Raw genomic sequence first — 461,373 nt, 5'->3', positions numbered from 1 at the left:
GGAGTCTCGCGGCACGCCCGCGTCCGCCAACAGATCCATGCCTTCAGTGAGCAACGCCGTTTGCTCTTCTAAGGAGTAGTCACTGATGTTGTCCGAAGCAGACGGTTTGCCGGCCTCGAGCAGCGCGCGGCGCTGCACCGGGTGCACGTGCAGCTGAACGTCGTGACCGCGCGACAGCATCTGGTCACACACCTCACGCAGCCCCGCCTTGCCGAAGTGATGGGCGCCAATCGCTTCGGTGTAGAACGTCCCCCGCATCCCGTAGGCTTCGAGTTCGCTCATGATGAGCGGCACTCCCAGCTCTTCGTCGCGGTTGTCGAAGCGCCCCCAGACGCGCAGGTCATAGCCCATCGGGGGTTGAACGCGCCCGCCGAGGTTACGCTCTTCGGCGCACTCCGTGTCCACCGTCAGGTAGACGCGGGTGCGATCGTCAGGCAGCTCGGGATCGAAGCGAGCCCCGCTAGTGTCACTCGGACGGAGTGTCCTCGCGATGCGCTCCTTCAGCGGAGCAAACAACGCGCCGACACCAGTCTCATCGGAGTATCGATCCTTCATCGGGCTCCTCAAGCGGCGGCTCTGGCGCGAGCCGCGCGGTACACGTCCTCGTAGCCAGCGATCAGCGTATCCCAATCTCGCTCGCGCTCCACGTACGCCCGTGCATTCCGCCCAAGACGCTCACGCAACTCGGCGTCTTGCAACAAGTTCACCACGCTCCGCGCGAGATCGTCGACGTCCCCCGAGCGGAACGCCATCCCGGTTTCGCCTGGTTTTGCCAGCTCCAACAGCGCCTTCACATCACTCACGAGCACTGGGCGCGCCATGGCCATGGCCTCGAGGGGCTTGATTGGGGTGGTTAGCTCAGTGACCAGACTGCTCACGCGCGGGTAGACCAACAGCTCCGGCAGGGCGAGCAGCTGCTGCACCTCGGAGTGAGGTACGCGACCCGTGAACGTCACATGCGCCTCGAGCTTTCGCTGCTTCACGAGCTCACGTATCGGCTGGTCCATATGGCCGCCCCCGACCACGATCAAATGGGCGTCGGGGATGGCTGCCACGACCTTCGGCACCGACGCAATCAAGTCGGGCAGGCCCTCCCACGGCTCGAAAGAGCCCAGGAAACCGAATAGTCGCTTACCCTCGAGCTGATAGCGCGCCAAGAGATCGCTAGAAGGAGCCTGTGGCGTGAAATTCCCTGCGGTAACGCCGTTGGCGATCACCTTGAGATCCGTGCGTGCGCCGACCCGCGGCGCGATGTGATCGCGCATCGCCTCGCAGATCGTCACCACGGCGTCGGCGTTCTGGAAGACTCGAGTGTCTCCGCCCTTCGCCAGGCGATATTGCAACGATCCTTCGGCGAACTTGCCGTGCACGACCGAGGCGTTCTCCCACAAGTCGCGCACCTCATACACGAAGGGCACTCGGTGACGCTTCGCGGCGAGCATCGCTGGCAACCCCACCAGCATCGGCGAGTGGGCGTGGACCACATCGGGTCGCCACTCCCGGATCGCCTTCGAGGTGGAGTGGTAGAGCGCGTTCATCAGGCGCGCCTCACGCACCAACGGGGGTTGCGGTCCGGTCAGCTCCGGCGTGCGGCGATAGGACACGCCATCGACCACTTCGATCTCACCCTCGGGCTTGGGGTGCCTCGCGGAGGTCACACCGAAGGACTCGAACCCCAGCTTCGCCTGGCCCTTCATGATGTAGCTGGTTCGAATCGAGTACCCCGTCTGTGCGGGTAGGGACATCTGTAGGACGTGAAGGACGCGCACCCTGCTCTCCTTGCTAGCGGTTCGACGCGTAGCGTCAGCGATGGCGTTATAGAGGATCGTCGGAAGCCGAGCAAACCACCCCGAAGGTGCCAGGTCGTGCTACGAATTCAGCAAGGTTGTTGGGGGTGAGACATGCCACCCTGGCCCCGTGCTGCGCCCGCGCTGCGGCGTTCCAACGCGACCCCTCAAGGGGTGTTCGAAGCCACGCGAGGGGTCAAAGATTGCTCAGCCGCTCAGCCAGCTAAGAATCGCTAGCGGAGCGCTGGTTATCTCCGCACGGTAATATTTTAGACGCTCAGGGAAACCCTTTCGAAACAACCCACGGAGTAGCGATAGCTGGAGTCAAACAGACGACGCGCTAGCCTGAACGTTGGAGGCGGAGCAGTGCGTACGTGACGCTGTCGGCCACGACTTCAACCAATGACCGAATCCGACACAGCCGCCCCCAGCTCTCCCGAGCCACCCATCCGCATCGCGGTAGTGGGAGACATCCACGCTTTCTGGGGCCCGCCGGACGTCGAGTACTTCAACCAGAGCGACTACGATCTGGTGTTGTTCGTGGGTGACCTCGGTGGCTACACCATCGGTGGCACGCTCAAGGTCGCGCGGTCCATTGCCCGCTTGGAGAAGCCAGCTCTGGTCTTACCTGGGAACCACGACGCGATAACCCCCGCGCAGCTGGCAGCGGAGATCTCCGGCGTCGGTTCTCTGATCGAGCTCGCGAGCGGCGGTGAAGAACGTCGACGCAAGGAGCTAGCCGAGGCCCTGGGCCCCATCCCGCTGGTCGGCTACAGCCTGCACCGCTTTCGGTTCCGCACGCAAACGCTCAGCATCGTGGCAGCGCGCCCCCACTCCTTCGGAGGACCACGGCTCGCCTTCCGGCCGTTGATGAAGCGCGCCTTTGGCGTTGCATCTCTCGAAGACTCCGAGACCCGACTCAAGCAGCTCGTGGACGATGCATCCAGCGAGCTGTTGTTCCTGGCCCACAACGGGCCGACGGGCCTCGGAGAGGCGCGCGACTCGATTTGGGGCTGTGATTTCCGCCGCAACGCAGGTGACTTCGGGGATCCGGACCTACGTGGCGCGCTAGACTACGCCGCGCTCCAAGGCAAGCGGGTGCGCGCCGTGCTCGCTGGACACATGCACCATGCGCTCAAAGGCGGCGGCGACCGCTCCTGGGTCGAGGAGCAGGACGGCACCTACTACGTGAATGCTGCGCGAGTTCCGCGCGTTTTCCGCGTGGCAAAAATTGGAGTCGACTCCGAGCTACCTCCAACCGTTGAAGGCAGGCAGACGCTTCGTCCTCAGGACCCCAGGCTAAAAGAAGCCGCGGAGTGGGCAGCCCGCAAGGTCGGGCGGAGACGACGCGTGCGCCATCATGTGCGAGTGGAGCTACGTGGCGACCTGACGCGAGTCGAAGCCCAGCTCTGCCCAGCCTAGGACCGAAGTCGCACGGCTGACGGAAGCCTACATCCACTCTTCCCAGGGCTTCCCGTCTTTGCCCGTGGGCTTCGCGGTGGACTTGCTCGTCGCGGTCGGCTTTGCAGAAGGTGGGTTGGAAGTGGACTGAGAACTGGGCTTCGGTGCGGTCTTCGCTGTTTCAGCTTCTGCCTTCGCTGCAGCTTCTGCCTTCGCTGCAGCTTCTGCCTTCGCTGCAGATTCTGCCTTCGTGTCATCTTCTGTCGGAGCCGGGGCAGCGCCCGTGGCAGCGGCAGCAGACTCGGTGGCTTCAGCCGCCGGCGCCTCGGGCGTGTTGTCCGCGGCCTCTGCTGCCTTTGGCTCGCTAACCTGAGTCGCCGCCTCTTGCACCGAAGCGCTATCCGCCGAGGCAGGCGCCGACCCACGGGATAGGGCAAACGCCAAGCCCGCACCGAGCAGCAGGACGACCGCACCACCACCAGCGATCAGCAGCCAGGGCTTGCTAGTGGGTGGCTTGGGCACATCGTCGACCGCGTACCCGGCGTCCGCCTCAGGTTTATATCCGGGCGGAATCACAGGAGCTCGCAGGCCGCGCTGAGTCGGCGCGTTGCGCGAGTTCAACGCAGGGTCCGACACCTTGACGGTGTCGAGTTCCATGGTCTTGTGCGCCGAGACTCGGGGAACCGCGTGGGGCGCGACGTGTTCGGACGCGTGCGCCGCAGGCTCATCATCTTCCGGCGGAAGCTCCGCCGGGCTCATTCGGTCGGTGTCGCGCAAGTTGCTCACGGTGCCTCAAGCTAGGATTTCACGGGCACCGCGAGACGACAAGCCGGGAAACTACTCCGCCGCCGGCGCGCTGCTGAGGCGACCGGCAGCGCCGTCACCCCGCGCCTCCGTGTCCCCCCCGGCCGGATCGTAGCCAAGGTTCGAAGCCAGCCAGCGCTCGGCCTCGGCGTCGGAGATCCCCTTGCGGGCCGCGTAGTCGGCGATCTGATCCGCACCCAGCTTGCCCACCATGAAATAGCGGGATTCTGGGTGGCCCAAGTAGATGCCGCTCACACTGGCCGCGGGTGTCATCGCGAAGGTCTCGGTCAACTCAACGCCAATCTCCTCGGCTGCTAGCAGCTCGAAGAGCTTCGGCTTCTCGCTGTGATCGGGACAGGCCGGATACCCGAAGGCCGGGCGGATCCCGCGATACTTTTCCGCGATCAGGTCGCTCTGGGTGATGTCCGCCGGATCGCCATAGCCCCACTCGGCGCGCACTCGCTGGTGCAGGAGCTCGGCGAACGCCTCCGCGAGGCGATCCGCAAGTGCCTTCACCAAGATCGCCGAGTAGTCGTCGAGCTTCGCCTCGTACTCCTTCGCGACGGCGTCGGCGCCGAGTCCCGCTGTCACGACGAACGCGCCGATGTGATCCTGCAAGCCGCTATCCGCGGGCGCCACGAAATCGGCAAGGCAGCGGAACTCCGACGACTGCGCCTGGCGAGTCTGTTGACGGAGCATGTTGAAGCGCAAGCGCTCCTGGCTCCGCGTCGCGTCCCCGTAGACCACGATATCGTCGCCGACGCTGGCGGCGGGGAAGAAGCCGTAACGGGCCTTCGCCGTCAGGCGCTTCGATGTGACGAGCTCGTCCAATAGCTGATTGCCATGTTGAAACAGCTCGCGGGCGGCCTCGCCATAGCGAGGGCTGTCTAGGATCTCTGGATAGCGTCCCTTCAGCTCCCACGCGGTGAAGAAGAAGGTCCAGTCGATATACTTGCGGATCTCGGCAAGGGAGAAATCCTCGAGCGTCATGAGGCCAGTAAAGCTCGGAGTGGCGATCTCCTCCGACGTCCAGCTGAGCTTTGGCTTGGCTTGCCGCGCTTCGCTCAGGCTCACGACGGGCTTCACACCCCGGCCGGTGTGCAAGCTACGAAGCTTGGATTGCTCCGCGCGGTTCTGAGCGTCGAACGTCTCGCGCTGCGCCGGGTCGAGCAAGCTCGAGACGACGTTCACAGCGCGCGAAGCATCCAGGACATGCACGGTTTCTCGCGCGTACTCGGGGGCGATCTTCACTGCGGTGTGCTGACGACTGGTCGTTGCGCCACCGATCAACAGCGGCACTTGCATACCTCGGCGCTGCATCTCCTTAGCGACGCCAACCATTTCGTCGAGGGACGGCGTGATCAAACCAGACAGGCCGATTACGTCAGCCCCGATCTCCGCGGCGGTGTTGAGGATCTTGTCCGTGGGCACCATCACGCCCATGTCCACGACCTCGTAGTTATTACAGCCAAGCACAACTCCGACGATGTTCTTGCCGATGTCGTGAACGTCTCCCTTGACCGTCGCGAGCAGCACCTTCGCGTGGGCGCGGCTCTCTCCGGTCTTTGCCTTCTCCTCTTCCATGAACGGGAGCAGGTACGCCACGCCGCGCTTCATCACGCGAGCGCTCTTGACCACCTGCGGGAGGAACATCTTTCCGTCACCGAACAGGTCGCCAACGATCTTCATCCCGTCCATCATCGGCCCCTCGATCACGTGAAGGGGGCGGTCGTATTTCTGCCGGGCCTCCTCCACGTCTTGCTCGATGAACTCGACGACGCCCTTGACCAATGCGTGCTGGATGCGCTGCTCGACGCTCGTTTCACGCCAGCTCAAGTCAACCTCGCGCTTCGTTCCAGCCGATTTCACAGTCTCGGCGAACTCCACCAAGCGCTCCGTCGCGTCGGAACGTCGATTGAACAACACGTCCTCGACCCGCAGCAAGAGCTCCTTCGGGATCTCCTCATACACCGCCAGCTGACCAGCATTGACGATGCCCATGTCGAGGCCTGCTTCGATTGCGTAGTAGAGGAACGCGGAGTTCATCGCCTCGCGCACCACTTCGTTGCCGCGGAAGCTGAACGAGAGGTTGCTGACGCCACCGCTGACCATCGCTCCGGGCAGGTTCTGCTTGATTCGCCGTGTACCCTCGATGAAGTTGACGGCGAATTCGTTGTGCTCCTCAATGCCGGTGGCGACGGCGAGCACGTTCGGGTCGAAGATGATCGACTTCGGATCGAAGCCAACCTGATCCACGAGGATACGGTAGCTGCGCTGACAGATCTCGAACTTGCGCTCGATGGTCTCCGCCTGACCCTGCTCGTCAAACGCCATGACGACGACACCCGCGCCGTAGTCCTTGATGTGACGAGCCTTACGGATGAAGTCTTCTTCGCCTTCTTTCAGGCTGATCGAGTTCACGATCGCCCGTCCCTGTACGCACTTGAGCCCAGCTTCGATCACGGTCCAGCGCGAGCTGTCGATCATGATCGGCACGCGCGCGATGTCCGGCTCGGTCGCGAGCAAGTTCAGGAAACGGGTCATGCATGCTTCCGAGTCGAGCATGCCCTCATCCATGTTGATATCGATGATGTTCGCGCCGTTCTGAACTTGCTGCAGCGCGACTTCGACCGCCTCGACGTAGTTCTCTTCCTTGATCAGGCGAGCGAAGCGCTTCGAGCCCGTTACATTCGTACGCTCACCCACCATTTGGAAGTTGCTATCCGGGCGGATCGTGAGCGGCTCGAGACCGCTGAACTGAGCAAACTCAGGCGGCGCCGCGGGTTGACGCGGCTCAGCGCCTTGCAGGCTCTTCGCGATGGCCGCGATATGCTCCGGCGTCGTTCCACAGCAGCCACCGTAGACGTTCGCGAACTGCTCCTTGGCGAAGTCCGCGAGCAACGCGCCCGTCTCACCGGGAGTTTGGTCGTACTCACCAAACGCGTTCGGCAGCCCCGCGTTGGGATAGCAACTGACGAGTGTATCCGCGATGCGACTGAGTTCGGAGATGTAGGGACGCATCTCCGTGGCGCCGAGGGCGCAGTTGATCCCAACGCTGAGGGGTTCGGCGTGACGCACGCTGGTCCAGAACGCCTCTAGGGTTTGTCCAGAGAGGGTGCGACCGGAGCGGTCCGTGATGGTCACACTGAGCATCAACGGGATCTTGACGCCTCGCTCCCGAGCGACCCGGTTTGCAGCCACGATCGCAGCCTTGGAGTTCAACGTATCGAAGATCGTCTCGATCAACAGCAGGTCCACCCCGCCTTCCGCGAGGGCGCGGATCTGCTCCACGTAGGCGTCGCACACTTGGTCGAACGTCACCGCGCGGAAAGCTGCGTCGTTCACGTCCGGCGAGATGCTCAGCGTGCGGTTCATCGGACCCACCGCGCCTGCGACAAAGCGTGGACGCTTGGGGTCTTTGGCGGTGAATTCATCAGCTGCTTGACGAGCCAGCTGCGCGGCACGGACGTTGATGTCGTAGACCGCGCTCTCCAGCGAGTAATCCGCCTGAGCGATGCTGGTAGCCGCGAAAGTGTTGGTCTCGATGATGTCGCTGCCCGCCTCGAGGTACTGGCGGTGAACGCCCAAGATGGCGTCGGGTTGGGTCAGCACGAGCAGGTCGTTGTTGCCCTTCACTTCGCTCGTGTGGTCCTTGAACAGATCCCCACGGAACGCGTCTTCGCCGAACTGGTGCCTCTGCAGCACGGTGCCCATGGCACCGTCCAGCAGCAGGACGCGCTCGCTAGCTAGCTTTCGGATCTGGGTGTCGATGTCGCTCATGATGTACTTTCTAAAACTCCGCCTGTTCTGGCGGCCAAGACGCTCGGGCGGCTGGTGCTAGCTGGTCTTGTCAGCAAACGCGCTGACAACCTCGAAGTAGGGAACCTTCTTCTCGCGGGAACTCACCTGACAGAAGCGAACTTCGAGGGCGCAGTCTCCCAGCATCCGTTGCAAGGAATCCGGACTGAAGCCCGCATTCAGATGTGAATAGGCCGCGGTTATCTGCATGTGGGAGTGCTCGTTGAGCGTCACCACCGCGAGTGCACCTCCGGGGCGCAGCACCCGCGCCGCTTCAGCGAGCGCCCGCTCCGGGGCATGAGAGTAGGTCAGGGAGTTGTAGAGCAGGACCTGATCGAAGGTCGCGTCTGCGAACGGCAGCTCATGCATGTCTCCCAGGCAGACGTTGACCGACGAGATGTGTGCGAGGCGTTTCCGGGCGGCATCAACCATCCGCTCGCTGCGATCGAGGAGCGTGATACTGCGCGCTGTGGAGCTGAGTAGCTCACTGATCACTCCGTCGCCGGCGCCGATGTCCAGAACGTCTCCGAGCCGTAGCAGCCCGACCAAGCCGCGGGCCGTCGCCTCCCAGGTCCGGCCAGGAGAGTAGTAGCGCTCCATCTGCCCAGCGATGGAGTCTGGCCAGTCCCCGGCAGACTCGCGTGCATCCACTAGCTCCTGACAACGCTGAAGATCTGCGGCGATCACGCCGTCGTCCAGCTCAGCAGACAGCGACTTCCAGAGCCGAGAAGCGTGCTCCGGGATGCCCTCTGCCACTGCGTACAGGGTGGACGCGCCGTGACGCCGGTCGCGGAGCAGCCCGGCATCGCGCAGCTTCCCGAGGTGAGTCGAGACCCGCGACTGCGGGAGATCGGTGATGCGCGTCAACTCAGCCACGCTGAGCTCTTCCCTGCCAAGGAGCGCCATCAAGCGGATGCGGGTGGCATCACTGAACAGGCTCAGCAGGCTGACTGTGGCATCCAGGCTGATCATCGCAGGCATCCGCTTATCAGGATGAGGGGATGATGCAAGCTCCAAGGTTCTGGTGCAAGTCCCTCGAGCATCGCTCGAAGGACGGTTGCCGAACGCGCCATTTCACCCGATGTATCAGCGACCATGAGTTCCCCCACCGAACCAGAGAACTTTGCCGAAGCCATCAACCATGCTGGCGGCGAAGGTTGGAACCAGGCCATGGGCCTGGTTTTCAGCATTGCCACCGTGGACGAAGTCGTTGCTTCCTGGACCGTCGACGCGCACCACAGACAGCCCTACGGGATCGTTCACGGCGGGGTTTACTGCGGGGTGATCGAGGCCCTGTGTTCCACGGGCGCAGCGATCTCCGCCATGGCCACCACGGGTTACAGCGTGGTCGGATTGGAGAACAGCACATCCTTTCTCCGGGCGGTGCGCTCGGGGACCCTCACGGGGCGCGCCACGCCGGTTCATTGCGGTCGCCGCTCTCAAGTCTGGGAAGCCACGATTCGCGACGAACAGGGCCGCCCCGTCGCGAGCGGCCGGGTCCGCCTGATGTGCCTAGAACCCGATGCGCCGCTGGCCGGACAGAGCGTTGGACTCAGCACTGGTGAACGGCTCAAGCCGGGTAGCGTGGACGACTGACGTAACGTCAGGTATTTGCCCCACATGAGCGACGTACAATCCGAGATCCAGAGAACCATCGAGAGCGCCCCGGTGGTGCTGTTCATGAAAGGGACTCGCGGCACACCCCAGTGCGGGTTCAGTGCCCAGGTTGTGAGCATGCTCGACTCCTTGCTCGGCGACTACGTCACGGTCAACGTCTTGAGCAGCCCCGAGCTCCGTCAGGGCATCAAAGACTTCTCGAGCTGGCCCACCATCCCCCAGCTGTATATCCGCGGGGAATTCGTAGGCGGCTGCGACATCGTGCGCGAGATGTACCAGACCGGTGAGTTAGAGCAGAAGCTCGGCCACGAGCTGCCCACTCCCAGACCCAAGATCGAAGTCACACCTGCAGCGAGAGCTGCCATCCAGGGCGCTTTCGAGGGCGCTGAAGATTGCCTGCGCCTCGAGATCGATGCGCGCTACCAACACGACCTCTCGATTGGCCCCAAGCAGGCCAAAGACATCGAAGTGGACGCTGGCGGTATCTTGGTAGTCCTCGACGTCGGAAGCGCGCGTCGCGCTGACGGCGTCGTCGTCGATCTAGTCAAGACGCCCCAAGGCGACGCATTCCGCATCGACAATCCAAACGAGCCGCCGCGAGTGCGGCCGCTGTCGGTGCAGGAGTTGAAAGAACGCCTGGACTCCGAGCCAGGCCTCGCGCTGTTCGACGTTCGCACCCCTGAAGAGTGCGAGATTGCGCAGATCCCTGGTGCTCGGCTACTCGACGACGCCGCTCAAGAACGAATCTTCGGCATGCCCAAAGACACGCCCCTTTATTTCGTGTGCCACCACGGCGGACGCAGTCAGGCGGCGGCGGAGCACTTCCTCAGCCAAGGCTTCTCCAAAGTCTTCAACGTGATGGGTGGAACGGATAGCTGGGCACGCGAGATCGACTCCAGCATGCCGCGCTACTGAACGCGAGACTTCCGCTCGAAAGGTGCGCACGCCTCCCGCCGGAAATGGTTGTTGTGCGCGCCTCCCGGGCGCGAATTCACGGTGCTTTCAGCTGCGTTGCTCTGCGGTCTCCCTTAACATGACGAGTCATGCTGGGGCGATCCTGCAGCTTGCGCGTTCTTCTGCTGCGCGTCTTCGATGCACGTCCTCCCACCCGAGCCGCGCGTCTCGCGGTGTGGGCGTTGCTCTGGACGGCCGCCGCTTGCAGTAAGCCCGATGCGGACAACATGGCCAAAGCGTCGGCCAAAACTCCGAGCGCGTCGGTCGCCCCCCCTGAGGAAGCTTCCCCACGGCAACGGGAGGCACGCCCAACTCCAAGCGAGCGCCTGGGCGTGCGACCGGAAGCGAATGGCATCGAGGTTGGGGAGAAGGCTCCGGACGCCCACGTCCGCGATGCCGACAACAAGCCCATCAAGCTGAGCACGCTGTGGCGCCAGACTGACGTGCTCCTGCTCTTCTATCGCGGCGGGTGGTGCCCGTATTGCAACTACCAGCTGCGTCAGCTCACCGATCACTTCGCTGAGTTTCAATCGCGCAAGGTGGTGCCCGTCGCGATCAGCGTGGATCGGCCAAGCGAAGCCACGAAGACGCGCCGCAGCTACGAGATCCCCTTCCCTGTGCTGAGCGACCCTGACTTGGTGGCTATCAAGGCCTATCGTGTGCTCAGCCCTGTTGAAGCGGGGGAGTACCGCCGGCTGGTGAAAGATGGCGTCGACCTCGAACGCCGCACGGGAAACCACGAACACGCAATCGCCATCCCGTCGATCTTCCTGATCGACCAAGAAGGCGTGGTGCGTTGGTCTCACGTCGACCCCGACTACGCGGAGCGACCGTCCGTCGAGCAGCTCACGGCAATCCTCGATCGTATCCTCAAGGAAACGAGCCCCAAGAACGAGGCGGCGGCCCCCAAGAGCGCTGCGGCCCCCAAGAGCGCTGCGGCCCCCAAGAGCGCTGCGGCCCCCAAGAGCGCTGCGGCCCCCAAGAGCGCTGCGGCCCCCAAGAGCGCTGCGGCCCCCAAGAGCGCTGCGGCCCCCAAGAGCGCTGCGGCTCCGAAGAGCCCTGCCCCGCGCTGACGCTTCAGCGCTTGCGACGGTGGACGCCGTCAGGCATGTGCTCGGGACTCGCCGCAGGCGCAGGCTTCGCCGCGGGCGCAAGCTTTGCCGCAGGCGCGCTGGCCAGGCCAGGCGCAACCTTCGGCAGATCCGCTGACTTCGCGGCCGCTGGCGGCGCTGCAGGTGCAGCTTTCGTTGGTTCCGCTGCAGGGGTCTCCTCGATGCCCAGCTTCGCTCGCAGCAAATCACCGAGGCTACCCAGGCTGCCGCCTCCGCTGGTTGGACTGCCCTGACGGTAGTCACGGTAGTTGTTGCGCTCGAGCACCCGAGCGACGCCTGACACGCTGAAGCGCGCCTTCCCGCTCTTCGGATCCGTTCCCACCACCACGACTTGCATCTTGTGCCCTACGGGATAGGCGCGACGGTGATCCGAGCCAGGCGCGAGCGGCAGCTCACGCAGTGGCACCAGCCCTTCGCCCTTTGGCGTCTCCACGAACACGCCAAAGTTCGAAAGCCGACTCACCTCGCCCTCGAGCACCTCGTCACGAGTGGGCGTCGCCGACTGGGGCTTGTCGACCAGCGCCTTGAGGGACAAGCGCACGCGCAGCCCCTTCTTGTCGTGCTCGATCGACAGCACGCGGACGCTCACGCATTCACCAACCTGAACCACATCCTCCACCCTATCGACCCGCTGATGAGCGAGCTCGGAGATGTGAACCAAGCCGTCGATGCCTCCAAGGTCGACGAGGGCGCCGTATTTCTGTACGGAACTGACCGTGCCCTCCATATCCGCCCCAACCTTGAGCTGGTCCTGGAGCTCACGCGCGCGCTCGGCGCGATCGGCTTCGAGGAGCGCCCGCCGAGAGACGATCACCGAGCGGCCACCGTCCTTGATCTCCAGGATGCGGAAATCGAGAGTCTGGCCCACGTAGGGCGCGAGATCTTGCACGAACGACAGCTCGACTTGCGACGCCGGGCAGAAGGCTCGCACGCCGGCGATATCGACCTCGAGGCCAGCCTTCACGGCCTTGCTGACCTGACCCGCGACCGGTGCCCCGCTCGTCAGCGCCGCTTCGAGCATCTGAGCGTCCACGCCTTGCCCTCCCCGACCAACGCCGAGGGACAAGCGTGCGCCAAGAGAGGACGCTTCAACGACCGTGGCGCGCAGCTTGTCTCCGACAGCGACGGTGAGCTTCCCGCTCTTGTCGACCAGCTCTCCGCGGTCAATGCGCGCGTCGCGAGCAGTGCCCACGTCAACGAACACGCTGTCCGCGCCGATCTGGATCACCGTGCCCTCGACCGTCTCGCCGGGCGTCAGCCGCACCGCGGAACGCAATCCGCCGCGGGCAACCGAGGACTCCATCAAAGACGCAAAATCGTCGTTGCTGCTCATGAGGGGGCGAACTGTGGACGATGCCGGGGCGCTGCACAACGCCGCCGAGAGGATTTTTGTCACCCAAACGGCCCTTGTGTGTCCCCTTTGCGAGGCAAACGCGGCTCCTGGGAACAGAAACGGCAGACTTGCCAACAACTTGCCGCTCGGGGCGTTCTCCCCCAGATCTACAGGCACCGTGCAACGCCTCACCGCCACCACCACACGTCTGCTGCTTACCAGTGTGCTCGTGCTCGCGCCGGGAGCATCCAGCGCGATGGCTGCGGGCACCAGCGCGCCTCCCCCCCAAACCCCACGCACCCTGGCGAAAGCGTCGGGTCAGGGATGCGTCGAGTACACGACCCAGGTCAGCTATCGGAACTACGGCTACGACCACTGGGTGAAGCTCCAGAGCGCCTGCGAGAAGCCTGTGAAGTGCCACGCGGCAAGCAACTCGAACCCCACCGGCGTCGACCAGTCCCTCGCGCCGGGAGAGGCTCAAACGGTCCTGTTGTTCCGCGGCTCACCAGCCTCGGAGTTCACGGCGACGGTGAGCTGCAGCCTCGATTGAGCGCAACGCCGAGCATGAACGACAGCGACCCCCAAGCCGCGCGGCTCAGCGCTGAACTGGAGCGTGCAACGTTGCGCGCCCTCGCGCAGACCTACGACTCACTGAACTTCGAGTACTTCAAGGGGTCCTTGCGTAGACCAACCATCGCGTTCGCTGACGCAACGAGTCGTCTGGGGAGCTTCGTTTCAGTTCCGCGCGGTATCGAGCTGAGCCCAAAGCTGCTTCACCTCGGCTGGGGCGTGGCGGTGGAGGTGCTCAAGCACGAAATGGCACACCAGTTCGTGATCGAAGTACTGGGAGATCCAGACGGAGCCGCTCACGGGCCTACGTTTCGTAGGGTCTGCGAGGAGCGTGGCTTCGACTCCGCGGCAACGGGGTTACCAACCGCACAGGCCGACGCAGACACGCCTGAATCGAAGACGCTGGAGCGCATCGCCAAGTTGCTCGCGCTGGCGGAGAGCCCCAACGAGCACGAAGCCCAGGCAGCCATGTCCGCAGCACGGCGCCTGATGCTCAAATACAATCTGGAAGAGATCGCCGCGCCAAACCGCTCGACCCAGGGCTTTCGTCACCTGGGAGAACCGACAGGGAGAGTGAGCGAGTCCGAGCGTATCCTCGCGGTCATCCTCTCCGAATATTTCTTCGTGGAAACAATCTGGGTTCCCGTTTGGCGGCCCCTGGAGGGCAAGCGCGGGAGCGTACTCGAAGCCATCGGCAGCCGCGCAAACCTCGAGATGGCTCACTATGTCTACGACTTCTTGAGCCACACCGCGGAGCAGCTATGGCGCTTGCACAAGGAGCGCCAGGGCATCCGAGGCAACCGCGATCGGCGCGCATTCGTGGCGGGGGTCATGAACGGCTTCCGTCAAAAGCTCGAGTCCGAACGCAAACAAGCCACGCAGCAGGGCCTGGTTTGGGTGGGCGATCCGGAGCTCTCCAAGTTCTTCAAGCGACGACACCCGCGGGTGCGCTGGACCCGCCACTCCGGCTCCAGCCACAACCCGGCTCACCGAGCTGGCAAGGAACAAGGACAGCGCATCGTGCTTCACCGCGGGATCAGCCGCGGGCCCAAAGGCGGCGGACCGAAGCTCCTGAAGAGCTAATCCTCGGGGAACTGCACGCAGCGGACCGCGCGCGCTTCCATATCGACCAGCAACACGCCGTCCACCTCGTACGCGAGCTGATACTCAAGGAGCTGTCGACGGGTCGCGGGGTTTCGCACACGCGGTGCGTCGTTGCCGGTCTTCACGTCAGCAGCGAAGCGCTGGCCGTGCTTCCTCACGATGAAGTCCACCCTGAGTTCGATGTCTTCGGCGTCGCCGTCCACCAGCAGGCGGTAGTGGGTTCGCGCCTGAACCGCCTCGATGAAGTAGCCTTCAGCTTCCAGGAAACCGTGGGCGCCACGCTCGAGGTTGTACGCGCGCCGCTGGCGGCCAAGGATCACCAAGCGACGCCAGACACGGACCCACCACTGCTTGAGCAGAAGTAGCAATATCACCGCGGCAAGCAGTGCGCTGAGCACGTACCCAGGCTCGGCCCGCGCGAGCGCCAACCCGCTGCTCCATACGGAATCAACAATCGCCAGCACGCCGGCACTCTACTCCAGCCGGCGACCAGTCATCGGACATTGCCTGACAGCCCGTGAAACGCGCCGTCAGACTCTCCGAGTTCTTCGGGGGGGAGGTACGCCCCGAGCTAGCGCGCCAACCAGCGCCGACGTCTGCCCAGCAACATCCCTGCCAACGCGAGACCCGCCAGCCCACCAAAGCTGCCGCCGCCCGGCGCCGTACGACACCCGCAGCCCCCATCATCACCACCGCCGCTGGCGCCGCCAGTCGCCGAGGAGCTGCCCGTGCCAGAGCCGCCTTGTCCGTTGCCCGAGCCACCCTGGCCTGCGCCACCCTGACCGCTACCACCTTGACTACTGCCCGCCTGACCCCCGCCGCCGGCGAGCCCCGGGCCTGGATCCGTTCCGGAGCCGAGCTCGAACGCACCGATGTCCGGTGCGTCCACGCTCATCCGCGTGAGTGCATTTCCCGGCGGTACCGACATGCGACTCGGAGGGACGTACCCGACGTCGGTCAGTGGATTCGGAAACGCCAAGCTTCCAGTATCCGCGATCGAGGTCGTGCCGGCATTGACGAGCGGTGACCCGTCAGCAGGTCGGAAATCGTAGCCTGCGAGGTCGGCAAAGCCGGGGTCCGCGCCTTCTACGGTGTTTGTCCAGGTCGCGGGTACGTCGGTCCACCCAGGCTGAATCCAGTTGTTGCTGCCGATGTGAACCGCATCGGCCCCGATCTGTTCGTTGTGGCGGAACATCTGGGCGGGCCCCGCAGCTCGGTAGATGACGTTGTTGTACATCTCGACTTGCTGCACCTCTTCTTGCAGCTGGATCACCCGCTCTGACTCTGGGCCGAGAACCATCGTGTTGTTCACGAAGCGATAACGGCCACCGGTACTGCCCGTGCCGTCTCCCCCGATTCGCGCGACGTACCACTCTGAGTGCTTGACGAGCACATTGCCCACAATGTCTGAGTCTTCGCGCGCCAGACTGGGATCCCCACCATCGGGACCGATTAGGTCCAGCTCGTGGAAGACGCCACCTTCGATCCAGTTGAAATAGATCTCGTTGCGCTCGGCGCGGCTCTTCACGTTGTTGCCGCCGGTGCCGTCATGAATGTAGCAGTACTGCAGGCGGAACACGGAGCCGGGATAGGTGCTCTCGTCCGTCGCCGCGTAGATCTGGTGGGAGTACTGGCCGGTGCCGTTGCCGTAGAACTCGGAGTACTCAACGGTGAGCGAGCCGGACTCGTCATCCGTCCCCAGCAAGCCGTGGCGCCCGCAGCCATGCACGATCACATTCCGCACGGTAACATCATCCGCTTTGTTTACGAGGCAGCTATTCTGCTCATTCCCGTCGCCGATGATCTCGAAGTTCTCGAACACGAAGTGATTCGCGTAGAACAGCACCACGAACTGGTCCCACTCCCCGCTTCCGACGCCTTCGACGATTGGCAGCTTCCCGTTCACCGGAACGCCGCGCACCGTCACCGGATTCCCCGCGGCACCGCCATTGTCTGGGTCAAACCACCAGGTTCCGTGATAGGTGTGGTCCCCCATCACTTCGATCACATCACCCGGCGCAATCTGCCCGAGCAACGTGTCGTCGATGTCTTCGTACTGTTCCCCGGGCCCTACCTTGTACGTCGCCGCGGATGCAGCCCCGCAGCCGAGCAAACAAGCTAGTCCAAAACCCAGGCCGGAAGCCTTAGCGCCAAGTACCCTCATGGTCCTAGGTGCTAGCGTTTGGCAGGTGCGTCAGCAAGCCACGATTTTGCGCGTTTCGACGCGTCGCCCAACGCAGGACGCGGAAACACGAGAGCCCGCGGCGCGGTTCCACGGCCACGTCAACAGGGTGCTGAAAACACCCTGCGAATCGACGACAACCGTGCCCGCTCACAACTCGACCAGGTCTCGCTCTCGCAAAACCCTCACTTTTATGAGGTTTTGCGAGAGCGTGGTTCGAAGATCCGCGCGGATAAGCACGCAGGATGCTGAAAAACGGAGTTCTTCAGCATCCCGCTTGGTAGCGGAAGCTCGGTCGAATCCGTTCGCGGGCTGTGTTTTCTACGCTGCGTTTCTTTGCTGTGTTTTTTTTGCGTGGCGGACGGGCTGAGCGCCTCAGCTGTAGTACTCAGCCGCGCGCGCTAGACCGGATTCCAAGTCAGTGGTGGCCTCCCAGCCGAAACCACTCTTGGCGCGACTCGCGTCAGCCATGGAGTGCTTCACGTCGCCCGGCCGCGGGTCCTGATATGACGGAGCCCCCGCGAAACCAGTGACCTTGATGATCGTTTCCGCAAGGTCTTTTACTGTGGTCCGTCCACCGGCACCGATGTTGTAGGCGGACCCCGCCGCGCCGCCCATGGTCATCGCCAACAGGTTCGCCCGCACGACGTCATCGATGTAAGTGAAATCGCGGCTCTGAAGGCCGTCGCCGAAGATCACGGGCGCTTCGCCCTTACGACACGCAGCGAAGAAGCGAGGAATCACCGCGGCGTACGCACCATTGGGGTCCTGACGCGGACCGTACACGTTGAAGTACCGGAGCCCCACGAACTCCATCGGATAGCAACGGGTATAGGTCGCAGCGAGCTCCTCGTTCATCCACTTGGAGAGTGCGTAGGGAGACATGGGTTCGCCTTCCTCGCCTTCCTTCTTGGGGAGCTTGTCACTAGTCCCGTAGACGCTCGAAGAAGACGCATAGACGACGCGAGTCAGCTTCTGGTCCCTCGCGGCGGTGAAGATATTCGCCGTACCGCCGACGTTGGTCGCGAGGGAGTTCGCTGGCGTGGCCATTGAACGCGGAACCGAACCCAGCGCGGCTTGGTGGAGCACGAAATTAGCTCCTTCCAAAGCGCGCTGGCAGGTGGCGAGGTCGCGAATATCGCCCTCGATGAGTTCGATCTTCCCCTGCACGTGGCTCAGGTTTTCCCGACGCCCCGTCTCGAAGTTGTCGAGCACGCGCACTTCAGCGCCGCGCGAAAGCAGGCCGTCCACGAGGTGGGAGCCGATGAATCCGCTCCCACCAGTGACGACGACGGTCTTGCCTGAGATATCGGGAATTTCCACCGGATTAAGCCTTGATAACGTTGGGGAGCGGATCACGGTAGACGCCGCGCGTGTCGATCACGAGCTTGGAGTGCTTCGCCACCAACTCGTAGTCCACCGCGGAGTGCTCCGTAGAGATGAGCACAGCATCGACCGACTTGAGCATCTCCTCGGTGAGTGCCTGAGACTCCAGCTTCGGGAGGTCTGGCCAGGTGCGCATCGACGGAGCCACGGGGATGTGCGGATCATGGTAGCTGACCTTCGCACCACGGTGCAGGAGCAGCTCGATCAGCTCGAACGACGGGCTCTCGCGCGGATCATCGATGTCCTTCTTGTAGGCCAACCCAAGCACCAGCACCTTGCTGCCTTTCAGAGAACGCTCATGCTCGTTGAGCCCCTCTTGAAGCTTGTCGACCACATAGCGCGGCATCGAAACGTTGACCTCACCCGCGAGCTCGATGAAGCGGGTGGAGATGCCGTACTCGCGCGCTTTCCACGTCAGATAGAACGGATCGAGTGGGATGCAATGGCCACCCAGGCCAGGCCCCGGGGTAAACTTCATGAAGCCGAAAGGCTTCGTCGCTGCCGCGTCGAGCACATCCCACACGTCGATGCCCATGCGGTCGTAGACGACCTTGAGTTCGTTGACCAGCGCGATATTTACCCCACGGAAAATATTCTCCGTAAGCTTGGTTGCTTCGGCTACTCGTGCTGAACGCACCTTGACGACCTTGTCCAAGCCAACCCCGTAGAGAGCGGCTGAGACGTCAGTCGCATCGGCGTCGACACCGCCAACCACCTTCGGGATGGTCGCAGTGTTGAAGCTCTTGTTGCCTGGGTCTTCGCGCTCGGGGGAGAAGGCCAGGTAGAAGTCCTCACCGCACTTCAGGCCGGATTCCTCAAGGATGCCCTTCAGCAGCTCATCGGTGGTGCCAGGGTAAGTGGTCGACTCCAGCACGACGAGCTGGCCCTTACGCAGCCTGGGCTTGATCGCTTCGCCGGTGCCAATGACATACTTCATGTCGGGCTCGCGCTGCGCGGTGAGCGGCGTCGGGACTGCGATCAAAAGGGCGTCTGGCTCGGCGAGGCGATCGAAATCAGCCGTGGCTGTGAAGAGCCCGGACTCCTTGGCCTTGGCCACGCGCTCTGCGCCGAGGTGCATGATGTAGGACTCGCCGCGGTTCAGCGCGTCGACCTTCTTCTGGTCGACGTCGAAACCAGTGACCCTGAGCTTCGCCCGTTCGATGAACGTCAGCGCGAGAGGCAGACCGACGTAGCCCATGCCGATGATGCCGACATGGAACGTCCCGTCTTCGATCTTCTTGAGAAGGGCTTGCTTGTGCTCACTCATGGCTACTTCTCCACCCGGCCTCAGCCGGCCTGCTTCTTCTTGACGAACTCGACCGTGTTCGCGATTGAGTCCAGATTTTCCGGGAGGATTTCTTGGTCGTCGACTTTGATGTCGAACTCGGTCTCCAAGAACATCACCAACTCGAGGATGCCGGTAGAGTCGACGATGCCCATGTCTAGGAGCGACGCTTCGTCGGTGAGATCTGCGGCGTCGGCGTAGAAGTTCTCCTTGATGAACCCACGCACCTTTTCAGCGATGTCCATTTCAATCTGCCTTTCTCGCGATGGCGGCGCGGGCTCCACCCTGCGCATCTTGTTCCCATCCAATGTCCACATACGCGCCCCGTGTACGGCCGAAAAGGAGCTTGAGCTGGCGGTCTTGACCCAACCCAAATTCGAACATCAGCCAACCGCCTGGGCGCAGAAAATCGAGGGCGTCCTGTAGCACGCGCTGGTGAATCGTCAGCCCGTAGGGGCCACCATCGAACGCTTCACGCGGCTCATTGTCGAGCAGCTCGGCGCGCTCCGCCCCCAGGCGCCCGGAGGAAATGTACGGGGGATTGCAGACGATCAGGTCGATGCTGCCCTCCAAACCCTGGTTTCGGAGCGACTCGAATAGATCTCCCTGAAACACCTGCACGCGGTCCGTAAGGCCGACGTGCTCAACGTTGCGACGAGCCAAGTTCACGCAGCCGTCGGTGAGATCCGACGCCCAGACTCGGGCCTGGGGCAGAGCCCTTCCAATCGCGCACGCTAGGTTGCCCGCGCCGCAGCACATATCGATCACGCGCAGCGCTTCCCGCTGCATGCCCGTCAGTTCGCGAATCGCCGCACGACCGACGATTTCCGTCTCGTGACGTGGGACCAGGCAGTCCACCGCGGTGAGGAGCTCAAGGTCAAGGAAGCGAACGAAACCCAGGACGTGACCTAGCAGCTCACCCTTTGCCCGGCGCGCCGCGAACTCCATCGCGCGCTCCTTGGCTCCGGCTTCACCTTCCCGCGACGCAACGTCGGCTATGTACTCCGCCTCAGCCGCGACATCGACAATAGCCACATCCTGATCGAACTGGTTGTCGACCTTCGCTCGTTCCAGCGCCTGTTGGACTTGCTCCACCAGGCTCACGACAACCCCGTCTTCTTGATCTTTCCCGTCGTGGTCTTGGGTAAGTCGTCCACGATCACGACGAACTTCGGCACCATGAAGTTCTCCAGTCGGGTTCGACACTCGTTCTGGATCTGCTTCTCGTTCAGGTCAGCGCCTTGCTCAAGGACGACGAACGCTTTGATTGCATGACCCAGGATGTCATCCGGGACACCAATAACAGCGGACTCCTTGACGCCAGGGATGGCTACCAGGGCGTTCTCCACTTCCTTCGGCGCAACCTTCTCTCCGCGGCTCTTGATGATGTCGTCCATGCGACCGGCGAAGTAGACGTAACCCTCTTCGTCCTGCTTACAGAAGTCACCGGTGAAGAGCATCATTTCCCCGGGGAGAGGTCCGGGCTTGAGGCGCTTCGCGGTGGCCTCTGGTTTCTCCCAGTAGCCGCGCATCACCGTCGCTCCGCGCACCACGAGTTCCCCGACCTCCCCTGGTTTGCAGCGCTGACCCTGATCGTCGACCACCCACACCTCGGTGTTTGGAATGGCGATCCCCACGCTGCCCGGCTTGCGGTCGATGTCCTCCGGGGGCAGGTACGTGCAGCGCTTGCACTCGGTGAGGCCGTACATGCTGAAGATGCGCGCGTTCGGGAAGATCTCCTTCAACGCGTCGATGTGCTTCTGGTGCAGCGCGGCAGCGGTGTTGGTCGTCATCCGCACCTTGCTGAAGTCGAAGTCACTGATGTTCTTCATCTCGGCCATGATGGCGAACATCGTCGGCACACCTGGGAAGACCGTGGCCTCCTCGGAAACCATCAGGTTGAGGACCTGCGTCGCGTAGGTGAATGAGCGTTCGAGGACGAGCTTCGCGCCGACCTTCGTGCACATGATCATCTGATAGAGCCCGTAGTCGAAGCTGATCGGCAGCGCGCTGAGCACTACGTCAGACTCTGCGTAACCCAGATAGGTCGACACGCTGGTGGCAGCCGTCAGCTGATTGCGGTGGGTAAGCATCACGCCCTTCGGGTCACCCGTGGATCCAGAGGTGTAGATGATGCTCGCCAGGTCGATGTCGATGCGTTGCTTGCGCGGGGGCGTGTCGCCCTGCTCCGCCTCGATGGCCGCATCGAAGCCGACCGCGTTGGGCAGCTCCGCCAATTTTTCCGCAGGGTAATTTCCGCTCACTAGCACCGTCTTCAGGTGCCCAGTTTCCTTGACTGCTTCTGTGAACACCTTTCCGAGGTGTGCGTCGGTGATCAGCGCTGACGCGCGGCAGTCGTTGAGTAGGTACGCGAGCTTGTCTGCCTTGGTCAGCGGATTGACCACGCTGACGATCGCGTTCGCCTTGAGCACACCCCAGTAGGAAACGACGGTCTCCGGCGTGTTGTCTGCAAAGACCAAGACACGGTCGCCAGGCTGGATACCGCGAGCGACCAACGCGTGGGCAAGCGCGTTGGCACGCTGATCGATCTGCTTGAACGTCAGGCGCTGCTTCATGCACAGCAGCGCTTCCTTGTCTGGAGCACGCCGAGCGGCCTCGGCGATGTAGTCGTGCAAAAGGGGTACTGCGGCTTCGGTCATGGTTCTTCTCGAGGCGCGGAGCGCCGGCTGGCTTTGCCCCCAGGGGAGCAGAACGGATTGCTAGGAGAGCTTGTCGACCAGCGTGCCGAGCTGAATCTCGGCGCGCGGCTTGGGGGCGCTCTGGATGAAGCGCTGGTGCAGGAGCTGAGTAGAGAGAACGCCGACCACTGCCATGTTGTCGGTGTTGGAGAACTGGGTCGCTGCGCGAGCCTTGCACTTGGCCCACAAGCGAGTGACGGCGCTCGGCTCGAAGACGCCGGAAGCCTTGATGGCTTCTTCGCTGACCAGCTCCTCCGCCCACTCGGCCCCTTCTCCAACGAAAGCGAGCGCGTCGGGGGCCCGATAGGGCTGCTTCTTGCGGGAGAGTATTTCCCCGGGGATAACGCCTTCGCTAGCGCGTTTGACCACGTGTTTCTCGTCGAGCACCTTGAGCTTGTAGCTCGCTGGCAGCGATGCGGCGAGCCGGGCCACGTTGATGTCGAGAAAGGGAAACCGCCCCTCCACCGAGTTGCCCATGAGCATGCGGTCGCCCTGGGAGCAAAGCAGATACCCGGCGAGCAAAGTGCGCATCTCCAGGTACTGGTCCTGCGCGAGGTACGACCACTTGGAAAAGTCTGCTGGCAGGTCGGCGAGGAGTCGCTGTTCGACGTCGAGCTCACCTACGGCCTGTTTGATCGCGGGAGTGAACATGCGCTTGAGCGCGGCGGTGCCCTGCCAGCGCATGTCGTGAGAGAAGCCCGGCTTGGCGAAGCCTTCAAGATTTCGCCCGAAGAACTTTCGGGCCATCGCCTGCTGGCTCACCGGCGAGCGCGCCAGGTAGGGATAGAGCCGTTCCAGCAAACGTGGACGGCAATCAGACGCTGCGTTCTTCGCCCAGAACCTACGGACTTTTGCCTCGCGGAAAATGTCGTAGCCGGCGAAGACCTCGTCGGCGCCTTCACCAGTCAACACAACCTTGATGCCATGTTGCCGGACGAGGCCACTCAGCATGAAGAGCGGAGCCGGCGCGGTACGAAGCACAGGTCGCTCGGCGTGATAAATAACCTGAGGAAAGACCTCGGCGATGCTCTTGCGGGAGACCACGAGCTCGTGATGCTCACTCTGGATGTGGTTCACCATCATCCGCTGGAACTCAGTCTCGTCGTACTCGGCGTCCTCGAAGCGCAGACTGAAAGTCTGGAAGCCCTCGCCTTTCGCGCGCTTGCCCATCGCGGCAACCAGGGAGCTATCCAGGCCGCCGGACAGGTAGCTGCCGACGGGAACATCGGCCCGTAGCATGCGCAAGCGTGTCGCTTCGTTGAGCGCGTCGCGAACCGCGACCACCGCATCGTCTAGGCTGCCGCGAAACTCTTCATCGCGAGAACGCGGGTAGGCGTGTTCAAACGCCGCCTGCTCCTCCACGCCGGAGGCGGAGTAGGTGCGCACACGCCCCGGGGGGAGATCACGCACTCCAGCGAACACTCCCTGGGGAGGCACGCTGCTCCAGAACGTGAACGTCTCTTCGAGGCCCTCTGCATCGAACGCCCGAGGAAGCTCGTCGCTCGCGGCAAAGATCGCCTTGACCTCACTGGAGAAGTACAGACGCCCCTTGTGCTCCATGTAGTACAGAGGCCGAATACCGGACCAGTCGCGAGCGAGGGTCAGCTCCTGCTTTGCCGGATCCCAGAGCGCGATGGCGAACTGACCATTGAAGCGCGAGAACGCCGCCCGCCCCCATTGTTTGAACGCCGCGACGATCACCTCGGTGTCCGATTTCGTGCGGAATCGGTGACCGAGTGCCACTAGCTCAGCGCGCAGCTCGACGTAGTTGAAGATCTCTCCGTTGAACACCAACCAGAAGCGCTCATCCACATCGGAGAGCGGCTGCTGCCCGGTCGCGAGATCGATGATCGACAAACGGGAGTGGGCGAGCCCGATGCGCGCGTCGCGATAGACGCCAAACTCGTCCGGCCCTCGATGCTCGATGGTGGCCGCCATGCGGCTCAACACCTCGATTGGGGTCGGCGGCAGATCCGCCTTGAGGCTTAGAATTCCGGCAATTCCGCACATGGTGCGATCGCTACCTCAGCTGTGTAGTGGTTCCACGAGGATGGGCCCCATGTGGAGGTACTTGGTGGTCCTGCGCTTCGCCTCGATGTCTTTGAAGACGATCTCGACCTGCTCGGGCTTGAGCTCCAAGACCTCCGCGACTTCGGCGGCGGGGATTTGGTTGTTGAGCGCGAACAAGCAGAGGTCCATCTTGTCGTACGGCAAGGCGAAGTAGAACTCCTCTTGCGTTTGCGGCATCGAGTAGGTGTCCGTCGTCGGGGGGCGCTTGCGGATCTCTTCCGGCACGCCCAAGTACTCGGCAAGCTGGTACACCTGGCTCTTGTAGAGGTGAGCGATGGGCTTCAAATCGGCAGCGCCGTCGCCCTGCTTCACGAAGAAGCCTTGATCGTACTCGAGGCGATTTGGAGTACCAGCAACGGCGTAGTTCAGGCGATCCGCGTGGTAATACTCCATCATCTTGCGCACGCGCTGCTTGAAGTTCGTCGCAGCCACGAGCTGAAGGTAGGCCGCAGGAGCCATGCGAGACTCCTTCAACTCACCGTCCGCCTTCTGGATGGTGAGGCGGAAAACGTTGAGGCGATTGCCCTCCAAGATCGACGGCAAGGTGATCTTGAACTTGTCACCTGGCTCGTAGTCCGCGAACACCATCCGGATCGCGTCGTCCTGACGTCGGTAGCAACCCAAGCCCTCGAGCGCGGGTTTGATGTTTTCCAGTTCCGTGGGGATCCCCTGAGACTCGGCGAGTGCCTTGCCCAAGGTGAGCGCGTCATCAGAAGAGTCCCGCTCGGGCATGAACAGCCCCAACACGCGGTCGGGGCCTAGAGCTTTCGCGCAAAGCGCCGCGACGACCGAACTGTCGATGCCTCCGCTGAGTCCGAGAACCGCCCCTTTACGCCGCAATGTGCCGCGCACCTGCTCGACGATGGCCTTCTGTATCGCGTCCGCTACCTGCGGCGCGTCGATCTTGAGAACGTCTGCGGAAAACATCAGGGACCTTTCTTGACTCGTTCGAACACTCTGGCCTGAGCGTACTGGGCGGCAGGTGTAGCGCAGTCGCGCTGCAGAGGGCTAAGCGATTTTCGGGTTTCTCGGAGCAAGCGCTGGGAGCCCTCCAAGCCATTGATTTGTCGCTTGTTCGCGTCTCCCGGGCGCCAGCTCGCGAAAACTCGAGCATTCGCAGCCGCAGCGAGACGCGTCGTAACTGCGTCGGTCACCGCCCCCGTGATCGCGGCCGACAGCATGCCTTCTTTCTCTCGCATGCGGACGGCGCGGAGCAGTCGACCGGTCAAGTCGTTGCCACCGCCGTTATCGTTTGGCTAGCAGCAGCGTCCACGCAGCGCGCCGGACCGTGGAAAGAGTTTCCGGGCTTGTTTCAGCGGCGCCGTGTTTCAGCGGCGCCGTGTTCGCCAAACGCCGTCTTGGCGGCGCTGTGTTTCACACGCGCTACGTTTCCGGGGGTGCGCATCTGGCACGCCCCTTGGCGCCTCCGCGAACGGGAACCGAGTGCTCCTCAATCTTGCTTCACGCTTGGGCGCAAGACCGACCTCCGGGATCGCGCTTAGCACGGCAAGGAGTGTGCCTCAGCGGGTGCGGGACGGGCGTCCACTCTGGACCCGGTCTGGGCCGTCGTCCGGCTTAGACACGAATTCGGCCAACCGGCCGTGTTGCGGTAGCTGACGCCAGATATTAGAGACGGCGACACTTTCGTGTTCTGAGTTCGTTGCGGGCACATGGCCCGAGCGCTGGCATGAGCGGTCCCGAATCCCGAACCAACGCTAAGGCGTTTCTCGAAATCCGACGAGTCGGAGAAGAACGCGTTCGCTTTCACCAATTGTCCGGGAGCCACCACGTCATTGGGAGGCGTCCCGACGCTCAGGTGGTGCTCAATCACTCAAGCGTTTCGCGCTCGCACGCCGAGCTGGTGATGGGCCCGTTTGGGCGCTGGTGGATCCATGACCTCGGCAGCAAGAACGGCACCTACGTCAATGGGACGCCTGCCGCCGAACGCTTGCTGAACCCAGGCGATGGCGTGCGCATTGGCGAGTTCACGCTGCGCCTGCGCTCGAACTCGGTGCCAGATTTCAGGTCTCCCCTCGTCGACGCGCCGAGCTCTAGCCGCATGCGCACCGCCGCGGCAACGGAGCAGGACGAGCCGACAACGATCTTCCATCAGCCTCCGTCCACCCTGCGCACGGCGCCCCAGATCAGTGCGGCGCACCTGGGCACGGTAATGAAGCTCAGTCGCGAGCTGATGCGGGTGGAGGACTGGGGACTGCGCGTGTTCACGCTGTGCGAGTTCGTGGTGGGCGACGATTTCCCAGCCAACTCGTCTGCAGTCGTGCGGCTCGAACAAGGCCGGACGCCACAAGTGATTTGCGGGCCACAGCACCACGACCGCAGCGATCGCCCTCTGCAGTTCGTACCCCGGGTGCTGAAACAGCTGTGGGACACCCACGAGCCGGTGTTGGCATCCAACACCGAAATCACCGGGGACGTAATCCACCCGGGTCGAGTGCGAGATGTGTCAGTGGTCGCGGTGCCGCTCATCGCAACCGACCAGCGAATCGACGCACTCTACTTAGAGTTTCCCGAACGCTACGGTTCCGACGAGTGGCTCAACCTCGTGGCGCTCGTTTCTGAAGCGTATCAGCAAGCCGAAGTCGTCTGGGATATGCGGGCCCAGGTGCGACAAAGCGCGTTCATCGAGCGCGAGCTGGATATGGCTCGGCAAATCCAGGAGGGGCTGGTTCCACGAGCCTTCGAACTCGAAGGCCTGGAGCTGGCGATTGGTTTCGAGCCCTGCCGCTGGGTCGGCGGTGACTACGTCGACGCGCTGCAGCTCCCCGACGGTCGCGTCCTGATGGCGATTGCCGACGTTTGCGGCAAAGGCCTGCAAGCTGCGCTCGTCGCCTCGAGCTTGCACACGCTCGTGCGGGCCACGGCGGATACCAACGCACCGCTACCGGAGCTGATGCGTCGCTGCAACGAGTACTTGATGAGTTACCTCCCCGAGCACTCGTTCGTCACGATGACCTGCGTTGCACTCGACTGCCACACGGGAGAGCTCGAGGTGGTTAGCGCTGGGCACCCGGCCGCCTTCGTCGTGCGTCCCGACGGCTCACTTCGCACCCTGCAACAGAACGAGAACGTGGGACTTGGCATGATCCAGAGCCATTTCCGCTCGGAACATAGCGTCCTGGCGCTTGACGACGTGCTGCTACTCTACACCGACGGTCTGACCGAGATGGAAGACCAGCGCCGGGAACCCCTGGGCGCAGACCGCCTCGGCATGGGTTTCTCGCAGATCGTCGCGATCAACCCCCGCGCGACCGTCGGTTCCATGCGCGAAAGACTGATCGAGATGTGCCGCGCATACCGCGGCTCTGGCCTCGCCGCCGACGACAGCACGTTCCTCGTTGCGCGACGTCGCCCGACGTTGAGACCGCCCAGCTCGAACTGAAATCGAACTGCGTACGGTGCTCCGGACGGAAAACCAGCCGATGCCGGCGTAAAAGATCCGCGTTCGCATTTCGAGGCGGGGAGTGCTACGGCTCGCGGAATTATGCCCGAGCTCGATCTCCCGCTGGTGACCATCGGTATTCCTTGTCTGAACGAGGAGCGGTTCATCGAGAAGTGTGTGGCCGACGCGCTGGCGCAGGACTACCCGGCGGAGCGAATCGAAGTCGTGGTGGCCGACGGCGGCAGCACTGATCGCACTCGAGAGATCCTCGATGAGCTATCCGCGCGGGAACCTCGCTTGCGCTGGGTGGACAATCCACAGCGCATCCAGGCCGCTGCGATGAATGAGATCATCCGTATCGCAAAAGGCGATGTCCTGGTTCGCCTGGACGCGCACTGCGAGTACGCGAACAACTACGTCACCAAGTGCATCGAAACGCTGCTCGACACCGGGGCGATGAATGCTGGAGGCAGCCAACGCGCTAGGGCGGAGAACTGGTTTCAGCGCGCGCTTTGCGCGGCGATGGAGAGCCGACTCGGCGTCGGCGGTGCAGCATACAAGGATCCAAACAAGAACGGTTTCGTCGACACGGTATTCTGCGGCGCGTTTCGCCGAGAGGTGTTCGAGCAAGTGGGCATGTATGATCCACGCGCGATCACCAACGAGGACTCCGAGCTCAACCAACGCATCCTCGAGGCAGGCGGCAAGATCTACCTGAGCTCGGAGATCGAGGCATACTATTACCCCAGGGATTCGTTCCGTAGCCTCTCGAAGCAGTACTTCAAGTACGGCACGGGAAGAGCTCGTACCTTGCTAAAGCGCGGACGCTTCCCGAGGGTAACGCCCGCGGTGCCATTCATGATGACGATGGGCGGCGCCGTATTGCTCCTCACCCGCCCTCACAAACCTTCTACCTGGTTCGCTTTCGGCGCCTACGCTGCACTCACGGGGATCGAGGCCGTACGAGTTGGGCGCAAAGTGGGCGTTTGGGCCGTACCGGTTGTCTGGGCCATCTTCCCCACGCTTCACGTCTCCCACGGCCTCGGTTTCGCGTACGGCCTGCTGCGCTATGCACGCCGTCCTGACTGGACGGACCCCGAGCTTCTGCCCACCCGGCAGCAGACCGCAACCGCCGAAACTGCTTGATGCCGCAAGGAAATCGAAATGGGTAAAAAACTCACCGCAGGTCTCGCCGCCAGCGTGTTCATCTTCGGTGCGCTGCTCATCCCCGTGGGAGGGCAAGCACACTCCGTTCCGGATCACGGGAGCAAGTCCATGGATCTGACGTCATTCTCTGACTCCAAGCCCAGCAAGAACCTAGATCTGCTGTTCATCCACCACTCCGTCGGTGGCCAACTCCTTGCTGACCCTGGTCCTGAACGAGACCTCGCAGACAGCATCCACTCGACCCACGAGAACGGCGGCGGCCTTCGCAAGCTACTGTCTGCCGAGGGCTACGCGGTCCACGAAGTGTCCTACGGCAGCACTCTGGGAGAGAACACCGACCTCTTCGACTGGCTGCCAAAGTTCCAGACCAAGATGGATCAGATCCTGCACGCGCGCTTCAACGACGAGAAGCTGACCGACGGCGTGAACGAAGTGATCCTGTTCAAGTCTTGCTACCCGAACAACCGCTTCGTCGGCATGGGTCAGGCCCCGGGAGACGCCGCCGGCCCGGAACTCACGGTGTGGAACGCGCGCGCGACGTTCAAGAAGCTCCTCGCAGAGTTCAAGAAGCGCCCAGACAAGCTGTTCGTATACCTAACGGCACCGCCGAACGCCGCGGGCTTCGACAAGGAACCACTGCTGAAGTTGCTCGCGAAGAAGGCGATGGGGAAACCCTCCACCGCTGAGGTACTGGCCGAACGCGCGCGCCTGGCGCGTGAGTTCAACACTTGGATGGCGTCACCGGAGGGTTGGCTGAAGGACTACCCGCTGAAGAACGTGGTGGTCTTCGATTTCTACGACGTGTTGACCGGCGGTGAATCCAACTTCCTTGCGTATCCGTCGGGAGACGGCACAGATAGCCATCCGACGACCGAAGGCCAGAAACAGGCCGCCAAAGCCTTCGTCCCCTTCATCAACCGCGCGGTGCGCCGCGCTGGGCTGTCGGAGTAACAACGATGAATCGCTACGAGGCCTACCTCGCCCCTCCCGAAGAGCAGAAGTCCGTCGCCAACCTTTGGCGCGAAGGCATGAGCGACTCGCGCATCCAAGACGTGATCGAGAAGCGTCTCGCGTGGTTCTACGAGACGAACCCCGTTGGCCCGGCGAAGACGTGGTTCGTCAAGGACACCCAGGCCAACGAGCTGATCGGATGCGCCAGCGTCTATCCCCGTCGCGTGCGGGTCGGCGATCGGATCGTGAACGCTGGAGTGATGTCTGACTTCCTCGTCAGCAAGAAGCATCGCATCGCGGGGCCAGCGCTGCAGCTCCAGCGGACCCTCGCCGAACAAAGCGCGAGCGCGGGGTTTGAGTTCATCTACGGCTACCCGAACAATCTCGCTTGGCCGATCTTCAAACGCATCGGGTACGAAGCGGTCGCGCAGAGCGTGATGTGGGTCAAGCCGCTGCGTACCGGCTACAAGCTCGGTGAGCTGACCGATTCCCGCCTTGAACCGTACGTCGGCCCCCGTCTGCGGGAGAAGCTCGTACCGCCAGCGGCACGCATCGGTAGCCTGATCGGCGATCGCGTCTTGCAAGCCAATGACCTGCGCCTAGCCGTCGGCAAGCTGCGCGGCATCACGTGCGACATTCAACAACGCGCGGACGCGAGCTTCGATGCCCTGGAGTTCGCGAGCAGCGGGCTGTGTGATGTGTCCGGCGCCCGCGACTCGGCGTATCTAAACTGGCGCTACGCGGACCATCCGACGCAACGCTACTCCTTCTTCCGTATGGTGGACACCGTCAGCGGGTCGTTGCGTGGCTTCGTCGTGTTCCGCGAGGAAGAGGACAAGGTCTTCCTACTCGATGCCGTTTGGGACGGCCCGCCAGCCGCCGGTGAGGCGCTCGTCCTGGCATTCGCTCGGCGCATGTACGAAGAAGGCAAGGTCTCGATCTGCATCTACTACGCTGGCACGACCAGCGTGGTCGAGATCCTGCCAAAGCTCTTGTTCTTCCGCCGCGCGGGAGAACGAAACCTGATTGCGTACGTTCCCAAGGAACGCGACGACGCTTTCCGGAAGCGCGTGCTCACCGAAAACAGCTGGGCAATGTACGACGGCGAACTGGACATCTGACCCATGAACCTACCGCTCTCATTGGTGCAGCGTAGGCTGCGTCGCGTGCGCCCACCTAGCACTCCTCCGCGGGTGTGCATGGTCGTCAATAACCTGGATGTTGGCGGCTTAGAGAAGGTCGTGATCAGCCTGCTGAAGAACTTCGACAGGGACCGCGTCGAGCCCTTCCTCATCTGTCTAAACGGCCCGGGCAAGCTGTTTTCCGAGGTGAGTCTTCCCCCCGAGAACTGCCTAGTTCTAGAGAAGCGCCAGTTGAAGCTCGGACCGGTATCGGTAGACTTCGAAGCGCTACGGGACATCCGTCGATTCCTCGCGGATAAAAGAATCGACATCGTTCATGCCCATAACGCAGCTCCGCTGATCTACGCTGGGCTCGCTCTGCGCGGCACCTTCCCTCGCGCCTCGATGCTCTATTCCGAGCACAATCAGATCTACAGCGCGAGCGAGAGCGCTCGCAAGAAGTTCAAGCTCTACATTCGTCTGGCGGATCGCATCGTCGCCGTGAGCCACGATCTTGAGCGGACGCTGAATCGCGATGTGCGCGTGCCCCGCCCGGTTCAGGTGATCCACAACGGAATCGACGGAGAGCGTTTCCGTACGGTCGATGGCTCTGGCGTCCGCGCCGAACTCAACGTCCAGGATGGCGAGTTTCTAGTGGGCACGGGTGTCGTGCTCTCGAAACAGAAGGGCATCACGTACTTGATCGAAGCTGCGCGGGAGGTCCTCGCGAAGGCACCGCATGTACGCTTCGCTATCGCCGGGGACGGCCCGCTTCGCGCAGAGCTCGAAGCCCAAGCGAAGGACCTCGGCGACCGCTTCCGCTTCATGGGCTACCGGGGAGACATGCCCCAGGTGATTTCAGCCCTCGATTTGTACGTGTTGCCGTCGCTCTGGGAAGGACTCCCGCTCGCGCTGTGCGAAGCGCTCGCGATGGGCAAGCGTGTGCTGTGTACCAGCGTGGGGGGCAACCCCGAAGTGATCCTCGACGGGGAGAGCGGCTTCGTCGTGCCACCGAAAGACCCTGCCGCACTAGCAGAGCGCATCTTGCGAGCCGCCAACGAGCGCGAGTCGCTTCCAGATTTTGCCGCACGGAACCGGTCTCGCTTCGAGCGCTGCTTCAGTGTGCGCGCCATGATCGACGCGCATCAAGCCCTGTTCGACGACATGCTACGCTAGAGCGCGCGGACGAGCATCGGGCGACGCCCCGAAAGATCAGCGCTCTCGACCGAGGCTCGCGCGCAGGCGGGCTTCGATCTCCAGAGCGCTGGCACGCTCGCGCTCCGTCGGGAGACGAGACTCAGGCGCACCCCGGAGCTCGAGTCCGAAGAACTCGCACAGCGCTTCCGCGATGCCATCCGGGTCGTGATATCCGGGAGTAATCGCAGCGAGCGGCGCCCAGAGGTGGCGCCCGGCATCGTCGAGCGAAGCCTCGTCGAATGCGTCGTCAATCCGATCTGCGACGCGATGCGAGAGCAAGTGAACCTTCGCAGACTCGCCGCCACTGGCGATCGTGAGGTGATCCTTCAGCACACGCAGGTAGTCGGTGTCGGCGAAACCCTGGGTCTGTCGTCCCTCGTCGACCAAGTTCGCGATCAAGAGCTTTTCCGCGGGGCTTTCGCAGATGCTCTGAGCGACTTCGCCCGTCGTGATCGCCCCGAGCGTGCTGGTGTAGAAGCTCCCCGGACCCATCAACAACAGATCCGCGCGCGCGATGGCCTCGATCGCCAGCGGATTCGCGCGCAGCGCGCCGTGCACCGCAGCAACCATGGGTACTGCGTCGCGACGCTCGACGTTGCTCTCTCCTTCGACACGCCCGAGCTCGGCGTCGTACACGACCAGCACGCCTGGGGACTCAGAGACGGGCACCACCCTCCCGACGCACGCGAGTCGCTCCGCCGCCCAATCGACCGCCTGCTGAAGACTACCAGTCTCGCGAAACACACCCGCTAACGCGAGATTGCCTGCGCTGCGACCTTCGAAGCCCGGCTCCTCAAGGCGCAGCTCGAAGCGGCGCGCGAGCTCGGGGCTCTTCGCGAGCGCCGACAAGCAACGGCGCAGGTCCCCAGGGGGTGGCATGCCGAGTTCCTGGCGTAGCTTGCCCGAGCACCCACCATCGTCCGCGACGGAGATCACAGCTGTGATCTCACACTCCAAACGACGCAGAGCCTGGAGCACGACCGCCTGTCCGTGACCGCCGCCGAGAGTCACCACGTGGGGAGTGGCGCCGCGCATAACCTTCAGAGCCTATCAGGAGCCGTGGCGGACGCGGCTACGTTTCTCACGACGCCGTGTAAGGCTCATCCACGCCAAGCCGAGCAGGCCCAGCCCAGCCGCAGGAAGCCTCTGACCGGTGGGGCCCGCTGGGCTGCCAGGCGTGCGACATCCGCAGCGACCAGCGCTGCGCTCGGACCCGACAGGCCCCAGCGAACCGGGAGGCGGCGCGCCGGGATCCGGCGCCATGGGGTCAGGTGCCATCGGGTCCGCTGCATCGCTGCCGACCAAGCGCTCGGGTAACGGACGCATGGCCCGCATGGGGAAGCCTCCTTCGTAAGCGCCGATGTCTACTCTACCGTCGGTCTCACGCAGAAACGAGACACCGCCGCGCCGCGGGGGCGGAGACGAGGAGAGCGCGCTGAGTGGGTTTGGTAGCTCGAACCCGTGCGGTCCGGCGATCTGCAGTGCCCCTGCGTCGACGAGCGGGCTGTCCTTCTTGGGTCTCAGGTCGAATGCCCCGCCGGCGGCACTGAGCCCGGAGAGATCCATCAGCTTCGGGTCATCCCCCTCGAGCGTGCCGAACCATTCCTCGGGGAACTGAGAGCCCTTCGGCAACCAGTTGTTCAGGCCGATCAAGATCGGTCGACCCTCGGTCCAACTAACGCGTTCCGTCTGCAACGCCTGCACGGGCTTGCCGCCTGCCCGATAGAAGAGGTTGTTGTGCACTTCGAGAGTCTGAACGCGATCGAAGAGACGCAACACCGGGCGCGCGGCGTCTTGCAGCAAGAACGTGTTGTTGACGAAGCGGTAGCGCCCTCCGCTGTCGCCCGTGCCGTCGCCGCCGATACGCACGCTGTAGGAGTCGTTGGTCTTGCGCAGCACGTTACCCACCACGTCGCTGTCTTCCCGCGCGAGATCGGCTCGCTGACCGTCAGGGCCGATCAGCTCCAGCTCGTGGTACTTTCCGCCTTCGATCCAGTTGAAGTAGATCTCGTTGCGCTCCGCGCGGCTCTTCACGGAGTGGCCACCGCGCGCGTCGTGGATGTAGCAGTGCTGCATGCGGAAAACGGAGCCCGGGAAGCGAGTCTCGTCTGTGGCCATGTACACCGTGTGGTGCTGGTCAGCGTTTCCGCAGCGATAGAACTCGGTGTACTCGAGGAGCAACGTACCGGAACCCTCATCCGCTCCGAGGAGCCCGTGCGCAGGACAGTCGTGGATAACGGAGCTACGCAACGTGATGTCGTGGGCGTGATGAAAGAAGCAGCGGTATCCGCCTTCAGTGAGTTCGAGGTTCTCGAAGACGTAGTGATTGGCAGCAGCCTCGATAGTGTTGCGCCCACCACTGATCACGGGGAGCTTGCCGTCCACAGGTACGCCGCGGATGATGATCTTGCGATCCGCAGCTCCCGGGCGGCTGAAGACGATTCCTCCGGGATACGTGGCTCCGCCTTGAATCAGCACCAGGTCACCCGGCGCGAGCTGCTCGGCCACTTGCGCTGGGCTGGCATAGGGCTTCCCGGGGCCGACCTCGTAAACGGCTGCATGCGCGGGCAAGGCCAGGAGGGCAAACGCTGCTCCTCCCCCCCAAACCAGCGAGCGAATCGCAGAACTCGTCATCTCACCCGTGGCCTAGCATGTTGCCGAGGTCAGTCGACTGGGACGCGGTTGGCGTCTGGAGCCTGCAGGTTCACGCCACCACTGCCACTTCGCTGAGCGTCAGCGGAAGGTCCAAATGGATCGCGGTCTTGACCGTCCACGCGCTGAGGCTGCGCGGGGATTGGTTCGATGCGGCGAGGCGGAAAGCGGCCGCTGACGGAGAACATCACCAGGTTTCGGTGCAGGTTGGGCAGCGCCGTCGCGTTCGCCGGAGCGTTGAACTGCTGGAAGTGCTGATAGCGCAGCGTGAACTGCGGCAAGTCGTAGTCAGGGTACCAACCAAGAGCGACTTCACTCGTCCAGCTGTTGGAGGTCTCCGTGGAAAGGTCCTGATTGTCCTCGATCAGGCGGTTCCACGCGAAGCCGTGCCCCGTGGTGAGCAAGATGTTCGCGTCAGGGAAGATCGGAAGACTCCCGTACAGCGTTACCGTATCCGCAAGGAAAGCTTGCTGGGTCAGCAGGTTTACCGTGATCTGGTGATCGTAGTTGAGCGACGCTTGGGCCAGGTTGTAGTTCCAGAACAAGCTCGCGCCCCAGCGTGGCACCAGCGCTGTGTGGCCGTTCAAATCGTTCGCGGCGCCCCCGCCACCACGCAGCTCTGAGGACCAATCTTGAGCAAGGTCGCGGCGATACCGCGCGATGCCCTGGATGATCAGCTGCTCATCGGTGGGCGTACCGTCGATTTCGTCGACGTGAAAGAAGCTGGTGGTGAGGTCGAAGCCCCATGAGTCATACCCGACCAAGTAGTCCGCCCCGAGGCCAGCGCTCAGATCATAGCGGTTCGGCTCCGGCGCGGGCGTATCCGTGGGGATAATCAATCCATAGCCCAACGTCTGGCGCCCGTTCCACCGCTCACTGAATGCATGGGTCCATTGCTCGGTGGCGTTGATGTTTACGTGAGTCGCGCGCCCATCGGCTTGCGCGGCGCCCGCGGCGACCGGAGTCTGCAAGTTGGCGAGGGCGTTCGTCGTACGCGAGGCGCCGAGACTCAGCAGTAGCTCATCGCGACCGCTGAGCGCCCAGAGCCCACTCCCCTGAACCACGTCGCCGTCGCTATTCGCATCGGAGTGGCCGAAGTAGAAAGTGAACGGGTGACCATAGGAGATCAGGTAGCGGTGGCGTGGTGAGTCGCTGTAGAGCTGGAGACCCGGCGTCAGTGTGCTGAACCAAACGGAGATGGGCGGGGAAGCACCGCCGACGGGATCGTCCGCGGTCCCCAGCATGTTGTCCGTGTATCCGATGCTCGCGTCCCCGGACAGGTGCAGGGTCGTTTGAGCGAGAGCGGACGACGTGGAGGTAAGCGCCCAACAAGCTCCGAGTCCGCCGAGAAGCGCGCGCACAAGACGGCGCGAGTCACGGGCGGTGGACGCAAGACGCATGGCGACCGCGTTTACCACGGCTACGTCAGGCGCCCAGCACTTTGCCACCCGACCTCTGCGGAAAAGCCTGTACGGACGTCTGGACGCGGGCAATTCTAGACGCTGGTGGAAGCAGGTAAGAGCAAGCTCGAGAGTCTCGGAATCCCCCCGATCACACCTGGGGAAACGCCGGAGGCCTATGCGGAATTCTTCCGCGCCGCGAGGAAGCTGCGAACGCTCGGCCTCAAGACCATCGCACTCATCCCCTCGGATGACCGCGTCGCGATCCCACCGGTGGCCATCCAGCTCGCGCTGGCATTGAGCCACGCGGCCGAACAGACAGTGAACGTCCTCGACGCAAACACTCGGCACCCGGCGCTCTCCGGATTGGCCAGCAAGTTAGAGGAACGCACCCAGCGCCGCGGATTCGTCACGACCTGGATTGCCGATCGCGTGACCGTGACCACGCCTCCCAGCCGCCTCGCGGGCTTGAACTTGGTCGAGCTCGAAGAAACCTTGGATCGAGATCGCCAACGCTATGGTTGCGTGCTGATCGACTTCACCGGATTCGAGAAGCTGGGCGAACACGTGCGCGCCTATCAAATCGTCGATGGGGTGCTGATCGTGGCCCGCACCGGCAAGACCAAGGAGCGCGATCTGCTCGCGCGGCACGCGGAAGTTCCGGACGAAAAAGCCTTGGGTGTCTTGCTCATCGGGTGAAGTTTGGTACTCGACACAGCATGCTGGCCCGTCTCCGCGACAAACACTTCGACCGCTGGCTCCCCGGCTACCTGAAGCACCTCGCCAAGGCGCCGTTCTCAGGCGCAGGGAGCTCGGGCACGCGCCACGTGCTGTTTGCGTTCTGCGATCACTACGAGCCGCTGTGGGCCGGCTCGACGGGCAAGGCAGACACCGCCACCGGGCAGCGCCGGGTGGACCAATGGCATGAACTCTACCCAAAACTGGCGAACGAGTACGTGGATGCGGATGGTCGCCACCCGCAGCACTCGTTCTTTTTCCCCGGGGAAGAGTACCATCCTGGTTTCTTCGACAAGCTGGATGACCTCGTGCGCCGCGGCTACGGTGAAGTAGAGCTACATCTACATCATCACGCCGACACCGAGGCAACTCTCGAGGCCAAGATCCGCGAGGCACTGACAACTTACGCCGAACGCGGCCATTTCGCGCGCGGCGCGGACGGCAGCCCGCGCTACGCCTTCATTCACGGCAACTGGGCCCTCGCCAACGGCCGCCCAGACGGAAAGCAATGCGGCGTCGACGCGGAGCTCCCGCTGCTGTTCCGCACGGGTTGCTACACGGACATGACCTTCCCGTCGTGCCCGGACGTCACTCAGCCCGGGTTGGTGAACGAAATCTACTGGCCCATCGGCGATCTCAACCGCAAGCGTGCCTACGAGTACGGGATCTCCGCTCAAGTTGGGCACTCCCTCAAGGACCGCCTGCTGATGATCACCGGTCCCCTGGGCTTCGCGTACAACCCCAAAAAGAAGCGCCCTCGTCTCGAATACGGCGCGGTCACGGCGGAAGACCCGGGCAGTGTCAGTCGGGTGAAGAGCTGGGTGAACGCGAACATCCACGTCGCCGGCCGGCCGGAGTGGATCTTCGTCAAGGTCTACACCCACGGCGCACCGGATCGCCAAGCCGAGTCGCTGCTTGGAGCTGGCGGTCATGCGCTGCACAAGGCGCTCGCCGAGTTCAACGACGGCAAGCGGTTCAGGCTCCACTACGTAACCGCGCGGGAGATGTACAACATCGCTCAAGCCGCCATGGCCGGCAAGTCGGGGGACGCTAACGACTACCGCGACTTCGAGCTCGCCCCTCCCCCCATCCGCGCGGAATCAATCAGCGCCGCGGCGGAATAGTCAGTGCACGACTAGTCGATCGCCACCCACGGGTTTGGGGGTGAGGAACACCGCCCAGCGACCGAGCACCGCCTCAAGGCTTCGTTTCAAGGATGCGCTTGGCGGCAGCTTGAACCTTCTCGCTCGAGTCGTTTTCGAACGTTTTGGCGAAGGTCTTTGCGTCGCTGTCGAAGCGGCGGAGACAGTGCAGGGCAGCCACGCGGGCATGCTCGAGGTTGCCGGTGACTTCGACCAGCTTGCGCAACACCGCCTTGGCCTTGGTCTTCGTGTCGCCGTCCGCGCTGTCCTCTTCCAATAGGCCGCAGATGCCGCTCTCCCAGCTCACTTCTTGAACCTTGCCTGTGGACGCGAGCCCCTGTGCCCTGGATAAGAGCAGTGGCCACTGCTCGCTACAGGGAACGCTCAACGTGCGGGAGCCTGAGGTGCCAATCAACCACCCCGCGGTCGCTTCGTAGACTTCACCCGTGTCGTCGATCAGCTCCGCCCAGACTTTGCAGTTGTTCTTCTCGCGCTCCTTGTCGTGCCGGATCCGGCGCAGACCGCTTGCGGCTTCGTGGCGCACGTCAGGAACCTTGTCGGTCTTCGCCAACTCCACGATGAGATCGTAGAGCTGCGGGTTGCGGCCAAGTACCGCCGCTGCGAACTCACCTCGGCACTCGGACGTCGGGTGCTCCTTGAGCAGCGCCTTGGCGCGCTCCTCGAGCCCGAAGTCTGCGGTCTTCACGCTGGCCGCTTGCATGGCAATCCCGGCGCACATCGCAGGCTCCTTCTCGCGCTCGAAGGCGTCGAAGAGGACCTTGGCGAGCGCTGGATCGCTGGTGCCGGTGATGCCGTCCGAGGAGAGACCCACTGCCGCGAGGAAAACGATCTTGGGATCCTTGTCCTCGAGCAGGCGCATCAGGTCGTGCTGATGATCGTTGATCGGCTCGAACAGATACTCATGCCAGCCAGCGAGGGCCTTGCAGTTTTCATTCAGCACCTTGCCATTCCACGAGCAGGCGCTGGCGACCTTCTTCATGCGCGCCAAGAGCTCTGGATCGATCGCCGCAGCCGCGGGGGATGCGCTCGGAGCGGCGCTGGGCGCTTCGCTCGCAACAGGCAGCGGCGCCGCGCTCGGAGCGGCGGCTGACGCGACTGCCGCGGCGCTCGGAGCGGTTGGCGCGCTGGGAGCGGCAGCGGCACTAGCAGACACCGGCTCAGCGCTGGCTGCGCTGTCCCCCGACGGCTTGTCGTTACACGCGGCGACGCCGAGCAACGAAGCAAACAACCCCACACGCCCAAGCCTCCCCAAGTGCGCCATTGTCACGAGCATTGGCTAGCGGAGGTGAAACCGCGCGGCAAGCTCCCTCCGCGGGCGCCCGCGTCGTCGGGCGGTGCTAGCCGCGATCATCCCAGCGATGCCCCCTTCGCGGGGCCCTAACGCTTCAGCGCGCCGCGCAGCAGGCTGATGAGCTCGCGGCTCTGAGCACCTGCGAAGACGAACGCCCCCACGACGTAAGCCACGGCGCCCGAGGCGATCTCCACGACCAGCGCCGCCCAAGCGTTCCAGCTCGGCGAATGCAAACCGTAGCGAATCGCCAGCACCACGACCACCATCGGAACGCAGGCGAGCAAGGGCCGGCCGATGGGCTTCAGCAGATGCGACATCGGCACCTGATCCTGCGCCTTGATCACCCAAATGCTCGCGAGCGCGTGAGTTCCGAACGCCATACCCACGGCTGTACACGCCCACAACGGCCCCAGCCAACGGGCGAAGATGTAGACGAAGACCAAGATGCCGACAGCCTTCACGGCCTCCAAGATCATGATCACTCGAGGTCGCAGCGTGGCCTGCAGGTAGGAGCTGATGAGCCAGCCCACCGGGCGCACGATGGAGAGCACGCTGAGCAGCACCAGCATGCTGCCTACCAGGTTCCAGTTTGGCTTGAGGAACGCCCGCTGAAGACTATGGGCCACAGCGCCGAGGCCCACGGCGAGAGGGAACACGATCAGCGCGAGCAGCCCAGAGGCCCGCGCCAGCGCGCGCTTCTGCGCATCGGAGTCTGGCAGCTTCGCGAAAGAGGGCAGGAGCACGTCGCCGATATGCTCACCGACCTGTGCTGCCGGGATGTCAGCGATGTTGTACGCAAAGTTGTACTGACCAACGACGCCCGTCCCGAGCACCTTGCCGACGATCAGGTTGTCCCACTTGGCCGAGCCGAAGTGAAGAATATTCCCTATGGAAATAGGCAACCCGAAGTTGATCAGCTCGCGCGTGGTCTTCCAACTGATCCGCGTCGGAGTCAGCCACATCGCGCGCTCGGCGCTCAGTGTCAAGATCGACAGCGTCACCATCGAACGCATGATTGAGGCGTAGACCAGCGACTTGGCACCGTAACCCATGAACGCCAGCGTGAGCGCACCGCCAGCGTACATGAACTCACCGCTCATCTGGCTGAGCCCAAGCACCTTGAAGCGCATTTCCCGTGCGAGAATGCGACCCGGAATGAAGCTGACGCGATCCATCGCCACGGCCAGTGCCACGCCGCTTATGTAGAAGCCGAGGTCCGGCGTAGCGTAAACCTTGGCGAAGTACCCCCCTAAGAGCACCACTGCGAGCAGCGCCAGCCAGCCTACGGTGATGTGATAGAAGGTCGCGTGGAAGGCGACGTCTTTCCCAGCCTTCGGATTGGCAACCAGGTACTGCCCGAAGCCCAAGTAGGTCGCCATGTTTGCGGTGTAGACGATGATCATCGCAACGTTCGCTTCGCCGTACTGCTCAGGTGTGAGCAGCGCTGCGAGCACGATGTTGGCGACCAACCCAACGAGACGTCCGCCGACGCTGCTGGTAATCGTCCACAGCGCCCCAAGCACGGCGCGATACGCTAGCGACACGTGACCCCCACGCGACAGACCGCCGCCCGCCTTTGGGTTTGGCGACGCTGGGCGACGTGCAGATTGAGCAGAGAATGCTTCAAGGTAGCGGGCGGCGTTAGCACCTCGTAGCCCCCGGCTCAAACTCGCTGAGCACCCAAGGCTTCCGTCGAGCTTCCACATGGGGATTGTGACGGAGCTCGGCGGAAGCCAGGCAGCTGAAAGAACTTGCAGTAGCCCCGGCTCTCCCGACTTGTGCGAGGCTCACGGCGCTCATGACGGAAACCACAGAAGCCCTTCCGGCACGACCCGCGAGGCTGCCAGAGCCGAGTCGCCTATTTCGGCTGCTCGGCCCACTGCTGACGATCGCCTCGATCGCCGTCTTCGAGCTCGCCGATCAGTTTGGCCTCAGGATCCCCAACCCTCCTGCCATCTTGATGACGTTGGTGGTTTTCTCCGCCTTCACCGGCGGAGGACGCGTCGGGATCTTCAGTGGCTTGGTCACCTGCGGCTACCTCGCGATTTTCTACTCGGAAACTGGGCTCAAGCTCTCCTACGCCGAGGAGAACCTGCTGCGCGTGCTGGTGATCATTGTCACCGTCCCGGCCATCGTCGTGATGGCCGCGATGTCGAAGAAGCGCGGCGACCGACTGGCGCGCGAAGCCCTGCGGATGGAGCAGCAACACTCCGCGAGGTTGCGCGAGCTGCTACAGGAGAAGGACAGGGCCGAGGTCGAGCTGCGACTCGCGAAGGAAGCGGCCGAGGCCGCGAACGTCGCCAAGAGTGAGTTCTTGGCCAACGTGAGCCACGAGATCCGCACGCCGATGAACGGCATCATGGGGATGACGGAGCTCGCCCTCGACACGGAACTGACGCGAGAGCAACGCGAGTACCTGGACACCGTTCGCGGTTCCGCGGACGCCCTTCTCACGGTGATCAATGATGTCCTCGACTTCTCACGAATCGAGGCCGGAAAGCTGGATCTCGACTCCGCTCCGTTCGACGTGCGGACGGTCGTGGACGAGGTGATGCGCTCCCTGGCTCTGAGGGCTCACGAGAAAGGCCTCGAGCTGTGCTACGCGGTGGAGCATGGCGTACCGCCGACCCTCGTCGGCGACGCGGGTCGACTACGTCAGGTTCTGGTCAACCTCGTCGGCAACGCCGTGAAGTTTACGGACAAGGGCGAGGTCGTGGTGCGCGTGTCAGCGAAGGTCGGAACACAGACGATGGAAGTCGGTTTCAGCGTCACCGACACCGGCCCGGGTATCCCCGCGGAGAAGATGAAACGCATCTTCGAGCCGTTCACCCAAGCCGATGGGTCCGTCACACGGCGCCATGGCGGAAGCGGGCTTGGCCTCTCGATCTCCACGCGCCTCGTGGAGATGATGGGCGGGCAGCTCGCGGCGCAAAGCGAGCCGGGAAAGGGCAGCGTGTTCAGCTTCGGTTTGCTGGCTGGGCTCGAGGGCGCGCCCAGTCTTCGGCGAGGCACCGTTCCACCGTCTGAACTGAGCGGGCGCCGCGCGCTGATCGTGGAGGACGTGGAGACCAGCAGCGAGATTCTTGGGCGCGAGCTGGAAGAATGGGGGATGTTCTCGGACTGTGCGGTGAGCAGCGAGGACGCGCTGCGTCTCCTGGAGGCTGCCAAAGGCCACACCTCGCGCTACGACTTGTTGCTCGTGGATACCACGCTGCCCGGGATGAGTGGCTTCGCACTGGTCGAAGAGCTCCATCGTCGCGAAGTTTTGATCCCGACGGTGATGATGCTGAATACGCCGAACCGTAGTGTGGATGCCGCCCACTGCCGCCGACTCCACGTTCCCGACTACGTGACCAAGCCGGTGAAGCCGTCGCGGCTCGTGGAAGCGGTAATCGACGCCATGCGCGGAGTGCCTCGCGGCGCCGGGAGCGTGCGCATACCCAACCAGGTGACGCGGGCGCTCTCGGTGTTGGTCGCAGAAGACAACCTGGTCAACCAGCGCTTGATGCGCCGGCTCTTCGAGAAGCAGGGGCACCGCGTGAAACTGGTCGCCGACGGACTATCGGCGATCGAGGAGCTCAGGAAGGACGACTATGACCTCGCGCTGGTGGACCTGATGATGCCCGGCTGCGATGGCATCACCGCTGTTAGAAAGGCGCGAGAGTTCGAGGCAGACGGCACGCGTCATCTTCCGATCATCGCGGTAACCGCGCATGCGATGCGAGGAGATCGGGAGCGCTGCCTCAACGCGGGATTCGACGCCTACCTGACCAAACCCATTCGCGTGGCCGAGCTGTTCGACACGGTGGACTCGGTGGTCCCCGATTCGTACGGCGAAACCAAACCAATGCCGTCCGTGGTGTTCAGCCCGGTGCCCTTTAGTGGCGAAGCGGAAGCCTTCGACGCGGAAGTGCTGATTCAGCATGCCGCAGGGGATCGAGAACTCGCGGGCGAGCTGGTGGAAGTCTTCCTCGAAGAATACCCCGGCTGGCTGGCCGAGATGCGCAAAGGCATCGAGGCTGCGGACGGTGAGTCCGTGCGACGCGCCGCTCACACCCTGAAAGGCGCGGTGGACCACTGTGGTGCCTCTTCAGCATTCGACCTCGCCCTGGTCGTGGAGCGCATGGGGCGAGACGACGACATGACCGGCGCACACGTGGCATTTCAGGAGCTGAGCGCGGAGCTTTCCCGTCTAGAGCCCGCGCTGAGGAAGTTTTTGACCAACTCCCACTGACCCAGGCCTGTACGCCGCAGCGTGTCGCGATAAGCTCCCCCTGCTCATGGCCCAACGCATCCTCGTCGTCGATGACTCGCCGCTCGATCGCAAGCTGGCAGGTCGCCTGCTCGAGAAGGCAGGTTTCGAGACGAGCTTCGCGGAAAATGGCGCTCAGGCTCTCGAGTCGATAGCAGACGCACGGCCCGATCTCGTCCTCACCGACATGATCATGCCCGAGATGGACGGGCTGAAGTTGGTCGAGACCGCTCACGCGCGTTTCCCCGCGTTACCGGTCATCTTGATGACCGCGCACGGCAGCGAGTCCGTGGCCGTGAAGGCGCTCCGGAAGGGCGCGACGAGCTACGTGCCCAAGCGCGATCTGGCGCGGGAGCTCGCGTCCACCATCCGTGACGTCCTCGAGCTCACGCGGCCTGCCCGGGATCAGCGTCGGGTTCTGGATCTAATCGCGGAGACCCAGACCACATTCGAGGTCGGTAACGCGCCGGGCGAGCTCGCCGCACTCGTGCGCCACCTGGAATCAGACCTCGCGGAAATGCGCTGTTTCGACGACACCACGCTACTTCAGGTGGGAGTTGCCCTTCGCGAGTCCCTCGCCAACGCGGTCTACCACGGAAACCTCGAACTCGATTCCAAGCTGCGCGAGCTCGATGGAGGTGAGTGGGACCGCGCGGCGCAAGAGCGCATGCAGACGGAGCCCTTCGCTTCACGTAAAGTGCGCGTCGTGGCGCGCATCACGCGCAGCGACGTCGAGTTCCTGGTTCAAGATCAGGGACGCGGCTTTGACCCCAGCTCCCTGCCCGATCCTGAGGATGCGGCGAGCCTGGATCGCGTTCATGGACGCGGGTTGCTGTTGATTCGGACGTTCATGGATGAAGTGATCCATAGCGCCCGCGGCAACGAGATCCGCATGACCAAGCGCCTCGCCCGCGCCTAGTGACCGCGGCGGGTTGGACACGCGCTAGCGGTCTAGCTCGATGCGCACTTTCGGAGACCGAAGCCACTCGGCTTGCACCGGTCCATCCTGCTCGGCGCTAGCTGACTGCCCTGCGTCCGGCTCCGTTGACGGCCCGGCGTCCGAGCCCGGCGCGCGGTCGCCCGCTGGAGATCCCTGGGGAGACTGTGGGATGCTTTGGAGCCGTGAGGCTTGAACGCCGTCGGCGACCAACAGCGCGTGAAGTGCTTCCCCTGCGGGTGCGTCCCAAACGAGGAGTCGCAGCCGACTTTGCGCCAGCCTCCCCACCGCCGCGCAGCGTCCGAGTTGCTCCAAGCTCTGTTCGAGGCTCGCTTGCATGCGAGCTTCTTCGTAGTCAAAGCTCGGCGGCTTCACCCCGGGGCATGCCAGGAGCACACCCTTGCCAAAGTCGAGCCCAGCCACTCCCAGAGCTTGCCGCGCGGCAACAGCATGCTCTCCGTCTTGTACGAATGGCGCCGGTTCTCCGCTCGCCTCATACGCCATGGCGTTACTACGCGTGATCGGTGCCACCGGCGGCGGACCGTCGTCTTGCTGCACGGTGCCACACGCGAGCAACGAGAGCGGGCCAAGGAGTAAGCTGAGGAGCGGGACGCGTTTCATTGCGCAGGCGGGGTGGAAGTGATTAGAGGTAGCAGGTCCCGCACTCCGATCGAGAAGAAGTCGACTGCCCACCCTGCTGCGGTCAGCCGCAATACATGACCGAGCCACCGCATGCCTCGCTCACCAAAGTGCTCGAGTAGTTTCGGCCCGAGTCGCAGCAAGAGGAACGACAAGCCGAGCGCTACGCACACCGCGCTGAGGGTGACCCCACGCCGCCAAAGCTCTTGGGTCTCGCCCGAGTAGATCACCACCGTTCCCAGCACGGGCGCTGCCGCCAAACCCGAAAGCGAGAGCTCTTGGGCAAGCTCTCTAACGCCTGGTGTCTCTGGCCACCCACCACCGAGGGGTCGGTTTCGCAGGACCTCGCTCAGGCAGAGTGCCAGCACGAGTAGGGAACACGCAGCGCGGAAACCCCCGGTCTTGATCCCAACGTACAGCACGACGTGGTTCCCTATCCACGCGCCAGCCAACAGCAGCGCCAAGGAAAGCAAGCAAGCGCGTCGAATCGCGGCTCTGCGTTCACTCTCCGCCAGCGCATCCCCAAGCAGCGCAAGGGAGCCGCTCAGGCGAATCGGATTGGCAACGCCCAGCACGGAGACCAGTACCAGGGCCCAATAGGTCAGGACTTCGCGCACGCAGGTCTTCTCCTCGCCAACACATCCCATACGTCGGCCCCCGCCCCATGCGAGTCACGTGAGCTGTCGCGACGCCCATCGCTGCATACCACCAAAACCGCAGTGGCGACCTCACACGCGAGACCGGCAAGGCGACCGACACGTCAGAAGGCGACCGACAAGTCAGCAAGGCGACCGACAAGTAGCAAGGCGACGACAGTCGGGCGCAGACAAGTGAACACGCGCCCCGGCCTGCTCACGCGAAACACGAACCGCCCTGGTGAGCAACGAGCGGCCCCGCCAGTCCTGTAAGCGGCCTGTGAAGCGAGGAAGGGAGCACCGAAACGCCGCCGGATCCATCCCGTGACCCGAGGCTTTTGTGTTGGGCGCCACTGGCCGCACGTGCCTATACTGCGCGGCGAGTGTGGTTAGCGCTGCTGGGCGCCAACCATCGCAACGCCGACGCTGCGAGAGCCGCGGACGGCCACCGCAGCAAGCCGGCGCCCGCCGGCAAAAGATCCTTTCCGAGCCAGTCCCGAGGTGTAGGCTAGCCGGTGGAGAAACGATGGAGTTCAAGCGTTCCAAACAAGGCGAGATCACGCTGCTGGAGATCTCCGGAGAGTTCGACGCCACGACCGCGCCGGAAGTCCGGCCGCAGATGGACGCGGTGGCAGACGAAAAGCCCAAGCAGGTAGTTCTCGATCTAGCGAAGCTACGCTTGATCGACAGCTCCGGAGTCGGAGCGATCGTTGCTCTATTCAAGCGCGTCCGAGCCAATGGCGGTCATTTCGAGGTGCGCGGTGTGACTGGCCAACCGCTCAGCATTTTTCAGGTTCTTCGCTTGGACAAGGTGTTCGGCCTTCAGAGCTAGCAGAAGGGTGAACACACCCTGCACCAACACAACCGTGCCCACGCACATCTCGACCAGCTCAGGCTCTCGAAAAACCCACTTCATGGGGCTTTGTGAGAGCCCGGTTCGAGTGTCCGCGCGTGGAAGCACGCAGGTTGCCCATGCGGAGTGGCTTTGCGCGTCTTGATCGCGACGAAGATATTCCCGAGTGAGCGTAACCCGAACATGGCGCCGTTCAACCGCCATCAGTTCGTCGCGCTGTCGAAGCTGTGTGAGGTGGACCTATTCGTATGCCACCCTTGGTTCCCCGGGGAATCGCTCGTAAGTCGTTTCCGACATGGAGAGGCACTGCCAGATATCCGCGCGAACACAAGCGTTGACGGCTTCACCTACCACCAGCAACGCGTCTTCCACGTGCCCAAGGTTGGGCATCCACTCGCCGGCCTGACCTACGCAACATCGTTGTTCCCTCGCATCCGCCACTTGCGAGGCAAGGTGGACGCGGTGCTCGGCGCGTTCGCCTACCCGGACGGCTTCGCCGCCGTGCTGCTCGGGAAGGCATTGGGCGCGCCTGCAACGATCAAGGTACACGGCACAGATATCAACTTGCTGGGCAGCATGCCGACACTACGCCCACTGGTCAGTTGGGCCTTACGGGAGGCGGACGCTGTGATTGGTCCGAGTCAGGCCCTGATTGACCGAGCAGTCGAACTCGGTGCCGACCCTAGGACAAGCCACTGCGTCATGAACGGCGTGGACAAGGAGCTGTTTCGGCCACGCGATCGCGAAGCGTGTCGTCGCGAGCTAGGGATCACCAGCAACAAACCCTGGGTCGTGTTCATTGGGCTGATGATCGATCGGAAAGGCGGTCGAGATGCCCTTGCGGCCTTTCGCCAGCTCCATCAGCGGCGGGGCGATGTGGAGCTGATCATGTTGGGCGATGGGCCCGCCCTGGACGCTTACCGTGCGGAGGCAGCGGGCCTCCCAGTGCATTTCCCGGGGCGGCTGGATCATGAGGCGATCCCCACTTGGATCGGTGCTTCCGATGTCATGACGCTCCCCAGCTGGGCTGAAGGAACACCCAACGTGATCATCGAGTCGCTGGTGTCAGGACGTCCGGTCGTCGCCTCGAACGTGGGTGGAATTCCAGCCTTGCTGAACCACCCAACCCTGGGAGAGTGCGTGCCCGCCCGAGACCCCAAGGCGCTCGCTGACGCCCTCGAGCGTGCGCTGAGTCGCACTCACGACCCACTCGCCATCGCGAAACAAGCGGGTTTCGGCGACTGGAGAGAAAGCGCTCAATCGGTCTTGGACGTCTTGACCGCGTCCCGCACTCGGTGAGTGGCCGGGCGACCTGACCCCCGCGAAGAGGCGCACTCGCAAGCCGCTCAGGGGCGACGCGGCAGGAGGATTTGCGCGACGCGGCGGCGACTCGACGCTACCCTGCCGCCAAGTGTCTCGTTCCTGGATCGACGACGAACCCGGTTGGGCCGACGCTAAGCAAGAGCTTCGCTGCGTCTATGCTCGGCTGCGGGTGCGTTGGAAGCTAGCGCTGTTGATCACATGCGTGATCACCGTGCTGGGCGTTGGGTACCGGGCGCGAAAACAACGCACGTTCGAGTCAACCGTCGTGATGCGTGTCACCGAGGTGGACTTGGACATGAGCACCGCTCCCCCTACTAGCAACCAGCTCCAGCAGCACTTGAGCGAGGTTGCGCTGTCCCGCCGGGCGTTACTCAAGCTGATAGCCGACAACAACTTGTATCCGAGCGAGTACCGCATCGACCCAAACTTGGCGCTCGAACATTTCCGCGAAGATATAGAGCTGTACGTCGTGAGTAACTACTTCGCCAGAGAGCGGTACAGCGAAGACCCCCCACGTTCCGCGCGGATCGCTATCACCTACACTGGTGTCGACCCGGAGCAAACGTTGGCCGTGGTGCGGCAGCTCGGAAAACAGGTGGAAACGGAGCAGCAGAACGCCCGACAAAGCGTCTCCCTGGAGGCCGCTCACACCGCAGAGCAAGCACTCGACATTCTGCGCGCACAGCTGCTCAAGGCTCGCCAGCGCGAAGCAACTATCAAGTTGGACCTGCCTAGACTCGAAGGGTCGGAGCAGGAAGAGTCGAAGCTCGAACTCGTGCGCCTCGCGTCGCAGATAGAAGAGCTGCAGCGCAACATCAAAATCCACACCGAACGCGGAACCGATTTCCAACTGCGGAGCCAGTTCGAGGGCGAAGCCATGGGACTGCGGTTCGAAGTCGTGGACCCGGGAAAGCAATCCCGGGTCCTCCTGACGAATCGCGAGGTGCTCGTCATCTTCGCCATCTCGTGCTTTCTGTTCGTGTTCCCCGTCGCAGCCGTTGGCGTCGGAACATTCGATTCCCGCGTCCGCGACGTGAACAGCCTGAGACGCCTCGGTTTGGAACCCTTTGGGCACATCCCGACCTTCAAAGGCGTCGATCGCGGCTCGTTCGTCGCGCGCACCAAGGCCTCCGTAGCCCACAACACGTGAACCACCAAAGCTGACGATGCAGACCCCAGTTAGTTCCGAGTCGCAAGAAGAGCGACGCCAACTCACACCACGCGCGCTGATCAAGCGTACGTTGCAAATCGCGCGACGGGCATTGTTGTACTGGCCGGCGCTCGCCGTGGCCGCCACGCTGGCCATCGGAGCGTTCTTCCTAGTCCCGAAGCTGATTCCGCCGGTGTATGAATCGGGCACGGTGTTGCTCTATCGAGAGGTGATCCAGGCGGATACGCTGCTCGGAAGTAACTCGACGCCCTCCGAAAGCAAACGTGCACGCAACATGCGCTTGCGCGAGATGCTCCTGAGCCGCAGCAACCTGAAGCCAATCATCGAGAAGTATCAGCTGTATCCCAAGACCGTGGAGTCGCAGGGAATGGTTGAAGGACTCGAAGAGATGCGCCTCAACACCAAGTGCCAGGTCGGCGAAGGTGACACCGTCACCATCACGTATCAGGGCGACTCCGCTGAGACCGTCTTCGAGGTAACGAAGGCGCTCGCGGACTCCATGGTGGAACAAGCCCGGAAATACCGCGCGGAAGAAGCCGAAGGCACCCAAAACTTCCTCCAGGCCCAGCTCGAAACCACAGGGAAAGAGCTGAAGGCGCAGGAGCAGGCACTCGCCAAGTTTCTCGCGATCCACCCCGAGTTCGCCCTCGAGACAAGCATGGGTCCCACCACGACGGGCGCCGCAGTGCGCGCTAGCCGCGCGGATACACTGGCCGCGTCGGGAACGTCGGCGAGACCCACGGACCCCGTCACCACCCTGCGGCGGCATGCCGAACGTCTCCAGCGACGCATCAAGGAAGCTGAGAACCCCGGTACCGCTCCCGTCGCTCCGCCCGAGCCAGCGCGTCTGGATCCTGCCAGCGAAGCAGCGATTCAAAGCGCCGAGAGCAGCGTGGCGCGCGCCAGAGAGAACTTGTCAGACAAGCAGGCGCACTACACCGCAAAACACCCGGACGTCGTTGCCGCACAGGCCCAGCTCAGCGCCGCCCTGGCGCAGCTTGCTACAGCGAAGGCCAATGCCAAGACCATCACGCCCAAGGCGGTCGCCGCCGCTCCTCCGACCACGGCGGAGGACATCAACAAGCTTCGCAAGGAACTCGCCCAAGTCGAAGCCTCGCTGGCGCGTGCCTCCCGTGGCAGCACGGGGAGCCCCACCAAGGACGTTGAGGCGGACGCAGAGGCTACGACTGAGAGCAACAGCATCGTTGCCCTAGAGACCGAGTGGACATCCCTCAACCGTGATGTCAACGCAGCTCGGGACCGCAATGAAGCAATCGAGCGCCAGTTGTTCCGCGCGTCGATTGTCGCGAAGGTTGAGACGAGCGGAGGAGGCAGCCAGGTCGTTGTCATTGATGAAGCATACGAACCGAAGCGCCCCACGCGGCGGGGAGCCAAGCGAACCGGAGCCGTAGCATTCGCGGCCGTGATGGTGCTCGGCGCACTGGCGGCGGTGGCTCTCGCGTTTCTTGATGACCGCGTCTACGACGAACTCGACATCCGAAATCTGGAGCTAGGTCCAATCGCCCATGTGATCCCTGCGGATAATGCGAAAGGACAATCGTGATGTCTGACTCCCAGTTCCCCGCCGCCAACCAGGGCTCCGGCAGCGTCTATCCTCCTACGCCACCGATGAGCCAGGCTCCGCAGAGCCTGAGCGTACCCGCCGGCCGTAACGTGGTCGTCGTAGCCACCCACAATCAGCCACCCCAGGGTCGAAGCGTCCTGCCGTTCGTGACTGCACCCGACTCACAGTTGGCGGCTGGCTTTCGCGTGCTCGCCCACCGGCTCAAGGGCGTGAACAATCCGCGAACGATCGCCATCTCGAGTCCCCGGCGGGATGAGGGCAAGACCACCCTCGCCATCAACCTGGCGATGGCCTTGGCGGAACACGGACGAGACAAGGTGCTGTTGGTGGAAGCCAACCTGCGCAACCCTCGCGTCGGTGAAGCATTGGGTTTCGCCCCGCCAAACTGCTTCGGAGAGCAGATGGTGCGGTACCTAGATCTCCCCGGAGAACCCTGGCGGGTGGTCGCGGCGTTCTTCGACAACCTCCACGTGCTGGCGGTTCACCCGCGCTCCAAGGGCACTTGGCTACTCAACGCACCTGCTTTCCGCGCGGCAATGGCTCAGCTAAAGGAAGCGCCGTACGCACACATCATCGTGGACTGCCCCGGCGCGCTCGGCACCGCTGACGTCAACATCATCGAAGACACGACGGACGGCGTGATCCTCACCGCAATGGCGGGCATGACCAAAGGGGCGCACTTGATCCGCACGCAAGAGCACCTGGCCCCGGCGAACATCCTTGGGACGGTGCTGATGAACGGCCGCTACGATTGAGCAACAGCGCCCCATGTAAGTGAGGGCTTTGCGGGAGCGAGATCTGGCTAGGGTGAGTTCAGCAGTTCGAAGAGACGTCTCCGCGCGGACTCCCACCCCTTCGCGCCGGTCTCCCAGCGAGGTCGCTTCTCACCGCTCACGGCCTTGAGAGCTTCGGGGATGCGCTCCGCGAGTACTTTCTTGGTCTCTGCGGGGTCCTTCTTCATGGCCAGCTCGACGTAGCCCGCGTCCTGAATACCGCGCCGCCATTGCTTCAGGCGAAACGACGCAAGGACTCCGTCGAATCCGAGATCGTGGGCTGGGTAGTCCTTCTGGCGTCCTGGATAGACGAGCATCCCGTCGCCATTGCAATGGTCGGCGTGCTGGTTGTGAAACGTTTCGGAGGTGGCAAACGGATCGTAGGGGCCTTCCCCGCCCTGATTCCCGTCGTGCCAGAACGTCGACTCCCAGTAGAACCAGCGCTCGATGCCGTAGCTCGCCTGTATCCAACCGTTGGCGCGCAAGGACGTTGGCCACGCATCCGTGAGGAAACTCCCAGTTTGAGGCAACACGCCGTTGTAGATCCACAGGTGCTTTCCCGCTTCCTTCGCCTCGGCCTGCGCCGCTGGCGAGTACTCGCTGGCGAACATGATCACGAGATCCACAGCTTGACTCTTGGGGGGCTCGCTGCACGTGTGGCCTACGCGAAGCTTCTGCACGCGAGGGTCAGGACTCCGTCGCAGCGCCGCCTTCCAGTCCTTGCCGCGAGGGCTGTCGCACTGCTCATCCACCGCGTAGAGGAACACATCGCGATCGCCAGGTTCGTCGCGAACCCCCAGCTCCTCGAGTCGCGAGAGCATCTTCCCAACCAGCGCTACCTGTTCGCTAGAAGGGTCACCCAGGTCACCATATGAGCCCAAGGCAACCACGCTGCTGGGTTGCCCGGCACCGGCGCCGCGGTAGCCCTTTGACGCGGTAAAGAGACTACCGTCAAGCAGACCCTTCGCGGCCTCCAGCTCACGCATGCTGGTGATGGGAAGGATGTTCGAGATCTGATGAGCGTGCATCAGCTGCAGGTACTGGTCGACGGCCCGCCTGTTGCCGACCCTTTGTTCGATGCGATCCGGCTCGAAGTAGAGCATCGTCTTCGCGGCCGCGTAGGGCAGCGTTTGCGCGCCAACGCGCAGGGTCAGCGGGATGCGCGACAGCTGATCGTTCCCCGCATACACCGCCAGCTCGGCGGTATAGGAGCCCGCACGGATCGCGGCTCCGGTCAGGTCGACGTCGACCCAGATCACCCGCTGGCGTTCAGCCGGGATCTCGAGCGGGTACGGGTCCCATGCCGGCGCAATTTCCACAGGGATTAGCGGATCGGGAATGGTCGTCCCCGGCTGGGGCGCAGCGGGTAGCGCTTGCGCCTCCCACCCGAGCGACTCTCCGGGCGTCTTGCCGCCGGAGCGACGCGGGAAGGGCACCTCATGGAGCAAGAAGCGCGAGACTTCTGGCGTAGCCGGTCCGCTTGCGCGTTCAATTTCCACGCGAATCTGCTGCAGTGGCTGTTTCCCTGCGCTCACCACGACCTGAAAACCAACCACCTCCCCGGGTAAGCCAACCAGATCGATGCTCCCGCCGGGTTGCCAAAGCGGGTTGTCTTCACCACGCATGCTCGCCGTCACGCCGGCATTGCTCGCGATGCGTTCGGCATCGGTGACGATGCTGACGCGCGCTTCGAGGCTGGGTGCGCCTTTGGGTTCGACGGGCTGCTCCCGTTGGCAACCGTTGCACCTCACCCCCAAGAACAGGGCGACGACGAGCGTACCCAGTGTCGTCGAGCGGCGAAGATAGCGCGCGGCCCTGGGTGAGGTCGAAGTGCTGCTAGCTTCAGGCGTCGGGTGTGCCGGCGGGCTCATCGGGCGCAGCATGACACGCAGCCCACGCCTTGCCACCGCACCAGCGGCCCTGCAGGGCGTGCCCGGTGGCACGTTGATCCACCCGCTAGGCGAAACGCTTCTTCATTCGCAGACAGTTCGGCGAACCGGGTTCGTAGCTGACCTCGTCTACGAAGCTACGAATGATGAACAAGCCCATGCCGGACTCCTGAGGTTCAGCGAGGTCGAGCTCCGGTGCCGCATCGAAATCGAAGCTGTCGCCGTGGTCGAGGATTTCCACACTGACTTGGCAATCGTCGTAGGTGATGCGCAGCGTGATCTCGCCTGAGTGGTTTTCATAGGCGTGTAGCACTGAATTGTTGAACGCCTCACCAACGGCGCTCACCAACTCGTGACCAAACTGCTCCCCAACGGACGCATCCTTCGTCGCTAGCTTGCAGACCGCGGCAACCGTGCGAGTGGCCAAATCGCGGAAGACGATTTCGCTCGGCACCTGCAGCACCACGAGAGAACTCACGGTGCGCGAGTCTCCAAACCATGCGGACATGCGACCGAGACACCTTCAGCCAAACAGGTAGAGCCTTCAGCTCGACACCGCGGCGGCAGCGCATCTCCGATGGTCTCGTAGTGCAGCAGCTTCACGTCTCCTCCCCCGTCGCCGGATCGACACCGGACCTGACGACAGGCTAACAAAGTCGAGCCACGGCGACCAAGCAATCGCTACCGGCCGGACGATCCTGGGCGAGCGACTTGCGGCGCTCGTACCTTCATGAGAAGTCTCTGGACTCATGCCTCCGATTAGCGTGCGCCTGACGAAACGAGCCCTGGATGTCGTCGCATCCAGCGTCGGCTTGGGACTGACGCTCCCGTTCTATCCGCTGATCGCCGCTGCGATTCGCTACGACTCCAGCGGCCCGGTGTTCTTCGGGCAGATCCGGGCGAAAGGACTCATTCCCAGGGAGCCCGGCGACACCAACCCCGTCCCCCAGTGCACGGAATTCAAGCTGTTCAAGTTCCGCACCATGCGGCAAGACGCGGAGAAGCACACCGGCGCCGTGATGGCCGCGGAGAACGACCCGCGAATCACTCGCCTGGGCGCCTTCCTGCGCAAGTCCCGCATCGACGAGTTGCCGCAACTTTGGAACGTCCTCAGGGGCGATATGAGCCTCGTCGGCCCTCGACCGGAGCGCCCGGAGTTGCTGGTAAACCTTGCGCTCGCGATTCCCTACTTCGAGGAACGCATGCGGGACTGCAAACCCGGACTGACGGGGCTCGCCCAGGTTTCCCTCGGATACACCGGTGCGATTCCGGAGGGCAGCGCGCTCTCGGCTTTCCGTGAGGCTCTGCAAAATCCGTTCAAGCTAGAAGAGGCAGAAGGCGCCTTGGCTGATGACTTGCGCGCCAAACTTCTCTTCGACTTGGCGTACACGGCGGCGTTGGAGAGCTTCTCCACCTATTTGCCGACCGAACTCTCGGTGATCTTCAAGACCCCGCTCGTGATGCTGAAGGCGATGGGGCGCTGATCCGCGGTACGGGCCGCCGGTAGCTCAGCCAGACGCCAGCTTGCGAGCGGTGTACACCAACAGGAACAACAGCAGCGCTGTATTCCCCACGGCAATACCCAGGAAGTCCTTCCAGCCGTAGGTGACCCTGAAGTCCGGCTTGTGGCGCTTCACAGCGGCAAAGAAGGCCCCACTGACGCCGATGTAGATCCAGAGCACGTAGTGGTAGTTGAAGGATAGAAAGAAGATCCCCACTGCCATCCCCGCCATGGAAGACAAGAGCGCCATGGCCCAGATCCGCGCAACTTCGCCCTCAGGCTCCGTGACCGTGCGGGTGACCGTGAGGGGTACTTTGATCGTCAGCCAAAACACCGAGAGCCACGCCACCATGCCGAAGAAGCCGAGCTCCGCAGGCGCGAGCACATAAGAGTTATGCGCGGTCAGGTGGTGGTACTGAGTGAACTGTTCAAAGCCCACTCCGAGTACCGGATACTGTTTGAAGAGCTGCACGCCCACGTAGAGGTTCTCGACTCGTTCGAGCGAGCTCTCTTCACCACCTGAGCGCCCACCAAGCGCGAGCACAGGCAAAGCGCAGACCACCCCCAAGATCAGCCCTTTCAAGCGGTAGCGTTCCAAGAAGTAGACGCCAATCGTCGCCAGAAAGACGATCTGTCCTCCGCGGGATCCGGAGTAGACCACCGTCATCGCCCCCAGCACGAAGGTCAGCAAGAAGAGCGCGAGCCGCTTCTTGTTGCGACGCCGCTGATAGAAGGCGAACGCAAGTGGGACGCCGATCGCCACCGCCATCGAAGCCTCGTTCGGGTCCTGCAAGACTCCCACGTAGCGGACGCGACCGCCGCCAATGGAGGTGACCCCCAGCAGACCAGCGTGCTCACAGCGGTACATGGCCTCAGGGTCTGGCGGATCCTGGTAGCAAATGACGGGCGACTCGCAGGCGCGCCCGTCTGGGCGTCCCGAACTGTTCTGATCCTCTCCTGGCGAAACGGCGACGCACTCCAGCGGCTGGAGGCCCATGTGGACGCAGACCGCCGAGATCCACAGCGTGCACGCCAGGATGGTGCCCATGAACAGCTCGAAGGCCTTGAACGTCCTGACACCGTGGGCAATCAGGAAATAGATCACGACCGCGATGCCGAAGCGGACACCGTCACTAGCCAATGAAGCCGGTGCCTTCACGCCTGCGGTGAAGAAGCACCACAGCACGAACGCGATCACCCAACCGAGGTGCGGTGTCTTCCTCAGGTCCGTCTTCCCCTGGCGTAGATCCACGAGGTAGCCAAAGACCGCCAGACCGAAGAACAAATAGAGAAACGGGACTCCTCGCAGCGCCGGCATGAAGTCGAACGGTCGCGCGTAGATGAAGATCAGGAGTGCCAGTAGGCCGGGCAGAACGAACATGGGCGGACAGCTGGGAGCGCAATAGCGCTCTACCGAAAGACGAAACCCTGCTTCGCGAGAGGGCGCCTCATCTTCGCGAGGCGCGGCGCTTCTCGCCAGCCTTTCCTGCTCCGTGGGTCCTTGCTGGGTGATTGGGGACGGAGTCTTCAGGCTTCAGACTGCCAGGCCGGACAGCGTGCCGAGAGCGAAGCCCAAACGGTCCGTGTTGCCGCGGGAAGCCTGCCTTTTCCGCAGCGGAGCCAGCGGCGCACAGCGGTAGGCGGGCTTCTCTCTTGCGGTCCGGGCCCTCCGGGTTAGGCTGCGCCGGGCTCATGCAACGATTCATTCTCGCGCTCCTGCTAGTGCTGCTCGCAACCACTGGCCTCGTCAGCTGCGGTGCGCCGCTCCCCAACTACCCCTACGCCAAGGAGCCGGACCCGCGCCGTGCCGAGTACGTGATTGGGGTGGGAGACACGTTGCGAATTCGCATCTGGAAGAATCCCGAGCTCAACACGGACATCCAGGTACGGCCCGATGGCACCATCACGATGTCGCTGATCGGCGACGTCCACGCTGCAGATCTCACGCCGACCCAGCTGAAGCACGAGATCAAGAAGAAGATGTCGGTCTTCATCAAGGATGAGGCAGCAGTGGTCACCGTCGCAGTCACGGATGTTCGCAGCTACCGCGTCACGGTGTCAGGAAACGTCGCGCAGCCAGGTGTAATCACCGCTGAGCGCTACCTGACGGTGCTCGAGGCGGTCGCCCTGGCAGGCGGCCCGAGTCGGTTCGCTTCCCCCGCGGAAACGAAGATCATCCGTATCGGCTCCGACGGCAAAGTCCGGCATATCCCTGTCCGCTACGACCTGCTCGCCGAGGGTGAGCACCTGGAAATGAACCTGGTGCTGCTACGCGGCGACCAAGTGTTCGTGCCCTGAGGGCGAGCGATAGCCGCTGCGGCGCAGCCAAGCCGCACCTCTCCCCCAAAAGAAAGCCGCAAAAGGTGGCGCCAAGGCCCTCGAATCAAGCTTGATCCCGAGGGCTTTTTCGCGCGCCCTGCCAGAACTGCCCGTTTTTTTGGGGGAGGAGCAACGTTGAGGGATGTGCCAAGCAGAACGTCTAGCGCCGCAGGGCGTTCACACCGTCGCACAGCTTCCCGATAACGATCCACCACAGAAGCGCGCCGAGACCCGGCACGACCATTGCCGCGAGGATCAGGTTCTGGCTCAGCGGTGGCGCATCCACGCGATGGCGCTGGATGTAGCGATTGAAGTCCGTCGCAAAGCCTGGGAGCACGTTGAACACCCAGTAGATATTGAAGAGAGGCACGAAGAGCAAGCCGACGGCCTTACCGGGTGTGGTGCGGGCGTTGCCGTCCTGAATCGACTTCCAGCACTTGTAGAGCAGCACGAACTGGCTGATCCAACCGATGAACAAGCCGAGGGGCGCGGCGGCGCCGACCAGCGCAAGACTTGGCTTCAGGATCGGAACGACCCCCAGCGCAATGCTCAGGATCAAGCCACCAAAGACTGCGGCGCGGTAGAGCCACTTGTTGACCCTGACGTCGCTCCGAGCACCCTGCATGGAGGCCGGGCTGGGCTCATAGGGCGCTGCGCTTGGCAGCTCCGGATAGGCGCGCGTTGGGTCGTAGGCCTTGTGTTGACCGAACCCATCGACCATCGAACCCATCGCTTGCCGAGGGCCGGTTGCATCCGGTGCAACCACGTGACTGCCGCTTGGGCTGGCGTCCAACGCCGCCGCACCTGGGGCAACCTCCGTGGGGCCAGGCGTTGCGAGCCCGTGAGCGGCAAGCTCTGACTCGAGCAAATCGGCTACCGAAGGCTGCTTCGCGCGGGGCTCTTCCTCTTCCTCGAAGGGCGCCATCCCCACCTGAGTCGGGGTGAAGCTGCGCTTGCGCTCCGGCGGCTGTGGCTTTGGATTGTCCGGGATGGTGGGCGTCGGTTGCATCAGCGGGGCCGGACTGGCCGGGGGAACCGGGCTGACAAACGGCGTGATCGGCGTACCCGCAGCGGGCCGCGGTGGATGCGAGCTCGGATGGAGGCGTCCATCCTGTCCGGGAACCAGACTGTAGCGACCTGCCTCTGCGACGGAGCGGTCCATCACGACCGTCGCTTCATCTTCGTCCTCGGCGGTGAAGGGCATGTTGCCCGGCGCGCTGGACTTCGGCGTGCTGAGACGGGGCGCGCTCGAGCCCGGTGCACTCGACTTCGGCGCTTGCATGGGCGCCGGACGGATGGGTTGCAGCGCGCCTGGATTGGCGGGCGGAACACCGCGAGTGCTTGGGGGCGGTGGCGCTCCAGCTGCCGGACGCGGCGCCGGAGGCACGGCCGGCATGGGCTCCGGCGTGGGCACGCCAATCCCCACATGAGTGCGGTAGCGCGAGGCGGCTGGCGCTGGCGGCGGCTTGGAACTCAAGGAGCGGACGGGGGCCGGGGTGAGCTTCTCCGGCACGGCGTCGGGCTGATCCTGAGGCTCCACCACCAGGGTGCCGTGACGTGATCGCTCAGGCGTCTGAGCAACGCCGCGTTGATTTCCTCCCTGTGAGTCGCTGGGGGGCATCCGAGCTAGATCGTCCTTACACGCCGAGAGCGGCGCGACCACCGAACACCCGCACACCGTCCTGCGGGCAGTCCGTTCATCATATAGCAGCGGGTCCAGGCCACGCGAAGAAGAAGCAGGTCAGAGTGCCGAGACCGCCTGCGGAGGCACGAACGGCTCAACCAGCGAGAAAAGCGACGCAATGGCCCACGAAATCGCGCAGCCCGTTGCTCTCACGCTACCGGCCCTGATCCCTTATACATCCCACATGACTCCGGAACGGCCGCCAGCGCCGCCCACGCTCGGCAGCGACCGCCAACGCAGGCGCGCGCCGCGGTCCGCCACACCCACGCTCTCGCGACGTACCACCAAGCTTCCAAAGTTTGTCTCCGCGGGTGTTTCCGCCTCGACGTTCGGCGCGCTCGCCCTGGGAGTGATCGTCGGCTGCAGCTCGTGCAAGCGCTCGGGCGGGGACAGCGGGGCCGACACGCCGCCTCCGGCTCAGCTTACCCACGTGGAAAAGCCTGGACCCACGACGGTACAGGAACTCCCTCCCGCAACCACCACGCACCCGAGGCTCTGGGTGCGCCAGCAGGATCTCGACCAGCTGAGGAGCTGGGCCACACCTGACAACCCGATCTACGCCCAAGGGCTGCGTCCGGTCATTGAACAGGCCAAGCAGGACGTCGACGAAAAGCGGATGCCAAGCAGCGACCAGTGCGCCTACCAGGGCCGCTACTGTGAGCAGACCGCGATGGTCCTAGCCTTTGCCTCCCTGCTCCAAAAGGACGCTGGCGAGGCCAGGGCCTACGCGGAGCGGGCCAAGAGCGTATTGCTCCCGATGCTCGCTCGCGTCAAAGCGAACAAGCAGGACGATCCCCTCGCCGAACCGCGTTTCAGTGTGGCGGATCGTTCCCGTTGGGCGGGAGAAGCGTTTCCGCTCACTGTCGACTGGATCTACCCCTACCTCTCCAAGGAGGACAAGGCACTTATCCGCACGGTATTTTTGCGTTGGGCCGAAGAGCAGCTGAAGGCCACCGTGACCGACTACAACCACCCAGAGCCAGTGGGGAAGCTGAACGACCCGGTGCTCCTGAAGGACCGCAAAGCGAGGCGCTACGGCGCGAACAACTTCTACACGGCGCACGCGCGGAATCTTGGGCTAATGGCGCTGGCTCTGGACGCAGCCGACGATCCCAAAGAGCCCGACGCAGGTCGTCAGTATCCCTGTCTTCGTGACTACTTGCAGAACGTAACCGGCGCCTGGCTTTACGTCTCCGACTCCGTGTTGCGGAACGACGCCAAGGGCGGCATCGCTCCTGAGGGTTTCGAGTACGCCCCGCGCAGCCTAGCCTTCCTGCTGCAGCTCTATTTGGCCTTGGAGACCGCTGGAGAAGCAAACGAGGAGCGCTACGGGACGCAGGTCTTGCGCTGGAAGAACCCATTCTGGCAGGAGCTTGTCCCGGCCTACCTGAACGCCCTCAGCCCGCGGACCGTAAAGAGTCAACGCAGCGGTACGCAGGTTTACCTCCCGGCATGGACCGGCGATGGCGAGGTCTACGAGCTCTTCGATTTCGCCGACTCGTTCATTCCGCTCGGAATCAGCGCGAGGCTACGCGGTGAGCAGGCCCTCTACGATCAGACACGCTGGATTCAAAAGTACACACCCGCCGGTGGCGCCGAGTACCTGAACAAGCGCGCCAGCGCCGAGGGCGGCTCGGTGCCCTTCCGTCAGGCGATTCTCTACTTCCTGCTCTACGATCCCAAGGCCAAGCCTGCGGAAGATCCGCGCGGTAAGCTACCGCCGCACCACCTCGCGAGCGGCACCGGACGGCTCGCCGTTCGCCAGAGCTGGAAGCCCGACGCCGCTTGGTTCAACTTCAACTGCGGCTGGGCGGAGATCGACCACCAGCACGGCGACGCCGGCGACTTCGGTTTGTACCTGAAGGGCGAGTGGATCAGCAAAGAGCGCGTCGGCTACGGCGGTGTGTTCGAGCGCTCGCTCTCCCACAACACGCTGGCCGTGGAAAACTCGAAGCCCGATCACCACGAAGACAAGCGGCGACGCGGGCTCTGGGAGTCCGGGTCCCAGTGGGCACTCGGGCACACCGGAGATCCGGTGATGCGTGCCTTCATTGGCAATGACTACGTATCCACCCACTGCAGCATGGGCGGGATGTACAACTCTGCGTACGAAGGCGTGAAGGACGTCGAAGCGGTGGAACGCCACCTGGTATGGCTCGAACCGAGCACCATCGTCTTCTACGACGCTGTACGCACAGCGCGCGCGGAGCAATTCAAACAAGCTTGGCTCCACTTCGAGGCGTTGCCCAAGGTAGAAGGCGATCATGCTGACGTCACGACCCCGGGTGGCCAGCACGTGCGCGTCAGCGCGCTCTTGCCGGAGAACGCCAAGCTCCGTGCCGAGGCTTACAAGGTCACCGACGACTGGGAGTCGAAGCCGGCTTCCGGCGAGACCATGCTGTTCGATTTGCTCACCGAGGCGGGCTCGAAAGAGAAGCAGCAGCAGTTCCTGCACGTGCTCCAGGTCGCGGACTCGCCGTTGAAGCCCGAACGCTTCAAGCAGGGTCAAGGGGATGAATTCGTGGGCGCAAGCCTAGGGCCTTCGGCGGTCGCGTTCTCGACCAAGCGCGATGCGCCCAAGGCAAACTTCAGCGTGCCGGCCCAGACCAAGCTCATCTTCGTTGCAGGGTTGAAGCCGAACAGCGACTTCAAGCTGGGAACCAAGAAGTCCGGCGACGCCCTCGTCCTGAGCATCGAGCCTGGGAGCGGCGTGAAGAGCGATGACGCGGGCGTCATACGCTTCGCTGTGCCCTGAGCGGCGCGTCGTGAGCTGTTCGCGTTCCTGGCCGCTGCCTCGCATTTGACGCGTCGTAGCTCACCGCTTTCTGAGCGGGCAGTGCGCTGGTTGCCTGTACGATGCCCCCGGGAGAGCGCCCGACCGCGTAAAGCGGGCTGGTCATTAGCGGTAGCCACACAATGAACACCACACAGCTGATCGCGGAGCTGGAGAGTCGCTTCGAGTTGGTTGAGCTCCAAGAGCTCAGTCAAAACCTGATGGGGCTGGATCCAAGCTCGATTGGGGGAGAGGAGAGCCTGGGCTCGTTTGCTCGCGCTCTGGTGCTGCGGGCCCTCGCCTTGGACGCCGTGGAAGCGCTGTGCGACGCCGTCTCGGCGCAGCGCCCCGATGCGCGTCAGAAGCTCGAAGGCCTGCGCCGCCTTGGTCTCTCCGGAGCGCCGAGTCTGCCGGTAGGTTCGCGCCTGGGTGACTATCGCGTGGCTGAAATCCTCAGGGAAACAGCCATCGAGACCAGCTACTTGGTCGAGGCCGCCCAGGGTGGCGAAGATCCCACGACGCCACCAAAAGAAGACACGATCACTCGCGAGCGGAACCTCGTCGAACTCACGGGCAACCTGGACTTGCGCCAGCTGGCTGCCCAAGCAGGACGCAAGCGCCGGCTCTCGGTACTGCGCCCTGAAGCAACCTTCGACCGCCGTGGCCTGCAGCGCTTCCTGACCACGGCGCGTATCAGCGGCAGCATCCCCCACCCCGCGCTCCCGCGCCGTGTGCTCGCGGGCCCGCTGGGGGAACACATGGTGGTCATCCAGGATCACTTCGTCGGTATGTCGTTGGCGGAGTCGCTGACGTTGCACGGCCCGCGAGGCTTTGAGGGTGCTCGCTGGATCTTGCACGCCTTGCTCGATGCTGTGGCTGCCTTGCACGATGCAGCGACGGCGCATGGCTTTCTGACGCTACAGAACGTGTTGCTCAACGAGGGTTCTCAGTCGGCTCCGTCGTTGATGGCGCTCGGCGCAGGCTCGAGCTTCCTGGTTGCGTCCATCCCGGGATGGGGCCGTGACCGCCTGGATCTGCTTTGCTACGGACTGGCGCCAGAACAGATCCAGGGGCACGTACCCGATACGCGCAGCGACCTCTACGCTGTCGGTGCGCTCGCCTACGAGCTGATGAGCGGTCGCCCCCCCTACGCGACTCGTAGCGCCCAGGGGCTGTTCGAGCGCTTGACTCAGGATCCTCCGGCGCTGGCGCGGGTCGCGGCCGCCGGCAGTGTTCCCACAGCCATCAGCGACTTGATTGCGGCGCTGATGGATCGCAACCCCGAGCGCCGGCCCCGGAACGCGCGAGAGGTCATCGACGCCCTGGAGCGCGCTGGACGCCGTGCCCAGGTGCCCGCCGCCTACCAGATCGCAGAAGCCGAAATTCAGCAGCGCTTGAGCGCCTTGCTCGAAAACCCAGGCTCCGAGGATTTGCTCGCGGCGGTGGAAGGCGCTGTCGACCAGGGTGCAGATCCTGGGCGTATCGCGGATGGTCTGGTGTGGGTCGCGTCGAGTCTTGCCGCGAGCCTCTCTCGCGGCTCGCGCACCGCCCAGAAACGCCTTTTATTCCGCGCGGCAATGATATTCGAGACAGCGAGCGGCGACCTCGAAAAGGCCGAGAGCTGCTACGCGCGCATCGTGGAAGCGGACGCGGCCGATGGTCCCGCCCTCGCCGCCCTGGAGCGCGTACGCCGTCGCCTCGGCAAGCACGAAGCCTTGATCGAGATGCTGCTAGAGCGTCGCGAACTCGCGACGAGCCCCAGTGAGCGCGCACAAGCACTCGCCGAGATCGGCCGCATCTACAAGAACGATCTGGATGACGCGACCCAAGCGCTGGTGGCGTTCGCTCAGGCGTTTGCAGAAGATCCGCTCTCAAGCGAGTACGCCGATGAAGTGGAGCGGCTAGCGGGGAAGCGCGCGGAGGCGTGGACCGAAGGGGTGCAGAGCCTGGTCGACGCATTGAGCAGCGACCAACCGGCAGAGGCGCGCGTCGCGCTGCTCAACCGCCTCGGCGCCTGGTACAGCAAGCAGCTCAGCCGTCCAGATCTCGGGCTCCCCTGCTACCAACAAGCGATCGCGCTCGATCCAGCCAACTCGGTGGCGCTCGAAGGCATGACCCAGCTCTACCGCCAAGCTCGGCAGTGGCCTGAGCTCGGAATGGTACTCACCGCCCGCGCCGACGCCGCTGCCACTCCCGCTGAGGCGCGAGACTTCCGCGCCCAAGCGGCGGAACTCTTGGCCACCGAGATGAACGACGCCGAGAGCGCCCGCGCGTTGTTCGAGCAGGTCCTGGAGGAAGATCCCCACCACCCCGCCGCGTGCGCCGGACTCGATCATCTGTACGCTTCTGCGGGTCGCCACGCCGAGCGCCTCGTGGTGCTCGAGCGGCGCTTGAAACTCGCTGCTCCGGAAGAGCGTGTCGAGCTGTTGCTGGCGGTGGCGGACGTCTGCGAGTTCGCCCTGAAAAATCCCGCTCGGGCCTTGGAAGCCTATGAGTCGGTGATCGAAGTAGACCCCACCCACATCGACGCGCTGAAAGGCGCCGATCGGCTCTACTCCCAGTTCGAGCGCTGGACAGACCTGCTGACAAACCTGGAGCTTCAACTGAGGGTCTCGGTGACGCCGCGCCAGAAGACCACGCTGTGGTCACGCGTCGCCGCTATCCACGGCGAAGAGTTCCTGGATCACGCGCGCGCAGCGGATGCTCTCGAAAACCTCCTGGATCTAGAACCGAACCACCAAGATGCGCTGACCGCGCTGGTCACCCACTACACCGCACTCGAGCGCTGGAGCGACGTCGCCATCGTGTACGAGCGTCGTCTGGACGCCGCCACCCAGAAGGCCGACCGCGTGCGCCTTGGGCTCGAGCTTGCTCAAATCCTAGCGGAAAAGGCGCAGGTCGAGGACCGCGCGATCTTCGCCTATGAACAGGTGCTCGAGCTCGACCCCGGTAACACTCAGGCCCTCAGCGCGCTAGCAGAGCTCCGCGCGCGCAGCGGAGACTCGCACCAAGCGCTAGAGGCGGTTGAAGCGCTAGCGAAGAAGGCCGAGACGCCCGCAGAACGCGCGCGCCACTACGTCAGCGCCGCGCGCCTGCTGGAAGACCGCGGCGACGGTGATCTCGCGATCTCCCGCTACGAGCTCGCCCTGCAGGCCGAGCCGACCCACGCCGAAGTGCTGGAGTCATTGGAGACCGCGTACGTCGCCCGGGGAGAACTCGAATCTGCCCTCGGGATCTACGAGCGCGCGCTGAAGGAAGACCTCAAGCCGACTCAGCAGGCTGCGTTCCGCACTCGCCGCGCGGCACTGCTCTGGGAGCAAGCGCAAGATGGCAAGCGCGCCTACGCCGAAGCGCGGCGAGCACTGGACCTCGATCGCCAGAACCTCCAAGCCCACAGCATCCTTGTAAGGATCAGCCACCAGAGCGAGGACTTCGCCGAGTCGGTGAAGCTGCTCGAGAGTTTGCTCAGCCGTAGCTCCCAGCTCTCCCCGGATCAACGCCTCGAATTTCAGCGCAACTACGCCGAAGCGCTGGCTCGCACCGGACAGGCCGAGAGCGCCGTCGCCGAGGCGGACCGCCTGCTCCAGCTGTCTCGCACCCAGGCCGAACGACGCTTCGTAGCGGACCTCAGCCTGGAGCATGGATCCGCGAGGAAATCTTTTGAACTCTACTGGGAGCTGCTCCACGATCCCGAGGTCCGCCTCGACCCCGACGAGCGCGCCGAGCTGAAGCTCCTGGTAGGACAGAGCGCGCTCAAGAGCGGCGACCTGGACACCGCGGAGACCCAGCTCCGGGAGGCCCTCAAACAGAACCCGGACGAGTACCGGGCGTTGCGCTCGCTGGGCGAACTCCAAGGCAAGCGGGGCGCGCACCGCGAACAGCTGGCGACGCTGTACGAGCTCCTGCAGCTGGCGCCTTCGAGCGAGCACTTCGAGATCTTGGTTCAGATCGGTGACGTGGCCGCGGACCGCCTCTCGGACAGTGAGTACGCGACACAGAACTACTTGAGCGCGCTCTCAAAGCGCCCAGGCGATCGCGCCGTGTTGCTCAAGCTGATGCGCCTATATTCCGAAGGGAAAGACTGGGCACGCCTCGTGGATGTGATCCTGGAGCTCGCGGACCTGGTCAGCGACCAGAAGCAGCGGGCCAAGTACCTGATGACCGCAGCGAACCTGTGCCAGGATGAACTCAACGACCTCAAGCAAGCCTTCGAGCTGTATCAGGAGGTGATGCGACTCGATCCCAGCCTCGAAGGAGTGCAGGCGCGCACCATGGACGTAGTGCGCGCACGGGGAGACTTCGATGCACTGAAGGAGCTCCTGAAAGATCAGCTCAAGCGCGCGTCAGATGCGCGAGACCAGGCGCGCATGCTCGAGCTGATGGACGAGCTAGCACTGCTCTACGATCAGCAGTTCGGACGCGTCGATCAAGCGATTGCCATCACCGACGCTGCGCTTCAGCTCGCACCAGACGGCATTCACCGCCAGGAACGCCTGGCGCGACTCTACGCTCGTGACCCTGCCCGCTACCTCGACAAGGCGCTCGCGACCCACGCTGCCGTACTCGCCAAGGACCCGTACCGGGTCAGCATCTATCGCTCACTCTTCGAGCTGTATTCACGGCAACGCGACTCGGATTCGACGTGGTGCGTTTCCCAAGCGTTGTACGCGCTGAACCAGGCGAGCCCGGAAGAATCGACGTACTTCCGCCAGGGCCGTCCGGGAGAGCCACCCACGGTCAGTAGCCAGCTCAACCACGAAGACTGGCTCAGCGTGCTGATGCACGAAGATGCCGATCGCTTGCTAACCGGGGTGCTCGCCTTGCTCCAAGGCACGGTCCTCGAGGTGCGCGGCACGCCTCTGGACCAGCTGGGCTACAGCGAGGACCACGGCGTTGACCCGGCGGCGCGAGTTCCCGGCGTGTACACGCTGAGCCACGACGCCCGTTGCCTCGGGGTAACGCTGCCTAGGCTGTATCAGAACTCCAACGACCCGCGCAGCTTGAGCCTCTTGCACGCGACACCACCCTGCATCTCGCTCGGTCAAGGGGCGCTCGAGCTGCGCGGCAGGAGCCGCACCTTCAGCTTCGAGAGCGCGCGGGCCCTCACTTACTTCCGCCCGGGGTTCTATGTCAGACACCTCGTCTCGAGTCACAAGGAGCTACGCGCGTGGCTCTCCGGTGCCATTCGCCTGTTCGCGCCTCGCTTCCCCGTGTCCAAGGACATCGCCGAAGCGTCCCAGGGGGCGAGCATCGCCATCGAACGCAAGTTCACCCAGGAGCGGCGCCAGGCACTGGGTCAGATCGTGAGTGAGCTGTTGCAACAAGGAGCCGCGCTCGACTTGCGGCGCTGGATGCGTGGTATCGACCTGACCGCAGACCGCGCGGGCTTTTTGCTCTGCGACGACCTGCCAACGGCGCTGCAAGTGCTCCGTCAGGCCGAAGAAGGCGATGAGGTGGCCACACGCGCTGAGCGCAGCAAGGCGCTCGTGCGCTTCGCGGTCAGTCCGGAGTACTTGCGCTTGCGCGCGCAGCTCGGCCTCCGGCGGGGGTGAGGCGCGGCGCTCCGCTCCTCTATCCTCCCGGAAACACCATCTCGAGCCACGCTGCGTGGAGGGATGCAGCATCCGGTGCCGAACGGGGCAAGACATCTGTCCGCTTCGCCATACCTTGCCGCATGCGGTCCTGGCAGGTCGCGCAAAGCATGCGCCTTTTCCTCGGAGAATTAAGGTCTTTGGCGCCGTGTGGGTTTGGATACCTGTGGCGAAATGGCTAGTCTGAACGTCGGAGGGGAAATGACCGACCAACGACGGCGCATGCGGCTGTGCGTAGCGGGAGATGACGTGGTGGAGGTAGCGCAGCGACTCAAGCGCCTAGCTCAGGCCTGTGCCCGATCAGGGCTTGATGAGGCCTGCTACGGCTGCGGCTCAGTCTCACGGACGACTCACGTCGACCTCTGGGTGAGTGAAGAGGGTCGGGCGTACGACGCGGTCTGCGCTGCTGTGGCCTCCCTACTGCGGGGTGAAATCGACTGCGAGTTCCAGATGGAAGACGGCAGCAGCGTCCGCTTGAGGACGTCCAAGACGTGTGAGGGGCTTCTTAGCGGGCACTCTGGCTGAGCAGCACGCCAGAGATGGCGCGAGGAGACTGTTCACCGCGCCTCCCCCCAAAAATTGAAGAGCTCCTCAGAGCGTGGCGGGCGGCCGAGAGAGCACGACGGCTCCGTCGGGAAACGCCGCACGGCGCTCCACGAGGTCGTTCACCGTGTCGCGCAGCGTCTCACCGGGGTCCCGCGGTTTGAAACCCAGCTCGCGCTCCGCCTTCGATGAGTCGCAGTACCAGAAGTACTGCGCCATCTCGACGCTGATCTCGTCGACCGGCGGCGTGCCACCGACGGCTTCGATGGCACGGCTGAAGAGCTTGTTCGCCCCAATCGCCAAGGCGCGCGTCTTCGGCAGCCGGAGCTTTGGCCCCGGGATCCCGGTTAGGCGCTCGAGGCGCTGGAAGAAGGCAGCGATAGTCAGGTTCTTCGAGCACAAGAGGTAGCGCTCGCCGCTCTCGCCCTTCTCGAGCGCGGTGATCATCGCGCTCGCCACATCGCGCACGTCGACGAAGCTCATCCCACCGCCGGGGATGGCAGGCACCTTGCGCTCGAGGAAATTCTTCACGTCACCCGTGGACGAATCGCGCTCGTCACCAGGGCCGAGGAGCAACGTGGGGTTCACGATCACGACCTCGAAGTCACTGGTGATGGCCTCGAGCGCCTCACGTTCGGCGTACAGCTTGGTGCGGTAGTACGGCCAGCGCGCGATGATATCCAACGGCGCGTGGTCGCGCTCGGTGAACAAGCAGTCGGAGTCTCGGCCAACAGCGATGGTGCCCGAGGTGCTGGCGTAGACGACGCGCTTGATGCCGGCCCCCTTGAGCGCCGCCAGCGCGCGCTTGGTACCGGTGACGTGGAGCTCGTGAAGCGCCGCTGCGTCGTCCTTGTCGCGGCTCACCTTGCCGGTGCACAAGAACGCAGCTTCACACCCCTGAGCGCTTTTCCCCACGGCATTTTCGTCGAGGATGTCGACGGCGTGCACCGTCAGATCGTCGATCTTTCCTCCGCTGCGGCTCACGGCGACCACTTCGTGCCCCGCCGCGCGCAGTTGGCGCACCAAGTGACTGCCCAAGAAGCCCGTGGCTCCAGCTACCCAATAGCGGCCCATATCAAACTCAGCTTTCTGACTGCAGGCCGAAGGCCTTTTGGAAGGTCACCAGGAGCCCGATGTTGTTCGACTTCACCGTACCGGCCATGAACTCCGAGGGGCTCGGGGTGTAGGCCTCTCGCACGATGCGCGTGAACATCGCCGGTGACGTCTTGAGGACGCAGTCCGCGTCGCCCTCAGGCTTACCCGCCCAAATACGGCAATTCTGCGGGGAAATTTGCATACTCCAGCGCTCACCGTCACCCAGCGAGAAGTAGTAGCTCACGGCCTCTTCGATGCTGCCAACCTGGAAGCGCGACTCGAGGTCCTTGAACACCTCGGCCAGCGTTTCCTTCTTCTTCTGGCCGGTGACGTCCTCGACCGTCAGTTGCTTGAGATCGAGCACGCGCCCGGCGGCTAGCTCTTCCACCGCGCGTTGAGCCAAACGCGCGACCGTGCGCGACGCCTCGGTGACGCTCATGCCCTCGGTGAGGCGCCGCAAGTCGGCGACCTCGAGCGGCGGCCCGATGCGCACGTGCACCTTACGGCTGCGCAGCGCGAGAGCGCCCTTCGGTAGCGCCGAGAACGTGCCTCCGAGGTACACCGGCAAGATGTCGGTGTTGTACTGCAGCGAGAGGTGGCCGACGGCGGGCTTGAACTCGTGGATAGCGCCATCGACGCTGCGGGTTCCCTCGGGAAACACCAGCACCACGCTCCCTCGCTCGAGCAGCTCTCCCGCTTGGCGCAGGCTCTGACGCAAGGAGCCGCTGCGGCTCATCGGTACCAAGTTCGTCAGGTTCTCGAAGTAGGCCTTGCGCCACTTTCCGCCCTCGAAGAAGTAGTCCTGCGCGGCGAGGGACACCATGTCTTGGCCGTAACCGCCCAGGGCGTACTTCACGAGACCCATGTCGAGGTGGCTCGCATGATTCGCGGCCACCAAGGTGTTGCGGTTGTGAGGCAGGAAGGCGCGACCGTAGACCTTGGTCGTGAGGACCTTGTCGTAGAAGCCCATCTGGCCGCGGCCGAGCCACTCCATGGCGGCCTTGCGCATCGGCTCCGGGATCTCCAACGGCTCGTCGGCTTCCTTTTCGATGCGCGTGTCGAGTGCGGTCGTCGTGCGGCCGCTTCGCAGCTCACGCATCAACGCCTCCGCATCGCCAATGGTGTGGCAGTTCGTGAGCCGCTCAGCGTCCACGCTGCGTCCCGACTGGCCTTCGAGGGCTACCAACAGCTCGAGCAGCATCAGGGAATCGAAACCGAGATCGCCGCGCAGGCTCATATCCGTGCGGAGCTCGTTCTCCTTGCGCCGGGTGATGGTGGCAACCGCAACGCGAACCATGCGCGCGGCAGCATCCAGACCGGAGGCGTCCACGCCTTGCGCTGCTAGCCGCGGCGGACGCTCGGAGAGCGGTGCGACGCGATCGAGCAGGCGCCGTAGCTCCCGACGCTTGACCTTGCGAGTCGCCGTGCGAGGCAAAGCCACGTCGAGCAATGTGGTGACCCCGGGTCGCATCACCGAAGGCAGGCCATTCAAAGCTCGTTCGAGGGATTGCTTGGCGCGTGCGTGGCGCGCCGCGCGATCATGCTCTGGGTCCTCTTCGGGCACCGCGACGCAGGCGATGCGCTCGCCTCCCCGCGGATCATCCACGCCGAGGATTGCGTACTCCTCGATGTGTTCGATCTTGCCGAGCCGGGCCTCGACGTCGTCGGGGTACACGTTCTCGCCGCTGGAGGTGACGATGGTGTCCTTGGCGCGCCCGACGATGGTGAGGCGCCCCTGACGGTCGAGCTTGCCCAGATCGCCCGTGTGAAGCCAGCCGTCGCTGTCGATCACCTGGGTCGTCGCCGCTTCGTCGTCGGCGTAGCCGAGCATCACGTTCGGGCCCTTGGCGAAGACCTCTCCCACGCCCTCGGCGTTCGGTTCGTGGATGCGAATTTCCACACCGGGAATTGGCTTACCCACGTGGCCGGCCTTGGCCTTCGGTCCGCCCTGAGCGACCGTCAGCACGGGCGACGCTTCCGTCAGGCCGTAGCCCTCGGCCAGGTGCAAGCCGAGGCCGCTGAACAGCTTGTGAGTGCTCTCCGGCAGTGCCGCTCCGCCGCTCACCAGGTAGCGCAGGTGCCCGCCGAGGCCTTGGTGCACCGGACCGAACAAGAGTCGCCCGGTGTCGAGGCCGAGGCTCTTGCCAAGGCTGCGGTTTACTTCGACGGCGACGTCGAACACACGGGACGCCAGGGCGCCGCGCTCTGCGACCTTGGAGAGCATCCGGCGCTCGAGCATCTCCCACAGCGCGGGGACGCCGACCATCGCGGTGATGCGCCCCTCGTTCAAGCCAACCTCCAGGCGCTCGGCGTTGAGTTCGTCGAGGTAGACAATGCGGCAGCCACGGCTGAGCGGGAGCAGCATGCCGCAGGTGAGCTCGAAGGTGTGATGCAGCGGCAGCACGCTGAGCACGCGATCGCGCTTTCCGAGAGGAAATAGCGGAGCGAGGCTCGCGACCAGGGCCGTGAGATTCTGATGCGTGAGCATCACGCCCTTCGGCGAGCCCGTCGTGCCACTCGTGTAGATCAAACACGCAACGTCGTCTGGCGTCACCCGACGCGCGTCCGCTGCGGCTTGCTCCGCGGGCTCCACGCTGGCTTCTCGCGCCATCGCGCTCTCCAGCGCATGCGCCCACATCGGCAGCTCTCCCGCTGCGGCGACGTCCTCGTAGCGTAGCCACGCCACGCTGTCCCCGAGCTCAGCGGCGCAGCGGTCCTTCACCTCCAGATCGGAGATAAAGATGCGCGCCCCCGAGGCTCGCTGCAGGTTCGCGGCGATCTGCGCTTCCACATTCGCGTCGAGGGGCACCACCGTGGCGCCCGCCAAGAGGATCCCAAAGAAGCTGATCGACCACGCGGGGTGGTTCGCGCCCGCGAGCAACACGCGGTCACCCTTTTGCAAGCCGTGCGCTTCGAGGCGCGCCGCACAGGCGAACGCGCGGTCGCGCCACTCGCGGAAGCTCAAGCGACTGAGCCCGTGCTCTTCGGTGCGCTGGAGTGCAACGGCCAAGTCGTGGCGCTGCGCCATCTCGAGGAGCAGCTCGGTCAGCGTCTCGTGGCGGCGCGGCGCGGGTCGCTCCTTCTTGATCCGCTCATCGATCAGCGGGAACACATGCTTCTCGAGGCCGGGCATGTGCACCTCCATGAACCACTCACGCCAGTCGATCTTCTCGGGCTCCCAGAACACCAGCGCTTGCTCCTCCTCCGAGAGGCGCGCGTAAGCGGCGCGAGTGTTGTCGCAGCGGAAGATGTAGTGGTAGCGGCAGACGAACGGCATGAACTGCCCGAGCACGCTACCGACCTTCTCCTGCTGACTGCCGAAAGAGCCGACCACCTTGGCGAGCGGCTTCAGGATTGGCGCAGCGGGCCCAACGCCAGCCCGCTTCAACAGGCCGGACAAGCCCGCGCTCGCCTTGCTCACCGCTGGCGGGCCGTAGCTATTGAACTGCTTCTCCGTGAGCAGCGCCCCTTCGAAGTGCGCCTGCACGTAGGAGAGCAGCGGGCCGCCGCGCCCGGTTTTTTGGTAGTACTTGCGCTTGTACAACCCCGAGAGCTCGAAGAAGCGGCGCATGGTGCACGGGTTCGTGTCGCTGGTCCCGTACTGGTAGACGAGCGGCGCCGTGCCCTCGATTAGTTCCGCGAGGGAAAGGATCATCGCCCCGGCGACCATGTCGCAGGGGATAAAGTCGAGGTAGTTGTCGGAGCCGGGGATCTGCGTCTGCCCTTCGCGCAGCGAGTAGATCAGCGGAGCCGAAGTGTTGATACCTTCTGCCCACCCCTTGATGGGGAACTCACAGCTAGACTCGATGATCGCGGGGCGCACGATCGTGAACTCAACGCCTGAGTTGCAGATGATCTGTTCGCCGATGCTCTTGGTGTAGGTGTACGTGTTGGACCAGCCCCAGAAGTTCGCGCGCTCGGTGCCGAGCTCTGCCAGCTGCGCCTCGATGAACTTGCGGCGCACGCGCTCGATTTCATCACTCAGCGCCGGACCGCGCGCGGGCTCACCGCGCTTCTCCAGGTTGAAGCGCGCTTCATCGAGGAAGCGGCTTTGCCGGAACTTGTCGTTCGCACGGTGACGCGCCTGCTCGATGACATCCAAGCACTCGGCGATCTCGCCTTCGGGGTCCCAGTGAGCCTCTTCGAGCTGGCCCGCTTTGGGGAACGGCTTGAGGCGCGGATCGAGCTCCTCGATGAAGCCGGTGCGATCCCCCGCGGTGAAGCAGGTGGAGGTGTGCATCAGCTTGGTTTGCTTCGCGCCTTGCAGGTCCTTGACCAGCGCGATCAGGTTCTGCACGCCGAACGCGTTCACGTCGAGGGCCTGGTCCAGCGGCGGATCGAAGTCGACGACGCCGGCGGCGTTGATCACGACATCGACGCTACCTCGCAGCTCATCACGTAGTGGCGCAGGCAGGCCGCAGAACGGAAACGCGACGTCACCGGGGATGGGCACGATCTTGTCGCGCATGAAGGCTTCATAGCCGTCGCCGTAGCGCTCGCGGAGCGGAGTCATCACCTCCGATGTGATGATTTCCGCGTCGAAACGTTCCTGGGCTGTCTGGTGCTTGCGCTCGCGCACCACGAGGTAGATGCGTTCGAGCTCCGGAAAATGGTGGAGCAACATCGCCCACCACACCTTGCCAAGGAAACCCGTGCCGCCGACGACTACGAAGCGCCGGCCGCGGATCTGCTCGCGGATTTTGAGCGGCCCTTTGGGAGACGCTGCGGGCGCTAGGTGCGCGCTGGGTGTTGATTCCGCGCTGCTCGGCGCTGCGAGGGCAGTCCCCTCAAGGGCGTGGTCCAGCGTGGAGATCCCGTTACCGGGCCCGTGAACACCATTCTTGCCGCTCATCCGCCGCGTGCCCCACTACCCGGCAGCTGCACGTCAGCCATCAGCATCGGCGCGACATGCAAGCACGCGATGTCCAGGCTCCGAAGCTCACCGCCTCGGGCGCGGTACAGCGCCTCGTCCATGGTTGGCGCCGTCTCGTAGCCCAAGATCTGCGGGATGTACTCGTTGTCTGCGCCAACGACGATCACGCGCCCCAGGTGCTGGCGCCCGGCTTCGCCCCAGTACCACATATAGAAGGGGTGCACCGGGTGGTAGGCGTGTCCCGTGCGGTACATCTGGATGAACGCGGGGTCCTGCGCGAACTTGTGCTCATAGCGCTTGTGTAGCTCGACCGCGTCGCGTGTTTCCGGGAGTAAACGGTGCACGAAGTCGATGTACGGAGCATGCTGCTCGTGATCGAATTTGTCCGTACACGGATGAGTGATGATCAGCGTGCCGCCCTTCTTCACTAGCGGCGCGTTGCGGTACAGGTTGAACAGATAGCCTTGTGCCATCACCTGCACGAGCAGTGGGTTGAGGAAGGCGTGGACGTTGTACGGGCTGATGAACGGCACACCGCTCACCAGCACGTCGACCTGACCCTGGAACGGCACGCAGTACTGCGCGAAGTTCTTCTCCAGCGTCTTCTTGTGCACCGCCTCGGTCTCCCCAGCGACGACGCTGATCACGCCGTAAGGCGCCGGGAACTTGTCGAAGATCGCCTGGCGAGCCGGCTGAGGTAGACGCTTGAGCGTTGCGATCAGCCCCTTCTGCAGCATGCGCTCTTTGCCCGTTAGCTCGTCCTCGTTCTTCGCGAGAAAGTCGAGGTTTTTGTCGAACATGCGGTTGTTGAGGGCCGTCTCGATGGTGAACACGTTCAGGTGTTCGTTCGCGATGCGTCCCATGCGCTCCACGCTGCTCGCCAGCGCCGAGGTGGCCGGGTCCATATAGGAGTGACAATCCCGCATGGTAAAAGGATTGTGGTGCGCGCGCAGGCTCTTGTAGCCGCACAGGCCAACCGCCACCGACTTGTGCCCACCGTCCATCGGCACGAAGTTCACGTTGACGTAGATGACGAGGTCGCTCTCGACGGCGCGACGGTTCAGCTCCACCACCTCACCGAGCTCGGTGGTGCCGATCTCGACCATGTTTTCCTGGTCCTCAGCGTCGTGGTTGTAGAGGCGATCCGGCCAGTACGCATCGAAGATCTTGTCTCCGACACAGTGGCGGATTTCATGACCCTTCATGCGGCGATGCACCGCCGTAGCGATGATCATCTCGATATCGTCGACGCCGTGGTCGGCGAGCATATCGAGCACGATGGTCAAGATGCGCTCGCGCACGTCGGGGCGGCGCATCGGCGGCAGCGGCAGGGAGATGTCGTCGATCGCGATCGTGACCTTCATCCCGGGACGCAGCTTCGCGTAGAGCGGCTCGCTGTTCTCTGGGTGGTTGATCGCGTAGCGAATGGCGGCGTCGACGTCGCGCAGCCCCTCCATGGGCGGCTTCGGGTAAATCACCCGAGTACCCGCGGGCAGGTCCACTTCGACCAGCGAGTCACCAGCAAACAGTACGCGGGGAGCGCTGTCGCGCTCCAAAGTCACCACACAGGGATGGTTCATAGCTTTTTCCGAATCATTGATTGGGTGCGCGCCAACTCGGGCGCGGTTGCTCGTTGTTCGTGGCCCCTGGGGCGCGCGCTCGAGGCGCGCGTGAGGCTAAGGTCGGGCGAGTTCGAAGCTGGGCCAGCTGTAGGCCTTCGCGAGGAGGCGCAGGCGCGCGTCAGGGTTTACGGCGGCGGGGTGACCCACGACGCTCAACATCGGCACGTCGGAGTAACTATCGCTGTAGGCATAGCACTCGTCCAAGTCATGCCCCTTCGCGCGCGCGTGTTCGCGAATCAACCGGGCCTTCTCCGGCCCAGCGACGACTGGCTTGAGGAGCTTGCCCGTCGCGATGCCGTCTTTGATTTCCAGGCGGTTCGCGATGACGTCGGTCGCCCCTAGATGCGCGCGCAGTCTTTCCAGGAGGAAATCCAATGCGCCGCTAATCAGGACCACGTCTCGGCCGACGTCCAGGCTGCGCTTCACCAGGTCTTTGGCGCCCGGGTAGAGGGCCTGCTTCAGCACGGTGTCGAACGCCTCGTCTGCCAAGATCAAGAGGCGGTCTTCGCTCATGCCCTGAAAGGAACTGAACAACAGCTCGTTGAAGGTGCGCCGATCCAGCATTTCAGCGATCGCCATACGCGGCGCGCCGAGCAGAGTGCGCCCAACGCGCATCGCCGTCTGAACGGGGGTGCCCTGGTTCAACAAATAGAACAGGGTCGGGTGCACCAGGTTCGTACGCACCAGAGTGCCATCGACATCGAAATAGCTCGCAGCCACGGGCCCTTCGCTCACCCAAGCCGGCCCTGGAGTCAAGCCTGCAGACCCCAATCACCGGGGTTCGAACAGGTGACCCGCTCCAGTCCTACGACGCAGCGCACAAACCGTGAGCCCATCGGTCAGAGTTCTGGCCGTCCCTGGCTCGAACAAACCCCGATTCTGTGGAAGTTTCCGCGAACTGGACGTATCCGCGCGTAACCAGCGACGCAGTGAGCGGACTGCAAGACTTTTCTTTTGGGGGAGAGGCGCGCTGCCCCTACGCCGTGGTCTGCGGCAAGGCAACTAGGGCGTGATCGGGCGCTGGCGGCGGCGACGCCGTGTCGCCGCCAAGCCCACGGCACCAGCGAGCGCCAACCAGCCCCCCGCGGAAGATTGGGCTCCGGCGCCAGCCGCCCGGCAACCACAATCGATCTGCGGAGCCAGCACAATCACCCGAACCTCGGGCTCTGGGTAGGCTCCAGCAGCTCCGGCCGTACCCAGCGCGCCACCGCTGCCCGGCTCTGTCGAGCCGGCCGCCCCTCCGGTCGATCCCGGGGGCGGAGGCAACGTACCCGGATCGATGGTCGGCGAGGAGCCCTGCCCCCCATTTCCACCCGGCAAATTGGTACCGCCCGTCCCAGCACCGCCCGCAGCCCCGCCGGTTGCACCACCAGTCGCTCCGCCGCTACCGGACGTTCCCGCCGCTCCACCGCGGCCGCTTTGGGGACTACCTCCAGTCGCTCCGCCGCTGCCGGCCGCTCCGCCGCTGCCAGCTGTACCAACACCCCCAGCACCGACCCCGGCACTCCCGCCGGTTTCAGCGCCCGCCGCCCCCGCCGCTCCAACAGCACCACCGCTGGAGCTGGCGGACACAGACCAACCGATGTCTTGCATCAACGGGAGCGACAGGTCGACGCCGTGCGCGAGCCCCTTCGTTGCATAAGGCTCCATCAGCAGATTGGGCGACGCAACCGGATCCCAGTGAGAAATCGAGGAGCCAAGCTTCACGGGGTCGGGAGCGTTGAGCTGAACCCGTCCCTCAGGGTCCGCGCCGACCAGCACGTTTAAATCCTCGCGGATATCCGCGATCAAGCCATTGCCGGCCGCCGCTCTCAAGCGCACGGCGTCCGCCCGGCTCAGGGACACCACCGGAATACTGACGTTCTGAAAACCGTTCAGCGGCTTCACCGGTGAACCGGATGTCGTCATGCCGAGCACGAGCGCCGCAGCTCCGGCGTCCTCCGCCGCCTTTGCTTGCACGTCTGCACCGCAACTTCCGAGGTCGAGGAACAACACCACGCCTTGTTGCGCCCCAGGCAGCGCGCCGCTGCATCCGAGGTCGGTTCCCGCGGGTGTCCGAACGATACCGCCGATCGGCTGGTTGCTGAGCGGCGCCCCAAAGCTGGCGACAGCGACCGGATACCAGGCCTCTGCATCTTCCGCGGTGGTACGCAGCAGGGCGACACCTGAAGACAACACGTCCGGAGCTGCCTGGGTCACCCTCTCCCCCGACCAGACCACCCGACGGCTATTCTTCGCGGAAACGACGCGTTCGGCGTCGCTCAGCTCGGACCAAGAACGCTCCTCGAGCGTATCCAGGGTGAGGTTCGAGTACACATCGGGCTTGCCGAGAAGGAGCTTGCCCGTCTCCTCGTTCACGAAGTTCGAAAACCCGAGTCCGTGGCCCAACTCGTGCAGCAGCACCTGGACGAGATCGATGTCACTGCCCGCCTGGCCGTCGAGGCCATAGTACCAACCCATGCTTCCGAGGCAGGTCGAGTTGTCCAGGTCGCCGTTGAACTGGGCGCTGATGTCCGCCAGCCCGGGCGCCAAGTCGACTCCCGCCAAGCTATCCGCCAGCGCGGAGTGGTACCAAGTGCCCGCAGCTTGCGCGCCTGGAAAATCTTGAAACACGAAGTTCGTGCCCGCTGAGCCGAGGACGGCGCTGGTGGAAGAACAGGTGAGCGCACTGAACTGAGCATCGACGACGATCGTGACGTCGCTCTCGAGGAGCTCACCCCAGACGCGCGCCGCATATTCGAACGCGATGCGCCGTTGCTCACCCAGCGTGGTGCCCGCGTTTCCGCCCACTGGGCTGACGGGCGTCCCGTCATTGAATCCCGTACCAGCGCCATCCTTCACGCGGATCTCGAAATCTGCAGCGAGCGCTGGCGTCGCAGCGCACAACCCGGCGACCAAGACCGGCGCGAAGCCGAGGCGCCTCACTGCCCGACCTCTGTTTCCGTGTGGTTTAGAACGGCGACCACAGCAGGTACGCGATTGGCACACACTAGCTCGGGAGCTCCGCTTTGGAGGGTAACGACCTGGGCGTGCTGATAGCCACCCCTGAGGTCAACCGCACGGCCACCCCCCGGCAGCTCGGTCGCTTGAAGGCCCAGATCCGAGCGCTCCAGGTGCGCCTCCCAGCTCTCTGGCGTCTCCCTGGATGTGCTGGCGACGGACCCATCCGTCACATCACCACACGCCCCCAAGAACCCCAGAAGCAGCAAAATCGCGCCCGTTCTCAAGGGCAAGATCGCCTGCCGACAATAACCGCAAGGCCCGCGTCGAAAAGAGCTCATCAGCGGAGGGATCGGCCCTTTGACGCGAACCTTGAGTGTCCGCGGACGTGCTTTCTGTTACGACCGACGCATGCGCTTAGTCGACTCCCCCCCTGCCCTCGCCCGTACGGCCAAAGAGCTCACTGGAGCGCGGCAACTCTTCATCGACACGGAGTTCGAGTCGACGCGCGAACATCGCACGCTCTGTCTGCTGCAGATTTCCCGAGGCGAGACCATCTATCTGGTGGACACCTTGCGCGTCCACGATCTCTCCCCACTGGCTCCTGTGCTTCAAGCTGAAGACACGGAGTGGGTTCTCCACGCCGGACAGCAGGACGTGCTTCTGCTCATCGAGCGCCTGAAGCTGAAGCAACCGCCTCCGATCTTTGACACGCAGATCGCCTGGGGGCTGCTCGGCCCCGAGCCGTCGGTGTCCCTCGCCTACCTGCAGTTCAAGGTGCTGGGACTTCGCGCTGGCAAAGCCCATCAGGCGGACGACTGGAAACGCCGTCCGCTGCCGCAAAGTCAGCTCGCCTACGCAGCCGGCGACATTGAACACCTACCGGAACTGCGGGATGAACTTGGTGCGCGCCTGCGCTCCAAGGGTCGCGAGCAGTGCGTGCTCGACGCGAGCAGAGACGCGCTGGTACCGAGCGAGGATCCGCCGCCGGAGCTCAACTTGGACTCGTTCCGCAACGCCTGGCAACTGGAACCGCCCAACCAGGCTGCGCTTCGCGCGCTGATGGATTGGTACAACGGCCTGCCTTCTCACAAGCGCGCTCAAGCGCCTGCTCCCAAGACCTTGCTTGCGATCGCAAGTCGTCTCCCCGAGGAAGGGCAAGACGTCGTACGCATCAAAGGCGTCCCTCAAGGCTGGGGTCGCCGCTACGGAGATCAGGTGGCCGCGCTCGTGGTGAAGGCAGTGAACAGCGCTCGGGATGGTGACTTCATTCCGATCGATCCTCCGCCCTACGCCACCTTTGAAGAGATCCGACTCGATGCCTACTTCGCGACGTTGCGCGCAGAGGTGTGCGCGAAGCTCGCGGCTGCCCCCGAGCTCGCGCTGCCAACACGGGTGTTGCGTCGCCTACGCCATGCGTTGCTCGAAGGAGGGGTCGACGCAGCGCTCGCGGAGCTCGACGGCTGGCGCGGCGACTTGTGTCGGGGCGCTGTGGAGGCGCACTTGAGCCAGCATCCACCGCCCCTCGAGCGCAAGCAGGGCTGACTACCAGTGGGCGTCGTAGATGGCGACGCCAGGCTCTTCGCGCACGAGCTCGACGTCACCGTGCACACCGGCGGCCTCGATGGTAGCGCGGAAGACGCCCGTGAAGCCAATCAGGTTGCGCGTCAGAAATAGCCCGTGCGGAAACGTCATGCGCACGCTCGAGGTGGCCTTGATGGTGCGCGCATCCAGCTTGGTTCCCCTGCGGAAATTGCTCCAGCGAAGCGACGCCCCCTTGAGGATCAGTGCGGGGCCCGCGACGCGCATCAGGCTAGCGTACATGGGCGAGGCGTAGAGCGTCTTCGCCACGCGGTAGGTGTGGTCCGCATAGGCGCTGTCCGAGAAGCCGAGTTCGTCACCGGTTGCCAAGAGCACGCACTGATACTCGACCTCGGTCACCCACGTGTTTGGGGGCGGCGGCTCGCGAACCAGCGCAGCCAGACGCGGTGGCAGTGACGCCGTATCTGGAGTGTGAACGGCGAGGGCCGTACGCAACATGGACGCCTTCACCTGGGCGCCCTCGAAGGAGTCGATCCCATACGGCAGCGCTTCTAGGTAGCGGTCCAGGTCCACGATCCAAAAGCTATACCACCAAGTCAGGGAATATGTGGAGAGCAAGTAACGGGTGGCTGCAAACCACGCCACCCGCAGCTCTCCGTGTCTCGCTATAGTCATCCCCATGTGGGAAACCAGCTCGAGCGCCCCAGGTCGGCGCACCGCTTCCGTTCGTCCTCTGACCTCGCGCCTCGCGCTAGCCCTGGGCGCTGCCGGGCTCGCGCTCAGCTTGGCGCCTGGAGTCGCTTCCGCAGCCACGACTGAAATCGGTCCGAGCGATGACCTGGACGCCGCCATCAAGGCGCTCGCACCCGGCGATGAGCTCGTGCTTCAAGGTGGCACCTACACCCTCAATTTCCGCCTGGGAATTACCCTGAACGGCACTGCGGCGATGCCCATCGTGATTCGCGCCAAAGACGGGGAGACGCCGATCATCACGCGTGATGCGGCGCAGAACGTAGTCAACATCGAGAACTCCAGCTACGTGACGCTCCAGGGCTTGGAGATCAGCGGTGGTAGTCATGGCATCCGCATCGACGACTCAGATTTCATCACCATCGAGGATTGCCACGTACATGACACGGGGGATGTCGCCATCAGCGCGAACCTCCCAGGCTCGACCTACGAAGGTCTGCGCTTCATTCACAACCACATTCACGACACCGGAGGCACTGGAGAGGGCTTCTACCTTGGCTGCAACGACGCCGGCTGCGTGATGTTCAACAGCGTGATCGAAGGCAACTACATCCACGACACCAAGGACGGCGTCTCCCAGGGTGACGGCATCGAGGTCAAGCAAGGGAGCTATGGCAACCTGATCAAAGACAACGTGATCCGCGACACCGGCTACCCCTGCATCATCGTCTATGGCACCCAAGGCAACGCGGTGAACACCATCGAGGGCAACGCGATGTGGAACTGTGGAGATCACGGGATCCAAGCGGCGGCCGACGCGGTCATCATCAACAATCTGATTCTAGGAGCAGCCGCGAACGGCATCCACAATCAGGTCCACCAGGGCGCTACCCCGGGGAACCTAACCATTCTCCACAACACGATCCTCGTGGACAACGATGCCATCCGAACGAACGACATCGCCGCGCCGGTGCTGATCGCCAACAATGCGCTGTACTCGAGCGGCGGCAACGCCATCCGCTTGGGCGGAGACACCGGACAAGCGACGGTCAGCGGCAACGTCGGCACCGGCACCTTCGCGGGCAGCTCGGGCTTCGACGGCAGCGGCGCGCGCGCAACGGACTTCGCTGACTTCGCGAACAACGACGTCTTCCCCGCCAGCGGCTCGAAGCTCGTCGGCTCCGGCGACTCCGCTCACACCCTGCCCGACGACTTCAACGGGACGGCGCGCTCGGCGTCGTCCGTCGATGTTGGCGCCTACGTCTACGACGCGAGCGGCAACCCCGGCTGGACCGTTGGCGACGGCTTCAAGCAAGGGGGCTCGACCGGCGGCGGAACTGGCGGGAGCGGCGGAAGCGCGGGCGCCGCAAGCGGCGGGAACGGGGGCAGCGGGAATGGTGGCAGCAGCAACACCGGGGGCACCGGCACCGGCGGCAGTAGCGCCGGGGCCACCAACGGCGGAAGTGGCGCTGCGAGCAGCGGAGGATCCGGAGCAACGAGCAACGCGGGTGGCGGTTCGAGCGACGACTCGGGTTGCGGCTGCTCGGTTCCGGGAGGTAATGGGAGCCGCGGTGGGCTCCTGCTCGGACTTGGGTTACTCCTCGGCGCGGGCTTGAGACGCCGCAGGCGGCTTAGCTAGTCGACGCGCACGGTTCGCACCTTGCGGATCCCCGAGTCGGGGTCGACGTCGATCACCAGAAAGTGACGGCCGATTTGATCGAAGCGCTCGGGGATCGCACCACCCCCACCTGAAATGTACGCCGGGATCCCGCCGTTCTCGAAGTCGTAGTAGGAGTGAATGTGCCCGTAGAGCGTCAGGTCTACGTGACCGCGTGCGAGTCGTCCTAGGAGCTTCGCTGCCTCGTTGCGGCTACTGAAGGCGCCATTGCGCACCCCGGTCGGATCGAGCGGTGGGATGTGCATCGCGACGATGTGGACGTCCGAAGTATGCTCCGAAAGCCAACCGCCAAGTTGGTCATACACCAGTGGGTCCACCGTGGCGCTACCGCTATCGATCAGACTGAACGCTGCCCCGCGGAAATCGAAATGGAAGCTCGCACGGCCAAAGTAGTCGTGCCAGAGCGTAGGAGACTGCCCGAGCTCGTGATTACCGAGCGTCGTGTAGTAAGGCACCTCGAGCTTCTGCAGCTCTCGCTTGTAGCGGCTCAGCTGCTCGTCGCTGCCCTGGTTGGTTAGGTCACCGGCACCGAGCATGAAGGAGACGGGCTCTTGGTTGATGCGCCCGAAGATGTCTTGCACTCGGTCGATCGCCTCTTGAACGTCGCTGAGTAGTGCAAAGCTGAATGGGCCGCGCTGGCGAGCCTCTGGAGCCATCAGCTCGAACCGCACCTCGGGAGTCGTCAGGGTCAGCTGGTAGACCTGCTGCGTGGCATGCGTGCCTGGAAGCTGCGTCAGCGTCGCCTCGCCTTCCACCACCTTCAGCTGCGACTCGCGCATCACGTTGGAAAACGTCACGCGCCAGCTGGTCGGCGCGCTCTCACTGCGGTTGAGCGTGAAGCGCTGGACCGGCGCACTGTTCCACAGGCTGAGCGTGCCTTCGCCCGCCTCTTCGCCAATGCCTAGAATCACCGCTAGCCCGTCATCCACATCGACCCGCAGGCCACGAGCTTCGGCGTGACCCACTTCTTGATCGCGCTCCGCGCGTTCCTCCGCGGGGCGCGTGCTACACGCCGCTTGCGCCGCCAGGCCGAGAAGCCCCAGAGCCAAAGCCGTACGTTGCCAGCCCATCACATTTCCTCCCGGTAAAGCAGTGACAGCCCAAGGATGTAGGCCGAGCCGACCTCGGCGTTGAAGCCGACGCCGAGGCGGTCCTCGAGCAGGCGGCTCTTGAAGTAGTAGTCGACGTCGAGCCCGAAGTGACCCGCCACGCCACTGCCGAGGCCGTGGAGCAGGAGCCCCGCGGCGTAGTCGTCGTGACGGTGGTCGTAGTAGGCGCGCCACTCGCCACGATCGCCACGAAAATAGGCGCCGAAGCCCAGCTGGAAGAGCAAGAGCTCCGTGTAGTCGGGCTCGATCGTCGCGCCGTTCAGTCCGCGGATGTCATAGGCGGTACGCGTGATGCCCCAGCCAACACCCATCTCAGCGAAGCTGCCTCGCAGGTCGGGCGCAAAGTGTTGCAAGTCCATTCTCCCAAGCACCGAAGTCTCGAAGGTCGTGTTCAAGAAGCCTTCGGATGGGAAGTCGTGGCGAGTGAGCGCGACCTCGACGTCGACGAAGCTCCCGTCCCTCGCGGGACGACCGGGCGTCGCCCCGAGCACGCGCGGGGCAAGCGCGAGGCGAAGCCGCTCATTCTGCGAGTCGAGCCCGAAGTAGCCGCTCGGCGCGATGCGCACCGGCCCGAGCCATTGTTCGAAGCCGGCGGTCAGGAACCGCTCGTACGCGAACTGTGGGTCCGAGACGTGGCTCACACCAATGCGACTCGTGGAGTAGGCCTTGCCGCCGCCATTGCTGCGCCAAGAGTCCGGCATCGCCACGCCCCATACATCCGCGAGGAAAGACAGGCCGACCAAGCCGGCGCCGCCGATCGTCACCGCGGCCGCTGGCCCTACCCAGTCGCGCGCCGCTCCCGTCAGCGCCAGGGTGCCACCACCGAGGAGCACGAGCCCCAGCCCAATCCCCTCCGTGAGCAGCAAGCGGCGCCCGGTTTCGCTTCGCCCGGCGACGAAGTGCCCCGTGCCGTGGACGATCGCACCGGGGAAGATCGCGAGCCCCGTCGCCAACGGATCGGCTTCGAGTTCCTCGTCGTTGCTCTCCTGCGACGCAGGCTGGGCCGGCGACCGCTGGGCCGTCTGTGGACGCGCGGGTGTGCCCTGACGTTCAGGCGTCGCAGCCTGCGCCGCCGACGTCGTCGAGGCGAAGCACAGCAGCAGCGCTGAGCAGAGCCCAGCTCGCTTCAAGTACGACTCTCCCAATCGAACAGCGCACGGGAGAGCTGGAGCAAGTCGATCAAATCCCGAGGGTCCTCACTGAGCTCGGGCAACCGCACGCTGAGGCAATCCTTCGGTAGACGCTCGGTGAAGCGGTCCGTCGCGGCCTGCGCGACATGATTCCATGCGGCAGTGTCTTGGCGCAGCTTGGCTAGCTCATGAAGTAACACCAACATCGCCTCGCTGACTCTCCGCCCCTCAAGGCCAATCGACCCCAGGCGCTGCGCTGGATCCTGAGGAGGCGCCCAACCTACCTTTTCTGCAGGGTCGCTGGCTCGCGCGACGTAGGCGCGATTGAAGATCACCGCGCCGAGCGGCACACCACGCTCCAGCAAGCCGTCGCGCAAGTATGCTGCGTCCCACAGGCTAGTTCGCGACGGCGAGCACACCAGGCAGAACGCTGTCGAATCCGCGCGGAGAATCCTCTGCACCGCCTCGGCGCGCGCTTGAAAGCCCTCCTTCAGGTGCCAGAGCACCGAGAAGAAGCCCACCAGTTCCTCCACCAGCTGCCGGCTCGCGAGCATACCCAAGATGCGCGTCGCCGCAGCGCCTCCGCTCGGAATCAAGCGCGACAACGCCCCGCCGCCAAAGCGCGGCTTCAGGAACCAGCGCACGGCCTCATCGTCAAGGAAGCGTGCGAGTCGCCCCGGGGCGTCGAGGATATCCAGGGCCGAGCGAGTCGGCGGCGTGTCGAGCACCACCAAGTCGTAGTCCCCACTCTCCACGACGTCGTACAGACGCTCCATGGCGACGTACGCGTGGCTGCGGGCCAAGGTGCGAGAGAACGCCTGATACACGCGGTTCTCGAGGATCTTGCGGGTGGACTCACCGGCGCCGTTCAGCCGCTCGATGAGCGAGTCATAAGATGCGCGCGTCTCCAACATCGCGGCATCCAGCCGTCCCTCCACGCGGGCGCCGTAGCGCAAGAGCTCCTCCGTCGGCACGGCGCGCACACCATCGTCCAACCCATCGAGCCCAAGCGCGGTCGCCAGACGCCGCGCTGGATCAATGGTGAGCACGAGCGCGCGCCGCCCGCGCCTCGCCGCCTCGAGCGCCAGCGTCGCAGCGACGCTGGTCTTGCCGACGCCCCCAGGCCCCACACACACAATCAGCTTGTGATCCGCGAGGAACGTCTCGGCGCGCTGATGGTCCTGCTCGGAGTTTGCGCGGCGACTGCTGGGCTGGGAACTCACGGGCGCTGCAGCTTGAGACGGCGCTGCAGCTTGAGACGGCGCTGCAGCTTGAGACGGCGCTGCAGCTCGAGACGGCGCTGCAGCTTGAACCGGCCCTGCGCCTTCAATCGACCCTGCCCCTTGGACGGTCATCACGCTTCGTCCCCCACCGCGAGGCGGCCCAGGCGCTGCAGCTCCTGCAGGCTGACCTCGCCGGTCGTGAGTCGGGGCAGTTCCACGAGGGGGATACGCACGCGAGCCGAGAGTCGTTTCAGTTGATCGCGCACACGACCAAATCGCCGCAAGGCCGCGCGGCCGAGGGCGATGTCATCGGACAGTTCGCGATCTCCGGCACGCATGCCCGCTTCGGCGAGATCATCCACCACGCTCAGCGCCTGATAGCTGAGCGGCTCGGCGGGCACTTGATTGACGTACAGACGGCCGAGCTGAATGCGGTGGTCGCGATCCAGGTTCTCATAGAGTTCGAGGGTCTCTTGAACGGGGAGCTCCGTAGGCAGCGTCACCAGGTTCAGGATGACCTTGTTGCTGTCCGCCAAGAGGTCACTCACGCTCGAGAGCAGTCGCCGGAGCGGACCGGCGCCGACCAAACCGTCGAGCACCCGCGGAAGCTCGAGCAACATGAGCGCGTGCCCCGTGGCGTCCAGGTCGACGTAGATTGGGTGCCAGTACGGCTGACCATCGGCCTTGCGCATTTCCACAAGGCTTTTGAGCTTGCTCAAGGTCACCACCTCGGCGACGCCCGGCGCCGCATAGAGGAAGCGCCCGAGCGCCTTGTTGTCGAGAACGAGCTTCGCGAAGCCACCGAGGCGCAAGTTGTCGGACACGTAGTCAGCGAGGGCGCCTTCCACGCCGAGGTTCATCGCGCTGACTCCGCGACCCACGTCATGGGGCTCGTAGCCAATGGGACCTTGGCCAAACACCGCCTCCATGCTCGCGCGGTGGCCAAGCTCCACCACCAAGGGACGCATGCCTCGCCGGGCCGCCTCGAGAGCGAGGGAGGCGACCAACGTCGACTTTCCCACCCCTCCCTTGCCGGTGAACAGCTGAAGCCGGTGAGCAAAAGGATCCCGAGCGGGTGAGAGCGGCGTGATCACGACGGCATGGGGTAACGCGAAGGCCGGCCGCCGCCAAGTAGCTTGCGGGGAGACCCAAAGCAGACGCTGGGAACGCTGTTTGTCCAGCTCCTTTGGCGAGCTGTGGCAGAGTGCCGGTGACGCACGCCAAATGCACTGAGGGTCTTAGCGCTGAGATTTCCAGATGTCCGTCGACTTCGGAGAGCCCCGAACTCCTAGCATTTTCGCCTGGCTCCAGGCGGCGCGACCCTTGGCCGCGGCCAACATCGCCTTGCCAATTCTGTTTGGTAGCGCCCTCGCTTACGGCGATCAGCGCCGCTTCAGCGCTGGCGCGTTGGGCCTCGCCTTGGGGTTCGGCTTGCTCGATCAGTTGTTCATCGTCTTCGCCAACGACTACGCGGACGCCGAAGCGGATCAGGTGAACACGACGTACAACTTGTTCTCCGGCGGCTCTCGGGTCATTCCCCAGGGCAAATTGTCTAGGCAGAGCCTGGGCCGGGCGGCGCTCCTGATGGCAGCGCTGCTGCTGATCTACGCCAGCGCCGTGGGCCTCTTGGCCGATGTTTCCGTGTGGTTTCCCTTGACGCTCGCAGCCTTGTTCTTGCTTTGGGCCTACAGCTTCCCGCCCATCCGCTTGTCTTTTCGGGGGGGAGGAGAGCTGCTTCAGGCGCTGGGGCTAGGCGTGGTACTGCCTCTGATCGGCTTCAGCGCCCAAACCGGCGGTCTACACGACCTGAGCTGGACGAGCCTCATGCCAGCGTTCCTGATCGGCTACGCCGGGAACATCACGACGGCGCTCCCGGATCACCCCGCGGATGCTGCCACAGGGAAATTCACCTACGCCGTGCGCGCGTCGCCGCGAGTAGCGCGGCGCAATAGCCTGATCCTGATCGGCTGCGCCGCCCTCGGCACGCCGATCATTGTCCCTGATGCCGGCTACACTCGCTCGGCGGCGTTGATCGCGCTGGTCTTCGCTCTGCTCCTCGCCAACCTGCGGAACCTGGACCTCGCGGAAGCAAGCAACCGCCCAGCGTGCCGCCTGTTCGTGCTGCTCAACGGCGGCGCCATCAGCCTGCTGTTCGGCGGCTGGGCCTTGCTACTGTGGCTCGGAGGGTGACTACGTCCTCTGGGCATACCGACTCGCTCTAGCGAGCCCGGATTTGGTAACACCCTGCGCGTTCAGGTAATCCGAGAAGCGTTGTGTCAGCGCTTTCCCTTCAACACGACGGACCACCATTCCCCCGGCAAGGACGGCTTCATAGAGTTGCTCGCAGACCTTCACGTAGTCGCTAGGGTCCGCGATCAAATCACGGTGCAACGTGTTGACAGCCTCTACGTCGGTCTCTCCCTTGGTGCTACTGACGCTAATATTGAAGCGAACTGGCATTGCCGCGGGGATTCTCAGGAGAAAGACAGGACTACTAATCGAGGTCTCCCTGTTCAGAAGCAGCGCGCTCGCGACAAAAGCCTCCGAGATGTCGGAGCAAACTTCGTATACCGAAACCGGCTCGGGTTGCTGCAGCGCTCCCGTAAAGCTCTTCTTCGCCAGCTCGGTCGGCGTGAGGTCAAGCTTCACCCAGTTTTGGAAGCATTCTATTTTCCGGACGAGCCAGCTTCCCATTCGTAGCCTCTGCTATGCGCGCATGTGTGCCCGAACCGCGTCGGCCGCGCGCTCAGGCAGGTAGTCAGCAATACCCGCGAGTTGCTCGTGCACGTCCTCGTCCTGACTCTGGAGCGCCAGCTTCACTAGCGCCTCGCTCTCCGTGTCGTTCAGGATCGAATCGTCCGCCGCGAGGCCAATGACGTAGATCAATACCCCGGGGAACCGCTGAATCGCGCGCTGGAGGTCCGGAAAAATCGGGCTCCGGTACTTCATGAGCAGTGAGAGCATGAAGCGCATCCGATCTTCGTTTCCGTTGATCACGAACTCGTGCCAGGCGCTCGAGATGAGTTCGTAGGGGGAGACTTTCACATCCTCGAACCTCGTGAACGATGTCGCTGAGCGTCGTGTGGAAAACGCACGACGGAACAGCTGGCGCACCATCTGACCGTGGAACACCGTCCTAAGTCGTTGGTTGTCGACCGGAACATCGAGGCGGGCGATCCCAAGCGAGCCCATATCCTCGCCAACCGCTGACTGGTCAGCGGGTAGGTCCCAGGCCGCAGCGGCTTCGCTGGCCGTCATTGGACGGCCGTCTCCACGCGCTTGATCGAAAGTCAGCGGGCTGCTGGTGGTCAACATGGGCTACTCCAAAAACTTGGGGACATGAAACTCGGCTTCGCTCGCGTCGGCGCTGGCTCGTCCCATGAGAGCGGAGAGGTCGAACTTGCCTGACCCTGCGGCAACAGTATAGTGAACATTCACTCGCACTACGGCCTCGTCACGATCCGCGTCGGCCAACCTCGCGGTAACAGCCCGCATCAGGCTCGTCCCGTCAGGTTCCTCGAAGGCCCGGGCTGGCGATCTGAATGATAGGGTGTCGACTTGGAACCCTTCAGCGAATGCCAGAGTAGACGAAAGCTCCCGTAGGGCGCTTGAAGCCTTTCCAACGGGTCCGCGAAAGTCGAAGTTGAAGCCAAAGGCGGTCACGGGAGTCTCGTAGAGTCGCCGAAACGTCTCCTGCGCCACGTGCAACGCGAGTTCAAACTTCTCAGAAGAGCTGGCCGCGATGAGCCAGCGATTCATCTGGCACTCGACGGTGATATTCTGCGTGGCAAACTTTGCGAAATTTGGAGCAGTGAGAATGGAGTTTCCGCTTAGCGACGCCTCGGCTTCAGCCGCGAACTCCGGAACCTCGCCGATGTACCACATCGGATGATGGATGGCAGGGTTCATGTTCCCCACCACAACCACCGAGAACTCTCTTGCCGTGCTTTCGGAAAGCTCCATCCAGACCAATCTACTCCAACGGATCCGACTCGTGAAGGATTCCCCGATTCGCTAGAAACCGAGCCTCATCGCTCGCTCACGCCGCAAGCGCTGAAAAGGCTTGTCCCAAACTGGCGTCGCGTCGACCCGCCAACTCTCCACGGGCAAGAGGCCGTCCCGCGCGAGGCTCTCGTGCAGCGCGGCCTCGGCCTCCGGATCCCGGGAAAACTCGAAGGGATTGCGCGGTTCCGAGGTGCGCAATGTCGGGTACTTCGCGTCGTCCTCGGCAATCAGCTCGAGCAGCTCATGGCCGCGCTGATGCAGGAAGGTCAGAAACTCCAAGTCGAATGGCCCGACGCTCGCACGCTGGTCGGGCTGCTTGCGCACCCACTTGGCCCAGTCGAAGCCATAGATGAAGTCGTGGCCGTAGCGGAAGCAGATCTCCGTAGCGCTGCCGAACAGGTCCTGGAGCGCGACGATCAGCCCACACACTTCGCTCAGGTGGCGAGCCGGCTCGCTACTCGCCGTTGCCTCCCGCAGCAGGCTCGCGGCGGTGTAGTCGAAGTCCCAAAAGATATTCTCTGGAAAGTTCCTGACCTCGGCGTCGGCGATGCTCGCCAAGCCTCGAGCGAACGCCATTTCACATCCGCGCGGAACCTCTAGCTGCAACCTCACCCCCAAATCCAGGAGCGAAGTAGCGAGGTCCCGTTTCGGACACAGCGAGCGGCGCGCCACTCCCATCGCCGACAACTGCTCATCGGCGGAGCGCAGGATGCTTTGGAAGTCTGCCAACTCAGCTCCCACGACTGAGGCGAAAGACTTTGTGCCCGTCGCGCAGCTTGGGCGCCTCGATGGTCAACATCGCAGTAGAGATTTCGCGCACTCGGCCGCCGCCCTTCACGTCGCGGATCTTCAAACGCTCGCCGTCGACGCCAAGGACATCACACAGGCCGAAAGCGAAATGCTGGACGCGATCTCCGGGCTCCGGAAAGCCGACGTCTTCCTCGTCGTCTTCTGCCTCTGCGATTGCTGCCTGAGCTTGCGCGGCCCAACCCGCGTCTGAAGCCACCGCAGCACTCGCCTTCGCCTCGCTCGCAAGCTCCGCGTCCGCCTGCCCCAAGTCGTAGACCAGGGCGTACACCTCTTGAGCTTTTGCTCGCAGCAAGATGCCGGCGACCAGCTCGCTCGATGTCTCCTTGGCCCGCACCAAGCAAACGGTGAGCGGTCCCTCGGCGGGGCCCGACAGGGAGACCAGAGTCGCGCGCCCCGCGATGCTGCGGACCGGAGCACCGTCACCCACGACTCGGACTTCTGCGCCGGCGACCTCTCCGCTCGCCTGGACGAAGCCCCCGCGAGCGCCGTCCGCCAACGCCTTCGCGACGTCGGAACCAGGTTTGAGGGTGAGCAGCCGGGGCGTGCTGGACATGATGCGGAGTGACCGCAGGAAACCCGCGGGTCGCGCGAGGTTTGGGGCAGCGTGACGCGGGAGTCAAGCTGGGCCTCCGAAACGCCACGCGGGGCTCTGCTCAGTGCCTAGAGCTGCGGCTTCGCTGCGACCAAGCGCCGCAGCAGCGTATTGACGTTCGCGACGCGGCTACTCATTGAACGCTGCATGACCGGGGACAGTAGGGGCCGTTTGCGGGTGGCTATCGCGGGAGCGAGCGGCTTCGTCGGGCGACACTTGATCGACCGCTTGAAGCGCGATGAGCACGTCATCGCTCTCTCTCGAGGCGCTCGAGCCGAAGACGACGTGGAGTGGCGGGAGGCGGACTTGTTCTCCGCCACGAGCACGCTTCAAGCTCTCCAGGGCTGCGACGTCGCGATCTATCTCGTGCACTCGATGATGCCCTCATCGAGGCTGTTTCAGGGTTCGTTCCGAGACACCGACCTCTTGCTCGCGGACAACTTCGCCAAGGCCGCCGTGAAGAACGGCGTGCGCCACCTGATTTATCTCGGCGGCTTGGTGCCCGAGGGAGCGCTCAGCAGTCACCTCTCGAGCCGGCGCGAGGTCGAGGACGTCTTCAACGCGACGGGGATCCCGCTGACGGTGCTGCGAGCCGGGATGATCGTTGGGCCGGGTGGCTCCTCGTTCGAGATCCTGCACTCGCTGGTGCTACGGCTCCCCTTGATGGTGCTGCCCGCGTGGACTCAGAGCACCACTCAAGCGGTGTTCATCGACGACGTGGTCGAGGTGCTGGCCCGCGCCCTGCGGGAACCGGAGTTTCGCGACCGCACCCTGGACCTGGTGAACGGTGAGCATCTAACCTACGAGGCGCTCCTGCGCCAGACGGCTGAAGTCCTTTCCGTGCGGCGACGCATGCTGAAGGTACCGATCGACTCCACTGGGTTCAGCAAGCTGTGGGTGAGCTTGTTCAGCAACTCGGCGTATGAGTTGGTGTCGCCGCTGATCGACAGCCTGCGCTGCGACCTTCCCTCCCCCACACCCGATCCATTGATCGTGCGCTCGATCCAGTACGCCAGCTACGCCGAGATGGCGCGCGAGAGCCTCGAGCGCTCGCCGCGTCCGGTCGCGTCGCGCCCCAAGCGCCGGCTCAAGGAGTCGCACAGCGTACGCTCCATTCAGCGTCTCCCGGTGGTGAGCGGGCATGACGCACGCTGGATCACCGAACAGTACGCGCGCTGGCTGCCGGGCGCGCTGCGCGCCGGGCTCCGGGTGGATCACGACGAGGCCAGGGAGCGCCTCGAGTTTCGCTTCGGTTGGGTCCCCTGGCCGCTCCTGGTGTTGCAGCGCCAAGCGGGCCCAGATGCGGAGAGCCGAGACAAGCTGCACATCGTTGGCGGCCTCTTGTCACACACCAATGACACCGGGTGGCTGGAGTTTCGCCAGGTGCAAGACCGGCGCTTCACCCTGGCCGCGATTCACGAGTTCGTGCCGGCGCTCCCTTGGTACGTCTATCGCCTCACTCAAGCGCCCATCCACAGCTGGGTGATGGGGCGCTTCGCTCGCTTCCTCGAGGCAAGCAATCGCGCGGAGGTCACAGCAGCCGCTTGAGCTGTTGCTCGACGCTGCTCACGTAGCTCCCGCCGAAGAGGTTCACGTGAACCATCAGCGGGTAGAGTTGATAGAGCGGCAAGCGCTCCCGGCTGCCAGCGCTCAGTGGATGTGCTTCCTCGTAGGCGGCAAACACGCCTTCCCCAAAGCCGCCGAACAGGCGCATCATCGCCAGATCCATCTCTCGATGCCCAGCGTAGGCAGCTGGGTCGATGAGCACGGGCTCGCCGCTTGGAGAGGTGTGGAGGTTTCCGCCCCAGAGGTCGCCATGCAGCCGCGACGCTGGCTCGGCGTCGCCCACCAGGTCGGCGACCTTCGGCAGCAGCTTGGAGAAGCCATGCCGCAGCTTGGAAGAAGCGAGGCCGCTGTTCTGGGCCAACTTGAGCTGCGGTTCCAGGCGTTGCTCGACGTAGAAAGTGGCCCAGTCCGTAGCGGCCGCCTCGCCCGGATTATTTCCCTGTGGCAACCGCCCGATGTAGTTGTCGTGGTCGAGACCGAAGCGGACTTCCGCAGGTAGCGAGCGGTGCAGCGCAGCGAGACCGCGACCCAGGACTTCGTCGAAGTCCGCGCGGCGCCGCCCCGACTCCAAGAGCTCGAGCACCAAGAACTGCTCGGGGTCGCTCGGAGTGGACACCGCGAGAACTTCAGGGATCTGCAGGGTTTGCGCTTCACGCAGCCACTCCAGCCCGAGCGCCTCTGCGTGAAACATGCCCTTGGGTGCGCTGTTGTTGGTCTTGAGGAAGACCAGGCGGCCATCGTCCAGCGTGCAGCGCAGCGCGATGTTGATGTCACCGCCGCTCAAGTAGCCGGACTGGGTCACGCGTGCCCCCAGCGCTTCTGCAATTGCCTGCCCGAGCGCCGCGGACAGCTCACCGCCGCCGAAGCTCAACGCAGGCGCTCCTGGCGCAAATGCGCGAGGAGTCCCCGGCACGCAGCATCGCACAGATCGAGTACCTCTTCGAACCCGGCGTCTCCGCCGTAGTACGGATCCGGTACACTGGAGGCCTTGGGAGACGCGGGGTCGAAGTCTCTGCAATAGTGCAACCGTTGCCGCGCGGTATCACCCTTCGCTTGACGCTCTAGTTCGCGATAGTTGGCTGCGTCCATCGCCAGCACGTAATCGAAGCGTTCGAAGTCCTTCGGAACGAACTGACGCGCGCGCCCGCTGAGCACGATGCCGCGGCGGGACGCATGCGCAGCGGAGCGCTGATCGGGGGACTCTCCCGCGTGGTACGCCGCGGTACCTGCGCTGTCGATGTGGATTTCGTCGTTCAGGCCTGCCTCGGCAACCAGGTGGCGGAACACGCCCTCCGCCGTGGGCGATCGGCAGATGTTGCCGAGGCACACGAAACACACGCTGACCTTGCTCATGCTCGAATCTCCCTGGCAGGATGTTTTCAACACCCAGCTAGAGATCGAGCATACACCAGAGCCCTGGCAAGGCGACTAGCCAGCGGCGAGGCGACGACTCGAGCGACTAGTCAGCGCCCGACCGCCGCGCCAGACAGCCCAGCGCCGCGTTCAGGAAGAGCCCGAGTGAGCCAGGCCGAGTGGTGGGGCGTCGCGAGCGCGTACAGCGAAATCCAACCTAGTCCGAGGAGGGAATAGACGGCGTACCCAAAAGCCCACAACGCCCCGCGGATATCGCGTCGCATCCAGGCGTAGACCAGCGCCGGGAGCACGGCCGAGAGCAGGGCCCCCAGCACCCCAAGGGGCAGCATCAACTGGGGCGCGGTGGCGAGGAGCCACAGCGCGGGGCCGCTGAACACCAACGTGAGCACCAGCCGGCTGAGCTGTTGCAGGTAGTTGAGGGTGAGACCATCGGGCCCCCGGCGGATCCCGCGGCGCGCGACGAAACGAGTCATCAGCAGCGTCTCGCGAACGTTGCTCCGCGCCCAACGCAGCAGCATCTTGCACAATGAAACGAAGCTGCTCGGCACCTCGGTGTGGACACGAGCGTTGCGCTGAAACACCACGCGCCAACCGTCGCGGAGAATCAGATTCGTCATCGCGCGGTCTTCACCAATGTTGGCGCGCCGACCGAGGAAGCGCTGGTCCATCCACTCGGGCACCGCGCGTTCGAGTAGATCCATGCGGTAAGCGCTCAGGGCTCCCGGCGTGCACAGCACGCACCCCACCTCACTCTGACTCGCCCGCAGAAAGTCGAAACCGTACGTGAACGAGACGTCCAGCATACGCGGGAGGGCACCCGTCTGGCGCGAGAGCACCCTCACGTTGCCCGCAACGGCGCCGACGCGCGCGTCCTCGACGAACGGAGTGACCAGGTTCCTCAACGTGTCGACTTCGATCTCGGAGTCGCTGTCGATGGTCACCAGGACCTGCCCACGCGCGCGCACGATGCCCTCGTACAACGCGTGCCGCTTGCCTCGGTTCCTCGCGCAGTTGATCCCCTCGATGCGTCCCGGATGACGGTCCATCGCCGCGCGGATATGCAGCCACGTATCGTCGGCGCTGCCGTCGTTCACGGCGATCACGCGCAGCTTGTGTAGCGGGTAGGAAGAGGCGAGGACCGAGTCCAGTGTGCGCGCCACCTGGGCGCCTTCGTTGTACGCGGGTACGACGACGGTGATGAACGGCAGGCTCGCGTCATCGGTCGATGGTGTCGCGCGGTAGCGAAGCGCAAGACGGAAGCGCCAGACGAGCAGGGCGAAGGCCAGCGCGGCGGCGACCTGTGACGCCGCGACATGCCACCCGGGCGCGCCCCAGGTCGGGCGCCAGGCAACAGAAGCGGCTAGGGCGAGCACCAAGGTGCCTACGAACCAACCGAGCGCCTGGTCTGAGTTCTTGGCTGCGGGCTCGGGAGCCCTGTCGGGAGTCGAAACGATGCGAGGGGTGTGAGTCGAGGGGGACGTCATGGCGTCGCGACTTCGCAAGCAACGTGCCACGGAAACACCTGAGGATTTCTCGATAGAAACGCGCCATCGAGGGTCCGGGTTCCGGGCCGTTTCCGGCAAGAATTCCCCGTCGGCAAAAAAGCCCAAGACGCGAGCGGGGAAATTTTCCTCGGCGGGTCGGGCGCTCAAGAGCACAGCGGAGTGCTAGCTTAGGGGCCCCTCAAGCGGCGGGCGCGGCCCTCCAAAGCGCCTCACCGTTATCCGCAAGGAATCAAAATGAGCGAAGCCCGGCTGCGAGTCTTGGTAGTCGACGACGAACCCGCGATGCGCGAGGTGCTCTCCGCGCGCATCGGCGCTTGGGGTCACTCCGTAGAAGTGGCCGCAAGCGGAGCAGAAGCTCTGGCGTTGGTGACGGGTTTCGACCCCCACGTCGTGATCTCCGATCTGGTGCTGCCTGACACCACTGGCATCGAGTTGCTTCCAGAGCTGTGTCCCACTCACAGCCAGCGCCAGGCGCTGATCATCACAGCGTACGGAACCATCGACCGTGCGGTGGACGCGATGAAGAACGGCGCAATCGATTTCTTGACGAAGCCTCTGGACTACGTGGCTCTCAAGAGCCGCCTTGAAGAGGCTCGACAGAGCCAGTTGGGGCAGCGCCTCACCCCACCGGGAGAAGCCGTACCGAGTCCCTTCACGCGCTTGGTGGGCAGCTCGACCGCGCAGACGGCGCTGCTCGGGATGATGCAGAGTGTTGCCGCGACCAACGCCACCGTGCTGATCGTGGGGGAGAGCGGGACGGGCAAGGAACTGGTGGCCCGCGCGCTGCACGAAGAGAGCGGCCGCAACGGTGAGTTCGTCGCGGTGAATGCCGCGGCCATCCCTTCCGGACTCACCGAGGGGGAGCTCATGGGTCACGCCAAGGGTGCGTTCACCGGCGCCTCGGAGGATCGGCCCGGTCTGTTCGAGCAAGCGCACAAGGGATCGCTGTTCTTGGACGAGATCACGGAGATGCCAGTTGCGCTCCAGGCGAAGCTGCTGCGGGTGATTGAGCACGGCAGTGTACGCCGGCTGGGCGGGCGCCATGAAATTGACTGCGACGTGCGCATCGTCGCTGCCACGAATCGCGACCCTCAGTCGGCGGTGGACGCGGGCCTGCTCCGCGCGGATCTGTACTATCGCCTGAACGTCGTGCGCTTGGACGTGCCGCCACTCCGAGAGCGCCAGAGTGATATCCCACTCCTAGTCCAGCACTTCATTCGGGAGTGCAATCGGCGCCATGCAGCCCAGGTCACTGGCATTAGCGAGCGGGCTCTGCTCGCGCTGGTGGAGTACGACTTCCCCGGCAATGTCCGTGAACTGAAGAACCTGATCGAACGCGGGGTGTTGTTGACCCGGAACGGGTTGCTAGATCTTCCCGCGCTAGGTCCCTTGAGTCGCACCCAGCAGTCGCTTCCTCGCGGCATTGTGTTACCTGGCCGAGTCACGAGCGCCGAAGCCGAGCGGATCCTCATCTTGGAGACGTTGAAGCAAACCGGAAACAACAAAGCGGAAGCCGCGCGGCGCCTCGGCGTCGACGTCAAGACCATCCGCAACAAGCTCAAGACCTTCGAGCCTCCGGATCCGATCGCGTAGAGGGGCGCCATGAGAGTCGCAACACGCATGTCTGTGGGCTCGATCTTGGCCCTGCTCCCGTTGATCGCGCTCTTGACCTACCTACTCGGCCGCGTTCAGCACCTGGCTGAGGAGAGTCGCGAAACAAGCGGCAGTTTTCAGATCGCGGCCCGTGCGCTCACGCTGATTCAGCGGCTCGACCCCCTGGAGGAGTACGCACAAAAGCACGCGGTGACCCAGGATGAACGCTACGCGCAGCGTTACTCACGCACCCACGAGGCGATCGCCCTGGACGTCCAAGCCCTGCATGGGCTGGCACTGGGCGACGGGGAAAGCGCAGCGCTTGTGCGCTTCGAGCAGCGTTGGAAACGCCTGCCCAAGGCCCCGCCGACGGAAACGAGCCCGGAACGCCAAGCCCGCTTCGCTGCGGACGTCTCGGATCTGAAGGTCGCGGGGCACGCGATCCTGGACGCCACCCAGTCTGGAGTGAGCGCGCGAGCGGAGCGCGCGCTGGCGACGTCGAGGAGCACCACGCGCCTGGCTTGGGGCGTGACGGCGCTGGCACTCTCCCTGACGGCAATCGGATTCTGGGTGACGCTCAGAGGTATTCAGAAGCCGATCAAGCGACTGAGTTCCGCGACACGAGAAGTGAGCCTGGGACGCTTCGATAGAAAAGTAGATCCCGGAGGAAGCGACGAACTCGTCGAACTCTCGCACGCTTTCAACCGCATGGTTTCGGATCTGTGGGAGCTAACTCGAAAGCGGGGGAAGCTCCTGGCTCAAGTCTCTCACGACCTGAAGACACCGTTGGTTTCGATCCAGGAGACCAACGGCCTCTTGCTCGACCGAATCCCCGGAGAGCTCACCCCCGAGCAGGAGCGTTTGCTCAACTTGAACGCCCAGGCAGCGGACCGTCTTTCCGGACTACTCACGGACCTGCTGGACCTCGCCCGACTCGAGGCTGGCGTGCGCTATCAACTGAACACCGACGACCTCGACGCGTTGCTGCGGCGTGCCCTGGGAGAATTCGAGGCGCGCGCCAAGGAGCGCAAGGTCACGCTGACCCTCCAGAGCCCAGGCGCCTTGCTCCTGCAGTGTGACGGTCAACGCTTGCTTCAGCTGGTGAGTAACCTGCTCGACAACGCGCTCAAGTTCACACCTCAGGCGGGCCGGGTACAGCTCACGCTGCGTCTGGCGAATGAACACGATGTCCCGGAGGCCCCCCAGAGCTGGCTGGAGAAGGACCGTGCGCCCCGCTACGCCTTGGTCAGCGTGCGAGATTCCGGCCCGGGGATCCCGAAGGCGGAGCTCGAACAGATCTTCGACGATTTCTTTCAGGGTCAGGCGCGAAGCGAGGTCACCCCAAGGAGGGGCGTCGGCCTCGGACTGGCGATTTGCCGGGAAATCGTCGCCGCTCACCAGGGCGCCATCTGGGCCCGCAACGCCGAACCCGGTGCCGAGCTGTTCGTGTTGCTGCCTTGCCTCGCGCAGCAGCCCGAGCGCTCCTCTCCCAAACCCCTGCTCACCCGCGCCACATTACCGTCAGGAAACGCAGCATGAAGCTTCAGTCCACGCTTCGGCCCGGGTTCGTCAGCGTGCTCGCGTTCGCCTTACTCAGCGCTTGCGCCGCCAGCCAGAAATCCGCCTGGGCGGGCGACAACTACTACCAGCGCGGGGACTACGCCTCGGCGGTCGTGGCGTACCAAGTGCAGCTGTCAGAGCCTATCGAGCGGGAGGATCGCAGCGGCGCGCTGCTGCGCCTCGGCTTGTCCTATCTGACCCTGGCGACGGCCGAGGCGGACGCCCGCGCGGAGTACGTCTTTCGCCAGCTGATCGCGGCCTTTCCAGACTCAGCGAATGCCCAGAGTGCACGCATCGCGCTGACGCGCCTGAAGCGCGCTCGCCAGAGTGAGGCCACACGAGCGAGCGACGAGGTACGCATCGCGCGCCTACAGCTGGTGCTCGGAGCGTACAAGCGCCAGCTCACCCGCACCCGGGAGCGACTGGCTGCCTACCGGGAAGCGAACAGTGAGGCGAGCAGTGAACGCACCGCCCTCGTGAAGGAAATCGAAGGCCTCAAGCTGAAGGTCAAAGCGCAAGAAGAGCGCATCGAAGGTCTCAGCAAGCAGCTCGACGCGATCAAGCGCATCGACCTGGATCGTCAACCCGACTAGCTCGCCAGAGCTGCGTCGCTTCCCAGACACAAACCCCATAGGCGACGGAAACATGGCTGTAGTAGGTTTGGGGTGAGGGTCGGCGTGGCAGTGTATTCGGGGCAAGTGGGCGCGTGCTTCTGGACGTGCGTGATGGGCGCGTTCTCTGATGACGAGGCGGGGCAGTTTGCTGAGGGCATTCGTCGCCTGGGCGCGCTCACCCGCTCCCAAGACATCGTAGTGCTCGACGTGTGCTACGACATCCCGCTGCCGAAGCCGATGCATCGCAAGCTGATCGCAGACGCCGTCGAGGCGATCCCTGACAAGAGCCATGTGGTCGGGCACGCGCTGGTTTCGAACTCCACGGTGGCCCAGGGCGTGCTCACCGCGATCAACTGGTTCGTCAAGCCAGTCTTTCCCGAGAAGGTATTTCGCGATCCGAGCTCGGGCGTGGCGTGGCTCAGCGCTCAGCTACCCAGTCTGAGCCCGCGGCGCATCCTCGACGCGATGGCTCAGGACGTCCCAGGCTTCGAGCGCCTACGCTGGAAGTAGCGGATGCGTAGCCGCAACACCTCGAGCTCCGGCGGCGGTGACGAGAGCTCGCTCCCTTGCCACACGGCATAGCCAACCGCGTCGCTCAGGTCCCAGAAGTGCAGCTTACCGGCCCAGCTCCAAGGATCCTCCTGGAACACGAGGCCCAGATCATCTGACTCCCACTGGCGGAAGTAGCGCTCGACCAAATCGAGAGCGTCGCGGTTCGCGCGCTGGAAGGTTATGAGGCCCGCCGCGATGGCGTCGAGCATCAAGTCCAGCTGCGGATCCCCCGCACGAAGCTCATCGAGCGCCCGCTTAGTGATCCCCAAGGAACCTCCAGAGCAGCGCCGCAAGGGTCAGCCCCAAGGCGCCACGCCAGATCGCGTGGTGAAGGTGTTGCTTGTACAGGCCCTGCTCCGTGAAGGCGTTCGTCACCGCGCTCGCACTGCCGCGTCGAAGCAACAGCCAATACCCCACGGCAATGAGCGCTCCCAGCCCGCCGACGAACCAGAGCCCCACGAGCGCCCCATCGGCACAGACCCAAGCGACGGCGCCCAACAGGACCAGCAGCTCCGTCGCCTGCCGCGTCACCTCGTTGCCCGCCACGCTCGCTAGGGTGCGCTTGCCCCCGGCGCGGTCGCTCTCTTCGTCAGACAGGCCGCTGGCGAGGGCGCTGCCAAGGCTCAACAGAGCAAAACCCAAGAGCGGCCAGACCCACGGGGACCACCAGCGCCCAGCTTGTAGATAGAAGTTGAAGTACGGCAGCGCGACCCCGACGCCGAGCATCTCCAGCGCTTCACCTCCGCCCCGGTAGTTAAGCCGCAAAGGGGGAAGGCTGTAGGCGACGAACACCAGCAAGCAGCCGAGCGCCGTCCAGCTGAGTCCCGGGCGCGGCGCGCCGAGACGCGCAAGCCACCACTCCCCTGCGATGGCAGAGAGCAAGCCGAGGGCGCCACAACCGAGCCCCGCCCAGAGCAGCGCCCGCGAACTCAAGATCCCATCCGGGATGGTCTTTGGACTACAACCGTGGGGAAACATCTCGCGCTTGATGCGATCGACGCCTTGATCGCCCCAGTCATTCAGGAAGACGATGAACGCCAGGTCGCAGAGCGTGAACAGCACGCCCAAGGCCAAAGCCACCCAGGACACCCGAGGCGCTACCACGACTCCCAGCCCTTGGCCGAGCACGCAGGGGACTAGCAGCTTCGGCCAGCTGCCAGGCTTCAGCGCATAGCGCCAGCGCTGCCACGTGCTCCAGCTCCCGAGGTCCACGGGCTTCTCCTACCCGGAGGACGGCCGCGGCGCACCCCACTTGTGCATGCAGCTCGCTTCGGCTACCCACAGAACATGCTGCGGCGCTGGCTGGTTGGGCTGTTCGCGTTGGTCTGCGTCGTGAGTTGTCATCGCACGGAGCAGCTGACGCCCCGCTCGCTGCTCGAGGCGGCCCGCGCAGACCGCCTCGCAACCTTCAGCCGCTATCGGGAGCGGGTGCTGCAACTCGACGGTGTGGTGGTCGATCGCAGCTGGGAAAAGAGCGGTGGACGGCGCGTTCCCCTCCTGGTGCTGCGCGACTCGACCGAGCCACGCGCGGGGCTCGTGCTCTGCTACTTCGACGAGGGAGATCTCGACCCCGTAGCACAGACGCCGCTGAACACCTTCGTGCGCGTCCGCGGCCAGTTCAAGGAATTCATCCAGGCGAAGGGTGAACTAGCCGCGTTGTTCCACAGCTGCGACTTTCGCGACTAGCCCAGTATCCGCAGGGAACCGCATCGCGGCCTCTTCCAGGGGAACCTTCAGCGCGTTGACCACGTAGCTCACCATGCGGTAGAGCCCGGCCAGCACGACGCACTCCACGAGCTGTTCAGCGTCGAAGTGCCGCGACGCTTCCAGCCACACGTCCTCGGAGACATCGCTCGTCTCGTGGAGCTCGTCGACCAGGGCGACCAAAGCTCGCTCCGCCTCGGAGAAAGCCTCTGCAGGGATGGGCACGCAGGTGAGCTGCGCCAGCTGATCGGAGCCGAGGTTGGCGGCGGCGCCGAAGAACATCGCGTGCACGCCCCACTCGTACTCCGCACCGGCGCGCGCCGTCGCCCGCAGGATCACGATCTCCCGCTGTCGCAGGGAAATACTGCCCGGGTCCAGCAGGCCTCCGCGACGCACGCGTCCGAGCACCCGAGGATTGTGGGCGAGCACCCGAAATAGCTTCAACGGGGGGATGCCGGGTGGCATCAGTCGCCGCAGATCTTCAGCGACAGAGTCCGAGAACGGTTCGGTGAGGGGTTCTATTCGCGGTTGCATGGTGCTCCTTCCGCTACTTTTTCAGTAGCGATCCCCAGATAGCGCTACACTATCCGTAGCGCAAGTCGCCAACCTTTCGACCACGGGGAGAAGGGGCTTGCGGGCGCTCGCTCTACCGGAGCAGCATCCGCTGATGGCGACCCCCAAGCCAGGTCAGCAAGCGCGCGGCTCGAGCAGCGGCCGCCCGGTGATGGTGCTGCTCGACGCCCTTGGCCGGCGCTGGGCGCTGCGCATCTTGTGGGAGCTCCGTGGCGCGCCGCTGAGCTTTCGAGCGCTGCGTAGCGCGTGCGACGACGCATCACCCAGCGTGCTGAATCAACGTCTCACGGAGCTGCGTGAGCTCGCGTTACTCACTTCCACAGATGAGGGATACGCACTCACCGCTGAAGGACAGCGCCTTGGCGTACTGCTGGTCGACCTGGATCGCTTCGCACAACACTGGTCGAAGAAGCTGTGATGTTGCCCAAGCCACTTCGTTCGCTTTTCTTGGGGGTGAGCTGCGCCGCAGCTGCCTGGGCTGGCGGGGCCTGCGACGGGCCGCGTAACCCGAACGGCGCCACGGAGCCTCCGCAAAGCGCGAAGAGCCAACCGGCAGCTCCGCGAGTTGCGGACCACGCCCACAGCGCCTCACCCCCGAATACCGCTGAGGAGCCGCGCGTTGCAGCTGCGCCGGCGCCCCTCGGAGAACACTGGCGGAGTCAGCTTCCGTCTGGCACCCAGCAGCTCGTGCTGGTTCTGAGCGATAGCTGGGAAGCGACGGGCGGCACGCTACGGCGCTACGCCATGGCCGATTCCGCGTGGCAATTTGTCGGCTCCGAGGTCCCGGTGGTTCTCGGAAGATCGGGCCTCGCCTGGGGCCGCGGATTGAATCAACCGGAACCCGAAGGCGCGCAAAAGCGTGAAGGCGACGGCAAGGCGCCAGCTGGTCTCTTTCTGCTCAACAGGAGCTACGGCCACGGGCCAGGCGCAGCGCTGCACACCGGACTCCAGCACACCGGCGTCACGCCGAGCTGGCGCTGCGTGGACGACGTCAAGTCCGCTCACTACGGAGAGCTCCTGGACGGCGCGCTGATCAAACAGGACTGGAACAGCGCCGAGAAGCTCCAGCGCAGCGATCCGCTGTACGAAATCATCGTGCTCGTGGAGCACAACGGGGCGCACCAGCGCGGCGGCGGCAGCTGCATCTTCCTCCACACCTGGCGCTTCCTCGAGGATAAGCCAAGCGTGCCGCGCCCCACGGTGGGCTGTACCGCGATGGCGCGGGACCAATTGCTCACCCTCGTGGAATGGCTGAAGCCAGGCGCCGTGTTGGCGCAGCTGCCCAAGGCTCAAGCGCGCCGAGAGTAGTCAGTCTGCTGCGCTCGGGGCATTTCCGCCCGGCAACGGCACGGTACTCAGAAAATGCTGCAGGTACTCGAGCAACTTCGAGTCCAGCTCGAGCTTGCCTGCTGGAGGCAGCGCCTGAGTCTGGCTGTGGTCCATGCCAGCGATGAAGTGGAGCTCTGCGTCTTGAGTGCTCAGGTCAGCCTTGAGCTGCTGGAACAATTGAGGACTCACGTTGCGGTCCAAGGTGCCTTGGGAGAGGAACAGCGGGACCTTCAGCCGCTTGAGTTCCTGCACGCCGGTCGCGCTACGCTCGCTGTACTCCTTGAGCGCCTTCTGGGTCACCCCTCCCCCAATGCAAACCTGCTCGGGCACGTATTGAGGGCCATTCAGATTGTCGAAGCAGTCCTGCAGCTTCGACCTCTGAAAGAAGACATTCAAGGGACCGAAGTAGTCCCACTGCTGCTTGCGGATGTCCGAGATGCGCTGAAGCTGATCGATCAGCGCCTGGGAGAAGCTCTCGAATAGACCCGAGAGGCTGATCACCGCGGCCACACCTGGCGCTTGGTTGGCGATGAACGGCGCTAGGCCGCCACCCTGGCTCGCACCGAGGACCACCAGCGCGCTCGGGTCGACTTCAGGTCGCGTCTTCAAGTACTTCAGGCCATCGATCGCGTCGGTCTCGAAGTCTTGAAAGCTGAAGCGCTGAGGGTCAAAGCTGCTCGCCCCGTAGCAACGCCCGCAGCTGCGCTTATCGTAGGCCAACACGACGAAGCCTTGGCGAGCGAACCAGTCTGCCAGCGCGTCGAACACCGCGAAGTTGTCCGGCAGCTTCCTCACCAAGTCACCGGGCACCGTGAGATGACGGTCGGCTGGACCACTACCGTGCACGAGCAGCACGGCGGGGCGCCCTCCTCCAATTCCCTGGGGCAACGTGAGCGTGCCCGCGAGCTCCGGCACGCCCTTCTCGGGAATTGACGAGGGATACTTGATCTCTTCCGTCTTCAGCTCCGAGACCGCGATCAGCTCGCACTTCTGCCCAACGCTGCGCTGGTTCAGTCCGCAGGCGCCTGCGGGTAGCGGCTTGCGCCCCGTGCTCGCGTCAAACGCCGGATAGCGGCCCTCCAGCGCTTGCAAATTCGTCGCGCGCAGACTGGTCAACGTGAGCACGACGATCGCGACGCCCGGCACTCCCACAAGCAAGATGGCGAGCCACAGCACCCGACGTCCCTTGCGGCGAGCGTCCTTTTGAGGAGGCGGCGGAGCGGCCACGGGAGAAGCCTCTGGCTCGGGGTTACTCATCGGGTGGCTTGTAGAGCGGTGCTGCAGGTCGCGCAAACGCCGCTTTGCCGCATCAGGCCCGGCCAGCCTCCCGGCACAAAAAAACGGCCCCCCGGAGCGGAGGGCCGTGAGTTTGCCGGCGCCTTGCTCAGCCCATCACGTGCTTCATCGCCTGACCGGCGGCGAGCATCGCGTTCTCAAAGGGCTGCGCCTCGGACAGGTCGTTGATCTTTTCCCAGGCGCTAGCGACGTCTTCCGGCGCGTGCTGCTTGAGGCTGACGCCACCCGCTTCGACGACTGCCACGCGGCTGATGTAGCCGCCGCCGACGGCGTAGGTCTCCCCGGTGCTGGAGCAGCCTTCCGAAGCCAAGTAGGCGACGAGGGGCGACACGTACTCTGGCAGCAACTTCTCGAGCACGTTCGGCGGCATGACGGTCTCGGTCATGCGGCTCTTCGCGATCGGCGCGATGGTGTTGACCTTGATGTCGTACTTCGCGCCTTCGAGCGCCAGCGTCTTGCCCAGGCCGACGATGCCAAGCTTGGCCGCGCTGTAGTTTGCCTGACCGAAGTTGCCATAGAGCCCCGCAGCGCTGGTGGTGTTGATCACGCGACCATACTTGTTGTCGCGCAGGAGACCCCAAGCGGCCTTCGTCACGTTCATGGTGCCGGTGAGGTGCACCTTGAGCACCTTGTCCCAGTCCTCCAGGGTCATCTTCACGAACGACACGTCGCGCAGGATGCCGGCGTTGTTGATGACGATGTCGACCTTGCCGAAGGCGTCCTTCGCGGTCGCAACGATCTTCTCGGCGCCTTCGAAGGTATCAACGCCGTCGTAGCTGGCGACCGCTTCACCGCCCGCCGCTTTGATCTCCTCGACCACCTTGTCCGCCATGTTGTGACCAGACCCGGTGCCGTCGAAGGAGCCGCCGAGGTCGTTGACCACGACCTTCGCACCGCGGCTCGCGAGGAGCATCGCGTGACTGCGGCCCAGGCCGCCTCCAGCGCCAGTAACGATTGCCACGCGGTTGTCGAAACGAATGTCAGCCATGTCTTCTCCTCGGTTTTTAACCCTGGGCGCGAGCGGGTCTCCGCCGCGCAAAATCTGGACGGCCGGACGGTAATTGCAGACAGCCCCCGGCTCAACTGGAGTGTGATTCGAGACTGCGTCAAAAAGCTTTGGAACGCCCCATCTGCCTGAGGCGTACTTCGGATCATGCGAGTACCTGAACTCGAAGGGCTGATCGCACGTCGGATCTTGCTGAACTACCGCGTCGATCCAGCGGTACTCGCGCGATTGCTCCCCTCACCGATGGAGCCGCAGTTGGTGGGCGGACAAGGCGTGGCGGGCATATGCCTGATTCGTCTGGAGCAGCTCCGGCCCTCCTTCGTGGGCTCGGTGCTCCCCAAAGGCCTGACGCTATCAAGCGAGAACGCGGCGCATCGTGTTGCGGTCAGGCTGCACGGTAAGCCAGCGGTGTACGTCTTTCGGCGTGACACGAGCTCCCGCATGAACCACTGGGCGGGCGCTTGTTCCCCGGCGAGCACCACCTCGGACAGTTCGACGTGAGTGATGCTGCGGACCGAGTCAGCTTGGAAATGACAGCAGCAGACGGCGTCCGCATCAAAGTCGACGGCGTCGCGAGCAGCGAGTGGCCGGCGGAGTCCGTGTTCCCCTCTCTGTCAGTCGCTTCAGAGTTCTTCCGTGCGGGGTGCAACGGGTACTCCGTGACGCAAGACTCAGGCAGGCTCGACGGGCTCTGCCTGGACATTCACGATTGGCGCACTGAAGCGCTCAGTGTCACGCAGGCGGCATCGACTCTCTACGACGACCCCAAGCTGTTTCCTCCGGGAAGTATCCAGCTCGATCACGCCCTCTTGATGCGCAACGCTGAGCACAGCTGGCGCGCGCTGGACGATGTCGAGGTGGCTCCCGCGGAGATCGAGTTCCGCGTAGCGGCTCACTCGTAGCGGATATCCAAGATCGTCAGCTCGAGCTCACCCGCTGGGCGCTGCACCACGACGGTGTCGCCGACCTTCTTCTTCAACAGGGCACGGCCGATGGGGGACTGAAAGCTGATGTAGCCGAGGCTCGGCTCCGACTCGTCTGGGCCAACCAAGGTGTACACGCGCTCCTCCCCTTCTTCGTCCTCGACCTTGACGCTGGCTCCAAAGCGCACAGTGTCGAGCAGCGCGCCGGAGGTCTCGACGACCTCGCAGTTGTCCAAGCGTTTCCGCAAGAAACGCACCCGGCGATCGATCTCACGGAGCTTCTTCTTGCCGTAGATGTACTCCGCGTTTTCGGAGCGATCCCCTTGAGCCGCGGCGTCGCTCACCTCTTGAACGATCTTGGGTCGATCGACGTGCATCAAGCGGTTCAGCTCATCGGCGATCTTCTTCGCGCCGGCGGGCGTCAGGTAGTACGTGGGCACCGCCTCCTCGTGGTGCAATCCCCAGCGGAAGTCCAGCACACAAAAGTGCCAGCGCCCTCTCACCGCGCAGGGGAGAGGGCGCATCGTCGCTCAGGCAGAATCACCGTGGCGACAGGCTCCACGGCGGAGTGACGAAACTCAGGGAGTAGCGGCCTCGGCCAGCTCCGGAGCAGCGTCTTGGGTGTCGTCGGAAGCCGACTCGACCTCCGCTGCGGGCATCACGAAGAGCTCACGGGTAGTGAAGCGCGAGCCGTCGAGGAACACCTGGCCTCCAGTGCGGGTCGCCGCGTTGATCACGATCGGCGCGAGCAGGTTGACGGTGGCGGGTAGACCCGAGCGGGCACACAACACCGCGAGCACCGCGAAGTCGCCTTCTTCACCCTCGAGCCCAATCCCCCGAGCCGCGTTGCCAACGGGCACATCGGGATACTCCGGCGCCAAGCCGTGGGCGCTCACCACGGGCAGCGACACGTGCGCCGAGGTGGTCGACTGCAGCCAGCCAATCGCGCTGGAGGTCTTGTGCTGAAGCAGGATGTACTGGGTGTCATCGGGGAAGCCGATGATTCCGGCGGGAAAATTGATCACATCTTCTTCGGAGCACTCGATGGTGCCGAAGCGCTGGCTCTCGATAATCATGAACGCGACTCCTTCGAAAGGCGGGTGACCCGCCGTGGATGAAGCGAACGTTTGCAGCCGGTGTGCCAGTCTCAGTTTGGTCCTGCGACGGGTTTGGGGGTGAGGTCCGCAAGCGGGCAATACAGCCAAAAACAAGGCAATTGGCCCCCTGGGGCAAGACCGACGCGACGCCCCGGCGCCCTTGCCCCACGGATGTCAACGGCTTGACGCTGGGCTCCGAGCGCCGACCGCCTGACACTGTACCGACCCTCGAACGTCAAAACCACGGCGCTTGGCCCCGGCTGCAACGGGCGCGCAGTGTTTCCTCGCGCAAACAACCGGAGCAGCCGCGAGGCACGGTTCCGTCTCCCCGAGCCCCAGGCCCAGCGCACAGGCGCTTGTGTATTGCACTTGCACGAACTGTGAAAAGGCGCCTGGCCACGCCATCCAACCTATGAGAATCACTAGGCTTTAGCTCTGGCACATCGGCTGCAAAAGCCCCTACATGCGTCCTGCTTCCCTGTCGCGCCGCTCCGGTTGGCACCAGCTCCTCAGCGTCACCGCTGCCAGCCTTTGCTTCGGCGGGGTCAGCAGCTTGACCACCCCCGCAGCCGCCGCGCCAGAGCCCCCAACGCCGTCCTTCGGCGCGGCGATTGACGGGTTCGCTGACTACAACTCGCAGTCCACCTGCGACCCCAGCGAGAAGCCCGGGGCGAAGGACTTCCGCAGCCTGATGCTGGCGACGTATCCGGTGAGCAGCAACCTCGGGATCATTCGTGCGTGCAACGTAGGAGGCACCAGCGAGCACAAGGAAGGGCGCGCCTTCGACTGGGGCCTCAACTACAACGACGCAAATCAGCGGGACATCGCGAGCACGGCCATCAACTGGCTATTGAAGACTGATGAGCACGGCAACGCGTGCGCTTTGGCGCGGCGCTTCGGCCTGATGTACTTCATCTGGAACAAGCAGATCTGGGGCAGTTACCGCTCGCCAAACGGCAGCTGCGCGACCGCTGGCTGGAAGGCCTACACCGGGTCCAACCCCCACACCGACCACATCCACCTGAGCTGGGCGTGGCCAGGCGCTCGTCAAGAAACCACCTGGTGGACGTCGCCCCTGCCTTCGAACCAACCGCCGAAGGGCTATCTCGACACCGCGGACTGCGAGTCCGTCGGAGGCTGGAGCCAAGACGTCGACACCGCCGGCAGCCCCAACGACGTGCATCTGTACTTCGACGGGCCGGCGGGAGATGCAGCCGCGACGTCGGTGGCCCTCACCGCAGACCAGTACCGCGAGGATCTATGCGGCGCGCTTGGCTCCTGCGAGCACGCCTACGAAGTCGCCTCACCCCTCAGCCTACATGACGGCCAAGAGCACAGCGTCTACGCTTACGGCATCGACACTTCAGGCGGTGCGAACTCGCAGCTCACGAACAGCCCGAAGAGCTTCCGCTGCGAGCCCAATGTCCCCTCAGGCGTGCTGCGTCACGTGACGAGCCAAGACGTCTTCGCAACCTGGGGCTTCTCCTACTTCTGGGACGTAATGCCGGTCTCCGACGCGGAGCTTCAGAACCACGACCCCGGCGACGACGTCGTGCCCGCACCAGTGCTCGCCAAGTCAGACGACGGGAGCCCCGCCGTCTACCTGATCGATGGCGATGTGAAGCGGCATATCCCAAGCCCAGCGGTCATGGATGCCTGGGGCTTCGACTGGAACAGCATCGAGGTGTGGCAAGCAGCCGACCTCGCAGCCCTAGAGCAAGGACCCGACGTGCGCGCTCGCCCAGTGCTGATCCAGGCCAGCGGCCCTGGGGTTTACTTGCTGGATGACGACTGGGGCGCGCCTCCGGGCACAGGCGGCGGCACCGGGGGCGGCGGCGGAGGGGGCGGCAGCTGGGCTAGTGGCGGCGCCGGAGGCGCTGACGAGACGGGCGGCGTGGCGGGCTCTAACTCAGCGGAGGGCGGCTCGGGCGTTGGCCCCGGTACCAGGGTGCTGAGCGACGACTCTGGATGTTCCTGCTCTACCGCAGGGAAACAGTCTCAAGCGCCGTCAGGCTTGCTCTGGTTCGCGCTCGCTGGAGTGAGCGTCGCGCTGACCCGCCGACGGAGGACACGATGAGCGGCAAGAAGGTGGTGCGCAAGCGAACTGCGGCGGTACCCTCCGAGGACGGCCGCCGCAAGCGCTGGCTCTGGTTGGTGCCGGTGTGCTTGGTCGCGGGGGGCTACTGGCTACTGCGGAGCCCTGAAGCTGCACCGGAGCCCCAGAGCAAAGCCCGCGCGACTGCGCAGCCGACTCAAGCACCAGTCGCACGCCGCGCGGAACCGGCAATTCGCAAGGCGCCGGCTCGAAGCGTTCGTCAGTCGGAGCCAGAGACGGGCGGCGCCGCGACGCGACCCGCGGCAGTGGCAGCGCAGGTACCCCTGGTCACCACGCCCAAGGTGGCGCCACGCACGGCGCAGCTCGACCTGCAGGTGATGCAGGAAGCACAGAAGTACGGCTGGGTGTACACCGACGACAGCGAGACACCGTGTCCGCCGCAGCGGGTGCGCATCGTCTGGGACGTGCCTGGCGATCTCGCAGACTACAACCGTGGCGCCTACTTCGAGCCGCTGGGACCTGCGCCAAGCGAAAGTTCGACTTCAGTCAACGGCCTCTTGCTGTGCGAAGGCTCGAACTTCCTCTACCGCGGCTTCGAGGCCTACTACGATGAGGATCGCGCTCAGTGGCGAGTGTATCCCTTCCCGGTGATCGAGGCAGCGCCTGGCGAGGAATGAGGCGCTAGGACCCGCACAAGAACGCAAGAGGCCCGCGCGTCAGTAGACGTGCGGGCCTCCAGTTGTTGCCTTGTGGAACCAGCTCACTCAGCGGCTTGGTCGTCACCCATGACGTCGTCCTCGATCTCGTCGAGGCCCTGGTCCAGGTCCCCGCCGAGCAGGTCGTCGTCATCTGCGCCTTGGTCATCCATATCCGGTGCTGCGCGATCGCCACGCTTCATGCCGTGGCCCTTGCCCATCATCGCGGGTCCCTTCTCCAGGTTTTCCGCGAGCTTGGTGCGCTGCTCAGGGGTGAGGACGGCGAGGAACTCGTTCATCTGCGCGACGTGCTTCTTCATCATCTCGCCGGCGTCCTTGTGCTTCGGGGACAGGTCGAACTTGCTGGCGTCGAAGCCGTCCTTGGCGAATGCGTCGAGCACGGCGATCACGTTCTTGTGCATGGCCTCGCGCTGCGCCTTCATGTCGTCGGCGCTGGGCATGTCGGCTTTGCCCTTCTCAGCAATCGCGTCGAGCTTCGTCTGTTGGTCCTCGGTCAGCTCGAGGCCGCGCGCCAGCATGCCGAAGCCGCCCTTCATGCCGTGCATGCCCTTCATGCCGTGCATGCCTTTCATGCCCTTCATTCCACGATGCGGGCCCTTCATGTCTCCAGGCGCTGCGGCTTGGTCGCCGTCCTTCGCGCGCTCGGCCCACTTGGCCTGCATCTCTTCCATCTTCTTCTGGCGAGTCTCCATCTCCGCCTTGACCTTGGTCACCAAGGTCGTGCGTTGCTCAGGAGTCAGCACGCCGTATAGGCCGTTCAGGAGCTTCACCTGAGCCGCGGTGCGCGCCTCCTGCTTCTCCTTCATCTTGGCGGTCTGGGCTTCGAACGCCTTCTCGTCGATCTTCCCGGCCTTGGCGGCTTCGATCATCGCGGTCTTCATCGCCCCGCGATCGGCCTTCATGTCGCCCTTGGCTTCCTTCTTCTCTTCTTTCAGCGCGGCGATCTTCGTCTTCTGTTCCTCAGTGAGTTCCAGATCCTTCAGCGCGGTCTTCACCAGCAGCTGCGCTGGACCCTTGTTTCCGCGACCGAACTTGCCGTGACGGCCCTTGCCGAACTTCCCGAAGCCCTTCTTGAGCTTGTCCTTGTCGACCGTCTTCGGTGCCTCGGTGGGCTGGGTGACCTCTTGCTTCTGCTCCGTCGATTCGGGGGCCTGCTCCTCTTGAGAGCAAGCAACGGGGACAAGGGCCAGGGCCAATGCCACGAGGAGCGAGCTGTTCTGGATACGACGCATGTGAGATTTCTCCTTGGCGCCCGCAAAGAGCGGGGTCGCTGTTCGATTGCCGAATCGCGGGCGCAGAGCCCGTGGTGAATGCCGAGTCTCGAGAGGGTGTTAATGGTTTTTTTGGGGTGGGTGAGGCTGCCGTAGGGCCGACTCAACACCGCTCTCGAGACTCGTAGGGTGTGACGCAGGCACTCAAAGGCTCCCTACGCCCCACAGCAAAAACAAACGAGCCTTGGGGCGTTTGACCCCCTGTGATGGGGAGCGAACCGCAGCGGACGCACCGGGGCAAGCCTAGACGGTGACAAAACGTCGACACTCAAAGGAGGAGCTGAGCGCCAACGGGATGACGCCCTCAGCGACCGACCACCGCGCCTCACCCCCAAAAAAGCCCGCGCCTTTCGCGGATGACTGGTCGGGCTGACGGGGCGAGCCGTGGCACGGGTCTCGCAAACCTGGCCGCGTGAGTTCCGCCGTCGCCGATAGCAAGAAGGGATCGCCCAACGATCTGACGGTTCCGATCGGCGTGGTGGGGATCATCATGATGATGGTGCTGCCCATGCCGCCGTTTCTGGTGGATGTGCTGCTCGCCGTCAGCATGGCGCTGGCCATCGGCGTGTTTCTGATCGGCCTGTTCATGGAGAAGCCGCTGGAGTTCAGCGCCTTTCCTGCGGTCGTCTTGGTCGCGACGCTGCTCCGGCTGTCAGTCAACATCGCGACGACGCGTTTGATCTTGCTCCACGGCGCTGAAGGTCAGGACGCCGCCGGACAGGTCATCATGACCTTCGGCAACTTCGTGGTCGGCGGCAACGTCGTCGTCGGCCTCGTCGTGTTCTTGATCCTGGTGGTGATCAACTTCGTCGTGGTCACCAAAGGTTCAGGACGCGTCGCTGAAGTGGCTGCGCGCTTCGCCCTCGACGGCATGCCCGGTAAGCAGATGGCGATCGACGCCGATCTCAACGCCGGCCAAATTTCACCTGAGCAAGCGCGGACGCGGCGAGGAGAACTCGAGCGCGAAGCGGACTTCTTCGGCGCCATGGACGGTGCGAGCAAGTTCGTCAAAGGCGATGCGATCGCTGGGCTCTTGATCACGGCGATCAACCTGGTGGCGGGGCTCGCGCTGGGTGTTGCCGCGGGGATGAACATCGGCGACGCCGCAAGGACCTTCTCCATTCTCTCGGTCGGTGACGCGCTGGTCTCTCAGATGCCGGCGTTGTTGATGAGCACCGCGAGCGGCGTCGTCGTCACGCGCTCCGCAACCGGCGAACAGCTCGGCCGGGCGTTGAGTGGCCAGCTCCTCGGGAGCCGCAAGGCCGTCGCCGCGACCGGCGGGATGATGGCGGTGATGGCCTTGGTGCCCGGAATGCCCGCCGTGCCGTTCCTGGCGATCGCCGCGGCGCTTGGCTGGACCGCGTACCAACGCGGAAAGAAGGAAGAAGCGCTCGAACTCGCCCCTCCACCTGAAGTCGTGGAGAAGCCCAAGAGCCCAACTGAAGAGCTCGAGGAGGCGTTGCCCCTCGACGTGATGGCGCTCGAGGTCGGCTACGAGCTGATCCACGCGGTAGATCCCAAGTCTGGCGGCAACCTGGTGGACCGCATCTCCGGGCTGCGCAAGCAGCTCGCCCTGGATCTGGGCGTGGTGATTCCGCCGGTCCACATTCGAGACAATCTGCAGCTCGAGCCGAGCACGTACCGCATGATGCTCCTGGGAACCGAGCTGGCAAAGGGCAACCTGCGCGCAGGCCGGCTGCTCGCTCTGGATCCGAGCGGTACCGCCCCACCCATCGACGGCGAAGCAACGCGCGATCCCGCGTTCGGCACTCCAGCGCGCTGGATCCCTTCGCGCGAGCGGGAGCTGGCGGAGGCACTGGGCTACGCCGTCGTCGACCACACGACGGTGATCGCCACTCACTTGGCGGAAGTCGCGCGTAGCTCGGCTCACCAAATCCTCGGTCGCGCAGAGCTCCAACACCTGTTCGACGTGTTCTCCAAGGGCAACCCGAAGCTGGTCGACGACTTGGTACCGAACTTGCTGACGTTCGGTGAGGTGCTCAAGGTGATGCGCAATCTCGTCAAGGAACAAGTCTCGATTCGCGACCTCAGGACCATCCTCGAGGCGCTGATCGAGATAGCGCCAAGCACCCGAGACACCGAGCAGCTGACGGAGATGGTGCGTCAACGCCTGTCGCGTCAAATCACCGCCGCTCATACCGACAACGAAGGACACCTCGCGACCCTGGTGCTCGACGCCCAGGTGGAGGAGATGTTCCGCCGTTCCCTCCAGGAAATAGCCGCGGGCACCGGTGGCGCCCTCGACCCGGAGATGGCTCGCCGCCTCGGCGACCAGCTCGCCTCCGCGGTGCAACGCATGGAAAACACCGGCCGCAGGCCGTGCGTCATCACCAGCCCTGACCTGAGGCGCTACGTGCGCGCCTTCGCCGAGCGGCGCTGCCCTCAACTCGGAGTGCTCTCCTTCCGCGAGCTCGAGCCAGGCGCCGCCATCCGTCCCATCGAAACCGTGTCCTTCAACGCGGCCCCCCGCGCGAGCGCTTGAGCTCGCCCCCTCTGACCCAGGAACTCCGCCATGACCCAGCAAGTCTTTCGAGGAAACGATGTTCGCGAAGCCCTCGCCCACGTGCGCGCCGCACTGGGAGCTGACGCCGTCATCGAATCCACGCGGCAAGTGTCAAGCGGTGGTCGCGGTGGCTATGTCGAAGTGACCGCAGGCCCTGGCCAGAACTCCCGCGCCAAGCCCTTCACCCCTGAGCTACAAGAACAGTCAGCGCCAAAGCGCAGCGTTCGGCGCTGGAACATGCCGAAGACTCCCCGTCGCGGGAGCGAGCGCGAGGCGCCCTCTGCGTTGCGCAACATGGCTCCCGCGGAGATCGAACGAGAGCTGCTGGAGCTGCGCGCAATGCTCGAAGAGATCAACGCGTCGCGTCCGCCAAAGGAGCGGGTGCAGCAGCTGCTCCACAGCATCGGCATCGAGGGCAAGCTCAGCCAGGAGCTCGCTCGCGGCGCCGGCCGCGTCGCCAAGGACGAAGCGGCGCTCAAGCGCTGGCTGAGGAAACGCATCGGCGAGCGCCTGCTGCTGCTGCCGAACCTGCTAAACCGCCCGGGGCGTCAGGTGCTCACGGTGGTGGGTCCGACGGGAGTAGGCAAGACGACCACCCTGGCGAAGCTGGCAGCTCAGGCGAAGCTTGACCTCGGGCGCTCGGTCGCGGTGCTGACGCTAGATACTTTCCGCGTCGGCGCCGTGGAGCAATGGCGCCGCTACGCACAACTCCTGGGGATCGAGCTCGAGGTGATCAAGCGACACGACGACTTCGCGGAAGCCATCGCTCGTACCCGCGCGGAAGTAATCCTCGTCGACACCCCCGGGCGCACCCCGAATGACTACGGTCCCACGGCGCTCCTCTCCCGCTGCCTGCAGAGCTGCTCAATCACCCAGGAGACGCTGCTGGTGCTGCCAGGCTGGATGCGCGCCCGCGACGTCGAACGCATCAAGCGCCAGTACGAGGACCCGGGCGTCAGCGCCCTGGTGATCTCGAAGGTGGACGAGTGCGAGCAGCTGGGTGGTGTGCTCCACGCCGCCATGCCCAGTGGCCTGCCCATCGCCTTCGTCTGCGACGGACCGCGGGTCCCCGAGGACATCCACAACCCCGAGCTCGACTCCCTCTTGGAGGCGATCCTTCCGGAGGCATCATGAACAACGAGCCCCAACTCGGCACCGGGTCAGAGAGCCCGAGCGCCCTAGCTACATCAGTCCGCGCACAACGCGAAGTCTACGACCGTTACCTCCCGGTAGTGCGCCGCATCGCGATGCGCACCGTGCGCACGCTGCCCTCCTCCATCACCATCGACGACGTGATCAGCGCTGGTTGGATGGGCATGGTGGAGGCTCTTGGGCGCCGCACCGAGGACATGACTGACGACCACTTCGAGGCCTATGCGTCGTATCGAGTGCGCGGCGCCATCCTCGACTACCTGCGCATGCTCGACCCGATGAGCCGCAAGATGCGCGGCGCGTCGCGGAAGATCACCCAGGCCGTGTCGGAGCTGACCGCGCGCCTGGGTCGCGCGCCAGCGGAAGACGAAGTGGCTGCGGAGCTCGGGCTTCCCCTCGAAGAGTACCAAGACCTGCTGGGTCAAATCGGCGAAGCAGGCTTCGCACGGCTCGAGCTCACGGACATCGCGGAGCCCGACACCCATGAAGCGTCTCCTGAGACGCAAGCCGCCAAACAAGAAATCATTGGCGCCGTCGCAAACGCCATCGACGAGCTACCGGAGCGCTTGCAGATGGTGCTCGCGCTCTACTACCAAGAGGACTGCAGCTTCCGCGAGATCGGCGAAGTGCTGGGCGTGACCGAGAGCCGCGTGTGCCAGCTGCACACCGAAGCCGTGCACTTGATCCGCGCGGTACTGGACGGCAAGCCAATGCGCAAGCGCGCACGGCGGCGAAACGGCGCGCCCAAAGCCAGGCGCTGAGCCGCCTTCACTTCTGCAGGGGAACCACCTCTTCGAGCACGCCCACCTTGGGCACGCCGTCGAGGATGATGACGCGCTGCTTGGCGTGCAGGTCTAGCTTGCCGTCGCCGTCGAAGTCGCACTTGGCGCTCGCGTAGCCCCGGGTGTCCTCCTCCCGCGTCCACTCATACTGGCACTTCTGCGGGGAGCTCAGGCGGAAGCCGATGGGTGCCCACGCCTCCCAGTCCGCGGGCGTGCTCGTGTACGCCTTGCCCTTCACGTCGTCCGCGTTGGCGGGAACCGGCTTCGCGTTGTCGGGCAGCTTCTTGCTGCTGCCTTGGTCATCATCCGTCGGGAGCGTGTCGCTCGCCGCAGGTTCCTTCAACGCGGCCGCCATCACGCCACGAGTGATGCCGATCAAGTGGGCCTTCGCTTCAGCGCCCGCAAGCGTTTTCTCCATGACGGCTGCGGAGTCCAGTGGTGCTGCGGAGCTAGTCGCCGAGCTCGCCGCGCTTGGCGCTTCCTGCTCGTCACAGGCGCTCAGCAGCAGGACCGGCACGACGCAGAGCAAATACGGCTTGGAAAACATGGCACATCCTCCGGAATCACGGGGCGCTGCGTCAAGCGCGCCGCCTGATTTTGCATGAGCAGCAGCAGGGGCTAGAGTGCCCGACATGCGTTGGTTGCGAAGCTCGCTTGCGGCATGCGCGCTGATTGGATTCGTCGTCGCGCAGACGTCGTCGGCTGCGGCGGGCGACGACGAGAAGCCGAAGGCCAGCGCGAAAGCCGCTGCAGCCTTCCTGCTCGGGATCCGCGGGGATGATCTACGCTACCTGTGCAGCAACAACTGCGGCGCCATCCGTAACGCCGACGCCCGCTATTTCTGCAGCAAGAACTGCGGAGCCATTCGCAACGACGACGTGCGCTACCTGTGTGGCGGCAACTGCGGCGCCATCCGCAACGACGACGCCCGCTACGCCTGCAGTGGCAACTGCGGAGCCATCCGCAACGACGACGCCCGCTACGCCTGCAGCGGCAACTGCGGAGCCATCCGCGAAGCCGACCTGCGCTACCTGTGCAGCGGCAACTGCGGCGCGATCTAGGTCAGCTCACGGCTCGGTTCGCGAGTGCTTTTCAAGCCAGTGAACGTCCACCAGGTCCTGCTCACGTCCTGCGGCTCGCTTGTTCTGAATAAGGAGCGCCCGCGAGAGCACGAACGCCTCTTGATCTTCAAGAGACTAACACACAACGGACCCGCTGCACTCTAGCTCCAGCGCACAGGGTTTCCGCTGTCGACCGACGCTTGGAGGACGATACGCAGCGGCTCCAGCAGGTGAGTAAACTCAGCCGCACGACGGATCACGACCACGTAGCGTTCGTCTTCGCCGACACGCTCGGCACCCGGCCGCAACACTTGGCGCGCCCCCGAGCGTTGCCGGAAATAGACGCCCTCCACATCCGTGCCGACCTCCCACCTGCCGTTCTCCCAGCTGCCATGTCCGTCGCCGTTTGCAACGAGGAACGCAACCACTCGGAAGTGGTCTTCCTGGTCGAGCACTTCCACCAGCTCGCCGTGAAAGGTTCGCTCGAAAGAATCTAGTTCCGCAAGGCAATACTCAGCGTCACCGACGGCTACCAGACCAGAATTCTCGGTCGGCAGGACCGACAACAATCGAGGGGTGCGCTCTGGCATAGCATGCAGGAGCCGATGAAAAGCGTTGACCCAGCTCCAGTTCGAGATCCACTCGAAGGCGAGCATCATTTCGCCATGCTCACAGGCCTTCGGCAGCCAACGCTCGAACTCCGACTCTTCCTCCGGCGTTCGTTGCCCCTGAAGCGCTGGAAACCCTGACTCCTCATCGATGCAAATCGGGAACGGCGGCTTGGAGTACCTTCCCTCCTCGAAACAGCGACAGCGCACGGAAGCGTCCAAGCCCATGGTGCGCACGAGTCTAGCCGATACGCATCCCCGCGCTACGGCCCGCTGGTGCCCGGCGCCCCACGCTTCGGCCCCACGCGGCGCACGAAGCGCCCAGCTTGAAAGCGATACACGCCGCGCGCCGCACAGGCGGCGCGTATCAGTTTCAAATCGAAGCTGCCCCAGGCTTTGCTTGCGCTGCGTTCGACCTCGCGGGCGCTCGCGATCGCGGGGTCGCAGCCGTTGTACCCATCGCGGTCATCCACGATCAGGCTGGAGCCCTCAGCGTAGGTGAGCGCGAGCTCCAGCAGAGGTGGCTGGAGCGGCTCCTCTACATCCATCGACTGGATAGTGGTGGTGAGCTTGAGTGCGACGGTCGGCTTCGCCTTCGCAACGGAGACAAGCACGCGCTGATAGGTTACGCGGGTCATGTCCTTCTGGTCGACCAAGCGCAAGACGCGACAATCGAGCAGCTCCTGCGTGCCCACCACGACGCCCTCACACGTGTAATCCTCTGCTGGTTCCACGCGGATAAGGTTCCTAACGAATGCAGCAGCGGTCGGGGCAGGCACTTCATGGGCGACGAGCCAGTCCTCCGGCTGGAGGCCCTGAGCATTGGCGGTTTGGCTGGCTCCTCTACTGGCTCCTCTACCGGCTCTGCTGACAGTTCGGGCGCATCGGGCTTTGGCGGGTCGGGCTCGGGCAGGTGAGCAACCGGCACAACCGGCGGCTCCGAAGGCGGCGCTTGAGCTTCCGGCACGGGCGAGCAACCACCGAGCAGTATGAGCAACACCAGTCGAGATCCCGACGGCAATTCCACAGAGTGAGGCTATCACGAGGGCGCGCCTGCGGACGCGCCCTTGTGGTCTCTAGGGCTAGCGGTGCACGAGGCGATACAACACCCGCACGACTCGGTCGTAGCGCTCGACGACGACCGACGCCTGCCCCTCGCTCAAGTGGCCCCAACACAGCGCCGCACGCACGCCAACGCGCACCTCGTTGGCGCTGCCCATGGCAGTGAAATAGCGTGCCTTGCTGGTACCGGGGTCGTTGTATGCCCCTTCGCCAATGTTGAGCACGACGCTGTTTGCAGCGTCCGTGATCTGCTTCGCGAGCGGGCGGTCGTGCCGCTTGATGCGCGCAACAACGGGCCGCAGCTGAGAGATCCCATCGAGGGCAAGGTCAAGAACTTGAAGACTCATTGGTTTGGCTCCTTTCAGGAGGCCCCGAGGCGGGGCTCACCCCGAGCCCCCGCCGAGAGGCCGAGCAATGGCCCCGAGGCGGGGCTCACCCCGAGCCGAGAGGCCTTTCGTAGGCCCCCGAGGCGGGGCTCACCCCGAGCCCCCGCCGAGAGGCCGAGCAAAAACCCGCGAAGCCGACAAACCAAAACCCGAAAAGCCCCAACCCCATCCCGCAGGCGCCAGTGCCAGCCCCCGCTGGCACGCGCCTGCCCACCACTACCCCACGGAAACAAAACAATCCGATCCCGATCCCGATCCCGATCCCGATCCCGATCCCGATCCCGATCCCGATCCCGATCCCGATCCCGATCCCGATCCCGATCCCGATCCCCGGATCCGATCCCGATCCCCGATCCTGATCCCGAAGAGCCAGAGCCAGAGCCAGAGCCAGAGCCGAAACCGAAACCGAAACCGAAACCGAAAACCGAAGTCCCCGAAAAACCCGCCCCTACCCCCGAACCCGCCGCCCCGCCTGCGCCTTCATGCGGTAGACCAACGCCAACACTTCCGCGACGGCCGCGTACATCTCCGGCGGGATGTGCCTCCCGACTTTGACTTTTGACGCAAGACCTCGCGCGAGGGGCACGTTGGTGATGATGGGTACTTGGTGCTCTTTGGCTAGCTCGCGGATGTAGAGCGCGATGTCGTCGTAGCCTTTGGCGGCGACGATGGGCGCTCCTTCATCCGCGCGGTAGCGGATGGCGACGGAGACGTGAGTCGGGTTGGCAAGGATCACGTCGGCTTCTTTTACTGCCTGGACCATGCCGTGTTTGGCCATCTCCCGTGCGCGCTGCCTCTGCCGTGCGCGCACTTTGGGGTCGCCTTCCTGCTGGTGGTGCTCTTCTTTTAGCTCCTGCCGGCTCATTTTTAGCTGGTTTTCGTGCTTGAACCAGTTCTGTCCGTAGTCGAGGGCGGCGAGGATCGCGAGCGCCATGCTGCCTCTGACCGCGAGGGTCATCACGGAGTCACCGACCTGTAGGACGGCGCCTTCGAGGGCCGCTCGACTGGTGCGGATCAGGAGCGGCAAAGCGTCGACGACGGTGGTGTAGACGACGACGGCCAACGCACCGACGCGCCCGAGCTGGAGCACGATGTTGACTAGCGCCGCCTTGGGCGAGAGCATCTGCGTGATCTTGCTGATGGGATCGAGGCGCTCCCACTTCGGCTCCAAGAGCTCGAAGCGTGGGTTCAAGCCTGCTTCGGCGAAGCCCATCGCTGTGCCTCCGATCATCGCCGCGAGTAGCACGGGCATGACGATCGCGGCGATGGTCATCATCAGGCGTTGCCCGACCACGGCCACGTCTCCGTGCACTAGCTCGAAGGGCTCGGAGAAGGAGCGCTGGGCGAAGGTTACCAGGCGTTCGCCCATCAGCGTGCCGGTGAAGGAGATGGTTCCGAGCGCGGCGAAGGTCGCGACGGTTGGCCCAGAGTCTTTTGCGCGTGGGAACTGTCCGTCTTCCCGCGCCTTGCGACGTTTCTCTGGTGTCGGTTCTTCTGTTTTCTCGCTGTCGTCGCTGTCCGACATGGATCAGCTCCCGAGCGCAGAATCGTGGCCGCCAAGCTGTTGATTGGCAGGGTGTGCGAACACCCTGCTAAGGGCTCAGCTCAACGAGCAAGCTCTCGATCCGAGAGCCGACACGACCGGTCTCATTCACGATCAACACCCCCAAGTCAGGGAGCGCAGTGAGCAGCACGAGGGCCCCCACCGCGAGCGTCACGGCGAAGCCGACGCTGAAGATCTGCATGGCTGGCGCGGCTCGGGAGACGAATCCGAGTGCCAGCTGGACCATGAACAGCACCGCCAAGACCGGCAAAGCGAAGCGCACGCCGGTGACCAACACCAAGTTGGATAGCTCTAGAAATCGCGGAAACAGCGCCCCGGGGTCGACCAGCGTTCCCGCAGGGATCGCTTGAAAGCTTGCGAGGAGCGCCGCGATCATCACGCGATGCGCGCCGACCATCAGGGCAATGAGCAGCGCGAAGTAGCGAAACATGGTGGTGACCACGCTCACCTGGGTGTGGCTCGTGGGGTCGAGCACCTGCGCCATGCCGAAGCCCATCGATGGGCTCACGATGTCGCCCAGCACCTCTACGGTCGCAATCGTGAACAGCACCACCAGTCCCATGGCTCCCCCGATCAAGAGCTCACTTCCAATCCCGAGTGCCATGCCGACCGGCGTGTTTATTGCGTCAGGCACGCCTGCGTAGCCGTGGGCGACGAACGCGAGGAGCATCGCCAGCCCGGCCTTGACCCGCTTGGGTGCGTTCACCCACGGGATGGGCGCGATCATGATCAGCCCGGTGACCCTGGCTATCTCGAGACAGTACGTCGCGGTCTCGTTGCGAAGCCAGGCGTCGAAGTCCATGCTGCCTCAGCGCACGACGTTGGAAATCGAGCTGATGCTGCGCTGGGTGTAGTCGACTAGCGAGCGCATCGTCCACGACCCAAGAACGATTAGCATCACGCCCACGGCAACCAGCTTGCTCACGAAGCTGATGCTCGCCTCGTTGACCTGAGTCGCCGCTTGTAGCACGCCGACGATCAGACCAACGACCAACGCGACGAGCAGCAGTGGTCCTGCCGCCTTGGCGGTCATCAACATCGCGTTCTGGATCAGTTCAATTGCGCTGTCAGTCGTCATATCCGTTTTCCCATTTCCGCGAGGCTTCAAGCGAAGCTACGCAGCAGCGATCCCGCAACCAGATTCCAACCATCAACCAGCACGAACAGGAGCAGCTTCATGGGCAAGCTCAAGGTGGTCGGCGGAACCATCATCATGCCCATGCTCATCAGGAGCGACGCGACCGCGATATCAACCACCAGGAAGGGCAGGAGCACCATCACGCCCATCTGAAAGGCCGTGGTGAGCTCACTGATGACGAACGCGGGAACCGCCAGCTTCAACGGGACATCGTCCGGCGTGGCGGGTAGCGGCTCAGCCGCGGCGTCATAGAACAGGCGCAGATCTTCTTCGCGCGTCTGGCGCAGCATGAAGCGCTTGAGCGGAACGCTCGCCGCGTCGAGAGCCTGAACCTCCGTGATGTCTCCACGCTGGTACGGGTCGAGGCCCACCGTCTTCATTTCACTGAAGGTGGGCGCCATGGTGAAGAACGTCAGGAACAGCGAGAGTCCGATGATCACCTGGCTCGGCGGTGTCTGCTGCGCGCCGATGCCTTGACGGACGAAGCCCAGCACCACCACGGTGCGGACGAAGCTCGTCATCGTGAGGATGGCCGCGGGCAGCAACGCCAGCAGGGTCAAGATCAGGAGGATCTTGAGTGAAGGCGCGAGGGACTGCGTCCCCTCGAAGAGTGGGCTGAGCGGGCTCACGCCGACCTCCGACGCTTCAAGAGCCCCGCCACCTGGCCTTCGACTTCGTCTTCTTCCTCTTCGAGGAGCTGACGCAGCATCTCCCGACGCGCGGCCTTGGAGCGCGCCTCATTGTCTCGATCTTCACGTGGAGCTGGCAGCGTGGTGGCTACCTTCGAGTAGACCACGTCTTGGGTCTCGCGAGCGATGATCGCGGCGGCGGCGTCCCCTTCACGCATGTCGCTTGGGGTGCGCCCACTCAGGAAAGACTTGAGCACCCCACGGAAATTCGTCTCCCCGGGGATCTCAACCGGGGCCAACTCGTCTCGAGCCTCCGGCGCCGCTTCGGGAGCCTCCTCGGTGGCGTACAGCGACTCATCGTCCAGCCAGGCGAGACGCTTGACGTTGCTCTCGGTCACGCCGAGCAGCAGACGGCGGCCGGCGACGCGCGCCACCACGACTTGGGCTTTCGGTCCTACCTTGGCCGTATGAAGCACCTCGAGCTCGCTCTGCTTGGTCAAGGCTGGGCGGCGACGGCGCTTCACGTAGATGGCAGCGCCGCCAAGCACCATGACGAAGACCAACGCAAAGACTCCTCGCCAGCTGCTGGTTTGGGGCTTCGTGTACTCCGCTGGGCTCTCGGGCTTGGCTTTGCGAACGATCCAGTCGGGAGTCGGTTGCTTTTCCCCGCTTGCGCTGGCGGTATCCGGAGCTGGCTCAGCCGGGGCAGCGGGGGGCTCTGCGGGAGCAGACGGCGGCCCCATCTGCGCAGCCTCCACGGGCGCCTCGTCACTCTGTGCGGCGACGTAGGGCGAGACCAAGAGCACGCTCAGCGCGCCTAACCCCCTAATCCCCAGGGAACCGCGAATGCGCTTCATCAGAGGCCCCCGGTGACGACCTCGTCACCCACTAGCACCTCGGTCAAACGCACTCCGTAGCGCTCCCCGACCACCACCGCTTCCCCCCGGGCGATTAGGCGATCGTTGACGTAGATATCGAGCGGCTCGCCGTTCGCCTTCTCGAGCTCCAAGACGGAGCCTGGCCCGAGGCGCAGGATCTCGCCGATCTTCATCGACTTGCGTCCGATCTCCACGGTGACCTGCACCGGGACGTCCATCACGAAGCCCAGCGAGTCGAGCCCGGTGATGGGTTGGATGCTCGCGCCAGCGGGAGAGCTCGGGCTCACCGAGGCGCCGATACCGAGGCGCGGGTCGAGGCCCGGAGCGGGGGGGATTGAATCGAGGGGGTCGCTCATACCCTCTCCTATTCAACCTACGTGCCACTTGATCAGTCCCCCAATACGCATTTTCACGGGCTTTTGGGGGTGAGGCACGTTGTCTCCCGACGCCCGGCTGACGAGAGCGTCAACGGGCCAACGCTGCTCTCACTTCGCGCTGCGCGGCGCGCGTCCGCGCACTTCTACCGACAGCTGACCACGACTGATGACGGGTGAGCCCTCGAGCTTCAACAGGCCGCCGACACGGATCGGCACGGGATCATCCGTCGCGGTAGGCAGCCGCAAGATCTCGCCCGGTTGGAGGCGCAGGATGCGACGCAGGCCCAGCGTGGTCCGACCGAGCTCGGCGACCACGTTCAGCGAGACATCGATCAGCGCCTCGGCCATTCGCGGATCCCCTGGGGCCTGAGGCTCCCCCGTGTGCTCGCGGGCGGCGGCTTCCAGAGACTCCGCGCTGAGCGCGAGGATCGCCTTTGGATGGCCGATGACACCCTGAAACTCAACCTCGACCTGAAGGCCGTCGGACGATGGTCCCGGGATGGGTTCTCCGTGCGGAATTGCGTGAAAGGACACCGTGTGCAGCTCGATGCCCACGATCTGTGAGACGGCGCGCGCGAAATCGTCAGCCAAGTTCCGGGCAATCCGTCCTACCAAGGCGCGCTGCGCCAGGGTCAGCTCCGTGGGGAGCTGGAGCGGCTCCGCCGGCTGCTCCTCGTCGACCGCCGCGTTCCCTCCCAGACTGCCATCCAGCACCATTCCGACGGCGTCGGTCTCCAAGAAGAGCCGGCCCCACGCCGGCGTGTCGTCGCCGTCGAGCACCACCATGAAGACCGGCCCACGATCGCTCAGGTTGAGCTCCTTGCCGCCTTCGAAGATGCTCACTGCCCCCGTCACCATGCGCGCGCGCTGGCGCACCAAGAACGGCAGCGTGCGCCGCGCGCCTACGCAGAAGCCACCCGCGATCTTCGTCATCGCGAACATCGCCGAGCGCAGGTGTCGTTCGCGCCCTGTTAGATCCAGCGGTTTGATCTTGGGCGCGCCGCGTCGCAGGGACGCTCCAAGATCTTCGAGCCCCAGTGAGGGGCGGGCCTCTGCGTCAGCCGACGGGGAGGCGAGCTTCGAAACAGCGTCGGTCATTGAGCCACGTAGTCGGTGATGACGATCTTCTCGACGCGCTTCTTGCCTAGGGCCTTGATCATGACCTCACTCAGCCCTTTGCGAATTTCTTCGAACTTCTTGGGGTTGATCGCGTCTTCCCATTTCAGCTGGCGGAGGTAGACGATCGCCGCCTCGCGACCCCGAGGAGAGTAGAGTTCGAACTCCTTCTCCTGCATTTCCGCAGGGAGTTCTGCGGTCACGGCGAGCTTCAAATGGTGGACGTCGCCGGAGGGATCGTGAAAATCGATCACGATCGGGTTGAAGTTGGAGATGACGGCGACTTTGCCCGAGTACGGGTTACTGTCGTCCTCCTCCTCCTCCTTGGGAGGAGCGGGGGGAGGAGCCGCAGCGGGCGGAGGCCCCATGAGTCGGGTGCCAGCGATCGCGCCACCCGCACCGCCAGCGGTCACCAAGAGCACCCCCAATATCCCGAGGATGATCTTGCCTTTGCCGCCCTTCTTCGGCTCAAGAGCTTCGCCGTCCTGAGCCTTCGCTTCCGCCTTTTCGTCAGCCACGTCACATACCTCTGAGAGAGGAAACGGCAGGCGGCGACAAAACCTGAGTCACCGCCTCACCTGCTAGCGCTTGATGTTGATCAGCTCCTGCAGCATGTCGTCCGCAGTCGTGATGGTCTTGGAGTTCGCCGAGAACGAGCGCTGATGCTGGATCAGCCCAACGAACTCCTCTGCGAGGTCGACGTTCGAGCCCTCCAAGGCGCCGGCCGAGATCGCTCCACGGCCACCAGAACCTGCGGTGCCCATCGCCGCCACACCCGAGTCCCGAGTCTCGATCCACAGCGACTGCCCGGCGCGGCCGAGGCCATCGTTCGAGCGGAACTTGGCCACCGCGAGCTGCCCTAGCGGGAGCTTCTGTCCATTGGTGTAGAGCCCCATCACCACGCCTTGACCATCCACGGCCACACCGGCGAAGTCGCCAGTGGAGTAGCCGTCTTGGCTCTGAGCGGAGACGTTGGAAGGCGCGGAAAACTGCGTGGTTCCACCGAGGCCGGTGCCACCCTCGTTCAAGGACTCGCCGTAGTTGAAGGCCAAGGCCTGGCCAGGCGTCGCGCCGACGAAGTCTACGGTCAAGCCGGGATCCGTGTCGTCCACCAGCTCGCCCGCGGTGTTGAACTGCAGGGAGCCGCTGCCCACCTCGAAGTTCGTACCTGGAGTACCGGCCGTCACCTCGTCACCCGACGCGATCACGTGATAGTCCCAGGCGCCGGCCGCCGTCTTGCGGAAGTACACGTCCATCGCGTGTCCGTTCCCCAGGGAATCGTAGACCGTGATCGACGTGGAGAAGTTCGAGGTATTTGCCGGATCTTGAGGATCCCAAGCCGTGGTGAGCACGGTCTCGTCGGAGTCGAGCTGCACCGTCATGTCAATCATGCTGCTAGCCTTGGGGGCGAGAGCAGAGGTGGGCACTTGCAGCGCGCTCACGTTGGCCTTGAAGGAACCATCAGGGTTTGCCGCATAGCCCTGGAGCTGGAGACCTTGAGGATTGACCAGCATACCGTCGCGATCGATGTTGAACTGGCCCGCGCGGGTGTAGAAGTTGCCGCTCACCCCTTCGACGGTGCCCTTCACCACGAAGAAGCCGTCACCGTTCAGCGCGAGGTCCGTAGAGACCCCAGTGCTCGCAAGCGTGCCTTGGGTGAACATCTGTTGGACGTCACCGATCTTCACGCCAGAACCTGGCAGCGCCGTTGACGAACCGGCGAGGATCGAGTGCCCCAGCACGTCTTGAAAGACCGCGCGCTGGCTCTTGAATCCAACCGTGTTGACGTTGGCGATGTTGTCGCCCACCACGCCCAGCGCTTCGCCTTCGGCGCGCATACCGGACACACCCGCGTACATTGCTCTCAGTACCATCGTTGTTCTCCTACTTGGCTGCGCCCGAGGAGCCGCCGGGATCCTCGTTCACTTTGATCAGATCCGATGCAGGCACCTCGACCCCTGTGTCGAGCTGCAGCACCGGGTAACCTTGTTCGAAGGACACCGCCTCGACGGTGCCCGTTGTCTCTTGAGTCACGCCCACTGCGTCCCCCGCTTCAGTCTGAGCGTCGACGCTGATGGTGTAGACACCCTGGGGCACGCGGTTTCCAGCGTCGTCCAGGCCGTCCCACGCAACCGACTGCTTGCCAGCGTTGCGAGCGCCAACGTCTAGCGTGCGCACGACATTGCCCGAAGCGTCGCGGATCGTGACGTGCGTTTCCGCGGAGTTCCCCGCCAAGTCGAATCCGACGTTGGTACTCCCGCTGCCGTTGTACGGCATCGTGGACCCGCGCACGGTGACTTGCTTGCCCACCAGCCCGATGGCCTCGGTGTTCGCGAGACCGCGAGTCTGGGTCGCTAGCAGATCCAGGCGATCGTTGATGCCCATCGACTGTTCGAGGGAGCTGAACTGCGCCAGCTGGGCCACGAACTCGGAGTTGTCCTGGGGCTCGAGGGGATCCTGATGCTGCAGCTGAGCGACGAGGAGCTTGAGGAAGGCTTCCTTCCCCATGGCTTGTCCGCCCTTGGTTTGCTGGGTCAACAGCCCGCTAGAGATAGAGCTCGTTGCGTCAATCATCGCGCCTCCGGGAGCGCCAGCAGATTGGCGCCGCTATCAGCCCACGACGTTGACTCGTCGATCGCTTTTGCGCTTTTCCGGCTCATCCGCCACGAAACGGCGGCTGGCTTCGGCAATACGGGCTGTGAGAGATGAACCACGAGGTTCAGCAGGAGCAAGAGCAGTGCCAGAACCGAAGCACACCTCGACACCCGCGACCCGAAGGCCCTGGGCGCGCAGCGTCTCCAGCAATAGCTGGCGTTCGGCGTCGAGCCACTCGAGCGCAGTCTGACTTTGCACCTCGAACACCACGCGCATCCCGGCGTTTCCTCGCTGAATTAGTACGCTCAGGTCGCCGTGTTCACCGCCAGCCAGGTCGAGGCGCAGGCTACTCAGAGCCCGCGTCTCCTCGGAGCCGTCACCAAACAGCGCTTCGCTCGGCGACAACTGCCCGACGGGGGAGCGCCAACCGCGCGACGCTTCAGCGATCTGACTCTCAGCTTCCGGGAGCTGGTAAAACGCCCCCCGGAGTTGGGCGGTGAGTGCCTGGATCCAGGCGACGCGGGTATCGTCTTGAGCCGCCTTGTTGCCGTCGCCGGCGAGCTCGCGGTGGCCAGCCTCCAAGGCACTCGGCTTGGTACCGAGGCCGCTCACGCGCTTTCCTTGCGCGCGACGCGAGCCGCGAAGTCGTCCTCTAGCTTGCGCTCAGCGACCTCGAGCATCCGCGCGTGCTCCTGATCGGCTCGTTCCTTCAGAGTTTCCATCGCCTTCACCTTGGCGCGTGCCTGGATCACGAGCGCCTGCGCTCGCAGGTAGATCTGCTCCGCCTGTTGGTGCTCACGCTTCGCCAGCGCGAGCTTTTGTTGCTGGCTGCGTTGCCAGTTGTCGGCGAACACGAAGTCTTGGGCTTCCGCCCCCGAGGACACCAGCTCTGCGCGCTGCTGCACGGCCTGGGCCAAGCGCGTCTCCAAGGTCTCGACTTCTTTCGTGAGCATGCGCAGCTCCTCAGCGGCCCGCTGGAGTTTCCCTGCGGCTTCGTCAAGTTCGCGCTTCCTCAGCTCGGCAAGGCGCTGGAAGCGCTTGCTGCGTGCGCTCACTCAGCGCCCCCGGCCTTGGCCAGCCCCTCCAGGCGCCGGTGGCTCTCTTCGGCTGGCGCATGTTCGTTGACGGCTTGCTTCAGAAAATTGTCGATCGCAGGCATCATCTTGATGGCCCGATCGACGCGCGAGTCGCTTCCCCTGACATACGCGCCTACCTGGATCAGATCAGCGGCGTCACGATAGGCGCCAAGCAAACCCCGGACGCGATGTGCGGCTTTGATCAGCTCCTCCGGCGCCACTTCGTGGGCCAAGCGCGACACGCTCTTCAACACATCGATCGCCGGGAAGTGACCTCTTTCCGCGAGGCTACGACTGAGGACGACGTGACCATCCAGAATACCGCGAACGGTGTCCGCGATAGGATCCGAGAGGTCGTCACCCTCGACCAGCACGGTGTACAACGCGGTGATGACCCCCTTGCCGGCGCCCGTGCCCGTCCGCTCGAGCAGCTTCGGCAGCGCGGCGAATACGCTCGGCGGATAGCCTTTCGTCGCCGGCGGCTCGCCCGCAGCCAACGCGGTCTCGCGCAGCGCCATCGCGTAGCGGGTCACTGAATCCATGACGAGCAGCACGCTCTTACCCTGATCCCTGAAGTACTCGGCGATCGCAGTCGCGGCCTCAGCCCCGCGCGCACGCACGACCGGTGGCTGATCACTCGTCGCCGCAACGACGATGGACCTGGCAAGCCCCTCGGGTCCAAGTGCGACTCGCACGAAGTCGTTCACCTCGCGACCGCGTTCGCCCACCAGCGCCACGACGTTCACATCAGCCTGAGACTCCCGACAGATCATGCCGAGCAGCGTGCTCTTACCCACGCCAGAGCCCGCGAAGATGCCCACGCGCTGTCCGACTCCCAGGGTGAGCATGCTGTCGATCACCCGCACTCCGGTGGCGAAGGGCGCGTCGATGGGTTGACGATCGAAAGGTGACGGCGGCGGCGAGTGCGCCTCCCGGTAGTCTGTCTCCTTCGTCAACACCGGTCCGTCCATCGGGACCCCAAAGGCGTCCACGACACGCCCGAGGAGCGCGTCGCTCACCGCTACGGCGCCGCCACGCTCGGAGGCACGAACCTCCGCACCGGGGTGAATACCTGCCAAGTTGCCGAGCGGTGTCGCGAGCAGCCTTCCCTTGCGGAAACCAACCACTTCAATCGCCACCGGCCCTCGGTACCCCACCACCTCGAGGGTGTCACCGACGGCGGCGCGCAAGCCACCGACCTCGATCACCAAACCCACGACGTCGGTCACCTCGCCGCGCGGCTTGTGAACCGGCACACGCTCGACGCGTTGCAGCAGCTGCTCTAGTTTTGCCACTAGCCTTCCTCATCGGGAGTGAGTGCGCCAAGCACTTGATCCAGACGACCCTCGAGCGACTCGTCAACACGACCATAAGCCGTCTCGATCACGCACCCGTGGTGCGACAGCTCCGGGTCGACCACCACCTGACAGCTGCGACCGCTGCTCTCGAGGTCATCGCTGAGTTGCTCAGCGGCGCCCGCAAAGGCCTCTCCCAATCGGACCACGACGCGGTCAGCACCACCCAAGGCGTCGATACCTTCACGCACGAGCGAGCGCACCAGCCCGGGATCACTCCGCACTTCGCGCGCGATGACTCGGCGCGCGATCACGCTCACCAGCTCCACCAGCTGCTCTTCGGATTCTCTCAACCAGTCGTCGCGGAGGCCTAGGCTCGCTTCCAGGGCGGCACGCAGCTCGCTGAGCGCGGCATCCTGCAACGCCAGGGCGTCGAGCTCAGCGACCTGGGGCGGACGCACCGGCGGGGGTACCGACGCCATGACGGCGTCCATGGCCGCACGCATCTCTAGACCCTCGCTCGTTCCTCCAGCAACGGCTGGTCGTGGCGGCGGCGGGGTGATTTCCCGGCGATACTCGCCTGGATCGTGATAGTCGCCCTCTTGCTCGAAGAACTCGCTCTGAGCGCGCGCTTCGAACTCGGGGTTGAATCCACGCGGATATCCCTGTTGGGGAGAGCGCGGCTGAGGTGCCCCGGAGAACTCCTCGACTTCACAGTCGTCGCTCACGAACCCGTCACCCACCACGTTGGAGGGCAACTTCGGCGGTCGCAGCGTCGCCAGCCCCGAGCGAGCGCGCTGACTGGCGCCCACCCATGTGGGAGGCTTCTTGCGAGGTTTGCGAACTTCGATGAACTCGACCTTGCCGGGCGCTCTAGACGATAGCATCGTCACCGCCTCCAAGGGAGATGGTGCCCTCCGCCTCGAGGCGCAGCGCGACGTCGACGATCTCCCGCTGTGCGGCCTCGACTTCGCTGAGACGAACACCACCGAGCATATCTAGATCCTCGCGGATTAGGTCGGCGGCGCGCTTGGACATGCTGGTGAACAGGTGGTTCTTCAGCTCCTCGCTGGCGGTCTTGAGCGCGAGGGTCAAACGGTCACCCGGAACTGCCTTGAGCAAGTCTCTGAGAGCGCGTTGATCGACCGCCTTGAGATCCTCGAACGAGTACATGGCGCGACGGATCTCGCCCGCCAAGACTTCGTTCTCGGTCTCGATGTCGCCGAGCAGCGCCTCGGAAGTCTCTTTCGACAGGTTGCGAACTAGCTGCGCAGAGCGCCCGATGCCATCGACGGTGAGAGCGACCTCAGCTTCACCTGCGGGCAGCTCACTCGTGATCGCTTCGGCGATGTCCTCGAGCAAGGTCTCGGGCACCTCCGTCATGCTGCCCAAGCGGAGCAACACGGGAGCGCGCGCTTCCTCGGGCAGCGCCTCGACCACTTCTGCTGCTTTTTGCACGTCTAGCTGACTCAAGATGGCCGCGACGAGCTGAGGGTGTTCATGCTCGAGCAGCGCTCCCAAAGCGTTGGAGTCTGTGTGGGCAATGCGCTCCATCGCGGAGGCCGGAGAGCCGCTGAAAATCGCGTCAGTTTGCGCTTCACCGAGGGCGCGGGTCGCGATCCTCCGAAGGTAGCGCATACCTCCTCGCGGAACCGCAACCTCCTCGCGGGTCCGCGTGATGAACTCGCTGTAGACTTGATCGAGGGCGCTGGAAGGCACCGCGCGCATCTTGCTGGCGGCCTCACGCAGGCGCTTCACCTCGTCCGCGGAGAGCTCCGCCATGATTGGCGTTGCCACGCCCTCCTCGAGGGAGAGCAACATCAGCACTGCCTTCTCGGCTCCGGTCAGGTCGATTTGCTCGGCCATCGTCACCTCCTACGAGCGCTCACGGCTGCTGGGCCGCATCAGGGGACTCCTGCGACGCGAGCCAGCGCCGTAAGACAACGGCCGCCGTCGCCGGATCTTGAGCGGCAATCGAGAGCGCCTCGGCTCGAGCGACCTCACCGTATTCGCTGCTGTTGCCCTCAGTGAGCTGCTTGAGTTCCTCCGCCGCCAGCAGTGCCTCTGCCTCACGGCGCTCTTCTTCCTCTTTCGCCTTGGCTTCCGCCTCAGCCTTGGCCTTTGCTTCCGCCTCGGCCTTGGCCTTGGCGAGCTTGCGCGCTTTGCGGACCCTCCAGACGACGATCAGCGTCGTCAGGAGCGCGAGTCCACCAGCGCCCGCCGCGATGGGCAGCTTGTACTTCATGTATGGCGGGACGGGCACGACCGGTGGCTCGGCGTCGGGGCGCGCGAACGCAGCGCTCTCGATGTGAAAGCCGTCACCGCGCTCTTCGCTGAAGCCGATCGCTTGCTTCACCACGGCCCCGAGCGCCGCCAGCTCTTCCTTTGAGCGCGCGCTATACGCGGCGTTGCCGTCCTTCTCTTCCCACTTTCCGTTGACCAGCACGCCGATGCTCAGCCGCTTGATTTCCCCAGCGGGACGCAACGTCTTCTTGGTGACGCGATCGACTTCCCAGTTCTTGGTGTGGCTGCGGCGCACGAGGCCCGGGGTGTTTTCGGGATCCTCCTCGACGGGTGCTCCATCGGGTAGCGCCGTACGCGCTCCCGGAACGCCAGCCACGCCGGCTTCACCCGTCGCGGTCTTCTCGATGCTCTCTTGTTCGCTCCGCAACGCGGTGCGCGTGGGCTCGTAGTGCTCTTCGGTGTGCTCACTGGTCGAGGTGTCGAGCTCAACGGAGATCATCACGTCGGCGTTCCCCAGCCCGACGACGCGCTCGAGCAGCGTGCGCACCTCCGACTCCAAGGTGCGCGCCAGCTCGCGCGCGCGATCTGCCTGAGACTCGGCCATCGCCCCCGCACCGCTGCCGTCAGAATTCGGACGGTGCAGCGTCACCCCGTCGGTACTCACGACGCTGATGCGATCGTGGGTGAGTCCTGGCACCGCCGCGCTCACCAAGTGCACGATTCCAGCGACTTCTCGCTTGCCGAAGCTCGCACCGTTAGCGAGCCGCACCACCACGGAGGCCGACGCGGCCTCGCTCTTGCGGGCGAATAGCTTCCGCTCGGGTAGCACCAGATGAACCCGCGCTCCTTTGACACCTTCCAGGGTGGAGATGGAGCGGGCAAGCTCGCCTTCCAGCGCGCGGCGCAGCTTCACTTGCTGCTCGAACTCCGTCGCTCCGAGGTCGGTCTTGTCGAACACCTCGAAGCCGACGCCACCTCCGCGCGGTAACCCTTCCGACGCAAGGCTCAAGCGCAACTCGTGCACCTGCTCTTGCGGCACCAGGATCGTCGTCCCTCCCCCGCTCACTTCATAGGGGATTTTCCGCTCTTTCAGCTTCTCGACGATGGACCCTGCGTCATCGGGATTGAGGTCCGTGTAGAGGTACCCGTAGTTGATCTTCGACCCGACGCCGGCCACCAAGAGCACACCAGCGAGCACCGTCACCACAGCGGCGATCAGCGCAAATCGCTTGGCGCCGCTCAGGTTTTGCCAGAACGCGCTCAGCTGAGATCCAAAGGCTCGAAGCTTGTCCATCAGGGGTTATCTCGGGGAGCCGAAGGGCTCGCTGATCTCCAAGTGCAAGTCCCAAGCCACGCACTCAGGTGAGGCGCGATAGCAGGGCGTGCGTCGACACGACCTCGCAGGGGCCGAACATTCCACCTCTCCCCCCGATCGATCAGGGGGTGAGGCGCCTCTACCAAGTCATGCGCTGACACCCACCGCGCTCTTGGAGCCACGGGCATCGCGCGCCGTCGTCAGATGTTCATGCGCCAGATTTCGTAGAACGCGTCGACGACCTTGTTCCGCACGTTGCTGGCGAACTTCAGCTCGATATCCGCTTCGCTGAGCGCGAGCATCGTTCCATGAATGTCGTCGCGCCTCCCAGCGGCGAACTCCTCAGCGGCGTTCGCGGCGGAGAGGGCTTTTTCGTTAGCGGGGGCGATCACCGACTCGAGCACATGGGCGAAGCCGAGCTCGGGCGCCTGGGGCGAGTCGACCCCCTCAACGCCGCGCAGCGCTTCGAGCCCCTCTAGACTGGGTGGGCCATTGGGCGCGGCGCGCATCGCTCCACCAAACTCGGGCTCCGTACCCGCGCGGAACTCCACTGGTCCCCGTGAGGGTTGCAGTGGGATCATCGCTCCGTCAACGATCGGTCCGATGGCCACGAATCACTACTTTCCTAGGTCGATCGCGCTTCGCGCCATACCCTTGACGCTCTCGATGGATGTAACGCCCGCTTCGTAGGCACGGGACGCGGTGATCATGTTGACCATCTCCTCCACCACGTTGACGTTCGGGTACTCGACGTAGCCGGCGGCGTCCGCGTCGGGATGGCCGGGCTCTAGCACCAGCTGACCTTGCCGTGGATCCGCGACGATCTCCCGCACGTTCACCGTCGACACCGCATCCGCGAACTGACCACCGAACCCGCTCTCAGCGACCTTGCGCGCCTCGAACATCGGATCGATGCGCTTGTAGGGGCCGCCCTCAGCGGTGCGCGTGGTGCGCGCGTTGGCGAGGTTGGACGCGATGGTGTTCATGCGAATGCGCTGGGCACTGAGGCCCGACGCGGCAACTTCCATGGCACTGAACACACCTAGCATCGGTCTACTCCTTCAAACTTCTTCCAAAGCAACATCAGTGCCCATCTCCTGCAGCAAAGGCCAGCTGGCGTAGTTCGGCAGACACGATCGCGCTCACGGTGTCGTAGCGCAGCTGGTTGGCGGCGACCTTGGCGGCTTCACGATCCATCGACACGTAGTTGCCGTCAGGGCCTGGCCCCGCGCTCGCGTCTTCGAAGACCCTTCCAGTGACCGCCCCCGCCCCAGCAGACCCGAAGTGCGCCGACTTGGTCGCCTTCAACTGGACGCGAAGCACCCCGGCGAATTTGCTCGTTGGGTCCACGCGCCGCAGGTCATGAGGGATGAAGCCGGGGGTGTCCACGTGGGCCAGGTTGGTGGCCAACACGTTGTGGCGCTCGAGGTGGTAGTCGAGTGCCCCGTGCAGTGGCGCGACGTGCGCGAAGAAGTCAGACACTCGCGCTCTCCTTCGATGTAGTTCGTTTCCGCACAGTAACGTGATGCTCCAGTCCCCCAGTCACTTGCACTCCGCGTGCCGCAAAGGCGATGAGCCGTTCCCGGAGCGAATGGGCACTCAGGTGGGAGCTGCGCATTGAATGGGGTTGAGAGAAAAGGCGCTCAAGACTTGGCCGCTCCCTCCGTTCCCGTGCAGTGAGTACGTTAGGGCAATGTTGGCTCCTGGGTCACGACTCACCCCCGGGTGATTGGTGACCCAGATTCGCCGTCCCTCTGGACGTCGCGCGATGGCCGCAGAGAAACCCTGGTTTCGCTAGATTATCAGCGAAAAGCGCATTTTTTCGAGGCACTTGTCCGGGTCGCCAGTGACCCACTCCGAAGGCGCGAACTCCCTGGCCGAATTGGTCAACGCCAACGGTTTAACGCTGAATAGCCAGCAACCCGACAGTTGGCCCGCGCCTTGCTCTAGGGCTTAGCACGACACGCTGGTGGCCTTGAAAACGCCGCCAAAACACCCGCCGCGCTGTCCTTCAGCGCACTTGCCCCGGAGAAACGCCAATGACCAACACCGCCCCCCTCGACCTCAGCTGCTTCGATGACTCCGACGAGGAGCGCACCTCTGGCGTTTTCAACGTGCAAGCCATCCGTGAGAGCCGCCCGCGCAGCATGCAGGGTGTCGTCGGCACCTCCGACGCGCTGGTGGACATCTACCGCGTCATCGACCGCATCGCGGACACCAACTGCACCGTCCTGATCACCGGCGAGAGCGGCACCGGCAAGGAGCTGGTCGCCCGCGCCGTCCACACCGCCTCCGACCGCGCCAGCGAAAACTTCGTCGCAGTCAACTGTGGCGCCATCCCGGAGAACCTGCTCGAGAGCGAACTCTTCGGCCACGCCAAGGGAGCCTTCACCGGCGCTCACGCCAACAAGAGCGGCCGCATCGCCCAGGCCGAGGGTGGCACCCTGTTCCTCGACGAGCTTGGCGAGCTGCCCCTCGCGCTGCAGGTCAAGCTGCTCCGCGTGCTGCAGTCCGGTGAGTACAGCCCGGTGGGCGAGACCCGCGTCGTCAAGGCCAACGTGCGCATCGTCGCGGCAACGAACATCGACCTCGAGCAAGCCGTCGCCGAGGGTCGTTTCCGTGAAGATCTCTACTACCGCCTGAACGTGATCCACGTGACCACCCCCCCGCTGCGTGAGCGCGCCGAGGACATCCCGCAGCTCGTGCAGTACTTCCTGCACAAGGTCAACAAGCGCACCGGTCGCGCGGTGAATGAAGTGTCCCGCGCCGCGGCGCAAATCCTGATGGCCTGGACGTGGCCCGGCAACGTCCGCGAGCTGGAGAACACCATCGAGCGCGCTGTGCTGCTCTGCGCCGACGACAAGATCGAGCCCACGGACCTGCCCGCGAAGATCCGCGGCCTGGGCGGCGAGCGCCGCGTCTCCCCGAAGCTTCCTGACTCCGGCCTCGACCTGCGCCGCGCGGTCGAGTCCTTCGAGAACGACCTGCTCCGCCAAGCGCTGGACCGCACCGGCTGGAACAAGAACCGCGCCGCCAACCTGCTGGGCCTGAACCGCACCACCTTGGTAGAGATGCTCAAGCGCAAGCGCATGGCGCGCCCCCACGCCGCCTGATCCCAAAAAAAGCCGTGTCGAATTGGCCGTCTCGAAGCTCGAGACGGCCAATGGCTTTTTGTGGCTCGGTGTTTCCCCAAGGCAGTACATGCCGCTGGCACGCCGGTTGCTCCAAAAGAGGCGACGCCGAACGAGCACTAGCCGTGAGTGAGCAAGAATGAAGAGTTTTGGAACGCGAAGTCGCTATCACGCCAGCCTGTTAACACTGGCAATCGTCAGCGCACTGGCACCGGCAGCCCACGCCCAGGAACTGGTCATCACCGGTGAACTCGGGCTGGGAAGCGGACTCGAGGGGGGCAGCGTCGACGGACAAACCGAGTGGCAGCGCGCTCGCACGCGCCTCACGGCAGGCAGCACCTTCCATGTGGATGAGTTCCCGGAGGAGGCCTGGGGTGCGCGCGCGTTCGTTGAGTTCGAGCCGCGGGTGGGCGTCGGTGCGGAAGGTCGCTACCTGCGCTGGCTTTCGGACAGCTTTGGGGCGTACGCCGGAGTGACCGCCGCCTTCGCGCCGGAGACCCTGTTTGGCGGCGGTATCGGTCTGGAGTTCAACATCCCCCTCGCGGAGAAGACTCGGCTGTACATCGAACCATCCTTCACGGCGTTGCCGCTAGGTACCGACCTGCCATCGGGCAGTGTCTTGATGTGGGCGCTGGTCTCCATTGGAGTGAGCCTCGACCTATGACACACGCAGCGAAGCACCACCTGGCTTGGCTGCTTGGATGCGCCGCTGTTTGGCTTTGGGTTGCAAGCACGCCTGTGGGCTGCGCCAGTAAACATTGCCTTCGCAACACGGACTGCCCTCCGGGCTACGAGTGTTTTCAAGGCGGCTGTCGTATCCCCCCTGCCAGCGACTCGGGGACTGACGGCGGAGACGCCAGCGACGCCAACGACACTGACGCTGACGCTGACGCTGACGCTGATGCGAGCACAGACGCGGGCTCCGATGTGGAGGACGCGAGTCTAGACGCCGACGCCGGCAAGACCTGCGATCCCGACGCGGAAGCCGGCGCAGACGCCAGCTGCGAGATCGACGCCAGCGCTGACGGAAGCGTCGACGCCCAGCCGAACGACGCCAGCGGCGAGGCCGCCGCAGACGCTAGCGAGGACGCCGCCGCGGACGCGACCGTCGACTGAGTCCGTACGGAAATCGTTCAGCCAATGCCGAGCACCTGGCACCTCGGTTGCAAGCAACTCTGCAGAAAGCCGACTAAGGAGGCCGCATGTTTCGCTCTCTCAGTATCGCCGCCACGGGCATGAGCGCCCAGGAAACCCACCTAGAAGGGGTGGCGAACAACATTTCCAACGCCAATACGGCTGGCTTCAAGAAGCAGCGGGCTGACTTTCAAGATCTGCTCTACCGCACGGTGCGCGCCGCAGGCGCCCCGACAGGCGCCAATACGGTGGCGCCCGAGGCACTACAACTTGGCAGTGGCGTTCGCGTCGTCGGGACCGCCCACATCTTCAAGCAGGGCGCGGTACAGATCACCCAGAACCCCCTCGACGTCGCGATCGAGGGAAACGGCTTCTTCGTGGTTCAGCAGCCCGACGGCACCCCGGCGTATACGCGAGCCGGCAACCTGAAGACCGACGGAACGGGGCGTTTGGTTACCCCGGAAGGGCTCCCGCTCGACCCGCCGATCACGATCCCCGCGGAAGCTGTCGGCGTGAGCGTCGGTGCAGATGGCACGGTGAGCGTGAGCCTCCCAGGCGAGGCAGCGCCGACCACGGTTGGACAGATCCAAATCGCGTCGTTCGTGAACCCCGCCGGACTCTCTTCGGTCGGTCACAACCTGATGCAGGCCACGACCGCCAGCGGCGAAGCCCAAGTGGGTAACCCTGGCAGCGATGGCCGCGGAACGCTGATGGGTGGCGCCCTCGAGTCATCCAACGTCGACGTGGTCGAGGAGATGATTGGGCTCATCAGCGCTCAACGAAACTACGAAGTGAACTCCAAGGTGGTCAGCGCCGCCGACGAGATGCTTCGCACCGCCACGCAGATGAGGTGAGCGGGATGAGTCGACGTAGCTCCGGCGCCTTCCGCCCATTCGCTTTACCCCTACTCTGCGCCTTGCTGTGCACGGCGCCGGGAGCTGGCGCAGCGCCAGGTGAGGTCGAGGTGCAAGGCGCACACATCGAGCTCGGAGAGGTCTGGAAGGACGCGCCCGAGGACTACCGCGAGATTGACCTCGGCCGCGCGCCACCGCCTGGGGCCAGTCGCTTGTTGAGCCGCGCTGCGGTGTTGCGTCAGGTAAAGGCAGCGGGCTTCGACCCCGCCAAGGTGAAGTTTCCACCTAGCGTGCGGGTTCGCTCCGCCGCCAAGCAGATCAGCAAAGAAGAACTCGAAACGCTCGCTAGCCCGGCGATCGCTCGCTCCCTCAAGCGGGGCGTGGAGTTGAAGAAGGTCAGCGCCACCCGCGGTGCAACTCTCCCCCCCGACGCAGTGCTCGAGGGCGTCGACATGCCGAAGCCCCCGAAGCGTCGCGGCGCCTACCGCACGAGCGCGATCGTCAAGTGGATCAGCGACTCGGAAACGGTCGCGCGCATCCCGGTGAGCGTCACCCTCTACATCACCGAGCGCGGCGCCAGCGCAGACGTTGAGAAGGGCGCGAACATCACCCTGGTCGTCGAGCGCAAAGGCGCTCGCCTGACCGCGCGCGGCCAAGCGCTCACCTCCGGAGACGAGGGCGAGATCATTCAGGTCCGCGTTTTGAAGACCAACAAGGTGCTGCGCGCCCGCATCGATTCGGAGCACGTAGCCACGGTGGAGGAATCATGAAGCAGTATCTCCTGCGAGCGCTACTGATGAGCGCCTGTCTGAGCTCCGTGGCCTGTGGGCCACAACACATTCGTGCCTTCAAGCAGCGGGAGCGCAACTACCACGAGGGAGAGTATGCAGCCGCCCGCGGCGAATCGGCACCCAGCTCTGGTTCTCTGTACAGCGAAGCCGTCGCTGGTTACCTCGAGGATACACGCGCGGTGCGCATCGGCGATGTCGTACTGGTAAAGATCGACGAGTACGCCGACGCGTCGGGCAACGCATCCACCAAGCTGAGCAAGGACAGCTCTCGCAGCGCGGAGATGCAGTCGCTCCTGGGTCTGGTTCCGGCGATCAAGAAGGCCTACCCCAACATCGATCCCACGAAGCTGATGGCGATGGCAGCTTCCAGTGACTTCACCGGAAAGGGCGACACGACTCGCTCGGGTCAGCTTTCCGGCACGATCGCCGTCAAGGTCCGACGTGAGATGCCCAACGGTGACCTGTTCATCGAAGGCACCAAGGTCGTGATGATCAACCACGAGGAGTACCACCTCTACGTCTCCGGTTTGATCCGCCCCTCGGACATTGAGGGAGACAACTCGATTCCTTCAGGGCGGATCGCCGATGCCCAGGTGGAGTTCACCGGTCGCGGCGATATCGACGATCAGACGGAACGGGGCTGGCTCACCGCCCTGCTCGACTCAATCAACCCGTTCTGAAAGGCCGGTCCGATGCCGAAACGCTGGTTATCCCTGCTCGTCGTCCTCCTGGGACTATCCGTTCCACACACCGCAAAGGCGGATCGTCTGCGCGACTTGGTCGATGTAGTGGGCGCCCGCGACAACCAGTTGATTGGATACGGTGTCGTCGTGGGCCTCAACGGGACCGGTGACGACGTTTCTGCGCCGTTCGCGATGCAATCGCTGAAGGCGCTACTCACGCGCCTCGGGGTACAGGTGAGCGCGAAGCAGCTCAGGCTGAAGAACGTCGCGGCGGTGGTCATCACAGCCAACATTCCGGCGTTTTCTCGTCCCGGTCAGAAGCTCGACATCGTGGTCTCGTCGATCGGCAACTCGAGTTCGTTGCGCGGCGGCGTGCTCCTGCAGGCGCCGATGCGCGGCGCCGACCGACGAGTCTACGCGGTTGCTCAAGGTCCGCTCTTGATCGGCGGCTTCTCCGCGTCGGGCTCCTCGGGCTCATCGAGCAAGACCGGCATCACGACCACGGGGCGCATCCCTGGAGGGGCGCTGGTCGAACGCGAGATCAAGTCTGACTACGCAAAGAAGGGTGTCCTCACGCTCTCCCTCCGCAGCCCAGACTTCCAAACCGCGCAACGCATCGCCGACGCGGTCAACAAGGCGCTCGGCAAAGGCACGGCGGAGCCTTTGGACGGCGGTGCCGTCAGCGTCAAACCGCCAAAGAAGCTACGCGGCAAGCCCGTCAAGCTGTTGGCGCAAATCGGCGACATCGAGGTGAACCCTGCGAGCGTTGCGCGCGTGGTGATCAACGAGCGAACCGGGACCATCGTCGCGGGCGGCGACGTCCGCCTCAGCCCAGTCGCCATCAGCCAGGGCGGCATCACCATCAACATCAAGGAGAAGCCCCGGGTTTCTCAGCCAGAACCTCTGGCAGACGGCAAGACGAAGGTCGTCACCGAGAGCGACATCGAGACGACCGAGCAGACGCCTCCGGCGCTGACGTACCTCGAAGGTGCGGCCTCCCTGGCGGACGTCGCACAGGCGCTCTCAGTCTTTGGCGTCTCCCCACGGGAACTGGCAAGCATCCTGCAAGCTCTACGTTCAGCAGGCGCCCTCCGCGCCGAGGTGATCGTACAATGAGTATCGCGGCAACTGCACCGGTCCTTGCTCAAAGCCCAGCGGCCGACGTAGCCAAAGCGTCGGGCAAGGCGCCCGCCAAGGCATCACCGGAGATCCTCGACGCAGCTCGGAAGTTCGAAGCGATCTTCGTCCGGCAGCTCTTGTCGTCCCTGGAAAAGACCACCCAGATGGGCGGGGAGAAAGGCACCCAGGGCAACGTCTACGGTTCGATGGTCGTGTCCAGCATGGCAGACTCGATCAGTGCCGCCGGTGGACTTGGGCTCGGCGAGCTCGTCGCCCAAGCCATGATGCAAGCGGAGAAACACACGTGAATTCGCTCGTTTACACACAAACCGACGCGCCACGTGCGTTTTTCGTTCAAGGCTTGCCCGCGGGATCCGTTCACCCCGCCGGAGCGACACCAACCTTCGTCGCTCGTGTCAATCGGAGGACCCAATGAAGGGAATCAGCAACAACCCCGCCCTCTCCGCCTACCAGCGCATGGCCGTGAAGCCGGTCAGCGCAACCCAGGCAGCCGGAAAGACGGAGCAGGTTACCCAGAGTTCCACGCCGCGCCCTCAAGACGCGGCGAAGGTCAGCATCTCGAGCGAGGCTCGCGAGTTGGCAGGATCCACCGGAGGAGTCCGCACGGAAAAGATCGCCGCGCTCAAGGCGTCGATCGCCGACGGTTCCTTCAAGGTGGACTCCAGCGCCATCGCCACGCGCCTCGTCGACGAGGTGGGCTGACCCCCGAAGCACGCACGGCAACGTGTGTGAGTCCGCGTCAGGCCGCTCGGCTTGGCCCAGGCACAGCTACGAGCGGCATCGCTCGTAGCTCGAGGGGGTTGGTCCATCCGCAAACTGGAGGCAATGGACCATGTCGCACAATCCCCCTACCCTCGACTCCACCCTATCCGAACTAGAAGCGCTTCTGCTCGCCGAGCACGAGGCGCTGCGCGTGTTGGATCACGCCGCCCTGGATCGTTGCCGCGAGGCAAAACTTGAACTCGATCAGCGCCTGCGCGATTTCCCCAAAGAGCAGTTCGTCGCCGCCCAGCGTGACCAGCTGGAGGGTATCAAGCGCCAGGCCATCGCCAACCAGTTGCTGCTCATCCACGCCCGCGCGTGCGTCAAGTCGATGTTGGATTTGGCGACTGGCAACCACTTCGATGGATATAGCGGCAAGAACGGTCAAGGCTTGAACCGTTCTGGTTCCACCACTCAAAGTCCTGTTCGTCTGAGCTTCAGGAGCTGAAATGTCCCTCAACTCCCTGATGTACACGGCGCGGGACGCCATGAGCGCCCAGTCGTATGGCCTGAATGTCACTGGCCAAAATATCTCCAACGCGAACACCGCAGGTTATGTCCGCAGGGATCCGATCCTCGTCACGCGAGCCCTCGGAACGATGGACTACGGCGGTGTCCAGGTCGAGGGGCTGCGACGCGCGGCGGATCAGTTTACCGAGCGCCGCTACCTCGAAGCGGTGGGGCTGTCGTCGGCCGCCAGCGAACACGATACCCAACTCTCGCGACTGGAAAGCCTGTTCAACGATGGCGTGGGTGCCGGGCTAGGGAGCGCGTTTGACCAACTGTTCGGCGCGTTCTCGGATCTGACGAGCAATCCAGCGGATCCAGCCTCCCGCATGGCAGTGCTCAGCCGCGCCGAAGAGCTAGCAGGGCGCTTCCGCAGCACCGGGGACGCCATCGCGACCCAACGCACCGAGCTCTTGACGTCCGCGAAGGACACCACGGCTCAGATCAACCAGCTCGCCGACAAGCTAGCCGAGCTCAACCGCAAGATCAGCGTGGCAAAGGGTGCCGGCTCCGACGCCGCCGACCTGGAAGACGAACAAGCCCAAGCCCTCAACAAGCTCTCCGAGCTGATCGACGTGCACACCTTCCCTGATTCCAAGGGCGGCTTGGTCGTGCAGGTTGCTGGCACGACCCTCGTGGAGGGCGCTGAGGTTCAGAAGCTGAGCATCGACGTGGATCCGTCAGGAAACATGCAACTCCTGGCGGCACGTGGTTCTGGCCCCGGTAGCGACATCACCAAGCACCTGAGCTCGGGAAAGCTCGCCGGGATCCGGGACGCGCGGGACGTCGACTTGCTGGCAGCGCAAGAGAAACTGGACCAGCTCGCGTTCGACTTCGCTACCGCGGTGAACACCCAGCACGCCGCAGGCTTTGGCAAAGACGGCGTGAGCGGACGCAACCTGTTCAGCGTATCGGCGACCGCCGCTGGCGCGGCCCGCTCACTGAGTCTCGACCCATCCGTCGCTGGCAACCCCGACGCCATCGCCGCAGCCTCGAGCGCGGCAACGCTCCCTGGCGGTTCCGGCAACAGCCTGCTGCTTCAAGCTCTCGGGACGAGCCCGATCGCTAGCGGTGGCACTCGCAGTCCTGCGGAGGCGTACTCGGACTTGGTGGGCGACGTCGGCACGAGGCGTGCAGCCACCAAGAGCGATGTTGGTATTCGGGCCGCCATGCAGGACCAGGTGTACCAAATGAAGGAATCGGCCAGCGGCGTCAGCCTCGACGAAGAGATGGTCAACCTGACCCGTTACCAACGAGCGTACGAGGCGGCGACCAAGGTGATCTCCACGGTCGACCAGATGTTGGAAGAGCTGATTGGGCGCCTCGGTCGCTAGGGCGCTGCTTTGGCACTAGGGTAGCTACGAAGGAAGTTCGAGATGCGAGTCACTGACAATCTACGGTTCTTCAACGTTCAAAAGAACCTCTCCTCGCTTTCCTCACGGCAAGCGACGGTGGCGCAACAGGCGGCAACTGGCATGCGTATCAACGCTCCCTCTGACGACGCCGCAGGCGCGAGCGAGCTGGTTCGCATCGACTCGGGGTTGCAGCGCATGGACTCCTACAAGCGTTCCATCGGCACTGCTCGCGACGACGCGTCTCTTGCGGAGTCTACGCTGGGCGCTGCAAGCGGGCTCTTCGATCGAGCTCGTGAGCTGGCGCTGCAGGGGGCAAACGGCAGCCTCAGCGCGAACGAGCGCAGCATGCTGGCGAGCGAGGTCAAACAACTGAGGGAGCAGCTGACAGACCTCGCAAACACCAAAGGCTCTCGCGGATACTTGTTCGCGGGTAGCCAAACCGAGACCGCGCCGTTCGACAACGTGGGCATCTTCAGCGGCGACCAGACGGCTCAGCGCATCGAGGCTGGCCCAGGCGTAACCCTCCAGGTCAACGCCGATGGGGCGACTGCATTCACGGCGGTCGGGGGTGAGGACACCTTTACGGCGCTGAGCAACCTCGAAGCAGCCCTGGTCGCCAACGATCCAGCGGCCACTGCAGCGAGCCTGGGCGCCCTGGACCGGTCCAAGCAGCAGCTCACGAGTGCGCGTGCGAGCTCTGGCCTCTTGATGAACCGACTCGACACGGCGGACGCGGCGGTAGACACGGGCAAGCTTAGCCTCACGGAAAAGCGCAGCCATGTGGGGGACGCGGACGCTTTCGAAGCCTACTCCCAGCTCATGAATCTCTCGAGTTCTATCGAGCAAGCCATCGCGGTGGCCAAGAACACACTGAACCTCTCTTCCGTGTCGCGCTTCTGACGCTCCCACACGGAAGGCCCTACATTTGAGCGGCCCCGTCTAGCAGGATGCTGAAGAACTCCGTTTTTCAGCATCCTGCGCGCTTATCCGCGCGGATCTCTGAACCACGCTCTCGCAAAACCCCATAGAAGTGAGGGTTTTGCGAGAGCGTGATCTGGCCGAGTTGTGCGCGGGCACGGTTGTTGTTGTTTGGCAGGGTGTTTTTCAACACCCTGCTAAGGACGGTGGCCGCTTTGGGCTTCCATGCACGCGGAGGCGATGGCCTGACGGCGCGGATTTCTCAAGCTGAGAATCTGGCACTCAGCGTGCATCGCGTGAGGCATGCTGATCATTGCTAGACGAGTAGGCCAACGCATCGTTCTCGGTGACGACATCGAGATCCACGTCACCGCGCTGAGCCGCAAGGTGGTGAAGATCGGCGTCGTTGCCCCCCGCGGACGTGCGGTGCTGCGCGGAGAAGTCCACGACAGCATCCTGGAGGCGAACCAAGCGTCCCTCGATGGCAGCCTCGAGGTGGCGGAGAGCGTGGGCGGAAAGGTCAAGCCCGCTGCCCTGCCGGTCACCGTCATTCGGCGAGCTCCGAAAGGGCCGGAGGCTCGAGATGAGGGCTGAATTGTCGCTCGCGGTGTCAAAGCCCCGACGCATGCCCGCGAGCACCTGGCGCCGCGGAGGCCGCGCCGTGTCGCGAGATCAGCGGTTTCGCGCCGGATTTCGGCCGATTTCGCGGATTCGGCGAGTTGGCACACAACATGGATTGTCGGTTGTCGAGGAAGACGCGCAGTGACCATGCAACTCGCCATAACTCAGACGGCCACGCCAGCGGCGACCCCCGTCACCACCGTTCCCAGCCTCTCGGACCAGCTGTTCGCGCAGAACCTCGAGAGCCTGAACGTTGGGGCGGAGACTCGTGCGTTGCTCGCCAACACGCCTGAGCGAGGTGGGATTGCTTTCCGCGCGGGTTATCTGACACTGCACGCGGCCGACGCTCAGTTCGACTCAGAGGTGAGCTTCAGCGAGCTCCAGACGCTGGTCCGCGACGCCGAGCAAACCCAAGGGCCCGTGATCCTGTTTGGCCTCGGCGTGGGGCGCCTCGCGCAGCAACTGAAGGCTAGCACCGACGCCCTCGTCATCTTCGAGCCGGACCTCGGCCTGCTGAAGCGGCGCCTGAATGCAGGCCCATTGTGCCTCGGCGATGTGCCGATCGTTGCGACGGAGCACGACCTGATGCAGGTCTGGACGGAGCTGTCCAAGGATCGCACCGGTGCGACCTTGGTCGCTGCCCCGGGCTACCGTGAGGCGTACGCCGAGGCCTTTGCGAAGTTGGCAGCCAGCGTGGAACAGCTGGTCAATCGCACCACCGCGAACGTCAACACGTATCATCTCCGCGCGGAGACGTGGGCACGAGACGTGGTCGACAACGTGGACTGCCTGGTTCACTCGAGTCCCTTTCTGGCGCTCGAGCGCAAGCTGGAAGGGGTCCCCGCGTTCATTGTTGGAGCGGGTCCTTCGCTCGCCAAGAACGTCGAACAACTTCGAGAGGCGGCGCAGAAGGGCATCGTGATCGCGGTGAACTCCAGCGCCCTGGCGCTGGCGAAGGCCGGCGTCACACCCCAAGTGCTGATGTGCATCGAGTCCATCGATATCTCTGACTTGCTGCGCAAGGTACCGTTCATCGACGAGGTCGTACGTGCGTTCAGCCTGACCGGTAGCCCGGAAGTCTTGCGTACGGGAGCCGGACCGCTGCTCCCCGTCTACGAGGCGCTGCCCGAGTTCGAGGCGCCGCTCCGCGAGCTCATGGGAACCCCCGGAGTCAAAGTCTCGGGGAGCGTATCCACCGCAGCCTTCTCGTTGGCCGAGCAACTCGGCTGCAGCCCCATTGTGCTGGTCGGTCACGACCTCGGGTACACGGGCGGCGAGGCCTACGCGAAGGGTACCGCCTACGAAGGCTCCAGGGTCGAAGCAAAGCCGGAACAAGGAGTTCTCGAGCTTCAATGGAGCCAGACCGTGATCGACGCCCATGGCAAGGGTCAGGGCTCCATGCACGCCCACGAGCAACTGCTCGAGGTGGAAGCTTGGGGGGGAGAGGGCAGCGTCCTGACCGGCGTGATGCTGAGCGCGGTCCGAGCCTGGTTCGAAGGCGTTGGCCGCGAGCTACCTCGGAGTCGCCCCGAGCTGGAGTTCATCAACGCGACCGAGGGCGGAGCCCGCATCCAGGGTGTACGGGAGATGCGCCTCGCCGAGTTGCTCGCCACGCTACCGGAACGTGGGCTGACGGCTGCTGAGCTCGCAGCACGCGCAAAGGCAGAACGCGCGCCCGTGTCGGCGGAACGCATTCGGGCTTGGGCAGACAGCCAGCGAGATGCCCTGAGCCGCGTACGTCGGGCTGGCAAGGAGTTGCGCGAGCGAGCAAACGCAGCGCTGACGGGGATGCGTCGCGAATCGCCCGCCCTCGTGAAGAAGAGCTTCCGCAAGCTCTCCCACGCCGAACAGGACTACCGCAAGGCCCTCGCCCCGCTGTCCCTGTTGGACGCCTACGCGAGGCGCGAAATGGACTGCATCGCCGCGGTGAGCCAACGCGAAAACCACAGTGAGCATTCCCGCGCGGAAGTATCCATCGAAAGCGAAGTCAAGATCACGCACGCCATCGAGCGCGCCATGGACAACTACGAGTCCGACCTAAAGCGTTTGGTGACCCGTCTCTGACGGACACCGACAAACATCTCGTCAAGTAAGGAGTGGATCATGTCTCTAGTCGTTAGAACGAACGTCGCCTCATTGCAGTCGCAAATGAACCTTGGAAAGAACCAAGCGGCGCTCAGCACCAGTTTCAACAAGCTCTCCAGCGGCTACCGGGTGAACTCAGCCGCGGACGACGCCGCCGGTCTCTCGATCAGCGAAAATATCGTAGGACAGGTACGTTCGTACACCGTTGCCGAGCGGAACGCGAACGACGCGATCAGCATGGTGCAAACCGCGGAAGCGTCCCTGGGAGAGATGACCGGCATCATGCAGCGCATGCGCGAGCTGGCGGTTCAAGGAGCGAACGGCAACTACACCGCGCAGGACCGCGGGTACATGGACACCGAGTTTCAAGCGCTCAAGTCCGAGCTGTCACGGATCCAGGCGGCTGCGAAGTTCAACGGCAAGCAGCTCGTCGGCACCGCGGCGACGACGATCACCTTCCAGATCGGCCTCGACAACACCGCGAGCGATCAGATGGCGATCTCCTTCGGCGGCATGAACCTCACGGCCATGTTGGCAGCCACGAGCACGCTTTCAGGCACCGGGCCAACCGCCTCCCAGAACATGCTCGCGCGCATCGACTCCACGATGACCGCAATCTCGACCGCACGCGCAGACTACGGCGCGTCGATGAACCGCCTCGATATCGCGACGAGCGCCATCCAGACCATGCGTCTGAACATGTCAGCTGCAAACTCGCGCATCCGCGACGTCGACGTCGCGATGGAAACCTCCACGATGGCGCGCAACCAGGTGCTCAGCCAGGCCGGCGTCTCCGTGTTGTCGCAAGCCAACCAGCTCACCCAGAGCGCCCTCAACCTGCTGCAGTAGTCGCCGCACGACTTAATATCCAAAGCAACGAAGACGAGATGAAGAGCTGCTCGCGGCCTAGCCGCGAGCAGCTCGCTTCGTTTTGTGCGCGCTGACGCGCTGAACTCCAAGCGACGCTGTCAATCACGAAACTGCTCAAGCAAGTCCCCGAGGCTCCGTTCCCCAAAATGACGGGCAAGACGCCCGGGGGGAGTGTCAAGGACGACACTCTCCAACTCTCCAAGAAGGAGAAAGACAATGCCCCTAGCAGTACAAACCAACGTTCCGTCTCTTCAGGCTCAGCGCAACTTGAAGGGCAACCAGATGAACCTGCAAAACAGCTTCAACAAGCTGTCGAGCGGTTATCGCATCAACACCGCGAAGGACGACGCGGCGGGCCTCGCCATCAGCGAGAGCATGAAGTCTCAGGTTCGCTCATTCACCGTCGCGGAGCGCAACGCCGCCGACGGCATCTCGATGGCGCAGACGGCTGAAGGCGCCCTCGGGGAAATCCACAACGTGCTCGGCCGCATGCGCGAGCTGGCCATGCAGTCATCCAACGGCTCGCTCGGCTCTCAGGACCGTGGCTACATCGACACGGAGTTCGGTGCGCTCAAGTCGGAAATCGGCCGCATTCAGTCGTCCGCGAAGTTCAACGGCAAGCAGCTCGTCGGCTCTGCGACCAGCAGCATCACGTTCCAGGTCGGCCTCGACAACACCGCGAGTGATCAAATCAGCATCAACTTCGGTGGTGTGGCGCTAACACAAATCCTCGCCGCTACGACCAGCGTCGCAGGAGCCACGGCGGGTTCGTCTCTCACGGCCCTGGGTCGCATCGACACGGCCATCCAGAAGGTCTCCACCGCTCGCTCGAACTTCGGTTCTGCGATGAACCGCCTGGATGTCGCGAGCTCGAACATCGGCACCATGCGCCTGAACATCGACGCCGCCAACAGCCGTATCCGCGACGTCGACGTGGCTGATGAGACCTCCAAGATGACCAAGAACCAGGTGCTCAGCCAAGCAGGCATCTCGGTCTTGGCGCAGGCGAACCAGCTGCCGCAGATGGCCATGAACCTGCTCTGATCGCGAATCAAACCGCATCAAGCGCCCGCTCCCGAAAGGAGCGGGCGCTTCGCGCTTTGTGATGTTTCTCGAATTGAGAAGATTCGTTCTCAATCAAAGACACGCCTAGCCGTACAGTCTCATACGCTATCCGCGAGGAAGAAGCGTCAAAGGTTTGTCAGTTTCGAGTCAAGGCTTGCGTGCCAACACCGTCCATTCGCTACGCAGGGCACTGATGCCCTCATGAACGGAAAGAACTCCACGAAGGAGGCAAGCCAATGGCAATCAACATTCGAACCAACACATCCTCGCTCGAGGCTCAGAAGAACCTGGGGGCGAACCAAAAGGCGCTCCAGAAGAGCTTCGCCAAGCTCTCCAGCGGGTACCGCATCAACTCGGCTTCGGACGACGCCGCCGGCCTCGCGATCAGCGAGAGCTTGAAGTCGCAGGTCCGTTCCTACTCCGTTGCGGAGCGCAACGCGGGAGACGGCATCTCGATGGCGCAAACCGCTGAAGGCGCGCTCGGTGAGATGCACAACGTGCTCGGACGCATGCGTGAGCTGGCGGTCCAGTCGTCGAACGGCAGCTTGGGATCCACCGACCGCGGTTACTTGAACACGGAGTTTGGCGCGCTTCAGAGCGAGCTCGGGCGCATCCAGTCCTCGACGAAGTTCAACGGCACCGCTCTGTTGGGAGCGGCGACCTCGAGCGTGACGTTTCAGGTGGGCATCAACAACACCGCCTCCGACAAGATCGCCGTGTCGTTTGGCGGCATTGCACTCACTCAGATGCTGGCCGCCACGACGACCCTCAGCGGCGCCACCGCCGGCAACTCGCTGAACGCAATCGGGCGTATCGACTCGGCCATCCAGAAGGTGTCCACGTCTCGCGCGAACTTCGGTGCAGCAATGAACCGCCTGGATACGGCCACTAGCTCAATCCAGACCTCGCGCCTGAACCTCTCCGCCGCGAACTCGCGTATCCGTGACGTCGACGTGGCGGAAGAGTCGAGCCAGATGTCGCGCAACCAGGTGCTCACTCAAGCGGGTATCTCGGTGTTGGCTCAGTCCAACTCCCTGCCGCAGCTTGCGTTCGGGCTCATCGGCTAGTCCTACATCGGCGTACTTCGGAGCCCGTGCTGTCTCCTCTCGGAAGCAGCGCGGGCTTCGTCGTTTGTCCCCCGGAGGGGCTCCAAGGTTTCGCTGTCGGTCCGTTCAGAGAAGCGGCAGGCAATTTGCTTCTAGGCGGAGCAGGGAGCCACCACCGGGCTCCCTCGAGACCGCTTCTCACCCAACGAGTGCAGACGGCAACCAGCTCTCCTCTCCCCCAAACCCGCGAGAATCATCATGGCAGGCACCATCACCTTCGGCGGAATCGGCTCCGGAATGGACGTCGAGGGCCTGATCTCGGGCCTAGTCGGCGCCAGCAAAGGTCCGCTCAACATCATCAATACGCGCAAGAACAACGTCGACTCAGCGGTTACGGTGCTGAGCGATCTCTCCGGCCTATTGAGCGGCCTAAAGACTGCCTCCCAAGGGCTCGACACCTTGGAAGAGGTCGGAAGCTACGCCGCGAAGAGCTCGAACGAGGCGATTGTCGCGACCGCCAACGGCTTGGCACTTCCGTCAAGCTACCAGGTCAGCGTGACCCAGCTCGCACAAGAGCAACGCACCTATAGCAACACGTTCACCGACAAGCTGGCCGCGCTCGGTCAAAGCGGCGACCTGGACATTACCGTGGGGAGCGAGGCCGCCATCAACGTCACGGTCGAAGCCACGGACACGCTCGAAGACATCATGACGAAGATCAACGAGAGCGGCGCGAAGGTGAACGCGTCGATCTTCTTCGATGGTTCGGACTATCGCCTGCAAGTCCGCGGCAAGGACTCCGGCGCGGCAAACGCCATCACCTTCGGCGAGAACAACGGCGTCGCGCTCGGCCTCTCGACCCCGGCGAACACGGTTCAGGCTGCACAAGATGCGATCGCAGTCATCGACGGCTTCAATGTCACGAGCTCCACGAACAAGATCGCAGGAGCGATACAAGGTGTCACCCTCGCGCTCACCAAGAAGACAACCGAGCCAGCCACGTTGACCGTGGAAACCGACTCCGACGCGTTGCAAGGCAAGATCAAGAAGATGGTCGACGCCTACAACGCCGTCATCAGCAAGGTGCAGGTCACGGCGGGCTATGGCGAGCGTAAGGCAACCAGCGCCGTGCTGAAGGGCGATAGCACGCTTCGCAACATCAACTCCAAGATGACCTCGACGCTGTTGAACCCGAACGCGTCACTCACCGGCAAGTACCAAACACTCAACTCCATCGGGATTCAGCTCGAGAACAACGGCATGCTGAAGCTCGACACCACCAAGCTCACCGAGGCGCTCGGTGAGGATCCAGACGCCGTGGCGCGCATCCTCGCTGGAGACGACACCACCGACGGCATCATGGACGCGATGAGTACCTTGATGGAGGACCTCGTCGCGCCAGAGAGCGGCGCGCTGACGGCTCGCAAAGAGGGGCTGGAAGCTGAGAAGACGCGCCTTCAAGAGCAAGCGGATAAGGAGCAAGAGCGCCTCGATCGCTACGCCGAAACCCTGCGGAAGCAGTTCACAGCGATGGACTCCACCGTCGCCTCCTACAACGCACAACTAGCCTACTTGATCGCGTGATCTGGCCGTTTGTCTAGTCACGAACCGAGCACTTCAGAGGAAGATCGATGTTGGACGTCGCCAGTCGCTACAAACAAGTTCAGATCCAGACCTCGAGCCCGGGAGACATCCTGCTCGCACTCTATGATGGGTTGTTCCGCTTCCTGCGAGGCGCGCAGCTCTGCCTCGAGCAGAAGCAACGCGCACGAGCCGGCGAGCTGATTAGCAAGAGCCACGCGATCATCAGCGAACTCTTGATCGCGCTCGATCCGAAGCACAACCCGGACCTCTGCCAACACCTGAGCGGCGTCTACGACTTCTGTCTCGATCGCCTGACGCAAGCGAACCTGAAGAGCGACCCGCTCTTGGTGGCGGAAGTGATTATGGTGCTCAGCCCCATCAAGGAGGCTTGGGAAGTGGCCGTACCTCAGGCAGCGCGTGAGCAGACGCTGCCGAGGTGATATGCACAGCTTTCCCAATCCCACGCAAAGCGTAAAAGACAGCACCGTAACCTACGTTCGTGGAGCCGCTCCAGACGACTTCTGGGCTCACTTCCGCTCCGGCGCGAGCGTGCACATCTCCCGCGGCAGAGGCTGCCACTACCCGGAACTGCCGAGCGCCGCGCCCTCGATGCGCGCCTACTACGAAGCGTTCGCAAAGCGCTTCCCGCACCTCGGGCGCGTCCTGGACGCGGGCTGCGGCGCTGGCGTCGGAACGCGCATCCTCGGACGCCACTACCGTCAGGTGCTAGCCGTCGATCGCGATCCCAAAGCGCTCGCCTTCTGCCGTGAGCTATCTCGCCGCACGGAAACACTTCAGACCAACATCGAAGATGGTCTTGGCCAAGAGCAATGCGCCGCTGCGGTGGTGGCGGACGTGCTCGGGCACACCGACTCCCCCTCGACATTTTTGCGGAGTCTACGCCGTGGCTTGAGCGAGGGCGCACCGGTCCTGGTCGTCGAAGCGCGCGCCGAACTGACGCAGCGTCTGGAAGCACCAGCCCGGCGCGCGTTCTCCTCACTTGAACTCGCAAGACTCTTGGAGAGCAACGGCTTCCGCTTCACTGAGTGGTTAGCCGAAGACTCTAGCTTCCTCGCGTGCTGCGTTACCGCCCAGGACGACGGGCTTTGGCAAGATTTCGAGGCTGCGGAGCGCGCGGTAGCCGCTGCGGAGCAAGAGCCGTCCAGCACGCTACTGGCGCGCGCTCTGAAGAAGAACGGCGAGTTCGGCGCCAAGGCAACTGGGCACCCCCGCTACCATGCGGAGATGCTACTCCTGGAGGCACGCCTCGGGTGGCTAGAGCACAGTGGAGACCGTACCGCCGAGGCGCTGCTCGCGGCTCAGCGCAGTGCTCCCGGGGACGCCCGCGCTTCCGCACGGCTAAGCCAGTTGATGCTGGCTGTGGGCGCGGTACCCGACGCGCTCGAGCTGGCTCTGTCCGCGCTGCGGGTGGACCCAACCCTGCCGGAGGCCGCCAACGCATTCGCTAGCGCCGTGACGAAGCTCGGCCATGAAGACCGCTTCGGCGCGTGGCGAGCAGCCCACGCCCTGTCCCCTGCAGATCCAAAAGTGGCTTCGGCACTGGCGGAAGCCGCCGCCGCACGCGGAGATACAGGCTTCGGGATCCAAGTGTTCAAACAGGTGCGCAGCTATGGGGACGCGCTGCCCGCAGATTTCTGCCTGGCTTTAGCCTGGATGCTGGACGCGGAAGGCAAGACCGCCGACGCACGGCTCGAAGCGCGCACGGCTCGCGCCCTCTCTCCAAAGGACCCAGAAGTCCAGGCCCTGTGCGCGCACCTCGGCTGCTAGTCGCCTGTTGAGTATCGCTCGCGAAGCGATTGCGTGGCACGCGCTCGCGCGATGCGGCTACTATCGCTTGCGTGACGCGCGAGGTCGAAGGGCGAGAGCCACCAGAGCTGGACGTCCTGCGCCACCGGGTTGCGGCGCTGGAGACGGAGAACCTCGCGCTCTACCGCGCGATCCGTTTGCTTCACCAGGTGTCGAGCTTGGTGCGCGATGCGCTGGAACTGGAGCCGACCTGCTACGCCCTGCTGACTGGCGTCACCGCCGGAGTTGGCCTCGGTTTCAACCGGGCGATGCTCTTCATCACTCCGGACGCGTCCGAACGAGGACGCGCCTGCTTGTCTGCCATCGCCGCCGTGGGACCAACCGATGAACGCGAGGCGGACTTGGTCTGGCGAGAGATCGAATCCCTGGCGCCAGACCTCAGGGCGCTCTACCAAGCAGGCCTGGACCAAGCGAAGGCTCCGGGCTCCTTGGGTCGCAGAGTTCGGGAACTCGAGGTGCAGGTCGATGCGAACAATCCAATTGGCCTTGCCGTACGGAGACAGGCATTGGTGCGCGGGGAGGGCGACGATGATCTGAACGGTCTGTTGGATTTGGAGACCGCAGTCTCAGTCCCGCTCTTCGATCGCCACGGCTTGTGTGGAGTGCTCTACGCTGACAACCGCTTCACCGGGCGTCGCGCGGATGCGATCACGATCGAAGTCCTGGGCATGCTCGCGGATCAAGCCGGCCTCGCGCTGGAGAATGCCCGGCGCTTCGAGCGCCTCGCGCGGGAAGCGCGCACTGACGCGCTGACAGGGCTGGGGCACCACGGCGCGATGATGGCGGCGCTGCAGCGGGCGATGGCGGAGAGCCAGGAGCGCTCTGAGCCGCTCAGCCTCGCGATGATTGATCTGGACGATTTCAAGCGAGTGAACGACACCCACGGGCACCTCGCCGGAGACGCGCTGTTGATGGCGGTGGCGGAGCGACTGCGGGACGTCACCCGCGGACGCGAGCTGGCGTTTCGCTATGGCGGTGAGGAGTTCGCAGTGTTGCTCCCGGGGGCGCAGCGGCATGTCCTCCAGAAGGTAGGAGAGCGCCTGCGCAAGAGCGTCGGCGCGCGGCCATTCAGCGTCAGCGAGAAGACTACCCTCCGGGTTACCTGCTCCGTGGGGATCGCCGAGCAGAGCCCGGGAGACAACGCGGAGGCGCTGATCGACCGTGCCGACCAAGCGCTGCTCGAAGCAAAATCCTCAGGGAAAAATTGCGTGCGCCTCGCCTCGGCGCCTACGACGCGCTGAGCCAAGGTCCCCAGACGCGTTCCTGACGAAGCGTGAATTCCACGCACAGATCTGACCAGGGCGTCAGGCCAGGCGCCTCCGCCCACGCTCCCGGTAACCCTGGCGCGTCGCGGCAAAGCGCGTAGTTTCCGCGACTTACGCGCTGGGCCTGGGCATTGCACAAGCGTCCAGCCATATGAAACTTCATTCGCTCTGGCTTGGTCTTACAACCGCACTCTCCGCAACCGGCGTCCTATTCCACGCGGCGGATGCCCACGCACAGGACTACCTGGATGACTCACGCTACGAGTCACCCGGGTACGACCGCTCGCCCAAACCTGGCTCCCTGGACGATGAAGACTTCCGTCCCTGGGACCACGGGGAGTTCACCATGGGTTTCATCGGCGGACAGCGGTCCTACACGCAAACCAACTTCAGCCAGGTCGGGAGCGGTGAGCGCCTCAACCTCGATGCGCCGCTCTCGGGCGCGCCCTACGATCGAGTCGCCGCCTTGGGTCTGCGCTACGACGCGCGCCTGGTCGTCAGCTACGTCAGAATGACCGTCGGCTTCGACCTGCCCTTCGCCACCTACTCGACGGGGGACTCGACCCAGACCTACGACATCGCTGGACAACAGCGAGAAGTGACGAGCCGCAGCCTCGACATCAAGGGCCTGCGCTTCGGGATCGGAGGAGAGCTACCGACGGGTTCCCCGATCACGCCCTTCGTTGACGTGATGGGCACCGTGAACTTCCTTGATACGACGCTCGTGGTCGACGACGAGAGCTACGACTTCGACGCCACCAGCTTCGGCTTCTCCGTCCGCGGCGGTGTGCGGCTTCAAGTCAGGCGTTGGTTCTTCGCTCAGCTCGCTGGTGAGGTCGGGATAGCGAGTGACGTGGTTTGGGGTGGCGAGCTCTCCGTCGGGTTCTCGACCATGTAGTTCATGCGCGCGGCTCGTCGCCTCCCCCGAGCTTCGCCATGTCTCCCCGCAGCCCGCGCTCGATTCCAATGAACCCAAACGGCAGAACCGAGAGCAACATGTTCTTCGCCGAGCGCGTGATGGGCCACTCGTGCTCCAATGCCGCACGGATCAAAGCCACCACGAACACCAGGAACAGCGCGCCATGCGCCATCCCGACGATGCGCACAGCGAGGGGCTGGCCGAAGACGTACTTGAGGGGCATCGCGATCCCCAGCAGGATCAAGAACGACAAGCCTTCGACCAAGCTCACCCAACGAAAGAACTTCAACTCACTCATCCCGCTCCCTAACGCTCGAGCCGCCTCCCAAAGGCCATGGAGGCGCGGCGCCGCGGTGGCGAGCGGACAAGATGTCGCAGCTTACTGGTCAGCCTCGCAAAGCGTGACTCCCATCGCGTGCTCGCAGTGTTCGTCCGCGTCAGCCATCAGCCCGCTGGTCGCGTGAAACAGCCGACACTGCACATGATTGCCGTCGAACACCAAGGGGTCGCGCACGTCGTAAGAGACGTCTGACGGCGGCAGGCCAGAGCACACATCCAGGCACTCCGTCATGTCCTTGTAGTGATAGAGCGGCGAAGAAGCTTCAGTGCACGCGACCATCATCACGCTGCAGTAGCCCTCGCAGTTGCTGCCGCAGCGACCGTCGCCCCCGGGCCCGGCCTGACGACAGTATGCAGCGAGTTCTGTCCCGGCAGCGTAGCGCGCCTTCCCTGCGTACTTCAGCCGGCACGCCGCGGAGTCTCCGTCCGCGTCCCCCAACGCGCCCGGCGGCAACACGCCGCACACCTTGAGGCACTGCTCTCGATCCTTGTACTGCGGGTAGTCTGCCTCGCAGTAGGCCTCCATGTCAGTGCAGTACTCTTCGCACACACTGACCCCGCCAGCGCCCGCGCTGCCCGCATCATCATCTTTCCCCGCGGATCCTCCGTTTGCGTTCGCTCCCGTTCCACCGGCGCTTTGGCTCCCTTGACCTCCCGATGCCTTGCTCCCTTGCGCGTTTCCTGATTGCCCGGAACCGCCTTGCCCCGCCGCGCCGCCCGACGAGCCCTCCAAGGTCGGGTCCTCGACGGCGTCCTCGATACCCAGCACTTGGGCGCAGGCGGGAACAAGCAGCAACGTCAACGCGAGGACCCCCCGCTCAGTGATCGACATCAGAAGCTTCCCCCCAAGCTCAGCGCTGCACCATCACGCGTGCCTCGTAGCGCCAGATTCGTCCTCGGCCCCTCCCTCGACTCGGTGGGACCAAACAACACCAAGCTCACTCCGCCCACCAACAACGTACCGCCCACGGCGAACGCCACGGTCGCGCCGTCGGCGTAGCTCAGCGCGTCTTCGCGCAGCCTCGTACCCTGCGCCGTGCAGCGATTCTTGTCTTCCTCGCGGCAATGGTCGAGAGATTCACTGTTTGCGTCATAGGCCTTCACGGTCAGAAACGCCCCTACTCCAAGCCCAACCAACCCCAATCCCAGGGCAACATACCCAACGGACTCCCAGGGTCGTTCGCGCTCGGTTCTTGGGGGTGAGGGTGCACGCCCATCCGCGACAGGCGCAGGCGTCTTGGCCACCTTTGGCAGCGCCGCCAGTTGCGGCACCGCGACCTCGGTCACGTGGGGTCCAGCGGGAGTGTCGAAGTGCTTCTCCCAGCTTCGGTAGCCCGCAGCACGCACCTTGAGCTCGCTCCGACCCGGGTCGACGGGGAGCGGAGAAGACCACGAAGCCTTCGGAATGCTCACTCCGTTCAGCGCGATGCTCGCATCCTCAGGGAAATCGTCTGGCAGACGCAGCACTAGGCGACTGAGCCGCGCTTCGAGATCGCTCGCCCGTTGCTTGGCCAAGTCCTGACGTTGGCTCTCGCCGCGTTGACCCGCAAGCGCTGCCGCTTCGAGAAACAGCGCCCACGCGCTCGCACTCTTGCCCTCCCGATCGCGACAGTCTGCTAGGCGCAGCAACGTGCCAAGCGCCGGATCGAGCTCCTGACTGGCCGCAAACTTCGGACAAGCTCTGGCGACTTGACCCGAGTTCACGAGATCGGTGCCTTCTTGAAATAGCGCCTCCGCCGCGGCCTTCTGCGCGCCGGAGGGTTCCGCCAAAGCGTGCGGAGAGAGCGCAATCAAGCAGCTGGCGATCAAACTAGCGTGGCCGCCCCTCATGGCTCCACCAGCGCAAAGTCCACGACGTTGACGCCCGCGAGATCACCCGGCTGCTTGTCGGCAGTCGAGTAGTAAAGCGGAATCCCCTTGTATGCGAGTTGCTGGCCAACTCCCGGAGAAGTGAAGACACTGAAGTCCGACTCCGCCAGCGACGTGACGTGGCTCAGCTGTTTGCCGCGCACCGGCTTCGCCTGAGAAGCACAGCTACCCGCGCACTTCGCGACGGGGTCCGCGCCGCCGCTTCCAAGCTCATCGGCGGCATAGGCATAGAACGCAAACCCCCAGCGGTCGCCGAGGTACTTCGTGCTCCCGTTGCGCAGCACGACCAGCTCCGGCGGGATCACCTCCGCCGCATGCCAGAGCTTGGCCTTGCCCTGCCCGGCGATCAGCCCCGGGCTGGTGTCGTTCTTGTAGTAGTAGAGCGGCCAGCCCATGTAGGTCGTCTGGCGCGCACCGTCGGCGCGCAGGAAGCTGCCAAAGTTCGCGTCGTCCAGCCCCGCGCCCAAGACTCGGGGATCTGCGTCGAAGAGCGGCCACGAGAGCAAGCAGTCACCAACGCATCCACTCACCGGCGCGTGATCGCAGTCGCCCGGGACGTCGCTTCCGTACGTATACAACGTGATCCCACCAGCGTCGGTCAGGTACTGGCCCAAGAACGGGCTAGTCGCGCTTCCTACAGTCTCTGCGGGAGCGCCTGCGGCGCCTGCCACGCCCCCCGCGCCTGACACATCGCTGTGGAAGACGCAGTGAACGAGCTCGCTCCCACCGCTGCCGGCGGCGCCCGCCGTACCTCCAGCTCCCGCCGCGCCGGCCGCTCCACCAGGTCCTCCGCCGCTGCCGCCACTTCCGCCGGAAGTTCCGCCGCTGCCCCCGTTCAACGCTCCTGCAGCCCCCCCGCTGCTCTGGACTCCTCCACTGCCCGCGGTCTGCGCGCTGCCAGAGCTACCCCCCGTTGGACCAGCTCCACTGCCCGCGTCACCACCCGCGCCCGCGCTGGTACCACCAGAGCCCCCGTCGCCTTTGCCTCCGAGGCCGCCCGCCTTGTCGCTGCCGCACGCGACGCACGCGGCACCAACCAGCGTCAATGCCGACGCCCAACGTAGCGTGGTACCTACAGAAACCACACGTTCGCCCCTCTGCCCCGACCAATCTGCTCGCATACTTCCTCCCCGTCTCTCGCCGACTTCAAGTAGTTTCCGCATGATTATTGGCGCCCCCCGAAGGTGCTCGGGTCCCATGCGTTAGCGGAGCCCTTCGGCAGGGGCGCGTCGCTGCCCTGCGGCTTCGCTTGCCCCTCGGGCTTATCCGCGCTCGTCTGCCTCGAAGGCCGCTGCGCCGACGGCGCCCAGCGTCCCCGTGTCCACGCACGGCTGCTCTTCGCTGCCTCCGCGGCCTCCTCGGCACTAGGCGCGACACTGGGCGTTGGCGCCGGTTCTTCCGCCGCCGTTGCTGGCGCGTCCGGGGCTTCAGGCGCAGACACTTCAGGAGCCGCGACCGGTGCTTCAGGGGCTGCTTGCGCCGCATTCGCCGGGAGCTCCGTTGGCCCGCTCACTCCCCGCGCAACGAACCACCCGACTCCAACGAGCAAGCTGCCAAGTCCGAGCACAGCGACGCCAGCACGCCCCCAGCGCCGCGAAGGCGCCGGTGACGCGAACCGCTGCGCGCTCAGAAGGCTGCCACCGCTCCTGAGTGAACCTGACTCGCTCTCCGCATCACCCGGCTCACCGACTGCCGTCGGAACTGGATCCAACGTGATCGCACGCAGTGAGCTGTAGCTGCTCGAGCTGCTACTCAGAGTTGGTTCTGGCAAGTCGCGGTCGAGATCGGCCTGGGCGCGCCTCAGCTCGCTCCTGCGCTGCGACGCTTGCTCACCGAGCAGCGCACGCATGTACGCCGCCACGCTCGCTTCGAAGCTCCCTTCGAGCCACTCTGGTGCAGCCCGCTCCAGAGCCGAGAGCATCTCATGAGCCGTCTGGAAGCGCTCGGCCGGCTCACGCCGTAGCGAGCGCATCACGAGCGCCTCGAGCTCGAACGGATAGTCCTCGACGATGGCACTGGGACGCGTCACCGGGCGAGTCAGTACGTTGCGAATCGTCGCCGCTGGAGTATCCCCACGGAATGGATGCCTACCCGTGGTCAGAGTGTAGAGCAGGATGCCGAGCGCGAAGAGGTCCGTCCGCCTGTCCACGCTCTGCTGGTTGACTTGCTCTGGCGCCATGTAGGCAAACTTGCCCTTGATCTCCCCCTCCATCGTCAGCGAAGAGCTTCGATGCGTGGCCTTGGCTATGCCGAAGTCAACCAGCTTCGCCGTCCCGTCGTAGGCCACCAGAATGTTCTGCGGAGAGATATCGCGGTGCACGACGCCGAGCAGGTTGCCCGATTCGTCACGCAGCTCGTGCGCCGCGTTGAGTCCCTTGCACACCTGACCAACCAGGTTCACCGCAATCGGCATCGGAATCCCGGTGTCCCCAGCTGCTTTGCCAACAACGCTCAGCGACTCGCCGTCGACCCACTCCATCACGAGATAGAGCAACCCTCCCTCATCCCCAAGTTCGACCGTATTCACCACGTTTGGGTGATGGATCTGTGCGGCGAGCGTTGCCTCTTCCAGCAGCATCTCCTCAAGGCGCTCGGAATCAATATCCGCACGGATCGTCTTCACCGCGAAGATCTTGCGAAAACCCCGAGAGCCACGCAGGCGCGCAGCCCATACCTGTGCCATGCCGCCCTTCGCGATCGGCATCAGCAGCTCATACCTGCCCAAAACCAACCCAGGGCGAGGTTCCGCCACCACGCACTGCACTCGAGACTCGGAAACGTTGGCCATGCGTGTGGTCCTAACCGTGGCTGCGCCGTCCACCGATCGGCATGTCAGGTGCCTTGGGCGGCCGAGGTTTGTTGTTGAGGTAGTCCTCCATGACGGCCTTGCGATGCGGCAGGAAGGCGTCGAGGAGCGCCGGTGAAATCAGGTAGCGAGTCACTCCATCTACCGCTTCGGTGTCGCGCTCACTCACATGCGTGAAGCCAAGAGAACTCGGCCAGACGAGCCCGCCCCCAAGCTCCGCGCCGTTGCTCAATCGATGGCAGCCTGCGCAACTCTGCGCCTGGGCGCGTAGCACGATGTCGTCAGCCGTGAGCCCGCTGCTCAGACCCGCAAGCTCCAATTCGATGCCCTCCCGAAGGACCGTGTTGGGTTCGAACTGCCCTGGGTAGCGCATCTCCTCGGCAAAAGCGCCCGAGCTTTGGCTCTGTCCCGAGTTGAACTCGTCTGGTACCGACAGGGTGATGAGCGCAATCTCATCTGCCGCCAGCGACTCGGTTTCTGCAGGGAAAGTAGCCTGAAAGGCCGCCGCTCCCGGGAGGGGTGAGCCTGGAGCAAACAGGGGGCCAAAGGGATTCGTCTTGACGGTGACCGGCGCAAACACCAATCCGCTGCCTTGCCCTTGCAGCTTGAACTCCCTGAGTGACCAACCGGTGGTGGTATTCGAGAACTGGTTGGTACGTATCTGGCCAAGCCCGTCGGCGTTGTTTCCGTAGTGCTCGATCGCGACCACGGGAGGCACGTTGCCCTGACCCGCGAAGTAGAAATCCTCCAGCGCGTCTGCGCGACCTTCGACGTCCGCGACATCCGTCAGATCCGCCCAAACATCGACAATCTTTCGGCACCCCTTGAGTCCTTGCTGGGGGTGAGGGTTCGGCATGACCGCCTCGAAGATCACGAGGTTTCTATCTCGCGAGTCGTCAATGCCAGTGCGCTTGGCATACACGATGCGGTACTCGCCGCAGTTCGAAGCGTCCTCCGGTGCCAGGTCGAAACGATTGAAGAGACCGACCGGGATGTACTCGCAGGGGCTCCCCGCAGTGAAGGGATCACATGCACTCTGAGCGCCCTCCGACGGTGCCGGGCGGCAAAGATACGGGTAGCCATTCAGGCTCGTTGCCCCGCCTGAGACCTCGTCATCGCAATGCGGTCCACGACCAAGACCTGGCCCGGGATTCTGGGTGTCCCACCATTGAGTGAACAACGCGCCCGCGGTGACACTCGCGTCCCCAGCGTCAGCCGCGAGCTTCTCCATCACGCGTTGGAAGCCAAAACGAGCCAAAATGGGCTGCTCCGTCACAACCAGGCTACGCCTGACGTCGAGGCTAATGGTCTTAGCCGCGGCTCGCTTCGCGCCAACTTCGCCAGCCGTTCCTGAATCGAAACAAGATACCAATAGCGGCATCATCACGGCACCGACACAGACGGCACTACCTATATTCCATACGGATATCACCAAATCGCGACGCGAACCGACTCCCGAAAACGGCATGGAGCTCCCCTTTCACGCTTCGAGTCGAAGCGCACTGTCCAGAATGGCCACCAGAGTTATGGGCGACTCGACCCTTGGTACTAAGCCGCACACGTCCGAGTCACCGCGGACGTCAACCACCGCTCAAGAGCCGACCTGGGCTGGCGACTCCGTCTCCCCGAGGTACTGACACCTAGTGGCGCGACCCGGCGAGCAAACTGACGACCAAAATTCGTCGGTGGTTAATAGTGACTCGAACGTGCGCCCACTCGTGATCGCAGAAGAGCGTCAGTGGGCGTCACTCACTTTCTCACGTAGGAAATGGGCGATCAAGTCCACCCCATGAGATCGCTAGGGTGGTGTGCGCCAAGCGACACCTGGCGGCCTACAGCGTTCGCGTCTTGAACGTTCGTTCGTCTCTAACGCGCGCTGCGCCCCAAACGAAGCAGCGATGGCATTCAGGGACAGCAAGCCCGACCACCGTCGGCGCGCCTCTCACCGTTGCCCCGCGGCAACATCGCTAGTGCTTGCAACCGATGCGACGACGAGCCACCACAACGTCGTCGTAGTGAGTGACCTGCGCCTCGGGCACGGTGATGCCGTTTTGCTCCTTCGCGTCGAGCGTGCCCTTTTCGTAGTACGCATCGAGCGTGACCGCCTTGAGCCCAACGTCCGCAGATGTTCGGAAATTGAAGCCTTCGAAACCTTGTTGATCCTGGAAGTACTGGCCATGGGAGTAGAAGTTGTCCCGTAGCCAGCGCCCCCTAGGAGTTCCCGTACGGTATTCCCCAACGAGCTGGTCTTCAACGTACAGCGCGAGTTCCCCGTCGTAGCTGCCGGGGGTGTTCGCCTTGGCGAGCACTTCGACGCAGAACCACTGGTCTCGTGGGAACGGAGCCTGATCCGCCGGGTTGAAGTTGTTCCCGTAGTAGGGCGTGGAAGAGGGCCCGTTGTAGCCGGCGCAGTTCGGGTCGGTTGAGCCGTCGTTGCACTCCCAGCTGCGCATCTCGTGCCAGTACACGTAAAACGAGAAGAAGCCGTTGTCCTTGGCATCGAGGTCGAACCAGAAACCTTCATTTCCCCCGGGAACAACTGCGGCGAGGCCGTCACTATTGAACGCGTCGTTTCCGGCTGCGACCCTCACCCAGTGGTGAGGCACCGCCGTGTCCCCCACGTAGCGAGTGTAGAACCGCCAATACATCTGCTCCTCTCGGGCCGGGAACTCGAAGCGCGCTTGGGCGGAGATGTACTGCTGGCTCGCGAGCATCGTGCGCGTCACGTTGGCTTCCAGGTACTTGCTGCCGCCATTCGCGGATGTCGCGTCGTCGATCACACGCAGGCGCTGCGCGTTCTGGGTGAACGAGGTCCAGCCGGCCATGTCGGACTCGAAGTTCGAGTGGAAGATCACGTCCGGATCGCTCTCGATGCCAACATCTCCGGGGTAGTCCCCGCTGAGACCAGGCGACGCCCCTCCAGAACCGCCCTGTGCTCCGGACCCAGCCTGCCCCGCGGAACCAGCCCGGCCCGCCGAACCGCCGCCCCCAGAGGCGCCGATGCCGCCGCTTGCGCTGGCGCCCGCGGAAGAGGAGCCGGCTTGCCCTCCGGACGCCCCGCCGCTCCCACCTGACTCGCTGGTGGACTGCTCGGGGTCCGAGCCACAAGATATTGCCACCAGGAAACTCGCTACTGCAATCAGGCGACCGAAGCGTGCACTCACCGCTACCTCCCAGAGCGCGCTTCCTACCCTCGCCGCGCGCTCACTTCGCGGCGTAGCATAGCAGAAGCATGCGCTAGCGCGGGATCACCACGGATTCGCACCCAAACGCGATATCAACCTGCCCTTGAACGACCGATTTCACCTTGTTGCAGGTGGCAGGACACGCGATTACCCGTGTGGGATTGGTCGCGTTATCGTAGTACCAGCCGCCCAGCGTCGGGTCGCAGCTCGCGGCATCGTCCACGCGGTAGATGGTCTCCTTGGTTCCGTTGTCTTGGTCCGTGAACTCCACGTTGACCAAGTTCGGGTCGAAGCTCTGGCCGGACGGTGCCGGAGGGATGCCCCACTCGCAGTCCAAAGGCACGGCTCCCTGGGAGATCTTTGTCGCCAGGTCGTTGAAGATCTGCTGGAAGGTTGCCTGACACGCGGCCAGCTGGCCCGGCGGACAGCTGCAGATATCCCCGTGGATACCACCGGTCGCGTTGACGATGTCCTTGTAGACAGAGCCTACGCGCGCGGCGTTTGCGCATTGGGTGAACGCATAGATCGCGCTGAACTTCCATGCCGGCGTCCCGTCAGCGTTCTTGAGCAACGACGGATCGAGGTTCGAGTAGTCGGTGATGAACTGCTGCGGGTTGTTGTCGTACGCGCCAGGGTTCCCGGTGCTGCTCCCGTCGGGAGAGGTCTCCGAGTTGTCGTCGGTGATCACCACGACGTACTTCAGTGAGTTCGGGCGGAACATGAACTTGTAGTCGTTGAACCGCGCAACGAGCTTCCTCAGGGCGTCCACGCTGTCGATGAATGAGTTCTGCACGTGGAGGAAGTTCGGTGCCTTCGAATCCGCGGGGCACTGACCAGACCCCAGCGGTGCAGGCACGCAGATGCCTGGCAGCGGCCAGAACGGATAGCCCGCCAGCATGGCGACGTGCACATCGATGCCGCTCGCAACGATTTGCTGGGAGAAGGCGTTGATGTTCTGCTGAACCGACGCGGCCTCTTCGACCATGCTGCCGGATGTGTCGATCGCCCAGATGATGTCCGCGGGCTGAAAGCGCTCCTCTGCCTTCTGCGAGACGCCTTCGCATGCGGCGTCCGGATCGAGACCTCCACCGCCCCCGTTGGCGCCGCCACCGTCGAGAGGGATCCCGGCGCTGCCGCCGTTACCCGATCCGTTGCCCGAGCCTCCGTTCGTCGAACCGCCGTTGCTGCCGCCGTTGCCCGACCCGCCACTCGCGCCGCTGCTGCTGGAGCCACCCGAAGAGATGTTGTTCTGGTTTCCGCCTGACGCTGAGCACGCAAGCGCGGTACCGATAGCGATCCCCATCAAGCCCAGATGTCGAAGTCGAAGCACCAACAGATGCTAACCGAACCTTGGGCCGGATGGAACTGACCAAACGTCCGACTCCGCGCAGAATCCAGGCAAATCTAGCTGGATTCCGTCTCTCCGCCCCACCGACCCGCTGGTCGGGTGCTAAGCGCCCGCAATTCCGCACCCCTACGCCGGAGCGCATCATAGTTCACACTCGATGCAGGTACCGGGCCCACCCCCCGCGAAAGCCAGCTCATCCGCCATCAGGCCGCTTCGGATCGGGGGGTGAGGTGAGCCGCAGCTCAGCCGTTCTTACACGCACAGCCGGGCAGCTTGCCATCCGGGCGGGGCTCGCACGCGATCACACGCCCTCGCGCGTCCAGCGCGATCCGACAGCAATCTTCCAAGGTGCCCCGCAACAGCTGGCGTCCCCGTTGCACGCGAGACTTCATCCCAGAGAGCGAGATATCCATCATCTGTGCCGCCTCTCGTTGCGTCAGGCCCTCGAGCTCGGTGAGGGTCAGCGCCTCACGATAAGGGGAAGGCAACATCGCTACGAAGGCTGCGACGTAGGTCGCAAGTTCTTGTTCCGCGGGGTACTCTTCGTCTGCCATGCTGGCCTGTGGCGCCTCGAGGTCCGCGGAAGACTCTAGAGCCAAGCGGCGTGCAAGCGTGCGCTGGTGATCGACGATTGCGTTCCGAGTCAGACGATACGCCCAAGGACCGAAGCGTTCGTCGTCACGTAGCTCGGGTAGCGCGCGCTGCATCCGGAGCAGAACGTCCTGCAAAACATCGTCCGCGTCACTGGGGGCGACGCGGCGCGCGATGAAGGGACGCAGGCGCGTCGTCAGTTCATCCCACGCGCCCTGCATCGCCGATTCGATCACGCCTTGGTTCCTCCACAGCAGCTTGGCTCGCAACACTTCGCTTCGCCAGGCTTGGTCGCCTGAATGCTCGCAGAAGCCACGAATTCTTCGACCCCTGAACCCGGCATCCAGTCGCGGATGAACTCTTTGCTTGCTTGATTCACCTCGACCCTCACCCCCTCGAACCCCACTTCCGTGAGAAACCGTTCCAGATCCTGGACAGATGCCGCGCCCGCCACACATCCGGTGAGCGCGCTGACATCCTGCGCAAGAGCCTCCGGCAACTCACCGAGGCGCACCACGTCAGAGATGGCGAGTCTCCCCCCTGAACGCAGCACGCGGAATGCTTCTCGGAAGACCGCGGGCTTGTCAGGGCTGAGATTGATCACGCAGTTCGAGAGGATGACGTCGACGCTCCGGTCCTCGAGCGGCAGGTGTTCGATCTCTCCTAGCCTGAACTCCACGTTCCGTTGCTCCAAACGAGCGGCGTTCTCTCGCGCCTTCGAGACCATCTCCGCCGTCATGTCGACGCCAATCACCTTCCCCGTAGCGCCAACTTGATTTGCCGCAAGGAAACAATCGAAGCCTGCGCCTGACCCGAGGTCGAGCACCGTCTCGCCTGCGCGGAGAGATGCAAGGGTCTGAGGGTTCCCACACCCCAGCCCCAGGTTGGAGCCTTCGGGTACCGCGGCAAGGTCAGCCTCGGAATAGCCAAGCGCCAGGCTCGCGCTCGGCGCCACGGCACAACACCCTGGGGCGCAGCTCTGTGTGGTGCCCTTGGCTACGTTCCCGTACTGCTCACGGACGACTTGTCGAACTCGATCTTGGGTTTCTACGGTCATCTATCGGCCTCCTTGCTCCCCAAGACGCCAGGGGGGGGCAAAGGACGCAGGAAATCGTCCGGTAGTGACAACATCCCCCGACGCCAGCTTTCCGCGCTCGATTAGAAGAACGAGAGTCGATGAACACCTGGGGCATTCTGATCTTCGCGATCACCTACCTCTTGATCTCAGCGGGTCGAGTGAGGGCGCTTGGCCTGGATCGACCGGCGGGCGCGCTGTTTGGCGCCGTAGCCTGCGTGGCCCTGGGTGTGCTCACACCGGAAGATGCGCTCGGGGCCGTCGACGGGGACACGCTGCTCTTGCTGTTTGGTGTGATGGGCATGGGCGCCTTCCTGGCGCGAGGCGAGTTCCTGGAACAGCTCGAGGTGCGAGTGACTCGCTGGGCCCGCACGCCAGTCGGTCTGCTCGGAGTCATCGTCTGGGGAGCCGGCCTACTCTCGGCGCTGATCACCAACGACGCGGTGTGCGTGCTGGCCGCTCCGAGCGTGGTTCGCCTGGTGCGCAGACACTCGCTGCCTCCCCTGCCCTATCTGCTCGCGCTCGCAACAGCGGCTAACACCGGCAGCGTGGCCACTCTGGTGGGTAATCCCCAAAACATGCTGTGCGGCCTGTTGGGTGGTCTCAGCTATCGCAGCCACCTGATGTTGCTCGGCCCCGTGGCTCTCTTCGGCCTCGCCCTGAACCACGGCATACTCCTACTGTTTTTCCACCGAGCAATTCAAGAGTCGCATCTAAAGGTGGAGGAACTCCGTAGCGAGCCGATTTCATTCCGTACCAAGCTGACCCTCGGGGTCATCATGAGCACTGCGGTGGCCTATGCGCTCGGCGCTCACCTCGCTTGGACGGCGGCGGCTGGCTTCGTGGTGCTGCTGCTGGTTCAGCGAGTCGACGCGCGAGAACTTTGGCCGCGCATCGACTGGGCGCTCTTGTTGTTCTTCACAGGGCTCTTTGTGGTCGTTGAGGGGCTCGCGCGAAGCGGGGCACCCGCTTGGTTCTTTGAACAGTTGCCCCTTACCCTTGATTCGGCGTCCACAACCAGCGGTCTCAAGCTCACAACGCTGTTCTTGCTCGGATCCAACGTGGTCTCGAACGTGCCGTTCATCTTGCTCGTGAAAGATCAAATCGCGCGCTTCCAAGAACCGAGCTTGGGTTGGGAACTCTTGGCAATGGCATCGACGTTCGCGGGCAACCTTACGCTTATCGGCTCCGTCGCGAACTTGATCGTTGCTGAAGCGGCGCGGGACGTCGGCGGGATGCGCTTCTTCGCGTATCTACGTGTTGGCTTTCCGATTGCCGTGACAACTGCGCTGGTCGGCGCAGCGTGGCTGATGCTAGTGCACGGATCCCTGTAGCGGCAGTCGTCGACGTCGCGCGTGCGGTCAGCCGCACACGCCGTAGGTCACACCATTCACGGTGGGAGAGTCAGCGAACGTGGTGCAAGTAGCGCAATCTCCCATGCCCACGCGACACCAGCGTTGACAGTTCGAGCCGTCGCAGTGATAGCCAGGCGCACACGCTTCCCCAAAGAAACACGAAGTGGTGGAAGTTCCCCCTGGCACACAAGTGGTAGCGGCGCCGCCCGTCGTTGGTTCACAGCCGAGACCAGCACCACAAGCCGGCGCAGGGGACGTGGGAGAACACTGCTCGGCGCACACTCCGACACCAGCGACCGGAGCGCCATTGCTCGTGACCCCCATGCACGGCTTGCTGCCGCACTCGCTCCCGCCGGTGCTGCACCACTGCTTGCACAGGCTATCTACGCAGCCGTAGCCAGCACCACACACAGACGGGTCAACCGCGCAGTCAGCTAGTGGACCAGCGCTGCCAGGCGCACGACATTCTGGAGCGGCACTGGCGCTCAGATCACAAGTCTGCCCCGAGGAGCACCCGCAGTTATCTCCGACGTTACACACGGAGCCACTCGGGACGTTGCACGCGCCACCACCAGAGCCTCCATTCCCGGCTGAGCCAGCGTTGCCCGCAGAGCCGCCACTCGCAGCGGAGCCGCCTGCGCCGGCATCGCCGCCTGCACCACCGCTCCCGCCATTCCCTGCGGATCCACCCGCGCCGCCACTGCCATCAGGCGGAGCACACACGCCACTTGAGAAGTCGCACAACATGCCGAGCGGCGTGCAGTCCTTGTCTGACTTGCAGCTTGGTGCGCACACGTTGCGAGAGCAGAACAGACCCTCGTCGCAGTCTGCCTGGGCGACGCACTCAACGCAGATACCGAGGTTCGGCTCGCACACGGTCTTGCCGTCGCTTCGGTCGACGCAATCCAAGCTGTTGACGCACCCAGTTACGCCCCCACTGCCGCCATTGCTCTGGGCGCCTGCGCCACCCGCACCGCCGCTCTGGTCACCGGCGCTGCCCCCAGCTCCCCCGCTGCCGAGGCCGCTCGAGTTCGAGCCCCCGCAGGCGACGAACAGCAGCGCGGCGAGCCCCACGGCAAATCTAGTGTGAGCGAAATGGAGGCTTTCTCTCATGGGAATCATGGCGGGTCTGTTACGAGCCGCGCGACCCGAGCCTTCCCCACAGGGTTCATCCTTGCGCCAACACGTCTGTGTTTCGGCTCCTGGGCCGCTCGCGCATCGCCAAGGTCACGCGCCGCGCAAGAGTCTGATTCTGCAGGGCAATCAGCGATCGCGGACGAGCTACTTCGAACGATGCGAGTGGAGCTCCTGTACTTCCCAGACTGCCCGAACGTCGATGCTGCTCGGTCGCGAGAGGCAGAGGCGTTGGACCACTGCCAGCGAGTACCCCGATGGGACGAAAACAAACCTCGACCAACACCCGGAGCTCGCAAGGTTCCGATCACCAACGCTGTTGGTCGACGGTCGAGATGTCTCAGCTGATCCCGCTCAGGGTTCCAGCAGCGACAGTTGCTGCCGGATCTACCCTGAGTCTGATATCCGCGTGGTAGCGGCTTCCTCGGGACTTGTAGCTGCAGTCCGTGGGTGCGCACGAGGAGGCTACCTGGAGGGAGCCACCAACAGAGCGTCCTCGTCACGATCCTCTAGGCGGCACGCCAAGCTTCACCCCCTTGGTCGCCATCTTGGCTATGCTGCGATGTCGTGGAGTATCGTCTAGGGCCCGTTCAGACGGGGCGTGTCGTGTTGCTACGCACCCGCACCGGGCAGTTCGTGTTGGGCGGCGTGCTGCTCATCCTGGGTGCCCCAGCGGCAGCGCTGGGTGCGTTCGTCGCCCTCGCTGACCCCTTGCTCGGCGCGAAGATCGCTGGTTTCGGCTTGGCGTTCTTCGGCGCGAGCGTGCTGGTCTTCACCCGCAGCGTTGGCCCAGCGGCGTTCGTGTTCGACGATGGTGCCGCAGCACTGCTTGCGTATCGCACGAGTGATCTCGCCGAAGCGCCTGTTGGGAGGCTCCCCTACTCCGCCATCCGGCGCCTGGCGGTGAACAAGCAAGTGAGCAGCAACAGCGAGGGACGCAGCGTGACCTACGCCTTCGACATCGAGAAGCGAGATGGCGTCCAATGGACCCTGTACACCTCTCAGTCCAAAGCGAGGGTCGAAGCCCTATTGGAGCAGGTGAAGAGCGGATGCAACCTAAAGGCGCCATCGGAGGCCTCCAGCGTCTCAGCGCCAAGCGGCGCTTTCGAAGTAGAGCGCGAAGCCGAACGCAGCGTGATCCGCTTCAAGAAGCCGTATCGATTGATCACGCAGTTCGCGGCGCTGATGGCCGTAGGCGGCATCAGCCTAGCGGTGCTCGGCTTTCAGGACCAAATCCCAGAGCTAGTCTTCTACGCCTTCTTTGCGATCATCACGCTGGTGCTGGCCGCGGTGGCTGTGGGAGCGGTGGACGGCGTCAAGAAGCATGCTGTGTTGACCATCACACCTGAGAATTTCCGTTCGGATCAGGAAGGGGGAATCCTCAAGGGCTGGTTCGAGGAGCCAATTGCCGACCTGCACGCGGTCAGCTTCAGCTACAAGCCCAATGAGGATCAGCGCGTGGTGATGCTACTGAATCGCAAGCAGTACGATGTCCTGACGGGTCCGAAGCCAAGCGACGCCATGTCCGCCTTGAACTACACCCTAACCATGGTTGCCACACGGAAAATTGAAGTGGGCGAGATGACCCTCGCCCAGAAGCTAGAACTCGAGCAACTGATTCAGGATGAGGTCGAGCGCGTCAGCGGCAAACGGCTGTTGTAAAGGCCTCAAGCGGCCTCGATGATCTCTCGCATCCGCCGGTCACGGATCCGGTGTCCGATGCTCAGCATCAAGGAAAGCGACAGCAACTGCCCGACCAGCACGGCGACGAACTCGATCCAGCCGTCGAATAGCAGCGTCGAAATCAGGCTGGAGGCTACGAACAGTACACAAGGAACGAGCGCGAGAAACGTCTCAAGCACTTCCCGGGCCGGGGTCAAAGACCACACGGTTCCGAGGATCACGCAAACGAATAAACCAAGGGACAACATCTACAGCTCCTCCATCAGAGCACCACCACCGCGGTGGCGCTGCCAAACACGATGGAATCGGCAGCTAGATGAACGGGTTGCGGATCTTCGAAGCGCCTATTCGTAACCGAACATCGGCCCATCATCCGCCTCTGGCTGCTGTTCGACACTCCAGCGTTGCCAGTCACTGTCTGCATAATCCGAGAGGGTGAGCAACGTTACCTCGCGGATCGGGTGCTGCAGGTGGAGCTGTTTCAGCGCAGGCAGGAGCTGCTCCTCGGCCAGCATGCCGAGTTCATAGGCATCGGACACGTCCACCGCCAAGAAGGCGCCCTCTGCCTTGCATGAACCGCGGAGGCCAGCGTCGCGGAGCGCCGTTCGAACGGAACTGACCAGGGGCCGAGCGTCCCCCGCCTCGAAATGGATGCGATAAACCAGCTGGCGCTCGGAGTCTCCGATCCCCACTCCGTAGAATCGAAATGGAAACTTGGAGGGATCCGCGGTGGGCTCGACGGCGAGCTCCTGTTTCGTCAGCACCAGGGCTTCGTCTTCTGGCGTGCGCGGAGGCCACTTCGTCTGAGTCCGCGACAAGTCGGGCTTGATGTTCTTTTCCGCGAACGGGATCACGACACCCTGCTCTGGATGCACGACGCCGGTGAGGTACTTGTCACCCTCCTTGCGGGTGACGATCGCGCCGCGCGGGTGACCGCCCTTGGAAAGGATGAACTCCGGTTCGATCACCCACTCCCCACGACGATCGATCACGCCGTGTCTTCCCCCCACGTCCGGCACCCAAATCGATGCGGTGGCAAACTCACCAAAGAACGGCTCGGCCGACGCGAACTTCGCAGGGATCCTGGGCTCCCCGGTCACCGCGTCCCAGTAGCCCCATTTGGCGTCCCATGCGTGAAACCCTTCTGCGCGCGCAGCGACCAAGCCGTCCGACGCCGGGAGTCGATGCAGGAATACCGGCTTCCCTGCGCGGCTGATGTAGAGCTGCTGCTGTCCAAGCACCACCTGGGCGAACACGCCATCGACGAAGGAACTCGCGTGGTAGAACTGGGGTTCGAGTACCCAGTTTCCCTGGGGATCGATGTAGCCCCAGCGCCCTCCGAGCTGCACGGCTGCGAGCCCATGATGAAACGGCAGCGCGGCCTCGAAGCGCGGCTCAATCACCCACTCGCCGTCCCGTTGGTAGCCGAAGCGCACGCGCTTGGCCTGCTTCGGTGCGCGCTTCGCCTTTGAGCGACTAGCGGTCTTGCGAGTCCCGCGCTGAGGAGTCTTTGCGCTGCGAGGCGTCTTCTTCTTGGTAGCCACCCTCACCCCCTAACTCGGAGCGTGGAAATCCGCTTGAGTAGGGGTTGAAGTCTACTTCAATCGCTCCCTCTTCGCGCCTCCTGGAGCGGGCATGCCAAACCGCCGAACTCTAGTGAGGTGAATCTGTGCGAACTACTCAGACGGGACACTAGAGCGCTAGCGAAGAATCAAATTCGATCAGGCGCATGCGTGCGAGCGCCAGGTTCGACCGACTGCGGTCCGTCACCAGGTACAACAACACTTCGGGGCGATCCTTCACGGCGCGCGTGATGTGGTACTGCTCCGGCAAAGTGACCACGATGTCTTCGAGCTGCTCGCTCAAGCCAAGTGTCTCCATCGCCTGCAGCTTGCAGCGCACGACATCGGCGTTCAGCGCGCTAGCCAGCTCGAGATCGAAGCCACTACCGCCAGCTCTGCCGAGCACACGCCCAGTGCCGGAATCGATGAGTGATGCTCCTAGGAACCCGTCCAGATCCGTGAGCGCCTCGAGGGACTTGGATGCGGGGCTCTGCACGGGAGCGGCTGTGCCTTCCACGTGCGGGCGCTTGGCGCGAACCTCCGTTTTGGGTTCCGGCACGGGGAGGCTCCAGGGAGCCGCATCGCTCAACGTGATCGCGTTACGGTCGAGGAGGCGCGCAAGACAACGGTAGGTCTCGAAGCGACCGAGCGGGGAGACCTGTAGCAAGTCGTCAATCGAAGCGATGCCGTCCACCAGGGTGTAGATCCCCTTTTCGGGTTCGCTGGACGGCGCGGGCCCATCCCCGCGAACCGGGATCTGGTCCAGATCGCCCAGGCGCCGCACGTAGTCGAGTAGCAGCCGATCCTTGAGCAGACGGATCCCCCTGGAAATGGCGGGCTCGTTGGGCTCCTGAATGCGTGCCCGTAACAGCAGCTCGAGAGCTTCCTCGTAGCGCTTACCCTCGAGCAGTGTCTCGAGCTCACGCATACGCGCGCCTTGGAGCTCCTTGGGATCCGGAGCAGGGGGCAAGGGGGTGAGGATGCGCCGTGCGGTGCTGATGTCGATCACCTGGGCGCCCCCCGGAACCACTGGTTCGAAACCGGCCGCGTCCAGGTAGTCGAGCGCCTGCTGGTTGCTCGCGTCGAGCTCAGCTGCTTGACGCCAGCAGGCAACCGCGGAGTCGACTTCATTGCGACCGTAGTGATCGAGCCCCTTGGCGACCAGCTCGCTAGCCGCCGCAGCTTCACTCTGCTGTTGCGCTTCCTTCTGGCTCATGGATTTCCCCACCCTGCCACGACGGTTTGCCGCCCTGAACATCAACCAACGCCCATCACGTTGAGGCGGTGGTAAGCACCTTTGGAACCGCGAGGTTAAAACGGCACCCGGTGAAACGATCAGAGTATTAGGGTTCGCTTCGAGGAATTCAAGCTTAAGCGTACCAACCTCCCCTTTCGGTTCCTCGCGGCAACTCCGCGAGCGACGAGGATCGCTTTTTTTGCGAGGCATCCGGCACAGCATACGATTCCGTTCGTCGGATAGCCGCCACTGAACGGACGTAGAAGGTCTCTCGAAAGGTCAATGCCTCAGTGCGCAGTCCCTCAGTGCGCAGTCCCTCAGTGCGCAGTCCCTCAGTGCGCAGTCCCCCAGTGCTCAATGCCTTAGAGATCGATGCCCAGGGCAGTAAACGGTGCCCACGCTCGATCCTGGGTGACGCGACGCGCGAGCTGAGTTCTGAGAAAGAATGGCACCCGCCAGAAGGCCATGCGAAGCGCCATGCTGCCGCCGATGGCCAGCGCCTCTTCGTCGGCAGGCAGCAGCGCGCCAGCACCGAAAAGCTCGAAGTCGATCTGGCGCAAGAAGAAGCGTGGAAGAAAGCGGAAGGTCGCGATGTTCCCGGCATCGATGATCACCGGATAGCGGTACGCGAGTTCTGCGGTCGCCACGCGGTCGGCGTAGAAAGCTCGGTCCTCGAAACCGCGTAGCGACTCGTAGAAGCGTAGACCCGGAGGAAGCACGCCAGCCGAATGATTCGGCCCCCCGGGAGCCTGAAGCACCTCTGGAATGAGATCGCTGGCTCCTCCCCCTATCTGGAGCAGGTTGAGCCCGTCGGGCGCGCCGATCAGGGCACGCCCACGCGCACCCACCCGAAGTGTATGCCGCGAGGAAAGAGGCAGCGGCACGACGAACGCAGCGCCTAGTGAGGCATCCTCGAGACCAAAGTCACTGAACTCACTTAATTCCCTAGGGAAAAAACTCACCAACGAATCCAGCGCGAGCCCGCGTCTGACTCCTGAGTAGGGAGTCGCTTCGAACGCGCTCCAGGCAAGACCCACGAAGGGCCCGGCAAACTGCCGAACCTGGAGGAGGTCTCGGTCGGGACCTAGTTCTCGTAGGATGTCGGCGAAGCGAAAGCCGGCTTGAGACTCGAAACCAGCCGCCCAAGCGCCCCTCGCCGAGATGCGACCCACGGTTTCCCGGCTCAGCACGTCGTCGGCGTCGCCATCGTCTCCCTGGTCTAGGCTCGCGAAGTGCTGCAAGTCGAGATCGAAGAACACCGGTGCCAGGCTCGCGTTGATGTAGCTGATGAGCCCAGACGGAGCCTCCGCAGTGAAGTTGTAGGCGCCCGCGAGGGCGTACTCGTGGTAGCCGAGACGGTCGCCGCCGCGGAGTGCCACACCGTAAGTGGAGTTGCCCCCGGAGCTGACGAACCACGGTCCCCAGGAGTTTGGCAGGAACAAGCTGTCGAGCGCCGAATAGGGTTCGTCTGACTCCACCTGGACATCGCGGTCCATGGGCCGGCGGCGCTCGCGATAAGCAGAAGAGTCGGAAGCCGTATCACCCTGGACCCGTGGACTCAAGACGACCACCGGGGCCTGCTCACCGGCCACAGCATTTCCGGGAGGCAATATCTTTCGAGGCGACTGCGCGTAGGACGACTGCGCGTAGGACGACTGCGCTTGGGAGGACTGCGCAAGTGGCCCAAAGGCAGAGCCCTGAGCGCGCTGAAATCCGGGAGGAACTGGCGCCTGCTCGAGACCGAAGCGCCACCCTTTGCGGTTCAAGAACCTCACGTGCCGGCCATCACTCCAGGGCTGTGAAGTCAGATAAGGTGCGTGGGTGATCGCCCGATAGCTGCCTTCTCGTAAGTCCGCCAGATGGACCTGCATGACGTGCCCATCGCTCGCCGTAAAAACTACCTGTTGCTCGTCAACCCAGCTTGCCTCGAATGCCTGGCCTGCCGGGGCAGGCACTGCCTGCAGGCGCTGCCCGTTGGTCGAATAGATCGCGAGACGCACGCCGCTATCGGAGGCCTCGGTCACCAGCAACCTATCTCCCCGAGGCGACACGACCGGAGAAGCTAGGTACTGGCGCGGCTTAGGTCGCGTGATGCGCAGCGTGCGCCCGGTTGAGAGATCGGTCTTCGCCAGCACATAGCTGTCGAGGGTCGCAACGGAATGAAAGTACCAACCGCCGTCCGCGCTGACGGAGCCCCCTGGCCCGCGCAGATCCCGCTTCACCACGGCGAGGCGATCCTCCGAGACATCTAGGCGCACGAGGCGCGACACCTGGCGCTCGAAGCCTTGGTCCACCACGGTGAAGTAGACGAAGCGTTCGTCCGGCGAGAACGCGAGCCCACTCGTGAGGTTGACGCTGGGAGCCGCCAACGTGCGCCCCGGCAAGACGTCCGTCAGCTTCCGCGCCAGGATGACCTTGCCGTCTCGCACCACGCTGAGGGACACCGGCTCGTCGACGTCCGCAGAGATGAACGCTTCGCTCCCGCGCGAGCCGCGGGCATAGCGCACACTCGCCCCCAACTGACGCACGAGAACCTGGCCAGCCGGTCGCTTCCGCGGGGGAAACCGTTTACGCAGGTCCGCGTCAAAGTCGTCCAGCAAGTCCGCGAGGGACTTCCCGTACACGCCCTTGAACACGCCGCTCACATCGAAGATCGGGATGACTCGCCGTCCTTGACCCTTGACCACCTGCCACAGGCGGCCTTCGCCGTACGTGCGCGCGAGGTAATCGACGAAGAAGGCGCCGAACAAGTAGTGCCCGAACGACACCCGACGGTTGAACTCGCTCAGCAGGCCGCCGGTGATCTGCTCCCCCTCTGCTTGAAAACCCGCAGCAAGGAAGCCTTCGAAGTAGCGTGTTCCGAGCCGGCCGGCGCCGTCTTGAAGGCGAGTCTCGTAGTAAACCGCCAGCCCCTCCAGAAACCAGGGCGCGAGCCCGATTTGCGGCGTGTACAGATCCCCGAACGCGGCGTGCAAGGCTCCGGGGAAGCCGCCGATCTGCTGCCCTTGGACGTAGTGCGTCATCTCGTGGCAACCGATGATCCCCGCATCCGGCGGCAGGTTCAGCTTCAAGAAGAAGTCGCTGGTCTGGTGCGTAGGGATCACACCGATCGGTTCGCGACCGATCGGAGGTACCACGAACGCGTTGTTGATCGACACGTCCGGCAAGATCAACACGGCCTTCTCTTCGCTCGCCCCACCTTTGATCAAGGCGCGACGTACCAGTTCCTCGCGGCAGTACTCCGCGCGTCGGGCAAAGCGCAACGCCTGGTCTCGCTTACCCTCCGGGTAGACGACGATCAACGTGTCCGTCTCGAGCTGCCGCATCGAGTCCTTCGCCACCTGGGTGGAGACGTCACCAAAAGGAAAGCGTGGAACCGCTTGGGTGCAGCCAGCAAGGCACCAGATTGCCAGCACCCAGATAAGCGGTACCAAAGCCCTCTGCGCCAAGCTCAACATACTCCCCTCGCCGCCACCACGGCGCAGGCATAAGTGAGGGAAGCTGGGGGGTCCAGCACTCAATCATGCGGGGTTCTCCTCACGCGCTCCACGCAAGTTTCACGAATCGGGCCGCATGGAAGAACGCGCGGGGGCGAGCCGCCGCGTGGAGACTCGGTGAAGAGCGGCGGCGCCACCTAGCACACATGCTCAGCTCGTGAGACATGTCGAGGCGATGGCCGCGACGAATCGCATCCCTACGGCAATAACCATGGTCCCCCGCGCCAAGGCGCTGACCAGTTGGGGGCGCATGACCGCCCTGGGTTACGAGATCGCTCACGAACGACTCGGAGAATCGACTGAGGGCGCGGCGCTGGCTCGCGGTCTGGCTCGCTCATACGGAGACGCTTCGTTGCCGGCGAGAGCCTCGGATCGCCTCGCCTCGACCTTGCTCGCGGACCGCGTGCTCGCCTTCGACCCTGTGAGCGGTAGGCTGCGAGCGGAAAGCGGCTTGACCCTCGCGGAGCTGAATCGGCTATTCATCCCGCGAGGCTGGTTCACTCCCGTCTCACCGGGCACCCAGTTCGTCACCCTGGGAGGCATGGTTGCCAGCGACGTACACGGGAAGAACCACCATCGAGATGGTTGCTTCGGTGCCCACGTCTCGGGCCTACTCGTGCGCCTCGGAGACGGGGACTTGGTCGAGTGCTCGCCGCGCGAGCACTCAGATCTGTTCTACGGCTGCATCGGCGGCATGGGCCTGCTCGGTCACATCCTCGAAGTCGAGTTTCAATTGCGCGCCATTCCTTCGCCCTGGATTCGCACGGAAACGCTTCGGGTCAACAACCTAGGCGAGTTCTTGACCTGCTTGTCCGACGCCGCGTCCCGATTCCCATATACCATGGGCTGGATCGACTGCCTCGCGAGGCAAAAGCACCTCGGCCGGGGCGTCTTGATGGCCGGTGAATGGTCCTCCGAAGCACCGCCGGGGGCTCGTCCTCCGGCGCACAGCCTACGCTTCCCATTCGACCTGCCAACTGGCGCACTCAACCGGTACACGGCCCGCGCCTTCAACACCGCGTTCTTTCGCGCTCACCGGGCGGGGATCTCCCGCAGCCTGAGTACGCCGGAACCGTTCTTCTATCCCCTCGATCGCGTGTTGGACTGGAACCGAGCCTACGGAAAGCGCGGCTTCACCCAATACCAATGTGTGCTGCCTCGCGCCGCCGGACCCGAAGCCGTGCACGAGTTCTTGCAGCGCATGGTTCAGACCCAGAGCACCTCACCGCTGTGCGTGATCAAGGACTGCGGCCCCGAAGGGCGTGGTGTGTTGTCTTTCCCCCTGGAGGGAACGTCGATCGCCGCAGACATGCGTATCACCGAGGAAACACCAAGGGTCGTGCGACTGTTGAACGAGTTCGTCATCTCGGCAGGTGGGCGCATCTACCTGACCAAGGACCGATTTACCAGCCGGCGCGACTTCGCTGCGATGGAGCCTAGACTCCCAACCTTCAACGCGCTGCGGGAACGCTGGGATCCCAATCGTCGGCTTCGCAGTGCGCTCTCACAACGACTCTTGGAGTACTGACAAATGAAAGCAGTCATTCTTGGGGCCACGTCAGGCATCGGCAGGAGTCTCGCCAGGCGCCTCGCGGAAAGCGGATCGTGGGTCTTCTTGCTCGGTCGGGACAGCGAGGAGCTTGCGAAGAGCGCGAGCGATCTCGAGGCCCGCCATCCAAACGGGCTACGCGTTGGGTTCGCTGCCTGTGACCTCGAGGCTCCCGACGGTTTCGATGAGGCGCTGAATCAGGCTGAAGGGACTATGGGCGGCTTCGACACGGTCATCCTGACCGCAGCCATGTTCGCCCCTCAAGAAGAACTAGCCGCCAACTCAGAACTCGCGCAGCGGCTGATGACGGTCAACTTCACCAATAGCGTGGCCTTCTGCGAGTGCGCACGGAAACGCCTGTTGGCCCATGGGGGAGGAACGCTCGTCGTGCTGTCATCCGTCGCCGGCGAACGGGGTCGCAAGCCGGTCGCCATCTACGGAGCGAGCAAAGCTGGGCTCTCGGCCTATCTCGAAGCGTTGGATCATACGTTTCACACGTCAGGCCTGCGCGTACTAGACGTTAGACCGGGCTTTGTGCGAACGCGCATGACGGCTGACCTCACCCCCCCGCCCTTCGCGGGAGATCCCGACGGCGTAGCCAAGGACATCCAGCGCGCGCTCGAGGGAGATACTGCTGTGCTTCACACGCCACGCATCTGGGGCGGCATCATGGGTGTAGTGCGGCGGCTGCCGCGAGCGGCGATGCGTCGAGCCAACTTCTGATTGGCAAACGCAGCAAGAGACGAGGACTAGTGGAGTGTCGCCAACAAGCGCCGCCCGAGTTCATCCAGCTGTCGTCGCTGGTCACTCACGTCATCGGTCACCACCACCTTCGTGTCGCGAAGGCTGATGATTAGCGCGTCTTGCTCGCTCCCCGTATCCGGCGAGCTTTCCTCGAGCTGATCCGCGGCAGCCTTCAGCTGCGTTTCCGCGAGGCCGAAGTTCTTCTTACCGAGGGACAGCGTCGCCTGGTAGAGGCTCGCCGCGGCCTTCAGCCGCAGCTTTTGAGCACGCTCCTCGCCGAGCTCAGTCTTGAGCGCCTGTGCTTGGCGAGCCTGCCCCGCCGCCTGTGCTTCCGCGGCCTGCTCCACACGTTCCTTTTCGAGCCCCGCGTCGTAGCGGCCAATGCCGTACGCGATGAACAACACAGCGAGACCACCACAGGCGCCGGTAACGATCCACAGAGGTCTCCGGCTGCGACGGCGGCGCGGCAAGTCCGCAGCGCTCGCAGCGGGGACCCGCGGCGACTCCTCTAGCCGCGCATCTCCGCGAGGATCCAGCCCGGGGACCGCTCGATTCAGATTCCTGACCTTTGACTGCGCACGTTCGAACAAGGAGCCTCCTCGTAGGAGGGGCAGGCTAAGGATTCAGCTCGAAACGGGCCAAGTTTGCAGCGCCCACAAACGCCGGAAGGCGCACCTCGCCGAGCGATGAGCCCGACCGGTGCGCCTTCGTTGGTCGCGTGTCTGCGGCGGCGGCTACTTGAGCGCGCCGGTGATGTCGCTCGCGATGTCGTCGAGCTTCGCGGCTTGCTTCTTCGCGGCCTTGCCGCTGGTGGGTGCCTTGGCGGCGCCGCCAGACGGGGTGCCACCCGAAGGAGCTTCGGCCTGCTTCTCCTGTTCCTCCTTCGCCCTCTTCGCCGCGTCCTCAGCAGCCTTCTGCTTGGCGGCTTCCTCGTCAGCGATGCTCAACCCCTTACGGGTGAGTTCGAGGTGCTTCTTGAGCTCCTCGGGGGTCATCGAGCTGGTGTCCACTGGAGCAGCAGCCGCGGCGTTGGGGTCTTCGTCAGGGACCTTGCTCCCGCTCACCACCTTGATCATCACGAACGCGACCACGCAGAGCGCGATGAACCCTGCGCCCGCTGCGATGTAGGTCGGTTTGATCCCCTTGGTCGGGATCGCATCCAAGTCTTCGTCTGACATGCTGCTCCTTCAAATCGTCCAGTTGGCTCTTTTCATGAGGCGCATCCTGCACCCGCGCGAGCCGCAAGCTCCGGCTGGTTAGCCCAGCCCCATCATCCGTGATGCCCTGCCGTGCGAGCAACGTCGCAAAGAATACGAGATTGTAGGCTGCTTCGCATGCTCTCTAGCTCCGAATCTGCGTCTGTTCCGGTTTGCGTGGGCGCTGTTCCAGTTCGCGCGGCGCCTTGCCTGTCTCCTGAGCGCTTCTGATCTGTGTGTGCGAGAGCCGCTTTCGATCAGTGCTGGAGGGGAATGACGAGCGAGAGTCCTCAAAGTTCTAGGTTTGGGGCATCGCTCCAGGCTCACTCAAACACACCTCAGGGCCGCAAGCCTACCTCAGGGCAGGGTGTAGGCCGCAGCGGGGTCGTTCTGAAACTGCGGCGGATTCTCAAAGATGAACTCAACCCGACGATTCTTGCCACGCGCTGCGGCGGTATTGGCGGTGTCGAGGGGCTGTTTGTCTGCGTAGCCAGCCACCTTCAGCCGACTCGCCGCCACGTGTTGCTGGTCAACCAGCTCGCGCAGCACGGCGATCGAACGAGCGGTCGAGAGCTCCCAGTTCGACGGAAAGCGAGTACTGCTGATGGGGCGGTCGTCGGTGTGGCCTTCGATGGACAGCTGCCCCTTGAACTTGCCGAACAAGCCGACCACGACGGCGATCACCTTGGAGGAATCTTTCCTCAGTCGGTCCGAGCCCGTGTCGAATAGCACCGTGTCGGTCACGCGTAGCACCACGCCCCGCTCCGTCTCGGCGACCTCGATCAGATCCTGCGCGTTTTGCTGTCGGATATAGCGCATGACCTTGGCCTTCACGCGTCCCTTGGGGGACGTACCTTCCGTGTTGGAGGCCTCGACGCTCGGGGTGTCATTGATTTCCACAGCGGAAGTCGCCATGCCCTCGAAGTCACCGTCCACCTTGAAGGTGACACCTAGCGCATCCTTCACCGATCCGAGTGCCACGCGGAACTGCTTGACGTCCATGTTTGCGAAGGACAGCAGCAGTACGAAGAAGGTCAGGAGCAGCGTGCACAAGTCGGAGAAGGTCGCCATCCACGCGGGTGCGCCTTCTTCGCACTCGCACGCGCTCTCCTCTTCCATTACGCGGCCTCCTGCTCACGGTGCTTGGGAGCGAGGCGGGCCTCCAACCGATCCTTGATCACCGCTGCGTTGTGGCCCTTCACGATCGAGTCGATCCCTTCGATGACCACCTTCATGTTGGCTGACTCCTCCGAGGACCGTCTGTCGAGCTTCTCAGCGATCGGGATGCAAATGATGTTTGCCAGGATCGCGCCGTAGAGGGTGGTCAAGAGCGCGACGGCCATCGCCGGGCCGATAGCCGATGGGTCGTCGAGCGCCTGGAGCATTTGCACCAGGCCGATCAGCGTACCGATCATGCCCATGGCGGGAGCCATGGCGCCGACGAACTTGAAGAGCTTCACACCGCGGCTATGGCGCTCCGACATGGCGACGAGCTCGGCGCTCAAGGTCTCGCGGATCTCTTCCCTGGGGATCCCGTCGACGGCCATGCGCAGGCCCTTCTGCAGAAAGGTGTCGTCCACCTTCTTGTTCTCGAGCGCAAGGATACCTTCACGGCGTGCGGCGTTGGAGAGCTCGAGGATGACCTTGATCGTCTCCGAGGCCTTGCCCCCCTTGGTCTTGAACGCGTTCTTGGCGACGCTGAACGCTGCCTTCACGTTCTGCATGCTCTCCATGATCAGCGTGACGGCGATCGAGCCACCGAACACGATCATCATGCTCGGTGGATCGATGAAGGGTCCAAGGGAGCCGCTCATCAGGATCGACCCCAAGATCAGGCCGAACCCAAGAATGATGCCTATCAGTGTTGCGGGATCCACGGTGGGTGCTCCAAGCGGTCTGCCGAACTATCAGGCGGCGCTTTCCATGAGAGAGGTTTCGACAACCTCACAAACGGCATGCCAGCCAAGAATGTGAAGCTCTTGAATGCGCGGAGTCGCAGAAGCGGGCGCAGCGAAACACACGTCGCACACATCGGGCAGGCGGCACGCTCGCTCACCGGTGAACCCAACGCTCACCGCGCCCTTGTTTCTAGCGGCTTCCATCGCGCGCAGCACGTTGGTCGAGTTGCCGCTGGTGGAGATCCCCACGACGACATCCCCAGGTGCGGCAAGAGCGCGCACCTGGCGCGCGAACACGTCGTCAAAGGACCAGTCGTTTCCGATGCAGGTCAGGACCGAAGAATCGGATGAGAGCGCGATCGCGGGCCACGGCTCACTTTCCTTGAGGAAGCGACCGATGAGTTCACCCGCGACGTGCTGGGCGTCCGCGGCGCTGCCGCCGTTGCCGCACAGCAGGATCTTGTGGCCGCCCCGCAGCGCGCGAATGAACACCTGCGCGACCTGGCGCAGCTGGGGGATCGCCTCCGCCACGAAGCGACGGTGCGCTTCCACACTCTCCTCGGCGATCTCGAGCATGCGACGCTCGAGCGCCGGAGCGCGCGCGGCATCGTGAACCAGGTCGAGCACCAGCCCCACTGCCTCGGCCACAGCCCCACTACCGCCCCCGGATTTGAGAACGCGCTTGGCCCGACGCCGCGCCTCCTGGGATGCGTCGCTCGGCGCGAGCCCAAGGCCCACGCACTCCAGCGCGGGCGCATCGCGGTCCGCGTCACCGACGTAGCAGATGCTCTCGACGCCAAGCCCTAGCTCGTCGGCGAGGGCATGCACCGCACCGTGTTTGTCTTTTGCCCCACGGAAAATTCTATCAGGAGCAATGCGTTCCGCGACGACGTCAACCATCTCGCCGCTCTCGCCGGTGACCAAGGCGATTTGCAGCCCCGCGCGACGCGCCTGAGTAATGGCATCGAGGTCACGAAAGCTCAGCCCCTTGCTCTCCCCACCACCGGGGGTGAGGGAGACACGGCCGTCCGTGAGGACACCGTCGATGTCCAAGGCCAACACGCGAATAGGCATCACCAACATGTGCGACCTCCGTCAACCACCAGGTTTGCCCCGGTCATGTAGCTCGACGCGGCGGAACACAGGAACAGCACCGCGGCCTCGTACTCGCCTGGCTCCGCCATACGCCCCATCGGGATCAGGTTCGTGAGGCGCTCGACGAAGTCCTCGGGCTGGCCGTTCCGCATGCCACCTGGGCTCAAGCTGTTGACCCGTACGCCACGCTCAGCCCAATAGGTGGCGAGGTACTTGGTCAGCATCACGAGGCCGCCTTTCACCACGGAATACGTCACCGGCTTCACCGGCTGCTCGTCCTCGGGCACTCCGGGCACGCGGTAGATGCGCTGGTCGGGCGCAATCAGACCCAAGTCGGACGCGATGTTGAGGATGACTCCCCCACCCTGCTCCGCCATGTGGCTGCCAAATACCTTGGCGCACAGGAACGCGCCGGTGAGCCCAACTTCGAGGTCTGCATGCCAGCGCGCGATGTCGAACTGCTCGAGACGCGTCGAGCCGATGCTGCCGTCTTCCATCTTGGGATTGTTCGCGGCGTTGTTGATCAGGATGTCGACTCGCCCGTGACGGCTCACGACCTCCTGGAGTGCCGCGCGGAGAGACTCCTCTCGAGTAACATCGATGCTCACAGCGCCGACTCGCTCCTTCGCGAGGGCGTCGAGATCGAGATCCGCGACGGGCGTCAACGCTTTGGCGCTCACGAGTCGGAGCGCCGCCGCTCGCGCGGGCTCGAGGTTCAAGTCCGCGAGCACCGGCGTGCCTCCGGCTTCCCAGATGGCACGCCCGTGTTGCTGGCCCAGGAGCCCAGCGCCGCCAGTGATTAGAGCTACTTTTCCGGTCAAATCGAAGCGCTGGGCGAGCTTCGACGGAGCTTGTTCTGCGCTCGTCTCGGCTCGTTCAGGCGTCTCTACGCGGGATAACGCTTGCATGGTTTGGCACCTCCACGGGCTACCAAAGCAGCATCCGTGCCGGTCTCAGCGCTGGCGTACAGCATCGACTCTGGCTCGAGCCCGTACGCGTCCGCCACCGCGCGCTCGAGCGCCGGGATCTGATCCGGGTAGTCGAGTTCCACCCCGTGTTCCTCCACGATGAACGGCAGCGACACTCGGCCAACCATGCTGTTGTGCTCGAGCACGCAGCGCGGGCGCACGATGTCTACGTAGCCGTTCTGCCAGTACACCGCCGGCAGGATCTGCCGAGGCATCGAGTGAGCCTCGGGCAGCCCTTCGACCTCGAGCAGCGGACGCAAGTACTCGCCCTCGACACGCCACATCTTGTACGGCGTCTGCTCAGCGAGACCGATGCTGCGCAACGAGTCTGCCTCGGGGTGCGCGAGCATCCGCCGGATCGCATCTTCGATCAGCTCGATGCGACGCACCGGACCAGTCGGGCGCAGATGAACCACCAGCTCTGGAACGTAGCCCTGTTCGTCTCGCAGCCACTGGAGCGCGTGCTTGAAGACCTGGACGTCCGTTGCATAGTCTCCGGCGAACTCCGCGGGACGCTCGAATGGCACCTCGGCGCCGAAGGCTTCGCTCACCTCGGCGATCTCCGCGTCATCGGTGCTCACGATCGTGCGTGTGATCCCCGAGGAACCAAGCGCGTGCGCGATGGAGTATGCGATCAGCGGCTTGCCAGCTACCGGGAGCACGTTCTTGCGTGGCACGGACTTGGAGCCACCACGCGCCGGGATCAGGGCCAAAACCTCGGGAGCCTTCGCTCTCATGCTGCCTCCGTCGTTCGATTCTTCTTGTTGTGGGGGAGAGGGGGTCGCGATGGCAGCCAATCGGAGTCCGCGTCTATGTTTGCGAGCAAATCCGGGACGAACTCCGGCATACGGCTAGCCAGCGAACGCTTGAGCGCGAGGCCCACCTCCAGGCTGCGCGTCCCCGCCTCCAGGTTGACGACCGGTTGCTTGCCAAGCTGAATGCACTCGAAGAAGTGCGCCAGCTCGCTGAGAAACAGCTGGTTGCGCGGGTACTCGCTGTAGTCGTGTTGCTCCTTGAGCTGACTCTCGCAGTACCAACTGAGCTTGGCGTTCTTCAGATCGAACTCGATGCTGCCGGCTTCCCCGTAGATCGAGATGGCGCGACGCGCCGGACGGCTGGTGTAGTCTTGGTGGAGGTGCACCGGGAGGAGTCCGCCGTCCGCATGCCGGTACTCCAGCAACGAAAGCGCCACGTCCTCGACATCGACTTCGAGGGAGCTCAGCTGCCCACCAATCGCGAACACGCGCTCTGGACGGCCAAACAGCGCCCCTAGGAGATCGATTTCGTGGATCTGCGTGCAGATCACGCCGCCTCCCTGATCCGCACGGGAAGCGTACATGCGACGATAGTCCTCGTAGGGATGGAAGCCGGGTAGGTACTCACCGATGTCGGCGCGCACCGAAAGCACGCGTCCAATCCGATCGCCACCGAGCCAAGCCTGCAGCTTGCGAAACCCAGGGTGCTGCCGCAGCTGGTAGGCGACCATTCCCACCACGCCCGTCTCACGAGCCAACTCGACGAGCCCTGCGATCCCAGCCTCGTCATCACTAATTGGCTTCTCGATGAACACATGCGCCCCGTGTTCCACTGCCGCCCGAGCCACAGGGATGTGCAGACGATTGGGGTTTGTCACGAACACCACGTCGGGGTAGTGGCCGAGCGCTGGCTCGAGCGTGTCGAACACTTGCATCGGGTACACATCCTCGAGGCGTGCGCCCGGCACGACCTGGAGCTTGTCATCGAGCACTGTCTGCTCGCGTCGCATCCGCACGGCACTGACTCGAACACCGTCGCGACCGAAGAGCTCGAACAGGTTTCTGAGGTGGCGCTGCCCTACGCCCCCCAAGCCGACAAAAAGGCAGTGGGGGATTGACGCGCGGAACGGCGTGCCGCGAACGGCACGCGAGCTGTGGCCCAACGCCGTAAGGTCTGCGGGAGCCAGCGGTCGCTTGGTCTTGTGCATCAGGCAGCCCGCCGGAACGCGTCGAGGTACAGGTTCAGGAAGTAGCTGTAGTTGCGCTGGGTGTCTCCCACAGCGTCGTCTCCGAACCAGCTCTGGAGCGTGAAGTCACCGTGGAAATTCGCCGCCGCCAGCGTGTGCAGGAACCCGCGCAGGTTGGCAGCGCCTTCACCCAGCATCCGACTCGTCCCATGCAGCTCGCGGTCCTTCACGTGGACCGCCTCCAACATCGGAAGCAACGGCAACACATCCGTCGCGATGTCGTAGCCCTGAGCGCCAGAGTTCCCCGTATCGTAGTAAGCGCGTACGGCGGGGTGATTCACACTACGAATGAAGGAGGCGTAGGCGTGCCCCGGGATGTCCATCTCAAGGCCCAGCACGATGCCGCAAGCGCGAGCCATCTCACCGGCCTCGCGCAGGCTCCTGCGCGCCTGCGCCTCTTCCGCCGGACTGTTGAGCGCCGAGGTCTCCAACAGCGGCACCAGAATGCGCCGTGCTCCGACCTGGGCTGCCGCGCTGATGATGTGCTGAAACGCAGCGACGTTCTTACGGCGCTCGCTCTCGGTCACACCGGAGAGCTTGTGCACCATCACGTGATCCGCGCACACGCTGCGCACCTGAACCCCGGTCGACTCACTGACGCGGCGCACCAGCTCGTTTCCTCCCGGGAACAGCAAGGGGTTTTCGTTCCAGGTATCCGCCTCGACGATCCACTCGATGGCCGGAATTCCGAGCTCCGCAGCGGCCTCGAACTCCTTCCACCAACAATCAACCGGAAACGCCTGCAACCGATCCGCCGGACGAGGACTCAGCCTACCCTGGATCAACCCGATCACACTCTTGAACACAATACTCTCCCTTCAATCAGCCAGATTCATATCCCCACGGCACAAAACTGCTTTGGGGAGGGGGCCCCGCTCCGCGGGGGAGGGGTCTTCCCAAGACCCCTCAGAAAAACAACAGCGAGGAGCAGATCCGCGCCGAAAGGAGGAAACCGAGCGCCCTCACCCGAGGGGGCGCGCGGTTTCCGCTCGTGCGATGCGACGAGCGCCCCGAGCCCCACGGATCGCCCGCCCGAGGGCGTCACCCGACGCAGCCCTCTCGGCTACATTACGCCGTAAATACCCTTGGGGAGGGGGCCCCACGGGAACCGTGGGGGAGGGGTCTTGGAAAGACCCCTCAAGAAAAACAGCAGCGAGGAGCAGTCGGGTGCAAGCCCGAGGCGCGCCGGACGCCCTCCCGCGATCTCGCGGGCGGGCGGCGCGCCGAGGGCGTCACCCGACGCGACGCAGCTTCTTCTGGATGGGTACCTCAGAGTCGTAGACGACCTTCTCGCCATTACCGAGGCCGGCTTCGATCACGCGGATGTCGCGCACCAGGCGCATCAGGCCCTGGGGCTCCACGCTCGCGGCTTGATCGGAGCCCCACATCGCACGGTCGAGGGTGATGTGGCGCTCAACCATCGAGGCACCGAGGGCGACCGCAGCGTAGGTCGTCGCGAGCCCCACCTCGTGACCAGAGTAGCCGACGGGTACGCCATAGCGCTCCTTCAGCTTGGGGATCACGCGCAGATTCAGCTCCTCAGCTTTGCAGGGGTAGGCGCTGGTCGCGTGGAGCACGATCAGCTTGTCGGTCCCCAGCACCTCGACGGCGTGGTCGATCTGCGCCATGGTGCTCATCCCCGTGGAAATGATGATCGGCTTGCCGGTACGCTTGTGGTGGCGCAGCAGGTTGTCATCCGTGAGGCTGGCTGAAGCGATCTTGTACGCGGGCGGGTTGAAGGCTTCGATGAAGTCCACCGACGCCTCGTCCCAACACGACGCGAACCAGTGCATGCTCTTCTCGCCGCAGTAGCGGTCGACGTGATGGTACTGGTCGTGCCCGAACTCGAGACCCCGCTTGAGGTCGCCGTTCGTCGCTCCGAACGGGTTCTCCCGAGGCTTCGCGAGCTCCTCAGCGGTGTAGACCACATCCAAGGTGCGCTTCTGAAACTTCACCGCGTCGCATCCCGCGACCGCGGCTGCGTCCATGAGCCGTCGAGCGATCCCGAGATCGCCGTTGTGGTTGATTCCGATCTCGCCCACGACGTAGCAGGGAGCTCCGTCGCCGACCGCCTTGTTGCCAATCATCACCTGAGCCATACATCCTCCGGATCCCCTGCCGTCGCGGCGTTCCCGAACGCCACCGAGGGGCACACGAGGGGCTTTGCAAAGGGCGTGACAACTCTTGGAGGCCGCCGTGCGCAGCTGATTTCAGCCAGATTTCGCCAGTTGGTAGCACGCCGCGCGGAAAAGCGGGCGGAGGACACCGGGGCGGCGACAAATATCCACCGAGGGGGCGTCAGCCACTCGACGCTCCCGGCGCGCTCGGGCAACTCGCGCGCTGCTTCCTCCCCCCAAAACCCGCCGCGCGCTCGTCCTGCAACCTTGCAGATGGGGAACCTGCAGCCCCGAATGGAAACGCGCGAGGCGAGCCGAACTGGCCCGCCTCGGATCCTCGGAGAGGTATCGGATGCTCAGCGATCGGCGACCGCGAGCAGCATCCACTCTTTGGAGAAGCGCACGAGCTTGTAGCGCTTGAGTGCGTTCGGCAGTCGCGCAGCGACGCTCGCCACCGGCCGCAAATAGGGATGCTCCCAAAGGAACGGCAGCTGGCGGAAGCGCTCGGCGACGTGAACGTCAAAGCCATGACACTTCAGGCACTCGTCGAGCCCAGTGAGAGTGAAGGGGCGCACGTGTGTCCAGTCGTCGTAGAAGTGGCTCCACTGGGCCTTCCAGTCAGGAACCAGGCTGATCAGGCGACCACCAGGGCGCAGAATGCGGCGACACTCGGCTAGGAGCCCACTGATGTCGTGGGTGTGCTCGAGCACGCTCTTGTTGAACACGATGTCGAAGCTCTGGTCTTCGAAGGGCAGGCCATCCCGCTCGTAGTCCCCAATCACGATCGGCGTGCTGGAGTTCTCCGCCGGTTGCGCACGGTCGAACCCGGTCACGCGGAAGCCCTGACGAGCAAAGCCATCCAAGAACTCGCCTCGCCCACAGCCCAAATCGAGCAGGCGCCCGCCACGATATCCAGTCAAGAAACGCGCAGTGAGGTAGCGCGTGAGCTGATCTGGGTAGCTCGTGTAAGGACGCGCTTCCGCGGAGTAACGTACCTTTAGGTAGTCGCCGACTCCCAACGCATCGGTTTCAGCAGGGGCATTCATACGAGCTCCAAACCGACAGGCGGAACAGACGAGTTAGTGACACCGGGTAGAAAGGAAGGGCGCTGGTCGTCGCTGGGCGGGTTGCCCTTGTGGGAGCGATGCGCCTCGGCGTGCTCTTGGCGGGCGATCTGCAGCGCCGTGCGGCCGATTTCGTCCGCCAAAGCGTACGCATCGACTCGCGCGTCATCGCCTATGGAGCCAAGCCCCAGGCGATCCAAACCGTCGGGGAACATGCCGCTCGCGAACGCTGTGCGGTAGGTCACGGCGGCTCCGCTCAGATCCTGCAGGGCTCCTGCAGAGCCGCCCAGGGCATCGAAGCCACTCTCCAGCGCGCTGCGGCTCATGCTGGACACCGAGCGCACGTAGGCTTGTTCATTGCCAGTGAAGTAGCCGCGAGACTTCAGGTTGTGGACGAAGCCTTCGGCGTCCCCTGCCTTGGCCGACTCCAGCGCGCTGCCGTAGCGGGCGCCGAGTAGCTCCAGGTAGTCGCGGGCGCCAGCCTCCGCCGTACTGTAGGCGCGAAAGCTGTCGCGGATCGTGACTTCGCTCTTCCCCCAGCCTTCGCGCGTTCGCAGCGAGGTGCTCAGCCCTTCAGGGCTGGAACCTTTGATACCGCCGAAGTTGTAGTTGTACATGGATCCGCCGCGGCCCGTCTCGTGAGCCCACTGCGCGGTCAGAATAGAGAGCGTCTCCTTGCTCGGCTTTTCCCCGTGGATTGATTCCCACGCGCTGCTGAGCGCCTCGGCGGCTTGCTCGCCGGAGAGGCGTGTACGCACGGCGGCGACTTCCCCCCGACGCACCGGCGTCAGCTCGCTGACGGGGCTCGCGGCCGCGCCAGGCTCGGCACCTTGCAGCCGATCGAGCGCGTCGGCGAACTGGGTGCCAGATACCCGCGGCGGCGGCTCGACGCCGCGCGCCGCGGGCTGGCTTGGTAGAACAGAAACAACAGGAGCACTCACGACAACCGATAGCTCTGCAAGGGCCGGTCCATGAGCTCAGCGACGCTTCTGACGCGACGACGCGCCACCCTGGAGGTTCGACTTTGCCCGCGCTGGCTTCCGCTTCACGACACCGTCTTCTAGGTCGTGCTTGAGCTCAGTCAGATCCTCGAGAAGCTGCATCAGCGCGTCTTCCAGGCCGCGGTTGCCGATCATCGCGAGCGCGTAGCCGAGGGAGCAACGATCGAGGTCGTCGCGCTTCCAGAGCGCCGAGCGGATCACCCGCATGCTCAGCACGGGGATCGATCGGATCAGCGCCTCGAGGGCTGGGCCCGAAGCGAAGGCGTCGTTCAAACTCAGGAGCAGCGCCTTGATCTCCGGCAGATGTTCGAGGTCGCTCGGCACCACCGCGCAGTTCGCCGTCGACACCGCCTCGGAACCTCGCATGACCGCGGCCTGCTGCGGTGAGAGCGACGAACGTTTGACGGCGGCGGGTGTCAACACTGGCACCGCAGGCGCGCTAGCCACCCGTGGCGGCGGGGCCAGGCTTGCAGGAAACAACGGGTGCTCGGAGTCGCGCGCCTGCGCAACTCCGGGGGGTGATGAACTCATTCGACTCAAACCGGCGCTCCTCCGACCCGCGTCGACTTCGCGGAACGAGGCGGCTAGGTGCAAGTCCTCTGCCAGCTACTTGTCGAGCTCACACTGGTCGAGCACGAGCTCCCAGTAGCCCACGTCGACCCAGCGATCGAACTTGAACCCGACCTGACGAAACACGCCGCAGGCTCGGAAGCCGAAGCGCTCATGCAGGGCGACGCTGGCAGGGTTCGGCAAAGCGATGCCCGCGATGATGACGTGGGTCTCTCCCTCTCGCAGACGGGTGAACAGCGCCTGGTAAAGCTCCTTTCCGAAGCCTCCTCCGGTGCGCTTGGGGGAGAGGTACACGCTGCTCTCGACGCTGAAGCGATACGCCGAGCGCTCTTTCCAGGGCGCGGCGTAGGCATAGCCAACGATCTCCGATGCGTGCTCGAGCACCAGCCACGGCAGGCCCTTGTTTTGCACCGCGGAAACGCGCGTCCACAACAGCTCAGGAGTAACCGGCTCTTCCTCGAAGGTGATGACGGTCTCGCTGACGTAGTGATTGTAGATTTGGGCCAGCACCCCAGCGTCTTCGACGACAGCGTCACGGATCATGGGGAGCAGCTCTGATCGCTTCCGGAGACGACGCGCGCCACGTGGAGCGTCGCGCTCCCCGGCGCATCGAACCAGCTCCAGACGACGTCTCCGTTTACATCCGCGCGGAATGGATCGTCACGCCGCCCCCAGGCCACGCTGGAGCTCACGTCGATGGGACCTTCAAGGAACGAACCATCGGGCCCGAGCAACGCGAGCCGATACTTGTAGCTGTTACCCGGCTCCGCCCAGCCCACCAGATACTGCTCTTGGCTGCTATCCGCTGGGCTGAAGCGCGCGATACCAGAGTCTGCCTCGTCGACGTTTGGCGTGTTCGTCAGCCAGACCACAGCGCCTGCCGTGGTGGTGCCGGTGATCGCGGAGAAGCCGATGTCCTGATTCATGGCATTCTCGTCGTAGGACTGCTGCCCCTTGGTCATGGCTGCCTGGTGGGAGTTCCACACCAGCTTGAAGCCATCCGGCGCGATCGCTGCTCCCCCCAGTTCGCCCGCGACGCTGCCGTTGCAGCCCGCGTCGACGTCGATCACCTTGCCCTTGTTGTGGTTCAGGAAGACGCCTCCTTGAGACTGCGTGGAGAAGTCCCCGCTCGTCCCGGGGTAGCAATCAGTGACACACACCGGCATGAACTGCTTCGAGCTTGGGTTGAAGCGCAGCAAGTTGCTCATCGAGTGACTACACCCCCAGCCCCAGCCGGTGGTCTCCGCGCCGCTCTGGGCGTCGATCCACTTGAGCGTGTCTCCCTCATGCCCGGAGTCGGAGTGCACGTGATAGTACGCGCCGTAGCGCCCGTCGCCGTACTCGAGGCGGCTCTCTCCAATGCCGAAGTCGTCGGGCTTGTTGTCACTGTTGGTGAGTTCTGTGGGCGTGCCGCGTTCGCTCCCATCGGCCGCGTAGCGCTGAAGGAAGATGCGATCCCCCGCATCGTCCCAGAGCAACGCGGCGTACGCGCCGTCAGGTTCAGCTGCCAAGCCACGGCACTGGCGGTCCTGCGCCAAGTCTCGCGTTGCGATGAGCGAGCCATCCCGACCCACTTCGGCGACCTTCGCTGTGCCTGCCTGGGTGGTGTAGCAGACCAGCGTGGAGCAGTTTCCCCGCGGCACCGTAAACACTGGCGCCACGTTCAGCGACCCGCGGCCCCAGATCCGCCAGTTGCTGACGCCAGCCTGCACGCCCTCGGGCAACGTCAGATCGTGAGTCTCGATGCGTTCGTCGAGCGTCGTACCTGGACCGGCGCCGCTCCCGCCGGCACCACCCACGGTCGTGCCACCGTTGCCGGCTCCGGAGGTTCCGCCGCTACTCGAGCCACCGCTGGTGGACCCGCCACTGGTCGAGCCTCCGTTGGTTGAACCGCCGTTGGCGCTCGACCCGCCCGAGGCTCCGGTCGCCCCGGCACCCGCGCTGCCGCCACTGCCAGAGCCGGATCCACCGTCGTCCCCGCAGGCCACGGCGCTCAGCAGCGCGAACCCAGCGACCAGGACCGGCGAACGCTGTCCCCAAACGAGCCAGTGCGATTCGTGCGACTTCGAGCGAGCCATCGGGCCTCCTTTTCGGCAGCAACGTCCCGAACCAGGGACTGCTGGGGCGAGTGTAGCAGAGCGAGCTGCCGGACCGAGGGCGCGGCCAAGCAGCGCCTGTGATAAACCCGAACCACGGCATGCCTGGCACCCAAGTCATCGAGCCCCCCGACGATGGAAGTGATCAACCGCACGGTAATCAACCGCCGGAAGCGCAAGCACCCATCGAGCCTGAAGCAGCCCCGGAGCCGCCCCGCCCGTCGCGCGTCGGCTACTGGATCAAGCTCACGATCGCAGCGCTAGGCGCGCTGATCGCCCTCGCTGTCCTCGCAGGGGTGTTGATGTGGGAACCCTACGCGCGGAAGTTGATCATCGCCAAAGCCAGGGAGCGCGGCGTGGAGATTGATCCAAAAGACATCAGCGTGCCGTTCAGTTTGGATCGAGCACGGCTGAAGCAAACTCGCTTCAAGCTGATCGGGGTCGAAGGCGTCGAAGGGACAATCGAAAACCTCGAAGTGGGGCTCGAGAAGCAGGAGCCCACCTCCTTTGAGCTGACCGGCGTGGACGTCGATATCACCGGATCGGCTACGCGGCTCACGGTCGAGCTCTCGCAATGGACGGCGGAGCACCCCCAGAACTACACCGTCCCCATGCGCGCGGCCGGCGTGAATGTGCGCTGGCGGGAGGACAAGGAAGCGAAGCCCTGGCTGGAGGTCACCGGCGGCGCGGTGGTCCCCATCCCTACGGGCGCCGCTTTCTCCGTGGAAAATGCGAAGGTGGCCGGGCTCGACACCGGAAAGATCGGCGCCTCCTGGACCGGAGAGACAGCGAGCGTGAACATGGCCTTTGGCGCCGAGGACGCGAAGCTGTCACCGGTGAAGCTCACCGTTGTGCACACTCCCGGCAAGGAAAGCGGCGCCTACAACCCTTACGCCGAGCTCCACGTCAGCAAGCTTCCCCTCGATCGCTTCAAGGGCCCGCTGGCGATGCCGATTCCGACGAAGGATGTCTTCGTCGAGTTGGATACGCGCATCAACTTCGAGTCCGAGGTCATGGGCGGTCCGATCAATGGCAACTTGAAGGCGTCATTGATCGGTTACCTCCCCCCCAAACCCCCTGAGCTCGACGGCTACGTGTTCGGCGATCGCACGGTGTTCGAGACCAAGTTTGCCAGCGACAGCGAGCGCAAGCAGCTAAACCTCACGGAAACAAAGGTCAGCGCGGGCGCGTTCAAGCTCAAGGGCAGCGGCGAAATCAAGCGTGAGGACGATCACGCAACGATCCTGATGAAGCTGATTGGCAACCTGCCCTGCGCCGATCTCGCAGCGGCCGCAGTGGAGAAAGAGCTCGCCGGGCTGGGACAGCTGGGCAAGCTCGCTGGCAGGGTAACGAAGCAGGTCTTGAAGGGCAGCGTAGGAGTGACCGTCGCTGTGGAGGCGGATACCCGCAACCTGAATGACGCGAAGGTCGCGAAGATCATCGGCATCGGCTGTGGCCTGAAGCCCCTCACCTTCCCCAACCTGGCGGACTTCCCTGAGCTCGGTGACATCCCGCTCCCAGAAGGTTTGAAGGACCTGCCGAAGGGGCTACCAACGGCGCTACCACCTCCGTCGAGCTTGCCGCCGCTCCCATCGTCTCTACCGAAGAACCCTCAGGACTTCCCGTTTCCGTTCGGTAAGCCGCAGCCGACTAGCGAACCAAAGAAAGCACAGGAGCCCCCCAAGTCGGATACGCCAGCCAAGTAGCGCGGCGCTGTCTCAGGAGGTTTTTCCGATTTGTCTCAGTCTGCCCCTTGGTAAGGCTGCCCGTTTGAGGCAAATAGCGCCTCATGGCGATCATCACGGTACTCGGCGCGGGCATGATGGGCTCCGCGTGGTGTGTTCCCTTAGTTGATGCGGGGCATGAGGTGCGCCTGGTCGGAACGCATCTCGACGACGCGCTGATCGACGGCTTGAAGCGCGACGGCGTGCATCCGAAGCTGAATTATCGTCTACCGGAGGGCATCCAGGCCTTCTACGTGGGTGAGCTGGAACAAGCCCTCGAGGATGCGGAGGTGGTTGGCCTTGGGGTCAGTTCCCTAGGGATCCGCTGGGCCGCAGAAGTGCTCGCACCTCACCTCGGCTCGCGGCCGGTGATGGCGATCAGCAAGGGCCTCGAGTGGGATGGCGAACGCTTGGTGATCCTGCCCGATGTATTCGCAGAGACCTTGAGGCAGGCAGCTCCCCCAGAGGCGCAGGCAGAGCTCGTCAACCTGAGCCCCGTCGCCGTGGCGGGGCCGTGCATCGCCGGGGAGCTCGCGCGGCGGGTCGAGACCTGCGTGGTGATGAGCGGACGCGACCCAGGGGTAACCCGCAAGCTGGCGAACCTGGTGCGTACGCCGTACTACCATGCGTTTGCGTCGGACGACGTGATGGGCGTGGAAGCATGCGCCGCGCTCAAGAACGCCTACGCCATGGGCATCGCTTTTGCCGCAGGGATCCATGAGTCGAAGGGTGGTGAAGTCGGTTCCGTCGCGATGCACAACCATGAGTCGGCGGTCTTCGCCCAGGCCGTGCTCGAGATGCAGCAGTTGGTAGAGCTCCTGGGCGGAGAGGCGCGCACGGCGGCTGGCCTCGCTGGAGTGGGCGATCTCGACGTCACCTGCAACGGCGGCCGCACCGGGCGGTTTGGGCGCCTCCTCGGGAGCGGACTGAGTAAGTCTCAGGCTGTCGAACGCATGCAGGGTGCAACCCTCGAGTGCTTGGAGATCTTGCGCGTGATGCGCGAGGCCGTGGTTGCGTTCGAAGCGGCGGGGCGATTGCCCCACGGAAGTCTTCCGCTCTTGATACACATGGCGGACGTGGTTCAGAAGGACGTGCCGGTAAGCGTGCCGTTCCCGCGTTTTTTCGGCGGACTGAGCTGATCCGGCGCGCTCGCTAGGCGCCTCAAGCTCATCGCAGCGGGACCAGGAAACCTGGTAAGCTCCCGGCATGCACTCCAGATCCGATCAGCACGGGCCGCTGGTGATCGGCGTGGACAGCAGCACGAGCGCCTGCAAGGTCATCGCGTGGGGTACAGCCGGCGAAGAAGCGGGAGAGGCAGTCGCGGAAGGTCGCGCGAGCTTTCCGCTGAACAACCCGGAGCCGGAGGGCTGGGAACAGGACGCGAATGACTGGTGGCGCGCCCTCGGGAGCGCTTGCCAGGCGCTGAGCCAGGCGCTCGGAAAGCGCCTGAGCGATGTGGTGGCGCTCTGCATCACACACCAACGGGAAACAGTGGTGGTGACCGACGCCCGAGGCGAACCCCTGGCGCCAGCGCTGGTGTGGATGGACTCTCGCGCGACCAAGCAAGTCGAGCGCGCGGTTCACGTTCTGGGGGCAGAAACCCTGCACCGCGTGAGCGGCAAGCCGCCTTGCACCACGCCGTCGCTCTACAAGCTGGCCTACCTCTTCGACCGACTCCCCGCGCTCCGCGGTACTGCCCACGTCTGTGACGTGCAGAGCTTTCTTCTGTGGAAATTGACCGGCGAGCACAAGAGTTCTCTGCCCAGCGTCGATCCGATGGGCGTCCTCGATCTGTCCACGGGGGACTACGCCGAGCCGCTGCTAGATTTCTTGGGGGTGAGGAGCGAACGTTTTCCGGCGCTAGTCCCCGCAGGGCAGCGTATTGGCGCGCTCACCCAAGCAGCGGCGGCGGTCTGCTGCCTGCCGACGGGCCTGCCGGTGGTCAGCGGCGCAGGCGACGGTCAGGCGGCGGGCCTTGGCGCCGGGATCGCCGCGCCGGGCGAGGCGTATTTGAACCTGGGGACGGCGCTAGTGAGCGGAGTGCTGAGCAACACTTACCGCACGGATTTATCATTTCGCACACTGTTCGCGGCGACGCCCGCCAGCGATACGCACGGGGCGCTCCCCCCGTACTTTCTGGAGACGGATCTGAAGGGGGGGACCTTCACCTTCGACTGGCTCTGCGAGCGGCTGCTCGAACTCCCTCCGGCAGACAAGGGCGCGCACCTGGCGGAGCTGGGCGCACGCGCCGCAGCCCTGCCGAGCGGTGCCCAAGGTTTGATGTTGGTGCCGTACTGGAACGGCGTGATGAACCCGTACTGGGACGACGCCGCCAGTGGTGTGTTGGTGGGGCTCCGGGGACACCACAGTCAAGCTCATGTGTATCGAGCGATCGTGGAGGGTTTGGCACTGGAGCAGCGCCTGCACACTGAAGCCGTAGAAGCGAGTGCTGGGGCGATCCGCGCGCTGGTGTGCATGGGTGGGTTGAGTGAGGAGCGTTGGGTACGTCAGCTCTTCTGCGACGCGTTGGCCAAACCAGTGGTCGCGGCAGCAAGCCGTGAAGCGACCTGCCTCGGCGCTGGGATCTTGGCGGCATGCGGCGCCGGCCTATTCCCCAACTCGGAGTCGGCGATCCAATGCATGACTCGCCGGGGAGAGCGCCACGAGGTGGGTGCTGAGGCGCCGACCTACGCCGCGCTGTTTGAGGTGTATCGAGGGCTCTATCCGGCGCTGCGTAGCGCCCAGGCGCGCCTCAACGCGCTGAACCACTGAGATGGCTGACGCTGAGCCGGACGACCTACGTGGGCTCCGCCGCCCACTTCCGCGTTGGCTCAGCTGGCCGAGCGACTCGCTGCGCTACCGCGTACATGTCAGGCTCTACGCCGTCGCAACGCTGATTCGCCTGACGCTGCCCGACGCCGTAAGCAAGCAGTGGTTCCCCGAGGTATTGATTCACTGGCTCGGTGCGGTGGTGCTCTTGGTGACTGGCAGCTTGCTGGGATGGCTGTTGTGCGTCGGCGCCATCTTGCTCGAGCTCTTCACGCTATCGGACCAGCTGACACAAACTGCCTACCTTGGGCTAGTCGCTCTCGGGGCAGTGGGCTGCTTCATCGGCCCTGAGGCGGGGCGAGACGAGCGCATGCGCTATAGCCTGCCCGCGATCGTGCGCACACTCACCGTTGGCACCTATTTCCTCGCGGCTTTTCACAAGATCAACCGAGACTTCTTGAATCCGGCGGTTAGCTGCGCATCCGGCGGCATGCACGTTCTAGCGGAACACTATGGGAGCGCCACAGTCGCCGCTTCAGCGGATTGGAGGCTATGGCCCTATCTGTTCCTGGCCGCTGAGTTCGGTTTGGTGCTGACCGCGATCGTGCGACCATCCTGGGGCGCGATCTACGCCGCCCTGCTCCACTTGCCGCTAACGATCATCTTTGCGCCCGCCTTTGCGTTCACGATGGCGTCCGGCTGGGTGGCGCTCCTAAGCGAGGCGGAGCTGCGTCAGCTCGGCCAGTGCCTGCGGGGCCAGTGGCGCCGGATCGCCCTGCTCGGCTCAATCCCCATCACGTTGAGCCTCGGGCTGCCGCCGTACGCGCGTTGGCATAGCGACCCAGACTGGTGCGTGAAGGAAGCATTCCTGTGGTTGGTGCTTAGCTGGCTCGTAGTCGCCTATGTCGCGCGACGCAAGAGCGGGCAGCCTCAGGAGCACTGGTTCGGCGCTTGGGGGGAGCTTCGGGAACACCACGGCGCCGCGCGCTGGGCCGCTTTCGCGGGCTTGCTCTGGTTGATGAACGGACTCCTGCCGTATACCGGACTCAACTTCCAGCACACGGGCGCGATGCTGAGCAACTTGCGCATCGATGCTGGTTGCTACAATCATCTGCTTGTGCCGGAGACGGCGAGATTCCGCGAGGAATACATACGACTGGACGAGGTGGCGGTCGACGGACGCCAACTGGACGCGGCTGACTACCAACCGCAACTCTTCAACGCCGAAATCCTCACGCCCAGGATCGCGGCTTGGTGTCGTGAAGCGAAGCAAGGCGTTCGCATGCGTGGGCGCTACGGCACGACCCCGTTCGACCTGGCTAATGCGTGCGCGGCCGAGGCGCTCCCATGGCACCCCGCGTTGAGCCACTTTCGGAGATTCCAGCGCAATCTGAGCCGCAGCTGCCCCCAAGCGTGTGTTCACTGAAGATCCGTGTAACCAACTGCGCCAGGCAGCGTATTGGGCGGGATGTTGGGTTACCTTGGACGTTGGTGCGGCATTTCTCTGGTTGCCTTGGGGCTCCTCACCACCCAGTGGGGTTGCGGGGGGGACGGCGAATCCGAAGGCGGCGAGGCGGGTTCAGCTGGCGTCGGTAACGCAGGCAGCGGCAACGGCGGCAGCGGAGCCGTTGGCGGAACCGGCGCCGCGAGTCAGGGCGGTGCTGGCCAGGGAGGTTCCATCGGAGGGGCGGGGGGTGACGTCCAGGGGGGGAGCGGCGGCACAGGAGGTGACGTCCAGGGCGGCGCCGGGGGTACCAGCGCGCTCAGCTGCCCGCCGACTGGTCCTTACGGCAGCACCGTCGGCGACGTCGTACCGGACGTGACGCTGTACGACTGCGACGGCAACGCGGTCTCACTCCACGACTTGTGCGACGCGCCGGTCAGCTTGGTGTACACCTTCGCTGCCTGGTGCCCAGTGTGTCGTTCCCACATGGAAAGTGGTCGACCCAATCAGCTACTGGCAGCGCATCAAGCGGAGGGCTTTCAGGAGTGGGTCGTCGTCACCCAAAAGACAGACGGCTCTGACGCGGACGCAGCGCTCTGCGCGCTGACTCGCGACACCTACTCCCTCACCCCCAAGGTCCTGTTCGATCCCAACGACTCTTTGCGCAAAACCGTTGGCGTACAAGTCAACAGCGGGGGCCTGGTCATGACCCAGGGCGGCCGCATCGAGTTGAAGACGCAATACGACTTCGACAGCGTCGAAACCAAAGTCGGCGCCTTGCTCACCCAATAAGGCCCGGTCCTACTTTGCGCTGAAGCGGACCGAATAGGAGATCACCGTCGGGCCCTTCGGCGGCTTGTCGAACTCGACCGACTTGAAGACGCCGATCACGCAGTCGCGAAACGCCTGGCCCTTCATCGACGTGCGGGGCTGCGAGACATCCGGGTGACCGCCGCTTCGGCCGATCTTGAGATCGACGCCGAAGATCCCGCCCTTCAGCGGATCCTCGACCTGTTTGTAGCAGGCGCGCAGCTCGTCGAAGTGCTTCTCCACCGCTTCCTTGAAGGGCGCCTTCTCCGCGTCCGTGTTGCTGCCACCGCCGACGTGGAGCCCGATGTTCTTCACCACCACCTCAGGCAGGCTCTCTACGTCTTTGGGGGGCGGTGGAGGCGGAGGTGTGGGCTCTGGTGGCTCGGTGTCCGCCGGTGGCGCTGAGCTGGAGGCCACCGGTGCTGGCGTCGAACCCGCTGAGAGGGTGACGATCGCGATGTCGATGATTCCCTTGGCGCGCAGGCGGTCGAGCAGATCAGCGACGTCGCCAACCGGCGTCGACTCCGGAGTTTCTATCCGCACGGCAATGGGCGTATCGACGTTCCGCGCCCCGAGCTCATCCGCCACTGCCTGAGCGCTGACCACCGTCGTGCCATCGATCGCGAAGCCGGAGGAGCGCATGGAAACCGTCACCGACGTGCGGGCGGTCGCCTGCTCAGGAGCCACGGGGGCGGACGGTGCTTGGCTGGCGCACCCCCCGACGATCAGCGAAGATGCCAACAGGCCGGGCGCGATCCAGCGCGATTCAAGCAATCTCATCACGTCCGCCGTGTATCACAGATCGCCCAGGGAGGAGCGCTCGACACCAGAACCGGCAACTCCGGAGCTGACGTCAAGAGCCCGCTGTGGCACATCGGAAGCATGGGTTGGGATGCTTGGAGTCGCCGCGCCGCCTTGGCCTATTGCCTGGTACTGAGCGGCGTTCCTGCGTGCAAAGAGCGCGCGGGCAAAGGGGACACCGAGTCGCACAGCGTCGTGCCAGCAGCGAGCCACGTCAGCCAGCCAAAGCTCGCTCCGAAGCCCACCGCTGCCTCGTCAGGGGCGCCCACGCCGCGCCCGACCGCCAGCGAGGCGAGCGAGCCAATCAACCCGCCCGAAGAAGTGGTGTTGCCGTCTGGCTGGGTGCTCGATGAGCTTGCCGACGTCGCACCCGCTGGCCCGGCGACGGCGACGATGCGCGGTGTCGTGATGGTGACTCGAGACAACGCCGTCCACTTCGCGACCTACCAGCCGCACGCGACCACCGCCCCCGCAGGAGAGAGCCGGGTCGCTGCGCTCCCGCTCGCCGCGGAGCAGCTCGTCTCACTGCGGCGCGGCCCGGCGTTGCTTGGTAGCTACGCCTACTGGATCGACGGCAAGCGCCTCCTGCGACGCCTCTACGCCAAGGCCGGAGAACTCGAGACCCTGGCGGAGGACGCACGCCACAGCACCCGGGTAGCAGCGCCGCCAGAGTTGAAGCCTGGAGAGCCGGCGCTGGTCGCCTACGTCTCCGGCGGCTCGAAGATCGACAGCGAGCTCAAGGCTCACCTATGGGTCGAAGGTAGCGGAACCCTCGATGTGAGTGATGAAGCCGCAAGTGCGAATAGCGTCGCGATCACTCGAGCGAGCACCGGCCTCGTCGTGCTCTCCCTCGAAGCACGCACGGGGATGACCCCCATTCACGCGCGCGGCGTGAGCTTCGAAGAGAAGCGACCCAAGCTGGGGGAAGACTTGGTGGTCTGGGTTGGTGGTCCGGTGGACCCGTTGACCGAAATCGTCGGCGCAAGTGGAGCGCACCTTCGCCTCGGCTTCGTTGCAACGAACCGCACGGCAACGGAGTTCGGCCTGGCTACGCTGAACGTCGGGGACAAGCCACGCATGGGCGCCCAAGTGCGCTGGGTCGACTACCCCAATGGACTCGACCCCGCGCCAGTCGCAACGGCTCAGGCCTGTGGGCGCCCCATCGTGATCTTCGTTCGGCCCACCACCGCCGCCGTGCACGCGCTGCAAGAACTGAGACTCGGATTCATCACGGCGGACGGTGTCGGCGACTCCTTCATCCTCGCGCGGTCCCGAGGTTTCGCGAACGTGTCCATCGCTGGGGGCGCCCACGGCGCCCTCGTCGCGTACACCGCTGACCGCAGGACTTGGGCGCGGGCGTTGCGCTGCAAGTGAGCGCGCGCTCCGCGCGAAGCAAGACTCGGCGCGATTGACGACCGAGTGGGGCGGAGTTAGCGCACGCGAATGGCGACTCTCCGCGAACTGTTCCCTGACACAGGCCTGTTACTCGGTGTTCTGAATCAGCTCATCGAGCTTGGTGTGTACTCAGGAGAGGCGGTCGAGACAGCGCTGAGCGATCTGGTGGACAAGACCTACGACGCCGAGGAGCTCGAGGAGGACGAGGATGACGAGGAGTTCCTGAAGGCACGTGACGCCATCGCGCGTCTCAGCGAGTGGCAGGTCGCGGAGGCAGACCTCCGGCGCATCGAGGCGCTGGACTTTGACGGCGGCAACCCGGTGTACATGAGCCTCGAGGGCGGGATCGACATCGACACCGGCGGCGAAGAAGACTGGTATCAGGTGATGTCGCTCGATGGCGTACAACGTCTGTCGAACCTCAAGCGCTTGAACCTAGATGGTCATGGCTATCGTGATTACGAGTGGCTGGACCTCGCGGTGCTGGAGGCTCACCCCGCACTCGAGTCCCTGCTGCTCACCGGCCGATGCAAGTCCGTCGCTAGCTTGGATCAGCTGGAATCCCTGAAAGAGCTGAAGCTCCTCGGCGCGCAGCTCGACGACGAGTCCGCGCTCGACGCCCTCAAGACGAAGGGCGTGACGATCACTCGCTGAGCGTCGTGCTGTTGCACAGCGGCGTTCTGATCTATAGGGCGCGACGACTAGCAGCGCTCGCTGCACCGATCCGTGAAGTAGGTAGAAACTAGACGATGAGCACAGCCAACGAATCGACCCGCCGGAACCAAGCCAAGTCCAAAGACAAGAAGCGTAAGCAGGAGCAGCTGAACGGCCACGCCAAGGCGAACGCCAAGTCCAAGAAGAAGTCCGGCAAGGCGAAGCTCACGGCGAAGACCGCGGACTTGTACGACCTGTACGAGCGCTCCGTCCAGGATCCGGAGAGCGAGGTGAAGCTCCTCGACCGCACGTTCAAGAAGCTCGTGGGTCGCCGCCCTCTGAGCCTCCGCGAAGACTTCTGTGGCACGGGCCTGCTTTGCGCGACCTGGGTCAAGTCCCACGCAGACCGCACGGCAACGGGTGTGGACCTGGACACCGACGTGCTCGAGAGTGGGCGCACGCGCCATATCGCTCCGCTAGGAGACGACGCTTCCCGCGTAACCCTCTTGCAGGAGGATGTGCGCGCCCGTCGTCCCGAGCGCTTCGACATCGTTTGTGCGTACAACTTCAGCTACTGGATCTTCACCACCCGCACAGAGATGGTGAAGTACTTCCAAGCGGCATGCGAAGCCGTCAAGGAGGACGGCTTCTTCGCACTCGACGCGTACGGCGGCACAGAAGCGATGGAGGCTCGAGAGGAGCACCGCAAGGTCCAAGGTGGTTTCACCTACGTTTGGGATCAGGCGACGTTCAACCCAATCGACCACTACGCGCAGAACTACATTCACTTCCACTTCAAGGATGGCACGAAGCTCAACAAGGCTTTCAGCTACGCCTGGCGCTTCTGGTCGCTACCGGAAATCCATGAACTGCTGCTCGAGGCAGGCTTCAAGGACGTGAGCGTCCTGTGGGACATCGCGGACGATGACGAAGACTCCGACTACCGCCCGCGCAAAGTGGTGGAGAACCAACCTAGTTGGGTCTGCTACCTGATCGCTCGCAAGTAGGACCCGCGATGACTCAGCCTCGACCGCGCTTCCACCTGGCGTTCCCCGTCCGAAACGTGGAAGCCACGCGCGCCTTCTATGTGGAGCGCCTGGGAGCTCGGGTCGGGCGCGTCGATCGAGCGAGTGTGCCACGCTGGATAGACTTTGACTTCTTTGGTCACCAGCTCAGTGCTCATTTGGTGGACGACTGGGCTGCGGCCAGCGGCAGCAATCCAGTCGATGGAGACCAGGTGCCCTGTCGACACTTCGGGGTGATCCTCGATCCACCAGCATGGCGCAATCTTGCGACGCGTCTCCAGAGCCTCGGCCAGGAGTTCTTGATCGCGCCCAAGACGCGCTTCGCTGGGGAGCCCGGGGAACAGTCGACGTTCTTCGTCGTGGATCCCAGCGGAAACGCACTTGAGTTCAAGGCCTTCGCTGACGACTCCGACGTATTCGCGACGAAGCCGGCGTAGCGCGCTTCCCGCGCTGCTGTCTTCTCCGAACGCTGTGAATCGCTAAACAAAGCAACACAGCGTTTCCTCGTCTCGGAAGTAGCGCGAAGGCGCAAGACTCGTGCGCCTACAGCCTCAGGGGGCGTCCCCGAACGCCTGCCCCGAAGCGTTTTGGCGCGCGCACAAAATTGACTCCGACGTCAACTTCGCGCCCAGGCAGACCTAACAGCTTCGCTAGCGATGTAGGCGCGAGCAGGCGTAAGTGCGCCCTCGAGCCGGCCAGCTGCCGCCGAAACGCACCGCCGCGTACACGCGCCGCCAAGGTACGCAGCACGCCCTGCCACGATGGCGCAACCACGAAGCGAGTCACGCCACAAACCCGGGTGGAAATGCTCCCCGCCACACTCAAAAGGTGCGGCTCGCAGCCACGAGTTCCGAGCGGTCGGATGACGGTGCTCATGGGCGCTCAGGTTCGGCTCGTCAGCCGCCCTGCAACAAGCCACAAGGCGGTCCAAGTTGCAGCGAACGCAAGGCCCGACAAGGCAACACTGAGGAATGCCGCGAGGCGACGTCGAAGTCTAAACCCAACTGTCGTTTGGTTCCGCGAGGTGCTTCAGCCTTGCAGCGACGGACGCGTCAGGGTTCAGCGCACGAAACGCGCAACCAAAGCGAGCAATCGCAGCCAATATCGCCGCATCCTCGCACCTCCATCCAAAGAATCCGTTTCGATAGGTAAGAGCGCTCGATCTGGCCCGCCGTTCGGACACTGCTTGGCGAGCACCAGCGACCCGCGCGGTACTACCGAGATCGCTCAAGACGATGTCACAGTCGGTTCACCTACAACGTCTCCCGGAGCGATCAGCGCCGGGAACAAACCCGAGGCTGGATGCAAATTGTCCTAGTTTTCCTGCACGGTAACTGTCATCCATGGACAAGGTGCGGCACTGCTTCTCTTCTACCGTGACTCACGATCGCTCACCGAGCGCCAGCAAGTGTGCTGTACTCAGTGAGTCCACTCCGGCGCACTCGCCCACCAGCCCTTGAGCTGCGCGTCACCTGCTGAGGCAATCGCCTCTACGGATAGCCACCTCCCCTTTATATCCACACGGAATTTGAATTGACAGCCGCTGAGGTCACCCCCCCTGCCACCGACTCCGCCGAGCGCATTGGCCGCTACGAGGTGATCTCCGAGATCGCGAGGGGCGGCATGGCAACGGTCTATCTCGCCCACCTCGGTGGCTTGGGAGGCTTCCGTCGCTTGGTCGCGATCAAGCGCCTCCACCCGCACCTCGCCTCCGAGCCGCAGTTCGTGTCGATGTTCTTGGATGAGGCGCGGCTCGTCGCGGAGATCCGGCACCCCAACGTCGTGCCCACGCTGGACATCAGCGACACCATGCAGGGCTTGTGCTTGGTGATGGAGTACATCGACGGCGCGCCGCTAACGAAGCTGCTGAAGCAAGCAGCCAAGCAGAAGCGGGGCGTGAACCCGCGGGTGGCGATTCGTGTGATGCTCGACTCGCTGGCGGGCCTGCACGCAGCCCACGAGCTGCGAGATCACGAAGGCCTCCCGTTAAACCTGGTGCACCGCGATGTCAGCCCGCACAACCTCCTGGTCGGTTCCGACGGACACACGCGTCTCCTCGACTTTGGTGTGGCGCGCGCCCGCCAGCGTCTGACGCAGACTCGGGTCGGTGAGATGAAGGGCAAGCTCGCCTACATGGCTCCCGAGCAAGCCAGCGGGCGCGCGATCGATCGACGCACGGACGTCTTCGCGGCGGGCATCGTGCTTTGGGAGTGCCTTGCAGGCGCGCGCCTCTTCTATGGCGCCAACGAGGCGGACACCCTGTCTCGCCTGATGACGCAAAACATCCCGCCGCTCTCTGAGTTCTCCCAGAACACCCCGAGCGCGTTGGACGCCGTGGTGGGCAAGGCGCTCGCGCGCGATCCTGATGAGCGCTTTTCCAGCGCCGCGGACTTCGCGGCAGAGCTGGAGCGTGTCGCCGAGGAATACGACCTCATTGGCACATTCGAAGAAGTGTCAGAGGCCGTCGAGGAAGCCGCCGGCGATATCCTCGAGGAAAGGCGGATGCGCGCGAGAGACGCGAACTCGTCGGGCATCAATCTCAAGCCCTTCATCCCTGACATCTCTCTGCCAACGCTCACCCATCCCGCATCCGGCCGTCCGGAGACGCCCACGGTACCCGAAGCGCCAGCGGCCAGGCCCGTAGCGCACTCGCTGCTGGAGCTGACGAATACTGATCTCTCAGCCCCTGAGCAACGTCAGCCCAAGAAGGCGTGGTTGCTCTTGGCAGGGGCTGCGGCGCTGCTGGTTGGCGCGAGCGTCACCGTGCTCCTCGCACGGGGCGGCGACGAAAAGCCCGCAACCCCCGCGGCCGCAACGACTCTGGAGCAACCCGCTCAGCCGAGCGGCGTGAAGTTCGCGGAGTCGACCCCGGCGCCAGCGGCAGAAAAGATCCCCACGGAAGTGGAAGCGGCGAAGGCCACGCCGAGCAAGGAAGAGGACAACGGCGACACTGAAGCCGCGGCTGCAGACGGCGAAGAGGAGGCGCCAGCCAAGTCTCAAGGCTGGAGCCTGGCGCAGTGGAAGCGCTGGAAGATGCAGCAGGCTTGGAAGAAGGCACAGCAAGCCAAGGCGGCGCCGAAGAGCGGCAGCTCGAAGGCCTCGCCGCCCGCGGCCAAGACGGGCGGCGGCGTGGACGTCGACAACCCGTACCGCTGAACATCACTGGAACCCGATTCCGCGCGCCAGCGCCTGCGAGCAGGTGTTTCTGTACGGCCACTCGAGACACCGGGTTTGTGATGCGCTCGGTATGCGGCCCGGACGCTTGCGCGCGTTTGGCCGATGGCGTACTTGACCGTTGGGCCAGTTTTCGCGCTCGCGCAGCGCGGAGGACAACAGCTCGAGTGAGTCACTCGAGTGGCCGAGGGGCACACCCGATGGGTGCCACCAACCCGAGCAAGGAGAGACGAGGATGGGCAGGAAGGTTTTCGTCGTCGGCGTAGGCATGACCAAGTTCGAGAAGCCGGGCTCTCGTGACTGGGACTACCCAGACATGGTCAAGGAGGCAGGCACGAAGGCGCTCGAAGACGCAGGCATTGCCTACGATCTCATCGAGCAAGCGGCGATCGGCTATTGCTACGGCGAGTCGACCAGCGGCGAGCGTGCGCTGTACACCCTCGGGCTCACGGGGATCCCGATCTACAACGTGAACAACAACTGCTCCACGGGGTCCACCGCACTGTTCCTCGCCAAGCAGCTGGTCGAAGGAGGCATCGCGGAGTGTGTGCTAGCCGCGGGCTTCGAGAAGATGGAGAAAGGCTCCCTCGGTGCGAAGTACCAAGATCGGGTCAACCCGATGGACAAGCACATGATGAAGATGATGGAGCTCAAGGAGTTCGCGCCTGCTCCTCCCGCTCCTCAGATGTTTGGTAACGCCGGGCGCGAACACATGGAGCGCTATGGGACGACGCCCGAGCAGTTCGCCAAGATCGGCTGGAAGAACCACAAGCACTCCGTAAACAATCCGTATTCGCAGTTCCGCGACGAGTACTCGCTCGAGGACATTCTCGCGTCGAAGATGGTCTACGACCCGCTGACCAAGCTGCAGTGCTGCCCCACTTCCGACGGCGCGGGCTGCGCGATCTTGGCGAGTGAAGACTTCGTCAAGGCGCACAACCTGCAGAATAAAGCCGTGGAAATCCTGGGCATGGCGATGGCCACGGACCTCAAGTCTACGTTCGGCGACAACAGCCTGATGAAGTTGGTCGGCTACGACATGAGCAAGACGGCGGCTCAGAAAGTCTACGAGCAGTCAGGCCTCGGACCGGAGAACGTCAATGTCGTCGAGCTCCACGACTGCTTCTCCTGCAATGAGATGATCACCTACGAGGCCCTCGGCCTGTGCCCAGAGGGTCAAGGCGGCAAGTTCACCGACGACGGCGCGTTCACCTACGGTGGCAAGACCGTGGTGAACCCTTCTGGCGGATTGATCTCGAAGGGTCACCCCCTCGGCGCCACCGGTCTCGCGCAGTGCGCAGAGCTCAACTGGCAGCTCCGTGGGGAATCAGAGAAGCGGCAGGTCGACGGGGCCAAGGTCGCGTTGCAGCACAACCTCGGGCTGGGTGGCGCTGCGGTGGTCACGATGTACCGTCGCGCTACGTTCTGAACGAGTCGGCTCGGACGTCCCGAAAGGCCTCGGTAGTACCGGGGCCTTTTCTGTTTCGCTCGCTGAATTTATGGGGCTTCAGACCGACTGGAGCGACGTCTGCAGCCAAGCCATCGCCTTCTCGGAGTCAGTGAAGGCCCGCAAGTGGCGGTCGCCGTCTTCATTCGCAAGACGCTGAATGTGCAGCATGCCGGTTACGCTGTTGACCAGGACGGCCACACGAAAGAAGCCCTTCTGCAGCGCCTGGCGGTGCTTCTTGAACACCACCTCGAACTCGGGGTCATTCCGCCCAACAACCTGCCTCAAGTCGCACAGCAGGCCCATTTTTGCGCGATGCAAGTTCGCCATCGCTAGGTGCACCCGCCTCATCTCTTCTTCGATTTCACCGAGTGACTCGAAGGCGAGTGCGCTGCGCACATACTCCACGACCTGATTTGCCACGCGGATACGAAAGTAGTCCGAAGAATGCAGCACGTCGCTCAACCCAACATCTTGCTATCAAGTCCCCAGAGCTTCCGGGGCACCTCGGTGTAAACGACGAAACAGCGCTCCCCTTGAACACCAAAATGCGTGGACGCCAGCTCACATAGGCTGGTGCACAGAGCCGCGAGCTGATCACTCGTCGGCTCCCCAATGCCTCGTACATCGAAGAACGCGCAAGCTTCACCGGTCGAGCGAAAGCGCATCGACGCTGCGAGGGAACACCGCGCCATGACGATGGGCTCTGGCTTTCCAAGCGCCTGAGCCACCCGCTCGGTCATCTGCGCAAGCAGGTCGTCTTCACTCTGGCCAGGGAGAAGCGGGCGGTTGGCTTCCAAGGCGATCCACGGCATGGCCTGCTTTAGCTCAAAAAGCGCCCACCTTGGAGCGACGTTGCCGGAGCTCGGAGAAATGCAGGCGGTTGGGCGCGGGCAAACCTCGGGCTCACCGCTACCAGAGCGCTAAAGATCCGCGACTTTCTGCGATGTAATGCGGGTCCGCTGCCCTCGCCCACCCGGATCTTTCGTGAGCAGCGCAGTTAGCGAGAACATCTCCCGCTGCGGTGCGTCTCACGCTAAGCAAGCGCCTCCCGCCCGGTATCCTGTTTGGTCTCCACATGTTCCGCATCCCTCTTCGCTTCTCCTGGTTGGCTAGTTCCTGTTTGCTCCTCGCGCTCAGCGGATGCGCCGCCAACAAGTCCGACGCGAGCGCACCGGCTTCTGGTCGGGCGACTTCAGGGGGCGCCGTGACCTCCGCCCAAGACGAGTCTCCCATTCCGCAGCAACCGCGCGTCTCGAGCACCAGTACGAGCGGCGATGCGGACCGCGCTCCGCTCGCTACGCTGGACCAAGCGGAGTCGGCCTACGCCAAAGCGCAACGAGATCTCGACACGCTGCTTGGCGGCGCTGGCGAGCAGCTCGCTCTTGAAGGCACGGGCGAGGATGAGAAGCCCACCAAGCCTGCACCGACTCCGCCACCGGCCAAGGCTGGCGCGGCCGAGCTGAGCAAGAACGACTCGCGCTGTGAGCGCGTGTGCCTGGCCCTGGCCTCACTTGAGCGGGCCCGCGACGCGATCTGCCGTATCACGTCCGACGAAGACGAGCGCTGCACCAAGGCGACCTCCAGCGTGGAAAAGAACCGCGAGCGCGCGAAGGTGTGCTCCTGCCCCGCCCCCGACGAAGACTCCGCGCACTAGCGGCTTGAAATCCGACCCAAGATCCTCACTCGCCCAGCGTCAGACTCACTGACGCGCGTGCGCACCGCAGTCGTCAACGCCCGAAAACCTCTGGAGCAACCTCGCCCGTGTCGGGGAGTTCTTGCTTCGTTCGTGCTCGCACGACCTTGCAACCAAGGAGTCTCTTGTGAAGTCTCATCGCGCGCGGAAAGGCCTCGTCGCCGCCGCTACCCTGTTCGTCGTCGCTGGTTTCTCTCTGTCTGCCTCGGCTGAGGTCAAGACCATCCAAACGGACGAGAAAGACGTCGCCTACACCTTCAAGGACGACCTATTGAACTCGGACATCGGAGGTCCGAACACCACCATCATCAAGCTGCGACCGCAGGCAGCCAAGAGCCTACTGATTCGCCCCCGCGTTCAGTTCATCACCGAGCTCCTGAAGTCCGCAGAGAATCTCTGAGCTCTCGTCGCCCTCGCCGCCTCGTCCGTCGGGGCGGCGACGTGTACGCTGCGAGGCGTGAGTTCAATCGTCGGCCGCCTAGCTCCGTCGCCTACCGGGGCGCTGCATCTCGGCCACGCACGCTCCTTCGTGCTCGCGTGGTGGGCGGCGCGCGCGGCCAAAGGGCGCGTCGTTCTGCGCATCGAAGACCTCGACACCGCTCGCGCGGATACGCGCTACGTGGATCTTGCGCGGCGTGACCTCGAGTGGCTGGGGCTCGACTGGGACGAGGAGCACCTGCAGACGCACACCCTCGGGCGGCTGAACCAAGCGGTGTCCCAGCTGGTCGACGCCGGCTTGGCTTATCCCTGTGTGTGTTCCCGCGGGGATATCAAGCGCGCTCAGTCCGCGCCCCACAGCGATGACTTCCGCGAGGTCTACCCGGGGACGTGCCGCGGCCGCTACGCGAACGTCGAGCGAGCGGAGCGTGAGAGCGGGAAACCTGCCGGTGTTCGTTTTCGGGTCGCTCCGGGCACAGTCGGCTTCATCGATGGCGTAGCAGGCACCTTCGAACAGGATGTGGAGCGCGACGTCGGCGACTTCCTGATCGCAAAGCGAGACGGTGCACCCTCTTACCAACTCGCCGTGGTCGTCGATGATCACGCTCAAGGCGTGACTCAGATCGTGCGCGGCGACGACCTGCTCGAAAGCACGCCGCGCCAGCTGCTCTTGCATCGAGCCTTGGGTTTCACGGCGCCGAACTACGCGCACGTACCGCTGGTCGTCGACGAGAGTGGACAGCGCCTGGCCAAGCGCGCCGACAGCCTGAGCCTTGAGACGTTGAGGCGGGCCGGCGTGGAGCCCCATCGCGTGATAGCTTGGATCGCGGAGACGAGCGGCATGAACGCGGGAATGGGGGAGAGGAAAAACGTTCGCCAGGCGGCAGGCACTCCAGCAGTCGCGGATTTTTCCCACGGAAACGCCATCGACTACCTGCAAGGCTTCGACCTTGGGAACCTCTCAAGGGCGCCGGTTGTCGCTCCCGGGCTGTTCAGCCTGAAAGGAGAACCCGCATGAGCCGAACCCCCAAGGAAACTAGCCTGCTCTCGCGTCGTCGCGCCCTGGCCAGCCTGTTGGCGTTGGGGGTCGCACTCCACGGCGCCCCGCTGCTCGCCGCGAGCAAACGTAAGTTCTACCTGCAGCCCCTCGGGAGCGGACTCAAGCAATCAGACGTGGAGTTCGTCAAAAAGTCTCTGCTCGCCTTCTACGACTTCGACCTGGAGTTGCTGCCGGAAGTGCCTCTACCGAAGTCCGCCTACTATGCCCCCCGCAACAGGTACCGCGCGGAAAAGCTTCTAAAGTTCCTGAAGTCAAGGCTCCCCGACGATGGCTTTCGCATCCTGGGCATCACCACCAAGGACATCTCGACCACCAAGGGCAAGATCAAGGACTGGGGGATCCTCGGGCTGGCGACCATCGACGGTGTGGCCTGCGTGATTTCGAGTTTTCGCACCAAGCGCAAGACGAAGAATCACCAGCACGCGCTGGATCGCTTCGGCAAGGTCGCGGTTCACGAGATCGGTCACACCCTGGGCCTGAACCACTGCCCGACCAAGGGTTGCCTGATGCGAGACGCGCAGGGCTCGGTGCTGAGCAGTGACCACGAGTACGACTTGTGTTCCGAGATTTGCCGCAAGCAACTGGTGCGGAGCGGCTACGAACTCAGCGGAGGAACCCCACCGTGGCCCAAGCCAAGCTCCTGACGGTGCTCTTGGCCGCCACGTTCTGCTGCGCTTGCAGAGACCCGGCTGGCACCTGCGAGGACCCATTTCAGGAGGGCGAGCTCGGAGATGCATGAAGCGGATCCGCCGTGGCTGCTCAGGCGCCGCGTGTTCCCAGGCGCTTCAAGCGCCTCGTCCGCGAGTTCCTCGGGGAACTAAAAAAGCGGCGAGGGTCTTTCCCTCGCCGCCTTGTCTCACTCGAGTGTGCCTCGACGGCACAGCTCTACTTCTTCAGCGTCCGGAACCAGCGGCCATACATGTAGATGAAGATCGCCGAGAGGATGCCGACAGCACCCATGATCGTCCACACCATCCCGACGTTGTGTGCATCGTGCAGCTGGGTCGTCAGGTCGTGGGCGTTTTGCCCGGTGAACTCCACCAGCTTGTCGAAGGCGGCGCCGCCCTTGATGGCGTCAACGTCGGTCTGGCTCATTCCCTTCTCGAGCAGCATCTCCCGAGCGAACCGCTCCTTGGAGGCGTAGTGGTCGTAGAGCCGAGGAGCCAGTAGGCCCTCAAGTGACCAACCAATTCCCAGCGGAATTTGCGAGAAGCCGAGGTACATGCCCTTCTTCCCAGCGGGCGCGAAGTTCCCGATGAACTCGCTGAACTTGGGGCTCGAGAGCATCTCACCCACGCTGAAGGTGAGGATCGCCCCGACCGAAAGCCAGCCCAGCACCGAGTAACCGCTCATGAACATCGCGACGGTCGAGAGCAGCGTGCCGACGACCATGCTGGTCGTTGCGCGCATCTTGCCGCTTAGCCACGCAAAGAAGAAGCAGGTGACCATGATCAACCCCGCGTTGAGGTTGAGCATGCCTTCAGGGTTCACCGAGGTGCCCTCTGGGTTCATGCCGAGCAAGAACTGGAACACCGGGTTGCGCGTGCCGCCGGGGCCGAACAGATCCGTCACGATGTTCTCGGTGTTGACCCACTCCTTGATGTGCAGGGGCAAGACGTCGAACAGCGAGTTGAACATGAACCAGAAGCCGCTGAAGATCAGCAGATAGAGCCAGACATGGGTCTTCTTGAGCTCCTTGATGGAGTCGAGGAAGAGGTTGTCCTGAGTCGCCTTGCCTTCCTTGACCAGCTTCGCCCGGGCGAGGCGCTCTTCCTTGTGGGGCTCCTTGTAGGTGAGCAGCAGCAGGAAGTTGCAGCAGATGATTGCCACGCACGCGAAGAACACTTGGCGCCAGCCGAAGTGCCCACGCATGTAGGCTGCGACCAGCGGTCCGAGGAAGCCGCCGATATTTACCGTCTGGTAAAAGATACCCCACGCCATCGAGCTGTTCTCTGGCTTCGTGGAGTTCACCAGCGTGCCCTGAATGCCCGGCTTGAAGATCGCCGTTCCGAGGGCCAGGACGATCGCGCCGCCCATGAAGCCCCAGTAGCTGGCGAACATCGCCATGACCGCATAGCCCATGATCTTCACCACGGTGCTGACGGCGATCGTCTCCTTGTAGCCGAAGCGATCCGACAAGCCACCGGTGAACACCGGAACGAAAGACTGAACGAGGGCCCAGACGAAGGTGATGTCGCCGTACTGTGACGGCGTGAGGCCGAGGCCACCTTTGCTCGCGGGGTCGGTAGCGTAGATCGACGCGACCGCTTTCACGCCGTAGTAGGCCAGGCGCTCGACCATCTCCATGCCGCCAACGACCCAGAACACGTAGCCAAGGCTGGCGATTGCCGCGCCAAATCCCAGCTGCTTGATGTCGTCCGCGGCGCCGCTGCTGTCCTGTTCCACCACGGCGACTTCGTTGGTGGGATCAACGGTCGGCGCCTTGTATACCTCGTCGACTGCTTCGTTTTCGTTGGTGCTCATGCGTGGGGTTCCTCGAGAGGCGCGCACAGTATTCACAAACCCGTTTCAGGCCAACTGCGCTTTGCGGAACCTGCGCCAGTGGGTTTTTCCACTATCATTCTAGTAGCTTATCGCTTGTTTGGGGGAGAGGAGCAGCGTGAGCCCGCCTGCGTTATGTCTCAGTCTGCCGGTGACGCAGAGCAGTAAAGTGTCCGGGCAGAACCTCTCGTTGCGCTTGAGTGAGCACGCTGCTGCACGGCGAATTCACGCACGAACCGTCGCGCCTCCCCCCCCCAAAAAAACTCAACTTCCGCACGGCAACGAATGGAGGTGGACTTGCCAACGCGCGACGGATCGCGCACAGGAAGCGGTATGGCGGTGCTGCTGTTGGATGTGATGGATACCCTGGTGTGGGACCCCTTTCGGCTGCTGCCAGAGCACTTTCAGCTGAGCTTCCCTGAGCTGATGCAGCAGAAGCACCCCACGGCCTGGTCGCGCTTCGAACGCGGAGAGCTCGACCACGCCGGGTTCTGCCGGGAGTTCTTTCGAGACGGACGTACGGTCGATGAAGACGCGCTGCGACGCCTGCTGTGTGAGAACTACCGCTACCTCCCGGGGATCCCCGAGCTGCTGCAGGAGCTGAAGGATGCGGGGCACGAGCTCCACGCACTCAGCAACTACCCGGAGTGGTACGCCTGGATCGAAGCCAAGCTCGGACTCAGCCAGTACCTCGGCTGGACCTTCGTCTCGTGCCTCACGGGCCTGCGCAAACCGGATCCTCGGGCGTACGAGCAGGCCGCGCGAACGTTGTCTGTCCAGAAGGCTTCAGAGTTGTGGTTCATAGACGACCGCGAAGAGAACGTCGTCGCCGCACAGGAGGCTGGTCTGAGCGCCCTGCGTTTCGAGGACGCTTCGCAGTTGCGAGCGGCGCTATACAGCGCCCAATTGCTGTGAGTCACGCGGCGGTGACGTCGCGCCGAAACGTTCAGTGGCGCGTCGGCAAAGCTTGGCCAAGGGCTAGGCTTGGTCTATCGAAGTGACGTGCCTCTAAACCCTCCGGAATCACAGCGTCGCGACTTCCGCCACACGAAGATCATCTGCACCCTGGGACCAGCGAGCGACAGCTCGAGCGCCATCGCGGACCTGGCCAAGGCAGGCATGAACGTGGCGCGCCTGAACATGTCTCACGGCGACCACGAGTCGCACCTGATGGCGATCCGTCGCATCAAGAGCTTGAACACCAAGCTCAATCACCCCGTGAGCATCCTGCTCGACCTGCAGGGGCCCGAGATCCGCACCGGTGTGATCAGTGAGAAGGTCGACCTCAAGGTGGGTGAGACGATCACGCTGACGGTTAGCCCCATCGATGACCCGGAGGTGAAGAGCGTCCACGTCAACTACGACGACTTGGTCAACGATCTCCAAGTCGGTGATCGCGTGACCGTGGACAACGGGCTGATCAACCTGGAGGTGCTGCGCATCAAGGACCGCCAGCTCGAGTGCCTGGTGCTCGATGGCGGAACTCTGGGCTCGCGCAAGCACGTCAACCTGCCTGGCATCCGCGTCAACCTGCCGAGCATCACGGAGAAGGATCGCAAGGACATCCAGTTCGGCATCGATCACGAGGTCGACTTCATCGCCCTCTCCTTCGTGCGCTCGGCGAACGACGTCCTCGAGGCGCGTGAGCTGATCGAAGCCAGCGGCGCAAACATCCGCTTGATCGCGAAGATCGAGAATCAAGAGGGCGTAGACAACTTCGCCGCGATCCTCAGGGAAGCAGACGGCGTGATGGTCGCGCGCGGGGACCTAGGCGTCGAAGTCGATTTCCGCGAGCTGCCGGTCATCCAGCGCCGGTTGGTGCGTTCGTGCGCGATCGCAGGCAAGCCAGTCATCGTGGCGACCCACTTGCTCGAGTCGATGATTGAAAATCCAATGCCGACCCGCGCCGAGGTGACCGACGTCGCGAACGCGGTGTACGAGCAAGCAGACGCGGTGATGCTGAGCGGTGAGACGGCGACCGGCGCTTACTCGACGCGCTGCGTGCAGGTACTGGACAGCCTGACTCGCCGTATCGAAAAGGAACCCGGGCTCGATTTCCACGAGGCGCGTCAACCAGCGACGCCCCGCGAGGAGCTTGCCCGCAGCGCGGTACGCCTCGCGGATTCCATCAACTCACCGGCCATCGTCGTGATCACCCGGCGCGGCTTGCTCGCGCAACAGGTCGCGAGCTTTCGCCCCAATCACGCGATCATTTACGCGTTCACCAACATGAGCAGCACGCGACGCAAGCTGTGGCTGCTCCGCTCCGTCGTGCCCTTCGTCACCGACTTCTCGAGCGATCCGGAGAAGACCATCGTCACCGCGTTCGAGAGGCTGAAGCGCCGCAACCGGGTGCTCGCTGGCGACCCAATCGTCGTGATCAGCGACATCAAGGCGGGCGGCGAAACGGTGAGCAGCATTCAGGTGCGCACGTTCGGCTGAGCGGTGTTAGTCACCAGTAGAGGCAGGCCAACGGCAGCGCTGAGAGCGTTGGCACCAGCGCGTTGTAGTCGTCGAAGCGCGTGCAGCCGAAGCTCGAGTCAGTGAACTGGTAGACCAAGCGTTGCCCGTCCGCGACCCCGGCGCTCGCGAACGCTTCAGAGTCCGAGGCTGTGTTGCCGAAGGCATAGAACACCGGAAAGCCCTTGGCGTAGGTCGCGTTGAGCTCTCCGAGCTTGTACGCGGCAGCGGAGCTGCCGGTCGCCCCGGTCAACGTGGTCGTCGTGTGAACAATGCCGGGCGGAAACCCGTACACCTCGAGGAACTCGCGTGTGCGACCAACCAAGAACTCCGGGCGGGCCGTCAAGTAGAACGGCCGGTACCCCCGCGAGGCAATCGCACGCAGCGCCTCGGGCGCGCCGCTGTTCACGTTCGGCAGGGTGCCGGTGAGGAGCGCCGTGAACTCTTCGTTTTCCTGAGTGGTCAGCGTGCCGTCTACGTCAGTGACGAAGACCTTCTGACCATCGGGCAAGACCTCGATGTAGAGGTCCGCACTGGAGTGGTCTCCGGCGACGATCAGCCGGATGCGATGACGCCCTCGGCCAAGACGCTTGTCTGCGGGGATCTGAAAGTACACGCGGCCGCCGCTGTCATCGACGCCCTCTACCGTCGCGTGCATGTTGTCTTGGGTGGTGATCGCGGTGCCAAGAAACTCCCAGTCTGAAGCTGTAGTCCCCGCACAGTCACGCAAGAGGTAGATGTCGACCTCCTCGTCCTTGAGGTCCTTGTCGGTCACACCGTAGGCCACCTTGCCGATCACCCACTGCTCGTCCGATTCCGCAAGGAATAGATCACGACCACGCAGGTTAGCGAACCCCGTGTTCACGATCACCGGCGAAGCCACCGAGTGGCGCCAGTCCCGAGTCGGCCCAGGATCGGGAGGTGGCGCTCCGCACGTCGGTACCGCTGGGCAGCTCTCGATACCGCCAGCACCACCAGCGCCGCCGACACCCGCGCTGCCGCCGACGCCCGCACTGCCTCCCACGCCAGCGACCCCAGCATTGCCGCCGCTCGGGTCGCCGCCCGCCCCAGAAGCACCGCCGGTTCCCGCCTCCCCTCCGCTGGCTCCGCTTCCCGTTCCAGGGTCTGCAGAGGCGCCACTACCGCAACCAACCAGCAGCAAGCACAGCAGGGAGGGAGACAAACGCGCTAGGCTAAGCATCCGACTATCGTAGCGCGCTGAAACCAGAGAAACATCGCCCGATTAACCTGCATGACACGCAAAACACACCTCCTTGTCGCTTCTCGGACTGCTCCGTATCCGGGAACAGAGCTGCATCAGGGAACGGCGCGCTTGAAAGCAGCGCTTCGCTCGATGACCGCCGCGCTGTTCGTGTTTGCGACAGCCCCGTTGTCGACGGCGTGTGATGACGCCAGGTACGGGGACCGAGCTGCCCCTGGGGCGCGCTCCAGCGAGGCACCTGACAAGGCGCCCACCTCACATTTCCCCGCGGCAACTCAGAGCGCAAGAAGCACCGCCCCGAGTTCGCCTTCACTGAGCTATTTGAGCTTCGAGCTCGGTGGTGCCAGGACTGACGATACCCTGCCTTTGCTGATCGCCATCCATGGGCTTGGCGACAGCCCGGAGAACTTCTCCCACTGGCTGCGGGGCCTGGATATCAAACTGAGACTGATCGTCCCCCGGGCGCCCACCAGCTACGGCCACGGCTACTCGTGGTTCCCGTACCGCGCCGATCGCGCGGAGCACGAGTTGGCGGAGGGAATCGCCCGCAGTCGTGATCTCCTAGAGCGCCTCGTCGATGACCTGCTCGGCAAGTTCGGATCTTCGGACAAGCCTGCGGTGCTCGGCTTCTCTCAGGGGGGTATGCTGAGCTTCGCCCTGGCCGCCCACGCGCCTGAACGCTTCTCGCTGGTGATGCCTCTGGGTGGTCTGTTGCCAGGCGAGCTCGATCCCCCTCCAATCGCGGCGCCGCAATCGCGCCCGGAGCTCCTCGCTTTTCATGGAACGGACGACCGCATCGTGCCGTTTGCCGATGCAAAGCGCGCCACGGAACGACTCTCAGCCCTGGGTTACGACGTTCACCTCCACAGCTACCCCGGTGTGGGCCACCAGATCCCGCCGGACATGCGCGCTGCGGTGTTTGCAAAGCTGCGTGAGTGGGCGGCTCGGTGAGGTGCTGTGGGCTGAGCGATTGACTCCACCCTGAGTGTCGTGACGTGTGTCCCCAGAGCGCCAGCGTTCCACCGCGGAAACCCCAATCGAGTCCCAACTCGCCCCTCTCACTCCGCGAACGCAACGGTCGGTTGGACGGCTCCGCTGGCAAGTTGCACCCGACTGCCTATCGCATTCGCAACCCGACTTTTCGGATCTGAAAGCTGGAACGATGGACTGTCGCCATAAGTGACGTTCCGGTGCTTTCTCGACGTGGCACACCCCGTGCAAAAGCGTCGGGCAGGCGATATCGGGCGACGCGCCCACCATCGCCGTTGACTTCAGCGACCTATCGACCGACCCGCGCAGCTCTGCTTGGTTGCGCAGTCCTCCCCATCGGGTTCTCCCCCAACTCCCGACAAGCTCCTCCTCAAGTCCCTTCGGTCGGTAGGTCGCACCCCTCCTCCCCACTTCGGTGGCGGCGCCCTGTTCAGGGCCACCTCGTCGGATCCTCCCGACTCGGTGCACTCTCTTTGACAACCCAGGAGACACCGCGCCTCACGGCGCGGATGAACGCGCCTGAAACGGGCGCGCCACACTTCCCAACGGCGGTGGCATTCCCCCCCCCTCAGCCACCGCCGTTGAACTCCCCCGCGCACAGCGCGGGTCGAGGTCGGCATACGAGACAGCGTCTCATCAACGGCTCGGGGCAACGTCCCCCCCCTCATCGCTTCGAGCCGTTGCCCTCTACTCAACGGTTCGGGGTTCGTCCCCCCTCATGCCCCGAGCCGTTGCCCTCTTCCCAACGGCTCGAAGATTCCCCCCCTCACTTCGAGCCGTTGTTTTCTACTCAACGGCTCGAGGATCGCCCCCCTCACCTCGAGTCGTTGCCCTCTACTCAACGCCAGTCAGTCGCTGATTGTCTTGGTGTTGCTCCTGGGTCGTCGAAACCAACGCCCAATCAGATTTTCCGCACGCAAATCTGATTGGGCTCGCTATGTGATCGGAGAATACGTGGAGCACGCGCTCACTTGGTCTGAAACTAGCCTACTGAGTACCCCCTCCGACAACTCGGAGCCGCGTTCCACCCGTCGACCGCGTCGACGTCGCTTGCTCGTGATCGAGCCGGATCCAGACACCAGCCGCCGGCTACAGCTGCTGCTTGAACCGCAGTACGAAGTCACCGCTGTGTCCAGCGCGCTCATCGGCCTGCGCAACGTACTCGAGACCGCGCGCTTCGATCTCGTCGTGTGCGAGCTCTCCGCTCTTGAACTCACGGGGATGCGACTGTTCGATGATCTCGCTGAGCTCGGTCAGAAGCTGGATCGTCTCGCGCTCATGGCGAGCAGCATCGACTCACCCCGCGCAGGCTGCTTCCTCGAGGAGTCTGGAGGTCCCTGGTTACGCAAGCCCTTCCTCGAGCAAGACTTCCTCGCATTCGTCGACTCCAGATTGAACCTGTAGCTGAGAGAGTCAAACAATGTCAGCCAGGAGCATTTGACCCCTGGTAGGCAGACGAGTGCGCTAGCCTCGCTCCAAGTGGAAGCTTGGAAGCTCTTGGGGGAGCTCGCCAAACAGCGGGACGCAGCCGGCCAGCGCCGGCTCGCTGTAGTTGTTGGGAGCGGGCTCAATGTTCAGGCTGGGGTGCGCGACTCTTGGCTTGCGCTTCTGGAGCGCATCGCTGCCGAAGCACAAATCGAGCGCGCGGCGAAAGAGCGCCTCATGCAAATGCTCAGTCAAACCGGTGGCTCCGGCATGACGAGCATCTGGGAGGCGTTCCTGTGCGAGCTCGCGAACGCGGACGAGGCGCCACATCAGGTGGAGCATCGCCTCCAGCGCGACGTTGCGCAACTCCTCCGGGAAACGCACGAGCGCAAGGCTGCGGAGCTCGAGTTCTTCCAAGCTTTCGTGGATCTCGGCTTCGCGGACATCTTGAGCCTCAACTTCGACCGCAGCCTGTTGATCGCCACGGGTGGTGAAGACGTCAGCGGAGACGGCACGTTGAGTCGTTGCGGACGCGCTGGTGGCTCAAGGGTATGGTACCCCCACGGGGACACCAAGCTATGTCGTTCGATCCGTCTCGGCGTACGATCCTACGGCGTCTATATCAAGGAACTCGAGAGCGCCTACCGCGGCTATCGCCAGATGCGCCGCGACTCCAAGGGGCGGCCCTCCGCCACTTTCTCCGCACGGAACTGGATAGAGGCAGCAATGAGGCAGCCACTGCTGTTTGTTGGTTGCGGGCTATCCACTGATGAGTGGCCGCTGTGGTGGATGCTCCATCAGCGCGCCCGAGACCAGGCGCGCCGTCCACTGCGCCTTCGCGACCCCTGCTTCGTGCTCTGCGCAGGTTCCCTTGACCGCATCTCTCCCCATCTTCGCTCTGGCCCTGCCGGACTGCGTCTGTTGCACGCAGCCAGCCACCGGGAAAGCTGGCAGCAGCTCGCAGCGACGCTGACTGGCGGCTGATTCCAGAGCCCCCCTTGAGGCCCACCGCAACCGGACTTATGCCTGACGCATGAGGTACCACTACCCCGCCGCGGACCGGAATGCTGCGCCAATCCTGGAAGTGCTGCGACAAACACTCCCCGAGGGTGCCCATGTGCTCGAGCTAGCCAGTGGCAGCGGTCAGCACGCGCTGTATTTCTCCTCCCGGCTACCGGGCGTGCGTTGGCAGCCGAGCGATGTCAGCGATGAGTCTCTCGCCAGCATCCGTGATTACCGCACGGAAGGCGATGTGGAGCGCCTGCTCGATCCGATCAAGCTCGACGCCACGAAGCCCCCATGGAACGCCGGCAAGTTCGACGCGATCATGTGCTCCAACATGATTCACATTTCCCCATGGAGCGCGACCCAGGGCTTGTTTGGGGGAGGAGCGGAGTCCCTCAAGCCGGGCGCCATGCTCATCACCTATGGCCCATACCGCTTCTCTGGCGTGTTTACCGCCGACAGCAACCGCGAGTTTGACGAAGACCTCAAGCGGCGAAACCCGGAGTGGGGGGTGCGAGACGTGGATGACTTGGAACGGGCAGCAAAGGCCGCCGGCTTCACGCTCGAGCACACTCACTCGATGCCGGCGAACAACCACATGCTGATCTGGCGGCTCCAGAGCTAGCGTGAGCTAGAGCGCCGCGAGCACTTCCTCCGCCGCACGTTCACCAGATTGCACGGCGCCTTCCATGTAGCCCATCCACTCAGTAGCGGTCTCGGTTCCCGCGAAGTGAATCGGCGCTACGGGCTCGCGCACCGCGTGTCCGCTCGTCGTCCAGACGCCGGTTCCAAGCACCCCAACCGGACACCCTTGGGAGTACTCCTCCGCCGCCCAGTTCTGCTCGACGTACGCCGTCGCGTCCCGCGCCTCGGGCCCGAAGAGTCGGACGAACTCCGCCAACGCGCGCCGCTTCCGCTCATCCTCAGGGAGTCTCGCGAACTCTCGGCCAGGCTGCGCTACGCTAAAGCCGACGAGCGCTGGCTGGCGGCCGTTCACGTCACAGTTGTCGAACACCACACTGAACGGCCCGGAGTCGAGCACCGCCTCACCGGAGAAGCCCTTCGCTCGCCAGAAGGGTCGCTCATAGGTCGCGAGGACCTTGATCGTCATTCCCATAGGGAAACGCTGAAGCAGTTGCTGGGTAGGCTGCGGGAGCTCCGGTACGTGGCGGATTCGCCCCGAAAGCAGCGGCGGAAGCGCCAGGATCACGCGTTTCGCCTCGAAACGCTGGGTGCCGCTGAAGACCACGGCAGAGCCGCCAGTGCGCTCAATCGCGTGCACCGGAGTGCTGAGAACGACCCTGTCCCCAAGGGCCTCGGCGAGCCCTTTCGCGAAGCCCTGAGCGCCACCCTGAATGCGATCCTGCTGCGCGCCGCCGCGGATCTCGGCTAGCTTCAGCAAGCCACCGCCCGCGTTCTGATAGGCCAGAAAGTGGAGCACGCTGAGCTCGCTGTTCTCGACACCAAAGATCACGCGCAGCGCGGCGTCGAAGCTCGCGTCGATGGACTTGCTCAGCCAGAGCTTCTGCTTGAGCGCTTCGACGCTCACCGCATCCAGGCGACGGGCGGCACGCGCCGCCCAAGGCTTGGAAGGATCAACGCTGCGTCGGACGAGCTCGAGGTAAGAGAGTGCAAGGCCGAGCTGAACCATATCCAGCGGGCCAACTCGGGGTATTGCCGCGCGGTAATATGAGAGTTTGTCCCCGACGCCCAGGATCTTCTTTCCATCGTCATAGGTCGGGAAGGTCGCGAGGCCCAGGCGCTTGGCCAACGCATACATGCGGTGCTGGCCGGGACCAATCCACTGACCCCCGATGTCGAATACTCCGTTGGCTAGAGGCTGACTCCAGAGGCGCCCACCCACGCGGTCTCTCGCCTCGAGCACAGTTACGTCGACCCCCGCGTTCGTCAGGTATTCCGCCGCACGCAGACCGGACAAACCTGCACCGATCACCAGAACTTCCGAGGCCATCGCCTCTCGATAGCAAAACCCTGGATTGCTTCCCAGGCCGAGCACTGCATGCTGCAAGGCATGGCGCGCGCTGAACCTCTGGGCGAGATCGAGTTCTTCTTCGATTTCCTTTCCCCCTACGCTTTCCTCGCCTGGCACGGCGTACAGCCGCTGGCAGCGAAGCACGACCGCACGCTGAAACCGAAGCCGCTTTTGCTAGCGGCCCTACTCAACCATTGGGGTACCAAAGGTCCCGCAGAGACACCTGCCAAGGCACGCTTCGTGTTCCTCGACTGCGCGCGTCGGGCGCGAAGCCGCGAACTCGAGTTCCGCTGCCCCGTCTATCACCCCTTCAATCCGCTCTTGGCGTGCCGCTTGGCGACCCAGGCAGCAGCCGGGGACGACCAAATAGCCGTGATTGGTTGCTTGTGGGAGCACGGATGGCAGCGCGGCGGCGACCTCGGTGACCCCGATTCATTGCGCCAAGCACTCTCGGCCGCCGGGCTGAACGCTGCGGAGCTGATGGAGCGCGCTAGATCCCCCGAGGCAAAGCAGGAGCTCCGCAATAACTCCGAGGAGGCGCTGGAGCGGAGTGTGTTCGGCGTCCCGACCATGTTCCTCGGGGAATCGATGTACTGGGGCTTCGACCAGCTGGATCTGGTGGACGCAGAGCTCTCCGGAGAGCCGCCGCTCAGACTCGAAGAGCTGGTAGAGCGGCTGCCAAAGGGCGCGTCCGCCAGTCGTTGACCGCTTCAGACCGGCGCCAGGCCGCGAGACGTCAGGCGGAAAAAGCGCGCCCCGAGGGTCAGCGCGACGAAGATCAGCCCGCTGGAGAGTCCCCACCAGAGCCCGACGGCGCCACGACCCGCGAGGAACGCGAGACCCAGGCCAACCGGTGTGCCCACCAGATAGTAGCCGGCCAGGTTCAGCACCAAAGGCACGGTCGTGTCGCCGGCGCCGCGCAGTGCGCCAGCCAGCACCGCCTGCGCGCCGTCGAAGATCTGAAACACCGCCGCCACCCACAAGAGCGGCACCGCCGCGGCCACGACCTCCGACTGATCGGTGATCACCCGCGACAAGCTGTCAGGAACGGTCAGGAATACCAGCGCGCCGAGACTCATGAAGCCCACGCCCAACGCCAAGGCGCACAAACCAGCCCGACGCACGCCAGGTTCGTCGCGAGCGCCCACCGCCTGCCCCACGCGCACGCTGGCGGCCGCACCAATTCCGAGCGGAATCATAAACGTAGCGCTGGCCAGCGTGATCGCGACCTGGTGAGCTGCCAGCGCCGTCTGACCAAGGTTCCCCATCGCGACGTTGGTCAACGAAAAGATACCGACCTCCGCTAGCAAGGTGAACCCAATCGGGAGCCCCAATCGCAGCGCACGACGCATCAACGGCGCGTTGGGGCGGCGAAACCGCTCACCCTCCGCCGCCTCTGCCACAGCCAAGCCGCGCACGGCCTTCACCAAGACGAGGAGCTGCAGCAGAGTACAGAACGCGCTCGTGTAGCCCGCACCCGCGACACCCAGCTCAGGCACACCGAGCGCGGGCAAGCCGAGGCGAACGAGGCCGGCGTCTCCAAACACCAACACCCAGCTCATCGGCAGGTTGATCAGGTTCGCGAGTACCGCACCGTAGAACATGGGCGTGGCTCGACCGACAGACTGCAAGTAGCTGCGCACGGCAGCGAACAGCAAGAAGGGCAAGAGGCCCCATAGCCGCGAGCCTAGGTATGCCCGGGTGTGATTGGCGGCCTCAGCGTCGATGCCAAGGCGTTCGAGCTGAGCAGCTAGCGCCACAATCCCGATTCCGAGGGGAATCATTCCGGCGAACGCAAGCCAAACGCCTTGCCACAGCGTGCGCCGCGCCTCGGCATGCTGCTTCGCGCCGTGGGCCTGACTGACCAATGGGTCGAGGCCCATCATGACTCCCATGCCGAGGATCGACACGCAGAAGAACAGGCTGTTGCCGAGCCCCGCGGCCCCCAACTCCACGGCGCCCAAGCGGCCGACGACCGCGGTGTCCACGGCGCCCAGGAGCATCTGACCGAAGTTTGCCCCTGCGAGCGGCAGGGCCAGGCGCACGAGCGCCTTCATCTCGTCCAAGTACGCGGAACGCGTAGTGAACTCCACTCCTCGCGAGCTGCGCTCTGGTGGCGGTGAGAGGGCCAAGGCAGCTCCCTAGCACCACTCCGCGTCACTCGGAACTAAAGGGTTCGACCCGTGCAGCCGTACAGCTTGGTTGATGAGCAGCCCGCTCACGCGGGGGGCGAGTCGATAGCCGGGTCGGGGACCTCGCACCTCCCCCTCGACCCGGCTTACTTTTTTGTGCGGCAGTACAAGGACAGGGTCTGGCGTGTTTAGACTCGCGGCATGCGACCGCTCTTTCTGTTCGCCCATGGCGCTGGCGCGCCGAGCTCTCATCCCTGGATGCAGGGTTGGGCGGAGCGTCTCTCGACCCTCGGCGAGGTCGTGCGCTTCGACTATCCCTATATGCGAGAGGGACGGCGCACCCCAGACCGCCAACCGAAGCTGATCGAAGCTCACCGAGCGGCGCTCCACGAAGCCAAAGAGCAGAGCAAAGGTAAGGACCGCCCGGTGTTCCTGATTGGAAAGAGCATGGGCAGCCGCATGGGTTGCCACGTGGCGCTCGAGGAACCCGTTTCCGCGGTGATTTGCTTCGGCTATCCGCTACAAGGCATGGGCAGCAGCGATCCAAAGAAGCGGCGAGACGCCGTGCTCAAACAGCTCTCCACCCCGATTCTCTTCGTGCAGGGCACGCGCGACAAGCTGTGTCCGTTGGATGTGCTGGCCGAGACGAGACGCCAGATGAAGGCCTCGAACGAACTCTATGTCGTCGAGTCTGGAGACCACTCCCTGCAGTGCACCAAGGGTCAGCTCAAGGCGTGGGGCAAGACACAGGACGACGTGGATCAGGACATTCTTGCTGCCATCGCACTGTTCGTCGCCAAACACTCTGACTAGCCAGGGTCCACGGACTTACCCCCGCGGATCCAGCGTGCTACTCGCACCGCATGAGTGACTCCCAGGACGCACAACGCTGGACAGGCAAGGTAGCGCTCGTCACCGGCGCATCTTCGGGCATTGGACGCGCGACCGCTCGCGCGCTGCACGCGCTGGGGATGCGCGTAGCCGTAACGGGACGTCGCGAGGAACGCCTGCAGGCGCTGCGCGGAGAGCTAGGAGACAGCCTCCTACCCCTGCCCTGCGACCTGCGCGACTTGGAGAGCATCAAGTCCGTTTTCGCGCGGATACAAGAGAGCTGGGGCGGCATCGACGTATTGGTAAACAATGCCGGGATCGGTCACGAGACACCGCTCATCGGCGGAGACGCGGAGCACTGGCGAGAGATGCTCGAGGTCAATGTGCTCGCGCTGTGCGAGTGCACCTCGCTAGCGGTCTCGGACATGCAGCGCCGCGGGGTCGAGGGCCACATCATTCACATCTCGAGCATGTCCGCTCACCGCGTCCCGTCAGGTAGCGGCGTCTACTCCGCTACGAAGTACGCGGTGCGCTCCCTCACCGAGGGGCTTCGCCAGGAGCTTCGGGAACTCGGCAGCCCGATCCGCGTGAGCTCCGTGAGCCCAGGCTTTGTGGAAACAGAGTTCCACAGCCGCTACTTCCAGAGCGAGGAGCGAGCTCAGGCCACCTACCGGCGCTACAAGGTCCTGCAGCCTGAAGACATCGCGAAGAGTGTGATCCATTTGCTCACGGCGCCGCCCCATGTGCAGATCCACGACGTCCTGGTGCGCGCGACCGAACAGCCCACTTGAGCTATGTCGCTCAAGCCGGCGGCCGACTGCGCCGCATGCCAGGGGGAGGCAAGCTCGGCGGCTCTTTGTCTGGGTCACCGCCGAGCATCACCGCAGCTCCGTACCACTGGGTATTTTCCAGGAGGATTTTTACTACCATGGTGAGCGGAACGCTGAGCAGCATCCCCACGGGTCCCCACAACCAGCCCCAGAAGATCAAGCTGAGGAACACCACCAGCGTGGAGAGCCCCAGTCGGCGCCCCATCAAGGCAGGCTCGACCACGTTGCCGATCAGCATATTCACGAGCAGGAAGCCGCCCAGCGTAGCCAGCGCCCGGCCCCAGCCAAACTGCACCAGCGCGAGCAACACTGGGGGGACGGCCGCAATCGCGGAGCCGATGTTCGGGACGTAGTTCAACAGGAACGCCAGTAGCCCCCAGAGCAGGGGAAAATCGACGCCAAGCGCCCACAGAAACAGCCCAATCGTGATGCCCGTGCCCATCGAGACATAGGTCTTGATGACCACGTAACGCTTCACCTCGGTGGCCATCTTGAGCCAGCGGCTGAGGTCCGCTGTGGGATCTCCCATCGCCGCGCGCACCTTCTTACTCAGCGTGGTTGCTTCGAGCAGGATGAAGGCCATCGTCAGCACCACCAACAGGAGGTTGCTCAACATGTTGGCGACGCCGCTCAAGGTTCCACCCAAGAAGCGCATCAGCGCGCCGGGATTGACCAGCTCACCCAGCTCCTTGCGGCTGAAGTGGACGCCGTGTCCTTGCAGCCAAGCGCCGATCCCGCCGAATAGCTGGTTCAGGCCCTCTTCATAGCCTGGAGCCGCGGCAACGAACTGGTTCACGCTGGTGCCCACGACCGCGCCAACCAGCACCAGCACTCCAAGCATGATCAGCACGACCAAGCTCACGGAGAGCCACGCGGGCAGCCGACGCTCCAGCCAGAAGACGAACGGTGCGCTCATCGCAGAAAGGAACGCCGCGAACACCAGCGGGACGACTAGCGGCTGAGCTTGCTTGAGCCCCGCGATCACCACCACGAGGGCAGCGCCAATCAGCAGAAAGCGGGCAGGACCTCGCACGACGTCGGGCATGGGGCGTACGCACGATATCGCCCCTCGGATCCAGCGGCCCAATTCGCGCAACACGTCGCGCTAGCGAGGCGCTTAGGCAACACCCAACTCAGCGTGGAGTGACGCACAACGCCTCGTGCCCTCACCCCCAAACCCGCTTGCGCGGGCAGAAGTGTGTTCGTCCACTGGGTGCTAGGCGTTGCGCTTGGCTTCGTCGCCGAGATCCGTCGACAAGAACACCTCGTGCACTTCAAGCACGTTGGGGCCGCGGAACATCTCCTTCGGCGCGCGGTTCTTGTGGGCTTCGGCGAACGCGGGGCTACGGGTCCAGGCAACGAAATCGTCGAAGCTCCTCCACCAGGTCTTCACCTCGTAGAAGCCTTCCTTTTCGGGATCTGGGACGAAGCCCCCAGCCTCGTGATCGAACTTCATCGGGCGCGGACGGTGGACTTCGTTGCGAATGAACCCCGGCGACTGATCCACCAGGTGAACGCGCTTGCTGAAGCGGTCTTCAAAGTCCTCTTCGTGGCCGTCGGCCACCGGAATGCGATTCGTCACGACGATCATCCTGCGATCCTACGCCAATCGCCCCCAATCGGGGCGTCGATCTCGGGCTTCTCGCGCCAAAGCGCGATACGTTTCGCCCCCACTCAACTCGAGCTAGGCCTTGGGTACCGCCGCAGACGAGGGACCATGACGACTGAAGATCCGAGCTACGAAACCCTGAGCCTCAAGCGCGACGGCCACGTCGCGATCATTGGCTTGGAGAAGCCCACCATGCCCCCGCAGCTGTTCCGCGACGTGGGTGCTGCGTTCGATCACCTGGCGCAAGATCAGGAGCTCCGCGCGGTGGTGCTGCAGTCCAACGTCAAGCCCTTCACCTACGGGCTGGATCTACAGGCCGCGTTCTCGGAGATGGGCGCGGCGTTCGCCGGCGGCAAGGCCAAGGAACGCTACGAGCTCTTCAACACCATCAAGCAACTGCAGAGCTGCTTCGATAAAGTCGCCAAGAGCCCGGTGCCGGTTATCGCCGCGATCCACGGCTGGTGCATCGGAGGTGGCGTGGACCTCGTGGCGGCGTGCGACATCCGCCTCGCCAGCGCGGACACCAAATTTTCCGTACGGGAAACCAAGATCGCGATCGTGGCCGATATCGGCACCCTGCAGCGGCTGCCCCCGATCATCGGTCAGGGCAACACCCGCGAGCTGGCGTTCACCGGTAAAGACATCGACGCCGCTCGCGCGGAGCGCATCGGTCTGGTGAATCAAGTCTTCGCCGACGAGGCCGAGCTGAAGGCTGCGGCGCTGGCGATGGCGCAAGAAATCGCTGCCAATGCGCCACTGACGGTGCGCGGCGTGAAGCAGGTGCTCGACTACGGCGCGGACAAGAGCATCGACGCCGGGCTGACCTTCGTGGCCGCCTGGAACTCGGCATTTTTGGCCAGCGAGGACCTGGGAGAGGCCGTCGGCGCGTTCATGGAGAAGCGGAGCCCGACCTTCAAAGGTCGTTAAGCTCTCGGAACTCCCCAAGTTTTGGGTTTGGGGGTGAGGGCACACGGCGCCTCGAGAATATTCACGTCTCGAGGCGTGGCGCATTAACTGCGCCGGGGAGCTTGGCATTCCTCCCCTGTATGTCGGACGCAACACTGGATTCCACGGTCGGCAGCTTGGGGCTGGTCCCCGGTCCCGCAAAGCGCCTAGAACGTGAGGTGATGGCTCAGGCTGACGTGGTCTCGCTAGAAGCGGAGTTGGTGGGGCGCGCCCTGGACGGAGACGGCCAGGCCTTTGCCACCTTGGTGCGCCCGCACCTGGGCCTGATGTTTCGCCTCGCGATGCGCGCCTGCCACAATCAGGCCATCGCGGAGGACGCCGTTCAGGAGAGCCTGACGATCGCGTTCAAGGAGCTCCACCGCTACACCCCGGGCACTTCGCTCAAGGCGTTCCTCACCTCGATCGCCATCAAGCGCGCACACACCCTGTTCCGCGGGGAACGGCGTCGTAGGACGCGTGAGGACGCTTCGGCGGAGCCGGAGCGCGCAGCCTCTCCCCTCGAGCTGCTCAGCGCGGAGCGCACCGCCCACTTGGTGCGCGAAGCTCTCTCCAGCATGCCGGAGAAGCGCCGCGAGGCAGCCATGATGCGCCTCGACGGTAACCTGTCTTACGCCGAGATCGCCGACGCCATCGGCTCGACCGAAGGTTCAGCGCGGGTGCTGGTGCACTTGGCCCTCAAAGAACTCAAACAGAAACTCGCCGAAATCGGCGCTGTCCCCCAGCAAGCCGATGCGAGCGCAGAAGGAGATGCGTCGTGACTGACCAAGAACTCTCCGCCGAAGACGCGCTCGAACTCGAAGCACTCGAACTCGAGCTCCAAGCCGGCTTTCCCACCCTGGAACTAGAATCCGCCATCGAAGCACGCCTCGTTGCTTTCGCTGGACGTATCCCCGAGGTCATCGCAGACGAGCTGGGCGAAGACGACGACGAGCTCGAGCAAGAGCTCGGTGCACTCTTCGACGACTCCGCCGCCCAGCTCAGCGTCGCCACCCAGCGGCGCTTCCTCGATCACGCCGAGCTCGCACCCGAAGCCGACTTGCGAGATCTCTTCGAGCGCACATCCGCCGAACTATCCGGTCCAGATCTCACCCGGGTCGCAGCGCGTTCGAAGGATGCTCCCCAGCGCGCTGCCCAGGAGAAGCGCCGCGGCTTCCTGCGCTTGGCCCCCCCGCTCGCAGCGGCAGCTGCTGCGGTGCTAGCGATCTTCGTAGGCTTCGGCGGCGGCGCGAGCGACACCGCCGAACCCCAAGCAGGCGTGAAGGCACCGAGCACGCTGGTCGCGGAAGCCAAGCCAATCGCGAAGACGGCAGAGCCCGCACCGAGCGCCAGCGAACCGGAGTTCAGCTCGGAAGATAGCTCCTTGATGGTTGCCACGATGGTGGACAACGGGGACGACGATTTCGGCCTCGCGCTGGACGCGCTGGATACCCCCGAGGACGATGAGGATCTCGACGCGCTCCTGTCAGCGCTGGATGACGTGGCAAACGAAGGTGGCTGATATGACTGACTCGAAACTCCCCGGCTCACGTTTAGAGCGGAACCGGCGCCACTGGCTGTTCGCGCTGCTGGCGCTGGTCAGCGTGCTGTTCACCAGCAGCTTCGCGTTCGCCAAGCCGAAGCGCGAAGAGGTGGAGAAGCGCATGCAAGAGGTCGTGCGCAAGGTCCTCAAGGAGAAGGTCGGTCTCGACGACAAGAAGGCGGACAAGGTCGCCGAGCTGTTGAAGAAGGACCGCGAGGAGCAGCGTAAGCTCCGCGAGGAAATGCGCTCGAGCCGTCAGGCGCTGAAGAAGCTCCTCGACGCGGACAGCGACGACCAGAAAGCCTACTCGAAGGCCATGGCGGCTCTACGCAAGAACCGCGACGATCTGCACAAACTGCAGAACAAGCACTTCACCGCGCTCTCCAAGGAGCTCACGCCGAAGCAGCAAGCCAAGCTCTTTCAGGCGATGCAACAGCTACAACGCAAGCTGCGCAAGGCCGTAAGGAAGCACCGCCGCGACTGAGGCCCCCACCGGGTAGGTGACGCGCGGGTCACCGAGTGCGGTTGAACGCGAAGCAAGCCTCGACGTGCGCCATCCCGATGTGGGGATAGTAGTCCTTCGCCTTGGGCGCAGCGACGAGCAGCAGCGTGGCCTGCTCTCCTGCCGCTTCGCGGGTGAGCCGCAAAAGCTCCTTGCCAACGCCTAGGCGTTGCACCGCCTCGTCCACCGCGAGGTCGGAGCAATAGCAGCAGTAGGCAAAGTCGGTGACACACCGAGAAATGCCGATCAGCAGCCCGCGCACTGGTTCCCGCGCGGTAACGATCAAGTTGGAGTTTTCGAGCATCGTACTCAGGCGCTCGAGGTCATCTACCGGGCGGCGCTCACCCAGGGTGGAGCGGCGCAGCACATCTCGGAACTCATCAGCGGTCACCGGTTGGCGCCCAGGGAGACCGGCGCTCGGCGCTCCACTTCGACGAGCGAACACCTCATACCTGAGTTCCAGATTCGTCATGGGCATACGCTACGCCCACGCGGCGGCGCCTCGTAGCAAGATCGTGCCCCGCTCAGCTCGCGATCATTCGCAGCTCGGACGGCTAGGCTCCGGATCACTTCCGCTGCCTAGGATCCCTTGCAGGTACGCGAAATTCTCCTGGCAAAACAGCACGCGATCACTGCCCGCCAGGCGCGCTCGCTCGCGGAACTCTCGGGCGGAGCCGCCATCCATCAGCCGACCCGGCGCGTCGCTCGAGTTGTGAAAGCCCGTTCCCTCGGGCTGAGCGAGCCCCAGTGCGTGACCCAACTCGTGGGCCAGCGTGTCACCGATCAGGCTGCCTAGCGCGTGCACGGCACAGGCGATCTGCAAGGGGCGTGAGTCCGCTGCATCACAGGACGCGACACTCGGGAGAACAATGAGTTCGGTCTCGGTCGCGAGGACTGGATGCCGCCCAACGTCAGGACGGAACGGGTCAAAGAGCTGATCGAAGGTTGGGTCGGCGCCACTCAGCTCGGTCGCGAAGTTGCCTGGGTGCTTGCTGAAGCCGAACAGGCTCTCGACGAACACCCCGCCAAATCCGGGATCGCCGTTTTCCTGGGTCACTGCGTTCACCCCGCCCACGCGATCGTCCAGGCGGATGTTGTTCACGTCTTTGCCCGGAGTGTTGTCGTAGCCGAGTAACCCAAGTCCGTTTGGATCCAGACCGCCCACATCGATACGAGTATACAACCCGAAGTCCTCAGGCTGTTCCGTACGGAACTCAACGCTCAGGCCAGCATACAGCGCACTAGCGACCTCGAGCGCTCGCTCGCGGATGGGTTGATCCACCGCCCGCATACCGAAATGTCGCAAACTCTCCACGTAGCTCGGTAAGAAGCTCACGTAGACGACCTGTTTTACGGGTAGTAGTTCGAGTTCGACAGGCTCTGGGGCGCCGGTGATCGTTTCGCCCGCGTAACTAACGATGGGCGTGATGTTGCCGGCGAGCGTACCCTTGGTGCGGCGCAGATCGGCCGAGGTGCCCAGAGCATCCTCCTCGTTGATCACGTAGACCAACTCGTTCCCGGACTCGAAGCCCGGAACTATCTCGAAGCTCACCGGGATCGAGACGCCACCTTCGAGGGTAAAGTCCCCCGCCAAAAGCAAGCGCGTCGCCGCGGGCGTCGGGTCGTCCTCACTCTGCGCGACGAAGCCGCCGCCGGTGACCGAAACCTTTTGCCCTAGGCTCCCGCTCTGAGGTGACAGCCCGAAAACTCGTGGAGCGAGTAGCTCCAAGCTCAACGGAAGTTCAGCGCTGCTTCCCCCCGTGGCTTGGCTGGGCGAGTTCTCGATACGCACGCTTCCGTTGAAGCTTCCTGCGGCGATCCCTGCGATGCGCGGTGCGAAGGCAAAACTGCCCGAGGCGCGCTCCGGGGAGCCGTTCGTCTCGAGCACGAGGCGCTGTTCAAGAACCGCTTCGCAGGTAGCCGCCGTCGTCGCCTGGAAGCAGCCATTCACCACCACGACGCTGTGGCCTTCGCCTCCGCCCAGCAGAAAGCCACTCCCAGTGACTTGAATGGCGTCGTTGACGAATGCCACGCCGCCCTGAGCGGTATCCAAAACGGGAACCAGCTCCGCAGCCGATGAGAGGTTCCAGTCCTGGCGGTTCGAAGTATGCTCGCGACCATCCACCGCGTCGACGCCGACGACCTGCGCCACCAGCAACCCGTTTCCTCGCGGTGCGGACGCAGGCCAGCTACCGACGAGGACCTCGCCCTGACGCTCCAGGGGAATGACCAGGTCCGCTGGACTGCCATCCAGGCTGCCAACCAGTCGGAGCTGCAGTTGCTCTACTACATCAGGAAAGCTGCCCTCCACGCGCACGTCGCTACCGGGTAGCACGAGCCCGGGCGATATCGCGCTCACCACCAGGTCCGCTAGCGACTTGATGGTCTCTGTCGGAGCAGCTTCATCACCGCTACAGGCCGGAGCGACGCACAGTCCAAGGGCGAGGACGAGCGCAGACGAGCGCCTCACGGGCATTCACTCGCGGACAACCCGATGCACAGGTCGTACAGGTTCTCCGCGCCGCCGTAGCCACGCACGACGAGGTAGTAGGTGCCCGACACAGTGATTGGATAAGAGAACGACTCGTTGGAGTCGCTGCTCTGACCATTGTCCGAACACCCGCTTACGTCCAGCTCGTCGCACTGGGTGAGCAGCGTAGATCCCTGATAGAGCAAGATATCGAGGTCCTCGAGGGCGGAGCTCTGGTCGAACGCAAGCTCGGCGTAGATCGTCTCTCCCGCGAACATATCCACACGGAACCAATCCTCATCCCAGCTGCAGATGGCGTTAGTGCTCACGCTGTACGGCCCGCTGTCGAGGTCCACGATGCGGGCTTGAGAAGCTTGATCGTCATCCTCCGCGGAGTCGTCGCTGCACGTCGGACCACAGCTCTGCGGACTCACGGACCAACTGAGGATGTACTCGTTGCGCGCCAGATCGTAGGAGTACACGCGGGCGTAGTAGGTTCCGGGGGGCAAGCAGCTCTGAATCGACTCCTCCGAGGTGAGACCACTGCTGCGGGCGATCAGTGCACCGGCGCCGTCATACAGCGCCAGGTCGAGATCGGAGGCGGTGTCACCGAGCAAATCGAGGCTCAGCTGGCCCTCTTGGGTGACGTTCAGCTTGAACCAGTCCTCGTCATCGGTGTCTCCCGACGGGCAAGACACCAACAGCTCGTCACCGCTGGGCAATGCCTTCGCAGTGGCCAGCGAGTCGTTTTGCTCAAACGCGTCATCCATGCACGTCGGCGGCGGATCGCCGCTACAGCTCTGACTGGTGGGCACACACTGACGCGCGCTCGCGCCGCTCTCGCTGGTGAGGGCGTTGGTTGAGCAGGTGTATCCCTGGGGACATGAGTTCCCGGAGCCACAGGCAGACAGACAGCTCGCCCCCCCCCCAACCTGGACGCAGAGGTCACCACTGCCTCCACACTGCGCGTCAGCGGAACATGGCTCGCACAGCCCAAGTCCGCCGCCGCCGCCCGACGCGGTCACGTTGATCTGGTAGCTACCGGTTAGCGGCATTTGCGTCAGGTGATCGCAGTCAGCCATGGCGTCGTCATCGTCACGCGCCACCAAGATGTAGTAGAGCTGCGCGCTACCGCCCGCTGCGGCGACTGGATTCGGAATCCTGCCGAGCCACTGTCCGTCTTGTTGATTTCCGCTCAGCTTGCTCATGCTGACCTGGGTCATGGCGCCGAGATCAGGCGGCGAACCAGGATCACTCAGCGAGTAGAGCAGCAGCGGCTCGTACTTGATGCCCTTGTCGTCAGTGACATGCGCACGGATCTCGACGTCGTTGATCCCGTTCACGTCCGCTGGGGTGTGCTCGATCACTGGAGCACCTCCAGGGCAGTTGGCCTTCTGAGCCTTGCGCAGCACCACCACGAAGTTCTTCGTTACCGCGGGGTTGTCTCCGTCATCGGCGCTGAGGCGCAGGGTGTAGATATCCTCAGCCTGGATTTGCGCGGCCGTGGGGCAAAAGGTCCAGGTCGCGGTCAGTCCAGAGTCTTGGAGCAACTCTGCGCCTTCGATCACTGGCTCCGTCTGAGCGATGGTCACGCCGGGGCTGTCAGGGTCTTCGACCTCGATCGCCACTTCGACGCACTTCTTTTGAGATAGGTCGAGGGTCGTGCCCGTGCCGAGCGGCTTGCGGAAGACCGGCGCGCCGGTGCCGATGCTCGAGCGCACCTCAATCGTTACCGCGCGGGTATCCTTCGCCTTGCCGTCGTTGACGGTGAAGTCGACGATGTGAATGCCAACGTCAGTGGCGAGGGGTGTCCAATTGAAGATCGCTGCGTCGCTACCAGCAGGGGTCAGCGATGCGTGGCTGGTGACTCCGTCCGAGTCGCTAGCGAAGCTGAAGCTCAAGCTGTCCCCGTCGGGGTCACTGCCGAGCACGCTAAAGCTCAGCGGTTGGTTCACGCTTACCGTCTGGTCAGCGACGGCGGACAGCGCGGGCCTCTGGTTCGTGCTTCCCTCTTCGGAGCTGCAGCCGGTTGAGGTGACCAGCACAGCAGCGACCAGAAGGAGGGACCAGAGAAGGGGCTGCCTCTGCGAACCCACACGGGAATGCGAGCCAACGTCGGGATTGGCAAAAACACGGGAAAGGAAGCAAATCACAGGAGCTCCAAGTATGGCCGATGCCGGAATGGCCAGGCTGGAAAACTGCCATCGCAGTCGATCCGACGTTGACCAAGCACGCCACGACGGGTAATAAACCCGCCTACACTGTAGGACAACTGCTCCCGGCAGCGAACCACGCAGGCGTCAGCTCCACTGAGGTGGCACTGAGTGGCGATCGCCTCGTAGCGCTGCCATCGCCCGTGCGTCAAAACCCTCTCACCAACACACGTCGCGGCTGACTCCGAATTCGCACACGAGAATTGCCCCGCAGCGCGCAGCCTGGCGCGCTTCCCTCAGAGGCCATTCCCGTCACGGCGAAAGTCCGGAGCACAGCGCGCGGTGGAGTCTAGCTATGCAAGAGCCTCGAGTCCGTTCTCCCAAGCGTCGTGATCCCGCACAGCCCACTCCCTGGCTGCTGCGCCCGCTGTTCCGCCCGCTGGTCGTGGTCGGGCTGTTCTCTATGGCTGCATTCGGCTGCAGCTCCGAGGATCCCGCGACGGGACCCGATACCGAGATCGCGAACAGCGAACAGGACGCGCCGACGTCGGACCTCGATGCCTTGTTCCTCGATGCCCCTCCCGACGGCGACCTGCCGGACGAAGGTAAGGCAGACGAAGTGTACCCCGCGCTGTACACGGATCTCGTTGCGCTGCAGTCGCCCGTGCGCAGCCAAGGCTCGCGCGGTGTTTGCTCGATCTTCTCGACCACCGCGCTGATGGAGCACCTGTACATCGCAGAGGGCACCATCCAGAACCCGGACTTCTCCGAGCAGTACCTGCAGTGGGCAGTGAAGTCTCAGGTCAAAGCCTTCACCGACACCGAAGGCTCGAACGCCCAGAGCAACATCGACGCGATCAATCGCTTCGGTATCGTGGAAGAGGCCGACTGGCCCTATCAGACGCGCCCCTGGGGCACCTCCAATGATGCGGCGTGCACCGGCGAGAAGCGCCCAACCAAGTGCTACACCAACGGTGAGCCCCCCGAGGCTGCGAGCAGCGCACAGAAGTTCTACCTGCCGCGAGGCCGCTGGATCAGCGCCCGGCGCAACAGCATCAAGGCCTACCTGAAGAACAACAAGCAGGCGGTCGTCGCTGGCATGACGTTCTTCTACCAGTCGTGGAACCACGGCGGCTCACCCCTCAAGGTCGACAAGGCCATGTGGCGCGAAGGGTTCATCACCTACCCCAACGCAACCGACAAGGAGAAGAGCCTCGAAAAGCGCGCGGGTCACTCGATCCTGATCGTCGGCTGGGACGACAACGCCGAAGTGAACAAGCGCGATGGCGAGGGCAACCCGATCCTCGATGCAGACGGAAACCCCGAGAAGGAAAAGGGCTTCTGGATCATCAAGAACAGCTGGGGCACTGGCAGCTTCGGCGTGAACAACCCGAACGGTGACGGCTACGGCTACCTCTCGATGGACTACGTCGAGGAGTACGCCACCGTCTACGCGAGCGGCATCCCCGACGTGAAGCTGCCCGATGAGGTCTGCAACGATGGCGAGGACAACGACCGCGACGGCGCAGTGGACTGCGACGACAGCGACTGCAGCATGGACGCCGCCTGCGTCGCCGCTGCTCAGACCTACAACCAGACCAGCGCTCAAGACATCCCCGACAACGATGCGACGGGTATCACCAGCGAAATCGTCGTCGCCGAGGGTGGTGAGATTGGCAGCCTGGCGGTCACCGTGGACATCACCCACAGTTACCGCGGGGATCTAACCGTGAAGCTGGTCAAGGGCGGCACCGAGGTCGTGCTTCACGACAAGCAAGGCTCCGGCGCAGACGATCTGAAGCAGACCTTCGACGTGCCCGAGTTCGTCGGACAAGACGCCGCTGGTACGTGGCAGCTCGTCGTAACGGACACCGCCAACCTCGACACCGGCACGCTGAACTCCTGGAGCCTGACCATCAACCGTTGCCCGGCGGGCGGCTGCATGGCGGGCGACGTCACCCACTATGAGAACACCGTCGGCGGAGACATCCCCGAGGACACCACGGGCTTGAGCAGTGACATCGAGATCACCGACGCCGCCACGATCAGCGGCCTCGTGGTCAACGTCGACATCACTCATCCGTACAAGGGCGACATCACCATCAAGCTCCAGAAGCTTCTGGCCGGCGAGGTGGTGCTGCTGACGGCTGACGCGAGCGATGGAGCCTTCACGCCGATGAGCTTCAACGTGAGCGACTTCAACGGAGAGGATGCAGTGGGTACCTGGCGCTTGATCGTCCTCGATGAGGCCACCGGAGACACCGGTCGCCTGAACTCCTGGAGCCTGGACGTCAGCCACTGAGGCTCTCAAGAGCTGCAGAGAGGCGCCAGCGGTTCACTCCGCTCGGCGCCTCTCGGCTTTTGTGGGTCCCAAGTCTCGCCGCCGACGGCACCTGCCAGGACAACCCCGACCGAGTGCGCGTATGCTGCGTCGGTGCCCCGCAGGTCCCGCTTGGTGCGGCTCAGCCTCTGCTTCTGGACGCTAGCGCTGCTCAGCGTTGCCTGGCTGTGGTCGAGCCCCGCGGCCGCGGGCACGCTGGTGATCGAAGCGGGCCGCGAACAGGAGATCCTCGGGCTGTTCCAACCTTACCGCCTGGCAGGAGACGTGACACCGGAGTGGAAGCTCTGGAACGTGTCAATCCGCGCGCGCGAGGTCCACGTCGAGCTCAAGGGCGAAGGAGCCGAGGAGTGCGAGCTTGCGCTGCGACATCAGGAAGAATCCGACAGCACCACCTTCGATCACAGCGAGAACTTCTCTTTCTACTTCCCCAAGGATCCATCGCCGTCTTGTAGGACCGCCGGTCTGAAGTTGGCCGAGGCCGTCAAGCAGAACGACCATGGGGTGTTCTGGCGCCACGAGGTCGAGGTGGTTCAGATCGATCCGCGCTGGCTCACCGCTTGGCAGGTCGTCGCCTACGATCCGCTCCTCCGCTTCGCGGGGTTCGTCGCGCTACTTGTGGGCATGCTCACGAGAGAGCTCCTGCGCCTCCCAAGTCGCTGGCGCGCCGGCATGCTCGGGCTGTTAGGACTGGGCGTTGCCTTGCGCCTGACGCTGACCCCGGCAGACGCCGCCTTTGACGCCTGGCCTTTCTCCCGCGAGCCCACCATCGCTGGCCTCATCTGGCGAGGCCCGCTCATGGGGATGGTTTCGGAGCACACCCATATATTCCTCACGGATATTATCTACAAAACGGGACTCGTCTTCGGGCTTCTCGGGCCAGCGGTCGTGTTCATGCACGCCTGGCGGATGCTCGGCAGTCATCGCGCGGCTGTGTTCGCGGGCGGATTGATCGCGATCTGGCCAAGTCACCTACGTTTCTCTCACGCCGACGGCACATTCATTTCCAGCATCGTGTTCAGCGGGATGAGCTTCGCGCTCGCCCACGATGCCTTGCGCCACCCGAGCCGCAACTGGCGCTGGTGCGCCCTGGGGTTGCTCGTGCCGGTGAGTCTGCAGACCTTCCAGATGCGTCCGCTGAACCAGATATTTGCGGTCTTGCTGGTCGGTGCAGCGATGATTTTGGGAGAAGGCATCCCGCGCGCTCGACGTTTCTTGGTTGCTGGCGTCGTCAGCCTCGCGACAGTCGCCATCGCCGTACCCCGGTTCCTGCAGGCTCACTCGGGAGATCTCAGCCATGCGAGTCCAGAGCTCGCCGTCTCGGCGTTTCAGTCCTTCTTCAGCTACCACTACAACACGCTTATCCGCGCGGAGATTACTCCGCCAATCGCGGTGGTGCTGGCGGTAGTCGGTACCGTCACGCTCTGGCGAACTCAGCGGCGAGTCGCGATTTTTCTGCTGGGCTGGTTCGCTCTGTTTTTCGTTACTCACTCGATCATCAATCCGAACTCCCCGCTGATGCAGGCGCGCTACCACCTGCACCTCATCGTGCCTTTTCTGTTGCTAGCCGCAGCAGGCCTGGAGGCGCTGATACAGAAGAACGCCCGACTCGGCTGGGTCGCCGGCGGCCTCCTGCTCCTGAGCCCGGCAATCCATAGCCACTTCATCCGGGATCTCGACGTCAATCAGCCGGCGGAGAACACCTTCGTGCTGTCGCTCAAGAAGTCGATTCCTCAGGGCTGCAGCGTGCTCGAGTACGTCGGCGAGCGACCGAATGAGTCTCGGATGACCCGACTCGGCGCGGTTCGGTTCGAGTCCGGCGAGCAACCGTTCTATCGAGTCGTTCACCTCGAGCGCGGCGCGGATGCGGCGGCCGCAGTCAAAGACGCACGCCAGCAGTCGTGCGCCATGGTCTACCTCGGACTTGCGTGCTGGATCGACGGCGACCCAGCACCGCAATGCGAGACTCTACGAAGCCAGTCGCGTGTGGTGGACGAACTCACCCGCGACAACCGAGTCTACGACGAGAACAACCTATTCTCGAACGCCGCAAGACCCCGCTTCACGCTCGGACTGTATGACCTGAAATCCGGCAAACCGGTGGAAGCCAGCGCGCACTAGTCCTGGACGTAGTCTTGAGGCTGGTAGAAGTAAGCGCGGATCCCAAAGAGCACTCCGGCGCCAAACATCAAGCCGGCGTACACCATGAAGCCGGTCGCCAGCGGCAACTTGCTGAACGTCTCGAACAGCGCAACGAACAAGTTGCCGCCCGCCACGGCCGCCAGCCAGAAGCCCATCACGGTGCTCTTCATGCGCTTGGGTGCTTGGGTATATGCAAACTCGAGTCCGGTGATGGACACCATGACCTCAGCCTGAGTGATCACGAAGTATGGCAACGCTTGCCAGAGGAAGCTCACCTGCCCCGGCCCAGCGGCTTCAATGCGGTTCTGGATGAACGCAACGAGCAAGAAGCTGAGCCCTGCCACCAACATCCCGCCGGTCATGCGGCGTAGCGGCGTCATCTGCAAGCCCAGCTTGCCGAGCCCGGGATAGATGAGCTTGTTGTTGAGTGGGATGAGGATCATCACCATCAGCGGGTTCAGCGCTGCGATCTGTGATGGCTTCACCTGACCAACCCCCGGCAGCTCGAGGTTCATCGTCTTTGCCTGCAGCACCCAGCTCGAGCCGTGCTGGTCGAACAGTGCCCAGAAAACACTCACCAGAAAGAAGACACTGACCACCCGAAGCACCGCGGGCGGTCCTTCAGCGGCTTCGATGCCGAAGTGGCGCGCTGCCCCGCCGAAGAAGCGGCTCTTCACCAGTCGCTCACGGCGCGCCTGAACGGCCGGATCCGCGTGCGCTACGTCGGGCACGTCGCCCGTTGGCTTCGCACCCGTGAAGTAACCCTTCACCGCATAGGCCAGTACCGCAAGGAAACCATCGTCTTGCTGCATGCGCTGACGGATCGCGAACACGATGCCGCCTAGCACGATGAAGCCAAGCGCGCTCGGTACGAGCAGCCTCCAGGAGACGTCGTGGAACACCGCAGGAGCAAACAAATGCGCGAAGGCGATCACGAACAGGCTCGAGCTGATGGCATCCAATGTCCCGAGCGTCCCCGCGGGGTGAGCCGGCACGTGCACGAAGACCTTGCGCCCCATCCAGAACGCCAGCGTGGCAAGGGCCATCAGTACCCCAGGGATACCAAAAGCCACCGTGGGCCCGTACCACTCCAAGGTCTTCGGGATCAGCAGCGTAGCGCCGGCGCTCCCGAAGTTGATGATGAAGTAGAAGGCCTGAAAAATCGTAGGCACGCGGAACCAGTTGCCGCGGCCGAATTGATCGCCCACGTGCGCCGATACGTTCGGCTTGATCCCCCCGGAACCAACGGCGATGAGGCCCAGACCAATCCAGAAACCGGTAACGGAGTGCTCACTAACAGCGAGCACCGCGTGGCCCGCCACATACACCATGCTAAGCCAGAGAATCGTGCGGTACTTGCCGAACAAGCGATCGGCGATCACCGCGCCCAGCAACGGAAACAGATACACCGCCCCCGCAAACACGTGATAGTGCGCCTTGGCCGTTCGCTCCGCGTCCTGGGAGAACACCGGGTGGTGGATGTACAGGTACTGCGCCAGAAACACCGTAAGGATCGCGCGCATGCCGTAGTAGCTGAAGCGCTCGCAGCCCTCGTTGCCGATGATGTACGGAACGCCAGGCGGCCAACCGGTGTTGTTGTGATCTGGGGAATGTCGAGGTTCGTAGGCCATGGATCTTTCTGCGTCGCGACGAGTCGCGAACGGTCGCGTGGTCTGCGAAGAGCGCGCACGGGCGCCGAAGCGTTGCTCCCCGTAACACGAGGGAGCAGCCAGAAGGAAGCCGTGCCGCCGCTTTCAGCAGCTGGCTGCACTCCGCTATCCGCTGTTTCGGCGCAGCCAAACCAAGGCTTCGACGTGATGGGTATGCGGGAACATGTCGTAGGCGCTGATCTCTTCGATCACGAAACCTGCCTGACCCAACGCCTTCAGATCCCGCGCGAGCGTGACGGGGTCGCAGGAACACATGCACAGCCAGCGGGCGGCGCTCGAGACCACGAACGGCACGCTCTCCTTGGCCCCAGCGCGGGGTGGGTCGAGCACTATCAAGTCGAAGCGACCGTCGGCCATTTCAGCAAGCACCTGCTCTGCGTCTCCGGCGAAGAAGCGTACGTCGAGCGGCCTCCCAAGTCGCTCGGCGACCGCAGACATATTGGCTCGCGCGGCGAGCACTGCGGGTTCGCTGATCTCGATCCCGACTCCGCTGAGCCCGGCTGCCGCGAGCGGAAAGCTGAAGTTTCCGGCGCCACAGTAGAGATCCAGGAAGCGCCGGACCCCTCGCTGCTCGGCGCCTCGGACCACAGCCGCGACCAGCGCGCGATTGACTGCCGCATTCACCTGGGTGAACGCCGCGGGCGGCGCCGCAATCTCCACCCCTTCACTCACGTCCCAGCGCTGGAGCAGCTCTTTGTCAGCCGCCGACCCTGCGACGACGAAGCGGATCCCTTCCCCCTGCATGCGTGCCTCGAGCGAAGCGTTGCCCGACGCGCCACGCTTCCCCCGCTGCTTCTTCAGAGTCGCGCGGACCAGGCGCTCTGGGGCATGGTCAGCGATCCGTAACTCGAGGCGTGTGAAGCCACGAAAGTGTCCCTGGCTCGCTATGCCGCGCAACACCCCAAGCATCTCTTCGAGGCGTGGGTTGCAGACCAAACACCGCTCGACCTCCACCAGTTCATGAGTCCCCGAGGAAAAGAACCCGAGGCGCCCCCGAGCGTCGACCTGGAGCTGCGCGCGGCGCCGGTATCCGGTGTCTGCCCCCGCGCTCTCGAGGCGGATCTCTGGAAGCGCTTCAGCACGGAAACCCCCGGTGCGGAGCAGCGCCTCGCGCAGGATCTCCTTTTTTGCCTCACGTTGGGCCGCTAGCTCGAGGTGCATCCAGTCGCAGCCCCCGCAACGCTGCTGCACCGGGCAAATCGGCTGGACGCGAGCCATCCCCGGCTCCACCAGCGTCCACTGTTCCGCTCGTTGATAGCCGCTGTGTCGCTTGATATTTTCCGCCAGGATTATATCGCCAGGAACGACTCCCCGGGCGAACCCCACACCGCCTCCCTCCAGGCGGGTCATGCCGTCCCCTCCAGGCACCAGCTTCTCAATCTTCCACTGCGTCACTTCTGCCCCCTGCCAAGGGACCGTCCCTTGGGGTTGGCAGCCAGTGCAAGCTTCGCTCGGGCTCCATCGAGGCTCTTCAAGGCTTCACGCTTCGACAATGGACTCAGCCGCTTGGCCTCGCGCTTCACGTAGCGCTCCACATAGTCTGGATCCACCCAGCCGTACTGGCGGAGCGCCCAGCCAACCGCCTTGCGGATGAAAAACTCGGAGTCGCTCAGGTTCGCCGCGAGCACCGCCTCCAGGAGCTGGGTGTCTGTCTCTTGTTTCATGTCCAGCTGACACAGGATCGCGCTTCGCCGCTTCCACAGGTCAGCATCGGTAGACCACTCGAGGATGCGAGGCATTATTTCCCCAGGGAATCTTTTTAACAGTTCCCCCACCCCGTGCTTGGCGAGGTGATCGACGAAGTCCCACCACGCCCCGTCAACGATCAGCTCCTCGTAGAGTGTCAGGGTGGAGGCGTCGCGAAGCAGCTTGAAACGCGCGTGGGTCAGGATCTCCATCGCGATGTAGCGCTCCTCGCGAAACACCTTGTCGGTTTTTCGAGCGCGACCCCGCCAAAGCGTGCGGACCAGCCCGTACAGCTCAGCCTGACTCGAGAGCGCCGGCAACAGCTCCCTGAGCGCCCGGCGCCTCGCGGTCGCTTGCACCCCCAGGAAGGGGAGTTCGCTTTTCATGTACGCCCGCATGGGCTCCGCTGCCTCTGGATCGGCGAGGGCCGCGAGCCCAACGCGAATGGACTCGACCCAGCGGGAAGTGGCAGCCATGCCGCGAACTTAGGCCTTTTTGCAGCAGCTTCGAGTTTTTTTGGGGGTGAGGGTCACACATCGATGCCCACGCACGACGCCGCACTCGTGACATGATGCCCGCAGTGTCCGAGCCGCCCGCTGCCCCCCCAACTCCAGCGCTACTGAACGACCCGGAGCTGCTCCGTGATCTGCGGCGCTTCATTGGGGGGCGCGTACCACGTGACGAAGCCGACGACGTCCTGCAGACCACCGTCGCGGCCGCGCTCGAGTCCGAACATGCACCAGAAGATCCCGAGGACTTCCGGCGCTGGCTGTTCGGAGTCGCACGCAACAAAGTAGCCGACCACTTCCGCAAGCGCGGCCGTGAGCCGCTGCTCTACGACGAGCCCCCGGATCAGGCAGCCCCGGACAGCGCCTCCAACGAAGCCCGCGAGCTCATGCGTTGGGTCGAGCGAGAGCTGCCGGAGGGCGACCAATCCGAAGATACATTGGAGTGGATGCTGCGCGAAGGCGCCGGCGAAAAACTCGAAAACATCGCGCGCGAAGAGAACCTGCCCGCGCCGCGAGTACGTCAGCGCGTCTCGCGCTTGCGCCGCTACTTCCGCACGCGCTGGGCCGCTGCCGCGGCGATCCTCGCCGTCTCGATCGTGATCGGTTTCTGGCTGTTCTCCACGACCGAAGAGGCCCCCCCCGTGGTTGAGATCCGCCCGGAACGCGACGCCGGCGTGGAGCGACCCGAGGAGTTGCGCAAGCAAGCTCGCAAGGCCTGTGAGGCACAGCAGTGGCGACGCTGCTTGGTGCTCTACGACGAGGCCAAGGCGATCGACGAAAAGGGTGACGCGCTACCCGCCGTCCAGGCGGATCGCAAGGCGGCTCAGGACGCAATCCAGAAGGAAGCACCGCTGCCGCCGCCGACCACCACGAAGCTCGATCCGACCCCAGGACCCAAGGACGCTGACGAGTTCGAGGCCGAAGCCGACGACAAGGCGCCCTTGGCTCCGCCGACCAAGGCTGGACCCGTTCCAACGGAGCGGCCGATACCACCGAGTCCAAAGCCGTCGCCCAAACCAACAGCGCCACCCCCTACGAAGGCGCCGCCCGCCAAGACCAGCGCCAAAGCCAAAGCCAACGTGGACTCGAGCTTCGGTTCCGAGATCCAGCAAAAGAAGTAGCGCCCTAGCAGGCTGCTTTACGCCTTGAACATGCGGCGCGCGTCACGACGTAGCCAGAACGCCAGGAGTGGCAGCGCGCCGAGCACACACGTCGGCAACCCGAGCACGATCAGCACCAAGTGGTAGCGCCACGCCCAAGGTTTCCGCGGGGCAAACGGGGCGTAGCAGTACGCGACGCCCAGCAGCACGCTCACCACCGCGACGCTGGACCCAAACGCCACCGGCTCGACCTCAGGCCGCGGCGCCTCATGCGCCATCACGACCATCCACGTGCCGATGCCAGCTAGCGCGAGATGCAGCACGCCCATGCACACCGCAAAGAAGCTGTAGTACGGCCAGATCGGAGCGTAGTCCTTCGGCGCGCTGAGCTTGGCTGCTTGGGCCATCGAGCGGCACTCTAGCCAAACGCGCCTGCTCCGGGGCGCTTTTCCGCCGCCGGAGTCAGTCGATCTGGCGCTGGATATCGCCAGGGAGGAGAAAGCCATACGCGCGCCGCCGAACATACCGCTGCCAACCCCGGTCCGCTCGGCGCAGTCGTTGTAGGAGCGCCCAGGTGCGCGCATCTTCAGCATAGTGGGCGCGGACCTCCGTCATGGTCAGCTCCGGCGTCACCCGCTCGTTGGCGATCCCCAGCCAACCGTCTAGGTGCTGCTCGAGTTCCTCCTTGATCAAGTTTCCCAGCAGATCGCGGAGGACGCTCCGCAGGTCGTAGTAATTCGCGAGGATGTCGCTGAGCATGAAGCGTCGAACCAGCGGTCTCAGCGCCGCAGGCAACGACGCCAAGAAGAGCTCCGTGTCCAAGCGCTCTTCCCCCGCCGCGTCTCGCAACAAGGGTGTCGTCAAATCCAGGTAGCCTAGCTCTCGCGCAACGTTCGACTCACCGCGAACGAACCAGTTGGAGAGCTGCGCGTCCAACCCGACGCGCTCACTCACCGCACCCGCGATCACCCCGAATAGCTCCGCCCCGAAACGCCTGGCAGGCGTGAGGTCCATCGTGCGCAACCGCGTGACGCACAGGCTCTCGGAGTCTATGAGTGGCTGCACGCAGTACGCGACCACCCCTTTCTTCTTCCTCGCGGCAATAGCAATCGTCGAACGAAGTGGCTGGATCCCGACGTCCCGGAGCGTCGCTATGTAGCTCTCGAACGTCTCGACGTAGCCTTGGAGCCGCGCCTCACTGGCAAACAGCGGTAGCCGCTTGACGGCGTAGGGCTTTCCCGCCGCCACGAGTCGCAACACCGGAGAGATCTCCCCGCTCCCGACTACGTCGAGCTCGGAGTCGTCCTGGCGCGACAGAGCGCTCTGCACCTGGAGTTCGAGCGCCTCCAAGCTTCTCTGCAACGCCTCATCGTCCCCCACCGCAGAACCTCCGAGATGCTTCGCTTGGTCGCACCTCAACCGAGAAATGCGGCGCGAAGCCTCCTCAGGACATCATCGGCATCGTCGGGCTGCAAGATGAGCGGCGGCAGGAACTGCACGACGGAGGTGTCATTCCCCGCATACAGCACGAACAGCCCTTGATCCACGAGCAAGCGCATGGCGAGCATGCCCGCCCCCTCGACGGGAAACTTGAGTCCCATCATCAACCCACGACGCCTGAGCTCGAAGGGGAGCCCCGCCATCCCGGCCTCGAGTTGCTCCCCCACCTCACACACACGGCGGAGAAACTCGGGTCGTTCGACCTGGTTCAGCACCTCGAGCGCGACGCGACACCCGAGCTCGGAGCCCCCAAAGGTCGAGATGTGGATGAACGGATCCGAAGCGAACAGCTGGTGGAGCTCGTGGGTCATCAAGGTCGCGCTGATCGGATACAGCCCGCCACTCAGTCCCTTGCCGCTGACAAGTACATCCGGGCGGAAATTGTGGTGCTGATAGCCCCAGAGGCGCCCCGTACGTCCGAGACCAGTTTGCACCTCGTCCACGATCAGCTTGATCCCACGCGCTCTGCACAGCGCGGCGACCCCCTCCAGGTAACCAGGCAGCGGGAGAGGCATCCCCAGCGTTGCTGGAATCGGCTCGAGCAGCACCGCGGCGACTTCGTCGGTCAGGGCGCGCTCCATCGCCTCGAGGTCGTTGAAAGGCACTTGCTCGAAGTGAGAGTCGCCGCACAGCACCTTGTCGCGGAAAGTTGCATCACCCGCTGCCAGAGCCAAGCCGGTGTGCCCATGGTAGCCGCCGTGCACGGAGATCACCCGCGAGCGCTGCGTTGCCGCACGGCAAACTTTGATGGCGAGGTCGATCGCCTCCCCTCCCCCAACCCCGAACACCACACCGGTCAAATGATCGCCTGTGGAGCGCGCTAGGCGTTCGGCGAGCAGTGCGCGCCAGCCGCTGACGAGGTGGTGGTTACCAATGTCGACCTCATCGAGCGCCTGTCTCAGGCAAGCGATCAGTGCTGGGTTCCGATGCCCCAGATTGAAGACGCCGCCATTGGAGTGGCAGTTGACGAAGTACTCCCCGGTGAACGCATCACGAAACCCGATGCCATCGCGCTCGCCCATCACGAGCGTCAGCCCGTATTCACGGAACACGCGTGTCTTACCCGGTGAGACGAACTGCCCGGACGCGTCGAAAGTCGCCGCGCCATCAGGGTACGGCTGCGGAGTGCGGGCGACCATCTCACTTCGAATGGTCGCAGTCGGCGCTTTCACGGGGCAATCTCCCGCCCGTGACTTCCGCTGACCTCGAATAGCTAACGCTGCGTTACTGCGCCGCGAATGTCAGTTCATGTCCGAGGCGTCTTCGTCTTCGACTTCGATGCCGCAGTGCTCGAGGAAGCTCGCGAGCCAGTCGCGCTGCTCAGTCGTCCAGCGCGCGGAGATGGCGTGCTCAACCAGCTCAGCGAGCTGCGCCTCGAGCTCATCCAGATGCTCATCGTCCAAGCGCTGGATGTAGAGCCCAACCCGCTCGAGATTCGGCGTGGCGTACTCGGCGCTCACGACGTCGTCCTCGGCCATATCCAGGAAGTACGCCACCTGGAGCAACGCACACAACACCGGGTCGAGCCCCAGCTCTTCAGGGATCTCCGGGAGCCCCGGAGGCGCCACCTCGGCCATCTCAGGAACCTGCCGGGGGTTCGACGGGAGCACGTCGGGCGGGCTGCTCCCCCACGGTACCAAACGCGAAATCCCAGAACTTCGAGCTCACGCCGTAGCGCACGTCCGGCGTCTTGAAGTGGTGCAGCATGTGATGCTTCTTCAGACGCAGCCAGTACTGTGACTTCGGGTTGTAGTGGTGGATGTAGTAGTGGATCAGGTCATACGACATGTAGCCGATGGTGAATCCCGCATGGAAAGGCCACACCCAGCGCTCGCCAAGCAAGGGATAGAAGATGGCGAGGAAGATGAAGAACAGCGAGATGCTCACCGCGGGCGGCATCACCAGCCGGTACTTGTCCTTCGGCCACTTGTGATGGACGCCATGCACCAGGAAGTGCATGCGCTCTCCAAGCTTGCCCGGAGGCTCCCAGTGGAAGAACGTTCGGTGTAGCCAGTACTCGGCCAGTGACCACACCACCGCACCGCCGATGAACAACAGCACGGCGGCCACAGCGCCAACTCCCTGACGCGCGACGCCCCAGTACATGCAGGCGGCCGCCGCAGGCACCATCACCATGGGCACGACGATCGGATGCGTGCGCGAGAAGAAGTCGACGAAGTCGTTGTCGAACATCCGCGGTGAGTCTTCGGTTGCCTTCATCATGGGAGTAACGCGCGGACTTTAGGAACCGGCCTTGTGCTTGGCAAGGCAGCAGGTCCGCTAAGAATCCGTTGATTTTTAGGAACCTGCGAACCCGGTTACGCACTCCCAGCAATCTCACCAACGCCCGAGCCTGACATCGCCGTCATGCAAGCTGCGGAAAGCCGCACGCCCCTGCTGCGGTTACCGCGAACCTGCCTACGCAAAGTGGACCCACGCGAGACAGAAGAGTCACTCAACTCTGACTCAGCGGGGGAGTTTGGGGGAGAGGCGGCACCGCTTCGGCGCGCGTTATCGAGATGCGCACTAACGCAGAGGCCGGCTCCGGCGTCTATCCATTGACCTCACCCCGTGTGCAGACGCCCACGAGGTCGAACCCTCTGCATCAACCAGATCCCCCACTTCCTTCGTACGTCAACTGAGAGCCAGGAAATCCAAAAAGCGGAACACTTCCTGCACTGGATTGGTTGCACCCACAAGGCAACGCCCCAGCTCCCGCCGACCCAGTCGCGCGTGACGCTGGTTCGGCGGCTGCATTCCTCCGCCCCGGCCACTCCCCCATCGCCATGTCCCCCGTTCAGAAGCCCTCCTCACGCCCCCCTATCGACGACCTCGATGACGAGCAGTCCGAGGTGCGCGCGCGGGTCACGCGGAGCTCGACGATCATTCCGCCGGCCCTCGGGACCGGAGCGCCGACGCGAGAGACGACCACGGTCACGCCGCTGGTGCGCCCCGACCGAGCACAACTCGGCGAAGTGCTGATTCAAGCAAAGGCCTTGCTCGCGACGCTGCCAATCAACAGCCGTCGAGCCCAGTTGTTGCGACTCGCGATCATGCGCCGCGACCAAATCCTGCTCGAGGCGCTACTCAACAACGTGCACACGGCCTGAGGACATCCACCTTCGGAGTCGCTGGCTCAGGCGAGCTTCCTCAGCTTGCCCCGGTCGATCTTGCCCAGGTGGGTGCGCGGCAAGTCAGCGACGACGTGCACCACCCGCGGCGCTTTGTACGGCTCGAGCTGATTCCGTACGAAATCGACGAGCTGCTCAGCGAGGTCGGCACTCGGCTGGCTCGCAATCACGAAAGCGTGAGGCTTGACCAGTCCCTGTTCGTCGCTCACGCCCACGACCGCGCACTCCCTCACAGCAGGATGCTCGAGCAGGCAGTTCTCCACCTGGGCGGGGCTCAGCCACTTTCCGCCCACCTTCAGCATGTCGTCGCCTCGGCCGCCGTAGGTGACGTAGCCTTCCGAGTCCATGTTGATCATGTCCCCGCTCACGTACCACTCGCCGCGAAAGGCCATGAGCGACTTGTCGTGCTGCTGGTGGTAGCACAAAGCGCGGGAGTCACCCTTGACCCAGAGCCATCCGGTTTCTCCGCGCGGCAATTCGTTGCCGTCGTCATCGCAGACCTTCACCTCAAAACCTTCAACCACGCGCCCCAAGGTACCTGGCTTCACGTCACCGAGTCGATTGGTCAAGAAGACGTGCCACATCTCCGCCGTGCCCAAGCCGTCCAACAACTCCACGCCGAAGCGGTCCTTCCAGCGCTGGTAGAGTTCCACCGGCAGTGCTTCACCTGCGCTAGTGGCGAGTCGCAAGCAGCTGAGATCCGCCTCGGCCGCGCGTTCACTCCCGAGCAACTTGCTCACCATCGTGGGAACATTGATCAGCACCGTTGGGCGATGCCGGGCGATCTGTTCGAACAGCTTGTCTGCCGTGCAGCGCTCTGGGAATAGCACCGAGGTGGCACCCACCGAGAACGGGAAGAGCAGGTTCGAACCCGTCGCGTAGCCAAAGTAGAGCTTCGGGACGCTGAGGGTGATGTCGCTCTCACACATGCCGAGCACTCGCTTGCCGTACAGCTCGGTGGTGTTCGCGAAGGAGCGGTGCGTCTGCACCACCGCCTTGGGACGTCCGGTAGTTCCCCCCGAAAACAGCCAAATCGCCGGATCATCGCGATGGGTCGGGAAGCAGTCGAGTTCCGTCCCTAGCTCTGCCTGACGGGCGCTGAAGCTCACCACATCTGGCCCAGGGCTGCTCACCGCGCCGGCTTCCCCGACGACGATCAGCGTCTTCAAGAGCGGCGCACTTTTTGCTGCCGCACGGAACACGTCCAGCTGCTCCTCGGCGATGACTACGACCTTGGCCCTGGTGTAGGCATAGAAGTACTCGACCTCATCCTGAGAAAGGTCCTTGTTCACCATCACAACGGCCGCGCCCAGCTTCAGGGTGCCGAACAACGCGCCCGCGAACTCCGGCACATCCGGTAGCGCGATCAACACGCGCTGCTCTGGCTCCACGCCGCACTCACGGAACAGATTGCCGAAGCGGTTCGCCATGGCGTCCACCTCCGCGTAGCTGAGGCAGCGGTCCCCACACAGGATCGCTGTCTTACTGCCGTGAGTCCCGAGGCGCTCGACCAAGAAACGCTCGGCGATGTTCAGTTGCTCCGGTAGGTCTACGGGCTCGCTGGCTGCCATCGCGGCCGAGCGTACCCTTTAGACTTCAAGTTTCCAACGACTGTCGTGATGGACCAAACCATCGACTATTTCGACGCGACTATCGCAACGCTCGGCGATGCGAGGATCATGGGTCACCACAATCACGCCAGTCCCTCGCTCGCGATTCAACCGACGCAGCAGGTCAAAGACCGCATCGGAGTTGCCTGTATCGAGATTGCCCGTTGGCTCATCTGCGAGCAAAAGCGCGGGATCCGCCGCGAGCGCGCGCGCGACCGCTACTCGCTGTTGCTGGCCTCCGGACAATTGCGCCGGTCGGGACGAAGCGCGGTCGGCAAGACCAACCGTGTCGAGCGCCTCGACCGCCTTTGCCAATGCAACGTCCTTGCTCACGCCACCACGAATCAAGAGGGGCATCGCCACGTTTTCCGCACAGTTTAGTGCGCCTATGAGGTGATGGAACTGGAACACAAAGCCGAGGTGCCGACTCCTGAGCCGAGTCAGCGCAGCTTCGTCGAGGCGACTGGCCTCCTCGCCCGCCATCCATAGAGCGCCTGTTGTCGGTCGGGCCAGCAAGCCGATGATGTTCAGCAGCGTGCTCTTTCCCGAACCCGACGGTCCCGTGACAGCGCACAGCTCACCGCGGCGCAGAACGAAGTCGATGCCATGCAGCACTTCGACAACGCTTCCGGAGTTCTCGAAAGCCTTGGTGATCCCTTGAAGCTCGAGGACGACGTCAAGCTCCTTTGCGGTGTCTACCTCACTAGCCATTGCGGATCGCCTCCGCGGGGTCGAGAGCCGCAGCTCGCCGAGCCGGCACGACTCCAGCAACCACGCCGGCTGCGGTCGACACGACGAAGGCCAATGCGAACAGCTGCGGAGTCACCGCAAACGGAAAAAAGGCACTCCCATCAGGGTTGGTCACTAGCGCCCCGAACGCTTGCGTGAGACCAAACCCTAGGACGGACCCAACGAGCGAGCCAGCGGCACCAATCACTCCGCCTTGCACTAGGAAGACCCGGAGCACGATTCCCCTCGCGGCGCCCATCGCCCGCAGAATGCCGACTTCTTTTGAGCGCTGGATCACCGACACGACGAGCACGCTCGCAATACCGATGGCCACACTCACCAAAACGAAGAAGCGAATCATCGTCGTCGAGGCACTCTGCGAGCTCAGGGCTGTCATCAGCTGGGTATTGTTCTCGATCCAGCTGCGTGTCGTGAGGCCAGTGAGTCCGGCGATGGTTCGGGCGGTCGCGTCAGCTCCGTAGATATCCTTCACGCGCACGTAGATCGCGGACGCACGTCCTGGTTGGTTGGTAAGAGTCTGGGCCGCTCGAAACGACATCAAGACCCACGTGCGATTCATCTCGCGCCCCCCCATGTCGACGATGCCGCGGATCGAGTACACCTGACCCTCAGATGAGGCCGTGCGGAAACGGACACGGTCTCCGATGCCAACGCCGAGGTTCTTCGCCAGCTCCACACCGAGAACTACGTCACTGCCGCTCACCTCATAGCGCCCCGCCTTGAGGTTCTTGCGAATCGGAATCACGGCGTCGAACCGCGAGGAATCAGCACCGATGATCAGCACCCCTTGTTCCGTGTTGCCCCGCAAGGCGGTGCCCGGCCCAGTGCTGAGCGGAACGCTGGCTTCGACCTCCGGGAGCATCTGGATAACCCGCTCCGCCTTCTGCCATTCGTCGATCGCCCGGTCCTGCTGCATCGGGCGCTCCACGTGGCGCAACAGCAGTTGCCCATCCGCCGCCTCGCGCAAGGGCCGGCCTTCTCTTTCGAGGGGAGACACAATCACGTGGGGCTGAGTGCCCAAAGTGCGGTCGATGAGACTAGTTTGCAGCCCCGTGATCAGCGCGGTGATAAACACCATCACCGCAACGCCTATCCCCACTCCACTCACGATCAGCAGGCTCTGCAGTCGCTGATCCCACATGAAGCGCAGCGCGAGGAACCACGCAAGCTTCACCGGGCTGCTCCAGGCATTTCAGGCCCGCGGGGGGCCGAGCGCGCGTCGGGCACCAAGATCTCTTGCCCCACGGATATACCCGTGAGCACTTCGACATGGGTGTCACCTCGCAAGCCTAGGCTGACGTCCTGCCGGCTCCCTCGGTTGCCCGTCCAGATCGTGACCCAAGGCTGTCCGGCCTCGAGCCCTTGCACCACCGAAAGCGGAACCACAAGGGCGTCGCGCTTGTGTGCGACGGTGACCTCAACGGACACCGTCATGTTCGGGCGCAGGTACTCCGGGGGATCGGGCACATCCAAGCGAACCTCCACCGTGCCGCGTTGTGCGTTGACGGCTGGCGCGATGTAGGCGACTACCCCGAGGAAGTGCTTGTCAGGAAAGGCCTCGGCGCTCAGCAACGCAGACTGCCCAAGCTCCAGCGTCGCGAGGTTGCGCTCATCCGGTTCGATGCTCACGCGTGTGCGCCCTTCAGAAGAAAGCACGACGAGCCGCGACCCGGGGCGCACCGACTCCCCGGACTCCACCAGCCGTTCCACGATGATCGCGTCAGTCGGCGAACGCACTTCTGCGCGTCGCAGGTTCGCCTTCGCGACCGCAACCTGAGCCTGCGCCAACGCGACCTGAGCTTGGGCGCTCAAGCGCTGGTTTCCTCCAGGTTTGACGGCCTTGACCTGCAGCGTGGCGGCCTTCGCTTGGCTTTCGAAGACGGTTAGCGCACGACTGGCCTCTTCATAGGCCTCCTTCGTGATCACGCCGGCATCTAGTAGCGCCTTCTTGCGGCGCTCTTCCGTGCGCGCGTTTCGCAGGTTCGCCTCTGCCTGAATGGCAGATTCAGTTGCCTCGGGGAAACTAACCTGACGCACAGAAGCATGACCAACTCGGGCCTGAGCAAGCAGTGCCTCGGCCTGCTTCAGTTGCGCCCGTAGATCGGCATCGTCCAACACTACGAGCAGCTGACCCGCCTTAACGTGATCGCCCTCTCGCGCCTCTACGCTGATAATGGGCGCGGTAACCAGCGCGTCGATGTGGATCTCGGACGGCGGCATCACCTGGCCGCTCGAAACGATCGTCTGAACGATTTCCCTGCGCTCTGCGACGCTAAGGGCGGGTGGCTTCTTCGGCCAGAGAAGCCAGAACGCCGCCCCGGCTACGACAAGCAGGAATAGTCCAAGCGCGAGTCGCCGAGTCACCCGCCTCTTCTCCCGTCCGAGACGCCGAAACACAAGCTCCGAGTTAAGAACACTACGCCAATGGCGCTAGCAACCGGACCCCGTCTTCGAACCGGCGCACGAGCCACGCGGGTTTAGGGGCGCCCTGTGCGCAGGCTGCAAAAGTTTCGTGAAACCAGGCTGAGAGCACCTGCGCATCGTGTGCGCGACGGGCAAACAAGGAAACTTCGTAGTTCCACAGCAGGCTCCGCATATCGAGGTTCGCCGAGCCGACGATGGCAAGCTCGGAATCGATCAGGACCGCCTTCGCGTGGAGCATTCTTGGCAGCGCACCCTTTGGAACGTCAGAGGCGCCGAAGCGCCAAATGGATACGCCCGACTGCTCGAGTTGGCGCAGGTAGGGACCTGCGATGCGATCCGCCAGAGGATGGTTCGAGCGCTGGGGCACCACGACGCGCACGTCCACACCACGCCGCACTGCGATTTCAAGGGCCTTGAGCAAGCTGTCATCCGGTGAAAAATATGGAGTCGCTATCCAGATGCGTTCTTCGGCACGAAAGAACAGCTCAAGAAAGGCATCGTAGATCGGGTCTCCACGCAGATCAGGCCCGCTCGGGACGACGTCCACGCTACGCGCGACGGTGCCCGAATCTGTCTCTGGCGGGGCCTCCTCCAACTCTTCACGCGCCGCGAACTCCCAATCCGCACGGAAAATTTTGTCGAGCTGGCCCACACATGGCCCGGTAACGGCGACGCTCAGGTCACGCCACCGCGCGGCGCTAGGCTCCGCGCCCATGTATTCATCCGCCAGGTTCATCCCGCCGACGATGGCGATCTCGCCGTCGAAGAGCGCAATCTTTCGGTGATTGCGCAGATTGGCTTGGCCGCGAAATGGCCAGTGCCAGAGGGGCATGAAACGCGCCACATGGCCACCCGCCGCTTCGAATGCCCTGAGCTCGCGCTTTGGAACTCGGAAGAAGAGCAGGTCATCGACTAGTAGCCTCACGTCGACCCCAGCGCGAACCCGCTCGGTGAGGGCGTGAACCAACGCTCGACCGGTGGCGTCGTCACCGAGCACGAACGTCAGGATGCGGATGCTCTGCTTAGCGTCCTGGATCCGCCGAAGGAACTCCGCATACGCCGACTCGCCACTTTGGAGCCACGTGAGGGTCGTCGCTTCCGGCGGCGCCGGGTCGAATCCTCGAGGCAACGTGCTGTACGAGCGGTGATGCAAGAGCCGTTTGCTGGTGAGCCGTTGACGAAACTTGCGACCACCAAACATCAAGAACAGCGGGATCGCAAAGTAGGGCAGGAGAACAATGCCCAGCACCCAGGCGAACGCGCTTCCGGTGGGCCTGCGCTGATGGAGCACGCTCCCGATGAGCACCACCGACAGCACGAGCACGAGGAGCGAGATCAGCTCGTGACTCAACAGCAGGCCGATGGTTCCCATCGCCGGGAACCTATCACGGGATGTGCCAAAGCCCGGGAAGCGCCGAACCCGACTCTCTGTTAGCCGCAGCTACAGCTAGCGAGCGTCGCTCGGCCCGCTTGGCTGACGATGGCGGTTGTCAGGTGCCAGCGGGCGAAGCGAGGATGGCGCCATGACGCCCCTCCCCAAGCACGTTCGCCTCGCCGATCTCACGTACCAGGAGCTAGAACGACGTCCCAAGCAGCGTCTGGTGGTGGTCCTTCCAGTGGGCGCGACGGAGGCTCATGGTCCGCACCTCCCCCTGGGGACCGACGTCATCATTTCGGAAGCCATGGCAGAGCGCGCCATCACGCGTCTGGCTGCTCACGACGTCGACGCGCTAGTCGCCCCGAGCTTCGCCTACAGCGTGGCGGACTTTGCGGGGGACTTCTCGGGTACGATCTCGATTCGCGCGGAAACGGCTACCGCGCTCCTAGTCGACCTGGGGACCAGCCTTGCGCGCCACGGCGTACGCTACCTCGCGCTCGCGAACGCGCACCTCGACCCAACCCATATCGGCACGCTGTACGCCGCACGGGAGCAGCTTGGCGGCAAGCTCGACATCATCTTTCCGGACATCACACGCAAGCCGTGGGCGCTACGCCTGAGCGACGAGTTCAAGAGCGGAGCCTGCCACGCCGGGCAGTACGAGGGTTCTATCGTGATGGCGCGGGCACCCGAGCTGGTACGAGAAGAGCTCCGTCTGGGGTTGCCGGCGAATCCTTCGAGCCTGTCTGTCGCGATCCGCGAAGGCAAGCAGAGCTTCCAGGAAGCTGGCGGTCCTCTGGCGTATTTCGGGCGCCCCGCAGAGGCGAGCGCTGCAGAGGGTGAACAGACCATCGACACCTTGGCGGAGATCTTGTGTGAAGCGGTGGTAGCGCGGCTGCAGGGCGCCCTGGGCTAGCCCACGCTTGCACCTGCTGCGCCTCACCCCCAAACCCACTTGCCGACAAGGCGCAGGCCGCTCCCAAACTGAATCCCCAAGGAAACAATAGATAGAGCGAAGGCGCGGCGGTGGCCAGGTAGCCCGCGTGTAGGGACTAGCGCACCCCAAACACCACCGCGCCTTCAAAAGCTTCGTGTGAGTCGCAAACGCGGCGGATGAAACGCTTCCGCCCTCGACGCGCAACACTTTCTGCGTCGCCTCACGCGCCCAGTCTGACCCTGAGAGGCAATCTGGCTTGGGGGGTTGCGTGCTTTTTTTCAGATCTTCGGGAACTTTCCCGTGAACACTGCGCAGGCGAGCAAACCAGCGGTGCAGCACCTGGTTGACGCTGGGCGGAGGACAGCGATAAGCCCCCTGCGATGCACGCCCTTCACCGCACTCGCACGCTTTTCTTTCCCCTGCTGACGTGCGCCGGGCTCAGCCTGAGCGCCGGCTGCTCACCCGCAAAACCAGATACGACACAGGTCGCGCCGTCACCCGCACCAACGCCGACCGAGGCGCCACCTCCGGCGCCCAAGCTCGACGCGTTGACCCGCCAGCGCTTCAACTCACTCGCAGCACAGAGCTACCTGCCGCTGTTCTGGCGTGCCGACGCGAACGGCAACAAGGCAGTCGACCCCGATGAGGTGGCGATCCTCTGGGGCTACGGAGAAGGCAATCGCGACACCTGGCTCGAGCTAGACGCAGAAGACAAACTCGCGTTCACCGAGCGCTTCAACGACGAGTACGGCAAGCTCGTGCGCCTCGAGCAACGCGGGCCGGCGTTCTCGGAGCTAGACGAGAAGGAACGCCACCGGCGCGAGCTCATCATCGAAGAGCTGTCTCAGGGCAAGCCAACGCTGATCGAGACGGACTTGCGCAAAGCAGGGACCGCCGAGCAAGCGCTGGTGAGCAACATCCTGGATGCCGCCAAGCTCATCGAGCAGATCCACGCGAGGCAGCTCGGTTCCTACGGCCTCGACAAGTTGATTCCCCCCGCGGACAGCGCGAGCCATATGGCCTTCTTCCGCAATCAAGGGCCGTGGTGCGTAGCCCCGAAGACCGAGAACGACGCCGCCTGCAACGCGGTGCCCAGTCTGCCGCCCAAGGTCAGTGGGTTGTATCCCGCTTCCCTGCAGAAAGACGCCAAGTTCTGCGACAAGCTCAAGGCGCGCAAAGACGGCGAAAAGCTGATCTACCAGTTCGCGGTCGTGCAAGGCAGCGGGGACGATCTCAAAGCCGTCCCGTACACCGAAGCCTACGCCCAGGAAATGCAGGAGATCAGCAAGAAGCTGAGCGCCGCTGCCGGCCTGCTCGGCGACGACGAGAAGCCCTTTCAGGACTACCTGACGGCCGCGGCGAAGGCCTTCACGGACAACAACTGGGAACCCGCTGACGAAGCGTGGGCCAAGATGAACGTGAAGAACTCGAAGTGGTACCTGCGTATCGCGCCCGACGAGGTCTACTTCGAGCCGTGCAGCTTCAAGGCCGGCTTCCACGTGAGCTTCGCCAAGATCAACCAAGGCTCTCTGCGCTGGCAGGAGAAGCTCGGGCCCGTGAAGGCAGACATGGAAGCGGCGCTCGCAAAGCTCGCCGGCGCCCCGTACAAGGCGCGCGACGTAGACTTTCACCTACCCGACTTCATCGACATCGTGCTGAACGCTGGGGACAGCCGCAGCGCTTCCGGCGCGACCATCGGACAGAGCCTGCCGAACTGGGGCCCGGTTGCGAACGAAGGTCGCGGTCGCACGGTCGCCATGACCAACCTGTATCAGGATCCCGACAGCATGGCTCAGGCTCGTGAGTCCGCCTCGAGCATGTTCTGCGCGGAAACGATGAAGGAATACAGCGACGAGCAGGAGCCGATGCTGATGAGCACCGTGCTCCACGAGGCGGCGCACAACCTCGGTCCAGCCCACGAGTACAAGGTGCGTGGCAAGACCGACCGCCAGATCTTCAACGGAGGCATGGCGAGCACGCTCGAGGAACTCAAGGCGCAGAGCGCCGCCCTCTACTTCACCGACTGGTTGGCGGAAAAGAAGCTCATCACCCCGGAGCTCGCACGCCAAGCTCACGTGCGCGACCTCGCGTGGGCATTCGGCCACATCTCCCGCGGTATGTACGAAGGCGATAGCACCAAGCCAAAGCCCTACAGCCAGCTCGCCGCCATTCAACTCGGTTGGCTCCTGGAAAAGGGCGGCGGAGCCTGGCTGCCCGACCAAAAGGCCGCGAACGGAACGGACACCGGCTGCATCCAGCTCGACTTGGAGAAGTTCCCCAAGGCCGCCGAGGCGCTACTCAAAGAGGTCGCGCGGATCAAAGCCAAGGGCGACGTCAACGGCGCCAACAAGCTGAAAGCAGCCTACGTGGACAAGGACGGCCAGGTGAAGGCGCTGCTCGAGTTGATCCGCGAGCGCTGGTTGCGGGCTCCCAAGGCGACCTTCGTCTACTCAGTCGACCTGTAGCGCTGGAGGTTCTGCGCGCGCGGCCGCACTCCAAGCGGCCGCCGTGCTTCGCACCCAGCACCTTGAAGTCGACGGTAGCGCCGCTGGGGAAACGCGGAATCGTTCCGCGCCCAACCGCTCCGGGTGCCTGACCAATGCAAAAAGCGCAACGATTGCGCTGAAAACGGGACGTTGCGGCGTCAGCACCCAGCTTGTGGGGTGGTTTAGGCCTAAACGGGTTGCCAAGTAGGGCGGCACGAGGGATCGTGCTAGTTGGCCCGCAACGAGACTTGCTTGCAGCCCAGATAGTTTAAGTCTAAAGCATCTGTATGAGCGAACCTGGGGCTGGAGGCGCGTTGGCTGGTCGACGCGCGGTGGTGACGGGCGGCGGGCGCGGCATTGGCGCAGCGGTCGCCCGCGAGCTCGCTGCGCGCGGAGCGAGTGTCGTCGTCACCGCCCGGAACCTCGCACAGGTAGAGGAAGTGGCGCTTGCTCTGCGCTCGACTGGCGCGACCGCGTTTGCCACGAGCTGTGACGTCAGCGACGAAGGCAGCGTCGGAGCGCTCGCGAACTTTGCCAGGGAGCGCCTTGGCGGCGTCGACATCTTGGTGAACAACGCTGGTATCGCGAAGAGCCACGACATCAAACGCGTGCCTCTCGAAGACTGGCAGCAGATCATGGCGGTGAATGCCACCGGCCCGTTTCTCTGCACGCGAGCTTTCATCGCAGAGATGCTCGAGCAGCGCTGGGGCCGGGTAGTCAACGTCGCCAGCGTCACGTCGCGCGTCGGAACGCCATACATTGCAGCTTATACCGCGAGCAAACACGCGGTGCTTGGCTTCAGCCGCTCGGTTGCAGCGGAAGTAAAAGCCAAAGGGGTCACCGTGAATTGCGTGTGCCCCGGATACGTGAACACGGAAATGACAGACGAGTCCATCGCACGGGTTAGCGAGAAGACCGGGCGCTCGGGGGACGAGTCGCTCAAGGCGATTCTCTCGACCGTGGGTCAGCACCGACTCATCGAGCCCGAGGAAGTGGCCTTCATGGTGGCGAACCTGTGTGAGGAACGCGCTGGGGGCACGACGGGTCAGGCGATCGTGATGGACGCGGGAGGCTTCATCGGATGAGCAAGCTCGAAGCGATCAACCCCGAGAGCTGGGGTGAACCCAAAGGCTACGCGAATGGAGTGCTAGCGCCCGCGGGCGGACGCCTGTTGTTCGTCGCGGGGCAAATCGGATGGGACGAGAATCAAAAGATCGTCTCGGAGGACTTCGCGCTGCAGTTCGCTCAAGCGCTCTCAAACGTGGTCACGGTGGTGCGCGCCGCCGGCGGACAGCCGGAGCACATCGCGCGGCTGACCATCTACGTCACTGACAAGCAGCTTTACCTCGCGGATCTAAAAGGGATCGGCGCGAGCTACCGCGAACTGATGGGCCGCCACTACCCAGCGATGGCGCTGCTCGAGGTCAAGGGCCTGCTCGAGCCGGGCGCGATGGTGGAAATCGAAGCGACGGCGGTGGTGCCATGACGAACGAAGCGAAACAAGCCGCCGGCGTGTGGATCCGCCTGGTGAAGTGCCACGGTCTCGTGATGCGGGAGGTGCGACGTCGAGTTGCCCAGAGCGAGACCACGCTGCCTCAGTTCGACGTGCTGGCGCAGCTCTTGCGTCACCCGCAGGGCATGACCTCCACTGAACTCTCTCGAGTCCTCCTTGTTACCGCGGGGAACCTTACCGGGATCGTCGACCGACTCGAGGCGCGCGAGCTGGTCACGCGCACTGCCCTCCCAGATGACAAGCGAGTGCGCGTGTTGAAGCTGACGGCCAAAGGCAAGCGCCTCGCCAAGCGCGAGGTGCAACGCCACGAGGATTGGCTGAACGAGATCTTCAGCAGCCTGGCCGATACCGAGCGCCACAAGCTCTCGACGGCCTTGGACCGCCTGCGCCACAGCCTAGAAACCCAAGACGACGCTGAGCCTCTCCCCGAGTGAAGCCGACCGAGAAATGGTAAGCGAGCGATGACTCTGAGCCTCTCCCCCAAGAGCTTCAAGCTGGACTTCGACGCGGAGTCGAAGGTAGCGACGATCACCCTGGATCGCCCCGACCGCCTGAACGCACTCACCTTCGAGATCTACAAAGAGCTAGGGGAGACGTTCCGCAGTCTGCACCATGAAAGCGCGGTACGAGCGATCGTGATCACCGGCGCTGGTCGCGCGTTCTGCTCCGGCGGCGACGTGGAAGACATCATCGGCGCGCTATTCGAGCGCGACTTTCAAGGCCTGCTGGAGTTCACGGAGCTCACCTGTGAGCTCATCGCTGCGATGCGCGAGTGTCAAAAGCCCATCGTTGCCGCACTGAACGGCACCGTCGCCGGAGCAGGCGCGGTGATTGCCGCGGCGAGCGACATCCGCATCGCGTCGGACAAAGCGAAGATCGCCTTCCTGTTCGTCAAGGTCGGGCTGTCGGGCGCTGATATGGGGATCGCGTGGCTCTTGCCCAAGTTGATCGGCTTCGGACGCGCGACGGAGCTCTTGATGACCGGTGACTTCGTCTCCCCCGAAGACGCCCTGCGCATCGGTCTCTACAACCGCGTCGTCGGCGTGGACCAAGTGCTGCCAGAGGCTCGAGCCTTCGCCGCCAAGCTCGCCAAGGGTCCGGCGTTTGGACTGCGCATGACCAAGCACCTGCTCAATCGCGAGGCGGATATGGACCTCAAGACGGCGCTCCAGACCGAAGCCGAAGCCCAGGCGGTGTGCATGCAGCACCCAGACTTTCGCGAGGCCTACGAGGCCTTCACCCAGAAGCGCGAAGCCCGTTTCCGCTAGGCAATAACTCCCTAGCGCCAAAGGACGCCGATGATCGACCTAGATAGCGTGGCTCCTTTCCTCGAGCCTCACCACACCGCCGTGGCCGAAGCGGCGCAAGCCTTCGCGAAGCAGGTGCTCGCGCCGATGGGACACCCGAAGGACGACCACGACGCCCGCCACCAGGCGCGCAGCATCGTCCATGCGTTGGGCGAAGCTGGGCTCGTCAAGCACGCCCACCCGTTGGACCTACGCGCGTGCTGCCTGGTGCGCGAAGCGCTGGCGTTCCAGAGCCCGCTGGCTGACGACATCTACGCGCTCCAGTGCCTGGGCAGCACCCCCATCGCCTCCGCAGGGAACCAGAAGCAGAAGGACGAGTACGTCGCCGGGGCCGTGAGCGGCCAGCTGATGGCTGGCTTTGCGATGACCGAACCCGACGCCGGCTCTGATGTGGCGAGCCTCGGCACCCGCGCCAAGAAGACGCGCAGCGGCTGGAAGCTCCACGGCCACAAGACGCTGATCAGCAACGCGGGGATCGCAGATTTCTACTCCGTCTTCGCCAGCACCGATCCAGAAGCCGGACATCGCGGCATCAGCTGCTTCGTGGTGCCCAAGGATGCGCCGGGGCTGCTCTTCGAGAAAGCGCAGATCCTCAGCAACCCGCATCCGCTGGGCGAGCTGTTCTTTGATGATGTCGAAGTCCCTGAAGACGCCATGGTGGGTGAGCGCGGGGGCGGCTTCAAGCTCGGCATGGCGACCCTCGACAGCCTGCGCACCACAGTCGCCGCGGCTGCCGCTGGGATGGCCACCCGCGCCCTCGAAGAGGCCACCGCATGGTCGCTTAGCCGAAAGCAATTCGGCGCGCCCATCGCGGACCTGCAGTTGATTCAGGCAAAGCTCGCGCGCATGGTCACGGAGCTCAGCGCTTCGCGCCTGTTGATCTACCGCGCAGCGCACGAGAAGGACACTCAAGGCGGCCGGGTGTCTCTGCCTTGCGCGATGGCGAAGCTCCACGCGACGGAAAGCGCGCAACGCATCATCGACGACGCTGTGCAGATCTTCGGTGGACGTGGCGTGCTCGCAGAGAGCGTCGTCGACCAGCTGTACCGGGCTATTCGCCCGCTGCGCATCTACGAAGGCACGAGCGAGGTGCAGCATCTGGTGATCGCTCGGGGTTGGCTCAAAGCTTTCCAGAGCCGAGCTCGCTGAGCTCTCTCCGATGTGGAAGCCCCCGAACGCGCGCAAGGTGCAGCTCCCGCTCGTGAGCTGGCCGGACAGTGAATCCGCACGGCAATCACGCTGGTTCAGCCCAATCACTCTGGGACCGGTACAGCTGGAACAGCGCACCTGGGTCCCCGCGATGGTGCCCTGGCGAGCCACCGAAGGCGGCGAAGTGACACCAGCCGTCATCGACTGGTACCGGCGCTTCGCGGCGGGGCGACCCGGGGCGATCGTGGTAGAGGCCACCGGGATCCGCGATGTGCCGAGCGGTCCGCTGCTGCGCATTGGCCACGAGCGCTACATCGATGGGCTTTCAAAGATCGCCGAGGCTGTGCGCGGAGCCAGCAATGGGCGCACGCGCCTCTTCATTCAGCTGATCGACTTTTTGGCGATCCGTCGCCGCGTCGAACCTTCAAAGTACCTCTCGCGCTTCCTCCAGCTAGACGCGGCCCTGCTCGAGCGCCTCGGGCTCGCACCAGGAGACGACGCTCTGGCGCGAGAGCGCCTGCTGGCGATGAACGACGAAGAGCTAGCAGCCGTCCTGCCAGCGCGTGCGCTGGAGGAGCTACGCCAGGGCTATCGGGAGCGCGTCACCGACGTGCACCTCGAGCACATCCGCGAGTTGCCGCGGCAACTACCAGAGCTATTCGCGAGCGCCGCGGAGCGCGCGAAGCTCGCCGGCTTCGACGGTGTGGAGCTCCACTACGCCCACGCCTACACGATGAGTTCCTTTCTTTCGGCATTGAATACCCGAGGTGACGGGTACGGCGGTCCACGAGAGCAGCGCGCACGACTTCCCCTCGAGGTGTACGGCGCGGTGCGAGCGGCCGTTGGCAGTGACTTCTGCGTCGGTGCTCGTTTCCTTACGGATGATATCGTCGCAGGTGGTAGTCGAGTGGACGATGCCTGCTACTTCGGGACACGCTTCGCCGCGGCGGGCATGGACTTCCTGTCGCTGTCCCGGGGCGGTCGCTTCGAAGACGCCAAGCAACCCAAAGTGGGGCACGCCGCCTACCCATACACCGGACAGAGCGGCTACGAGTGCATGCCCAGCGTGTACTCTGATCAGCGCGGTCCCTTTGGTCGCAACATCGCGGACACTGCGCGCGTACGTCAGGCGGTGCGCAGTGCCGGTCATCAGACTCCGGTCGTGGTGTGCGGGGGGATTCACTCCTTCGAACAAGCCGAAGAGATCTTGCGAACCGAACAGGCAGACATCGTCGCTGCCGCACGGCAAAGCCTCGCGGACCCCGACTGGTTCTTGAAGGTGTCTCTGGGGCGGGGCAACGAAGTGCGGCGCTGCGAGTTCACCAACTACTGCGAGGCGCTCGACCAGATGCACAAACCCGTGACGTGCAAGCTCTGGGACCACCAAGACTTGAACGCCGACGAATCGCGCACCCCAGACGGACGCCGCCGCCTGGTGGCTCCGCCATGGTCATAGAGCCTGCGAGTCTCGTCGCGTAGGGGCGGCTCGGTCCCGCTCACTGGTTGGGTTGACCGCCAAGGACGCCAAGAGCGCCAAGGCTCAGGGATAGCTCCAGCAAGCGACTCGGACCCGCGTTTTAGGAACGAGAGATTGAGTGCGAGCACCGCGTGCATCAACGCGGAGGGCGCCTCGAGGTCATGAACACCGCACGCCCCAAAGATTGGCGTCCTTGGCGCTCTTGGCGGTTCGCTTCCTTTCCCGAACTAATCAGGTAGCTCGGTAGCGAGGTCGAGCTGCGGGACTTGTAGGGTGAGGCGCGGAGGCACCTGGAGCTCGACTTGGATGCGACCGGGTGCGTCCACGCCGCGCCCAGCGGCGTCGGCAGAGGGACTCGCGGCGACTGGAGCCTGGGACGGCGCCGGTGGAGCGGCACCGCCCTTTGCCTCAGCCTGCGCCGGGGGCTCGTTGTCGGTTGGGGCGGGTGTCCTCCCCCCCTCCTCCCCCGCAGAACGAACCGTCGCGGGCAGATACTTGTTCCCCCACGGAACCCAAACGGACGCCCCCGGGGTGGCCTTTGGCGCGAGGGCCAGGAAGCGGCAAGCGGTTTTGGGGAGGCTGCTTAGCTTGCCGGCAAAGCCCAGTGCGAGCACGTTGTCCGCGTCGCTCTGAATGACCAAGAAGCGACGCCAAGCGGTGCCCACTTTACAGGCCGCGGTGGTGCCGCTCTGCCCCGGCTTGCTCAGAGGCACGAAGCTGCCCTGCTCGAGCTCGAGGACCCGCTTGCCCCAACCTGCGGGTTCGTTCGTCGCAACGTCGAGCAAGCGCGCCTTGGTCGCGTCGGCTGCGGCGTCGACGACCACTGCGCGCATCCAACTGCCACCTTGGGGCCAATGAGTCAGCACCAGGTCGCCGAGCTTGACTTTGGCCGCCGCGGGCAACGGGACGATCACCGCGTTGGGTAGCGACCAAAGCGCACCGCTCAGGCTCTTCACCTCGCTCTTCTCCGCGCCCAGCGCCGTGACGCGGGCGTCGTAGAGCGAGATGACTTGCTGCTCCACACCAACTTCGAGCGCAGTCTCTAGCCAGTTCTGCGGCACGGCCAGCACGCGTTGCCCGACCTCGAACTCTGGTTTTACCGCAGGGAATTTAACCGGAAGCTCGTGCTTGCCCTGGACGGTGAGCTCCTTGCCCGGCTTCTGAGTCGCATCGGCCTTCTGCTCGGAATCACTCTTGGGGCTGCTCTCCTGCTCCGGCCGGCTCGGGGGCCGCTCCTCAGCGTGCCCGTTCCCACGGCAACCCGCCGCCAAAAGCAGCGTCGAGAGTGTTACTCCGAGCTTGATTGCGAGGCTTGCCACGACGGCGCATCCTACCAATCAACCGGGGGACGTCGATGGTCAGCCTCAAAACCGACCATGCGGCCAGAAACCTGTTAGGCTCTCGCCAGCTCGAAGGCCTTATCTACCTGAGGAGTCGCCATGTCTCAGCCTGCGCACCCGACACAGAAAGCGCGCGTCATCATCCGCCACTGCGATAGCTACGACCCGGAGCGCATCCGCCAGATCGTGCGTGAAGGACTCGAGGAGCTCGACCTGCGCCCGTTTGGTCGCACGTTGATGAAGCCGAACTTGGTGGCGTCGGGACCACTCTTCGAGAACGCTCATACCCGCGTGGAATTTGCCGAGGGCGTGATGAAGGCGTTGATGGACCGCAACAACGGTCGTGTCACGGAGATGGCCATTGGTGAGCGCTGCGGCATCACCATCCCGAGCCGCGCAGCCTTCGAGGGCGCCGGCTTCAATCCGATGATCGAGCGACTGGGCCTCAAGCGCTACTTCTTCGAGGAGGAGCCGCAGGTGGAGATCCCGCTCTCCCACCCCGAGCGTCTGCGCGACTACCTGTTCACTCCAGAGCCCGTCGCCATGGCTGACTTCTTCGTGAACTGTCCGAAGTTCAAGGCGCACCCGTGGACCACGGTCACCTTCTCCGTGAAGGCGTACATCGGCATTCAGGACGATCGGCATCGACTGATCGATCACGACCACCGGCTGAACGAGAAGATCGCCGATCTGCAGTACATCGTGCAGCCGCAGTTCATTGCCATCGACGCCATCACCGCCGGAGAGGGGCGCATGCTGACGCCCATCCCCTACGATCTGAACTTGATCATCATGGGCAACAATCAGGTGGCGTTCGACTCGGTGTGCTGCAACATCATCGGCATCGACCCCACCACCGTCGATCACATCCGCTTCACGGCGGAGCGCGGCTTTGGCCCCATGGATCTCGACCAAATCGAGATCAGCGGCGACGTGACACTTGAAGAGGCCAAGGGCCGCGGTGAGAACTTCAAGAGCGGTCTAATCCGGGTGGAAAAGTACTTCGAGGGCACCAACATCACTGCGTACGCAGGGCCCCCGCCGGAGACCGAGCACACCGACTACTGCTGGGGTGGCTGCCCCGGCGCCATCGAAGAGGCGATCGAGATCCTGCGGCTCTTCGACGAGAAGTGCGACGAGAAGATGCCGCGCATGCACGTGGTCTTTGGCGCTTATGACGGGCCCATCGACGCGAAACCCGGCGAGAAGGTGATCTTCATGGGCGACTGCGTGAAGTGGCAAGGCGACCTCGACGGCAAGCTGGTCCAGATCCGCAGCAAGTATCAAGACCGCTCGACGAAGGACCCCTACACCGCCAAGGCGGACGACATCTACGTGAAGAGCTTCTCCACGATGCGCAAGATCAAAGCCTCGGCCAACGAACAGTATGTGCGCTTCGAAGGCTGCCCCGTGAGCGTCGCCGAGCAGGTGCTCGCGTTGGTGGAGCTTGGCGGGTTGAAGAGCCCGTTCCTCGATCCAGACAACGCCATCGAGAACACCAAGCACTACCTGATGTGGCGTTCCACCATGGCGATGAAAAAACTCAAGGGCCATCGCTATCAGAAGCACGGCCCTTCCTCTCGCGGCGCAGCGAAGCCCGAGGTTACCAGGCCTGCTCCGGACGACGCGGAGTAGCGGAATACGCGGCGGGGCCAGCCCGCCGCCTACCGTTCTTCTCAGAACGCCGAACGTTTCCCCGAGGAGGCAGTTCGGCGTGTTTTCTTGGCTGAAGGCGCGACCTCCAGGAAGTCGCGCCCCAGAGTTCGTCCTCCAGGGTCACGCACTTCCGCGCGGACTACCCAGGGACCACCGTGATCCTTTCCGCGAAACCCAGGTCGCGGAATGTACGCCCACATGCGGTCGCCCTTGCGCTTGAAGCGCAGCTTGAGCCGACGACCATCCACTGTGACGATGGGCACGGGGTGATACTTCTCAGAGAGCCCTGCCGGGTCGGCGAGCTTGACCGCGACCACCAGTCGGTCTTTGGGCCACGTAGCTCCCGAGGGTCCAATCTGGACGTCCGCTGAGACCTCGTTTGGGATTAACTCAAAGGCCAGCTCCGGCGCGCCCTCTTTCTCGCGCAAGCGCACGTACACCGCCCGCCCCGCGGAGAGGCCCATCTCGTCTGGCGCTTCCCCGAAGAAACGCGAGAGCTTCCCGTAGGTGACCTGCATGCCGTTGACGCCAGCAAGACGCACCTTCTGTCCAGGAAACAGCGCAATACGGCCGTCCCAGCGCATGCTGGCACCTTGCGGCAACTGAGCGCCAATGGCGCGCAGCTGGATCGGGGGGTGAGGTGCGCCGGGCAGTCCCCATGCATCCAGCGCGGTCACCCGCAGCTCGTACTGCCCCACACGCAGCTTCGGGGTGAACTGCGTAGCCGAAACCTGCTCTTCGTAGACGCGCTTACCCGCCTGCCAGAGCTGAACATCGTAGCCGACAGCGCCGGCGACCGGCTCCCAGCTCACCCGCTGCCCAGAGTGCTCGCCGCTCAAGACGAGCTGCGGGCGCGGCGCTTCGAGCTTGACCGCCGAGAGCACTGCCACTGCCTGGCCCGCCGGCTGCTCCCGAGAGAACACCTTGCGCGCCCCCACCGCGAGCTCACGCCAACCGTTTCCCTGTGAAAACAAGGTTCGACCGGTTTGCGCGGAAAGGAGCATCCGCCCAGAGCGCGCGCCGACCACCGCGTTTCCATAGTGCTGAATCGTCGCGACCCCGGTCTGCACCTGGATGCGCACGGCGGTAGCGCCGCGAGGGACACGCACGCTTGCGCGCCCCGATCGCATGAGAAACGTGCGGCTCGGCACGCTACCTGACGGACCGAGCTGCAGAGGCATGGCGGGACCAAGAATGAACTCGGCGCCAGCGCTGAACTCGACGGAGGTTCCGCCTGGGAAGGCGTAGGTTGCCCCCGCGCTTCCTGCGCGAAGGTGTGTGCCGTCGCGGGTGATCTCACCCGCGACGACGTCGGGCTCAGCCGCCTGGGTCGGCGCTGCAGCCCCTAGGAGCATGCAAGCGGTTAGGACCGCCCACGCTCGAAACCGATGCTTGGCCATGTCTGCCTGATCGGCAGCTGGCCGCGAACCTGGAGGTCTATTCAGTATACGCGTCGAGTCGTGGCTTGCAGAGTTGCCCCACCGCCGACCTCCTACGGAGGTCCGATGGCGGTGCATTTTCGCTCACACGTCTGGCGTCTGACACTAGAACTGAAGGATGCGGCTTCGCTGGCTGATCGGTGCCTCGGCGCTGAGCATTGGTTGTAGCCAGTGCCAGGGAGACACGCCCTCGGAGCGTCACCACACCACGCAGGCGCCCGTGATGATTGCGACCCAGGGTAGCTCGACTTGCCCTCGCGTGGCCCCGGCGGCGCGTGTGGGAAAGATCGCGAACTCGCAGCTCATCGAGGCCTCGGGCCTGGCAGCAAGTCGGCGCCAGAAGCCCATCCTTTGGATCCACAACGACTCTGGGAACGCTGCCGTTCTGTATGCCGTGAACCCCGACGGCGAGAGCGTCGCGAGCTATCACCTCACAGGCTGTGACTGCATCGATTGGGAGGACATGGCGATCGGTCCAGGACCCAAGGCAGATACGGACTACCTCTACGTGGCCGATAGTGGAACCAACAGCCAACCGCGAGAGGTCATCACGGTGTACCGGGTGCCTGAACCGAAGGTCCCTACGCACCACAATGAGGACCTCGACCTCGGTGGCGTCGAAGCTATCCGACTGAGTTACCCCGGACACTTGGTCCACGACGCCGAGACGTTGTTCGTTGATCCGCGGGACGGCGATTTATACATCGTGACCAAGAGCGCGTTGGGTGACTCCGGCGTTTATCGCGCCAGAGCCCCACTCGATACGCAGCTCACTGAAGAGCTCGAGCTGGTCAAGCTGTTGCAGTTTCCGGACACCGGAGCGCGCGGGGCTCCCCGCTCAACAGCCGGTGATATCGCAGCCGACGGCAGCGCGTTGCTCTTGAAGACCTACACGCAGGCATTCTTCTTTCCGCGAGGCCCAGGCGAAAGCATCAGCGACGCGCTCACGAAGCCTCCGTGTTCGGTGCCTCTCGCAACGGAACCCCAGGGTGAGGCGATCGGTTTCGCTCCAGACGGATCCGGCTACTACACGGTCAGCGAGGGCGAGCATCAGCCCATCTACTTTTTCAAGATGGAGCGCTGAGCCCCTCGACGGCGCGAGGGCGTCGCCCTGTATAGCTGTGCCGTAGGGAAGCGACGCTCAGTGGATGTCGGTGCCGGGCTCCGCGGTAGACTCCGGTCCGGGATCGGAGTGCCGCTTGGGGTCCACGCCCCAGCGCTTGAGCTTGGAGTAGAACGTCACCTTGGAGACTTTCAGCGCCTTGGCCGCACGGGACACGCTGCCTTCAAACGCGCGTAGGGCGTCGAGGAAGACGCGCCGTTCGACATCCGCCAAAGGGATCACCGAGTCACGAGTCTCGCTCGGGGGGATGCTGCGACGGCTCGATGGCGGCTCCGGCAAGGCCGACATGCGCGTCCCTTCGAGGGGAACTTGTAGCTCATCAATGACGGTTGAGTCCGCGTCGAGCAAGCTGACCTCGCGCTCGACGACGTTCGCTAGCTCGCGCACGTTCCCCGGCCAGCAGTATGCCTTCAGCTCGTTCTGCAGCTCCGCGCTGATGCTGATCTTGGGGCGCCCTTGAGCTTCAGCTGTATCCGCAAGGAACTTCTCCACGAGAGCGGGAATATCATCGCTGCGCTCCCGCAGCGGGGGCATCTGCAGGTGAATCACCCGCAAGCGGAACAGCAAGTCGGCACGAAACCTCCCAGCAGCGACCGCGTCATCGAGGTCGCGATGAGTCGTGGCGATCACGCGGCAGGGCACGGGCCGCTCCGTCGCGCCTCCAAGTCGAACCACCACCCGCTCTTGCAGCACGCGCAACATCTTCACCTGCATGTCGAGGGGCATGTCGCCGATCTCGTCGAGCAAAATAGTGCCTGCTCCCGCTTGCTCGAACTTGCCCGCCGCTCCCTCACGACGGGCCCCGGTGAATGCACCTCGCTCGTAGCCGAACAGCTCTGCCTCGAGCAAATCGCGAGGTAACGCAGCGCAGTTGATCCCGATGAACGGCTCATTTCCCCGTGGACTCGAGGTATGTATCGCCTGCGCAAGGACCTCCTTGCCCGTACCGCTCTCCCCGGTAATGAGGATGTTCGCGTTGACTCGCGCCGCACGGCGAGCCATGTCGAGTGCCTCGGTCAGGCTCGCAGAGCGGCCAACGATGTCTTCGAAGGAACGCCGAGCGCCCGCGGAGGTCACGCGAATCGCCATGCGCTGAGCTTGTTCCAGCCCCATGAGCGTCATCACCCAGCCCGCTTGAGCGTCTGCGGCCGGCGCGATCTCTCGCAGCGTTACCACGACCTGACGGCTGTCCACCGTGACCACCCTCCCCTCGACTTCCTCGCCGGCGGTGGTCAAGTCAGCCAGCACTGGCGCAACCTCCGCCAGCGGCGAGCCCGGAAGGGCGGTAAGGGAGCGCTGAAGAAGGCGCGCCGCGGCGGGATTCGCGCTCTTTACAGTTCCCCGAGGATCCAGTGAGAGCACGCCTTCTTTGAGCGCGCCGACCACCGCCGCCAGTTCATCTCTCGCGCGCTCGCGTGCCTGCTCCGATAGCACCCGACTCAGCGCTTGAGCCACGGCCTCGGCAAATACGCTGGCCAGGTGATAATCCGAGTCTCTGAACGTACCGTTGCGAGGGATCTTGTCGACGTACAGTGCCCCAACCAACGCCGGGGCCCTCACGGGAAGCGTGAGTCGGGGACCGTACGGTGCGCTCTCCGCCCGCGTCTTCGAGAGGGGTTTGACGGCAGGTTCCGAGAGGCTCGGCGCTTGCTTCAGGATCGGTGCGAGCTCACGACGCCAGTCGGGGAGTTCCTCTGGCTCCGCCGCGCCGTTGTAGCCAAGCAATCGAGGCTCGCCGCCCGCCTCGTCGGCAAGCGCAATCACCACGCGATCCGCGTCGAGTAGTCCGCCAAGCACTCGAGCAGCAGACGTGGCGTAGGCCTCGAGGGTGCGCTCACTATCCAAAGCCGCGAGCGCCTGAGTCAGGCGCTGCATGCGATCTCGATCCGCAAGAGCCACCCCGATGAGCTCCGTCAGATCACTGCCGACTTGTTCGATCACCCGCAGCGCCCGACCAACCCGTTCTGCGCTGCGGCTGGTCGCGTGCTTCACCAGCTTCGCCGTGCGATCATCGGCCTCGGCTCCACCAAGGACGTCGCGCAGCACATCGCTGGTGCTCACCACGACGCCACGTAAGGCTGCAGCCGCACCTTCCAAAGCGTCGACCCTCGCGGCCACACCGGAAGCCAACGCGGAGTCGGGTAGTCGGCGTCCGAACTGGCGGAATCCAGAGCGCAGCGCGGCGCGATCCCGAAAGGTGGCGAACTCCGCCATGCAGGACTGGGCACGTCCGAGCCAAAGCGCTGGATGTGCTTCATCGTCGAGGTGGGGCGCGATCTCCAGAGCGTACAGAACGAGAAGACGGCCCTCGATTCGGCGAAACTTCAGCTTGCGGCTGAGTTCCAGCGCCTCGAGCAGCACGGCACGCGCCCGAGGGAGTTCGCCCGCCGCAAGCAGCACCTGCAAGTCCACGCGCAGGAACGCTAGCTTGGGTTCTGGTGACGTGTCGAAGCGCGGTCTGGCTTGCTCGACCAAAGCGCGCGCAGCCGCAACCGCTTGAGCATCCAGCTCACAACGGATCACCTCAAGCGCCACACGATTCCCCACGGCAATACTCTGAGGCGGCACGCTCGGTTCCGGTAGGCGGCTGCCGCGCCCGCGACGCTTGAGGCGCGACGCACAGGCCCAAGCTTCCCATTGCTGGTCCGCTGTGGCTTGATCGAGCGCTAGCCCCAACAACCTGAGCTCGACTCGCTCGTCGTCATCGATCGCCAGAGCGAAGCGGGCCGTCGCGAGATCCACATCCGTGAGTCGCTCTCGCGATCCGGACTGCACCGCAGCCTCGCGCTCCTGCATGAGCAGCAGCTCCGCGTCGTTGTCGTTACCCGACAACCAGGCGATCTGCGCGCGACTCAGCGCGTCTACGGGCATGTGACCCTAGAATCTATCACAGACTCAACCCGACCTGGGTCACCCTCATTAGATAGACACGCGGGTACAGACCCGACGGCGCAGAGTCGTTCCGACGGCGCAGAGTCGTCCCGGCGCAGAGTTGTCCCGACGGCGCAGAGTTGTTCCGACGGCGCAGAGTCGTCCCGGCGCAGAGTCGTTCCGACGGCGCAGAGTTGTTCCGACGGCGCAGAGTTGTTCCGACGGCGCAGAGTTGTTCCGACGGCGCAGAGTTGTTCCGACGGCGCAGAGTTGTTCCGACGGCGCAGACGGCATGATCTCAGTGAGCTGCTTCTTGCAGCGGTCCCGCGCGCGTTAGGTGTACAGACCGTTCGGTCAGTCAGTTGCCATGAGTCTCCTGCGCCTGTCTCCTGCGCCTGTCGCCTGTCACCTGCTAGTGTGGTTCGGCGTTCTCCCACGGAAAAGCTCGACGGCTTTCCGCGTTTCAATAGTGAGCGCTGCCGTAATACTCAGGCGCGGGCCTCACCACCAAGCGCGCGTTGATCTTCGAATACCCGCTGGGAGGCCGCCCCGCGAGATCAGCGCGCCGGCCAAGCCGCGTCGATCCGTGACCGGAGCGTTTGGGTGCGGCGCCCCGTTTCTCAATTCGAGCTCGAAGGCGCTTCCACGAGGCGACGGCTGGGACGGCCCGATCGTCGCCAAGCGAGGCGCTCAGCAGCGCCGAGCACGCGCCGCCGAGCTACGATTGCGTTGGTGCATCGGATCACGTGAGCAACGGCGAAGATGACCACTGCGACTGCACTCTCAGCGGAATCGGGGTAGGTAATGCGCGCACCTTCTCGCCTAGCCTGCGCTGCCTGGAGTGATTCGGGCAGCGGGCCGCCTTTTCTTCGATCGGTGTCCGACGGCCAACTGTTGAAGATTAAAGCATTTCAGAGCGGGCGGCCGAATCCGGCCTTGGGGACGATACAGGAAACTTGTGGCGAGCGACCCAATGTGCTTCTTGCAGCACTTCAGAAGTCAGGGAAATCGCGCCCAAGGGGCGCGAACAGGCAACCAGCGCGACCAAAGCGCACCTAGGACGCGCGCAAGAGGACCAATCGTCGCTGGCAAGGCACCTGGTCCCTTCCGCCGGCCGTTCGGGGTCTGCATTACGAGAGGGTGGAAGGTTCATCCGCCACAGGAACCGGCGCGAGTCGGCATCCGGAACGCCTGTTCAATTCCCCAGATCAGCGCCAAAGTGATGGCTTGTTCGGGGGATCGGGGGGCAAAGAGAAGCACGACGGAGAGGGAGAAGCGTTCCCACTCTGAAGGACTTGGGCCCACTAAGGCTCGTTGAGGATCGATTCGCGCCGAACGGCGCGAACAAGTAACCGAGCGGTGCCCACGCGCCGCGCGCAACCAAACCGCAGCTAGAGACGACCGTGAGCAGCCTTGGCGATGACGATCTGACCCGCAGGGACCAGCCCGATATTTCGGGCGAGGCGGGACAACTCATTTCAGGCAAGTTCCGCCTCGGCTCTGTGCTTGGCCTCGGCGCCATGGGCACGGTTTGGTCCGCCTATCACGAAGCGCTCGATCAAACCGTTGCAATCAAGCTGATCGCCAAGGAGTACTCGCAGTCACGGGAGGCCAGGCACCGGTTCCGCGTGGAAGCCACTGCGGCCGCAAAGCTGCGGTCTCGCTTCGTCGTCCAGGTCTACGACAGCGGGGAGACGGAAGAGGGACTGCCTTACCTCGTGATGGAGATGCTGAGCGGTGAAACGCTGGAGCGTCGCCTCGATCACGGTCCGGTACCGCTTGAGGACGTGGTCCGCATCACGGCGATGGTCGCCCGTGGCCTCAGCCTGGCGCATCAGCAGGGCATCGTTCATCGCGATCTGAAGCCAGCGAACATCTTCCTCGCGCACTCGGAAGACGACGGTGGAGAAGTCGCGAAGGTCCTCGACTTTGGCATCGCGAAGGTGTCCGACGTCAACCAGAACACCTCGACGACCCGCACCGGCACGGTGCTCGGCACACCGCAGTTCATGAGCCCCGAGCAGGTGCGTGGGCTAAAGTCTGTCGATTCCCGCGCGGATATCTACTCGTTGGGCATGGTGGTCTACAACATGCTTACGGGGCGCTTGGCCTTTGAGGGCGAGGCTTTCGGCGACTTGCTGCTGTCGATTTGCACGAAGGACCTGCCGTCGGTGCACGACGCCGCGAAGTGGTTGCCCCAGGAACTGGATATCTGGTTTTACCGCTGCTGCGCGCGAGATCCGGATGATCGCTACCAAACGGCGGATGAAGCCGCGGAGGCCCTGCTCGAAGCATCTGGTTTGGGCGGCTCGCTTGGGAGCGTCAACACCATCGTCGCGGGGGGCAACAGCATCGTTCACGGCACCCTGAGCGGCTCGGTGCCTCCACCACGCTCTGACCTGGCCACGCTCCTTGGGACGGGCGCACCTTCGGCGCCGCCCGGCCCGGGAAGCGCACCACCGCCTCCCCTCCCGGTTGCCCCGCGGTACTTAGGTACCATCGGCACGTCGAGCGTGATGGATGTTGGGCCCGCATCGCGGGCGCTGCCGCGTCCGAAGTGGATTGGCTTTGGTGCGGTAGTCGCATTGCTGTTGGGCTTTGGTGCCGTGTGGCTGGTGCGAACACTCACAGCTCCAGCTGCTGAGCCTACGGCCGCAGCAGCGCAAACGGCAGCGCCCGCAGCTCAGCCCAGCGTGGGGCTACCACCCGTTGAAATCAGCGCGACTGCCGACGAGGTGCAGGGCGCGCCGAACCCGGAGCAAGCAGCTGAGGCCGACGCAGGGGCAACTGGCGATGCCGGCAAGGAAAAGCCGAAGGTTTCGCCCACGTGGAAAGGTTTCCAGAAGAAGCCGTCGGAGCCTGATCTCGGCTTTTGAAGCCCACGCCGGTCGTGGGGCCACGCCAGAGACCGCGTGACCTGCGTCGGCGGCCGATTCACACTCGAAAAGCGGCCACAAGCTTGCTAACCGCACGACTGCAAGCCGGGGCAGCTTTGCTGCGCCTGGCCCAGGCAACGTGTAGAGTGAGTCAGAACATGCAGGGTGGGAGAGGGCGAACGAGGGACTGGACTAGGACGCGGCATGGAGCGGTGCTGTTCTCGAGCATCGCGATCGCCGTCGCCCTGATCGGTACTCCTGACAGCGCACAGGCCGAACCAAGTGAGTCTGAGCTGGCGGCGGCTCGCACCCTGGGTGTCGAAGGTGTAAAGCTTGCATCCGCAGGGAAATGCTCGGAGGCGATTCGCTTGTTGGAGCGAGCAGCCGAGCTTTACGCGGCGCCAACCATCTTGGTGCCGCTGGCACGCTGTCAGCTTCAGGAAGGCGAACTGACAGCCGCGGTCGCCGTGTTGCGCAAGGTGCTGGACACCGAGCTCCCCGCAGACGCTCCGAAGCCGTTTGTGGACGCACAAAATGAGGCAGAGGGGCTGCTCGCTTCTGCGCTACCTCGCGTGCCGCGGCTGACGATCAAGGTCGAGGTGCTTGGCGACAGCCCGGCAACGGTTTCGGTCGACGGCAAGGCCGTCGCGCCGTCAGAGACCGACGGAATCAGCCTGGATCCAGGTCTGCATCAAGTGAGAGCAGAGGCCCCCGGCTACCTACCCGCCGCGAAGGCTGTCAGACTGAAGGAGGGTGACCGCAGCGAGGTCGTGCTCACGCTCAAGGTCGAGCCAGTTGAGCCAGCGGAGCCGCCGCCGGTGATGCCCCCAACCAACCCAGATACCGGCGCCGATCAGAGCCAGCATGACCCTACCCTGACGTGGATCGCACTCGGGGTCGGCGCAACAGGGGTACTGGTTGGTGGCGTGTGCGGCATCATTGCCACGCAGAAAGAAGCCCAGTTGGCGGAAGACTGCCCCGGTGGCAAGTGCCCCCGAACTTCCGACGCGGACCTCGCCAACACCAAATCCTACGCCATCGCTTCTACCGTTGGCTTCGCCGTGGGTGTCGTCGGTCTCGCTATTGGGGGTTACCTTTGGTTCTTCGATGGCACTGACCAGAGCGCGCCCCCAAGAGCGGCGCGGGGACCTCGCGTCGGTGCATTCGTGGGCGTATCCAGCCTCGGGCTCGCGGGGGAATTCTGATGTTCGTTTCCGCGCGGCAATTATACAGCGCGCTTGTGAGCTGCTCCTTCATCGGAGTCCTCGGCATCACGGGCTGCAGCAACGTGTTGGGGCTGGACCGGTACGAAATCGACGACTCTGCAGGTGCAGGCCAAGGTGGCACGGGCGCGAGTGGCGGCTCGGGCGGAAGCCAAGGCGGCACCTCCGGAGCTGGCGCTGGTGGCACCGCGGGAGCGGGAGGCTTCACCGACTGCGATGGCATCAGCCAACCCAACTGGGATGTGGTGCGCTCCTGCATCCTGCGAAACTCCTGCTCACCCCTCTTGCCGGGCATCCGGATCAGTGACTGCGTCACGTGGAGCTATCAGTCGGCGTTCCTCGGGACGTCTTGCACCCTCGCCGCGAAAAACTGCGACGACGTCGCGACCTGCGTTGGCTACGGCTACGCAGGGGAGGCGTGCAACGGTCAGACAGGCATTCGCTGCGAGAACAACGTTGCCTACGATTGCGGGAACAACTTCTTCGTTGACTGCTCCACTCGAGGTGGCACCTGCGTGCTCTACGACTCCAACGGAGATTTCGTAGACGACTCCGCAGGATGCAAGGTTGCGGACTGTTCGGATCCCGACGGAACTGAGCGTTGTGCAGGCAACAACTACTACACCTGCATCGGGGGTGAGGGCATCGGAGCTGCTTGCTCCGCCGTACAAGCAGAGTGCCGCACCCAGGGCGGGCAAACCGGTTGTTTCCTAAAGACGAGCGACACCTGCGCCACGAGCGGACTGACGTGCAATGGGAATACCGCGAACCTCTGCACTGGCGGCGCGCTCCTGCAGCTGGACTGCACCTCGGTGGGCCTCCAGTGCTCGGACGATCCAACCGGCACGTACTGCGCCGCTGCTGGCTGCACCCCAGAGCAAGCCGCTGCCTGCGAAGAGAGCTGCGATGGGACCACGATGAATCTGTGCTACGGCGGCGTCCGCTTCCCCGTTGACTGCACAGCCTTCGGCTTCTCAAGTTGCCGATCATTCAAACACCCGTCGACCCAAGCGACGTTCGCGCAGTGTCTTTGAACGGCGCAGTGCCTTCGAACGGCACAGTGGCTTCGAACAGCGCAGTGTCGTTGAACAGCGCCTGCCTCTGAGCGGCAGCTACCGCTGCACGCGACGGCCACGTGACACCTGCCGTCCAACGGCGCGGGGGCTTTGCACCCAAGCGTGGCTCTCGCTAGGGTCGGAGGGTGATTCTCCAGCGTCCGGCCAAGCACGTGATTTTCGACCTCGACGGGATCCTTCTCGATACGGAGATCCTATACACCCGCGCGATTCAGGCCGTGGTGAGTGAGTACGGAAAGCACTTCGACTGGAGCATCAAGGCGAACATGATCGGCCGGGACAGTCGCGAGGGCGCGGCCTACCTGGTGGAGACGTTGCAGCTGCCATTCAATGGCACCGAGATGCTCGCGCGACGGCGACCGCATCTGGAACGACTGTTCCCCACCGTGGAAGAAAAGCCGGGAGCGTCAGCTTTCGCGGCACAGCTCAAGCAGCGAAACGTCAGGATGGCGGTCGCGACCAGTGCCGAGCGTGCGTTGACCGACCTGAAGCTCCAGCGCCACCCCTGGTTCTCTCTATTCGATCACCTGATCTGCGGGGATGACCAGGGTGTAGAGAAACTCAAGCCTGCACCCGACATTTTTCTCTTTGCCGCACAGAAATTGGGCGTAGAGCCGGTTGACTGTGTCGTGCTGGAAGACTCGCCAGCAGGTGTGGACGCCGCGCTGGCTGCGGGGATGCAAGTCATCGCGATGCCCGACCCCGAGCTCGGCCCAGCGAAGTTCGGGAAGGCGACTGCAATCGTCGCCGGCTATGACGAGCTCAGCCCGGAGCGCCTGGGTCTCTAACCGGCAGCGCAGCGCGGCCGGGCGCGCCCACGTAGCGCGCCCTTGGTCGGAGGAGCTCCGGTTGCTCTCGTTGTTCGAGCACATGAGCGACCCAACCCCCCGCGCGCCCCAGAGCGAATAGACCGGCAGCAGCGCCTCGAGGCAACCCCAACGCAAGGCTAACACCCACTAAACCAGCGTCGAGCGTCGGTCCCGGCCGCCCCGTATCCACCATCGCCTGCGCCAAGGCGTTCAGCGCGGTCAACGCGCGGCTCTTGGCGTGACGAGACGCAAGCTCCAACAGCAGACGACCTCTAGGGTCTCCGTGCGGATACAATGGGTGTCCGAACCCGGGGAGCTGTTCACCGCGACGCGCACGCTCATCAACCAAACTCCGCGCCCGACTGGGACGCTCCACCTCTAGAACCAACGCCTCTACGCGGTCACACGCCCTCCCATGTCGGGGGCCAGACAGCGCACCGAGCCCGGCGCTGATGCTCGCGTAGAGGTTGGCTCCAGCGCTCGCCGCGACCCGTGCGCAGAACGTGGACGCGTTGAGCTCGTGATCCAGACACGCAATCAAGACAGCGTTCAGCAGCTCGACCTGCGCCGCAAATCGTCGACCAGGCGCTCCCAAGATCCCCCGCACGACGCGACTCGCTATCGGTTGCGACTCGAGCGGCGCGGCAAGTCCGCTTCCGGCTACCGCGGGACCGAGGCAGGCAGCGAGCAGGCTGATGAGTTTGCGGCCGCGGGAGCGCTCCGCCTCTGCGGTCGCACCATGACTCGTAGGGTCGTCGAGGGCGATCCACGGAACGAGTAGCTGCAAGGCCTCAAGGGAGCCGAGCTCTGGCACCTGACGGATCCGCTTGAGCCATGGGCCGAGCGCCGACGCCCGAGGTAGCTTCAGCTCGCTCCAGCGCTCCCTCTCCCCCCAATCCCCGTACCAAAGCAACTCGCAGGCGGCTTCGTACGGCACCTGCTGCTCGATCAATTCGCTGAACGCTACCCCACGGTAACAAGGTCCGGCTTCGCTGATCTCGGTGATGCTCGATGAGAGCACCGGTTGCCCCCAGTTCAGAGCGCCCTCGGCGGCAGCTGCATGTCCGGAACGAGCTTGAGTGGCACGCAACAGCCTCCTCACCTCTGACTCTGGATACATGCGCGCCCGCGCGCTGCCAGGGGCACGCTCACTGCGTAGCTTTCCGCGGCTAGCGTACGCGTAGAGCGTAGGCAGGCGTATGCCCAGGAGCGCGGCGGCTTCACTGGCTGTCAACAGTCGGTCAACCATGATCGATACATTGATCCATCAATCAATCTTGATCAATGTATTGCACGCTCCATGCTTCCCCCATGGCAAACATCGTTGAAGGGGATCGACTCGGCGCGGTCGCGCCGGCGCCGGTGGTAGGGCTCGAGGGGATCGTTGTCGCGGAGACTCAGCTGAGTCACGTCGACGGGCAAGCGGGGCGGCTGGAGATCGCTGGCCACAGCGTAGAGGACCTAGCCCGGAGCATGGCCATCGAGGAGATCGCGGACCTGCTCTGGCGGGTTGGGAGTGGGAGTCACCATGCAGCCGTGCGCCCCGCACTCGGGCAGGCGCGGCGACTAGCGCACGAGCGCGTGCGTCGACTTGGCGACGCACTTGGCCAGCCAGCCTCGATGGACGCCCTGCGCGCGAGCGTGGCTCACCTAACACCAGGAGGAGATGACCAGCAAAACGCGGTCGCGATTACTGCAGCGGTCGCCGTGTTTGCAGCTCACACCTCCCGGAAACGCCGCGGCTTGAAGTTGATCGAGCCAGATCCATCGCTCGGCCACGCAGAGGACTACCTGCGCATGCTCCGCGGCAGCGCCGCAACGCCGGAAGAGAATGCCGCGCTGCAACGCTACTGGGCCGCCGTCGTCGACCACGGAATGAACGCATCGACCTTCACCGCACGTGTCGTCGCATCCACAGGCAGCGATCTCGTGAGCGCAGTAACCGCAGCGCTTGGTGCCCTCAAGGGGCCCCTGCATGGTGGCGCGCCAGGTCCGGTCCTGGAGATGCTGCACGCCATCTCGACGCCTGAGCGCGCTCGACCCTGGCTCGAGGCAACGCTCGCTCGCGGTGAACGCATCATGGGCATGGGACACCGCGTGTATCGCGTACGCGATCCTCGGGCCGAAGTCCTCGAGGCGGCGGTTCGCTTGCTCGCCTCCTCGAACGCTAGCGACGGACTCAAGCTTGCGCAAAGCGTGGAGCAGGAAGCAACGTTGCTCTTGAACGCGCGTCACCCCGAGCGCCCGCTCTCGGCGAACGTCGAGTTCTACACGGCGGTGCTGCTCAATGCGCTGCACATCCCGGTAGAGGACTTCACGCCGACGTTTGCTGCTAGCCGCGTGATCGGCTGGTGCGCGCATGTAATGGAACAAAAGCGGACGGGGCGGTTAATCCGCCCGTCTTCGATTTATCGGCGTCCCGAGTTCGCCCAAGCCTGAGCGAGCGCTTGGCAATTTGGGGGGGAGGGAGAACACTACGCGGCCACGTGCGCCGCCTTCTATTGCTCTGCCTGTCTCTGAGCGTTTGCTTCTATGTAAGCAGCGCCGGCGCGCATCAGTTCGCGATGAGCGTGCTCAGCGTCGACGTGGGGCAACAGGAGCTACGTGCAGTGCTCGACCTCGACGTGCGCACCCTGCTCGACGTTCAGGCCTACGATACGAACGACAACGGGGAGCTCGAGGCTCGAGAGCTCGACGAGAACAAGGCCCGGTTATCCCACTACCTGGACAAGAAGCTCAGCTTCAAGAACGCCGGCGAACTGTGCTCCCCCGGGGAAACGACTATCGAGCTCACCGCAGGGCGCCGCGTGCTGGTGCACCGCAGCTACGTCTGCCCGCCGGCCTCGCCTTCGACACGCCTCGCGACCCTGAGCATCGACAACTCGATCTTCATGGAAGATACGGGCGGACACCGCGTGGTCGGGAAGTTCGTACTGGGGACGACGCCCATCCATCACGTGTTTTTGCCAGAGAGCCAGCACTTCGAGTTCGACGCTGGCGCGGCTCCGGATCTGCCAGGAGGAAAGGCGCACAGCGCCGCGCCGCTCACCTCACAGCCAAAGGCAGGGGCGCCGCCCCAGAACGATACTTCGTTTCTTGGCTGGGTCCGGGAAGGCATCAAGCACATCCTATTCGGCTACGACCACATCCTGTTCGTGATTGGCCTGGTGGTCGTCGTACGACGCATGAAGGAGCTCGCGCTCGTCGTGACCTCTTTCACGCTCGCTCACAGCATCACCCTGGCGCTCGGCGCGACCGGCACGGTCAGCGTCGCATCGCGCTTGGTGGAGTCGCTGATCGCCGCCAGCATCGTGTTCGTCGCGTGGGACAACTACCGGCGCTTCGGCCGCAACCTCCGCGGGGACGGTTCAAGCCACACGGAAACAGACGCAACGACCACACTACCCTCCGTCCCCAAGCGCCACTTCGTGACGTTTGGCTTTGGTCTGGTGCACGGGTTCGGTTTCGCAAGCGTATTGACAGAGCTCGGGCTTCCAACTCGTGGGCTGCTCGGTGCGCTGTTTGGCTTCAACCTTGGCGTCGAGCTCGGACAGCTTGCGTTGGTCGCGCCGCTCTATCCGCTCGTGCGCTTCTTGCACAAGAAGCCAGAGCACGAACTCCTGTTGGTGAGAGTCTCCAGCGCGTTGATCGGCGCGCTCGGCGCTTTGTGGCTGTTCGAGCGCGTCTTCGACCTGAACATCATGCCTTTCTGAGCCGCCCACTCTCGCTACTCCGGGTCTTCACAAACCGAGGTTAGAGTCATCCTCTGAGTCTTCGTTCCGCAGCCAAAGCGAGGTGGAGTCGACGCGCCCCGTCGGCCATGATGACGGCATGAAACTCGGACTGACGCTGGGCTACTGGATGCCCGACCCTTGGGACCCGACGGAGCTCGTGCTGGAGGCCGAACGCCTTGGCTACGACTCGGTCTGGACGGCTGAAGCGTACGGCTCCGACTGCTTTTCTCCATTGTGCTGGATCGGTGCCCGAACCCAGAAGATCAAGCTCGGCACTGCCATCATGCAGCTTTCCGCGCGGACTCCTGCATGCGCTGCGATGACGGCGCTCACCATCGATCACCTCTCCGGGGGCAGACTGATTCTGGGCATCGGCGCATCCGGCCCTCAAGTGGTGGAAGGTTGGTACGGGCAGGCCTTTCCACGACCGCTCGAGCGCACCCGCGAGTGGATGCAGCTTTTCCGCGCCATGGTCGCACGGGAGGCTCCCGTCGAGTTCGAGGGGCGCCACTACCAGCTGCCGTTCCCCGGGGGTACCGGTCAGGGCAAGCCACTCAAGAGCATCATCAGGCCGCTGCGCAAGCACATCCCAGTCTTCATCGGCGCAGAAGGGCCGAAGAACATCGAGCAGACAACGCGCATCGCCGACGGCTGGCTCCCGCTCTTCATGTCCCCCACCCGCTTCGATCGCTTCGAGGACAGCCTACAGCACCGCGGCCCGGACTTCGAGATTGCAGCCACCGTGATGTGCTTTCCCACGGAAACAGTCGAGGAAGGGTTGATGCGGGTCAAGGGCATCCTCGCCTTCTACATCGGCGGCATGGGGTCAAAGGACGACAACTTCCACAAGAATCTGCTCGGGCGCCTCGGCTTCGCCGACGCCGCCGAGGAGATCCAGGAGCTCTTCATGGCGGACAAGCGTTTTGAAGCCATGGCTGCCGTGCCCGACGACCTGGCCGACGAGATCGCTCTGGTTGGCCCGCGCGAACACATGAAGCAGCGGCTCGCTCAGTGGAAAGCAAGTCCCGTGACCACGCTGAATGTCACCACCCGCGACGTCGACACGCTCCGCTTCCTCGCGGAAGAAGTACTATAGACCCTTTGAGCGGCTATCAGCCAGGAGTCGGGGACGACGCCGGGTCTGACTTCTCGACGTGGAGCCAGTCGAAGAAGACTTCCATTTGCTCACGCTGGGGCGCGGGCATGAACTCGAAGTTGCGGCCGCGGTCGATGATCTCCCAGAAGTCCTTGGTCGTGACGCCTTCTAGCTGGGCGCGAATCGTGATCAGGCGCTCTCGGGGCTCCTCCGCCATGTCGTCGGCGATGGTGCGCGCCTTCTCGATCTCTTGCTGATGGAGATAGTACGCGGCGAGCTTGACCTGGGCCTTGCGCACGCCGAGCAGCGCCTTCTCCTGCGAGCGAACGCGCACCTGGCGGTCGAGTTCGAGGAACTCTGCGAGCATCTCTCGCTCCTGCGGACACTTACAGGTGTGCGCATGCTGAATCAGCGCGGAAACGTCGTACGCAACGGTCTCGGTGACGAACGTTAGCTTCATGTCGAAGCTGACGTGACCGTAGTAGTTCATGTGCTTCACGCCGGCCAGCGCTTGCTCCCCGTTGCCCTGGGAGATCAGAGCCTCAATCAACAGCCGGTACTGGTTCAGGACGTTGTAAGCCGTCCGCACGTCGCGAGCGTTCAGCGTCGCGCGCATGTACGAGTTCATGTAGCGGAAGACGAGGGTCATCAGCTCCTCATCCTTCGCCGCACCCGCCGCTTCCCCGATGTAACGAGTGTCGATGGCGATCAGGTAGTTGATGTCGCGCATCGAGCCGAGGGCCTCGTTGTAGATCCCGAAGTACTGGCGCATCGCCTTCCACTCGACCCAAGTGCGGCGCTCCTCCAGATCCGCGAGGCTCTCGGGATCCATCGCGACGAAGTCGGGATTCTCGCGGATACCGGGACCAATCTTGAACCAGATGGGTGACGCGGAGGACTTCTTCGACAGGTACTCCAGGGTGAAGTCTTTGATCGCGTCCACTGCGCCGCTAGCGATGATCTTGTCTTTGCCGCTGATAGAGTTGCTCGTGAGATCGGTGAGCTCTTCCATCGCCGCCAGGGCTCCCACCTGCCCCTGTGCCGCGCGCTCAGGATCCGTCTGCGCGCTACCCCGTACGATGGTGTTCACGGCGTCACGACGAATGCGCGCGATGATGTTCATCGGCTCGAGGAACCAGAACACGTAGCTGAAATAGGGCGCCATCAGCACGAGACCGAAGGCCGTAGCAATCAGCATCACGGCCAGCGTGACCACTGGCACGAAGTCCTGGTGCAGCGCGAGACTCAAGCAAACGCCGCAGACGCACGCGACGACGTAGTACGCCATCACGGACAGGTTCACGCGGTCCCTCAAGAACATCCTCGCCACGCCGGTGTAGCGCTCGGCGGAGAGCTGCACGATGATGGAAACGACCGTGATCACGATACCGAAGACGGCGAGGATCATCCCTGCCAGCGACGAAACGGCGTCGGTGATGCTCCCGGGATCGAACTTCAGGTAGTTGTCCAGGGCGCTCGGTTTGGCCGCCCTCGCAACGTCCCACGCATAGAAGCCCCAGAACACCAGGAGCGCCAGGCCGCCCAATACGGCGATCTGCAGCACCCAAGTCCGCGCGTGCGATACCTGCGACTTCATCGGACCCCGCACTCTAGTACACTCGAGAACGCGCGCGGAGTGAATCGAGCCGCGATGTAGGAAACGCGGGGCGCTTGATTCCACGCGCGATTGCCGCCGTTTCTCGCGCTTTCGGCGGCGGACTCCCCAGCAACCGGCGTGACTTCTACCCGACAACCCAGCCAGCAGGACCGCTAGCCGCCGCGCATCTGCGCTCCTGACCAGCCTTGCCTCAGACATCCCTCGCAGCGACGTGGTGGCGCCAGCATTTGACGTTTGCTCGCCTCCCTTCACCCCGAATATTCTTCGAGACCATGCTCACCTTCAGTCAAGACGGACCCACCGCAGAACGCCAGATGCGCGCGGTGATCTTCTACCTGACGACCTTCGGTTACATCGACGGCGACTTCGATGACGCGGAGAAGACGTTCGTACGCGACTACATCAAGAAGTTGGTGGAGCACCGTGTGGACGGCGCCGTGGCCAAGGACGACGCGAAGCTGCGTGGCGAGCTCATCGGGAAGTACACCAAGCATTTCCACGAGGTTTTTGAGGGCATCGACCGTCAGGTGAAGGAACTCTTCACCGAGGCAGTGGCCGACGGCGAGAACCAAGATCAGTTCGTCCACTCGAAGCTGAAGCTCCGCTGCTTCGAGATCTTCAAGTCATTCGACGAGAAGAACCAAGAACAGCTGATGGACACCATCGATGAGCTCATCCACGCGGATGGCCAGGTCCACCCAGCCGAGCTTAAGTTCCGCGGGGAACTGGCCCACTTGCTCGAGGAAGACCTCGAGGTCGAGCTGCTGGATGACGAGGACAACCGCATCCAGGTCAGCATCGGAGAAACGAAGAAGCTCGAGCTGGCACAGGACAATCACCCCTTCTTCGAGCAGTTCGAGCACCACTACAGCAAGGACCCCGGCAAGCTACTGAAACAAATCAAAGCCGATCGCGAGCTGCTCGACCGGGTGATCGGCCTCTTCGAAGACCAACGCGCGCGGGGCTCCGGCAAGCTGACGGGAAAGAAGCAGGTCCAGGAGTTTTCGGGTCAGGATCCATTCCTCGACTCCCATGTGTACATCCACCCGGCCAAGCAGAACGTCGACTACGAGCTCACGGTGGTCGGTGACTTGCACGGTTGTTACAGCTGCCTGAAGGGCGTGCTGATGCAGTCCGACTTCTTCACGAAGGTGGGGCATTACCGCGCGGATCCGGACAATTCCACCTACCCCATCCTGGTGTTGCTGGGTGACTACATCGATCGTGGCATGTTCAGCTATCAGGGCGTGCTGCGCTCCGTATTGCAGGTGTTTTCTACGGCGCCCGAGCACGTCTACGTGCTTCGCGGCAACCACGAGTACTACTTCGAGCACCAAGGCAAGGTGTACGGAGGGGTGAAGCCCGCAGAGGCAATCAACACGCTGAAGCCGCACGTCCCGGCGGAGGTGTTCCAGCACTACATGAAGCTGTTCGATGCGATGCCGAACATGCTGTTCTTCGACCGCTTCCTGTTCGTGCACGGCGGCATCCCTCGGGATCTACTGCTCAAAGAGAAGTACACAGACCTCTCGAGTCTCAACGAGTGGGATATACGCTTTCAGATGATGTGGAGCGATCCATCGAGCGCTGACGTCATCCCGGCATCACTGCAAGAACAGTCGGCGCGGTTCCCCTTCGGTCGCTTGCAGTCACAGGCGTTCCTGCAGCGCATGGGCTGCCACACGCTGGTTCGCGGACATGAGAAGTTCGACGAAGGGTTCAAGCGCATCTACGACGACGAGAACCAGCTCTTGATCTCGCTCTTCTCCGCTGGCGGACACGACAACCATGATCTGCCGAGGGAGAGCAGCTATCGCTCGGTGACCCCAAAGGCGATGACGCTTCGTCTAAAGAACGGCGCCAGCGAAATCACGCCGTGGCTCATCGACTACCAGGCCTTTAACGATCCTGATCGCAATCGCTTTTTCCAAGCGGAACCAGAGATCGAACATCGTATGGGTTGAACGCTGCGTCCCCACTCGAGACGCGGATACCTGATCGAACGCCACATACGAATTTTGGGGTGAGGCCAATCGCAGGTCCTCACCCCCAACCAAGAGAGTCGCCAGGTACTCCGCGTCAGGCTGCGGCGACATGGGCCGCTTGACTGCTGAGCGACTCAGCGAGCTTCTTGCGGGCGCGGCTCTCGAGCTGGCGAGCGCGCTCTCGGCTGATGCCCATGCGCCGTCCAAGCTCGGCCAGGCTCAAGGCCTCTCCGTCTTCAGCCATCAGTCGTTCGCGGACGATGCGACGCTCCCGAGCGTCCAGATCTTTCAAAGCGCGCTCCACGACCTCGCGAACCAGTCGCTGCCGCTGCTCCCGCATCAGCGTGGACTCCTGACTCTCGGCGTCTGCCTCCATCTGCTCGACCATCGGCGAGGCGTCCTCGCGAACGCTACGATCCAAGGAGACATCGCCCGCGTCGAGGCGCTGCAACATGGCCTGCACCGCGTCGTCGCTGAGGTCGAACTGCTTGGCCAGCTCTTGCTTGACGAGTTCCGGGTCGCCGAGCTTCGCCTGCAGGCGCGAACGCTCCCGACGCAGCTTGAAGAACATGCGGCTGCGCATCACGCCGCTGCGCGTCTGCACGATGCTCCAAGTCGCGAGCACGTGGTTGATCATTCGGGCGCGAATCCAGAACGCCGCGTAGGTGCCGAAGCGGTAGCCTAGCTCCGGCTCGAATTTGTCCAACGCTTGCAGCAGACCCACATTGCCCTCGGCCATGAGATCCGCAAGGGGCACGCCGTACGCCCGCAGCTTCCGCGCGATGGCGGTCACGGCGCGCAGCTGAGAACCAACTAGGCGCTCCCGCGCCCGTGGGTCGCGGTCGTTCTTCCAAGCCCAAGCGAGCTCGAGTTCGTCTTCGCGCGACAGGCTTGGGAATGAGGTGGCGAGGGCGTCATAGCGACTGACAACGGGGTCTCGAAACATGGGGCAGGCTCCTGGCGATGCGCGGTGCGTTGCGCCCCCTGATCATTGTCCAAGACAAAAGTTTGTCAATGTCATTTGTCTGATTTTGTCCAAGATTTGTCTAGCATCTGTCCAACGCAGCGGAACACGTTCAAATACCTGATTTCACACAGAATTCTTCACCACCGCGATGACGCAACGGTTTCCAGCCCTGGACAAACCATGGACAAACCCTCCGACCGGCGTTCTGCGAACTCCGGAGACAGGACACTAGCCGTGCTGGAGACGGAGCACGTCAAGCAACGACGTCAGCGACTTCCAGTCGGTAACCACGGCGTAGCGCGAGTCCTCGAAGCGCAACGCTGGGGCTTCGGCACCACCGACCCAGAGCGCGCTGAAGCGTGGAAGGCGATCGAGCAGCACCTGAATGGCTGACTTCGCTCGCTCTAGGTCATAGCCGAGGGCCACGGAGAGCCCCACGGCATGAGCGCGCATGCCCGCCGCAGCCTCGATGATGTCTTCGACTGGGGTGTTCACCCCGACGATGCGCGGCCGAACTCCACGCGCGGCGGCGACCAGGCTGACCAGCTCCAGCCCAAGTCCGTGCTGTTCGTCGGGCAGCGTCGCAAGCAACAGCACCGGACCGCTATCGTTCTCGGTGTCGAACAACAGCTGTCGGCAGCGTGAGGTCAGCTGTTGGCTAAACAGATGCTCGTGACGCACCGCGAGCGCCCCTGCCTCCCACAAGGCGCCTACGCGCGCGATCAGAGGGGCGGCATATTCCGTGGCGAAACGCTCGGCGCCGAGGCCATCGGCGGCGTCGGCCAGAGCGTCCCGTAGAAAGTCCACGTCCTCCTGCTTGAGGCGGGAAATCACCGTATCGAGTTCCGGGGGCGGCAGGCGCGAGACACTCGCCCGAGAACCGCCAGCGCTGCGTTGAAGGAGTGCCTTGAGCTCGCCTTCGCTCATCTGCACCGCCTCACCAGCGCGGGCTCCAGCGTCCATGGCGCGCCGGATCAAGATGAGCCTCGCCACGTCGGCGTCCGAGTAGACCCGTGCACCACTCGGCGTGCGGCTGGGCACCGGGAAGCCGTACCTGCGCTCCCAAATCCGTAGCTTGTCCGGCGTGATGCCGGTCAGGCGAGACGTCACTCCGATCGAATACTCGGATTGCAGCGGGGCTTGGCTGTCAGGCTGCTGAGTCATACTCCCGAACTGGTGTGTCGAACCAACCCGACCCGTAGTCAATGGTCAGTGCGTGGACTGGGAGCGGTTGCCCCTCCAGCCCAAGCGCGCATCGGCGGATTTACTGGCGAGGGCGCCGGTTCGCACCAGGGTTTGCCGGATGATCCAGCTCTGCTCTTCTTCGAGGACTTGAATCGCTCGCCCCTGTTTCGTGCCAACGATCTCTCCAGCGCGGAAACACAAGCGGTTAGTGAGAAGTGCAGGTACTCGCTCTCCAGCGACCGTCAGTCCCCGCAGGTTGAGCGGGTCAGCGGCGCTGATAGAGACCAGCGTGGGCTCGCTGACCTCACGACGCAGGGCGCGGAGCTGGCTAACCGCCTCGGGCAACGCGTACTGCTCCCCAGAGAACCCTGCCACGAAGCGTCCGCCGCGGATCTCACCTCGAGCTTCCAAGCGCCGCAGCACTCGCACCAGATCCCGCCAGGGTGGCAGACCGGCTTCGCGCTCTGCCAGCTTGCGAAACACGACACCCCAGCGTACCAGGAGGCGGCGCGCGACCTGCTCGGTTTGATTCCACGCGGCATCAGTGTCCGCAGCCGCGTTGTCCGCATCGGGGGCGTCGAAGAGCGACCAGCGACCACCGAGTTCCATGCCCTGCCCAGCGCGGCGCCCGTGACGACGATGAAGCTGACCGCGCTGGGCAGTGGGCACGATCAGCGCGCGGAGACCGGCGAAGCTGTCGCTGTTGGCCAAGCCAAGCGCGACCAGCTCAGCTAGCCCTTCTTCGACCTGAGTTCGCAGGAGACCACTCCGACCCATTAGATCCATGAAGAAGCAGGCGCCCGCCGCGCTCAGCACCTGCCGAACCCGCGCCGCGGCGGGAGAAAGCTCGGGGAGCTCATCGCCACCGGGCTCGCCGCGGACGCACCACACCGAGAGGTTGGTGCGACTCACGAGCGCAATGGGGGTGGCGCGCACGGGGGCGGGCTTGCCGCGCCGGGAGCTCGTCGACTGAGGCGGCGTTCGCCGCAGCCAGGTGACGCGTCCCGAGAGACAAAGCAGATCGAGCCACGCAGGGTCGTAGTCAGCGATCCGTGCAGGGAGGATCTCCTGCTCCCACGCCGCAGCTGGCGCCTCAAAGCCCTCCAGCTGATCGAGCACCTGAGCCAGAGCGTCCGGGCCGGAACCTTGATGCCCCGGCTCCACCCGTTGCCAGCGCAACAAGAAGCGCATGAAATCCGTTTGCTGCACCGGCTCGATTTCGCTGCGCAAGCGCGCGAGGGTGTAGCGATGAATGCGCGCGAGGAGTCCGCGCTCGCACCACTCCGTAGCCTCAGCGGACGCTGAACTGCGCGACCCGACGCGCGCGCTGAACGACCCACGCAGGACGAAGCCCTCGGTCTCCAAGGTGACCAGCGCGAGCTCGACGCTATCCGCGGGCAAGGCCAGTTCGTCCGCGAGCTGTGCCGCGCGGATCGGCCCACGACACTCCACCTGCCCGCGCACCAACTCGACCAACACTTCCTCCGGGCCAAGGAGCAATTGAGGCACGAGCTTCGCCGGGATCGTTACCGTGGGCGCCTCAGACGCTCCGGTGTAGACTTGGCGCAGCTCCACCAAGCGCTCGATGGCGACCCAAACGCCTCGCCCAGCCTTCGTGGTGAGTAGCGTGACGCGCCCCCCCTGAGCCAGTTGCTCGAGGCCTGCACGCCAGCCAAGGGCGTTCGCCCTCTCTGTGCTGATCACGCCCAAAACCTGCAGGGCGTCCGCGAGTTCGTCCTGGTCGCGCACCGTGGGCCAGGCCTCCTCTTGCACGCGAACAATCGCCTCGGGATCCAACGCGCCAAGCTCGCTGGCCTGGGAAGGTGACAACCAACGCCGCGCGGAAACAGCTTGGGTGCGGCGCTCCTCGAGGGGTGCATCGTCAAGAAAGGCGTAGGGCCGGGCACTCAAGATCTCGAGCGAAAGCGGCGACGGCTCGGTCAGGTCCCGAGCAACGAGCCGCTTTTCTCCGCCGACGACGGCGGCCAGCACGCTCTCGAACGCGGTCACATCCATGGCCTCGACTAGACAGTCGTTCACGGTCTGCTGGACCAGGGGGTGTTCTGGAACCTCACGCGGTCCCTCCAGGTTTTCTTGGCAAGCGACCTGGTCAGGGAAGACCAGCGTCAGCAGGTCAGCAGCGTTCATGCGCTGCAGGCGCGGCGGGACCCGAGTTCCCCCACGGAAACGCGATATCGCGAGGGAGCGCGTGGCATTCCAGCGCCAGCGGGTTTCGAACATCGGCGCGACGAGCAACGCCTGAATCAGCAGTGGACGCACCGTGTTCGGGTGCAGGTAGCGGAACACCTCTTCGAGCGGAAACGAGTGGGTCGGGCCCAGGGAGAGGATGAGCGCGTCCTCGGTCGCCGCAGCCTGGAGCTCGAAGTTGAAGCGCTGACAGAAGCGCTTGCGCAGACTCAGCCCCCAGGCCCGATTCACGCGTCCGCCGAACGGTGCATGGAGCACGAGCTGCATCCCACCGCTCTCATCGAAGAAGCGCTCCAGCACGAGCGTGTCTTGGGTGGGTAGACAACCGAGGGCCTGTTGCGCCGCCGCCAGGTACTCGATGAACTGGCTCGCGGCGGCTTTCGGGACGCCAGCGCTCGTGTAGTGCTCCGCCAGGGCGTCCAACTCTGCGCTGGTCGGCGGAGCAGGCACGGCGCTTAGGGCCTCATCCACCTCGCTGCGAAGTCGACTGACGGCCACGGAGAGCTCGTCGGTGCGTGCCGGTGCCTCGCCGAGCCAGAAAGGAATGCTCGGGGGCAACCCTCGCGCGTCTTCGACGCGCACTCTGCCTGGCTCGACCTTGATGATGCGCCAAGAAGCATTTCCCAGCTGGAAAATATCCCCAGCCATGCTCTCGATGGCGAAGTCCTCGTTGATCGTACCCACGAAGTATCCGCCCGGGTCGGCAACGACTTCATAGTCAAAGGTGTCGGGGATCGCGCCGCCATTGGTCATCGCCGTCAGGCGCGCGCCACGTCGCGGCTTGAGCAGCTCACCGACTCGGTCGTAGTGCAGGTGGGCGCCACGACGCCCGCGCCGGGTGGTGAACCCATCAGCGAGCATCTCCAAGATGCCATCGAAGACCTCCCGCGAGAGCTCCCGGTAGGGATGGGCGCGGCGCACCAGGTCGAACAACGCATCGCTCTGCCACTCTTCTTCTGCCGCCACCGCGGCAACCAGCTGTTGGGCGAGGATATCCAGCGGCGCCTCGGGGATCTGCACCTGGTCGAGCTCGCCACGCTCGAACGCGTGAAGCAGCGCTACTTGCTCGACCAGCTCATCCCGCGACAGCGGAAAAACACGGCCCTTCGGCACTCCGCCCAGGCTATGCCCTGCGCGGCCGACACGCTGGAGCAACGTCGCGATGCTACGGGTCGACCCCAGCTGACACACGAGTTCCACCGCGCCCACGTCAATGCCGAGCTCGAGGCTCGCGGTCGCAACCAGCGCCGCTAGCTCTCCCGACTTGAGCCGCTGTTCCGCGCGAAAACGCTGTTCGCGAGAGAGTGACCCGTGGTGAGAGGTCACCTTCTCTTCGCCCAGGCGCGTCGCGAGGTGTCGAGTCACCCGTTCGGCGACCCGCCGCGTATTGACGAAGACGAGCGTCGTCTTGTGCTCTCGAATCAGCTCTGCGACGCGATCGTAGATCTCTTCCCAGACCTCCCCCGCCATCACGGCCTCGAGGGGACTCGGAGGCACCTCGATCGCCAGGTCCAGGTGCCGCTTGTGCCCGGTATCCACGATATGAACTGCTCGGGGGCGGCCGCGGCTCTCCTCTCCCCCCAAAAAATCCGCGACGCGTTCGATGGGCTTCTGCGTGGCTGACAACCCGACGCGCACGAAGCCTGGGGCGAGTGCTTCGAGGCGCTCGATGCTGAGGGCCAAGTGACTTCCGCGTTTGTCGCGCACCAGGGCGTGGATCTCGTCGACGATCAGCGTGCGTACGCCTTTGAGCAGCTCGCGACCACCGCGACTCGTGAGCAGGATGTAGAGCGACTCCGGGGTCGTCACCAGCACATGCGGCGGCTTCTTCAGCATACGAGCCCGCTCGCTCGACGCGGTGTCGCCGGTACGCACACTGACACGTAAGGCCACGTCGGGCAGCCCTTGGGCTTTTAGTTCCTCACGGATCCCCTCCAGGGGAACTTGCAAGTTCTTCTCAACGTCGTTGCTCAGCGCTTTCAACGGCGAGACGTAGAGCACATAGCAGCGCTCTTCGAGCTGCGACTCGAGCCCCAGCTCGATCAGCTCGTTCAATGCCGAGAGGAAGGCTGCCAGGGTCTTACCGGAACCCGTGGGAGCTGCGATGAGTGTGTGCTCTCGTGAAGCAATCAGAGGCCAGCCCGCGCGCTGCGGCGCGCTCGGCTCACCCAGCGCACGGCTGAACCAGGCGCGCACCGCTGGATGAAACTGCTCGAGGGATCGGCTGCGAGCAGCGGAAGGCGGCGCTGGGCGGCTCATGGCAGCAGCATGGCGCTCTGGGGCCAGTGGATCCAGCCGCGGACCCGATGTCGGGGGAGGCTCCTGACACCCCGTTGGCAAAAGGCCTTGCGAGGCGGCGAGCGAGCCGCTGCAATGTTGCCCCTATGCCGCACTATGAAGCCGGACCGGGGGATTTGGAGCTGGTCGTTGACACGTTCAGCGAGGGGATCGGGGCGCGCATGGCCTACGACGTCAGCATTCGCTGTGGGGAGCTGAACGTGTCCGCTGACGTGGACCCAGAGGCCCCTGAGTCACTCAGTGGCAGCGTAGAAATCCCCGTCGCGGCGTTCGTGGCCCACGCCCTGTATCGCAACAAGAGCCGACGCCCCGCAGAGTTGAGCAACTCGGACGCGCGTCAGATCGGGGACAAGAGCCGAGACAAGCTGCGGGAAGCGTTCGGTTCTCACATTCGCATGAAGCTCACGGCTGAGCGCCGTTCCGCCGATAGCGTGGTCTTGGCGGAGGTCGAGGGCGCGAGCACAACCTTGCGCGTGAATGTCAGCGCCACCACGAAAGACGGCGTCTTGGAGATCAACGGACGGGGTGAAGCGTCCCTCAGCAAGCTCGGGGTGCCAAAGGTGAAGGCACCCCTGGGACTGATGGTGGTGGCCGACCGGGTCGAACTGAAACTCAGCGGAAAACTCCGACTAGCGTAGGGCATTCGGCGCGCTCGCTGGGTCTGGTAGACTCGCTCGGAATGCACCTGATCGGGCTGCGCATCGCGGGGCTGATACCCTTTCGCGACATCGTCCTGCCGTTCGTGGACGATGGCGGAGAACCGCGCATGCTGACGGTGCTCTACGGCGCCTCTGGAGTAGGCAAGACGACCGTCGTCCACGCCATCGGCTCCACGCGGCCAGGCTATGCCATCGCGCAACCGAAGAGCGCAACCACGTCACAACGCTCGGAGGGCGATTTACCATGGGTGAATGCTGACTGGCGGCTCGGCGACGACGATCCAGAGCGCCCCCACGCGTTGCGCATCGCCTCCCCTGGAGGCACGGTGCTCCTCGACGCCGAAGCGGAGCTGCTCAGGCGACGTGAGCAAGCGCTCTTTGACAAGCTCGCCAAAGACCGCGGCTTCGTCTTCCTCGCGTTCGCCAGCACTCGCTGGTTCTCTCGCCAGCCACTGGTCCTGACGTCCCCTGTTCGTGGGGTGGGCCGCTATGACGTGCGCACGCCCCACAGCTTGGACGACGCTACCCGCAGCGATCTTTCTCGGGAGACGAAGCAGTCCCTCGCCTACGCGGAGATTGGTTCCGCGCTGCAACGCTCGAGTAGCTCACGCGCGGCGGTCCCGAAGCTCGAAATTCTCGGCGCAGCGATGCGCACTGCCGTGAACACGTTGGTGAGCCTGACGGGACACATGTATCACGGTCTCGATCCGCTCAGCTTCGAGCCGATGTTCTCGTCGCCCACTGGGCAACGCTTGAGCTTCGACTCACTGCCCAATCAGGCGCGCCACCTGGTGGCGTTCGCCGCGCTGCCAACGCGAGCGCTCTGGGCCGCGTACACCGGTAGTGATCCTCGAGTCAGCGAAGGCGTCGTATGCATCGACGATGTCGATTTGCACCAGGACCGAGGCACTCAGGCGCGTCTCCTGCCGGCCCTGCGCGCGGCCCTGCCTGGCGTGCAGTGGATCCTGACGACCTCGTCCTCCGAGGTCGCCGGCAGCGCCGATACGCGGGACGTCCTGGCATTGCGCTGGGACGACGATGAGGTTGCGCTGTACGCCGGTGTAGAAGCCCGGGTTCACTGATCCATCGCAGAACCAGCGGTTTTTGTCGGGTTCCGTCCGTCACTTTCAGGGGCTTTGAAAAAGTGAGCAATTCCGGTTGATCACTTTGGTCCGCTGCTAGCCACATGCTTTGAAAACCCGTCGCCGCACTCGGTGCGCGCGGGATGGGATGGTTTGCGAACCCCGCGCTTTGCCGCGCGGTAACAACTAATACGTGTCCAACGCGAATGCTTCGCTAGCGAAGCTACAGGAGAGGTGTATGCGACGAGTTGCCATGGGTGTGATGCTGCTGTGTGCCGTTGGTTGCAATCAGGTCGACGAAGACACTGGCGGAGCCGGCCAGGCCGCCGAAGCGGGATCCGGTGGCGGCTACGCGACCGGAGGCATGCCTGGGACCGCTGGGGCCGGAGGCTACTCAACGGGCGGAGGCTACGCGACGGGCGGCGCGCCTGCAGGCGGCGAGTGCAGCGGAGGTGACGCCGGGGATCCCGGTTGGGGCGGTTCGGGTGGCTACGGAACAGGCGGAAGCGATCCCGGCTGGGGCGGCTCGGGTGGCTACGGAACAGGCGGAAGCGATCCCGGCTGGGGCGGTTCGGGTGGCTACGGAACAGGCGGAAGCGATCCCGGCTGGGGCGGCTCGGGCGGCTACGGAACAGGCGGTAGTGACCCAGGTTGGGGCGGAGGCTGTGGTGATCCCGGAGGATATGGCGGCTACGCCGGAACCGGCTGCGGTACCGGCGGGAGCGCCGGGGGAGATCCAGGCTGGGGCGGCGGCGCTGGCGTTGGCGGCGCGCCGTGTGATCCTGGAGGATACGGTGGGTACGCCGGGAGCGGCGGTGGCTGCGAGCCAGTTCCGTGTGAGCAAGAGTTCGAGCTTTGCCTTGCCGACGGTGCGCCCCCCGAGGTGTGCGAGCCCTTACTCGACGCCTGCAATCCGCCGGCACCTGCCCCGGTGGATCAGTGTGAAGCGGAACTCAACGACTGCTTGCGCTACGTCCCCGACTCCCCGGATGTCTGCTGGCAGCACTACGACTACTGCATGAGTCAGTGAAGTCGCGGCAGGAGCGGCTGAGCTTCGATGATGCGCACTTCCTGGTCCAGGAAGTACTCCGAGCGCTCGCTTATCTGGGCCTCCGAAAAATAGAGGCGCGCCAAACGGAAGAACAGTCCGTGGTGGCGCGCCTCCGCACGCGTCAGCTCTTCGTAGACGCGCTGGAGCTCTCCGTCAGGCAACGCGTCTCGCACCAGCCCCATGCGCTCACAGCCGCGCGCCTCAACGACCCCTGCCAGCACCAGCATGTCGAGCAACCGCTCCTCGCGCCCCGTGCGCACGAGCCTGCGCAAGGCACCGACGTATTCATCCTGGTAGTCGTTGGCGAAGGTGAGGCCGCGATCGCGCAGGACGCGATACATGATGTGGAAGTGTTCGAGCTCTTCCCGGGAGAAGGCGATCAGCTCGTCGAGCATCTCGTGGCGATCTGGGTAGCGCACCACGAAGCTCATGCCGAGCGCCGACGCCTTTCGCTCGCAGGCCGCGTGATCCACGAGGAAACTATTCAGGTCCCCCAGGACCGTGCTGAGCCACTCAGGGCGCGAGGCCCGACGCAGGTCGAACAACTAGCTTGCCTCAGGGGGATGCACGCACAGCACGCTCTCCTCCGAGGGCACGCCGAGGCGCAGGGGAAATCCGTAGTGACCCGTGCCGCGGTGCACGTACAGACGGTCCAGTCCTCGTGCCCATAGACCATGATCCGGCACGCGGCTGAACAGCGTGACCATGGTGTGGGGCAAGCCAAAGCTGAGTAGCCCCACTTGCCCGCCGTGGGTGTGCCCTGACAACACCAAATCCGCGTCACCCGGCGGGAGGTGAATGAAGGCGCCAGGATCGTGGAGCAGCACCACACGCAGCGCGCCGGCGACCCTGGGGTGCGCCTCACACGTCACCTGCATGCGCTCCTTCCGCCCACGAAATGCGAAATCGATACCGAGGATCTGCACCGGCCCGAGCTCGGTCTCCACCACACGCGCTTCGTCGATCAGAAGCTCCACGCCGGCGTGCTGGAGGGCGCGGGCAACCGTGCCTGGCGCCTCGAGATCGTGGTTGCCCCGACAAGCAAAGACCCGCCCCGGCATCGCCAGAAGCGGCTCCAGCGCAGCGGCCAAGAGCCCGGGATCTGCCTGGGACTCCATCGTCAAGAAATCGCCCGTGAGCAGCACCAAATCCGGCTGGCGCGCCACAGCGCGCTCAGCGATGTGCCGCAAGCGCTCCACACTCATGAAAGGGCCGAGGTGAGGATCAGTGATCTGTACGATGCGCAGCGGTCGACTGCCCGGCGCCTTATTTTCCACCCGGATACGTCGTAGTTCGGAGTGCTCGGCGTCTTCCTTGGACACCGCTTCGCCGAAGCGTCCGGCCCGAATGTGCACCTCAGTCTCCCGGGTGCGCAGCGACTGAGCCAAACCGAACATACCGATCAAGTACGGCACCCAGGCTCCGGGCACGCTCCAACCGAGAGCATTGGTGATCGCCCAAGGGAATGTGAACAGCGTGCTCGCCGCGAACCACGACGCCGGCAAACTCACGAGCAAGCGATAGCCGAAGGGCATCAAGCGCGGCCAGATCAGTAGCACCGCCTGCACGAACACCATCGTGTGGAGGTAGACGAACAAATACTGAAGCGCAGGTAGGTCCGGCAGGCGCGAATAGATGGAGATGGCCATCAGGTTGTGAAGGCCAATCACTACCCCACGGAAAATGGCGTAGGGGCGAGAGCGCAGCCACCAAGCGCTGAGCACGACGGCGAACCAACCAACCCACGAGAGCGTGGCGAAGCTGAGTGTCATGGACGAGGCACCCGCAGGCAGCGCGCGGAAGACGCGCGCGGCGACAGGAAGAGCCAGTAGGGGGAGCGCTCCACGCTAAAGCTTCTGGGGCGATTCGGGCGCGATTGCAAGTCCAAGGGGAGACTCAATCGCTGGAAACGTTGGGTTCCGGACGCTCGCTGCTCGCGTCGACGGCAATTTCTCCCCTCATCGCCCGCTCGTCGCCCGCGCCGTGCGGAATGCTAGGCTCTCGGCCGCATGGACTACGTCGGCCGAATTTTCCGTCCGCCCTCTGAAGCACGGAGCCTCCTGCTCCAGGTGAGCGTTGGCTGCAGCCACAACCGCTGTGGCTACTGCGATATGTATCGAGACAAGCGCTTCACCATCAAACCCTGGGAGATCGTCGAGCGCGACATCCAGACGGCAAAGGCGATGGGCCCTCGCTTCGAGAAGCTGTTTCTGTGCGACGGGGACGCACTGATCCTGCCAACGAAACGGCTCCTACAGATCCTGGAAGCGGTGCAGAGAGAGCTGCCCTGGATCGAACGTGTCGGTGTGTACGGCGACACGCGCAGCGTGGGACGCAAGAGCGTCGAAGATCTGACCGCGCTACGGGAGGCGGGCCTTGGCATCGTCTACCACGGCTTCGAGTCGGGCGACGACGAAGTGCTCAAGCTGATCGACAAGGGCGGCACCCGAGCGGATTGCATCGACACCGCAGCCAAGCTCAGGGCGGCAGGCATCGCCCACTCCGTCATGGTCTTGCTCGGGGTTGGGGGTGAGGAGCTCTCGGAACAACACGCAAAGCACACAGCTTCTCTCCTTACGGAAATGGACCCGACCTACGCCGGTGCGCTGACCACCACCTTGGTACCAGGCACGCCGCTCTTCGAGGCCGCCGAGCGAGGGGAGTTCCGCCTGCCAGGCAAGTTCAGGATGCTCCAGGAGCTGCGCACCATCGTCGCCGACAGCAGACTCAGCGCCTGCCGATTCTCATCGAATCACGCGAGCAACTACCTCCCGCTGAGGAGCGAGCTGCCACGAGATCGCGACGAAGTGTTGCGCATCCTCGACGCAGTGATCGCCCGTGGTGACGAACGACTGTTGAAACCTGAAGCACTTCGCGGCCTTTGAGGCGGCGGGGAACTCAGAAAGTAAGCGACGCACCGAACGCCGCGATCGCCAGGACACAAATCCGTTACACAGTCGTCGCAGAGAACGCATGCTGGCTCGATAGGAGCCGAACATGAGCCTCTCTCGCCGCAACTTCCTTAGGTCAACTGGCGCTCTCGGCGCTGCCACCCTCCCCCTCGCGTGCAGCAGCGAGGACACCGCGGAGGAGCAAGACAAGCTCGACCAGTACACCTACGACGGGCCCCTTGGCCCCGAGTCGTTGTTCCAGCACAGCGTCGCGAGCGGGGATCCCCTGACCGACGCGATCATCCTCTGGACTCGCGTTTCCCCAGAGAAATCCGATGAGGCTGTCGAGGTGTGGTGGGAGATCGGTACGGACACCTCGTTCAAGAAGCGTGTCGCCGTCGGCACCGTGACGACCAATGCGGATCGAGACTTCACCGTGAAGGTGGACGTCACTGGGCTGAGCGCCGGCACGACCTACTACTATCGCTTCAAGTCACTCGGGCGCACCTCTCCTGCTGGGCGCACGAAGACGGCCCCGGAAGGTGATGTGAAGAGACTGCGCTTTGGGATCACGAGCTGCTCTTCGATGGCTCACGGCTATTTCCATGTCTATCGAGACCTGGCGCAGGAGCTGGACCTAGACGCCGTGTTGCACCTAGGTGACTACATCTACGAGTACGGCAACGGGGAGTACGGCGACGTGCGCACCTACGAACCGGAGCACGAGATCCTCACGCTCGAGGACTACCGGATGCGCCACTCTCAGTACAAGCGTGACCCCGACCTGCAGGCGATCCACAAGCAGCATGCCTTCATCGCCGTGTGGGACGACCACGAGTCCGCGGACAACTCTTACAAGGACGGCGCCAAGAACCACGACCCGGCCACAGAGGGCGACTGGGCCACGCGCAAGGCGGCGGCGATCAAGGCGTACACCGAGTGGATGCCGATCCGCGGTGGCGAGGACGGGAAGATCTTCCGATCGTTTACGTACGGAAATTTGGCAGATCTGGTTTTCCTCGACACCCGCCTCTGGGGCCGTGACGAAGAGGATGGCAAGCTACTCGGTGAAGCACCGGTCGAAGACCCCGGCCGCAGCCTGCTTGGAGACGACCAGGAGACGTGGCTCGACGATCAGCTGAAGACCAGCCAAGCCACCTGGCGCATCGTCGGGCAACAGGTGATGATGGCGTTCCTCAAGTCTACCGGCGCTCCAAACTCCGAGGGCGGCGGAACGCTGGTAAACCACGACCAGTGGCAAGGCTACCCGGGCTCGCAGCAGCGGTTCATGTCGCTTCTCAGCGACAACCAAATCGACAACGTCGTGGTGCTCACCGGAGATATCCACAGCGGCTGGGGTTGCGACCTCACCCCCGATCCCAACAACACGGACTTCTACGACCCGGCGACTGGCAAAGGCTCCGTTGCAGTCGAGTTCGTGACCTCTGCCGTAACTTCTCCAGGATTTCCCGCTGGAATTGACACGGTGGTCAAGAACGCGCTCGTGGAGAACCCGCACATCAAGTACTCCAACGTCACCCAGCGCGGCTTCTTCATCCTCGACCTGGACAGCGAACGGGTCCAGGCCGCCTGGTACGTGTACGACGACATCGAGACGGCAGACGGTGGAGTGAAAAGCCTGGACGCAGTGCTCGAGAGCAAGAGCGGAACGAACTTCCTCGTCCCCGCCGATGAGCCTGCGGCACCGAAGGCCGCTCCGCCGGCCGCGCCTTGAATCCACGCTGCGCTACACTTCCCGCGCCTGCATCACACCGCATGCCAACCCGCCCCAGAAAATCGCTGGCCGTGCGGCTCACGCTGAAAATGAGCCCACGCCGGCTTGGGGCTTGCGGGTTGACTTGAGTCCTCGCCGAGCGTCGGTGTAAGCCAGCCGTTGCATGGCAGACACAATGCAGGCAGTGGTGGCGGAGAGTTTGTCCGGGGTGAGCGCGCTCAGCCTCAAGGCGCAGCCGATACCAGAGCCCAAGCCTGGCCAAGTCTTGGTGAAGGTGAAGGCGGCGGGCATCAACTACGCCGATGTGATGCAGGCGCGCGGGCTCTACGCGGGCGGACCGAAGCCCCCCTACATCGCGGGCGTCGAGGCCGCTGGTGAGGTGGTTCAAACGACGGAAGGCTGCGGCCTGAACGTCGGAGACCGCGTGATGGGCTACGGTGTGTCGGCTTTCGCGGAGTACATCGCGTGGCCCGCGGGAAACCTGTTGCCGCTGCCTGAAGGCTGGACGATGGAACAAGGCGCGGCGTTTCCTGTGCAGTGGCTCACCGCCTACGGCTGCCTACGCACGGTCGGGCGACTCCAAGAAGGCGAATCGGTGTTGATCCACGCGGCGGCGGGCGGCGTAGGCTTGGCCGCTACGAAACTCGCGAAGCACCTCGGTGCGAAGGTTTTTGCCACCGCTTCCAATCAGGAAAAGCTGGAGCTTGCAAAGGCCCATGGGGCGGACGAGCTGATCAATTATGCCACGCAGGATTTCGTCGCAGAGATCAAGGCGCGCACTGAAGGGGCCGGTGTCGACCTGGTGTTGGAGATGGTGGGCGGAGAGGTCTTTGAGCGAAATTTCCGCGCGGTTAAGCCCTATGGGCGTATCGTGGTCTTCGGCTCCGCGACGGCCAAGCAAGCGGTGATCGACAACACCACGCTGATCTTCAAGCCTGTCGAGGTCATCGGCTATCACTTGGCGGTGATGGCGCAGAAGCGCCCCGACTTGATGATGCCGTGTCTCGGCGAGGTCATGCAGCTGGTGCACAAGGGCATCATCAGTCCAGATGCACCCAGCTCGTTTCCTTTGCGCGACGCGGTGCGTGCATTGAGTGACCTGGAGGAGCGCAAGACGACAGGAAAGCTGGTCCTCATCCCATGATGGCGCGTGATCGCGAAGTGTCTCGTGCGACTGGGGCAGCTGCGCTGCTCCTCACCCTCGCCCTCACACCGAGCGCGTGCGGCGGCAACGCGACCGAGCCTGCCCAGTCACCTTCCGAAGCCGCGAGCGCGACCGCTGCAAGCAGTACATCGCCTGGACCCGCTCACGCTGGGCATGCTGAGCCTGGACACCACGGCCATCACGCCGGCGGTGGGGGACACCCTGGACACCACTCGACGACGGCGAACCATCGCTTCGAGGATCCCGAACGCTGGGCGAAGGTCTTCGACGACCCGGAGCGCGATGAGTGGCAGAAGCCTGACGCGGTACTCGACTTCCTGAAGCTGCCCGAAAACGCGCTGGTCGCGGACCTGGGCGCGGGAACAGGCTACTTCTCCGTGCGGCTCGCCAAGCGTGTGCCGAAGGGCAAAGTATTCGCGGTCGACATCGAGGACAAGTTGCTAAAGCACCTGGCAAGCCGCGCGGAAAAGGCGAAGCTCGGCAACGTGATCACGGTGCTCGCAGCGCAGGACGACCCGAAGCTCCCCCCAAACCTCGACTTGGTGCTCGTCGTGGACACCTATCACCACATCTCTGAGCGTGTGCCCTATTTCGAAGGCGTCGCGAAGAAGCTGTCCGCGAAGGGGCGCGTCGTCATTGTCGACTTCAAGCTCGGTGATTTGCCCGTGGGTCCGCCGGACAAGCACAAGATCTCACAAGACCAAACGCACACCGAGATGGAGGCCGCGGGCTTTCAGCTCTGCGACGAGCTGAAAACCCTGCCCTACCAGTACGTCTTGAGCTTCGGTCCCCACTGCTAGACCGGAGCTCGTGCTCACAGCCGCGGCGGCGGCTGCGTCGAGGCGGCTCTACTGTGTCGTGGCGGCTCTACTGCGCCGCGATAGCGCTCGCTTCGAGCGCGGCGCTGCGTCGCTCCACGTAGAAAACGCCTAGCCCGTTCCACCAGCCAGCCTCCGTGTGGTCGCCCTCGAGCTCGCGCTCCCAGAGCACGTCCAGCGTGCCAGCGCGTAGCGCCTCCCGCGTCGCCCCGCGGATCACCGGGTCGTTCCAGTCGTCCACCAAGACTACCGAACGCGCGGCGAGCAGAGGCTCAACCGACGCGATGCCGTGATAGGTCCCCGCAAAGGAGTGGTCACCGTCGTAGAAGTACACGCCGATGGGCGGCGGAATTCGCTGCTCCCTGAAGAGCCGTGCGCTGGTCGTGTGGTGGAAGACAATGCGCGCGCTCCGCTCCTGATAGCGCTCGATATTTCGATAGAGCGCCTGCTTGGCGAGGCAGCCAAGCCCGGTGAACCGACCTACCAAGCGAAATTTGTCGCAGGCGAAACAGGTGCGCCCTGGATTGTCGATCGCAGCGGACATCAAGGTGCGCCCTTTCCAGGTTCCAACCTCGAGGTAGTGCTCCTCAGGGGCCATGTTGCGCACGAGATCGTTCAGGAAGCGACACACCCGAGCGCTCGAAAGGCCTTCGATGTCTACCAGCGCCTCCGCGGCCGCATAGTCCCGGTGCTGTTCGAGCAGTTTGGCAGCGATGTTCTCTTGCATGGTTGTCTCCCGCTCGCGTTCGAGCACGCGCAGGCGCACGGCTTCTCGGCGAGTCTTTAGGTCAAGCGCATGACGCGGAGCGCGCGAGCCACTCCGAGTTCATATCCTCAAGGATACGTTGTTCGGCCCACATGGCCTGCCGGTGCTATCGCAAGCGGCGTGCCACGCAGCGCAGCGCTAGTGCCCGTGGCCGAAGGCAAGAGAGCGGATGCGAAAGATCGCGATGATTCAGCGAAACCGCCTTCGCACACCGGGAGCCACAAGATTGGTGCGCGCCGTGTTCCGCGCTCTGGGGCACCGTGGCCAGGCCATGGCCGTGCGACGCAGGCACACGTTGGTGTCTGAGAATCACACCAATCGCAGTTCCGCACGGTATAAACGCGAGCTATCGCGTTGCCGCGGGCCCCCGCATCAATCGCCGAATACGTGTACGATCAGCTGGCGCGTGTGGGGGCGATCCCGGTGCTCCCACAAGTAGATCGCCTGCCAAGTACCCAGCCCGAGGCGCCCGTTGACGAGCGGAACGCTCTCGCTGGTCTTGGTGATCGCGCCCCGCACATGCGCAGGCATGTCATCGGGCCCTTCGTCGTCATGCTCCCAGCTTCGAGCCCTCGGGACCTGCTCAGCCATCCAGCGCTCGAGGTCCCGCAAGACGGCGGGATCCGCGTTCTCCTGGATCACCAGGCTCGCCGAAGTATGGCGAACGAAGACCGTGCACAGCCCCATGGACACCCCTGAAGCTTGGGCCACCTGTGCGACCTGTGGGGTAATGTCCCGAAATCCCACGCCGTTGGTGGAAATCTCGATGATTTGCTGGTGCGTCTTCACGGCGATACGTATGCGATGATTCGCTGCCGAGCGAAAGCTCGGACTTTCTGATGCCGTCTCCTGCCCAAACCACGTTGAATCGAGCCCGCGAGCAAGCGCTGGGTCGCGTAGACCGTTTTTTCTCGGCAGGACGTCTGCGGCGTTGGGCGCGCTCACTCTACCTAGCCATGCTCGAGCACCACGCCGGGCGCGTGGCAGGAGCGATGGCGTTCGACCTCTTCTTGGCGATGATCCCGCTGCTGGCGCTCGCCGGTTGGGCCCTGGGCCTGCTGGTGAGGCGCCGACCGGAGGCGCTCGAGAGCGCGACGCTGCTCCTTGAGTGGACCCCTACGGATGTCCAGAGCGTGCTCAGCCAGCAGCTCGGGCGCTACGCAGAGAGTGCGGCGGTCGCCCCCCTCGCCTCCCTTGGCGCACTCTGGCTAACCAGCGGTGCTTTCCACACGGTAATGAACGTATTCGAGGGAGCGCTGAAAGCAGAGAAGCGCCCGTGGTGGACCAAGCGCCTACTAAGCCTGGGCTGCGCTGCGGTCGTCGTGGCGGCAGTGCCCCTGATCGCTTGGCTGGCGGTTGCCATCGCGGGTGGACCCGTTGCGATCCTGCATGCGACGCTGGAGAACGAAACGGCAGATCTCGAGCTGGCCCGTGCGGTGGTCAGCTTGGTAACCTTCGTTGGGATGACCGCGTTCACGGCGGCCTTTTTCCGCGTGGCAGTCAAGCGTCCGGGCGTGAGGCGCCGCGTGTGGCCCGGAGCGGCCACGACGGTGTGCCTTGGAGCGCTCGCATCTTGGGGCTTCGCTGCGTATGTGAAGGAGCTCTCACGCTTCACGTTGTTCTACGGCAGCTTGGCGACAGTTGCGGTGCTCATGCTGTGGCTTTGGCTGTGCTGCGCTGCGCTGCTGCTCGGTGGCGAGGTCAACGCGCAGCTCGAGGGAGTTCGCGGGCCGAGTCTCGCGCCGACACCGCCAAGCCCCCACTCGGAGCCGGACGAGCCAGAGGCCGGATGACTCACTGCCCGGAGTCGACGTCGGACGACACGCACACCCCGTAGCCTTCGGGGAAGTTCGCGGGCGCCTGACAACGCCCGGTGCCGCACTCGGAGTTGGCAGCGCCTAGCTTGCAGATGCGCACGCAGCGACCGCTGGCTTGGGAGCAGATGTGGCCCGCTGCACACGGGCACTCCTGCCCGGCGGTGCCAGCACCTGGGGGGACGCACGAGGTCGTGCCGTCAGCCCTCACGACGGTGCAAGCCGTGCCCTCTTTGCAGACGCAGCCCGCGTTCGGATCCGTGTTGTCGCACGGATACGGCTCTCCCAAGCTGCAGTTGTCTGCGGGCGCGCAAACCGGCACGCTGAGCTGTCCGTTTTCGGCGCTTGCGTCATCTCGGAGCGGACGTTCGGCACAGAAGCTGTTTTCTGCGCAGCTGGTCTCGGAGTCACAACAGAACGGACGGCAACGACCGAGGTTTTCCTCACCCACGCACCCGAGCCCGGGCATGCAGTCCCCAGAGGAGGTGCACGGCTCGCCGGTGTCTTTGGCGCCAGCTAGCTCACATCGCCGCACCAGGTTCGACGCGCCTTCCCTGCGGATATGACAGGCGAACACCGGTGTTTCGCCTGGGGGGATCCCCTTCATCGAGGAGCCGGCGCCTTGGCCTGCGGCTCCGCCGGCCCCCGCCGCGCCTCCCGTTAGACTAGAGCCAGCTTCCCCGCCACCAGCGCTGCCGCCAGTTCCGCCTGCGCCAGCTGTCGTGCCCGCGCCTCCGCCGCCTCCAGTACCACCTTGAGCTGCCCCACCGGAGCCAGCGCTCGGCATGTAGTCCTTACACGAGAGCGCGTCGTCCGGTTGGCACTCGCCCACACCACACGCTTCCACCGGGCCGGTCCCACCGCTACCAGCGGCGTCCACCAGCGGCACGTCGAGGGAAGATCCATCTCCCGGGTCCCCGCCGCAACCGACGCAGCCCGCGCTGCCACCGAAGCCGCCATTGGACGAGCCTGAATCCGAAGCCTCGGAGGTCGAGCAGCTCGCGCCAAGGGCGATCGCGAACAGCCCAAGCGCGAACGCACCACTGCTGAGGCGGCCGAGCCATTGAGGATGGGTGCCGAGCTGAGAGGCAAAGCGAGTCATATCCAAGCGCCGGCCATCAAGCCGGGTCTCCTCAGATATACAGCACAGCACGTGCCAAGGCGAACTCAGTGCGGGAGAAACCTCTGGCTTCTCGCGGGAGCGAGGGACGGCTCTGGCAACCGTGTCATGGTTCAGTGGGCCAACCTACAGGCGATGGTTGGCCCACACGAGGAACTACTTGAGTGCGACGTTCATGACGACGGTGTTAGCGGCGCTGTCGTAAACGCGGACACTCATCATCACCGGCCCCTTGCCTGCGAACGGAGTCACGTCGGCGTCGAACTCTTCCTTCGCTTCATCGTAAATTCCGTCCTTGGGGTCGAATGGGAACCATTCGTTGCTTCCAGCCACGGAAATTTCGATGCGCTGGATTGGACCAACACCGTCCACAGCCGTGCCCGTGATGTGGCGACCGTTGGAGGCCAGGCCTTTGATGGCGGGGGGGGTGTTGTCGACGATGATGACGTTGCTCTCGAGGCGGTGGCGCTTGACGCGTGAAGGAGTGTTGCTGGGCGCATCGGACGCCGTCACTCGCACACGGTACTTGCCCTCAGGCAGATCGCCCGTCTCCCATGCGTAGTTTGGGGACGTGACCTTCTCGTTGGGCTTTTCCAGGGGGTAATACGTCGTGGTGCCGACGAGCCGGTACTCGAGATGGTAGTCGAGGATGTCGTTGTCGGGATTGTCGACTCGCCAAGTCAGGTTGACCTTGGTGCTGGGCTTTTCGTTCACGGGACCGCCGGAAGACTGCATCCCCGGGTTCGTGTTGCTCTTCACCTTGACGTCGATATTGGTAACGACAGCCTTCAAGTTGTCCGTGATGAATGGGAGCGTCACCTCGGTGAGCTCGGCCTTCGGGTCCTTCGACCAGCGGGCGCGCACCTGAATGAAGCGACCCGCAGGGCTCTTCACTTCACCAGGCTGGGTGATGCCGCCGCTCCACGCGCTCCAGGAGTCGTCGGGCTCCTTCGTGTTACCGGTGCGGGTGCTGAATTCGAGGAGGCCGTCGGCCTCCCACGTCATGCGCCCAAACGTCGCGCGCAGATTGGCGTCTAGGACCTTGCTGGTCCACACCGCGTCGGGACCACCCACGCCACGCACCGGATGCACCACGACGGGGTCGCTCGCGATGACGTACTTGTCCTTGCCGTTCATCACGAGCGACGCGACCTGGCGCTCCTCTACGTCTCCCACGAGTACGGAGTTGTGGGCGTCATCTACGGTGTAGATCCTGCCCTCGGCTCCGGTCCCCACATAGGGTTTGCCATCGTCGCCCATCGTCAGCGTGACGAAGTGTTCTGACGAGTCTTCGTAGAGCTTCTCAGGCGCGCCTTCCTTGTCGAAAACGTAGAGCATGCCCTTGCCGCGAGTCGTGGGCGGCGAAGGAACCGGGCCCTGAAGGTTCAGGCCAGATGAGTACGACGCGTAGCTGCCGGCGGAAATTTCGTTGGCGATCGCGTAGACCAAACCGCCAGCTCCGAACGCGATTCCTCGCACCTCGGTAGCGGCGAAGTCGTAGATGACCTTGGGCGCTTTGTTACCGCCCTCGACCTGGTAGAGCTTCCCCTTCTCTCCACCGCCGACGTAGACCTTTCCGTCGGGAGACACCGCGACGCTCATCAGGTGCTTTTCGTCGGAGCTCATGAAGACCTGAGCCTGACCCTGCTGGGAGATCCGATAGACCTTCCCCTCCGGGCCGGTCGCCGCGTACACGACCCGAGCCTTCTCGTCGTAGGCCAGCGCCCAGATGTGCTTGGCGTTTGGCAGCTTTGCGAGGGTGGTGAGCTTGCCCTTCTCCCACTTCTTTACCTCGCCACCAGGGAGCGTCCCGAGAATGACGGCGCCGCCCCAAGCTTCGACCATCGAGGTGATGGCGAGCGTCTTGGTCTCCGCCAACACGCTGGTCTTGGCGCCCTTGAGAGCGATCAGCTTGCCCTCATTGCCGGTGCCGAGCAGCAGCGTGCCGTCCTTCAAGAGCAGCGAACTCCAGACGGTGTCCGCCCCTTCGATCCCGACCTTGCCGAGGTTCAGGCCCGCGCGCACGCGCCCAGCGGAGTCGATGGCGACGCCCTTCAGGTCACCACCTTCGAAATCAGCCTTGGTGCCGAGATCGAAGGTGCGAGTACCCACCGCGGAAGCGGTGGAGGGAAACAGCGCCGAAAGCAGCAGACCAGAAACCACCAACCCGGAGGCGTAGGTGAAACGTGAAGCGAGGCGTAGTTTTGACATGTGCATTTCTAGACGAGCGAGTAGTCGAGCCAGTTTGCGGAGGCGCGTGGGCCCCAGTGAAAATCGATTTGGTGAGGGAAGTTAGCGGATGACGGGACGGACCTTCACGTCGACCCGATCGCCGCCCACCATGAACAGAGGCAGCGGCACCACTTGGCGCACCATCGGAGAGAAGGAGCTCGGGGCGATGCTGGACTGAGTCGGACGAATCATGTCCATCGCGCCCGGAGGGAGATCCTCGGCGATCATCCCCTTGTACGCGACACCGCCGGTTTTCGCGCTGTAGCTCACGATGAGCGACTTCGGGGGGTAGATCGGATCTTCGAAGTTCTTGATCAACTCCCCCAGATTGTTCGGCGGAGCCTTGGTCTTGTAGTGGGTGTAGCCGGGAGACAGGCTGAGGCTGACGGTTTGGCCCGCCAGATCCTTCGGCAGCGGCACCTTGATCACCCGGGTGATCTCCTTGCCAGCCCAGGGCATCAACGTCAGCCGAATCCGCGCGGACTGTCCCGCGTCCACCTCGGGATCCAGCAGCTCTGTGCCCTTCAGCATGTAGATCTCGCGGGCAAAACGGAATTCGATCTCCATCGTCACGCCCTCGATGAAGGCGTACTCCCACGGGTTGTTCATCACAGCCCCGATCGCGCGGACCAAGTTGGAGCCGATGAAGTCCCGAGGAGACGGTGAGCCACCGACGGAGACACCGAAATCCTCCAGTTCGATTTCGCCGTAACCCTTGATCTTGAGCTTGCTGGTCGCGTTCCAGCTGATGTCCTGGTTCTCCGCAGCGACCGCTTGCATCGCAGAGCCGAGGGCGACTGCAACGAAGGAAGGCGTCATGAACTTTTCATGCGCCACTTCGAAGTCCCACTTGCTGAAGGGATTGCCCGGCACACCCTTGATCTTCAGGCTGACGGGGAAGGTTGGCGCCTTGAGCGTCTGATCGACGACGATCGACGCTTGGCGGTCGTTAACCAGGGTGCCCATGGGGCGTACCGACTCGCCGATCTTGAACGAGCGCGACACGCTCGCCATGAAGTGGAGGACGCGACCAATCGTCGTCGGTAGGGCGGTGTTACCCGACATCATCATCGGGTGACCGAAGGCGACCAACTTATCGCCCTCCACGCGGGTTACGGTGCCGAGGCCCATACCGCTCATATCCCCGCGGATTAGCTCGACGCCCACGGCGCCACCGTCTTCGAAGCGAGTGGGCGCGCCAGGCGCCACGCCGGAGCTTCCGCCGGCCTGCAGTGGCTCGAGGCCCAACGGCGCGAAAAGCTCGCGGGCGACTTCGATCGCGCCTGTCGTCATTCCGCCGATCATGATCGGCGTGGTAACCGGACGCACACCGGTGGTTTCGCTTGGCGCCTTGGCGGCCTTCGCCTTGCCGATTTGCTCGGCGTGCTTCGTCAGATCGTAGTCTTGAATCTTTCCGGCGAAGCGCTGCTGCGATCCGGTTTTCTTCAGCGCTTGCTTGGCCTTTCCACTGGGCGCCTTCGGCAGCGCATGCAACGGCCAACCATCGATCTGCTTGGGCAGCGGTCGCACCAAGTCATCAAGCATCAAGCCGATCGGCGTGACTCCTGCGACGGGTTCGCGCCCGAAGGTCCACCCGTAGGCGTAGGCGCCGATCATCTTGTTGTTGATGTAGATCGGGCTGCCGCTCATGCCCGCAACGACCTTGGCAACTTCGAGTCGTGGGTGCTTGGTCTTGATCAGGATCAACTCCTGACGCGGCTGGAAGTTCTTGAGAACGTCGATGACCTCGACCTCGAACTTCTCCGGCTTGGTGCCTTTGAACACCGTGAGGCCGTAGCCCTTCATTCCAGGCTTGATGTCCTTGACCGGCATCACATCCGGCCGCGACGTGAGGCCATCTGCCTTGGCTGATCGAAGACCGATGGGAAGTGGAGCCAGCAGGCCAATGACGGCCGCAGCCGCAATGAATGTAGTCGCCCTCAAAGTGGGCTGAGCATACCACCAGGCTCGCCAGGGCAACTGGAAAGCGCACCCAGCCCTCGAACCGGAAGATCCAAGCACCAGGCCACTCTCGGTCAGGCTTGGGTCTCGCCAGAAAGTTCCCATAATCTGCGCAGCAGGGGGCGGTGGTAGTTCGACGGTGCTCGACTCTAGAGGCTGTCCTGAGCTACTGCGATGACCTCGCCGACTTGCCCGGCGACCCGCTCTCGGAAGGCTGTTGCTGTCGTCGCTGCCTCCTGCGTGCCCCTCGAGGAATCATGGATTGGCTGATCGTGATCACGCTTGCTGCCTCGTTCGGCGCGCTGGTCACCAGTCATTTGACCCTGTGCGTGGGATTGGCGCGGCGCGAGGGATTATGGCGAGGAGCTCTAGCGTTGCTGGTTCCGCCGCTCGCCCTGGTCTGGGGGCTCACCCATCGGCTCCGTCTCCGGAGCGCCGTGTGGCTCACCTCTGCGGTGCTCTACATCGTGGCTCTGATCGCAGCCAACTCGGGGATCTAGCGTCGGCTCGAACGCGATCGAGTGTCGCCCTGCGCGATCCGAATCACTTGCGCACAGGCGCTTCTTTGGTCAGCGGGCGCATGCGCTGAAAGCCTTCAAGCACCCACCGATCGCGCAAACGTTTGGCGAGCGCTTCGTCGTCGCGCCACGGGATGCCCACGGCGTAGATCAGACACGCATCGGGATACACATCGGGGTAAGCCGCAAACGCGCCGGAGAAGAACTTGCGTTCGAGCCCCAAATCCACATAGCCATCGACGGACTTCACCAGCATCGGCTTGCCACGATACTCGCGGCGCTTGGTTCGCAGAGGACTCAAGTCGACGTCGAAGGCTTCGACCTTCGTCCATGCCCAAGCCTCGAAGCGCTTCATGCAACTCCGAGAGTCGGTGCTCTCGCCAGGAGGAACGGGCTGCACGAATACGATCGCCATGACGTGGTGATCGTCTCCGTAGCGAAAGCCGGTGAAGTGCTTCACGCCCCAGAAGCGCACCCGCTTCCAGTGCTCCCAGTCCGGAGTCGGCGCATGGATTTGGTCGTCTTTGTCATTTCTCGACCCCCAGGGCGCCGCGAGCAGTCGCTCCAGCGCGGCGTGGTGTGGGTCATGCGCATCCCCACCAGGTTCAGCAACGCTCACGCTCGTGGGCTCTGGGGGAGCGCCGGGAGGTTGGCGAGCCACACTGCTCCCGCCGCAAGCGACCAGCCCCAGCGCAATCGCAACCCACACAGCGAAGCGCAGTGAGGCTGCAACGAGCGCAGGCTCCGACGTCGAGAGGCGGAAAGCACGCTCCTCGGGCGCACCACGGTCGGCTCGCATCCCGCGCATGCCTGGAATGTAGCACTTGAAGGTCGCGGCCATGGACCGCGGACGGCCACGCGAGCCTCCGGCTGCGCGAGTGACCAACGAAAGCTGAGCGCGCGGCACAACGAGATGGACGGGCCAAAAGCCCGTCACAATCAAATCGCGCGCACATCTCACGCATCCCCCGAGCTCCGAGGGCCATGCTTCTGCGGCGCGACGCTTCTGCGGCGCGAGGCTTCTGCGGCGCGAGGCTTCTGCGGCGCGAGCGTTTTGCGCACCTCACCCGACAAGGGCCTCTCCCGATCGGGGTAGCGGAACTTTCCGAGACCTGCGTACCCTTTGAGGTTGGGGAAACCGGTGACTGAGGAAGCCGGGACGAAAGGACTGCCATGAACATTACCAAGCTCATCAAGCTCACAACCGCGATCAGCGTGTTGTCACTTGCTGGGTGCCCAGGACAAGCCGGGCCTGGGCCCAACCCACCCCCGCCGCCTGATGCTTTCGCAAACGAGAAGTGCGATCCCAATCAGATGAACCGCGCGGAACCGCTGATCGTCGATTGGCGGGGCAACGACCGCTTGAATCTCGAGGCCGCGATGCGCCAAGGCGTCGCAGTCGTCTCTTACAGCTGCAACGCGATCAAGTTGCTACCGAACTGCCGCGTCAAGGGTGACTACGGCTTCATCGGTGTGTCGACGAAGCAAGAGAAGCTCAGCCTCAAGGACCAGTCCGAGATCGTGGCGAACCTGCCGTTGACCGGCATGGCGCTGATCGCGAAGGCGGGCGGCCAACTCAAGCAAGGCTCGGGCATCGACGTGCAGCTGATCATGGTCGGCAAGAAGCGCACGGCCATCAGCGAGGTCGAAAAGGTGAACCTCGAGGGTGAGTGCGACGGCGCGACCCACTTCGTGCAGGGCGCGACGGTCGGTGCATTCATCGTCAGCACCGACTCTCAGGCGCTCGGCAGCGTGATGGCAGAGGTGATGGGGGGCGGCGGAAGCGCTTCCAGCGCGAAGTCCAAGCAGAGCCAGGTCGTCGACGGCCATCCCGACGAGTGCGACAAGGCGAACCCCGACTCGGATCATCCGCCCTCCCAGTGTCAGTCTGCGATGCGCCTCGATCTCGTGAAGATCTCCGGCATCGGTGAAGACGCCGCGAAGCCGAAGGAGGATGGCGATCTCGGTGAAAGCAAGACCCACGGTAAAGACGTCGCGACCTGTCCGCCAGGCCTCGTGCCAAGCGGTGGCAAGTGCACTAAGAAGTCGAGCAAGGTCTCGAACTACGAGTGCAGCGGCAAAGACGAAGCCGAGTGTGCGACCCAGTGCGGGCAGGGCAACTTCGCGAGCTGCCGCTTGCAGGGCCTCTTGCAGGAGGACGGCGGGCGCTACACCGACGCGACCAAGAGCTACCTCGTAGCGTGCAAGGGCGGCGACGCGATCGCTTGCTCGAACGCGGGCTACATGTATCGCGCTGGCCGCGGCGTGCCAAAGGCAGACGACACCGCGGCAAAGCTGATGGCCCTGGGTTGCGAGTCGGGTGACGCCCGTGGATGCACCGACCTCGGGTACTACTACGAGAAGGGGATTGGCGTTGCTGCGAGCGACACCGAAGCAGCGAAGCTCTACAAGCGCGGCTGCCTCGGCGGCAACCAGACTGGCTGCGCCAACTACGCCTACATGCTCAACACCGGCACCGGCGTTGAGAAGGACCACACCCAAGCCGCCGTGTATCGCCGACGTGCGTGCCTCGCTGGCAATGCCCGCTCGTGTAGCGACCTCGGCTACCAATATGACCGTGGTGAGGGTGTACCGAAGGACCTAACCAAGGCTCAAGCGCTCTACGTGCAAGCCTGTGATGGAGACAACGGCGTTGGCTGCACCAACGCGGGCATCACCTTCGAGGAAGGCGAACGCGCGGACATCTCGCGCGCGGCGACCTACTACCAGAAGGGATGCAAGCTGGAGTCCGGAACCGCCTGTCGTCTACTGGGCGGCCTGTACCAAACGGGTCGCGGCGTGGCGAAGAGCTCGGATCTGGCCCGCGCCTCCTTCAAGAAGGCGTGCGATCTCGGTGACTCTGAAGGTTGCAAGCTAGAGAAGACGGTAGCCACCGCCACCGCCAAGGCCGTTGCGCCGTTCAAGTCTGGAACCCGAGTGCGCGCCACCCGCAGCTACGACGGAAAGATCGTCGCGGGCATGACCGGCACCTATTACGGAACCAACGGTGCGGAACCGCCAGCCTTCGTGATCTGGGACAAGCAAATCGGCTCAAGCCCCACCTACTACATGGACGAAGGCGCGCCCGCGGGCAAGGACGCCTACGCCTACTGGGTGCCCTGGGACGTGCTCGAACGCGCGATGGCCCCAGGCATGCGCGTGCGAGCTGCGCGGGACTACGACGGCAAGATCACCAAGGGCATGCTCGGCACCTACTACGGGACCAACGGCGGAAACCCGCCAGCGTTCGTGCTGTGGGACAAGCGCATCGGCGCGAACCCCGTCTACTACTCCGACGAGGGCGCTCCCCCAGGCAAATCGGACCACGCCTACTGGGTGCCTTGGAACACGATCGAAGAAGTGCTCAAGCCTGGCACCCGCGTCGTCGCGCTCAAGAGCTACGACGGCAAGATCACCAAGGGCATGGAAGGCGTGTACTGGGGAACCAATGGTAAGAATCCACCGGCCTTCGTTGTGTGGGACAAGACCATCGGCACGAACCCCGTCTACTACTCGGATGAGGGAGCTCCGCCCGGAAAGAGCGCGAACGCCTACTGGGTGCCTTGGGACGTCATCGACGAGGCCTTGTCGAGCGGCGTGCGCGTGATCGCGACCAAGAACTACGACAGCAAGATCAAGCGCGGCATGATGGGTACCTACTACGGCACCAACGGCAAGAGTCCGCCCGCCTTCGTGCTCTGGGACGACTTCATCGGCTCGAGTCCGAACTACTACACCGGCGGTGGCGCGCCCCCGGGGCGTGACGGATACGCCTACTGGGTCGAGTGGGACGTGATCAAGCAAGCGTTCCTCCCCGGCCGCAAGGTGAAGGCCGTGCGGAGCTACGACGGCAAGATCAACACCGGCGACATGGGCGTGTACTGGGGCACGAACGGCGGAAACCCGCCGGCCTTCGTGCTCTGGACGAAGACCGTTGGCGCAAACCCCGTGTACTACACCGACGAAGGCGCACCCCGCGGAAAGAACAAGAACGCCTACTGGGTGCCCTGGAACGTGATCCAACCGCTCAACTACTGAGCAACGAGATCACCCACACGAAGACGGCGGGCCGCATCACGCGCCCGCCGTTTTTACGTTTGTCCTCTCCCCCAACAAGTAAATTCCGCAAAGAATTAAACGGAGCCTGCAGGCTGAGGCGGTGCGCTAGGCTCCGAGCGAGCTCTGCTGTTTTTGGGGGTGAGGAACGGCGCAGCCCGCCGCGTCGCAACGTCCAGTCCACTTCAGACGGTTCTTCGCGAAGCGTTCATACGCAAAGTCGAGGCCGTGACTCAGACCCGGCAGCCGCGTCAACGCGACGAGCGGAGAGAGCCCGACCGCTGAGTAGAGTCGCCTGAAGACCTCCACGCCGGTGATCCACTCGCCGTTTGGCAGGCGCCCGTGGATCTTGTCCATCAAGGTCAGGTAGTCGGTGCCGAGCGCCGCGGCGTCAAACTCCGGCGCGGCGATGTCAGTGAAGCGGATGCGCTGACGCCGGTCGAGCTTCTGCAACATGCGGATCTCGCGCACGCACAACGGACACTCCCCATCGAAGAACACCTCGACCTGGTACTCGCTCATATGCGAGCTGTGAGACCACCAAGGCGCGATGTAAAGATCCAGCCATGAGCGCTGACGAAGTTCTGCAAACTCCGCGGCTCTCGTTGAATCAGGCCAGCACTGCTGACGCGGCCTTCATTCTCGAGCTGATGAATGAGCCGGGCTGGCTGGAGCACATCGGCAACCGCAACGTCCACAGCCTGGCGGACGCCGAGAGGTACATCCGGACACGCCTCACCGAAAGCTACGACACACACGGTTTTGGGCTCTGGGTGATGCGTAAGCGCGAGTGCGGCCGTGCCATCGGACTGTGCGGCCTAGTCCGTCGCGGGTTCCTGCGCGGGATCGATCTGGGCTTCGCGCTCTTCGAGCGTGAGCAAGGCCAAGGCCTCGCCTACGAAGCCGCGACCAGCTGCGTGACGTTTGCCCGTGAGCGCCTGGGAGAGCGCGAACTCTTGGCGATCACCGGAGAGAGCAACACGCGGTCCCGCGCTCTGCTGCGCAAGCTGGGCTTCAGTGGTGGCGAACCACTGCGCCTGCCTGACTCGGCTACGACGGTTTTGCTCTATCAGCTCGAGCTTTGAAGGGCTTAGCCGGTGCGGAGCGGCGCCGTCGGAGCGCGCCGCGGTGGAAACGCAGCGCCAACCTGCAAAACGCGCGCTAGACACTTTCGACGGTGTCGGGCACCAAGGACGCATGCAGCCGTCGTTGATCAGCGCCGAGGCCTTCACCGAACTCGTCCGCGAGCACATGCACATGGGAGACGATTTCCGCTTCGGCGTGCTCGAGCTCGAGCGCGGGAGAGCACGCATCGGCCTCGAGCCGTCTGAGCGCTTTCGCCGCCCGGGTGGCACCATCAGCGGGCCCACGTTGTTCACGCTCGCGGATCTCACGCTCTGGGCGGCAGTGCTCTCGGAGATTGGGATCCAGGCCATGGCCGTCACGAGTGACATGACCCTGCACTTTCTTCGCCGGCCGCGCCTGAAGGCGATGGTGTGCGAGGCGCAGATCCTCAAGGTCGGGCGCAAGCTGGTACACGGCGACATCCGGATCTGGCTGGCGGATGAGTCCGACGTGGTGTGTCACGCGACAGGAACCTACGCGCGCCCTGAGACGAAAACAGAAACGCCCTGAGTCCCTCGACTCGGGGCGCTTCGGTCGGTCCTGGCGCGGAGCATTTCCTTACGGAACTATGTGTCCGCGCTCCGGGGCGTTCAGATGGTCACGCTCTTCACGCGGATCTTGTTGATATCGAACACACCGAGGCCCAGCTCACCCGCGGTCTTGATGTACTTCGGCTCGCGCTTGACGTCGGCGAGGGACTTCATGTTGCGCTGCTTGCGCTCGTCGTCAATCACCTTCCAACCGTAGCGGTCCATCGCGACGGGGTCAGTGGCCACATACACCGCACCGTGGGGGATGCGCGTCTTGGGGTCGCGATCCAACGGGCCGCGGTCGTACATGATCTTGAACGCATCCGTGATGTGCAGGCGCACGCGGCTGGTGACGATGGGGTGGTTGTAGAGCATCGCGATCTGCGGACTGGCGAGATGCGCGTGGTGATCGTGGGGGTTGTTCACGTTGCCGTGGGTGATGTTCTTCAAGCAACCGGTGTAGCCGCAGATCCCGTGATCCTTCATCTGCGTCATGTCGATCACGGCGGTCGCCTCGAGCATCTGCGTGGCGTACTTCGTCTTGATGCCCTGGTAGATCATGATCTCCGGCATCTTGTGATCGAGGTTGTTGTGGGTCGCGGTCTTCACGCCGTCGGGCAGGTCGTAGCCCTTCACGCTGACGCGCGTGCCCATCAAGAAGGTCGGGAACTGCTCGTACACCGTGATCTTTTCCGCGGGGACACCGACGCCGATCACGGCTTCGACGACCGGTTTGATCAACTCGAAGTTGACCGCCATCGTGTAGCCCTTCTGGCCAGCGATGCCATTCACCTTGATGGCGACCGTGTCGTCCTTGTGCACGAAGCGCTTCATCGCCTCGACCAGGTTCGGCTTACCCGTGAACTCGGTCATCGCGCGCTCGAGTAGCTGCTTCGCGACGTCCGCCTTGGGCCACAGCTGGTTCGGCTGCATGAAGGAGGCGAAGTCGCCCTTCTTCTCGACCTTGACGATCTTGCCGGGCACCGCCATCGGCTTGAAGCCCTTGGGAGGCTTCGCGGTCAGGCTCTTGGCGACTGCTTCGTCAGAGAGTCCGGTGAGCATCGCGGCGCTGCCGAGCGCCACCGAGCCCTTGATCAGATCCCGGCGACTAACGCTCAGCCCACGGACCTGGTCCGCGGCTTCTCGAACAGACGCTCGTAGCTCTTCGGCGATCGAATCACGCTCACTCATAGTTCCCTCCGATAACGTTAGGGAACTATCACGGCGCTGGGACCCGGGCAAAGTGCCGCTAGCCGGTTCTGGGGCGAACTAGCGCGCCTCTCCCCCGCCCTCGCTGGCCACTTCAGACGCCGCGGTGGGGTCGCTGCAACAGCGAAACGAGACGAAATAGTAGGTGAATTCGGGTTCGTGGCTGGTCGTCACCGGACGACAAGCGTTGCGGACGTGTCCCCACGCCCCACCCTTCAGCGCGGCAAAGACGGCGCGCTGTTTCGGGCGATCTCGGTCCGCCAGGGCCCACTCGTCGAAGTTTCCGGTGAGGTCGTAGACCCCGAAGTCGCTGACGCATTCCTTCATCGCGCCGCTGGGCTTGCTCTGATCGAGGCGCTTCAGCTCCGGTTCGCTGACCGCGGGATCGCTCGAATAAATCTTCTTGAGACTGGGACTGATCCAGCGGTTGTCGATGTTGCATTTCTTGCTGGAGCGTTCCCATCCATAGGGAAACGGCTTTTCTGCTGGGCCTTCGCAGGCGGCGACCCATTCGCTCTCGTAGCAGAGGCGCTTGCCAAGCGCGCCACACGCCCCTGCCGCGTCGTACCAGCTCACCATTACGGGCGGATGGCCGCCTTCCTCATTCGGGTACTCGTAGCGATCGATACAGAAGTCGAGCTTCACCCGCTCCGCCTTGCAGGTGTTCTCACCCTCAGCGAAACGGTGGCAAATCGTGATGTGGTTGCTCCGGTCGTACTCGCTCTTCAAGCACTTGCGCTCCATCTCCGGGCAGTAGTCGTGCTGCACGTGGAGCATGCCGTCAGGGCAAGGCGGCGGAGGGGTAGGCTTCGCCTCCGCGCTGGAAGCCGACGCAGCCGGACTAGTTGTCAGCGGGGCCACGCTACTGGCGAGCGGCTCCACGGGCGACACTGGCGCTGCCTCGGGCGGGCTCTGACTTCCGCACGCGACGCTCAACCCGAGTACGAAGCCGGTCGCGAGGGTGCACTGGATCCCACGAGCCAAGGTCTGACACCGCGGAGCTGCTGACTGGGTGGGCATCGGCACTATCAGGTCGGGGCGTCGCACACTCACCACGCCCCGACCTCGAGTAGCGCACTCTCAACAGGTCTCTCAAGGCTTCGCTCAACCTTTGGGCTTTTTGGCCTTATCCGGCTTGTCTTCCTCCGCAGAGTCCTTCGGCGGAGGGGGTGGATCGACGACGATCAACGGGCTCAGGCGCTTCAAGGTGCGCACACCGATGCCGCGAACGCGCAACAGATCCGTCTTGCGACGGAAGCGCTTGAGCTTTTCCCTGAGCTTCACGATGGTCTCCGCGCGTCGCTTCCCCACCCCTGGCAAGCGCTGAAAGTCCTCGACGCTCGCCGTGTTCAGGATCACCTTGCCGTCGCTTGTTATCCCCGCGGATTTTTCTTTGGGGTGAGGGTGAGCAATGGCAGAGGCTTCGGCCGCCGTCTGGGCGCTGGGCTTCGGCGGTAGCAGCGCGCTCGCTGGTGGCGCGGGCGGAGTACTGGGTACCCAGTCCACACCGAGTTGGGAAGCGAACAGCGCCCCGGAGGATTCCTCCGGGGAGCCGAGGCCAAACACGCCCTTCGCGCGCAAGGTCGACCAAGAGCCGATGAGTGACAGCACGAAGAGCACGAACACAACGCCCACGCCCTTGCTCAAGATCGGAAACCACACGCTCTGCTTGAGGCGGGCCAGAAAGCCTGCCTCTGCTTCTGCGTCCGGTTCCTGAAGGTCGACCCAAGCGTGCGCGGGTGGTCCCCCGAGGACCCATGCAGGGTCCTCGGGGAGGACGGCAGCGGAGCCGACGCGCGTTTCCTCGCGGTTTTGCGGAGGCTCCTGGGGGCGACCTTCGTTACCTCCTTCGCTGGTCTGTGCCATCCCGGTAGCCACCCTCAGGCCAACGCCTGATAGCTGAGGCCACGCGAGTCACCCTCCGCCGGCGTCGCCTCCTTCGGCACGAAGTCGCGGATTTGCATGTCTCCGGACACCGGCATGGCGTCGAGCTTGACGTTGATGGAGCCATCGACGTTGACGAAGGCAACGCCCACGCGATTCCAGTACTTGCGGCCCTTGTTCTCAGTGATGCAGTAAACAATCTTGGTCTTGCTGTTCATGACGTTCTCTCCTAGCTACGCGAGCACCACGCTGTTGCGCGGCGCCGTGCTCGACCGTTAGCGAGCGGCGTGCCAGGAGATTCAGCGCGGAAATGCAGCCAAAAGCCGCTCAGACGTGGCTGGCGGCCAACCAGCGCTGGCGAGTTGCGCCAGCGCAAGCCCTGAGCCGAACACTGGCGCCCTGAGTCAACGGCTGCGTCCAAGCAACCAGCGCAGGACCCTCTCAACCTGCAGCATGCTGCGTGCGAGCGCTCGGATTCTTAGAAGGCTCTAGCCCTGACAGTGCCTTCGGGTACAACGCGAACATGCGTTTGCTTTCTCCCGCACTTCTTCAATCAGGTCTAGTCGCCCTCTCCGTGTTCGCCATCGGGGGCTGTAGCTGCAGCTCGAACGACTCGAGCGGAAGCGGCGGCAGCGCGGGCACCGCCGGGACCGCGGGCTCAGCCGGAGCCGGTGGCAGCAGCGGCGGCGCTGCCGGTTCCGCGGGGATGGGAGGTAGCGCTGGCACGGCAGGTAGCGGAGGCACGCCCCAGTACACGACGGAGCGCTGGGGCGCGCGGCTCTGGGGCAATCCCCTCGCGCTGTCGCGGGTCGATAGGGAGCTGTGGATCGGCACCCGGGGCAACGCGGATCCTAGCGCAGACGAGGCAGCAGATCTCCGCGGCGGCTTGGTGCGCCTCGACCTAGACACGGGTGAGGTTCGAGTCTTCGAGAGCGAACTGCCTCAAGTACCGGATCCCTTCGAGCCGACCCGTCAAACCCCGGTCTCCACCCGGGGCGTGATCGCAGACGGCCAGAAGCGCCTCGTCGCGAGCGAGTCTGGCATCTTGGTGATCGATGGGTCGAACGTGCAGGTGATTGCCGTCGGAGGCGGCGCGACGAGCGCCCGCGTGACCGATCTGGCGCTGGACCGCGGCGGCAACCGGAACACGCTCTGGGCGGGGACGGATCAAGGACTGGTCGAGTACGACGCCGACACAATGCAGCCACGACGCACGCTAGCGGACAGCGAACTTGGCGCAGCATCGGTCGGCGACTTGGCGCTCGATCCAGACTCTGGGGAAATCTACGCAGCCGTGTACGGGGACTCGGACTCCTGGGTCGCGCACGTGGGGAGCAGCGTCGACACCTGGACACCAGGCAGCAACGGGTTGCCCGACGGAACCGTCGGCGACATCGTCTTCGCGGAAGGGCAAGCGTACATCGCGCTGGCTTCGTGGGCAGCAGACGACGGCGGCATCGTGAGCTGGGACGGCACCACAGCGGAGTCGTTCGTGCTGGAAGGCGAGCTCAGCTGGGCGGCGGACGGCACGAGCCGCGCGTTCGGCGCCTGGGAGCTGGACTACGTTCCCGCTTCCAAGACGCTGATCGTCGGCGGTCGGCTGTCTCCGAACGGCGGTGGCGGCTTGGCCTACGTCGACCTCACCGCGCAGAACCCGGCCAGGGGGATTGGCGTCACTCAGGGGCCCGCGGGGCTACCGGGAGATCACGTCGGCGCCCTCGCCTTCGACCCAACGACGGGTCGCACCTTCGTGAGCCTCAGCATGCTGTGCAACGAGAGCAAGCTCGGCGCGATGGGTGTGTTCGGCTTGGCCTTCGACCAGGGCGATATCCACATCGAGCGCCCGCTGCTGAGCGGCGTCCGCGACGTGGTTTCACGCGGAAACGAAGTACTGATGGCGCTCCGCGACGAAAACCCAGGGTACAGCTGCGAGGGTCTGCCGGTGACCCGGGGCGTGCTCCGGCTGCTCAAGAACCGCGGCGGCGAGTACGTCATCGGTCGCTACCAACGCGATGACAGCAGCGGAATCGACTTCAACCCGGCTTGGTTCGCTCCGTCGCTCCTGGCAGATGGTCCTGAGCTAGCTTACACCGGCAACAAAGAAGGCTTGTTCGTCGGCTTTCCGGATTCAACCAACTACAACCAAGCCATCAGCTTCGCGACGTCCCTCTACGTAAATGACCTGCGCTGGGACGGCGACACGCTCTGGCTCTCGGGCAACGCAAGCACGGACAACACGCCCGAAGTCAACGATCGGTCTCCCCGCGGCACTGTCCGCGTCTCGTTCGACACCAACAGCAAGCTGGCGTTCCAGCACTACGCGCGCAGCCAAGGCAACGACTCCGAGACCATCGTCGGCCTCCCGAGCAACGATGTGAGCGCGGTGATACCCGCCGGCAACGGCGACGCTTATGCGCTGTGCGCGGCAGAGCGAGCTTCGGATAGCCGCGACCGTGTCCAAGGTGAGATCTACAATTCTGGGAGCGGCGAGCAGCTCGGCGGCATCGCGAAGATCACCGGTGCTGATGTCAGCGTCGTCGCCGACGCCAAGACGGCACCGGATCCCCGCGCCGGCGTGATCACTGAAGACGGCGTCCTCTACGTCGCTGACGCGCGCGTCGGCCTGATCCGGGTGAGTAACGGCAATGTCGATACGTCACCGTGGCCGAGCGAGGTGCCAACGGGCTCCGTGCCCCAAGCGATGCGCCTCGGCCCAACCGGTGAACGCCTGGTGAGCTTCGACACCGGCCTCTTGATCCTCACGGATTCGCTCGCCTTCTTCTTCGGAGGCAACGCATACACCTGGCGGGGAGCAACCTTGAGCGCCGGTGCCCTGGTCGGTACCGATGAAGGTTTGTTGCTCGTCGGTGCACCTGAGCTGCCGAGCGGCCTTGGCGCGGATCCCGTGCAGAGCGCACTTCCGGCATTCCGAGACTTGGAGAAGCCAAGCACCGGCGGCCAATGCACCGCCTCCGGCCAGAAGTGCGGCGGCACCGGTGACCTACCCTGTTGTCCCGGGCTCACGTGCATCTCCGGCATCGCCGGCTTCACCTGCAACTGAGACCCGCCGAGCGGCGGCGGGTGCATCACTCGCCGTCGCGGCCGCGATCCCACCTTGTGGGAACGCCCACTCGGTCTTCGGCGTTCTGGTTCCCATGCCGACGTCCGCCTTACAGAGGCTAGGCGCCGCGTTCGTCGTGACCGTGTGCACTGCCCTCGGCTTGAACCGCTCCGCCAACGCTTGGGTCTGCTCGCTGTCCTCGCGCTGTGTCGAAGCCCACGTCGAGTGGACCACCGGGCCGCGCTACGTCGCAAACGACCTGCGACCGGACATGCCCACGTTCGATATCGCCAGCCCGGACGACTGCTACCGCCGCGTGGAGCGCCTGTTCGGCCCAAACCAGCTGGATACGGATTACACCTACTACGTTTGGTTCGTGAACCCCGGTCCCGAGGTCAACGCTTGGCACTGTCGCCCGATCGCGGATGACCCGCTGCAGACTTGGCTGGTGCTGCTGTTCTGAGCCGCGCTAGACCGGTTCCGAGTCAGCCCAGAGCACACCGAGCTCCAGCTCGAACACTTCGAACGGCTCTGCTTGCACCTTGGCCGAGTCGCTGTAGGTGCCCAGCAGCGTCCAGTGCTCGCCTTCCAGGCGCAACACTTCCAGCAAGCGGGCCAAAGGATCGACGAGCCAGACGTGACGCACACCTTCCCGCGCATAGATCGGACGCTTTTCCGCGCGGTCTAGTTTGGCGGTCGAAGGGCTCAGCACCTCGCACAGCCAATCAGGGGCCAGGCTGAGATACGGCTCCGCAGGGATCATCGGTAGTCGTTCGCGACGCCAGCCCGCGATGTCGGGCACCAGAATGTCTGAGCCGAGGTGCAGCTCCGGTTCGTCCAGCAGAATCCATCCGCCCGGCCCTCCCTTTCCGCGCTTGAACGGTGGCCCCAACTCTTCGCCAAGGGCCGTGGAGGCTGCCGCGTGGGGCAGCGCTGGACGCGGGCTCAACCTCAAGTCCCCGTTCACGATCTCAGCCACGCGATGTGCCGGAGCGTTCAAGACGTCCTCGTAGGTCGCGCGCTTGCGGACGGGGTCAGCCATCAAGAGAACGATAGCAGCAGGGCCGCCGTGGCACACCTCACAAGTAGCCGAGCTCCAGGGCTCTCAGCACGGCGCGGGTGCGGTCCCGCACGCCGAGCTTCGAGAGGATGCTCGAGGCGTGGTTCTTGGCGGTGCCCTCCGCCATGCCCAAGGCTTCGGCGATTTCACGGTTGCTGGAGCCGGCGGCCATCAGGCGCAGCACCTCCGTTTCCCGGGGCGTCAGCGGATCGGGTAGCTCGCTGGCTTCGAAGCCTTGCTCGAGGCGCTGCAGACCGCGCAGCACACGCTCTGTGACCGCGGGGTTGATCAAGGTGCCTCCGGACGCTACCGCACGGATACCTGAGGTGAGCTGCTCCAGCGTGATGTCTTTGAGCAGGAAGCCTCGGGCGCCGAGGCGGATCCCTTCGAGGGCGACCGCATCGTCATCGAAGGTGGTGAGCAAGATCGCCGCCGGCGCGGGCTGCTTCTGGGCTTTGAGTACGCGAAGCACATCGAGCCCGGTCTTGTGTGGCATGCGCACGTCCAGCAACAGCACGTCCGCCGCCTGATGGGCGATCAACGCGAGCGCCTCGTCGCCGTCACTCGCCTCACCCACCACCTCGAAATCTGGCGTCAGCTCGAGCAGCTGCCGAATGCCTTGGCGCACGAGCGCCTGATCGTCTGCGAGCAGGATGCGGATCTTCACGTGGATCCTCCGGGAACCGAAGCGACCAAGCGAAAGCCGCGCCCTGGTGACGTCTCGAGCTGGATTTCCCCGCCCAAGATCTCGAGGCGCTCCCGGAGGCCGCTCAATCCGGAGCCGGGGCGGAGCTCTGCGGCTCCGCGACCGTCGTCCTTGACCGTCAGCACGGCGGCCTCGTCGACTTCACAGAGGTCCAGTGTCAGGTGCTGGGCGCTCGAGTGGCGCAAGGCGTTCGTCACTGCCTCCTGGGCGCATCGGAACAGCGCATGCGCCGTATCCGAGTCGAGCTGCAGCTCAGGATCCACTCGGATAGTCACCTTCAGTCCACTCGCAGCCTGTGCCAGCGCCTGGAGTGCCGGCTCGAGCTCGACTTGGCGCGTCTCCCGCAGGGCACGCACCGTATCCCTCACCTCCCCGAGCAACTCGCCAGCGATGGCGCGCGCCTTGACCACGGCAGCCTTGGCTTGCTCACCTTCTGCGTTCTTCGCCAGCTCGAGCTGCAAGCTGAGCGCCGTCAAATGGTGTCCCGCGGAGTCGTGGAGCTCCCGGGAGATGCGCAGGCGCTCACGTTCCCGCGCGGATTCAGCGAGCAGCGCTTGAGTGGCGACCAGCTCCGCGTGGGTCGCTGCGAGTTCGCGCCGCGCGTCAGACTCCCGCCGCGCCACATGGCCTGCCCCGAGGGCAAACAACTGAAACCCCGCGTAACCCCCGATGGTCAACCAGTGCCCATCTCCCCCCCAAGCAAACAGTAAGGCGAGCACCAGGGACTGAACGAGCACCCAAAGCGTGGCGGTGCGTAAGCCGAGCACGAACGGAAGCTGACCGCCCACCACCGCGAGGAGGATCCCAGTGAACCCGACGGCGCCTCCGCTCCCGAGAGCGATGCAGCACAGCGCAGCCACGGACTCGAGCCCGAGCAGCGACGCGTCCCAGCGCCCCTTGCCCACGTCGAACACCATCGCGCAGAACGCGACCCCGAACGTAAGGAACGCTATGCACCAGAGCGCGAAGCTCCAGCTCACGTGTTCCGCCAAGCCATGACTCAACGTTGGCACGCCCGCCATCGCCCAGGTCACTAGGCCCGCGGCGAGTAACAAGCGATTCGAGCCCTGCACGCGCCCAGTATATCGACTTGGCGGCCCGACGACCCGTGCCGAAAGTCATGCCCACAATCGACCGCAGACCCTGCCAACCGGCACGCGCGCTCTGCCCGCGACGCACGTACGAATCAGTCATGACACTGCTACTGATTGCGCACATCGTTGGAGGAAGCTTGGGCTTGCTCGGGTTGGTCGCGGCGGGTTTCGCCAAGAAGGGCGGCACCCTGCATCGCCGAGCGGGGCGGGTGTTCAGCTGGGCCATGGGGCTCACGCTCCTCAGCGGAGTCATCGCTTCGCTCAAGCACCTGTTGCAGAGTCAGCCAGAGCTCAATCTGTTCGCCTTGTTGCTGCTCCAAGCGGCCCTGCTCACCGGTGCGGGCCTCGATTTCGGGCGCCTCGCGTTGGTGGCGAAGCAGAAGTCTCGGAGCTTCTCACGACTGCGCAGCCTGACACTACCCAGCCTGTTGGCGCTCGCGAGCGTTGGCCTCGCGAGCGTTTCGCTTCCTCGAGGTAATATTCTGCTAACCAGCTTCGCTGCCCTTGGCCTGGCTTTGTCCGTGGGACAGGTTCGCCACTGGTTCAAGCGGGACCCGGGTCCAAAGGAGTGGTTGGTGGCCCACGTGAGCGGGATGGGTACCGCGGGGATCGGCGCGGTGACGGCATTCGGTGTGGTCAACGCGGCGCGGCTGTTCCCCGGGGTACCGGCCTTGGTGGTTTGGCTCTTGCCAGGTGTCCTCGGAGGGATCTGGATTGGCGTCGTGACCCAGCGACTCAAGCGCGGGAACGTCGCAGCTAGCAGTCGCGTTGCGGATTCAGTGAAGTCGCACGTCGCTCAGCCCAACACTTCGTCCAGGCGCAAACGCAGGGAAGGCTCCGAAAACACCGTGTCCTCGACGACGTAGGCCACGTTGCGCCCAACCTTCTGACGATCACACAGCTGGCGCTCCGAGAGTTCACTGAGGGCGCCCTGGGCGGCGCGGAGTGAAATCGCCAGATCGCGCGCGACATCTCTGGCGCTCGCGCTACCTCGCGCCGCGAGCAACCGCAGCACCCGATCCGCCGTGCGCAAGGACACGCGCGGATCCACCACCAGAAGGTCCCCTTCGAGGGCGAGTCGCAGCCGGCGGCCATCTGCTTCCCCTTCGAGTGCGCGGTCCTCGCGCTCGATCTGCCCCAGCTTGCCCAGACTCGTTCGCGTCCGATGCAGCAACACCTCGAACGTGCCCGCGTGCAGCTCCGCCACGTAGCTGAAGCCGTAGGTGCGCTCGAAGCACTCCGCCTCCCTGAGTCCGTCGGGGCCCGCAAGCGCGAGCACGCTGAGCAACGTCTCGACCCGGCGCTGGCCGTGGGTATCGAGCTGAGGGAGGCCCGCAAACTCCGGCGCGTGGGCCAGTAGCCGTATCCCCACCTTCCCGGGCTTAGCTCGCACGCGAGCGACGCTGCCTCCGGTCTCCAGGAGATCCGAGCGAAAGGCGACACCGTGTAGCTCCTCAGGAACTACATCGACGCGCCCCTCGCGCCAGTCCTTCAGCGCAGCGGAAAGTTCAGAGGCCGCGCTCTGCAAGCAGCCACAGAGCCCAGCCACGTCGTTCGCAAACGGCAGCGGCAAGCGCTCGCGTTGGTCGCCGAGCATTGCCAGCACGCCGGGCTCCACCGGTTGCTCTCCGAGCACCTGTTTCAACATAGCAACACTTGAAGCAGATTCGCTCGCCTCCAGCTGCTCGCCACCTGCCAGCGCCCACTCCCAGTCCAACCAGGTGCGCCAGGGCGCTGGCACCACGTCCTGCAGTGCGCGTGCGATGCGCAAGCTCAGGTGCGGTTGTCGCGCGAAGCGTCGAGCGCGCGCCAACACCAAGTGCGCCAGGAACTCCGGTTGCGGCAGCGACTCGACCCGCGCCATCAACGACGCGCGGCGCGCCAGTTCGAGGGCGCGAGGTGTGTCGCCAGCGGCTAAGGCCACCAGAGCCGCCAGCGCACGACTCTCCACCATGAGCTCCGGCATCGCGCTCGCGCTTGCCGCTCGGAACACCAACTCGGCGCTCGCCGACCCGGCTTGGTCGTCGCCCCGCATCAAAGCACTCCAGCCCCCGCAAAGCTGACCGTACAGCCGCGTTTCCTCCGCGCTTGCGTCACTGAGCTCGAGCCCTAGATCGGACAAGGCAACGACCTGATCTCGATCAAACGCGAGGAACGCAGCGCGTTGCCCTGCGAAGCAAGCCCGAGCGCAAGCCCGTTGCTCCTCCGGCTCCACACCTTGGGCGATCTCGCGCAGCGCCGCGGCGCTCGGCAAATGCCCAAGGCGAGGCGAAAACAGCGCAAGCTCCGCGAGTAGCCAGGCGCGCCAGGGCGCGAGACTGGCTCCAGCGCGCTCCAACATCGCGAGCGTTGTTGGCACATCCGCCGTATTCCCATGCGCCAACTGCCCTCGGCAGCGCACCACGCGCTGGGGCAACATCTCATCGGCGTGATGCACCGGCTTCAGTATACTGGAACCGCCGTTGTCTTCTGACGTGGAAAGCACCGGGGGCAGGTACCAAGTGGTCTGCAGCCTCGCCGAAGGTGGCATGGGCAAGGTGGAGCTTGCCCTGCGCAGCATCGACGCGTTCGAGCGCCTGTTCGCGCTCAAGCGTTTGCGCGGCGAGTACATGGCAGATCCAAGCGTACTCGCGATGCTGTTCGATGAGGCACGCATCGCTGGACTGATTCGTCACCCAAACGTCGTGAGCGTGCTCGACGTCGGCGAGGACGAGGCAGGACCGTTCCTGTTGATGGAGTTCGTGGACGGCGCCTCTGTGTCCCAGCTGATCAAGCGAGGCGGGCCAGGTGGTCTACCCCTGGAGGTGGCGCTTCGCGTGGCGATCCAAGCCGCAGAAGGCTTGCACGCCGCTCACGAGCTCAAAGACGCGGGAGGCAAGCCGCTAGAGCTCGTGCACCGCGATGTGTCTCCTCAGAACATCTTGGTCGGATTCGACGGCGTTGCTCGCGTCACCGATTTCGGCATCGCGAAGGCGCTGGGTCGCGACACGCGCACCTCGACCGGGATCTTGAAGGGCAAGCTCGGCTACCTCTCCCCGGAGCAACTGCGCTTCGAGGATCTCGATCGGCGCGCGGACTTGTTCGCACTCGGTGTGACCCTATTCGAGATGCTCTCCGGCGCGCGCCTCTACTCCGGCCCCGAGGTGAATGAAGTTGCCAGACGGATCCTCACGGAACCTCCTCCGGATATCCAGAGCTTCCGCGACGACGTCCCGCCCGAAGTGGAAGAGCTGTTGTTCGAGCTCCTGGCGAAACAGCGCGAGCTGCGCCCCGCCAGCGCAAAAGACGTAGCACGCCGACTCGAGGACGCGCTGCGTTTTAGCGTGCCCGAGGGCGGGCTCGAAGTGGGCGACTACGTGGAGTCGCTCTTCGCCTCCGACCGCGCCAAGCTTCAGCAGACCTTGCAGCGCTTCCGCAGTAGCGCTGGCGCCCTCCAGGTCGCATCGCCTAGCAGCGACCCTACACCGGCGGTGATGCCTGCGACTTCCTCAGGACCAAAACCGACTCCGCCAAAGCGCGCTCGTTGGCTCGCCGCCGGGCTAGTCCTCGTGCTCACTCTCTTCGGCTTCTGGTGGGGGTTAGGCGCCCTGTCTCGCACCAAGTCACCACCCGTCGCCGAGCCGTCTGAGCCCACCAAAGAGCAATCAGCTGTCGCCGCCGCTCCACTGGCGAGTGACCCCGCAAGAATCTCTTCAGCTTCCCCGGCGAACAGCGCACCACCCGAAGGGCCTGTGAAGACCTCGAACAGCGCCGTAAAGAGCAAACCCTCACCCCCGAACCCTGGTCCCCCACGGAAACCAGCGAGCAAGAAGGGATTGCCGTTGTGGGAAGACTACTGATGGGGCACCGGGTGAAGATGCGCGGTGCGCTGACCTGCTGCGTAGCGGGAGCGTTGCTGATCGTGATGAGCGCTGGTTCGGCGTCCGCGAGCGACGACGCGGACGCAGGCAACAGCGCGCGCAAGTCCTTCGATCAGGGCAAAGCCGCCGCCGAGGTCGGTCGCTTCAGCGAAGCAGCAGAACACTTCCGGCACTCGCTCGAGCTCGCGCCGAAGGCGAGCGCGGCGTTCAACTTGGCTGTCGCATTGCGTGGCATGGGACACCCCAAGGAGGCCCGCGATGTGCTGGACCAGCTACTGGCGGACAAATACGGCGCACCACCCGATGCCATGCTGCCCGAAGCGAAGCGACTGCGAGCCGAAGTCGCCGCCTCGGTGAGCAGGCTCGTGGTGATCTTGAGCGGGAGCCCCAACGTGCCCCTGCGTGCAGATCTGCGCGTCGATGGCGTACGCTATGAGTACCGCGAAGCGCTGCGCATCGAGGTCAATCCGGGCGCGCACGTCGTCAGCGCCACGGCGAAGTCGTATCTCCCCACGGAACATAAGCTGGTGGTCGCCGCGGGCGGGAGCCAGCGCGTGAGGCTCAAGTTGGAGCTCTCTCCGGAGGCGCGCATGGCGACGCTGGAGGTGGTCGCGAAGGAACGCGATGCCCGGGTGGGGATCGTCGGAGTCGCGTGGGGCGAAGGCAGGGTCCGGCGACGGGTCGAGCCAGGCAGCTATCAGCTCCAGCTGCGCTCCGACGCGGGGGACCGCGACTCGAGCGTTACCGTGCGCTCCGGCACGAGCTATCGCGTGGAGCTGACGCCCGACCAGAGCTCGTTCCTGAGCACGCCTTGGCCTTGGATCGTGGCGGGGGTGGTAGTCACCGGGGCGGTCGTCGGGGGCTACTTCTTGCTGCGGGACCCCAACAAGGAACCGGTGAGCGACCCGGAGTACCGAACGGTGGAAACCTTGGTGCGTTTCTAGCGTCCGGTCTGCGTGCTGATAGCTAGGGCTTTTGATAGGTAACCGGCGCGGAGCACGCACCCACGTGATCGCAAGCACGAAGCTCGTAGTTGGTTCCGCTAGGATCTGCGGTGATGTCGACGTGCCCGCACTTCTGCACACTGCGCGCACTGCCGCCGGCAGTGGTGCGAATCACCTCGTACACGGAGTTGTGCGTCGCCGGCTTGGAGCCGTCTGCATAGACCGGCGCGCTGATGTCGAGCCCCTGCGCTCCGCTCGTGAGGGTCACGTCGGAGACGCTGATCCCCGCCGCGCGGGTGCGACAGCTCGCAGCGCTCCCGCGCACCGCGTCCCAGACGGAGCGAATGCTCGAGGTGTAGAAGCCGCCATCACTGAAGCCAGCGTTCGCGCCGGCTCGCGCCGGGAAGCGGCCGGTTTGTCCGCTGTTGCCCCCGGTGTTGTTGGCGATGCACTTCGTGTTGTCGTTCGGATCGGGTCCCCAAGTGACGGTGTAGTAGCTACATCCTGAGCGCTGAAGGAAGGTGCTGGTGTCGTCACCCTGGGCGCTCCACGGATCGCACGCGGCGGTCTCCCGCGGGTCGGGCGGTGCGCACGGATCGGGCTGGGTGTTGCACCCGCTGCTCTGCAGGCGATCGACGTAGCTCAAGAAGGCGTCGTAGTTCACGACGTCGCACAGCTCGGGCATCGTCCACTGCACCGCGGCGAAGGCCTGGTAGGGACCCTTCGTGACGTTGAAGTAGGCGCCGCACGGCTCACCCTCGGGGCCATCGATGTATCCGTATGGATCTCGAACGGTCTTCTTGCCGTGATTCGCATCACACGTCTCGGTCGAGCCGTCGTAGCACTTCGACGACCAAACACCGGTCCAGTAGCGGGTCAGGGACTCCTTGTCGCCCCACACGGGCTGGGTGCCTTGCCCGCGGATCTGCACTTGCTTCAGCTCTTGAGGACGCGAGTCTGCGTCTGGAGTCAGGGCCATCGCCGCCATTTGCGAGGCGGGCAGCGGGTCCGTCAGCAGCGTCGCGTAGACATAAGCGCCTGCGGCCAGACCCGAAGACTGTCCGGCACCCGCGTTGATCTTGAGCTGGGGACCGTCTGGAGAAACGAAGCCGTAGTAATAGTCCTGGCCGTAAGAAAGCACGCTGCCAAGCGCGGCGCGCTTCTCAGCGGGGGTGAGCTTGTCTGAAGACAGCGTCGCGAAGGCGCCGTAGAACGCCGCGGCGTTGCCGGAGCCGTAGTCGTCCGTCAGTCCTTCCACGCGGTAGGCGCGCCCGCCTTCGCTGATATTCGAGAACAGCTCGGTCGCGTGGCGCCACACTTCCGCGACCCGCGCGACGGACGCAGCGCTGGCGTCGAAGTTCGGGTTCGCCGCCAAGCGCTCCTCGACGAAGTCCGTGTCGAGGCACTTGGGAGTCTTGGGGAAGCCGCCAACGATGGTCGGCCGGATGCAGTTCTTGCCTGCGTTTCTCGGCACGGCGTCCAGCACGCTGACGATGTCGTAGACATCGATGCACGCGCCCTCAATCGCCTTCGTGCCACAGATCCCATCTACGGCTTCGTTCTTTTTCCTCCCGGCAACCAGGGAAGAAGACTTGTCAAAGGTCACCGGCAGCTGAGTCGTCAGATCTTCAGACGCCACGTAGTTGCCGTATTTGTTGCCACCGTCGAGCACACCGATGGCGGTGGGGTCCACCGGGTCCGCGTCGACTCCCAGCGCCTCCCCGTTGCTGCTCACCGCCTCCAGCACGACTTGCTCACCCGGCTTGGGCGCGACCCAGTAGTCCCCACTCACGAAGCGACCGCAAAGCGCGTCCCCACCGCCGCTCTTGAACGTCCAGCGAAACTCCGCGTCGGTGAAGCCATCGCGCAGATCCACCTGCTCGACGATCTCTTGGCCTGTGCAGTAGTCGTACTGAGTCAGATCACAGTCGCAGCCTGAACCCACCTTGGGGTTGTTCGGGTCGAAGAGCACTTCGACTCCTTCACACCCCCCGCCGCACGCGCCACAGTCCGCCTCACAGCTGCCGCAGTCCTCACCCACCTGGCACACGGAGTCACCGCACGCGGCGTTCGCCCCGGCGCTACCACCGCTCGCGCTTCCGCCGTTCGCTCCTGTTCCAGAAGTGGCTCCAGTGCCGCCGTTCTCAGCGCCGCCGCTACCGCCATTTTGATTCCCCGAGGCACCGCTGTCCCCGGAGCTACAAGCAACCAGAGAAGCCATAGCGCCGAGCAACGCAAGAAACCTCTGCATGTCACCACCTTCGCACTTGGAGATCGGGCCGTCACTTACGGGCGCTGCGCGCTTCAGCGGTACGCGCCCCAGAGCGCCTGAAACCAGTCGGGCCCGACGCCGCTCTCCGTCTGGTAGTAGCGATCCGCGTAGTCGAACAACGCAGGCCAGTTCCACGCCGACTCGACCCCCATCAAGCGCGCGGCGAATACCTGCATCACCTGGGAAGGACCGTTCACGTTGCGGTACGTCGCGCCCCAGTTCTTGTTGTCCGCTTGGGGCTTGTCGAAGTGACGGATCCCCCACTCCGGAAGGCCGATATCGCTGACCTCGTAAGGCGTTGCCACGGCGCGATCGTCCGGCGCCCAAGCGGCGCTGTGGCTCATGTCCACTTCGGCTTGAGAGACATAGAAGTGCTGCTGGTCATCCTGAAAGATGAAGTGCTGAGCCGCATCCGCGTACTCGAGCATTTGCGGATGATGCAGCACCTGCCCGGCCAACAAGAGCGGCATCTTCCGCCCCAGGTTGTGCCCACCGTTGGCGTCCCAGGCGCCTCCCGCCGCTGCGATGCCATAGATATCGATCCCGTATTGCACCAGGCCGACCAGCAGTCGCTGCTTTTCCGCATCGGAATAGTCGAGCTGCAGCATCACCAGGCCCTCCGCGGAGCTACGCGCTAGGTCGCGTCCATACGCCGGCATGTGATTCGCGGGGTGGATATCGCGGGAAACCCAGCTCGTGCAGTGTTCCAACCACACGCGCTCATAGCGCGACGCAACGCTGTCGATGTCGGGCTCCCCGCCGAGGCGCGCATGCGTTCCCAGTTGGGAGTAGTCGAGCTCCGCGGCGGTCGCGACCACCGAGCGTTGACCGACATAGGGCGGCCTGAACGCGTCCTTCAGTGGGGTGGCTGACAGCACGGTGAGCACGGCCGCATCCGCGAGGATCGGCCGCCCGTCGCTGCTCGCCGTCGAGATCCCTTTAATCACCGACGAGCTTGGCGAAACCACGAGGTCTTGACCGGTGAACGCGGGGTCCACGTTGAGGTTCGCGTCGAACCCCATGTCCCGCGCGCTGCTGTCATAACCCTGGGTCGTGCTGTTCGCGGGATTGAGCATGGTGCCGTTCATGACCCGCTCGGCACCTCCGGGAGCGCCGACCGCGGTCGGTGTGATCGCAGTGATCACCACGTCGCCACCGTGGTTGTGCACCCAGTAGTCCCCATTCACGAAGCGACCAACGACGTACTCTTGAGCGAACTGAAACTCGATGAGCCCATCGTAGTAGGAGACGGAGCTTGCGAGGGTCTCTTCGGCGGTTTGTCCACCGGCTCCGGCAGCACCTGCTGAGCCAGTTCCCGCAGAGCCAGCGCCAGCACCGCTACCCCCTGCGCCGCTACCGCCAGCATCGCTGCCGCCAGCAGAGCCTCCGCTCGCGCCGGTTCCCCCGCTGTTCGACGTGCCACCCGTCGCACCCGCACCCGCGCCAGCGCCATCTCCACCGCCGCAGCCACAGGCCAAGGCCAAGCTCACCACCGCAACCCAGCATCTGGTCATGGCTCGAGTGTTTGCGAAGCGGCCTTGGCCGTCACTTACGCGGGCTGCGCGTATCCGAAACCTCGCACGCTGGCCGTGCTAGCTTCAGCCGGTGCGGGTCTGGCGGAGAGCGCTGACGATTGGGGCGCTGCCACTGGTGGCCAGCCTGAGCGGCGCCTGCGAGCGCCCCGCCGCAACCCAGACCATCGTGGTGTTGAGTGCTGACCCCGGCTTGCTAGCCAGCGCCAAACGGCTCGTAGTCGTCGTTCAGGGCGAAGCGGGCGACGTCGTGCTGGAGCGCACGAGCGATGTGGATCCCGGTCGCAGCCAGCTCGCGCGCATCCCGCTGATCCCCAAAGGCGAGGATCCGACGCGGCGCTTCGTCGTACAAGCAACCCTCGAAGACGACACGGGACCGCTCGCCAAGCTCGAGGTCCGCTCAGGATACATTGAGGACGAGCTCCACGAACTCGCGGTCTGGTTCGAGGACAGCTGCCGCGGAAAGCTCGACTGCGGCGAGGGTCGCACCTGCAGCGCGGGGCGCTGCCTTGGCTCGTGCTACAGCGTCAAGTCAGCTTCGCCAGCGCTACCAAGCTGCGGCGAGTGCGAGACCTGCGAAGGCAGCTGCCAGCCTGCAAGCCAGATCAGCTGTGGCTGCCCCGGGGAAACGTGCAACGCGGGAGAGTGTACGCCGCTCACGACTGTGGGTAACGTCTCCGCTGGCTCGGTGCACACGTGCGCGGTGTCGTCAGGTGGAGTCTACTGCTGGGGCTCTTCGAGCTTCGAAGATCTGGATGGGGCCCCGGGACGCCTCGGCACGGGCGACGCCGGTGACGCCCTCACCCCCCAAAAAGTCGAAGGCGTCGAAGCGAGGCTCGCGTTGCTAGCGCAGGGCAACCACACCTGCGCGCTGACCTACGGTGCCCGAGTCTGCTGGGGAGAGAACTACCGCGGGGAACTCGGGATCGGCGACACCGCGGGGCTCTTCCCCACACCGATCACAGCGCCAAGCACGCCCAGCTTGGAGAGCTTGGCCGGCGGTTTCAGGCACACCTGCGGAGTGACTCAAGACGGACAGCTCTGGTGCTGGGGTTACAACGAGCGCGGCAACACCGGCACCGGGACCGAGCCGTCGAGCGTGCGCAGCCCAGTCTACGTGGGAGACTTCGTACAAGTCGCCGCGGGCGGCGACCACACCTGCGCCATCACTTCCGCAGGGCAACTATACTGCTGGGGCTTCAACGATTCCCTGGAGGTGGGCGTGCCTGGCTCGAGCGTGATCACCGAGCAAGTCAGGCCAGGCTGCCACGCGAGCCAATCGGGTCGCGAGTGCTTCGACGACTATCAAAGCGTGGGCGCCGGGTTCTTTCACAGCTGCGGGATCCGAAACGGCGGTGAGCTCTGGTGCTGGGGCGGCAACACCAACGCGCAGCTGGGTGTGGGCGTGGTCTCCGGAGCCAACAACATCGCGGAACCTCAACGCGTGGTTGGAGAGCAAAAGTGGTCGTTGGTGGACGGCGGTCGCTCCCATACCTGCGCTCTCACCGTGGACGGCCAGCTCTACTGCTGGGGCAGCAACAGCAGCGGGCAGCTCGGCATCGCGAAGAGCGGCAGCGCGAGCGTGCCCCAGCTGGTGCAGAGCGACCGCGCCTGGAAGCGCTTGTCCGCGGGGGAAGCGCATACTTGCGGTATCAAGGACGACGCGACGTTGTGGTGCTGGGGGCGCAACACCCACGGCGAGCTAGGTCTCGGCAACCCAAGCGACGCGGAGCTCAGCCCGCGTCGGGTGTGCTTCCCCTGACAGGTGGTTATTGGCCAGCGCCCGGTCGCGTTTCCGTATGCAATCCTATGCCGTGACTGCCCGCTGCCAGGTGACGATGTCCTTATTCGCTCAAGCTTGGGGTCAGTTCGCGGCGCTGGCAACCTATGCCCCAGCTACACCCTGAGTTCACAAAACGTAGGCGACATCGACGTGCTGGAGCTACCAAGCGACTTCAGGTGTCGCCCGCTGCAGAGCGCCTGCAGCACCAGCTCCCGAGGTCGCTACGCTGACGCAGGTCTCCGTTTGCGATTGGCAGGCTCTGTTCGTGGCGGGTCACGCCTGATTGACGTGGCTGGCTAGCCGCTGAATCAGCGGCGCGATCTCAGCGTGCCGCAGCTTGTATTGAGCGCGGTTCGCGATCAAAAGCGAGCTGATTTCGCAGATCACTTCGCGCTCCACGAGGTCGTTCTCCTTCAGCGTGGTGCCGGTCTCGACCAGGTCGACAATCAGATCGCTCAAGCCGACGAGCGGGGAGAGCTCCACGGAGCCGCCGACGTAGATGACCTCGGCCTGAATGCCCTTCTTGGCGAAGTGCTCCGTCGCGATGCGCTGGAACTTGGTCGCGATGCGCGGCACCTCGGGGACCACCGCGCCCCGTGGCCCAGCCACTACCATGCGGCAACGCCCGATGCCGAGATCGAGGGGCAGATAGAGGTCGGAGCGACGCTCGAGCAGCGTATCGCGCCCGCTGATCCCCAGGTCTGCGGCGCCGTACTCGACGTAGGTGGGCACGTCGTCAGGCTTGAGGAGCAAGAACGCTAGCTTGCCGTCCGGAGTCTCCCGCACGAGCTTGCGATCGTCCGCCAACAGGCTCGTGGTGTCGATCCCCGCGGATTCGAAGAGCGGCGCCAGGGTCTTCAGGATGCGCCCTTTGGGCACGGCGATGGTCAGCGGTCGGGACATCGCTTGCTTGGCCTCAGGGTAGCGCGCCGCGCTCCAGGCTGATGCGCTGGATGTCAGCGCCCACGCCGGCGAGCTTCTCTTCAATGTGCTCGTAGCCGCGGTCCAGGTGATACACGCGACGCACGATGGTCTCGTCCTCGGCCACCAAGCCAGCGATCACGAGCGACGCGCTGGCGCGCAAATCAGTGGCCATCACGCTGGCGCCAGAGAGCTTCTTCACGCCTTCGACCATCGCGGTGTTGTGGCGGGTGTCGATGTTCGCGCCCATGCGCATCAACTCCGGAACGTGCATGAAGCGGTTCTCGAAAATAGTCTCGGTGAGCACTGCGCGCCCCTCGGCGCAGCACATCAGCGCCATGAACTGCGCCTGCATATCCGTGGGGAACCCTGGGTGAGGCGCGGTGGTCGCGTCCACCGCCTTGAGCACTCCGAGGCGACGCACGCGGGTGTGCTCGCCTTCGCGTTCAATCTCGAGGCCCGCCTTGCGCAGCTTCACCACGACCGGTTCCAGGTCGTCGAGAGGTGCGTTCTCCAAGAGCACGTCGCCGCCGGTGGCACCCACCGCCGCCATGAAGGTCCCTGCCTCGATGCGATCGGAGATCACCGCGTGGTCGAAGGGGTCGAGTTCGTCTCTACCCTCGATGTGAATCACGGCGGTGCCGGCGCCCTCTACCTTGGCGCCCATCTTGTTCAGCACCCGGCCGAGCTCCTCGACCTCGGGCTCACGCGCGCAGTTGACGAGCACGCTGCGCCCCTTGGCGAGAGCGGCCGCCATCATCAGGTTCTCGGTACCCGTTACCGTGGGGATATCAAAGACGATTTCACCAGCCGTCAGCCGCGGCGCTTCGGCCACGACGTAGCCGTGCTCGACACGGATGTTGGCACCGAGGACTTCCAGGCCCTTCAGGTGTTGGTCGATGGGGCGGGCGCCGATCGCGCAGCCGCCAGGCAGTGACACCTTGGCGCGACCATAGCGCGCAACGAGCGGCCCCAGCACGAGCACGGAAGCGCGCATCTGACGCACCAGCTCGTAAGGCGCCAGGGGCCGCGGCTCCCCGCTGGCAGAGGCGACATGGACTTCGGGCGCGTCGACCACCACATCGCGTCCCAGGAACCTGAGCAGCGCCGCGGTGGTGTCGATGTCGCGCAGGGCCGGTACGTTGCGCAGCTTGCTCTGACCGTCCGAGAGCAGCGTGGCGCAGAGGATCGGGAGCGCGGCGTTCTTGGCGCCGCTGATACGAATTCGGCCGTTCAGAGGCCGTCCGCCTCGGATCTGTATCGCGTCCATGGAGTGCCTGGCGCGTACGCCGGGTGGCCGAGCCTGGCAAGGTTTTGGTGGACTTTTGGGGGGCCGTGTGGGTCACCTCACCCCCTGCCCCAAACGCGCCGCAAGCGCCTTGGAGAGCCAGATCCGGCTGTGATCCTCGATTCCCAGCCGCAGGCGAGGAGACGATCGGACCAAACGGCGGTGCTCGGGTGTGGGTTCCGGTTTCCGTTCGCCGCGAGGTGTGTACTACCCTGCCGCCCATGTCTTTGGGCCCTCGAGCTTCTGAAGAACGTGCGCGGATCGCGCCCCGGCTGCGGCGGGTTGCTCGCTCGGTGTTGGCGGGCGCAGCGCTAACCAGCCTCGGGTCGTTCGCCCACGCCCAGGAGCAGACGGCGGTGCCGTCCCTCGACCTGCGCAACTTCCATCCTCCGGCGAGTCATGACGGCGGCCTCTACTTGGAGCCGACGAGCACTCCTGGCCCGATGAACTTCAACGTGGGCAGCTACGTGTCTTACGCGCACCACCCGGTGTCGCTGAGCGACGGCAGCGACGAGGTGGTAGGGCGTCCCGTCGCGGGCCAGCTGTCCCTCGACTTCTTCACGTCCCTCGGTGTTGGGGACCGCTTGGCGCTCAGCCTCACGCTGCCAAGCGTGCTCTATCAGTACGAGTCGGGCGACACCGCTGGCGCTGGAGGCGAACCGCTGCCCACCTTTGCCCTCGGCGATCCGCGCTTCGGCGCCAAGGCCACGTTACTCCCGACCTCGAGTTTGGGGGGGTTAGGAGTAGCGGTTCTGGCGAACGTCACTGCGCCCACCGGTGACACTCGCGCATATCTCGGCGAAGGCGGAGCCACTGGAGAGTTCCGTGTGCTCGGTGAGTACACGCTGATCGCCGCGTCCCTCTACGGCACCCTCGGCGCGCACCTGCGAGCCAGTGAGCGCACCTACGTCGGAGAGACCTACGGCCAGAGCCTGCCCATGGCGATCGGCGCGTCGCTCAAGCCGCAAGCGCTGGGCTGGGACGAAAAGGGCCACTGGCGCTGGAACGTCGAGGTGCGAAGCGACCTCGCCCTCGCTCCAAAGTTCGCGCGGGGCGCCACGAGCCCGACCTCTCTCGGGCTCTCCGCCCGTTACACCGCGGGTGAGGTGTCCAGCATCGCCGGTGTGGAGTTTCCGCTAGGAGACGCAATCGGCAACCCGACGGTGCGCGCGGTGCTCGGCCTGAGCTGGGCGCCCCGCTTCAACGACATGGATCACGACGGGGTCGAGGACGAAAAGGACGAGTGCCCCGAGCTCGCTGAAGACCGCGACGGCTTCGAGGACAGCGACGGCTGCCCCGACTTCGACAATGACAACGACGGCGTGGGCGACGCCGACGACAAGTGTCCAAACGAGGTCGAGGACGAAGACGACTTCGAAGACGACGACGGTTGCATCGACCCCGACGACGACAAAGACGGCTTCCCCGACGAAACCGACGAGTGCCCCTGGGATGCAGCGCCCGCCGGCACCGGAGACGGAAAGGGCTGCCCGAGCTTCGACCAGGACGGCGACGGCGTCGAAGACGACAAGGACCGTTGCCCCGAGGAACAAGAAGACAAGGACGGCTTCCAAGACGAGGACGGCTGCCCAGATCCTGACAACGACGGCGATGGCATCCCCGATACCGACGACGCCTGCGTCGACGTGAAGGGTGCCTCCCGAGCCGATCCGGAACTCAACGGCTGCCCCAGCCCCGACAAGGACGGGGACACCTTCGACGACAAATCGGACAACTGCCCCGAGCAACCCGAAGACTTCGACGGAGTGGAAGACGAAGACGGCTGCCCCGACGACGATGCGCAGAAGCCCGCCTACCAGCGGGCGAAGCCCCTGGTCACCACGGAGAAGAAAGCCGCAGAGACCCAGCTCAAGTGGCGGGTTGCGCCGCGCTTCGTGGGCAAGGGAGAGAGCCTCAAGCTCGACCCCAAGACGTCTCCCAGCCTGCGCGCGCTCGCACAGCTCTTGAACCAAAACCCGCGCTGGATCGTAGCCATTGGGGTGCGTCCCATGGGAGTGACCGCAGAGGCAGAGCAAGAAGCGCTGAACAAGGCGTTCTTGATGGCAGCAGAACTGCGCGATCTCACTCACCGCGACTCTGCAGCGGAGACCGTGAGCTGGAAGGCGGTCCAAGGCGCGCCGGGCGCCTGGGCGAACGGCTTCGGCGTGCTGGTGCTGACTCCCAAGCCGCAGGTTCCGCGCGTGAAGCTGAAGGACGGCAAGATGGCGCCGCGCCTGCCCAAGCTGAAGCTCCCGCCGCCGAAGGTGCCGCCGAAGCCGAGCACCGACGGCAAGGGCGATCAGGTTCCGAGCGGCAAGGTGACGCCCCCCAGCGCACCCAAAGGAAAAGACTAGAGACGTTGAAACGGCTCTCCGCGACTCTGCTCGGCTTTTCGCTCTGTCTCACGGCACTGCCGTGTGCGGCACAGCTCGGCCGCAGCTACGCGCCGCGCCCCGTGGAGCCGCCCCAGCGTAAGCCTGAACTCAGCCTGGAAGATCGCGTTGGGGCCGCCGCCGCCACGCGGCAGATGCAGAGCAAGGAGCTCGATGAGCGCGTCGCCGCGCTGATCCGCATGGGCCGCACCGGAGGCAGCCGTGGAGTCGATCAACTGATTCAGCTGCTCGACCGCGAGAACGGCCTCCGGACCCCAGAGGAGCGGCTCACCGCAGTGCGCGAGCTGGCCGCGCACACCGACGTCTCGAAGGCGCGGCTCTCCCTGCTGCGAGTGCTGGGCGGCCTGGGTGACGCGGGCAAGAGCCAGCTGGACGAATCCGCGCGGCAAGCCGCAGCGCTCGCGCTAGCGCGCAGCGGCAAGCAGGACAGCCTGAACACGCTAGCGAAGATCCTGCGCCAGGACAGCTTCGGCGCGGCGGCCACCGCCCAGGCGCTGGTTGCCTTCCCGCCACGTGACCTGTCGGTCATCACGGACGGCCGCGGCGCCGCTTCGGACTACTTCATCCGCGCGCTGGGAGAGCTCGGCGATCAACGCGCCTTCTTCCCGCTGCGCGAGATCGTGCGGCGCGGCTCGGTGGAGCAACGCATTCGAGCCGCAGAGCAACTGACCAAGCTCGGCGCGCTCGAGACGGTGCCCCTCGCTCAGCAATGGCTCAAGAAGAGCAAAGACCTGGGCAAGGGTCGCCACACGATAGACAGCGACCTCAAGCTAGCTAGTGCCGCACGGATACTCACCTGGACGCGCAGCAAGGGCTACATCGAAGCGATCCAGCTGCTGCTGGCGGGGGACGACTGGGCCCAGGGCGTAGAGCTCGCGTTGCTTGCTGCGCACCCAAAGCTCGTGTCGGCGTTGGAGAAGCGCCTCAAGCAAACTGACGGCGATGCCCGGAGCGAAATCATCGCCGCCATTGGAGTCGCTGGGGGGGAGCGAGCCGCTCGGCTGCTCGCCGAGCGGCTCGCGGCGGCGGAAGATGCCGCAGCCGCCGCGCTGGCGTTTGCGCGCGGCAACGACGACGAGAGCGAAACTGCGCTACTTTCGCTGCTTGCAAAGCCCGAAACGCGGACGTTGGCGGCGCGCGCCGCGGCGCTCCGCAAGAGCCTGGGCGGCGGCGCGCCTTCGGAGCTCCACGGCGTGCTGCTACAGCTGCTCGCCAGCAAGCAGCCAGGCGATCGCGCCGCCGCAGCGTTTGGCTTGGCGCTCGAGAGTGACGCTCAGGCGATCGAGTTGATGCGGCGCAAGGACTCAGTGGTCGTGGCCGCTGCCGCGCGCACGGCGCTTGGTAGACCTGAGGTGTTGTCCGCCGCCGCCGCGCGCCTAGCAACCGAGCAGCGCCGCACGCTGAAGTCTGCGCTGGCGGTGGCGCTGCTGGATCCCGACGCAGCCAAGCTGGTGCCGACGAGCGTGCTGCTCGAGCTCGTGCAGAGCGGCAGCGCCGCGATGTTCGTCGCCGCCTACGCCTTGGCCGCCCGAGATCAGCCCGAGCTCCGCCCAGAAGTCGAACGCTGGCTCGCGTCAGGCAATCCGGAGCTGCGCTCGAGCGTAGCCTTGGGCCTCGGGCGCGCCGCTCACCCCCATGCCTTGGGTCTGTTGGAGACAGCTTATCGCTTCGAGACCAACACCGACGTGCGCCTCGCCGTGGTGCTGGGCGTAGGGAGCCGCTCGGAAGCGCCGCGCAAGCGTGTGCTGAAGCTGGCTGCGGATCTGGACGCGGACTCAACGGTGCGGGGCGCTGCGCGTCGATTGCTCGGACGAGCCACACTGCCACGCGCTTCAGGGCGCTCCGTCGCGTGGCTCGAGCTGGTCGGCGGTGGCGGCGTGCTGCGTGTGGGGACCGACTTGCTCCCGGCGCTGCCTGCTCTGCCGGACCCCGATGGACAGTGCCCAATCGCACACCTACCGGAAGGCAGTATTCGGTTGGCCGCGGTGCCCACCGGCGCGCCCCCCTCGCCTGGGGTATTTTGAGGAGCGGACAAGGCCGCCCGCCGTAGCAAGAGGCTCGGGCGCGAGGACGATTGAATTCCGCGTTCGCGGGTCCTGACTGCGGGTTGTGGTAGGAGGCAAGGCGTGGCGACGAAGCGAGCAAAGACTGGGGGTACGTCGGTGCCTGAAGCCGAGGCACCCGCCCTCTCCTTCGAGGATGCGGTGCGCCGCCTGGGGGAAATCGTCGAGCGCCTGGAAGAGGGCGACCTGCCGCTAGATGAGTCCCTCGATCTATTCGAAGAGGGGATCCGCTTGGCGCGCGCATCGGGGCAGCGCCTGGATGCGGCTGAGCAGCGCGTTGAAAAACTCCTGAGCTTCGATCGGTCTGGCGAGCCCATCGTGGAAGACCTGGAGGATGAGCGATGAGCGCTGAGCAGAGCCCGGCTGAGAAGCGCAGCGTCTCGACCGCCGCTGCGCTGATCATTGGTGACGAGCTCCTCAGCGGAAAAATCCGCGAAGAAAATATCTATGAGCTCGCCAAGCTGCTTCGCACGCTGGGCATTCGCTTTTGTCGCGTCAACCTGATCGGCGATGATCTGGACAACATCGCGAACGAAGTGAAGGCGCTGAGCGAGACTCACGACGTCGTCTTCACGAGCGGCGGAGTTGGACCGACCCACGACGACATCACGATCGAAGGCGTCGCGAAGGCGTTCGGGGTCGAAGCTCAGGTGCACGCTGATGTCGAGGCGCTGCTCCAGCGCGCCTACGGCGAACGCTATCACGAAGGTCACCAGCGCATGGCCCTGGTACCCGAAGGCGCGGAGCTACTCAGCAGCGAGGAGGTCCCCTGGCCCACGATCGTGATGCGCAACGTGTGGGTGTTGCCGGGCGTGCCGGAGGTCTTCCGCATGAAGCTCTTGCTCGTGAAGGCCCACCTCGTCGGCACCCAGCGCTTTCTGAGTCGCGCGGTGTTCACCAAGATGGATGAAGGCGATCTCAAGCCGCTGTTGGATCAGGTCGTAGCGCATCACAGCGAAGTGGCCGTTGGCTCGTATCCGCGCTGGCGCAGCCCAGACTACAAGACGAAGATCACCTTCGACGCGGCGTCCGAAGTGGTGTTGCAACCGGCACTCGATGAGTTCCTGCAGTTGCTGCCCGAAGGCGAGCCTCAGCGGGTGGAGTAGTCCACCAAGTCGCGGCTCGACGGTCAACATGCGCAGAGGCCGCCAGCCGCCAGTGGCGGTGTGTGGCTGGGCGACGCTTTTCCTCTGGTTCGGAGCGGGCATGGACCTTGCTGAGGCTTCGGCATGCTCGAAGTGCAACCTCCCCCCCAAGCCCGTCCTCACACGCAGAGCCGTCGGCTCCGAGTCGATGGCCAACGTCGGCTTCTCGTTTCCCCGGGGGAACAAAGCGATCTACAACTGCTGAGCGGCGTTCTGGGCGCGACGCGCACCGGACCGGATGCGGAGGAGCTCGCCCAAAGCTTGCTCAGTGAGTGCGGCGGGCTGCCGGGGCTCCGCCGACTCGGAGTCGCGGGCTTGATTGAGTTCGGGTTGTTGGAGGGCCAGGCGCTCCGTCTGCTGAGCGCCCTCGAGCTGGGCGCGCGCAGCTTGCTCTGCGACCTCAGCGGCAAGCGCCGCTGCTTGGACCACTTCGAAGCGGTGGTCGACTGGGCGCGGCCGCGTCTCGCTACTCTCGATCACGAAGAGGTCTGGCTCTTGACGTTGGACGGGCAGAACGGACTGATTCAGAGCCGGCGCGTAGCCCAAGGCGGCCTGCACGGCTGCGCGCTGCTTCCACGGGATGTGCTGCGGCCTGCGCTTCGCGACGGTGCGAGCGCCTTCATCTTGGTCCACAACCACCCGAGCGGCGATCCCACGCCGAGCCCCGATGACGTGGACATGACCCGCCACCTGGTTGAGGCGGCGCGTCTGTTGGGCACGCCGCTCCTGGATCACATCGTCGTTGCCCGCGGAGGCGCCGCGTCGATGCTGGACCTGGGGGTGGTGTGAGGATTCGTGGGACGAGGTCGCCTCACAGCGAAAGGAAAAGATTGTTCCGCGAAAAATGAATGCGCAGAACGCAGCTCAAGGACACTGCACCACGAACATTCCACCGAGGGCGGCATCGGGTGCCCCGGAGCTGTAGTAATGCTGTAGCGAGCTGGCTATTCTCGACGCCAATGCAAGAGGCTGTCGAGACCACCACCGAAGGCGAGCCGCTGCAGTTTGCAGCTCTGACCGACGTAGGGAAACAGCGCGAGCACAACGAGGACAATTTCCTCGTGGATCGCCGAATGAGCCTGTTCCTGGTTTGCGACGGCATGGGCGGCCACGCCGCAGGAGAAGTCGCCAGCGCCATCGCCGTGCGGGCCTTCCATGAAGAACTCAAGCGCGAGTGGGAGATGATCGAAGACTACCGCGCCAAGAAGAGCGGCGCGGAGCGAGTGAGTCGCCGCGACATCATGAATATCCTCGAGTTTGCGGTGAATCGCTGCTCGAGCCGGGTGCATGAAGCGGCCAAGGCCGACGACTCGAAGCGAGGCATGGGCACCACCCTCGTCGGCACCCTGATCATCGGTAGCGAGGCGTTCATCGTCCACGTTGGGGACAGCCGACTCTACCTGTTGCGCAACGGCGCGATCGAGCAGGTCACCGAAGATCACAACGTGATGAACGAGCTGCTCAAGCGCAAGAAAATGTCGCGCGAGAAGGTCGAGCAGCTCCCGCAGAAGAACGCCGTCACCCGCGCCGTCGGTGTTTACGAGCACGTCGAGCCCGACACCCTGGTGCTCGACCTGGCGGCAGACGATCGGCTGTTGCTCTGCTCCGACGGGCTCAGCATGTACTTCGAGGACGACCTCGAGGGCCTGGGCAAGCTGCTGCGCACCGAGGACGAGAACGACGCCGTTCGGACACTCGTCGACACCGCCAACGAGCTCGGGGGAAAAGACAACATCACCGCATTGGTGATCACCTTCAAGACGGGTGAAGCCGGCGATGAGCGCGCGCGCAAGCTCGCATTGAAGCGCGAGATCCTCGCTCGCATGCCGCTGTTCCGTCCGCTGAACGATCGCGAGATCCTGCGGGTGCTGCAGGTCACGGACGCCGTTCAGTTCAACGACGGGCAGTTCGTGATGAAGGAGGGCGATACCGGCGACGAGCTGTTCATCGTGCTCAGCGGACGCGTGAAGGTGATGCACGGCGACGCAGTGCTGACGACGCTGAGTCCAGGAGAACACGTCGGCGAAATGGCGCTGATCCGCAGTCAGCCGCGGAGCGCGACGGTCGTTGCGGATGGACCGGCGGAGCTGATGGTGATCCGACGCACGGAGTTCTTCGAGATCCTGCGCAAGGAGCATCAGCTCGCGGTGAAGCTCCTGTGGCAGTTCACCTGTGTCCTCGCGGATAGGCTCGCCGCAACGAACAAGGAGCTGAGCTCCGCGAAGGAGGAGCTCGCGGAAGACGTGACCACGGAGATCTATCCCGAGGATGAAGAAGAGGATCGCAAGACGCTGGTCATGCTGCCTCCCCTCACGCTGGATGAGTCGTGATCGCCAAGCGCTGGATTTTGGGCGTGTTGCTCATGCTTTGCAGTGCCTGCGACGATCAGGCAACGAGCGCGCCGTCAGCAAGCGGATCGTCGTCGACGGGCAGCCTTGCCCAGGCTGCAGCGAGTAACAGCGCTCCCCCTGCGCACAGCAGCTTGGTCCCCCGGGTCGCGCCCGCCGCGACTCCCCAGTGTCGACTGATGGCGGTGACCGGCGCGGTGAAGCTGGGAGACGCCGCGGCGAAGCAGGGCGAACTCACCGCGGGAGAGAAGTGGCTGGAACTTGCCAAGGGTGAGCGCGTCGACGTCCAACACACGGCCAGCGCACGCCAGTGGAGCGTGATGGGTCCGGCGCGGCTTCGCGCATGCCCGCGAGGCGAGGAGGACGTGTGGCTGGCCTACGGAGACCTCAAGTCTGGCTCCGGCTCGGGCATGCGGCCCGGCGCTCAGGTGCGCGTCGCCACGCCTCAGGGGAGCGTGTGGTGGGGTGACACCAAGCTCACGCTGAAGGTGACCCGAACGGAGACCGCCGTCGCGGTAGAGACCGGAAACGCGCTGCTCGCGCCGGCGCCGGGCTCCACCCTGAAGGGGAAAGCGGAGGTTCAGGCGACCCAACAGGGCAAGCTCCTCGGCCCCCCGGCGGACGCGAAGCGCAGCGAGGTGCTGGTCAAGGCGTGCGAGGAAAGCGCACTGCAGGCTGCAAAGCTCGCTCAGGAGGTTCTGGCGCCGACAAACGCTGCCCCGGCACCGAGCTCGGCTGGAGACCGCGCAACGCGAGGCAACCTGGGCACGCGAGCCCGAGATCACGCGGAGTCTCGGGGAAAAGCCCGGAAAGTTTGTGCGGAGGCGTGGGCCAGTGTGGGCGCTGGAGACGCCAAAGGCGGGCCGCTGAGCGCCCTAGAAGGTCGGCTTGAAGCCGCAGACACCAAGTGGCGCGAGGTGCCGATGCCCGCGCGGAAGGCGCCGAGTGCCCAGGATAAGGGCGAGTGATGTTGACAGTTTTGGCCTGGCGCCGTTAGCGTCCGGCAGGCACGGGTGAGGGTCTCTCAGGCATGAGCAAACGCGACCTTAGTTTTCGTCAGCGCATGGGCGCAGGCGTGGGTGGAGTCCTTGGCGCTCCCTTCAGTTCGTTGGTCGGTCGGCCTCGACTCACAGCGCTCTTCGCTTTGACGAGCGTGAGCTTGCTGAGCACGACCGCGTTCGCGGAGGAGCCGCGCAAGGTCACGGAGCCCAACGTGTTGGGCGAACCGTCGGAAATCACGAACGTGGTGGACGCCTTCGACGGCGATGACCAGTTCGACCTGAGCCTGACGCTTGGCTACCAGCAGACCTGGAAGAGCGCGAAGATCCGCCGCGAGACGTTCATCGATCAGGGCGGTCTCGCGGGGGGTGGCTACACCGCGTCGGGGATGAACGTAGCTGAGTATTCGGAGACCACCGCGCGCCTCAACACCAAGGCAGAGATCGGCATCTTCAAGGACCTCGCGCTGATCATCCGCTTGCCGATCATCCTGTCGAACGATCGCGAGCTGAAGTCTCTCGAGGGCAGCGACAAGCAAGCCTCCATCGTCGCTCAAGGCGAGCCAGGCGAGCAGCTCTTCACGATCCCGTTCAAGTCACCGACCCGTAGCGGCATCGAGTACCTCGCGGTTGGCCTCGACTTCGGCATCATGAATCAGTACCGCGATTCGTCGAAGCCGACCTGGGTGTTCGGCTTTGAAGGGCGCTTCAACGTGTCCGAGCCGATGCACGCGTGCAGCGAGTCGACTCAGGGACTCAACCTGCCTGGCACCACGCAAAAGAAGTGCGCGCAGCCCGGTGACATCGATCGCGATGGTCAGCCCAACGAGTTCTTCGACGACACCAACGGCGACAACCTCCAGCTGGACGGCAGCAAGGGCGGCTCCCGTGAGGCGGGCGTTGGTCGGGGCACCACCGGCCTCGAGGTGCACACCTACCTGTCGAAGCGCATCAAGTACATCGAGCCCTACGGTGGCTTCAAAGCGCTGTTCGAGTTCCAGAACGAGTCCAGCGACTACGGCCAGTCGGATCTCAAGGGCTCCCTCGTGAATCACCCACCGCTGCGCGGAACCATCGTGATGGGTCTGAACGTGATCCCCTGGGAGGTTCGCGATCAATACCAGCGCGTGGCGATCGACTTCCGCTTCTCCGGCACCTACGTGTCCGAGGGTCGCGACTACTCGGAGCTCTTCGACGCCCTGGGCTCGAGCGACGCGCCGTCGCTGCGCTACCCGGCCTTCGCCGAATACCAGCGTGAGCGTCCGGGTTCCGATGTCTCCGTGGTGAACCCGGCCTCTCAGAAGGTCTACTTCACCGGACTCACCGACGTGCAGCAGCACGGCGAGTACCGCCTGAGCGCTGACTTCGTCTGGCAAGCTGGAGAGTACGTGAAGTTCAACGTCGGCGGCGCCTACACCATCGTGCAGAGCCACCTGATCAGCTTCGATCAGCCGTGTAATCCCGACTTCGCAAACGACGTTGGCAAGGCAGGTCCCTGCCGCCGGGGCGACCCAAGGCAAGTCACGCCGACCCCCACGGGCATTCCGAACCCCAACTACCGCGCCCCGATCAACGTGCCCGGGCGCCGCTTCAAGGTCGACGACTCGAACGCCTTCGAAGCCTGGCTCAACGCCACCGTGATGTTCTGATGCTCCGGCGCCTGCCCCCGTTGCCGCCTTTGCGGGCTGCATCGGTGCGGCAGGCATCCACGTCGGTGCACCCACTCGCATCACGAGCATCCGTGGTTCAGCTGTGGCAGGGTCTTTTCATGGCGAGGCGAGTCACCGCTCTAGCTTTGATCGCAGGTTTGGGGGTGAGTTGCATCGTCCCTTGCCGTGCGGCAGCGCAGCCCGCCGACCAGAGCCAGCCACCCAAGCCAGCGCCAAAGAGCGGCGCCGCCCCGGCGGGTAGCGCCTCACCCCCTGGACCATCCGCAGCACAAGCTTCGCCTCCAGCGGCGCCTACGGGGCCCGCTCCGAGCGCGCCTCCACCTGCTGCTCCAGCCGCGCCAACACCGAGCACACCGCCAGCTCCCGCAGACGGCGACAGCACACCCCCAGCGGACTCAGCCGCCGAGAAGCCTGACGTCTTCGACGAAGACTTGGACAACGACGACGAGGACATGGAGTCCGTGTTGTTGCTGCCCACACTGACTGTGGACCGCAGCACCGGGGAGTTCATCCGCCCAACGCGAGAGAAGCACCGCACCCTGTTCCGCTACGCGCGCAAGATGGACAGTATCCTCGCGGAAGTGGTTCAGGATATGAACCTCAGCCTCGGCATGACCGATCGCTCGGATTTCGACGCCGACCGCGTGACACAAGATGCGCTCGCGGAGCTGGGTGAAGGCACCGATTGGGTGTTGCTCCCGGAGCTCGCCGCGGAGCGTGGCAAGCTGCGCGTTCGCTTGACCGTCGTCGCGCCCGGCTCTTCGGTGCTCTTGGTGCGCACGGAGCTGGTCACGCCGCGGGATCTCGAGGTGCGCCTCGCAGTGATGGTGCGCGATCTGGTGCAAGTCGGCCGCGGTGGCCGTGGCGGTCAAGATCGCAGCCCGGTGCAGCTGACGACGCGGGATCGCGCTCGCGGCGACGGCCGCGCGGTGCTCGCGCTGAACAGCGCGGTGCTCGGGGGCTACATCGGCTACTCGCTGCAGCGCTCCAGCGGCTCCGATGATCCGCGGCTCACCTATCCGCTGATCGCGCTGGGTACTGGCATCGGCCTCGGCGGCTCGATGATCGTGGCGGATGAGTGGGACGTCGGTCTCGGCGACGCCTGGTACCTCTCGGCCGCGATGGTCTGGCCCACGTCGGCCGGGGTGCTCCTCGCGAGCGGCTACGACGTGCGCGAAGAAGACCAGTTCGCTTACGGCTTGGTCGGCGCAGCGATTGGCGTCAGCTCGGCGACCTTCGCGCTCACCTTCAAAGGCATGGGCGAAGGTGGCGCGGTGCTCACGCATTCCGGCGGCTTCTTTGGCCTGATGATCGGTGGCCTGACGCAAGTGGGCATCGACGGCAAGACCGACGAGACGCCGACCCGGGGCATGGGTTACGGCGCGGCCCTCGGCGTCGTTTCCGCGGGGTTACTTGCCACCCAGTTCGAGATCAGTGCCTCCCGCGCCTTGTTGATCGACTTGGGCATTGGGCTCGGGGCGCTCACCGGTGCCGCGGTGGCGAGTCCCCTGGTGTTCTCCGACGACACCGGCGAGAAAGAGAACCGCTACTGGGCGGGTAGCGTCGCTGCGGGGGCTGTTGCAGGCGCGCTCATCGCATACTGGATGACGCCGTCGGAGACCCAGGGGCTCTATGACAACGCCCCAAACCAGACGGCGCAAGCGGTCGACGTGCTGCCATACGCTGGTGTCGTGGGCTACAGTCAGGACCGTCAAGGCAAGCAGCACCCCGTCCCGGGCTTCGGCTTACAAGGCAGCTTCTAGTCAGGCGAGTCTGGCAGCGAACTACGGAGACAGGACACTAGGCGATGCTCGAGGAACGAGACGGGCTCGAGCTCGTCAGCGAAGAGGTCAAATCGACCGACGCCGGAGTTCGCCTGGATGTGTACCTGGCGCAGGTGCTGGGAGTCGGACGCCGCCAAGCCAAGGCGGCTCTTTCCGAAGCCCGCGTCGCGCTAAACGGGCGCCTGGAGAAGCGCGGTTCTCGACTGGTAGAGACAGGGCAGAAGGTCGAGCTCTTGCGCCCGCCCCTTGACCTAGTACCTGAGCCTGGTGCTCCCCTGCATATCCTCCTGGAAACGCCAGCGCTCGTTGTTCTGAACAAGCCAGCGGGGCAACCCACTGCCCCCCTCAGCACACTCGAAAAAGGCAGCCTCGCGGGTGCGTTGCTCGGTCGCTACCCTGAAATGCGTGACGTGGGACACGCGAAACGCGAACCGGGCCTGCTGCATCGCTTGGACAGCGCCACCAGCGGCGTGGTGCTGGCTGCGCGGACCCGAGAAGCCTTTGCTGCCCTGCAGGCGCGCCACGAACAGGACGCGATCACCAAATGGTACCTTGCGTGGGTGAGCGGCAGTCCCGAAGAACCAAGGGGCAGCATCCAAACCCAGCTCGGCCCGGACCCTCGCCGCAGCCGCGAGGTGGCAGTGGGCGGCAACTACGACGCCACCACAGGTTACGAGGTGCTCGAGAGATCGACGAACTCAAGCGGAGAAGTCAGCCTGGTGAGCCTCTGGGTGCACCGGGCGTATCGACATCAAGTGCGCGTGCACATGGCGCACATCGGCTGCCCGCTCCTCGGAGACGAGATGTACGCACCCCCGGAGGTCACGGCCCTCGCTCCCCGCCTGGCGCTTCATGCCGTGCGGATCAAGGTCTCCGGTGCGGCGCCTTACGCGCTAGACGTCAAAGCACCCGTGCCTCCAGAGCTCGAGAGTCTCGGAGCCTAGAGCGCTCGGCAGGCGCCAGGAGTTGTAGAGTCGCCTGAACGAAAGCTTTCCGCCCTACGCGGCGTGGGGCACCGGTGCCTGGTTGACCCGCACGGATTTGGGCGCGCCCGGAGCTGGCCTACGCTTCCGCGCGGCAAGCACCACGAGTAGCCGCTCCACGAGCGCGAGAGTCATGCTGTAGGTCGGGAGCTTCGGTCGGAGAATCGTTACCCGTTCGTCCTCATCACGACCACGGGTCCACACCACGCTGCGCGGCAGCGCCGAATAGGCCGCGGACTCGTCTTGCACGCGCACGATGACACAGGGCATCCCGACGGGGCCCGTGCCGGTCTGGTGATACTCGAGGCCCACTTCGATCGCCCTGAGCCCCCTGAGCCCTCGGCGCGGTAGAACCTCTAGGCGTAGCTCGTCGGGAACTTCGCTGCCTTCCGGGAAGCGCCCAACGAGGCGGGCGTCGACACCGCGACGCTTCGCGAGCTTCTTGATCAAGTACCGCAGCAGACGCCGGGGGCGTGCGACGGGATCCGGAGGCAGCTCACCAGCACGCCCAGTACAGAAGATCGGCAACAGGCTGGCGGAGCCCATCGCGACCATCATGCCGAAGTAGGGCGAACGCTTGAACACCAGCACGGCAACAGCCCCGAACGCGCCGAGCAGCAACACGAAGGTGAAGAACCCTGGCAGCCGTCCAGTGTCCAAGAAGCGACCTGGAAGGCTCGCCTCACTTGAATCCGCGCGGAGCCAGCGTGGCTCGAGGCCTCGCCAAGACCCTGGTCCGCGAATCACCTGACTCAGGCGCGGTGTTAGGTGGCTAGCGCACAGCATGCTCAGCACCAAGAGCACCCCAAAGCCCGTCGGCTGGTCTAGAAGCACACCCACGACGACAGCGGCACCCAGGATGATCCCAGCGAGCGCTCCTCGGAGGGGCGCTGGCAGCGGCAAGAGCACCCGGGCACGAGCCTCTCGAGCGGTGCACGCGAGCGATACGGCACGCGCCTTCAGCGCAACCAGCAACGCGTACAGCAGCGCGGCGAGCGCAGCCCCAGCCCACAGCGCTGCTCGCGGCAGCCCGTGGGGCCCTTGAGCCTCCACCAGAACCGGCTCTTCAGCGCCGGCTTCTTGAGAGAACGCGTCGAACGCGCCCGCATCGGCCTGGACGCGCCAGACGACGGGTTCCCCCTTCGCCACGTGGGGCCGCACCACCTCGAGCACATCGATTTCGCCCTCGCGGCTCAGGTTGCTGAGGAAGACGCCGTCAAACTCCTCGCTCATGCCGATCCCCGCGCTCGGCGACTGCACGTCAGGCACGTGAGGAGGCTTGGCAGCTCGAGGCAGCCGAAACACGACCTTGGCCGAGTCGACGCCGCTCTCCAGGCGAGGTCCCACCCAGCGCAGCTCGACACCCGCTCCTTTGGCCGTGATCAGGTCACGTCCGACGAGGTTCGTCTTGTAAGCGAAGCGGAAGAGGTAACGGCCCCGCCGCAGCCCCTTCTCGTTGTCGATCTCGATCTTGAGCGAACCGTCCTCGCTCTTCTCGATTAACAGCGGTGTGCTGTCGCTCACCCCAGCTCCAGCACGTGTGTTGGTCACGCTGGCGTTTGGCAGCACCTCGGCGTCACCATCTACTCCCGCGAGCTCAAAGCTCTTCAGCGGCCCGCCTCGAACGCGCATGATGAGCTCGTGAGTGACCACCGCGGTGCCATCGCGAGCGACCTCGACCGTGACCAGGTCGGAGCGCACCGATGTCTCAATCCAAGCCAGTGCTCCCGGAGCCCAGGCAAACAGCAGGAGTCCCAAGAGCAGAGCGAGGCCGTGTCGGAGCTTTGCACACATCTGCCACCTTCCTAGCCATGGCTCTCGCATCAAGGCCAAATTTGCTGGTCGTCGCCGCGCGCGAGCGACGCTTTCGAGATGCCGTACCGCTTGGCTCACTTCATGAAGTACCCACGAACCAATGCAGGCCTGGCGGGTGGCCCAGAAGCAGCCCGGAGGAGGCGCAAAGCGTCCGCTCGCTGTTTCCATGTTAGATACGTCGAGGGATCCGCCGGAACCTGATTACCGCGCGGTACTGAACTTCTGCACCCACACCTGTCTCGGATGGGGAATCCCCGAGGGAAGCGCCGACGGGCCTGGCCAAAGCCGCCGACGGAATCCGCCAACAAGTCGGATTCCGACAGCACCCTTGCTAATTGCAGCCGGCCGTCCCAACAAAGATCGACGAGCTGACGGCTTCCAGGACTACCCTGGAGGAAGCCGCGCCTCCCCAAGGACCAACGCCCCAACAACCATCGACCCGAGCGGCATGCAGCACTCCTGCGAGCACGAGTACTTCAGCGCAGTGGTCGAGGATGCAAGCGCGATTCCCAGCAGGACCGAGAGAAAGGTTGCCACAACATAGCGAACTGCCAGCAGTCAGCGCGTCAGATGGGAGCCGTACGGTGTATGGTCGTACTTCGCGCTCGGCGGCGCCAGCGTCGACTGCCGAACGGCCCTTCGCGGCCGGCCGCAACAGTTGGCATCAGATCCGCAATGCTGACAGACGTCAGGCAGAGCGATCCGCAAACAACAACTGCAACAGGCGCAGCCGAATCAAGAGCCGGCGACGGAGATAGTGGAGTTCTAGACGCCGAATCTATATCCTTGCGGAAATCAAGCTATCCAAGCAAACAACCAATACCTGGAATTGTCGCTGCTCCCGCAAAGACGACCAGGTCATAATCAAAGACCGGCCAATGAGCTGGCCGGGCAATTTCAAAGGAGAAACGTAGTGGCTGACATCAAGACTTCCGTTCAAAAGTGCATGGAGACCGATGGTTGCTTGGGAGCCGCCCTGGTTGACTTCGAGAGCGGTCTGGCACTCGGCATCGTGGGCAATCCTGGCTTTGACCTCGAGCTCGCGGCTGCCGGCAACGCTGAGGTCGTGCGCGCGAAGAAGAAGATCCGCGACAAGCTGGGTCTACCTGACAAGATCGAGGACATCCTGATCACGCTGAACTCGCAGTATCACCTGATCCGCATGGTCGGCACGACGATGTTCCTCTACGTCGTCCTCGACCGAAAGAAGTCGAACCTGGCGCTTGCCCGCAAAGACCTCGAGGCCATCGACAAGAACCTCGAGATCGCCCGCAGCTAGAATCAGTCTTCGTCGGGTGGGTCGCCACCTTCGCCCGCACGCTTCAACAGTTCGTAGAGGTGCTTCCGGCTCAGGCCGGCCGCGCTTGCAGCCTTGGAGTGGTTGTCGGGATAGCGCTGAAGCAGGGCATCCAGGTAGGCACGGTCAAAGCTCTCCAAGAGCTGCGATTTCGCCTCCCGGTATGGCAGGTGGGACGCCACTCCGGGGAACTGGATGCCCAGGTGCGCGGGACTGCTGGCGGCTGGGCCCAGATTGATCAGAAGATCAGCAAACGCTGGCCGGGCGCTTGAGGCGAGGGCGAGGGCGCGAGTGAGGACATTGCGCAGCTCGCGAACGTTCCCCGGCCAGGCGTAGCCCTGCAGCAACCGCAGGTTCTCGCCCCCGAGTTCCGAGTCGGAGACCTTGCCGTCCAGGAGCACCTGCACCAGGCCAGGTATGTCCTCAGGACGATGACGAAGCGGGGGGATGCGCAGCCGAATCACCTCAAGTCGGTAGAGCAAATCCCCTCGGAAATTCCCTCGCCTCACCTCGGCGTGAAGGTCGCGATTGGTTGCAGCGATGACGCGCACGTTTACACGCCGCATGTTGTTCTCACCCACTCTGCGGATCTCGCCCGTTTCCAGGACACGCAACAGTCGCGGCTGAAGATCCAGTGGCAACTCGCCGATCTCGTCCAGAAAGATGGTCCCGCCGTCTGCCTGCTCGAACGCTCCGATGCGGTCCGCGAGAGCACCTGAGAAGGCCCCGCGCTTGTGGCCAAAGAGCTCCGTCTCCGCGAGGTTGACCGGCACAGCACCACAGTCGAACGTCACGATAGGCGTGCTCGATCTCGAGGAGGCCTCGTGAACCGACTGGGCTACGAGCTCCTTGCCGGTTCCGCTTTCTCCCTCCACGAGCAAGGTGACATCGGTGTCCGCAACTCGCTCGAGTACGGAAAAGATCTCCCGCATCGCGACTGATTCGCCAACCAAGCGACCGAAGCGGCGACTCGTCGCTGGCTGCACCTCCCGAACCTGTAGCCGCGGCTGGATGCTGAGCGTCGTCCCCCCCAGGCGCAGCACCGCGCCAAGGGTGACCTCCGCTTCGCCAATCCTGGTTGCGCCAAGGAAAGTGCCATTCCGACTCTGCAGGTCCCGAACGAAGACTCGGCCGCCAGAGCAAGTGAAGCTCGCGTGACGCCGCGAGACCGCGGCATCCCCTAGCACCAGGTTCGCGCCAGCATCTGCGCCCACGATGACCTCGGCATCCAGAGCGCACTCCGCTCCAGCGTCGGGTCCGTCGAGCACGACCAGCTTCATGCGGACGCCGCGGGAGCTCAGCGCCTCCGCCAGGTCAATCGTGAGCTCAGACCCCATGTGGGGCACTTGTGCCGCGAGGGGGCGGGGCCGTCAAGGCGCTTCCAACCCCCAGTCCGTTGCCCGGAGTATCACGCGGTTTCGCGTGTAGCTTGGTGCGCCGCGTGGGCGCTCACGAGCGACTGGCACCGATACACCGTAGCTCCTGGCACCCAGTTATATTTCCGCACGGCTTCTTTCATCTCCGCGACGGCGACTGAACAGTCGAGAGCAGTCGGCTCCCTCGCCCACAGCCACCTCATCCCGAGTGGTACCCGCACCACACACTTGGCTCCTCGATGCGTTACCCGAGCGAACCACTTCGAAGCCACCACGGCGCAAATACCCCGCAAACAGTCGGTATTGGGCCTCGGCACGACCGTTGCTGAAGGGACTAGCGACGGCCAAAAGGGCCGAAATCAAAAGAGGGAATTCGAAATGTACAAGTTCAAGCAACTACTCGCTGGTGTGACATTCGTTGGTGCGTTGGCCGCGGCCTTCCTTGGAGCGGCCCCGGAAGCCCAGGCAGGAGCCAACACCTGCAAGAACGTGAAGTTCAAGTTCACCAACAGCCACCCAGACAACCGCGACATCCAGGTCGTGAGGGTGGAACATCACAGCGAACACGACGGCAAGTGGCGCAACGAGGACGTCCCCAACGAGACCTGCTCACCGGGCGCGACGTGTACCACGAACGGGGACAATCTCTCCGGAGTCGAAGGACGGAACATCGACAAGGTGCGCTTTCACTACAAGGTTCGCGATGCCGCGGGGAACTGGTCGGCGGTGATCGTCGGGAACAATCGCCAGGTGTCTGGCGACCAAGAGTGCAAGATCAACAAGGTCTACGGCCCCTGGGCAATCACCGGCTAGCAGATGCGTTCCGAGGCGCGGGGTCTCCTCCCCCCCCGCGCCTCACTGACGCGTGCGTCGGGCGTTCGCGGGGTTCAGCGCGGTACCGTCGTCCGGCAGTTCCACAGTGACGCGAGCGGTCTCTTCGGAAATCGGCTGCACTGGCTCTCCGCGCGGCTGGCTGCGTTCCTCCTCGTCCCAGCTGACGGCGAGCGCGGCTTCCGTGCGCAGCGGCGCAAGCGGTCGCGGAGGATCAACGCCAAGTAGCTCCGCCAGCTCGAGAATCGCGCATCGAGAGTCCGAGGGACGCAGCCCGGGATCCAGTGCGGTCATTCCGGCAAACCAGTCGTCAAAAGCCTGCGGCAGCTCGACGCCGCGCAAGGCGGCACGGGTCCCCGCCTTCTCGCGCACACCACCCTGTAGCCGCTCCACCAACTCAACCACGCTGCCGCAAGCCTGCTGTTCCGCGCGAAAATACTCACCCCCTACGAGCATCGAGTAAGCCACTTGTCCCAAGGCATAGATGTCCGCAGCAGCGCTGGAAGCGCCGCCACGCAGCTGCTCGGGAGCCATGAAGAGCGGCGTGCCCATGGAGTGGCTGGAGTTTGCAAGCCCAGTCGGCCCCACCAGCTTGGCGACTCCAAAGTCGAGTACTTTGACTATCGGCGTCCCTCCAGGCCGAGTCGTGAGGAACAGGTTACCGGGCTTCAGATCACCGTGTACGACGTGCTTCTGATGCGTGCGTTCCAGCGCTGCAGCAGCGCACCCCAGATAGAACGAAGTCTGTTCCGCGGAGAAACGCCCCTTGCGAATCAAACGCTCGCCCAGGTTCTCGCCCCTCAGGCGCTCCATGACCAGAAACGGCTGGCCGAGGTGCTCGTCGAACCCAGCGTCGAGCACGTCAACCACGTATTCAGAGCCCACGCGGGCGGCCAAGCGACACTCCCGGACGAAACGCTTCCGGAAGTCGGGTGCCTGAGCGAAATCCGGCCACAACAACTTGATCGCAACGTCGCGCTCCGTCACGGAGTGTTGCCCCGCATAAACGCCGCCGAAACCCCCGACACCGAGCAATGCGCCGATTACGTACCTGCCCCCGAGCAGTCGTCCCGTATAGTCCGCTGGCTCCATTCGAACTCAGTCTAGTGTTACAACGGGGCACGACCAAATCCCGGATTCCGGGGGGGATGGGGGCCAGCGGCCGGCGGCACGCGGAGGCAGCTGAAGAGGATTCACTTCCGGGGATGAGCATTGGCAGCGCTCGCCTCGAGTCGTTGGAAGAGAGAGGTAGATCCAGTGGTGCAACTGCACAAGCTTCGTGGGTTTCTCGTGTTTTCTGCCTGGCTAGCGGCCGCGTGCGGCTCCGACACCAGTGATGAACGCGCAAAGGCGGCGGACCTCGGTCAGGGCTGCAGCATCAACTCGGACTGCAAGAACCCATACGTCTGCGCGTTCTCGCGCTGCCACGTCGAGTGCGAGGACACCGCGCGCGACTGCGAGGCACCATCCCGCTGCGTGAAGTGGGAGGGCGTCGGAGTCTGTCAACTGGACGACGAGATCACCTGCGGCGAGAGCAAGCCGTGTCCGGGCAAGCAGGTGTGTTCCGCGGGCTTCTGTCGCGACTACTGCACGGACATGAGCGAGTGTCTAAGCACTCAGAGCTGCGTGCAGTCGGTCTGTGAGGACACCGGCTCAGGCGGTTCCGCAGGGCAATCATCAGGCGGTGCGGCAGGAGGCGGCGCTGGTGGAGTCGGCGCGGGAGGCGCCGGGGGCGCTTCGGGCGGTACTAGCCAAACCGGGGGCAACTCGGGCGTCGGGGGCAACTCAGGCAGCGCTGGACAAGCGACGGGCGGAACAGGCGGACAAGCGACGGGCGGAACCGCTGGGCAGGCAACGGGCGGGACGGCCGGACAAGCGACGGGCGGAACCGCTGGGCAGGCAACGGGCGGAACGGCCGGACAAGCGACGGGTGGAACCGCGGGAACTGGCGGCGGCGGTGCCACGTTGCCCGCGCCGGTCGCCTATTGGCCCTTCGATGACGTTGGAGGAGGTGCGGCCGACAGCTACGGCGACCTGCTGGGGACCATCAAGGGGGACGCGCAGAGCGTGGCCGGCCGGGTTGGCAAGGCGCTGGAGTTCAACATCAGCACCCTGACTCAGAACGTCACAGTCAACTACCGGCCTGAGATCAACGCCGCCACGGCTTTGACGATTTCCGCGTGGATTAATCCTTCCACCTTCCTCAACTCCAGCGCCGGCTCCCGAACCTTCATGCATCTGCAGACGACGACGACGTTACAGTATGTCGGCGGCTCGCTTCGCTTCGTGGTCTACAGCGGTGCTGGTGCACCCACCAATCTCGACCACGCCGTGGACCTCTCTCCGGGCGGTTGGCACCACTTGGTTGGGACCTACGACGTCGCGGCTGGCAACCAAATGGAACTCTATCTCGACGGGACGCGCGTCGCGTTTCAGGCGGGGCCTGGATCCATCGGCGCCACCAATCAACCGCTCTACATCGGTTCCAACGTCGCGTATCAGCAACCCTTCGTCGGCAAGATGGATGAAGTGAGCTTTTACAAGCGCGGCCTGTCTCAGGCTGAAGTTTCCGCCGCGTACTCGGCGGGCATGGCGGGTCAAGCGCTGCCGGACTGCAGCGCCTGTGTATCACCAAGCTTCCACTGGAAGTTCGACGACAGCGTGGACACCACAGTGCCCGACGCGGTCGCCGCCCATTCAGGGACCAATGTAGACGGCGCCGCAAGCGTTCCCGGCAGAGTTGGCACGGCGCTCAAGTTCGTCCACTCAGCAGACCAGGTGGTCGTGCCTCACGCCGCCGCGCTCACCCCCCCGAACGCGTTGAGCGTCACGCTTTGGATCCGTCCGAGCGTCACGATTCAAGTCACCGATCCAGAGCATACCGGACTGATCGAGAAGTGGAACTACCCAGACGGCTATCAGATCATCGCCGGAGGCACATACGCGCCTCGCGCGAACATCGGACCAGCCGTGCACGGCATCTCCCAGTCTTTCCTCGCGGATACCTGGTATCACGTCGCCCTCGTTTGGGATGGCCAAGCGATCCAGCTGTATGTGAACGCCTCCAGCAGTACGGCTCCGACCGCGCAAACCGGACCGCTCGGCAGCGCGGCGGTGCCGCTTTACCTTGGGGGCAGTGGCATCCTCGGCAAGCAGTATCAAGGCCTGATGGACGAGGTCGCTCTCTACGACGTCGCGCTCACCCCGGATCAGGTAGCAGCGTCTCTCGCGCGGGGGGCTGCTGGGCAACCCGTGTGGCCCTAGTCTCGCGGTGTGGCGCCTGAACAACCTGCGGCGCGGGGGACACCGCGCCTACCAGTTTCGTGCCTTCAGGCCCAAACCGACCCCGCCCATCATCGGCATCGGGGTGAGCCCGAAAGACACCAGGAACTCGCTGTCGGCGCCTGGCTCGAAACGGTCAGGGTCATCTCCCGCGATGAGCAGATAGCTACCAACTCCCGCCGCGACAACGCCCAGTCCAAGCGCTGCCCATCCGTACCCAAAGCGCCCGTTCGCGGCCTCGATGTCATCCACCAGGGTGTTGAGGTCTTTGCAGTCATCAGCCAGGTCGCTCAGGCCCGGCCAGCAGTCGCCGCTGCTCTCGTGCCTTGGTGCCTCCTGATTGAAGGTGCGCTGCGCGTCTTGCTGCTGACCACGGTTCCAAAGCAAGAAAGCAACCGCGCCGACCCCGATCGCGGCGCCACCCCCGACGCCCACCCAGCCCCACGTACGCTGGCTGAGTGCTGCGTCACGGTAGTCGCGCCGGTAGCTGGCGTCTGGAATCAGTTCCACGTCTACGCGGTAGCCGCCGCGAGGCACGTCGACCTCTCGCTCGAAGCTCACGAAGCCCGCGCGCTCGACGCGTAGGCGGTGTTTGCCCGGGGGCACGACGAGCGACGTCGACTGGATGACTTCGTCGTCCACCCAAATCACCGCGTTGTCTTCCCGAACGCGCACGTCGAGGCGCCCACCGCTGCGACGGAGCGCGCGAGTGTCCACCCGAGGACACGCGTCCAGCTCTGCCGCGACCGCCGACCCAAACGCGATCTTCCGCCGGACCGCAACGTACCCCTCCCGCGTCAGCTCAACGACGTGGTTCCCAGGTTGGACGCTGAGCGGCGCCGGGAGTGGCGTCTCACCCAGAACTGCCCCGTCGACCCTCACTTCCGCGTCCGGCAGCGTACAATTCACTCTCAGCAACGCTTGCGCCGCCTGGTGGGCTTCCAGCGTCACCTTCACGACTCGAGTCTCACCGCCAGCAACGCTCAATGAGACCCGCTGAGCTCCGCGACCCGGAGCGCTGACGGTCAAAAAATGTCGACCGCTCGTCACCCGCAGAGGCTTCGAAGTCAGCTTGTGGGACTCGCCCGCCAGCTCCACCTCCGCATCGTCGGCATTCACTTCCACGCGGATATAGGCGATGCGAGCCAGCACACGCTCTCGCATGCTACGCGCGTGCTCGAGCTGCTCGGGTCCCAAACCCGTCGGATCTTTCAACACGGTTTCCAGCGCGTCGAACGCCTCCACCATGCGCCCTGCCGACGCCTGTACCAGTCCAATGTTGTAGAGCACCCGAGGATGCGGGACGAGCGCGTAGGCCCGCTGAAACTCCGCGAGGGCGCCCTCGACATCTCCCTGATCCGTCAGTCGCAGACCGCGATCAAAGCGCTCCCTCGCTTCCGTTCGAGCATCCTGAGCGCCGAGCTCGGGGACCGCTAGCGCAAAACTCAAACCCGCCCCAAGGGCTAGCAGCGATCGCAAGTAACGAGAGCCTCGCATATTAGTAGGGGTTTGCCGTGTCGAGCTGAAGCTTCTCGCTTCGGCTCGGATCGCGGGGTGCGCCCTGCACCGTAGGAGGTGCTGCGCCCGGCGAGGACGCGGCGGGACGAGCTGCCGCTGAAGGTTGCACGGAGGGAGGGCGGCCGGAAAAGGAGGCAGAGGGCGGAGCGTCGGGCGCTTGCGTCGACGCGCGTTCCGCGCTCGCGCTGAGGCTGAGAACGGGCGATGGCCTCGCCGCGCTGGCGAGCACCGAGTCCACCGGCGAGTCGCCAGTGGCGGTAGCTACGGGTGACTCCGCGGGATCGTTGGGCGTGCGAAGCAGCGCGAACCCGAGCGCCGTGAGCAAGCCAAGCAGCAGACCGACAAACAGCATCGGCCGATACACCCCACGCCCGCGAGGGCGCTCGACGCTCGGCTCGATCTTCGGAGGAGACGCCCGGCCTTGTTCTAGCGCAAGCTGGAGTTCTCTTGCCGTGTGGAATCGATCTTCGGGCTCGCGCGACATAGCCCGAGCAATCGCGTCGCTCACCTCCTTGGGGATGTCGCCGCGGAGTACATCCAACGTGTCGTAGCTACCTTCGTTCAGTCGCACGCTGAGCTCAGGCAGGCTCTCCGCCTCGAACGGGCGCTTCCCTGTGAGGCATTGATAGGCGATCACTCCGAGCGCGTAGATGTCGCTCTCGATCGAGGCAGGCCGGCGCTTCAACAGCTGCTCCGGCGCCATATAGAACGGCGTGCCGAGCAGCGCGCCTTCCCGGGTCAACGCCGACGTGAGGTCGAGGTCGATGTCGAACTTCGAGATGCCAAAGTCCAAAATTTTGATGAACGGCGCACCTCGGACGCTGGCGACGAACAGGTTTTCTGGCTTGAGGTCGCGGTGCACGATGCCCGCATCGTGTGCGGCCTGAACTCCCTCGCAGACCTGGCTCAGTAACTCGAGGCAAAAGGCCAGCTCCAGCGCTCCCTGCGCCTCGAGCAACTCGTCGAGCGACTGCCCCTCGAGCAGCTCCATCAACAGGAAGGGCGAGCCATCATCGAGGATCCCTGCATCGAACGTCTCCACGACGTGAGGACTCCCAATGCGCCCCGCGGCGGTGGCTTCGCGAAGGAACCGCTCTCTGGCCGTCGACGCCTGAGCAATGCTCGGGTGCAGCAGCTTGAGGGCCCGGGTGTGGTGCGTGAAGAGGTGCTCCACCTCATACACCGCGCCCATTCCCCCGGCGCCAACGAGCCGCACTACGCGCAACTTGCCCGCAACGACATCCCCTGCGCGTAGGCTGTTCACTCGCGGCTAGTCTCCGTCATGATCCGCTGCGTGACCAGCCCTGCGCGGCAGCGCGATTTGCGTGCGCCCCCAGGGCGCGCCGAGGGTCGAAGCGCGCCGAGGGTTGAGGCGCTCTCAGGGTCGAGGCGCTCTCAGGGTCGAGGCGCTACGGGTGGCGGCGGCGCTGGCATCGGCATGGGCACTGGCGGAACCGCTCCGAAGCTCTGGAGCCCGTAGCCAATCAGCCCGCCCACATCAGTGATCATCTCCTTTGGCACCACCACTTCGTAGCTGAGGGTTGGGCCTGCGCTGACTTGAACCTGAATCAATCCGGGCGACTCGCCCCGATTCGGCATGGCCTGCAACACAGCCTCTGCGTCCTTCGCCGACGCCGCGTTCATCACGCCGAGCTTCAGCGCATCCGTGAAGCGCTGAAGCGTCACGAAGCCGCCTGCCACGAAGCTACCAGTGCGCAGCTTCTCCAGGTCGGGTCGGGTGGCGAGCGTCTTGGCAGGCGTGCCTGCGGCGGCAATCGCTAGCTCGCTCACCAGCTTGGTCTCGTCGGCGCTCATTCCGATCCACGTGTAGGGACCGTCGGGCACGACAATCACGACGACGGGCAGCGCCTTCGCAACCGGACGCTTCTGCGCCTTCGCTCCAGACGGTGGCTCTTCGTAGTAGTCATCAGAGCGGAAGGCGTCTCCGGGAATGGCCACCTCGTACGCAACACTTCCGCGCGGCAACTTACCCTTGGGTCCGCGGCGCTTGATGGGGCCGAGCTTGTCGATGTCGGAGCCGACCTCCTTCTTGAGCACCGCCCGTAGGTTACGATCAGCGCTGACCTTCACCAGATGATCGAGGTAGGCGATGGTGCGCTTCGAGTCTTCCTGCAGCCCGACGACGTGCCACGCGAGCTGCGATCGCATCACCTCGCGCTCGAACTCGACAGTGCCGCGCTTGACCTTGGTGTCCGCGGTCACTGCACCCGAGGCGTAGACACTGCTTCCCTCATTCACCCAGAGCTTGTCGACTAGACCGACCAGGTTCTTGCGTGGACCGGCGGCCATTTTCTGAGAGGCGAGGTACGTGTCGAGCAACTCGGACAACGACTTCTGAATCGGCGCAAACGCGGCGGCGTCTCCACCGATGCCAAACGTCGCGCTCGTTGCGTCGCGGGGCAAATCCCAGAACATCGCCGGTGCGGGCTTGGCGCGGCGCCCAGAGTCCTCGACCCGCTGGGCGATCCAAGACTTCTTACCGCGGAACGCCAGCTCGAACTTGACGCGCGCCTGCGCAGGAGACGACTCCAGCATGCCCTTCAAGCGCAGCGCGTCCAGATCCTCAACCAGTGCCAGCCCCTCGTCGAGCAACGCAGTGGCAACATCGCTCACCGCGCGATCGAAGGGCGCGAAGCCGCTCTGAAGTTCCTCGCGGATAAAGGGCATCGCGAGACGGCGAAGCTTCGGCAGATCCGCCGCGTAGCGCTTGCGGAAAGGCTCGGCGCGCACTTCAACGCTGATGTCGTCAGGGCCGAGATCCTCATTCGGCAAGCCGCGAGTCGCGAAGTCGAGCAGCGCGTCGATAGACTTCTTTCCGTCTCCGCACACCAAGCGCGCGGGCGCCTGTCCCAGCGAGCGGGCGACCACGCAGTCCGAGTCGACGCGATATACACCAGGGGCGATGCGCTCCGCGCGCTCACCTTGGTCCTTCGAGAACTTGAGCGCGCTGTCCAGAGAGGTCAGACCGACGCTGAAGACCGCGCGGAATTTTGGCTCCTGCATGGCACCCCCGTCGTCCATGCTGACCATGACGTCCACGGGAGCGTTCAGGTCCACGACCCGCTCAATGCCAGGTAGCCCCTGCTGCATGGCGTCGCGCCAGCGCATGGGGAGGGTGACCCAGCTCTCGACGGTGTCCGCGAGTTTGCTCGGGTTCTTCAGGCGACCCACGAGGAACACTCGGTCAGGTGCACTGACAGGTTGAAGTGGCGGTGCAGCCTCGCCCTCCATGCCCTCCGCGATGGGCGTCGCCTGGCCGCTGTCCGTATCCGGCGCTGCGGGCGTCGGCGTCGCCCCTCCACCACACGCCACACACACCACGCTCGCAAGGAGCAGTGTCTTTCCCCGGCTAGAAATCATCGCGAGACCTTATCCGGCTTCGCACGAAGCGCAAGCGTGGCCACTCGAGCCGCCGAGTGCTCGTTTTCCCGCAGGGCATTCTCCTTGGGCTAGGCGCGTTTTACGTCACGTTCGCCGAACAATGCCTTCGTCGTGTGCCAGATGGCACCACGAGCAGCGCGCAGCGCCGTCTGCGTGCCCCAGGGTTTGCCGCCGAAGTAGCGCATTCCAACCTGAAGGAACTCTGGATAGCGGAGCACGTAGCGCTCGATGGTCTCCCGCCGCGCCCCGTAGAACAAATCCACGCCCGCGGTGCGGGCGCGCAGGTCGATGCCAACGTGAGCGCGCCCTACCGCCGTAGGCCAGTCCTCGAAGCCCAGGCGACCGTCCGCCAGGCGCTCGCTCAAGTACTTACCCGCTGTAGCCCCATACTGGATCGCCTGAGCGATGCCCTCACCGCTCACTGGATCGATCCCCGCCGCTTCACCGACGAGCAACACCCGTTCCTGACTGATGGGCTGATGGGGCTCGAAGCCGCGCTCGGCAAAGCGCTTCTGGCGATAGTCCCCCAACTTCAGGCCTCGCGCCGCGAGCTCTTCAGCCAGCACCGCCTGAATGTTCACTGGACTGGCCTCGCCATCTCGCTTCAGGAGATAGACCCCGCGGCACATCATCTCCCGCCCGTCCACCAACGTGGGGAAGTCCCAGTAGTACCCCGGGAGATCGCCGCGCGTGAAGTCGAACAAGATCACATCCCGGGGCAGGTCGCCATCGACATGCTCCGTGTCCAGCTCCAGCGCCTGCGCGAGATACCGCGTTGAAACGAAACCCAGGCGCTTGCGCACCACGCTTCCCACGCCGTCGGCCCCGACGAGCACCCGCGCCTTCAAGCGACCCTGGGATGTCTCGAGCTCGAAGCCATCATGGGTCCGCCAGAACTCGCTCAGCGAGGTGCCTTGCAGGATGCGTATGCCGCGCGCCTCAGCCTGGCGGGCTAGTTCGTGATCGAACTGCTTGCGACGCACCACGCGGCCGATGTCCGGCTCGCGGCCGACCAGCTCTCCGAAGCGAGAACGAAACGCGATGCCGTGAAAGGCAACGCTGGGGACGTCGACCACCACATCGATGCTCTTCAGCAGCTTGTCCGCCCGCCCGCCAACGCCGCCGGCGCAGAACTTCTCACGTGGGTACGTGGCCTTCTCCAGCACCGCAATGCGATCGGTGAGATCCGGGCGGTGATGCGCGAGGAAGAGCGCCGTCGAGATCCCGGCTGGACCTCCTCCGACGATGACGACTTCGAACTCTCTCAAGACGAGGGTGACTTACACCAGCAGAACAGGCGGCGCTACACTGCAAACATGGCGTACTTCCGCTGGGTCGAAGGCGAGATGGAAGGCTACTTGATCGCCTGCGACACAAACGACGCGCGCCGCCTGCTGGGAGAGGCCGACAACCCGGCGCTGGTGATTGAGCCCCTCAGCGGGGCACTCGATCCCATCGACTTCGCAGAGGCTCAGGCGGTGCTGGGCGATCAGCATCCAGCGCTGCTCGGCCTGCGCAGCCTGGGATTGAGCCTCGCGGAAACAATCGTGCAACGTAGCTCTCACTTCGGGGGCTTGCCCCGGTTAAGCCAACAGATCGACTGGCCGGGCGGAGCGAACCCGCTGCCTCTACTGCTCGAGCTGGATCTAGCGGAGGTGACGGACGGGGGTTGGGGGGGGTTCTTTGGGTTTCCGGCGACGGGCTACTTGGCGCTCTTCTTCGATCTTCGGAGCTCGAGGCGGGATTTCGCGGTGTGCTACAGCCCGGCAGGTTCGCCGGTGCGGAGCGCGCCAGTGGGTAGCGTGGCGCTAGAGCCTCGCAGCGTCGTGAGTGGGCTCGAGCTGACCTCCCCCCACCCTGAAGATCCAGCGGTGATCGAGCTCCTTGGCGACGACGTGGAGCTGCTCGAGTCCTACGCGGCGCTCTATGCAGAGAGCGCAGAGGGCTGCCATCGCCTGCTGGGCCACGCGTACTGGATCAACGAAGAGTGCGCAGTGCCCGAGGGATGCATTCAGCTATTCCAAATCCGCGGGGAACCGGGCAGCTTCGGAGTCAACGCGGAAGAGTGCTACTTGCACGTGTTCATGCCTGAAGCGGACCTAGCCGCGCTCGACTTCAGCCGCTGCGAGCTCGTGCTTCAGCTGGGCTGAGCACGCAGCCTACGCAGGCGCACAAACAGCAAACGGCCCGGAGCCGAAGCTCACGGGCCGCTTGTCTTTCTTGGGCTCAGCTCGAAGTCAGTTGGTCTCTTCGAACTCGGCGTCGATCACGTCGCCCTTGCTCTTCTTGTCCTGAGCCGCGTCGGCTCCAGGCACGCCCGCTGCACCAGGTTGACCACCAGCGCCCTCGTAGAGCTTGGCTGCCATCTCGTGGGCCGCGGTCTGCAGGTCGTTGAGCACGGTCTGCACCTTCTCGTCGTCCTGCTTCTCCAGGGCATCGCGACCGTCGCGCATCAGACCCTCGATCTTGCTGGTGTCGAAGCCTTCGAGCTTGTCCTTGTTGTCAGCCAGCTGCTTCTCGAGGTTGTAGATGGTGTTGTCGAGTTGGTTGCGACGCTCCACCTGCTCGCGGCGGGCCTTGTCCTCCGCCTCGTGCTTCGCGGCGTCGTCCACCATCTTGCTGATCTCGTTGTCGTTGAGACCGCTGTTCGCCTCGATGGTGATGCGCTGATCCTTGCCAGTGGCGGTGTCACGCGCTGCGACCGAGAGGATGCCGTTGGCGTCGATGTCGAAGGTGACCTCGATCTTCGGCATACCACGCGGTGCCGCGGGGATACCATCCAGGTGGAACTTGCCAAGGGTGCGGTTCTGCGACGCCTGGGCGCGCTCACCTTGAAGCACGTGGATTTCTACCGAGGGCTGGTTGTCTGCAGCCGTGGAGTAGGTCTCCTTCTTCTGCGTCGGGATGGTGGTGTTGCGGGGGATCATGACGGTCATCACGCCACCCAGCGTCTCCACGCCGAGGCTCAGCGGAGTCACGTCGAGGAGCACGACGTCTTGCACGTCGCCGGCGAGCACGCCGCCCTGGACCGCGGCGCCGATGGCCACGACCTCGTCGGGGTTCACGCCCTTGTGAGGCTCTTTGCCGAAGAACTTGGTGACGGTCTCCTGCACCAGCGGAATCCGCGTGGAACCACCGACCAGCACCACCTCATCGATGTCGCTCGGCTGCTTCTTGCTGTCGGCCAGCGCTTGCTTGACGGGCTCCATGGTGCGCTCGATCAGCGGACGGATCATCTGCTCGAGCTTCGAGCGGGTGAGGGTCTTCTGCAGGTGCTTCGGGCCCGATGCGTCCGCCGTGAGGAACGGCAGGTTGATGGTGGTCTCCTGCTTGCTGGAGAGCTCGATCTTGGCTTGCTCCGCAGCATCCTTGAGGCGCTGGATGACCATCTTGTCGCCCTTGACGTCGATGCCGGTGTCCTTCTTGAACTCGGCCTCGAGCCACTGCATCACCGCCTCGTCGACGTCGTCACCACCGAGGTGCGTGTCGCCGCCGGTCGCGATGACCTGCACCACGTTGTCGCCCACCTCGAGGATCGAGATGTCGAAGGTACCGCCGCCGAAGTCGTAGACCGCGATCAGCTCGTCCTTCTTCGAGTCCAGGCCGTACGCCAACGCAGCCGCGGTGGGCTCGTTGATGATGCGCCGCACTTCGAGGCCAGCGATCTTGCCGGCGTCCTTGGTGGCCTGGCGCTGGGAGTCGTTGAAGTACGCGGGAACGGTGATGACCGCTTCCGTGACGGTGGTTCCGAGGTACGCCTCGGCAGCCTGCTTCAACTTCAAGAGCACCTTCGCGCTCACTTCAGGCGCCGCCATCTGCTTGCCACGCACTTCGATGCGCGCGTCGCCGTTGGGGCCCTTCACGACCTTGTACGGCACGCGCGGCAGGTCGTCGGTGATCTCATCGAAGCGGCGGCCGATGAAACGCTTGGCCGAATAAACCGTGTTCTCCGGGTTCGTCACCGCCTGGCGCTTGGCGATCGTGCCGACCAGGATCTCTCCCTTGTCGTCCCATGCGACCACCGAGGGGGTGAGGCGCGAACCTTCCTCATTGACGATGACCTTCGGCTCCTTGCCTTCCATCACCGACACGACGCTGTTGGTGGTGCCGAGGTCGATTCCGATAATCTTGCCCATCGTTCTCTCCTAAATCGTGCTTTCGCTGTCGCGAGCTGAAATCCTTCAGGCTTGAACCACTTTGCCGTGGGTCGACTCACGCTGCCGATGCACCGCGAGGCCTTACCCAGAGCACCGGCTCGGAAGCCAGTGGCTCAGGCCCTTGCGCAGCGTCCCTGGCGTTCTTAGGGGCTCCAGTGGTGCTGTGCTTGAACCTCGTTGATCCCGGGGAGGCTCCCCGAGGGGTCAACTGGGTCGCCAAACTAACCACCTGATCCAGGGGGTCAACCGCTTGACTTCATTCAGCCATCACGGCGGCTTCCCGAGCGCAGAAGTTGGGTTGTCCACAAGCGTTGGCAAGGGCGCAGGTGCGAAGTCAGCGGTTCGCGGTGAAGAACGCCCTGCTTCTCTTGGGGTTGGGGGTGAGGCGCGCCAGGTGCCAACGGGGTCCGTCTCATTTGCGTTGACAGAAGGCGCGCCGCGACTACCCTCCCCGCTCCTAACCCGCTTAGGGGCTGTAGCTCAGCTGGGAGAGCGCCGCGTTCGCAATGCGGAGGTCTGGGGTTCGATCCCCCACAGCTCCACGAAAAACATCTTCGCCCGGGCATCTGCCCGGGCGCGATTGTTTTGTCCGTGCGCATGCGCCCGTAGCAGCACCACCTCACTGCTCGATGGCGATCAGCACACTGCGTCCGGGCAACACGTACTGAGCGTCACCCACAGGGAAGGCGCTCGGCGAGTCGACGCAGCTGCCGAACGCCGCGAACGCCTCACTCGTGTCACACACGATGTCCCAGGCGAGGCCGGGTGCAGTCGGTGGAAGGTCGAAAACGATTGCTTCGCTCCAGCCGTTGTAGGCCACGAGCAGCGAGCGCGCCGGATCGCCGACTTCGTCGCCATCCAGGCGAAACGCCAGAAACTGACGCGCCGGATCATCCAAGTAGGCGGCGCTGGCCTGCTTTCCTTGGTCGTCCAGGAACGCAACCAGCGGCAAGTCATCTCCGTCCGTGTCGGTGTCTAGAGGCCGATAGGCGCTTGGGCGCAGCGCAGGGTGATCCTTACGGAAATTGAGCAAGCGCGAGCTGAAGTCGAAAAAGGCGCGTTCGCTCTGCAGAGCTGACCAGTCGATCCAGGTGCCCACGCTGTCCAGGTTGTACGGATTGTTGTTGCAGCGCTGGCTGCGGTACAGCTCGTCGCCTCCGACGATCATCGGCACCCCGGCACTCACCATCAAGAGCGCGAGCGCCGTGCGCGTGCCCTGCCGCTGGTAGGCGTCGTTTCCGCGATGATCCCAAGAGCGATTGTCGTCGGTGCCCCCGTCTGAGGGCCCGAAGGGCCACGCTTGATCATTCTTTTTGGCGTTGCACGAGTTCAGGTCGCGCAAGGTGAAGCCGTCATGGCTCACCAGGAAGTTGATTGAGCTCGTCGGGGAACGACCATCATCTCCAAACAGCGACCAGCTCCCGCTCAGCCGATCGGCGAGCCAACCGGGGGTCACCTGGGCACTGCCCAGCAGGTTCAGATCGTCGCGCAACGTATCGCGGTAGGCGCCGTTCCACTCCGCCCAGCCAGCAGGAAACTGCCCCAGCTGAAACGTGCCCGGACCAGTTCCCCACGGCTCGGCGATCAGCGCCACTCCGGGTAGCTCCGTCACGGCCCGGCGCAAGATCCCGGTTGGGTCGCCGCCGTCGAACTGGAAGCAGCCGCGCTCGCACTGGTTCGCCAAGATCGGGGCGAGGTCGAAACGGAAGCCGTCGACTCCCAGTGTCTCGTGCCAGTAGCGCAGCGAGTCGATCACCAGATCCCGCGCGAGCTGACTCCGCGCGGCAAGATTGGGTCCCACGCCGTTGTCGTTCTGATAACCGGCGGGGTCTTGAGCGAGCTGGTAGTAGCCGGTGTTGTCGATGCCACGCCACGAATAGAGCGGCGCGATGCTACCGCCGTCGCCCCAGGCGCCTCCCTCACCCGTGTGGTTGTAGACGACGTCGACGAAGACGGAGATCCCCGCGTCGTGGAACGCCTTCACCATCGCTTGCAGCTCCCGCGTCGGGCCGCCCGGAGATTTGTCCGACGCAAAGCGGCGATCCGGCGCAAAAAAACTCAGGGAGCTGTAGCCCCAGTAGTTGTCGCCGCTCGCGGAGTTTGGGTCGATGTCGTTTTGGTCGTTCTGCGTCTCATGCAGCGGCAAGAACTCCACCGCGGTGACTCCTAGATCCGCGAGGTACTGAGCCTTGGTCGCCGCGCCTGCGTAGGTGCCGCGCAGCTCAGCAGGCAGCGACGCATCCGCCTGGGTGAAGCCGCGTAGCTGGACCTCGTAGATCACTTGCTCGCCCAGCGGGCGCGCCGGCAGCGTGCCGACATCGACTTGGGTCGGTAGCAACGCGATCCCTTTGGGTGCCTCCAAAGCGCTATCTAACAGGCGATCTTCAGCACCTGTTCGGAACATCGCGCCAGAGCGCTGCTCAGGGTTGATTGGATCGTGACTCAGCTCGACCGCGTAGGGATCCCACAAGAGCTTGTTCGGATTGAAGCGGTTGCCTTCAGCGTCCACGTCGGAGACGAAGCCGGCGTCGCTACCCGGTACCCAGTCCTCTGCATAGGGCCAGTTCGGGCCCCAAGCGCGCAAGCCGTAGAACACCGTGCCCGATAGCCCGGCGGCGAGGAGCTCCGAGCGCTGCACCCTGCCCCGAAACACACCGTCCGCGTCCGGCTGGAGCTCAACACGCAGCACTTCGGCTTCGCCGCTCGCGGCGGCGTAGAGCCACGCTTCGATCCGCGTCGCGGCTTGACTCCGCACGGATAGGTGGAGGTTGCGCTCCGTGTCCCACCGAGCGCCCCAGCCCTCGGGCGGGGCGTTGGTCGTTCCGGCGGTACCCCCTGCTCCACCGGTCGTTGCGCCTGCAGCGCCGCCGGTACCAGCGCCGCCAGTACCAGTGCCGCCAGCACCTGCACCGCCGGCGCCGCCACTACCGCCGCTCGCCGTCTGCCGACTTGAGTCGTTAGCTGCGCTGCAGGCGACGAGCGCCGCGCACAGGCACCCGGCGCTCCCTAACCCCAAACCCCAGAATCGCACGCGACCAAGACGTCTCATAGCTGGTGCGGCACAGCGTAACTCAATTTAGAGTCATGACCACCCCGTACCGCAATTTGCCTGCGGCTCGCGGCTTTTGCCTGTGAAAAAGCCAGCGCCGAAGGCAGCGAGAAGCGATGCGTCAAGCTGGGTCGAGCGCGCTCCAGTAGACTCGCGACTGTGTTCGACTTCCTCAAGCGACGGCGCCGAGAGGCCCTCAAAACGACCCCGTTGGATGGCGAGCAACGGGCGATCCTCGAACGCAACGTTCCGTACCTCAAACGCTTGTCCTCCGCGGATCGCGAGGAGCTCGAAGGATTGGTCCAAATTTTCCTCGCAGAAAAAGAATTCGAGGGTTGTGGCGGCCTCGAGCTCACCGACGAAATGCGCCTGACCATCGCCGCCCAAGCGTGCGTCTTGCTGCTCCACCGAGAGACAGACATCTATCCCGATCTGGACGTGATCCTCGTCTACCCGAGCGCCTACAAGGTGCCCGCTGGGCACGCCGAGGGTGGGATTGTGCTCGAGGGGGACCAAGCCCGCCTGGGTGAGTCGTGGACCCGCGGCATCGTCGTCTTGGCGTGGGATCACGTGAAGTCCGGAGCGGCGCAGCCTGCCGATGGCCAGAACGTCGTGCTGCATGAGTTCGCTCACCAGCTCGATGGCGAAGATGGCGCGATGGACGGCGCGCCGGACCTCGGCACACGTGCGCGCTACACGTCGTGGGCCCACGTGCTCGGCGACGAGTTCAAAGAGCTTTCCGAGCGGATTCACGAAGGAAGACGCAGCGACATCGATCCCTACGGCGCCACCAACCCCGCGGAGTTCTTCGCCGTGCTGACGGAGATGTTCTTCGAGAAGCCGCGCGCGCTGCAGAAGCGGCACCCGGATCTATACGAAGAGCTCTCGAGCTTTTATCGGCAGGATCCGGCGAGCGACCTCGACTGAAGCCAGGTTGATTGTCGAATCAACGTTGCCCCGCGGAGTCGAGAGCAGCAAGCTCTGTGCATGAACTCGACCACAGAAGCCGGCAGCGCAGCTGACCGCTCGGCTGAGCTCTGGAGCGCACTGCGCGGTGCTGAAGAAGCGCATCAATACCTGGAGCTGTACGGTCCGCCCGCGCTCTCGAGTGCGTTCGATGTATCAGGCTTAGCCGCAGATAGCATCGGCGTAGCGAGCCTGGCAGTCGCTGAACTAGCCAGCCTGCGCTCAGGCGTTCGCTTCCCCGAGGTAATCGTCAGTCGCTTGGAAGCGAGCGCCGCGTTCCGTTGCGAGTCGCTACAAGCGCCTGAGGGTTGGCCCTTACCTCCCAGCTGGGATCCCATCGCGGGTAACTATCGCGCCCAAGATCGCTGGATCCGTCTGCACACCAACTACAAGTCACATCGAGACGCTGTGCTCAGCGTCTTGGGGGTGACAGCCGAGCGGGAAGCCGTTGCGGCCGCGGTTTCCCGCTGGGAGGCTGAGGCGCTCGAGCAGGCGGTAGTCGACGCCGGAGGGGCCGCTGCGTGCATGTACGCGCGAGGCGAATGGCTGAACTCCGACGTCGGCCGCGCCACGGCTCAGGAGCCCCCCGTCGCGCTGCTCGAACGCGGTGTGAGTACGTCCCCGCTCGGCCCGCTGCCAACCGGAGAGCGCGGTGGAGCACCCCTCGCTGGCGTTCGCGTCTTGGATCTGACCCGGGTGATCGCGGGGCCACTGTGCACTCGCTTCTTGGCGGCCTACGGCGCGGATGTGCTGCGGGTGGACCCGACGGGTTTCGAGGAGGTACCGGCTCTCCTCCCGGAAACGACCATCGGCAAACGCCGTTGCTTTCTCGATCTTCACACGCCAGCGGGCAAGCAGCGCCTGAGGGAGCTGGTCGCCGCCGCCGATGCGCTCGTCGTGGGTTTACGCCCGGGCGCCCTCGAACGCTTCGGGCTCGACGCCGAAGCGCTTCGCGACCTCAATCCGAACCTCGTCGTCGCCGAGCTCGACGCCTATGGCTGGAGGGGCCCGTGGTGCGGACGCCGCGGCTTTGACAGCCTGGTGCAGATGAGCTGCGGGATCACGGCGCACGGCAGCGATGCTCCCGGCGCACTACCTGCTCAGGCGCTGGACCACGCCGCGGGCTACCTGCTCGCCGCAGGGGTGTGTCGTGCACTCAGCCAGCGCATGCGTGGTGAGCTCATGCATGTTCGGGCATCGCTACTCGGCGTGGCAAACCACCTTTGGTCACGACCGATCGCTGACCCCACGCCCCGTGTGGAACACTGGCCCGACGAACTATTCGAGAGGGCCGAGACGGCGTGGGGACCGGTGCGTCGGGTGCGCTGCCCGGGGAAGCTAAGCGGCATCAGTCCCGCTTGGACGCGAACGGCTGGGAACCTGGGAAGCGATGCGCCGAGCTTCGGCGACGGGTGAGAGGCGAAGGAAGGCCGCTCACGCAAGCTTTCTCAGCTTGGGCTCTCGATTCCAGTTTCGCGTTTTTGCCCATTCGATGAACTCATCCACGCCAAGCTCGAGCACGGCCTCGTCGTCGACGTCGATTCCGCTGGCGTCGACCAGCGCCTTCGCGCCTGCGTCGTAAGCGACCGCCTTCAGGTGACCGAAGGCATCTCTCACGAAGTCGACCGCGGCCGCGTCGCTTTTCAACGATTCCGCTCCTGGCTTGGAGAGCACGAGCGCCACCGCATCGAAGTTCATCGAGGGTGTTCCCTCGAGCTTGCCGTCCGCGTCGAACGTGCCCTTGCTCGACCAGCGCAGGTTCATCACCCTTGGGGCGACGATTTGCGTCGTTCCCCCAGCCTTCTTCGCTGCCGCGCGGATCTTGTCAACCGTCGCCTTCGAGCTTCCGTCGGCGCACAGAATGCCAACGACTCGCCCCTGGAGTGACGGGTCAGCCTTTTGAATCAAACCCAGTGCAGGCGACGCGGGATGGTCCACGGGCTTGACCTTGCACGGAGCGGCCGCCGGAAGCTTGCTGAACCCGAGCCCATCGGCCACGCGCTTGGCGAGTCCCTCATCGACGTTCCGCAGCAGCGAAACCATGCGGTCCCGCACATGCTGTGTCTCCACCTTGGAGAGTTCGAACACCAGGGCCGAGGCAATGTGGGCGCGCTCGATCTCCGACTGGCTGAAGAAGAACTGTCGAGCCTGGCTGTAGTGATCGGCAAATGAGTCTGGGCGCAGACGGCCCCGCGCCCCCTCATCGCGTGAGGTGACTGCGCTTCTGAATCCGCTCGCAGTTTCCCGTGGACTCGTGGGCTCGAGGGATGAGGGCTCGTACGCCACGCGCCCCTTGTTGACCCGAGAACGCATCTTCCCGTCGCGCTGATTGTTCGCGAAGGGACACTTGGGGGCGTTGATCGGCAACTCGTGGAAGTTCACCCCACCAAAGCGTGAGATCTGCGTGTCCAGGTACGAAAACAGGCGCCCCTGCAACAGTGGATCGTTGGTGAAGTCCATTCCCGGGACGATGTTTGCGGGACAGAACGCCGCCTGCTCAGTTTCCGCAAAGAAATTATCCGGATTCCTATTGAGCACCATCCGACCGATTTCGGTCAGCGGAACCAGCTCCTCAGGGATGAGCTTCGTCGGGTCCAGGTGGTCGAATGGGAACTTCTCGGCTTCCTCCTCGGAAAAGAGCTGAACGGCGACAGTCCACTCGGGGAACTGCCCCGACTCGATCGCCTCGAACAGATCTCTGCGGTGAAAGTCCGAATCAGCTCCAGCGATCTTTACCGCCTCATCCCAGACCAACGACTGCAGACCAAGTTTCGGACGGAAGTGAAACTTCACGAACGTGGACTTTCCGCTCTTCGAGATCAGGCGAAACGAGTGGATTCCAAAACCTTCGATCATGCGTAGCGACCGCGGTATCGCGCGATCCGACATGGCCCACATGACCATGTGCATGGCTTCTGGGGTGAGGGAGATGAAGTCCCAGAAGGTGTCATGGGCGGACGCCGCCTGAGGGAACCCGCGATCTGGTTCCATCTTTACCGCGTGGATCAGATCGGGAAACTTGATCGCGTCCTGGATGAAGAACACCGGGATGTTGTTGCCGACCAGATCCCAGTTGCCCTGCTGGGTGTAGAACTTCACGGCGAAGCCGCGCACGTCTCTTGGTGTGTCAACCGACCCAGCGCCCCCGGCAACCGTAGAGAAACGCGCAAAGACCGGCACCTTCTCCCCCACCTCGGTTAGCACTGCCGCGGTGGTGTACTTCGAGAGGGAGCGCGTGAGCTCGAAGTAGCCGTGAGCGCCAGAGCCGCGCGCGTGGACGATGCGCTCGGGGATGCGCTCATGGTCGAAGTGGGTGATCTTCTCCCTGAGGATGAAGTCTTCCAGCAGCGTCGCCCCGCGAGGCGCGTCCTTCAGTGAGTTCTGATTGTCCGCAATCTCCACGCCCTGATTCGTGGTCAACGGGGGGTGTTTACCTGTAGCCGGCTGGTGAAGCTCGTCTCCTTCACCACGGTGCTCGGTCGCCTTCGTGCTTCGCTTCGTGTTCGGCATCGGCGGGGCATCAGCAACGAACGTGCCCACACGCGCACGTGGAAGACGCTCGTTTCTGAGCACGACACTGCGCGCTCCCGCCTCGCCCCGCGGAAATGCCCCGCACGCCAGGCACAAAATCGACGAACCCGCGAAGACGTAGCCTCGCGGGTTCGAAATCAGAGTCTACTAGCTCACTTCCGACGGCGGCGCGTCAGCCAAAGCGCGAGGCCCAGGGCGCCGACGGCCCACGGCACCGGCTTCGCGGGGTCCTTCTCCGGAGGGGAGAAGCTGCACGCCGTGCTGGTGCCGGCGTCGCCGCTGGCGAAGTGGCTCTCTGGGAAGCAGTAGCCGGAGTCGGAACAAGCGAAACCGTCGCCGCACTCCTCGGATGAACCGCAGGCGGCGGTGCAGACCGAGACGGTGTCGCTACTCAGCTGACCACACGCGCCGCTAGCGCACTCGCTCGAGGCGCCACACGGCAGGCCTTGGGGCTTCCCAGTCGAAACGCTGCCACCCGAGCCGCCGTCGCCTGCGGTGCCAGTGCCGCCGGTACCGCCATCACCTCCAGCGCCGCCGGTCCCCGGCTGCCCACCGGTGCCGCCGGTACCGCCCGTGCCTGGCTCTTGAGTCGAGCCCGTGGTGACCCAGGTCGCCGGTGTGTAGCCGCCCTTGTTGGCTGCATCGAGAGCGATCTCGCGGATCCAATCGCCCCAGTGAGGAACGGCGCCGTAGACCGGCGTGCTGCAGCCTTGTCCGCCGCGAGAGACCACACCGATCACGCGCCCCTGGTCGTCCAGCGCCGGACCGCCCGAGTCACCACTGCAGATGCCGGTGTCGCCTTGAAACTCGTTCTGATGGACGCCGAAGCCACAGCTACCTTGATCACACTGCACGACCAAGTTCTCGCGCATGCGTCGGGTGCCGGCGCCACTGGTGTCGTTGGTGTTGCCGAATCCAACGGCCGTGTAGACCTCGTTGCGGCGCACCAGCTGATCGACCCGCGGCACGTAAGGCTCCGCAACCGAACCTGGCACGTTCTGCTTCAGGCGAATCAGCGCGACGTCGAAGCCACAAGTATCGTTGCCGTCGGCGGGGACGAAGACTTCAGCGCCCTGAAAGTACTGTGCACTCTGACTGAGGCGGTCCTCATACGTGCCATAGAGCTGCGACCCGGAGTAAGGGGTGCCGAAGGGCGACTGATTGCAGATGACGTACTCACCCGTGGTCGGCGCCACACAGTGCCGCGCGGTAAGGATGAGGTTTGGAGCGATCAGGGTTCCCGAGCAAATCCCCCCAGACGCATACGAGAACAAGCCAAACACCGACTTGTGGGTCGAGTCACTCACGCCACCCGCGATGGGTTGCATGTTCTTGCTCAGGACCACCGGCTCGCCTTGCTCGGTGGAGCAAGCGGCAACGGAAAATAGAAGAGGAACAGCCAGAAGGAGTCGACGCATAAGAGGCAGCCTACGACGGTGAAGGGGATCGGTTTTACGGAGGTGTGCGCGACTAAGGACGCGAGCCTTTGCGCCACACGCGCAGCTCTCCACGCAAAGAGCAAAGCCACCAGCGCTCGGAGGGCAGCGCCGGTTTCCCGTGGAGAGGCCTGAACCATACGGCTGGTGGAACACCAATTCCAGTCGGTGGATCATTTCCACCCCGGTGGAGAACCTCGAAGAACCCGCTGTTTCAAGCTGTCTCAGCTGGTCCGTCGAGGACAATCGGAAACTCCGGCGCACCGCGCTATATGGCAGACATCCTTGAACTCCTATGGAAATGTCCAGTCCGCCTCGTCTTGCTCCGCGTCATCCACGCGCTCACCCAAGTGTCCCTTGTTCGCGCCTCCCGGGCCGGGCGAAAGCAGCGCTAACTCATGACGGCGATCGAGATTGAGCGGCGCATCGTGGCGCCGAGCTTGGAGGTCTGGCGCGCGATCAGCACCGCCAAGGGCCTCGCGCTCTGGCAAGCCGACGAAGTGAAAGGTGACGTGACCGAAGGCTCCGTCATCGAGCTTGGCTGGCCTGCCCTCGGGGTGTCGATGGAGCTCGACGTCGCCGAGGTCGAACAAGGACGCAGGGTGGTTCTCCAAGACATGGACACCAAGCTCGTGATCGAGGTGATCGCTGGCGGGCTGCGCCTCACCCACGAGTCGGTGCACGCTGATGACCTGGAAGGTATGAGTTCTTCGTGGCGGCTTGCGCTGAGCCAGCTTGGGCATAGCCTCGAGCGCCATCCAGGTCTCGAGCGAAAGAGCCACTGGGCCGCGCAACCGCTGCACGCAAGCGCAGAGACTGTGTACGCGTTCGGCACCGAACCCGCGCTCGCCAGTCGCTGGCTCTGGAGTGGTACCGTGGGGCAAGAGGGAGAGCGCGCCGAGCTGCGCATCGCCCAGCGTCCGTTGAGCGGCCGCGTGTTGTGCCACGTCCCTGGACGCGACTTGAGCATCGTCTGGGAGGAGGAAGCTGCGAGCACCCTGAGCCTGCGCACCCTACCCAGCCCGTTCAGCGCCGATGAGCGCATCGTCGCGCTGGTGTGGAGCGTGTGGCAGCCCGCAGAACTCGAGAGCGACCCCCATGCCGGCGAACACGAGGCGCTCAAGAGCCAACCTGAAATATCGGTCATCGCAGAGCTCGATCTGGCGCTCGAGCGCCTGAAGCATCAACTCCAGGGCGCGGGCGACGCCTGAGCGACGACCCGCGAAAAGAGCCGATTCGTCAGCTAGCGAGGGTCGGCGCAGCAGCGCGTCCCGGTGGAGTAGTCGAAGTAGCCAGCGGGGTGGTTCGCGACCTTGGCTTCGCACCCAGCGCGAGTGTTCCGCGAGTAGAATCCCCCACGGAAATGGCCCTTGGGGTCTTCGACCCACTCATCGAGGTTGCCGACCATGTCGTAAACATCACCACCCGGCCAGTGGCTCAGGCAGCTCTTCGTCCCACCGGTGTCCCGAAGCCCTGGGTCGACGCCGTTTTCCAGCACCAGGTTCAGCCGCGGGTCCCGATGCCCGCTCGAAGCATCCAGGTGCAGTACATCCGCCGGGTGGAACTCTCGAAACACATTGCAGCGCCCGGCAACGTAGTCATCGCCGTACGGAAACTTAGTCTTCGCTTGGCCCTTGCAGGCGCTCTCCCACTCTTCGTCCCGACACAGGCGCTTGCCAGCAGCGGCGCAGGCGCGCTTGGCCATGTAGTAGCTCATGTATCCTTGAGGAACCACGCCAGGCTCTGAAACGGCACGCAGCTTGAACGGCTTTTTTTGCCAGCTGGGGAGCGGCGGGAGGGGCATGGCGCGGGCGCGCTCGGGGCCCACATGCGGCCGTTCGAGGACCCACACCTTGCGGATCTTGTTCAGGATTCGATAGTCTGGGGGATAGAACGGCGAGAGCGGCTGCCCTTCGGGTGTCTCGGTGCGCACCTCCCAGCGGTCAATGCAGAACGCACCGACCCGCTGCATTTCCGGAAGGCAACCGCGAGTTCGAGTCGGGGCAGCGATGGGTTTCGAGCCTTCCGACGCGCCACTAGCGGCGACCCTCGGCTGCGCCAACGCCTCTCGCGTCGCGCTCGCTGCGGAGAGCCACAGCGCCAGTGCGATGCACCCTCCCCCCCAAATCCAAGCGCGGCTCGGGCTCAGTCGACGCCGCGCCGAGAGTTCGCCACGGGGCTGCATGGGTCTTCAGGCGGAACCGACGGTGCGAGTCGTGAAGGCCAAGGCAGAGGCGCCAATGCGCTCATACGCCTTGGTCCAGAGCTCGTCTCGAGAGACGTCGAAGACCAGCGACGCATCAACATCTGTCGGCAGCCAGGCACCGGCGCGGATTTCGTCTTCGAGCTGAGAGGGCGCCCACCCCGCGTACCCGACCAAGCCAAACAAGCTGGGCGGCATCTTGCCCTCGGCGACGGCTTCCAGAATCTTGCGAGAGGCAGTCGCCGTGACTCCCTCACACACCTCGAACTGCCCATCGATGTCCGGCAGCTTTTCTTCCGTGCGGTAAATCAACCAGACCTGCTCCTGGGACACGGGACCGCCGATGCGCACCGCACCGTCCGTGTCGACCCGCGTGTCGCCGATGTCGGCGCGCTCGAGCAGGTCTTCGAGGGTCATCACGTCTCTACCGTTGATGATCCAGCCGAACGCGCCGTCAGGCCCGTGTTGCGCGAGCAGCACGACAGAACGGTCGAAGTTCGGATCTCCGAGCGGAGGAGCTGCGATCAACAGACCTGGTGCCAGCGAACTCACCCGTCACACGCTACTCCCACCCGAGGGCGCTGTCCAAAGCTGGCTCGGCCCAACTCGAATTCTCACGATTCCCTAGCTGAGACGGAAGCTCGCGTAGGCCACGACGCGGCTGTCGTCGCCTGTCACGAGACCGGAGTGCCCATACTTCATCAACTCCGCGCGTGAAGCACCGAGCTCCCGCACGGCGCACAACGTCGCGCAGGTGGGCAGGAAGCCACACATGCTGATGTCTTGCTCGACGACGCGCTGGTAGAGCGCGCGCGGATCCAAGTGCAGCACCGCGTCGAGCGCTGGTGCGTCCGCGCGCTGCGCTTGCTCGGCGCTCAAGAAGTGCGACATGTCCGTGCTCGCAACAATCAGCGGACGCTCAGCCTCAGGCAACTGAGCGATCACACTCGCCATGGCCGCTCCAACCTCGGCGCTTTGCTCATAGCGCAGCGGACCCAGACAGATCGGAACCACGCGCAGCGCGGGCTGACGCGCCTGCAGCAACGGCAACAGCACCTCGATCGCGTGCTCGCCGAAGTGCGCGCTGTCATCCGCCTGCAGCACCGACGTGCGCGCGAGCAATGAGTCTGCCAGCGCTTCGTCGATCGGCACTCGATCGATGCCGCACTCCCACTCACCCCGCGCCCACACCGCGCCACGAGCTCCCTGACCCGTGTGATTCGGACACAGCACGATCACGCGTTCCGGGATCCGCGTCTGAGCGATCGCCTCGCCTGCGATGGCACCGCTGTAGACCCAGCCAGCATGGGGCAACACCAAAGCAAGCGCCGGTTGCTCCGCTCTCGGCTCACCGAGACACACCGCCAGCTGGCGCTCAATCTCCCTCGGACTGCCGGGATAGAAGCGCCCGCGGACTTGCGCTGGTCGTGTGTGCATCCTTACGAGCTTACGCCTCACGCACGTGCAAATCGAAGCGTCGATCGATGAAGCGGGATAAGCTCGCGCCATGAGTGCCCTGTTGCTGCCGGCCTTGCCTCGCGCGTCCGCGCCTCTGCTGCGCGACGCGCTCGACCACGTGATCGAGGCGGCCCTATCCCAAGCGGGAGCGAGCGGTGTGCGCGCCCTTAGCGGTCGCCTACCAAGCAAGCAAAGCCTGCTCGATGGACAACGAGCACTGCGCGCCGCTCCAGACTCCAATGACGCTCGCGCCCAGCGCGCGTTGCTCGAGTGTGCGCTGATCGTCGCGTCAGCTGACGAACTCACACCAGAGGAGCAGACGGCCCTCGAGCGGTTGTTTCAGCAGGTGCTAGGTGACGCGGAAGCCGCTCAACTGATTCAGGAGCTACAGCGCCACCTGGAAGTCGAAGGCGTCCAAGGCAGCTTGAGCCGCGTCGCGGACCAACTCGTGAGCTTCGAGCAGCGGGAACAAGCGTTGTCATTCGCGGTGCTTGCAGCGATCGCGGACCGCGAGCTGGGCGAGGCGGAAGCGGATCGCCTGCTGGACCTCGGCGCGCGCTTCGGGTTTGGAGTGGGCGAGGTCCAACGCCTGGTCGACCGCATGGCCAAGGCGCTCAAGAACGCGCTCGCCTCATCCAACCTCAGTGGCTAGCCACACGACGACCCCGCCGATCTGAGCTAGGCCGGTTTCCCTAGTGCGAGCCAAGTACCGAATAATTCTGAACTTTCCGCGCGTCTTTTGGCGCACGAGGCGGATTGTTGCGGTAGCGAGTGCCACCTAGTTCCGTGGATTGCCCGGACGTTGCTAGAGTGCCGGCAGATGCGCGTCACATTTCATGGGGTTCGGGGCTCGGTACCAGCGCCAGGACCGAACACCGCTCGCTACGGGGGCAACACCTCGTGCGTCGAGGTCGAACTCGCAGATGGCTCGCGCTTGGTGTTGGACGCGGGCACTGGACTTCGCGAACTCGGCAAGAAGATGGCCCCGGGGCCTGCTCGCGTGCATCTGCTGCTCTCCCACACCCACTGGGATCACGTGTTGGGGCTTCCGTTCTTCGGTCCGCTCTGGCGCAAAGAGACGGAGATCGTCGTCTACCCGTTGGCGAGTGAAGCCCAGGAGCGCTTCCGCCAAACGGTAACGCTGTTCGATCCAATCCACTTCCCGATCGGGCTGGACGACATCCCGTCGACGATCGACTTCACGAAGCCCGCCGGGGACGTCTGGCAGATCGGCTCCGCGCAAGTATCTCGCATCCTGTTGAACCACCCGGGGGGCGCCCAGGGCTTCCGCATCGTGGACGACGATGGCTCCAGCGTGTGTTACCTCACGGATAATGAACTCGCAGCGCCAACCGGCGCCGTGATTTCACTGGACGAGCTGGCCCGCTTCGCTGCTGACGCCGATCTGTTGATCCACGACTCCCAGTACATCAAGAGCGACATGCCCGCGAAGGTGGGCTGGGGTCACTCGGTGGTGGATGACGTGCTCGAGCTCGGAAAGCTCGCGCGTCCGAAGCGCCTTTCGCTGTTCCATCACGACCCGGATCGCACAGACGACGCCCTCGACGCAATCGGCGCCGCCGCAGAGACGTGGCTCCAAGAATTCGCGCCCGAGTGCGAGCTTTCGGTCGCCAGCGAAGGCGACACCATCGAGCTTCCACCGCGCTGAAGTTGCATGGGCACTGACGTCTACGTCACCAAAGCGGACGGGGAGCGGCAACCTCTCGACCTGACGAAGCTCAAGCGCTCCCTCGCGCGCTCTGGGGCTGCCGAAGCGCTGATCGAGCGTGTCGCGAAGCGCGTCAGTTCACGGGTCGACAACGGGATCCCCACGGATAAGCTGTATCGCATCGCCTTCCGTCAGCTGCGCAAGGAACGTCGACACATTGCTGCACGCTATAGCCTCAAGCGCGCGGTGATGCAGCTTGGACCCACGGGCTATCCGTTCGAGCGCTTGATCGCCGCGCTGCTCCACGGTGAGGGCTGGCGGACCGAAGTTGGCGTGAACCTGAAGGGCGCGGTCAATCACGAGATCGACGTGTTGGCTCAGTTCGCCGAAGGACCAAAGAGCCACCGATTGCTCGTCGAGTGCAAACACAAGATGAGCGGCGACGCGAAATGCGACGTGAAGACAGCGCTCTACGTGTCTGCGCGCGCCCGCGACCTGCTGGGAGATCTCCACGGAAACTCCGATCAGTTTTGGTTGGTCACCAACGGTCGTTTCACCGCGGATGCGATCGTGTACGCAGAGAGCGTGCACCTCGGCCTCCTGAGCTGGGACTATCCAGATGGCGACCCGATCAACGTGCCCGACTACCAACGTCCCAGTGTGCCGCCGCCGCCGGTGCTGGAGTTGGATCTGCCGCGCCGGAACCTGGCTCAGCGCATCACCGATGAGCTGGCGTTCCCCATCACCTGCCTCACGAGCCTGAAGCAACGTCACAAGCAACAGCTCCTCGACGAGCGCATCGTGCTCTGCCGTGAGCTCGACGCTCATCCAGAATTGCTTCAGAAGCTACGGCTCGACGCCGCTCAGGTCACCGAGGTCCGCCGTGAGCTCTTCGACCTGCTGAACCCCCTGAGTATCGAGCCGAGCCCAGGCTCCACTCGGGGTTAGTCCCCGGTAGATCCGAATGTTTTTTCGGGGGTGAGGCGCGGCGTCGGGCGCTTTTCACCGATCGCGCTCAAGCTCGAGCTAAGGCGACCGTTACCAGACCCTGTGAAGGCGCAGAGCGAACCTGTCCCTAGCCCGGCCCGTACGGAGTCTGGCGCGCGCCTGCGCACTGGGTCGGAAACGCACTTCGCACATAAGCCAACCGCTCCGGAGATGCCGGCAGTGCGGATAAACACCCTGGAGCGCCCCTGGCTGCCAACCCGGCCGCCCCTCGGCGAACAGCCGACCGCGAGAGTCGAGTCGGGCTGGCGCTACGAGCGTCCTCAGCGCTCGAGCTACCGACCGCTCCACGAAGACGAATTCCTCGGGGAAACGTTCGAGAGCGAAGAAGAGCGTGAAACGGGTCGCTTCGAGGTCATTGAAGCGACCGGTTCGATCCCGCCAGCACGGGAGACGCCAGTGTTGGTGCGCATGGACGGGCATGGCGCGGGAGCCGTGCGGACCATCCCTCCAGGTGGCATCGTGCTCGGTCGCAGCCCCTCCGCCGACCTACAAATCGATGACGCTGGCGTTAGCCGCAAGCACGCTCGGCTCCACTTGAAGTCAGGTGAGATCTGGCTCGAGGACCTGGGCTCTCGCAATGGCTGCTATGTCGGCGGGCGTAACGTGACCAGCCTGCAACTCCGCGATGGAGACTGCCTGCAGCTCGGTCCGCGCGTCAGCTTCCGTTTCTCCCTGATGGATGGTCAGCAGAAGTCGATGCTCGAGCGGCTGTATTCCTCGAGCATCCTCGATCCACTCACCGGCGCGCACAATCGCCGCCATGGTGAGGAGCGCCTAGCTGCTGAAATCGCCTACGCGGTGCGCCACCGTTCCATGCTGAGCGTGATCTTGGTCGACCTCGATCACTTCAAACGCGTCAACGACGAGCACGGCCACCAGGCGGGCGATGCAGTGCTCAAGCACCTGGCGAAGCTCGCCAAGCGTGAGCTGCGAACGGAAGACGTGTTCGCGCGCTATGGCGGGGAAGAGTTCCTGGTGATCGTACGCAACGTCGACTTGAACGGCGCCTTCTGTGCTGCCGAGCGGATACGCAGCGTGGTCGGGCGCTCCCCAGTGGACCACGAAGGGAAGCAGATCCCCGTGACCCTGAGCGCGGGGTGTGCGTCCCTGGATTGCGTGACCGCTCCCACGGCCCAAGAGCTCATTGCGGTCGCCGATGCGCGGCTCTACGAAGCCAAGAACCGCGGACGCAACTGCGTGGTCATCGACCCCATCTAGCAAGCGATTCCAGCCCGTACCGTTGAAGTGGTCCTGGCGCTTGAACAGCCAAGCTGAAACGTAGTTAAAAGTAGCACTTCTCACATTGCGCTTGGACCGAGCTTCGGTCAGCCTGCTCGGCATGACGCGAGTGGGGTTGGGAACGGTGTGTTTAGCGTTGCTTAGCCTGAGCACCGCCTGCGGCTCGGATTCGGGCGGAAGCGAAGGCAGCGGCGCGACGGGAGGCACTGGCGGCAGCGGCGCGAGCGGCGGAGGCGGAGCCGGAGGAAGTAGCGGACAGGTCACGCTGCCTCCTGAGGAGGAGCGCTGCGGCTCGAAGCTGTTCGAGATCTCCGAAGATCCTGGAGAGCGCGGCCCGTGGCCCGTCGGAGCCCGCACGTTGGATGTGGGCGGCGTCACCACCGAGATTTGGTACCCCGCGGAATACGCCAGCGAGCGCGGGCAAGAGAGCGTAGTCTACGATCTCAGGAATTGGTTGCCCGACGCAGAGCAGGGAAAGATCCCCGATGAGGACAACCCCTGGCAAGCCTGCGATTGCTATCGCGACCTACCCCTGGACACAGGGCGCGGCCCCTACCCGGTGCTGATCTTCATTCACGGCACCGCAGCGTTCCGCACCCAGAGCCTGAGCCAGATGACCCACTGGGCAAGCCGAGGGTTCATCGTGCTGAGCCAGGATCACCAGGGCCTCTATCTGGGAGACTTGTTGCAGTTCAAGTTTGGCGCTGACCTACCGGGAGACACCAGCGCCTTGCTCAGTGCGCTAAGCACCGGGAGCGCCGGCCTCGATTTCCTCGGGGATCGAGCGGATCTCACGCGCATTGGCATGGCCGGCCACAGCGCGGGCGGCGGTGGCATCGCTGGGTTTGGTCAGACCGCCGGGGTCAAGGTGCTGATCCCGATGGCCTCAGGCGGCGTCGACCCTGCGCCGGAGTCCACACTCATCATGGGCGCGCTGGACGACGGTGTCGTGGCCTTCTCGAGGCAGAGCGACGCCTACGCGGCAGCTCCACCCAAGAAGCGTTTGGTAGGCCTGGGCAACGCCGGGCACTTGGCCTTCAGCGATCTGTGTGGACTCACCAACACCCAAGGCCAAGACCTGGTAGCCGTCGCCCAGGCGTACAACATCACCAACGCGAACCTCGCGACCATGCTGTGGGATGGCTGCGCCGACGGTCAGCTGGCTCAAACGAGCGCGACGGAGGTGGTCAACTTCGCGACCACTGCGGCGTTCGAAGAGCTGCTTCAGTGCTCAGCGAGCGCCGGACAGGCGCTCTCGGGGATCCAGGCGACGTTCACGGCCGTGAGCCAGTACGAGGAACAGCTGAACTAGCTAGGACCATTGGCCCCGAGACGCGCCTCCCTGAATCCCTGACAGCGCCCCCAAAAATCCGCCATCTAGGCTAGGCTCTGGATCGGCGCCAAGCTGCTGCCGATGCGGGCCTTGCAAAGTCTCGCTAGACATTGCATGGCATGCGCCGAGCGGAACGATGAGCTTCGGGGACTTGCTTGCGACGGCCTTCTATGGGGCGACCTTCCTGGCCCTCGGCTATTTCGTGCACAAGGTCTTCTGGCTGACGCGCTTCCGCAGCCTCCAAGCACGACTCGTCCAAGAGGCGGCCGCGGCAACGCAGGAGCGCACCCACCGCGCGCGCAGCCAGTGGAAAGCCAAGGCCTCCAAGATTTGGCGCAAGCTATCCGGCGACTTGAAGGACGCCGACGCGGAGCTGTACTCGCTGCGTGTGGAGCGTCAGCTGGTGGAGCTGCGCGAGGCCATCCGAGCGAAATCCGTACGGAAAGACTTTGTGGAGCGGCTGTTCTCGGCGGAGCCGGCTGAGGAGATCGAGCCGCTCTCGATCAGGCACCGCAAGGGTAAGCGAGACGCGGTGAGCTTGAAGCCGAACTTCGGGCGCCTGGAGCGCGAGCCCGCGCCAGACGAAACGAACTTCAAGCTCGCCCTGCGCTCACGCTACGGCTTCGTCCGGCGTGCGCTGGTCTTCTTCTTGGGTGCGGCTGACGTCGTCTACAGCTCTCAGCACCTCGCGCGCATGAGTCAGAACGCGCAAATGCCCCTAGGCGTGCTGCTCCGCCGGCTGTCCTTGGTGGTGCTGATCGTCAGTGTGGTGCTGATCGACATCGCCCTCGGCGCGCGCCGGCGCCTGATTCACGAAGTCGACCTGTGGATGCACGGCCGCTTCAAGCTGCCAGGTCACGGCTTCTTCACGGATACCATCAACGAAAACGCACCCACGCTGATCGCCCTCGGGCTTTGGTTGGCGGCATACGGTTTGGTGTACGTCGGGCTGTATCTCTTCTTGTACTCCAAGTCTCAGCAGGCCGTGAGACACCTGCAGCAGCTGAACGCGGGCGCCGCGGAGCAGCGCGAGCAGATCTACCAGCATCACCTGACCCAGCTCAGGCTCTGGGTGGATCAGTTTGCGCACACCTTGGACGAGGCAACGGACATCACCGTCAGCCAGGCCAGCATGCTGACGGATCGCGCGATTCACCGGCTCCGGCAGCGCATCGTTCCCCAGACGCTCCTGGTGTGCGCCGAGGAGCTGTCGAAGCGCATCTTCAAGAAGCTGCCCGAAGCAAGCAACAGCCTGCAAGACGCGGCGACGAGCTACGACCACAGCTTCAGGCATCACCTGTGGCCACGCATCGAGGAGATGAACTACCAGCGCGAGTTCGCACGCTATCGTTCCGCGTGGCAATATCTCGAGTCGACCCTCAGCGACCTGCAAAGCGAAGTGCCTCACGCGGAGCAAGCCTTCGAGCTGTGGGGAACACTGGAAGGCTACAAGCGGCTGTTTCCGGAGCTGGACGCGGAAGAAGTCCTCGCGCCCCTGGATGACGTGCTGCCCCAAACCCTCGAGCAGCTGATTGAGGGCACCGAAGCAGAGCTCCTGGAGCTCGATCGCGAACTCGAAGAGCTGGTCAGCGCCCTCCAGGACAAGTTCGACACCGCGAGCAGCTTGGTGGAGAGCCGCATCGAGGTCACCCGTAACGCGATGCGCTCCGACCTGAACCAGCTCTCACGAGAGATCTTGCGGGCTCGTGAGCAGGCACGGCTCGAGGCGATGGCGTTCGAGATCTAGGAGCGCTCAGCTTCCGTCAGCAGGCACGCAGCGGTTGTCCACGCAGGCCGCTGCCGGCGCGGGTTGACCACACCGGGTGCAACCCGCCGCTTGGCAGGCTTCCAAGTCTTGGTCCAAGCGCCTGATCTCCGCGGGGTCCGCGGACTGGTTCACGTAGAACGTGCCTGAGCAGTGGTCGGTGATCGTCGAACAGCCGCTGATCCGAACGATCTGGCAGTCGCTGACCTTCTTGCAGCTCCGCTTGAATTCCACGTACGCGAGTAGGGGCGCGTTAGAACAATCGCCAGCACAGGCGCCATCGAACGCCCAAACTGGACCTGAGGCGTGGCACGACCCGACGGTCCACTCCGTGCCGTTCGGGCAGGAGTACCCGCACGTAGGCGACCCCCACTCGAGCGTGGAGTCCGCGCAGCTGGAACCGGGCGCTGGCTTTTCCGCGGGGCAAGGTGGCGGTGGGTTGCCAACGAAGGGCTCGGGGTGGCGCGGCGTCCAGTCGCCACCCCGGCACTCCACGTCTGCGTCGGCGCAGTAGTCGTAGGGCAAATCACAGTTGCCGCCTGCCTGCCAGTAGCCCGCTGAGTCGCAAGTGAAGCGAACGGTCTGCTCGCTGCTTTGACACGCGACCGCGTAGTCGCAAGTCGTGCCGGCGCCAACACCAAGACACCCGAGGTAGCGCGGAGCCTCTGCCGGGCACTCTCCAGTGCCGCTACCTGATGAACCGCCTTCGCCCGCGGTGGAAGTCCCCCCCATTCCGCCGACGGAAACTCCGGCACTCCCACCATCGCCGCGCGAAGCGCCGCCATCTGAATTGCCGCCACAACCACTGAGCACCGCTGCCGTCGTCACCACGAATGGCAAGCGCTTCCGCGAGGTCTTCATATCTCCCAAAGCCTACCAGCAATCACCACGACCGCCAACTCAAAGGCAAGACGCGAGCGGCCCCAGCGACGGCGCAGATCATTTACCTCTCGGAGTATCGTCTGGCCCTTGTTTCCTCCAGGCAATACTTCGAGCCCCCTAACTCGCGGGCTGCGGCACGCACTGCCGTTCCACGCAGGCCGGCGGAGGCGGAGTATCCGCGCAGGCGGCGCAGCCTCCCGTCTGCTGGCACTGTGTCAGGGCTTGATCGAGCCTGCCAATTTCCGTCGCATCGGCGTCTTGGTTTACATAAAGCGCACCGGAGCAGTGATCCGTGACCGACGAGCATCCGCTGGTCTGAACGATTTGGCAGTCGCTCGCGGTGCTGCAGTACTTGTGCTGCTCGACGTAGCCTAGCAGGCCTGAGTTGGAACAATCACCGGCACACGCACCGTCGAATGCCCACGTGGGGTCTTCGTTGAGGTAGCAAGACCCCACAGTCCACGTCTGGCCGTCCGGACAGAAGTAACCACACGTCGGTACCCCAAAGATGGTTCGGTCGTCAGCGCAGCTACTCCCAGGGTCACGTTTTTCCGCGGGGCAAGGCGGAGGAGGATCGAGCTCATCGTCATACTCGAACCAGCTCCCGTTGTGGCAATGGATGTTGGTCCAACCGCAAGACTCCCATTCGTTGCTGCACGAGGAGGGCTGAAGCTCCCACCGGCCATTACAAACGTAGGTGAAGCGCTGGGTCGCGGTCTGACAGGCGACGTCGTACTCACATTCCAGCCCTCTGGGGACGCTGGCGCAGCCACTCCCTTGCCAGGGTCGCTCCGCGGGGCACTCCCCAGAGCCGGTACCCCCAACGCCGCTGCCAGCGACGGCACCGCTGCCGCCAACTGCACCGCTGCCGCCGACTGCACCGCTGCCACCGACCGCGCCGCTGCCACCGACCGCACCGCTGCCGCCGACCGCACCGCTGCCGCCGTTGTTTCCAGATTCACCGTTCGTCGAACCATCGCACGCAACGAGAGCAACAACTGCAGTGGTCACCATGAGCGGCACGCGCAACGCCGCTAGCTTACCTCGAGGCTCTGCGCCCAGACCTGTCTTCAGATGCATGCGGGGGCCGGAGCAATCCCCATGCCACGCGCTGAAACCGCGACCACGATGCGCGGCCGCACACTTTGGCACAATTCGAAACCGCGACCTTGCGGATCCACTCCGGTGTCGATCGCTAGTTGCCCAGCTCGGCCCCACACACGCCGCTGTTGCAGGCGACAGGTGCCGGGATCCCATCACACACTGCACACGATCCACCTTCCATGCAGCTGGAGAGCGCCGAATCGAGCTTGCCAATCTCCGCCTCTGAAGCGGCCTTGTTCACGTAGAACGCACCGCTACAGTGCTCCGTACGCGCGGAGCAGCCGTTGGTGTAGACGATCTTGCAGTCTTCCACTGTGTTGCAGCTCTTGTTCTGCTCGATGTACTGGAGCAGCTCGGCGTCCTGCGCAGAGCAGTCTCCCTTGCAGGCTCCGTCGAAGGCCCAAATTGGGTCGCTCCAGTAGTAGCAGGTGCCGACGGTCCAACCTTGGCCGTTCTCGCACGGGTAGCCGCAAGTCGCCGGCCCAAAGCCCCAGTTGTTGTCGCATGAGCTACTGGGCGCAGGCTTTTCCGCAGGGCAAGGCGGAGGCGGATTGGTGCCCTCCCAGATCTGCCACTGGTCGTAGCAGGTGATCTCGGTGCCCGGGCACGAGTCGTAGGGGTTCGAGCAAGCGTAGCTCTCCAACGTCCAAGTGCCGTAGTCGTTGCATTTGAAGGTGAAGGGATAGGTCCCGCTCTGGCAGCCAATTGTGTATTGGCAGCCGCCCGCTTCGTTGATGCCCTCAGGGCAGGCTTCGAAGGCTGAGGGCGGCGTGGTTGGACAAGCAGGAGAGCCGCCAGCGCCAGCGCTGCCTCCGGTGCCCACGCTGCCAGAGGAGCCAGCGCTGCCAGAGGAGCCAGCGCTGCCGCCAACCGCACCGCTACCGCCAACCGCACCGCTGCCGCCAACCGCGCCGCTGCCGCCATTCCCTCCCGAACCACCACTGTCGAACGCGCTCCCTCCGCACGCCACAGCCAGTGCCGCCGCGGTGGTCACCACGAACGGCGTACGAATGCCCTTCAACTTCGCTCGAGTCCCCAAAGCCATGTGCTCTGAAAAGCAGCATGCGTGCCAGCTCACCGGGCGTCTTCGTGCGCGGAAATCCGGGCGAGTCACAGCCCGGGGATGTGCCAGTTGGCACACTTCCGCGACTCCCCTGGCGACGCGAGTCGCTTAGTTGCACGCCTCGAGGCGCCGCTCTCTCGGCACGCCAGCACACCGAAAGCGACAGCCCACTTCACAGCCATTCGCTTCCACCGCGCCGCAGGCGTCTCCCTCCTTGGCGAACGCGCCGGGGCACTCCTTGGTGTACGCGAACTTCCAGACTCCGTCGCAAATCAAGTCGTACTCGGGACACAGGGCAAAGGGTTCACCGCATGGCGTCCCCAGCAACTCAAACGCCGCGCCGCGGCACACATAAGTCAACTCAACCGACTCGCCGCCGCACGTGACCGAGTAGGTGCACGCCTCGTTGTCCCAGTACGAGTCGCCGCAAAAGCTAGCGGAGCGCAGTGGCTCCGACCAACAATTCGGACCATTCCCACCCACTCCGGGTCCACCGGCGACGGTCCAACCGCCTCCGGTTGAGCTACCCGCCGTGCCACCAACTCCGCCCGCGCTCCAGTTGTGGCCGTCGTCACCGCCTTTCCCTGCGGCAGCGGATCCGGTCTCCCCCCCAGACGAGCCGCCCGCTCCTGAAGAGTTCCCTCCGCAGGCCCCAACCGCAAACAGCCCGAGCGCCGCGAGCGTCCAACTGACCCAAGTTCGAGAAAGCATGCGAGGTTGATTGCAGGTCATGTGCCAGACGCAACAACAGCCCAATTCAGCTACCTATCGCTTCAACGCACAGATTGGCACACGAGAGCGCTCAGAGGTGAGGTGACTAGGGCGCCTTGGGCAATCTGGCGAGCTTCGCTCCCTCGGGCGCCAGCGTACGCAGCAAGACCGGCAAGAATGCCGCGCGCACCCGCTCGCGTTCCCGTACGGTAAATTCGGCGCGCCGCTCCGCTTCGATGATCAGGCCTTCCATGCCCATCAGGAGACAGCGAAAGACATAGGGGTCCACGGCCACGCCGAGGCTTGCGCGCACATGGAGATCCAGCAAGCCAACCAGCGCTTGAAACACGAACTCCCGATGCACCGCCAGGGGTGAGTCGGGACGAATCGCCTCCGCCTGCAGGCTGATCAACAGCGGACCACCGAGCTCGAGCAGCTCGAGGTAGCAATCGACCGCGGCGATCACCTTCTCGGCGGGCGTCGCTGCCTTCTCTACGGAAGTGCGCACCGCTACCACGAGGAAGCCAGCGCAAGCCTCGAACAGCGCCTCGACCGCCGACTCCTTGGAGCGAAACGCCTTGTAGAAGGTGCGCCGAGAGAAGCCTGATGCCTCGAGGATGTGCTCTACGGACGACTCTCGCAGGCCATGACGCGCGATCGCGATTGCCGTTCCAGCGAGAATGCGACTCTTGGTGTCGTCCCCGAGCAGCGTTTCTGCCTCGGGGTAGCGCTCACACAGGCGCGCGAAGAACGCTGGCAGTTCTCGCTCGCTCGGCTTCGCGTCCACTGGCGGAGCTTAGCAAGGACTGTTGCCGCGAGCGCAGGTACTTCAAGGCTGAAACAATCAGTGGGCCGGTTTACCCGAAGGCTTGGCGCTCCAAATCCGCGTGCACAGGATGAAGCCCAGCAGCGCGAAGGGCGCCAGGAACACCGGCCAGTACTGCCAGTCGCGGCTCGTGATGTAGCCGAGACTGATCGACTGTAGCGCCGTGCCCAGATAGACGAAGCCGTCGATCACGCCCACCGCGGTGCCCGCGCCTTTGCGCCCGCCAAAGTCCATCGTCGCGGTGCCAGACAGCAAACCGTGGATGCCGATCACACACAGGCTGAGCAAGAACACGAGCGCGCCCAGGAAGTACGGCGACATGGGGAGCTCAGGGCTCGCCTTGATGCGCCGTCGGTCGCCAGCGCGTTGCTTCGACTTCGGATCCGGCACGTCGAGCTTCAGCTCCGTGCCGTCACGCTTGACGACAACGGGGATCACACCTGTCGACTCCGCGGCGTCTCCCGACGCGCTCTCGCCGGTGGTGCACATGCAGGTCTTCGCGTCCCACGTCGACTTCACGCACACCGGTCGATAGCAGGCGATGGCGTCTTGTACCTGCGCCCAGCCATCGAATCCCGCGCGGTCCCCGATGCTCTGGATCTCGTCACCGGCTTTCAGCAGCGTCTTTTCGTCCGCGTTGCCGACGGTGTTGTGAGCCGGCGCGAGCGTGAAGATCATCCCGATGGAGAACAAGGTGAGCAGGCCGTACATCCCCGCGGCAGCCGGGGCGCGACGGGACTGGAAGAACAGGTCGCTCACCCAGCCGGCGACGTTGCCGCCGATCACGCCTGCGATGAACAAGAGGCCGCCCCAGCCGCCTTGAACGAACGGAGCCAGGAACGCGAGGCCACCAAAGATCACCAAGTAGCCACGCCTTGCCCCTTGAGCGCGGCTCGCGATGAAGCCGCTGATGGCGGCCACGACAAAGCAAGCACCGATCACCCAGAGGTTCTCCCAGGAACCGTAGCGCAGTGGATGGTGGTCCGGCAGCGCCCACACCTCTTGGGCGTAAATCGGGAACCAGTGCATCACGCCGTTACGCAAGACACCAGTGCAGAACTCGATGAACGCGACCATCAAGATGATCTTGTTGGTCAGGATGCGCTTGATGAGTTCCCACGCGGGAACGGGCGCCTCGTCATCATCACCACTCGAAGCGTCGCCGGTGTCGAAGTCTTGGTGGCCGGCGAGCCCGGGGCGATCTCGCAAGAGGCCGTACTCGACGAAGAACATCAAGAGCAGCAAGAGACCCGGCATCAGGAACACCACCCACTGGGAGGGCGCGTTCTTGAAGATCGCTTTGGCGGCGTCGAGGAACCACTGGTTCACGGTGAAGGCGAGGAAGATGCCGCTCGAGATCATCGTGCCGAAGATCCCGCTGAAGCCGCCGCGCTCGCGCACATGGAACCAGTGCGCGTTCACCTTCACGATGCTGACCGCGCCGAAGCTCTGGAAATACATATTCAGCGCGTACAGGATCGAAAACACGAGCCTGAGCGGCGCCTCTTCCGGGTTGCCAGAGCCGGTGACGTGCCACAGATACGCGCCCATCAACAGGTTCGCGGCCGACGCACCAATCGCTGCCGCGAGGATACCTTTGCGACCACCGAGTCGGTCCACCAGCGGGCCGTTGATCAAGAACGCCAGGGCGTAAACCGTGGTGCCCGCCGCGAAGATGATGCCGAAGTCTTCCTTCGTCATCAGGTCGCCGAGCGCGCCCTTGGCCACCGTGAGGTTGTAGCGCCCCATGTAGAGGAACGCGTACGTCAGGCCCATCGGGAACCAGTTCAGAAAGCGGCGCCTGCGAAACTCCGCGGAATGGCTAAACTCGGCGATCTCTGTTCCACTCATTGGTTTTTCAATATGGAAACGACGGGTGGTCAGTTCTAGACGGCGCGCGGGAGACCGCTGGGAGAGAGCGTCGATAACGCCCCCAAATCTGCTTCGTTACCCGCCCGTCGGAGGCTCGGCACCATACACTGCAGCGCCCCGCTGGCGAGTGACGAAACAGCGCCCTTCCCCTTGAGTTGCCGCCCTGGCGCGGTGCCGCCTCCCCCCAAAAAAGGACGCGGTCCAAGCAACCTGGAGCGCATAAAGCCCACGCGCAGCGCGCAAGTCTTTGAGCAGATCCCGCGCAGGGTTCGGGGGTGAGGGCTGATCCGCGCTCTACGGCTGAGGCCAAGCCCCCGATATCGTCCAGAAATCGCCCGCCGCCCCGCGCTTCCCGCTTGACTCGAGTGCCTCTGTTGAACAGAGTTCGCGACTCATTCGAGCCCCTGGCGCGGATGGCCCCGTCCCGACGGGGAGTCAGCCTAACGGTGGAGTAGCCAAGTGGTTAGGCAACGGTTTGCAAAACCGTCATACACGGGTTCGAATCCCGTCTCCACCTCCAGACATTCCCCACCACAGCCCGTTCGCAACGCTCCAAGCAACTGGACGTGACGGGCTCGCGGGACCGCTCGTCCACTTGGGCCACGCCTCTGCGGTCTGTCTGCGCCTCGCCCGACTCGCTGGGTCGACCAGGCTCGAATCGAGTTCCCACCGTTGGCTAGCTCGAAGCGGCTGCAGCACGCGCGTTGGCGAGTTTCAGCGCACGCCCGCTTGCCTACATAGCTACATTGCTATATAGCATAGTCGCTATGAACACAGACCAACAGCTGGACCTGGTCTTCGCGGCGCTCTCGGATCCCACTCGGCGGGCGATCCTGGCGCGCCTCGCCGAGGGAGACGCGACACTCACGGAGCTCGCCGCCCCCTTCGATCTCGCTCAACCCACCGTCTCGCGGCACCTGCGGGTGCTGGAAGACGCTGGGCTGGTGAACACCCAGCGCGACAAGCAGCGCCGGTGGCGGAGCCTGGTGATTGGCGGCCCCCTCGCAGAGGTCGACACCTGGCTCGCGCCGTTCCGGGCGCAGTGGGAGCGGCGCTTCGACCGCCTCGAAAACTTCCTGGCTCGCGCCGAAAGCGGCCCAGCCAAACCCAAGAACGTCAAACAACCAAGCGGCAAACAATCAAGCGGCAAGTCAACCGCAGGGAAACGCCGCAAGCAGGAGAACTGATCATGCGCGCAACCATCGAACAAGACACCCTCACCATCCGCTTCGCTCGCCGCATTCAGGCATCACCCCAGCGCGTGTTCGACGCCTGGACTCAGGCCGACCAGCTCACGGAGTGGTGGGATCCAACGGGCGAGCGCCTGGAGTCGTGCGACGTCGACCTACGCGTCGGCGGCGCGTTCTGTTTCCGCAACAAACACCACTCCCAGGCGTTCGCCGGGACCTACGTCGAGATCACGCCGCCAAGCCGCCTCGTGTTCGAGGCGATGGGCGCGGTTGGCACCGTCCTGCTCGAGGCGAAGGGCAGCGAGACGCACATGGAAGTCACGATTCGCTGTTCGTCCCCGGAGCACCTCGAACAATTCGTGAACGTCGGTGTCGCGGAGAACACGGACATCACCCTCGACAACTTGGTGCGCCACGTGTCTGGAGCAAGCGCATTCCAACATGCGGAGCTACCCTAGCGCTGTCACGTGTTGCCTCGCGGCAATGTCCAATCGGGGCGATCGCTAGTCGGGGCAGTGCGCTTGACAGCCGCCAAGCCCCTTGCACTCGTTCTTGCCGCGACAGTCGTTGGCTCCAGCAACTGCGCATCCGCCGAGCCCCTTGCACTCGTTGCGACCCCGGCAGCAGTCGCTATCCGTCGCGGGCTCGGGCTCGGCGACGATCTGGCGTGGCGGAGTCGGATTTTGAGTGCGTTGCGGCTCCGGGTCCGATTCGTCCGCGATGGGAATGCTCTCAGGTTCAATCTCTCCGTCGGAGCTTGGTGAGCCAGCGGTAGGCGCTGCACCGCCGCAGGCACTAAGCAGTGCTGACGCCACCACTGAAGCCAAACTGCCGCTGAATGAGCTCGAGTGAGTCATGCTGACCGGAGAGCGTACGCCGTTTCCACATCACTACCAGCCCGCGGGCCTAGAAGTGTGAGTCGCCTCAGCAGAAAAGCCGTGCTAGCCGGCTCGCCATGAGGAAAAGCACGGGAGCGCTCGGGGCCAGTTTGTTCGTAGCGCTCTCCAACGGCTGCAGCGCCGCGCCCCCTGAGCGACCAGCAATCGCGACCAGCGTAACCGCTCCCAACTGCGCCGCGTTCTGGCAGCGCATGAGCAGCCACCTGCCGGGTAGCTGGAGCGCCCAGTTGCCTAACGGCAAGCAACTCACGGAGTCGTTCAGCTTGGTCTCCAACGAGAGCGTTCTGGTCGAAGATTTCGTGCCGCCGAATGGTCGTAAGACGGTCAGCGTCTATCATCCCGATCAGCAGTCGCTGATGCTCACGCACTACTGCGGTCAGGGCAATCAACCCCGACTGCGCGCCGCAGAGGTGAACGCCGACTCCATCGTCTTGCGTTTCCTCGATGCAACGAATGTCAGCGGAGACGCCTCGGTGCTGGTCGAAAAGCGCCTGCACTTCATCGACGCGGACGCCTTCGATCAGACGGAAATTTATCGGGGAGCGAACGGCGAGCTCGAAGAGACGGTATTCCATTTCAAGCGTTCGGCGCCCACCAAAGGCAACGCCGCGGACTGAAAGTTCGCCCAGAAAGAACTTTCCCTCACCTCAGTCGTCCCTTCCACCCTTCACAGGAGATCCGGATGAGTGGTTGGAGGTCGAAGTGCGTGTGTTGGCTGTTGCTCGCGGCGCTGGCAGGCGCTTGTTCCAGTTCTGAAAGTACAGGCCCGCGCGGCGGAGCAGGCGCCGCGAAGGATCCATTTAGCCCGCGAGTCGCTTCGTTCACGAAGAGCGGCGATCGCTTGACCCCGACGCTCAGCGTCACCTTCGAAGCGACGATCAGTGATCCTCAAGGAATCGATGATATCGTCTCCGTCAAGCTGCTCGACGTCGACGGAACGAGCTACGGCAGCTTCGATGCCCTTAGCGAAGGCACCTACGCCTTCACCCTCGACTGGCGGCGGGCGCACGAAGTCCAGGCGACTTCTGGCACCCAAGCGGGCGTGGAGCGCACCTTTCAGCTCGAGGTCATCGATCGCGACGACCACCACACCTTCAATCGCATCGATCTGAACTTGACCTGCGACACCACCAGCGAGGGTCCTTGCAACGGCGTCTGCATCGACATGCTGCAAGACGACTTCAACTGCGGCGGCTGCGACCTGGCGTGCTCCGGCGCAAGCACGAACCCCAATTCGCCGCTCAGCTACTGCCGCGAAGCGCTCTGCCACGAGGTGTACGAGAGCTTCGACGCGCGCACCTCGTGCACCGCAGCCTGCGCCTCTCTCGGAGGCACCTGCGACCACGACGGAGTGTGCCCCGGCGAAGTATGCGATCTCGAAGAGCAGAGCTGGGCTGAGTACGGGAACATGTCCTTGCGCGTCCCGCTGAGTGGCTGCGATGCGATCCCCGAAGCAACAGTCAGTGGCGAGTCGTTCAGCAGCCTGCACTGCAACTGCGACGACCTACCTGCGGGCCCTTGAGGGCTCTCTTCTGGTGTTCTGCAAGACCACCAAGCAGTTCGCGAAGTCTCGCCTGAAAACCAGCGACTGAGGACCAGCACCCACTGGATCTCCTAAAGCGGCAAGCCTGGGTTCCCTGCGTATCCTGGCTTTGGTAGGCTCGGGCGAATTTTGCCCGGGGGAACGCAATGAGACTACGACACTACGCGGTGCTGGGTGGCATCGTTGGCGCGATTGGCTGCTCGAGCAACGTGACTAACGCTCCCAAAGCTGACGGAGCTGGTGGTAGTGCAGGGAGCGCTGGAACGGGTGGATCCGCGGGGCAAGGCGGATCCGCTGGGAGCGGTGCAGGCGATAGTGGCGGAACGAGCGGGTCAAGCGGCAGCGCCGGCTCGAGCGGCAGCGCCGGCTCAAGCGGCAGTGGTGGCTCGAGCGCTGGCAGCGGCGGTGTGGGCAATGCCGGGAGCGGCGGCAGTGCTGGCTCAGGCGTCGCTGGAGCAGGCGGCAGTGGCGGAGCCGTGGCGGGTGCGGGCGGCGCGGCCGGCAGCGGTGGCACGGGCGGCGTTGGAGGAACTGGCGGAGTCGCCAACCCCACGGCCTGCGAAACCCTCGCGCTCGAGATAGGTTGGCTCGCCTCCAACAGCATCCCCGTCCAGCGCTGCACGACAGGCAGCATGGTCTCGCTCTACGGACTCCCTTCAGGCAACCCGGATCCGCTGACCATCTTGCCATCGGCGATGCGACCTACAGCGATTCTCACTTTCCCGGGAAACACCCACAGCAACACAGCGCGCCTGGATGTCAGCAACACTGGCGACGTCGGGGTTGCATACGGCACTCGAGAGTTCGGCTGGGTGGCGCTCGGAGCGACGATCTACTTCACCCAGCGGGGAACACCCTTCGGCTACGCATCCGGCTGGAAAGGCTACCACGACACCCGCTTTGAGCCCGTCACAGCGACGCGCGTGAATGAGGCGGTAGTCATCCAAGGCATGCTGGAGACCGACGACAACACGACAGCGGGCGCTGGCGCTGGCTTGCTCACCGATCTCGGCACGGTTCCGAGCGGAATGGAACCAGACGAGACCAAGTACGTTGCGGTCGCGGGCTACACCGGCCAAGACCGCGGGTCCATCGTGCGTGTGGCCACGAACGGAACGGTCAGCGTCGTTGGAGGTCCAGCTCCAACGCATCCCTACGTCATGCTCAGCGGCATCGCGTACGGCCAAGGCGCACGCCAAGCGTTTACCCTCGCTTCTGGCTACACCGCCTACGCGGGCTCGCTGATCGGCTACCGGATTCGTGATGGCATCGTCTATCTCCACGGGCGCATTCAACTCCCGGCTGGCACCAGCGCGCTCGGTACCGCGGCGACGCTACCCATGGAAGCCAGGCCGCCATTCAACTACGTCACCGAAGGGGCGGCAGGCGGTGGACATGTCCGCGTCGATGTGAAGCCCAACGGCGAGATCTACTGGCAGCAGTACAGTAACCCGAGCGGCGAACGCTGGATCAGTCTCGACAACATCCACTATCCCGCGAACTAGCGCTTACATTTCCGCCAGGTAATCATCAAGCGTGAACCAGCGGGCACACCCGGTCTGTATCCGGTTGTTCGCGATGTCGTGTTCCGCAAGCGCTCACGTTTGATCCAGGCGGATTTTGGGGGGAGGTACACCGCTCCTCACCCCCAAACCGATCGTGGACGCGTTTTCTCGTGAACACCCAGAGTGGCTCTGGGCACTCCCCGACGAAGCTTGCGCGATACCGCGCGAGCCGCTTGAAGTGCGCTCGCTGTGAGCGTGCGGGAGGAACCATGGACTTCATCTCATTCAAATCCGTGTCGCTCGTTGGTCTGGCCTTGAGCTTGGCGTTCGCCAACGGTTGCAGCATCGAAACTCATGAAGGCGACGAGTGCGACGCAAACGGTGGATCGGGTTCACGCAGCACCGGCTCCGGCGGGTCTTCAAGCGGCCGCAGTAGCAGCGGCGGCAGCAGCAGCGGCGGCTCGAGCAGCGGAGGCTCCACTAGTGGCGGATCGAGCAACGGCGGGAGCAGCAGCGCGGGGTCTGGCGGCGGCACCAACACGGGAGGTTCCGGAAGCGCCAGCTCCATTCCGTGCGAAAACGAGAGCGACTGCGATCCGGGGTTCAACTGCGACTACCAGGCGGGGCTCTGTGCTCCGAGCGACGCGGAGACCTGTGAAGAGCTAGGCGAGGCCGAGTGCGGCACCCGCACAGACTGCGAGGTGATCTACGCTGGAGTGGACTGCAGCTGCGGCGCCGGCTGCGAATGCCAGGGCGGCGAGCCCGGCTGCGTGTGTGACTCCTTCGAGTTCTTCCGCTGCGAAGCGCTGGAAAACTGAGAAAGCGTCAGTTTCCATATGGTTTGATCGACCGCGGGCCAACCCTACAAAGCCCTTTGGCTTCTCGGGGCAGTTGCAGAATACTGTGCCCATGAAGCGAGGGGTGGGGTTCATCGCGGTCGCAGCCATGCTCGGGGCCTGTTCGGGAGACGACAGCGGCGGTGACGGCGGAAGTGGAGCGAGCGGCGGAACGGGGAACGCGGGCGGCTCGGGAAATGCTGGCGGCTCCGCGAACGGCGGCTCCGGCGCCAACGGAGGTTCCGCCGGGAACGGCGGCTCGGGTGCGAACGGCGGCTCGGGTGCGAACGGCGGAAGCGGCGCGAGCGGAGGAACGGGCGCGAACGGAGGAACCGCTGGCGCTGGCGCGAATGGCGGAAGCGGCGCGAGCGGAGGAACCAACCCTGGGATTGGCAGCGCCGCAGAGCTGGCGAAGGCGCTCGGTCGACAGCCGAACTTCCTGTTCGGCATGGGCAACGACTTGAGCAACGACCACAACCAAGACGGCGCGTACACCCTGAGTGCGACCGTCGACTTGCACTACGCCTACCTGGTCGGCTTGTTGGGTCAAGGCGGCTGGCCCGACTGGAACGCCAACGGTTCCTTCGTGAATATCCTCACGGATTCAGCAAAGGCCAACGGCGTCACGCCGATGTTCACGCTGTACTCCATGGCCGCGTGGGGTGAGTCGAATCTGAGCGTCCTGACGAACGACGGCTACATGGGCCCGTACTGGGACGGAGCCAAGCTACTGTTCGAGCGCATCGCGATCTTCGGCGATCCGGTCGTCGTACAGTTCGAGCCTGATTTTTGGGCATTCGCTCAGCTCAACGGCAGCGCCGCGAGCATCCCAGTGCACGTAGGCGCGTTGGCCCCGGATTGCGCTGGCCTGCCTGACAACCTGGTCGGAATGGGCAAGTGCTTGGTCAAGCTGGCGCGCACCTACGCAAAGAACGCGTTCGTCGGCTTCCACGCATCGATGTGGGGTGGCACCCCAGAAGCCATCGGCGACTACCTGGTGTCGATCGGCGCTGGTGATGCGGACTTGGTGACCATCGACATGCTGGACCGAGACGCGGGTTGCTTCGAGGCCCACGTCGACCCCGCATGTCAGCGCAACGACGGGCCGTGGTACTGGGACGAAACGAACCAAACCAGCCCAAACTTCCACGAGCACTTCGCCAAGGCGAAGACGATCGGGCAGAAAGTGGGCAAGCCCATCTTGTGGTGGCAAGTTCCATTCGGCGTCCCGAGTGACACGCCAGGCGGTACCGCAGGGCACTATCGCGACAATCGCGTGAAATACATCTTCGAGCACGTGCAAGAGCTGATCGACGCCGGTGGTGTGGGTGTCACCTTCGGCACAGGCGCGGGCAATCAAACCTACATCGACAGTGACGGCGGCCAGTTCGATGACGCGGTCGTGAAGTACTACGCGAACCCCGTCGCGCTGCCCTGAGCGGCTCCCATTGGCCGCAGCAGATCGGATTGGCCGCGAGCAGACGCTGAGCGTAGGGTCGGTGCGTTCGAATGCCAACTCTGGTTCTCTCCCGCCGCTTCAGCGAAGACTCCAACAGCATGTGGCGGGCAGCCATCGCTGCTGGGTGGTCCGTTGAGCGCTTGATGTCGTATCGGGTTCCCGAAGGCTTGGCAGAGCGCGACCCGGTGCTCTACGGCGAAACCCTGCTAATCGACGCTGTTTCAGCTGAGCTTGGCCTTGAGCTGCTCGAGCCCGACTATGGGTGGCTCCCGCGTCTCAAACGAGACTACCGCCAGCGAGAGATCGCTTCCATGAGTCTTGCTGCCGCACGGCAACTTCCGGTTCCCCGTTTCGTCAAACCCGTGGATGAGAAGCTGTTCCGTTCCCAGGTCTACGCTCCCGGAGAGCTCGAGAGAGTGGGCCAAGGACTCGAGGACACCACTCTGGCACTGGTGTCGGAGGTGGTCGAGTGGCAGCTCGAGGTTCGCGCGTTCATCTCGGAGCGGCGCGTGGTGACGCTCTCGGCCTACCTGCGCGACGGTGAGCTGGCGCAGAGCGCGGACGGCGAATGGCCCCTGAGCGACCGCGAGCGTCACGAGGCAACCGCGTTTCTAGAGGAGATCTTGGGGGATCCAGCTGTCGAGCTGCCTCCGGCGCTCGTGATCGACGTCGGGACACTGCGAACCCCCGGTGAGCAGGCGTGGCGCTGGGGGGTGGTGGAGGCGAACCCTGCCTGGGCGTCAGGCCTGTGCGGCTGCGATCCCAGCCGCGTCCTCCCCTTGCTGGCGACGGTGAACATCAGCGCCCGATCGGTCCCTCGCGAACTCTCAGCTTGGGGTCGCTCCAAGCACGAGCGTTGACAGCGTACGCCGGCTCAGGCTCTCAAGCCGCGGCCAGCTCGCGAAACGCAAGGTGCGCGCCTTCGTTGCCGATCACCGCGACCAAGTCTCCGGGCTCGAGCTCGAAGCTCGGATCCGGACTCGGCACCAACGCGCCGTCGCGCATCACCCCGACTATCGAAGCTCCGGTTCGAGTGCGTACACCCAATGCGCCGATGCTGCTTCCGACCAGCCCGCTCGTCTCATCAAGCTGCGTCCAGCTGAGTTCGAAGGCGCGTTCCGCCATGCGGAGCTGATTCAGTTGAAGGTAGGTAGACGGGCGATGCTGCTGAGGTGGCATCGCTTCTGCGCGCATCGTTTCCGTACGGCGCTGAATCTCGGTCGCAGGGAGCCCCAAGAACAGCAACGCCTGGCGAGTCATCTCGACACTCGCCTCGAGCTCGGGAGAGACGATCTCCGTCACCTGGAGCTCCCGCAGGCGTTCCACCAGCTCCCGCTCGGAGCTGCGAGCCACCACGTCAAGCTCAGCATTTGCCCGCCGCGCGCGCTCCACGATCGCCTCCGCGGTGACGATGCCCGGCGTGGTCACGACGAGCAGGCAAGCGTGCTCCACCTGCGCGGCTTCGAGCACCAGCGCGTGGGTCGCGTCACCATAGACGGTGGGCAACTGCTCCGGTTGCAGCTCATCGAGGCGACGCTGATCGAGCTCGATGATCACGAACGGCTGCTCGAGGTCGCGCAGCGTTCTGGCGATCAAGCAGCCGACGCGCCCCGCGCCGGCGATCACCACATGGTCGCGCAGCCCGTCTTGGGGGAGGTTCACCGTCTCCAGCGCTTCGTGCTTGAACAGGCGCTTCTTCAAGCCATAGAGACGCGCTGTCTGGCCACTCACGAGCGGAGTGAGCACCATCGTCACCACCGCAGCGCTCAGCACCAGGGAGAACATATCCTCGTCGATAGACCCCGAGGACACGCCAACTCGCGCCAGCACGAACGCGAACTCCCCGATTTGAAACATCCCGAGGCCCACCGCTAGCGGGACCACGTTCCCATACTTGAAGACCCTCGCCAGCACGCCAAAGATCAATCCTTTGCCCAAGCTCACCGCGAGCACCAGCACGCTCACTTGCTTCCAGTGCTCGAGCAAGAAGCGCGGATCGAGCAGCATGCCAACAGACGCGAAGAACAAGAGGCCAAACAAGTCTCGCAGAGGCACGATGTCCGAGAGCGCCTGGTGTCCGTAGTCCGACTCCGACAGCACCATGCCCGCGACGAACGCGCCGAAGGCGAAGGACAGGCCCACCACGTGAGTGGCGTAGCCTACCCCCAGGCCAATCGCCGTGATCGCCAGCAAGAAGAGCTCTCGAGAGCCGACTCGAGCGATGTAGCTCAAAAGCCTGGGCAATAGCCGCGTTCCCAGCAAGATCATTGCCGCCAGGAAAATGACGGCTTTGACCGCCGCCACGCCGAGCGCCGGCAGCCCAACCGCGGGGTCGTTCAGCTGAGGCAAGATCACCATCAGCGGCACCACGGCTAGATCTTGCACGATCAGCATGCCAATCATCACGCGGCTGGAGAGCGTGCCGAGCCAGCCCTGGCTCATCAGCGTCTTCAGGATCACCATCGTGCTGGACAGCGATATCAACGCACCGAGCCACACGCTGGTCTTCCAATCCCACCCGAACCATTTCCCCAAGGCAAATCCCAGCGCCAGCGTCAGCAGGATCTGTAGTGGCGTACCGATCAGCGCCACGTGCTTGACTGGCTTGAGGTCCTTCAAGGAGAACTCGAGGCCGAGCGCGAACAGCAGGAGCGCAACGCCGATCTCCGCGAGCAACTCGATCTGGTGGGTATCGCTCACCGTCAGTCCACCAGTGTGAGGCCCGAGCAGCACTCCAGCCGCGATGTAGCCAAGCACCAGCGGTTGACCGAGACGCTGCATGACGAGGCCTCCGAAGAAGGCGGCCACTACGAGCAAGATAATGTCAGTCGCAATTCCCATGTGGACCCCTGCATGTGGTGTGGATTGCCTGTCCGGGCAAGGGGCTCTCGGTCTCAGGCGCAGGGGCCCGAGGTTGAGAAAGTGAGGCAACTAGCCACCCCTTCGGGTGGCCCACTGGAAGGCGGCGCTCGACTCGCGACTCTGCACGGACGACCGTGGGCGCTTTTGAGCTAGACTGGACGCTGTGGGGGTGCCGGAGTTCGACGAGTCGGAGTGGCCGATCCTTCGGGTGACGTTCGATGTGAGCATCTCGCCTACCGAGGTCGACGCGTACCTCGCTCGCTGCTCAGAGTTGCTCAGCCGGCGCGAGCGCATGGGGCTCTTGATTGATGCGCGCAGAGCCGATGTGCCCGATGCCAAGACTCGCGCCCGCTTCGTGGAGTTCTTCGACGTCCAGCGCCCGCGCACCCGACGCTACATCGCAGGGATGAGCGTGGTGCTGCGCACCGCCATGGGACGTGGCGTGGTGACCGCGGTGACCTGGATGGAGAGCCCCTCCTTCCCTGTGAAGAGCTTCGAACACGCCTCAGAGGCGCGGCTCTGGCTGAAGGATCTGCTGGGCGCCCACTAGGCTCTGCGACCTGTTCCACGGAGTGCCTGTGGATAACGCCTCGCACACCTCACGGAAGCGACGCTCCAGCGTCACTTGGGCTCTCTAATTTCCGCAGCGAATAAACAGACTGCACAACAACGAGAGTCGCGAGGCGACTCAAGGCGGTCTCGACCGGGTGACGGCGTGACCGCGGAGACGGAGCGAGTCATGGAAATCGCCGTCATTTCCGACCTTCATCTAGGCCAGCGGGACGAAGCGGACAGCTTCGAACACGACGACGCCCGCTTTGAACACTTCCTGCGCTTCCTGGAGCGGAACTTCGAGCGCATCGTACTGCTCGGTGACATCTGGGAAACGCTGACACCGCGTATCCCCGGGGATTACGAGGGCGAGCTACGCCGGGCCAAGGAGGCGCATCCCCGCATCGCCCGGCGCTTCGAGAGCGCGAAGTACTGGTACGTGCACGGCAACCACGACTGGGTGGCGGGCAAGGTCGACGGCGCACCTGACGAACTCACCATCGACCGAGGTGGGCTGCGGGTGCTCTTCACCCATGGCCATGATCACGACGCCTTCGTTGGTCATCCTCGCTGGCTCTCAGAGGCCGGTGTGTGGCTCGGGGGCTGGCTGAAGCGCTTCGGCCTGTCCCACATCTACCGGCTCTTCGAGCGCATGGAGGCCATCCAGAGCGAGCGCGTGGGCCCCGGCTCCCTCGAAGACTGGGCGAGCACCCTCGGCGTACAACGCCGGGCTGACGTGGTCGTCACGGGGCACTCCCACGTGCCGAAGCGCACGGACTTCCCGGGTGTGACCTTCGTGAACTCAGGCACCTGCTCGGGCGGACGACTGGAGTTTGCGGCGCTTGATCTGGGTCGTGGCCGGTTTGACGTACATCAGAGTTTGTCGGGGTAGCGCTGGCCGCGATTCCCGACGGCAATGCCCCCGGATGGTGTGAAAGACTGGTCCGGGCGCGCATTTTTCGCTCCTCGTTCCCGGGCCAGTGAAACCCGCTCAAAAGCGGCGCGTAGTGCCACACGCGACGTCCAGGGCTCCAGCGGACACTTCTGCACAGCTCTCGACCAGCCAGGTTCCGCGCATTTTTGGCAATATTTGCAGGGGACGCCTGGTTGACTGGTCGCCTGGGGTTCTGGGAACTAGATTTTCAGGACTCGCGGTGGGCCCGCCCCCCACGCCCTCGGATGACGATGGAACTCCTCTACTACGCTGGCTTGGCCTTCATCGGAGGCCTGATTCTCAACGTGATGCCCTGCGTTCTGCCGGTGCTCACGCTGAAGCTCTTTCATCTGGTCGACCACTCGGAGAACGACGCGCGCACGAACCGCATGCACGGTTTGTCGTACACGGCGGGGGTCATCCTGACGTTCTTGGCGCTCGCGGGCGTGCTGATCGGCCTCAAGGCGGCGGGACACGCCGTCTTCTACGGAAAGCAGTTTCAGAACACGACGTTCCTCGCGGTGATGGTCGCGGTGCTGGTCGCCTTCGCGCTCAACTGCTTTGGGGTGTTCGAGATCACCGTGGGGCTCGCCGGGGGTGAGGGCCGCGAGGGCTACGGTGGGTCCTTCGTAAACGGCATCCTCGCCACGATTCTCTCCACGCCGTGCTCGGCACCGATCTTCGGACCCGCCGTGGCGTACGCGCTGCTCAAGGCGCCGCCCTCGCATACGCTCGTGATCTTCGGCGTGTCAGGGTTCGGCCTGGCGTTGCCCTTTCTGCTCGTCACTCACATCCCCGCTCTCAAACGCTTCCTGCCGAAGCCAGGGGCGTGGATGGACACATTCAAGCAACTTTTGGGCTTCACCCTGCTCGCTACTGCCGCCTGGCTCCTCGGCATCTTGATGAACAAGCTGCCTGAGACGAGCAACACCCAGTTCCTCTACTTCCTCGTGGTGTTGTGCCTGGCGCTGTGGGCGGTGGGCCGCTTCGGGAACCTGATGCACAGCGTTGGGCGCCGCATTGGAACTCGCGTCGCGGGTACCGCGCTGGTCGCAGCGATGGCGTTCTGGGTCGTCGATCTCACTCCCAAGAGCGCGCTGAACAGCGCGGGAGGCGATCTGACCGCAGAGGCCAATTCAGCAGGCCTCACCCCCTCCCCCACATCCGGCACCCAAGGCAACGGAAACGTCCCAAAGAAGGACCCGCCGGTGGTGAAGAACGGCCACATCAACTGGGTCACCTACGACAAGGCCCGCATCGACGCGGAGCACAAGCGCCAGCGCCCGGTGTTCGCCGACTTCACCGCGGAGTGGTGCGTTAGCTGCAAGGCGAACGAGAAGGCCGTGATCGAGACGGACGGCACTCGGTCTCTCCTTACGGAAACGAACATTCTGCCGATGAAGGCAGACATGACCGACGAGAACCCGATTCTGGAGAAGGAAATGCAGCGCCTCGGACGCAGCGGCATTCCGATCTACGTGATCTACTTCCCCGACGGCAGCCACAAGCTACTCCCGGAGATCATCACCGCGGAGATCCTCCATGGCGCCCTGAAAGAGGCCTCGGAGCGCTATCCCAAGGACAAATACGAGCCGACGACGGGCTGAGAGCCTCAGCCTTCGTTGAGCCGAGAGCCTCAGCCTTCGTCGAGATCTTCCGCGATGTAGCTGAGGATCACGTCGTCCAGGCTTTGCTCGCTGATCCCACCACCGAAGATCGAACCTTCGTCAGGGCGCGACTCGAAGATCGCGGCAGGGCGCGAAGCGGCATAGCGGCCCGCTTCATCGGCCTTGGGCTCCGCTGCCACAGGCGTCCCATGCACGGGCGTGTTCTTCACCTGAGGTTCGGGACGGTGCAAATGTGAGTCGACGTCGATGTCCAGCTCCTTCTCCGCGACCTGGCGAGCGAGCGCGCGAGCCTGCTGTGGATCCACACGCTGCAGATTCGGATTCGACAGTCGCTTCGGCCGTTCCTGCGGGGGTGGTGGCGCAGCCTCCGGACTCGAGGGTGGAGCCTCTACCGCCCTCGGAGGCGGGGGAGGCAACGGGTGCGGACCGCAAATCCCCTCGATCAACTCGTCGAACTCACCGCCGCGCAGCGCGATGAACATCGCCTTGTGCTGCTCCTTCATCAGACGGCGAACGACTTGAGGCGTGTCCTCGCGCCCAACGTGCTCCGTGTACGTCGTCTTCTTGCTCTTGACGATACGCCCGCCGTCCGCGAACAGATGCGTGATCACGTGCGGACGCTTCACGCCGGAGTCTTCCGTTTGGATGTGGAAAACCCTGCCGCGATGCTTGACGTTGTTGTTGAATCCGAGCAGCGGAGGCGGCGTCTTCGGCACGTGACGGCTCGACAAAGGGCTTAGGGTAACACAGCCACGCTAGCACCCAGGGGCGCGGCGTAGCGACTTTGGTACGCGGAGGTTCGTCTTCGAAACACTACCACGCGACGCGACTTCCGCGCTCCTCAGACCACAGCAGAAGCGGCGATTGGCTGTTCTCGAACGACTGTTTGCCTGGCGCTGCCGGATTGTTCGCCTCGTACTGCCCAAGATGTTGTTTGTTCGCGCGTCCCGGGCGCGAATTTTGTTTCTTGTTCGCGCCTCCCGGGCGCGAATCCGCGTGCACGGCTACCGCACTGCATCGACTGCGATCGCGGCTCGACATTGAGTTTGATTGGGCCGGTTTTTGGGGGGAGGCGCGCCGTCAGCACGGCAGGTCTGACGCGCTCTTCGAGCGCTGCCTTATCTAAGCGGCACCCTTGGTTCGCTACGCAGCGCCTTCATCGAGGCGACGCATGCCCTCGAGAAGCAGCGCTTCAGGGCTGGCGTTGATCACGCGGGAGTTGGTGACGAAGTTGGGGTCGAGCACGAAGTCGCCTTCGGTCAGACCGAGCATGGAATAGAAGGCCTCTTCGCCGCGCAGGCGGCCCCACATGGCGTTGTGGATGTCGCCCTTCACGAAGTGGATTTCCCCGGTCTCGCCTTTCGCGCGGATCTTCAGAGAGCCCGTCTTGCGGCCGTGCCAGAGCACCTGAACCATGTCTGGCAGGCTCATTTCGATAAGCGATCCCGAGACGCCGCGGGTCCCACGGCCACCCGCGTGGCGTTCGAGGATCTGCTTGAGCTTCGCGACCAGCAGATCCGCCGCGACGGGCTTCGTCATGTAATCGGCGGCGCCCAGCTCGAACGCGCGCTGCGCATCAGCGCGGCCGGATCGCCCGGTCAAGATGACCCACGGAAGCTCGCGTCCCCACTCTTGCTTGCGCGCCTCTGCCAGCAACGCGAACCCATCCGCTTTGGCCAAATCGAGTTCGCTGACAACGACCTCGACGTCGCCCTTCTCGAGCATCTTTAGGGCCTGTTCGCCGGTACGCGCGACCTTCACCTCGAAACCTTGCTCGACCATGCGCAGCTCGAGCACCGTCGTCTCTTCGGGATCCGGATCGACCACCAGGGCCATGTGCCGATCGGCAAGCAAACGCGCCTTAAGGTCGTCTCCCGTCACGGTGTGTCGGAAGAGGTCGACCAGGTTCGGGTCGAACACCTTTTCCTTGTAGCGACCCAACACCTCGCAGGCCTGGATTGGACGTAGCGCGCGGCGATAGGGATTGCGCGGATTCTGCGTCAGATCCGCATACGTGTCCGCGATGGCGAGCAAGCGGGCGCCAAGGGAGATCTCTTTCCCGCGCCCACCCCCGGGCAAACCCTCTCCGTCAAAGCGCTCATACATTTGCTCGATGGCGCGCGACGTCTCCCGCGGCAGCTCAACTGCCTCGAGCAGACGGAGCGGCGCCTTGTAGAGCTTCTTTGCTGCGACGCGGTGGCCCTCGTATTCCGCGACGTTCAGCGCGGTGAGGTGGTAGGCGCTCATCTTGCCGAGGTCGTGGATGTAGCCCGCCAACACCATCGCGGCGCGGTCTTGCTCGCTCAGGCCGATGCGCTCGGAGATCTTCTTCATCAAGCGGGCGACTTGCGCGGAGTGCCCGCGTAGGTCGGGACGCGATGTCTCGAGCAAGCTCACGAGCACGTTCAGCGTCTCGAGGTAGGAGTCGCTGGTCACGCCGCCGCGCCCGGTGCCCCCTGCGGTGCGCTGCTCCTTCAAGTCGCGCTCGTCGTACATCTGAACGCGACCGCGCTCGTCCGCCAGGGAGAGGGACATGCTCTCTTCGCTGACGAGGTTTCGCTCGTAGACGTTGAGCATCGTGGTGAACTGTTCGTGCGCCGAACGGTCCAACACGGCGAAGGCGTGGATATCGCCGTTGTACGCCTTGTTGATCGCCGCCTTCACCGACGCGGGCCGCGCGACGAAGGCGTGCACGTCTTTCAAGCTCGCGGCGAGCTTGATCTCTTGAATCGCGGCGACGTTGTCCGGATCGGCCATGACGACGCTGAGCGCTGCCTTCTCGTGGTCGAAGAGCACGGGAAAGATCGTCTCTTTTTCCGCGAGGGACTTCGGCACCTTGTCCAAGGTGAAGCGATCGATGTCAGCCTTGGACAGTTTCTCCGTGGAAACGAAGCGGGTCTTGTGGAACGCAGCAAGGAACTTCAGCAGCTGCACCTCGTCCATGGCGTTCGTCTCGATGATCGCCTCTTCGATGCGACCACCCATACGTTGGTGATACGCGATGATCGCCTCCTGTTGCTCAGGGGTAATCAGCCCCTTCGCAACGAGGCGCTCCACCATGCGAACGTTCCCGGTCGGATGCATAACTTGGACTTCTTCTGACCCTCTGGCGCTTGCGGCGCAGTGCACGTCCAAAGGCGCGTAGGCCCTCTCACGCTACCTGCCCTGTAGCTAGGCACAATCTCAGTTCGACTTCATCGTCAGTTCACACGACAGGGACCCGACGACGCTCTTTTGTTTCTACAACAGCAGGGCGCGAGCCGTCACGGGCCGCCAGGACGCTCCCCCCAATCCTCCCACACACCGAGCCGGATGTCGGTCAGCAGTTCGACCCTTTCGCGGTCGCCCTACTTGGAGGGCTGTGTCCGCTCGAATGCATCCGCGCTCACTTCATGGCCTGGGCTGGCTGCCGTCGCCGGGCACGCCAAGGCGGGGTGTGGCGTGGCGATCCCTCGCTGGAAGGGAGTGGGGGGAGAGGACCAGCGTTTCGCGGTGTCCCGCGCTTGACTCGGTTGGGTCTGGCGGCTAGAAGATGCGCCCTTCAATCGCCAGGAGCGAGAAATCCCAGTTGGATTCCTCCCCCAGGGCGCCTGAAGTCCCTGCAAAGTACTCAGTTTCGCTCTCCACGGGAGCGGGCTCCTGGGTTCGAGGGTTGGTCGCGCGGCAGTCGTCGGCGCTCCAGCATCTCGCCCCGGGCAGGTCCAGCGAGCGTTCGCTCCGAAGACGGACCCGAGAAGAATCGTCAACCAAGCGTGGCACTGCCCGCGCCTTTCACTGGAAATCCAGTAGTCGGATAGAACATGCGTACGTTCGTGGCCAAGCCGGCCGAGGCCCAAGCTACTCGCAAGTGGTGGGTCGTCGACGCCAAAAACAAGTCCCTCGGTCGTCTGGCGAGCGAGGTTGCAAAGGTCCTGCGTGGCAAGCACAAGGCGACCTTCACCCCCCACGTCGACACCGGTGACTTCGTGATCGTGATCAACGCCGAGCAGGTGAAGGTCACGGGCAGCAAGTTCGACGACAAGAAGTACTACCGCCACAGCGGATATCCGGGCGGCATGACCACCCGGAGCTTCGGTGAGTTGATCGCTCTCAAGCCCGCGGCTCCTATCGAGTTGGCGGTGAAGGGCATGCTTCCGAAGAACGCCCTCGGCCGGAAGATGATCAAGAAGCTGAAGGTGTACGCCGGCGCGGAGCACCCCCATGCGGCACAGGCTCCTGCGGAGCTTTCGTTCTGAGCACTGGCTCAGAGAGCGAGACTGAAAGATGAGCGAAGAACAAGTCAGCACCCCCAAGGCGGCCACCCCGGCTCCCTGGTACGCCACTGGCAAGCGTAAGCGCGCCGTGGCCCGCGTTTGGTTGCGCCCCGGCAGCGGGGAGATCGTCGTCAACGGCGCGCCGTTGGATGAGTACTTCGAGCGCCCCACCTCGCGCATGATCGCGCGCCAGGGCCTGGAGCTCCTCGAGATCAGCGACAAGTACGACGTCTTGGCTACCGTGGTCGGTGGCGGGCACAGCGCCCAGGCGGAAGCGATGCGTCACGGCATCTCTCGCGCGCTGTTGGTGGAGGACGGCGAGCGTCGCCGCACCCTCAAGCGTGCTGGTTACCTCACGCGCGATGCTCGTGAGAAGGAGCGTAAGAAGCCCGGTCAGCCCGGCGCCCGCAAGCGCTTCCAGTACTCCAAGCGCTAATCCGAGAGAAGCGCTTGAAGTCAGCCAACGCGGCGCCCGGTTCCCGAGCGCCGCGTTGCTGCATTTCGGGGACAAAGCTGCGGCGTTCAGCGGCACCAGTTTTTCCTCACGGAATTCGATCAGAGAGACGGCAGGAGCAGGCAAGATGACTCAAGACACGCTGCGAGTTGGCATCGTTGGAGCCGCTGGGTACACCGGCGCCGAGCTCTTGAGGTTGATCCACCGCCACCCACGGCTTCAGTTGACCTGGGTCGCCGGCAACAGCAACGCCGGGCGCAAGTTGTCCGAGGTGCTCCCCGGCACCTTGGGCGTGCCCGGTGTTGGCGATCTAACCATCGAACGTTTCGAGCCGAGCGACGCACCTCGCTTGGCCAAGCAGCTCGACGTCGCATTCTGCTGCCTTCCCCACGCAAAGAGCGCCGAGGTCGTCGCCAGCCTGTACTCCGAAGGGCTGCGCGTCGTCGATCTCTCGGCAGATTTCCGCCTGCGTGCCCTGGACGACTACCGCACCTGGTACGGCGAGCACCCCGCGCCACATCTCCTCACGGAATCAGTCTACGGTCTCCCGGAGCTTCACCGGGAGGCTCTCAGAGGCGCTCGCTTGATCGCCGCTCCAGGCTGCTACCCGACAAGCGCGATTCTTCCCCTCGCACCGCTGCTCTCCGCTGGGCTGCTAGACGTCAAGAGCCCGTTCATCGTCGACTCCAAGAGCGGCGTGAGCGGCGCCGGGCGGACCCCAGGTGCGGGCACCCACTTCAGTGAGACGAGTGAGGGGATCCGTGCCTACAAGGTCGCAGGTACGCACCGCCACACCGGCGAAATCGAGCAGGAGCTATCCATTGCCGCGGGGCAACCAGTGCAGGTCGTCTTCACCCCCCACTTGGTGCCGATGACCCGCGGCATCCTCAGTGTGGCCTACTTGAAGCCGAAGCCCGGTGTGGATGCGGAGCGCTGCCGCCAAGCAGCGAGAGCGCTCTACCCCGCCGGCGGCCTAGTCAGCGTGATGCAGGACGAGCTTCCGGACACCCTGTGGGTGCGTGGTTCCGCCCGAGCCCATGTCGCCTACCGCCTAGACGCACGCACCGGCACGCTGCTGGCATTTGGCGCCATCGACAATCTGACTCGCGGCGCATCCGGTCAAGCGCTGCACGCGCTCAACGTGGCCCTGGGCTGGGACGAGGACTTGGGCCTGCCGCAGCTTGGTCAGTTCCCTTGAGCCCCTACCTGAGGCGTGCCGTCTGAGGTTCGCGCCTGCGCCGGCGCGCAGTTGTCCCTTGTTCGCGCCTCGGGGCGCGAAAAAGAAATGCGAACACAGGCGAGCAATTCTGTACGGCCACGCGCACAGTCCGGTGCTTGTTCAATGATGCCCAGCGCTTAGAACAGACCCACGACAGCAACGTCACGCGTTCGACCAAGCTCGCCTCACCTGAGCGGGACTCCTGACAACGGAACGTCAGTAGGAAGCGCTGGGGAGGTAGACCCTGCGCCGCGTGCCGGGGCTATGCTGTTGACCTCGCGTCCAGAGCGCGACTTCCAGCAGTTAGCTCGCGCTAACGCGACCGCTACACGCCAAGCCGGCGGAGGCGCCAGATCCCCCATGAGTTCCCCTTTCAGACTGCGCAGCGACTTCACGCCCCGCGGCGACCAACCCGAAGCGATCAGGAAGCTGGTGGCTGGCATCGAACAAGGGCATCGCTGCCAGACGCTGTTGGGCATCACGGGTAGCGGAAAGACCTTCACCGTCGCCAACGTGATCCAGAAGATGGGCCGGCCGACGCTGATCATCGCGCCGAACAAGACCCTCGCCGCGCAGCTCTACGGCGAGATGAAGGATCTGTTTCCCGACAACGCGGTGGCGTACTTCGTCAGCTACTACGACTACTACCAGCCGGAAGCTTACATCCCGTCCTCCGACACGTTCATCGAGAAGGACGCGATCATCAACGATCAAATCGACCGCATGCGCCACGCGGCGACCCAGGCGCTGCTCTCGCGCCCGGATGTGATCATCGTCGCGTCTGTTAGCTGCATCTACGGCATCGGCTCCGCAGAGAGCTACCAAGGACTCTTGATCCAGATCGAACGGGGTCAAGAAATGCGCCGAGACGAGCTGCTTCGGCGCCTGGTGGACATTCAGTACGAGCGCAACGACATCGACTTTCATCGCGGCTGCTTCCGTGTGCGCGGCGACATCGTGGAGATCTTCCCGGTGTATGAGGAGGCACTCGCTATCCGCGTGGAATTCTTCGGGGACGAAGTCGAAGCGATTAGTGAGGTGGACCCCTTGCGCGGCCGCGTGCTGGGCAGCCTCGATAAGTACTCCGTCTTTCCAGGCTCGCACTACGTCACGCCGCAGCAACACATGCGGCGCGCCATCGACAACATCCGCGCTGAGCTGCGCGATCGCCTCGAGTACCTGGACAAAGAGGTGCGCTTCCTTGAGAAGCAGCGCCTCGAGCAGCGTACACAGTACGACCTGGAAATGCTCGAGACGATGGGCTTCGTGCAAGGCATCGAGAACTACTCGCGCCATCTGTCCGGGCGCTCACCGGGGGACCCGCCCCCTACGCTCATCGACTACTTCCCCGACGACTTCCTGCTGGTGATCGACGAGAGCCACCAGACGGTGCCGCAGATCGGCGCCATGTATCGCGGCGACCGTTCCCGCAAGGAAACGCTCGTGGAGTTCGGGTTTCGCCTACCCAGCGCGCTCGACAACCGTCCGCTGAAGTTCGACGAGTTCGAACAACACATGAAGACGGTGCTCTTCGTCTCCGCCACGCCTGGCGACTACGAGCTCCAAAACAGCGACGGCGAGCCCGTCGAACAGCTGATCCGCCCTACTGGCCTGATTGATCCGGAGATCGAGCTTCGGCCCGTTGCCGGGCAGGTCGACGATCTATTGGAGGAGATCCGCCTGCGCGTGGAAGCGGACGAGCGTGTCTTGGTCACGACGCTGACCAAGCGCATGGCAGAAGACCTCACGGAGTACTACGCCGAGCTGAACATCCGCGTGCGCTACCTCCACTCTGACGTGGAAACCCTCGAACGCATCGAGCTCCTGCGCAGCCTGCGCGCAGGCGAGTTCGACGTCCTGGTGGGCATCAACTTGCTCCGGGAAGGTCTCGACCTACCTGAGGTCAGCTTGGTGGCGATCCTTGACGCCGACAAAGAGGGCTTCCTGCGCTCTGCTCGCTCACTGATTCAGACCATCGGCCGCGCCGCGCGCAACGCCCGCGGCAAGGTGTTGATGTACGCAGACCGCATCACGCCTTCGATGAAGCAAGCCATCGACGAGACCACTCGACGGCGCGCCATCCAGGAGGCGTACAACGCCGAACACGGTATCACCCCGGAAACGGTCAAGCGCGCGATCCTCGAGGTGAGCCCGAGCGCAGGTACCAGCGACTACTACGCAGTGCCCAAGGGCCCGAGCCGAGCCAAGGACGGCAAGAGCGAGTCTCCAGCTGACGAGGCGGCGCTGGCGGAGCGCCTGGAGGAGCTACGCCAAGAGATGTTCAGCGCAGCAGAGAACCTCGATTTCGAGAAGGCCGCTCGCTGTCGCGATGAGATCAAGCGGCTGACAGGTAACTCTCCAGCAGATGAGCCCGCGAGCGGCCCGCGTTCCCGTGGGCCGCAATCCGCTGCGGCGTCCAGTCGCCCTCGAGGCAAGCTCGGCAAAGCTGGGCCCGCTTCATCCAAGCCAAGCTCGCGGGGCAAGCGTGGTGGCGCAGCCCCTTCCAGCGGCGGCCGCAAGCGTCGCTAGACGCCGTTAGGCGCACGCCGAACGGCTAGCGCCGTAGCGGCCAGTTCGGGTGCCACGGGTGGGCGCGCTGGAACGCCTGGGCTGCTTCAAGCACCAGCTCATCTCGTTGCAGAGGCCCAACGATTTGCAGGCCCACTGGCAGCCCAGCGTCGGACAGCCCCGCGCGCACGGTCGCGGCTGGGTTCCACGACAAGTTGAAGGGGATGGTGAACGACGCCACGCTGGCGACGCGCTGCAAGCGGCCATCCGTTTCCGCCGGGAACGGACCCTTGGCGGGCGGTGCGTCATAGGGCACCGTCGGAGTCAGCAGCAGGTCGTACTTTCCAAACAGCTGAGCCACCCATTTCGAGAGCTCGGCCCGACGGCGCGCCGCTTCCCCCCACCACTCCAGGTCGAGGCCCGTCTCGGCCATGCGAATCGTGCGCAGCACGGACCGCTGTAACAAATCTCCGTGACGCTTGAGCTGCGGGGCGAGGTGCGATCCTAGCTCGAACGCACCTATCAGACCCCAGTCAGCGCCGAGCTCCGGTGGACCGCCTTCGATTTGCTCCACGCTGTGTCCGAGATCTTCGAACACCTTGACCGCGTCCCGCACGACGCGCGCGACATCCGACTGCACCACCGCGTATCCAAGATCGGCGCTGTAGGCGACCCGCCACTTGCGCTCGCGGGCTTGCTCCAGGTGATCGAAGTAGCTGAACCCAGGGTGCGGCAAGCTCATCGGATCGAGCGGGTGATGCCCAACGACTTGATCCAAGAACAACGCGGCGTCTTCGACGGTTTTGGTCAGCGGGCCCCACACCGAAGTGCGACCAAAGTCCCAAAACTCGAAGGGCCCACGCGCGACGCGTCCCATGCTCGGCTTGAAGCCAAACGCTCCCACGAAGCTCGCGGGGATGCGGATGGATCCGCCGCCGTCGCTCGACGTGTTCAACGGCAGCGCCTCGGCGGCCAGCAGGGCTGCGCTACCACCACTCGATCCTCCCGGCGTGTGTTCGGCGCTCCACGGAGAACTGGTTGTGCCGTAGACCAGGTTCTTGGTGATGGCTGTCGTGCCGAACTCGGGCGCGTTCGTCTTCCCGATCACGATCGCGCCCACGGCCTTGAGGCGACCGACCTGGATCGAATCCCGCGCGGAAACGTTGTCTTTGAAGAGCAATGACCCTTGAGAGTTGATCAAACCCTCCGCGTCCTCCAGGTCCTTCACCCCCAGGGCGAGTCCTTCGAAGATGCGCCCTTCGCCTGCCATCAGTCGCGCCTCAGCAGCTCGCGCCTCCTGCATCAGCACGTCGGGGTCCCTTGGACACACGAGCGCGTTCAGAGCTGGGTTCACTTCAGCGATGCGCTCGAGGGTTTCGCGCATCAGCTCGACGGGGGACACCTTGCGGCTCTTGAGCAGCACGGTGAGCTCGAGCAGCGTGTTCGACAGCAGGCTCATGACGTGATTCTGCCAGTCGCGCGTGCGGCTGTCTCAGCGCCTACGAACACCCTAATTTTTTAGGGGGAGAGGTCCACCCTCCCAGTGACTCACACCAGCTTGTCGCGCTTACCAGCCTTCAAGCGATCCACGACGGCGCGCACGTCCTGGGCGCGTTCCCGTGGGATCACGAGGAGCGCGTCGTCCGTCTGAATGACACACAGATCTTCCACGCCGACCAACGCCACGACGCGATTGTCGGCGCGGGGACGCGTGTCCCAAATCAGATTCCGCTTCGCGTCGACCAGGACCGCTGAACCCGGTGCAACATTGTGGTCGGCGTCACGCGCTCCGAGCTCCCAGCTGGACTCCCAGCTCCCGAGATCGCTCCAGCCAAAGCTGGCAGGCACCACGTTCAGCCTCTGCGCGCGCTCCATCACGCCATAGTCGATGCTGATCGACTGCACGGCCGCGAAGAACTTCCGGGTGGCTGCTGCCTCGGCGCCAGGTGACTTGCGCGCCGCGTCGTCGATCTTCGTCAGTCCGGCGTGAAGCTCCGGAAGGTGTTGCTCAATCTCCGCCAGCATGTCGGCCGCGCGGAAGATGAACATGCCAGCGTTCCAGACGTACCGCCCCGACTTCAGGTAGCGATTCGCGGTCTTCAGATCCGGCTTCTCGACGAAGCGCTTCACCGCGTGCACGTCCTTCAGGTCTGACGGCTTGCCGAGCTCGATGTAGCCGTAGCCAGTCTCGGGGCGCGTCGGCTGAATCCCGATGGTGGTGATCACACCCGATTTCGCCGAGCGGATCGCTAGCTTCACTGCGGCACGAAAGGCCGCTTCCTTCGCCACGTGCTGGTCACTTGGAACGACGACGATGATCGCCTTCGGGTCTCTCCGCGCGGCAACAAGCGTCGCCCAGCCGATGCACGGCGCGGTGTTCTTCGCGACAGGCTCGCCCAAGAAGTTCGCTTCGGGGATACCTGGCAGCTGACGCTTGGTTGCACCGAGCAAGTGCTTGCCGGTAGCGATCAGGATGTTGTCGGGGCTAGTGATGCGCGCCATGCGCCGCACCGTGCCGGCGATCAGCGACTCGTCGGTACCCGGCGCGATGCTGAGCAACTGCTTCGGGTTGAGCCGCCTCGAGGCTGGCCAAAAACGCGTCCCGCTGCCTCCAGCCATCACCACTGCATACACATTCGACATGGGCGGGACTTATCCTCTGAACTCAGACGCTGCAACCACGGGAAGTCACGAAGCGAGCGGGCGCACCTCTCCCCCGAAAAAACTCCCGGCGCGGACTACGCCATGGCGGCGCTGCTCAGACCTTGACGAACAACAACGTGTAGACGCCGAGGGGCAACACCCACAGCGCAAACCAAGCGAAGCCGTTGCGAATCACCACGCGCCTCAGCAGCACCAATGCGATCACACCGACCGCAAAGGCGATGCCTGCGCCGAGCAGCGCTGGTCCCATGCCGTGCAGCGAGTCGAGGTGTCGCGACTCGAGCACCACGGCGCCCAACACGGCGGGCAAGCTCATCAGCATCGAGAGCTCGAACGCGCGCGCCGGCTTCACGCCCAGCCACAGCAACACCGCGATCGTCGAGCCGCTGCGACTCACACCTGGCAACACCGCGATGCCCTGCGCGACGCCGACGAGGAGCGCGCCAACCCAAGTCGGCGTGTCCTTCTCCCCGGGCTTTGCCTTGATCGTGGATAACAGGAGCAGCGCCGTCAGCAAGAAGCCCAAGCCAATCGCGAACGGCGACTGCGTGTACTTCTCCACTGCCGCCCGCATCAACAGCCCGATGACGCCGGTCGGCAAGGTCGCCAACACGACGACCAACACGTCGCGACCTCCGGGAGTCTCAGTGAAGCGCTTGGGCTGCGCGAGGCCCCGTACGCCTTCTCGAACGGCAGCCATCAGACGCTCGCGCACCAACAGCGCAGTGGCCGCGAGAGTGCCGGCGTGCATCACCACACTCAAGGTGAGGCTTGGCTCACCCATGCGCATCAAGATCTGGCCCAGCGCAAGGTGCCCAGAGCTTGAGACGGGAAGGAACTCAGTCAGGCCTTGCAGCACTCCGAGCACGATGGCTTCGACGAACGGAGACATGAGCCCGCGATGTACAGGCGTACGCGCCGAGTGCCACCCGGAAAACACACTCAGCGCGAGAATTGCTAACTTGTTCGCGACTCCCGGGCGCGACAGTGTCGATTGTTCGCGCCTCCCGGGCGCGACAGTGCTGATTGTTCGCGCCTCCCGGGCGCGAAGTGGCCAAGCGCAGTCAGGCCTCGGACGAAGCCGGGCCTGAACGAAGCGCTGCTCAGTTGTAGGTGATGTTCAGCGTGAAAGTGCCAGACTTGCCGCCGTACCCATCAACGAACACCCAGTAATCCGCGTTCGCCGTTGCGCTGAAGGTGACGCTTTCGCCTGAGCCAGACGCGCCATCATCCGCGCAATCGAGTTGGGTGCCACCAGCGCAGGACCCGCTGCGGACGTAGAGCACCGGGTCGTAGCTGCTCGAAGCAGTCATGGTCGCAGTGTAGCTGCCGGTCGCGGGCGCCACGAAGTGGTAGACGAGCTCGGGTCCGAAGCCTCCTCCGGTGCCGCACGTGCCCGCGTAGTCGTGCGTGGAGTCCACGGTGCTCCCGGTGACGCTCGCGGTGTTCCCGCTGAACGTCAGATCTTGACCGGGGCACACGTCGTTGGCTGGGGGCTCCGTAATCGTGGCGTTCACGTTGTAGCTGCCGCTGTAGCTCGCAGAGTAGCCGTCGATAACCAGGTAGTACGTGGTGCCGCTGGTCACGGGAACGCTGAACGTCTCCGTCCCGCTGCTGCCCGTGTCGTCGTTGCAGATGAGGTCGGACTCACCACACGTGGTGGAGAGTGAGATCTCAGAGTCGAAGCTCCCGGAGACCTCCACGGTCAGCGTGCCATTCGTGGGCGCTGTGAGCGCGTAGACGGCGTCGCCAGCGGCGCTGCCGCAAGCGCTGCTGCCGTAGTTGTCCGGGCGCGTCGACGTGTCGCCGCTCGCGGACCAGGTGTAGGGTCCGCTTCCCGACCAAGTCGCCGCTTCCCCAGGGCAAGTATCGCCGGGCGTCGCCGCATACAGCGTGGCGTCCAGGGTAAACTTACCGCTGTCGCCCCCGTAGCCGTCCACGATCGCGTAGTACTTGGTGCCAGCCGTGACCCAGAGCTCGATCTCCTCCGGCCCGCTCGAGTCCTTGCACGCGGCCTCGTAGATATTGCAGCCGCTCTCATGGATGTAGAGCACTGAGTCGAAGCCGCTCTCCGGAGTGAGCGTGAAGACGAGGCGCCCATCCGTATCCGGCGTGACCTCATAGATCACATCTGGTGACGAGGCGGAGCTACCGCAGCCACCGGTCATATCCGCGATGGCACCCACTGTCGAGCCGCTGACAGTTGCCGTACGGATACTACCCGAACCGGTGAAGCTCAGTGCTTGCCCTGGGCAGGAGTCCGCGACGCCGACCCCCGTTGCGCCAGTGCCACCGGTTGCGCCGGTGCCGGCGGTGGCTCCGGCTCCACCAGCGCTCGTGCCGCCGCTGGCACCAACACCCCCTGATCCATTGGCCTGGCTGCCGCCAGCACCCGCGTTGCTTGCTCCACCGCTGTCCGCACCGCCGCTGTTGTAGGCACCGGCCGCGGCGCCTTCCCCAGCGCCTGCTGTGCCACCGCTGCCAGGGTCCGCACCGCCGCCGCCCAGCTGCCCTGCGGAACCGCCCATCGGACTTCCGCCCGCACTGTCCGTGGCGCCGCTACCAGCGGTCCCTGCCGAAGAGCTACCGGCATCACCACCAGAACTGTCCTCGCGATCCATGTGTTTGAGCGTCTGGGACTCCGCGCAGGCAGACAGGAAGATGGCGGCACTCAGCAGCGCCGTGAAGTAAGTACGAAGGTTCATAGAAAAGCTCGCAGAGCCTCCTCTACGTCAGAGGAGGTTTCGCAGCGTTGTCGTCTACGGGTCTGCAGACGCTCGCTTGGGGGAGTGGGATGGCCCGTGCCTCAGACAGACACGCGCACGCTTCCAGGCTCTTCGATTCGAGAGAATCAGTCGGAGCGCCGGAAGAGCGCGGAGCATAGTCGAAAACCATCGAACTCAAGCTTTAAGCAGCCTGCGCTGCGTTTCCCCGCCGCATATCCAATGGCGCTGGAAACGCGACTTGCTGCAGGTACTACCGGAGATCCGTATACTCCGCGCCGGTGTTCACGAACGACCTGCGCTTCGAAGGGTTCACGACCCAGGATTGGACTCGCCTCGCGAAGGCGTTTCGTCCGCGACCCGGTAGCTCGGCACCCAGTGACGTGGGCGGTGGCGTGGTGGTGGTCACGTCGGAGGGCCGTCCTGTCAAACTGCTCTCGACACGCACTGGACGTATTCAGCTGACGGGGGCACGTGGCGACCGCTCGGTCAGCGCCCTCGAGTGGCCAGTCAGCCTCGAGTCTTTGGCCAAGGCGTTCGACGCCCACTGGGCGGTGGAGCTCGAGTGGTCGGCGCTAAACGACTTGGTAGATAGCTGGGCGGAAAAGCTCACGCCAGAGCATGACGCGTTCGATCAGGTGGTGGAGTTCCTGCGCTCGGCTCAAGAGGTCGAAGCGAACGGCAAGCTCCAAGCCTGGCCCTGGAAGATTTCCGCATGGCCATTACCCAATCAGAAGCTGAAGCTGCGCGCGCTGGATCTGGTGTGCCCCGATGGCAAAGCGCTGGTGCTTGGTGTGTTCGAGCGGGGCAGCCTGTTTACCAGCATCACGCTGAGGCGCCGCGGAAACGGCTTCGACCTGCTGCTCGGCCCAGAAGAGCTACGCGAAGACATGGGCCTCGTGAGCGGCGACTGGACGCGGGACTATCGCCACCTGCTACGCGCCGTGGAGCACCGCGTGGGCCCGGTTGCCGTGGGTTGCTTCGCGGAGCTTGAGACCTTCCAGAAGCTGAGCGAGGCGTCTCACGCCGGGAGCTGGGCAGCGGCGGTGGCGGCGCGGGACGTGGTGCTGTCCCCCGTTGTGCCCGCGCTCGCCATCCCGCTTGGAGTGGACGCTGGGCGCGCTGCGTTCTTCGCGATTCGCGATCTGGCTGAGCGTGTCGGCGTAGGCAACCTGTTCGGTGACGCGAGCCCGCTGGCTCCAGCCTTCGAGCGCGTCAAAGCGGCAGTAGAAGACCGCGACGTGGTGGGATTGCTAGGCTTCGATCCGTTCGATCTGCTGCGCAGGCTGCTCGCTCGTCGCGATGACGACGCGAGCTAGTGTCCTGTCTCCGTAGTTCGCTACAAAACTCCCGCGCCCCCCTGAGGGTGTGGGCGCACGAGTTTTGCGCCTTCGCACTACTCTTGAGACGAGGAAACGCTGTGTTGACCTGTTCAGCGAATCACAGATTCGCCTCACTAGCTCACAAGCCGCCGAGCATCACCGTCAAGGTCGCGCCCCCGCTCGCGTAGGCAGTCGACGACTGTTGCTCAGCGTTTTGCACCCGAGGCATTTGCCCTGCGGCAAATAAGAGGCCGAGCCGCGCGCCATGAAACGCAGAGTCCAGGTGCCGGAACAGGTCGAGGTTGGCGCCAGCGAACACCGTGGGGTAGAGCCCGTTCACGCCGACGGTGGCATTGGGCAGCTGATCATCGCAGTCCACACCGTAGCCATCGCTGCCCTGGCAGTACTTTCCGTTCGCGTCGAGACTGAGTAGGCCCACACCACCCGTTAGATGCACTTCGGCCCACTCGCTCTTGGAGGTCGCGCGGAAATCGAGAGCATACTCTCCACCGATGCGCGTCATGGAGTAGCTCGCGTGACTTGCCCCGCCGCTGGCGCGCGTCCCGTAGAGCAAGCCGCCCATGGCGAACCGCTCGTCGGAGTCGACATAGGTGCGATAGCGCACCATGGGTTCGCCGTAGGCGCCTTCGTCCCCACCACCGATCACTCGGCCACCAACGCCCAAGCCCTTCACGCCGATCAGATCTTCGGGATCGAACATGCCTGCCCCTTGTTGGATCGGCGACCCCTCGGGCTCCGCCTGGACGGCACCGCTCAAGAAGTACCCCGGAACGGCGCCGACCTGGAGTTCTAGGTTGCTGCGCGGCTCAGGCGAGATCGCCTGCCCCGTGACGGTGGGCACCGGCCCCAGCGTGGTGCATCCAGCGAGCCAGCCTGCTGCAACCCCGAGCATCGCCAGGCGCACGATGCGGTCGATCCAAATCCCCCAGCGCTCCCCTGCGGGCAGGGCCTCACGGGCGCCAAGATCCGAGGGTGAGCCGTGCTCGAATTGGTCCATGGTCAATCCAGAGAGCAAGCGCCTTGCCAACCCACCCGGGCGCGCTGCACCGCTCCGAACGTTGGCCCGTGGCGCGGGCACAACGGAATTTCCACGGGTTTTCTCCTCCGCTGTGCAGCTGCTTACGCGGTCAGCCCCGTGCGTACCTGTGTCGAAAGCGCAACACTGACTCTTCCTTACCGCAGGGTGCCAGTCTGCCCCAGCGCGGCGAGGATCTAGTGGAGGGTGCCGTCCGTCGCCATATTGGTGGCGATCTCCGGCTCCTCGTCGGCCGCCGCTGCTTCTTCCGCGAGGATACGTTCAACCTCGGCGTCCATCGTGCCGTTCGCCATCTTCGCAAACATCACGAAGTCAGCGAGCAGACTCCACTTCGGGTAGTCGAAGGTCGCCGGCTTGTTCTTCTCGATGAAGAAGTGGCTGATCCACGCGGGGCCGTAGCCCATCACCGGTGCGAGCAGCAACAGCGACTTGCGGCCGGTGAGCAAGCCACCGACGGCGCAGCCGAGGGCCATGCCCGTGCCGACGAAGTGAAAGCGTCGCGTCAGCTTGTTCTTGTGCTCACGCACATAGTAGGGCCAGAACTCTTCGAAGCTTTCGAACCGCTTGCTCATGGACTCTCCTCGAATGGGACGGGAACGGGCAAAGGTTACCCCCCGGCCGCGCATTGGCCCACCCCAGGGAACCAAAAAGTCTCCCCTCACCCCCAGCGCTGCGGTGGGCACTAGTCGAGGAGCTTGTCGACCGCGGCCTTCAACGCGTCGCGCTGCATCACGCTGGAGCGCACCAGGCGCACGCTGCCCTCTTTGTCGATCAGCACCAAAGTTGGCAGCGTCGATACGCCGTAGCTCTTGGCAGCCGCTCCGTCAGGATCGAAGACGCAGGGGTAGGAGAGCTTTGTTTGCTTCGCGAAGATTTGCGCGGGCTCGAGCGCGTCTCCGGTGTCCACGCCGACCACATGCAGCTGCTCGCCATACTCCCGGGCTATCTGGTCGACGATTGGGGCCTGCATACGACACGGTCCGCACCAGCTAGCCCAGAAGTCGAGCAACACCGGCTTGCCCTTGAGGTTGCTCAAGCGGATGCGGCTGCCTTCGTCCCCTTCGTGAATGACCTCGAGCGCGAAGTCCGGCGCTGCCTGAGACACCAGCGGGCTCTTGCTTGGATCGAGTCTTGGCAATAGCACCAAACCAAAGACGAGCGCCGCGACCAACACCAACGCAGCGGTGATGTAGATCTGATTCGGGTTTTCCTTCGCCTTGGGTTTGGGCCGGGCAGGCTCAGAGTCGCGGCTCATCTGCTGAGTGCTCTACCTGACCCTTGCACACCTCGCCAGCGGTGCTGCGAGAAAGTCCCCGAGACTCATTCGGTGGTGCCTACGCCCGCGCTGAGGAGTGAGGATGGTTTGGGGGTGAGGACCATCGCAGCTGCCGGGCGCGCCAGCGCTTGCTCCTCGAGGCGCTGCGTCACGCTCGCGTGGAGATCGGCCCATCTTCGCTCCGCGCGGCGAGCGCCGCTTCCGAGGCGGCGCTCCCGAGCACGGGCAGGCGGACCCTCAGGCGTGCCCCTCCAAGCGGACTCTCGAGGGCGGTCACGAGGCCTCCGTGCTCGACCACGATCTTCTTCACGATCGCGAGGCCGAGGCCGGTCCCGTCACTCTTGGTAGTGACATAGGGATCGAACACTACCTTGCGCTGATCCTCGGGGATACCCGGGCCGTTGTCGTCCACGTCGAGCACGACCTGCTCGCCCTGGCGTTCGATGCTGACCTTCACCCGCGGGCGCGCTCCAGAGGCTTGCTCCGCGCTGGCCTGAGCCGCGTTTCGCACGAGGTTGACCAGGACGCGCTTGAACATGTCGCGATCGAGCAACACCGGAAGCTCGTCCTCCGGCAGCTTGATCTCCAGGTCCACCGAGGAGTCTTCGGGTAAGCCAAACGCCGCACCGCTCGGGATCACTTCGTCTTCCTCTTCGACCACGGATGAGCGGCCCTGGAGCTCCCGCAAGACATCACCGAGGTCCGCTTCCTTCAGCTCGGCGCGCGGTAGTCGGGCGAAGTTCGAAAACTCGCTCACCAGGCGCCGCAACGTGCCGACTTCGTCCTCGACGATCTCCAGCGTGGTGTCGAGCATGCGCTTGTAGTTCGCGTCGGCCCCTGGGTAACGGCGGTGGATCTCCTGAACGGCGAGCTGAATCGGCGTCAGCGGATTCTTGATCTCGTGGGCAAGGCGGCGCGCCATCTCTTGCCACGCGCCAATGCGCTGCAGGTACTCGATGCGCGCCCGGCTGGTCTCGACCTCCATCACCATACGGTTGAAGGCTGCCGCGAGGTCGGTGATCTCATCTTGCCCCTTCTCGGGAACGCGAATGTCCAGATCCCCTTCGCCGACCTTTTGGGTGGCTTCCGCGAGCTCACCAATCCGCGCGGATACACTTCGAGCGAGGGTCGTCCCGACCCCGATCGCCATCAAGATCGTGATCCCCAGGAGCGCAGAGAAGGCATACAGGCGCCCTGAGTCGTCTCCCTCGCGCCGACGTTCCACGGTGCGGTATGCGTCGAGAAAAGTGGAGAGCTGATCGCGCTCCTGAAATCGCTTGGCCTCCGTGGCGAACACGGCAACCAGCTCGGGCGGATTCTCCACTGGTGCGTCCGGATCCACCAGAGGCACCCGCACCTCGAGATCGAACTCCGTCGCGGGATCGAACGCCTTACCTCGAGTGATCTCACCCAGAGATTCTCCGTCCGCGTCCTCCACGCTCAGCGTGACCAGATCGGGCTGCTTCGGGAACAAGCGTTTGAGCGCGCGATCGACGGCGGCTTTATCCTTGCGGAACACAGCGCGGCGCAAACGCGTGTCCTCCGCCATATTCGCCGCTCCGCCCCGCATGCGCGCCTTCACGGCGCGAGCGAGATCCTGATAGACGTCTAGCGCGTCATCCAAGCGGGTTCCGACTTCGGGCGTATAGAAACGCGCCGAGGTCTGACGCACCATCCACTCTCCCATGGCGATCGCAGTCACCAAGGGGATGAGCGCCGTGAGCACGATGGCCAGCGCCAGACGTCGCTGGATCCGTCCGACTGCCATGTCCTGGATTCTCGACGCAGCTTCCAACGAAAAGCCAGAAAAACCCGAAGATCACCTGAGTTCGCTGGGCTGCCCAGGCAACTCTCGGCGCGCTATAAGGGCGCAATGCAAGCACAGCCGAAGAATGACCCGAGCACCCGGCTGACCACACGGGTCTTCGACCTGCCCTCGCTCTCCTTGCACTCGCTGCATGTGCCAAGCAACCAAACGGACGCAGAGGTCGTGATCTGCCTGCATGGCTTCCCGGACATCCCCCGCGGCTGGACACCCCTGCTCGAGGAGCTGAGCGGGGCCGGCTTTGCTGGCTACGCCCCTTGGCTCCGAGGCTACGCGCCAAGCTCCATTCGTGGCCCGTATGACCTCGAGCGACTCGCGGATGACGTGCTCGAGCTGGCAGACGCCCTGAGTCCGGAGCGCCCCGTCAGCCTGGTCGGCCATGACTGGGGCGCGCTGATCACCTATCTGGCCATCGCGCGAGCTCCTGAACGATTTCGCCGCGCAGTAACCCTAGCAGTCCCGCATCCACTGGCGTTCTTGCGAGGAGCGAACCTGCGCCAGCTGCGGCGCTCCTGGTACATGCTGTTCTTCCAGACTCGCTTCCTACCTGAGCGCATCCTTCCCAAGGACGACTTCAAGTTCATCGATCGCCTATGGGAGGTCTGGTCGCCAACGTTCGAGCCCCCCGGGGATTACCTCGCGGAACTTAAATCTTGCTTGGAGCAGAGCCTCCCGGCTCCCATCGAGTACTACCGCGCCTTGCCTAAGGCCATACGCGACCTGCCCCGCGTCGGTGGTCAAACGAAGGACATTCGGGTGCCGCTCCTGTATTTGCATGGCGTCCAGGACGGCTGCGTCGGCTGGCAGCTCATGCAGGGGCAAGAACGCTTCTTTTCCGCGGAGCACCAGAGTGAGCTGCTCGGCGGTGTTGGGCATTTTCTCCAGCTGGAGAATCCACGCGCGGTAAACGCACGCATCCTCGACTGGCTGCGCTGCTAGCAGCCTCGCCCTCACGGCTGGCCCTCGACGCCGGGGTCGAGTAGACCAACGCCCATGAGGGAGGAGGACGAGCAGGAGGACCTAGCGCGGCAAGAGCCAGCGCTGGCCGATCCGGACTCGGAGCCTTCGGAAGACATCGCAGCGTCCTCCGGCCTCTCTTGGTGGGCGTTGGTTGGCTTACCCGGATTCGGCGTGCTGGTGATCGGGTTTGCGTTGTTCGTCGTCGGCGCCCCTCGCCCGTACGTCGCCGCTCGCCTCTACGGGGGACCGCTCGAAGGCCAAAGCGAGTACCATCTCAGGCTCGAAGCGGCCGAACGCTTGGGAGAGTTCGAGAGCCCTCGACAGCTTGGACTCCAGGTGCACGCCCGGACTGCGGACGGACGTGAAGCTTCCTGGGGAGGCCAAACGGATCCCCAAGGCAACGCCGAAGTCACACTGGGGTTCGACGCACCAACCGAGGGCCCCCTGAGCCTCAGCGTCAGCTTGGATCGCGCACAGGCCGAGTTGCCGAGCGGCTACGTGCTCGCCCGCGGCAACGTCACGGCACTCGAGCGAACCTGGCAAGACAACGTGAAGGTCGGGGAAACTTGGACCCAGCGCTCTCAGGGTGACCTGATGCTGCGAGTCGCCCCCGCACGCGGTGTCTACGCGGTCCCGTTCCGCGACGGCCTGTTCATCGAGGTAACTCGCCAAGGCAAGCCGGTCGCGGGGGCGGACGTGCAGCTCGGGCTGGACGGCGCGACCTGGTTCGAAGGCGGCGAAGAGGGTGGCGAACGGCGACGGACGGTGAGCGACGAGCGAGGCCGCGTTCACGCAGAGCTGGTGCCCGACAGCCACGTCATCACGCTCGAGGTGAAGGCCCGGCTCGAACAGCCGAGCGGTGAGGCGCTATCAGGTCGCCTCGCCTGGCGCTTGCCGGTGGTACCGGGGGCGATGGACGCGCAAATCGACGGGGAAGGCCAGGCGCCTGAACTCGTCGTGACTTCTCCGGTGGAACGGGAGCGGGCGTACATCGCGTTGTTGGATCAGAGCGCCCGCTGGGGTGGCGGCAGCGTGGAGCTCCAGCCATCCCCAGACGGCAACTACCGAGGCCGCTGGCCCCTACCCGCCAATTTCCGTACAGCAAAACACTGGGCGCTCGTCTCCAGCGAATCGGATTTCACGAGCGCAGGCGCGGTGGGCTGGCCGCTGAGCGATAGCAGCGAGTCACCGCAGCCCATCTTGCAGGCTCGGGAGATGCACCTACTCGACGGCTTTCCCGCGGCCTACCAGCGGGACAAGAGCCGCGTGTCCCGCGCAAGGTGGCTCGCAATCGGTGTCGCGTTGCTGTCGGGAGCGCTGGTGCTCGTGCTCTTGCTGCGTCGCGCGCAGGAGTCCCAGGCGACGCTCGCGGCACACCTCAAGCAGCAGGAGGCGCTTGGCAACACCGAACGGGGCGCTGACGCTAGCTTGCAGGCCCCTCGCTACAGCTTGACGTTGGTCCTGGGATTGATTTGCGTGGGCTTGGCGTTTCTGATGCTCGGATTATTGGTGCTGTACCGAGCCCACTGAGGCGCCGTGCCGGCTTTTTCAAACCGGGTCAGCCAGCCTCGGAATAGACTCTCCGCCTATGGCATACACACCCAGCCGTTACCGTGCAGGCCGTGTCCTGAGCGCAAGCTTCGTCGTCACCCTGGTGGGGGCGAGCGGGTGCAAGGCCACTCAAGGGGGCGGCAGCGGCGCGACCGGTCCGATGGACAGTCCTGGTAAGCCGTCAATCTTCAAAGGCGATGGCAACGGCTGTCGCTACGCGATACCGCAGCACTGCCCGCCTGACGTCAGCTGCAATCCGCCTCCACCGATGTACGCGGACTGTCCGCCCAACATGCGCGACGGTGCCGCTCCCCCGTCAACGCCCACCTACTTACAGGACACCGATATCGACGATTTCCGCCCGGATAATCGTGCCGAGTGGATACGTATCCGGCGCCAGTTCTCGGCGAGTCAAACCGCCTGTTACTATACAGCTGACCGCTACTGCCCCGGCCCTGACCAAGCAGGCCACTGCGAAGAGAACCTGTATCAGAAGGTGCCGTGTCAAGCCGGTCCACAACCGCAGGCAGAACAACCCATGCCGGAAGGCATGCAGAATCCATTTTGGGTGCAGAGCTTCGTCGGTATTCGCGCTGGCGCCCGCTGCGAGCGGTACCCCAGCTTTTGGTGCGACCCGGGTCAAAGCTGCGTGCTGCCGAAGGGGGAGCTCGTTGATTGCGCCAGCAATCCGCCAACGGGAAAGCAATGAGCGAAGCGCTTCCGATGTACTCAAGAGCCGCAAGCAAGCTCGCCACTTTCATCGCCCTTGCGTGCGTCGGCTGCGGTGCGAGCAGCGCACCCGCTCACGAACCGAACACGCCGAACATTGAATCCGCAGGGAAATCAGCGCACCCCATAGCGTTGGCGTTGGACGGCGCTCACCCGGAGCGCATCAAGCTACGCTGGCAGGAGGAGATCGGTGGGCGGGGCGTAGCCGTGGCAGTGGAGCGCAAGAGCGCCCGCGTGGCCGCGGTGGTGGAGGGCAGCCCGGTGAAGCTGTACGACTACTGGTCCGGCAAGAGCGCTGGTGTCTCCGCCACTTGCACCGATGTGCTACGGGGTGGGGTCTACTTGCTCGATGGCAAGCTGATCGTGGTGTGCGCGAGTCGCCTCGAGCTGTACCAAGTGAAGGGCATGAAGGAGCTCCCGGCGCCTACGCTTGCGGAGAGCCCAGCGACCGCAGCCACTCTGGTCTGGCCCTGGCTCGCGGTCGGCCACCACGACGGGGTGATCCGCCTCTACAACCTGCAGGACGACAAGCGCCTCGAAATCGCCGTTCCCGGTCCCCCAATTGACGTGAAGAGCCTCGCCCTCAGCAAGGACGGCAGCACGTTGGCGGTGGCCTGGGTGCAAGGCTCGATTTGGTGGTGGAAAGTGTCCGAGCCGGAGGTCCCTCACCCCCTAACCCGCTACGAGAGCGAAAGCGATGCCCTGACGTTTGATTCCACGGGGCAATGGCTGGCTGAGGAAGGGGAAAAGTCGCTGACCAGCGTTTGGTCCTTCGAGGGCGAGCCGAGTCGCCGCTACCAGCGCAAGCACGGCGCCTGGATCAAGCGCATGCATTTCACGCGGGACGGCAAGTGGCTATTGCGGGGCGGGTCCCACGGAGTGGATCTGGTCGAGGTTGCTGGAGAGCACACGCTGAGCCTCGCCGCTGGTCTGGTGGAAGACGTGGCCCTGGACCCCGATCAAACGAGTGTGGCCGCCGTGGATCGCAAAGGTCGACTCAGCCTCTGGCTCTCGAAGCCCTAGCTCGGGGCCGCTGACAAGTGCCAGCGGCCGCCACGCGCAACAGCCCGCTAGTCGACGGTGAGCACAATCGCTGTAACGAGCGTCTTGCCAGTGGCTCCCGCGCACTGCACGCGCAGGCTGTAGGGCCCGGGAGCCGTCGAGTTGAAGCCAAGGACAGCGACGGGATCTGGATCCTTGTCGGTCGAGACGGGATTTCGGCTGCTATCCACCAACTGGAGATTGATGTCGGTGCTCGCCGAGTCACCGGAACCAAGCAGCACATGCTTCTTCCGCAGGTTCAAGCCACCAAAGGTGATCTCCTCACCCTTGTCGAGCACCGTGCCGTAGAGCGCCCAGTTCGTTTCATCGTGGAAAACTAGGCTGTTCCCGATGCCGCGCTTGGCGACGCCAGCGGACAGCTGCGCGGCCTTCTTTACCCCGCCATAGACCGACTCCTGGATGCGCTTGACCGGGATGTCCAGGCCACCGCTGCGCATCACTCCGAGGGTCACGAAGCTCGAGTCGCTGCCCGGAGCAACCTGGGTGTGGACGGCATAGGAGCCCGAGGTAGCCGGGGTGAACACCACCGCGCCCTTGGAGCCGCCCGCCAGCTGCTGTCCCGAGAGATCCGTAACCGTGATTTGGACGCCGCTCGCGCGACTGCTGCCCGACACGAAGACATACATCACGCCCGCATCGAAGGTGCGAGTGAACCTCACCGGCTTGCCGGGATACATGTAAGCGCCCATGAAGGTCGCGGCGGTGTCGTCGAAGCCCACGGTGAGTCCCTTCGACTCGCCCAGTCGCTGAACCGCAAGCGTCGCCGTCGACATCTCGTCGAGGGCCTTGTTCATGAAGGTGCCGGGGCGCCAGCTCGACGGAGCGACATCCACTGCCGGTGTACCGCGCGGAATTGGTGCAGGTGGAGGAGTCGACGGAGGTCCGCTCGTCGGTCCGCCCTCGAGCTGAGCCAGGAGTCCATCCACGTTCGCGTCTGCCACCACCTTGGGATCGACGCTGGAGGAAGGCGCTGGGGCTTCAGCCGTGGGCTCCTTCTTGCTGTTGTCGATAGTCGGCGTTTCCGCCGGGGGTGCTCCACCGCAAGCTCCGATGAAGGCGATGATGCCGCCCAGCGCCAACGCGGCTGCAGTGTGTAGCCTGACCGACCCGTGACCGTTGTCCCCTTCGCGCATGACGATGCCCTTCCCTCTGTGTGTCCGGTTACGACCGTACTGCGCCCTAGGTCGCGCTGAGCATGGAGCGCGCTGTTCGGCGTCCGGACACGAACTCGATGTTCCTCAACCTCACAGCGTCCACATCCAGTGAGCAGGAGTCAATGTCCCGTTCGGGGGGGTGCCAATGTGTGCTGTGCTGATTTGGTGTGCACACTCTGCAGACCGACGAGGCTGTTTTTCCCTGGTGGGAGCCAGTCCTACTTTCTCCTAGTTCCAAGCGCTGAAACCGCTGTAAGACCGGCCGGAAAGCCATGGCCGCAGTCAAAGAGAACAGCTCTGTCAAAGAGAACCGCCCTGTCAAAGAAAACCGCGTCAAGAACAGCGCCGGAGCCAAAAGCGAAAAGCGCGAGAAGCGTGGGAAGACAGCGAACCGCAAGGAGCGCCGGGCTGCCGCGAGCAAGGCCAAGAGCGAACGCGGTGACAAGCGGAGCGGCGGCCGTGTTCACGAGCGGCGCTTCGACGCGCCTGGCCTAACCACGACCCCGGTGGCCTTGATTGGAGGCGCCCTGGGCGCGCTGGCCCTCGGTGCGGGTGTCCACGGTCAGTGGATCCGGGAAGAGCCCCTCAAGTACGCGCCCTTCTTGGTTGCGGGCGGCGCCGCTGCGCTGATGGCCGCGCTGGTGTTTGGTGATGCAGCGGCCTATCCCGTGCGCGTCGGCGACGCGGGCGTCGCGGTGGAGCGCCGAGGCGAAATCTCTCGGGTGCTCTGGTGCGACGTGGAGTCGATAGTTCTCCAGGGAAACGACCTGGTGATCAACTCGAAAGAGCTAGTGCTGCGCATCCCGGTCAAGCTGCATCAAAGCGCCGTCGCGTGGATCGTGAAGGAAGCCAGCGAGCGCCGTCCCGATCAGCTCAAGCTGAGCGACGACGAAGAGAAGCAGCTACCTAGTCTTCCGAGCGCTACCTACGAGCGGCTTCCGGTCGAGGGTTTGCAGCTCACGGGGCGAAAATGCGCCGCTAGCAAGAAGACGATCACCCTGGAGGAGGACGCGCGCCTGTGCCCCAACTGCGGCCAGGTGTACCTCTTCCAACACGTGCCGTCGCAATGCGTCACTTGCGATTCCAAGGTGGGCGCTCGCAGCATGCGACTTGGTTGACAGCAGTAGATGCGCGCGCCAATCGCACATCTAGTTTCTCCGTAGCCGTTCCGCGCTGTCCTGGTGGACTTCTGCGTCCCACGCCCCTATCCGTAGCCGCATGAGCGACGTACGTGAAGTCTGGAGCGTGGCGGTGCTGGGCGCCGGCACGATGGGCATGGGGATAGCGCAGCTGTGCGCCACGCGCGGGATCACCACCCGCTTGTTCGACGTCCAACACGCGCAGCTCGAGCGCGCCGACTCCGGGATCAAAAAGCAGCTCGCTCGCGCCGTGGAGAAGGGGCGCATGAGCGAAGGCGACTCGAAAGAAGTCCTCGGGCGCATCACGCGTACCGAAAACCTCGAGGAGGCAGTCGCCGACGCCGAGCTGGTGATCGAGGCGATCCCGGAACAGATGGATCTCAAAGTAGAAATTTTCCGCTCGGTAATTTCCAGCACGGGGGAGAACACACTGCTCGGCTCCAACACCTCGAGCCTTTCATTGACGGAGCTTGGCAAGCGCCTGGGCGAAGCGGAGCGAGTGGTCGGACTACACTTCTTCAATCCGCCGCCCGTCATGCCCCTGCTGGAGATCGTGCGCGGGCTCTCCACGAGCGAAGCCAGCGTCGAGCGCGCCCTCGCGTTCGCACGTCAACTCGAGAAGGAGCCGATCGTCGTCAACGACTTCCCGGGCTTCGCCTCGAGCCGCCTCGGTGTGGCGCTCGGCGCGGAAGCGATTCGCATGCTGGAGAGCGGCGTCGCATCAGCCGTGGACATCGATCGTGCGATGGAACTCGGCTACCGACACCCGATGGGCCCGCTCAAGCTCACGGATCTCGTAGGACTCGACGTACGCCTAGCGATCCTGGAGCACCTGCATCGAGAGCTCGGCGAACAGTTCCGTCCTCCGGCGCTGTTGCGCCAAATGGTGCGCGCCGGTCGCACCGGAAGGAAGGCCGGCATCGGCTTCTATCGCTGGACGGATGAAGGTCCCGTGCCTGCCTGAACCGACCAACGCACGCGCTGGTCCTTCGCCTCACTAGACGTCTCGAGGGTTTGGGGGTTAGGAGAAACGTATGGCAGTGCAAGCAGTATACGTCGTCGATGCAGTTCGCTCGCCCATCGGCCGCTACCGCGGCGGCCTCAGCTCCGTGCGCGCCGATGACCTGGCAGCACATGTGATCAGCGCGTTGGTCGCGCGCCAGCCCAAGGCCGCCGAGCGCATCGATCAGGTGGTGTTTGGTTCCACCAACCAAGCGGGAGAAGACAATCGCAACGTCGCTCGCATGGCGCTGTTGCTCGCGGGGCTGCCTTACGAAGTGCCCGCGGTGACCGTGAACCGTTTGTGCGGCTCCGGGCTCGAGGCCATCAACGACGCCGCGCGAATGATCGCCCTCGGCGAGGCCAGCGTCGCGATCGCGGGCGGCGTCGAGAGCATGACGCGGGCCCCCTACTCGATGGCCAAACCAAACGAAGCGTTTCCGCGCAGCGCACCCGAGATCTTCGACACCACGCTCGGGTGGCGATACCCGAACCCCAAAATGGCCGAGCGCTTCGAACTCATCGGCATGGGTGAGACCGCGGAAAACGTCGCAAAGAAGTTCGGCATCACCCGGGACGAACAGGACGAGTTCGCGCTGAACTCCCAGAAGAAGGGCGCGGCGGCCTGGGAGTCTGGTGCTTTCGATGGCGAGGTGATCCCGTTGGAGATCCCTCAGAGGAAGGGACCTCCGCTGAAAATCGAGCGGGATGAGTCCCCCCGAGGCGACACCTCGATGGAAGCGCTTGGCAAGCTCAAGCCTGCTTTCCGTGCGGATGGCAGTGTCACCGCCGGAAACTCATCACCTCTGAACGACGGCTCCGCCGCGGTCATGCTCGCCAGCGAGTCCGCTGTGAAAGAACTGCGGCTCACTCCCATGCTGCGCTTCGTGGCGGCGGCGACCGCGGGCGTACACCCGAGCTTCATGGGTGAAGGCCCAATTCCTGCGACCAAGAAGGCGTTGAGTCGGGCGGGCCTCAGGGTGCCGAACATCGACGTCGTGGAGCTAAATGAGGCGTTCGCTGCTCAGAGTATCGCGTGTATCCGGGGCCTCGAGTTAGATCCGGCGCGCGTCAACTTAAACGGAGGCGCGATCTGCCTCGGCCACCCGATTGGTTGCTCCGGCGCACGAATCGTTACGACTCTCGCGCACTTGATGCGCGGTCGCTCCGACGCCCGCGTCGGCCTCGCTTCGCTGTGTATTGGCGTTGGACAAGGTATCAGTACCCTGTTCGAGCGCGCATAGTCTACACGTGCGCCAGCATGGCGAGTCCCCACGGATTCGCCGGCTCCAGCTGCGCTTGCCGCCGCGACGCCGTGGTTCTACCTTCTTTCAGGGTTTCGATTGGACAGCTACTGGCTACGGTACCGCGGCGTGCGTTTTCCCCTCCGCTTGGGGGAAACGATTTTGGGGCGTAGCCCCTACTGCAGCGTCGTGATCCCAGACAACGAGGTCAGTCGCACGCACGCCGTCGTGCGACTCACGCGAGAGGGTCCCGAGATCCAAGACTTGAACAGCGCGAACGGCACGCGGGTCAACGGCGAGCCCATCGACGAGCCGCACTTGCTGAGTGAGGGGGATCGCATCGGCATTGGCAGCGCCGAGCTCGAAGTGGTGCAGGCAGCTCCGGACGCCTATCAAGAGACGCGACAGAAGCCACTCGAACGCACCGCAAGCTCTGCCGAACCGCCGCCTGAAGCGAGCGAGCCCGCAACAGAGCAACCGCCGGCTCAGCGTCGCGGAAACCTCTCCACCACCAAGCCTCAGAACGACTGAGGTCCGGCGCTTGGCGCGCTGAAGCCCAACGTTTGCAGACGCCGTGGCGCGCCAGGCGCTGGCCTCGCTGCGCCTTGGTCTCGCTGCGCCTTGCCTTGAAAACCCCGACCTCGAAAGCCTTTGACGCTCAAAACCAGGTGATTCAGCCACATCCGCCAGCGGATTCGCGCGGTACTGCGGCGATGCTTCCAACCACACGGCCGCGAGGTTAGCCTCATAGTTGGCATGCCGTTTGTCATCCTCGAGAAGCCGCCCGTGTTCATCGCACGACGAGTGGGCTTCGTGAGCCCTGATGACATGGCGGAGATGTTGGAGAGCGCCCGCAGCGTGTTGGCTGCCCGGGATGAGCCCGGCGTGCTGATCTACGATGCGGGCAGCGACTCTGCGGGTCGGCCTGACGCCCGCTCCAGACGACTGACCGCTGCCTGGATGGACAAGCACGAGGCGTTGCTGAAGAAGCGCTGTGCTGGCGTTGACTTCGCATTTCCCAACGCGGTGAGCCGCGGAGTGCTCACGGCGATCTTCTGGCTGCGCTCGCCGCCCTTCCCGACCGGTGTTCACCACTCCAGCCGGGCGGCAATCGAGAACGCCTTGCGCCGCATCGACTCCAAACTCAACCCGGATGATCTGCTAGCCGAGCTCGACGAGGGCAGGCCCCGCGCAACCGGTTGATTTCCCCTGGGGAAATATCAAAAGCAGCCAGCACGAAGGCTCACGGCAACGCGCCGAAGTAGGACGCCGTGCGATCTGCCAGCGCCGTGGGTCCGGCCGGCTGACGGTCAGGGTAACGGACCGGAATACGATGTCCCGGTTCCGGCGGTCCCGTAACACAAGGTCGGCCCGGAAACGTCGATCGTACCCGTGAAGAGGTTGTCGAGCGCACGAAGCGCAATACGTCCTCCACCGCCACTCGCTCCAGCGCCTCCGCAGACAGACCACGTGGCGAGACCTCCCCGGGCGCTAAGGCTCCCTGCACCTTGGATCCTTGGGGAAACCAACAGGAGGCTCCCGCCGGCCCCACCTCCCCCTTGACCCGAACCCGCCCCATCGACACTGATCAGGCCGTCCACGGTGATCGACTGCCGAGCACATAAGAGTAGCGCACCGCCGCCGCTACCTCCATCACCCACTCCGATGCCGCCGCCGGACCCCGCGGAAACGGGCCAAGCAGCAACCCCGTACGTCCCGCCGCCCGGAGCAGTGCCGCGATCCAAGCCTTTCCCGCCGTGTCCGGCCCCAGACCCATAGGTATTCTCGAAGGTGGCCCCGTGCCCTGGTCCGAGACCCTGGGCGAAGCCCTTGCCATCCAACGAGAGCGTGGCGCCTGCCTGAATCTCGATCGTGTCAGCGATCAATGCGGTCGGTTTCCCAGCTGGATCCGAGTCAGCGACAACGGTTACCGGCTGAACCACCAGGCTGGAGTAGCGTGAACACCCGCCGCCCCAAATCGCGTTGGCGGCGACGGACTGACTCCCGAGGTCCTCGCAGTTCACCCCGGCAGCTGCGTACTCACTCAAGATCTCAGCGCAGGGATCGCCGGGCTGTCCCCCACTGCCCGCGGTCCCAGCCGCACCCGCTGCTGCGCCGGCACCTGCGCTACCGGAAGCTCCTCCGACACCTGAGCCGCCCGTTCCCGCGCTGGCTCCAGAGCCACCGCTCGAACTCGAGCCAGCGCTGCCCCCATTCCCACTGCCTGCACTGCCTGCACTGCCTGCACTGCCTGCACTGCCTGCACTGCCTGCGGCGCCCGCCGTAGCGTGTCCATCGTTGACCGAGGTGCTGCTGCAACCCAACGCGAAACACGCGAGACTTCCCCACCCCAGAAGACGCAACATTGGGCGACGATACACAGCAATGGTGGCACAGGTAAACAACCGTTAGCCGCGGACGTCGTTCGGAAGTTTCCAAGCGCAAACGCGTCGCTTCGGCACCGCGCCCCGGAAGCAGTGCGAGTGACGCGCTTGACGCCACTCGCACGAGCAACTTCGGATCACTCGTCGTCCGCCTTCATCCCTTCCTTGAAAGAGCGAATGCCCTGGCCCAAGCCCTTGCCGGCCTCCGCGAGGCGCTTCGGCCCGAACACCAACATCACGACCAGAGCCACGATCAGCCAATGCGCGAGGCTCAAGCTGCCCATGGGTCCTCCAGAGCGTGCGCGCTCACGCGTAGTACCCATAAATCAATAGCGCCACGAACAGCAGGACGAAGACGAGCAACGGCTTCGCGGCGCTGTCATACCGTCCTTCGTCCGCCGCTTGCTCAACCGCTGAGCGCTTGCGTTCTTCTACGACTTCCTCACCAACCTTCTTCGATACCTTGGCCATACCTTACTCCCGTGCGCGAACCGACCGCGGAACGCGCACCAATATTTCCACACAAATAAAACACCCACGGGCTGGCGCCCGTGGAGCTCACGCTTGAGATCGAGACGAACTCAAATGTGTGGAGGAGCTCTGGCTCTGGCGTAGGTCGCGCCGCCAACACCGCTTGACGCCCGATGCCGCACGCTCAGGAGGCGGTAGTCGCTCGAAGCCCCGCAGAACTCCCATGCCTGACTCAGGATGGCGCAGGTGCCATGAACGGCGGGCCCGCGGTCACCCGCATCAGCCGCGCGCTGCAGACTGTCTCGCTCAGCGGCATCTCGATCGTCGCCGCACGGCTCGGCACGTGTTTCCGCGCCCTGCCAGTTGGCCGACGCCGTGCTGGCAGGCAGGACCCACGGGACCTGCCCCGCGCCACAGGCAACACTCAACGCCCAGGCGAGGGACGCCAGAAGAACGCGAGCTAGCGAAAAGCGCGAGTCAGACAGGCCGCAAGCTTGCTTCGCAACCAGGCACCAAGCAAGCCTGCTTGACCCTTCACCGCGCGCATGCCAGAAGCCCAGCAAGTGGTATTGAGCGCAGTGCGCGATCATACCAGCAGCGAACTCGCCAATCCGAACCACCAGGGAACCCGATGAAAGCCAACACCACTCACAGCACCGGACCTGCAGCCCAGCCGACCGCAGAAGCGGCGGTGTGCGCAGTGACGTGGTGCGCAGCCATCGGCGGCTCTTCCCTAGAGGGCTCGGCTGTCAGCAGCGCCTACGTCGCCACCTCCGGCCTCATTGGCGCGGAGCCGAGCGTCGCGCTCGTAGTCAAGCGTGACCGCATGGATGGCGTGAGCCAAGGCAGCGATGAGGAGCTTCTGATGTAGCTCCAAGCCTAAAAACTAGGCTGATTCGCTGCCGCGGCTCCGAAAGGACCCGCGGCTTTTTCTTTGTCCGTCAGCGTTGCACCTGACGGTTTCGGAGGCTCCCATGAGCCAAGCAAGCAGCCTCGAAGCAGAGGCGAAAGACCAAACAGATCCTAGTTCCCTACGGCAACAACCAACAACGGAAATGCAAACGAACACGTTAGAGCAACGCGAAAAGCTCAGGTGGCGGCTCAAACCCTTCCCCGAGCTGGCAAAGCTCGCGTGGCCGATCGCCGTCTCGATGCTGTCTTTCAGTGCCATGACGCTCTCGGACACCTTGTTCGTCAGCCAGCTCGGGGCAGCTCAGGTGGCGGGAGTCGGTTTGGGTGGTGTTGCAGCCTTCACCCTGATCTGCTTCGGCTTCGGCGGCTTGAGGTCAGTCAAGGTGCTGATCAGCCAAGCCGTGGGCGCCGCCCGTCGCGACCGCATCCCACGTTTAGTCGCCGCTGGAGTTCTCAGCGCGGTCGCGCTGGGGTTGGTCGCTGTCGTGCTTGGTCGATTCTTCGGCCCACTGCTGACGAACATGGCTGCAACCACGCTTCAGGGGCAAACCGCCGCTGAATACTTCTGGGTGCGTAACCTTGGCGCGCCGCTGGTGCTGAGCAGCGTTGCCCTGAGGGAAGTTCGCTACGGAGTGGGTGACTCACACTCTCCGATGCGCATCTCCTTGCTCGCGAACGGCGCGAACATCGGCCTCGACTACCTGTTCATCTTTCCGCTCGGATTAGGTGCGGCAGGTGCGGCGTGGGCCTCGGTGGCAGCGGCTGGTCTCGAGTGTCTGGCGCTGCTCTACGTCCAGCGCAGCGACGGCTTTGGCTTTCGCAGCGTGCGTTCGCGGGATGTGCTCGACGTCGTGCGCATGGGTTGGCCGCTGGGTCTGCAGATGCTGGTGGAGGTTGGCTCGTTCGCGCTGTTGACCGTGTTGATCGCCGGCATGGGTGAGACCGACGGTGCGGGTCACCAGATCGCGATGCAGCTCGTTCACTTCTCGTTCCTGCCAGCGTTCGCCACTGGGGAGGCCGCCAGCATCCTCGTGGGTCAGGCAGTGGGCGCGAACGAAGACGGGTTGGTCAAGCGCGTCGGGCGCCAGACGCTACTGCTCGTGTCGCTGTACACCGGGAGCTGCGCCTTGGTGATCGCGCTCTTCCCAAACTGGCTGATCAGCGCCTTCACCGACGACCCGGAGCTCATCCGCGTCACTCGCTCGCTGCTCTACGTGGCCGCCGTCTTTCAAGTGTTCGACGGCATGCACATCGTAGGGCGCTGCGTGTTGCGCGGTACCGGCGACGTACGTCGACCCGCGTTGGTCACCGGCGCGCTCGCCTGGCTCGCGACACCGCCCCTCACGTACTTCCTGGGCAAGCACCTCGGTTGGGGGGCCCTCGGAGGTTGGATTGGGCTGAGCGTCGAGATCGTCGCTGGCGCGCTCTTTCTCTGGTGGCGTCTCGAGCGAGGCGGCTGGAAGCGCGCCGCGGAGCGGAGCCGTCAAGAGCTCGAGAGCGACGTTCCCGTAGCGGTTCCTGCCGAGTAGTCCCAAGAACCGCGAGCACCCAAGGACGGCGTGCGCCCTGAAAATGGGCGTACGCCGTCCGACTTTTATGCGCCGGGCGGCGGGGCTCTACACCCATCTCGGCAGCTCTGGTAGGACCACGTCTCGCGTGAGCGACAGGGGGTCGCCCACTCACTCGCGCGGCAGCTGCCGCGCCTTCTGATGACACTTACCCAAGGACTACCGATGGAATTCCCGCCGATCAACGTCGCAGGTAGCGGCCAGCTCTACGCCCGTATGCACACCACGCAGGGCACGATCGTGCTCGCTCTGGAGGAGCAGCGCGCCCCGGAAACCGTCAAGAACTTCGTTGGTCTCGCCACCGGCGCCATCGCCTGGAAGGACGCCAACGGCCAGAACATGCAGGGCACCCCGCTGTACGACGGCGTGCGTTTCCACCGGGTAATTCCTAACTTCATGATCCAGTGCGGCGACCCGCTCAGCCGTGACCCCGCCAACGCCAATCGCTGGGGTACCGGCAACCCGGGCTACAAGTTCCAGGATGAGTTCCACCCGGAGCTGCGCCACAACAAGCCGGGCGTGCTCTCGATGGCGAACTCCGGGCCGAACACCAACGGCGCGCAGTGGTTCATCACCGAGGTGCCCACGCCTCACCTCGACAACCGCCACTCGGTATTTGGGCACGTGGTCGCTGGCATGGACGTCGTGCTGAAGATCGCGAATGTGCGCACGGGCGCGCGCGATCGTCCCCAAGACGACCAGGTGCTGAGCAAGCTCGAGATTTTCCGCAGTGAAACGCCGCCCGCGGCGTGATGCGGACAGGCAGCGACTAGCACTTGCCCAGCGGCTCGGACGCTACAGCGGCTAGAACCTGCGCAGCGCTGAACGGGCGGCTCCTCTTGGAGCCGCCCGTCGGCTTTTTGTGGCTCGGACCATGGAGGGTTCCTCCCCCCAAACCAAAACCCAAGATCGGGGTGAGTTGCCCTCGCGAGGGCCCAGCGAGTAACCGAATGGAAATGTTCGCGTAGGCCAATCGATGCACAGGGGGACAAAACTGGCACTCGGAGCTAGTTGGTTTGCGAATGTCGCGATGCGTCGCGAACCCCGCACTGGCACGTCGATTGCTTCGACCGGATCCATGCACAGCTCGAGCATCGGCGGTGTGGACCTACGAACCCTGGAGGGCCGCTATCCAGCGGACGACTCGGCTCGCTGGGACGCGTTGGTTTCCGCCCTGAGCGAGCTTGGCGTGCTGCTCCCGAAACGCGAGCCAGGTGCAGAGCAAGAGCTAGTAGTGGTCGTCGAAGAGCACCGCATCCGCGCGACGGTGTGTGACTCTGGCGAACTCCCCCGGGCGATCGATTCCGCCCTCGAACGCCTCGGCGCGCAGTGTTTCCACTCAGGAACAGCCTTGGCCGACCAGCCGGAGCTTCCCTTGGAGCTGCGTGCGCATGCCGTGCGACTCAACGCCTGGCTGGGTGAGTATCCCGAAGGCGAGCTGGGGAGAGCCGCTGGCCTGAGCGAGGCACAGGTCGGCTTCCTTCAAGAGCTCAAGCTGCTTGCAGACCTCGGGCGCCGCGTCGAGTGGTACGAAGTCCTACCCGTTGTCAGCGGCTTCTTCGAGCGGCGAGAAGCGGTCGCGCTGCCCCTTGCAGCCGGTGACATCCCGCGAACCTACGCGAGCCTCGCAACCCTAGAGCGATCCAGCCAGCGGCTCCCGAACGCCACCCACGTGCGTCGCGTACGGGCGATCGGTCTTCGCTAGCAGCTGCGAGTTCTTTTGGGGGTGAGGTGCCCCTTTCAAGCGGAAGCGAGCACCCGCGGAACAGCCGCCTACTTCACGACGCTGACCGTCTCCCCGCGGATTTCAAGCGCCTGAGTGGGACCTCCGTAGTGGTGCGCTAGGCCAACGTCGATGCGCCAAACCTTGCCATCACAAGCTTGAGTCACGCCCTGACTCTGAACCGTATGCCCTACCACCATGCGCTTCAGTTTGAGCCGGTCGAGCACTTCGCTGAGGCGCTTGCAGTCCGCCTTCCCACCGGCAGGCTCTGAGTAGTCGCGGGACCACACCGGCGCGTCATCTCTCGCGATGATGCTTGGCGGAGAAGACTTCTTCCCGGACAACCAGTCGCGCACCTCCTCGTTCAGCCGGCCGAGCCCGTAGTCCACATGCTCGGGGAGCACGCCGCCGTGCACGAACAAGGAGTCCCCGACGATGACCACCGTGTTGCGCTTGGCGAGCAGCGCTGCGTACTTGCCTCCAGGTAACAGCGCCCGGGCACGGCCCTGAGCGGAGGCGGGGTAGCGACCGATCACTGACTCCGGTACCCCGCTCTCTTCGACGTCGGCAAACGCTTTGAATCCGCCGGGAGTGACATAGCGGAAATCCGCCATCGCGTTCATGGTCTCGTGATTGCCGAGGAGCACATGCAAGGCGCCACCTGCCTTCTTTGCTTCCTCGCGGAGAGTCTCGAAGTAGTCGAGGATCTTACGCTCGTCGTCCCCACGGTCTAGCTGGTCACCCGTTTGAACTACGACGAGCTTCCCTGCCTTCCAGTGCCCTGCCTCGTCGACCACCTGCGCCAGCTGGAGGACCTTCCGGGTCGCGTCGAAGTCACCATGCACGTCGCCAACCGCCACCAGGCGCTCAGGAGCAGGGAACTTGAAAGGGATGCTCGGCGTGATGTCAGGGCGGGCAGCGGACTTTGGCGCCGCGGACGACGCGCTGCTCCCGTGGGACTCAAGCGTCGCTTTGCTCTTCGGCTCAGGCTGCTTGTCACACGCAGCCAAGACGATCATCCCGCTCAAGAGCAAGGCGGGGGCAATCGGAAGTCGCATGTCGATCCACTTACCGCCAAATCAAATGCACTTCCACTCGAGGGCGCGTGCCGCAGGCGTCCTCGGCGGCCCGCCGCAAGATGCGAGTCAGCTCACTCTCTATCTCACTCGCGCGCCGCTCTCGATTGCCCTTCGCCAGCTGCTTCAAGCCCCGCTCGAGCTCCTTGCCGAGGCGTCGCAACACCGGCTCCTCATCGTCGAGCCCCGGTAGGCCGCGCGCGCTCACTGCCGGCGCCGCGAGACTTCTCAGGCGGTCGTCGATGACGACGCTCGCGAAGAGCACGCCGCTGCGACCTAGCTCGCGCCGGCGCCGCAGACTCTCGGAGTCGATCGCCCTCCCCCCAAACCCCACGGAAATAGACCCCGAGGTGAAGTCTACATCGCGCTCCAGGCTCGTCTCGCTGAGCAGCGCGGAGTTGCCGTTCTCGATCACCAGACGCTGTTCAATGCCCAGCTCGCGCGCCAGCTCCGCGTGGCCCGTGAGGTGATGCAGGGTGCCGTGCACGGGCATGAAGGCGCGCGGCTCCAGCAGGCGCATCAGCTCCGCTTGCTCTTCTCTCGCTGCGTGCCCGCTCGCGTGGATCTGCCGGTCGTTGTGACGATTGACGAGGTCGACTCCGAGGCGCAGGAAATCATCATGCAGTCGCGAGACCTCGCGTTCGTTCCCCGGGATGACACGGCTGCTCAGGATTACTCGATCCCGCGGTGAGAGCTTGAGCTGGTGATGCTCCCCCCGCGACAGCCGGTACAGCGACGAGCCCGGCTCAGCCTGGGTGCCCCCGGCCAGCACCAGGAGTTCATCCCTGGGGAAACTCTGAGCCTGTTCGGGAGCGATCCGCAAATCGCTGGGCCAGTCGAGCTTGCCCAGGGTCAACGCCACGTCGACCTGGGTGATCAGGCTACGGCCGAGCAAGCAAATCCGCCGACGGCGCTCGCGCGCGATGCGCCCGATGGTGATCAAGCGCTGGATGTTCGAAGCGAAGAGACCGATGACGACGCGTTCGCGAGCCGTCTTGATTTGCACATCGAGCCGCTCGGCGACCTCGGCTTCGCTGAGCGTGTGGCCCTGAGTGTCGATGTTCGTGCTGTCGCTGAGCAGCAGCCGAACGCCGCGCTTACCCAGGGCGCGAAGCCCTTCGACATCCGTCAGCTCACCATCCGGGGGCGCTGGGTCCAGCTTGAAGTCACCAGAGTGCACGACCAAGCCCGCGGGTGTCTCGATGGCCAATGCCGTCGCGTCGCAGATACTGTGGGTCACCCGAAACGACTCGATGCAGAAGGGACCGATATCGTAGCGCTGCCTTACTTCCGTGGGGATCAATCTGAGGGAATCCGGATTGTAGTCGTGCTCGCGCAAGCGCTTGGTGGCCATGGCGAGGGCGTGGGGTGGTCCCCACACGGGCACGTTTGCCCCACGAAGCAAGTAGGGCAGACCACCGATATGATCTTCGTGGCCGTGAGTGAGAAACACCCCGAGCAAGCGGCGCTGCTTGCCCCCTGAAAAGAGCCAGCTGAAGTCGGGATGAATGACGTCGACGCCGTAGTCGCCTTCGGGAAAGCACGTGCCGCAGTCGATCAACAGCACGCCTTCTGGTGCCTGGAGCGCCAGGCAGTTCATGCCGACTTGGCCGAGGCCCCCAAGTGGTAGGAGGCGGAGTTCACCCTGGAGGAGTTCGCGCATCGGAGTTCCCTCTCACCATACTCCAAGGCTCCCGCTCCGGTCAGCAGACGTGCGCACCGGAAGCTGCTACGAAAGCCCGATGCCGGTGGAGAGCCAATGACTGAACAGCGGCCCATGAACGCACAGCGCGTTGGCGTCGAGCAGGCGCTGCAAGCTCTCGCCGACGGATACCGTTACCTGGATGTGCGGAGCAGCATCGAGTTCGCGGCGGGGCACGCGCCAGCTGCCTACAACATCCCCGTCATGCACGCTGGAGAGAGCGGTTTCGCCCCGAACCCAGACTTCTTGCGAGTCGCCCAGGCGACCTTCCCAACCGACACGCCACTCCTCATCGCGTGCCAGGCTGGCGGCCGCTCTCAGGTGGCGGTGAAGCAGCTCACTGCAGCCGGTTACACCCAGCTCTTGGAGCTGCGTACCGGCTTTGATGGTTGTCGCGATGCATTCGGGCGCAGAGAGCCAGGCTGGCAGCGCGCAGGACAGGCCGTCGTGACCGGAGATGACGCCGAACGCGGCTACGGCGCGCTGCTTGCGGCATCCCCGCCATAACCGCGCGGTAACCCCGCTCAGGGCTTTGGAGCTGATGGCTTTGGCTGCTTTGCGGCTCGCTCGTAGTCTTCGGCAGACTTGTCGATCAGCGCAAAGTCTCTCGCGGCCTTCTCCGCTTCAGCGACCAGAAAAGCCGTGAACAGAGTCAGCCCCCAGATCCCATTGTCGCGGCGCCGAAACGGGTAGCGGGTTCCCCTCACCGTCTCCACGCTCGCGCGCTCACCCTGGATGTCGACCTTCGCGACGGCGCTCAGGTCCTTGCGGAGTCGATCCATCCAGCCAAGCTCACGGGCAAAGATCCCAAACACGTCTTTGCCATCGGGAGCCGCAGCGATCTGCTCGTAGCGCTTCGCGAGGCGCGTCCTCTCGGGTTCGGGATACGCGGCGAGCACCCGGTCACGCGCCTTCTTCTTGTAGTCTCTGAGCGTGTAGCAGGCGTGCTGCGCTTCGGTTTCGATATAGGGGAAGAAGTCCTCCGGATGGTCGCGATTGACCGCGCTCATCACTCGCAAGTACGCCCCCTCGGGGGTCTTGTCGCTTGGGTAGCGCAACCACGCCACACCAAACCAAAGAGCCGGAAGACCAATCGCGACTCCGGTTGCCCAGCGCAGCACGCGCCGCCGCGATGGATTGCGCGGCGGTGTGGCGGTGGAAGCAGCCGGCTGACTCACGGCACTCGCATACCCGCGAGTCGCGCGCCGGGCAAGCGCGCCACTCGTTCCGTTTGCTCACAACCTTGCGGAAAAGCCTCGCGAAGGCTAAGCGAGGCCTAGTCGATGTTCTCCTCCCACAGCGTCTGGTGCGTCGTCCCCGCCTACAATGAAGAGCGGCTGCTCCCCCGCATGCTGGGGCGAGCATCCAAGCACTTTGACCGCGTTCTGGTGGTCGACGACGCGAGCCAAGACGCGACCGCCGAGGTAGCCAGCGCCACGCTCGACCCGCGGGTGCAGGTGCTGCGTCATGCCCAAAATCAGGGTGTGGGAGCCGCGATCCGCAGCGGCTATCTCGCCGCCGCAGCAGCAGGCGCAGACATCGTGGTGGTGATGGCAGCGGACGACCAAATGGATCCCGCGGACCTCCCAAGCCTGCTCGAGCCGTTAGTGCGCGATCGCGCTGAGTATGTGAAAGGCAACCGCCTGATCCACGCAGCTGCCCGGCGCATGCCCTGGGAGCGCCGCGCTGCGGGATACGTGCTTGGCTTCATCACGGCGCGCGCGACGGGCTACGCGCTGAGTGACAGCCAGTGCGGCTACACCGCGATCAGCGGGCGCGCCCTGGAGCGACTGGACCTGGACGAACTCTGGCCGCGATACGGCTACCCAAACGACCTGTTGGCGCTCGCCGCCAGGGCCGGGTTGCGCGTCGCCGAAGTGGCTGTTGCCCCCGTCTACGCAGACGAAGCAAGCGGAATCCGCCCTTATCACTTCTTCAGCGTGTGTGCGCTGATCGCCAGGCGTTGGGCCGGAGAGCGCAAGCGCAAGCTATTTCCTCACGGCAAAGTCTTCGGTGGCTTACGGAAGAGCATCACCTGAGTCCCAAAGGCGAGCAAGTTTCGCTCGTCGTCCCAGATCTCGATCTCTGCGCTCGCGTAGCCGCGAAACGCCACGCGGGCCCGGGCGCTGCACAAGAGCCACTGCCGCGTGGTTGACCTGACGAGGTGCACCGTCAAGTCGAGCGAGGGCGCGATGAAGGGTTCGAAGCCAGGCCCCAGGTACTGCACGACGGACGGGGGCATGGTGTCAGCAAGGGCGACCAAACTCAGGAGTTCGAGCTTCCCATCCGCGCCTCTCGGCTCATCCAGAAAGCGCACCCAGCGGGCGTGATGCGCCTCCCCAGCGCTCCAGTCCTTCGCCCATAGGTCGTTGCCTGCGGCGCGCCGCGCCTCGAAGCGTTGAAAGAAGCGCGGTACGACACCTGGAGCAAACGGCACGCCTCCGCTCCCCGCAGGACTCGCCTCGAGTTCCCTTACCTCGGGGAATCGAACCGCACAAAACTCGGGTCCGCTGCGTGGGACGCCGAAGCTCGCGCTGACCTCGAGCCCGAGCTCGTCGGACTCCGCAGCAAACACGCGGGCCCTGAGTTGGGAAACGGCGTTCCCCACGCGCAGCGGCGTGACCTCCACGCGCACCGGCCCACTAGGCACGACGGAGCAGAAGGTCGCGGTGCAACTGAGCGGAGCCTGCTCCCCCCTTCCAAGGCGGCGCAGCTCTTCACGCATCGCGGCGACGCCCAACGCGCTCAAGAGACCGCCCGAAGGACTGCGAAAGCTCCAGTCGTCGCTCAGCTCACCTACGTAGCTGGCCCCGTGATCACCGGACCATTCCAGGGCGAGCTCTTCAGAGAACGAACGGCTCACGCTCAGGCGCTCGCTATGGCTCGCTCGACGATGGTCTCCGCGTGACGCAGGGCGTGCTGCAAGTCGAAGCAGCGATCGAGCTGCTCTGCGCTCAAGCGCGCCTTGATGTCTTCATCCGCGCCGAGCAGCTGCCTGAAGTCACCTTCCCCGTGGAAAGCCTTCATCGCGTTACGCTGCACCATCTCGTAGGCTTTCTGCCGAGGCAAACCTGTGGCGACCAGCTCGAGCATCACGCCCTCGCTGAAGAACAGCCCGCCGCTGCGATCGAGGTTTCGCTTCATGGCTTCGGGGTACACGACGAGTCCCTCGACCACACCAGCGGCCCGCTCGAGCATGAAGCCCAGCGTGGTCGTGGCGTCAGGGGCCAGCATGCGCTCCACCGATGAGTGCGAGATGTCGCGCTCATGCCACAGAGCCACGTTCTCCAGCGCCGGCGTGATCGCGCCGCGCACGATGCGCGCGAGGCCGCACAGGTTCTCGCTCAGGACTGGGTTGCGCTTGTGAGGCATGGCGCTGGACCCCTTCTGACCCTTGCTGAACTTCTCTTCGGCTTCACCGACTTCGTTGCGCTGCCAGTGCCGCACGTTGGTGGCAAAGCGTTCGATGGCCGCCGCAAGAATGCCCATGGCTGAGAAGAACGCGGCGTGCCGGTCGCGTGCGACGACCTGCGTCGCGACAGTCTCAGGCGCCAGGCCGAGCTTGCCCAATGCCTTCGCTTCAATTTCGGGGGTGAGGTGCGCATAGGTGCCAACCGCACCGGCGATTTTACCCACCGCGATTTCTTTCCGCGCCTCCACCAGGCGTGCCCGGCCGCGCTTCACCTCGGCGAGGTGCCCCGCGAGCACGATACCAAACGTAACTGGTTCCGCATGGATACCGTGCGAGCGACCGATCATCGGAGTCTGCGCGTGCTCCCGAGCACGGGCCGTGAGCGCCTCGACTAGGCGGTCTGTGCGCGTGAGTAGCAGGTCGGCCGCTTGGCAGAGCAACACCGCCAGCGAAGAATCGAGCACATCGCTCGAGGTCATGCCTCGGTGCAGCCAGCGAGCCGGCGCGCCCGCAAGCTCCTCTACATGGGTCAAGAAGGCGATCACGTCGTGGCGCGTGGTGCGCTCGATTTCGTCGATGCGTGCCGCATCCAGAGCGAGATTCTGAGCCCGAATGCTCGCTGCGGTACCTTCGGGAACGAGGCCTGCGTCTTCCATGGCTTCGCAACCGGCGAGCTCGACTTCGAGCCAGACCTTGAAGCGCTGATCGTCGGACCACAGTTCCAGAAACTCACGAGGTGTGTAGCGCGGGATCATGGCGAGGGCGGTAGTACAACCCAGCGCCGAGCGCTAGCGTCATGGCCGCCAACTCTCGCGGCGGCCCCGAGAGTGGTGAGTTTCTCAACGCTAGCGGGTCACGCGAGTTCCAGGCTGGGCATACACCTCGGGAGGCAACAGCGCATCCGGGTCAAAGCTACAGCTCATCGCGTGATACTCGATGGGGCCAGGGCTCAAGCCGCTGACGCCAAAGCGCGTCGTCGGACGCACGAGGCTGGGCTGCTCGGTCTCTAGCTGTTCTCGACGAAACAGCCATGCGTGTTCCAGATCGTCGAGGAGGATAAGCGCCGTCTCGCTCGGAGCCGGGTTTGCTGCGGTTGAGACTGCGCCAGCATCGAGGGCGGCCAGGCATGGTTCCTTGGCGCTGCCGTGAAGAACCGCCGAACCCGACATCATCAGGATCTGCGGGTCGCTGGGGCTGTTGATCAGAATCGGGTGGCGCGTCCCGGGAGAAAACGGAGAGACGATGCGAGGCGATTGCTTGAGCTGGTCAGCGTCGCAGCGCCCGGGAGTGGCCCCCAACTGAGCCTGGCTCGGCGCCAACGTGGGAGCCGCATCGACAGCCGTGTTCAGGGGAAACAACAGCGTCTGTGAGAGCTTCCCGCCGATGTCTACGTAACTGAGCTGAAAGGTGGCTCGTCCGTCCACGTAGGTGAGGCGGCGCGAAAGGTTGAGGCCGTACTGTCGCGGCTCCGCCAGGCCGAGAGCTGAGGTCTGGAAGCTCCCGCCCGAGAGCGCCGCGATCAGCGCGATCCCATCCCCGACGATACCCAGGGGCAATGCCTGCCCGTCCACACGCACGTACTCCGTATCGACGCGGCCACCGAGCCGCACCGTCGGCCAAGCAATCCCGGGGGATTCCTTGACCGATTTTCCGTCGAGAAAATATGCAGTTTGATTGTCGCGCAACAGCCGATGGGGGCGCACGAAGATGCCGCCGCTGGCGATGCTGATCAAGTCAGGTGTCGCGCGCTGAGCGCGCTTCGCCCCAAGACTCACGTAGTCTCCAGGACGATACGGCCCGATGTCAGCGATGCGCCCCTTCAGCGACTTGTCGTCCTCGAGGTTATGCCAGGCCACTTCGACGTCGGTGATGTTGGCGCCGGGCTTAGGCACGCTGTAGCGCATGGCAGTCGCACCTTCGACTTGAACGGAGTAGTGAAACGCCACCTGGTCAGGCGCCTTCGCCGCGCCGAGCAGGGTCTCTCGCTCCACTCGTTGACGGGCCCCGCTCTGCGCGGTGAGGAACTCGACTTGCGAGGTATCACCGTCTACCGCGACGCTAAACCAAGCGGCCTTCCCATACGCAGCCATGCTCGCTTCCGGCGGAGCTTCCACCCCTTCGAGCTTGTGCCACGCGCCCTCCGTGACGTTGCAGACGAGCGGTGTGCGAATGCGCACCTCTCGGCGCCGCTCGTCGTGACGAGCAGACAACACGGGCAACTCGATCCGTTCGTCGACCCCCCAGCCGAGCCGTGTGAGCACGCCGCCGACGACGCAACCCAGGGCACCGCAGGCAACATTACCGGTGCAGCTGCCTGAGTTTCCGCACACGGGTGCTGGCAGCGGCCCAAGGCTATGCCATTCGCCTCCGGCGTCTTGTGTCTCCCAGGCTTCTCCGCTGCGCGGAGCGACTGCGAGCGCCCGTCCGCCAACGATCCCCACGGCAACACCGACGGTAGGCACGGATGCCATGGACAAGAGTCGTCCACTCTCGTCCGTGACCACCAACTTGGTCTCAGGCTCTCGCTCGACCACGAACCCGATCGAGCCGTCAGGCGCTGCCGCGCTTGCGCTCACTCGCAGGGCACGCGCGGTTGAGCGCCGCCAAGGTGCCGCGTACTCGTCGATCTGATCGCCGAGCCCTTCGATTTCCTCGGGACGGAATGTTTTGGCCCCATCCTTGGACACGTAAACGCTGAAGACGGAGCTCTTCGCGCGCACGCCGGCCACGTAGGCGCGGGTGCCATCGACCGAGAACCCCAGCGCAAGCGCGTTGCCCCTGAGCGAAGGCGTGGAGGCGGGTACGAAGGCCGTCTCCTGCGTGCCGGCGTCCTCGTCTTCTTTTTCCCCGAGGTAAAACACCCCCTCAGGACGACATCCTCGGCGCTCGGCGCGTTCGGGGCAGAGCCCGGACACCAACACTGCGCCCTTGGCCCCCAGAGCCAGCTTGAGCTGATGAATCCGACCGACGGCGCTGGCCTCGATTTGCGTCCACTTCTTGCCTGAATTCAGGCTCTCGTAGAAATCGATCGGGTGGCTGGTGTCTGCGGCCCGGGTCGTGCACGCCACAACTAGGCGAGTCCCGAATCCGGCGATCTTCGCGGAGCGACACTCCCGGGGGATGGTTGTCTTGCGCACCACGAGAGGAGACGCCAGCTTGCCGACGACAAGCTCCCAGTTCTTCGCACGCGAGTTGGCGGAAGTAAGCTCGAAGTAGCGATCCCCGAGCAGCGTGGCGCGATCGCTGGTGATGGCTTCCGCATCTGGCCCTCTTGGAGGTAAGCCGTCCAGGTTGATACGCGGTGTCGCTCGCTTGCCCGTGAACGGCGCCAAGCGGTCCCCGGCTAGCACGCGGTCCTCAACGACGCCGCGAACGATCACTCCTTTGCCGTCAGGCTCCAGCTTGTACGCCCCGAAGCGCGGGAGCCTGAGCGGCGTCCACGACCGCCCCGCGTCCTCCGTCTTCCACAGCCGCTCGGGTGCGGACAAGGCATACCCTCGCTTCGCATCCAAGAGCTCCACCCCCACGAAGCGATCGGCCACCGTCGCGCCTTGGGCCTTCACAGGTTGCCAGTCAGCGCTTCCTCCGGGATCCGAGAACTGGGAGACCACGAGCTTGCCGTCTTTGCGGATGCCGACCAGCGCGGACCCCGAGGCAGTCACTTCGATGAGCGACTCGAGGGGCTCAACGACGCGAGTGAACTCCCCAAGCGGTGACTCCGCCTCATAGGTCGTACCGCTCGCCCCAACGAACAGCCACCCAAGCTCTCCTCTCGAGAGGATGCTGATGAGCGTTTCAGGGGCGAGGCGAGGTGCGGCCTTGAGTCCAGCCTTGCTACCGATCCACCGCTCTCCGCGGTCACCCGCGAACAGCGTTGCGCCTCCAGAGAGCTGCACCTCGCTGCGCATCCGCCCCTGCTCCGGAGGGTGGTAGTGCCACTCCGCTGGGCTGATGAAGTCACTGTCACTCTGCGCGGGTTCGAGCAGTGAAGGCCGCGGCTGGCTCGGCCGCGGCCGTTCCGCTCCACAGCTAACCAGCTGGACCGCCAGCAAGGCGACGCTACAGAGGCCGCCCCAAACTGCCCGCCGCGTCAGAGGTTTTCCTTTCGGAAGGCGCGAACGAACGGCGATGCGGGGCTCGACGCGCAGAGTCTCTCGGGTCGCGGGCGCCATGGGGGGATGTTACTGCCACGAGGGCGCCGGGGCTCAAGCTTCTCGGCGCGATCCTGTTTGGGTTCGCGCCGTCACCCACTAGCGCCGTGTTTTTCGCCCCCACGCGCTCCGCACGAGCTAACCTTTGCGCCGTGTCCGACGGCCACGCTAGAAAGCCAAGGGATCCAGCCATCCTGAGGAGCGGCGTTCGGCTGAGGCGTCGGGTAGGCCTCGGAGAGGAAGAGCGCCCCACTGAGCGGTGCGCGCCGGAAGTGAGTGGTCTCGCCCTGCGAACGCTTTGCCGAAGCCTGAAGCAGCTGCGCGGTGACGATTGCCTGAGACAGGCTCTCGGGGAGTTGCCAGAGAGCATCGCAGCAGAGCTCGCTCAAGGCGTCGTGCGAGCCGATGGTTGGTATCCGTTGGCTTGGCTGATCGACCTCCATCACGTGGCCCAACGCATCACGAACCTCGGACCCGAGCTATCGAGGACGCTGGGCTACGAAGGCTCACGGCACAACTTCCGCGGCGCACACCGCTTCTACGTCGCGGGCGACGACCCGAGCCTCGTGCTCAAGCGGGCACCTTGGGTGTACGGGCTATTCTATCGGGGCTGCGGCACCTTGGAGATCATCGATGCCGGCCCCGGCTTCGCTCGCGCGCGCTGGCTAGACGCAGTCGGCTTCACGGACAGCCTCTGGCAGGAGCAACTCGGCAGCTGCGAGGCAGCGCTGGAGGTCTCCGGCGCACACGGCCTTCGTGTGAGCTTCGACTGCGGGAGGCGTTCAGGCTCTCCGGTTACCGACCTGATCGCTGAGTGGTCCTAGCCGAACAATATCCCCACGGATATTAAGCTTCACCCCGAGTGGGTGCCGGTCAGCCCAAAGGTCCGTTCGAGGCTTCGAGCCTCGGTCTTCGCGCAGCGAAAGACGATGCGTGCCCATCCAAACTCGCTCCGGAGTGGGAACGTCACCGTGGTATCCGCCGCGGACACGCGGACGACCGCCCCGGAGCCGTTGACGTTGAGCAGCGGCCCAAGCTCGCATGCCATGTTCCCGCGCTGGGCGAGCACACGAGCGTCCTCGACCCACATCGACATCAACCGATCCGCAACGGTCAGAATGCTCGTCTCGTCGAGCATGTCTTGAGCGACATCCAGGGCTTTCTGTGCGAGCCCTGCAGCGCATCGGCGCTGCATCGAGAAGTAGATCTGCCGCTTCTGCGCTCCCATCAGCTCCGTGAGCCACACGAAGTCACCTCGATGCACCACCCCCCGCGCGACTTCAGGTGCCTCCACGTGGAAACCAACACGGGCAAAGCGGCGCGTCACTTCCAGCCAGGCGATCAGCATGCACTCCACGATCTCGGGAGAGAGCACCATCACCTCTTCCTCTACGGGACGCACACTGGTTGTTTGAGGGCGACGCTTCGCCATCAGCTTCCGCCGCTGAACCTCCAGTCGGCGTTTGGAGGCGAGAAATCGAATCGTTTGCGGCTGCGGTCTTCCGCCCAGATGAATGCAAACAGCCTCTACGCCGTGCCGCGCGAGTCGTTCGGCTAGCGCCGGATTGCCCCGAGCGCCCGGGGGAAGGAGCAACGCGCCGCTTGGGCTCAAGACGGGTTCGTCGATGCGGTAGCCGGTGCCTAGGTCGAGCGGTGGGATCGAAATGCGGTTGTGCTCCTCACACACGCGCTCCGCTTCCATCTCGGAGTCGACGAAGAACACTTCATCGATGCCAAGGGACTGCAAGAGGCTGATATGGTCCTGGCGCAGCTCTTCACCTTGCGCGAACAGCTCACGACCGTCACGGGCTACGACTCTAGAGAGGAGCTTGCCTGGTAGCAGCTCTCGGGACGAGACGGCTCGCATCAACCGACTCCTCTTCGGGTCATGAGTTCCTGCCGCAACTCGTCCAAGCCAGCCAGGCGCTCAGCTGTGGTGGTGGGCTTGCCGTGCCCCGTGCCGAGCCAGCCGGCAATGACCAGCGCAGCTGATACGGGTTCCGCGGAAGCCGAGGATAAATCCATGCGGTAAGCAAACTGAGGGCAGTCCCCCGCCCTGAGACTCAGTCCTTCCCCAGAAATCACGACTGGCGTCGCCAACTCGAAGGCGCCAAAGTGCGCCAAGAAGGCGCAGCTCGCCAGGCGCACCTGCTCTGCCAAGCCAAGCAGCGTCGAGGTCGCCGCGATTTCGCGGTCCCACATCCGGTCGGAGCGCGCAGAGGTTCCCAGACGGTTTGCCAACTCGCCCTCGGGCGCGACCACAACTCCACCCTCGGATGGCCCCGCGATCGACAGCAGTGCGATCTCGCGTTCGCGCAGCACCTTGGGGAAGGGACACGCTTGAATGTCGCAGTGCTCACCCAAGCTCGCGCCGAGTTCCCCGGTGACCGAGTGGAGCAGCCGTTCGACACTCGGCCCTCCAACGCCCAGGATCAGCTGCTGGATCCGCTGAACCCGCTGGGCGCAGGCCAGCACGTTACCATCGCAAACAACTGCGCGAGCGTGCTGTCCCCAGCGCTTGCGGTCCAACGCGGAGTCGCCGGCTATCACGAGCACGGCCTCTTCGTCTGGCTCGAAGCGCTGCACCGCTTCCCCACTGCTCACCAGCGGACTCACCACGCTCTTGGCACCCAGGATCGCCTGCAGCTCACGCTCCAACGAAACCGCACCACCGAGTAGGAACACTCGTCTCACGCGATCGAAAACGGCCGCGGGAACTGCGCCTTAAGGAGTTTTCGTAGGCTCGTCGCCGTTCCTTCAGTCCCCCTTGATTTTGGGGGTGAGAGGCGCGCCGTGGCGCGGCTCACCAATCGTAGCGGAATAGCTTCGCAGCCAGCGCGCCGCTCATCAGACTGAAGCGCCGTGGCTGCCCCAGGTCGAGTAAGGCTTCAGCATCCGGATACCCAGAAAAGAGGATTGCGCGGGCGGTGGGTATCTCGCGCAGTCGGTCGCCGAATGTACGATAGAAGCCCTCGAGCTGGAGGCGATTGCCACCCGAGATGCGTTCTCCAAAGGGCAAATTGGAGACGATAACCGGTCGCTCTCCTGGAGGCGTCAGCTTGCGGGCATCCAAGCGACGGGGCGAGAGGAAGCGGTCGAGCCCCGCGGCGTGCACCTGTAGCTCGGCGCTCTGAACCGCGCCGGAGTGGTAGTCGCTGAGTTCGATGGGCGCGGGCAGCTCAGCCAGCTGTTGTTCCCGCGCGGAACCACGCACCTCGCGCAACGCCGCGGTCAGCTCGGACTGCTCATGGGGCCAAAACTCGCAAGCGAACTGGCGGCCAAGCCCTGGCGCGCGCTTCAGCGCCCGCCAGGCTTGTTCGATTGCCAATGTGCCGCTCCCGCAGCACGGATCCAAAAACGGGCGCTGAACATCCGCGTGACCGAGCGCCAGAATCGCCGCCGCAAGCGTCTCACGCATGGGTGCAGCGGCATCGGGATCACGGTAGCCGCGGCGCGACAACGAAGCTCCAGCTAGATCCAACGAGAGGCTCGCCTGGGTGCCTTCCCAATGGAAAACGTAACGCAACCGCGGGCGCTTCGTGTCCACGCTTGGGCGCTCCAGACCTCGCGCGCGGAAGCGGTCCACGAGGCAGTCTTTCACTCGCTGAGCGGCGAACAAGCTGTGAGTCCAAGGACACGAATGGAGATGAGCGTCGATGGCGAAGCTGTCGTTCCGTCCACCATGCGATTCGAAGGGATAGTTCAAGAGCCCCGCGACCAGCTCAGCTTCATCCCGCGCTTCGAGTTGCAGCACACGCCACAACAACTTGTGAGCGATGCGCGACTCAACCAAAATCCGCGCGGCAATATTCCAACCAGCAACAAGCTCGACGGCGCCACGGCCAGTGCCTTTGACTCCGGTCGCGCCCAACTGCTCGAGCTCGAAACGTAGCGCTCGCTCGGTTCCGCGCGCGCAGGTGACCACCAAATCCAAACTCATGCAGCCCTCTTGAGGCGTAGTATCACGATCTCGGGAGCGACCCCCAGCCTGATGGGCAACCCGCTGGTGCCAAGGCCAGCAGACACATGAAGCTGCATCGACCCGAGGGAAACCAAACCGCGACTGTGTTGACCCATCGCGCGCGCGACGTTGAAGCGCCGGCTCAAGAAGGGGACGCCAACCTGCCCTCCGTGAGTGTGCCCCGCGAGCACCAAATCAACGCCCCGGCCTACAGCCCGCTCGGCCCAGCTCGGGTAGTGCGAGAGCAGCACGGTGAAGCCGACAGGGCGCTCCGCGAGCGTTAGCTCGAGATCTGCCGTCTGGGTGTACGGATCCCCGAGTCCGGCGACCACTAGACGCTCTCCGGGAGCAAGGTCCACAGCCCGCCACGCGTTGTGCAGGACGCAGAGGTCGTGGGCGCCAAGCTCCATCCTGAACTTCTCTGCGTTCCACTGATCATGGTTGCCGAGAATCACGAACA

At 64.2% G+C, this 461,373-nt stretch carries 400 protein-coding genes, 2 tRNA genes and 1 pseudogene (2 of these 403 running past the window's edge); 197 read left to right on the top strand and 206 right to left on the bottom strand.

The annotated features are described in order from the left end of the window. Together H6718_18570 and H6718_18565 are read right to left on the bottom strand one after the other, a co-directional pair. Window positions 1-555 carry the 5' end (the start) of a hypothetical protein gene (locus H6718_18570; GenBank protein MCB9587412.1) on the bottom strand. It extends 585 nt beyond the left edge of the window, so the window shows 555 of its 1,140 coding nt (coding positions 1-555); it begins with the start codon at window positions 553-555; its stop codon lies off the left edge, out of view. A gap of 8 nt (window positions 556-563) precedes the next feature. Next, complete coding sequence (locus H6718_18565; GenBank protein MCB9587411.1) at window positions 564-1,769, bottom strand: glycosyltransferase; 1,206 nt, start codon at window positions 1,767-1,769, stop codon at window positions 564-566. A 420-nt stretch (window positions 1,770-2,189) separates the two neighbouring features. On the opposite strand from H6718_18565, the gene H6718_18560 reads away from it, so the two are divergent. Further along, on the top strand, window positions 2,190-3,209 hold the full coding sequence (locus H6718_18560) for a metallophosphoesterase (protein MCB9587410.1): 1,020 nt from the start codon (window positions 2,190-2,192) through the stop codon (window positions 3,207-3,209). Between the two features lie 27 nt (window positions 3,210-3,236). On the opposite strand, the gene H6718_18555 is transcribed toward H6718_18560, so the two are convergent. From H6718_18555 to H6718_18545, 3 genes are read right to left on the bottom strand one after another with little or no spacing between them, the layout of a single operon-like run. Continuing rightward, window positions 3,237-3,974 carry a hypothetical protein gene (locus tag H6718_18555; protein ID MCB9587409.1) on the bottom strand — a complete coding sequence of 246 codons (738 nt, stop codon included), beginning with the start codon at window positions 3,972-3,974 and terminating at the stop codon, window positions 3,237-3,239. Between the two features lie 51 nt (window positions 3,975-4,025). After that, window positions 4,026-7,772 (bottom strand): methionine synthase, encoded by a 3,747-nt coding sequence (metH, locus tag H6718_18550; protein ID MCB9587408.1) that lies wholly within the window; start codon window positions 7,770-7,772, stop codon window positions 4,026-4,028. A 57-nt stretch (window positions 7,773-7,829) separates the two neighbouring features. Then, window positions 7,830-8,762 (bottom strand): metalloregulator ArsR/SmtB family transcription factor, encoded by a 933-nt coding sequence (locus H6718_18545; GenBank protein MCB9587407.1) that lies wholly within the window; start codon window positions 8,760-8,762, stop codon window positions 7,830-7,832. A gap of 123 nt (window positions 8,763-8,885) precedes the next feature. Between H6718_18545 and H6718_18540 the strand changes: the two genes are divergently transcribed. From H6718_18540 to H6718_18530, 3 genes are all read left to right on the top strand, one after another. Continuing rightward, window positions 8,886-9,386: a PaaI family thioesterase gene (locus tag H6718_18540; protein ID MCB9587406.1), complete on the top strand. Its 501-nt coding sequence runs from the start codon at window positions 8,886-8,888 to the stop codon at window positions 9,384-9,386. A 24-nt stretch (window positions 9,387-9,410) separates the two neighbouring features. Then, window positions 9,411-10,322, top strand: coding sequence for a Grx4 family monothiol glutaredoxin (gene grxD, locus H6718_18535; GenBank protein MCB9587405.1), 912 nt, complete (start codon window positions 9,411-9,413; stop codon window positions 10,320-10,322). A gap of 128 nt (window positions 10,323-10,450) precedes the next feature. Next, the gene (locus H6718_18530; GenBank protein ID MCB9587404.1) at window positions 10,451-11,434 is read left to right on the top strand and encodes an AhpC/TSA family protein; all 984 of its coding nucleotides are present in this window, start codon (window positions 10,451-10,453) and stop codon (window positions 11,432-11,434) included. Between the two features lie 4 nt (window positions 11,435-11,438). Here H6718_18530 and H6718_18525 read toward each other — a convergent pair whose 3' ends face one another. Next, window positions 11,439-12,806, bottom strand: a complete 1,368-nt coding sequence (locus H6718_18525; GenBank protein ID MCB9587403.1) for a S1 RNA-binding domain-containing protein — start codon at window positions 12,804-12,806, stop codon at window positions 11,439-11,441. Between the two features lie 178 nt (window positions 12,807-12,984). Between H6718_18525 and H6718_18520 the strand changes: the two genes are divergently transcribed. Beyond that, on the top strand, window positions 12,985-13,356 hold the full coding sequence (locus H6718_18520) for a hypothetical protein (GenBank protein ID MCB9587402.1): 372 nt from the start codon (window positions 12,985-12,987) through the stop codon (window positions 13,354-13,356). Between the two features lie 14 nt (window positions 13,357-13,370). After that, the gene (locus H6718_18515) at window positions 13,371-14,459 is read left to right on the top strand and encodes a DUF2786 domain-containing protein (protein MCB9587401.1); all 1,089 of its coding nucleotides are present in this window, start codon (window positions 13,371-13,373) and stop codon (window positions 14,457-14,459) included. Here H6718_18515 and H6718_18510 read toward each other — a convergent pair. From H6718_18510 to nadE, 9 genes are all read right to left on the bottom strand, one after another. After that, complete coding sequence (locus tag H6718_18510) at window positions 14,456-14,944, bottom strand: hypothetical protein (protein ID MCB9587400.1); 489 nt, start codon at window positions 14,942-14,944, stop codon at window positions 14,456-14,458. The two genes, H6718_18515 and H6718_18510, sit on opposite strands and share 4 nt — an antisense overlap. Before the next feature lie 107 nt (window positions 14,945-15,051). Beyond that, window positions 15,052-16,644, bottom strand: coding sequence for a hypothetical protein (locus H6718_18505; protein ID MCB9587399.1), 1,593 nt, complete (start codon window positions 16,642-16,644; stop codon window positions 15,052-15,054). 393 nt (window positions 16,645-17,037) lie between these two features. Continuing rightward, window positions 17,038-17,979 carry an SDR family oxidoreductase gene (locus H6718_18500; GenBank protein ID MCB9587398.1) on the bottom strand — a complete coding sequence of 314 codons (942 nt, stop codon included), beginning with the start codon at window positions 17,977-17,979 and terminating at the stop codon, window positions 17,038-17,040. Window positions 17,980-17,989: 10 nt separating this feature from the next. Further along, the gene (locus H6718_18495; GenBank protein MCB9587397.1) at window positions 17,990-19,315 is read right to left on the bottom strand and encodes a nucleotide sugar dehydrogenase; all 1,326 of its coding nucleotides are present in this window, start codon (window positions 19,313-19,315) and stop codon (window positions 17,990-17,992) included. 20 nt (window positions 19,316-19,335) lie between these two features. Beyond that, window positions 19,336-19,578: an acyl carrier protein gene (locus H6718_18490; GenBank protein ID MCB9587396.1), complete on the bottom strand. Its 243-nt coding sequence runs from the start codon at window positions 19,576-19,578 to the stop codon at window positions 19,336-19,338. Between the two features lies 1 nt (window position 19,579). Next, window positions 19,580-20,407 (bottom strand): peptide chain release factor N(5)-glutamine methyltransferase, encoded by an 828-nt coding sequence (locus H6718_18485; protein ID MCB9587395.1) that lies wholly within the window; start codon window positions 20,405-20,407, stop codon window positions 19,580-19,582. A 26-nt stretch (window positions 20,408-20,433) separates the two neighbouring features. Then, the gene (locus H6718_18480) at window positions 20,434-21,993 is read right to left on the bottom strand and encodes an acyl--CoA ligase (GenBank protein ID MCB9587394.1); all 1,560 of its coding nucleotides are present in this window, start codon (window positions 21,991-21,993) and stop codon (window positions 20,434-20,436) included. A gap of 60 nt (window positions 21,994-22,053) precedes the next feature. Further along, window positions 22,054-24,042: an asparagine synthase (glutamine-hydrolyzing) gene (gene asnB, locus H6718_18475; GenBank protein MCB9587393.1), complete on the bottom strand. Its 1,989-nt coding sequence runs from the start codon at window positions 24,040-24,042 to the stop codon at window positions 22,054-22,056. A 15-nt stretch (window positions 24,043-24,057) separates the two neighbouring features. Then, the gene (nadE, locus tag H6718_18470) at window positions 24,058-25,029 is read right to left on the bottom strand and encodes an NAD(+) synthase (protein ID MCB9587392.1); all 972 of its coding nucleotides are present in this window, start codon (window positions 25,027-25,029) and stop codon (window positions 24,058-24,060) included. A gap of 844 nt (window positions 25,030-25,873) precedes the next feature. Between nadE and H6718_18465 the strand changes: the two genes are divergently transcribed. The 5 genes from H6718_18465 to H6718_18445 all read left to right on the top strand — a co-directional run bounded on the left by H6718_18465 (window position 25,874) and on the right by H6718_18445 (window position 31,917). After that, window positions 25,874-27,502 (top strand): SpoIIE family protein phosphatase, encoded by a 1,629-nt coding sequence (locus H6718_18465; GenBank protein ID MCB9587391.1) that lies wholly within the window; start codon window positions 25,874-25,876, stop codon window positions 27,500-27,502. Between the two features lie 102 nt (window positions 27,503-27,604). Then, a complete protein-coding gene (locus H6718_18460) occupies window positions 27,605-28,648 on the top strand; it encodes a glycosyltransferase family 2 protein (protein MCB9587390.1) in 1,044 nt (347 codons plus the stop codon). 18 nt (window positions 28,649-28,666) lie between these two features. Further along, window positions 28,667-29,620 carry an SGNH/GDSL hydrolase family protein gene (locus H6718_18455; protein ID MCB9587389.1) on the top strand — a complete coding sequence of 318 codons (954 nt, stop codon included), beginning with the start codon at window positions 28,667-28,669 and terminating at the stop codon, window positions 29,618-29,620. Window positions 29,621-29,625: 5 nt separating this feature from the next. Further along, window positions 29,626-30,741 (top strand): GNAT family N-acetyltransferase, encoded by a 1,116-nt coding sequence (locus H6718_18450; protein MCB9587388.1) that lies wholly within the window; start codon window positions 29,626-29,628, stop codon window positions 30,739-30,741. A gap of 3 nt (window positions 30,742-30,744) precedes the next feature. Then, a complete protein-coding gene (locus H6718_18445; GenBank protein MCB9587387.1) occupies window positions 30,745-31,917 on the top strand; it encodes a glycosyltransferase family 4 protein in 1,173 nt (390 codons plus the stop codon). 36 nt (window positions 31,918-31,953) lie between these two features. Here H6718_18445 and H6718_18440 read toward each other — a convergent pair whose 3' ends face one another. The 3 genes from H6718_18440 to H6718_18430 are packed head-to-tail and all read right to left on the bottom strand — an operon-like array spanning window position 31,954 to window position 35,990. After that, the gene (locus H6718_18440) at window positions 31,954-32,973 is read right to left on the bottom strand and encodes a YvcK family protein (GenBank protein ID MCB9587386.1); all 1,020 of its coding nucleotides are present in this window, start codon (window positions 32,971-32,973) and stop codon (window positions 31,954-31,956) included. Between the two features lie 15 nt (window positions 32,974-32,988). After that, on the bottom strand, window positions 32,989-34,572 hold the full coding sequence (locus H6718_18435; protein MCB9587385.1) for a hypothetical protein: 1,584 nt from the start codon (window positions 34,570-34,572) through the stop codon (window positions 32,989-32,991). 29 nt (window positions 34,573-34,601) lie between these two features. Continuing rightward, on the bottom strand, window positions 34,602-35,990 hold the full coding sequence (locus H6718_18430) for a hypothetical protein (GenBank protein ID MCB9587384.1): 1,389 nt from the start codon (window positions 35,988-35,990) through the stop codon (window positions 34,602-34,604). Between the two features lie 105 nt (window positions 35,991-36,095). Here H6718_18430 and H6718_18425 point away from each other — a divergent pair, with 105 nt between their 5' ends. Together H6718_18425 and H6718_18420 are read left to right on the top strand one after the other, a co-directional pair. Beyond that, entirely contained in the window at window positions 36,096-36,689 is a 594-nt protein-coding gene (locus H6718_18425; GenBank protein ID MCB9587383.1) for a hypothetical protein, read from the top strand. Window positions 36,690-36,709: 20 nt separating this feature from the next. Continuing rightward, window positions 36,710-37,852, top strand: a complete 1,143-nt coding sequence (locus H6718_18420; protein ID MCB9587382.1) for a hypothetical protein — start codon at window positions 36,710-36,712, stop codon at window positions 37,850-37,852. A gap of 73 nt (window positions 37,853-37,925) precedes the next feature. On the opposite strand, the gene H6718_18415 is transcribed toward H6718_18420, so the two are convergent. Both H6718_18415 and H6718_18410 read right to left on the bottom strand, forming a co-directional pair. Continuing rightward, window positions 37,926-39,152, bottom strand: coding sequence for a hypothetical protein (locus tag H6718_18415; GenBank protein MCB9587381.1), 1,227 nt, complete (start codon window positions 39,150-39,152; stop codon window positions 37,926-37,928). A gap of 116 nt (window positions 39,153-39,268) precedes the next feature. After that, complete coding sequence (locus H6718_18410) at window positions 39,269-40,726, bottom strand: oligosaccharide flippase family protein (protein MCB9587380.1); 1,458 nt, start codon at window positions 40,724-40,726, stop codon at window positions 39,269-39,271. 254 nt (window positions 40,727-40,980) lie between these two features. Between H6718_18410 and H6718_18405 the strand changes: the two genes are divergently transcribed. Both H6718_18405 and H6718_18400 read left to right on the top strand, forming a co-directional pair. Next, the gene (locus H6718_18405) at window positions 40,981-43,416 is read left to right on the top strand and encodes a response regulator (GenBank protein MCB9587379.1); all 2,436 of its coding nucleotides are present in this window, start codon (window positions 40,981-40,983) and stop codon (window positions 43,414-43,416) included. Window positions 43,417-43,462: 46 nt separating this feature from the next. Further along, on the top strand, window positions 43,463-44,353 hold the full coding sequence (locus H6718_18400) for a response regulator (protein MCB9587378.1): 891 nt from the start codon (window positions 43,463-43,465) through the stop codon (window positions 44,351-44,353). Between the two features lie 24 nt (window positions 44,354-44,377). On the opposite strand, the gene H6718_18395 is transcribed toward H6718_18400, so the two are convergent. Together H6718_18395 and H6718_18390 are read right to left on the bottom strand one after the other, a co-directional pair. Continuing rightward, entirely contained in the window at window positions 44,378-44,992 is a 615-nt protein-coding gene (locus H6718_18395; protein MCB9587377.1) for a hypothetical protein, read from the bottom strand. Then, window positions 44,989-45,627: a hypothetical protein gene (locus H6718_18390; GenBank protein ID MCB9587376.1), complete on the bottom strand. Its 639-nt coding sequence runs from the start codon at window positions 45,625-45,627 to the stop codon at window positions 44,989-44,991. Before H6718_18390 ends, H6718_18395 begins: the two co-directional genes overlap by 4 nt. A gap of 544 nt (window positions 45,628-46,171) precedes the next feature. Here H6718_18390 and H6718_18385 point away from each other — a divergent pair. From H6718_18385 to H6718_18365, 5 genes are all read left to right on the top strand, one after another. Continuing rightward, a complete protein-coding gene (locus H6718_18385) occupies window positions 46,172-46,477 on the top strand; it encodes an STAS domain-containing protein (GenBank protein MCB9587375.1) in 306 nt (101 codons plus the stop codon). Window positions 46,478-46,681: 204 nt separating this feature from the next. After that, a complete protein-coding gene (locus tag H6718_18380; protein ID MCB9587374.1) occupies window positions 46,682-47,797 on the top strand; it encodes a glycosyltransferase in 1,116 nt (371 codons plus the stop codon). A gap of 112 nt (window positions 47,798-47,909) precedes the next feature. After that, a complete protein-coding gene (locus tag H6718_18375; protein MCB9587373.1) occupies window positions 47,910-48,971 on the top strand; it encodes a hypothetical protein in 1,062 nt (353 codons plus the stop codon). A gap of 16 nt (window positions 48,972-48,987) precedes the next feature. Continuing rightward, the gene (locus tag H6718_18370; GenBank protein MCB9587372.1) at window positions 48,988-50,556 is read left to right on the top strand and encodes a hypothetical protein; all 1,569 of its coding nucleotides are present in this window, start codon (window positions 48,988-48,990) and stop codon (window positions 50,554-50,556) included. Further along, window positions 50,556-51,332, top strand: coding sequence for a CpsD/CapB family tyrosine-protein kinase (locus H6718_18365; GenBank protein MCB9587371.1), 777 nt, complete (start codon window positions 50,556-50,558; stop codon window positions 51,330-51,332). Before H6718_18370 ends, H6718_18365 begins: the two co-directional genes overlap by 1 nt. Window positions 51,333-51,379: 47 nt before the next feature. Here H6718_18365 and H6718_18360 read toward each other — a convergent pair whose 3' ends face one another. Both H6718_18360 and H6718_18355 read right to left on the bottom strand, forming a co-directional pair. Next, window positions 51,380-53,221: a DUF4091 domain-containing protein gene (locus tag H6718_18360; protein ID MCB9587370.1), complete on the bottom strand. Its 1,842-nt coding sequence runs from the start codon at window positions 53,219-53,221 to the stop codon at window positions 51,380-51,382. A gap of 85 nt (window positions 53,222-53,306) precedes the next feature. Then, the gene (locus H6718_18355; GenBank protein ID MCB9587369.1) at window positions 53,307-53,747 is read right to left on the bottom strand and encodes an ATP-binding protein; all 441 of its coding nucleotides are present in this window, start codon (window positions 53,745-53,747) and stop codon (window positions 53,307-53,309) included. 241 nt (window positions 53,748-53,988) lie between these two features. Here H6718_18355 and H6718_18350 point away from each other — a divergent pair, with 241 nt between their 5' ends. Then, window positions 53,989-54,723 (top strand): sugar transferase, encoded by a 735-nt coding sequence (locus H6718_18350; GenBank protein MCB9587368.1) that lies wholly within the window; start codon window positions 53,989-53,991, stop codon window positions 54,721-54,723. A 24-nt stretch (window positions 54,724-54,747) separates the two neighbouring features. Here the strand turns inward: H6718_18350 and H6718_18345 are convergent, their stop codons facing one another. Then, window positions 54,748-56,121 carry an O-antigen ligase family protein gene (locus tag H6718_18345; GenBank protein ID MCB9587367.1) on the bottom strand — a complete coding sequence of 458 codons (1,374 nt, stop codon included), beginning with the start codon at window positions 56,119-56,121 and terminating at the stop codon, window positions 54,748-54,750. A 311-nt stretch (window positions 56,122-56,432) separates the two neighbouring features. Between H6718_18345 and H6718_18340 the strand changes: the two genes are divergently transcribed. Further along, a complete protein-coding gene (locus H6718_18340) occupies window positions 56,433-57,038 on the top strand; it encodes a polysaccharide biosynthesis/export family protein (GenBank protein ID MCB9587366.1) in 606 nt (201 codons plus the stop codon). 181 nt (window positions 57,039-57,219) lie between these two features. Here H6718_18340 and H6718_18335 read toward each other — a convergent pair whose 3' ends face one another. Further along, complete coding sequence (locus tag H6718_18335; protein MCB9587365.1) at window positions 57,220-58,680, bottom strand: hypothetical protein; 1,461 nt, start codon at window positions 58,678-58,680, stop codon at window positions 57,220-57,222. A gap of 247 nt (window positions 58,681-58,927) precedes the next feature. On the opposite strand from H6718_18335, the gene H6718_18330 reads away from it, so the two are divergent. The 3 genes from H6718_18330 to H6718_18320 all read left to right on the top strand — a co-directional run bounded on the left by H6718_18330 (window position 58,928) and on the right by H6718_18320 (window position 67,632). Further along, on the top strand, window positions 58,928-61,498 hold the full coding sequence (locus H6718_18330) for a hypothetical protein (GenBank protein MCB9587364.1): 2,571 nt from the start codon (window positions 58,928-58,930) through the stop codon (window positions 61,496-61,498). 161 nt (window positions 61,499-61,659) lie between these two features. Further along, window positions 61,660-67,068, top strand: a complete 5,409-nt coding sequence (locus H6718_18325) for a protein kinase (protein ID MCB9587363.1) — start codon at window positions 61,660-61,662, stop codon at window positions 67,066-67,068. Window positions 67,069-67,281: 213 nt separating this feature from the next. Then, entirely contained in the window at window positions 67,282-67,632 is a 351-nt protein-coding gene (locus H6718_18320; GenBank protein MCB9587362.1) for a hypothetical protein, read from the top strand. A 66-nt stretch (window positions 67,633-67,698) separates the two neighbouring features. Here H6718_18320 and H6718_18315 read toward each other — a convergent pair whose 3' ends face one another. The 6 genes from H6718_18315 to H6718_18290 form a co-directional block, all read right to left on the bottom strand. After that, window positions 67,699-68,724, bottom strand: a complete 1,026-nt coding sequence (locus H6718_18315) for an NAD-dependent epimerase/dehydratase family protein (protein ID MCB9587361.1) — start codon at window positions 68,722-68,724, stop codon at window positions 67,699-67,701. 7 nt (window positions 68,725-68,731) lie between these two features. Then, a complete protein-coding gene (locus H6718_18310; protein MCB9587360.1) occupies window positions 68,732-73,597 on the bottom strand; it encodes an AMP-binding protein in 4,866 nt (1,621 codons plus the stop codon). Next, a complete protein-coding gene (locus tag H6718_18305) occupies window positions 73,594-75,198 on the bottom strand; it encodes a DUF2088 domain-containing protein (protein MCB9587359.1) in 1,605 nt (534 codons plus the stop codon). The genes H6718_18310 and H6718_18305 overlap by 4 nt, the downstream gene beginning before the upstream one ends. A 96-nt stretch (window positions 75,199-75,294) precedes the next feature. After that, complete coding sequence (locus tag H6718_18300) at window positions 75,295-75,960, bottom strand: HAD-IB family hydrolase (protein ID MCB9587358.1); 666 nt, start codon at window positions 75,958-75,960, stop codon at window positions 75,295-75,297. 282 nt (window positions 75,961-76,242) lie between these two features. Then, the gene (locus tag H6718_18295) at window positions 76,243-78,165 is read right to left on the bottom strand and encodes a peptidase (protein ID MCB9587357.1); all 1,923 of its coding nucleotides are present in this window, start codon (window positions 78,163-78,165) and stop codon (window positions 76,243-76,245) included. Continuing rightward, window positions 78,162-78,521 (bottom strand): hypothetical protein, encoded by a 360-nt coding sequence (locus H6718_18290; GenBank protein ID MCB9587356.1) that lies wholly within the window; start codon window positions 78,519-78,521, stop codon window positions 78,162-78,164. The genes H6718_18295 and H6718_18290 overlap by 4 nt, the downstream gene beginning before the upstream one ends. 70 nt (window positions 78,522-78,591) lie before the next feature. On the opposite strand from H6718_18290, the gene H6718_18285 reads away from it, so the two are divergent. After that, window positions 78,592-79,725, top strand: a complete 1,134-nt coding sequence (locus H6718_18285; GenBank protein MCB9587355.1) for a hypothetical protein — start codon at window positions 78,592-78,594, stop codon at window positions 79,723-79,725. Here the strand turns inward: H6718_18285 and H6718_18280 are convergent, their stop codons facing one another. After that, window positions 79,726-80,367, bottom strand: coding sequence for a hypothetical protein (locus H6718_18280; protein ID MCB9587354.1), 642 nt, complete (start codon window positions 80,365-80,367; stop codon window positions 79,726-79,728). 34 nt (window positions 80,368-80,401) lie between these two features. Here H6718_18280 and H6718_18275 point away from each other — a divergent pair, with 34 nt between their 5' ends. Next, a complete protein-coding gene (locus H6718_18275; protein ID MCB9587353.1) occupies window positions 80,402-82,051 on the top strand; it encodes a right-handed parallel beta-helix repeat-containing protein in 1,650 nt (549 codons plus the stop codon). On the opposite strand, the gene H6718_18270 is transcribed toward H6718_18275, so the two are convergent. The 4 genes from H6718_18270 to H6718_18255 all read right to left on the bottom strand — a co-directional run bounded on the left by H6718_18270 (window position 82,048) and on the right by H6718_18255 (window position 86,646). After that, window positions 82,048-83,160 carry a metallophosphoesterase gene (locus H6718_18270; protein MCB9587352.1) on the bottom strand — a complete coding sequence of 371 codons (1,113 nt, stop codon included), beginning with the start codon at window positions 83,158-83,160 and terminating at the stop codon, window positions 82,048-82,050. The genes H6718_18275 and H6718_18270 overlap by 4 nt on opposite strands. After that, the gene (locus H6718_18265) at window positions 83,160-84,329 is read right to left on the bottom strand and encodes a hypothetical protein (protein ID MCB9587351.1); all 1,170 of its coding nucleotides are present in this window, start codon (window positions 84,327-84,329) and stop codon (window positions 83,160-83,162) included. The genes H6718_18270 and H6718_18265 overlap by 1 nt, the downstream gene beginning before the upstream one ends. After that, complete coding sequence (locus tag H6718_18260) at window positions 84,326-85,552, bottom strand: ArsA family ATPase (GenBank protein MCB9587350.1); 1,227 nt, start codon at window positions 85,550-85,552, stop codon at window positions 84,326-84,328. The genes H6718_18265 and H6718_18260 overlap by 4 nt, the downstream gene beginning before the upstream one ends. A 131-nt stretch (window positions 85,553-85,683) precedes the next feature. Then, window positions 85,684-86,646: a hypothetical protein gene (locus H6718_18255; GenBank protein MCB9587349.1), complete on the bottom strand. Its 963-nt coding sequence runs from the start codon at window positions 86,644-86,646 to the stop codon at window positions 85,684-85,686. 163 nt (window positions 86,647-86,809) lie between these two features. Between H6718_18255 and H6718_18250 the strand changes: the two genes are divergently transcribed. Beyond that, the gene (locus tag H6718_18250; GenBank protein ID MCB9587348.1) at window positions 86,810-87,742 is read left to right on the top strand and encodes a prenyltransferase; all 933 of its coding nucleotides are present in this window, start codon (window positions 86,810-86,812) and stop codon (window positions 87,740-87,742) included. Here H6718_18250 and H6718_18245 read toward each other — a convergent pair whose 3' ends face one another. The 5 genes from H6718_18245 to H6718_18225 are packed head-to-tail and all read right to left on the bottom strand — an operon-like array spanning window position 87,743 to window position 90,920. Continuing rightward, complete coding sequence (locus H6718_18245; protein ID MCB9587347.1) at window positions 87,743-88,246, bottom strand: hypothetical protein; 504 nt, start codon at window positions 88,244-88,246, stop codon at window positions 87,743-87,745. It abuts the gene before it with no gap. Window positions 88,247-88,258: 12 nt separating this feature from the next. After that, a complete protein-coding gene (locus tag H6718_18240) occupies window positions 88,259-88,867 on the bottom strand; it encodes a hypothetical protein (GenBank protein MCB9587346.1) in 609 nt (202 codons plus the stop codon). A 3-nt stretch (window positions 88,868-88,870) separates the two neighbouring features. Next, window positions 88,871-89,515, bottom strand: coding sequence for a hypothetical protein (locus H6718_18235; GenBank protein MCB9587345.1), 645 nt, complete (start codon window positions 89,513-89,515; stop codon window positions 88,871-88,873). 51 nt (window positions 89,516-89,566) lie between these two features. Beyond that, entirely contained in the window at window positions 89,567-90,286 is a 720-nt protein-coding gene (locus H6718_18230) for a ferrochelatase (protein ID MCB9587344.1), read from the bottom strand. A 1-nt stretch (window position 90,287) separates the two neighbouring features. After that, the gene (locus H6718_18225; protein ID MCB9587343.1) at window positions 90,288-90,920 is read right to left on the bottom strand and encodes a hypothetical protein; all 633 of its coding nucleotides are present in this window, start codon (window positions 90,918-90,920) and stop codon (window positions 90,288-90,290) included. A gap of 216 nt (window positions 90,921-91,136) precedes the next feature. Between H6718_18225 and H6718_18220 the strand changes: the two genes are divergently transcribed. Beyond that, window positions 91,137-92,507, top strand: coding sequence for an NAD(P)H-binding protein (locus H6718_18220; protein ID MCB9587342.1), 1,371 nt, complete (start codon window positions 91,137-91,139; stop codon window positions 92,505-92,507). Here the strand turns inward: H6718_18220 and H6718_18215 are convergent. The 3 genes from H6718_18215 to H6718_18205 form a co-directional block, all read right to left on the bottom strand. Next, window positions 92,491-93,396 carry a fructosamine kinase family protein gene (locus H6718_18215; protein MCB9587341.1) on the bottom strand — a complete coding sequence of 302 codons (906 nt, stop codon included), beginning with the start codon at window positions 93,394-93,396 and terminating at the stop codon, window positions 92,491-92,493. The genes H6718_18220 and H6718_18215 overlap by 17 nt on opposite strands. Then, on the bottom strand, window positions 93,393-93,878 hold the full coding sequence (locus H6718_18210; GenBank protein ID MCB9587340.1) for a low molecular weight phosphotyrosine protein phosphatase: 486 nt from the start codon (window positions 93,876-93,878) through the stop codon (window positions 93,393-93,395). Before H6718_18210 ends, H6718_18215 begins: the two co-directional genes overlap by 4 nt. A 110-nt stretch (window positions 93,879-93,988) precedes the next feature. Beyond that, window positions 93,989-95,383 carry a glycosyltransferase family 2 protein gene (locus H6718_18205; protein ID MCB9587339.1) on the bottom strand — a complete coding sequence of 465 codons (1,395 nt, stop codon included), beginning with the start codon at window positions 95,381-95,383 and terminating at the stop codon, window positions 93,989-93,991. 255 nt (window positions 95,384-95,638) lie between these two features. Here H6718_18205 and H6718_18200 point away from each other — a divergent pair, with 255 nt between their 5' ends. The 4 genes from H6718_18200 to H6718_18185 all read left to right on the top strand — a co-directional run bounded on the left by H6718_18200 (window position 95,639) and on the right by H6718_18185 (window position 99,681). Beyond that, window positions 95,639-96,997 (top strand): sigma-54-dependent Fis family transcriptional regulator, encoded by a 1,359-nt coding sequence (locus H6718_18200; protein ID MCB9587338.1) that lies wholly within the window; start codon window positions 95,639-95,641, stop codon window positions 96,995-96,997. 9 nt (window positions 96,998-97,006) lie between these two features. Continuing rightward, window positions 97,007-98,536, top strand: a complete 1,530-nt coding sequence (locus tag H6718_18195) for a HAMP domain-containing histidine kinase (protein MCB9587337.1) — start codon at window positions 97,007-97,009, stop codon at window positions 98,534-98,536. After that, window positions 98,533-99,150, top strand: coding sequence for a hypothetical protein (locus H6718_18190; GenBank protein ID MCB9587336.1), 618 nt, complete (start codon window positions 98,533-98,535; stop codon window positions 99,148-99,150). Before H6718_18195 ends, H6718_18190 begins: the two co-directional genes overlap by 4 nt. An 84-nt stretch (window positions 99,151-99,234) precedes the next feature. After that, window positions 99,235-99,681 (top strand): hypothetical protein, encoded by a 447-nt coding sequence (locus H6718_18185; protein ID MCB9587335.1) that lies wholly within the window; start codon window positions 99,235-99,237, stop codon window positions 99,679-99,681. On the opposite strand, the gene H6718_18180 is transcribed toward H6718_18185, so the two are convergent. Both H6718_18180 and H6718_18175 read right to left on the bottom strand, forming a co-directional pair. Beyond that, complete coding sequence (locus H6718_18180; protein ID MCB9587334.1) at window positions 99,642-99,992, bottom strand: hypothetical protein; 351 nt, start codon at window positions 99,990-99,992, stop codon at window positions 99,642-99,644. The genes H6718_18185 and H6718_18180 overlap by 40 nt on opposite strands. Next, window positions 99,979-100,935, bottom strand: coding sequence for a prenyltransferase (locus H6718_18175; GenBank protein ID MCB9587333.1), 957 nt, complete (start codon window positions 100,933-100,935; stop codon window positions 99,979-99,981). Before H6718_18175 ends, H6718_18180 begins: the two co-directional genes overlap by 14 nt. A 75-nt stretch (window positions 100,936-101,010) precedes the next feature. Between H6718_18175 and H6718_18170 the strand changes: the two genes are divergently transcribed. After that, on the top strand, window positions 101,011-101,409 hold the full coding sequence (locus H6718_18170; GenBank protein ID MCB9587332.1) for a hypothetical protein: 399 nt from the start codon (window positions 101,011-101,013) through the stop codon (window positions 101,407-101,409). Here the strand turns inward: H6718_18170 and H6718_18165 are convergent. Then, complete coding sequence (locus H6718_18165; GenBank protein MCB9587331.1) at window positions 101,371-101,961, bottom strand: carboxymuconolactone decarboxylase family protein; 591 nt, start codon at window positions 101,959-101,961, stop codon at window positions 101,371-101,373. The genes H6718_18170 and H6718_18165 overlap by 39 nt on opposite strands. Window positions 101,962-102,094: 133 nt before the next feature. Between H6718_18165 and H6718_18160 the strand changes: the two genes are divergently transcribed. After that, entirely contained in the window at window positions 102,095-102,418 is a 324-nt protein-coding gene (locus H6718_18160; GenBank protein MCB9587330.1) for a helix-turn-helix transcriptional regulator, read from the top strand. After that, window positions 102,418-103,308: a hypothetical protein gene (locus H6718_18155; protein MCB9587329.1), complete on the top strand. Its 891-nt coding sequence runs from the start codon at window positions 102,418-102,420 to the stop codon at window positions 103,306-103,308. The genes H6718_18160 and H6718_18155 overlap by 1 nt, the downstream gene beginning before the upstream one ends. Here H6718_18155 and H6718_18150 read toward each other — a convergent pair whose 3' ends face one another. Further along, complete coding sequence (locus H6718_18150) at window positions 103,309-104,586, bottom strand: alpha/beta fold hydrolase (GenBank protein ID MCB9587328.1); 1,278 nt, start codon at window positions 104,584-104,586, stop codon at window positions 103,309-103,311. It abuts the gene before it with no gap. Window positions 104,587-104,713: 127 nt separating this feature from the next. Beyond that, window positions 104,714-105,613: an SDR family oxidoreductase gene (locus H6718_18145; protein MCB9587327.1), complete on the bottom strand. Its 900-nt coding sequence runs from the start codon at window positions 105,611-105,613 to the stop codon at window positions 104,714-104,716. A 165-nt stretch (window positions 105,614-105,778) separates the two neighbouring features. Between H6718_18145 and H6718_18140 the strand changes: the two genes are divergently transcribed. Beyond that, entirely contained in the window at window positions 105,779-106,132 is a 354-nt protein-coding gene (locus tag H6718_18140) for a DUF2071 domain-containing protein (GenBank protein ID MCB9587326.1), read from the top strand. Between the two features lie 29 nt (window positions 106,133-106,161). Beyond that, a complete protein-coding gene (locus H6718_18135; protein ID MCB9587325.1) occupies window positions 106,162-106,533 on the top strand; it encodes a hypothetical protein in 372 nt (123 codons plus the stop codon). Here the strand turns inward: H6718_18135 and greB are convergent. Continuing rightward, window positions 106,524-107,078 carry a transcription elongation factor GreB gene (gene greB / locus H6718_18130; GenBank protein MCB9587324.1) on the bottom strand — a complete coding sequence of 185 codons (555 nt, stop codon included), beginning with the start codon at window positions 107,076-107,078 and terminating at the stop codon, window positions 106,524-106,526. The two genes, H6718_18135 and greB, sit on opposite strands and share 10 nt — an antisense overlap. Before the next feature lie 54 nt (window positions 107,079-107,132). Next, window positions 107,133-107,630, bottom strand: a complete 498-nt coding sequence (gene fliW, locus H6718_18125) for a flagellar assembly protein FliW (protein ID MCB9587323.1) — start codon at window positions 107,628-107,630, stop codon at window positions 107,133-107,135. 484 nt (window positions 107,631-108,114) lie between these two features. On the opposite strand from fliW, the gene H6718_18120 reads away from it, so the two are divergent. Together H6718_18120 and H6718_18115 are read left to right on the top strand one after the other, a co-directional pair. Continuing rightward, window positions 108,115-109,728 (top strand): hypothetical protein, encoded by a 1,614-nt coding sequence (locus H6718_18120; protein MCB9587322.1) that lies wholly within the window; start codon window positions 108,115-108,117, stop codon window positions 109,726-109,728. Beyond that, window positions 109,725-110,384, top strand: a complete 660-nt coding sequence (locus H6718_18115) for a hypothetical protein (protein MCB9587321.1) — start codon at window positions 109,725-109,727, stop codon at window positions 110,382-110,384. The genes H6718_18120 and H6718_18115 overlap by 4 nt, the downstream gene beginning before the upstream one ends. 83 nt (window positions 110,385-110,467) lie before the next feature. On the opposite strand, the gene H6718_18110 is transcribed toward H6718_18115, so the two are convergent. Then, window positions 110,468-111,655, bottom strand: coding sequence for a Spy/CpxP family protein refolding chaperone (locus H6718_18110; protein ID MCB9587320.1), 1,188 nt, complete (start codon window positions 111,653-111,655; stop codon window positions 110,468-110,470). Window positions 111,656-112,106: 451 nt separating this feature from the next. Between H6718_18110 and flhA the strand changes: the two genes are divergently transcribed. From flhA to fliA, 3 genes are read left to right on the top strand one after another with little or no spacing between them, the layout of a single operon-like run. Next, the gene (gene flhA / locus H6718_18105; protein ID MCB9587319.1) at window positions 112,107-114,197 is read left to right on the top strand and encodes a flagellar biosynthesis protein FlhA; all 2,091 of its coding nucleotides are present in this window, start codon (window positions 112,107-112,109) and stop codon (window positions 114,195-114,197) included. A gap of 30 nt (window positions 114,198-114,227) precedes the next feature. Continuing rightward, the gene (gene flhF, locus H6718_18100; GenBank protein ID MCB9587318.1) at window positions 114,228-115,352 is read left to right on the top strand and encodes a flagellar biosynthesis protein FlhF; all 1,125 of its coding nucleotides are present in this window, start codon (window positions 114,228-114,230) and stop codon (window positions 115,350-115,352) included. Then, window positions 115,349-116,131 carry an RNA polymerase sigma factor FliA gene (fliA, locus tag H6718_18095; protein MCB9587317.1) on the top strand — a complete coding sequence of 261 codons (783 nt, stop codon included), beginning with the start codon at window positions 115,349-115,351 and terminating at the stop codon, window positions 116,129-116,131. Before flhF ends, fliA begins: the two co-directional genes overlap by 4 nt. A 7-nt stretch (window positions 116,132-116,138) precedes the next feature. On the opposite strand, the gene H6718_18090 is transcribed toward fliA, so the two are convergent. Then, entirely contained in the window at window positions 116,139-116,699 is a 561-nt protein-coding gene (locus tag H6718_18090; protein ID MCB9587316.1) for a hypothetical protein, read from the bottom strand. 85 nt (window positions 116,700-116,784) lie between these two features. On the opposite strand from H6718_18090, the gene H6718_18085 reads away from it, so the two are divergent. Beyond that, on the top strand, window positions 116,785-117,213 hold the full coding sequence (locus tag H6718_18085; GenBank protein ID MCB9587315.1) for a hypothetical protein: 429 nt from the start codon (window positions 116,785-116,787) through the stop codon (window positions 117,211-117,213). Window positions 117,214-117,374: 161 nt separating this feature from the next. Here H6718_18085 and H6718_18080 read toward each other — a convergent pair whose 3' ends face one another. The 3 genes from H6718_18080 to H6718_18070 form a co-directional block, all read right to left on the bottom strand. Then, window positions 117,375-118,058: a hypothetical protein gene (locus H6718_18080; protein MCB9587314.1), complete on the bottom strand. Its 684-nt coding sequence runs from the start codon at window positions 118,056-118,058 to the stop codon at window positions 117,375-117,377. 26 nt (window positions 118,059-118,084) lie between these two features. Further along, the gene (locus H6718_18075; GenBank protein MCB9587313.1) at window positions 118,085-118,555 is read right to left on the bottom strand and encodes a hypothetical protein; all 471 of its coding nucleotides are present in this window, start codon (window positions 118,553-118,555) and stop codon (window positions 118,085-118,087) included. 348 nt (window positions 118,556-118,903) lie between these two features. Next, window positions 118,904-119,230, bottom strand: a complete 327-nt coding sequence (locus H6718_18070; protein ID MCB9587312.1) for a four helix bundle protein — start codon at window positions 119,228-119,230, stop codon at window positions 118,904-118,906. Window positions 119,231-119,451: 221 nt separating this feature from the next. On the opposite strand from H6718_18070, the gene H6718_18065 reads away from it, so the two are divergent. Beyond that, window positions 119,452-119,628 (top strand): hypothetical protein, encoded by a 177-nt coding sequence (locus H6718_18065; protein MCB9587311.1) that lies wholly within the window; start codon window positions 119,452-119,454, stop codon window positions 119,626-119,628. Window positions 119,629-119,717: 89 nt separating this feature from the next. On the opposite strand, the gene H6718_18060 is transcribed toward H6718_18065, so the two are convergent. The 19 genes from H6718_18060 to flgB form a co-directional block, all read right to left on the bottom strand. Beyond that, on the bottom strand, window positions 119,718-120,794 hold the full coding sequence (locus tag H6718_18060; GenBank protein MCB9587310.1) for an EscU/YscU/HrcU family type III secretion system export apparatus switch protein: 1,077 nt from the start codon (window positions 120,792-120,794) through the stop codon (window positions 119,718-119,720). A gap of 67 nt (window positions 120,795-120,861) precedes the next feature. Beyond that, window positions 120,862-121,635, bottom strand: a complete 774-nt coding sequence (locus H6718_18055; GenBank protein MCB9587309.1) for a flagellar biosynthetic protein FliR — start codon at window positions 121,633-121,635, stop codon at window positions 120,862-120,864. A gap of 6 nt (window positions 121,636-121,641) precedes the next feature. Further along, window positions 121,642-121,911 carry a flagellar type III secretion system protein FliQ gene (gene fliQ, locus H6718_18050; GenBank protein MCB9587308.1) on the bottom strand — a complete coding sequence of 90 codons (270 nt, stop codon included), beginning with the start codon at window positions 121,909-121,911 and terminating at the stop codon, window positions 121,642-121,644. A gap of 26 nt (window positions 121,912-121,937) precedes the next feature. Beyond that, a complete protein-coding gene (fliP, locus tag H6718_18045; GenBank protein MCB9587307.1) occupies window positions 121,938-122,600 on the bottom strand; it encodes a flagellar type III secretion system pore protein FliP in 663 nt (220 codons plus the stop codon). Beyond that, entirely contained in the window at window positions 122,597-123,457 is an 861-nt protein-coding gene (locus H6718_18040; protein MCB9587306.1) for a flagellar biosynthetic protein FliO, read from the bottom strand. The genes fliP and H6718_18040 overlap by 4 nt, the downstream gene beginning before the upstream one ends. Continuing rightward, window positions 123,457-123,834, bottom strand: coding sequence for a flagellar motor switch protein FliN (fliN, locus tag H6718_18035; GenBank protein MCB9587305.1), 378 nt, complete (start codon window positions 123,832-123,834; stop codon window positions 123,457-123,459). Before fliN ends, H6718_18040 begins: the two co-directional genes overlap by 1 nt. Before the next feature lie 129 nt (window positions 123,835-123,963). Further along, the gene (locus H6718_18030) at window positions 123,964-124,953 is read right to left on the bottom strand and encodes a FliM/FliN family flagellar motor switch protein (GenBank protein ID MCB9587304.1); all 990 of its coding nucleotides are present in this window, start codon (window positions 124,951-124,953) and stop codon (window positions 123,964-123,966) included. Beyond that, window positions 124,950-125,489 (bottom strand): flagellar basal body-associated FliL family protein, encoded by a 540-nt coding sequence (locus tag H6718_18025; GenBank protein ID MCB9587303.1) that lies wholly within the window; start codon window positions 125,487-125,489, stop codon window positions 124,950-124,952. The genes H6718_18030 and H6718_18025 overlap by 4 nt, the downstream gene beginning before the upstream one ends. 63 nt (window positions 125,490-125,552) lie before the next feature. Beyond that, window positions 125,553-126,845 (bottom strand): flagellar hook protein FlgE, encoded by a 1,293-nt coding sequence (locus H6718_18020; GenBank protein ID MCB9587302.1) that lies wholly within the window; start codon window positions 126,843-126,845, stop codon window positions 125,553-125,555. Between the two features lie 10 nt (window positions 126,846-126,855). After that, window positions 126,856-127,545: a DUF2271 domain-containing protein gene (locus H6718_18015; protein ID MCB9587301.1), complete on the bottom strand. Its 690-nt coding sequence runs from the start codon at window positions 127,543-127,545 to the stop codon at window positions 126,856-126,858. 36 nt (window positions 127,546-127,581) lie between these two features. Then, on the bottom strand, window positions 127,582-128,178 hold the full coding sequence (locus tag H6718_18010; protein ID MCB9587300.1) for a flagellar hook-length control protein FliK: 597 nt from the start codon (window positions 128,176-128,178) through the stop codon (window positions 127,582-127,584). Further along, the gene (locus tag H6718_18005; protein MCB9587299.1) at window positions 128,175-128,621 is read right to left on the bottom strand and encodes a flagellar FliJ family protein; all 447 of its coding nucleotides are present in this window, start codon (window positions 128,619-128,621) and stop codon (window positions 128,175-128,177) included. The genes H6718_18010 and H6718_18005 overlap by 4 nt, the downstream gene beginning before the upstream one ends. Further along, on the bottom strand, window positions 128,618-129,919 hold the full coding sequence (locus H6718_18000; GenBank protein MCB9587298.1) for a FliI/YscN family ATPase: 1,302 nt from the start codon (window positions 129,917-129,919) through the stop codon (window positions 128,618-128,620). The genes H6718_18005 and H6718_18000 overlap by 4 nt, the downstream gene beginning before the upstream one ends. A 17-nt stretch (window positions 129,920-129,936) precedes the next feature. Further along, window positions 129,937-130,824 (bottom strand): hypothetical protein, encoded by an 888-nt coding sequence (locus tag H6718_17995; protein ID MCB9587297.1) that lies wholly within the window; start codon window positions 130,822-130,824, stop codon window positions 129,937-129,939. Continuing rightward, window positions 130,811-131,803 (bottom strand): flagellar motor switch protein FliG, encoded by a 993-nt coding sequence (locus H6718_17990; protein ID MCB9587296.1) that lies wholly within the window; start codon window positions 131,801-131,803, stop codon window positions 130,811-130,813. Before H6718_17990 ends, H6718_17995 begins: the two co-directional genes overlap by 14 nt. A gap of 19 nt (window positions 131,804-131,822) precedes the next feature. Next, entirely contained in the window at window positions 131,823-133,475 is a 1,653-nt protein-coding gene (fliF, locus tag H6718_17985; protein ID MCB9587295.1) for a flagellar M-ring protein FliF, read from the bottom strand. A 221-nt stretch (window positions 133,476-133,696) separates the two neighbouring features. Next, the gene (locus tag H6718_17980) at window positions 133,697-134,107 is read right to left on the bottom strand and encodes a flagellar hook-basal body complex protein FliE (protein ID MCB9587294.1); all 411 of its coding nucleotides are present in this window, start codon (window positions 134,105-134,107) and stop codon (window positions 133,697-133,699) included. A gap of 6 nt (window positions 134,108-134,113) precedes the next feature. Beyond that, window positions 134,114-134,545, bottom strand: coding sequence for a flagellar basal body rod protein FlgC (flgC, locus tag H6718_17975; protein MCB9587293.1), 432 nt, complete (start codon window positions 134,543-134,545; stop codon window positions 134,114-134,116). A 34-nt stretch (window positions 134,546-134,579) separates the two neighbouring features. Continuing rightward, window positions 134,580-134,978 carry a flagellar basal body rod protein FlgB gene (gene flgB / locus H6718_17970; protein ID MCB9587292.1) on the bottom strand — a complete coding sequence of 133 codons (399 nt, stop codon included), beginning with the start codon at window positions 134,976-134,978 and terminating at the stop codon, window positions 134,580-134,582. Window positions 134,979-135,643: 665 nt separating this feature from the next. Between flgB and H6718_17965 the strand changes: the two genes are divergently transcribed. The 22 genes from H6718_17965 (at window position 135,644) to H6718_17860 (ending at window position 156,032) form a co-directional block, all read left to right on the top strand. Next, the gene (locus H6718_17965; protein MCB9587291.1) at window positions 135,644-136,609 is read left to right on the top strand and encodes a sigma-54-dependent Fis family transcriptional regulator; all 966 of its coding nucleotides are present in this window, start codon (window positions 135,644-135,646) and stop codon (window positions 136,607-136,609) included. Between the two features lie 157 nt (window positions 136,610-136,766). Then, window positions 136,767-137,291 (top strand): hypothetical protein, encoded by a 525-nt coding sequence (locus H6718_17960; protein MCB9587290.1) that lies wholly within the window; start codon window positions 136,767-136,769, stop codon window positions 137,289-137,291. Further along, complete coding sequence (locus tag H6718_17955) at window positions 137,288-137,743, top strand: hypothetical protein (protein ID MCB9587289.1); 456 nt, start codon at window positions 137,288-137,290, stop codon at window positions 137,741-137,743. The genes H6718_17960 and H6718_17955 overlap by 4 nt, the downstream gene beginning before the upstream one ends. An 86-nt stretch (window positions 137,744-137,829) precedes the next feature. Continuing rightward, on the top strand, window positions 137,830-138,615 hold the full coding sequence (gene flgG / locus H6718_17950) for a flagellar basal-body rod protein FlgG (protein MCB9587288.1): 786 nt from the start codon (window positions 137,830-137,832) through the stop codon (window positions 138,613-138,615). A 5-nt stretch (window positions 138,616-138,620) separates the two neighbouring features. Further along, a complete protein-coding gene (locus H6718_17945; protein ID MCB9587287.1) occupies window positions 138,621-139,385 on the top strand; it encodes a flagella basal body P-ring formation protein FlgA in 765 nt (254 codons plus the stop codon). Beyond that, complete coding sequence (locus tag H6718_17940; GenBank protein ID MCB9587286.1) at window positions 139,382-140,086, top strand: flagellar basal body L-ring protein FlgH; 705 nt, start codon at window positions 139,382-139,384, stop codon at window positions 140,084-140,086. The genes H6718_17945 and H6718_17940 overlap by 4 nt, the downstream gene beginning before the upstream one ends. A gap of 12 nt (window positions 140,087-140,098) precedes the next feature. Next, window positions 140,099-141,205, top strand: a complete 1,107-nt coding sequence (locus H6718_17935) for a flagellar basal body P-ring protein FlgI (protein ID MCB9587285.1) — start codon at window positions 140,099-140,101, stop codon at window positions 141,203-141,205. Beyond that, window positions 141,202-141,516, top strand: a complete 315-nt coding sequence (locus H6718_17930; protein MCB9587284.1) for a hypothetical protein — start codon at window positions 141,202-141,204, stop codon at window positions 141,514-141,516. Before H6718_17935 ends, H6718_17930 begins: the two co-directional genes overlap by 4 nt. Window positions 141,517-141,640: 124 nt before the next feature. After that, complete coding sequence (gene flgM / locus H6718_17925; GenBank protein ID MCB9587283.1) at window positions 141,641-141,931, top strand: flagellar biosynthesis anti-sigma factor FlgM; 291 nt, start codon at window positions 141,641-141,643, stop codon at window positions 141,929-141,931. A gap of 130 nt (window positions 141,932-142,061) precedes the next feature. Continuing rightward, the gene (locus H6718_17920; GenBank protein MCB9587282.1) at window positions 142,062-142,439 is read left to right on the top strand and encodes a hypothetical protein; all 378 of its coding nucleotides are present in this window, start codon (window positions 142,062-142,064) and stop codon (window positions 142,437-142,439) included. Window position 142,440: 1 nt separating this feature from the next. Continuing rightward, a complete protein-coding gene (gene flgK / locus H6718_17915) occupies window positions 142,441-143,832 on the top strand; it encodes a flagellar hook-associated protein FlgK (protein MCB9587281.1) in 1,392 nt (463 codons plus the stop codon). Between the two features lie 42 nt (window positions 143,833-143,874). After that, a complete protein-coding gene (gene flgL, locus H6718_17910) occupies window positions 143,875-144,753 on the top strand; it encodes a flagellar hook-associated protein FlgL (GenBank protein ID MCB9587280.1) in 879 nt (292 codons plus the stop codon). Window positions 144,754-145,074: 321 nt separating this feature from the next. Next, window positions 145,075-145,365, top strand: a complete 291-nt coding sequence (locus tag H6718_17905) for a carbon storage regulator (protein MCB9587279.1) — start codon at window positions 145,075-145,077, stop codon at window positions 145,363-145,365. Between the two features lie 174 nt (window positions 145,366-145,539). Next, entirely contained in the window at window positions 145,540-147,456 is a 1,917-nt protein-coding gene (locus H6718_17900) for a DUF115 domain-containing protein (GenBank protein ID MCB9587278.1), read from the top strand. 39 nt (window positions 147,457-147,495) lie between these two features. Further along, window positions 147,496-148,326: a flagellin FliC gene (locus H6718_17895; GenBank protein ID MCB9587277.1), complete on the top strand. Its 831-nt coding sequence runs from the start codon at window positions 147,496-147,498 to the stop codon at window positions 148,324-148,326. Window positions 148,327-148,563: 237 nt separating this feature from the next. After that, the gene (locus H6718_17890) at window positions 148,564-149,391 is read left to right on the top strand and encodes a flagellin FliC (GenBank protein ID MCB9587276.1); all 828 of its coding nucleotides are present in this window, start codon (window positions 148,564-148,566) and stop codon (window positions 149,389-149,391) included. 257 nt (window positions 149,392-149,648) lie between these two features. Further along, window positions 149,649-150,479: a flagellin FliC gene (locus H6718_17885; GenBank protein MCB9587275.1), complete on the top strand. Its 831-nt coding sequence runs from the start codon at window positions 149,649-149,651 to the stop codon at window positions 150,477-150,479. 237 nt (window positions 150,480-150,716) lie between these two features. After that, window positions 150,717-152,042, top strand: a complete 1,326-nt coding sequence (gene fliD / locus H6718_17880) for a flagellar filament capping protein FliD (GenBank protein ID MCB9587274.1) — start codon at window positions 150,717-150,719, stop codon at window positions 152,040-152,042. Window positions 152,043-152,089: 47 nt separating this feature from the next. Next, the gene (gene fliS, locus H6718_17875) at window positions 152,090-152,482 is read left to right on the top strand and encodes a flagellar export chaperone FliS (protein MCB9587273.1); all 393 of its coding nucleotides are present in this window, start codon (window positions 152,090-152,092) and stop codon (window positions 152,480-152,482) included. 1 nt (window position 152,483) lies between these two features. After that, complete coding sequence (locus tag H6718_17870) at window positions 152,484-153,830, top strand: class I SAM-dependent methyltransferase (GenBank protein ID MCB9587272.1); 1,347 nt, start codon at window positions 152,484-152,486, stop codon at window positions 153,828-153,830. Window positions 153,831-153,901: 71 nt separating this feature from the next. Further along, the gene (locus H6718_17865) at window positions 153,902-155,110 is read left to right on the top strand and encodes a sensor domain-containing diguanylate cyclase (GenBank protein ID MCB9587271.1); all 1,209 of its coding nucleotides are present in this window, start codon (window positions 153,902-153,904) and stop codon (window positions 155,108-155,110) included. Between the two features lie 175 nt (window positions 155,111-155,285). After that, window positions 155,286-156,032: a hypothetical protein gene (locus H6718_17860; protein ID MCB9587270.1), complete on the top strand. Its 747-nt coding sequence runs from the start codon at window positions 155,286-155,288 to the stop codon at window positions 156,030-156,032. 1 nt (window position 156,033) lies between these two features. Here the strand turns inward: H6718_17860 and H6718_17855 are convergent, their stop codons facing one another. The 10 genes from H6718_17855 to H6718_17810 all read right to left on the bottom strand — a co-directional run bounded on the left by H6718_17855 (window position 156,034) and on the right by H6718_17810 (window position 167,248). Then, a complete protein-coding gene (locus H6718_17855; GenBank protein ID MCB9587269.1) occupies window positions 156,034-156,351 on the bottom strand; it encodes a DUF3817 domain-containing protein in 318 nt (105 codons plus the stop codon). Window positions 156,352-156,432: 81 nt separating this feature from the next. Further along, a complete protein-coding gene (locus tag H6718_17850) occupies window positions 156,433-157,224 on the bottom strand; it encodes a hypothetical protein (GenBank protein ID MCB9587268.1) in 792 nt (263 codons plus the stop codon). Then, window positions 157,224-158,222 carry a hypothetical protein gene (locus tag H6718_17845; GenBank protein MCB9587267.1) on the bottom strand — a complete coding sequence of 333 codons (999 nt, stop codon included), beginning with the start codon at window positions 158,220-158,222 and terminating at the stop codon, window positions 157,224-157,226. The genes H6718_17850 and H6718_17845 overlap by 1 nt, the downstream gene beginning before the upstream one ends. Continuing rightward, window positions 158,219-159,346, bottom strand: coding sequence for a hypothetical protein (locus H6718_17840; GenBank protein ID MCB9587266.1), 1,128 nt, complete (start codon window positions 159,344-159,346; stop codon window positions 158,219-158,221). Before H6718_17840 ends, H6718_17845 begins: the two co-directional genes overlap by 4 nt. Before the next feature lie 80 nt (window positions 159,347-159,426). After that, window positions 159,427-161,049, bottom strand: coding sequence for a serine/threonine protein kinase (locus H6718_17835; protein MCB9587265.1), 1,623 nt, complete (start codon window positions 161,047-161,049; stop codon window positions 159,427-159,429). A 10-nt stretch (window positions 161,050-161,059) separates the two neighbouring features. Beyond that, window positions 161,060-162,451 carry a hypothetical protein gene (locus H6718_17830; GenBank protein MCB9587264.1) on the bottom strand — a complete coding sequence of 464 codons (1,392 nt, stop codon included), beginning with the start codon at window positions 162,449-162,451 and terminating at the stop codon, window positions 161,060-161,062. 583 nt (window positions 162,452-163,034) lie between these two features. Then, window positions 163,035-164,231, bottom strand: a complete 1,197-nt coding sequence (locus H6718_17825; GenBank protein ID MCB9587263.1) for a hypothetical protein — start codon at window positions 164,229-164,231, stop codon at window positions 163,035-163,037. Between the two features lie 73 nt (window positions 164,232-164,304). After that, window positions 164,305-165,582: a VWA domain-containing protein gene (locus tag H6718_17820; protein ID MCB9587262.1), complete on the bottom strand. Its 1,278-nt coding sequence runs from the start codon at window positions 165,580-165,582 to the stop codon at window positions 164,305-164,307. Window positions 165,583-165,842: 260 nt separating this feature from the next. Continuing rightward, the gene (locus H6718_17815) at window positions 165,843-166,427 is read right to left on the bottom strand and encodes a sigma-70 family RNA polymerase sigma factor (protein MCB9587261.1); all 585 of its coding nucleotides are present in this window, start codon (window positions 166,425-166,427) and stop codon (window positions 165,843-165,845) included. Next, window positions 166,424-167,248, bottom strand: a complete 825-nt coding sequence (locus tag H6718_17810) for an arsenite methyltransferase (protein ID MCB9587260.1) — start codon at window positions 167,246-167,248, stop codon at window positions 166,424-166,426. The genes H6718_17815 and H6718_17810 overlap by 4 nt, the downstream gene beginning before the upstream one ends. A 119-nt stretch (window positions 167,249-167,367) precedes the next feature. Between H6718_17810 and H6718_17805 the strand changes: the two genes are divergently transcribed. Further along, entirely contained in the window at window positions 167,368-168,600 is a 1,233-nt protein-coding gene (locus H6718_17805) for a hypothetical protein (GenBank protein MCB9587259.1), read from the top strand. Between the two features lie 27 nt (window positions 168,601-168,627). Here the strand turns inward: H6718_17805 and H6718_17800 are convergent, their stop codons facing one another. Further along, window positions 168,628-169,734 (bottom strand): hypothetical protein, encoded by a 1,107-nt coding sequence (locus tag H6718_17800; GenBank protein ID MCB9587258.1) that lies wholly within the window; start codon window positions 169,732-169,734, stop codon window positions 168,628-168,630. Between the two features lie 588 nt (window positions 169,735-170,322). On the opposite strand from H6718_17800, the gene H6718_17795 reads away from it, so the two are divergent. Next, window positions 170,323-171,417: a hypothetical protein gene (locus tag H6718_17795; protein ID MCB9587257.1), complete on the top strand. Its 1,095-nt coding sequence runs from the start codon at window positions 170,323-170,325 to the stop codon at window positions 171,415-171,417. Between the two features lie 5 nt (window positions 171,418-171,422). On the opposite strand, the gene H6718_17790 is transcribed toward H6718_17795, so the two are convergent. From H6718_17790 to H6718_17775, 4 genes are all read right to left on the bottom strand, one after another. Further along, on the bottom strand, window positions 171,423-171,659 hold the full coding sequence (locus tag H6718_17790; protein MCB9587256.1) for a hypothetical protein: 237 nt from the start codon (window positions 171,657-171,659) through the stop codon (window positions 171,423-171,425). A gap of 123 nt (window positions 171,660-171,782) precedes the next feature. Continuing rightward, window positions 171,783-172,982, bottom strand: coding sequence for a WG repeat-containing protein (locus H6718_17785; GenBank protein ID MCB9587255.1), 1,200 nt, complete (start codon window positions 172,980-172,982; stop codon window positions 171,783-171,785). A 148-nt stretch (window positions 172,983-173,130) separates the two neighbouring features. Beyond that, a complete protein-coding gene (locus H6718_17780) occupies window positions 173,131-173,496 on the bottom strand; it encodes a hypothetical protein (GenBank protein ID MCB9587254.1) in 366 nt (121 codons plus the stop codon). Window positions 173,497-174,599: 1,103 nt separating this feature from the next. Continuing rightward, window positions 174,600-177,653 (bottom strand): hypothetical protein, encoded by a 3,054-nt coding sequence (locus tag H6718_17775; protein ID MCB9587253.1) that lies wholly within the window; start codon window positions 177,651-177,653, stop codon window positions 174,600-174,602. 238 nt (window positions 177,654-177,891) lie between these two features. Here H6718_17775 and H6718_17770 point away from each other — a divergent pair, with 238 nt between their 5' ends. Beyond that, entirely contained in the window at window positions 177,892-179,262 is a 1,371-nt protein-coding gene (locus H6718_17770) for an FAD-binding oxidoreductase (protein ID MCB9587252.1), read from the top strand. A 3-nt stretch (window positions 179,263-179,265) separates the two neighbouring features. Beyond that, window positions 179,266-180,006: an SDR family NAD(P)-dependent oxidoreductase gene (locus H6718_17765; protein ID MCB9587251.1), complete on the top strand. Its 741-nt coding sequence runs from the start codon at window positions 179,266-179,268 to the stop codon at window positions 180,004-180,006. Between the two features lie 26 nt (window positions 180,007-180,032). Here H6718_17765 and H6718_17760 read toward each other — a convergent pair whose 3' ends face one another. The 15 genes from H6718_17760 to H6718_17690 all read right to left on the bottom strand — a co-directional run bounded on the left by H6718_17760 (window position 180,033) and on the right by H6718_17690 (window position 194,016). Further along, window positions 180,033-180,617, bottom strand: a complete 585-nt coding sequence (locus H6718_17760; GenBank protein ID MCB9587250.1) for a hypothetical protein — start codon at window positions 180,615-180,617, stop codon at window positions 180,033-180,035. A 144-nt stretch (window positions 180,618-180,761) separates the two neighbouring features. Then, complete coding sequence (locus tag H6718_17755; GenBank protein MCB9587249.1) at window positions 180,762-181,205, bottom strand: hypothetical protein; 444 nt, start codon at window positions 181,203-181,205, stop codon at window positions 180,762-180,764. A gap of 375 nt (window positions 181,206-181,580) precedes the next feature. Beyond that, window positions 181,581-182,342, bottom strand: a complete 762-nt coding sequence (locus H6718_17750) for a flagellar motor protein MotB (GenBank protein ID MCB9587248.1) — start codon at window positions 182,340-182,342, stop codon at window positions 181,581-181,583. Then, window positions 182,342-183,100: a MotA/TolQ/ExbB proton channel family protein gene (locus tag H6718_17745; protein MCB9587247.1), complete on the bottom strand. Its 759-nt coding sequence runs from the start codon at window positions 183,098-183,100 to the stop codon at window positions 182,342-182,344. The genes H6718_17750 and H6718_17745 overlap by 1 nt, the downstream gene beginning before the upstream one ends. Window positions 183,101-183,130: 30 nt before the next feature. After that, entirely contained in the window at window positions 183,131-184,204 is a 1,074-nt protein-coding gene (locus tag H6718_17740) for an SIS domain-containing protein (GenBank protein MCB9587246.1), read from the bottom strand. Then, window positions 184,195-185,124 (bottom strand): SDR family oxidoreductase, encoded by a 930-nt coding sequence (locus H6718_17735; GenBank protein ID MCB9587245.1) that lies wholly within the window; start codon window positions 185,122-185,124, stop codon window positions 184,195-184,197. Before H6718_17735 ends, H6718_17740 begins: the two co-directional genes overlap by 10 nt. Next, on the bottom strand, window positions 185,103-185,921 hold the full coding sequence (locus H6718_17730) for an acylneuraminate cytidylyltransferase family protein (GenBank protein MCB9587244.1): 819 nt from the start codon (window positions 185,919-185,921) through the stop codon (window positions 185,103-185,105). Before H6718_17730 ends, H6718_17735 begins: the two co-directional genes overlap by 22 nt. Further along, window positions 185,918-187,147, bottom strand: coding sequence for a Gfo/Idh/MocA family oxidoreductase (locus tag H6718_17725; protein ID MCB9587243.1), 1,230 nt, complete (start codon window positions 187,145-187,147; stop codon window positions 185,918-185,920). Before H6718_17725 ends, H6718_17730 begins: the two co-directional genes overlap by 4 nt. After that, window positions 187,147-187,992 (bottom strand): sugar phosphate isomerase/epimerase, encoded by an 846-nt coding sequence (locus tag H6718_17720; GenBank protein MCB9587242.1) that lies wholly within the window; start codon window positions 187,990-187,992, stop codon window positions 187,147-187,149. Before H6718_17720 ends, H6718_17725 begins: the two co-directional genes overlap by 1 nt. A 426-nt stretch (window positions 187,993-188,418) precedes the next feature. After that, the gene (locus H6718_17715) at window positions 188,419-189,285 is read right to left on the bottom strand and encodes an N-acetylneuraminate synthase family protein (GenBank protein ID MCB9587241.1); all 867 of its coding nucleotides are present in this window, start codon (window positions 189,283-189,285) and stop codon (window positions 188,419-188,421) included. A 374-nt stretch (window positions 189,286-189,659) separates the two neighbouring features. Further along, window positions 189,660-190,349, bottom strand: coding sequence for a methyltransferase domain-containing protein (locus H6718_17710; GenBank protein ID MCB9587240.1), 690 nt, complete (start codon window positions 190,347-190,349; stop codon window positions 189,660-189,662). Then, window positions 190,346-191,308, bottom strand: a complete 963-nt coding sequence (locus H6718_17705; protein ID MCB9587239.1) for a glucosaminidase domain-containing protein — start codon at window positions 191,306-191,308, stop codon at window positions 190,346-190,348. The genes H6718_17710 and H6718_17705 overlap by 4 nt, the downstream gene beginning before the upstream one ends. 36 nt (window positions 191,309-191,344) lie before the next feature. Continuing rightward, entirely contained in the window at window positions 191,345-191,899 is a 555-nt protein-coding gene (locus tag H6718_17700; protein ID MCB9587238.1) for a hypothetical protein, read from the bottom strand. A gap of 75 nt (window positions 191,900-191,974) precedes the next feature. Beyond that, window positions 191,975-192,481, bottom strand: coding sequence for an N-acetyltransferase (locus tag H6718_17695; protein MCB9587237.1), 507 nt, complete (start codon window positions 192,479-192,481; stop codon window positions 191,975-191,977). Further along, window positions 192,478-194,016, bottom strand: a complete 1,539-nt coding sequence (locus H6718_17690; protein MCB9587236.1) for a hypothetical protein — start codon at window positions 194,014-194,016, stop codon at window positions 192,478-192,480. The genes H6718_17695 and H6718_17690 overlap by 4 nt, the downstream gene beginning before the upstream one ends. A 119-nt stretch (window positions 194,017-194,135) precedes the next feature. Here H6718_17690 and H6718_17685 point away from each other — a divergent pair, with 119 nt between their 5' ends. From H6718_17685 to H6718_17665, 5 genes are all read left to right on the top strand, one after another. Continuing rightward, complete coding sequence (locus H6718_17685; protein ID MCB9587235.1) at window positions 194,136-195,740, top strand: hypothetical protein; 1,605 nt, start codon at window positions 194,136-194,138, stop codon at window positions 195,738-195,740. 83 nt (window positions 195,741-195,823) lie between these two features. Continuing rightward, window positions 195,824-196,897 (top strand): glycerol-3-phosphate dehydrogenase, encoded by a 1,074-nt coding sequence (locus H6718_17680; protein ID MCB9587234.1) that lies wholly within the window; start codon window positions 195,824-195,826, stop codon window positions 196,895-196,897. Window positions 196,898-196,964: 67 nt separating this feature from the next. After that, window positions 196,965-198,530: a xylulose kinase gene (locus H6718_17675; protein MCB9587233.1), complete on the top strand. Its 1,566-nt coding sequence runs from the start codon at window positions 196,965-196,967 to the stop codon at window positions 198,528-198,530. Between the two features lies 1 nt (window position 198,531). Continuing rightward, window positions 198,532-199,953 carry a hypothetical protein gene (locus tag H6718_17670; GenBank protein ID MCB9587232.1) on the top strand — a complete coding sequence of 474 codons (1,422 nt, stop codon included), beginning with the start codon at window positions 198,532-198,534 and terminating at the stop codon, window positions 199,951-199,953. 42 nt (window positions 199,954-199,995) lie between these two features. Then, window positions 199,996-200,763, top strand: coding sequence for a redoxin family protein (locus H6718_17665; protein MCB9587231.1), 768 nt, complete (start codon window positions 199,996-199,998; stop codon window positions 200,761-200,763). Between the two features lie 9 nt (window positions 200,764-200,772). On the opposite strand, the gene H6718_17660 is transcribed toward H6718_17665, so the two are convergent. Further along, entirely contained in the window at window positions 200,773-201,561 is a 789-nt protein-coding gene (locus H6718_17660) for a hypothetical protein (GenBank protein ID MCB9587230.1), read from the bottom strand. Window positions 201,562-201,663: 102 nt separating this feature from the next. Here H6718_17660 and H6718_17655 point away from each other — a divergent pair, with 102 nt between their 5' ends. The 6 genes from H6718_17655 (at window position 201,664) to H6718_17630 (ending at window position 209,259) form a co-directional block, all read left to right on the top strand. Continuing rightward, the gene (locus H6718_17655; GenBank protein ID MCB9587229.1) at window positions 201,664-202,956 is read left to right on the top strand and encodes a hypothetical protein; all 1,293 of its coding nucleotides are present in this window, start codon (window positions 201,664-201,666) and stop codon (window positions 202,954-202,956) included. Window positions 202,957-203,025: 69 nt separating this feature from the next. Further along, window positions 203,026-203,631 carry a hypothetical protein gene (locus H6718_17650; GenBank protein MCB9587228.1) on the top strand — a complete coding sequence of 202 codons (606 nt, stop codon included), beginning with the start codon at window positions 203,026-203,028 and terminating at the stop codon, window positions 203,629-203,631. 95 nt (window positions 203,632-203,726) lie between these two features. Further along, window positions 203,727-204,638 (top strand): class I SAM-dependent methyltransferase, encoded by a 912-nt coding sequence (locus H6718_17645; GenBank protein MCB9587227.1) that lies wholly within the window; start codon window positions 203,727-203,729, stop codon window positions 204,636-204,638. An 8-nt stretch (window positions 204,639-204,646) separates the two neighbouring features. Continuing rightward, complete coding sequence (locus H6718_17640) at window positions 204,647-205,093, top strand: glyoxalase (protein ID MCB9587226.1); 447 nt, start codon at window positions 204,647-204,649, stop codon at window positions 205,091-205,093. 1,096 nt (window positions 205,094-206,189) lie between these two features. Continuing rightward, complete coding sequence (locus H6718_17635) at window positions 206,190-207,812, top strand: serine/threonine protein kinase (GenBank protein ID MCB9587225.1); 1,623 nt, start codon at window positions 206,190-206,192, stop codon at window positions 207,810-207,812. 253 nt (window positions 207,813-208,065) lie between these two features. Then, a complete protein-coding gene (locus tag H6718_17630; GenBank protein MCB9587224.1) occupies window positions 208,066-209,259 on the top strand; it encodes a lipid-transfer protein in 1,194 nt (397 codons plus the stop codon). Window positions 209,260-209,337: 78 nt separating this feature from the next. Here the strand turns inward: H6718_17630 and H6718_17625 are convergent, their stop codons facing one another. Together H6718_17625 and H6718_17620 are read right to left on the bottom strand one after the other, a co-directional pair. Beyond that, window positions 209,338-209,742: a hypothetical protein gene (locus H6718_17625; GenBank protein ID MCB9587223.1), complete on the bottom strand. Its 405-nt coding sequence runs from the start codon at window positions 209,740-209,742 to the stop codon at window positions 209,338-209,340. Continuing rightward, window positions 209,739-210,092, bottom strand: a complete 354-nt coding sequence (locus H6718_17620) for a hypothetical protein (protein ID MCB9587222.1) — start codon at window positions 210,090-210,092, stop codon at window positions 209,739-209,741. The genes H6718_17625 and H6718_17620 overlap by 4 nt, the downstream gene beginning before the upstream one ends. Window positions 210,093-210,301: 209 nt before the next feature. Here H6718_17620 and H6718_17615 point away from each other — a divergent pair, with 209 nt between their 5' ends. From H6718_17615 to H6718_17600, 4 genes are all read left to right on the top strand, one after another. Further along, complete coding sequence (locus H6718_17615; GenBank protein ID MCB9587221.1) at window positions 210,302-210,934, top strand: hypothetical protein; 633 nt, start codon at window positions 210,302-210,304, stop codon at window positions 210,932-210,934. Window positions 210,935-211,100: 166 nt separating this feature from the next. Beyond that, window positions 211,101-211,373 carry a hypothetical protein gene (locus H6718_17610; protein ID MCB9587220.1) on the top strand — a complete coding sequence of 91 codons (273 nt, stop codon included), beginning with the start codon at window positions 211,101-211,103 and terminating at the stop codon, window positions 211,371-211,373. A gap of 57 nt (window positions 211,374-211,430) precedes the next feature. After that, window positions 211,431-212,429 carry a tRNA glutamyl-Q(34) synthetase GluQRS gene (gene gluQRS, locus H6718_17605; protein ID MCB9587219.1) on the top strand — a complete coding sequence of 333 codons (999 nt, stop codon included), beginning with the start codon at window positions 211,431-211,433 and terminating at the stop codon, window positions 212,427-212,429. Next, on the top strand, window positions 212,426-213,115 hold the full coding sequence (locus H6718_17600; protein MCB9587218.1) for a matrixin family metalloprotease: 690 nt from the start codon (window positions 212,426-212,428) through the stop codon (window positions 213,113-213,115). Before gluQRS ends, H6718_17600 begins: the two co-directional genes overlap by 4 nt. 241 nt (window positions 213,116-213,356) lie before the next feature. Here H6718_17600 and H6718_17595 read toward each other — a convergent pair whose 3' ends face one another. Continuing rightward, entirely contained in the window at window positions 213,357-214,955 is a 1,599-nt protein-coding gene (locus tag H6718_17595) for an MFS transporter (GenBank protein MCB9587217.1), read from the bottom strand. A gap of 351 nt (window positions 214,956-215,306) precedes the next feature. Here H6718_17595 and H6718_17590 point away from each other — a divergent pair, with 351 nt between their 5' ends. Further along, a complete protein-coding gene (locus tag H6718_17590; GenBank protein MCB9587216.1) occupies window positions 215,307-215,888 on the top strand; it encodes an HAD-IA family hydrolase in 582 nt (193 codons plus the stop codon). An 87-nt stretch (window positions 215,889-215,975) separates the two neighbouring features. Then, window positions 215,976-217,415: a pyruvate kinase gene (pyk, locus tag H6718_17585; protein ID MCB9587215.1), complete on the top strand. Its 1,440-nt coding sequence runs from the start codon at window positions 215,976-215,978 to the stop codon at window positions 217,413-217,415. A 10-nt stretch (window positions 217,416-217,425) separates the two neighbouring features. Here pyk and H6718_17580 read toward each other — a convergent pair whose 3' ends face one another. Then, window positions 217,426-218,634, bottom strand: coding sequence for a phosphatidylinositol transfer protein (locus tag H6718_17580; protein MCB9587214.1), 1,209 nt, complete (start codon window positions 218,632-218,634; stop codon window positions 217,426-217,428). A 153-nt stretch (window positions 218,635-218,787) separates the two neighbouring features. On the opposite strand from H6718_17580, the gene H6718_17575 reads away from it, so the two are divergent. From H6718_17575 to H6718_17560, 4 genes are all read left to right on the top strand, one after another. Continuing rightward, entirely contained in the window at window positions 218,788-219,606 is an 819-nt protein-coding gene (locus tag H6718_17575; protein ID MCB9587213.1) for an alpha/beta fold hydrolase, read from the top strand. 978 nt (window positions 219,607-220,584) lie between these two features. Beyond that, window positions 220,585-221,049, top strand: coding sequence for a response regulator (locus tag H6718_17570; protein ID MCB9587212.1), 465 nt, complete (start codon window positions 220,585-220,587; stop codon window positions 221,047-221,049). Window positions 221,050-221,124: 75 nt separating this feature from the next. Further along, window positions 221,125-222,054: a hypothetical protein gene (locus H6718_17565; GenBank protein MCB9587211.1), complete on the top strand. Its 930-nt coding sequence runs from the start codon at window positions 221,125-221,127 to the stop codon at window positions 222,052-222,054. Window positions 222,055-222,103: 49 nt separating this feature from the next. Beyond that, window positions 222,104-222,700, top strand: a complete 597-nt coding sequence (locus H6718_17560) for a DUF938 domain-containing protein (protein MCB9587210.1) — start codon at window positions 222,104-222,106, stop codon at window positions 222,698-222,700. Window positions 222,701-222,706: 6 nt separating this feature from the next. Here the strand turns inward: H6718_17560 and H6718_17555 are convergent, their stop codons facing one another. Beyond that, the gene (locus tag H6718_17555) at window positions 222,707-224,047 is read right to left on the bottom strand and encodes an FAD-dependent oxidoreductase (protein MCB9587209.1); all 1,341 of its coding nucleotides are present in this window, start codon (window positions 224,045-224,047) and stop codon (window positions 222,707-222,709) included. Between the two features lie 60 nt (window positions 224,048-224,107). On the opposite strand from H6718_17555, the gene H6718_17550 reads away from it, so the two are divergent. Further along, on the top strand, window positions 224,108-224,773 hold the full coding sequence (locus tag H6718_17550) for a 2-hydroxychromene-2-carboxylate isomerase (GenBank protein MCB9587208.1): 666 nt from the start codon (window positions 224,108-224,110) through the stop codon (window positions 224,771-224,773). A 5-nt stretch (window positions 224,774-224,778) separates the two neighbouring features. Here H6718_17550 and H6718_17545 read toward each other — a convergent pair whose 3' ends face one another. Beyond that, window positions 224,779-226,200 (bottom strand): MATE family efflux transporter, encoded by a 1,422-nt coding sequence (locus H6718_17545; protein ID MCB9587207.1) that lies wholly within the window; start codon window positions 226,198-226,200, stop codon window positions 224,779-224,781. Window positions 226,201-226,401: 201 nt separating this feature from the next. On the opposite strand from H6718_17545, the gene H6718_17540 reads away from it, so the two are divergent. Both H6718_17540 and H6718_17535 read left to right on the top strand, forming a co-directional pair. Continuing rightward, window positions 226,402-227,013 (top strand): alpha/beta fold hydrolase, encoded by a 612-nt coding sequence (locus H6718_17540; protein ID MCB9587206.1) that lies wholly within the window; start codon window positions 226,402-226,404, stop codon window positions 227,011-227,013. Window positions 227,014-227,063: 50 nt separating this feature from the next. Further along, on the top strand, window positions 227,064-227,822 hold the full coding sequence (locus H6718_17535) for an SDR family NAD(P)-dependent oxidoreductase (GenBank protein ID MCB9587205.1): 759 nt from the start codon (window positions 227,064-227,066) through the stop codon (window positions 227,820-227,822). A gap of 10 nt (window positions 227,823-227,832) precedes the next feature. On the opposite strand, the gene H6718_17530 is transcribed toward H6718_17535, so the two are convergent. Then, window positions 227,833-228,906 carry an AI-2E family transporter gene (locus H6718_17530; GenBank protein ID MCB9587204.1) on the bottom strand — a complete coding sequence of 358 codons (1,074 nt, stop codon included), beginning with the start codon at window positions 228,904-228,906 and terminating at the stop codon, window positions 227,833-227,835. A 171-nt stretch (window positions 228,907-229,077) separates the two neighbouring features. Then, a complete protein-coding gene (locus H6718_17525; GenBank protein MCB9587203.1) occupies window positions 229,078-229,452 on the bottom strand; it encodes an antibiotic biosynthesis monooxygenase in 375 nt (124 codons plus the stop codon). Between the two features lie 126 nt (window positions 229,453-229,578). On the opposite strand from H6718_17525, the gene H6718_17520 reads away from it, so the two are divergent. The 4 genes from H6718_17520 to H6718_17505 all read left to right on the top strand — a co-directional run bounded on the left by H6718_17520 (window position 229,579) and on the right by H6718_17505 (window position 232,439). After that, window positions 229,579-230,397 (top strand): crotonase/enoyl-CoA hydratase family protein, encoded by an 819-nt coding sequence (locus H6718_17520; GenBank protein ID MCB9587202.1) that lies wholly within the window; start codon window positions 229,579-229,581, stop codon window positions 230,395-230,397. A 119-nt stretch (window positions 230,398-230,516) separates the two neighbouring features. Beyond that, window positions 230,517-231,194 (top strand): RNA polymerase sigma factor, encoded by a 678-nt coding sequence (locus H6718_17515; GenBank protein MCB9587201.1) that lies wholly within the window; start codon window positions 230,517-230,519, stop codon window positions 231,192-231,194. Next, window positions 231,191-231,934 carry a hypothetical protein gene (locus tag H6718_17510; GenBank protein MCB9587200.1) on the top strand — a complete coding sequence of 248 codons (744 nt, stop codon included), beginning with the start codon at window positions 231,191-231,193 and terminating at the stop codon, window positions 231,932-231,934. Before H6718_17515 ends, H6718_17510 begins: the two co-directional genes overlap by 4 nt. A gap of 1 nt (window position 231,935) precedes the next feature. Then, complete coding sequence (locus H6718_17505; GenBank protein ID MCB9587199.1) at window positions 231,936-232,439, top strand: periplasmic heavy metal sensor; 504 nt, start codon at window positions 231,936-231,938, stop codon at window positions 232,437-232,439. Between the two features lie 28 nt (window positions 232,440-232,467). Here the strand turns inward: H6718_17505 and H6718_17500 are convergent, their stop codons facing one another. The 3 genes from H6718_17500 to H6718_17490 form a co-directional block, all read right to left on the bottom strand. Continuing rightward, a complete protein-coding gene (locus H6718_17500; protein MCB9587198.1) occupies window positions 232,468-232,929 on the bottom strand; it encodes a GNAT family N-acetyltransferase in 462 nt (153 codons plus the stop codon). Between the two features lie 63 nt (window positions 232,930-232,992). Then, the gene (locus tag H6718_17495; GenBank protein ID MCB9587197.1) at window positions 232,993-234,927 is read right to left on the bottom strand and encodes a hypothetical protein; all 1,935 of its coding nucleotides are present in this window, start codon (window positions 234,925-234,927) and stop codon (window positions 232,993-232,995) included. After that, window positions 234,924-236,882, bottom strand: coding sequence for a PPC domain-containing protein (locus H6718_17490; protein ID MCB9587196.1), 1,959 nt, complete (start codon window positions 236,880-236,882; stop codon window positions 234,924-234,926). The genes H6718_17495 and H6718_17490 overlap by 4 nt, the downstream gene beginning before the upstream one ends. Window positions 236,883-237,435: 553 nt before the next feature. On the opposite strand from H6718_17490, the gene H6718_17485 reads away from it, so the two are divergent. Continuing rightward, window positions 237,436-239,382, top strand: a complete 1,947-nt coding sequence (locus tag H6718_17485; GenBank protein ID MCB9587195.1) for a proprotein convertase P-domain-containing protein — start codon at window positions 237,436-237,438, stop codon at window positions 239,380-239,382. Between the two features lie 132 nt (window positions 239,383-239,514). After that, entirely contained in the window at window positions 239,515-241,539 is a 2,025-nt protein-coding gene (locus tag H6718_17480; protein MCB9587194.1) for a hypothetical protein, read from the top strand. Here the strand turns inward: H6718_17480 and H6718_17475 are convergent. The 3 genes from H6718_17475 to H6718_17465 all read right to left on the bottom strand — a co-directional run bounded on the left by H6718_17475 (window position 241,536) and on the right by H6718_17465 (window position 245,392). Further along, window positions 241,536-243,191 (bottom strand): MFS transporter, encoded by a 1,656-nt coding sequence (locus H6718_17475; GenBank protein MCB9587193.1) that lies wholly within the window; start codon window positions 243,189-243,191, stop codon window positions 241,536-241,538. The genes H6718_17480 and H6718_17475 overlap by 4 nt on opposite strands. 144 nt (window positions 243,192-243,335) lie before the next feature. Beyond that, window positions 243,336-244,625, bottom strand: a complete 1,290-nt coding sequence (locus H6718_17470) for a class I SAM-dependent RNA methyltransferase (protein MCB9587192.1) — start codon at window positions 244,623-244,625, stop codon at window positions 243,336-243,338. Continuing rightward, a complete protein-coding gene (locus H6718_17465; protein MCB9587191.1) occupies window positions 244,622-245,392 on the bottom strand; it encodes a DNA alkylation repair protein in 771 nt (256 codons plus the stop codon). Before H6718_17465 ends, H6718_17470 begins: the two co-directional genes overlap by 4 nt. Before the next feature lie 92 nt (window positions 245,393-245,484). Here H6718_17465 and H6718_17460 point away from each other — a divergent pair. Next, a pseudogene (locus tag H6718_17460) lies at window positions 245,485-245,661 on the top strand (hypothetical protein). A gap of 902 nt (window positions 245,662-246,563) precedes the next feature. Here H6718_17460 and H6718_17455 read toward each other — a convergent pair. The 5 genes from H6718_17455 to H6718_17435 all read right to left on the bottom strand — a co-directional run bounded on the left by H6718_17455 (window position 246,564) and on the right by H6718_17435 (window position 250,245). Next, the gene (locus H6718_17455; protein MCB9587190.1) at window positions 246,564-246,932 is read right to left on the bottom strand and encodes a hypothetical protein; all 369 of its coding nucleotides are present in this window, start codon (window positions 246,930-246,932) and stop codon (window positions 246,564-246,566) included. 55 nt (window positions 246,933-246,987) lie between these two features. Next, entirely contained in the window at window positions 246,988-247,887 is a 900-nt protein-coding gene (locus H6718_17450; protein MCB9587189.1) for a hypothetical protein, read from the bottom strand. Window positions 247,888-247,940: 53 nt separating this feature from the next. Continuing rightward, on the bottom strand, window positions 247,941-249,164 hold the full coding sequence (locus H6718_17445) for an aspartate aminotransferase family protein (protein MCB9587188.1): 1,224 nt from the start codon (window positions 249,162-249,164) through the stop codon (window positions 247,941-247,943). Window positions 249,165-249,266: 102 nt separating this feature from the next. Beyond that, window positions 249,267-249,602: a hypothetical protein gene (locus H6718_17440; protein ID MCB9587187.1), complete on the bottom strand. Its 336-nt coding sequence runs from the start codon at window positions 249,600-249,602 to the stop codon at window positions 249,267-249,269. Between the two features lies 1 nt (window position 249,603). Further along, window positions 249,604-250,245, bottom strand: a complete 642-nt coding sequence (locus H6718_17435) for a sterol desaturase family protein (GenBank protein MCB9587186.1) — start codon at window positions 250,243-250,245, stop codon at window positions 249,604-249,606. Between the two features lie 566 nt (window positions 250,246-250,811). Between H6718_17435 and H6718_17430 the strand changes: the two genes are divergently transcribed. Then, window positions 250,812-251,135, top strand: a complete 324-nt coding sequence (locus tag H6718_17430; protein MCB9587185.1) for a hypothetical protein — start codon at window positions 250,812-250,814, stop codon at window positions 251,133-251,135. Window positions 251,136-251,161: 26 nt separating this feature from the next. Here H6718_17430 and H6718_17425 read toward each other — a convergent pair whose 3' ends face one another. The 5 genes from H6718_17425 to H6718_17405 are packed head-to-tail and all read right to left on the bottom strand — an operon-like array spanning window position 251,162 to window position 257,312. Next, window positions 251,162-252,727, bottom strand: a complete 1,566-nt coding sequence (locus tag H6718_17425) for a benzoate-CoA ligase family protein (protein MCB9587184.1) — start codon at window positions 252,725-252,727, stop codon at window positions 251,162-251,164. A gap of 18 nt (window positions 252,728-252,745) precedes the next feature. Beyond that, window positions 252,746-253,477, bottom strand: coding sequence for an ABC transporter ATP-binding protein (locus H6718_17420; protein ID MCB9587183.1), 732 nt, complete (start codon window positions 253,475-253,477; stop codon window positions 252,746-252,748). Next, window positions 253,470-254,690: an ABC transporter permease gene (locus tag H6718_17415; protein MCB9587182.1), complete on the bottom strand. Its 1,221-nt coding sequence runs from the start codon at window positions 254,688-254,690 to the stop codon at window positions 253,470-253,472. Before H6718_17415 ends, H6718_17420 begins: the two co-directional genes overlap by 8 nt. Beyond that, window positions 254,687-255,880, bottom strand: a complete 1,194-nt coding sequence (locus H6718_17410) for an efflux RND transporter periplasmic adaptor subunit (GenBank protein ID MCB9587181.1) — start codon at window positions 255,878-255,880, stop codon at window positions 254,687-254,689. Before H6718_17410 ends, H6718_17415 begins: the two co-directional genes overlap by 4 nt. A 52-nt stretch (window positions 255,881-255,932) precedes the next feature. Further along, window positions 255,933-257,312 (bottom strand): cardiolipin synthase, encoded by a 1,380-nt coding sequence (locus H6718_17405; protein MCB9587180.1) that lies wholly within the window; start codon window positions 257,310-257,312, stop codon window positions 255,933-255,935. Window positions 257,313-257,463: 151 nt separating this feature from the next. Between H6718_17405 and H6718_17400 the strand changes: the two genes are divergently transcribed. The 8 genes from H6718_17400 to H6718_17365 all read left to right on the top strand — a co-directional run bounded on the left by H6718_17400 (window position 257,464) and on the right by H6718_17365 (window position 266,166). Next, entirely contained in the window at window positions 257,464-258,234 is a 771-nt protein-coding gene (locus H6718_17400) for a creatininase family protein (protein ID MCB9587179.1), read from the top strand. A 401-nt stretch (window positions 258,235-258,635) separates the two neighbouring features. Then, window positions 258,636-260,720 (top strand): hypothetical protein, encoded by a 2,085-nt coding sequence (locus tag H6718_17395; GenBank protein ID MCB9587178.1) that lies wholly within the window; start codon window positions 258,636-258,638, stop codon window positions 260,718-260,720. Window positions 260,721-261,028: 308 nt separating this feature from the next. Further along, the gene (locus H6718_17390; GenBank protein ID MCB9587177.1) at window positions 261,029-261,826 is read left to right on the top strand and encodes an SDR family oxidoreductase; all 798 of its coding nucleotides are present in this window, start codon (window positions 261,029-261,031) and stop codon (window positions 261,824-261,826) included. Beyond that, entirely contained in the window at window positions 261,823-262,227 is a 405-nt protein-coding gene (locus H6718_17385; GenBank protein ID MCB9587176.1) for a RidA family protein, read from the top strand. Before H6718_17390 ends, H6718_17385 begins: the two co-directional genes overlap by 4 nt. Beyond that, the gene (locus H6718_17380) at window positions 262,224-262,688 is read left to right on the top strand and encodes a MarR family transcriptional regulator (GenBank protein ID MCB9587175.1); all 465 of its coding nucleotides are present in this window, start codon (window positions 262,224-262,226) and stop codon (window positions 262,686-262,688) included. Before H6718_17385 ends, H6718_17380 begins: the two co-directional genes overlap by 4 nt. A gap of 27 nt (window positions 262,689-262,715) precedes the next feature. Then, complete coding sequence (locus H6718_17375; protein MCB9587174.1) at window positions 262,716-263,522, top strand: enoyl-CoA hydratase family protein; 807 nt, start codon at window positions 262,716-262,718, stop codon at window positions 263,520-263,522. 30 nt (window positions 263,523-263,552) lie between these two features. Then, window positions 263,553-264,710 carry an acyl-CoA dehydrogenase family protein gene (locus H6718_17370; protein ID MCB9587173.1) on the top strand — a complete coding sequence of 386 codons (1,158 nt, stop codon included), beginning with the start codon at window positions 263,553-263,555 and terminating at the stop codon, window positions 264,708-264,710. A gap of 10 nt (window positions 264,711-264,720) precedes the next feature. Beyond that, window positions 264,721-266,166: an NADH:flavin oxidoreductase gene (locus H6718_17365; GenBank protein MCB9587172.1), complete on the top strand. Its 1,446-nt coding sequence runs from the start codon at window positions 264,721-264,723 to the stop codon at window positions 266,164-266,166. A gap of 248 nt (window positions 266,167-266,414) precedes the next feature. Here the strand turns inward: H6718_17365 and H6718_17360 are convergent, their stop codons facing one another. After that, complete coding sequence (locus tag H6718_17360) at window positions 266,415-267,506, bottom strand: hypothetical protein (GenBank protein ID MCB9587171.1); 1,092 nt, start codon at window positions 267,504-267,506, stop codon at window positions 266,415-266,417. A gap of 120 nt (window positions 267,507-267,626) precedes the next feature. On the opposite strand from H6718_17360, the gene H6718_17355 reads away from it, so the two are divergent. Then, the gene (locus tag H6718_17355) at window positions 267,627-269,162 is read left to right on the top strand and encodes a DUF362 domain-containing protein (protein MCB9587170.1); all 1,536 of its coding nucleotides are present in this window, start codon (window positions 267,627-267,629) and stop codon (window positions 269,160-269,162) included. A 41-nt stretch (window positions 269,163-269,203) separates the two neighbouring features. On the opposite strand, the gene H6718_17350 is transcribed toward H6718_17355, so the two are convergent. Then, window positions 269,204-270,538, bottom strand: coding sequence for a hypothetical protein (locus H6718_17350; protein MCB9587169.1), 1,335 nt, complete (start codon window positions 270,536-270,538; stop codon window positions 269,204-269,206). Window positions 270,539-270,740: 202 nt separating this feature from the next. On the opposite strand from H6718_17350, the gene H6718_17345 reads away from it, so the two are divergent. Beyond that, window positions 270,741-271,706: a hypothetical protein gene (locus H6718_17345; protein MCB9587168.1), complete on the top strand. Its 966-nt coding sequence runs from the start codon at window positions 270,741-270,743 to the stop codon at window positions 271,704-271,706. A gap of 57 nt (window positions 271,707-271,763) precedes the next feature. Here the strand turns inward: H6718_17345 and H6718_17340 are convergent, their stop codons facing one another. Continuing rightward, window positions 271,764-274,616 carry a sigma 54-interacting transcriptional regulator gene (locus H6718_17340; GenBank protein MCB9587167.1) on the bottom strand — a complete coding sequence of 951 codons (2,853 nt, stop codon included), beginning with the start codon at window positions 274,614-274,616 and terminating at the stop codon, window positions 271,764-271,766. 1,403 nt (window positions 274,617-276,019) lie between these two features. Between H6718_17340 and H6718_17335 the strand changes: the two genes are divergently transcribed. From H6718_17335 to H6718_17320, 4 genes are all read left to right on the top strand, one after another. Beyond that, complete coding sequence (locus H6718_17335; protein ID MCB9587166.1) at window positions 276,020-277,492, top strand: serine/threonine protein kinase; 1,473 nt, start codon at window positions 276,020-276,022, stop codon at window positions 277,490-277,492. A 212-nt stretch (window positions 277,493-277,704) separates the two neighbouring features. After that, a complete protein-coding gene (locus H6718_17330; GenBank protein MCB9587165.1) occupies window positions 277,705-278,697 on the top strand; it encodes a PEGA domain-containing protein in 993 nt (330 codons plus the stop codon). Between the two features lie 35 nt (window positions 278,698-278,732). Continuing rightward, complete coding sequence (locus H6718_17325) at window positions 278,733-279,749, top strand: hypothetical protein (protein MCB9587164.1); 1,017 nt, start codon at window positions 278,733-278,735, stop codon at window positions 279,747-279,749. A 167-nt stretch (window positions 279,750-279,916) separates the two neighbouring features. After that, a complete protein-coding gene (locus H6718_17320; protein ID MCB9587163.1) occupies window positions 279,917-280,579 on the top strand; it encodes an HAD-IA family hydrolase in 663 nt (220 codons plus the stop codon). On the opposite strand, the gene H6718_17315 is transcribed toward H6718_17320, so the two are convergent. After that, on the bottom strand, window positions 280,554-281,834 hold the full coding sequence (locus H6718_17315; protein ID MCB9587162.1) for a helix-turn-helix domain-containing protein: 1,281 nt from the start codon (window positions 281,832-281,834) through the stop codon (window positions 280,554-280,556). The two genes, H6718_17320 and H6718_17315, sit on opposite strands and share 26 nt — an antisense overlap. A 77-nt stretch (window positions 281,835-281,911) precedes the next feature. Here H6718_17315 and H6718_17310 point away from each other — a divergent pair, with 77 nt between their 5' ends. From H6718_17310 to H6718_17300, 3 genes are all read left to right on the top strand, one after another. Beyond that, window positions 281,912-283,039, top strand: a complete 1,128-nt coding sequence (locus tag H6718_17310; protein ID MCB9587161.1) for a citrate synthase — start codon at window positions 281,912-281,914, stop codon at window positions 283,037-283,039. A gap of 47 nt (window positions 283,040-283,086) precedes the next feature. Then, complete coding sequence (locus H6718_17305; GenBank protein ID MCB9587160.1) at window positions 283,087-284,313, top strand: HupE/UreJ family protein; 1,227 nt, start codon at window positions 283,087-283,089, stop codon at window positions 284,311-284,313. Between the two features lie 118 nt (window positions 284,314-284,431). Next, the gene (locus H6718_17300; GenBank protein MCB9587159.1) at window positions 284,432-285,430 is read left to right on the top strand and encodes an LLM class F420-dependent oxidoreductase; all 999 of its coding nucleotides are present in this window, start codon (window positions 284,432-284,434) and stop codon (window positions 285,428-285,430) included. A gap of 16 nt (window positions 285,431-285,446) precedes the next feature. On the opposite strand, the gene H6718_17295 is transcribed toward H6718_17300, so the two are convergent. Continuing rightward, complete coding sequence (locus tag H6718_17295; GenBank protein MCB9587158.1) at window positions 285,447-287,027, bottom strand: DUF2254 domain-containing protein; 1,581 nt, start codon at window positions 287,025-287,027, stop codon at window positions 285,447-285,449. A gap of 293 nt (window positions 287,028-287,320) precedes the next feature. Here H6718_17295 and H6718_17290 point away from each other — a divergent pair, with 293 nt between their 5' ends. Next, on the top strand, window positions 287,321-289,012 hold the full coding sequence (locus H6718_17290) for a serine/threonine protein phosphatase (protein ID MCB9587157.1): 1,692 nt from the start codon (window positions 287,321-287,323) through the stop codon (window positions 289,010-289,012). Window positions 289,013-289,127: 115 nt separating this feature from the next. Here the strand turns inward: H6718_17290 and H6718_17285 are convergent, their stop codons facing one another. The 3 genes from H6718_17285 to H6718_17275 form a co-directional block, all read right to left on the bottom strand. Beyond that, complete coding sequence (locus H6718_17285; GenBank protein ID MCB9587156.1) at window positions 289,128-289,979, bottom strand: sigma-70 family RNA polymerase sigma factor; 852 nt, start codon at window positions 289,977-289,979, stop codon at window positions 289,128-289,130. Between the two features lie 249 nt (window positions 289,980-290,228). Next, window positions 290,229-291,164, bottom strand: coding sequence for a MerR family transcriptional regulator (locus tag H6718_17280; protein MCB9587155.1), 936 nt, complete (start codon window positions 291,162-291,164; stop codon window positions 290,229-290,231). A 45-nt stretch (window positions 291,165-291,209) separates the two neighbouring features. Continuing rightward, a complete protein-coding gene (locus H6718_17275) occupies window positions 291,210-295,652 on the bottom strand; it encodes a DEAD/DEAH box helicase (protein MCB9587154.1) in 4,443 nt (1,480 codons plus the stop codon). A gap of 125 nt (window positions 295,653-295,777) precedes the next feature. Here H6718_17275 and H6718_17270 point away from each other — a divergent pair, with 125 nt between their 5' ends. The 3 genes from H6718_17270 to H6718_17260 all read left to right on the top strand — a co-directional run bounded on the left by H6718_17270 (window position 295,778) and on the right by H6718_17260 (window position 298,462). After that, window positions 295,778-296,329, top strand: a complete 552-nt coding sequence (locus H6718_17270; protein MCB9587153.1) for a hypothetical protein — start codon at window positions 295,778-295,780, stop codon at window positions 296,327-296,329. Window positions 296,330-296,370: 41 nt separating this feature from the next. Then, complete coding sequence (locus H6718_17265; protein MCB9587152.1) at window positions 296,371-297,432, top strand: hypothetical protein; 1,062 nt, start codon at window positions 296,371-296,373, stop codon at window positions 297,430-297,432. Between the two features lie 238 nt (window positions 297,433-297,670). Continuing rightward, window positions 297,671-298,462 (top strand): hypothetical protein, encoded by a 792-nt coding sequence (locus H6718_17260; GenBank protein ID MCB9587151.1) that lies wholly within the window; start codon window positions 297,671-297,673, stop codon window positions 298,460-298,462. Here H6718_17260 and H6718_17255 read toward each other — a convergent pair. Further along, window positions 298,456-299,028: a tRNA-(ms[2]io[6]A)-hydroxylase gene (locus H6718_17255; GenBank protein MCB9587150.1), complete on the bottom strand. Its 573-nt coding sequence runs from the start codon at window positions 299,026-299,028 to the stop codon at window positions 298,456-298,458. The two genes, H6718_17260 and H6718_17255, sit on opposite strands and share 7 nt — an antisense overlap. Further along, entirely contained in the window at window positions 299,029-300,255 is a 1,227-nt protein-coding gene (locus H6718_17250; GenBank protein ID MCB9587149.1) for a metallophosphoesterase, read from the bottom strand. It lies immediately after the preceding gene. A gap of 237 nt (window positions 300,256-300,492) precedes the next feature. On the opposite strand from H6718_17250, the gene H6718_17245 reads away from it, so the two are divergent. The 4 genes from H6718_17245 (at window position 300,493) to H6718_17230 (ending at window position 305,074) form a co-directional block, all read left to right on the top strand. Further along, window positions 300,493-301,368: a radical SAM protein gene (locus tag H6718_17245; GenBank protein MCB9587148.1), complete on the top strand. Its 876-nt coding sequence runs from the start codon at window positions 300,493-300,495 to the stop codon at window positions 301,366-301,368. A gap of 112 nt (window positions 301,369-301,480) precedes the next feature. Continuing rightward, a complete protein-coding gene (locus H6718_17240) occupies window positions 301,481-303,109 on the top strand; it encodes an alkaline phosphatase D family protein (GenBank protein MCB9587147.1) in 1,629 nt (542 codons plus the stop codon). A 163-nt stretch (window positions 303,110-303,272) separates the two neighbouring features. Then, complete coding sequence (locus H6718_17235; GenBank protein MCB9587146.1) at window positions 303,273-304,253, top strand: NADPH:quinone oxidoreductase family protein; 981 nt, start codon at window positions 303,273-303,275, stop codon at window positions 304,251-304,253. Then, entirely contained in the window at window positions 304,253-305,074 is an 822-nt protein-coding gene (locus H6718_17230; GenBank protein MCB9587145.1) for a methyltransferase domain-containing protein, read from the top strand. The genes H6718_17235 and H6718_17230 overlap by 1 nt, the downstream gene beginning before the upstream one ends. Before the next feature lie 67 nt (window positions 305,075-305,141). On the opposite strand, the gene H6718_17225 is transcribed toward H6718_17230, so the two are convergent. Together H6718_17225 and H6718_17220 are read right to left on the bottom strand one after the other, a co-directional pair. Further along, complete coding sequence (locus H6718_17225; protein MCB9587144.1) at window positions 305,142-305,819, bottom strand: class I SAM-dependent methyltransferase; 678 nt, start codon at window positions 305,817-305,819, stop codon at window positions 305,142-305,144. Between the two features lie 411 nt (window positions 305,820-306,230). Continuing rightward, window positions 306,231-306,647: a YjbQ family protein gene (locus H6718_17220; GenBank protein MCB9587143.1), complete on the bottom strand. Its 417-nt coding sequence runs from the start codon at window positions 306,645-306,647 to the stop codon at window positions 306,231-306,233. Window positions 306,648-306,814: 167 nt separating this feature from the next. On the opposite strand from H6718_17220, the gene H6718_17215 reads away from it, so the two are divergent. Next, entirely contained in the window at window positions 306,815-307,651 is an 837-nt protein-coding gene (locus H6718_17215; GenBank protein ID MCB9587142.1) for a YihY/virulence factor BrkB family protein, read from the top strand. A 1-nt stretch (window position 307,652) separates the two neighbouring features. Here H6718_17215 and H6718_17210 read toward each other — a convergent pair whose 3' ends face one another. The 3 genes from H6718_17210 to H6718_17200 form a co-directional block, all read right to left on the bottom strand. Beyond that, window positions 307,653-308,774, bottom strand: a complete 1,122-nt coding sequence (locus H6718_17210; protein ID MCB9587141.1) for a hypothetical protein — start codon at window positions 308,772-308,774, stop codon at window positions 307,653-307,655. Between the two features lie 174 nt (window positions 308,775-308,948). Further along, entirely contained in the window at window positions 308,949-311,003 is a 2,055-nt protein-coding gene (locus tag H6718_17205; protein MCB9587140.1) for a fibronectin type III domain-containing protein, read from the bottom strand. Window positions 311,004-311,084: 81 nt separating this feature from the next. Then, a complete protein-coding gene (locus tag H6718_17200) occupies window positions 311,085-312,968 on the bottom strand; it encodes a hypothetical protein (protein ID MCB9587139.1) in 1,884 nt (627 codons plus the stop codon). Between the two features lie 275 nt (window positions 312,969-313,243). On the opposite strand from H6718_17200, the gene H6718_17195 reads away from it, so the two are divergent. Continuing rightward, window positions 313,244-313,486, top strand: coding sequence for a hypothetical protein (locus tag H6718_17195; protein ID MCB9587138.1), 243 nt, complete (start codon window positions 313,244-313,246; stop codon window positions 313,484-313,486). 43 nt (window positions 313,487-313,529) lie between these two features. Here the strand turns inward: H6718_17195 and H6718_17190 are convergent, their stop codons facing one another. Then, a complete protein-coding gene (locus H6718_17190; protein MCB9587137.1) occupies window positions 313,530-314,312 on the bottom strand; it encodes a hypothetical protein in 783 nt (260 codons plus the stop codon). Window positions 314,313-314,677: 365 nt separating this feature from the next. On the opposite strand from H6718_17190, the gene H6718_17185 reads away from it, so the two are divergent. Next, entirely contained in the window at window positions 314,678-317,542 is a 2,865-nt protein-coding gene (locus H6718_17185) for an SEL1-like repeat protein (GenBank protein MCB9587136.1), read from the top strand. A gap of 126 nt (window positions 317,543-317,668) precedes the next feature. Here the strand turns inward: H6718_17185 and H6718_17180 are convergent, their stop codons facing one another. Then, window positions 317,669-318,082, bottom strand: coding sequence for a DUF393 domain-containing protein (locus H6718_17180; GenBank protein ID MCB9587135.1), 414 nt, complete (start codon window positions 318,080-318,082; stop codon window positions 317,669-317,671). Window positions 318,083-318,126: 44 nt separating this feature from the next. Between H6718_17180 and H6718_17175 the strand changes: the two genes are divergently transcribed. Continuing rightward, window positions 318,127-318,645 carry a GNAT family N-acetyltransferase gene (locus tag H6718_17175; protein ID MCB9587134.1) on the top strand — a complete coding sequence of 173 codons (519 nt, stop codon included), beginning with the start codon at window positions 318,127-318,129 and terminating at the stop codon, window positions 318,643-318,645. 112 nt (window positions 318,646-318,757) lie between these two features. After that, a complete protein-coding gene (locus H6718_17170; protein ID MCB9587133.1) occupies window positions 318,758-319,195 on the top strand; it encodes a PaaI family thioesterase in 438 nt (145 codons plus the stop codon). Window positions 319,196-319,275: 80 nt separating this feature from the next. Here H6718_17170 and H6718_17165 read toward each other — a convergent pair whose 3' ends face one another. The 4 genes from H6718_17165 to H6718_17150 all read right to left on the bottom strand — a co-directional run bounded on the left by H6718_17165 (window position 319,276) and on the right by H6718_17150 (window position 322,526). Beyond that, window positions 319,276-320,406, bottom strand: coding sequence for a DUF362 domain-containing protein (locus H6718_17165; protein MCB9587132.1), 1,131 nt, complete (start codon window positions 320,404-320,406; stop codon window positions 319,276-319,278). A gap of 78 nt (window positions 320,407-320,484) precedes the next feature. After that, entirely contained in the window at window positions 320,485-321,444 is a 960-nt protein-coding gene (locus tag H6718_17160) for an SUMF1/EgtB/PvdO family nonheme iron enzyme (GenBank protein ID MCB9587131.1), read from the bottom strand. Between the two features lie 84 nt (window positions 321,445-321,528). Next, entirely contained in the window at window positions 321,529-322,290 is a 762-nt protein-coding gene (locus tag H6718_17155; protein MCB9587130.1) for a helix-hairpin-helix domain-containing protein, read from the bottom strand. A 14-nt stretch (window positions 322,291-322,304) separates the two neighbouring features. Next, the gene (locus H6718_17150; protein ID MCB9587129.1) at window positions 322,305-322,526 is read right to left on the bottom strand and encodes a hypothetical protein; all 222 of its coding nucleotides are present in this window, start codon (window positions 322,524-322,526) and stop codon (window positions 322,305-322,307) included. Between the two features lie 305 nt (window positions 322,527-322,831). Here H6718_17150 and H6718_17145 point away from each other — a divergent pair, with 305 nt between their 5' ends. After that, on the top strand, window positions 322,832-325,369 hold the full coding sequence (locus tag H6718_17145) for a hypothetical protein (GenBank protein MCB9587128.1): 2,538 nt from the start codon (window positions 322,832-322,834) through the stop codon (window positions 325,367-325,369). Window positions 325,370-325,463: 94 nt separating this feature from the next. Then, window positions 325,464-325,832, top strand: a complete 369-nt coding sequence (locus tag H6718_17140) for a hypothetical protein (GenBank protein MCB9587127.1) — start codon at window positions 325,464-325,466, stop codon at window positions 325,830-325,832. A gap of 6 nt (window positions 325,833-325,838) precedes the next feature. Here H6718_17140 and H6718_17135 read toward each other — a convergent pair whose 3' ends face one another. From H6718_17135 to H6718_17125, 3 genes are read right to left on the bottom strand one after another with little or no spacing between them, the layout of a single operon-like run. Then, window positions 325,839-326,411 carry a Uma2 family endonuclease gene (locus tag H6718_17135; protein MCB9587126.1) on the bottom strand — a complete coding sequence of 191 codons (573 nt, stop codon included), beginning with the start codon at window positions 326,409-326,411 and terminating at the stop codon, window positions 325,839-325,841. Between the two features lie 37 nt (window positions 326,412-326,448). After that, complete coding sequence (locus H6718_17130; GenBank protein MCB9587125.1) at window positions 326,449-327,096, bottom strand: response regulator transcription factor; 648 nt, start codon at window positions 327,094-327,096, stop codon at window positions 326,449-326,451. Continuing rightward, window positions 327,093-328,208 carry a sensor histidine kinase gene (locus tag H6718_17125; protein ID MCB9587124.1) on the bottom strand — a complete coding sequence of 372 codons (1,116 nt, stop codon included), beginning with the start codon at window positions 328,206-328,208 and terminating at the stop codon, window positions 327,093-327,095. The genes H6718_17130 and H6718_17125 overlap by 4 nt, the downstream gene beginning before the upstream one ends. A 119-nt stretch (window positions 328,209-328,327) precedes the next feature. Here H6718_17125 and H6718_17120 point away from each other — a divergent pair, with 119 nt between their 5' ends. Then, window positions 328,328-329,095 carry a hypothetical protein gene (locus H6718_17120; GenBank protein ID MCB9587123.1) on the top strand — a complete coding sequence of 256 codons (768 nt, stop codon included), beginning with the start codon at window positions 328,328-328,330 and terminating at the stop codon, window positions 329,093-329,095. Here the strand turns inward: H6718_17120 and H6718_17115 are convergent. Next, window positions 329,026-330,714 carry a hypothetical protein gene (locus tag H6718_17115; GenBank protein MCB9587122.1) on the bottom strand — a complete coding sequence of 563 codons (1,689 nt, stop codon included), beginning with the start codon at window positions 330,712-330,714 and terminating at the stop codon, window positions 329,026-329,028. The genes H6718_17120 and H6718_17115 overlap by 70 nt on opposite strands. On the opposite strand from H6718_17115, the gene H6718_17110 reads away from it, so the two are divergent. Further along, complete coding sequence (locus tag H6718_17110; GenBank protein MCB9587121.1) at window positions 330,692-332,068, top strand: protein kinase; 1,377 nt, start codon at window positions 330,692-330,694, stop codon at window positions 332,066-332,068. The two genes, H6718_17115 and H6718_17110, sit on opposite strands and share 23 nt — an antisense overlap. Further along, the gene (locus H6718_17105) at window positions 332,053-333,033 is read left to right on the top strand and encodes a tetratricopeptide repeat protein (GenBank protein MCB9587120.1); all 981 of its coding nucleotides are present in this window, start codon (window positions 332,053-332,055) and stop codon (window positions 333,031-333,033) included. Before H6718_17110 ends, H6718_17105 begins: the two co-directional genes overlap by 16 nt. Before the next feature lie 22 nt (window positions 333,034-333,055). On the opposite strand, the gene H6718_17100 is transcribed toward H6718_17105, so the two are convergent. Both H6718_17100 and H6718_17095 read right to left on the bottom strand, forming a co-directional pair. Continuing rightward, window positions 333,056-335,284 carry a hypothetical protein gene (locus tag H6718_17100; GenBank protein ID MCB9587119.1) on the bottom strand — a complete coding sequence of 743 codons (2,229 nt, stop codon included), beginning with the start codon at window positions 335,282-335,284 and terminating at the stop codon, window positions 333,056-333,058. Window positions 335,285-335,337: 53 nt separating this feature from the next. Then, window positions 335,338-336,819 (bottom strand): hypothetical protein, encoded by a 1,482-nt coding sequence (locus H6718_17095; protein MCB9587118.1) that lies wholly within the window; start codon window positions 336,817-336,819, stop codon window positions 335,338-335,340. Window positions 336,820-336,910: 91 nt separating this feature from the next. On the opposite strand from H6718_17095, the gene H6718_17090 reads away from it, so the two are divergent. Beyond that, window positions 336,911-338,599, top strand: a complete 1,689-nt coding sequence (locus H6718_17090) for a hypothetical protein (protein MCB9587117.1) — start codon at window positions 336,911-336,913, stop codon at window positions 338,597-338,599. A gap of 294 nt (window positions 338,600-338,893) precedes the next feature. Here H6718_17090 and H6718_17085 read toward each other — a convergent pair whose 3' ends face one another. Together H6718_17085 and murA are read right to left on the bottom strand one after the other, a co-directional pair. Continuing rightward, window positions 338,894-339,523 carry an ATP phosphoribosyltransferase gene (locus tag H6718_17085; protein MCB9587116.1) on the bottom strand — a complete coding sequence of 210 codons (630 nt, stop codon included), beginning with the start codon at window positions 339,521-339,523 and terminating at the stop codon, window positions 338,894-338,896. Between the two features lie 13 nt (window positions 339,524-339,536). Further along, window positions 339,537-340,811 carry a UDP-N-acetylglucosamine 1-carboxyvinyltransferase gene (gene murA / locus H6718_17080; GenBank protein MCB9587115.1) on the bottom strand — a complete coding sequence of 425 codons (1,275 nt, stop codon included), beginning with the start codon at window positions 340,809-340,811 and terminating at the stop codon, window positions 339,537-339,539. Between the two features lie 239 nt (window positions 340,812-341,050). On the opposite strand from murA, the gene H6718_17075 reads away from it, so the two are divergent. The 10 genes from H6718_17075 (at window position 341,051) to H6718_17030 (ending at window position 354,174) form a co-directional block, all read left to right on the top strand. Further along, window positions 341,051-343,183 (top strand): hypothetical protein, encoded by a 2,133-nt coding sequence (locus H6718_17075; GenBank protein ID MCB9587114.1) that lies wholly within the window; start codon window positions 341,051-341,053, stop codon window positions 343,181-343,183. A 5-nt stretch (window positions 343,184-343,188) separates the two neighbouring features. After that, a complete protein-coding gene (locus tag H6718_17070; protein ID MCB9587113.1) occupies window positions 343,189-345,246 on the top strand; it encodes a hypothetical protein in 2,058 nt (685 codons plus the stop codon). 138 nt (window positions 345,247-345,384) lie between these two features. After that, the gene (gene xseB, locus H6718_17065) at window positions 345,385-345,630 is read left to right on the top strand and encodes an exodeoxyribonuclease VII small subunit (protein ID MCB9587112.1); all 246 of its coding nucleotides are present in this window, start codon (window positions 345,385-345,387) and stop codon (window positions 345,628-345,630) included. Next, window positions 345,627-346,391 carry a competence/damage-inducible protein A gene (locus tag H6718_17060; protein ID MCB9587111.1) on the top strand — a complete coding sequence of 255 codons (765 nt, stop codon included), beginning with the start codon at window positions 345,627-345,629 and terminating at the stop codon, window positions 346,389-346,391. The genes xseB and H6718_17060 overlap by 4 nt, the downstream gene beginning before the upstream one ends. A 123-nt stretch (window positions 346,392-346,514) precedes the next feature. Next, window positions 346,515-347,219, top strand: coding sequence for a JAB domain-containing protein (locus tag H6718_17055; protein MCB9587110.1), 705 nt, complete (start codon window positions 346,515-346,517; stop codon window positions 347,217-347,219). Between the two features lie 170 nt (window positions 347,220-347,389). Continuing rightward, the gene (locus H6718_17050; GenBank protein ID MCB9587109.1) at window positions 347,390-348,760 is read left to right on the top strand and encodes a Stp1/IreP family PP2C-type Ser/Thr phosphatase; all 1,371 of its coding nucleotides are present in this window, start codon (window positions 347,390-347,392) and stop codon (window positions 348,758-348,760) included. Next, window positions 348,757-349,746: a hypothetical protein gene (locus tag H6718_17045; GenBank protein MCB9587108.1), complete on the top strand. Its 990-nt coding sequence runs from the start codon at window positions 348,757-348,759 to the stop codon at window positions 349,744-349,746. Before H6718_17050 ends, H6718_17045 begins: the two co-directional genes overlap by 4 nt. A gap of 62 nt (window positions 349,747-349,808) precedes the next feature. After that, the gene (locus H6718_17040) at window positions 349,809-351,425 is read left to right on the top strand and encodes a hypothetical protein (GenBank protein MCB9587107.1); all 1,617 of its coding nucleotides are present in this window, start codon (window positions 349,809-349,811) and stop codon (window positions 351,423-351,425) included. Window positions 351,426-351,544: 119 nt separating this feature from the next. Continuing rightward, on the top strand, window positions 351,545-353,209 hold the full coding sequence (locus H6718_17035) for a hypothetical protein (GenBank protein ID MCB9587106.1): 1,665 nt from the start codon (window positions 351,545-351,547) through the stop codon (window positions 353,207-353,209). Window positions 353,210-353,253: 44 nt separating this feature from the next. Continuing rightward, window positions 353,254-354,174: an RluA family pseudouridine synthase gene (locus H6718_17030; GenBank protein ID MCB9587105.1), complete on the top strand. Its 921-nt coding sequence runs from the start codon at window positions 353,254-353,256 to the stop codon at window positions 354,172-354,174. A 54-nt stretch (window positions 354,175-354,228) separates the two neighbouring features. Here H6718_17030 and H6718_17025 read toward each other — a convergent pair whose 3' ends face one another. Further along, window positions 354,229-356,007, bottom strand: a complete 1,779-nt coding sequence (locus H6718_17025) for a hypothetical protein (GenBank protein ID MCB9587104.1) — start codon at window positions 356,005-356,007, stop codon at window positions 354,229-354,231. A 967-nt stretch (window positions 356,008-356,974) separates the two neighbouring features. Here H6718_17025 and H6718_17020 point away from each other — a divergent pair. Continuing rightward, window positions 356,975-357,307: a hypothetical protein gene (locus H6718_17020; GenBank protein MCB9587103.1), complete on the top strand. Its 333-nt coding sequence runs from the start codon at window positions 356,975-356,977 to the stop codon at window positions 357,305-357,307. A 2-nt stretch (window positions 357,308-357,309) separates the two neighbouring features. On the opposite strand, the gene H6718_17015 is transcribed toward H6718_17020, so the two are convergent. Next, window positions 357,310-358,662, bottom strand: coding sequence for a sigma 54-dependent Fis family transcriptional regulator (locus H6718_17015; protein MCB9587102.1), 1,353 nt, complete (start codon window positions 358,660-358,662; stop codon window positions 357,310-357,312). 417 nt (window positions 358,663-359,079) lie between these two features. Here H6718_17015 and H6718_17010 point away from each other — a divergent pair, with 417 nt between their 5' ends. Then, window positions 359,080-359,514 carry a hypothetical protein gene (locus H6718_17010; protein ID MCB9587101.1) on the top strand — a complete coding sequence of 145 codons (435 nt, stop codon included), beginning with the start codon at window positions 359,080-359,082 and terminating at the stop codon, window positions 359,512-359,514. A 42-nt stretch (window positions 359,515-359,556) separates the two neighbouring features. Here the strand turns inward: H6718_17010 and H6718_17005 are convergent, their stop codons facing one another. Next, on the bottom strand, window positions 359,557-360,624 hold the full coding sequence (locus tag H6718_17005; GenBank protein ID MCB9587100.1) for a serine/threonine protein kinase: 1,068 nt from the start codon (window positions 360,622-360,624) through the stop codon (window positions 359,557-359,559). A gap of 168 nt (window positions 360,625-360,792) precedes the next feature. Between H6718_17005 and H6718_17000 the strand changes: the two genes are divergently transcribed. Continuing rightward, on the top strand, window positions 360,793-362,796 hold the full coding sequence (locus tag H6718_17000) for a LamG domain-containing protein (GenBank protein MCB9587099.1): 2,004 nt from the start codon (window positions 360,793-360,795) through the stop codon (window positions 362,794-362,796). A 48-nt stretch (window positions 362,797-362,844) separates the two neighbouring features. Here the strand turns inward: H6718_17000 and H6718_16995 are convergent, their stop codons facing one another. The 4 genes from H6718_16995 to H6718_16980 form a co-directional block, all read right to left on the bottom strand. Beyond that, a complete protein-coding gene (locus H6718_16995; GenBank protein ID MCB9587098.1) occupies window positions 362,845-364,293 on the bottom strand; it encodes a PEGA domain-containing protein in 1,449 nt (482 codons plus the stop codon). A gap of 19 nt (window positions 364,294-364,312) precedes the next feature. Continuing rightward, a complete protein-coding gene (locus H6718_16990) occupies window positions 364,313-365,596 on the bottom strand; it encodes a serine/threonine protein kinase (GenBank protein MCB9587097.1) in 1,284 nt (427 codons plus the stop codon). 131 nt (window positions 365,597-365,727) lie between these two features. Continuing rightward, window positions 365,728-367,713, bottom strand: a complete 1,986-nt coding sequence (locus H6718_16985) for a hypothetical protein (GenBank protein ID MCB9587096.1) — start codon at window positions 367,711-367,713, stop codon at window positions 365,728-365,730. A gap of 89 nt (window positions 367,714-367,802) precedes the next feature. Then, complete coding sequence (locus H6718_16980) at window positions 367,803-369,002, bottom strand: FAD-dependent monooxygenase (protein ID MCB9587095.1); 1,200 nt, start codon at window positions 369,000-369,002, stop codon at window positions 367,803-367,805. A 48-nt stretch (window positions 369,003-369,050) separates the two neighbouring features. Here H6718_16980 and H6718_16975 point away from each other — a divergent pair, with 48 nt between their 5' ends. Then, window positions 369,051-369,884 carry a DUF1963 domain-containing protein gene (locus tag H6718_16975; GenBank protein MCB9587094.1) on the top strand — a complete coding sequence of 278 codons (834 nt, stop codon included), beginning with the start codon at window positions 369,051-369,053 and terminating at the stop codon, window positions 369,882-369,884. Between the two features lie 87 nt (window positions 369,885-369,971). Here the strand turns inward: H6718_16975 and dnaK are convergent, their stop codons facing one another. Next, window positions 369,972-371,870, bottom strand: coding sequence for a molecular chaperone DnaK (gene dnaK, locus H6718_16970; protein ID MCB9587093.1), 1,899 nt, complete (start codon window positions 371,868-371,870; stop codon window positions 369,972-369,974). Between the two features lie 490 nt (window positions 371,871-372,360). Between dnaK and H6718_16965 the strand changes: the two genes are divergently transcribed. After that, window positions 372,361-372,433 (top strand) — tRNA-Ala (locus H6718_16965). Window positions 372,434-372,510: 77 nt separating this feature from the next. On the opposite strand, the gene H6718_16960 is transcribed toward H6718_16965, so the two are convergent. Beyond that, window positions 372,511-374,922, bottom strand: coding sequence for a glycogen-debranching protein (locus tag H6718_16960; GenBank protein ID MCB9587092.1), 2,412 nt, complete (start codon window positions 374,920-374,922; stop codon window positions 372,511-372,513). Window positions 374,923-375,099: 177 nt separating this feature from the next. On the opposite strand from H6718_16960, the gene H6718_16955 reads away from it, so the two are divergent. Beyond that, window positions 375,100-375,867, top strand: coding sequence for a zinc-dependent peptidase (locus tag H6718_16955; protein ID MCB9587091.1), 768 nt, complete (start codon window positions 375,100-375,102; stop codon window positions 375,865-375,867). A 60-nt stretch (window positions 375,868-375,927) separates the two neighbouring features. Then, complete coding sequence (locus tag H6718_16950; protein MCB9587090.1) at window positions 375,928-377,322, top strand: CoA transferase; 1,395 nt, start codon at window positions 375,928-375,930, stop codon at window positions 377,320-377,322. An 18-nt stretch (window positions 377,323-377,340) separates the two neighbouring features. Here the strand turns inward: H6718_16950 and H6718_16945 are convergent, their stop codons facing one another. Together H6718_16945 and H6718_16940 are read right to left on the bottom strand one after the other, a co-directional pair. Continuing rightward, a complete protein-coding gene (locus H6718_16945) occupies window positions 377,341-379,416 on the bottom strand; it encodes a catalase (protein MCB9587089.1) in 2,076 nt (691 codons plus the stop codon). 173 nt (window positions 379,417-379,589) lie between these two features. After that, on the bottom strand, window positions 379,590-380,855 hold the full coding sequence (locus H6718_16940) for a S1 family peptidase (protein MCB9587088.1): 1,266 nt from the start codon (window positions 380,853-380,855) through the stop codon (window positions 379,590-379,592). A 416-nt stretch (window positions 380,856-381,271) separates the two neighbouring features. Between H6718_16940 and H6718_16935 the strand changes: the two genes are divergently transcribed. Further along, window positions 381,272-382,084, top strand: a complete 813-nt coding sequence (locus tag H6718_16935) for a hypothetical protein (protein MCB9587087.1) — start codon at window positions 381,272-381,274, stop codon at window positions 382,082-382,084. Window positions 382,085-382,116: 32 nt separating this feature from the next. Here H6718_16935 and H6718_16930 read toward each other — a convergent pair whose 3' ends face one another. The 3 genes from H6718_16930 to amrB all read right to left on the bottom strand — a co-directional run bounded on the left by H6718_16930 (window position 382,117) and on the right by amrB (window position 384,513). Further along, window positions 382,117-383,058 carry an SUMF1/EgtB/PvdO family nonheme iron enzyme gene (locus H6718_16930; GenBank protein ID MCB9587086.1) on the bottom strand — a complete coding sequence of 314 codons (942 nt, stop codon included), beginning with the start codon at window positions 383,056-383,058 and terminating at the stop codon, window positions 382,117-382,119. A gap of 6 nt (window positions 383,059-383,064) precedes the next feature. Beyond that, window positions 383,065-383,628 (bottom strand): YqgE/AlgH family protein, encoded by a 564-nt coding sequence (locus tag H6718_16925; protein ID MCB9587085.1) that lies wholly within the window; start codon window positions 383,626-383,628, stop codon window positions 383,065-383,067. A 72-nt stretch (window positions 383,629-383,700) separates the two neighbouring features. Then, the gene (gene amrB, locus H6718_16920) at window positions 383,701-384,513 is read right to left on the bottom strand and encodes an AmmeMemoRadiSam system protein B (protein ID MCB9587084.1); all 813 of its coding nucleotides are present in this window, start codon (window positions 384,511-384,513) and stop codon (window positions 383,701-383,703) included. Window positions 384,514-384,583: 70 nt separating this feature from the next. Between amrB and H6718_16915 the strand changes: the two genes are divergently transcribed. From H6718_16915 to H6718_16890, 6 genes are all read left to right on the top strand, one after another. Beyond that, a complete protein-coding gene (locus H6718_16915) occupies window positions 384,584-385,186 on the top strand; it encodes a TerB family tellurite resistance protein (GenBank protein MCB9587083.1) in 603 nt (200 codons plus the stop codon). A 168-nt stretch (window positions 385,187-385,354) separates the two neighbouring features. After that, the gene (locus H6718_16910; protein ID MCB9587082.1) at window positions 385,355-386,203 is read left to right on the top strand and encodes an MBL fold metallo-hydrolase; all 849 of its coding nucleotides are present in this window, start codon (window positions 385,355-385,357) and stop codon (window positions 386,201-386,203) included. A 6-nt stretch (window positions 386,204-386,209) separates the two neighbouring features. Further along, window positions 386,210-387,151 carry a restriction endonuclease gene (locus H6718_16905; GenBank protein ID MCB9587081.1) on the top strand — a complete coding sequence of 314 codons (942 nt, stop codon included), beginning with the start codon at window positions 386,210-386,212 and terminating at the stop codon, window positions 387,149-387,151. 219 nt (window positions 387,152-387,370) lie between these two features. Continuing rightward, window positions 387,371-388,429 carry a GGDEF domain-containing protein gene (locus H6718_16900; GenBank protein MCB9587080.1) on the top strand — a complete coding sequence of 353 codons (1,059 nt, stop codon included), beginning with the start codon at window positions 387,371-387,373 and terminating at the stop codon, window positions 388,427-388,429. A 121-nt stretch (window positions 388,430-388,550) separates the two neighbouring features. After that, on the top strand, window positions 388,551-389,762 hold the full coding sequence (locus H6718_16895) for a hypothetical protein (protein ID MCB9587079.1): 1,212 nt from the start codon (window positions 388,551-388,553) through the stop codon (window positions 389,760-389,762). A 157-nt stretch (window positions 389,763-389,919) separates the two neighbouring features. Continuing rightward, window positions 389,920-391,530, top strand: coding sequence for a hypothetical protein (locus tag H6718_16890; GenBank protein MCB9587078.1), 1,611 nt, complete (start codon window positions 389,920-389,922; stop codon window positions 391,528-391,530). A 6-nt stretch (window positions 391,531-391,536) separates the two neighbouring features. On the opposite strand, the gene H6718_16885 is transcribed toward H6718_16890, so the two are convergent. The 6 genes from H6718_16885 to H6718_16860 form a co-directional block, all read right to left on the bottom strand. Next, a complete protein-coding gene (locus tag H6718_16885; GenBank protein MCB9587077.1) occupies window positions 391,537-392,409 on the bottom strand; it encodes a hypothetical protein in 873 nt (290 codons plus the stop codon). A gap of 138 nt (window positions 392,410-392,547) precedes the next feature. Further along, window positions 392,548-393,510 carry a hypothetical protein gene (locus tag H6718_16880; GenBank protein ID MCB9587076.1) on the bottom strand — a complete coding sequence of 321 codons (963 nt, stop codon included), beginning with the start codon at window positions 393,508-393,510 and terminating at the stop codon, window positions 392,548-392,550. Between the two features lie 115 nt (window positions 393,511-393,625). Further along, entirely contained in the window at window positions 393,626-394,579 is a 954-nt protein-coding gene (locus H6718_16875) for a hypothetical protein (GenBank protein ID MCB9587075.1), read from the bottom strand. Between the two features lie 126 nt (window positions 394,580-394,705). Beyond that, complete coding sequence (locus H6718_16870) at window positions 394,706-395,308, bottom strand: hypothetical protein (GenBank protein MCB9587074.1); 603 nt, start codon at window positions 395,306-395,308, stop codon at window positions 394,706-394,708. Window positions 395,309-395,414: 106 nt separating this feature from the next. Beyond that, a complete protein-coding gene (locus H6718_16865; GenBank protein ID MCB9587073.1) occupies window positions 395,415-396,095 on the bottom strand; it encodes a TetR/AcrR family transcriptional regulator in 681 nt (226 codons plus the stop codon). A 57-nt stretch (window positions 396,096-396,152) separates the two neighbouring features. Further along, window positions 396,153-397,985, bottom strand: a complete 1,833-nt coding sequence (locus H6718_16860; GenBank protein ID MCB9587072.1) for an MFS transporter — start codon at window positions 397,983-397,985, stop codon at window positions 396,153-396,155. 466 nt (window positions 397,986-398,451) lie between these two features. Between H6718_16860 and H6718_16855 the strand changes: the two genes are divergently transcribed. From H6718_16855 to H6718_16845, 3 genes are all read left to right on the top strand, one after another. Continuing rightward, a tRNA-Cys gene (locus tag H6718_16855) sits at window positions 398,452-398,526 on the top strand. 247 nt (window positions 398,527-398,773) lie between these two features. Beyond that, on the top strand, window positions 398,774-399,193 hold the full coding sequence (locus tag H6718_16850) for a helix-turn-helix transcriptional regulator (protein MCB9587071.1): 420 nt from the start codon (window positions 398,774-398,776) through the stop codon (window positions 399,191-399,193). 2 nt (window positions 399,194-399,195) lie between these two features. Further along, entirely contained in the window at window positions 399,196-399,654 is a 459-nt protein-coding gene (locus H6718_16845; protein MCB9587070.1) for an SRPBCC domain-containing protein, read from the top strand. Between the two features lie 45 nt (window positions 399,655-399,699). Here H6718_16845 and H6718_16840 read toward each other — a convergent pair whose 3' ends face one another. Beyond that, complete coding sequence (locus tag H6718_16840; protein MCB9587069.1) at window positions 399,700-400,053, bottom strand: hypothetical protein; 354 nt, start codon at window positions 400,051-400,053, stop codon at window positions 399,700-399,702. 98 nt (window positions 400,054-400,151) lie between these two features. Here H6718_16840 and H6718_16835 point away from each other — a divergent pair, with 98 nt between their 5' ends. The 6 genes from H6718_16835 (at window position 400,152) to H6718_16810 (ending at window position 406,298) form a co-directional block, all read left to right on the top strand. Further along, window positions 400,152-400,712, top strand: a complete 561-nt coding sequence (locus tag H6718_16835; protein MCB9587068.1) for a hypothetical protein — start codon at window positions 400,152-400,154, stop codon at window positions 400,710-400,712. Between the two features lie 65 nt (window positions 400,713-400,777). Further along, on the top strand, window positions 400,778-401,617 hold the full coding sequence (locus tag H6718_16830) for a hypothetical protein (protein ID MCB9587067.1): 840 nt from the start codon (window positions 400,778-400,780) through the stop codon (window positions 401,615-401,617). A gap of 167 nt (window positions 401,618-401,784) precedes the next feature. Beyond that, the gene (locus H6718_16825) at window positions 401,785-403,143 is read left to right on the top strand and encodes a hypothetical protein (protein MCB9587066.1); all 1,359 of its coding nucleotides are present in this window, start codon (window positions 401,785-401,787) and stop codon (window positions 403,141-403,143) included. A gap of 269 nt (window positions 403,144-403,412) precedes the next feature. Further along, window positions 403,413-403,961 (top strand): hypothetical protein, encoded by a 549-nt coding sequence (locus H6718_16820; GenBank protein MCB9587065.1) that lies wholly within the window; start codon window positions 403,413-403,415, stop codon window positions 403,959-403,961. A gap of 91 nt (window positions 403,962-404,052) precedes the next feature. Further along, window positions 404,053-405,417: a hypothetical protein gene (locus H6718_16815; GenBank protein ID MCB9587064.1), complete on the top strand. Its 1,365-nt coding sequence runs from the start codon at window positions 404,053-404,055 to the stop codon at window positions 405,415-405,417. 71 nt (window positions 405,418-405,488) lie between these two features. Further along, window positions 405,489-406,298 (top strand): ATP-grasp domain-containing protein, encoded by an 810-nt coding sequence (locus tag H6718_16810; protein MCB9587063.1) that lies wholly within the window; start codon window positions 405,489-405,491, stop codon window positions 406,296-406,298. Between the two features lie 22 nt (window positions 406,299-406,320). Here H6718_16810 and H6718_16805 read toward each other — a convergent pair whose 3' ends face one another. Continuing rightward, window positions 406,321-408,279: a cation:proton antiporter gene (locus tag H6718_16805; protein MCB9587062.1), complete on the bottom strand. Its 1,959-nt coding sequence runs from the start codon at window positions 408,277-408,279 to the stop codon at window positions 406,321-406,323. A 190-nt stretch (window positions 408,280-408,469) separates the two neighbouring features. Here H6718_16805 and H6718_16800 point away from each other — a divergent pair, with 190 nt between their 5' ends. The 3 genes from H6718_16800 (at window position 408,470) to H6718_16790 (ending at window position 411,393) form a co-directional block, all read left to right on the top strand. Then, window positions 408,470-408,850: a hypothetical protein gene (locus H6718_16800; GenBank protein MCB9587061.1), complete on the top strand. Its 381-nt coding sequence runs from the start codon at window positions 408,470-408,472 to the stop codon at window positions 408,848-408,850. A 189-nt stretch (window positions 408,851-409,039) separates the two neighbouring features. Beyond that, complete coding sequence (locus tag H6718_16795) at window positions 409,040-409,744, top strand: metallophosphoesterase family protein (GenBank protein ID MCB9587060.1); 705 nt, start codon at window positions 409,040-409,042, stop codon at window positions 409,742-409,744. 293 nt (window positions 409,745-410,037) lie between these two features. After that, the gene (locus tag H6718_16790; GenBank protein MCB9587059.1) at window positions 410,038-411,393 is read left to right on the top strand and encodes a thioredoxin family protein; all 1,356 of its coding nucleotides are present in this window, start codon (window positions 410,038-410,040) and stop codon (window positions 411,391-411,393) included. A 29-nt stretch (window positions 411,394-411,422) separates the two neighbouring features. On the opposite strand, the gene H6718_16785 is transcribed toward H6718_16790, so the two are convergent. Both H6718_16785 and H6718_16780 read right to left on the bottom strand, forming a co-directional pair. Beyond that, window positions 411,423-412,109, bottom strand: a complete 687-nt coding sequence (locus H6718_16785) for a hypothetical protein (GenBank protein MCB9587058.1) — start codon at window positions 412,107-412,109, stop codon at window positions 411,423-411,425. Between the two features lie 448 nt (window positions 412,110-412,557). Beyond that, the gene (locus H6718_16780; GenBank protein ID MCB9587057.1) at window positions 412,558-414,498 is read right to left on the bottom strand and encodes a DUF4388 domain-containing protein; all 1,941 of its coding nucleotides are present in this window, start codon (window positions 414,496-414,498) and stop codon (window positions 412,558-412,560) included. Between the two features lie 716 nt (window positions 414,499-415,214). Here H6718_16780 and rplM point away from each other — a divergent pair. From rplM to uvrB, 4 genes are all read left to right on the top strand, one after another. Continuing rightward, the gene (gene rplM / locus H6718_16775; protein ID MCB9587056.1) at window positions 415,215-415,649 is read left to right on the top strand and encodes a 50S ribosomal protein L13; all 435 of its coding nucleotides are present in this window, start codon (window positions 415,215-415,217) and stop codon (window positions 415,647-415,649) included. A gap of 28 nt (window positions 415,650-415,677) precedes the next feature. Next, a complete protein-coding gene (gene rpsI / locus H6718_16770) occupies window positions 415,678-416,103 on the top strand; it encodes a 30S ribosomal protein S9 (protein MCB9587055.1) in 426 nt (141 codons plus the stop codon). 145 nt (window positions 416,104-416,248) lie between these two features. Continuing rightward, a complete protein-coding gene (locus H6718_16765; GenBank protein MCB9587054.1) occupies window positions 416,249-417,319 on the top strand; it encodes an N-acetyl-gamma-glutamyl-phosphate reductase in 1,071 nt (356 codons plus the stop codon). 381 nt (window positions 417,320-417,700) lie between these two features. After that, entirely contained in the window at window positions 417,701-419,869 is a 2,169-nt protein-coding gene (gene uvrB, locus H6718_16760; protein MCB9587053.1) for an excinuclease ABC subunit UvrB, read from the top strand. Window positions 419,870-419,894: 25 nt separating this feature from the next. On the opposite strand, the gene H6718_16755 is transcribed toward uvrB, so the two are convergent. From H6718_16755 to H6718_16740, 4 genes are all read right to left on the bottom strand, one after another. Further along, a complete protein-coding gene (locus H6718_16755; protein ID MCB9587052.1) occupies window positions 419,895-421,307 on the bottom strand; it encodes an amidase in 1,413 nt (470 codons plus the stop codon). A gap of 89 nt (window positions 421,308-421,396) precedes the next feature. After that, window positions 421,397-422,491: a mannose-6-phosphate isomerase gene (locus H6718_16750; GenBank protein MCB9587051.1), complete on the bottom strand. Its 1,095-nt coding sequence runs from the start codon at window positions 422,489-422,491 to the stop codon at window positions 421,397-421,399. 115 nt (window positions 422,492-422,606) lie between these two features. Continuing rightward, window positions 422,607-423,404 (bottom strand): undecaprenyl-diphosphate phosphatase, encoded by a 798-nt coding sequence (locus H6718_16745; protein ID MCB9587050.1) that lies wholly within the window; start codon window positions 423,402-423,404, stop codon window positions 422,607-422,609. 211 nt (window positions 423,405-423,615) lie between these two features. Continuing rightward, complete coding sequence (locus H6718_16740) at window positions 423,616-425,217, bottom strand: hypothetical protein (GenBank protein ID MCB9587049.1); 1,602 nt, start codon at window positions 425,215-425,217, stop codon at window positions 423,616-423,618. A gap of 299 nt (window positions 425,218-425,516) precedes the next feature. Here H6718_16740 and H6718_16735 point away from each other — a divergent pair, with 299 nt between their 5' ends. Next, window positions 425,517-426,554 carry a hypothetical protein gene (locus H6718_16735; GenBank protein MCB9587048.1) on the top strand — a complete coding sequence of 346 codons (1,038 nt, stop codon included), beginning with the start codon at window positions 425,517-425,519 and terminating at the stop codon, window positions 426,552-426,554. A 142-nt stretch (window positions 426,555-426,696) separates the two neighbouring features. On the opposite strand, the gene H6718_16730 is transcribed toward H6718_16735, so the two are convergent. The 4 genes from H6718_16730 to H6718_16715 form a co-directional block, all read right to left on the bottom strand. Then, window positions 426,697-427,575 carry a hypothetical protein gene (locus H6718_16730; protein MCB9587047.1) on the bottom strand — a complete coding sequence of 293 codons (879 nt, stop codon included), beginning with the start codon at window positions 427,573-427,575 and terminating at the stop codon, window positions 426,697-426,699. A gap of 215 nt (window positions 427,576-427,790) precedes the next feature. Then, window positions 427,791-428,186, bottom strand: coding sequence for a DUF962 domain-containing protein (locus H6718_16725; protein MCB9587046.1), 396 nt, complete (start codon window positions 428,184-428,186; stop codon window positions 427,791-427,793). A gap of 110 nt (window positions 428,187-428,296) precedes the next feature. Continuing rightward, window positions 428,297-428,869 carry a TlpA family protein disulfide reductase gene (locus tag H6718_16720; protein ID MCB9587045.1) on the bottom strand — a complete coding sequence of 191 codons (573 nt, stop codon included), beginning with the start codon at window positions 428,867-428,869 and terminating at the stop codon, window positions 428,297-428,299. A 169-nt stretch (window positions 428,870-429,038) separates the two neighbouring features. Beyond that, window positions 429,039-430,658: a HAMP domain-containing protein gene (locus H6718_16715; GenBank protein ID MCB9587044.1), complete on the bottom strand. Its 1,620-nt coding sequence runs from the start codon at window positions 430,656-430,658 to the stop codon at window positions 429,039-429,041. Window positions 430,659-430,763: 105 nt separating this feature from the next. Here H6718_16715 and H6718_16710 point away from each other — a divergent pair, with 105 nt between their 5' ends. Genes H6718_16710 through H6718_16695 form a run of 4 tightly spaced genes read left to right on the top strand, consistent with a single transcriptional unit; the run spans window position 430,764 to window position 434,978 of the window. Beyond that, entirely contained in the window at window positions 430,764-431,654 is an 891-nt protein-coding gene (locus tag H6718_16710; GenBank protein ID MCB9587043.1) for an alpha/beta hydrolase, read from the top strand. Between the two features lie 54 nt (window positions 431,655-431,708). Then, window positions 431,709-433,205, top strand: coding sequence for a hypothetical protein (locus H6718_16705; GenBank protein MCB9587042.1), 1,497 nt, complete (start codon window positions 431,709-431,711; stop codon window positions 433,203-433,205). 58 nt (window positions 433,206-433,263) lie between these two features. Next, window positions 433,264-433,935: a hypothetical protein gene (locus tag H6718_16700; GenBank protein MCB9587041.1), complete on the top strand. Its 672-nt coding sequence runs from the start codon at window positions 433,264-433,266 to the stop codon at window positions 433,933-433,935. Then, entirely contained in the window at window positions 433,932-434,978 is a 1,047-nt protein-coding gene (locus H6718_16695; protein MCB9587040.1) for a WD40 repeat domain-containing protein, read from the top strand. Before H6718_16700 ends, H6718_16695 begins: the two co-directional genes overlap by 4 nt. A gap of 47 nt (window positions 434,979-435,025) precedes the next feature. On the opposite strand, the gene H6718_16690 is transcribed toward H6718_16695, so the two are convergent. Further along, window positions 435,026-436,150 carry a hypothetical protein gene (locus H6718_16690; GenBank protein MCB9587039.1) on the bottom strand — a complete coding sequence of 375 codons (1,125 nt, stop codon included), beginning with the start codon at window positions 436,148-436,150 and terminating at the stop codon, window positions 435,026-435,028. A gap of 293 nt (window positions 436,151-436,443) precedes the next feature. On the opposite strand from H6718_16690, the gene H6718_16685 reads away from it, so the two are divergent. From H6718_16685 to H6718_16665, 5 genes are all read left to right on the top strand, one after another. Further along, window positions 436,444-437,289: a hypothetical protein gene (locus H6718_16685; protein MCB9587038.1), complete on the top strand. Its 846-nt coding sequence runs from the start codon at window positions 436,444-436,446 to the stop codon at window positions 437,287-437,289. A gap of 100 nt (window positions 437,290-437,389) precedes the next feature. After that, the gene (locus H6718_16680) at window positions 437,390-438,274 is read left to right on the top strand and encodes a 3-hydroxyacyl-CoA dehydrogenase family protein (protein MCB9587037.1); all 885 of its coding nucleotides are present in this window, start codon (window positions 437,390-437,392) and stop codon (window positions 438,272-438,274) included. Window positions 438,275-438,344: 70 nt separating this feature from the next. Next, complete coding sequence (locus H6718_16675) at window positions 438,345-439,553, top strand: thiolase family protein (protein MCB9587036.1); 1,209 nt, start codon at window positions 438,345-438,347, stop codon at window positions 439,551-439,553. Between the two features lie 129 nt (window positions 439,554-439,682). Next, on the top strand, window positions 439,683-440,084 hold the full coding sequence (locus H6718_16670) for an FHA domain-containing protein (protein MCB9587035.1): 402 nt from the start codon (window positions 439,683-439,685) through the stop codon (window positions 440,082-440,084). 225 nt (window positions 440,085-440,309) lie between these two features. Then, window positions 440,310-440,756, top strand: coding sequence for a hypothetical protein (locus H6718_16665; GenBank protein ID MCB9587034.1), 447 nt, complete (start codon window positions 440,310-440,312; stop codon window positions 440,754-440,756). Between the two features lie 107 nt (window positions 440,757-440,863). On the opposite strand, the gene H6718_16660 is transcribed toward H6718_16665, so the two are convergent. The 3 genes from H6718_16660 to H6718_16650 all read right to left on the bottom strand — a co-directional run bounded on the left by H6718_16660 (window position 440,864) and on the right by H6718_16650 (window position 442,408). Next, the gene (locus H6718_16660) at window positions 440,864-441,919 is read right to left on the bottom strand and encodes a hypothetical protein (GenBank protein ID MCB9587033.1); all 1,056 of its coding nucleotides are present in this window, start codon (window positions 441,917-441,919) and stop codon (window positions 440,864-440,866) included. A gap of 155 nt (window positions 441,920-442,074) precedes the next feature. Next, window positions 442,075-442,221 carry a twin-arginine translocase TatA/TatE family subunit gene (tatA, locus tag H6718_16655; GenBank protein ID MCB9587032.1) on the bottom strand — a complete coding sequence of 49 codons (147 nt, stop codon included), beginning with the start codon at window positions 442,219-442,221 and terminating at the stop codon, window positions 442,075-442,077. A gap of 22 nt (window positions 442,222-442,243) precedes the next feature. Beyond that, window positions 442,244-442,408, bottom strand: a complete 165-nt coding sequence (locus H6718_16650) for a hypothetical protein (protein ID MCB9587031.1) — start codon at window positions 442,406-442,408, stop codon at window positions 442,244-442,246. A 173-nt stretch (window positions 442,409-442,581) separates the two neighbouring features. On the opposite strand from H6718_16650, the gene H6718_16645 reads away from it, so the two are divergent. The 5 genes from H6718_16645 to H6718_16625 all read left to right on the top strand — a co-directional run bounded on the left by H6718_16645 (window position 442,582) and on the right by H6718_16625 (window position 446,593). Next, a complete protein-coding gene (locus tag H6718_16645) occupies window positions 442,582-442,872 on the top strand; it encodes a hypothetical protein (GenBank protein MCB9587030.1) in 291 nt (96 codons plus the stop codon). A gap of 167 nt (window positions 442,873-443,039) precedes the next feature. Beyond that, window positions 443,040-443,279 (top strand): hypothetical protein, encoded by a 240-nt coding sequence (locus H6718_16640; GenBank protein ID MCB9587029.1) that lies wholly within the window; start codon window positions 443,040-443,042, stop codon window positions 443,277-443,279. A gap of 103 nt (window positions 443,280-443,382) precedes the next feature. After that, entirely contained in the window at window positions 443,383-444,849 is a 1,467-nt protein-coding gene (locus H6718_16635; GenBank protein ID MCB9587028.1) for an MATE family efflux transporter, read from the top strand. Window positions 444,850-445,053: 204 nt separating this feature from the next. Further along, a complete protein-coding gene (locus tag H6718_16630) occupies window positions 445,054-445,641 on the top strand; it encodes a peptidylprolyl isomerase (GenBank protein MCB9587027.1) in 588 nt (195 codons plus the stop codon). A gap of 277 nt (window positions 445,642-445,918) precedes the next feature. Beyond that, entirely contained in the window at window positions 445,919-446,593 is a 675-nt protein-coding gene (locus H6718_16625; GenBank protein ID MCB9587026.1) for a hypothetical protein, read from the top strand. Window positions 446,594-446,661: 68 nt separating this feature from the next. Here H6718_16625 and H6718_16620 read toward each other — a convergent pair whose 3' ends face one another. Both H6718_16620 and H6718_16615 read right to left on the bottom strand, forming a co-directional pair. Beyond that, the gene (locus H6718_16620) at window positions 446,662-447,669 is read right to left on the bottom strand and encodes a metallophosphoesterase (GenBank protein MCB9587025.1); all 1,008 of its coding nucleotides are present in this window, start codon (window positions 447,667-447,669) and stop codon (window positions 446,662-446,664) included. 10 nt (window positions 447,670-447,679) lie between these two features. Continuing rightward, on the bottom strand, window positions 447,680-449,350 hold the full coding sequence (locus H6718_16615; protein MCB9587024.1) for a ribonuclease J: 1,671 nt from the start codon (window positions 449,348-449,350) through the stop codon (window positions 447,680-447,682). A 96-nt stretch (window positions 449,351-449,446) separates the two neighbouring features. On the opposite strand from H6718_16615, the gene H6718_16610 reads away from it, so the two are divergent. Next, a complete protein-coding gene (locus tag H6718_16610) occupies window positions 449,447-449,896 on the top strand; it encodes a rhodanese-like domain-containing protein (protein ID MCB9587023.1) in 450 nt (149 codons plus the stop codon). Window positions 449,897-449,913: 17 nt separating this feature from the next. Here H6718_16610 and H6718_16605 read toward each other — a convergent pair whose 3' ends face one another. Next, a complete protein-coding gene (locus tag H6718_16605; protein MCB9587022.1) occupies window positions 449,914-450,567 on the bottom strand; it encodes a hypothetical protein in 654 nt (217 codons plus the stop codon). A gap of 105 nt (window positions 450,568-450,672) precedes the next feature. Here H6718_16605 and H6718_16600 point away from each other — a divergent pair, with 105 nt between their 5' ends. Then, entirely contained in the window at window positions 450,673-451,428 is a 756-nt protein-coding gene (locus H6718_16600) for a glycosyltransferase family 2 protein (GenBank protein ID MCB9587021.1), read from the top strand. Here H6718_16600 and H6718_16595 read toward each other — a convergent pair. The 3 genes from H6718_16595 to H6718_16585 all read right to left on the bottom strand — a co-directional run bounded on the left by H6718_16595 (window position 451,386) and on the right by H6718_16585 (window position 456,973). Further along, a complete protein-coding gene (locus H6718_16595; protein MCB9587020.1) occupies window positions 451,386-452,252 on the bottom strand; it encodes a thioesterase family protein in 867 nt (288 codons plus the stop codon). The genes H6718_16600 and H6718_16595 overlap by 43 nt on opposite strands. 2 nt (window positions 452,253-452,254) lie before the next feature. After that, window positions 452,255-453,556: an adenylosuccinate lyase gene (locus H6718_16590; protein MCB9587019.1), complete on the bottom strand. Its 1,302-nt coding sequence runs from the start codon at window positions 453,554-453,556 to the stop codon at window positions 452,255-452,257. A 90-nt stretch (window positions 453,557-453,646) separates the two neighbouring features. Further along, window positions 453,647-456,973, bottom strand: coding sequence for a hypothetical protein (locus tag H6718_16585; protein MCB9587018.1), 3,327 nt, complete (start codon window positions 456,971-456,973; stop codon window positions 453,647-453,649). A gap of 131 nt (window positions 456,974-457,104) precedes the next feature. On the opposite strand from H6718_16585, the gene H6718_16580 reads away from it, so the two are divergent. Next, on the top strand, window positions 457,105-457,776 hold the full coding sequence (locus tag H6718_16580) for a hypothetical protein (protein MCB9587017.1): 672 nt from the start codon (window positions 457,105-457,107) through the stop codon (window positions 457,774-457,776). Between the two features lie 29 nt (window positions 457,777-457,805). Here the strand turns inward: H6718_16580 and H6718_16575 are convergent, their stop codons facing one another. The 4 genes from H6718_16575 to H6718_16560 form a co-directional block, all read right to left on the bottom strand. Next, window positions 457,806-458,819, bottom strand: coding sequence for a hypothetical protein (locus H6718_16575; GenBank protein MCB9587016.1), 1,014 nt, complete (start codon window positions 458,817-458,819; stop codon window positions 457,806-457,808). Continuing rightward, window positions 458,819-459,646, bottom strand: coding sequence for a hypothetical protein (locus H6718_16570; protein MCB9587015.1), 828 nt, complete (start codon window positions 459,644-459,646; stop codon window positions 458,819-458,821). Before H6718_16570 ends, H6718_16575 begins: the two co-directional genes overlap by 1 nt. A gap of 109 nt (window positions 459,647-459,755) precedes the next feature. Further along, the gene (locus H6718_16565) at window positions 459,756-460,892 is read right to left on the bottom strand and encodes a hypothetical protein (protein MCB9587014.1); all 1,137 of its coding nucleotides are present in this window, start codon (window positions 460,890-460,892) and stop codon (window positions 459,756-459,758) included. Then, window positions 460,889-461,373: the end of a metallophosphoesterase gene (locus tag H6718_16560; GenBank protein ID MCB9587013.1), read on the bottom strand. 502 nt of this gene lie beyond the right edge of the window; 485 of the gene's 987 nt are visible here — the last part of the coding sequence; its start codon lies beyond the right edge, outside the window; it ends in the stop codon at window positions 460,889-460,891. The genes H6718_16565 and H6718_16560 overlap by 4 nt, the downstream gene beginning before the upstream one ends.

It is taken from the genome of Polyangiaceae bacterium, from assembly GCA_020633205.1.
Lineage (GTDB): Bacteria > Myxococcota_A > Polyangia > Polyangiales > Polyangiaceae > JAHBVY01.
The sequence above is the reverse complement of the archived record's forward strand: the minus strand, read 5'-3'. Positions and strand labels throughout refer to the sequence as shown.

Coding starts and splice junctions, on each gene's coding strand:
- H6718_18560 (MCB9587410.1), top strand. CDS start 2,190: ATGACCGAATCCGACACAGCCGCCCCCAGCTCTCCCGAGCCACCCATC.
- metH (MCB9587408.1), bottom strand. CDS start 7,772: ATGAGCGACATCGACACCCAGATCCGAAAGCTAGCTAGCGAGCGCGTC.
- H6718_18545 (MCB9587407.1), bottom strand. CDS start 8,762: ATGATCAGCCTGGATGCCACAGTCAGCCTGCTGAGCCTGTTCAGTGAT.
- H6718_18540 (MCB9587406.1), top strand. CDS start 8,886: ATGAGTTCCCCCACCGAACCAGAGAACTTTGCCGAAGCCATCAACCAT.
- grxD (MCB9587405.1), top strand. CDS start 9,411: ATGAGCGACGTACAATCCGAGATCCAGAGAACCATCGAGAGCGCCCCG.
- H6718_18530 (MCB9587404.1), top strand. CDS start 10,451: ATGCTGGGGCGATCCTGCAGCTTGCGCGTTCTTCTGCTGCGCGTCTTC.
- H6718_18525 (MCB9587403.1), bottom strand. CDS start 12,806: ATGAGCAGCAACGACGATTTTGCGTCTTTGATGGAGTCCTCGGTTGCC.
- H6718_18515 (MCB9587401.1), top strand. CDS start 13,371: ATGAACGACAGCGACCCCCAAGCCGCGCGGCTCAGCGCTGAACTGGAG.
- H6718_18505 (MCB9587399.1), bottom strand. CDS start 16,644: ATGAGGGTACTTGGCGCTAAGGCTTCCGGCCTGGGTTTTGGACTAGCT.
- H6718_18495 (MCB9587397.1), bottom strand. CDS start 19,315: ATGAGTGAGCACAAGCAAGCCCTTCTCAAGAAGATCGAAGACGGGACG.
- H6718_18490 (MCB9587396.1), bottom strand. CDS start 19,578: ATGGACATCGCTGAAAAGGTGCGTGGGTTCATCAAGGAGAACTTCTAC.
- H6718_18480 (MCB9587394.1), bottom strand. CDS start 21,993: ATGACCGAAGCCGCAGTACCCCTTTTGCACGACTACATCGCCGAGGCC.
- asnB (MCB9587393.1), bottom strand. CDS start 24,042: ATGTGCGGAATTGCCGGAATTCTAAGCCTCAAGGCGGATCTGCCGCCG.
- nadE (MCB9587392.1), bottom strand. CDS start 25,029: ATGTTTTCCGCAGACGTTCTCAAGATCGACGCGCCGCAGGTAGCGGAC.
- H6718_18460 (MCB9587390.1), top strand. CDS start 27,605: ATGCCCGAGCTCGATCTCCCGCTGGTGACCATCGGTATTCCTTGTCTG.
- H6718_18455 (MCB9587389.1), top strand. CDS start 28,667: ATGGGTAAAAAACTCACCGCAGGTCTCGCCGCCAGCGTGTTCATCTTC.
- H6718_18450 (MCB9587388.1), top strand. CDS start 29,626: ATGAATCGCTACGAGGCCTACCTCGCCCCTCCCGAAGAGCAGAAGTCC.
- H6718_18445 (MCB9587387.1), top strand. CDS start 30,745: ATGAACCTACCGCTCTCATTGGTGCAGCGTAGGCTGCGTCGCGTGCGC.
- H6718_18440 (MCB9587386.1), bottom strand. CDS start 32,973: ATGCGCGGCGCCACTCCCCACGTGGTGACTCTCGGCGGCGGTCACGGA.
- H6718_18435 (MCB9587385.1), bottom strand. CDS start 34,572: ATGACGAGTTCTGCGATTCGCTCGCTGGTTTGGGGGGGAGGAGCAGCG.
- H6718_18430 (MCB9587384.1), bottom strand. CDS start 35,990: ATGCGTCTTGCGTCCACCGCCCGTGACTCGCGCCGTCTTGTGCGCGCG.
- H6718_18420 (MCB9587382.1), top strand. CDS start 36,710: ATGCTGGCCCGTCTCCGCGACAAACACTTCGACCGCTGGCTCCCCGGC.
- H6718_18415 (MCB9587381.1), bottom strand. CDS start 39,152: ATGGCGCACTTGGGGAGGCTTGGGCGTGTGGGGTTGTTTGCTTCGTTG.
- H6718_18405 (MCB9587379.1), top strand. CDS start 40,981: ATGACGGAAACCACAGAAGCCCTTCCGGCACGACCCGCGAGGCTGCCA.
- H6718_18400 (MCB9587378.1), top strand. CDS start 43,463: ATGGCCCAACGCATCCTCGTCGTCGATGACTCGCCGCTCGATCGCAAG.
- H6718_18395 (MCB9587377.1), bottom strand. CDS start 44,992: ATGAAACGCGTCCCGCTCCTCAGCTTACTCCTTGGCCCGCTCTCGTTG.
- H6718_18385 (MCB9587375.1), top strand. CDS start 46,172: ATGGAGTTCAAGCGTTCCAAACAAGGCGAGATCACGCTGCTGGAGATC.
- H6718_18380 (MCB9587374.1), top strand. CDS start 46,682: ATGGCGCCGTTCAACCGCCATCAGTTCGTCGCGCTGTCGAAGCTGTGT.
- H6718_18370 (MCB9587372.1), top strand. CDS start 48,988: ATGCAGACCCCAGTTAGTTCCGAGTCGCAAGAAGAGCGACGCCAACTC.
- H6718_18365 (MCB9587371.1), top strand. CDS start 50,556: ATGTCTGACTCCCAGTTCCCCGCCGCCAACCAGGGCTCCGGCAGCGTC.
- H6718_18360 (MCB9587370.1), bottom strand. CDS start 53,221: ATGAGCCCGCCGGCACACCCGACGCCTGAAGCTAGCAGCACTTCGACC.
- H6718_18355 (MCB9587369.1), bottom strand. CDS start 53,747: ATGTCCGCATGGTTTGGAGACTCGCGCACCGTGAGTTCTCTCGTGGTG.
- H6718_18350 (MCB9587368.1), top strand. CDS start 53,989: ATGCCTCCGATTAGCGTGCGCCTGACGAAACGAGCCCTGGATGTCGTC.
- H6718_18345 (MCB9587367.1), bottom strand. CDS start 56,121: ATGTTCGTTCTGCCCGGCCTACTGGCACTCCTGATCTTCATCTACGCG.
- H6718_18340 (MCB9587366.1), top strand. CDS start 56,433: ATGCAACGATTCATTCTCGCGCTCCTGCTAGTGCTGCTCGCAACCACT.
- H6718_18335 (MCB9587365.1), bottom strand. CDS start 58,680: ATGCCCCCCAGCGACTCACAGGGAGGAAATCAACGCGGCGTTGCTCAG.
- H6718_18330 (MCB9587364.1), top strand. CDS start 58,928: ATGACTCCGGAACGGCCGCCAGCGCCGCCCACGCTCGGCAGCGACCGC.
- H6718_18325 (MCB9587363.1), top strand. CDS start 61,660: ATGAACACCACACAGCTGATCGCGGAGCTGGAGAGTCGCTTCGAGTTG.
- H6718_18320 (MCB9587362.1), top strand. CDS start 67,282: ATGGCTAGTCTGAACGTCGGAGGGGAAATGACCGACCAACGACGGCGC.
- H6718_18315 (MCB9587361.1), bottom strand. CDS start 68,724: ATGGGCCGCTATTGGGTAGCTGGAGCCACGGGCTTCTTGGGCAGTCAC.
- H6718_18310 (MCB9587360.1), bottom strand. CDS start 73,597: ATGAGCGGCAAGAATGGTGTTCACGGGCCCGGTAACGGGATCTCCACG.
- H6718_18305 (MCB9587359.1), bottom strand. CDS start 75,198: ATGAACCATCCCTGTGTGGTGACTTTGGAGCGCGACAGCGCTCCCCGC.
- H6718_18290 (MCB9587356.1), bottom strand. CDS start 78,521: ATGAGCTCTTTTCGACGCGGGCCTTGCGGTTATTGTCGGCAGGCGATC.
- H6718_18285 (MCB9587355.1), top strand. CDS start 78,592: ATGCGCTTAGTCGACTCCCCCCCTGCCCTCGCCCGTACGGCCAAAGAG.
- H6718_18275 (MCB9587353.1), top strand. CDS start 80,402: ATGTGGGAAACCAGCTCGAGCGCCCCAGGTCGGCGCACCGCTTCCGTT.
- H6718_18270 (MCB9587352.1), bottom strand. CDS start 83,160: ATGGGCTGGCAACGTACGGCTTTGGCTCTGGGGCTTCTCGGCCTGGCG.
- H6718_18250 (MCB9587348.1), top strand. CDS start 86,810: ATGTCCGTCGACTTCGGAGAGCCCCGAACTCCTAGCATTTTCGCCTGG.
- H6718_18245 (MCB9587347.1), bottom strand. CDS start 88,246: ATGGGAAGCTGGCTCGTCCGGAAAATAGAATGCTTCCAAAACTGGGTG.
- H6718_18240 (MCB9587346.1), bottom strand. CDS start 88,867: ATGTTGACCACCAGCAGCCCGCTGACTTTCGATCAAGCGCGTGGAGAC.
- H6718_18235 (MCB9587345.1), bottom strand. CDS start 89,515: ATGGAGCTTTCCGAAAGCACGGCAAGAGAGTTCTCGGTGGTTGTGGTG.
- H6718_18225 (MCB9587343.1), bottom strand. CDS start 90,920: ATGTCCAGCACGCCCCGGCTGCTCACCCTCAAACCTGGTTCCGACGTC.
- H6718_18210 (MCB9587340.1), bottom strand. CDS start 93,878: ATGAGCAAGGTCAGCGTGTGTTTCGTGTGCCTCGGCAACATCTGCCGA.
- H6718_18205 (MCB9587339.1), bottom strand. CDS start 95,383: ATGACGTCCCCCTCGACTCACACCCCTCGCATCGTTTCGACTCCCGAC.
- H6718_18200 (MCB9587338.1), top strand. CDS start 95,639: ATGAGCGAAGCCCGGCTGCGAGTCTTGGTAGTCGACGACGAACCCGCG.
- H6718_18195 (MCB9587337.1), top strand. CDS start 97,007: ATGAGAGTCGCAACACGCATGTCTGTGGGCTCGATCTTGGCCCTGCTC.
- H6718_18190 (MCB9587336.1), top strand. CDS start 98,533: ATGAAGCTTCAGTCCACGCTTCGGCCCGGGTTCGTCAGCGTGCTCGCG.
- H6718_18170 (MCB9587332.1), top strand. CDS start 101,011: ATGCTGCGGCGCTGGCTGGTTGGGCTGTTCGCGTTGGTCTGCGTCGTG.
- H6718_18165 (MCB9587331.1), bottom strand. CDS start 101,961: ATGCAACCGCGAATAGAACCCCTCACCGAACCGTTCTCGGACTCTGTC.
- H6718_18160 (MCB9587330.1), top strand. CDS start 102,095: ATGGCGACCCCCAAGCCAGGTCAGCAAGCGCGCGGCTCGAGCAGCGGC.
- H6718_18155 (MCB9587329.1), top strand. CDS start 102,418: ATGTTGCCCAAGCCACTTCGTTCGCTTTTCTTGGGGGTGAGCTGCGCC.
- H6718_18150 (MCB9587328.1), bottom strand. CDS start 104,586: ATGAGTAACCCCGAGCCAGAGGCTTCTCCCGTGGCCGCTCCGCCGCCT.
- H6718_18145 (MCB9587327.1), bottom strand. CDS start 105,613: ATGGCTGACATTCGTTTCGACAACCGCGTGGCAATCGTTACTGGCGCT.
- H6718_18140 (MCB9587326.1), top strand. CDS start 105,779: ATGCGAGTACCTGAACTCGAAGGGCTGATCGCACGTCGGATCTTGCTG.
- H6718_18135 (MCB9587325.1), top strand. CDS start 106,162: ATGACAGCAGCAGACGGCGTCCGCATCAAAGTCGACGGCGTCGCGAGC.
- greB (MCB9587324.1), bottom strand. CDS start 107,078: ATGCGCCCTCTCCCCTGCGCGGTGAGAGGGCGCTGGCACTTTTGTGTG.
- fliW (MCB9587323.1), bottom strand. CDS start 107,630: ATGATTATCGAGAGCCAGCGCTTCGGCACCATCGAGTGCTCCGAAGAA.
- H6718_18120 (MCB9587322.1), top strand. CDS start 108,115: ATGCGTCCTGCTTCCCTGTCGCGCCGCTCCGGTTGGCACCAGCTCCTC.
- H6718_18115 (MCB9587321.1), top strand. CDS start 109,725: ATGAGCGGCAAGAAGGTGGTGCGCAAGCGAACTGCGGCGGTACCCTCC.
- H6718_18110 (MCB9587320.1), bottom strand. CDS start 111,655: ATGCGTCGTATCCAGAACAGCTCGCTCCTCGTGGCATTGGCCCTGGCC.
- flhF (MCB9587318.1), top strand. CDS start 114,228: ATGACCCAGCAAGTCTTTCGAGGAAACGATGTTCGCGAAGCCCTCGCC.
- fliA (MCB9587317.1), top strand. CDS start 115,349: ATGAACAACGAGCCCCAACTCGGCACCGGGTCAGAGAGCCCGAGCGCC.
- H6718_18090 (MCB9587316.1), bottom strand. CDS start 116,699: ATGTTTTCCAAGCCGTATTTGCTCTGCGTCGTGCCGGTCCTGCTGCTG.
- H6718_18085 (MCB9587315.1), top strand. CDS start 116,785: ATGCGTTGGTTGCGAAGCTCGCTTGCGGCATGCGCGCTGATTGGATTC.
- H6718_18070 (MCB9587312.1), bottom strand. CDS start 119,230: ATGAGTCTTCAAGTTCTTGACCTTGCCCTCGATGGGATCTCTCAGCTG.
- H6718_18060 (MCB9587310.1), bottom strand. CDS start 120,794: ATGTCGGACAGCGACGACAGCGAGAAAACAGAAGAACCGACACCAGAG.
- H6718_18055 (MCB9587309.1), bottom strand. CDS start 121,635: ATGGACTTCGACGCCTGGCTTCGCAACGAGACCGCGACGTACTGTCTC.
- fliQ (MCB9587308.1), bottom strand. CDS start 121,911: ATGACGACTGACAGCGCAATTGAACTGATCCAGAACGCGATGTTGATG.
- H6718_18040 (MCB9587306.1), bottom strand. CDS start 123,457: ATGAAGCGCATTCGCGGTTCCCTGGGGATTAGGGGGTTAGGCGCGCTG.
- fliN (MCB9587305.1), bottom strand. CDS start 123,834: ATGAGCGACCCCCTCGATTCAATCCCCCCCGCTCCGGGCCTCGACCCG.
- H6718_18030 (MCB9587304.1), bottom strand. CDS start 124,953: ATGACCGACGCTGTTTCGAAGCTCGCCTCCCCGTCGGCTGACGCAGAG.
- H6718_18020 (MCB9587302.1), bottom strand. CDS start 126,845: ATGGTACTGAGAGCAATGTACGCGGGTGTGTCCGGTATGCGCGCCGAA.
- H6718_18015 (MCB9587301.1), bottom strand. CDS start 127,545: ATGATTGACGCAACGAGCTCTATCTCTAGCGGGCTGTTGACCCAGCAA.
- H6718_17995 (MCB9587297.1), bottom strand. CDS start 130,824: ATGCTATCGTCTAGAGCGCCCGGCAAGGTCGAGTTCATCGAAGTTCGC.
- H6718_17990 (MCB9587296.1), bottom strand. CDS start 131,803: ATGGCCGAGCAAATCGACCTGACCGGAGCCGAGAAGGCAGTGCTGATG.
- fliF (MCB9587295.1), bottom strand. CDS start 133,475: ATGGACAAGCTTCGAGCCTTTGGATCTCAGCTGAGCGCGTTCTGGCAA.
- flgC (MCB9587293.1), bottom strand. CDS start 134,545: ATGCTAGGTGTGTTCAGTGCCATGGAAGTTGCCGCGTCGGGCCTCAGT.
- H6718_17965 (MCB9587291.1), top strand. CDS start 135,644: ATGCAGGGTGTCGTCGGCACCTCCGACGCGCTGGTGGACATCTACCGC.
- H6718_17960 (MCB9587290.1), top strand. CDS start 136,767: ATGAAGAGTTTTGGAACGCGAAGTCGCTATCACGCCAGCCTGTTAACA.
- H6718_17955 (MCB9587289.1), top strand. CDS start 137,288: ATGACACACGCAGCGAAGCACCACCTGGCTTGGCTGCTTGGATGCGCC.
- flgG (MCB9587288.1), top strand. CDS start 137,830: ATGTTTCGCTCTCTCAGTATCGCCGCCACGGGCATGAGCGCCCAGGAA.
- H6718_17945 (MCB9587287.1), top strand. CDS start 138,621: ATGAGTCGACGTAGCTCCGGCGCCTTCCGCCCATTCGCTTTACCCCTA.
- H6718_17940 (MCB9587286.1), top strand. CDS start 139,382: ATGAAGCAGTATCTCCTGCGAGCGCTACTGATGAGCGCCTGTCTGAGC.
- H6718_17935 (MCB9587285.1), top strand. CDS start 140,099: ATGCCGAAACGCTGGTTATCCCTGCTCGTCGTCCTCCTGGGACTATCC.
- H6718_17930 (MCB9587284.1), top strand. CDS start 141,202: ATGAGTATCGCGGCAACTGCACCGGTCCTTGCTCAAAGCCCAGCGGCC.
- flgM (MCB9587283.1), top strand. CDS start 141,641: ATGAAGGGAATCAGCAACAACCCCGCCCTCTCCGCCTACCAGCGCATG.
- H6718_17920 (MCB9587282.1), top strand. CDS start 142,062: ATGTCGCACAATCCCCCTACCCTCGACTCCACCCTATCCGAACTAGAA.
- flgK (MCB9587281.1), top strand. CDS start 142,441: ATGTCCCTCAACTCCCTGATGTACACGGCGCGGGACGCCATGAGCGCC.
- flgL (MCB9587280.1), top strand. CDS start 143,875: ATGCGAGTCACTGACAATCTACGGTTCTTCAACGTTCAAAAGAACCTC.
- H6718_17905 (MCB9587279.1), top strand. CDS start 145,075: ATGCTGATCATTGCTAGACGAGTAGGCCAACGCATCGTTCTCGGTGAC.
- H6718_17900 (MCB9587278.1), top strand. CDS start 145,540: ATGCAACTCGCCATAACTCAGACGGCCACGCCAGCGGCGACCCCCGTC.
- H6718_17895 (MCB9587277.1), top strand. CDS start 147,496: ATGTCTCTAGTCGTTAGAACGAACGTCGCCTCATTGCAGTCGCAAATG.
- H6718_17890 (MCB9587276.1), top strand. CDS start 148,564: ATGCCCCTAGCAGTACAAACCAACGTTCCGTCTCTTCAGGCTCAGCGC.
- H6718_17885 (MCB9587275.1), top strand. CDS start 149,649: ATGGCAATCAACATTCGAACCAACACATCCTCGCTCGAGGCTCAGAAG.
- fliD (MCB9587274.1), top strand. CDS start 150,717: ATGGCAGGCACCATCACCTTCGGCGGAATCGGCTCCGGAATGGACGTC.
- fliS (MCB9587273.1), top strand. CDS start 152,090: ATGTTGGACGTCGCCAGTCGCTACAAACAAGTTCAGATCCAGACCTCG.
- H6718_17870 (MCB9587272.1), top strand. CDS start 152,484: ATGCACAGCTTTCCCAATCCCACGCAAAGCGTAAAAGACAGCACCGTA.
- H6718_17860 (MCB9587270.1), top strand. CDS start 155,286: ATGAAACTTCATTCGCTCTGGCTTGGTCTTACAACCGCACTCTCCGCA.
- H6718_17855 (MCB9587269.1), bottom strand. CDS start 156,351: ATGAGTGAGTTGAAGTTCTTTCGTTGGGTGAGCTTGGTCGAAGGCTTG.
- H6718_17850 (MCB9587268.1), bottom strand. CDS start 157,224: ATGTCGATCACTGAGCGGGGGGTCCTCGCGTTGACGTTGCTGCTTGTT.
- H6718_17845 (MCB9587267.1), bottom strand. CDS start 158,222: ATGAGGGGCGGCCACGCTAGTTTGATCGCCAGCTGCTTGATTGCGCTC.
- H6718_17835 (MCB9587265.1), bottom strand. CDS start 161,049: ATGGCCAACGTTTCCGAGTCTCGAGTGCAGTGCGTGGTGGCGGAACCT.
- H6718_17830 (MCB9587264.1), bottom strand. CDS start 162,451: ATGATGCCGCTATTGGTATCTTGTTTCGATTCAGGAACGGCTGGCGAA.
- H6718_17810 (MCB9587260.1), bottom strand. CDS start 167,248: ATGACCGTAGAAACCCAAGATCGAGTTCGACAAGTCGTCCGTGAGCAG.
- H6718_17805 (MCB9587259.1), top strand. CDS start 167,368: ATGAACACCTGGGGCATTCTGATCTTCGCGATCACCTACCTCTTGATC.
- H6718_17800 (MCB9587258.1), bottom strand. CDS start 169,734: ATGAGAGAAAGCCTCCATTTCGCTCACACTAGATTTGCCGTGGGGCTC.
- H6718_17765 (MCB9587251.1), top strand. CDS start 179,266: ATGAAAGCAGTCATTCTTGGGGCCACGTCAGGCATCGGCAGGAGTCTC.
- H6718_17755 (MCB9587249.1), bottom strand. CDS start 181,205: ATGTCAGACGAAGACTTGGATGCGATCCCGACCAAGGGGATCAAACCG.
- H6718_17750 (MCB9587248.1), bottom strand. CDS start 182,342: ATGGAAGAGGAGAGCGCGTGCGAGTGCGAAGAAGGCGCACCCGCGTGG.
- H6718_17740 (MCB9587246.1), bottom strand. CDS start 184,204: ATGTTGGTGATGCCTATTCGCGTGTTGGCCTTGGACATCGACGGTGTC.
- H6718_17735 (MCB9587245.1), bottom strand. CDS start 185,124: ATGCAAGCGTTATCCCGCGTAGAGACGCCTGAACGAGCCGAGACGAGC.
- H6718_17730 (MCB9587244.1), bottom strand. CDS start 185,921: ATGAGAGCGAAGGCTCCCGAGGTTTTGGCCCTGATCCCGGCGCGTGGT.
- H6718_17725 (MCB9587243.1), bottom strand. CDS start 187,147: ATGCACAAGACCAAGCGACCGCTGGCTCCCGCAGACCTTACGGCGTTG.
- H6718_17715 (MCB9587241.1), bottom strand. CDS start 189,285: ATGGCTCAGGTGATGATTGGCAACAAGGCGGTCGGCGACGGAGCTCCC.
- H6718_17710 (MCB9587240.1), bottom strand. CDS start 190,349: ATGAATGCCCCTGCTGAAACCGATGCGTTGGGAGTCGGCGACTACCTA.
- H6718_17700 (MCB9587238.1), bottom strand. CDS start 191,899: ATGAGTTCATCACCCCCCGGAGTTGCGCAGGCGCGCGACTCCGAGCAC.
- H6718_17695 (MCB9587237.1), bottom strand. CDS start 192,481: ATGATCCGTGACGCTGTCGTCGAAGACGCTGGGGTGCTGGCCCAAATC.
- H6718_17690 (MCB9587236.1), bottom strand. CDS start 194,016: ATGGCTCGCTCGAAGTCGCACGAATCGCACTGGCTCGTTTGGGGACAG.
- H6718_17685 (MCB9587235.1), top strand. CDS start 194,136: ATGCCTGGCACCCAAGTCATCGAGCCCCCCGACGATGGAAGTGATCAA.
- H6718_17680 (MCB9587234.1), top strand. CDS start 195,824: ATGGCGATCATCACGGTACTCGGCGCGGGCATGATGGGCTCCGCGTGG.
- H6718_17675 (MCB9587233.1), top strand. CDS start 196,965: ATGCACTCCAGATCCGATCAGCACGGGCCGCTGGTGATCGGCGTGGAC.
- H6718_17670 (MCB9587232.1), top strand. CDS start 198,532: ATGGCTGACGCTGAGCCGGACGACCTACGTGGGCTCCGCCGCCCACTT.
- H6718_17665 (MCB9587231.1), top strand. CDS start 199,996: ATGTTGGGTTACCTTGGACGTTGGTGCGGCATTTCTCTGGTTGCCTTG.
- H6718_17660 (MCB9587230.1), bottom strand. CDS start 201,561: ATGAGATTGCTTGAATCGCGCTGGATCGCGCCCGGCCTGTTGGCATCT.
- H6718_17655 (MCB9587229.1), top strand. CDS start 201,664: ATGGGTTGGGATGCTTGGAGTCGCCGCGCCGCCTTGGCCTATTGCCTG.
- H6718_17650 (MCB9587228.1), top strand. CDS start 203,026: ATGGCGACTCTCCGCGAACTGTTCCCTGACACAGGCCTGTTACTCGGT.
- H6718_17645 (MCB9587227.1), top strand. CDS start 203,727: ATGAGCACAGCCAACGAATCGACCCGCCGGAACCAAGCCAAGTCCAAA.
- H6718_17640 (MCB9587226.1), top strand. CDS start 204,647: ATGACTCAGCCTCGACCGCGCTTCCACCTGGCGTTCCCCGTCCGAAAC.
- H6718_17630 (MCB9587224.1), top strand. CDS start 208,066: ATGGGCAGGAAGGTTTTCGTCGTCGGCGTAGGCATGACCAAGTTCGAG.
- H6718_17620 (MCB9587222.1), bottom strand. CDS start 210,092: ATGCCGTGGATCGCCTTGGAAGCCAACCGCCCGCTTCTCCCTGGCCAG.
- H6718_17600 (MCB9587218.1), top strand. CDS start 212,426: ATGAGCCGAACCCCCAAGGAAACTAGCCTGCTCTCGCGTCGTCGCGCC.
- H6718_17595 (MCB9587217.1), bottom strand. CDS start 214,955: ATGAGCACCAACGAAAACGAAGCAGTCGACGAGGTATACAAGGCGCCG.
- H6718_17590 (MCB9587216.1), top strand. CDS start 215,307: ATGGCGGTGCTGCTGTTGGATGTGATGGATACCCTGGTGTGGGACCCC.
- H6718_17580 (MCB9587214.1), bottom strand. CDS start 218,634: ATGCTTAGCCTAGCGCGTTTGTCTCCCTCCCTGCTGTGCTTGCTGCTG.
- H6718_17575 (MCB9587213.1), top strand. CDS start 218,788: ATGACCGCCGCGCTGTTCGTGTTTGCGACAGCCCCGTTGTCGACGGCG.
- H6718_17560 (MCB9587210.1), top strand. CDS start 222,104: ATGAGGTACCACTACCCCGCCGCGGACCGGAATGCTGCGCCAATCCTG.
- H6718_17555 (MCB9587209.1), bottom strand. CDS start 224,047: ATGGCCTCGGAAGTTCTGGTGATCGGTGCAGGTTTGTCCGGTCTGCGT.
- H6718_17550 (MCB9587208.1), top strand. CDS start 224,108: ATGGCGCGCGCTGAACCTCTGGGCGAGATCGAGTTCTTCTTCGATTTC.
- H6718_17540 (MCB9587206.1), top strand. CDS start 226,402: ATGCGACCGCTCTTTCTGTTCGCCCATGGCGCTGGCGCGCCGAGCTCT.
- H6718_17535 (MCB9587205.1), top strand. CDS start 227,064: ATGAGTGACTCCCAGGACGCACAACGCTGGACAGGCAAGGTAGCGCTC.
- H6718_17530 (MCB9587204.1), bottom strand. CDS start 228,906: ATGCCCGACGTCGTGCGAGGTCCTGCCCGCTTTCTGCTGATTGGCGCT.
- H6718_17525 (MCB9587203.1), bottom strand. CDS start 229,452: ATGATCGTCGTGACGAATCGCATTCCGGTGGCCGACGGCCACGAAGAG.
- H6718_17520 (MCB9587202.1), top strand. CDS start 229,579: ATGACGACTGAAGATCCGAGCTACGAAACCCTGAGCCTCAAGCGCGAC.
- H6718_17515 (MCB9587201.1), top strand. CDS start 230,517: ATGTCGGACGCAACACTGGATTCCACGGTCGGCAGCTTGGGGCTGGTC.
- H6718_17505 (MCB9587199.1), top strand. CDS start 231,936: ATGACTGACTCGAAACTCCCCGGCTCACGTTTAGAGCGGAACCGGCGC.
- H6718_17500 (MCB9587198.1), bottom strand. CDS start 232,929: ATGACGAATCTGGAACTCAGGTATGAGGTGTTCGCTCGTCGAAGTGGA.
- H6718_17485 (MCB9587195.1), top strand. CDS start 237,436: ATGCAAGAGCCTCGAGTCCGTTCTCCCAAGCGTCGTGATCCCGCACAG.
- H6718_17475 (MCB9587193.1), bottom strand. CDS start 243,191: ATGGCCTACGAACCTCGACATTCCCCAGATCACAACAACACCGGTTGG.
- H6718_17465 (MCB9587191.1), bottom strand. CDS start 245,392: ATGGCTGCCACTTCCCGCTGGGTCGAGTCCATTCGCGTTGGGCTCGCG.
- H6718_17455 (MCB9587190.1), bottom strand. CDS start 246,932: ATGGCCCAAGCAGCCAAGCTCAGCGCGCCGAAGGACTACGCTCCGATC.
- H6718_17445 (MCB9587188.1), bottom strand. CDS start 249,164: ATGGTCGCCCGCACTCCGCAGCCGTACCCTGATGGCGCGGCGACTTTC.
- H6718_17440 (MCB9587187.1), bottom strand. CDS start 249,602: ATGGCCGAGGTGGCGCCTCCGGGGCTCCCGGAGATCCCTGAAGAGCTG.
- H6718_17435 (MCB9587186.1), bottom strand. CDS start 250,245: ATGAAGGCAACCGAAGACTCACCGCGGATGTTCGACAACGACTTCGTC.
- H6718_17430 (MCB9587185.1), top strand. CDS start 250,812: ATGTCCCCCGTTCAGAAGCCCTCCTCACGCCCCCCTATCGACGACCTC.
- H6718_17425 (MCB9587184.1), bottom strand. CDS start 252,727: ATGGCAGCCAGCGAGCCCGTAGACCTACCGGAGCAACTGAACATCGCC.
- H6718_17420 (MCB9587183.1), bottom strand. CDS start 253,477: ATGGCTAGTGAGGTAGACACCGCAAAGGAGCTTGACGTCGTCCTCGAG.
- H6718_17405 (MCB9587180.1), bottom strand. CDS start 257,312: ATGGGAACCATCGGCCTGCTGTTGAGTCACGAGCTGATCTCGCTCCTC.
- H6718_17400 (MCB9587179.1), top strand. CDS start 257,464: ATGACGCCCCTCCCCAAGCACGTTCGCCTCGCCGATCTCACGTACCAG.
- H6718_17395 (MCB9587178.1), top strand. CDS start 258,636: ATGCACGCCCTTCACCGCACTCGCACGCTTTTCTTTCCCCTGCTGACG.
- H6718_17390 (MCB9587177.1), top strand. CDS start 261,029: ATGAGCGAACCTGGGGCTGGAGGCGCGTTGGCTGGTCGACGCGCGGTG.
- H6718_17385 (MCB9587176.1), top strand. CDS start 261,823: ATGAGCAAGCTCGAAGCGATCAACCCCGAGAGCTGGGGTGAACCCAAA.
- H6718_17380 (MCB9587175.1), top strand. CDS start 262,224: ATGACGAACGAAGCGAAACAAGCCGCCGGCGTGTGGATCCGCCTGGTG.
- H6718_17375 (MCB9587174.1), top strand. CDS start 262,716: ATGACTCTGAGCCTCTCCCCCAAGAGCTTCAAGCTGGACTTCGACGCG.
- H6718_17370 (MCB9587173.1), top strand. CDS start 263,553: ATGATCGACCTAGATAGCGTGGCTCCTTTCCTCGAGCCTCACCACACC.
- H6718_17365 (MCB9587172.1), top strand. CDS start 264,721: ATGTGGAAGCCCCCGAACGCGCGCAAGGTGCAGCTCCCGCTCGTGAGC.
- H6718_17355 (MCB9587170.1), top strand. CDS start 267,627: ATGTCTCAGCCTGCGCACCCGACACAGAAAGCGCGCGTCATCATCCGC.
- H6718_17350 (MCB9587169.1), bottom strand. CDS start 270,538: ATGCTCCTAGGGGCTGCAGCGCCGACCCAGGCGGCTGAGCCCGACGTC.
- H6718_17345 (MCB9587168.1), top strand. CDS start 270,741: ATGCGGCTTCGCTGGCTGATCGGTGCCTCGGCGCTGAGCATTGGTTGT.
- H6718_17340 (MCB9587167.1), bottom strand. CDS start 274,616: ATGCCCGTAGACGCGCTGAGTCGCGCGCAGATCGCCTGGTTGTCGGGT.
- H6718_17310 (MCB9587161.1), top strand. CDS start 281,912: ATGGCAAACATCGTTGAAGGGGATCGACTCGGCGCGGTCGCGCCGGCG.
- H6718_17300 (MCB9587159.1), top strand. CDS start 284,432: ATGAAACTCGGACTGACGCTGGGCTACTGGATGCCCGACCCTTGGGAC.
- H6718_17295 (MCB9587158.1), bottom strand. CDS start 287,027: ATGAAGTCGCAGGTATCGCACGCGCGGACTTGGGTGCTGCAGATCGCC.
- H6718_17290 (MCB9587157.1), top strand. CDS start 287,321: ATGCTCACCTTCAGTCAAGACGGACCCACCGCAGAACGCCAGATGCGC.
- H6718_17285 (MCB9587156.1), bottom strand. CDS start 289,979: ATGTTTCGAGACCCCGTTGTCAGTCGCTATGACGCCCTCGCCACCTCA.
- H6718_17280 (MCB9587155.1), bottom strand. CDS start 291,164: ATGACTCAGCAGCCTGACAGCCAAGCCCCGCTGCAATCCGAGTATTCG.
- H6718_17275 (MCB9587154.1), bottom strand. CDS start 295,652: ATGAGCCGCCCAGCGCCGCCTTCCGCTGCTCGCAGCCGATCCCTCGAG.
- H6718_17270 (MCB9587153.1), top strand. CDS start 295,778: ATGCCGCACTATGAAGCCGGACCGGGGGATTTGGAGCTGGTCGTTGAC.
- H6718_17265 (MCB9587152.1), top strand. CDS start 296,371: ATGCACCTGATCGGGCTGCGCATCGCGGGGCTGATACCCTTTCGCGAC.
- H6718_17260 (MCB9587151.1), top strand. CDS start 297,671: ATGCGACGAGTTGCCATGGGTGTGATGCTGCTGTGTGCCGTTGGTTGC.
- H6718_17250 (MCB9587149.1), bottom strand. CDS start 300,255: ATGACACTCAGCTTCGCCACGCTCTCGTGGGTTGGTTGGTTCGCCGTC.
- H6718_17245 (MCB9587148.1), top strand. CDS start 300,493: ATGGACTACGTCGGCCGAATTTTCCGTCCGCCCTCTGAAGCACGGAGC.
- H6718_17240 (MCB9587147.1), top strand. CDS start 301,481: ATGAGCCTCTCTCGCCGCAACTTCCTTAGGTCAACTGGCGCTCTCGGC.
- H6718_17235 (MCB9587146.1), top strand. CDS start 303,273: ATGGCAGACACAATGCAGGCAGTGGTGGCGGAGAGTTTGTCCGGGGTG.
- H6718_17230 (MCB9587145.1), top strand. CDS start 304,253: ATGGCGCGTGATCGCGAAGTGTCTCGTGCGACTGGGGCAGCTGCGCTG.
- H6718_17225 (MCB9587144.1), bottom strand. CDS start 305,819: ATGCAAGAGAACATCGCTGCCAAACTGCTCGAACAGCACCGGGACTAT.
- H6718_17215 (MCB9587142.1), top strand. CDS start 306,815: ATGCTCGAGCACCACGCCGGGCGCGTGGCAGGAGCGATGGCGTTCGAC.
- H6718_17210 (MCB9587141.1), bottom strand. CDS start 308,774: ATGACTCGCTTTGCCTCTCAGCTCGGCACCCATCCTCAATGGCTCGGC.
- H6718_17205 (MCB9587140.1), bottom strand. CDS start 311,003: ATGTCAAAACTACGCCTCGCTTCACGTTTCACCTACGCCTCCGGGTTG.
- H6718_17195 (MCB9587138.1), top strand. CDS start 313,244: ATGGATTGGCTGATCGTGATCACGCTTGCTGCCTCGTTCGGCGCGCTG.
- H6718_17190 (MCB9587137.1), bottom strand. CDS start 314,312: ATGCGCGGGATGCGAGCCGACCGTGGTGCGCCCGAGGAGCGTGCTTTC.
- H6718_17185 (MCB9587136.1), top strand. CDS start 314,678: ATGAACATTACCAAGCTCATCAAGCTCACAACCGCGATCAGCGTGTTG.
- H6718_17180 (MCB9587135.1), bottom strand. CDS start 318,082: ATGAGCGAGTACCAGGTCGAGGTGTTCTTCGATGGGGAGTGTCCGTTG.
- H6718_17175 (MCB9587134.1), top strand. CDS start 318,127: ATGAGCGCTGACGAAGTTCTGCAAACTCCGCGGCTCTCGTTGAATCAG.
- H6718_17170 (MCB9587133.1), top strand. CDS start 318,758: ATGCAGCCGTCGTTGATCAGCGCCGAGGCCTTCACCGAACTCGTCCGC.
- H6718_17165 (MCB9587132.1), bottom strand. CDS start 320,406: ATGAGTGAGCGTGATTCGATCGCCGAAGAGCTACGAGCGTCTGTTCGA.
- H6718_17160 (MCB9587131.1), bottom strand. CDS start 321,444: ATGCCCACCCAGTCAGCAGCTCCGCGGTGTCAGACCTTGGCTCGTGGG.
- H6718_17155 (MCB9587130.1), bottom strand. CDS start 322,290: ATGGCACAGACCAGCGAAGGAGGTAACGAAGGTCGCCCCCAGGAGCCT.
- H6718_17150 (MCB9587129.1), bottom strand. CDS start 322,526: ATGAACAGCAAGACCAAGATTGTTTACTGCATCACTGAGAACAAGGGC.
- H6718_17145 (MCB9587128.1), top strand. CDS start 322,832: ATGCGTTTGCTTTCTCCCGCACTTCTTCAATCAGGTCTAGTCGCCCTC.
- H6718_17140 (MCB9587127.1), top strand. CDS start 325,464: ATGCCGACGTCCGCCTTACAGAGGCTAGGCGCCGCGTTCGTCGTGACC.
- H6718_17135 (MCB9587126.1), bottom strand. CDS start 326,411: ATGGCTGACCCCGTCCGCAAGCGCGCGACCTACGAGGACGTCTTGAAC.
- H6718_17120 (MCB9587123.1), top strand. CDS start 328,328: ATGACACTGCTACTGATTGCGCACATCGTTGGAGGAAGCTTGGGCTTG.
- H6718_17100 (MCB9587119.1), bottom strand. CDS start 335,284: ATGCAGAGGTTTCTTGCGTTGCTCGGCGCTATGGCTTCTCTGGTTGCT.
- H6718_17095 (MCB9587118.1), bottom strand. CDS start 336,819: ATGACCAGATGCTGGGTTGCGGTGGTGAGCTTGGCCTTGGCCTGTGGC.
- H6718_17085 (MCB9587116.1), bottom strand. CDS start 339,523: ATGTCCCGACCGCTGACCATCGCCGTGCCCAAAGGGCGCATCCTGAAG.
- murA (MCB9587115.1), bottom strand. CDS start 340,811: ATGGACGCGATACAGATCCGAGGCGGACGGCCTCTGAACGGCCGAATT.
- H6718_17075 (MCB9587114.1), top strand. CDS start 341,051: ATGTCTTTGGGCCCTCGAGCTTCTGAAGAACGTGCGCGGATCGCGCCC.
- H6718_17060 (MCB9587111.1), top strand. CDS start 345,627: ATGAGCGCTGAGCAGAGCCCGGCTGAGAAGCGCAGCGTCTCGACCGCC.
- H6718_17055 (MCB9587110.1), top strand. CDS start 346,515: ATGCTCGAAGTGCAACCTCCCCCCCAAGCCCGTCCTCACACGCAGAGC.
- H6718_17050 (MCB9587109.1), top strand. CDS start 347,390: ATGCAAGAGGCTGTCGAGACCACCACCGAAGGCGAGCCGCTGCAGTTT.
- H6718_17040 (MCB9587107.1), top strand. CDS start 349,809: ATGAGCAAACGCGACCTTAGTTTTCGTCAGCGCATGGGCGCAGGCGTG.
- H6718_17035 (MCB9587106.1), top strand. CDS start 351,545: ATGGCGAGGCGAGTCACCGCTCTAGCTTTGATCGCAGGTTTGGGGGTG.
- H6718_17030 (MCB9587105.1), top strand. CDS start 353,254: ATGCTCGAGGAACGAGACGGGCTCGAGCTCGTCAGCGAAGAGGTCAAA.
- H6718_17025 (MCB9587104.1), bottom strand. CDS start 356,007: ATGTGTGCAAAGCTCCGACACGGCCTCGCTCTGCTCTTGGGACTCCTG.
- H6718_17020 (MCB9587103.1), top strand. CDS start 356,975: ATGGAGACCGATGGTTGCTTGGGAGCCGCCCTGGTTGACTTCGAGAGC.
- H6718_17015 (MCB9587102.1), bottom strand. CDS start 358,662: ATGGGGTCTGAGCTCACGATTGACCTGGCGGAGGCGCTGAGCTCCCGC.
- H6718_17010 (MCB9587101.1), top strand. CDS start 359,080: ATGTACAAGTTCAAGCAACTACTCGCTGGTGTGACATTCGTTGGTGCG.
- H6718_17005 (MCB9587100.1), bottom strand. CDS start 360,624: ATGGAGCCAGCGGACTATACGGGACGACTGCTCGGGGGCAGGTACGTA.
- H6718_16985 (MCB9587096.1), bottom strand. CDS start 367,713: ATGATTTCTAGCCGGGGAAAGACACTGCTCCTTGCGAGCGTGGTGTGT.
- H6718_16975 (MCB9587094.1), top strand. CDS start 369,051: ATGGCGTACTTCCGCTGGGTCGAAGGCGAGATGGAAGGCTACTTGATC.
- dnaK (MCB9587093.1), bottom strand. CDS start 371,870: ATGGGCAAGATTATCGGAATCGACCTCGGCACCACCAACAGCGTCGTG.
- H6718_16950 (MCB9587090.1), top strand. CDS start 375,928: ATGAACTCGACCACAGAAGCCGGCAGCGCAGCTGACCGCTCGGCTGAG.
- H6718_16945 (MCB9587089.1), bottom strand. CDS start 379,416: ATGCCGAACACGAAGCGAAGCACGAAGGCGACCGAGCACCGTGGTGAA.
- H6718_16940 (MCB9587088.1), bottom strand. CDS start 380,855: ATGCGTCGACTCCTTCTGGCTGTTCCTCTTCTATTTTCCGTTGCCGCT.
- H6718_16935 (MCB9587087.1), top strand. CDS start 381,272: ATGACGGCGATCGAGATTGAGCGGCGCATCGTGGCGCCGAGCTTGGAG.
- H6718_16930 (MCB9587086.1), bottom strand. CDS start 383,058: ATGCAGCCCCGTGGCGAACTCTCGGCGCGGCGTCGACTGAGCCCGAGC.
- amrB (MCB9587084.1), bottom strand. CDS start 384,513: ATGCACACACGACCAGCGCAAGTCCGCGGGCGCTTCTATCCCGGCAGT.
- H6718_16915 (MCB9587083.1), top strand. CDS start 384,584: ATGAGTGCCCTGTTGCTGCCGGCCTTGCCTCGCGCGTCCGCGCCTCTG.
- H6718_16910 (MCB9587082.1), top strand. CDS start 385,355: ATGCGCGTCACATTTCATGGGGTTCGGGGCTCGGTACCAGCGCCAGGA.
- H6718_16905 (MCB9587081.1), top strand. CDS start 386,210: ATGGGCACTGACGTCTACGTCACCAAAGCGGACGGGGAGCGGCAACCT.
- H6718_16895 (MCB9587079.1), top strand. CDS start 388,551: ATGACGCGAGTGGGGTTGGGAACGGTGTGTTTAGCGTTGCTTAGCCTG.
- H6718_16890 (MCB9587078.1), top strand. CDS start 389,920: ATGAGCTTCGGGGACTTGCTTGCGACGGCCTTCTATGGGGCGACCTTC.
- H6718_16885 (MCB9587077.1), bottom strand. CDS start 392,409: ATGAAGACCTCGCGGAAGCGCTTGCCATTCGTGGTGACGACGGCAGCG.
- H6718_16880 (MCB9587076.1), bottom strand. CDS start 393,510: ATGCATCTGAAGACAGGTCTGGGCGCAGAGCCTCGAGGTAAGCTAGCG.
- H6718_16875 (MCB9587075.1), bottom strand. CDS start 394,579: ATGGCTTTGGGGACTCGAGCGAAGTTGAAGGGCATTCGTACGCCGTTC.
- H6718_16870 (MCB9587074.1), bottom strand. CDS start 395,308: ATGCTTTCTCGAACTTGGGTCAGTTGGACGCTCGCGGCGCTCGGGCTG.
- H6718_16860 (MCB9587072.1), bottom strand. CDS start 397,985: ATGAGTGGAACAGAGATCGCCGAGTTTAGCCATTCCGCGGAGTTTCGC.
- H6718_16850 (MCB9587071.1), top strand. CDS start 398,774: ATGAACACAGACCAACAGCTGGACCTGGTCTTCGCGGCGCTCTCGGAT.
- H6718_16845 (MCB9587070.1), top strand. CDS start 399,196: ATGCGCGCAACCATCGAACAAGACACCCTCACCATCCGCTTCGCTCGC.
- H6718_16840 (MCB9587069.1), bottom strand. CDS start 400,053: ATGACTCACTCGAGCTCATTCAGCGGCAGTTTGGCTTCAGTGGTGGCG.
- H6718_16835 (MCB9587068.1), top strand. CDS start 400,152: ATGAGGAAAAGCACGGGAGCGCTCGGGGCCAGTTTGTTCGTAGCGCTC.
- H6718_16830 (MCB9587067.1), top strand. CDS start 400,778: ATGAGTGGTTGGAGGTCGAAGTGCGTGTGTTGGCTGTTGCTCGCGGCG.
- H6718_16825 (MCB9587066.1), top strand. CDS start 401,785: ATGAGACTACGACACTACGCGGTGCTGGGTGGCATCGTTGGCGCGATT.
- H6718_16820 (MCB9587065.1), top strand. CDS start 403,413: ATGGACTTCATCTCATTCAAATCCGTGTCGCTCGTTGGTCTGGCCTTG.
- H6718_16815 (MCB9587064.1), top strand. CDS start 404,053: ATGAAGCGAGGGGTGGGGTTCATCGCGGTCGCAGCCATGCTCGGGGCC.
- H6718_16810 (MCB9587063.1), top strand. CDS start 405,489: ATGCCAACTCTGGTTCTCTCCCGCCGCTTCAGCGAAGACTCCAACAGC.
- H6718_16805 (MCB9587062.1), bottom strand. CDS start 408,279: ATGGGAATTGCGACTGACATTATCTTGCTCGTAGTGGCCGCCTTCTTC.
- H6718_16795 (MCB9587060.1), top strand. CDS start 409,040: ATGGAAATCGCCGTCATTTCCGACCTTCATCTAGGCCAGCGGGACGAA.
- H6718_16790 (MCB9587059.1), top strand. CDS start 410,038: ATGGAACTCCTCTACTACGCTGGCTTGGCCTTCATCGGAGGCCTGATT.
- H6718_16780 (MCB9587057.1), bottom strand. CDS start 414,498: ATGCATCCGACCGGGAACGTTCGCATGGTGGAGCGCCTCGTTGCGAAG.
- rplM (MCB9587056.1), top strand. CDS start 415,215: ATGCGTACGTTCGTGGCCAAGCCGGCCGAGGCCCAAGCTACTCGCAAG.
- rpsI (MCB9587055.1), top strand. CDS start 415,678: ATGAGCGAAGAACAAGTCAGCACCCCCAAGGCGGCCACCCCGGCTCCC.
- H6718_16765 (MCB9587054.1), top strand. CDS start 416,249: ATGACTCAAGACACGCTGCGAGTTGGCATCGTTGGAGCCGCTGGGTAC.
- uvrB (MCB9587053.1), top strand. CDS start 417,701: ATGAGTTCCCCTTTCAGACTGCGCAGCGACTTCACGCCCCGCGGCGAC.
- H6718_16755 (MCB9587052.1), bottom strand. CDS start 421,307: ATGAGCCTGCTGTCGAACACGCTGCTCGAGCTCACCGTGCTGCTCAAG.
- H6718_16750 (MCB9587051.1), bottom strand. CDS start 422,491: ATGTCGAATGTGTATGCAGTGGTGATGGCTGGAGGCAGCGGGACGCGT.
- H6718_16745 (MCB9587050.1), bottom strand. CDS start 423,404: ATGTCTCCGTTCGTCGAAGCCATCGTGCTCGGAGTGCTGCAAGGCCTG.
- H6718_16740 (MCB9587049.1), bottom strand. CDS start 425,217: ATGAACCTTCGTACTTACTTCACGGCGCTGCTGAGTGCCGCCATCTTC.
- H6718_16730 (MCB9587047.1), bottom strand. CDS start 427,575: ATGGACCAATTCGAGCACGGCTCACCCTCGGATCTTGGCGCCCGTGAG.
- H6718_16725 (MCB9587046.1), bottom strand. CDS start 428,186: ATGAGCAAGCGGTTCGAAAGCTTCGAAGAGTTCTGGCCCTACTATGTG.
- H6718_16720 (MCB9587045.1), bottom strand. CDS start 428,869: ATGAGCCGCGACTCTGAGCCTGCCCGGCCCAAACCCAAGGCGAAGGAA.
- H6718_16715 (MCB9587044.1), bottom strand. CDS start 430,658: ATGGCAGTCGGACGGATCCAGCGACGTCTGGCGCTGGCCATCGTGCTC.
- H6718_16710 (MCB9587043.1), top strand. CDS start 430,764: ATGCAAGCACAGCCGAAGAATGACCCGAGCACCCGGCTGACCACACGG.
- H6718_16705 (MCB9587042.1), top strand. CDS start 431,709: ATGAGGGAGGAGGACGAGCAGGAGGACCTAGCGCGGCAAGAGCCAGCG.
- H6718_16700 (MCB9587041.1), top strand. CDS start 433,264: ATGGCATACACACCCAGCCGTTACCGTGCAGGCCGTGTCCTGAGCGCA.
- H6718_16695 (MCB9587040.1), top strand. CDS start 433,932: ATGAGCGAAGCGCTTCCGATGTACTCAAGAGCCGCAAGCAAGCTCGCC.
- H6718_16690 (MCB9587039.1), bottom strand. CDS start 436,150: ATGCGCGAAGGGGACAACGGTCACGGGTCGGTCAGGCTACACACTGCA.
- H6718_16685 (MCB9587038.1), top strand. CDS start 436,444: ATGGCCGCAGTCAAAGAGAACAGCTCTGTCAAAGAGAACCGCCCTGTC.
- H6718_16680 (MCB9587037.1), top strand. CDS start 437,390: ATGAGCGACGTACGTGAAGTCTGGAGCGTGGCGGTGCTGGGCGCCGGC.
- H6718_16675 (MCB9587036.1), top strand. CDS start 438,345: ATGGCAGTGCAAGCAGTATACGTCGTCGATGCAGTTCGCTCGCCCATC.
- H6718_16665 (MCB9587034.1), top strand. CDS start 440,310: ATGCCGTTTGTCATCCTCGAGAAGCCGCCCGTGTTCATCGCACGACGA.
- H6718_16660 (MCB9587033.1), bottom strand. CDS start 441,919: ATGTTGCGTCTTCTGGGGTGGGGAAGTCTCGCGTGTTTCGCGTTGGGT.
- tatA (MCB9587032.1), bottom strand. CDS start 442,221: ATGGGCAGCTTGAGCCTCGCGCATTGGCTGATCGTGGCTCTGGTCGTG.
- H6718_16650 (MCB9587031.1), bottom strand. CDS start 442,408: ATGGCCAAGGTATCGAAGAAGGTTGGTGAGGAAGTCGTAGAAGAACGC.
- H6718_16645 (MCB9587030.1), top strand. CDS start 442,582: ATGCCGCACGCTCAGGAGGCGGTAGTCGCTCGAAGCCCCGCAGAACTC.
- H6718_16640 (MCB9587029.1), top strand. CDS start 443,040: ATGAAAGCCAACACCACTCACAGCACCGGACCTGCAGCCCAGCCGACC.
- H6718_16635 (MCB9587028.1), top strand. CDS start 443,383: ATGAGCCAAGCAAGCAGCCTCGAAGCAGAGGCGAAAGACCAAACAGAT.
- H6718_16630 (MCB9587027.1), top strand. CDS start 445,054: ATGGAATTCCCGCCGATCAACGTCGCAGGTAGCGGCCAGCTCTACGCC.
- H6718_16625 (MCB9587026.1), top strand. CDS start 445,919: ATGCGTCGCGAACCCCGCACTGGCACGTCGATTGCTTCGACCGGATCC.
- H6718_16620 (MCB9587025.1), bottom strand. CDS start 447,669: ATGCGACTTCCGATTGCCCCCGCCTTGCTCTTGAGCGGGATGATCGTC.
- H6718_16615 (MCB9587024.1), bottom strand. CDS start 449,350: ATGCGCGAACTCCTCCAGGGTGAACTCCGCCTCCTACCACTTGGGGGC.
- H6718_16610 (MCB9587023.1), top strand. CDS start 449,447: ATGACTGAACAGCGGCCCATGAACGCACAGCGCGTTGGCGTCGAGCAG.
- H6718_16600 (MCB9587021.1), top strand. CDS start 450,673: ATGTTCTCCTCCCACAGCGTCTGGTGCGTCGTCCCCGCCTACAATGAA.
- H6718_16590 (MCB9587019.1), bottom strand. CDS start 453,556: ATGATCCCGCGCTACACACCTCGTGAGTTTCTGGAACTGTGGTCCGAC.
- H6718_16585 (MCB9587018.1), bottom strand. CDS start 456,973: ATGGCGCCCGCGACCCGAGAGACTCTGCGCGTCGAGCCCCGCATCGCC.
- H6718_16575 (MCB9587016.1), bottom strand. CDS start 458,819: ATGCGAGCCGTCTCGTCCCGAGAGCTGCTACCAGGCAAGCTCCTCTCT.
- H6718_16565 (MCB9587014.1), bottom strand. CDS start 460,892: ATGAGTTTGGATTTGGTGGTCACCTGCGCGCGCGGAACCGAGCGAGCG.